General features: G+C 71.3%; 377 protein-coding genes, 7 pseudogenes and 2 riboswitches. Of the genes and pseudogenes, 162 read left to right on the top strand and 222 right to left on the bottom strand.

Annotated features, from left to right (window positions below):
- The 4 genes from ACGFZW_RS24160 to ACGFZW_RS24145 all read left to right on the top strand — a co-directional run.
- Positions 1-723, top strand: a 723-nt coding sequence (locus tag ACGFZW_RS24160; protein ID WP_393895269.1) for an NADP-dependent malic enzyme, incomplete at its 5' end; no start/stop codon positions are given.
- 311 nt (positions 724-1034) lie between these two features.
- Positions 1035-1637, top strand: a complete 603-nt coding sequence (locus ACGFZW_RS24155; RefSeq protein ID WP_393895268.1) for a GPP34 family phosphoprotein — start codon at positions 1035-1037, stop codon at positions 1635-1637.
- A 280-nt stretch (positions 1638-1917) separates the two neighbouring features.
- A complete protein-coding gene (locus tag ACGFZW_RS24150; RefSeq protein ID WP_393895267.1) occupies positions 1918-2367 on the top strand; it encodes a hypothetical protein in 450 nt (149 codons plus the stop codon).
- A gap of 94 nt (positions 2368-2461) precedes the next feature.
- Positions 2462-3160: a DUF305 domain-containing protein gene (locus ACGFZW_RS24145; protein WP_393895266.1), complete on the top strand. Its 699-nt coding sequence runs from the start codon at positions 2462-2464 to the stop codon at positions 3158-3160.
- Positions 3161-3331: 171 nt separating this feature from the next.
- Here the strand turns inward: ACGFZW_RS24145 and ACGFZW_RS24140 are convergent, their stop codons facing one another.
- A complete protein-coding gene (locus tag ACGFZW_RS24140; protein WP_393895265.1) occupies positions 3332-4189 on the bottom strand; it encodes a dienelactone hydrolase family protein in 858 nt (285 codons plus the stop codon).
- Positions 4190-4414: 225 nt separating this feature from the next.
- On the opposite strand from ACGFZW_RS24140, the gene ACGFZW_RS24135 reads away from it, so the two are divergent.
- The gene (locus tag ACGFZW_RS24135; RefSeq protein WP_393895264.1) at positions 4415-4933 is read left to right on the top strand and encodes a hypothetical protein; all 519 of its coding nucleotides are present in this window, start codon (positions 4415-4417) and stop codon (positions 4931-4933) included.
- A 148-nt stretch (positions 4934-5081) separates the two neighbouring features.
- Here the strand turns inward: ACGFZW_RS24135 and ACGFZW_RS24130 are convergent, their stop codons facing one another.
- A complete protein-coding gene (locus tag ACGFZW_RS24130) occupies positions 5082-5798 on the bottom strand; it encodes a TetR/AcrR family transcriptional regulator (RefSeq protein WP_393895263.1) in 717 nt (238 codons plus the stop codon).
- A 94-nt stretch (positions 5799-5892) separates the two neighbouring features.
- Between ACGFZW_RS24130 and ACGFZW_RS24125 the strand changes: the two genes are divergently transcribed.
- Together ACGFZW_RS24125 and ACGFZW_RS24120 are read left to right on the top strand one after the other, a co-directional pair.
- The gene (locus ACGFZW_RS24125) at positions 5893-7635 is read left to right on the top strand and encodes a CocE/NonD family hydrolase (RefSeq protein ID WP_393895262.1); all 1743 of its coding nucleotides are present in this window, start codon (positions 5893-5895) and stop codon (positions 7633-7635) included.
- Between the two features lie 172 nt (positions 7636-7807).
- Complete coding sequence (locus tag ACGFZW_RS24120) at positions 7808-8182, top strand: VOC family protein (RefSeq protein ID WP_393895261.1); 375 nt, start codon at positions 7808-7810, stop codon at positions 8180-8182.
- A gap of 72 nt (positions 8183-8254) precedes the next feature.
- On the opposite strand, the gene ACGFZW_RS24115 is transcribed toward ACGFZW_RS24120, so the two are convergent.
- Complete coding sequence (locus tag ACGFZW_RS24115) at positions 8255-8698, bottom strand: MarR family winged helix-turn-helix transcriptional regulator (protein WP_393895260.1); 444 nt, start codon at positions 8696-8698, stop codon at positions 8255-8257.
- Positions 8699-8882: 184 nt separating this feature from the next.
- Here ACGFZW_RS24115 and ACGFZW_RS24110 point away from each other — a divergent pair, with 184 nt between their 5' ends.
- From ACGFZW_RS24110 to ACGFZW_RS24100, 3 genes are all read left to right on the top strand, one after another.
- A complete protein-coding gene (locus tag ACGFZW_RS24110; protein WP_393895259.1) occupies positions 8883-9440 on the top strand; it encodes a quercetin 2,3-dioxygenase in 558 nt (185 codons plus the stop codon).
- Entirely contained in the window at positions 9437-10318 is an 882-nt protein-coding gene (locus ACGFZW_RS24105) for an alpha/beta hydrolase fold domain-containing protein (protein WP_393895258.1), read from the top strand. The genes ACGFZW_RS24110 and ACGFZW_RS24105 overlap by 4 nt, the downstream gene beginning before the upstream one ends.
- A gap of 108 nt (positions 10319-10426) precedes the next feature.
- Entirely contained in the window at positions 10427-10975 is a 549-nt protein-coding gene (locus tag ACGFZW_RS24100) for a CchlQ (RefSeq protein WP_393895257.1), read from the top strand.
- On the opposite strand, the gene ACGFZW_RS24095 is transcribed toward ACGFZW_RS24100, so the two are convergent.
- Both ACGFZW_RS24095 and ACGFZW_RS24090 read right to left on the bottom strand, forming a co-directional pair.
- The gene (locus ACGFZW_RS24095) at positions 10964-13078 is read right to left on the bottom strand and encodes a SpoIIE family protein phosphatase (RefSeq protein ID WP_393895256.1); all 2115 of its coding nucleotides are present in this window, start codon (positions 13076-13078) and stop codon (positions 10964-10966) included. The genes ACGFZW_RS24100 and ACGFZW_RS24095 overlap by 12 nt on opposite strands.
- Positions 13079-13296: 218 nt before the next feature.
- Positions 13297-14772, bottom strand: coding sequence for an MFS transporter (locus ACGFZW_RS24090; protein ID WP_393895255.1), 1476 nt, complete (start codon positions 14770-14772; stop codon positions 13297-13299).
- 324 nt (positions 14773-15096) lie between these two features.
- Between ACGFZW_RS24090 and ACGFZW_RS24085 the strand changes: the two genes are divergently transcribed.
- Entirely contained in the window at positions 15097-15390 is a 294-nt protein-coding gene (locus ACGFZW_RS24085; RefSeq protein ID WP_393895254.1) for a DUF6355 family natural product biosynthesis protein, read from the top strand.
- An 83-nt stretch (positions 15391-15473) separates the two neighbouring features.
- On the opposite strand, the gene ACGFZW_RS24080 is transcribed toward ACGFZW_RS24085, so the two are convergent.
- Together ACGFZW_RS24080 and ACGFZW_RS24075 are read right to left on the bottom strand one after the other, a co-directional pair.
- Positions 15474-15800 (bottom strand): STAS domain-containing protein, encoded by a 327-nt coding sequence (locus ACGFZW_RS24080; RefSeq protein ID WP_393895253.1) that lies wholly within the window; start codon positions 15798-15800, stop codon positions 15474-15476.
- Positions 15801-16228: 428 nt separating this feature from the next.
- Positions 16229-16831 (bottom strand): TetR/AcrR family transcriptional regulator, encoded by a 603-nt coding sequence (locus ACGFZW_RS24075; protein WP_393895252.1) that lies wholly within the window; start codon positions 16829-16831, stop codon positions 16229-16231.
- Between the two features lie 57 nt (positions 16832-16888).
- Here ACGFZW_RS24075 and ACGFZW_RS24070 point away from each other — a divergent pair, with 57 nt between their 5' ends.
- From ACGFZW_RS24070 to ACGFZW_RS24060, 3 genes are all read left to right on the top strand, one after another.
- Positions 16889-17935, top strand: a complete 1047-nt coding sequence (locus tag ACGFZW_RS24070; RefSeq protein WP_393895251.1) for a hypothetical protein — start codon at positions 16889-16891, stop codon at positions 17933-17935.
- 446 nt (positions 17936-18381) lie between these two features.
- Complete coding sequence (locus ACGFZW_RS24065) at positions 18382-19275, top strand: family 16 glycosylhydrolase (RefSeq protein WP_393895250.1); 894 nt, start codon at positions 18382-18384, stop codon at positions 19273-19275.
- Positions 19276-19433: 158 nt separating this feature from the next.
- Positions 19434-19985 (top strand): hypothetical protein, encoded by a 552-nt coding sequence (locus ACGFZW_RS24060; protein ID WP_393895249.1) that lies wholly within the window; start codon positions 19434-19436, stop codon positions 19983-19985.
- A 64-nt stretch (positions 19986-20049) separates the two neighbouring features.
- Here the strand turns inward: ACGFZW_RS24060 and ACGFZW_RS24055 are convergent, their stop codons facing one another.
- From ACGFZW_RS24055 to ACGFZW_RS24045, 3 genes are all read right to left on the bottom strand, one after another.
- A complete protein-coding gene (locus ACGFZW_RS24055) occupies positions 20050-22782 on the bottom strand; it encodes a hypothetical protein (RefSeq protein ID WP_393895248.1) in 2733 nt (910 codons plus the stop codon).
- A 166-nt stretch (positions 22783-22948) separates the two neighbouring features.
- Entirely contained in the window at positions 22949-23392 is a 444-nt protein-coding gene (locus ACGFZW_RS24050) for a LysR substrate-binding domain-containing protein (RefSeq protein ID WP_393895247.1), read from the bottom strand.
- A gap of 135 nt (positions 23393-23527) precedes the next feature.
- Positions 23528-24256, bottom strand: coding sequence for an HAD family hydrolase (locus tag ACGFZW_RS24045; protein ID WP_393895246.1), 729 nt, complete (start codon positions 24254-24256; stop codon positions 23528-23530).
- Between ACGFZW_RS24045 and ACGFZW_RS24040 the strand changes: the two genes are divergently transcribed.
- The gene (locus ACGFZW_RS24040) at positions 24255-24452 is read left to right on the top strand and encodes a hypothetical protein (RefSeq protein WP_393895245.1); all 198 of its coding nucleotides are present in this window, start codon (positions 24255-24257) and stop codon (positions 24450-24452) included. The two genes, ACGFZW_RS24045 and ACGFZW_RS24040, sit on opposite strands and share 2 nt — an antisense overlap.
- Here ACGFZW_RS24040 and putP read toward each other — a convergent pair whose 3' ends face one another.
- Complete coding sequence (gene putP, locus ACGFZW_RS24035; RefSeq protein WP_393895244.1) at positions 24453-25979, bottom strand: sodium/proline symporter PutP; 1527 nt, start codon at positions 25977-25979, stop codon at positions 24453-24455. It abuts the gene before it with no gap.
- A 569-nt stretch (positions 25980-26548) separates the two neighbouring features.
- On the opposite strand from putP, the gene ACGFZW_RS24030 reads away from it, so the two are divergent.
- Both ACGFZW_RS24030 and ACGFZW_RS24025 read left to right on the top strand, forming a co-directional pair.
- Entirely contained in the window at positions 26549-28105 is a 1557-nt protein-coding gene (locus ACGFZW_RS24030) for a GMC family oxidoreductase (RefSeq protein WP_393895243.1), read from the top strand.
- A 199-nt stretch (positions 28106-28304) separates the two neighbouring features.
- The gene (locus ACGFZW_RS24025; protein WP_393895242.1) at positions 28305-29426 is read left to right on the top strand and encodes an NADH:flavin oxidoreductase; all 1122 of its coding nucleotides are present in this window, start codon (positions 28305-28307) and stop codon (positions 29424-29426) included.
- Between the two features lie 78 nt (positions 29427-29504).
- Here the strand turns inward: ACGFZW_RS24025 and ACGFZW_RS24020 are convergent, their stop codons facing one another.
- Complete coding sequence (locus tag ACGFZW_RS24020) at positions 29505-30248, bottom strand: glycoside hydrolase family 43 protein (protein ID WP_393895292.1); 744 nt, start codon at positions 30246-30248, stop codon at positions 29505-29507.
- A gap of 63 nt (positions 30249-30311) precedes the next feature.
- A pseudogene (locus ACGFZW_RS24015) lies at positions 30312-31409 on the bottom strand (family 43 glycosylhydrolase); the annotation flags it as partial.
- 272 nt (positions 31410-31681) lie between these two features.
- On the opposite strand from ACGFZW_RS24015, the gene ACGFZW_RS24010 reads away from it, so the two are divergent.
- The 4 genes from ACGFZW_RS24010 to ACGFZW_RS23995 all read left to right on the top strand — a co-directional run bounded on the left by ACGFZW_RS24010 (position 31682) and on the right by ACGFZW_RS23995 (position 37817).
- Positions 31682-32956: a VWA domain-containing protein gene (locus ACGFZW_RS24010; RefSeq protein WP_393895241.1), complete on the top strand. Its 1275-nt coding sequence runs from the start codon at positions 31682-31684 to the stop codon at positions 32954-32956.
- Positions 32956-33792, top strand: a complete 837-nt coding sequence (locus tag ACGFZW_RS24005) for a hypothetical protein (RefSeq protein WP_393895240.1) — start codon at positions 32956-32958, stop codon at positions 33790-33792. The genes ACGFZW_RS24010 and ACGFZW_RS24005 overlap by 1 nt, the downstream gene beginning before the upstream one ends.
- Before the next feature lie 448 nt (positions 33793-34240).
- A complete protein-coding gene (locus tag ACGFZW_RS24000; RefSeq protein ID WP_393895239.1) occupies positions 34241-36424 on the top strand; it encodes a SpoIIE family protein phosphatase in 2184 nt (727 codons plus the stop codon).
- Positions 36425-36611: 187 nt separating this feature from the next.
- Complete coding sequence (locus ACGFZW_RS23995) at positions 36612-37817, top strand: 4-hydroxybenzoate 3-monooxygenase (RefSeq protein WP_393895238.1); 1206 nt, start codon at positions 36612-36614, stop codon at positions 37815-37817.
- 101 nt (positions 37818-37918) lie between these two features.
- Here ACGFZW_RS23995 and ACGFZW_RS23990 read toward each other — a convergent pair whose 3' ends face one another.
- Positions 37919-38422 (bottom strand): hypothetical protein, encoded by a 504-nt coding sequence (locus ACGFZW_RS23990; RefSeq protein WP_393895237.1) that lies wholly within the window; start codon positions 38420-38422, stop codon positions 37919-37921.
- A gap of 310 nt (positions 38423-38732) precedes the next feature.
- Here ACGFZW_RS23990 and ACGFZW_RS23985 point away from each other — a divergent pair, with 310 nt between their 5' ends.
- Both ACGFZW_RS23985 and ACGFZW_RS23980 read left to right on the top strand, forming a co-directional pair.
- Positions 38733-40097 (top strand): rhodanese-like domain-containing protein, encoded by a 1365-nt coding sequence (locus ACGFZW_RS23985; RefSeq protein WP_393895236.1) that lies wholly within the window; start codon positions 38733-38735, stop codon positions 40095-40097.
- A 184-nt stretch (positions 40098-40281) separates the two neighbouring features.
- Positions 40282-40848 (top strand): rhodanese-like domain-containing protein, encoded by a 567-nt coding sequence (locus ACGFZW_RS23980; RefSeq protein WP_393895235.1) that lies wholly within the window; start codon positions 40282-40284, stop codon positions 40846-40848.
- Positions 40849-40882: 34 nt separating this feature from the next.
- On the opposite strand, the gene ACGFZW_RS23975 is transcribed toward ACGFZW_RS23980, so the two are convergent.
- The 12 genes from ACGFZW_RS23975 to ACGFZW_RS23920 form a co-directional block, all read right to left on the bottom strand.
- Positions 40883-42451 (bottom strand): AMP-binding protein, encoded by a 1569-nt coding sequence (locus tag ACGFZW_RS23975; protein WP_393895234.1) that lies wholly within the window; start codon positions 42449-42451, stop codon positions 40883-40885.
- A 37-nt stretch (positions 42452-42488) separates the two neighbouring features.
- On the bottom strand, positions 42489-43094 hold the full coding sequence (locus tag ACGFZW_RS23970) for a 4'-phosphopantetheinyl transferase family protein (RefSeq protein WP_393895233.1): 606 nt from the start codon (positions 43092-43094) through the stop codon (positions 42489-42491).
- On the bottom strand, positions 43091-44272 hold the full coding sequence (locus ACGFZW_RS23965) for an acyl-CoA dehydrogenase family protein (RefSeq protein WP_393895232.1): 1182 nt from the start codon (positions 44270-44272) through the stop codon (positions 43091-43093). The genes ACGFZW_RS23970 and ACGFZW_RS23965 overlap by 4 nt, the downstream gene beginning before the upstream one ends.
- On the bottom strand, positions 44265-45452 hold the full coding sequence (locus ACGFZW_RS23960; protein WP_393895231.1) for an acyl-CoA dehydrogenase family protein: 1188 nt from the start codon (positions 45450-45452) through the stop codon (positions 44265-44267). Before ACGFZW_RS23960 ends, ACGFZW_RS23965 begins: the two co-directional genes overlap by 8 nt.
- The gene (locus tag ACGFZW_RS23955; RefSeq protein ID WP_393895230.1) at positions 45449-45715 is read right to left on the bottom strand and encodes an acyl carrier protein; all 267 of its coding nucleotides are present in this window, start codon (positions 45713-45715) and stop codon (positions 45449-45451) included. The genes ACGFZW_RS23960 and ACGFZW_RS23955 overlap by 4 nt, the downstream gene beginning before the upstream one ends.
- Positions 45716-45747: 32 nt before the next feature.
- Entirely contained in the window at positions 45748-46881 is a 1134-nt protein-coding gene (locus tag ACGFZW_RS23950) for a hypothetical protein (RefSeq protein ID WP_393895229.1), read from the bottom strand.
- A 76-nt stretch (positions 46882-46957) separates the two neighbouring features.
- Complete coding sequence (locus ACGFZW_RS23945) at positions 46958-47671, bottom strand: maleylpyruvate isomerase family mycothiol-dependent enzyme (protein WP_393895228.1); 714 nt, start codon at positions 47669-47671, stop codon at positions 46958-46960.
- Between the two features lie 46 nt (positions 47672-47717).
- Positions 47718-48989 (bottom strand): pyridoxal phosphate-dependent aminotransferase, encoded by a 1272-nt coding sequence (locus ACGFZW_RS23940; protein ID WP_393895227.1) that lies wholly within the window; start codon positions 48987-48989, stop codon positions 47718-47720.
- Positions 48986-50353, bottom strand: coding sequence for a KamA family radical SAM protein (locus ACGFZW_RS23935; protein ID WP_393895226.1), 1368 nt, complete (start codon positions 50351-50353; stop codon positions 48986-48988). Before ACGFZW_RS23935 ends, ACGFZW_RS23940 begins: the two co-directional genes overlap by 4 nt.
- Positions 50353-52032, bottom strand: a complete 1680-nt coding sequence (locus tag ACGFZW_RS23930) for a carbamoyltransferase C-terminal domain-containing protein (protein ID WP_393895225.1) — start codon at positions 52030-52032, stop codon at positions 50353-50355. The genes ACGFZW_RS23935 and ACGFZW_RS23930 overlap by 1 nt, the downstream gene beginning before the upstream one ends.
- Before the next feature lie 31 nt (positions 52033-52063).
- Positions 52064-54496 carry an ATP-grasp domain-containing protein gene (locus tag ACGFZW_RS23925; RefSeq protein WP_393895224.1) on the bottom strand — a complete coding sequence of 811 codons (2433 nt, stop codon included), beginning with the start codon at positions 54494-54496 and terminating at the stop codon, positions 52064-52066.
- Positions 54497-54743: 247 nt separating this feature from the next.
- Positions 54744-56009, bottom strand: a complete 1266-nt coding sequence (locus ACGFZW_RS23920) for a condensation domain-containing protein (protein ID WP_393895223.1) — start codon at positions 56007-56009, stop codon at positions 54744-54746.
- 442 nt (positions 56010-56451) lie between these two features.
- On the opposite strand from ACGFZW_RS23920, the gene ACGFZW_RS23915 reads away from it, so the two are divergent.
- From ACGFZW_RS23915 to ACGFZW_RS23905, 3 genes are all read left to right on the top strand, one after another.
- On the top strand, positions 56452-58161 hold the full coding sequence (locus ACGFZW_RS23915; protein WP_393895222.1) for an AMP-binding protein: 1710 nt from the start codon (positions 56452-56454) through the stop codon (positions 58159-58161).
- Positions 58162-58326: 165 nt separating this feature from the next.
- Positions 58327-59562, top strand: coding sequence for an MFS transporter (locus tag ACGFZW_RS23910; protein WP_393895221.1), 1236 nt, complete (start codon positions 58327-58329; stop codon positions 59560-59562).
- 43 nt (positions 59563-59605) lie between these two features.
- Positions 59606-60844: an ATP-grasp domain-containing protein gene (locus ACGFZW_RS23905; RefSeq protein ID WP_393895220.1), complete on the top strand. Its 1239-nt coding sequence runs from the start codon at positions 59606-59608 to the stop codon at positions 60842-60844.
- A 116-nt stretch (positions 60845-60960) separates the two neighbouring features.
- Here ACGFZW_RS23905 and ACGFZW_RS23900 read toward each other — a convergent pair whose 3' ends face one another.
- Positions 60961-62598, bottom strand: a complete 1638-nt coding sequence (locus ACGFZW_RS23900; RefSeq protein ID WP_393895219.1) for an FAD-dependent oxidoreductase — start codon at positions 62596-62598, stop codon at positions 60961-60963.
- A 258-nt stretch (positions 62599-62856) separates the two neighbouring features.
- On the opposite strand from ACGFZW_RS23900, the gene ACGFZW_RS23895 reads away from it, so the two are divergent.
- The 8 genes from ACGFZW_RS23895 (at position 62857) to ACGFZW_RS23860 (ending at position 68771) form a co-directional block, all read left to right on the top strand.
- Complete coding sequence (locus ACGFZW_RS23895; protein ID WP_393895291.1) at positions 62857-63975, top strand: SchA/CurD-like domain-containing protein; 1119 nt, start codon at positions 62857-62859, stop codon at positions 63973-63975.
- Positions 63976-64057: 82 nt separating this feature from the next.
- Positions 64058-64492, top strand: a complete 435-nt coding sequence (locus ACGFZW_RS23890; RefSeq protein WP_393895218.1) for a cupin domain-containing protein — start codon at positions 64058-64060, stop codon at positions 64490-64492.
- Positions 64489-65757 carry a beta-ketoacyl-[acyl-carrier-protein] synthase family protein gene (locus ACGFZW_RS23885; RefSeq protein WP_393895217.1) on the top strand — a complete coding sequence of 423 codons (1269 nt, stop codon included), beginning with the start codon at positions 64489-64491 and terminating at the stop codon, positions 65755-65757. The genes ACGFZW_RS23890 and ACGFZW_RS23885 overlap by 4 nt, the downstream gene beginning before the upstream one ends.
- Entirely contained in the window at positions 65754-67004 is a 1251-nt protein-coding gene (locus ACGFZW_RS23880; RefSeq protein ID WP_393895216.1) for a ketosynthase chain-length factor, read from the top strand. Before ACGFZW_RS23885 ends, ACGFZW_RS23880 begins: the two co-directional genes overlap by 4 nt.
- 40 nt (positions 67005-67044) lie before the next feature.
- Positions 67045-67302: an acyl carrier protein gene (locus tag ACGFZW_RS23875; RefSeq protein ID WP_393895215.1), complete on the top strand. Its 258-nt coding sequence runs from the start codon at positions 67045-67047 to the stop codon at positions 67300-67302.
- A gap of 1 nt (position 67303) precedes the next feature.
- A complete protein-coding gene (locus ACGFZW_RS23870) occupies positions 67304-67783 on the top strand; it encodes an SRPBCC family protein (protein WP_393895214.1) in 480 nt (159 codons plus the stop codon).
- Between the two features lie 68 nt (positions 67784-67851).
- A complete protein-coding gene (locus tag ACGFZW_RS23865; RefSeq protein WP_393895213.1) occupies positions 67852-68184 on the top strand; it encodes a TcmI family type II polyketide cyclase in 333 nt (110 codons plus the stop codon).
- A gap of 257 nt (positions 68185-68441) precedes the next feature.
- A complete protein-coding gene (locus tag ACGFZW_RS23860; protein ID WP_393895212.1) occupies positions 68442-68771 on the top strand; it encodes a putative quinol monooxygenase in 330 nt (109 codons plus the stop codon).
- Between the two features lie 27 nt (positions 68772-68798).
- Here the strand turns inward: ACGFZW_RS23860 and ACGFZW_RS23855 are convergent, their stop codons facing one another.
- From ACGFZW_RS23855 to ACGFZW_RS23845, 3 genes are all read right to left on the bottom strand, one after another.
- Positions 68799-69437, bottom strand: a complete 639-nt coding sequence (locus tag ACGFZW_RS23855) for a class I SAM-dependent DNA methyltransferase (RefSeq protein WP_393895211.1) — start codon at positions 69435-69437, stop codon at positions 68799-68801.
- A gap of 329 nt (positions 69438-69766) precedes the next feature.
- On the bottom strand, positions 69767-70111 hold the full coding sequence (locus ACGFZW_RS23850; protein ID WP_393895210.1) for a hypothetical protein: 345 nt from the start codon (positions 70109-70111) through the stop codon (positions 69767-69769).
- Between the two features lie 349 nt (positions 70112-70460).
- Positions 70461-70934, bottom strand: coding sequence for an NUDIX hydrolase (locus tag ACGFZW_RS23845; protein WP_393895209.1), 474 nt, complete (start codon positions 70932-70934; stop codon positions 70461-70463).
- A 247-nt stretch (positions 70935-71181) separates the two neighbouring features.
- On the opposite strand from ACGFZW_RS23845, the pseudogene ACGFZW_RS23840 reads away from it, so the two are divergent.
- From ACGFZW_RS23840 to ACGFZW_RS23830, 3 genes and pseudogenes are all read left to right on the top strand, one after another.
- A pseudogene (locus ACGFZW_RS23840) lies at positions 71182-71574 on the top strand (MarR family transcriptional regulator); the annotation flags it as partial.
- Between the two features lies 1 nt (position 71575).
- On the top strand, positions 71576-72061 hold the full coding sequence (locus ACGFZW_RS23835) for a peroxiredoxin (RefSeq protein WP_393895208.1): 486 nt from the start codon (positions 71576-71578) through the stop codon (positions 72059-72061).
- Positions 72062-72351: 290 nt separating this feature from the next.
- On the top strand, positions 72352-72861 hold the full coding sequence (locus ACGFZW_RS23830; protein ID WP_393895207.1) for a DinB family protein: 510 nt from the start codon (positions 72352-72354) through the stop codon (positions 72859-72861).
- Between the two features lie 52 nt (positions 72862-72913).
- On the opposite strand, the gene ACGFZW_RS23825 is transcribed toward ACGFZW_RS23830, so the two are convergent.
- On the bottom strand, positions 72914-73639 hold the full coding sequence (locus tag ACGFZW_RS23825; protein WP_393895206.1) for a class I SAM-dependent methyltransferase: 726 nt from the start codon (positions 73637-73639) through the stop codon (positions 72914-72916).
- A gap of 198 nt (positions 73640-73837) precedes the next feature.
- Between ACGFZW_RS23825 and ACGFZW_RS23820 the strand changes: the two genes are divergently transcribed.
- A complete protein-coding gene (locus ACGFZW_RS23820; protein WP_393895205.1) occupies positions 73838-75106 on the top strand; it encodes an ATP-binding protein in 1269 nt (422 codons plus the stop codon).
- A gap of 258 nt (positions 75107-75364) precedes the next feature.
- On the opposite strand, the gene ACGFZW_RS23815 is transcribed toward ACGFZW_RS23820, so the two are convergent.
- From ACGFZW_RS23815 to ACGFZW_RS23755, 13 genes are all read right to left on the bottom strand, one after another.
- Positions 75365-75544 (bottom strand): CsbD family protein, encoded by a 180-nt coding sequence (locus tag ACGFZW_RS23815; protein WP_393895204.1) that lies wholly within the window; start codon positions 75542-75544, stop codon positions 75365-75367.
- Between the two features lie 206 nt (positions 75545-75750).
- The gene (locus ACGFZW_RS23810) at positions 75751-76047 is read right to left on the bottom strand and encodes a gas vesicle protein K (protein WP_393895203.1); all 297 of its coding nucleotides are present in this window, start codon (positions 76045-76047) and stop codon (positions 75751-75753) included.
- Positions 76044-76274, bottom strand: coding sequence for a gas vesicle protein (locus ACGFZW_RS23805; protein WP_393895202.1), 231 nt, complete (start codon positions 76272-76274; stop codon positions 76044-76046). The genes ACGFZW_RS23810 and ACGFZW_RS23805 overlap by 4 nt, the downstream gene beginning before the upstream one ends.
- A gap of 4 nt (positions 76275-76278) precedes the next feature.
- Entirely contained in the window at positions 76279-77124 is an 846-nt protein-coding gene (locus ACGFZW_RS23800; RefSeq protein ID WP_393895201.1) for a GvpL/GvpF family gas vesicle protein, read from the bottom strand.
- Positions 77121-77483 (bottom strand): gas vesicle protein, encoded by a 363-nt coding sequence (locus tag ACGFZW_RS23795; RefSeq protein ID WP_393895290.1) that lies wholly within the window; start codon positions 77481-77483, stop codon positions 77121-77123. The genes ACGFZW_RS23800 and ACGFZW_RS23795 overlap by 4 nt, the downstream gene beginning before the upstream one ends.
- Positions 77484-77491: 8 nt before the next feature.
- A complete protein-coding gene (locus ACGFZW_RS23790) occupies positions 77492-78535 on the bottom strand; it encodes an SRPBCC family protein (RefSeq protein ID WP_393895200.1) in 1044 nt (347 codons plus the stop codon).
- 5 nt (positions 78536-78540) lie between these two features.
- The gene (locus ACGFZW_RS23785) at positions 78541-79350 is read right to left on the bottom strand and encodes a histone protein (RefSeq protein ID WP_393895199.1); all 810 of its coding nucleotides are present in this window, start codon (positions 79348-79350) and stop codon (positions 78541-78543) included.
- 15 nt (positions 79351-79365) lie between these two features.
- The gene (locus ACGFZW_RS23780; RefSeq protein ID WP_393895198.1) at positions 79366-79608 is read right to left on the bottom strand and encodes a gas vesicle protein GvpG; all 243 of its coding nucleotides are present in this window, start codon (positions 79606-79608) and stop codon (positions 79366-79368) included.
- A gap of 1 nt (position 79609) precedes the next feature.
- Positions 79610-80356, bottom strand: coding sequence for a GvpL/GvpF family gas vesicle protein (locus ACGFZW_RS23775; RefSeq protein WP_393895197.1), 747 nt, complete (start codon positions 80354-80356; stop codon positions 79610-79612).
- A gap of 3 nt (positions 80357-80359) precedes the next feature.
- Complete coding sequence (gene gvpJ / locus ACGFZW_RS23770; protein ID WP_393895196.1) at positions 80360-80830, bottom strand: gas vesicle protein GvpJ; 471 nt, start codon at positions 80828-80830, stop codon at positions 80360-80362.
- A 34-nt stretch (positions 80831-80864) separates the two neighbouring features.
- Positions 80865-81185 (bottom strand): gas vesicle protein, encoded by a 321-nt coding sequence (locus tag ACGFZW_RS23765; protein WP_393895195.1) that lies wholly within the window; start codon positions 81183-81185, stop codon positions 80865-80867.
- Positions 81186-81362: 177 nt separating this feature from the next.
- On the bottom strand, positions 81363-81554 hold the full coding sequence (locus ACGFZW_RS23760) for a DUF6381 family protein (protein WP_393895194.1): 192 nt from the start codon (positions 81552-81554) through the stop codon (positions 81363-81365).
- 202 nt (positions 81555-81756) lie between these two features.
- Positions 81757-81957: a hypothetical protein gene (locus ACGFZW_RS23755; RefSeq protein ID WP_393895193.1), complete on the bottom strand. Its 201-nt coding sequence runs from the start codon at positions 81955-81957 to the stop codon at positions 81757-81759.
- 293 nt (positions 81958-82250) lie between these two features.
- Between ACGFZW_RS23755 and ACGFZW_RS23750 the strand changes: the two genes are divergently transcribed.
- Positions 82251-83123, top strand: a complete 873-nt coding sequence (locus ACGFZW_RS23750) for a universal stress protein (protein WP_393895192.1) — start codon at positions 82251-82253, stop codon at positions 83121-83123.
- Positions 83124-83268: 145 nt separating this feature from the next.
- Positions 83269-85869 (top strand): ATP-dependent Clp protease ATP-binding subunit, encoded by a 2601-nt coding sequence (locus tag ACGFZW_RS23745; protein ID WP_393895191.1) that lies wholly within the window; start codon positions 83269-83271, stop codon positions 85867-85869.
- A 34-nt stretch (positions 85870-85903) separates the two neighbouring features.
- Here ACGFZW_RS23745 and ACGFZW_RS23740 read toward each other — a convergent pair whose 3' ends face one another.
- The 3 genes from ACGFZW_RS23740 to ACGFZW_RS23730 form a co-directional block, all read right to left on the bottom strand.
- Positions 85904-86407, bottom strand: a complete 504-nt coding sequence (locus ACGFZW_RS23740; RefSeq protein ID WP_393895190.1) for a metallophosphoesterase family protein — start codon at positions 86405-86407, stop codon at positions 85904-85906.
- A gap of 92 nt (positions 86408-86499) precedes the next feature.
- Positions 86500-86928 carry an ATP-binding protein gene (locus tag ACGFZW_RS23735; RefSeq protein ID WP_393895189.1) on the bottom strand — a complete coding sequence of 143 codons (429 nt, stop codon included), beginning with the start codon at positions 86926-86928 and terminating at the stop codon, positions 86500-86502.
- A 112-nt stretch (positions 86929-87040) separates the two neighbouring features.
- Entirely contained in the window at positions 87041-87439 is a 399-nt protein-coding gene (locus ACGFZW_RS23730; RefSeq protein WP_393895289.1) for a hypothetical protein, read from the bottom strand.
- Positions 87440-87519: 80 nt separating this feature from the next.
- On the opposite strand from ACGFZW_RS23730, the gene ACGFZW_RS23725 reads away from it, so the two are divergent.
- On the top strand, positions 87520-88308 hold the full coding sequence (locus tag ACGFZW_RS23725) for a uracil-DNA glycosylase (RefSeq protein ID WP_393895188.1): 789 nt from the start codon (positions 87520-87522) through the stop codon (positions 88306-88308).
- Positions 88309-88411: 103 nt separating this feature from the next.
- Here the strand turns inward: ACGFZW_RS23725 and ACGFZW_RS23720 are convergent, their stop codons facing one another.
- The 4 genes from ACGFZW_RS23720 to ACGFZW_RS23705 all read right to left on the bottom strand — a co-directional run bounded on the left by ACGFZW_RS23720 (position 88412) and on the right by ACGFZW_RS23705 (position 94093).
- Entirely contained in the window at positions 88412-90451 is a 2040-nt protein-coding gene (locus ACGFZW_RS23720) for a CocE/NonD family hydrolase (protein WP_393895187.1), read from the bottom strand.
- Positions 90452-90532: 81 nt separating this feature from the next.
- A complete protein-coding gene (locus ACGFZW_RS23715) occupies positions 90533-91840 on the bottom strand; it encodes an ATP-grasp domain-containing protein (RefSeq protein ID WP_393895186.1) in 1308 nt (435 codons plus the stop codon).
- Between the two features lie 103 nt (positions 91841-91943).
- Complete coding sequence (locus ACGFZW_RS23710; protein ID WP_393895185.1) at positions 91944-93575, bottom strand: phytoene desaturase family protein; 1632 nt, start codon at positions 93573-93575, stop codon at positions 91944-91946.
- Between the two features lie 62 nt (positions 93576-93637).
- Positions 93638-94093, bottom strand: a complete 456-nt coding sequence (locus ACGFZW_RS23705; protein WP_393895184.1) for an SRPBCC family protein — start codon at positions 94091-94093, stop codon at positions 93638-93640.
- A gap of 257 nt (positions 94094-94350) precedes the next feature.
- On the opposite strand from ACGFZW_RS23705, the gene ACGFZW_RS23700 reads away from it, so the two are divergent.
- Positions 94351-95253, top strand: coding sequence for an SDR family oxidoreductase (locus ACGFZW_RS23700; RefSeq protein WP_393895288.1), 903 nt, complete (start codon positions 94351-94353; stop codon positions 95251-95253).
- Positions 95254-95359: 106 nt separating this feature from the next.
- Here the strand turns inward: ACGFZW_RS23700 and ACGFZW_RS23695 are convergent, their stop codons facing one another.
- The 3 genes from ACGFZW_RS23695 to ACGFZW_RS23685 form a co-directional block, all read right to left on the bottom strand.
- Positions 95360-95590, bottom strand: coding sequence for a CDGSH iron-sulfur domain-containing protein (locus ACGFZW_RS23695; protein WP_393895287.1), 231 nt, complete (start codon positions 95588-95590; stop codon positions 95360-95362).
- Positions 95591-95654: 64 nt separating this feature from the next.
- Positions 95655-96317, bottom strand: coding sequence for a HemK2/MTQ2 family protein methyltransferase (locus ACGFZW_RS23690; protein ID WP_393895183.1), 663 nt, complete (start codon positions 96315-96317; stop codon positions 95655-95657).
- A 43-nt stretch (positions 96318-96360) separates the two neighbouring features.
- On the bottom strand, positions 96361-97893 hold the full coding sequence (locus tag ACGFZW_RS23685; protein WP_393895182.1) for an FAD-dependent oxidoreductase: 1533 nt from the start codon (positions 97891-97893) through the stop codon (positions 96361-96363).
- A 219-nt stretch (positions 97894-98112) separates the two neighbouring features.
- Here ACGFZW_RS23685 and ACGFZW_RS23680 point away from each other — a divergent pair.
- Positions 98113-98456, top strand: a pseudogene (locus ACGFZW_RS23680) (SDR family NAD(P)-dependent oxidoreductase); the annotation flags it as partial.
- 1046 nt (positions 98457-99502) lie between these two features.
- Positions 99503-100225, top strand: a complete 723-nt coding sequence (locus ACGFZW_RS23675; RefSeq protein ID WP_393895181.1) for a DUF6333 family protein — start codon at positions 99503-99505, stop codon at positions 100223-100225.
- Positions 100226-100346: 121 nt separating this feature from the next.
- Here ACGFZW_RS23675 and ACGFZW_RS23670 read toward each other — a convergent pair whose 3' ends face one another.
- Complete coding sequence (locus ACGFZW_RS23670; RefSeq protein WP_393895180.1) at positions 100347-100682, bottom strand: ArsR/SmtB family transcription factor; 336 nt, start codon at positions 100680-100682, stop codon at positions 100347-100349.
- 175 nt (positions 100683-100857) lie between these two features.
- On the opposite strand from ACGFZW_RS23670, the gene ACGFZW_RS23665 reads away from it, so the two are divergent.
- Entirely contained in the window at positions 100858-101919 is a 1062-nt protein-coding gene (locus ACGFZW_RS23665; protein ID WP_393895179.1) for a DMT family transporter, read from the top strand.
- Between the two features lie 96 nt (positions 101920-102015).
- Here ACGFZW_RS23665 and ACGFZW_RS23660 read toward each other — a convergent pair whose 3' ends face one another.
- Positions 102016-102240, bottom strand: coding sequence for a hypothetical protein (locus tag ACGFZW_RS23660; RefSeq protein ID WP_393895178.1), 225 nt, complete (start codon positions 102238-102240; stop codon positions 102016-102018).
- Positions 102241-102449: 209 nt separating this feature from the next.
- Between ACGFZW_RS23660 and ACGFZW_RS23655 the strand changes: the two genes are divergently transcribed.
- Together ACGFZW_RS23655 and ACGFZW_RS23650 are read left to right on the top strand one after the other, a co-directional pair.
- Positions 102450-102842, top strand: a complete 393-nt coding sequence (locus tag ACGFZW_RS23655) for a cupin domain-containing protein (RefSeq protein ID WP_393895177.1) — start codon at positions 102450-102452, stop codon at positions 102840-102842.
- Positions 102843-103285: 443 nt separating this feature from the next.
- A complete protein-coding gene (locus ACGFZW_RS23650) occupies positions 103286-103519 on the top strand; it encodes a hypothetical protein (protein WP_393895176.1) in 234 nt (77 codons plus the stop codon).
- Between the two features lie 159 nt (positions 103520-103678).
- On the opposite strand, the gene ACGFZW_RS23645 is transcribed toward ACGFZW_RS23650, so the two are convergent.
- Positions 103679-104383 carry a hypothetical protein gene (locus ACGFZW_RS23645; protein ID WP_393895175.1) on the bottom strand — a complete coding sequence of 235 codons (705 nt, stop codon included), beginning with the start codon at positions 104381-104383 and terminating at the stop codon, positions 103679-103681.
- A gap of 811 nt (positions 104384-105194) precedes the next feature.
- On the bottom strand, positions 105195-106133 hold the full coding sequence (locus ACGFZW_RS23640; RefSeq protein ID WP_393895174.1) for a phosphotransferase enzyme family protein: 939 nt from the start codon (positions 106131-106133) through the stop codon (positions 105195-105197).
- Between the two features lie 276 nt (positions 106134-106409).
- Here ACGFZW_RS23640 and ACGFZW_RS23635 point away from each other — a divergent pair, with 276 nt between their 5' ends.
- Positions 106410-106916 carry a DinB family protein gene (locus tag ACGFZW_RS23635; protein ID WP_393895173.1) on the top strand — a complete coding sequence of 169 codons (507 nt, stop codon included), beginning with the start codon at positions 106410-106412 and terminating at the stop codon, positions 106914-106916.
- Positions 106917-107019: 103 nt separating this feature from the next.
- Here the strand turns inward: ACGFZW_RS23635 and ACGFZW_RS23630 are convergent, their stop codons facing one another.
- From ACGFZW_RS23630 to ACGFZW_RS23615, 4 genes are all read right to left on the bottom strand, one after another.
- Positions 107020-107376, bottom strand: coding sequence for a LysR substrate-binding domain-containing protein (locus tag ACGFZW_RS23630; RefSeq protein ID WP_393895172.1), 357 nt, complete (start codon positions 107374-107376; stop codon positions 107020-107022).
- Between the two features lie 12 nt (positions 107377-107388).
- Positions 107389-107649 (bottom strand): LysR family transcriptional regulator, encoded by a 261-nt coding sequence (locus ACGFZW_RS23625; RefSeq protein WP_393895171.1) that lies wholly within the window; start codon positions 107647-107649, stop codon positions 107389-107391.
- 470 nt (positions 107650-108119) lie between these two features.
- The gene (locus ACGFZW_RS23620) at positions 108120-108365 is read right to left on the bottom strand and encodes a hypothetical protein (protein ID WP_393895170.1); all 246 of its coding nucleotides are present in this window, start codon (positions 108363-108365) and stop codon (positions 108120-108122) included.
- A 214-nt stretch (positions 108366-108579) separates the two neighbouring features.
- A complete protein-coding gene (locus ACGFZW_RS23615) occupies positions 108580-108948 on the bottom strand; it encodes a helix-turn-helix transcriptional regulator (RefSeq protein ID WP_393895169.1) in 369 nt (122 codons plus the stop codon).
- Positions 108949-109049: 101 nt separating this feature from the next.
- On the opposite strand from ACGFZW_RS23615, the gene ACGFZW_RS23610 reads away from it, so the two are divergent.
- The gene (locus ACGFZW_RS23610) at positions 109050-109460 is read left to right on the top strand and encodes an STAS domain-containing protein (protein WP_393895168.1); all 411 of its coding nucleotides are present in this window, start codon (positions 109050-109052) and stop codon (positions 109458-109460) included.
- 158 nt (positions 109461-109618) lie between these two features.
- On the opposite strand, the gene ACGFZW_RS23605 is transcribed toward ACGFZW_RS23610, so the two are convergent.
- A complete protein-coding gene (locus ACGFZW_RS23605) occupies positions 109619-109747 on the bottom strand; it encodes an LPFR motif small protein (RefSeq protein WP_326615786.1) in 129 nt (42 codons plus the stop codon).
- A gap of 868 nt (positions 109748-110615) precedes the next feature.
- On the bottom strand, positions 110616-111506 hold the full coding sequence (locus ACGFZW_RS23600; protein WP_393895167.1) for an RNA polymerase sigma factor SigF: 891 nt from the start codon (positions 111504-111506) through the stop codon (positions 110616-110618).
- 963 nt (positions 111507-112469) lie between these two features.
- On the opposite strand from ACGFZW_RS23600, the pseudogene ACGFZW_RS23595 reads away from it, so the two are divergent.
- Positions 112470-112840, top strand: a pseudogene (locus tag ACGFZW_RS23595) (zinc-binding dehydrogenase); the annotation flags it as partial.
- A 222-nt stretch (positions 112841-113062) separates the two neighbouring features.
- Here the strand turns inward: ACGFZW_RS23595 and ACGFZW_RS23590 are convergent.
- The 4 genes and pseudogenes from ACGFZW_RS23590 to ACGFZW_RS23575 form a co-directional block, all read right to left on the bottom strand.
- Positions 113063-113444 (bottom strand): annotated as a pseudogene (locus ACGFZW_RS23590) (VOC family protein).
- A 186-nt stretch (positions 113445-113630) separates the two neighbouring features.
- Positions 113631-114191 carry a GNAT family N-acetyltransferase gene (locus ACGFZW_RS23585; protein WP_393895166.1) on the bottom strand — a complete coding sequence of 187 codons (561 nt, stop codon included), beginning with the start codon at positions 114189-114191 and terminating at the stop codon, positions 113631-113633.
- A gap of 305 nt (positions 114192-114496) precedes the next feature.
- Positions 114497-115201 (bottom strand): UdgX family uracil-DNA binding protein, encoded by a 705-nt coding sequence (locus ACGFZW_RS23580; RefSeq protein ID WP_393895165.1) that lies wholly within the window; start codon positions 115199-115201, stop codon positions 114497-114499.
- 21 nt (positions 115202-115222) lie between these two features.
- Complete coding sequence (locus ACGFZW_RS23575) at positions 115223-115684, bottom strand: peptidase inhibitor family I36 protein (RefSeq protein WP_393895164.1); 462 nt, start codon at positions 115682-115684, stop codon at positions 115223-115225.
- Positions 115685-116017: 333 nt separating this feature from the next.
- On the opposite strand from ACGFZW_RS23575, the gene ACGFZW_RS23570 reads away from it, so the two are divergent.
- A complete protein-coding gene (locus ACGFZW_RS23570; RefSeq protein ID WP_393895163.1) occupies positions 116018-116578 on the top strand; it encodes a hemerythrin domain-containing protein in 561 nt (186 codons plus the stop codon).
- A 160-nt stretch (positions 116579-116738) separates the two neighbouring features.
- Here the strand turns inward: ACGFZW_RS23570 and ACGFZW_RS23565 are convergent, their stop codons facing one another.
- Both ACGFZW_RS23565 and ACGFZW_RS23560 read right to left on the bottom strand, forming a co-directional pair.
- Positions 116739-117086: an STAS domain-containing protein gene (locus tag ACGFZW_RS23565; RefSeq protein WP_393895162.1), complete on the bottom strand. Its 348-nt coding sequence runs from the start codon at positions 117084-117086 to the stop codon at positions 116739-116741.
- 220 nt (positions 117087-117306) lie between these two features.
- Positions 117307-117744 (bottom strand): DUF5709 domain-containing protein, encoded by a 438-nt coding sequence (locus ACGFZW_RS23560; RefSeq protein ID WP_393895161.1) that lies wholly within the window; start codon positions 117742-117744, stop codon positions 117307-117309.
- A gap of 713 nt (positions 117745-118457) precedes the next feature.
- Here ACGFZW_RS23560 and ACGFZW_RS23555 point away from each other — a divergent pair.
- The 4 genes from ACGFZW_RS23555 (at position 118458) to ACGFZW_RS23540 (ending at position 123030) form a co-directional block, all read left to right on the top strand.
- Positions 118458-119507, top strand: a complete 1050-nt coding sequence (locus tag ACGFZW_RS23555) for a glycosyltransferase family 9 protein (protein WP_393895160.1) — start codon at positions 118458-118460, stop codon at positions 119505-119507.
- A gap of 258 nt (positions 119508-119765) precedes the next feature.
- Complete coding sequence (locus ACGFZW_RS23550; protein ID WP_393895159.1) at positions 119766-120260, top strand: transglycosylase family protein; 495 nt, start codon at positions 119766-119768, stop codon at positions 120258-120260.
- Positions 120261-120719: 459 nt separating this feature from the next.
- Positions 120720-121958 (top strand): glycosyltransferase, encoded by a 1239-nt coding sequence (locus tag ACGFZW_RS23545; protein WP_393895158.1) that lies wholly within the window; start codon positions 120720-120722, stop codon positions 121956-121958.
- A gap of 91 nt (positions 121959-122049) precedes the next feature.
- On the top strand, positions 122050-123030 hold the full coding sequence (locus ACGFZW_RS23540) for an iron-containing redox enzyme family protein (RefSeq protein ID WP_393895157.1): 981 nt from the start codon (positions 122050-122052) through the stop codon (positions 123028-123030).
- 202 nt (positions 123031-123232) lie between these two features.
- Here the strand turns inward: ACGFZW_RS23540 and ACGFZW_RS23535 are convergent, their stop codons facing one another.
- From ACGFZW_RS23535 to ACGFZW_RS23525, 3 genes are all read right to left on the bottom strand, one after another.
- Complete coding sequence (locus ACGFZW_RS23535) at positions 123233-125047, bottom strand: thiamine pyrophosphate-requiring protein (protein ID WP_393895156.1); 1815 nt, start codon at positions 125045-125047, stop codon at positions 123233-123235.
- A gap of 301 nt (positions 125048-125348) precedes the next feature.
- Complete coding sequence (locus ACGFZW_RS23530; RefSeq protein WP_393895155.1) at positions 125349-125765, bottom strand: CBS domain-containing protein; 417 nt, start codon at positions 125763-125765, stop codon at positions 125349-125351.
- Between the two features lie 118 nt (positions 125766-125883).
- Positions 125884-126441 carry a hemerythrin domain-containing protein gene (locus ACGFZW_RS23525; RefSeq protein WP_393895154.1) on the bottom strand — a complete coding sequence of 186 codons (558 nt, stop codon included), beginning with the start codon at positions 126439-126441 and terminating at the stop codon, positions 125884-125886.
- 179 nt (positions 126442-126620) lie between these two features.
- Here ACGFZW_RS23525 and ACGFZW_RS23520 point away from each other — a divergent pair, with 179 nt between their 5' ends.
- A complete protein-coding gene (locus ACGFZW_RS23520; RefSeq protein WP_393895153.1) occupies positions 126621-126992 on the top strand; it encodes a hypothetical protein in 372 nt (123 codons plus the stop codon).
- A gap of 9 nt (positions 126993-127001) precedes the next feature.
- On the opposite strand, the gene ACGFZW_RS23515 is transcribed toward ACGFZW_RS23520, so the two are convergent.
- From ACGFZW_RS23515 to ACGFZW_RS23495, 5 genes are all read right to left on the bottom strand, one after another.
- Complete coding sequence (locus ACGFZW_RS23515; RefSeq protein ID WP_393895152.1) at positions 127002-128192, bottom strand: PP2C family protein-serine/threonine phosphatase; 1191 nt, start codon at positions 128190-128192, stop codon at positions 127002-127004.
- 189 nt (positions 128193-128381) lie between these two features.
- Positions 128382-128759: a fluoride efflux transporter CrcB gene (gene crcB / locus ACGFZW_RS23510; RefSeq protein ID WP_393895151.1), complete on the bottom strand. Its 378-nt coding sequence runs from the start codon at positions 128757-128759 to the stop codon at positions 128382-128384.
- On the bottom strand, positions 128756-128884 hold the full coding sequence (locus tag ACGFZW_RS23505) for a hypothetical protein (protein WP_393895150.1): 129 nt from the start codon (positions 128882-128884) through the stop codon (positions 128756-128758). The genes crcB (ACGFZW_RS23510) and ACGFZW_RS23505 overlap by 4 nt, the downstream gene beginning before the upstream one ends.
- A complete protein-coding gene (crcB, locus tag ACGFZW_RS23500) occupies positions 128881-129345 on the bottom strand; it encodes a fluoride efflux transporter CrcB (protein ID WP_393895149.1) in 465 nt (154 codons plus the stop codon). The genes ACGFZW_RS23505 and crcB (ACGFZW_RS23500) overlap by 4 nt, the downstream gene beginning before the upstream one ends.
- A 284-nt stretch (positions 129346-129629) precedes the next feature.
- Positions 129630-130226, bottom strand: coding sequence for a TetR family transcriptional regulator (locus tag ACGFZW_RS23495; RefSeq protein ID WP_393895148.1), 597 nt, complete (start codon positions 130224-130226; stop codon positions 129630-129632).
- A gap of 112 nt (positions 130227-130338) precedes the next feature.
- Between ACGFZW_RS23495 and ACGFZW_RS23490 the strand changes: the two genes are divergently transcribed.
- A complete protein-coding gene (locus ACGFZW_RS23490; RefSeq protein ID WP_393895147.1) occupies positions 130339-131529 on the top strand; it encodes a cytochrome P450 in 1191 nt (396 codons plus the stop codon).
- A 5-nt stretch (positions 131530-131534) separates the two neighbouring features.
- The gene (locus ACGFZW_RS23485) at positions 131535-131750 is read left to right on the top strand and encodes a ferredoxin (RefSeq protein ID WP_393895146.1); all 216 of its coding nucleotides are present in this window, start codon (positions 131535-131537) and stop codon (positions 131748-131750) included.
- Between the two features lie 252 nt (positions 131751-132002).
- Here ACGFZW_RS23485 and ACGFZW_RS23480 read toward each other — a convergent pair whose 3' ends face one another.
- Entirely contained in the window at positions 132003-132284 is a 282-nt protein-coding gene (locus ACGFZW_RS23480; protein WP_393895145.1) for a hypothetical protein, read from the bottom strand.
- A 226-nt stretch (positions 132285-132510) separates the two neighbouring features.
- Positions 132511-134511: a heavy metal translocating P-type ATPase gene (locus ACGFZW_RS23475; RefSeq protein ID WP_393895144.1), complete on the bottom strand. Its 2001-nt coding sequence runs from the start codon at positions 134509-134511 to the stop codon at positions 132511-132513.
- Between the two features lie 97 nt (positions 134512-134608).
- Between ACGFZW_RS23475 and ACGFZW_RS23470 the strand changes: the two genes are divergently transcribed.
- Complete coding sequence (locus ACGFZW_RS23470; RefSeq protein WP_393895143.1) at positions 134609-135013, top strand: ArsR/SmtB family transcription factor; 405 nt, start codon at positions 134609-134611, stop codon at positions 135011-135013.
- 39 nt (positions 135014-135052) lie between these two features.
- On the opposite strand, the gene ACGFZW_RS23465 is transcribed toward ACGFZW_RS23470, so the two are convergent.
- Complete coding sequence (locus tag ACGFZW_RS23465) at positions 135053-135895, bottom strand: DUF4389 domain-containing protein (RefSeq protein ID WP_393895142.1); 843 nt, start codon at positions 135893-135895, stop codon at positions 135053-135055.
- A gap of 268 nt (positions 135896-136163) precedes the next feature.
- Here ACGFZW_RS23465 and ACGFZW_RS23460 point away from each other — a divergent pair, with 268 nt between their 5' ends.
- Positions 136164-136739: a Dps family protein gene (locus ACGFZW_RS23460; protein ID WP_393895141.1), complete on the top strand. Its 576-nt coding sequence runs from the start codon at positions 136164-136166 to the stop codon at positions 136737-136739.
- A 74-nt stretch (positions 136740-136813) separates the two neighbouring features.
- Here ACGFZW_RS23460 and ACGFZW_RS23455 read toward each other — a convergent pair whose 3' ends face one another.
- Both ACGFZW_RS23455 and ACGFZW_RS23450 read right to left on the bottom strand, forming a co-directional pair.
- Positions 136814-137806, bottom strand: coding sequence for an SDR family NAD(P)-dependent oxidoreductase (locus ACGFZW_RS23455; RefSeq protein WP_393895140.1), 993 nt, complete (start codon positions 137804-137806; stop codon positions 136814-136816).
- Positions 137807-138282: 476 nt separating this feature from the next.
- Positions 138283-139419 (bottom strand): Vms1/Ankzf1 family peptidyl-tRNA hydrolase, encoded by a 1137-nt coding sequence (locus tag ACGFZW_RS23450; RefSeq protein WP_393895139.1) that lies wholly within the window; start codon positions 139417-139419, stop codon positions 138283-138285.
- A 277-nt stretch (positions 139420-139696) separates the two neighbouring features.
- Between ACGFZW_RS23450 and ACGFZW_RS23445 the strand changes: the two genes are divergently transcribed.
- The 3 genes from ACGFZW_RS23445 (at position 139697) to ACGFZW_RS23435 (ending at position 141404) form a co-directional block, all read left to right on the top strand.
- Positions 139697-140143: a DUF2795 domain-containing protein gene (locus ACGFZW_RS23445; RefSeq protein WP_393895138.1), complete on the top strand. Its 447-nt coding sequence runs from the start codon at positions 139697-139699 to the stop codon at positions 140141-140143.
- 74 nt (positions 140144-140217) lie between these two features.
- Positions 140218-140871, top strand: a complete 654-nt coding sequence (locus tag ACGFZW_RS23440) for a phosphoribosyltransferase (protein WP_393895137.1) — start codon at positions 140218-140220, stop codon at positions 140869-140871.
- A gap of 50 nt (positions 140872-140921) precedes the next feature.
- Positions 140922-141404, top strand: coding sequence for a DUF5709 domain-containing protein (locus ACGFZW_RS23435; RefSeq protein ID WP_393895136.1), 483 nt, complete (start codon positions 140922-140924; stop codon positions 141402-141404).
- Positions 141405-141639: 235 nt separating this feature from the next.
- Here ACGFZW_RS23435 and ACGFZW_RS23430 read toward each other — a convergent pair whose 3' ends face one another.
- Both ACGFZW_RS23430 and ACGFZW_RS23425 read right to left on the bottom strand, forming a co-directional pair.
- Positions 141640-142512, bottom strand: coding sequence for a SigB/SigF/SigG family RNA polymerase sigma factor (locus tag ACGFZW_RS23430; protein ID WP_393895135.1), 873 nt, complete (start codon positions 142510-142512; stop codon positions 141640-141642).
- 177 nt (positions 142513-142689) lie between these two features.
- On the bottom strand, positions 142690-143505 hold the full coding sequence (locus tag ACGFZW_RS23425; protein ID WP_393895134.1) for a VOC family protein: 816 nt from the start codon (positions 143503-143505) through the stop codon (positions 142690-142692).
- A gap of 508 nt (positions 143506-144013) precedes the next feature.
- On the opposite strand from ACGFZW_RS23425, the gene ACGFZW_RS23420 reads away from it, so the two are divergent.
- Positions 144014-144376 carry a DUF6479 family protein gene (locus ACGFZW_RS23420; RefSeq protein WP_393895133.1) on the top strand — a complete coding sequence of 121 codons (363 nt, stop codon included), beginning with the start codon at positions 144014-144016 and terminating at the stop codon, positions 144374-144376.
- A gap of 188 nt (positions 144377-144564) precedes the next feature.
- The gene (locus ACGFZW_RS23415) at positions 144565-144735 is read left to right on the top strand and encodes a hydrophobic protein (protein ID WP_393895132.1); all 171 of its coding nucleotides are present in this window, start codon (positions 144565-144567) and stop codon (positions 144733-144735) included.
- A gap of 93 nt (positions 144736-144828) precedes the next feature.
- Here the strand turns inward: ACGFZW_RS23415 and ACGFZW_RS23410 are convergent, their stop codons facing one another.
- Positions 144829-145365 carry an isochorismatase family cysteine hydrolase gene (locus ACGFZW_RS23410; RefSeq protein ID WP_393895131.1) on the bottom strand — a complete coding sequence of 179 codons (537 nt, stop codon included), beginning with the start codon at positions 145363-145365 and terminating at the stop codon, positions 144829-144831.
- Between the two features lie 101 nt (positions 145366-145466).
- Positions 145467-146939, bottom strand: a complete 1473-nt coding sequence (locus tag ACGFZW_RS23405) for an aminotransferase class I/II-fold pyridoxal phosphate-dependent enzyme (RefSeq protein WP_393895286.1) — start codon at positions 146937-146939, stop codon at positions 145467-145469.
- A 303-nt stretch (positions 146940-147242) separates the two neighbouring features.
- On the opposite strand from ACGFZW_RS23405, the gene ACGFZW_RS23400 reads away from it, so the two are divergent.
- Both ACGFZW_RS23400 and ACGFZW_RS23395 read left to right on the top strand, forming a co-directional pair.
- Complete coding sequence (locus tag ACGFZW_RS23400) at positions 147243-148427, top strand: zinc-dependent alcohol dehydrogenase (protein ID WP_393895130.1); 1185 nt, start codon at positions 147243-147245, stop codon at positions 148425-148427.
- Between the two features lie 13 nt (positions 148428-148440).
- The gene (locus tag ACGFZW_RS23395) at positions 148441-149142 is read left to right on the top strand and encodes an HAD family hydrolase (RefSeq protein WP_393895129.1); all 702 of its coding nucleotides are present in this window, start codon (positions 148441-148443) and stop codon (positions 149140-149142) included.
- A 32-nt stretch (positions 149143-149174) separates the two neighbouring features.
- Here ACGFZW_RS23395 and ligD read toward each other — a convergent pair whose 3' ends face one another.
- On the bottom strand, positions 149175-150182 hold the full coding sequence (ligD, locus tag ACGFZW_RS23390) for a non-homologous end-joining DNA ligase (protein WP_393895128.1): 1008 nt from the start codon (positions 150180-150182) through the stop codon (positions 149175-149177).
- Positions 150179-150817, bottom strand: a complete 639-nt coding sequence (locus tag ACGFZW_RS23385) for a DNA polymerase ligase N-terminal domain-containing protein (protein WP_393895127.1) — start codon at positions 150815-150817, stop codon at positions 150179-150181. Before ACGFZW_RS23385 ends, ligD begins: the two co-directional genes overlap by 4 nt.
- 229 nt (positions 150818-151046) lie before the next feature.
- On the opposite strand from ACGFZW_RS23385, the gene ACGFZW_RS23380 reads away from it, so the two are divergent.
- The 8 genes from ACGFZW_RS23380 to ppk2 all read left to right on the top strand — a co-directional run bounded on the left by ACGFZW_RS23380 (position 151047) and on the right by ppk2 (position 158705).
- Positions 151047-151280 carry a hypothetical protein gene (locus ACGFZW_RS23380; RefSeq protein ID WP_393895126.1) on the top strand — a complete coding sequence of 78 codons (234 nt, stop codon included), beginning with the start codon at positions 151047-151049 and terminating at the stop codon, positions 151278-151280.
- Positions 151281-151571: 291 nt separating this feature from the next.
- Positions 151572-152831: an NAD(P)/FAD-dependent oxidoreductase gene (locus ACGFZW_RS23375; RefSeq protein ID WP_393895285.1), complete on the top strand. Its 1260-nt coding sequence runs from the start codon at positions 151572-151574 to the stop codon at positions 152829-152831.
- 152 nt (positions 152832-152983) lie between these two features.
- On the top strand, positions 152984-154027 hold the full coding sequence (locus ACGFZW_RS23370) for a Ku protein (RefSeq protein WP_393895125.1): 1044 nt from the start codon (positions 152984-152986) through the stop codon (positions 154025-154027).
- Positions 154028-154204: 177 nt separating this feature from the next.
- Positions 154205-155092 carry a universal stress protein gene (locus tag ACGFZW_RS23365; RefSeq protein ID WP_393895124.1) on the top strand — a complete coding sequence of 296 codons (888 nt, stop codon included), beginning with the start codon at positions 154205-154207 and terminating at the stop codon, positions 155090-155092.
- Positions 155093-155221: 129 nt separating this feature from the next.
- Positions 155222-155959 (top strand): helix-turn-helix domain-containing protein, encoded by a 738-nt coding sequence (locus tag ACGFZW_RS23360; protein ID WP_393895123.1) that lies wholly within the window; start codon positions 155222-155224, stop codon positions 155957-155959.
- A gap of 191 nt (positions 155960-156150) precedes the next feature.
- The gene (locus tag ACGFZW_RS23355) at positions 156151-156447 is read left to right on the top strand and encodes a DUF1876 domain-containing protein (protein WP_393895122.1); all 297 of its coding nucleotides are present in this window, start codon (positions 156151-156153) and stop codon (positions 156445-156447) included.
- A 56-nt stretch (positions 156448-156503) separates the two neighbouring features.
- Positions 156504-157874 carry a nicotinate phosphoribosyltransferase gene (locus ACGFZW_RS23350; RefSeq protein ID WP_393895121.1) on the top strand — a complete coding sequence of 457 codons (1371 nt, stop codon included), beginning with the start codon at positions 156504-156506 and terminating at the stop codon, positions 157872-157874.
- Between the two features lie 9 nt (positions 157875-157883).
- Entirely contained in the window at positions 157884-158705 is an 822-nt protein-coding gene (gene ppk2, locus ACGFZW_RS23345; RefSeq protein ID WP_393895120.1) for a polyphosphate kinase 2, read from the top strand.
- Positions 158706-158717: 12 nt separating this feature from the next.
- Here ppk2 and ACGFZW_RS23340 read toward each other — a convergent pair whose 3' ends face one another.
- Positions 158718-159596: a universal stress protein gene (locus ACGFZW_RS23340; RefSeq protein WP_393895284.1), complete on the bottom strand. Its 879-nt coding sequence runs from the start codon at positions 159594-159596 to the stop codon at positions 158718-158720.
- Between the two features lie 201 nt (positions 159597-159797).
- Here ACGFZW_RS23340 and ACGFZW_RS23335 point away from each other — a divergent pair, with 201 nt between their 5' ends.
- On the top strand, positions 159798-161519 hold the full coding sequence (locus tag ACGFZW_RS23335; RefSeq protein WP_393895119.1) for a GAF domain-containing protein: 1722 nt from the start codon (positions 159798-159800) through the stop codon (positions 161517-161519).
- Between the two features lie 46 nt (positions 161520-161565).
- Here ACGFZW_RS23335 and ACGFZW_RS23330 read toward each other — a convergent pair whose 3' ends face one another.
- Positions 161566-162270 (bottom strand): response regulator, encoded by a 705-nt coding sequence (locus tag ACGFZW_RS23330; RefSeq protein ID WP_393895118.1) that lies wholly within the window; start codon positions 162268-162270, stop codon positions 161566-161568.
- A gap of 202 nt (positions 162271-162472) precedes the next feature.
- On the opposite strand from ACGFZW_RS23330, the gene ACGFZW_RS23325 reads away from it, so the two are divergent.
- Positions 162473-163048, top strand: a complete 576-nt coding sequence (locus tag ACGFZW_RS23325) for a hypothetical protein (RefSeq protein WP_393895117.1) — start codon at positions 162473-162475, stop codon at positions 163046-163048.
- 149 nt (positions 163049-163197) lie between these two features.
- Here the strand turns inward: ACGFZW_RS23325 and ACGFZW_RS23320 are convergent, their stop codons facing one another.
- From ACGFZW_RS23320 to ACGFZW_RS23310, 3 genes are all read right to left on the bottom strand, one after another.
- Positions 163198-163656, bottom strand: a complete 459-nt coding sequence (locus ACGFZW_RS23320) for a cyclic nucleotide-binding domain-containing protein (protein WP_393895116.1) — start codon at positions 163654-163656, stop codon at positions 163198-163200.
- 196 nt (positions 163657-163852) lie between these two features.
- On the bottom strand, positions 163853-164383 hold the full coding sequence (locus ACGFZW_RS23315) for a flavodoxin domain-containing protein (RefSeq protein WP_393895115.1): 531 nt from the start codon (positions 164381-164383) through the stop codon (positions 163853-163855).
- A 66-nt stretch (positions 164384-164449) separates the two neighbouring features.
- On the bottom strand, positions 164450-165097 hold the full coding sequence (locus tag ACGFZW_RS23310; RefSeq protein ID WP_393895283.1) for a CBS domain-containing protein: 648 nt from the start codon (positions 165095-165097) through the stop codon (positions 164450-164452).
- A 33-nt stretch (positions 165098-165130) separates the two neighbouring features.
- Here ACGFZW_RS23310 and ACGFZW_RS23305 point away from each other — a divergent pair, with 33 nt between their 5' ends.
- Positions 165131-165904: an STAS domain-containing protein gene (locus ACGFZW_RS23305; RefSeq protein WP_393895114.1), complete on the top strand. Its 774-nt coding sequence runs from the start codon at positions 165131-165133 to the stop codon at positions 165902-165904.
- 55 nt (positions 165905-165959) lie between these two features.
- Here ACGFZW_RS23305 and ACGFZW_RS23300 read toward each other — a convergent pair whose 3' ends face one another.
- Positions 165960-166646 (bottom strand): CBS domain-containing protein, encoded by a 687-nt coding sequence (locus tag ACGFZW_RS23300; protein ID WP_393895113.1) that lies wholly within the window; start codon positions 166644-166646, stop codon positions 165960-165962.
- A 256-nt stretch (positions 166647-166902) separates the two neighbouring features.
- On the opposite strand from ACGFZW_RS23300, the gene ACGFZW_RS23295 reads away from it, so the two are divergent.
- Together ACGFZW_RS23295 and ACGFZW_RS23290 are read left to right on the top strand one after the other, a co-directional pair.
- The gene (locus ACGFZW_RS23295) at positions 166903-167805 is read left to right on the top strand and encodes a universal stress protein (RefSeq protein ID WP_393895112.1); all 903 of its coding nucleotides are present in this window, start codon (positions 166903-166905) and stop codon (positions 167803-167805) included.
- A 170-nt stretch (positions 167806-167975) separates the two neighbouring features.
- Positions 167976-168317: a hypothetical protein gene (locus ACGFZW_RS23290; protein WP_393895111.1), complete on the top strand. Its 342-nt coding sequence runs from the start codon at positions 167976-167978 to the stop codon at positions 168315-168317.
- A gap of 588 nt (positions 168318-168905) precedes the next feature.
- Here ACGFZW_RS23290 and ACGFZW_RS23285 read toward each other — a convergent pair.
- The 4 genes from ACGFZW_RS23285 to ACGFZW_RS23270 all read right to left on the bottom strand — a co-directional run bounded on the left by ACGFZW_RS23285 (position 168906) and on the right by ACGFZW_RS23270 (position 175325).
- Positions 168906-171785, bottom strand: a complete 2880-nt coding sequence (locus tag ACGFZW_RS23285) for an NHLP bacteriocin export ABC transporter permease/ATPase subunit (protein WP_393895110.1) — start codon at positions 171783-171785, stop codon at positions 168906-168908.
- Position 171786: 1 nt separating this feature from the next.
- Complete coding sequence (locus tag ACGFZW_RS23280; RefSeq protein ID WP_393895109.1) at positions 171787-174081, bottom strand: NHLP family bacteriocin export ABC transporter peptidase/permease/ATPase subunit; 2295 nt, start codon at positions 174079-174081, stop codon at positions 171787-171789.
- Positions 174078-174884 (bottom strand): HlyD family efflux transporter periplasmic adaptor subunit, encoded by an 807-nt coding sequence (locus tag ACGFZW_RS23275; RefSeq protein WP_393895108.1) that lies wholly within the window; start codon positions 174882-174884, stop codon positions 174078-174080. Before ACGFZW_RS23275 ends, ACGFZW_RS23280 begins: the two co-directional genes overlap by 4 nt.
- A 234-nt stretch (positions 174885-175118) precedes the next feature.
- Entirely contained in the window at positions 175119-175325 is a 207-nt protein-coding gene (locus tag ACGFZW_RS23270) for a type A2 lantipeptide (RefSeq protein WP_393895107.1), read from the bottom strand.
- A 1055-nt stretch (positions 175326-176380) separates the two neighbouring features.
- Between ACGFZW_RS23270 and ACGFZW_RS23265 the strand changes: the two genes are divergently transcribed.
- Both ACGFZW_RS23265 and ACGFZW_RS23260 read left to right on the top strand, forming a co-directional pair.
- Positions 176381-177673 carry a YeeE/YedE family protein gene (locus ACGFZW_RS23265; protein WP_393895106.1) on the top strand — a complete coding sequence of 431 codons (1293 nt, stop codon included), beginning with the start codon at positions 176381-176383 and terminating at the stop codon, positions 177671-177673.
- Between the two features lie 71 nt (positions 177674-177744).
- A complete protein-coding gene (locus ACGFZW_RS23260; RefSeq protein ID WP_393895105.1) occupies positions 177745-178794 on the top strand; it encodes a PHP domain-containing protein in 1050 nt (349 codons plus the stop codon).
- Between the two features lie 90 nt (positions 178795-178884).
- Here the strand turns inward: ACGFZW_RS23260 and ACGFZW_RS23255 are convergent, their stop codons facing one another.
- From ACGFZW_RS23255 to tdh, 4 genes are all read right to left on the bottom strand, one after another.
- Positions 178885-180228 carry a chloride channel protein gene (locus ACGFZW_RS23255; RefSeq protein WP_393895104.1) on the bottom strand — a complete coding sequence of 448 codons (1344 nt, stop codon included), beginning with the start codon at positions 180226-180228 and terminating at the stop codon, positions 178885-178887.
- 256 nt (positions 180229-180484) lie between these two features.
- A complete protein-coding gene (locus tag ACGFZW_RS23250) occupies positions 180485-181393 on the bottom strand; it encodes a LysR family transcriptional regulator (protein WP_393895103.1) in 909 nt (302 codons plus the stop codon).
- A gap of 4 nt (positions 181394-181397) precedes the next feature.
- On the bottom strand, positions 181398-182591 hold the full coding sequence (locus ACGFZW_RS23245) for a glycine C-acetyltransferase (RefSeq protein ID WP_393895102.1): 1194 nt from the start codon (positions 182589-182591) through the stop codon (positions 181398-181400).
- A gap of 29 nt (positions 182592-182620) precedes the next feature.
- Entirely contained in the window at positions 182621-183649 is a 1029-nt protein-coding gene (gene tdh, locus ACGFZW_RS23240) for an L-threonine 3-dehydrogenase (protein ID WP_393895101.1), read from the bottom strand.
- A 552-nt stretch (positions 183650-184201) separates the two neighbouring features.
- Here tdh and ACGFZW_RS23235 point away from each other — a divergent pair.
- Positions 184202-185743 carry a S1 family peptidase gene (locus ACGFZW_RS23235; protein ID WP_393895100.1) on the top strand — a complete coding sequence of 514 codons (1542 nt, stop codon included), beginning with the start codon at positions 184202-184204 and terminating at the stop codon, positions 185741-185743.
- 192 nt (positions 185744-185935) lie between these two features.
- Here ACGFZW_RS23235 and hemC read toward each other — a convergent pair whose 3' ends face one another.
- A complete protein-coding gene (hemC, locus tag ACGFZW_RS23230) occupies positions 185936-186871 on the bottom strand; it encodes a hydroxymethylbilane synthase (protein ID WP_393895099.1) in 936 nt (311 codons plus the stop codon).
- Positions 186872-186996: 125 nt separating this feature from the next.
- Here hemC and ACGFZW_RS23225 point away from each other — a divergent pair, with 125 nt between their 5' ends.
- Positions 186997-189798, top strand: a complete 2802-nt coding sequence (locus tag ACGFZW_RS23225) for an ABC transporter substrate-binding protein (RefSeq protein ID WP_393895098.1) — start codon at positions 186997-186999, stop codon at positions 189796-189798.
- Between the two features lie 48 nt (positions 189799-189846).
- Here the strand turns inward: ACGFZW_RS23225 and ACGFZW_RS23220 are convergent, their stop codons facing one another.
- Positions 189847-190629 (bottom strand): VOC family protein, encoded by a 783-nt coding sequence (locus ACGFZW_RS23220; RefSeq protein ID WP_393895097.1) that lies wholly within the window; start codon positions 190627-190629, stop codon positions 189847-189849.
- A 132-nt stretch (positions 190630-190761) separates the two neighbouring features.
- Between ACGFZW_RS23220 and ACGFZW_RS23215 the strand changes: the two genes are divergently transcribed.
- The 4 genes from ACGFZW_RS23215 (at position 190762) to ACGFZW_RS23200 (ending at position 195327) form a co-directional block, all read left to right on the top strand.
- The gene (locus ACGFZW_RS23215) at positions 190762-193170 is read left to right on the top strand and encodes a SpoIIE family protein phosphatase (protein WP_393895096.1); all 2409 of its coding nucleotides are present in this window, start codon (positions 190762-190764) and stop codon (positions 193168-193170) included.
- 124 nt (positions 193171-193294) lie between these two features.
- The gene (locus tag ACGFZW_RS23210) at positions 193295-193486 is read left to right on the top strand and encodes a hypothetical protein (protein ID WP_393895095.1); all 192 of its coding nucleotides are present in this window, start codon (positions 193295-193297) and stop codon (positions 193484-193486) included.
- Positions 193487-193811: 325 nt separating this feature from the next.
- Entirely contained in the window at positions 193812-194639 is an 828-nt protein-coding gene (locus ACGFZW_RS23205) for a polysaccharide deacetylase family protein (RefSeq protein ID WP_393895094.1), read from the top strand.
- Between the two features lie 181 nt (positions 194640-194820).
- Positions 194821-195327, top strand: a complete 507-nt coding sequence (locus ACGFZW_RS23200) for a DinB family protein (protein ID WP_393895093.1) — start codon at positions 194821-194823, stop codon at positions 195325-195327.
- Between the two features lie 123 nt (positions 195328-195450).
- Here ACGFZW_RS23200 and ACGFZW_RS23195 read toward each other — a convergent pair whose 3' ends face one another.
- Both ACGFZW_RS23195 and ACGFZW_RS23190 read right to left on the bottom strand, forming a co-directional pair.
- Positions 195451-196902 carry an amino acid permease gene (locus tag ACGFZW_RS23195; protein ID WP_393895282.1) on the bottom strand — a complete coding sequence of 484 codons (1452 nt, stop codon included), beginning with the start codon at positions 196900-196902 and terminating at the stop codon, positions 195451-195453.
- 249 nt (positions 196903-197151) lie between these two features.
- Positions 197152-198108 (bottom strand): hypothetical protein, encoded by a 957-nt coding sequence (locus ACGFZW_RS23190; protein ID WP_393895092.1) that lies wholly within the window; start codon positions 198106-198108, stop codon positions 197152-197154.
- Between the two features lie 895 nt (positions 198109-199003).
- On the opposite strand from ACGFZW_RS23190, the gene ACGFZW_RS23185 reads away from it, so the two are divergent.
- On the top strand, positions 199004-199552 hold the full coding sequence (locus tag ACGFZW_RS23185; RefSeq protein ID WP_393895091.1) for a winged helix-turn-helix domain-containing protein: 549 nt from the start codon (positions 199004-199006) through the stop codon (positions 199550-199552).
- Positions 199553-199719: 167 nt separating this feature from the next.
- On the opposite strand, the gene ACGFZW_RS23180 is transcribed toward ACGFZW_RS23185, so the two are convergent.
- From ACGFZW_RS23180 to ACGFZW_RS23170, 3 genes are read right to left on the bottom strand one after another with little or no spacing between them, the layout of a single operon-like run.
- Positions 199720-200748: an NAD(P)/FAD-dependent oxidoreductase gene (locus ACGFZW_RS23180; RefSeq protein WP_393895090.1), complete on the bottom strand. Its 1029-nt coding sequence runs from the start codon at positions 200746-200748 to the stop codon at positions 199720-199722.
- The gene (locus tag ACGFZW_RS23175; RefSeq protein WP_393895089.1) at positions 200745-201308 is read right to left on the bottom strand and encodes an isoprenylcysteine carboxyl methyltransferase family protein; all 564 of its coding nucleotides are present in this window, start codon (positions 201306-201308) and stop codon (positions 200745-200747) included. The genes ACGFZW_RS23180 and ACGFZW_RS23175 overlap by 4 nt, the downstream gene beginning before the upstream one ends.
- Positions 201309-201317: 9 nt before the next feature.
- Positions 201318-202391: a type III polyketide synthase gene (locus ACGFZW_RS23170; RefSeq protein WP_393895088.1), complete on the bottom strand. Its 1074-nt coding sequence runs from the start codon at positions 202389-202391 to the stop codon at positions 201318-201320.
- 246 nt (positions 202392-202637) lie between these two features.
- On the opposite strand from ACGFZW_RS23170, the gene ACGFZW_RS23165 reads away from it, so the two are divergent.
- Positions 202638-203564, top strand: coding sequence for a UbiA family prenyltransferase (locus ACGFZW_RS23165; RefSeq protein ID WP_393895281.1), 927 nt, complete (start codon positions 202638-202640; stop codon positions 203562-203564).
- Between the two features lie 53 nt (positions 203565-203617).
- Here ACGFZW_RS23165 and ACGFZW_RS23160 read toward each other — a convergent pair whose 3' ends face one another.
- Entirely contained in the window at positions 203618-205342 is a 1725-nt protein-coding gene (locus tag ACGFZW_RS23160; protein WP_393895087.1) for a hydrogenase maturation protein, read from the bottom strand.
- Between the two features lie 334 nt (positions 205343-205676).
- Here ACGFZW_RS23160 and ACGFZW_RS23155 point away from each other — a divergent pair, with 334 nt between their 5' ends.
- From ACGFZW_RS23155 to ACGFZW_RS23115, 9 genes are all read left to right on the top strand, one after another.
- A complete protein-coding gene (locus tag ACGFZW_RS23155) occupies positions 205677-205829 on the top strand; it encodes a hypothetical protein (RefSeq protein WP_393895086.1) in 153 nt (50 codons plus the stop codon).
- Between the two features lie 116 nt (positions 205830-205945).
- Complete coding sequence (locus tag ACGFZW_RS23150; protein WP_393895085.1) at positions 205946-207193, top strand: hypothetical protein; 1248 nt, start codon at positions 205946-205948, stop codon at positions 207191-207193.
- A gap of 32 nt (positions 207194-207225) precedes the next feature.
- On the top strand, positions 207226-207741 hold the full coding sequence (locus tag ACGFZW_RS23145) for a hypothetical protein (RefSeq protein WP_393895084.1): 516 nt from the start codon (positions 207226-207228) through the stop codon (positions 207739-207741).
- Positions 207742-207880: 139 nt separating this feature from the next.
- A complete protein-coding gene (locus ACGFZW_RS23140) occupies positions 207881-209236 on the top strand; it encodes an MFS transporter (protein WP_393895280.1) in 1356 nt (451 codons plus the stop codon).
- A gap of 298 nt (positions 209237-209534) precedes the next feature.
- Positions 209535-209960, top strand: coding sequence for a hypothetical protein (locus ACGFZW_RS23135; RefSeq protein WP_393895083.1), 426 nt, complete (start codon positions 209535-209537; stop codon positions 209958-209960).
- Positions 209961-210051: 91 nt separating this feature from the next.
- The gene (locus ACGFZW_RS23130) at positions 210052-210654 is read left to right on the top strand and encodes a carbonic anhydrase (RefSeq protein WP_393895082.1); all 603 of its coding nucleotides are present in this window, start codon (positions 210052-210054) and stop codon (positions 210652-210654) included.
- Between the two features lie 8 nt (positions 210655-210662).
- Positions 210663-212123, top strand: a complete 1461-nt coding sequence (locus tag ACGFZW_RS23125) for a SulP family inorganic anion transporter (RefSeq protein WP_393895081.1) — start codon at positions 210663-210665, stop codon at positions 212121-212123.
- A gap of 313 nt (positions 212124-212436) precedes the next feature.
- Complete coding sequence (locus ACGFZW_RS23120) at positions 212437-212628, top strand: hypothetical protein (protein ID WP_393895080.1); 192 nt, start codon at positions 212437-212439, stop codon at positions 212626-212628.
- Between the two features lie 104 nt (positions 212629-212732).
- Positions 212733-213179, top strand: coding sequence for a nitroreductase family deazaflavin-dependent oxidoreductase (locus tag ACGFZW_RS23115; RefSeq protein ID WP_393895079.1), 447 nt, complete (start codon positions 212733-212735; stop codon positions 213177-213179).
- 75 nt (positions 213180-213254) lie between these two features.
- Here the strand turns inward: ACGFZW_RS23115 and ACGFZW_RS23110 are convergent, their stop codons facing one another.
- From ACGFZW_RS23110 to ACGFZW_RS23100, 3 genes are all read right to left on the bottom strand, one after another.
- Positions 213255-215234, bottom strand: coding sequence for an ABC transporter permease (locus tag ACGFZW_RS23110; RefSeq protein ID WP_393895078.1), 1980 nt, complete (start codon positions 215232-215234; stop codon positions 213255-213257).
- Positions 215235-215343: 109 nt separating this feature from the next.
- On the bottom strand, positions 215344-216135 hold the full coding sequence (gene modA, locus ACGFZW_RS23105; protein WP_393895077.1) for a molybdate ABC transporter substrate-binding protein: 792 nt from the start codon (positions 216133-216135) through the stop codon (positions 215344-215346).
- A gap of 104 nt (positions 216136-216239) precedes the next feature.
- Complete coding sequence (locus ACGFZW_RS23100) at positions 216240-216632, bottom strand: molybdopterin-binding protein (protein ID WP_393895076.1); 393 nt, start codon at positions 216630-216632, stop codon at positions 216240-216242.
- Between the two features lie 912 nt (positions 216633-217544).
- Here ACGFZW_RS23100 and ACGFZW_RS23095 point away from each other — a divergent pair.
- From ACGFZW_RS23095 to ACGFZW_RS23075, 5 genes are read left to right on the top strand one after another with little or no spacing between them, the layout of a single operon-like run.
- Positions 217545-217724 (top strand): hypothetical protein, encoded by a 180-nt coding sequence (locus ACGFZW_RS23095; RefSeq protein WP_393895075.1) that lies wholly within the window; start codon positions 217545-217547, stop codon positions 217722-217724.
- Positions 217725-217734: 10 nt separating this feature from the next.
- Entirely contained in the window at positions 217735-218436 is a 702-nt protein-coding gene (locus ACGFZW_RS23090) for a hypothetical protein (RefSeq protein WP_393895074.1), read from the top strand.
- Positions 218433-219389 (top strand): DUF6895 family protein, encoded by a 957-nt coding sequence (locus ACGFZW_RS23085; RefSeq protein WP_393895073.1) that lies wholly within the window; start codon positions 218433-218435, stop codon positions 219387-219389. Before ACGFZW_RS23090 ends, ACGFZW_RS23085 begins: the two co-directional genes overlap by 4 nt.
- Positions 219390-219408: 19 nt before the next feature.
- Positions 219409-220332 (top strand): DUF6895 family protein, encoded by a 924-nt coding sequence (locus ACGFZW_RS23080; protein ID WP_393895072.1) that lies wholly within the window; start codon positions 219409-219411, stop codon positions 220330-220332.
- Complete coding sequence (locus ACGFZW_RS23075) at positions 220329-221378, top strand: serine hydrolase domain-containing protein (RefSeq protein ID WP_393895071.1); 1050 nt, start codon at positions 220329-220331, stop codon at positions 221376-221378. The genes ACGFZW_RS23080 and ACGFZW_RS23075 overlap by 4 nt, the downstream gene beginning before the upstream one ends.
- Before the next feature lie 53 nt (positions 221379-221431).
- Here ACGFZW_RS23075 and ACGFZW_RS23070 read toward each other — a convergent pair whose 3' ends face one another.
- The 4 genes from ACGFZW_RS23070 to ACGFZW_RS23055 all read right to left on the bottom strand — a co-directional run bounded on the left by ACGFZW_RS23070 (position 221432) and on the right by ACGFZW_RS23055 (position 226824).
- On the bottom strand, positions 221432-222502 hold the full coding sequence (locus ACGFZW_RS23070; RefSeq protein ID WP_393895070.1) for an enoyl-CoA hydratase/isomerase family protein: 1071 nt from the start codon (positions 222500-222502) through the stop codon (positions 221432-221434).
- 103 nt (positions 222503-222605) lie between these two features.
- Positions 222606-224033 (bottom strand): condensation domain-containing protein, encoded by a 1428-nt coding sequence (locus tag ACGFZW_RS23065; RefSeq protein ID WP_393895069.1) that lies wholly within the window; start codon positions 224031-224033, stop codon positions 222606-222608.
- 115 nt (positions 224034-224148) lie between these two features.
- Positions 224149-224928: an SDR family NAD(P)-dependent oxidoreductase gene (locus ACGFZW_RS23060; protein WP_393895068.1), complete on the bottom strand. Its 780-nt coding sequence runs from the start codon at positions 224926-224928 to the stop codon at positions 224149-224151.
- 69 nt (positions 224929-224997) lie between these two features.
- On the bottom strand, positions 224998-226824 hold the full coding sequence (locus ACGFZW_RS23055; RefSeq protein ID WP_393895067.1) for an alkyl/aryl-sulfatase: 1827 nt from the start codon (positions 226822-226824) through the stop codon (positions 224998-225000).
- A gap of 466 nt (positions 226825-227290) precedes the next feature.
- Here ACGFZW_RS23055 and ACGFZW_RS23050 point away from each other — a divergent pair, with 466 nt between their 5' ends.
- Entirely contained in the window at positions 227291-227599 is a 309-nt protein-coding gene (locus ACGFZW_RS23050; protein WP_393895066.1) for a hypothetical protein, read from the top strand.
- Positions 227600-227699: 100 nt separating this feature from the next.
- On the opposite strand, the gene ACGFZW_RS23045 is transcribed toward ACGFZW_RS23050, so the two are convergent.
- Both ACGFZW_RS23045 and ACGFZW_RS23040 read right to left on the bottom strand, forming a co-directional pair.
- Positions 227700-228140 (bottom strand): SPW repeat protein, encoded by a 441-nt coding sequence (locus ACGFZW_RS23045; RefSeq protein WP_393895065.1) that lies wholly within the window; start codon positions 228138-228140, stop codon positions 227700-227702.
- A 144-nt stretch (positions 228141-228284) separates the two neighbouring features.
- The gene (locus tag ACGFZW_RS23040; protein ID WP_393895064.1) at positions 228285-228857 is read right to left on the bottom strand and encodes a histidine phosphatase family protein; all 573 of its coding nucleotides are present in this window, start codon (positions 228855-228857) and stop codon (positions 228285-228287) included.
- Positions 228858-228975: 118 nt separating this feature from the next.
- Positions 228976-229125: riboswitch (cobalamin riboswitch) on the top strand.
- Positions 229126-229164: 39 nt separating this feature from the next.
- Between ACGFZW_RS23040 and ACGFZW_RS23035 the strand changes: the two genes are divergently transcribed.
- Positions 229165-229383, top strand: a complete 219-nt coding sequence (locus tag ACGFZW_RS23035) for a CbtB-domain containing protein (RefSeq protein ID WP_393895063.1) — start codon at positions 229165-229167, stop codon at positions 229381-229383.
- A 14-nt stretch (positions 229384-229397) separates the two neighbouring features.
- Positions 229398-230162: a CbtA family protein gene (locus ACGFZW_RS23030; RefSeq protein ID WP_393895062.1), complete on the top strand. Its 765-nt coding sequence runs from the start codon at positions 229398-229400 to the stop codon at positions 230160-230162.
- Positions 230163-230257: 95 nt separating this feature from the next.
- On the opposite strand, the gene ribA is transcribed toward ACGFZW_RS23030, so the two are convergent.
- Positions 230258-230995, bottom strand: a complete 738-nt coding sequence (gene ribA / locus ACGFZW_RS23025) for a GTP cyclohydrolase II (protein WP_393895061.1) — start codon at positions 230993-230995, stop codon at positions 230258-230260.
- A 194-nt stretch (positions 230996-231189) separates the two neighbouring features.
- Between ribA and ACGFZW_RS23020 the strand changes: the two genes are divergently transcribed.
- Both ACGFZW_RS23020 and ACGFZW_RS23015 read left to right on the top strand, forming a co-directional pair.
- Positions 231190-231954 carry a creatininase family protein gene (locus ACGFZW_RS23020; protein ID WP_393895060.1) on the top strand — a complete coding sequence of 255 codons (765 nt, stop codon included), beginning with the start codon at positions 231190-231192 and terminating at the stop codon, positions 231952-231954.
- A gap of 167 nt (positions 231955-232121) precedes the next feature.
- Positions 232122-232703, top strand: a pseudogene (locus ACGFZW_RS23015) (RibD family protein); the annotation flags it as partial.
- A 102-nt stretch (positions 232704-232805) separates the two neighbouring features.
- Here ACGFZW_RS23015 and ACGFZW_RS23010 read toward each other — a convergent pair.
- From ACGFZW_RS23010 to ACGFZW_RS22990, 5 genes are all read right to left on the bottom strand, one after another.
- Positions 232806-233810 (bottom strand): lysylphosphatidylglycerol synthase transmembrane domain-containing protein, encoded by a 1005-nt coding sequence (locus ACGFZW_RS23010; protein WP_393895059.1) that lies wholly within the window; start codon positions 233808-233810, stop codon positions 232806-232808.
- Positions 233810-234727, bottom strand: coding sequence for an SAM-dependent methyltransferase (locus ACGFZW_RS23005; RefSeq protein WP_393895058.1), 918 nt, complete (start codon positions 234725-234727; stop codon positions 233810-233812). Before ACGFZW_RS23005 ends, ACGFZW_RS23010 begins: the two co-directional genes overlap by 1 nt.
- The gene (locus ACGFZW_RS23000) at positions 234724-235821 is read right to left on the bottom strand and encodes a glycosyltransferase family 4 protein (RefSeq protein WP_393895057.1); all 1098 of its coding nucleotides are present in this window, start codon (positions 235819-235821) and stop codon (positions 234724-234726) included. Before ACGFZW_RS23000 ends, ACGFZW_RS23005 begins: the two co-directional genes overlap by 4 nt.
- 20 nt (positions 235822-235841) lie before the next feature.
- Positions 235842-236240 (bottom strand): 6-pyruvoyl tetrahydropterin synthase family protein, encoded by a 399-nt coding sequence (locus ACGFZW_RS22995; RefSeq protein ID WP_393895056.1) that lies wholly within the window; start codon positions 236238-236240, stop codon positions 235842-235844.
- Positions 236241-236326: 86 nt separating this feature from the next.
- Positions 236327-237316, bottom strand: a complete 990-nt coding sequence (locus tag ACGFZW_RS22990) for a zinc-binding alcohol dehydrogenase (protein WP_393895055.1) — start codon at positions 237314-237316, stop codon at positions 236327-236329.
- A 112-nt stretch (positions 237317-237428) separates the two neighbouring features.
- Between ACGFZW_RS22990 and ACGFZW_RS22985 the strand changes: the two genes are divergently transcribed.
- Positions 237429-238193: a CDP-alcohol phosphatidyltransferase family protein gene (locus ACGFZW_RS22985; RefSeq protein WP_393895054.1), complete on the top strand. Its 765-nt coding sequence runs from the start codon at positions 237429-237431 to the stop codon at positions 238191-238193.
- Between the two features lie 15 nt (positions 238194-238208).
- On the opposite strand, the gene ACGFZW_RS22980 is transcribed toward ACGFZW_RS22985, so the two are convergent.
- The 3 genes from ACGFZW_RS22980 to ACGFZW_RS22970 form a co-directional block, all read right to left on the bottom strand.
- On the bottom strand, positions 238209-238340 hold the full coding sequence (locus ACGFZW_RS22980) for a DUF6126 family protein (protein WP_393895053.1): 132 nt from the start codon (positions 238338-238340) through the stop codon (positions 238209-238211).
- A 328-nt stretch (positions 238341-238668) separates the two neighbouring features.
- Positions 238669-239034 (bottom strand): ArsR/SmtB family transcription factor, encoded by a 366-nt coding sequence (locus ACGFZW_RS22975; protein WP_393895279.1) that lies wholly within the window; start codon positions 239032-239034, stop codon positions 238669-238671.
- Positions 239035-239081: 47 nt separating this feature from the next.
- Positions 239082-239339 (bottom strand): hypothetical protein, encoded by a 258-nt coding sequence (locus ACGFZW_RS22970; RefSeq protein WP_393895052.1) that lies wholly within the window; start codon positions 239337-239339, stop codon positions 239082-239084.
- A gap of 180 nt (positions 239340-239519) precedes the next feature.
- Here ACGFZW_RS22970 and ACGFZW_RS22965 point away from each other — a divergent pair, with 180 nt between their 5' ends.
- The 3 genes from ACGFZW_RS22965 (at position 239520) to ACGFZW_RS22955 (ending at position 240856) form a co-directional block, all read left to right on the top strand.
- Positions 239520-239894, top strand: coding sequence for a VOC family protein (locus ACGFZW_RS22965; RefSeq protein ID WP_393895051.1), 375 nt, complete (start codon positions 239520-239522; stop codon positions 239892-239894).
- 208 nt (positions 239895-240102) lie between these two features.
- Entirely contained in the window at positions 240103-240408 is a 306-nt protein-coding gene (locus ACGFZW_RS22960) for a hypothetical protein (protein ID WP_393895050.1), read from the top strand.
- Positions 240368-240856, top strand: a complete 489-nt coding sequence (locus ACGFZW_RS22955) for a glutathione peroxidase (protein ID WP_393895049.1) — start codon at positions 240368-240370, stop codon at positions 240854-240856. Before ACGFZW_RS22960 ends, ACGFZW_RS22955 begins: the two co-directional genes overlap by 41 nt.
- Before the next feature lie 75 nt (positions 240857-240931).
- Here the strand turns inward: ACGFZW_RS22955 and ACGFZW_RS22950 are convergent, their stop codons facing one another.
- From ACGFZW_RS22950 to ACGFZW_RS22940, 3 genes are all read right to left on the bottom strand, one after another.
- The gene (locus ACGFZW_RS22950) at positions 240932-241384 is read right to left on the bottom strand and encodes an STAS domain-containing protein (protein WP_393895048.1); all 453 of its coding nucleotides are present in this window, start codon (positions 241382-241384) and stop codon (positions 240932-240934) included.
- 292 nt (positions 241385-241676) lie between these two features.
- Positions 241677-242732, bottom strand: a complete 1056-nt coding sequence (locus tag ACGFZW_RS22945; RefSeq protein ID WP_393895047.1) for an aldo/keto reductase — start codon at positions 242730-242732, stop codon at positions 241677-241679.
- A gap of 158 nt (positions 242733-242890) precedes the next feature.
- On the bottom strand, positions 242891-244234 hold the full coding sequence (locus tag ACGFZW_RS22940) for an SLC13 family permease (protein ID WP_393895046.1): 1344 nt from the start codon (positions 244232-244234) through the stop codon (positions 242891-242893).
- 216 nt (positions 244235-244450) lie between these two features.
- Here ACGFZW_RS22940 and ACGFZW_RS22935 point away from each other — a divergent pair, with 216 nt between their 5' ends.
- The 3 genes from ACGFZW_RS22935 to lnt all read left to right on the top strand — a co-directional run bounded on the left by ACGFZW_RS22935 (position 244451) and on the right by lnt (position 248650).
- On the top strand, positions 244451-246424 hold the full coding sequence (locus tag ACGFZW_RS22935) for an ABC transporter ATP-binding protein (protein WP_393895045.1): 1974 nt from the start codon (positions 244451-244453) through the stop codon (positions 246422-246424).
- A 60-nt stretch (positions 246425-246484) separates the two neighbouring features.
- On the top strand, positions 246485-246964 hold the full coding sequence (locus ACGFZW_RS22930; protein WP_393895044.1) for a nuclear transport factor 2 family protein: 480 nt from the start codon (positions 246485-246487) through the stop codon (positions 246962-246964).
- Between the two features lie 156 nt (positions 246965-247120).
- The gene (lnt, locus tag ACGFZW_RS22925; protein WP_393895043.1) at positions 247121-248650 is read left to right on the top strand and encodes an apolipoprotein N-acyltransferase; all 1530 of its coding nucleotides are present in this window, start codon (positions 247121-247123) and stop codon (positions 248648-248650) included.
- Here the strand turns inward: lnt and ACGFZW_RS22920 are convergent.
- Positions 248622-249527: a Gfo/Idh/MocA family protein gene (locus ACGFZW_RS22920; RefSeq protein ID WP_393895042.1), complete on the bottom strand. Its 906-nt coding sequence runs from the start codon at positions 249525-249527 to the stop codon at positions 248622-248624. The genes lnt and ACGFZW_RS22920 overlap by 29 nt on opposite strands.
- Complete coding sequence (locus tag ACGFZW_RS22915; RefSeq protein WP_393895041.1) at positions 249524-250330, bottom strand: FAD-dependent monooxygenase; 807 nt, start codon at positions 250328-250330, stop codon at positions 249524-249526. The genes ACGFZW_RS22920 and ACGFZW_RS22915 overlap by 4 nt, the downstream gene beginning before the upstream one ends.
- Positions 250331-250354: 24 nt before the next feature.
- On the opposite strand from ACGFZW_RS22915, the gene ACGFZW_RS22910 reads away from it, so the two are divergent.
- Together ACGFZW_RS22910 and ACGFZW_RS22905 are read left to right on the top strand one after the other, a co-directional pair.
- Positions 250355-250537: a hypothetical protein gene (locus tag ACGFZW_RS22910; protein WP_393895040.1), complete on the top strand. Its 183-nt coding sequence runs from the start codon at positions 250355-250357 to the stop codon at positions 250535-250537.
- Between the two features lie 132 nt (positions 250538-250669).
- Positions 250670-251182, top strand: coding sequence for a hypothetical protein (locus ACGFZW_RS22905; protein WP_393895039.1), 513 nt, complete (start codon positions 250670-250672; stop codon positions 251180-251182).
- Here the strand turns inward: ACGFZW_RS22905 and ACGFZW_RS22900 are convergent.
- From ACGFZW_RS22900 to ACGFZW_RS22875, 6 genes are all read right to left on the bottom strand, one after another.
- Positions 251170-251742 (bottom strand): hypothetical protein, encoded by a 573-nt coding sequence (locus ACGFZW_RS22900; protein ID WP_393895038.1) that lies wholly within the window; start codon positions 251740-251742, stop codon positions 251170-251172. The two genes, ACGFZW_RS22905 and ACGFZW_RS22900, sit on opposite strands and share 13 nt — an antisense overlap.
- An 80-nt stretch (positions 251743-251822) precedes the next feature.
- Positions 251823-252491, bottom strand: a complete 669-nt coding sequence (locus ACGFZW_RS22895) for a uracil-DNA glycosylase (protein WP_393895278.1) — start codon at positions 252489-252491, stop codon at positions 251823-251825.
- A gap of 224 nt (positions 252492-252715) precedes the next feature.
- The gene (locus tag ACGFZW_RS22890) at positions 252716-253486 is read right to left on the bottom strand and encodes an SDR family oxidoreductase (protein ID WP_393895037.1); all 771 of its coding nucleotides are present in this window, start codon (positions 253484-253486) and stop codon (positions 252716-252718) included.
- A 31-nt stretch (positions 253487-253517) separates the two neighbouring features.
- Positions 253518-254279 (bottom strand): 3-oxoacyl-ACP reductase FabG, encoded by a 762-nt coding sequence (gene fabG / locus ACGFZW_RS22885; protein WP_393895036.1) that lies wholly within the window; start codon positions 254277-254279, stop codon positions 253518-253520.
- A gap of 253 nt (positions 254280-254532) precedes the next feature.
- The gene (locus tag ACGFZW_RS22880) at positions 254533-254928 is read right to left on the bottom strand and encodes a DUF3037 domain-containing protein (RefSeq protein WP_393895035.1); all 396 of its coding nucleotides are present in this window, start codon (positions 254926-254928) and stop codon (positions 254533-254535) included.
- Positions 254925-255749: a HipA family kinase gene (locus ACGFZW_RS22875; RefSeq protein WP_393895034.1), complete on the bottom strand. Its 825-nt coding sequence runs from the start codon at positions 255747-255749 to the stop codon at positions 254925-254927. Before ACGFZW_RS22875 ends, ACGFZW_RS22880 begins: the two co-directional genes overlap by 4 nt.
- A gap of 567 nt (positions 255750-256316) precedes the next feature.
- On the opposite strand from ACGFZW_RS22875, the gene sbnA (ACGFZW_RS22870) reads away from it, so the two are divergent.
- The 5 genes from sbnA (ACGFZW_RS22870) to ACGFZW_RS22850 are packed head-to-tail and all read left to right on the top strand — an operon-like array spanning position 256317 to position 264274.
- A complete protein-coding gene (gene sbnA, locus ACGFZW_RS22870) occupies positions 256317-257333 on the top strand; it encodes a 2,3-diaminopropionate biosynthesis protein SbnA (RefSeq protein ID WP_393895033.1) in 1017 nt (338 codons plus the stop codon).
- A 38-nt stretch (positions 257334-257371) separates the two neighbouring features.
- Entirely contained in the window at positions 257372-258367 is a 996-nt protein-coding gene (sbnB, locus tag ACGFZW_RS22865) for a 2,3-diaminopropionate biosynthesis protein SbnB (protein WP_393895277.1), read from the top strand.
- A 3-nt stretch (positions 258368-258370) separates the two neighbouring features.
- Complete coding sequence (locus tag ACGFZW_RS22860) at positions 258371-258580, top strand: MbtH family protein (protein ID WP_393895032.1); 210 nt, start codon at positions 258371-258373, stop codon at positions 258578-258580.
- Positions 258577-259314, top strand: coding sequence for a thioesterase II family protein (locus tag ACGFZW_RS22855; protein WP_393895031.1), 738 nt, complete (start codon positions 258577-258579; stop codon positions 259312-259314). The genes ACGFZW_RS22860 and ACGFZW_RS22855 overlap by 4 nt, the downstream gene beginning before the upstream one ends.
- A gap of 13 nt (positions 259315-259327) precedes the next feature.
- Entirely contained in the window at positions 259328-264274 is a 4947-nt protein-coding gene (locus ACGFZW_RS22850) for an amino acid adenylation domain-containing protein (protein ID WP_393895030.1), read from the top strand.
- Positions 264275-264617: 343 nt separating this feature from the next.
- On the opposite strand, the gene ACGFZW_RS22845 is transcribed toward ACGFZW_RS22850, so the two are convergent.
- Together ACGFZW_RS22845 and ACGFZW_RS22840 are read right to left on the bottom strand one after the other, a co-directional pair.
- Positions 264618-265976, bottom strand: a complete 1359-nt coding sequence (locus ACGFZW_RS22845) for an MFS transporter (RefSeq protein WP_393895029.1) — start codon at positions 265974-265976, stop codon at positions 264618-264620.
- A gap of 9 nt (positions 265977-265985) precedes the next feature.
- A complete protein-coding gene (locus tag ACGFZW_RS22840; protein WP_393895028.1) occupies positions 265986-267389 on the bottom strand; it encodes a hypothetical protein in 1404 nt (467 codons plus the stop codon).
- A gap of 388 nt (positions 267390-267777) precedes the next feature.
- On the opposite strand from ACGFZW_RS22840, the gene ACGFZW_RS22835 reads away from it, so the two are divergent.
- Positions 267778-268926 carry a GNAT family N-acetyltransferase gene (locus ACGFZW_RS22835; RefSeq protein ID WP_393895027.1) on the top strand — a complete coding sequence of 383 codons (1149 nt, stop codon included), beginning with the start codon at positions 267778-267780 and terminating at the stop codon, positions 268924-268926.
- A gap of 201 nt (positions 268927-269127) precedes the next feature.
- Here the strand turns inward: ACGFZW_RS22835 and ACGFZW_RS22830 are convergent, their stop codons facing one another.
- The 11 genes from ACGFZW_RS22830 to ACGFZW_RS22780 form a co-directional block, all read right to left on the bottom strand.
- Complete coding sequence (locus tag ACGFZW_RS22830) at positions 269128-269964, bottom strand: hypothetical protein (RefSeq protein WP_393895026.1); 837 nt, start codon at positions 269962-269964, stop codon at positions 269128-269130.
- A gap of 188 nt (positions 269965-270152) precedes the next feature.
- A complete protein-coding gene (locus tag ACGFZW_RS22825; RefSeq protein WP_393895025.1) occupies positions 270153-270293 on the bottom strand; it encodes a hypothetical protein in 141 nt (46 codons plus the stop codon).
- A gap of 220 nt (positions 270294-270513) precedes the next feature.
- Complete coding sequence (locus tag ACGFZW_RS22820) at positions 270514-271782, bottom strand: ATP-grasp domain-containing protein (protein WP_393895024.1); 1269 nt, start codon at positions 271780-271782, stop codon at positions 270514-270516.
- A 126-nt stretch (positions 271783-271908) separates the two neighbouring features.
- Entirely contained in the window at positions 271909-273741 is a 1833-nt protein-coding gene (locus tag ACGFZW_RS22815) for a BTAD domain-containing putative transcriptional regulator (protein WP_393895023.1), read from the bottom strand.
- A 111-nt stretch (positions 273742-273852) separates the two neighbouring features.
- Positions 273853-274878 carry an isopenicillin N synthase family dioxygenase gene (locus ACGFZW_RS22810; protein ID WP_393895022.1) on the bottom strand — a complete coding sequence of 342 codons (1026 nt, stop codon included), beginning with the start codon at positions 274876-274878 and terminating at the stop codon, positions 273853-273855.
- Positions 274875-275564 (bottom strand): 7-cyano-7-deazaguanine synthase, encoded by a 690-nt coding sequence (locus tag ACGFZW_RS22805; protein WP_393895021.1) that lies wholly within the window; start codon positions 275562-275564, stop codon positions 274875-274877. The genes ACGFZW_RS22810 and ACGFZW_RS22805 overlap by 4 nt, the downstream gene beginning before the upstream one ends.
- 102 nt (positions 275565-275666) lie before the next feature.
- Complete coding sequence (locus ACGFZW_RS22800; protein WP_393895020.1) at positions 275667-276647, bottom strand: aspartyl/asparaginyl beta-hydroxylase domain-containing protein; 981 nt, start codon at positions 276645-276647, stop codon at positions 275667-275669.
- A gap of 167 nt (positions 276648-276814) precedes the next feature.
- Complete coding sequence (folE, locus tag ACGFZW_RS22795; RefSeq protein ID WP_393895019.1) at positions 276815-277405, bottom strand: GTP cyclohydrolase I; 591 nt, start codon at positions 277403-277405, stop codon at positions 276815-276817.
- 28 nt (positions 277406-277433) lie between these two features.
- The gene (locus tag ACGFZW_RS22790) at positions 277434-277805 is read right to left on the bottom strand and encodes a 6-pyruvoyl tetrahydropterin synthase family protein (RefSeq protein WP_393895018.1); all 372 of its coding nucleotides are present in this window, start codon (positions 277803-277805) and stop codon (positions 277434-277436) included.
- A gap of 36 nt (positions 277806-277841) precedes the next feature.
- The gene (locus ACGFZW_RS22785) at positions 277842-278555 is read right to left on the bottom strand and encodes a 7-carboxy-7-deazaguanine synthase QueE (RefSeq protein WP_393895017.1); all 714 of its coding nucleotides are present in this window, start codon (positions 278553-278555) and stop codon (positions 277842-277844) included.
- Positions 278556-278568: 13 nt separating this feature from the next.
- Positions 278569-279345, bottom strand: coding sequence for a class I SAM-dependent methyltransferase (locus ACGFZW_RS22780; RefSeq protein ID WP_393895016.1), 777 nt, complete (start codon positions 279343-279345; stop codon positions 278569-278571).
- Positions 279346-279661: 316 nt separating this feature from the next.
- Between ACGFZW_RS22780 and ACGFZW_RS22775 the strand changes: the two genes are divergently transcribed.
- Entirely contained in the window at positions 279662-279805 is a 144-nt protein-coding gene (locus ACGFZW_RS22775) for a hypothetical protein (protein ID WP_393895015.1), read from the top strand.
- A 22-nt stretch (positions 279806-279827) separates the two neighbouring features.
- On the opposite strand, the gene ACGFZW_RS22770 is transcribed toward ACGFZW_RS22775, so the two are convergent.
- Positions 279828-282749 (bottom strand): BTAD domain-containing putative transcriptional regulator, encoded by a 2922-nt coding sequence (locus tag ACGFZW_RS22770; protein ID WP_393895014.1) that lies wholly within the window; start codon positions 282747-282749, stop codon positions 279828-279830.
- Positions 282750-283352: 603 nt separating this feature from the next.
- Positions 283353-284321: a GlxA family transcriptional regulator gene (locus tag ACGFZW_RS22765; protein ID WP_393895013.1), complete on the bottom strand. Its 969-nt coding sequence runs from the start codon at positions 284319-284321 to the stop codon at positions 283353-283355.
- Between the two features lie 270 nt (positions 284322-284591).
- On the opposite strand from ACGFZW_RS22765, the gene ACGFZW_RS22760 reads away from it, so the two are divergent.
- A complete protein-coding gene (locus ACGFZW_RS22760; RefSeq protein ID WP_393895012.1) occupies positions 284592-284882 on the top strand; it encodes a hypothetical protein in 291 nt (96 codons plus the stop codon).
- 450 nt (positions 284883-285332) lie between these two features.
- Positions 285333-288107: an AAA family ATPase gene (locus ACGFZW_RS22755; protein ID WP_393895011.1), complete on the top strand. Its 2775-nt coding sequence runs from the start codon at positions 285333-285335 to the stop codon at positions 288105-288107.
- A 91-nt stretch (positions 288108-288198) separates the two neighbouring features.
- Here ACGFZW_RS22755 and ACGFZW_RS22750 read toward each other — a convergent pair whose 3' ends face one another.
- On the bottom strand, positions 288199-288861 hold the full coding sequence (locus ACGFZW_RS22750) for an HAD-IA family hydrolase (RefSeq protein ID WP_393895276.1): 663 nt from the start codon (positions 288859-288861) through the stop codon (positions 288199-288201).
- Positions 288862-289037: 176 nt separating this feature from the next.
- Here ACGFZW_RS22750 and ACGFZW_RS22745 point away from each other — a divergent pair, with 176 nt between their 5' ends.
- The 4 genes from ACGFZW_RS22745 to ACGFZW_RS22730 all read left to right on the top strand — a co-directional run bounded on the left by ACGFZW_RS22745 (position 289038) and on the right by ACGFZW_RS22730 (position 294043).
- Positions 289038-289988 carry a phosphotransferase family protein gene (locus ACGFZW_RS22745; protein WP_393895010.1) on the top strand — a complete coding sequence of 317 codons (951 nt, stop codon included), beginning with the start codon at positions 289038-289040 and terminating at the stop codon, positions 289986-289988.
- Positions 289989-290131: 143 nt separating this feature from the next.
- Positions 290132-290992 (top strand): ABC transporter ATP-binding protein, encoded by an 861-nt coding sequence (locus ACGFZW_RS22740; RefSeq protein ID WP_393895009.1) that lies wholly within the window; start codon positions 290132-290134, stop codon positions 290990-290992.
- Complete coding sequence (locus ACGFZW_RS22735; RefSeq protein ID WP_393895008.1) at positions 290989-291972, top strand: iron-siderophore ABC transporter substrate-binding protein; 984 nt, start codon at positions 290989-290991, stop codon at positions 291970-291972. The genes ACGFZW_RS22740 and ACGFZW_RS22735 overlap by 4 nt, the downstream gene beginning before the upstream one ends.
- A 4-nt stretch (positions 291973-291976) precedes the next feature.
- Positions 291977-294043, top strand: a complete 2067-nt coding sequence (locus tag ACGFZW_RS22730) for an iron ABC transporter permease (RefSeq protein ID WP_393895007.1) — start codon at positions 291977-291979, stop codon at positions 294041-294043.
- On the opposite strand, the gene ACGFZW_RS22725 is transcribed toward ACGFZW_RS22730, so the two are convergent.
- Positions 294040-296232, bottom strand: coding sequence for a penicillin acylase family protein (locus ACGFZW_RS22725; RefSeq protein ID WP_393895006.1), 2193 nt, complete (start codon positions 296230-296232; stop codon positions 294040-294042). The genes ACGFZW_RS22730 and ACGFZW_RS22725 overlap by 4 nt on opposite strands.
- A gap of 88 nt (positions 296233-296320) precedes the next feature.
- On the opposite strand from ACGFZW_RS22725, the pseudogene ACGFZW_RS22720 reads away from it, so the two are divergent.
- Positions 296321-297037, top strand: a pseudogene (locus tag ACGFZW_RS22720) (siderophore-interacting protein).
- A 51-nt stretch (positions 297038-297088) separates the two neighbouring features.
- Here the strand turns inward: ACGFZW_RS22720 and ACGFZW_RS22715 are convergent.
- The 5 genes from ACGFZW_RS22715 to ACGFZW_RS22695 are packed head-to-tail and all read right to left on the bottom strand — an operon-like array spanning position 297089 to position 301961.
- Positions 297089-297316: a hypothetical protein gene (locus ACGFZW_RS22715; protein WP_393895005.1), complete on the bottom strand. Its 228-nt coding sequence runs from the start codon at positions 297314-297316 to the stop codon at positions 297089-297091.
- Complete coding sequence (locus ACGFZW_RS22710; protein WP_393895004.1) at positions 297313-298890, bottom strand: amidohydrolase; 1578 nt, start codon at positions 298888-298890, stop codon at positions 297313-297315. The genes ACGFZW_RS22715 and ACGFZW_RS22710 overlap by 4 nt, the downstream gene beginning before the upstream one ends.
- Before the next feature lie 22 nt (positions 298891-298912).
- Complete coding sequence (locus ACGFZW_RS22705; RefSeq protein ID WP_393895003.1) at positions 298913-299797, bottom strand: ABC transporter ATP-binding protein; 885 nt, start codon at positions 299795-299797, stop codon at positions 298913-298915.
- On the bottom strand, positions 299794-300897 hold the full coding sequence (locus ACGFZW_RS22700) for a FecCD family ABC transporter permease (protein WP_393895002.1): 1104 nt from the start codon (positions 300895-300897) through the stop codon (positions 299794-299796). Before ACGFZW_RS22700 ends, ACGFZW_RS22705 begins: the two co-directional genes overlap by 4 nt.
- A complete protein-coding gene (locus tag ACGFZW_RS22695; RefSeq protein WP_393895001.1) occupies positions 300894-301961 on the bottom strand; it encodes a FecCD family ABC transporter permease in 1068 nt (355 codons plus the stop codon). Before ACGFZW_RS22695 ends, ACGFZW_RS22700 begins: the two co-directional genes overlap by 4 nt.
- A gap of 241 nt (positions 301962-302202) precedes the next feature.
- Between ACGFZW_RS22695 and ACGFZW_RS22690 the strand changes: the two genes are divergently transcribed.
- Positions 302203-303900 (top strand): ABC transporter ATP-binding protein, encoded by a 1698-nt coding sequence (locus ACGFZW_RS22690; protein ID WP_393895000.1) that lies wholly within the window; start codon positions 302203-302205, stop codon positions 303898-303900.
- Positions 303901-303973: 73 nt separating this feature from the next.
- On the top strand, positions 303974-305782 hold the full coding sequence (locus ACGFZW_RS22685; protein ID WP_393894999.1) for an ABC transporter ATP-binding protein: 1809 nt from the start codon (positions 303974-303976) through the stop codon (positions 305780-305782).
- Positions 305783-305800: 18 nt separating this feature from the next.
- Here the strand turns inward: ACGFZW_RS22685 and ACGFZW_RS22680 are convergent, their stop codons facing one another.
- From ACGFZW_RS22680 to ACGFZW_RS22660, 5 genes are all read right to left on the bottom strand, one after another.
- Positions 305801-306496 carry a VOC family protein gene (locus ACGFZW_RS22680; RefSeq protein WP_393894998.1) on the bottom strand — a complete coding sequence of 232 codons (696 nt, stop codon included), beginning with the start codon at positions 306494-306496 and terminating at the stop codon, positions 305801-305803.
- Between the two features lie 104 nt (positions 306497-306600).
- Positions 306601-306810: an MbtH family protein gene (locus ACGFZW_RS22675; RefSeq protein ID WP_393894997.1), complete on the bottom strand. Its 210-nt coding sequence runs from the start codon at positions 306808-306810 to the stop codon at positions 306601-306603.
- Positions 306807-321155 (bottom strand): amino acid adenylation domain-containing protein, encoded by a 14349-nt coding sequence (locus tag ACGFZW_RS22670; protein ID WP_393895275.1) that lies wholly within the window; start codon positions 321153-321155, stop codon positions 306807-306809. Before ACGFZW_RS22670 ends, ACGFZW_RS22675 begins: the two co-directional genes overlap by 4 nt.
- A 250-nt stretch (positions 321156-321405) precedes the next feature.
- A complete protein-coding gene (locus ACGFZW_RS22665) occupies positions 321406-322395 on the bottom strand; it encodes an iron-siderophore ABC transporter substrate-binding protein (protein ID WP_393894996.1) in 990 nt (329 codons plus the stop codon).
- Between the two features lie 172 nt (positions 322396-322567).
- The gene (locus tag ACGFZW_RS22660) at positions 322568-323920 is read right to left on the bottom strand and encodes a lysine N(6)-hydroxylase/L-ornithine N(5)-oxygenase family protein (RefSeq protein ID WP_393894995.1); all 1353 of its coding nucleotides are present in this window, start codon (positions 323918-323920) and stop codon (positions 322568-322570) included.
- A 277-nt stretch (positions 323921-324197) separates the two neighbouring features.
- On the opposite strand from ACGFZW_RS22660, the gene ACGFZW_RS22655 reads away from it, so the two are divergent.
- Entirely contained in the window at positions 324198-325145 is a 948-nt protein-coding gene (locus tag ACGFZW_RS22655) for a methionyl-tRNA formyltransferase (RefSeq protein ID WP_393894994.1), read from the top strand.
- 26 nt (positions 325146-325171) lie between these two features.
- Entirely contained in the window at positions 325172-325996 is an 825-nt protein-coding gene (gene ddaH, locus ACGFZW_RS22650) for a dimethylargininase (RefSeq protein ID WP_393894993.1), read from the top strand.
- Positions 325997-326470: 474 nt separating this feature from the next.
- Here the strand turns inward: ddaH and ACGFZW_RS22645 are convergent, their stop codons facing one another.
- From ACGFZW_RS22645 to ACGFZW_RS22635, 3 genes are all read right to left on the bottom strand, one after another.
- Entirely contained in the window at positions 326471-327202 is a 732-nt protein-coding gene (locus tag ACGFZW_RS22645; RefSeq protein WP_393894992.1) for a DUF2470 domain-containing protein, read from the bottom strand.
- A gap of 253 nt (positions 327203-327455) precedes the next feature.
- A complete protein-coding gene (locus ACGFZW_RS22640) occupies positions 327456-328724 on the bottom strand; it encodes a MalY/PatB family protein (RefSeq protein ID WP_393894991.1) in 1269 nt (422 codons plus the stop codon).
- A 129-nt stretch (positions 328725-328853) separates the two neighbouring features.
- Positions 328854-329576: a MerR family transcriptional regulator gene (locus tag ACGFZW_RS22635; protein WP_393894990.1), complete on the bottom strand. Its 723-nt coding sequence runs from the start codon at positions 329574-329576 to the stop codon at positions 328854-328856.
- A gap of 63 nt (positions 329577-329639) precedes the next feature.
- Here ACGFZW_RS22635 and ACGFZW_RS22630 point away from each other — a divergent pair, with 63 nt between their 5' ends.
- Entirely contained in the window at positions 329640-330113 is a 474-nt protein-coding gene (locus ACGFZW_RS22630) for a DUF6194 family protein (protein ID WP_393894989.1), read from the top strand.
- A 207-nt stretch (positions 330114-330320) separates the two neighbouring features.
- Positions 330321-330578 (top strand): WhiB family transcriptional regulator, encoded by a 258-nt coding sequence (locus ACGFZW_RS22625; RefSeq protein WP_393894988.1) that lies wholly within the window; start codon positions 330321-330323, stop codon positions 330576-330578.
- Positions 330579-330753: 175 nt separating this feature from the next.
- On the opposite strand, the gene ACGFZW_RS22620 is transcribed toward ACGFZW_RS22625, so the two are convergent.
- From ACGFZW_RS22620 to ACGFZW_RS22610, 3 genes are all read right to left on the bottom strand, one after another.
- A complete protein-coding gene (locus tag ACGFZW_RS22620) occupies positions 330754-331020 on the bottom strand; it encodes a DUF4190 domain-containing protein (RefSeq protein WP_393894987.1) in 267 nt (88 codons plus the stop codon).
- Positions 331017-331190, bottom strand: coding sequence for a hypothetical protein (locus tag ACGFZW_RS22615; RefSeq protein ID WP_393894986.1), 174 nt, complete (start codon positions 331188-331190; stop codon positions 331017-331019). The genes ACGFZW_RS22620 and ACGFZW_RS22615 overlap by 4 nt, the downstream gene beginning before the upstream one ends.
- 131 nt (positions 331191-331321) lie before the next feature.
- Positions 331322-332527 (bottom strand): PP2C family protein-serine/threonine phosphatase, encoded by a 1206-nt coding sequence (locus ACGFZW_RS22610; protein ID WP_393894985.1) that lies wholly within the window; start codon positions 332525-332527, stop codon positions 331322-331324.
- 714 nt (positions 332528-333241) lie between these two features.
- On the opposite strand from ACGFZW_RS22610, the gene ACGFZW_RS22605 reads away from it, so the two are divergent.
- The gene (locus ACGFZW_RS22605; RefSeq protein WP_393895274.1) at positions 333242-333601 is read left to right on the top strand and encodes an STAS domain-containing protein; all 360 of its coding nucleotides are present in this window, start codon (positions 333242-333244) and stop codon (positions 333599-333601) included.
- Here the strand turns inward: ACGFZW_RS22605 and ACGFZW_RS22600 are convergent.
- The 8 genes from ACGFZW_RS22600 to ACGFZW_RS22565 all read right to left on the bottom strand — a co-directional run bounded on the left by ACGFZW_RS22600 (position 333560) and on the right by ACGFZW_RS22565 (position 340317).
- Entirely contained in the window at positions 333560-334033 is a 474-nt protein-coding gene (locus ACGFZW_RS22600) for a MarR family winged helix-turn-helix transcriptional regulator (RefSeq protein WP_393894984.1), read from the bottom strand. The genes ACGFZW_RS22605 and ACGFZW_RS22600 overlap by 42 nt on opposite strands.
- A gap of 73 nt (positions 334034-334106) precedes the next feature.
- Positions 334107-334517 (bottom strand): ATP-binding protein, encoded by a 411-nt coding sequence (locus ACGFZW_RS22595; protein WP_393894983.1) that lies wholly within the window; start codon positions 334515-334517, stop codon positions 334107-334109.
- A gap of 112 nt (positions 334518-334629) precedes the next feature.
- Entirely contained in the window at positions 334630-335940 is a 1311-nt protein-coding gene (locus tag ACGFZW_RS22590; RefSeq protein ID WP_393894982.1) for a PP2C family protein-serine/threonine phosphatase, read from the bottom strand.
- Positions 335937-336950, bottom strand: coding sequence for a SpoIIE family protein phosphatase (locus ACGFZW_RS22585; protein WP_393894981.1), 1014 nt, complete (start codon positions 336948-336950; stop codon positions 335937-335939). Before ACGFZW_RS22585 ends, ACGFZW_RS22590 begins: the two co-directional genes overlap by 4 nt.
- Complete coding sequence (locus ACGFZW_RS22580; RefSeq protein WP_393894980.1) at positions 336947-337426, bottom strand: anti-sigma regulatory factor; 480 nt, start codon at positions 337424-337426, stop codon at positions 336947-336949. Before ACGFZW_RS22580 ends, ACGFZW_RS22585 begins: the two co-directional genes overlap by 4 nt.
- Positions 337404-337820, bottom strand: a complete 417-nt coding sequence (locus tag ACGFZW_RS22575; RefSeq protein WP_393894979.1) for an STAS domain-containing protein — start codon at positions 337818-337820, stop codon at positions 337404-337406. Before ACGFZW_RS22575 ends, ACGFZW_RS22580 begins: the two co-directional genes overlap by 23 nt.
- The gene (locus tag ACGFZW_RS22570) at positions 337817-338695 is read right to left on the bottom strand and encodes an STAS domain-containing protein (protein ID WP_393894978.1); all 879 of its coding nucleotides are present in this window, start codon (positions 338693-338695) and stop codon (positions 337817-337819) included. Before ACGFZW_RS22570 ends, ACGFZW_RS22575 begins: the two co-directional genes overlap by 4 nt.
- A 452-nt stretch (positions 338696-339147) precedes the next feature.
- The gene (locus ACGFZW_RS22565) at positions 339148-340317 is read right to left on the bottom strand and encodes a PP2C family protein-serine/threonine phosphatase (RefSeq protein WP_393894977.1); all 1170 of its coding nucleotides are present in this window, start codon (positions 340315-340317) and stop codon (positions 339148-339150) included.
- Positions 340318-340397: 80 nt separating this feature from the next.
- Here ACGFZW_RS22565 and ACGFZW_RS22560 point away from each other — a divergent pair, with 80 nt between their 5' ends.
- Positions 340398-340907 (top strand): MarR family winged helix-turn-helix transcriptional regulator, encoded by a 510-nt coding sequence (locus ACGFZW_RS22560; RefSeq protein WP_393894976.1) that lies wholly within the window; start codon positions 340398-340400, stop codon positions 340905-340907.
- 325 nt (positions 340908-341232) lie between these two features.
- Here ACGFZW_RS22560 and ACGFZW_RS22555 read toward each other — a convergent pair whose 3' ends face one another.
- Positions 341233-341403: a hydrophobic protein gene (locus ACGFZW_RS22555; protein ID WP_393894975.1), complete on the bottom strand. Its 171-nt coding sequence runs from the start codon at positions 341401-341403 to the stop codon at positions 341233-341235.
- A gap of 420 nt (positions 341404-341823) precedes the next feature.
- Between ACGFZW_RS22555 and ACGFZW_RS22550 the strand changes: the two genes are divergently transcribed.
- The gene (locus tag ACGFZW_RS22550) at positions 341824-342555 is read left to right on the top strand and encodes a hypothetical protein (RefSeq protein WP_393894974.1); all 732 of its coding nucleotides are present in this window, start codon (positions 341824-341826) and stop codon (positions 342553-342555) included.
- Positions 342556-343064: 509 nt separating this feature from the next.
- On the opposite strand, the gene ACGFZW_RS22545 is transcribed toward ACGFZW_RS22550, so the two are convergent.
- The gene (locus ACGFZW_RS22545) at positions 343065-343250 is read right to left on the bottom strand and encodes a hypothetical protein (RefSeq protein WP_393894973.1); all 186 of its coding nucleotides are present in this window, start codon (positions 343248-343250) and stop codon (positions 343065-343067) included.
- A 1263-nt stretch (positions 343251-344513) separates the two neighbouring features.
- Between ACGFZW_RS22545 and ACGFZW_RS22540 the strand changes: the two genes are divergently transcribed.
- Both ACGFZW_RS22540 and ACGFZW_RS22535 read left to right on the top strand, forming a co-directional pair.
- A complete protein-coding gene (locus ACGFZW_RS22540; RefSeq protein WP_393895273.1) occupies positions 344514-346673 on the top strand; it encodes a prolyl oligopeptidase family serine peptidase in 2160 nt (719 codons plus the stop codon).
- Positions 346674-347229: 556 nt separating this feature from the next.
- Positions 347230-347769 carry a Rieske (2Fe-2S) protein gene (locus ACGFZW_RS22535; protein WP_393895272.1) on the top strand — a complete coding sequence of 180 codons (540 nt, stop codon included), beginning with the start codon at positions 347230-347232 and terminating at the stop codon, positions 347767-347769.
- 264 nt (positions 347770-348033) lie between these two features.
- On the opposite strand, the gene sbnA (ACGFZW_RS22530) is transcribed toward ACGFZW_RS22535, so the two are convergent.
- On the bottom strand, positions 348034-349014 hold the full coding sequence (sbnA, locus tag ACGFZW_RS22530) for a 2,3-diaminopropionate biosynthesis protein SbnA (protein WP_393894972.1): 981 nt from the start codon (positions 349012-349014) through the stop codon (positions 348034-348036).
- A gap of 998 nt (positions 349015-350012) precedes the next feature.
- On the opposite strand from sbnA (ACGFZW_RS22530), the gene ACGFZW_RS22525 reads away from it, so the two are divergent.
- Positions 350013-350912: a BTAD domain-containing putative transcriptional regulator gene (locus ACGFZW_RS22525; protein ID WP_393894971.1), complete on the top strand. Its 900-nt coding sequence runs from the start codon at positions 350013-350015 to the stop codon at positions 350910-350912.
- On the opposite strand, the gene sbnB (ACGFZW_RS22520) is transcribed toward ACGFZW_RS22525, so the two are convergent.
- The 3 genes from sbnB (ACGFZW_RS22520) to ACGFZW_RS22510 form a co-directional block, all read right to left on the bottom strand.
- Positions 350887-351924, bottom strand: a complete 1038-nt coding sequence (gene sbnB, locus ACGFZW_RS22520; protein ID WP_393894970.1) for a 2,3-diaminopropionate biosynthesis protein SbnB — start codon at positions 351922-351924, stop codon at positions 350887-350889. The two genes, ACGFZW_RS22525 and sbnB (ACGFZW_RS22520), sit on opposite strands and share 26 nt — an antisense overlap.
- Positions 351925-351979: 55 nt before the next feature.
- Positions 351980-353329 carry a cation:proton antiporter gene (locus ACGFZW_RS22515; RefSeq protein ID WP_393894969.1) on the bottom strand — a complete coding sequence of 450 codons (1350 nt, stop codon included), beginning with the start codon at positions 353327-353329 and terminating at the stop codon, positions 351980-351982.
- Positions 353330-353420: 91 nt separating this feature from the next.
- A complete protein-coding gene (locus tag ACGFZW_RS22510; RefSeq protein WP_393894968.1) occupies positions 353421-354407 on the bottom strand; it encodes a TauD/TfdA family dioxygenase in 987 nt (328 codons plus the stop codon).
- 234 nt (positions 354408-354641) lie between these two features.
- On the opposite strand from ACGFZW_RS22510, the gene ACGFZW_RS22505 reads away from it, so the two are divergent.
- The 3 genes from ACGFZW_RS22505 (at position 354642) to ACGFZW_RS22495 (ending at position 366916) form a co-directional block, all read left to right on the top strand.
- On the top strand, positions 354642-360521 hold the full coding sequence (locus ACGFZW_RS22505; RefSeq protein WP_393894967.1) for an amino acid adenylation domain-containing protein: 5880 nt from the start codon (positions 354642-354644) through the stop codon (positions 360519-360521).
- A gap of 63 nt (positions 360522-360584) precedes the next feature.
- Entirely contained in the window at positions 360585-361652 is a 1068-nt protein-coding gene (locus ACGFZW_RS22500) for a ketoacyl-ACP synthase III family protein (RefSeq protein WP_393894966.1), read from the top strand.
- Between the two features lie 20 nt (positions 361653-361672).
- Positions 361673-366916, top strand: coding sequence for a type I polyketide synthase (locus tag ACGFZW_RS22495; RefSeq protein WP_393894965.1), 5244 nt, complete (start codon positions 361673-361675; stop codon positions 366914-366916).
- Between the two features lie 86 nt (positions 366917-367002).
- Here ACGFZW_RS22495 and ACGFZW_RS22490 read toward each other — a convergent pair whose 3' ends face one another.
- Positions 367003-367398: a hypothetical protein gene (locus ACGFZW_RS22490; RefSeq protein WP_393894964.1), complete on the bottom strand. Its 396-nt coding sequence runs from the start codon at positions 367396-367398 to the stop codon at positions 367003-367005.
- A gap of 186 nt (positions 367399-367584) precedes the next feature.
- On the opposite strand from ACGFZW_RS22490, the gene ACGFZW_RS22485 reads away from it, so the two are divergent.
- Entirely contained in the window at positions 367585-369135 is a 1551-nt protein-coding gene (locus ACGFZW_RS22485) for a tryptophan halogenase family protein (RefSeq protein WP_393894963.1), read from the top strand.
- An 11-nt stretch (positions 369136-369146) separates the two neighbouring features.
- The gene (locus tag ACGFZW_RS22480; protein ID WP_393894962.1) at positions 369147-369677 is read left to right on the top strand and encodes a flavin reductase family protein; all 531 of its coding nucleotides are present in this window, start codon (positions 369147-369149) and stop codon (positions 369675-369677) included.
- Between the two features lie 10 nt (positions 369678-369687).
- On the opposite strand, the gene ACGFZW_RS22475 is transcribed toward ACGFZW_RS22480, so the two are convergent.
- From ACGFZW_RS22475 to ACGFZW_RS22400, 16 genes are all read right to left on the bottom strand, one after another.
- Positions 369688-370650 (bottom strand): ArsR/SmtB family transcription factor, encoded by a 963-nt coding sequence (locus ACGFZW_RS22475; protein ID WP_393894961.1) that lies wholly within the window; start codon positions 370648-370650, stop codon positions 369688-369690.
- Between the two features lie 29 nt (positions 370651-370679).
- Positions 370680-372023 (bottom strand): NAD(P)/FAD-dependent oxidoreductase, encoded by a 1344-nt coding sequence (locus ACGFZW_RS22470; protein WP_393894960.1) that lies wholly within the window; start codon positions 372021-372023, stop codon positions 370680-370682.
- Positions 372020-372301 (bottom strand): phosphopantetheine-binding protein, encoded by a 282-nt coding sequence (locus ACGFZW_RS22465; protein WP_393894959.1) that lies wholly within the window; start codon positions 372299-372301, stop codon positions 372020-372022. Before ACGFZW_RS22465 ends, ACGFZW_RS22470 begins: the two co-directional genes overlap by 4 nt.
- 38 nt (positions 372302-372339) lie before the next feature.
- The gene (locus ACGFZW_RS22460) at positions 372340-377436 is read right to left on the bottom strand and encodes an amino acid adenylation domain-containing protein (protein WP_393894958.1); all 5097 of its coding nucleotides are present in this window, start codon (positions 377434-377436) and stop codon (positions 372340-372342) included.
- A 114-nt stretch (positions 377437-377550) separates the two neighbouring features.
- Positions 377551-378819, bottom strand: coding sequence for an MFS transporter (locus tag ACGFZW_RS22455; protein ID WP_393894957.1), 1269 nt, complete (start codon positions 378817-378819; stop codon positions 377551-377553).
- Positions 378816-399128, bottom strand: coding sequence for an amino acid adenylation domain-containing protein (locus tag ACGFZW_RS22450; protein ID WP_393894956.1), 20313 nt, complete (start codon positions 399126-399128; stop codon positions 378816-378818). Before ACGFZW_RS22450 ends, ACGFZW_RS22455 begins: the two co-directional genes overlap by 4 nt.
- A 97-nt stretch (positions 399129-399225) precedes the next feature.
- Positions 399226-399444 (bottom strand): MbtH family protein, encoded by a 219-nt coding sequence (locus tag ACGFZW_RS22445; protein ID WP_393894955.1) that lies wholly within the window; start codon positions 399442-399444, stop codon positions 399226-399228.
- A 194-nt stretch (positions 399445-399638) separates the two neighbouring features.
- The gene (locus ACGFZW_RS22440) at positions 399639-402005 is read right to left on the bottom strand and encodes an MMPL family transporter (RefSeq protein ID WP_393894954.1); all 2367 of its coding nucleotides are present in this window, start codon (positions 402003-402005) and stop codon (positions 399639-399641) included.
- 112 nt (positions 402006-402117) lie between these two features.
- The gene (locus tag ACGFZW_RS22435; RefSeq protein ID WP_393894953.1) at positions 402118-402387 is read right to left on the bottom strand and encodes a hypothetical protein; all 270 of its coding nucleotides are present in this window, start codon (positions 402385-402387) and stop codon (positions 402118-402120) included.
- Positions 402384-402737, bottom strand: coding sequence for an ArsR/SmtB family transcription factor (locus ACGFZW_RS22430; protein ID WP_393894952.1), 354 nt, complete (start codon positions 402735-402737; stop codon positions 402384-402386). Before ACGFZW_RS22430 ends, ACGFZW_RS22435 begins: the two co-directional genes overlap by 4 nt.
- Before the next feature lie 89 nt (positions 402738-402826).
- The gene (locus ACGFZW_RS22425; protein WP_393894951.1) at positions 402827-403390 is read right to left on the bottom strand and encodes a DedA family protein; all 564 of its coding nucleotides are present in this window, start codon (positions 403388-403390) and stop codon (positions 402827-402829) included.
- Positions 403391-403588: 198 nt separating this feature from the next.
- Positions 403589-404350 (bottom strand): thioesterase II family protein, encoded by a 762-nt coding sequence (locus ACGFZW_RS22420; RefSeq protein ID WP_393894950.1) that lies wholly within the window; start codon positions 404348-404350, stop codon positions 403589-403591.
- Positions 404351-404492: 142 nt separating this feature from the next.
- Entirely contained in the window at positions 404493-405251 is a 759-nt protein-coding gene (locus ACGFZW_RS22415; RefSeq protein WP_393894949.1) for a 4'-phosphopantetheinyl transferase family protein, read from the bottom strand.
- Between the two features lie 76 nt (positions 405252-405327).
- Positions 405328-407091, bottom strand: coding sequence for an acyl-CoA dehydrogenase (locus tag ACGFZW_RS22410; RefSeq protein WP_393894948.1), 1764 nt, complete (start codon positions 407089-407091; stop codon positions 405328-405330).
- A complete protein-coding gene (locus ACGFZW_RS22405; protein WP_393894947.1) occupies positions 407088-408878 on the bottom strand; it encodes an acyl-CoA dehydrogenase family protein in 1791 nt (596 codons plus the stop codon). The genes ACGFZW_RS22410 and ACGFZW_RS22405 overlap by 4 nt, the downstream gene beginning before the upstream one ends.
- Before the next feature lie 1162 nt (positions 408879-410040).
- The gene (locus ACGFZW_RS22400; RefSeq protein ID WP_393894946.1) at positions 410041-410685 is read right to left on the bottom strand and encodes a cysteine hydrolase; all 645 of its coding nucleotides are present in this window, start codon (positions 410683-410685) and stop codon (positions 410041-410043) included.
- A 333-nt stretch (positions 410686-411018) separates the two neighbouring features.
- Between ACGFZW_RS22400 and ACGFZW_RS22395 the strand changes: the two genes are divergently transcribed.
- The 3 genes from ACGFZW_RS22395 to ACGFZW_RS22385 all read left to right on the top strand — a co-directional run bounded on the left by ACGFZW_RS22395 (position 411019) and on the right by ACGFZW_RS22385 (position 415161).
- Positions 411019-411483, top strand: coding sequence for a pyridoxamine 5'-phosphate oxidase family protein (locus ACGFZW_RS22395; protein WP_393894945.1), 465 nt, complete (start codon positions 411019-411021; stop codon positions 411481-411483).
- Positions 411484-412034: 551 nt separating this feature from the next.
- Entirely contained in the window at positions 412035-413492 is a 1458-nt protein-coding gene (locus tag ACGFZW_RS22390; RefSeq protein WP_393894944.1) for an acyl-CoA synthetase, read from the top strand.
- A 205-nt stretch (positions 413493-413697) separates the two neighbouring features.
- Entirely contained in the window at positions 413698-415161 is a 1464-nt protein-coding gene (locus tag ACGFZW_RS22385) for a carboxyl transferase domain-containing protein (RefSeq protein ID WP_393895271.1), read from the top strand.
- 197 nt (positions 415162-415358) lie between these two features.
- Here ACGFZW_RS22385 and ACGFZW_RS22380 read toward each other — a convergent pair whose 3' ends face one another.
- A complete protein-coding gene (locus tag ACGFZW_RS22380; protein ID WP_393894943.1) occupies positions 415359-416267 on the bottom strand; it encodes a LysR family transcriptional regulator in 909 nt (302 codons plus the stop codon).
- Positions 416268-416341: 74 nt separating this feature from the next.
- Here ACGFZW_RS22380 and ACGFZW_RS22375 point away from each other — a divergent pair, with 74 nt between their 5' ends.
- Entirely contained in the window at positions 416342-417367 is a 1026-nt protein-coding gene (locus ACGFZW_RS22375; protein WP_393894942.1) for a DMT family transporter, read from the top strand.
- Between the two features lie 284 nt (positions 417368-417651).
- Here the strand turns inward: ACGFZW_RS22375 and ACGFZW_RS22370 are convergent, their stop codons facing one another.
- On the bottom strand, positions 417652-418983 hold the full coding sequence (locus tag ACGFZW_RS22370; RefSeq protein WP_393894941.1) for an aminotransferase class I/II-fold pyridoxal phosphate-dependent enzyme: 1332 nt from the start codon (positions 418981-418983) through the stop codon (positions 417652-417654).
- 35 nt (positions 418984-419018) lie between these two features.
- Here ACGFZW_RS22370 and ACGFZW_RS22365 point away from each other — a divergent pair, with 35 nt between their 5' ends.
- Together ACGFZW_RS22365 and ACGFZW_RS22360 are read left to right on the top strand one after the other, a co-directional pair.
- Positions 419019-419684: a pyridoxamine 5'-phosphate oxidase family protein gene (locus ACGFZW_RS22365; RefSeq protein WP_393894940.1), complete on the top strand. Its 666-nt coding sequence runs from the start codon at positions 419019-419021 to the stop codon at positions 419682-419684.
- A gap of 8 nt (positions 419685-419692) precedes the next feature.
- Positions 419693-420370, top strand: coding sequence for an FMN-binding negative transcriptional regulator (locus ACGFZW_RS22360; RefSeq protein WP_393894939.1), 678 nt, complete (start codon positions 419693-419695; stop codon positions 420368-420370).
- A gap of 177 nt (positions 420371-420547) precedes the next feature.
- On the opposite strand, the gene ACGFZW_RS22355 is transcribed toward ACGFZW_RS22360, so the two are convergent.
- Both ACGFZW_RS22355 and ACGFZW_RS22350 read right to left on the bottom strand, forming a co-directional pair.
- Entirely contained in the window at positions 420548-421714 is a 1167-nt protein-coding gene (locus ACGFZW_RS22355) for a DMT family transporter (RefSeq protein ID WP_393894938.1), read from the bottom strand.
- Between the two features lie 263 nt (positions 421715-421977).
- The gene (locus ACGFZW_RS22350) at positions 421978-422508 is read right to left on the bottom strand and encodes a Clp protease N-terminal domain-containing protein (RefSeq protein WP_393894937.1); all 531 of its coding nucleotides are present in this window, start codon (positions 422506-422508) and stop codon (positions 421978-421980) included.
- 388 nt (positions 422509-422896) lie between these two features.
- Here ACGFZW_RS22350 and ACGFZW_RS22345 point away from each other — a divergent pair, with 388 nt between their 5' ends.
- Positions 422897-423421, top strand: coding sequence for an HAD domain-containing protein (locus ACGFZW_RS22345; RefSeq protein WP_393894936.1), 525 nt, complete (start codon positions 422897-422899; stop codon positions 423419-423421).
- 81 nt (positions 423422-423502) lie between these two features.
- Positions 423503-423931 carry an SRPBCC family protein gene (locus ACGFZW_RS22340; RefSeq protein ID WP_393894935.1) on the top strand — a complete coding sequence of 143 codons (429 nt, stop codon included), beginning with the start codon at positions 423503-423505 and terminating at the stop codon, positions 423929-423931.
- A gap of 236 nt (positions 423932-424167) precedes the next feature.
- Here ACGFZW_RS22340 and ACGFZW_RS22335 read toward each other — a convergent pair whose 3' ends face one another.
- A complete protein-coding gene (locus ACGFZW_RS22335; protein ID WP_393894934.1) occupies positions 424168-424794 on the bottom strand; it encodes a PadR family transcriptional regulator in 627 nt (208 codons plus the stop codon).
- Between the two features lie 162 nt (positions 424795-424956).
- Between ACGFZW_RS22335 and ACGFZW_RS22330 the strand changes: the two genes are divergently transcribed.
- The gene (locus ACGFZW_RS22330) at positions 424957-425778 is read left to right on the top strand and encodes a PhzF family phenazine biosynthesis protein (protein WP_393894933.1); all 822 of its coding nucleotides are present in this window, start codon (positions 424957-424959) and stop codon (positions 425776-425778) included.
- Between the two features lie 147 nt (positions 425779-425925).
- Here the strand turns inward: ACGFZW_RS22330 and ACGFZW_RS22325 are convergent, their stop codons facing one another.
- Positions 425926-426747: a CPBP family intramembrane glutamic endopeptidase gene (locus tag ACGFZW_RS22325; protein WP_393894932.1), complete on the bottom strand. Its 822-nt coding sequence runs from the start codon at positions 426745-426747 to the stop codon at positions 425926-425928.
- A 195-nt stretch (positions 426748-426942) separates the two neighbouring features.
- On the opposite strand from ACGFZW_RS22325, the gene ACGFZW_RS22320 reads away from it, so the two are divergent.
- Complete coding sequence (locus tag ACGFZW_RS22320) at positions 426943-428724, top strand: substrate-binding domain-containing protein (protein WP_393894931.1); 1782 nt, start codon at positions 426943-426945, stop codon at positions 428722-428724.
- Positions 428725-428794: 70 nt separating this feature from the next.
- Here the strand turns inward: ACGFZW_RS22320 and ACGFZW_RS22315 are convergent, their stop codons facing one another.
- Positions 428795-430372 (bottom strand): glutamate-cysteine ligase family protein, encoded by a 1578-nt coding sequence (locus tag ACGFZW_RS22315; protein ID WP_393894930.1) that lies wholly within the window; start codon positions 430370-430372, stop codon positions 428795-428797.
- A 567-nt stretch (positions 430373-430939) separates the two neighbouring features.
- Here ACGFZW_RS22315 and ACGFZW_RS22310 point away from each other — a divergent pair.
- Together ACGFZW_RS22310 and ACGFZW_RS22305 are read left to right on the top strand one after the other, a co-directional pair.
- On the top strand, positions 430940-431527 hold the full coding sequence (locus ACGFZW_RS22310; RefSeq protein ID WP_393894929.1) for a hypothetical protein: 588 nt from the start codon (positions 430940-430942) through the stop codon (positions 431525-431527).
- A gap of 343 nt (positions 431528-431870) precedes the next feature.
- Entirely contained in the window at positions 431871-432077 is a 207-nt protein-coding gene (locus ACGFZW_RS22305) for a DUF5999 family protein (protein WP_393895270.1), read from the top strand.
- 73 nt (positions 432078-432150) lie between these two features.
- On the opposite strand, the gene gcvP is transcribed toward ACGFZW_RS22305, so the two are convergent.
- Positions 432151-435036 (bottom strand): aminomethyl-transferring glycine dehydrogenase, encoded by a 2886-nt coding sequence (gcvP, locus tag ACGFZW_RS22300; RefSeq protein ID WP_393894928.1) that lies wholly within the window; start codon positions 435034-435036, stop codon positions 432151-432153.
- 188 nt (positions 435037-435224) lie between these two features.
- Positions 435225-435322, bottom strand: a riboswitch (glycine riboswitch).
- A 114-nt stretch (positions 435323-435436) separates the two neighbouring features.
- Between gcvP and ACGFZW_RS22295 the strand changes: the two genes are divergently transcribed.
- Entirely contained in the window at positions 435437-435820 is a 384-nt protein-coding gene (locus tag ACGFZW_RS22295) for a PRC-barrel domain-containing protein (RefSeq protein ID WP_393894927.1), read from the top strand.
- Here the strand turns inward: ACGFZW_RS22295 and ACGFZW_RS22290 are convergent.
- The 10 genes from ACGFZW_RS22290 to ACGFZW_RS22245 all read right to left on the bottom strand — a co-directional run bounded on the left by ACGFZW_RS22290 (position 435730) and on the right by ACGFZW_RS22245 (position 445898).
- Positions 435730-437178: a DNA polymerase IV gene (locus ACGFZW_RS22290; RefSeq protein WP_393894926.1), complete on the bottom strand. Its 1449-nt coding sequence runs from the start codon at positions 437176-437178 to the stop codon at positions 435730-435732. The genes ACGFZW_RS22295 and ACGFZW_RS22290 overlap by 91 nt on opposite strands.
- 67 nt (positions 437179-437245) lie before the next feature.
- Entirely contained in the window at positions 437246-437851 is a 606-nt protein-coding gene (locus tag ACGFZW_RS22285; RefSeq protein WP_393894925.1) for a MerR family transcriptional regulator, read from the bottom strand.
- A gap of 186 nt (positions 437852-438037) precedes the next feature.
- Complete coding sequence (locus ACGFZW_RS22280; protein ID WP_006606439.1) at positions 438038-438511, bottom strand: bifunctional nuclease family protein; 474 nt, start codon at positions 438509-438511, stop codon at positions 438038-438040.
- A 56-nt stretch (positions 438512-438567) separates the two neighbouring features.
- A complete protein-coding gene (locus tag ACGFZW_RS22275) occupies positions 438568-439314 on the bottom strand; it encodes a MerR family transcriptional regulator (RefSeq protein WP_393894924.1) in 747 nt (248 codons plus the stop codon).
- Between the two features lie 17 nt (positions 439315-439331).
- The gene (locus ACGFZW_RS22270) at positions 439332-440180 is read right to left on the bottom strand and encodes an FHA domain-containing protein (RefSeq protein ID WP_393894923.1); all 849 of its coding nucleotides are present in this window, start codon (positions 440178-440180) and stop codon (positions 439332-439334) included.
- Between the two features lie 117 nt (positions 440181-440297).
- Complete coding sequence (locus ACGFZW_RS22265; protein WP_393894922.1) at positions 440298-441332, bottom strand: DUF881 domain-containing protein; 1035 nt, start codon at positions 441330-441332, stop codon at positions 440298-440300.
- Positions 441333-441337: 5 nt separating this feature from the next.
- Positions 441338-441670, bottom strand: coding sequence for a small basic family protein (locus ACGFZW_RS22260; RefSeq protein WP_003984969.1), 333 nt, complete (start codon positions 441668-441670; stop codon positions 441338-441340).
- On the bottom strand, positions 441667-442599 hold the full coding sequence (locus ACGFZW_RS22255) for a DUF881 domain-containing protein (RefSeq protein WP_393894921.1): 933 nt from the start codon (positions 442597-442599) through the stop codon (positions 441667-441669). The genes ACGFZW_RS22260 and ACGFZW_RS22255 overlap by 4 nt, the downstream gene beginning before the upstream one ends.
- 77 nt (positions 442600-442676) lie before the next feature.
- Positions 442677-445172, bottom strand: a complete 2496-nt coding sequence (locus tag ACGFZW_RS22250) for a sugar phosphate nucleotidyltransferase (RefSeq protein ID WP_393894920.1) — start codon at positions 445170-445172, stop codon at positions 442677-442679.
- A gap of 87 nt (positions 445173-445259) precedes the next feature.
- A complete protein-coding gene (locus ACGFZW_RS22245) occupies positions 445260-445898 on the bottom strand; it encodes a CDP-alcohol phosphatidyltransferase family protein (protein WP_393894919.1) in 639 nt (212 codons plus the stop codon).
- Positions 445899-446076: the final 178 nt, after the last annotated feature.

The following is a 446076-nucleotide window of genomic DNA, read 5'->3' as shown; positions in this document are numbered from 1 at the left end:
CAGCACGGCACGGCCATCGTGGTGCTGGCGGCGTTGACCAATGCGTTGCGGGTGGTGGGCAAGAAGGTCGAGGACGTGCGGGTGGTGATGTCCGGTGCGGGTGCGGCGGGCACGGCCATCCTCAAGCTGCTGATCGCCGCGGGGGTCCGGCATGCCGTCGTGGCCGATATCCACGGTGTGGTGCACGCCGGGCGTCCGGATCTGGTCGATGCCGATCCGGACTCGCCGCTGCGGTGGATCGCGGACAACACCAATCCGGAGCGGGTGACGGGCACCTTGAAGGAGGCCGTGGTCGGCGCGGATGTCTTCATCGGTGTGTCGGCGCCCAATGTGCTGGACGGTGAGGATGTGGCGCGGATGGCGGAGGGTGCGATCGTGTTCGCACTCGCCAATCCCGACCCGGAGGTCGACCCGGCGATTGCCCGGCAGACCGCCGCGGTGGTGGCCACCGGCCGGTCGGATTTCCCCAACCAGATCAACAACGTCCTGGTGTTCCCCGGTGTCTTCCGGGGCCTGCTGGACGCGCAGTCCCGTACGGTGAACACCGAGATGATGCTGGCCGCGGCCGGCGCTCTCGCCGAGGTCGTCCTGGACGACGAGGTCAACCCGAACTACATCATCCCCAGCGTCTTCAACGACAAGGTCGCGGGCGCGGTGGCAGGTGCGGTCCGGGAGGCGGCCAAGGCGGCGGGCGAGGAAGGCACGGAACTCTCGGCTGTCTGATCCCGCGGCGGCAGGAGCCTGTGCCCGCACGCCCCGCAATCGGCGTGAGGCATCAAGCCCGGTCACGAAGGCGGGAATGGGGTGCCGCGGGACAACGCAGCACCCCATTCCCCATGGCCGTCCGCCGCATCATTGGGCCGTTCGAGTGAGCGGCGAGAAGATGGGACCGCGAACGGGTCGCGACCGTCGTCCCGCACTGCTCCATTCGGCGCGCGCGATCGGTCCGAAACTGGTCTGCTGGTTCCGAGGGCTGTCGTACTCCCTTCGCGGAGAAGCCCATCGCCGCTGACGCCCCCGAGGTGGAGGCATTCATGACCACACCGCGCGACCTGATGATCATCTCCATGGACGCGGCGCCCGATCACCCTGTGGAGCAGGGCAACCTGTCCCTCGCCCTCGCGGGAGCAGAGGTGATCGACCTGCTGACTGCCCAGGCCGTCGAGCTGGACGACGATCTCATCGTGCCGGGCTACCGCCCGACGCTGAGTGATCGCCTGCTGGACGAGGCCGCGTCGTCGCTCGTCCGGGAGACGCCTTACGAGTCGCTCGACGACTGGCTGTGGCGGAGGGGGCGCGGGCTGTCATCGGCCTATCTGGCCGCCCTTGAGGGGGAAGGCCGGCTCACTCGCCAACGCCACCGGTGGATGCCCTTCCGGGCAAGTCAGACGCTGGTCGATTCGCTTGAACACCGCCAGGCCGAGGACCGCTGGACATCGAACGAACCCGTCCTCGCCACCCTTGCCTCGGACCTCGGGATCCGCGGCAAACGACCGGAGGACGCTCCGAACGTGGACGACGAGGCGGTGGCGACGGTGCTTGACGCCGTCCATGACGCCTTGACGGAGCTGGAGGCCGAACGGCAACGACGCGCCATCGAGGAAGCGGCCTTCGACAACGTTTGGCGCGGCGAATAGGGACGGCGACCGCCGGCCTCAACAGGGGCGGGCAGACGAAGTGTCCGCCAGGCTTTGTTGAGGGCCCGGGCGCATTCGACCGGCCAGTCGAAGTGTGAGCCGCACGCGGTACCCACCAGCGCTCTCCGGCGCCGCGGCGCCCCTACACGCGAGGACCGGTCGAGGACCTTCGAGGACGCGAAGTGGCGTTGGGTAGAGTCGAGGCCGGGCAGCCCGTGGAGGGCCGAAGGGCGAGGAGCGAGCGGTGATCCGCGTGCGCAGGCGAGTGGGATCAGGTGGTGTGGCACACCTCCTGATCGTCGTCGCGCTCGCTCTCGGCGTGCTCGTCATGCATGGCCTCGGCCACCCGGCCGACCCGGAAGCGGCTGTCGGCGCCGGCGCCGCATCGCGGCACGACTCGATGACCGAGCGACAGGACGCGTCCTCGGGGCTGCATGAAGAGGCGGTTCCGCTCTCCGGCTCCCCGGGGCACGCGGCCACCACGGTCGTCTCCGGTGCGACGTCCGATGCGGGGCACCGCTCCGGTCACCCCGGCCCCTCCATGGACATGACTTCCCTGTGTCTGGCCGTGCTCGGCCTCTGGACGCTGGGAGTCCTCTTCGGCGGTCTGCTGAGCAGATTCCGTGACTGGTCCCTGCGTTCCCTCGCACGGTTCGTGGCCGGGCTACGTCCCAAACTGCCGCCTCCGCGCGCTCCCGACCTCCTACAGCTCGCAGTTCTGCGGATATAGGCCGCTGCTCGATCGACGGACGGATCGCCGTCCGTCGGCAACGCATGCCTTGGAACACGCGATTCCGCAGCACTGACACACGAGGTGTAGAGCCATGAATTCGATCAAGCGCGCCCTGAGCCGGCCCGGTCGTCACCGGGTGGCGATGGTCGGCGCGATTGCCGCCGGTGCCCTGACGCTTGCCGCCTGCGGCAACGACGGCGAGAGCGACAAGAACCACGGCACGCCGGGCGCGGATCACGGCAGCAGCAACTCCGCGACGGCCGCTCCGGGCTCATCGGGCTCGTCGGGCTCGTCGGCGAAGGGGGCGTTCAACGACGCGGACGTGACGTTCGCCCAGATGATGATCCCGCACCACCAGCAGGCCATCGAGATGGCCGAACTCTCGGACAGCCGGGCTTCCGACAAGGAGATCAAGGAGCTCTCGGCGGCCATCGAGCAGGCTCAGGGACCGGAGATCAAGACCCTCCGGGGGTGGCTGGAGGGCTGGGGCAAGCCGGCCTCGTCGTCCATGGAGCACAGCATGCCCGGCATGGACCACGGCGCCGACGGCTCGGGCATGTCCGGGATCATGTCCGACAAGGACATGGCCGAACTCAAGGCCGCCAAGGGCACGGACTACGACAAGAAGTTCGCCAGGCTGATGACCACGCACCACAACGGCGCGATCAGCATGGCCGAGAACGAGCAGAAGGACGGCCGCAACGCGTCGGCCAAGAAGCTCGCAGGCGACATCATCAAGGGGCAGACGGCCGAGGTCGACAGGTTCCGGAAGATCCTCGACCGGCTCTGACCGGGAGCGGGACTCCGCTTCTTCGTCAGTCCTTCGCCAGGGCGCCGGGCCTCTGCCAAGAGGCCCGGCACCCGCGGTCTCAGCCTTCCGCGCCGCGCTGCCGCTCAGCTTCACCGGCGGCATCTCCCGCGTCGTGCCCGGCGCCACCGGGTGGCACGCCAGGACCTTGACTCAGACCCCTCCCCCGGCGGCCGCAGCTGTTCCCCGGTCCTGTTCGAGCAAGCGCGTACGAAAGAGGTCGAGCACCTCGTCCAGCGCCGCGCGGGTCGGCTCGCCGGGCTCGTCGATGAGGTGCTCGGTCAGGACGGAGTGCGGCGGCAGCACGGCGGCGGGATTCGCGGAGGCATCGTCCAGTTCCACGGCGGTGAAGGCATCACCGAGTTCGCGGCGCAGATAGGCGAACCGGTCCCCCGGTACGAGCCGGTCCCCGCAGAATCGCAGCCCCATCACGCGGAGGTCGTCGCTCTCGCAGCGGCCACGGACGGCAGCGAGTTCTTCGGCGGAGATATCGATACGGCCCGCCCGGCTCCTGGTGACGGCCAGCGGCAGGGACGGCTGGGACAGGACGGGCGCGAGCAGACGCTCATCGGCGGCCATGGCCAGGGCGAATCCGCCGGTCAGGCACATGCCGACGGCCCCGACGCCGGGACCGCCGCAGCGCTCGTGCTCGTATGCGGCCAGGGCCCGCAGCCAGGTCACCACGCGCGAGGATTTCCCCCTGGCCAGCACGGTGAATTCCCGGCTCACGCATACCTTCCACATCGACGAGGCCGTGTAGAGCCCGGACTTCAGCCGCCCGGCTGTCGCGGGGTCGGCATCACGGCCGGGTTCGCCGAAGAGCACCGGCAGCACGGCGGTGCAGCCGATCGCGGCAACACGTTCCGCGAACCGCAACACCTTGGGCGTGATGCCCGGTATCTCGGCCATCACGATCACCGCGGGCCCGGTCCCACGCCGCAGGATCCGGCGACTGACGCCGTCGTGGGCAAAGGTGCCACGGTCGAAACCGGTCAGGTCATGATCTGCCATGCTTACCACCGTCTGGTCGGTCGCCGCTCGGGTCCGGTCGGGTAACGATCTCCGACCGAGGCAACTCGCTTACGCCCGGTCGGAGTTAGCGCGAGACTACCCAGCGGACGCCATTCCGCAGCGGCGGCCACCTCGGTGGCCTCAGTCGCTCGGCCCGTGAGAAGCGGCCAGGACCCGCTCGGAAAACGGCTCGACCGGGAAATTTCATGCCGAGACCATGAGCCGGTGACACCGGACGAAGTAGCAGCAAGTGAACTCCTGGATCGAGCAGCCCTCTGGAGTGCGGGCGACCTGCGTGCCACAGAGGTCGTCGGCGCGGCCTGCGATGCGCTCGTCGCCGGATGGGACGGTCCCGGGCTCCGGGCCCTGGCAGCTTGCACCCGAGGAGAGGCGGACTACGACGTTCCTGACCTGCTTCCCGAAGCGCTCAGCGATCTCGGGCTCAGCTTCTCTGCGGTCGTCGGCGCCAACGGCCAGGAAGCCGCTGCCCGAGCGCTTGCGCGGCGCACACTCGCGGGCGACCTGACACCTCGTGAATTCACCTTCTGGGTTCATCAGCGTTGCGGCCATGAACTGGCGCTGACGGAAAGGCTCGCGGAGCTGGACGACGAGTACGACCTTCTCGAGTTCGGCACGAGAAGCGACAGAGCCGCGGCGCGTCTCGATGCCGAGGTCGTGTCAGAAGCCCGGCGCCTCGTGGCCTGCCCCCATGTTCCCGCAGATGCCGGAGACAGTCTCAGCTGACGCACCATCAGCTGGCTTTGTCTCTGCGGCAAGGGGCGCGGGGCCGGAAGTGATGCTCGCCGCCGGTGACCTTGTGCGGCGCGGTCAGGAAGGGTGAGGCTCAGGGCGGGCCCCTGCGCCCGGCTTGCCCGGCGCCAGTACGGCGGGTTCAGTCGGTGTCCAGGCCGTCGATCAGGCGGTCGAGGAAGCGGGTGAAGGTGGCCTCGGGGTCCAGGGGGCGTCTCGGTGCCGCGAGGGCTTCGGCCAGCTCCGGGTGGTGGCCGTCGGCGGCGACGGCGGAGAGGTAGCGGCCTTCGGCGGCGGCGCGATCGGGGCGGTCCGCCACCGCGGCCTGGGCGATCTCGTGGGCGACGTGTCCGGCGACGAAGCCGGTGAGCTGGCTGAAGACCTCCAGCTTCGCGGCACCGTCCAGCCGGGTGGGCCGTAGCGCGGCAAGGGCGTGTTCAAGGAAGGCCAGTGTGTGCGGGCCCGGGGTCCTGCGGGTCGTCAGCGCGGCGGGGAGCCACGGGTGCCGGAGCATGAGGGCGCGCTGGAGGTGGCCTATGGCCTTCAGGTCCGTACGCCAGTCGCCGGTGAGGGGTCCGGCCGTCGGCAGTTCGCCGCTGACCTGGTCCACCATCAGTTCCAGCAGCGTCTCCTTGTCGGGGGCGTAGCTGTACAGGGACATCACACCGGCCCCGACCTCGGAGGCGACGCGCCGCATGGTGACGGCCTCCAGTCCCTCCGCGTCGGCCAGGGTGACCGCTGCGGACGTGATCGCCTGACGGCTGAAGGCGGGCTTGCGTCCTCTCGCCGGCCGGCCGGTGTGCAGCCAGAGCTGTTCGGGGTCGACGCCTGAGGTGCCTGCCCCGTCACGACGGCTCACGTTCTCTCTGTCCTCTCCTGAGCACCGGAAGTTGCGGTGTCCATCCAAGCATCCGCTATTCTCGTACGACGTACGAGAATAGCGAAGGGGAACCATGACAGCGCACCCGCGAGAGACCGCGCCGAGGCCCGACCGGATCGCAGCGACGAGGAAGCCGCCCCTGTCCTCACGGTTGCTGAGGGCGACGTGGCGCAACCTTCCGCCCAAGCGGCACGACGTGGGATGGGAACCCGGGCTCGCCGTACCTGCCGCGGACGGCAGCCCGCTGATGACGGACCACTATTTCCCCCGCGCCGAGGGCGACTTCCCCACTCTCCTGGTGCGCTCGCCCTACGGCCGGGGCGTGCCCTGGTCTCCCATGAACGGCATCCTCTTCGCCGAACAGGGCTTCCACGTGGTTCTGCAGAGCTGCCGAGGTACCGGCGGCTCAGGCGGTCGCTTCCACCTCTGGCGCAACGAGGCCGCCGACGGCCAGGCCACGGTGTCCTGGCTGCGCGAGCAGCCCTGGTTCAACGGAACGCTGGGCACCATCGGCCCCAGCTATCTCGGCTATGTGCAGTGGGCGCTCGCCCTGGACCCGCCACCCGAGCTGAAGGCGATGGTGATTCAGGTCGGCCTGCACGATCCTCATGCTCTCTTCCACACGGGCGGGGCACTCCGCCTGGAGAACGCCCTCGCGGTCGGCGTCGGCATGACGTACCAACACCAGGGAACGGCGGCCCTGCTGAAGGCGACACTGCGTCTTCGGCGCCGCCTGCGAAAGATCAGCACCGCGAAGCCCCTGCGTGGGGCATACGTCTCCGCCCTCGGCGAAGTGCCCTGGCTGGACGACGTGATGACCCACCCGGACGCCGACGATCCGTACTGGGACGGAGCGATCCTGGGGGAGCCGGCGGAGCGGCTGCGCGTGCCGACCGGGTTGATCACGGGGTGGCACGACGGGCTCGCCGATCAGACCTTCGAACAGTACGCCCGGCTGCGTCAGGCCGGATGCGAGACCTCCTTGCTCGTCGGCCCCTGGACGCACACCTCCGCCTTCCAGCAGGGCTGGCCCGAGGTGTTCGCCGAGAGCCTCGCCTGGCTGCGTGCGCATCTGTGCGCCGACCCGTCCGGTGTCCGGCCCACCACGGTGCGCGTGCATGTCGGCGGCGAAGAGGCATGGCGGGACCTCGACGACTGGCCGCAGGCGCCCGACACGGCAGCCTGGTTCCCCGGCGCGAACGGGACGCTCACCCGGCAGGCGCCCGCGGAGTCCACAGCGTTGGCGTCCTTCCGCTACGACCCGGACGACCCCACTCCTTCGGTGGGCGGGCCCCTGCTCTCCCGCGGCGCCGGCTCCCAGGACAACAGCGCACTGGAGGCACGGGAGGACGTCCTGACGTTCACCACCCCGCCGCTGGCCGAACCCGTCGAAGCCTTCGGCCCCGTCTCCGCGCGGCTGCGGATCTCCCCCGACACCGGCCACGCCGACGTCTTCGCCCGCCTCTGCGACGTCGATACGGACAATGGTTCCCGCAACGTCTGCGACGGGCTGGTCCGGCTGCGGACCGGTGGGCAGGACCCCGCGCAGGTCATCGTGCCCATGGGCGCCACCGCCCACCACTTCGCCGCGGGCCACCGCATTCGCCTCCAGATCAGCGGAGGCGCCCATCCGCGCTTCGCCCGGAGTTCCGGCACCGGGGAAGCGGCGGTCGACGCCACCGGTCACCGGCCGGCGCACATCACACTGCACACGGGATCAGCGTTGGCGCTGCCCCGTGGCGGCCGGATACGCGGCCACAACGCGTCGACGGGCGACAGCTCGGCGCCGGAGGAGGGGAGCGACTCCGAGGAGTGAGGCAGCGGCACCCGGGTGGCGCCCCTCCCCCGTGCCCCCCGGGCCCACCCTCCGGCTTTGCCCACCACGGTCGGCGAGCATGGCCGCCCGCCCGGCGACCTCGGGATACCTTCCGGTCAAGCACTTGGGATCAAGCGCTCCGGCCTCCGACGTGTCCGCCGAAGGGAATTCCATGGCCCGCCCGGTTCACTTCGAGATCTACGCCAACGACTTCGTGCGCATGCGCACCTTCTACGAGTCCGTATTCGGGTGGTCCTTCGTCCAGCAGGGCGAGCGCTGGGCGATCCGGACCGGCACCGCGGACCCCGGGATCGACGGCAGCATGCTGGAGCCGGTGGATTCCTCCACGCGCGGCGACTCCAGCGGCGGGCTCATGCTGCGCATGCGGGTGGACGACATCGACGAGGCGTCGCGGGCCGTCGAGAACCACGGGGGCCTGATCACCGTTCCCACGATCCCGGTCCCCGACATCGGCCTGTTCTCCATCGGGACGGACCCGGACGGCAACTACTTCCAGATGGTCCAGGAAGACCCGTATCCGGCGTGACCGCACGCGGCACCCGGGGTCTTCGATGCTCCGGAAGCCGGGCCGCGAGCTACCGGCGCGCCGGCGGGGCGCTCACGCCCGCCCCGGAGAGGGCGGCTCGCCCCACGGAGTTTCCAGAGCCGCGCGCAGGCCGTCGACCGCTTCCCGGCCGATGCGTTCGGCGAGCTGCATCTCCAGCCGTTCGAGGAGCAACTCGGCCTCATGGTGCGCACGGGCCCCCTTCGCAGTGCGCCGGATCAGTCGCTGCCGGGCGGAGGTGGGATGGGGCACCTGTTCCAGCAGCCCGGCGTCGATGAGGCCGTGCGCGGCCTGGTGGGCGGTCTGCCGGGTGACCTCCATCCGCCGGGCCAGCTCGGAGACCGTGGTTCCCTCCTCGTCCAGGACGGCGAAGAGCTGGAGCTGAGGCGGCGACACCGGTGTCGCGCCGGCCGCGTCCAGAGCTGCCAGCAACCCCTCGTCGAACCAGCGCCGGGCGTCGCCGAGCAGCTGCGGGAGAGGGCGGTCGGTGCCGGTCATCGCTTCCTAACTCCACGACCGCGGGCGGGGCGGTGTGGCGAGCCTCTTGCCTGCCGGTTGCTCCCGGCCGACATCTGTGTCAGCCTACCTGACATCCAATTTGTCAGCCTGCCTGACATTCTTGGTGGCGGCGCGGAAGGACCGCTGTCCGTCACCCGGCCTGTCGCCTGCCCAGGGAGAGACGATGACCCTCGAATACGCCACCCGCTACCGCCGCGCCTCGCGCATCCCCGACCAGCCGGGCAAGCCGTACTTCATCGAGAAGGGCGAGGGCGACCGCGCCCACCTCTTCGGTGATCTCGTCACCATTTACGCGGGCGGCGAGCAGACGGAGAACACCTTCAACTTCTTCACCTGTGAAGGCCCCAAGGGCGACATCATCCCGGCCCATCTCCACCGCGACACCTACGAGGTCTTCTACATCACCCACGGCGCGGTCCGGCTCTTCGTCGAGGACACCGAAGGCGTTCAGCAGGAGAAGGTGCTCACGCCCGGAGACTTCGGCTTCGTGCCGAAGAACTGCCCGCATGCCTACCGCATGGAGCGCCACCACAGCCAGGTCGTCGGCGTGGCCGCCGGTCCCGGAGGCACCTTCGAGCGGTTCTTCGAGAGCCTCGGGGCACCGGCCGAACAGCTCGGGCTCCCGCGAGAGCCCGTCATCCCCGCACCCGAGAAGTTCGGCACGGTGCCGCAGGAGTACGACGTGCGCTTCCTCCCGGACCACCAGTGGCGGACCCGATGACGCGGGCCCGGCCCGCCCTGCGCGAAGTGATGGCGGCGCCCCACCCGGACATCGCGCCCCTGCCGCCCGCTGCCCCGTGTGAATCCGGAGTCCGCCTGCTGCGCGGCGTGCCGTACCGGCACATCGAGGGCAGCCGCCCGGTCGAACTGGACCTGTGGCTCCCCCGGCCCGGCCTGGGCGGCCCCGTCCCGCTGCTGCTGTGCGTGCACGGCGGCGCCTGGCGCCGCGGGCGACGTGAGGACATGGGCCTGCGGATGCGCCACTGGTCCCCGGGACCCTTCGAACGCCTCGCGGCCGCAGGCTTCGCGGTGGCCGGCGTCGACTACCGGCTCAGCGGCGAAGCCGTCTTCCCCGCCCCGCTCGACGATCTCCGTGCAGCACTGCGGTGGCTCGCCCTGCGGTCCGCGGAACTCGGCATCGACACCGGCCGGACCGTGGTGTGGGGCGAGTCCGCCGGCGGACACCTCGCCTCGCTCCTCGCCCTCACCGACCCGGCGCCCGTCGGCGCCGTGGTCTGGTACGGGCCCAGCGACCTGTCGACGCCTCGCGAGGGCTTCGACCCGCACGATCCCCGAAGCCCCGAAGCGCTGCTGTTGGGCGCGGCACCGGCCACCTGCCCGGATCGCGCCGACGACGCCGGCCCGTTGGCGCATGCCCACTCCGGCGCCCCGCCGTTCCTTCTCGTCCACGGCGAAGCGGACACCATGGTGTCCCGGACCCACAGCGAAGCCCTTGCCGCCGCCCTGAACGATGTCGGTGCGCAGGCCGAACTCCGGCTGATCCCAGGGGCGGACCACGGTTGGTACGGACTGTCCGACGCCGAGGTGGAGGACATTTTCACCCGCTCCCTGCGCTTCGCCCGTCACCTCGTGACCTGAGCGCCCTCCGGACCGCTCCGAGCACCCGTCTTCCCCAAGTCACTCCCGTGGATCACATCGCACCCGTAGATTCTGACTCCGACGCCACGATCACTACGGGGGACAGACGTGGACTGGGGGACGCTCGTCGCGACGGTCAGCGGTGGCTCGATCGCCATCACCGGCACCGTGCTGGCCGACTATCTCCGCCATCGCCGCGAGGACGACCGCGGTGTCGGTGCGCGGCGACGCACCGTGTACATCGAGTTCATCTCGGCTGCCGGGGTCTGCCATGCGCGGCTGCGTCAGATCGCGCAAGGCCCTGACGGTGAAGTGGACTTGGACGCCGCCACCCGCGCGGCACTGAGCGATGCCGGGATATACGAAGCGCGCGAAAGGCTTTTCATCGACGCGACCACCGCCGTCGCCGGCGCCGGTCAGGCGATGTTCGAGCAGCTCCGCGCCCTGCAGCGGGCCATCGCCGCGGGGGCTGCGGCCTCGTCGGCGGCCTTCCATGACGCCTACCACCCCTACATCGCCGCGGTGTGGGAGTACCGGGTCGCCGTGCGCGAGGAACTGGAGGGACGGTCCCTGTCACCGGCCGCCTTCGGGTGGGACGGCTGGGACGGCACCGAGCGGTGCTCGCTGTGCGGCCCTGCGATCGCCTCAGGAGCCTGACGGGCCCGGCGCCGGCTCCTCGGTCAGGGAGGCGGCTCGGACGATGAGCATGGCCACGTCGTCGTGCTCGCCGGGGTGGCGCAGGGTGTACAACAGCACGTCGCAGGTCTCCTCCAGGGACCGCGGGGGTCCGGTGAGAAAGGCGAGGAGAGCGTTCAGGCGTTCGTCGATGGCCTGATTGCGGGTTTCGACCAGGCCATCGGTGTAGAGGAGCAGTTCGTCACCCGGGAGCAGGGGGAACGTGGTGGTGCAGAAGGGGACCTCGCCGACGCCGAGCGGGGCGCCGGTGGGCAGCTCCAGCAGCTCCGCGTCCTCACCGGGGCGGATCAGCGCCGGCGGCAGATGCCCGGCGTTGGACATCGAACAGCGGTTGTTGCGGGGGTCGTACACGGCGTAGATGCACGTCGTGATGGTCTGCCCCATGCGGTCGGCGATGTGGTCGAGATGGTGCAGCACCTGCGCGGGTTCGAGGTCGAGCTCGGCGAACGCGCGGGTCGCGGTACGCAGTTGACCCATCGTCGCGGCAGCGCTCAGACCGCTGCCCATGACGTCACCGACGACGAGGGCGGTCTTGTCGTCGGTGAGGGGAATGACGTCGAACCAGTCTCCCCCGATCTCGCTGGCGATCGAGGCGGGCTGGTAGCGGTAGGCCATCTGCAGCCCCGGCCGTGGCTCGGGGTGCTCGGGCAGGAGGCTGCGCTGCAGGGTCAGGGCGGCGTGGCGCTGGCTTTCGTACCAGCGGGCGTTGTCGATGCAGACGGCAGCCCGCGCGGCGAGCTCGCCCGCCAGGACTTCGTCGTCGTGGGTGAACGGTTCCGGGTTCTGGGTGCGCTTGAGGTCGAGAGCGCCGAGGACCTCGCCGCGCGCCATAAGCGGCACAGCCAGGTAGGAGTGCAGACCCGCGCGCCCCAGCAGCCCGGCGTCCTCCGGGCAGCGGGCGATGCTGAGCAGGTCGGCGCTCTCGACGCGGGGGATACGGACGGGGCGACGGCTGTTCACGCTGCGGGTGACGAGCCGGTCGGCGTCATACCGGGCCACCTGGCCCGGCGGGTCGGCGGCGCGTACCGCCTCGATGGGCGTATCGGCAGCCGATGCCACGGCCAGGGCGCGCACCAGGGCCGGCCCACCGGACGAGGCCAGCGCCGGGCGGCCGGTCAGGATCCCGTCGAGAATGTCCACGGCCGCGACGTCGGCAAGCTCCGGCACGCAGGTCTCGGCCAGCTCTCGCGCCGTCTGGCCGAGGTCCAGCGTCGTTCCGATGCGGATGGACGCCTCGGCGACGAGGGACAGGTTGCGCCGGGCCCTGGCGGCCTCGGCGGCGGCGCGGTGCCGCTCGGTGACGTCCACGACGGAGACGGCCACCCCCAGCACCTTCCCACTCGACGCCTCCAGCCGGTAGAAGGACACCGACCAGGCATGCTCACGGTCCGGGTCGGTCGGGATGCGCCCCACGGACTCCTGGTCGAGAATCGGGACGCCCGTCTCCAGGACCTCGCGCATCGCGGCCTCGATGCTGTCGACATCGAGGAACGGGAGGGCCTCGCGCACGTGCCGCCCCAGATGCTCCGAGGCGGGCAGGCCGTTGATCTCTTCCAGGGCCGGATTGACGGCGACGTACCGCAGCTCGGTATCCGTGACGGCCAGGCCGATCGGGGACTGCGAGATCAGCCTGGTGGACAGCGCCAGGTCCCGTTCCACCTTGCGGAGCGTCGAGTGCCCGGTGGCCAGGCCCAGGGCGTACAGATCCCCGTGCTCGTCCTCCAGCCGCATGTTGCGGAACTCCGCCAGTCGGGTGCTGCCGTCCTTGTGGCGCACGGGAAAGGCTCCCGACCAGCTGCCCTCGCCCTCCATGACCCGGGTGAACAGCTTCAGGACCAGTTCGAGGTGCTCGTCGTGCACCAGCAGCCGCCCGGCGAACTGGCCGAGCGCTTCCCTGGCCGTGTAGCCGAACAACTGTTCGGCAAAGGGGCTCCACAGGATGATTCGCCCCTCGCCGTCCAGCACGACGGCAGCCACACTCAGCACGTCCAGGAGCCCACCCGGCTCCGACGTCACCTTCCCCGGCGGTCCCGCATCGGCCGGGAAGGATTCAGCTGAGCACATCCCTCGGCTCCTCTCAGCCTCCCCGCCTGATGTGCTGATGCCCCTTCCGGCATGCCCGCCATAGCGCATCGCGCGGTGCTCTTCCATCATCCCGCTTCGCGATGTGCCCTTCCATCATTGCGCTGTCCCGGCCCACTCCGCACCCCGCGCGTCAGGGAAATTCACCGCGCCACGGCCGGGGAGTGCCGCCCGCGGTCCGGCGGGCGTCCGGTGCCGCCCTACGGCCGCGGTGCGACGGAGAGGGGCTCGGCGATCGACTCCAGGGAGCGGCGTTCGGCGTCGACGGCGAGGAAGACGGCCGTGAGGCCGGCGAGCGTCATCAGGGCCGCACCGATGCAGAAGGCCAGCGCGGTGTCGCCGAGCTCGCCGGTCGAGGTCAGTTCCGCGAAGACGAGCGGGCCGCTGATGCCTCCTGCCGCGGTACCCACGGAGTAGAAGAAGGCGATGGCCAGGGCGCGGGTCTCCATGGGGAAGATCTCGGAGACGGTGAGGTAGGCGCTGCTGGCGCCCGCGGAGGCGAAGAACAGGACGACGCACCAGCAGGCGGTCAGGGTCTGGGCGTTCAGATGTCCGGCGTCGAACAGCCAGGCGGTGACGAAGAGGAGGAGCCCCGACAGGATGTAGGTGCTGGAGATCATGATCCGGCGGCCGAGGGTGTCGAAGAGCTTGCCCAGGACCAGCGGTCCGACGAAGTTGCCCCCGGCGATGACGGCGAAGTAGTAGCCGGTGGATTCGTTGGACACGTCGTAGAACTCGTTCAGGATGGCGCCGAAGCCGAAGGTGATCGCGTTGTAGAGGAACGCCTGGCCGACGAAGAGGGCCAGGCCGAGGACGGCACGTTTGCGGTAGCGGGAGAAGACGGTGCGGCCGATCTCCAGGAAACCGATGGTCTTGCGTGGGTGGATGGTCAGGGTGCTCTCGGCGGGCGGCAGCTCGTAGCGGCGCTCGGGGGTGCTCTTCTCCCGGGTCACATCCGTCTCGATGTCCGTCACCAGCGTGTTGGCCTCGTCGCTGCGGCCGTGGATGAACAGCCAGCGGGGGCTCTCCGGAACGTTGCGGCGTACGAGGAGGATGACCAGGCCGAGGACGACGCCGAGGGCGAAGGTCAGGCGCCATCCGACGTTCACGGCGAAGATCGAGGTGTTCAGCATGACGATCGACAGCAGGGACCCGCCGATGGCTCCGAGCCAGAAACTGCCGTTGATGATGAGGTCGACCCGGCCCCGGTAGCGGGAGGGGATCAGTTCGTCGATGGCGGAGTTGATGGCCGCGTATTCACCACCGATGCCGAGGCCGGTGAGGAACCGGAAGAGGAAGAACCACCAGGAGGAGAAGGAGACTGCGGTGAGGGCCGTGGCGGTGAGGTAGACCGCGAGGGTCAGCATGAACAGTTTGCGGCGTCCGTAGCGGTCGGTAAGGTGCCCGAAGAAGAGGGCGCCGACGCAGGCTCCTGCGACGTAGAGGGCCGCCGCAAGGCCGGTGACCTGCGACGACGTGATGTCGAGACCGCTGCCCTCCTCGGAGAGGCGCCCGGCGATGTTGCCGACGACCGTGACCTCCAGGCCGTCGAGGATCCAGACGGTGCCGAGCCCGATGACCACCATCCAGTGCCATCGCGACCACGGCAACCGGTCCAGGCGTGCGGGCACATCGGTCTCGATGGGGGCGAGAGCCCCTCGATCGGCAGTCGCCATCACGGTCTCCTCGGTGATGAGCCGGAGGCCCTCGCCCCGGCATCGCTCACTGCGGATGCCCTCTGGCCCTGTTTTTCACACAGCGGTACGCCCAGCCGGTGGGGGTGTCGACGGGGCCCTCGGGTCGGGCAGTTCGTCCGCGTCGCGTCTGCGCCCGGCCGCCGGAACCGTCGGACATCGGCTGAACGGACGGCACTCGTTCCGGTGCACTCCGCCACTCGTACGAGCGAGATCGCATGACTCCCCTGAGGACCTGACGCACTGTTCTCCCGGCGCACGAGTGATCAGCACTCGGGTGCCGTGATCTCGAAAGGGAGATTTCCCATGTCCGTCCGCCGTTTCCTGCCCGCCGCCGTCGGCGCCGCCGCTCTGCTTCTCGGCCTGCCCGCCGCGGCTTCCGCCGCTCCCGGCCCCGTGGCGTCCGCGATGAACCCCTGCGGGTTCTACGAGACCGGAAGCGACGCGCGCTACAACCACTGCACGAGCGACGGTTCGAATGTCGTCATCGAGGTGGAGGTGTTCGGCCCCAACTACGAGCGCTGCGTGGGCCCGGGCAACACCTGGCTCGGATCGGCATCGAAAATCCAGGGCGCGCATTACGTCGGGCGCACCTGCTGACCGCGCCATGACGGCGGGCCCGGCGGTTGCGCCCCGGGCCCGGAGGCCGGGCGGGGCCACGGCATCGCGGGCGACTCAGCTCGTCAGGAGAGGCCCTGCGGCCGCTCCAGGGCAGCGCGCACGACGGTGTTCAGGTCCCGCCCCTGCATGTTCAGGTGCGCGACGGCATGCAGCAGGTAACGGGGCTGGGCCTGCCAGCCCCGGGTGTGCAGGCGCGTATGCCGACGGGCCGTGCGGTGGTGGAGTTCGCACAGGAAGTGCAGCCCCGTCACGTCCATGAACCGCACATCCTGCATATCGAGCACCAGGTCGGAGAGCGATATGGGCAGCGAGTCGAGAAGACGGTTCAAATCCGGCTCGCAGGCGCGGTCGATCTCTCCGCGCGCCGTGAGCAGGAGAGTGTCGTCCAAACGCTGCGTAGTGGCGGTGAAAAGAATAGGTTCCTCGATGAGTTGGGGTGGCAGCAGCCCGGAGCTCGATCTGCACCGGATGCGCGGCGGAACGCCGCGGTGGTCCGGCTCCGCGAGCCGCCGCCTGGGCGGACAACCGCCGGACCGGATCCGGTCACTCGGAGCGCTGTGCGAATGAGACGCACGAGCCGGACCGACTGTGGAATTACTTCACTGTCCCACAACCGGCTCCCGACCCGAAACCTCGCCGGGCCGCCGGCCACGGGGGTGCGCCCTTCAAGACCGGCACCCGGGCACGATTTCCTCATCCGGGCCGAGCAACCGCTGGAGCGGGAACCCGTCCATGGCTGCGACCTGACCCGCCATCACTCCACCGGCCGCCGGACGCGGTGAGGAACACCTTCTGCCCGGTGGGAAGCGGGGCCCGCTCAGGAACTCCCCGGCCGGTTTCCGACCAGCGGGAGGAACAGCTCGTCCACGATGTCCTCCAGGTCGGCGTCGGTCGGCGTACGCCGGGCCATGAAGAGGTCGTGCACGACCAGCACCACCGGCAAGGTCACGAGCCGGTCCGGGAGCGTGTCCACGGCGTCGATCTCGTCGCGCCGGGCCGCCCGTTCCAGCACCGTTCGCATCCAGTCGCGGCCCGGACCGTGGTTGCGCGACGCCATGTAGGCGGACAGCTCCGTCGCCTGCCCCTGTTCCGCGGCGAGTACCTCGCGAACGGGAGCGAGATCGCGCGTCCGCAGGACGACGAAGCGCAGCAGGGCCAGGACGTCGCCGCGCAGGTCGCCGGTGTCGGGCGGTTCGGCCGGCAGCGGCGGCGCCCGGTGGCCGAGCGCGGCCAGGACCAGCTCCCGCTTCGACGGCCAGCGGCGGTAGAGGACCGGGCGGCTGGTACCGGCGCGATCGGCCACCGCCTCATACGTGAGCCGCTCGTAGCCCACCGCGACCAGTTCGTCCCAGGCGGCCTCCAGGAGCGCCGCTTCCAGTTCGGCTCCACGGCGTCGCTTCCGCGTGACATCTTTAGACACGCCATGTATCTTAACCGAAAACATAAGATGCAAAGTGGCTCTTATTGGAGGTCGGTCATGCGCGGCAAGGGCATCCACTACGACACGGGCACGTTTCCCGACGGCGGCAACTCCCGCCCCTCGTTCGACCTCGGCGTTGTCGAGCGGGAGATACGGGTCATCGCCGAGGACCTGCACTGCACGGCGATCCGCATCACCGGCGGCGATCCCGACCGGATCGAGGCGGCCGCCGGGTACGCCGCCGCCGCCGGCCTGGAGGTCTGGTTCTCCCCGTTCCCCTGCGAGATGACGAACGCGCAGATGCTTCCGTTCCTCGTCGACTGCGCCGAACGGGCCGAACGGCTACGCCTGGGCGGCACGGACGTCGTCTTCGTCGCCGGGTGCGAACTGAGCCTGTTCGCCCGCGGATACCTGCCGGGCGACACCTTCGGCGCCCGCGTCCCGGTCCTGGCCGGCCCCGGTCGCGAAGCCGCTCTCGAAGGGGTCCCCGACCGCGTCAACGCGTTCCTCGGCGAGGTCGTCACCGCCGTACGGGCCGTCTTCGGCGGTCCGGTCAGTTACGCCTCCTGCCCGCTGGACGGCGTGGACTGGAGCCCGTTCGACATCGTCGGACTGGACGCCTTCCGGGGGCTGCGCAACGCCGCCGGCTACCGCGACGATCTGCGCAAGGAGTTCGCCCACGGCAAGCCCGTCGCGATCCTGGAGGTCGGCTGCTGCACCTTCCGGGGAGCGGGCGACCACGGAGGCGCCGGCTGGTACGTCGCCATGGGGCCGGACGGCGTGACCCCCAAGCCGGACCTGGTGCGCGACGAGGGCGAACAGGTCCGCTACCTCGACGACCTCATCACCGTGTTCGAGGAGGAGGGCGTCGACTCCCTCTTCTGGTTCAGCTTCGCCGGCTACAGCACGCCGCACCGCACATCAGGGCCGGATCCGGACCTCGCCTCCTACGGCATCGTCACGATCCTCGACGAGAACAGCGGCATTCCCGCCTCCGCACGCACCTATCCCGACATGCCCTGGGAACCGAAGAGGGCGTTCCACACGCTCGCGGACCACTACAAAGCGCTCGGACAGCAACGCACCATCGTCCGGGGGCAGTAGTAGACACAAGGGCGGGCCTCCGCCAGCCGCGTGGCCGATCGCCCGCCCCAGCGCGTCGCCGATCCCCCTCGCCACGAGACCGATGCAGAGCACGAGGGACGCCAGGCGCGCCCGGCTCGGCGAGCCGCCCCGGGTCACATAGCGTCAGCTCGCCTATCGTCGCGCGGGGTCCGGGAGTTGGGATCGGGCGTATGCGCCCCCCTGTTGCCGGTCGGTCGACAGCTCGCAGGTCGACCGTTGCGGCGTGCGCGCCACACCGCTGTGAACAGGGAGCACCGAGAGCGCTCTCACCAAGTCATTGACAGGGCCGCGCCAACGACGCTTCACTTCCCGAAGGCAGGTCCATACCAGGCCCGACCGCACCGATCGGCGTCCACCACGCCCCTCTGCACGGTGGGCCCTCGATCGGCCCGGCCGCCCCTCCCCCACAGACCGAGGCGAGTCATATGTCCCCATGGAAACGCCCCCGCTCCCTCCGCGGCATCGCCCTCGCCGCCGCGGCACTCACCGCCGCGCTCAGCTGGGCACCCGGCTCCGCCGCCGCAACACCGCCAACGTCCGCACCCGACAACCGCGTTCAGGCCGCGGCCTTCGAGGACAACTTCGACGGCCCCGCCGGATCAGCGGTCGACGGCGGGAAGTGGCAGATCGAGACCGGCGACAACGTCTCCAACCACGAGCGCCAGTACTACACCGCGGGGAATGCCAACGCCGCCCTGAACGGCCAGGGGCAACTGGTCATCACCGCACGCCGCGAGAATCCCAACAACTATCAATGCTGGTACGGACGGTGCGAGTACACCTCCGCCCGCCTGAACACCGCGGGCCGCTTCACCCAGACCTACGGCCACGTCGAGGCGCGGATGAAGGTGCCGCGCGGCCAGGGGATGTGGCCGGCGTTCTGGATGCTCGGCAATGACATCGGCCAGGTCGGCTGGCCGAACAGCGGCGAGATCGACGTCATGGAGAACGTCGGCTTCGAACCGAGCACGGTGCACGGCACCCTCCACGGCCCCGGCTACTCCGGCAGCGGCGGCATCGGGGCGGCGTACACCCTGCCCGGCGGGCAGGTCTTCGCGGACGACTTCCACACCTTCGCCGTCGACTGGGCACCCGACTCGATCACCTGGTCCGTGGACGGCAACGTCTACCAACGCAGGACTCCTGCCGACCTCGGCGGCAAGCAATGGGCGTTCAACAAGCCCTTCTTCCTCATCCTCAACCTCGCCGTCGGTGGCTACTGGCCCGGTGACCCCGACGGCTCGACCTCCTTCCCGCAGCAACTCGTCGTCGACCACGTCCGCGTCACCACCTCCAACACCAGCCGAACCACCAAGTGACCCTGTGGCCTTGAGCCGGCGTTGAGCTGAGTCGTCACAGCCGGGACTCGTCGCAGAGCACAGGCGCGCATCGTCGGACCGACGGACGACGATGCGCGCCTCCTCGGGTGGCCGCACGCTATGGCGCGAGTGTCCCGGAACCGGCAGGATCCGTGGTCATGGATCAGGGGGCTGCTGCGGTCTTGGCCGCGGGTGTTGCCGGTATCACCGGCGCCGTCGGCGCGGCCGTGGGAGCGGCGATCGCCGGCCGCGCGACACGAAACCAGGTGGTCAAGGAGTACGCAGTGCAGAGGGCCGCCCGGCTCGAAGAGCAGATACGGGTCGCCTGCGACACCTTCCACGAGCGTGGCATGGCCGCCTTGCAGGCCGCCAGGGCGCTGGAGGAAGCCATCTGCAGTGCGCACAATGACGTCACGCAAGAGCAATCCTTCGCCGAGGCCATCAGCGCGGCTCTCGCGGCGACCTCCGCCGTGCGGTGGTGCCGACCCGAACTGGAGCGCCCTGCCCGCGAGTGGTGTGTGGCCATCAAACTGGCAGCGGACGCTGCGCGAGCCCTCCGCGGGGCCCCTGAAGCAGCAAGGAATCCTCGCTCTGCGCTGAACTTGCAGCGGACGGCGGCATGGCAGCGGGAGGACCGCGCTCTGCAGACCTTTTGGCAGCAGGTGAACGACGCCAAGGCGAAGTGCCTGAGTGAGGCGACGGAGACATAGGCGTAGATGTAGGCGTGGGCGCCAAGGGTGGTGTGACAGCGGTTCCGAGGCTGCCTCGGCGGGTTCAGTCGTCGATCGGGCAGTGGTGTTCGCCGTTGGGCCCCCAGCGGGTGGCCCGGGGGTCGTTGAGGTTGAATGCGCCGCAGTACAGGGCCACCGACGGGCCCTTCGGCGTGGCGCGCAGGATGATCAGGGCCTTGTCGAGCGGCGGCTTGGAACCGTTGCGTTCCGGGAAGTCGATGACGCCGCTGGCTCCCTGAAAGCTGATCTCCTCGTCGAGTTTGGACTTGACCCCTTCGGTATCCGCGGTCTCGGTGCTGGCGTACGCCCGGTCCGTCGCGGTGGAGAGCACCTTCAGCGCGTCGTGGGCCAGTGCCACGTGGCCGTCGTTGAGCCAGGGGTCCTTTGCGGTGTACGCCTGGACATAGAGCCGGAAGAGCGCGTCGGCCTCACCGTTGCTGTCCGGGTGGTTCTCGGGGAGCACGTGCACACTGTGGTAGAGGCGCAGCCAGTCCTGCCCCCGATACTTTCCGCGCAGCGCGGTGCTGGTGAGCTCGTTGCTGCCCATCACCGTCAGCGGCAGTCCCGCGCAACCGGAGTCGGGGCCGTAGTGGTTCACGAAAGCGGAGAAGTTCCGGACCCGGGCGGCCCAGTGGACGACTGTACGGGGCTCCCGCTTGACCGTCGCGCACACGGTCCGCGCGACGTCGTAGGGGGTGACGCCGCCGCTGCTCGCGGAGAGCGTCAGGGTGTCCGTGCCGGCGCCGAACTCCCGGGCGAACATGCTGCCCATCTCGGTGCTGAACAGGTCACCAGGCTCCTTGATCACCAGCGCTCGGGTGGCGGGCTCACAGCGGCCGGGGCCGGTCGCGACGACGCGCTCGGAGCGGACGAATCGTGCCGCGATCCTCGACTCACGGCTGTTGCTCGGAGACATGGGCCGGTAGTAGGTCACGTCCCTGTGCATCGCGTCGGCTGTCGCGGTGGTGCCGATGACCGGCACCTTGCCCCGGTCGAGCACCTGCACGGCGTCCCGGGTCTGGTTCCGGCTCTCGGAGAAGCCGACCACGCCGACGATGGTGCGGTGGTCCTGGGTGTCCTTGAACTCCCGTGCCTCGTCGACCACTTGGCGCGCCTTGGCGACCGCATGCGTGAATTTGATCCCGGCGTCCCGGATGTCGATGTACAGCCGCACCCGGTTCGGATCGTCGACTGCGGCATCATTCAGCCGCTGCTGCGCCAGCCAGAGGCCGCGCAGCTCGGGGATGGCTCCGTTGTCGACCGCCTCCTCCAGGTCCGCCGGCACGGTGGCGCCGAGATAGACGACCTTGCGGACGGGCCGCCGGTGGTTTCGTTCGGCGTTCAGCGCACGGTCGTTGAGCTTCCTGATGGACTCCACGACCGCTTGGAACTGCTCCCGCGGTGTCTCCTGGCCGGAGCCCGCGGCCGGTAACGGCTGCGGTGCGTGCGGGCCCGGGAGGCGCTGCCCGTCGAAACACCCGTCGGAGGTCCCGCTACCGGGCACGGTGAGCAGCCCGAAGACCACGGCGGCGGCCACCGTCACGGCCGTCAGCTCGACGGCGCACTCGGTGGCGGGTTTGATGTGGGGCTTGGGCGTGCGCGGGCCGATCCGCGTGACATGAATGCCCTCTTCCTCGAACCGCTGCTCCGCCAGCGGGATCAGCAGCGGTGGCGCCGAGCCACCGTCCTGAACCGGCGCGAAGCGGCCGGCGCCGTCCTGCAGGCTCTGGCACCGGCGCCAGTCGGCCTGCTGGTATGCGGCCGTCGGACCGGCGGCGACCACCAGGAGGGTGGCGTTCCCCGGTGCTCGGGCAGCGTTCCGCAGGGCGCGGAGAAAGCGTGCGGTGGCCGCGGACGCGGGGGTGTTCTGCGCAGGCAGGTCGAGCAGCACCACGCTGCGCGTGCGCCTGCGTCGCGCCCACGGCCCGAACCGTCCGGGCCGGGCGTCGCGCAGATCCGCGAGCAGGGCGCGCAGCAGCAGCTCCTCCAGGTCCTGACGGGCCTCCTCGGCCGCGGCCGCGTCACCGCCCGTGAGCCGCTGACACTGGCGCGTCAGCAGCTCGGAGACCCAGTAGAAGACCGAGTGGTCGCTCTTGCCCATCCTTCGCCACTGCTCGTACCAGTTGTGCTTCTTCGCTGTGAGCAGCCTCCGCGTCCACCAGGCCGACCAGCACCATCGCGGGAACCGGTAGAGCACCGACTTCCCGAAGAGCGCGATCAGATCACCGAGCCAGGACAGCGCTCCGTTGAACGAGACCGCGGATGCTCCGGCAAGCCAGTGCAGCACTCCTCCGCCGGCCTCTTCTGCGCGCAGGCTGTAGGCGCGGTCGCGCAGAGTCCGTCCGCCGAGGTTGACCGTCTCCGGACGCTCGCGCAATTCCTGCGTGAGGTCGGTCATGAGCCGGAGGTTCCTGCCCGGGAGCCGTGCGCCCTTCAGCGGGGTGGCGGCGCACAGTTGCTCGCCCACTTTCAGGGTCAGGTACTCCGTACCCGGCGGGGGGAGGGCCGGCAGAGCGGGCCTGGCGTAGGGGGTGAGCTTCGCACCCTCTCCGGCGTTGTGGGACAGGACGTCCTCCAGCCCGTCCAACACGCGCTTCGCCCGTACGCCGGCGGCCTGGTCGGTGCCCGTGCCCGCGGTGTCCAGGGCCAGGACGGGCAGGACGTCCTCCCGCAACGACCGGCGCCATTTGCCGGGAACGACGGCTTCCCGGAACTTCAGGAGGAAGGGATCCGACCCCTCGCCGTCCGGAAACGACCTCTGCCACTCTCGGGCCACGCGTCCCCCAACTGTGCGCTCCAGTAGCCTGTTTGAAGACCTGACACGCTACTCCCGGGCCAGGGCGCGCCGCCATGCGACGGTCGTTGACGACCCTCCTGAGCCTCGTCCGCCGCCGATTCGTGACCTGCCGCAACTGAGCGAGTCCTGACTGCGGTTGCTGCGGCTACCTGACAGCTCCGTGACCACCGGACCCCGCGTCGCCCGATACGGCCTCGCCCGATACTGCGTGGAGTGCTGCCAATCCCGCGTCCAGGGCGGGCCGGCCGGTACTGCCGCGTCTCGTGCACACCATGAACTTCCGCGACGGCGTCGACTGCCCCTTCAGGGGGACGCGTACCACCCCGTGCTCGGCCGGCACCGGCACGGTCCGAGGCAGCAGGCAGACACCGAAGCCCGCTGCGACCAGCGCTGACACCGCGAACCACTCCTTGACCTGATGCCTGACGAGCGGGTGAACCTCGGCGGCGGCACAGGGGTGCCCTTCGGGAACGAGCAGGTCCTGCCCGTCGTCGAGCAGAGGGTGCTGCTCGCACCGCGCGTCGGTGATCGGCGGCGCCTCGGGGGTGGGCAGGACGAGGGCGAGGTCCGCCTCTTCGGCAGGGAGCAACCGCACAGCGGGGCCGCACTCTGCTCGCCCCAGCTGTGGGCAGTGGCGCTGGTGGTCGCGCTGTTTTCCGCCGTACCTAATTACATCGGCGTCCCGGGTGGCGCGGACTCGCACGCGGGGACGCGGGGCGAGCTCTCAGCAGCCGCTGAGTCCGGCCAGCCGCAGCACCGCGTCCAGCCCTCGGTGTGAGCCCGCCGCGGCTCCCGCGGGAAGGACGTAGGAGCGCAGACCGGAGCCTGCCGCGCCGCCGTCCTTCGCGGGGTGGTCGCCCACCATCAGCGTCGAGGCCGGTTCGACTCCCAGCTCTCGGCACGCGTGCTGGAAGAGCGCCGGGTCCGGCTTCTCGGTCTTGTGCTGGTAGGAGTGCACCCAAGAGGTGAAGTAGTGGTCCAGGCCGTGATGGGCGAAGGTGGGCCGCAGGTCCCACCCCACATCGCTCACCACCCCCAACACCGCTCCGCCCGCGGCAAGTTGATTCAGCGTGGACGCGGCGTCCGCATAGGGCACCCAGTGCTCGGGGGCCTGCAGCTGCGCATAGAGCTCATCGGCTACGGGGGCGAGCTCGGGGACCGAGGAATACCACGTGGTGAACGCATGCCGGTGGGCCCCCGACGACACGTCCCGGGCATGCTGCGCCGCCACCACCGCCGGATCGGACAGGCCGGCTTCGAGCCCGCCCAGGATGCGGTCCATCGCCACGTCGTCCACGGGCTGCGCCAGCGCCGCCCGGATCCTGTCCGCGTACGTTCCGATCTGGAACAGCGTGCCGGAGAAGTCGAACAGTACGGCCCGGACAGCGGACGGGCGTCCGGGCGTCGTGGCACGGATGGGCCCTTCCGGGCCGCAGACAGGGAGGCTGCTCATGAGTGTTTCCTATCGCAGCGCCTGCGGAGATGACCAGGCGCCCGCCCGCGACCTGGTCGCTGCGCCGCCCATGGTGGGCACCGCCCCTCTGCGGTGGAAGACGGCCCACCGAGCGACACGGCACCCGGTCCTCTCTGCACGGCGGGCGACCGTCGTGCAGAACGGAGCGGGTGCCGACGCGCCGTTCCCGCGGTGATCAGCCGACCGGCACCGTGGAGGCGTCCTTCCTCTCCATGGGGCCCACCCAGGTGCGCCGCGGAGGGAGGCCGACGAACTTTCCGAAGATCAGGGCCGCCGCCGTGGCCGCGATCACGCCGGGCACGATCTCGTAGATGCCCGACTGGAGCGGGCCGAGGAGCGGGTCGATGTGCTTCCACAGGACGACGGTGACCGCGCCCGTCACGATGCCGGCGATCGCGCCGGCGCGGGTCATGCGCGGCCAGTAGAGCGACAGGAGGATCACCGGGCCGAAGGCGGCGCCGAATCCCGCCCAGGCGTAGGCGACGATGTCCAGCACGGCACCGCCGCTGAGCGCGATGACGTAGGCCACCAACGCGACCACCACCACCGTCGCGCGGGCCGCCAGCACCATCGCCGCGTCGCCCGCCCGGCGCTTGACGAATGCGCGGTAGAAGTCCTCGGTGAGCGCCATGGCCGACACGAGCAGCTGACTGTCGACGGTGGACTTGATGGCCGCCAGCACCGCGACCAGCAGGATGCCCGCGATCCAGGGGTTGACCAGCTGAGCGCAGAGCTCGATGAAGACGGTCTCCGGGTTCTCCAGCGTGTGGTCGAGGGCGCCGATGCCGACCAACCCGACGAGGGAGGCGCCCGTCAGGCAGACGACCACCCAGCCCACGCCGATGCGGCGGGCCAGCGGGATCTCTCGTGTGCTGCGGATACTCATGAAGCGGACCAGGATGTGGGGCTGGCCGAAGTAGCCAAGGCCCCAGGCGAGGAGGGAGATGACCGCCACGGCGGTGAGCGGCTCGCCGGTCGTCCAGCGGCTCCCGTCGAACTCGGCCTGGCCCGCCATGTCCAGGAGGGATGCGCTCTTGTCGGTGATGGCGTCACCCAGGGCGCCGAAGCCGCCGAGCGCGCCGATGCCGATGGCGGGGAGGGCCAGGGCCACGCAGAACATCAGCGTGGCCTGCACCGAGTGCGTGATACTCACCGCGCGGAAGCCGCCCAGGACGGTGTAGAAGACGATGACCACGGCGAAGACGGTGAGGGCGAATTCGAAGCCGCCGCCGAAGATGCCCTCGAACAGGACGCCGCCGGCCAGGAGGCCGCTGGCGACGTAGACGGTGAAGAACACGACGATGACGGTGGCCGAGAGCAGGCGCAGGACCCTGCTGCCGTCCTCGAACCGCTCCTCCAGATACGCCGACAGCGTCTTGGCGTCGCCGGCCAGCTCGGTGTAGGTACGCAGACGCGGGGCGACCACGCGCCAGTTGAGGTAGGTGCCGGCGGCGAGGCCGACGGCGATCCACGTGGCACCTATACCGGCCGCGTACACGGCGCCGGGAAGTCCCAGGAACAGCCAGCCGGACATGTCACTGGCCCCCGCCGACAGGGCCGCCACCGGTGCGCTCAGACGTCGCCCGCCGAGGGCGAAGTCGGAGAACGTCACGGTCTCCTGATAGGCCCAGATACCTACGGTCACCATCGCGAGTAGGAATACCCCGAAGATGATCATGACGGGTACGATCAGGAGTGTCACCACTGCTCCCTTGATGCGGGTACTGCCAAGGATTGCGGGGCCCCGGAAAGGGGAGAGCCCACGAGGAGTCCCGGAGCGACAATGATCCGGCGCGTGCTGACAATACGGATCAGCCGTCGAAAGCGGCACCCCTTTGGCGGATCTCCTTGGCATTCCCAGGCCCTTTGACCTCGGACTTGCCCCGGCGCCCGTCCTGCGCCGCGCCCGCCCCCGGCAGCCGACAACGCCCTTCGGTCCGGGAATTTGCCGATTCGGACCGGAAAAGAGACGCAGCCGATCCCGCCCTTTGCCGGACTTGTCGTCGATGTCGACCCGCTATCCGCGCCGCACGGCATTTACTGAACGTGAGTTACTGTCCGGTCTGAGGAAGTCAATTTCCAAATCATAACGTTGAACACGCAATTGCTGTAGGGGCCCGTGAAATTCCGCGCGTACCACACGCCGGAAGTCCTCCCGCGCTCTCCCTTCCCCCGGTCCCCAACTCCTCGACTATGGCTGGTTTCCCGGTGTGAGCGGGCCCGCGCTGCCACTTGGGTGGAGGGGACGGCCGAGTGGAACGAGGGGGACGGATGTACGACTACATCGTCGTGGGCGCCGGTTCGGCGGGGTGTGTGCTCGCGGCCCGGCTCACCGAGGACGCCGACACCCGGGTGCTGCTCGTCGAGGCCGGCCCCCCGGACGACGCGCAGGAGATCCACGTTCCGGCCGCCTTCAGCAAGCTGTTCCAGACGAAGTACGACTGGAGCTACCTCAGCGACTGCGAACCGGGCCTGGACGGCCGCCGGCGGTTCCTGCCCCGCGGCCGGATGCTCGGCGGGTCGTCGTCGATGAACGCGATGATCTACATCCGCGGCAACCGGCAGGACTACGACGGCTGGGCCGCCGCCGGCGCCGAGCAGTGGGGCTGGAACGACGTCCTGCCCTACTTTCTGAGGGCCGAGGACTTCCAGGGGCCTTCGACGCCGTGGCACGCCACCGGCGGTCCCCTCACCGTCAGCGAGGGCCGCTCGCGGCATCCCCTGATGGCCGCCTACGTCACGGCCGCGCAAGAGGCCGGCCACCCCCTGACCACCGACTTCAACGGCCCGGAACAGGACGGCGTCGGCTACTACCACCTCACCCAACGGAACGGCATGCGATGCAGCACCGCCGTCGCCTACCTGCGGCCCGCGCTGGACCGGCCGAACCTCGACGTGCTCACCGGGGCGCAGTGCACACGCGTGCTGTTCGACGGCGACCGCGCGACCGGCGTCGAGGTGGACCGAGCCGGCGAACCGGTGGCCCTGCACGCCGAACGGGAGGTGCTGCTCTCCGCCGGGGCGTACAACTCCCCGCAACTGCTCATGCTTTCCGGCATCGGCGTGGCCGCTGACCTCGAAGCCCGTGGCATCACGCCCCTCGCGGACCTCCCGGTGGGCGAGAATCTCCAGGACCACCCGCACGTCGGGCTGAGCTACCTGACCGACAGCGAATCGCTGATGACCGCGGAGACCGCGGACAACGTCCGGCTGCTGGAAGCCGAGGGCCGCGGGCCGCTCACCTCCAACGTCGGCGAGGCGGGCGGCTTCCACCGCACCCATGAGGGGCTCACCGCCCCTGACATCCAGGTGCACGCGGCTCCGGTGATGTTCCACGAGGAGGGCATCAGCCCCGTCACCGACCACGCCTTCATGTTCGGCGCGGTGCTGCTCACCCCCACCAGCCGCGGCAAGGTCTCCCTGCGGTCGTCGATCCCCAGCGCCAAGCCGCGCATCCTGCACAACTACCTGACCACGGACGAGGACCGCGCCACCATGGTCCGCGCGCTGCGCCTGCTGCTCGATATCGCCGACCGGCCCAGCCTGCGCAAGCAGCACCGCGAGGACTTCCTGGTCCCCCGCTCCCTGGACGACGCCGGTCTGCTGGCCTTCGCCCGACGCGAGTTGCAGACCCTGTACCACCCGGCGGGCACCTGTTCCATCGGCCCCGTCGTCGACTCCCGCCTACGGGTGCACGGTGTGCGCGGCCTGCGGGTGGTGGACGCCTCCGTGATGCCGACCATCGTGCGCGGCAACACCAACGCTCCCACGATCATGATCGCGGAGAAGGCGGCGGACATGATCCGCGACCTCCCGGCGCCGGCCTGAGGGAGGCGCAGCCGCCCCTGATCCGCCGGCGGTGTCCGGCTCCTCTCGCGGCGCGCTTCCGGCAAGCCGTGAGCCGGCACATGTGGCGCAGGCAACACGCAAAAACGGATGATGCCTCCGATCCCGCGTTGTTGAGCAAGCGGAACGCTGCCTCCGGGCGGCGCTCTCCAACTGCGCTCTCGACCTAGGAGACCCACACGTGAATGCCAGCGACACCGCCGCCCGGGCGGCGCAGGTGCTCTCCCGCACCTTTTCCCTGGACGGCCTCACGGTGCCGAACCGGATAGCCATGGCGCCGATGACCCGTGAGTTCTCGCCGGGCGGCGTCCCGGGAGCGGATGTCGCGGACTACTACGCGCGCCGCGCCGCCGGCGGAGTCGGCCTGATCATCACCGAGGGCACCTACGTCGATCACGCGGCCGCCGGAACCAGCGGCGCCGTCCCCCGCTTCCACGGTGAGGACGCGCTCGCCGGCTGGCAGGGCATCGTGGAGGCGGTGCATGCCGCCGGCGGAACGATCATGCCTCAGCTGTGGCACGTCGGCATGGCCCGTAAGGCGGGCGCACCGCCGTTCCCCGACGCGCCGCCTTCCGGGCCGTCGGGTATCTCCCTCGACGGCGGACCGGCCGGGCACACCATGACGCAGCGGGACCTCGACGACGTCATCGCGGCGTTCGCCGACGCGGCCGCCACCGCCGAACGCCTCGGCTTCGACGGCGTCGAGCTGCACGGCGCGCACGGCTACCTGATCGACCAGTTCCTCTGGTCGGGCACCAACCGGCGAACCGACGCTTACGGCGGCGACCTCACCGCGCGTACCCGCTTCGCCGCCGAGATCGTGGCGGCCTGCCGTGCGGCGGTCTCGCCGGACTTCCCGGTGCTCTTCCGGATGTCCCAGTGGAAGATGGGCGATTACCAGGCCCGTCTCGCCGACACACCGGAGGAGCTGAACGCGCTTCTGACGCCGCTCACCGAGGCGGGCGTGAGTGCCTTCCACTGCTCCACCCGCCGCTACTGGCTGCCGGAGTACGAGGATTCGGACCTCAACCTCGCCGGCTGGGTCAAGAAGCTCTCCGGCAAGCCGACCGTCACCGTGGGCTCGGTGGGACTCGACAACGAGTTCATCGGTACGTTCAAGGGCGAGCGGGCCGGCGTCGCAGGCATCGACCGGCTGCTGGACCGTATGGAGCGCGACGAGTTCGACCTCGTCGCCATCGGCCGGGCCCTGCTCGGCGACCCGGAGTGGGCCGCGAAGATCTTCGAGGGGCGCACCGGCGAACTGGTGCCGTTCGACGCCACGATGCTGCGCTCGCTCAGCTGAGGCGGATACGGGGCACGGCGCCGCTCGGGTGCCGTGCCCCGCGCCGGATCACGACGGCCTACGCTCCGGCGGCACATCTCATATCTGCTCCCGCAGAACGGTGAAGTGGCGGACGAAGCCGGTGAGTCCGGGAAGTTGACGGGGCGGGGTCCAGGTCCGTAGCCCGTCGTAACTGTCGCTGTAGTAGTACGTCTTGTCCGTGTAGCCGTCGAAGTAGATGCGCCAGCCGCCGCCCTCCAACGGCGCCAGGGCGGGGCCCTCCCGCCAGCTTCCCCAACCGGCCCAGTCCCCCGTGCCGGCGAAGACGTAGGGGCCTTCGAGGTGATCGGCCACGGCGTGCTCCAGGTACTTCGTCGTCTCCTGCTTCGTCACGGCGTGGTACTTGCCGCCGTGACGGACGACGAAGGTGTCGATGTAGTTCGACCGGTCGAGGCCGGCCACCGGCTCGGGAATGGTCCAGCGCCGTAGCGTGCCGTCGGTTGCGCTGAGCAAATGCGGCCGGAAGGTGGAGGTGTTGGTGGTGTCCAGCGAGACGATGACATGGGTGCCGCCGTCCTCGTCGACGAACCACTCCGGGGCCCAGGTGCGGGCCAGGCCCGTGACGGGCAGCGTGTGGTCGGCGACGAACCGCCAGTTCTTCCGGTCCTTGCTGCGGGCGAACCCGATGGTGTTGCCGGTCCAGTTGGTGGTGTAGACGATCCAGTAGTGGCCGTCGGCGTGCCTGATGAGGCTCGGGTCGCGAATCAGGCCGGCGGGCGGGACGTAGGCGGGCCCCTTGAGCAGGGTGTACGCCGTCGCGTCCGTGGACTCGTAGACGTACATGTTGGACTCGCTGCTGTTGGTGAAGGCCGTCATGGTGTAGCGGTACGCCTTCGGCGCGCTGTGCGTGGGCCGGTCGGCGACCGGGATGCCGAAGTCCGGGGTACCGTCCGGCCGCCAGCCCAGCCGCTGGATGCGGGTATGACGGTTGGGGTCGTTCAGCGGGTCGCCGGTGATGTCCTTGTACGGGCGGGCGTGGTAGACGAGGACATCGGTGCGGCCGTCCTCGGCGACGGTGAAGGAGTTGTGGCCGGGGCCGTACTGCCGGGTGGTGTCGTTGCTGCTGAAGACCGGCCGGGGCGACTTGACCCAGGACTTCGGGTCCATCAGGTCGCTGCCCGCGTCGGCAGTGAGCAGCCCCAGGCAGTAGTTGCTGTCGGTGGCGCTCGCCGAATACGTCAGGAAGACGCGCCCGTGCCGCTGGAGGACCGAGGGACCCTCGTTTACCTTGAAGCCGACACCCTCCCAGTCGAACTCTGGTGTGGTGAGGCGGACTTGGGGGCCGGTGAGGGTCCACGGATTCGCCATTCCCGACAGAAACACCCCCGTGTTGCCGTCGGTACCGGGCTCGTGCTGCGCCCAGGCGAGATAGCGGACCTCCGACCGGGCCCCTCCCGCGCCGGCGGGTTCGGGCGGCCCGGCGTGGGTGAAGGTGGTGGCGTCGAGCGCGAAGGTGTCCCAGGCGGTGGTGATCTGCCCCCGCTCGGTCCAACTGCCCTGAAACGGATCGCGGTGGGTGTTCTCCAGCACCCACATGCGGATCTTCCAGACGTCGTCCGCGGGCGCCGCGGCGAAGTAGACGTACCACGCGCCGTCGATGTGATGGATCTCCGGCGCCCAGATGTGCGCGCCCATGTCCCCGTCGGTGTGCTTCTTCCAGATCACCGACTCCCCGGCCTCGGTGAGGCCGCTCAGCGTGCGGGAACGGCGCAGCACGATGCGGTCGTACTCGGGGGCGGTGGCCGTGAAGTAGTAATGGCCGTCGGTGTGCCGGTGGATGTGCGGGTCGGCGCGGTTGCGGACGAGCGGGGTGGCGGCGGGGAGCCGAGGACCGGGGCCGGGTTCCTGTTGGGCCCGCGCAATCGACGGCACCGCGGCGAGGGCGCCCGCGGCGAGGACGCCCTGCAACATCAGTCTGCGGCTGGGGATTTCACTGCTGCCCATGTGATGCCTATCCGGATCGAGGGAGGTTCGATATTTCGAACTGCATTTGTGATTCCGAACGTCGAAAAGGTAAGCGGGTGTCACCGGAAGGTCAACGGGGCGGACATCACCCGACGGAGGCCGCCCCTCGGGTCGGCCGCATCTTTCCGACGGTCCGCGACGCGGTGTGCACCGGCGGCGCGATGCCGTACGTCCGAGCCGGAACGGCCGCCGCACAACGGCGGATCGGGGCTCGTTTTGGACCGGAGCGGGATCCTCAATACGATCCGGCGATGATCATAAGAAAACGGTGGGCAGCCGGGGTGTGCGGGCTGCTTGCCGCACTGGCCGTCGCGCTGCTTCCCACACCTGCCACGGCGGATGAGCCGGATACCCACCCCTCCCCCAAGGTCGAGCTGACACTCGACGTCAGCGGCTCGATGCGCGCGCGGGACATCGACGGACAGAGCCGCATGGCCGCGGCCAAGCAGGCCTTCAACGAAGTGCTGGACGCGGTGCCTGACGAGGTCCAGCTCGGCATACGCACTCTCGGCGCCAACTACCCTGGCGAGGACCGGAAGGTCGGCTGCAAGGACACCCGGCAGCTCTACCCCGTGGGCCCGCTCGACCGGACCGAGGCGAAGACGGCGGTGGCGACCCTCCGGCCCACCGGCTGGACGCCCATCGGCCCGGCCCTGCTGGGTGCCGCCCACGACCTCAAGGGGGGCGACGGGACCCGCAGGATCGTGCTCATCACGGACGGCGAGGACACCTGCGCCCCGCTCGACCCGTGCCAGGTGGCACGCGACATCGCAGCCGAGGGCATCCACCTCGTCGTCGACACGCTCGGGCTGCTGCCCAACGCCAAGACCCGTAATCAGCTGAGCTGTATCGCCGAGGCGACCGGCGGCACCTACACCTCCGTGCAGCACACCGATCAACTACGCGATCGAGTACACCAGTTGGTGGAGCGCGCCGCCGATCCCGTCGTCACACCGGTGGCCACCAAGGGCACCGCGCAGTGCGCCGATGCCCCGAAGCTGACCGCCGGGCTCTACAGCGACCGGGAGAAGTTCGCCGAGCACCGCTGGTACCGGGTGGAGGTCCGGCCCGGCCAGGAGCTGCGGGCCTCGGTGAGCATCGCCGCGGACCGCGCGGTCAACAACGACTACGGGGTCATGCTGCGCGCCTCGACCGTGCACGGCCGGGAGATCGTCCGCGGCTCGGAGGCGGGTGACGGGCGCACCGATGTCATCTCGTCCGGACTGCGCTACCCGACCGCGCCGCGCGACGCGGCGGACGACGAGAGCGAGCCCGCGGCGGAGACCGTCTGCCTCCAGCTCAGCAACTCCTTCTCGGCGCCCGCATCGGTCAAGACGGAGCCCGGCCTTCCCGTCGAGCTGACCGTCGACCTGGTGGACGGGCCCGGCGACGCTGCCGACGTGGCGTCCTTCGGTCTCGGCCGCGGCTGGTGGCTGCTGGGCTTCCTGGCGCTCACCGGACTGCTGGCCGGGCTGCTGTGGGGCTGGATCTCCCGTTGGCGCGTCACCGTTTGGAGGACCAACTGATGCGCACCACACGCATAGTGATGACCGCGATGCTGGCGGGTGCCGGTCTGCTCGGGATGACGCGAGCCGCCGCGGCCGACAGCCCCGCACCGAGTCCGAGCGGCAGTGTGGACGCATCGGCCGCGGCTCCGACCGAGGCGGGCACCTCCTTCCGTACGGCGACCGCCGTACGGCCGGGGCAGCGCGCCACGGCCGATGCGTCCACCGGCGACTACCTGTACTGGGTGGTGCCCGTCGATGCGGGTCAGCGCGCCACCGTGACGGCGAAGGTGAAGCTGCCCGAGTCCGCCCGGCACGGCGCGGCCACCTGGCGGCTCGATGTGTTCGACGGGCTCCGCCGGCGTCAGGCGTGCAGGTACGGCGCCCAGACCGGGGTGGCGGCCGCGGACACCTCGTCCGTCGAGCTGTCCTGCACGCTGCGCACGGTCCGCGCGTGGGCGGAACCGTGGGCGAACGATCCCCTGCCGGGCAGCTACTACCTCCGTCTGACCGTCGTGGACCTGCCGCGGGATGACCTGGGCCTGCCCGTACACGCCGAGGTCCAGGCAAGGACGACCGACGAGGGCGGCGCACGGGCCGTGGACGGCTCGCTCGCCGCTCCCCTGGTCCCCGGCGCCGGCACCGCCTCGCCGGAGGCCGACCGGAGCACGGATTCCCGGGCGGCCGGAGCCACGGTCGAGCCGGAGGGAGGCTGGTCCTCCGGGCAGTGGTCGGACCGGTGGATCTGGACCGCGGTGGGGGGTCTCCTCGCCGCCCTCGCGGGCATCGGTGGATACCGCCTCACCCGGGGATCGGGGCGGCCTTCACGGGTGTCCCAGGTGCCACCGGGCGCCTGACGGACGGGCCCGGCAGGGCGGGCGGCGGCAGACGGGGCGGGGGGCTCCGGCGGACAGACGATCGGCCACGGAACCCGAGCCGCCCCGTCGGACACACCCCGGGGCCGCACGTGGGCCTCCGCCTCGTCGGGCACTACCTGGGCCCCCGTCGACCCCCGCCCCGTCCGCGGGCGCACGGCCGGACGGGGCGCCCTCCGCCGCTCCGCCCGGACGCCCGGCCCACCATGCCGTTCAGATCGCCGCGAGCCCGGTGGGACCTCGCCTCCTCTTCCTTTCCCCGCGGCGAAAGGAAGAGGAGGCGCCGCTGCGGAGATCAGCCCTGCCCGGTCAGCCCTCCGGGAACGGTTTCCGCGTGTGTCAAAGTGGAATAAGCACGAATAATGCGGTACAAGCCGGACAGCTCGGGGCAAAAGCCGGGTGGTGCCGGAGCGGGGCAGAGAGGGTGGTCATGTCCATACGGTCCGAGCGTGCCGCGGCGGTCGCGGAACCTCAGCAGTACGCGAACCCACGGGATGCCGAGTACGCCGACCTGTTCGGCCAGGCCCCGGTGATCTTCGCCGCGCTCAACGGACCGGACCTTGTGCTGGAGGCCGCGAACCCGGCCTTCTTCGAGGTCTTCGGCGGCGACGTGAGCAGTGTCGGCAAGCCGGTCCGTGAGGTGCTGCCGGAATTGGCACCACAGGGCGTCCTCGATCATCTGGAATCGGTGTACCGCACCGGTACCGCCTACCGGGCCCGGGACGGGCGGCTGGTCATCGGCCCGCCCGGTGACGAGCGCGAGGGATTCTTCGACGTCACCTACGAGCCCCGCCGCGACACGGCGGGCAGCATCGACGGCGTGATCGTGCTCGCCGTCGAGACCACCGCGTTCCACCACGCCCAGCTGCTGGCTTCCGAGCAGCGCATTCTGCTGGAGCAGATCGCTCGCGACGCGCCGCTCGAGGAGATCCTGCGCGGCATGGCGCGGACCATCGAGGAGCTCTCCCCGGAGACCATCGTCTCGGTGCTGCTCGCCGACGTCGACGGGCTGCACCTGCGGCACGGCACCGGCCCGAGCCTGCCACCGTTCTACAACCAGGCGATCGACGGCATAGCCATCGGCGAGGGCGTCGGCTCGTGCGGGACGGCCGCCCATACGCTCGGGACGGTCATTGTCACCGACATCTCCACGGACGCCCTGTGGGAGAACTACCGCGACCTGGCACGCCGGGCCGGACTCGCGGCGTGCTGGTCCACCCCGATCCAGGGCGCGGACGGGCGGCTGCTCGGAACCTTCGCCATGTACCACCGGGAGCCCAAGGCCCCCGAGCCCAATGACATCTCGCTGAGCACCGCCTTCGCGCGCATCGCCGCCCTCGCCATCGAACGGCACCAGACCATGGCGGCCCGGCGTGCCGCCCAGGAACGGGAACGGGCCGCACGTGAGGACCTGGCCTTCATATTGGAGGCCAGCACCGCCATCACCCGCGAGCCGCACTACGCCGAGTGCCTCCAGTGCCTGGCCCGGCTGACGGTGCCGGCCCTGGCGCCGCTGTGCGCCGTGCACGTTCTGGAGGAGGGCCGGATCCGGCAGATCGCGGTGGCCGCCACGGGCCCGGCCGAGAGGGATCTGCTCGCCTCCCCCGCCATCCGCGACGAGGTCGACGCGGCGGTCGCCCGGGTGCTGGCGTCCGGCGCCACCGAGACCGACCACCAGGGCCGCTCGCCGACCAGGCTCTCCGAGCAGGCGGGCATCCGCGGCTATGTGTGCGCCCCGCTGACCACCCGCGGCCGCACCTTCGGCGTCATGACGCTGCTGGCCACCGACCGCCCCCTGGACCGGCACCTCATCGCGCTCGCCGAGGAGCTCGCCCGCCGGGCCGCATCAAGCGCCGACAACGCCCACCAGTTCAGCGACCGCGTCCAGCTCGCCCGAGATCTGCAGGCCGGCCTGCTGCCGCCCGAGATCCCGACGATCCCCGGTGTCGACCTGGCGGTCTCCTACCACCCCGCCGGCGAGGGGCTCGACGTCGGCGGCGATTTCTACGATGTCTTCCCGCTCCCCGACGAGCGCTGGGCGATCATGATCGGCGATGTGTGCGGACGCGGCGCCCGGGCGGCCAACACCACCGGCCTGGTGCGTCACACCACGCGGGCCGCCGCCCGGCTGCTGAGCGACCCGTCGGCGGTGGTCGGCGCCGTCAATGACGCGCTCAACGCCGACACCACGGACGTCGACACCTTCGTCTCGCTGGTCTACGGCGAGCTGCGGCGCACCTCCTCCCACCTGTCGCTGAATCTGATCCGCGCCGGCCATGTGCCCCCGCTCGTACGCCGCGCCGACGGCACGGTGGAGGAACTCGTCCAGCCGGGCCTGCTGTTGGGCATCCACCCCGGTTTCGACGGGTCGCCCGGCGGCGTCGAGCTGTATCCGGGTGACAGCCTGGTCATGGTCACCGACGGCATCACCGAAGCCCGCTCCGCCGACGGCGAGTTCTTCGGGGAGGAGCGCCTGATGGACTCCCTCGCCGTGTTCCGGCCCACGCCGCCCACCTCCGCAGCCCTCCTGCATTTCCTCACCTCCGCGGTGACCGCCTTCGCCGGCAGCTCCACCGTCGACGACCAGGCCGCGCTGATCCTCACCGCCACCTGAGACGCCCGACGGGCGGCCGGTGCCGCCGCCGCGCCGCGGGCGGCGGAGCAGGGGAGCACTCGGTGGCGCGGCCGTTCACGTACCACTCCATGCGCAGGTCGGCGCCGGGGTGCCGGGGAGCGCGCCGCCGCCAACCGCCATACTGCGAGGACTCCTTCTTCCCCTGTCCCGAAGGGAACGTCACGACGTGTCCTCCTCCTCGCCCACCCTCACGCGTACCTCCGTCGCGATCGTCGGTGCCGGGCCCGCCGGGCTCACGGTGGCAAATCTGCTGCGCAACGCCGGAGTGGACTGCGTACTGCTGGAGGCCGAGAGCCGGGAGTTCATCGAACAGCGGCCGCGCGCGGGTTTCATGGAGGAGTGGGCCGTACACGCGCTGGCCCGGCACGGGCTTGCCGATCGCATCCTCGAACGTGCCGAGAGGCAGGAGCAGTTCGAGTTCCGGGTCGCCGGGGAGCGGCACACCGTACGGACCGCGAAGCTCTCGGGCCGGCGCCATTTCGTCTACCCGCAGCCGCTGCTCGTCACCGACCTCGCCGCGTCGTACGTGGACCGGGCGGGGGGCGATGTGCGGTTCGGCGTGCGGGACGTGCGGCTGAGCGGGCTGGAGGGCGACCGGCCGGCCGTGTCGTACACCGATCCGTCGAGCGGCGAGCGGCACCGCGTCGAGTGCGACTTCGTAGCGGGCTGCGACGGCGCGCGCGGGGTGTCACAGGCGGCGATACCCGACGACCGGGCGGTCATCACCCGCCATCACCACGGCGTCGCCTGGCTGGCGCTGCTGGCCCAGGCGCCGCCGTCCGCGGACGGCGTGGTCTTCGGCATCCACGAGCGGGGCTTCGGTGCCCACATGGCCCGCAGCCCCGAGGTCACCCGCTACTACCTGGAAGTGCCGCCCGGGGACGACCCCGGCAACTGGTCGCACGCGCGGGTGTGGGAGGAGCTGCGCATCCGGCTCGGCGCGGCCGGGGCCCCGCCGCTGTCCGAGGGGCCGCTGATCGAGCAGGTGGTCCTGGACATGCACGACTACGTCGTGGAGCCCATGGCGTACGGCCGCCTCTACCTGGCGGGCGACTCCGCCCACCTCGTCGCGCCCATCGCGGCGAAGGGCATGAACCTCGCGATCAACGACGCGCTGCTGCTCGCCGGTGCGCTGATCCGGCACCGCCAAGGCGACGACAGCGGCCTGGCGGGCTATTCCGAGGCGTGCCTGCGGCGTGTCTGGCAGTACCAGGAGTTCTCGCAGTGGCTGTCGGAGGTGATGCACGGCGCCTCGTCCGGTGATCGGTTCCGTGCGGGCACGGCCGCTGCCCGGCTCCGGCGACTGCTGGGGTCCGAGTCCGCGGCGCAGGCGTTCGCGGGGCTCTACCTCGGCGAGGAGGCCGACCTGTGACGGCCTGAACGGCGCACCGGAGCATGTTGCTCATGCGGAGCGGGTGTTGACGCTGCGGGTCCGGCAGGTGCACCGGGCCCGCAGTCGTACCCCGGCCGGGGTCAGCCGGCCAGCAGGCGGTGGAGCGCCAGTGGTGTCACATATCCCGACCAGCGGCCGTCGCCGAAGAGGTGAACGCCGGCGTCCTTGTAGCACTGGTCGACGAGCTGGGAGCAGATCATGTGCCCGGTGGCGGAGATGTAGCGGCGCAGCCCCGGGACGGGCAGATGGATCCGGTGGGCGGCGATCGCCACGTAGTCGAGGAAGCTGTACGGCACGCCCACGTACGCGCCGGACGCCGAGCAGATGTCCGCACGCTGCTGCTCCGAGAGGCCGGACGGGCAGACGTACAGCACGTCCGCTCCCTCGTAGGACGAGAGGGGCCGGATGCGGGCCCCGCCCGGTTCCGCTTCCAGCAGCTGGTTGTCGGGAAGCACGAGGAACGCGTGCTGGTAGTCGGCGAAGCCGTTGCCGTTCAGCCACTGGCCGATACGGATCAACCGGCCTACCCGGCCGGATATTTGGGTGAGCCCGATGTCGCCGGGCAGGGGATCGGAATGAATCATGTGCGGCTCCAGGAGACGCGAGAGGGGATTCGCAGAGGTGATACCCCTCTTCCGGGCTGATGGAGCCTCCGGGGGGCGGTGAGTACGGCGGCGATCACTGCTGGATTCCCGGGGCGTCCGTCGGGTACGCGACGGGTGGAAGGCTGTCCGACCGGGGCTGCTGTCCTGCACGCGCCCCCGCACGGGAGCTCTGAGGCGGCACGCCGTGTACGTACACCGCGCGTCGCGCACCACAGCGGCCACACCCCCTGGGTACGGCTGTGGCGCAGGAGGTCCCCGGAGTGCCGCCTTCCGGAAAGGAGAGTGGCCCGTGTTCTTCGTCGAGACCCTGGAGACAGAGGGGCTGGGAAACCGCAGTTACCTCGCCGGCGGGCGGCAGACCGCTGTAGTGGTGGATCCGCCGCGCGACATCGAACGCGTGGTGGTGGCCGCGGCACGGCGCGGGGTGCGCATCCGCCATGTGGTGGAGACCCACCTGCACAACGACTACCTCACCGGCGGCCTGGATCTGGCCCGGCTCACGGGCGCGCACTATCTGGTGCCGGCCGCGGCGCGGGTCGCGTTCGACCGGGTCCCGGTGGACGAGGGCGACATCTTCGACGTGGACGGCGACCTGGCACTGCGGGCCCTGGCCACCCCTGGACACACCCCGCACCACACCTCCTACGTCCTGGTGGAAGCGGGCCGGGAAGTGGCGGCCTTCACCGGCGGATCACTGCTGATCGGCAGTGTCGGCCGACCCGACCTGGTGGAACCGCGGCTCACCGAGGATCTCGCCCGCTCCCAGCACGCCTCCGCCCACCGTCTCGCCGCTGAGCTGGAGGACGAGGTGGAAGTGCTGCCGACCCACGGATTCGGCGGGTTCTGCTCCGCCTCGCAGCCCAAGGGCGACAGCACCACCATCGGGGCCGAGCGCAGGAGCAACGATGCGCTCACCCTGGACGTCGGCACCTTCGTCGAGCGGACACTGGCGGGGCTGGACGACGTGCCGGCGTACTACGCCCACATGGGCCCCCTCAACGCCGAGGGCCCCCCTCCGCTGGACCTGACCCCTCCCCCGGTCGCCGACGGCGAGGAGATCGCCGAGCGGCTGGCGGCCGGGGAGTGGGTGGTGGACCTGCGCAGCCGTGTCGCCTTCTCCGAGGGGCATGTGTCCGGGTCGTTCAACTTCGAGGCGGACGGCAAGCCGGCGATCTACCTGGCGTGGCTGATCCCGTGGGGTGAGCCGGTCACACTGCTCGCCGCCTCGGCCGAACAACTCGCTTTTGCGCAACGCGAGTTGGCGAGGGTCGGTATTGAGCGGCCCGCCTGCGCAGCCCTCGGTGATCCGACTTCCTGGGTGCGTGCCGGGGAGCGCCCACGCTCCTTTCCCCGGGCCGGCTTCGCCGATCTGAAGCGCGCGGCCGACCGGGACGGTGACGTCGTGGTGCTGGATGTGCGGCGGGACACGGAGCGGGCGGAGGGCTACCTTGCGGGATCCACCCATGTGCCCCTCCACCACCTGCACGACCGCGCCGGTGAGGTGCCCGCAGGGCAGGTGTGGGTGCACTGCGCGACCGGGATGCGCGCGGCGACCGCCGCGTCCATGCTGGACGCCGCCGGTCGTGAGGTGGTGACCGTCGACGACACCTTCGCGGACGCCGAAGCGGCCGGACTGAACGTCGTCACGCACTGAATGCCGCACGAGCGCGGAGGCAATGCCGCCCACCGGGCCAGGGAGAGGAGCCCGCCGCGGCCGGTTGCGCACCGACCCAGCTCACCGGCCGCCATGCCCGGCCCCACCCTGCCTCCCCGGTCATGGCCCACCGGGTAATTTGTTCAGTCCGGGTCACCCCGGCGAAGGAAAGGAACCACCACCCATGACGACGCCCACCGCCCTGCATCCCGACCAGGCTGCCACCCGCCTCGACGAGTACACCGTCATCGACGTGCGGACCCCGGGCGAGTACGCCGCCGGCCATCTCCCGGGCTCCCACAACATCCCCCTGGACCACTTCGGCACCGCACTACCCGCGCTCAAGGCCGCGGCGGCCCGCAGCGACCTGCTGCTGGTGTGCGCCTCGGGCAGCCGCTCCGTCGCGGCCTGCGAGAAGCTCGCCGCCGCCGATGTCCGGGCCGCAACCCTCACCGGCGGCACCAGCGCCTGGGCCGACCAGGGGCACGGGCTGGAGCGCGCCGTCGACGCCACCGCGGTGTGGCCCATGGAACGCCAGGTCCGACTCGCCGCCGGATCACTGGTCCTCCTGGGCCTCGCGGTCGGCACCCGCTACCGCGCCGCCCGCTGGCTGTCCGCCGCCATCGGCGGCGGCCTGGTCTTCTCCGCGGCCACCGACACCTGCGGCATGGCCGCCGCCCTCGCCAAACTGCCCCACAACCGCCCCCGCACCACCGACCTCGATGCCACCCTGTCGGCCCTCCAGCCGTAGGCGGGACGGCCGGCCGTCGCAGCGCTCGGGCGGGTCACGGAAGCCGGGCCGGGCTCCCCAGGGTCTCGCCGAGAGCCGCTCGGTCGATCTTGCCGTTGCGGTTGAGGGGCAAGGCGTCCAGTCCGGTGAGGGTGGCGGGCACCATATAGGCCGGGAGGCGGCGGCGCAGGGCCGTACGCAGAGCGTCCTCCTGGGGCGCGGCTCCGGTGTACGCGGCGGCGAGTTCGATGCCCGCGGGGGTGGTCAGCGGGACGACCGCCGCGTCGATGACACCGGGCACCGCCCGCATCGCCGCCTCGACCTCACCGAGTTCGACCCGGTAGCCGTGGACCTGCACCTGCTGGTCGCCCCGCCCCAGGTGTACCAGCGGACCACCGGCCGGGGCACCGTCATCGCCCGGGTCACCAGGAGCGTCGGGCAGGGCGCTGACGCGGTCGCCGGTGCGGTACCAGTGGTCGTCCGTCAACGCTGTGGCGGGATCGTAGGGGGACCCGTCGGGCGCGAGAAAGCGATCGGCGTCGTTCGCCGGGTCGAGATAGCCGGGGAAGCGCTGAGGGCCTCGTACGCACAACTCTCCCTCATGAACGCGTAGTTGGAGCCCGGTGTGGAGGGCGCCGATCGGCACGGTGCCGTTGGCGGGCTCCGGCCAGCTCGCACGGTCTCCGGGAAGCCGGTAGGTGCTGCAGGTGACGGTCAGTTCGGTCGGGCCGTAGGCGTTCTCCAACGAACTCTGCGGAGCGGCCTCGTGCCACGCCGCCGCCTGCTGGAGTGTCAGCGGCTCCCCGCAGAACATGCTGCTGCGCAGGGTCGGCATGCTGCCCGGGGCAAGGGCCCGCAGCCGCTGGGCGATCGAGATGACCGAAGGCACCGAGTTCCAGTGCGTCAGCGCGCGCCGGTTGACGAAACGGACCGGTGACAGCAGTTCGCCGCGGGTCGGTACGACCAGGGTGGCGCCACTCCCCCAGGCGGTGAACATGTCGTGGACCGAGGGGTCGAAGGTCAGATCGAAGGTCTGCGAGAAGCGGGCCCCGGGGCCTGCGCCGCACCGGGGGACGACATGGTCGAGGTAGGCGCAGACGTTGCGCTGCTGGATGGGTACGCCCTTGGGGACGCCCGTCGAGCCCGAGGTGAAAAGGATGTAGGCGAGGTCCTCCGGCTGTGCGGGAGGAGTCGGGAACCGGACCTGGGGCGAGGTCGGCAGTCGCAGGAACTCGAAATCGGTCAAGACCAGTGCGGGAGCGCCGAGTTGGCCTGGGCGGTCGGCGGTCGCGTCGGCGAGTACTGCGTCGAGCCGGGCGGCCCGTGCCACCACGGCGTTGCGCTCGGCCGGAAAGGCGGGGCCGAGGGGGACGACGGTGGCGCCCAGGCGCTGGATGGCGAGGTAGCCGGCGTAGGCCAGCGCACTGCGCCCGGCCAGCAGCCCCACCCGGCGGGGCGGGGCGTCGTGCAGGTGCCTCAGCAGCCGGGCCGCCAGCGCGTCCGCGAGAGCCGAGAGTTCGGCGTACGTCAGCGTGGTGTCGCCGACCTCCAGGGCCGCGCGGTCCTTGTGCAGGGTGGCCGACGTCGCGAACCAGTCGTAGAGGGTGTGCCGTTCGGCGGGCATGCTCACCGTTCGCCTTTCTCGTGTGCGGGTCTCTGGATTACGCGGAGAACGCGCAGCTCAGCGGAAGGGGCGAGTGATCTCGCAGGCTGAGCCAGCGGTAGTCGCCCCAGCGGCCGGCCCGCGCACCCGGTGGCACGTCGATGGTCCAGGGACGCCCGGAGAGGCCCGCCCCGCAGGCCTTGACGCACGCCTCCTGGGCGGTCCACACCCACGCCACCTCCTCGGCGGCCCGCGCCGGGGGAAGCGCGGTGATCCTTCGGGCGTGCCCGTGCAGCAGCCGACGGGCCAACGACGGAGTGACGGCGGATCCCGGCCGCTGCACATCCACACCGAGGTCGCGCCCGATCGCGACCCCGGCGGCGAGCGCGCCTCCGCTGTGCGAAACGCTGATACCGACCGTGCGGTGCCCGCGCAGCCGGGGCTTTCCCCCGGGGTCTGCGGTGATGTCGGCGGCGGCCGGTGCGGGGCACACCGCGGCGATCAACTCCCGCAGCAGCGCGCGACCGGCGAGGAATTCGCGGGCACGCCACTCGGGCAGGGCGCTCGCGCGGCGCAGGTCGTCGCGGTGGTCGCTGGGCGCCACCCGGCCGACGGACGAGGTGCTGACCCAGATGCGGTCCTCGACCATGAGCGGAGCCGTCATGTGTGCGCCGTCCGTGCCATGTCGGCGATGACGGCCTCTGCGGCGTCCGCCACCGCGCCGAGGACCACTTCGTTGGCTCCGCCGCCGATGGCGAACAGCGCGGCCTGCGCGCGGAGTTCCTGGATGCCGCCGGTGGCGAATCCAGCCGCTCCCCACAGTTGGCCGCACTCCGCGAGGACGTGGTTGACGGTGGCCCCCGCGGCTGCCTTGAGGGTGGCGGCGGCCGTCGTGTCGTGACGTACCGCGACCTGCTCGGCGTGGTACGCCACCAGTGCCTGGAGTTCGCGCACCCGCACCAGGCAGGCCGAGAAGGTCCGGCGCACGCCGTCCAGGTCCCACAGGGTTCCCTCGCCGTGGGGGCGGCCGGAGAGGTGGCGGAGGGTGTCGTCGAGCACCCGGCGGCACAGGGCCACGCCCCACTGCGCCCCGGCGAGCCGTTCGGTGGCGATGTGGCGGGCGAAGAGCGGCAGTCCGAATCCGACCCGGCCCAGGAGGTGGTCGCGGTCCAGCCGCACTCCGTCGAGGACGACATGCCCCACGCCCGAGTCGGCGAACAGGGCGGAGTCCGCGGGGCCCACGCTGACCCCCGGGGCGTCGGCGGGCACCAGGACCCAGGTGAAGTGGGTGAAGTGCCGGCCGGGGCGGTGCCGGGCCAGGACGAGGAAGAAGGCCGCCGTGGTGGTGTTGGCGATCCAGTTCTTCTCTCCGGTCACTTCCAGGGCGTCGTCATCGATCCGTACCCGGGTGCGCAGCGCGGTGAGGTCCGTGCCGGCGGTGACGTCGGTGGCCGCCAGGGCGATGGTGGCCCGGCCGGCGAGGGCGCTCGTGAGCGCCTGCTGCGCCACCTGCGAACGGCCCGTGGCGAGGATGGGCAGCGCGGTGGCCAATTGGACGCTCACCGACAGGGTGGCGGCGAGGGAGAAGCGGGTGTCGACGGCGGCGAGCAGGTTCGCGAGGCCGTCGGGGTCGGCTCCCGACCGGACGTCGCCGTCCCGGTAGGCCCGGGTGATCAGGCCGGCCCGGCCGAGCGCGGCCCAGACCTGGGCGCCGCTCGCGGTATGCGGCAGCGCGTCGAGTGCGGCGTGGCCGGCGGCGGCCGGGGCCGTTACGGCTGTCGGCGCGGTCGCTTCGTGCGCGGACGGCGCCTGCGCGGGCGGTTCCTGCTGCGTTTCAGGCAAAGCTGACTCCCTGGTCGCGCAGCGCCAGCCTGCCGTCGGCGAGGAGCAGCCGGTCGTTGCTGTAGTTCAGCGCCGCGGAACGCAGGTCCCGCAGTGCCCGTTCGAGCCGGGTCGGCGAGTCCTTGAGGTAGCCGTGCCGCAGGCCGACCGCGGCGATCAGGTCGTCCACCGCGGCGAAGCACTGCTCGGACGCGGTGATCTTGAGCGAGTTGAGCTGGAGTTGACGCGCCGCGGCGGAGAGGTCCTGGCCGGACTCCACCGTACGGAGGGTCTGTTGCAGCAGTGCGTGCACGGTGTCCAGGCGCTGGCGTGCGCGGGCCAGGCGGGTGAGCAGGAGCTCCGAGGTGAGATCGAATCGGGCGCGGCCGTCCGGGCTGCGCAGGAGCCGCAGCACGCGCGACAGGGCGCCCGCGGCCGTGCCGAGCCACGCCGCCGACCAGCCCAGATGGGCCAGCGGGCCGAAGATCTCCGCGGCGATCCGGTGGAACTCACCGTGTTCGCCCACCACGTGGTGCGCGGGGACGCCGCCGGTCAGCCGGAGCGCGACGCTGTGACTGGCGCGCATGCCCATCGGCTGCCAGTCCCCCGATCCGCTGATGTCGAGTGCGTCGCGGTGGGCGTAGACCAGCGACACCTCGTTCGTGGTCTCGGCGTGCGGACTGCGCATGGTGATGAGGAAGCCGTCGGCGTGCAGGCCGCCGGTGACGATGGGGGCGAAGCGGTCGATCGCCAAGTCGGCGCCTGCAGCGGCGAGTTGAGCCTCGGCACTGAGAAGGTGACCGCCCTTTCCTGCTTCCGTGGTGACGGAGGCGAGATAGATCTCCCCTGCCGCGATTCCCGGCAGGAGTTCCTTGCGCAGCCGCTCGCTCCCGTACCGGATGACCGCCTCGGTCTGCTGGCAGTGCATCGCGAAGATCATCCCGACGGACATATCGCTGCGCCCGAGGGTCTGTGCCGCCGCCACCAGGTCCCGGACGGTGCCGCCGAGCCCGCCGTGGGCGGTGGGGACGAGGAGGCCGAGCAGCCCGGTGCGGCGGAGAGCGGCCAGCGCCTCGACGGGAAACTGCGCGGACTCGTCGGCGCGCTCGGCATGCCGCTCGGTGACCTCGGCGACCTCGGCGAGAGCGGCCGACACATCGAGCTGACCGCCCTCCGGCCGGCCGGCGGAAGAGGTACTCATGCGGTCACCCGGCCCGTCGGCGCGTCGGGGAGCTGGGCGCGGATGACGCCCCAGAGGCTGCCGGCGGTGGCGAAGGTGGCGTCGTTCAGCTCCTCGTCCGGCAGGGATATCCCGAAGGTGTCCTCCACGGCGAACAGCAGCTCGATGGCCTGCATGGAGTCGACACCCAGCTTGCGCAGGTCGGTGTCGGGCGTGATGACGAGCTCGTCGGCGCCCGCGTGCTTGAGGAAGGGGCGCAGCAGCTCGGTGAAACGGGAATCCATGACGGGAGTCCTCTCGTGGGTGTCGGGGTGCTTCAACGGGCGAGACGGCACAGGTCGTCGACCCGGCGGAGGTTTTCCGGGATGAGGAGGTCGGCGTCGAACTCCCGCTCCAGCTCGCTCTCCAGCCGCTCGATGATCTCGATCAGCCGGAAGGAGCTGAAGGAGGCGAAGGAGTCGAGTGGTGCGCCGGTGAGCAGATCGTCGGCGGGCACGCCGAGCACCGCACCGGCGACTGCGGCCACGCGGTCGCGCAGCGCGTCCTCCGGTGCCGGGGACACGGCGGGCCCGGCGCGGAAGATGGTGCGGTCGGCGGCGAGAGCTTCCCGCAGCCGGTCCACCAGGCCCGGCGGCTCGGCGCGGCCCCGGGCCACCCGGCGGTGGGCGAGGTAGGTCTGCTCGACGACCTTGTCCCACGCGTGCAGGTGTGCGCGCTCGGCATCGGTTTCCTCGCTCCGGCCGGCGCACCGTGCACGGTACTTCGCATGAAGTTTGCGCGCGCGGGCCAACAGCCAGGTCTCGACAGTGAGTTGTTCGACGGCGCGAGGACGGTCGGGGCAGGCGTCGTACGCGTCGAGGTACTTCTGCACCGCGGCGTCGTCCACGGACAGCACTGGGGGCGCGGCGGGAAGCGGGTCTCCCGTCGTCTCCAGCGTGAGGACGTCGGCCGACTCGATATCCACCAGGTCCTTTGCCGACAGCAGCCAGTGGCCGGGCTCGGCCGGCCCCCACTGGGTCTCGCTACGGTAGGCGTCCGTGATGTGCCAGCCGCCGGCTCCGGCGGCGATCAGGAAGCTGTGCTCCATGTGCGCCTGCCGGTGATAGGGCAGCCAGGGCAGGTGGAAGGAGTCCGCGACGGCGTAGTGCGTTCCGCCCCGTTCGGTGAGCGCGGCCAGCATGGCGGCACGGGGCAGCCGTTCGCGGGCGGTCACCCGCAGCCCGAGGAGGCGGGGCGCCGCGTCCAGGTGCTCGGCCAGCGGCGGGTCCACGGTCGGCAGCCCGTTCGCCCCTTCCCAGGAGCGGAAGTGCAGGGCCGCGCCGAGACGCAGATGCGTTCCGGGACCGTAGTGGTGGTCGGCGAGCACCGCCAGGTTGACCTGGACGCAGTCCAGCAGGCCGGTGTGGACCGAGCCGAGCGCGAACTGTTCCCGTTCCGCTGTGTCTGCCATTTCCGTTCACGTTCCTTGGTCGTCAAAAGCCGAGAGGAGGGGGAGAAGGGTGGTGCGAGGCGCGCTGCCGGGACATTCAGAGCCACTTGGGCAGTACGGGCATCGCACCCGTCGAGGTGAGTCCCGACCCGCCGGTACGGCCGGAGAGCCAGCCGAGCGCGGCCGCGCGGCTGCCGGTGACGATGGGGCCCCCGGTGCCGAAGCGTGCGAGCACCGCCCCCTGACCGTCGCGCAGGGCGAAGTCCGGTACGCGCTCGGCCTCGGCGTAGTAGCCGAGCACATCGGCCAGAATGATCTCCAGGGCCGGTGCGGGGATGTCGTCGACGCCGTAACCGATGGCCAGGTCCACGTGGTGGAGTTCGAGCTCCCGCAGACGGATCACCAAGATCCGCCGGGGCGTGCACAGTTCACCGGTGAACGGCCGGATGGTCGCCTGCCAGGCCGGCGCGGGCAGCTCCGCGACGGTGCGCCGGAAGTGCGCGGCGGTCTCCCGGACGTCCGCCACCAACGCGGAGGCCGTCCGGTGGGCGCCCGCCTCGATCTCGGCGTCCCGGGCCTGGCGGGACGCGTACTGCGGGGTCTCCACTCCCGTACGGGCCCAATCCAGCAGCCGTTCCAGTGCCGGGGCCTGGCGTGCCAGGTGGCTGAGGACATGGCCGCGTGTCCAGCCGGGGAGTGCGGAGGGCTGTGCGATGCCGTCGTCGTCGAGGCTCGCCAGGCCGGCAAGCAGCCGCTCCGCCGCGGTGTCGAGTGCCGCGAACGATTCCGGGGTGGGAGGGATTTCCTTCAACGTGTCTCCTCTGGGGGGAGGTGGGACTGCCGCTCTCGTCGGTGGCTCATCCGCCGGCTCGGATCCGGTCGAAAGCCTCGGCGATCCTGGCCAGTTCGCCCGCGATGTGCGGCAGGCGCGTCGGGTCGTCCGCGTGCAGTGCCTCTTCCTGCTGTTGCGGGTCTCCGTACAGCAGGCTGGTCGCGGCCTTGAAGCGCAGTGCCCGCGGGTCGTCGCCCAGCAGGTGGCCGGCCAGCACGACGATCCCCGAGTCGTCGAGGAGGCGGCCCGCGAGGGACGCCGAGTCCGTGACGCCCCGAACGGCCAACCGCCCGCGCAGCGGCTCGAAGTCCGGGTAGACGTAGAACCCACCGGTGGGCGGACGGCACGTGGCGCCGGCGTCGACGGCGATACGGTGCACGGCCCGTGCCACCGCGCCGTGCAGCCGCGCGCTCGCCCGCATCCGCTCGACGATCTCCGGCGGCTCCTCGAAGGCGTACCGCGCGACCTGCTGCATCGGCCCGGCGAGCGTCGACCACAGCTCGCTGGCCGCCGATACCACCGCGTCCCGCAGCAGCGCCCCGGTGTCCCCCACCGGGAAGCGTGCCGCACCGATCCGCCAGCCGCCGACCCCGAGCGTCTTGGACAGCCCGGTGGTGACGACGGTGCGCTCCGGGGCCACTTCTGCCGGGCTGAGGAAGGGCGTGGAGGCCGGGTCGTGGACGATGTCGCGGTAGATCTCGTCCGAGACGATGAGCAGGTCCTCGGCCTCGGCGACCGCGCACAGCTCACGGATGACCGGGGGCGGGGCGAGGGTGCCGGTCGGGTTGTCGGGCAGGGTGAGCACCAGCAGCCGGGGGTCGCCGCCGGCGGCCCGCGCTCGGTGGATCGTCTCGCGCAGTACGCCCGGGTCGGGAACTCCGCCGCACTCCGACGGGATCGGCACGCCGAAGACCCGCTTGCCCGCGTACTCCGCCTGGGGCGCGTAGGTGTTCCAGGCGGGCCGCGGCAACAGCACATCGCCGGGGATGACGAGTTGCAGCGCCATCAGCAGGGGCTTGCTGCCCGGCGCCACGACGACCCGGTCGGCGTCGGTGGGCAGCCTGCGGCGGGTGAAGTAGCCGGCCACCGCGTCGCGTACGTCCTGCGCGCCCGCGACCGGCCCGTAGGCCGAGCGCGCCGCACCGGCGGCCAGCTGCGCGGTCAGCTGCGGCAGCACCGGCAGTCTTGCTTCACCGAACGCGAGGTGGACCAGCCGGTCCCCGGCGGCGCGGCGCCGGTCCACCAGCTGATTGAGCGCCAGGTTCGGGGAGGGCGGAGCCACCGTGACGGCGGTCATGTCGCGGTCCTTTCGGTTCGGGCCGCGGAGGGGGCGGTGCCCGTCGCGGGCGGCGCGACACCACGCACGGCTGCCGCGATGTCGGCGGGGGTTGCGGGATCCGGCTCCAGGTCGTCGAGCCAGGCGGCATCGGCCGTGTACCGGGCCCGGAACGGCCTGCCCACCAGGGAGGGGTCGCGCGCCTGGAGCATCCGCAGCTGGAAGTAGGCCCCCTCGGGCGTCTCCTCGATGCCGTCGACCACGACCTTGCCGGGCGTCGCCGACATGACCGGGCCGCGCACCGTACGGGCGAGCCCGGGCAGCGTGCGGTACGCCTCGGTGAAGATCTCCACCGCCCGGCCCAACGGCACCTTGAAGTAGTCGTACGGCCCGGTGTCGCGCTCGACGAACAGGTAGTACGGCACCGCGCCGGCAGCCAGCTCGGCCCGCCACAGCTCGCTCCAGACCCGGGCGTCGTCGTTGACGTGCGCGATCAGGGGCGCCTGGCAGTAGACCACGGCGCCGGTGGCGCGGATCCGGGCCACCGCCCGTCGCGCGAGGTCGGTCTCCAGCTCGCGCGGATGGCTGAAGTGGGCCATCACGGCGAGCTGCCGTCCCGAGGCCACGACCTGCTCGAACAGCCGCAGGACGTCGTCGGCGTCCGGGTCGGTGACGTACCGCTGGGGCCAGTAGGCGACCGACTTGGTGCCGATCCGGATCGTCCGCACCGAGTCGACGCCCAGCAGGGGTTCCAGATGGCTGCGCAGCCGCTCGGTGGACATCACCATCGGGTCGCCGCCGGTGACCAGGACGTCGTGTACCTCGGGGTGCCCGCCCAGGTAGTCGATGAGGCCACCCGGGTCGGGGGCGGCGAAGCGCAGATCCGCGTCACCGATGAACTGCGCCCAGCGGAAGCAGTAGGTGCAGTACGCGTGGCAGGTCTGTCCCTGGCCCGGGAAGTAGAGCACCGTCTCGCGGTATTTGTGCTGGAGGCCCGGCAGTTGCACCCCCTCATGGCTCGGCACGTTGAGCTGCTGCTGACCGGAGGGATGCGGATTGAGGCGGCCGCGAATCTCCTGGACCGCTTCCCGCAGCAGCAGTTTGTCAGCGGGGTCCGCGGACAGCTTCGCCAGCTGTTCCTCGTCCGACCCCGCCAGCATGCCGCGCTGGGGGAAGGTCAGTTGGAACATCGGGTCGTCGGGCACCCGGTCCCAGTCGATGAGGTGGGACAGCACATAGGAGTTGACGCGGAAGGGCAGCACCAGCGAGATCCTGCGCACCGTCTCCCGGATGTCGTCCGGCAGCCCGTGGCGAGCGGCGATCTCGTCGATATGGCGCGGGCCGAAGGCACGGAACCTGGCCGGGCCCGCCGGAGCGGCCGGCATCAGCGCACCCCTCCCGTCCGGTCGGTCTTGCGGTACAGCTCGTCGCCGAGCACCAGGAAGTCGAGGTCCATGGCCCGGAACGCGCTCAGTGCGTCGGCAGCGGTGTTGACGATCGGCTCGCCCTTGTCGTTGAAGGAGGTGTTGAGCAGGACCGGGGGCACGCCCTGCCGCTCCAGCGAGTCCAGGACGGCGCCCACCGCGGGCGCCTCGTCACCGTGCAGCACCTGCGGCCGGGTGGTGCCGTCGACGTGGACGACTCCAGGGGCGACGCTGCGGCCGAGTGCGGTGGCCCTGGCCGCGCCGAGCATGTAGCGGCTGAGGTGTTCCTGCTGCTCCCAGAGCCGTGCGCCGTATCCGGGCCGGGTGACGCCGGCGAAGGGACGCCACTGCTCGCGGTTCTTGATGACGTTCACGCGGGTGTTGACGTCCGCGGTGTTCGGCACGGCGATGATCGACCGGCGGCACAGGGCGCGCGGGCCGACCTCGGCGCGGCCCTGGGCGACCGCGCCGACCTTGCCGTCCAGCAACAACGAGGTCAGCCGGTCGATGTCCAGGTCGCTGCGGACGAGGTCCGAGGTGTCGAGCCCGGCCCTGACCGGAGTGCCACCGGGGCCGTCGATGGCCGTGCCCAAGTAAGGGCTCAGCGCTCCGGAGCGCCGCTTCGGCGGGCGGACGGTCCACGCTGCGCCCAGGGCGACCCCCGCGTCGTGGGGCACCGGCGGGACGTACAGCGGGCCGGGCAGGGTGCCGTTGGTGCTGCAGTTGAGCGCGACGCCGCCACTGAGGCACAGCTGCTCGACGCCGGACGCCTTGCGGGTCAGCGAGGCGAGATGGGTGACGGTCTCCTCGATGAGGCGCTGCGCGGTGTAGGCGACGAGGATGGCGTTCGGGTCCTCGGTGAGCCGCCCCTCGGGGGCGCTCGGGCCGTCCGCGCCGGCGATCTTCGTATAGCGCTCCCGCCACCGGCCGACGATGGTGTCGTAGTGCTCCCTGATCTCCTCGGCGGTGGCGCTCCCCCGGCTCTCGGTGAGCGGTTCGACGGCGAGGCGGAAGTCCTCGGCCTCGATGTCCACGAGGGATTCCACATCGAGTTGGCCCGCGCGGCCGTAGGCGGCCAGGCCCATCGTCTTCCCGGCGTTGAGGAAGGAGAAGCCGAGCCAGGTGGAGGCCGCGTCGTAGGCGTAGCCGAGCGAGGCGGTGCGCTGCCAGGTGCGCTCCAGGCGGGGTTCCGCGCCGTCCTCGTAAGTCCAGATGGTGGAGGACTCGTTCTCGCCGTGCCCGTCGATGACCAGCACGCCGGCCTTCGAGAACGGGGAGGCGTAGAAGGAGGAGGCGGCGTGCGCCTGGTGGTGGGGGACGCGTACCACCTCCGGAGTCCGGTCGGCGAAGTCCAGTCCGACGGCGTAGGCGAGGAAGGCGGCGTCGTCGGCGAAGCGGCGTGGGTAGAGCTGTTCGCTGTCCCAGCCCAGGGCGACGACGTCGATGTCGGCAGGCGAGATGCCGGCCTGCTCCAGGCAGAATCGGGCGGCGCTCAGCGGCTTGCGGTAGAGGGAGTGCCGGTGCCGGTTGCACCGTTCCTCCTCGGAGAAGGCGATGATCTCGCCGTCGCCGTCGAGGAGGCAGGCGGCGCTGTCGTGCCAGCCGGTGGGCGGCGCGTTGACTCCCAGAATCCAGGTCATGGGTTTCTCTCTTCGTTGGCCGGTGGTGGGGTCACGGAAGTGGGGTGAGGGAGTGCCGGACGCCGTGCCGGGCGCGGTCGAGGGCGGCCGCGCACTCCTCGGGGGTCTCTCCGACGGCGAGCAGGGCGGCGAGCCGCGGCACGATGCCGCGGGGCGGCAACAGCAGCCGGCTGCCGGGGACGGCGAGCCCGACGGCTTCGACGATGCCGGGCTCGGCCGCTGCGGCGGTCAGGTCGAGGGCCTGAACCACGCCGTCGCGCTCGGGGTAGACGAAGCGGACCTCGGCGCAGCGGTCACGCGTGGGCCGGAGTTCGGGGGTACGGCCGAGGGCGATGTCAGCGGCTGCCGCGACCAGGTCGACGCCGGTGGCGAGCGTGCCGAGCAGCGGGATGAAGTCGCCGCCGAGCCTGCCGTTGACCTCGACGACGCGTGGCCCGGTGGGGGTGAGACGCAGTTCGGTGTGGGTGAGGCCGGTGCGGATGCCGAGCGCGATGTGGGCGTCGGTGACGACGGCCTGCACCTCATCGGCCCAGGGCTCGGCGCGCCAGGGGGCGACGAGATGGCCGGTCTCCTCGAAGTACGGCGCGAAGCCGAGGCGCTTGTGCGCGACGTTCACGACCCGTACCGCGCCCTCGAACACCGCGCAGTCCACGCTGATTTCGGGCCCGGACAGGTATTCCTCCACGAGGGCGCCGTCCTGTGCGCCGATGCCCGGGAAGGTGGCGGTCAGCGCCTGCTCGACGGCGTGCGAGAGCTGGTCGGCGTCGGCCGCGAGGGTGACGCCGATGCTGCCCGCCAGGGCACGCGGCTTGACCACTACCGGCCAGCCGAGCGACTCCGCCGCCGCCAACGCCTCCTGTGCGGTGCGCACATGGCGGAATCCGGCGGAGGGGACACCGGCGGCACCGAGCAGCCTGCGGGTGGTGAGCTTGTCGCGGCAGCGCCGCACCGCCTCGGGGCTCATATGCGGAAGGCCCAGCCGGCGGGCTGCCTCGGCGGTGGTCTCCAGCAGCGTTTCGTCCCAGGTCAGGACGGCGCCGGGGCCGGCGTGGGCAGCCAGCAGGGCGGCGAAGGCCCCGGTGACGGCGGAGGGGTCGGAGGTGTCGGCGACACGGAACCGGTCCCCGACGTACGCGCGCTGCCAGTCGACGTCGGTGTGCTGAACGAGCGCGGTATCGACCCGCGAGGCGACGGCGTCCAGCGCGTACTTCCGGTACGGCGGGTTGCCGCAGCCCACGACGACGAGCTGTGCGGGGTCCCCGGGATCGACGGGCACGCACCGCAATGCGGTGTCCCGAGCGGTGCGCTGCACGGCGTCCGCCACCTCGGCGCTGCTGCCCCCGCGGAAGCGGAAGCGCGCCCCGGCGTGCTCGTATCCGCCGCCGGTCAGCAACGCGCCGACCTCCGGGAGGACTTCGGCGTACCGGCCCGGCTCGTGGCGGGTGGTGAGCGAACGGACCCGGCAGGGAAGGGGCGCGGAGGGCGGTACGAGCAGCCAGCCCGCCACCCGGGCCGGGCCCTCGACGCGGCGGGCGGAGGGGTCCTCGGCTCCGGTCTGGTGGGCGAAGGCCGCGGCCATCAGGTCGATACCGTGCACTTCGCGCCAGATGAAGGGGATCTCGGCGCCGCCGGGCCGGGCCCCGATCTCCAGGACCGTCAGTGTGCCGGTGTCGCTCGCGAAGAGCTCCAGGTGGAAGACGGAGGGGCCGGTGAACATCGCGCCGGCCGTCGCTGTGGTGATCTCCTCGACGCGGCGGAGGAGTTCGGGGTCGTCGATCTCGACGGAACCGAGGGCTGCCCCGGTGGTGAACTCCAGGCAGGTGCTCAGATAGCGCGAGGCCCGCCAGGCGCCGAGCCCCTCGCCGGTGAAGATGCCGTCGACGTGCAGGACCTGGTCCGGCAGCCACGACTGCACGAGCAGGTCGCCGTCCGCGGGGAAGTGGTGGTCCCGGAGCTCCTCCGGGGAGTTGAGCCGGGTGATGCCGGCGCTTGCGGTGCCCCGCCGGGGTTTGAGCAGCACCGGCCAGCCGTGCCGGTCGGCGAAGGCGGCCACCGCGTCGTGGTCCGGCGCACCGGTCGTCGCGGGCACCGCGATGCCCGCTTCGGCGAGACGCTGCGCCATCAGCAGTTTGTCGCGCAGCGGCGCCAGCTCCTCGCCGCGCGGGCCGGGCAGCGCGAACTCGCCCCGTAGCTCGGCCGCGAGGTCGAGGTCCGTCTCCTGGAGGGCGACGATCCGGGTGGGCGGGCCGATGCGTTCGACGAGGGAGGCGATCGCGTCGCGGACCGCCTTGGCGTTCTCCGTGCTGTCCACGAGCCGTACAGCGGAGGCCAGTTCGGTCGGCAGGTGGCGAGCGGCCCGCTCGGTGGTGAGGTAGCTGACGCGGTGAACGCCGTGGTCGATATAGGCGGCGTAGTCGGCGTAGTGGTCGGTCCAGCGATGGATGATCATCACGTGTTCGGACACGGAGAGGGCTCCTGGGGCAGTACGGGCAGGGGCGAGGCCAAGGGGCGGCGGGCTTCGGACCGCGTGGCGGTGTGCGCGGCACGGCTGCCGGGTGGTGATGCGGCGGCCCGGCCTTCGTCGGCACAAAGGCGCCGGGTGCGGCGGGTCCGCTCAGGGCGCGGGCGGGGAGGGCCGCTACGCGGGCCCCTCCGATCGGGCGTCGCAGTCGCCGTGTCCGGCCCGCGGTCCGGGTGCACCCTCCGTTCGGTCAGCGCCGTCCGGCAGCGGTCAGCAGGGCCTCGTGGATGTCCAGGAGTACGTCCGCACACTGCTGCCGGCCGACGTCCTTGGCCGTGAGGCGCACGGTGAGGCTCTCCGCGGTCTCCAGTGCGCGGGCGTAGCACCGTGGGCCGATCGTGGTGAAGGGCTCCTCCCACGTGATGACGGGTGTGTCGGCGCCCGCTTCCGGCAGCCCGTCCCGGGAAGCGTCGGGTGGGGTGCTTCCCGGTACGGCCACGTAGTTGAAGGCGCAGGTCGGCTCGGGGGCGTCGGGCAGACGCGCGCGCAGCGCCGCGACGGCGGTCACGTCGTACATCCCGTGCCGGACGGCGGTGAGGCCGCTCCAGTGGACGGCCGCGGCCAGCGCGTGCAGGTCGTCGTTGCGGGCCTCGTCGAGCAGGGCCGGCACCCACTGGTTCATCGAGGTGACCAGGCCCTTCCAGCGACCGGCGAACCGGTTGGCGCTCATCAACTGCACCAGCAGGGCGTCGGTGCCGCAGATCCGGGCCACACTGCGGGCATAGGCCGCCAGGACGACGCTGGAGACCGACACCTGCGCCTGCTCGGCGACGGTGTGCGCGGCCCGGCGGGCGGCGGCGGAGCGCAGGGTTCCCTGGAGGACGGTGCCCGGGGTGCCGGTGGTGCGGGGCAACGGGGCGGACGGGGCGTGGGCGAGGAGCCGCTTCCAGTGGTCGAGGGCGGCGGACTGCCGCCGGAGGCCGGCGGGAGTGTGCTGGTCCGCGGCGAGTTCGGCGGGGCCGGGCGGGAGCGGGCCAAGGCCGTCGGGCTCGGCGAGCGCGTGCAGGAACTCCTGCTGCAGCAGTTCCTGGGCCCAGGCGTCCGCGGCGATGTGGTGCTTGACGAACACCAGGTGCGACGCGGCACCCCGGCGGGTGAGCAGCCGTGCCCGCCAGCCATGTCGGCGCCCGAGGTGGAAGGGCTCGGCGGCCAGTTCGGCGGCGACGTCCTCGGGGTCGGCACCGCAGTCGTCCACGCTCCGGAGGTCCTCGTCCACCGGATCGTCGGGGGCCAACTGGCGTGGCGCGTCCGGGTCCTGGAGGTCGTAGCGCGTCCTCAGCGAAGGATGGCGGGCGACGACGGCCCGCAGCGCCGTACCCGCCCGCGCCCGGTCGACACCGGGCGGCAGTGGCCAGACTGCCGCGTTGTTCGGCTCGTGCCACCGCGCGGCCGGCAGACCGCGGATGTCGTGCCAAACCGAGAGCTGACCCAACGAAAGCGGTCTCGCCTCGGACATACACTCCCCCATATGAGCAATTCCAGCATACGAAAACTAAGTTCCATGCAAGCCCGACGCTGCCACAGTCTGTTGAAGCCTGTCCAGATCGAATTCCTCACGAAGGCACCCATCGAGGCCGCCGGAGCCCTCAACGGGTGCCAAATTTCTGCGACTTGGCGGGCCGGTCGAGCCCCCACCAGCCCCTCTCGCGGGGGCGGCGCCGCTTCAGCTCGACAGTGACCCACCTCACACGCCACACCCTCCGACGGCATGAGAGCCTGATCGCCAATCTCCGGAAGTCGGTTTCCGGACAACGGAACATTGGGGCGGTGGCGCTGCCACCCGTCGACCGGGCCGATGACCAGGGCCCGTTCCGACTGACGACGCCCCCACAAGCCGGTGGGCTCAGGTCCGCCCGGCCCGGTTCACCGTTCGCGCGAAAACGAGGGGTCGCATCAACGTGAGTCAGCAGCCGCACACCGGGCCCGATGCCGTCGGGGAATTCCTCCACGACTTCCTGCTCGACCCGGCCCGGCACACCCCCGGCGACCCCGCCGTCATCGAATCCGTACAGCCAGGCCAACCGCCGGCGGTGACGACCTACGCGGAACTCGGCGCTCTGGTGGACGGCTATGCGGCCGCGCTCGACGCCCTCGGCATCGGGGTCGGCGGCCGGGTCGTCCTGGAGGCGGACACCGGCGCCCAGTCCCTCGCCATGCTGCTCGCCTGCTCCCGAACGGGCCTCACCTTCATCCCGGTGAGCCCCGGAACGCCGCACCCGCGGCTGCTCTCGATCATCGAGGCCGTTCGCCCGGACCTCCATCTGCAGACCTCCGACGGTGCGCGCGCGGACCTCCCCGCGTCCGTCGGAACCGCCCGGTTCGGCCCGGACGGCCTGCTGCCCGAACGCTCCCCCGCGCCCCGCAGGGCCCGGCGCCGGGCGGCCTGCGTCACCGACCCCGCGTACATGATCTTCACGTCGGGGACCACCGGCCGGCCCAAGGGCGTGGTGATGAGTCACCGGGCGGTGGTCGCGTTCTACCGGGGCATGCTCGCGTACGGCTTCGCCGGCCCCGAGGACCGCATCGCCAGCACCTCACCACTGCAGTTCGACTTCTCGCTGCTCAACATCGGTCTGGCGCTGGGCAGCGGCGCCGCCCTGGTACCCGTCCCGCAGCATCTGGTGCGCTGGCCACGGCACTTGCTGCGGGTGCTGCGCGAGACCGGGGCCACCCAGGTCAACGGCGTACCGTCGATCTGGCGGCAGGCACTGCGCCACGAACCCGACCGGCTCGCCGGGCTCGACCGGTTGCGCGGGATCCTCTTCTGCGGCGAGGAGTTCCCGCTGCCGGAACTGCGCCTGCTCCAGCACCTGCTGCCGCACGCCCGCGTCATCAACTGCTACGGCGCCACCGAGTCGATGGCCTGCTCCTTCGAGGAGGTGCCGCGCCCCCTCCCCGAGACGTTGGAGAAGCTCTCCATCGGAATCGCCCACCCCGGCGCCGAGATGCTGCTCGTCGACGACAACGGCGAGGTGGTCGAGGAGCCCGGCGTGCCCGGCGAGATCCACCTGCGCAGCCCCGCCCTCTTCTCCGGGTACTGGGACGACCCCGAGGCCACCCGCTCGGCGCTCGTCCCCGATCCGCTGTCCCCGCAGTCAGGGCAGCACGTCCTGCGCACCGGGGACCTCGCGTTCCAGGGGCCGGACGGCCGGTTCTATTTCTGCGGCCGGACCGACGCGCAGGTGCAGATCAACGGCAACCGCGTCGAACTGGGCGAGGTGGAGCGGCGGTTGGCGGAATTCCCCGGGGCGGCCGCTGCGGCAGCGATGCCCCTGCCGCGGCCCGGCGGCGGGCTCCAGCTGGCCGCCTTCGTGGTCCTCGCCCGTCGTCACGACATGCGGGACGTGGGCGACCTCCGGGAGTTCTGCGCCGAGACCCTGCCCGCGTACATGGTTCCGCAGGAGATCCACCTGCTGGACAGCCTGCCCACGACCTCGAACGGAAAGGTCGACCGCGCGGCGCTCGCGCAACGGGCGACCGACGGTCACCTGACCCGAGCGGACCCACCGCCACGCACCGGCCGACCGGCCGCAGCGCCCGCACAAGGGCGGGACGCGCAGGAGTCGGCGACCTCGACATCGGCCACCGGGCACAGCCGTGCGCGCTGACCGGTCCGTACGACGGCACCGGCGCTGCCCGACACCACACACGAATCCGACGAAGACCAGGCGTCCACACGTTCCTCCGGGTAGCGGGACGACCTTCGGAGCCCCCGCGGTCGCCGCGCGACATGGCCGCCCCGCGTCCCGCCGCCCGACCCCCAGGAGTGAACCGTGAGCCGCACCGAAGTGCCCTTCGCCAAGACCGGCGAGAACGGCGGAGGGCGTCTGCGCGCATTCGTCCGGGTGCGGGTGGGCGGGCTGCCGGGCGCGTTCTGGGTGCTGTGGGGCGGGTCCCTGGTCAACCGTCTCGGCTCCATGGTCAACCCCTTCCTGAGCCTCTATCTGACCGGCGTGAGGGACGTCCCGATCGGCACCACCGGGATCATCCTCGCCGTGTCCGGCATCGGCTCGGTGATCTCCCAGCCGCTCGGCGGGTACATCGCGGACCGCTTCGGCCGCCGGGTGGCACTGACCGGCGGGATGCTGGCCAACGGCGCCACCCTGCTCGCGCTCGGACACGCCCAGAGCCTCACGGTGCTGGTGGCCGCCTGCTTCGTGCTCGGCGTCACCATCGACCTCTTCCGCCCCGCCGCCCAGGCCCTGGTCGCCGATGCGGTACCGGCCGCCGACCGGACCCGCGCCTACGGTCTGCTGCTCTGGGCCATCAACCTCGGCTTCTCCCTCGCCATGGTGCTCGGCGGCTACCTCGCGTCGCACGGCTACCAGTTGCTGTTCTGGCTGGACGCGGGGGCCTGCACGGTCTTCGGGGTGCTGGTGTGGTTCGCCATTCCCGAAACCCGGCCGGCCGGCCGGGAACGCGGTGCCGGCGGATTCCTCGCCGTCGGGCGCGACCGGGTGATGCTGGCCTTCGCCGGGATCATCGTCCTCTACGCGATCGTGTTCCAACAGGCCTTCGCCACCCTGCCGTTGGCGATGACGAGCACTGGCATGTCCAGCAGCGCCTACGGCATCGTCATGGGCATCAACGGCGTCGTCGTCATCGCGATGCAGCCGCTGATCGGCCATCGGCTGGCCGCCTTCGACAAGAGCCGGGTGCTCGCCACCGGATTCACCGTCGCCGCCTGCGGCAACGCCGTGGCGGCCGCCGCCTCGACAGCCGTCGGGTACGCCGTCGCGGTCGCGGTGTCGACGCTGGGCGAGATCCTGGTCTTCGCGATCACCGCGGCGGTCGTCGCCGACCTCGCACCCGCCCGGCTCCGCGGCCGCTACAACGGTCTGATCGGCATGGCCTGGGGAACGGGCTTCCTGATCGCGCCGATCGTCGGCACCCGCCTCCTGGTCGTCGGCTCCACCACGCTCTGGCTCAGCTGCACCGCCCTCGCCCTCCTGGCGGCGCTCTGCCAGCTGGGTCTCGCTCCGGCACTCCGCCGACGCGCCGCGGTGTGAAACCTCGCCGCCGCCCGTTCTCCCGCACCGGAAGGAACGCACCGTGCAGAAAGTCCTGCTGATCGAGGCCGACGTCGCCGCGGGCGAGGACATGCTGACCGCCGCCACCGGACTCGGCCTGGAGACCTATGTGGCCACCCACGAGGAGGTGTACGAGCGGTACCGTCCCGCATTGCGGAGCAAGGTCACCGGCACGGTCTTCACCGACTTCGCCGACCCGGAACGCGCTCTCGACGATCTGGCGGCCTTCTGCCGCGCGCGGGGCATCGACGGCATCGTCGCCGTCTGGGAGTTCCTCTCCCCCCTCGCCACCCGCCTCGCGGCGAAGCTCGGGCTCCCCGGCCATCTCCCCGAACGCGCGGAACACTGCCGCAACAAGCGGCTGATGGCCGAGGCGTTCGCCGCCCACGGCGTTCCCTCCCCGCGCACGGTCTCCGCGGCCGATCCGCAGGGCCTGGCGCAACGGATCGCCGAGAGCGGCTGGGGATACCCCTTCGTCGTCAAACCTGCCGAGAACGCGGCCTCGATCGGAGTCTCCGTCGTCCGGTCGGCCGAGGAACTGCCCGCCGCAGCCCGGCTCGCCCAGCACCAGACCCACAAGTACCCGCACGGCATCGCCCTGGACTCCACGCTGCTCGCCCAGGAGTACGTGGACGGCGACGAGTTCAGCGTCGAGACGGTCGTCTTCGAGGGCGCCCTGCACCACCTGGCGATCACCGAGAAGTTCACCACGGCGGGCACGAGCCGCGCCGAACTCGGGCACACCGTACCGGCCGAGCTGGCCCCCGATGTCCGCGCCTCCGTGTACGCGGCTGCCGGTCGGGCCCTCGCCGCACTGGGACTGCGCAACGGCATCGCCCACACCGAGGTGAAGGTCGACGGCCGGGGGCACCCGAAGGTCATCGAGGTGGGGGCCCGTCCGCCCGGTGACCACATCATGCGGCTGGTCCACGACGCGCTCGGCATCGACGTGGCACGCGCCTACCTTCAGACCACCCTCGGCCGACAGCCTGACGTGACACCGCGACGCGACGCGGCGGCCGCCATTCGCTTCGTCACCGCACCCCGGGCGGGCACTCTGCACCGGGTCGGTACGCTCCCGCGGGGGGAACACATCGCCGCGACCGCCATGACGAAGATGCCCGGCGACGAAGTCGGCGACCCGCACGACAACATGGCGCGCATCGGCTACCTCATACTGCGCGCCGGCACGGCCGCGGAGGTCAACAAGGCCGCCGCCGAGGCCATGAACTCCCTCACCGTGGAGTTGGCGACCGAGTGAGGCGCCCGGCAGCCGTGTCGCACTGACTCCGCCTGTCCTCACACCTGTCGGTGCGGGACGGTGACCTCCGCATACGTACACGGGCCCACCGGCACCGCGGATCCCCCGAGACCGCGTCAGCCGCGGTGCAGCAGCGCCCCGAACACCTCGCGGATCTCCGCCTCCGGGTCAGCTGCGGCCCCGGCCGCGCGCCAGGCCACGAAACCGTCCGGGCGGACCAGTACCGCGCCCTCGGACGTGATCCCGTGGACCTCGGCGAAGTCGGCGCCCTCCTCGGGAGCCAGATCGTCGTCGGAGCCGGGGCCGACGCCGTAGATGTCCAGCGGCACCGACCAACGCTCGGCCACGCCCGCCGCGCCCGCCCGCCATGCCGCGCCGTTCGGGCCCGTGAGCAGGACGATTGACCGCTCGTAGAGATCGAGGGTGGACAGCCGATCGCCCGCTCGGCGCACCCACATGTGCGGGGCCCGACTGCCCGGTTCGCCGGTCAGCTGCATCCGTTCCGGCACCACCGGCAGTTCGGGGTCGACGCCGATGACGGCGCCGCGCGGATAGCGGTAGGCCAGCGCGACGGTGAGCACGCCGCCAGGCTTGCCGCGACCCCCGGCCCCGGGTGCCGGGCTGTACCCGGGGTGGCTGTGCTCAGCGCTGCGGGCCGAGGCCCGCGCGCTCGTCGCCTTCGCCACCGGCTGCCGTTCCGATGCGTAGGTCTCCAGCAGCCCGGGCCCTGCCCAGCCCTGCAGTACGGCGGCGAGCTTCCAGGCCAGGTTGTGTGCGTCCTGGATGCCGGTGTTGGAGCCGAAGGCACCGGTCGGGGACATCTCGTGGGCGGAGTCGCCGGCGAGGAAGACCCGTCCGGAGGCGTACCGCTCGGCGACCCGCTCCGCGGCGTGCCACGGAGCCTTGCCGGTGATCTCGATGTCCAGGTCCGGGACCCCGACCGCCCTGCGGATGTGGTCCGTGCACCGCTCGTCGGTGAAGTCCTCCAGGGTCTCGCCACGGTCCGGGTGCCAGGGGGCGTGGAAGACCCACCGCTCGCGGTTGTCCACCGGCAGCAGCGTGCCGTCGGCCTCGGGGTTGGTCAGGTAGCAGGCCAGGAAGCGGCGGTCGCCCACCACATCGGCGAGCGCGGGCGCACGGAACGTGATGCTGACGTTGTGGAACAGGTCGCCGGGCCCGGTCATGCCGAAGCCGAGACGTTCCCGGGCCGGGCTGCGCGGGCCGTCGGCCGCGATGAGGTAGTCCGCGAGCACGGTGGTGTGCTCCCCGGTCTCCCGGTCCTTCACCACCGCCGTCACGCCCTCCGCGTCCTCGTCGAAGGTGAGCAGCTCGGTGGCGAAACGCAGGTCGCCGCCGAGTGCGCGGGCCCGGTCCACCAGCACGGGTTCGAGGTCGTTCTGGCTGCACAGGCACCACCCCGAGGGGCTGAAGCGGGCCAGCGCCCCGCCGCCGTCCATCTCCTTGAACAGCCATTCCTGGTCCTCACTCGTGAGTGAACCGGCCTGCAGGATCCCGTGGTTGTCCGCCAGGACGGAAGCGGCCTCGCGGATCTGCGCCTCCGCGCCGGCCACCCGGAACAGCTCCATCGTGCGGACGTTGTTGCCGCGGCCGCGCGGATGCCGGGAGGTGTCGGAGTGCTTCTCGACCAGCAGGTTGTCGATGCCCAGGCGCCCCAGGAACAGCGAGGCCGACAGACCCACCAGGGATCCGCCCACGATGAGTACCGGGACCCTGGCTTGCGCGTGGGGATTCATTGGGGCTCCTGCTCCAGAGGTGCGTACGGAGTTGGCGGTGTGGTGGTACCCGGCCCGGACCCGGTTCGCTCGCGTTTCACCCGACTGGCTCACAGATATCGCGCGGCACCGGGCCCCCGATCACCATCGATTCCGGGACGGCCACCCCCAGGGGCGGCCGTTCACACACGCCGGGTCCCTTGCTCGGCACCGCGGGAGGACCGACCACCTTCGGCAGGTGCCACCCGGCCCGAAGGAGAGGCGTAGACGATGACGACGATGACCAGGCTGTCGGACCGAATATCGCAGTCCGCCTTCGACGGCTCCCGGATTCGGGTCGTGCTGCTGCTGGACCTCTACGAAGGCGCTCAGCAGCGCTTTCTCGCGGCGTACGAGCATCTGCGCAACCAGGTGGCCTCCGTCCCCGGCCATCTGACCGACCAGCTGTGCCAGTCCATCGAGAACCCCTCGCAGTGGCTCATCACCAGCGAATGGGAGAGCGCCCCGCAGTTCCTGACGTGGGTGAACAGCGAGGAACACGTCGAGATGGTGCAGCCGTTGCACGGCTGCGTGCGCGAGACCCGGTCGCTGCGCTTCAGCGTGCTGCGGGAGACCTCGAACATCGCCACGGTCGCCGCGAAACTCCCCAAGGGCGGCCTCCAGGCCTCGCCCCGGGTCGGCGACGGTGTCGTCCGCCACGCCCTGACCTTCACCGTGAAGCCGGGCAGCGAAGCACAGGTCGCGGAGATCCTGGCCGGCTACAGCTCCCCCGAGGCACGCGTCGACGACGCCACCCGGCTGCGCCGTACGTCACTCTTCATGCACGGCAACCGCGTGGTGCGCGCAGTGGAGGTCCAGGGCGACCTCGTCGCGGCGCTGCGGCACGTCGCCCGGCAGCCCGAGGTCAGGGCCGTCGAGGAGGCCATCGACCCGTTCCTGGAGCAGGAGCGCGACCTCACCGACCCGGACTCCGCCCGGCGGTTCTTCACTCGGGCCGCGCTGCCCGCGGTGCACCATGTGACGGCCGACGAGCAGGGCCCCGGCGAGGTGCGCCGGCACGCGCTGTCCTACCCGGCCCGCGAGGGCTGCGGGATGACGCTGGCCCGCATGCTGGCCCGGCAGGACGAGCTGGCCGCGGAGGACCCCTCGAGCCCCGTCGTCGGGAGCACCATCTTCCAGCGGGACGACACCGTCGTCCGGCTCATCGACCTCCGCGTCCCCGTCGGGAGCGACCCCGTCCGGGCGCTCGGGGTGGCCGGTCCTCGCAAGCGCGCCGTGATGGCGCGGCTGGTCGACACCGACGTGGCCGGCGCCCTGTCGTCCGACCAGGACCTCGCGCGTTTCCTCACGCGCATCGACATGGACCTCATCACCGACCGCCGGGCTCCGGACGCCTGACCCCGCGTCCGGCCGCACGGGGCCCCTCGCCATCGCGACCAGGGCCTCTCACCACCGCCACCACACCACTGGAGGCACAGTCATGACCACGCACCGCCCACGCATCGTGGACCTCAGCCAGACCCAGCCCAACCGCCGGCGCGGAGGCGATCTGCGCGCCATGCTGACACCCGGCGCGGTGGGCGCCACGAGCGGCTTCATGGGCATGGCTCTCGTGCAGCCCGGCGAGCGCATCGGCGAGCACTACCACCCGTACTCCGAGGAGTTCGTTTACGTGGTGAACGGCATGCTCGAAGTGGACCTCGAAGGCGAGCCGCACCCGCTGCGGCCGGACCAGGGGCTGCTGATCCCCCCTTACATCCGGCACCGCTTCCGCAACGTCGGCGACGAGGAGGCCCGCATGGTCTTCCATCTCGGCCCGCTGGCCCCGCGGCCGGAACTTGGCCACGTGGACACCGAGGGCACCGACGCCGCCTCGCCCGCAGCGCCCCCCGAACGAATAGAGCCGGTGTCATGACGCGGCGCGTAGCGGTCACCGGCGTAGGCATCGTCGCCCCGGGCGGTGTGGGCGTGCCCGCCTTCTGGGACCTCCTCACCTCCGGTCGTACGGCGACCCGGGGCATCACCCTCTTCGACCCGGCGGGGTTCCGCTCCCGCATCGCAGCGGAGTGCGACTTCGACCCCGCGGCACACGGTCTGACCCCGGAGCAGGTGGACCGCTCGGACCGGTACATCCAGTTCGCGCGCGTCGCCGCCGACGAAGCCGTCCGCGACGCCGGCCTGGACACCGAGACGGAGAACCCGTGGCGGATCGGGGTGTCGCTGGGCACAGCGGTCGGCGGCACCACGCGCCTGGAGCACGACTACGTCGCCGTCAGCGGCTCCGGCGACCGGTGGGACGTCGACCCCCGGCCGGCGGGTCCCCACCTGCAACGCGCGTTCTCACCCAGTTCGCTCGCCGCCGAGGTCGCGGACCAGATCGGCGCGCGCGGCCCGGTGCAGACCGTCTCGACGGGGTGCACCTCCGGCCTCGACGCGATCGGCTACGCCTTCCACTCCATCGAGGAGGGCCGCGTCGACGTCTGTGTGGCGGGCGCCTCGGACTCACCGATCTCCCCGATCACCGTGGCCTGCTTCGACGCGATCAAGGCGACGTCCGCCAACAACGACGACCCCGAGCACGCCTCCCGCCCGTTCGACGCCCACCGCGACGGCTTCGTGATGGGCGAGGGCGGCGCCGTACTCGTCCTGGAGGAGCTGGAGCACGCCCGCGCCCGCGGGGCGACCGTGCACTGCGAGATCCGCGGCTACGCCACCTTCGGCAACGCCTACCACATGACCGGCCTCACCCAGGAGGGGCTGGAGATGGCCGAGGCCATCAACCGCGCGCTCGGCCACGCCCGGCTGGACGGCTCGCAGATCGACTACGTCAACGCGCACGGCTCCGGCACCCAGCAGAACGACCGGCACGAGACGGCCGCGGTCAAGAAGTCCTTGGGCGCGCGCGCCTACGACGTGCCCATGAGCTCCATCAAATCGATGGTCGGCCACTCGCTCGGCGCGATCGGGGCGATCGAGATCGTGGCGTGCGTCCTGGCGCTGACCCACCAGGTCGTTCCCCCGACGGCCAACTACACGACCCCGGACCCGGAATGCGACCTCGACTACGTGCCGCGCACCGCACGGGAGCTGCCCCTGCGGTCGGTGCTGTCCGTCGGCAGCGGGTTCGGCGGCTTCCAGTCAGCGGTCGCCCTGACCCGACCGGGTGGGAGGACACGATGAGTTCCTCACGTGAACGGCGTTGCGTGGTCACGGGCATCGGTGTGATCGCGCCCAACGGCGTGAGCACCGACGCCTTCTGGAAGGCGACCAAGGAGGGCATCAGCGTCCTCGACGTGGTCACCCGCGAGGGGTGCCAGAACCTGCCGCTGCACGTCGCGGGTGAGGTCCGCGACTTCGACCCGGGGGCGCTGATCGAGGAGCGCTACCTCGTCCAGACCGACCGCTTCACCCACTTCGCGATGGCGGCGGCCAACCTCGCCCTGGACGACGCCGGCCTCGGCCGTGCCGACTACCAGGGCTCGCCGTTCGCGGTGGGTGTGGTGACCGCCGCCGGATCCGGCGGCGGCGAGTTCGGCCAGCGGGAACTGCAGCGCCTCTGGGCGCAGGGCTCCCGCTACGTCGGCCCCTACCAGTCCATCGCCTGGTTCTACGCGGCCAGCACCGGGCAGATCTCGATCCGGGGCGGCTTCAAGGGGCCCTGCGGGGTGGTGGCAAGCGACGAGGCGGGCGGCCTCGACGCCCTTGCCCACGCCGCCGGTTCGATCCGCCGCGGCACCGACGCCGTCGTCGTGGGCGCGGCGGAGGCACCGCTGGCGCCGTACTCCGTCGTCTGCCAGCTCGGCTACGACGCGCTGAGCACGGTCGCAGAACCGACCCGCGCCTACCGCCCGTTCACCGCCGGCGCCTGCGGCTTCGTCCCCGCGGAGGGCGGCGCCATGCTGGTCGTCGAGGAGATGGAGGCGGCCCGCGCGCGGGGGGCGACGATCCGCGCGGTCGCGGCCGGGCACGCCGCGACCTTCACCGGGCCCTCGCGATGGGAGGAGTCCCGGGACGGGCTGGCGCACGCGATCCGCGGGGCCCTGGAGGAGGCCGAGTGCGCCCCGGAGGAGATCGACGTGGTCTTCGCCGACGCGCTCGGTGTGCCCGTGGCCGACCGCGCCGAGGCCCTCGCGCTGGAGGACGTCCTGGGCCGGCGTGCGTCGCGGGTCCCGGTGTCCGCGCCCAAGACCGGCACCGGACGGGCGTACTGCGGTGCCCCCGTCCTCGACACGGCGGCCGCGGTGCTCGCCCTGGAGCACGGTCTGGTGCCGCCCGCCCCCAACGTCGTCGACGTCTGCCACGACCTCGATCTCGTGACCGGCTGGGCACGCCCGGCCGAGTTGCGGACGGCCCTGGTGCTGAGCCGTGGACTGATGGGTTCGAACGCGGCCCTGGTGCTGCGCAAGAGCCCCGACGCCCTGCGCTGAGCCACGGCACCGAGCCCCCTGTGGAGAGGAGAACCCGCTCATGACCGCTCAACTGACCCTCGAAGAGCTGGCCTCGCTGATGAAATCGGCCGCCGGCGTCACCGTCGACCCGAAGGAGCTCTCGAACCGGGCGGACTCACCGTTCGCCGACTTCGGCCTGGACTCGCTCGGCCTCCTCGGCATCGTGGGCGAGCTGGAGAACCGGCTGGCGCTGAGCATGCCGACCGACGCCGAGCGCTGCAAGACACCGCGCGACTTCCTCGACCTCGTCAACACCGCCCCCACGACAGGAGCCTGACATGTCCGGTCACACCGAGAACGAGATCACCATCGCGGCACCTCTCGACCTGGTCTGGAACATGACCAACGACCTGGAGAACTGGCCGCGGCTGTTCAGCGAGTACGCCGCGATCGAGGTGCTCTCCCGCGAGGGCGACAAGACGACCTTCCGCCTGACGATGCACCCGGACGACAACGGCAAGGTCTGGAGCTGGGTCTCGGAGCGCGTGACCGACCGCAAGGGGCTCGCCGTCCAGGCCCGCCGCGTCGAGACCGGCCCCTTCCAGCACATGGACATCCGCTGGGAGTACGCCGAGGTCCCGGGCGGGACCCGGATGCACTGGACCCAGGACTTCGCGATGAAGCCCGAGGCCCCGGTCGACGACAAGGGCATGACGGTCCACATCAACAAGAACTCCCGGATCCAGATGGAACTCATCCGGGACAAGATCGAACAGCGCGACCGCGAGCTGCGGGCCGCTGCCGTCACGGCCACCTGACCCCCGCCCGACGCTCCGTCCGGCCACCGTGCCACCGGCCGACCGGTGGCGACGAAGGGATCTCCCTGATGCACCACGCTCTGATCGTCGCTCGAATGGCACCGGGATCGGCTCCGGAGATCGCCGAGCTCTTCTCGGCCTCCGACCGCACGGAACTGCCGCACCTCGTCGGCGTCACCCGGCGGACCCTCTTCCAGTTCGGTGATGTGTATCTGCACCTCATCGAATCGGAACGGCCCGCCGGCCCCGAGATCGCCAAGCTGACGGAGCACCCCGAGTTCCGCAGCATCAGTGAGCGGCTGTCCACGTTCATCAGCCCGTACGACCCGGATACCTGGCGCGGCCCCAAGGACGCCATGGCTCAGGAGTTCTACCGCTGGCAACGGGACGGCACCGGCTGACGCACCGGGGCCCGGCTGAACCGGCCCGCCACGTCGGCGGCCCGCTCGCTTCGGCAAGCGGCCACCGGTGACCGCCGCGAGGACACCACCGCCTCGCGGCGGCTGCCGTGTCCGCGGGCTCCGGAGGGTCTCATCTGCGTACCGGCGAATTCGGCCCGCCCCGGGGGCCGTGGATAGGGTTCTGGTCGTGTCCGAACGTACGTCGGCACGCGGCGCACAGCGCGCACCTGGGATGACCGCAAGAGGACAGGAAACCGATGATTTTCATCACCGCCAAATTCAGCGTCCGCCCCGAATCCGCCGACCGCTGGCCGGAGATCACCGCCGACTTCACCGCCGCCTCGCGCAACGAGCCGGGCTGCCTGTGGTTCGACTGGTCCCGCAGCGTCGAGGACCCCACGGAGTACGTCTTGGTGGAGGCGTTCCGGGACGACGAGGCCGGCGCCTCGCACGTGCAGTCCGAGCACTTCAAGGCCGCACAGCAGAACCTGCCGCCGCACCTGTCCCGCACGCCCCGCATCGTGAACATGAAGCTGCCGCAGGAGGACTGGTCGCTGCTCGGCGAGATGGCCGTGCCGGAGAGCTGAGGGCGTTGTGAGGGGCCGGGGGCGGCGTCACGTCGTCCGCAGGACCACGACGCGGCAGGTCACCGGCTCTTGCGTGTGGTACGTCTGATCGGCCCGGTCCTCGACGAGGCGGGCGGCCCCACGCCGCGCCAACTCCTCGATGTGCCGCTGGAACCCCATGCGCTCCCAGGCCAGGGTGAGCACGGTCATGACCAGATGACCCCCGGGCCGGGCGACCGCCAGCAGCGGATCGATGCCCTCGGGCCCGACGTGACCGGCGGTGAAGGTGCCCGCGCAGACGACCGCACCGTAACTCTGCGGGCCGAAGGGCAGGGGGCGGGTGATGTCGGCCTGTTCCAACCGCCGGTAGACACCCTTGCCGCGGGCGACGTCGAGCATTCCCTGTGACAGGTCGACACCGTCGACCGTCGAGTACCCGCGCCGCGCCAACTCCGCGCCGACCAGGCCCGTTCCGCACCCGGCGTCGAGAATCGGGGTCCCGGCAGGCACGATGTCCGCGACCCGCTCGGCGACCAGTGCCGGACCGAGGTAGCCCAGGCCCTCGACGGTGTCCTCGTCGTAGCTGACGGCCCAGTCGTCATAGATACCGGTGCGCTGCTCGACATCACCGTCGAGGGAGTACATCCGCTTCAGGATCGGGTGCTGCACGGAGAACTGCTCGCTCACGGCCTCTCGCCTTTCGTGGACCGGAGCCCCGGCCAGGGCCCTCGGACATGCAGCGATGACGGCTCGTCGGCGGGATGCCGGCGGGCCGTCGGCGCTGCAGGAAGGGGCGGCCGAACGCGTCTCACGCCGCTCGGAAGAGGGCGATCCGCCCTACGGACGGGCGCGTCGCACTCGGATTGCCGTGAGCTCCATGGGGACAGGGGCGAAGAAGGAGCCCGGGGCCGGTCACCCGGCCCGTGGCGCGGAGAGACCGGCCGACCGCGGATCCTGCACACAGTGCGGCGCGTGGGCTCGGGCGTCCCCGAACCCACGACGACGCTCGTCAGGACCTAGAGGAGCCCGAGCAGGCCGAGCCCCAGCAGACCACTGTTCTCGGCCGCGACCTCACGGCCCTCGCGGTCCGTGGCCTGCTTGCTGCTGGGCTTCTTGGCGTGCTTCTTGTGGTGGCACTCGCGCGGGTCGGCGTGACGGTGCATACGGTCGGCCTGGCGGTTCATACGGTCGCCCTGGCGGTACCGAGACTCCGCCTGGCTCTGCGCACAGCGGTCCTGGGTGCCGCAGGTGACGCTCTGCGTACCGCTGGGCGCGGCGGATGCGGCGCCCGCCATCGGCACCGCGACGGCGGCCACGGTCAGACCTGCCACGGCGAGCCCGCGAGGAATCGAACGGAACATGCTTCCACCTTCATCTCAGGGGACAGGAAAAGGATATTCCCTGCAAAGCAGACAATAGGATGAATCAGCCGTGACGACTCGCGACCCACCGGAGAGTCACTGGAACGCAGCAGACACCGCGTCACCCGCGGTGCCCTGAAAGGGGCGACACACCCGGCGAGTGCGGCCGTCGCCCCTCTCAGGACCGCAGCGCTCACCACGAGAGCTGTCGACGGTGCATGAGTCGGCGATCTGGTCGCACAGCCGGGCAGCCGACGGTCCGCTTCGACGAGTCGTCAACCAGAGCTTCTCCGCCCGGTCATGGGATGCGGATGACGGCCGATCAGGCAGGTGGAGGTGGGTGGTTGCCTCAGTGCTGGATCAGGCCACCGACCGGGACGGGCGCGACGTGCCCGGTCGCCGGCAGGTTCTGCGCCATAGCCAGGCCGATGTCGACGAGCGATGACCGGCGCAGACCTGCGACGGCGGGGACCGGGGTCCAGACCGACTCGGCGATTTCACCGTTCGGCTCGGGCCGGAGTCCGCCGCCGGTGATGCGGACCCGATAGAAGATGCCGACATTCTGATGTTCCGGTCCGCCGGGGACGGTGCGTTCGGCTGCGGGGACGATCCTTGAGTCCACGCCCAGCAGGCGTTCGACCACCGCGTCGCAGCCGGTCTCCTCGGCGACCTCCCGGGTCACCGCATCGAACGGATCCTCCGCGTGCTCGACCCTGCCGCCCGGAAGAGTCCAGGTGCTCTCGCCCTTCGACGGCAGGTGACGGGCGAGCAGCACCCGCCCGCCCTCGATGCACACGGCGTACGCCGCCAGCCGGAAACTCATCCCCGCCCCTCCCCACCGGATGCCGATCCCACGTCCGAAATCCTCGCATCGCCAGAGCCCCTTCGCGCCTGACGGGCCTGAGGCGGCGTCCTCCCGCCACAGGCTCTGATCGACCACGCGGTCCCGGGCAACGCTGATGATCAGAGCCGCAAGGGTCCTCGGCTTCCAGCGGGCCCGGTAGACATCGTCGAAGTGGGCGTCCGCCCGGGCCACCGCGTCCACGAGGGGCAGACGCAGGGCTCGATGGCAACTGCTCAGTGCCGTTTCCGAGAACGCTCCGACCGTGGCCCAGGCGGCCCGCCGCCTGGGCGTCGCCCGACAGGGGGTCCAACACATCGCCAACGACCTCGTCCGCGAGGACCTGGCCGTCTTCCGGCGCTGCACCGCCTCAACGGCCGGACGCCACGCGCCCGGCCGTTACGGGGACCGGTGGTCCGGAGTGGACACCGGGGCCGGAACCCGGCGTAAGGAGCGAGTGCCGCACCACTCCGTGCCGCGGCTTGAGGGGGCCGCTGTCGGGTGCCGCGGGGCGAAGAGGAGGATGAGGCGAGCCACAGAGGTGGCTGCCGCGCCTGGGCCCGGACGCGCGGGCCGGCGCGGTCCGATACGCCGCAGCCGTTCCCGAGTCATTGGACCTTGAGATGTCGCCAGCACTGCAGACCGGAATGCCCGTACCCGACTTCACCCTGCCCGGCGGCGTGCTGGCCGGCGACCGGTTCGAGCGGAACTCCTACACGCTGTCCGAACGGCGCGGCCGGCCGCTCGTCCTGGCCTTCTACCCCGGCGACGACACCAGCGTGTGCACCAAGCAGCTGTGCTCCTACTCGTCCGGCCTGGAACAGTTCCAGGACCAGGATGCGGAAGTGTGGGCCATCAGCCCCCAAGACGTCGACAGCCACGAGCAGTTCGCCCGCAAGCACGGCCTGCGCATGCCACTGCTCGCCGACACCGACCGGCAGGTCGCGCGCGCCCTGGGCATCGCCGCGCCCGGCATCGGTCTGCGGCGCTCGGTGTTCCTGATCGCCCCGGACGGCACCCTGCGCTGGAAGCACGTCGCCCTCTTCGGCGCCACCTACCAGTCCCTGGACACCCTCACAGGCCACCTCGCCGCCCTCGACGGGGCCTGAATCCGGATACAGCCACCGCGGGCCGATCGGCCCGCGGCAGCGCGTGTCAGCCTGACCACCACGACATCCTCTGCTTGCCTTACGACACGGGTGCAGGGTCGACGGGAGCCTGCTCGCCCCGGCGGACGGCCTCTGCCGGCGTTCCCCCGGACGGGTCCGCTCCGGCCACGCCCTCCGGGACCGCACGACCATCCGGAGGACGAGCCCGGCGCCCGGGGACGCGCGCTCGGGCGGCCGCGAAGCCCCGCGCCCGTGAGAGCCCCATCTCCGTCGCCCGTAGAGGAGCCGTTATGACCACCAGCTCGGACCTGCTCGTCGATGCCTTCGGACGGATCCGGGAGGTCGTGGAGGACGTGGTCAGGGGATTGAACACCGACGAGCTGAGCACCCGTCTCGACGAGGGCGCCAACTCGATCGGCTGGCTCGTCTGGCATCTCACCCGCATCCAGGACGACCACATCGCCGCGGCGGCGGGCATCGAGCAGGTCTGGGTGGCCGAGGGGTGGTCCGACCGCTTCGACCTGCCCTTCGCCACGGACTCCACCGGCTACGGCCATTCGCCCGAGGACGTGGAAGCGGTGCGGGTGAGCGCACAACTGCTGACCGACTACCACCAGGAAGTGCACGAAAACACGGTCGCGTATGTCGCCGCGCTCACCGACAAGGACCTGGAACAGATCATCGACCGGGGCTGGACGCCTCCGGTCACGCTCGGGGCCCGGCTCATCAGCGTCATCGGCGACGATCTGCAGCACGCCGGTCAGGCCGCCTTCATCCGGGGCGTCCTGCGGCGCCGGTAGGCCGGGCCGCACCTGCCGGCGAGGGAAACGGCCACCTCCGTCGTCCCTTACCTCATGCCTTCCTGGCCACGACCAGCCGGCATTTGGGGCTGCCGTCGCCGCGACGACCCAACTCCTCCAGCGGCAGCAACTCCACGCGGAAGCCGGCCCGGAGCAGGTCCTCGCGCACCGGTCCCAGCGGCCAAGTGCGGTAGTACATGACGAACGGCGGGCGCCACAGCGCGTTGCGTACGCGCATCGCCGTGTCGAAGCCCAGGAGCGTCCAGTAGAGGGGCGAGCGGGACGGGGGCGGCGCACCGACCGGGAAGGCGAAGACGCCGCCGGGGCGCAGGGACCGGTTGACCTCGGCGAACAGCCGGGGGCGTTCCGCCGGGAGGAAATGGCCGAACGCGCCGAAGCTCACGGCCAGATCGAAGGCCGACGTGAACGGCAGGGCGCGGGCGTCCGCCTGTACCCACTCGACCGCCGGTGACCCGGTCGAGGCGACGGCGTCCCGGGCCGAGGCCAGCATTCCGGCGCTGAAGTCGACGCCGGTGACCCGCTTGCGGCACAGCGGTTGCAGCGCCCGCAGGCCCGCGCCGGTGCCGCAGCAGAGGTCGAGTCCCGCCTCGAAGGGGCCCAGACGGCGCAGGGTTCCCGCCACCGCGTCCAGGATCCGGTCGGGGGTGCGGAAAGAGGTGTGGTTGAACTTGGGAGCCAGGAGGTCGTATCCGTGCTGGACGGAGGAGAGCGCCTGCACGGTCAGTTCGCGGATGGTGGGTCCCTCGGCGGTGAACACGGGTCAAGGGTAGTCAGGGGCGGCATGGTCTCGTCCACAGCACGCTCGCGTGGGCACCGCCGGCCCTACGGGCCCCTGCGGTGGTCCTTTGCGGGCCGGGCCACACGGCCGCCCGCGGGCCCTGCCGCCGCGGGTGCCGGGCTCGGGGGCCGGCCGCATCATGGAAGGGGTAAGGCAGCGCCGGACTGGAGGCTGCGCATGGGTGGCTGGCATCTACGTGACTTCACCCCGGACGATCTGGAGGCGATCGTCCGGCTCGACTCCGAGAGTGCTCACCGCGACCCGCGCGGCGTCTTCCGTCTGTCGGATGTCGTCGCGGCGCTCCAGGGCCTCCACCCCACCATCGTCGCCGTGGCCGACGGTCGCCTGGTGGGCGCCGCGGTGGGCCGCGTCGAGGGCGACCGGGCGTGGATCCTGCGGATCGGCATTCATCCGTCGTGGCGCAATCTGGGTATGGGCAGCGCCATGCTGTCGGCCCTGGAGCACCGTCTCCAGACAGCCGGCGCGAGCACGCTGGCCGCCGTCCTCCCCGAGGGCGAATGCGGCTCGACGGCGTTGCACCATTCCGGCTTCCGGCCCCTCGACGGCCTCACCTACTTCGAGAAGACCGAAGTGGTCACCGCGCAGGACTCCGCGCTCCTGGCCTCCTTGGGCGGGGTGGTACCACCCGCCGGTGGGTGGGGGCAGTTGGCGGGGATGGCGGCGGAGAAGCAGCTCATCGAACGCCGTCTGGTCCTTCCGCTCGCCCATCCGGAGCTGGCGGCGGAGCACGGTGTCGAACCGCCCCGGGCCGTGGTGCTCTTCGGGCCTCCGGGCACCGGGAAGAGCACCTTCGCCACGGCGGTCGCCAGCCGCCTCGGGTGGCCCTTCGTGGAACTCCTCCCGTCCCGGCTCGCGCTGGAGGACGGGCTGGCAACGGGGCTGAGCAGGCACTTCGACCAGATCGCACAGCTCGATCACGCGCTGGTCTTCATCGATGAGGTCGAGGAGGTCGCCGGTCTGCGCAGCGGCTCGGACCCGGCGTCCGTCGGGGTGGTCAACGAGCTCCTGAAGTCGATCGTGCGGTTCCGCGACCGCGACGGCCGGCTGCTGATCTGCGCCACCAACAACGTGTCCACGCTGGACCCGGCGTTTTTGCGCCACGGACGCTTCGACTACGTACTGCCCGTCGGCCCGCCCGACGCCGAAGCGCGCGGCGCGCTGTGGACAAGCTACCTGGCCAGGGCGGGTGCCGAGGCCGACACCGCGGTGCTCGCGGAGGCCAGCGAGGGGTTCACCCCGGCGGACATCGCGCAGGTGGCCCGGGCGGTGGCACAGACCGCCTTCGAGCGCACCCTGGACACGGGGAACCGCTGCCGCCCGGTCACGGACGACTACCTCCACACCATCCGCCGGACCCGCCCCACCGTCACGACGGAGATGGCGCTGGCCTTCGCCGACCAGACCAGCAGGTACGGGCGCACCTGAAGGAGCGGAGCGGACGCCCACGCCTGACACCGGGTGCTCGCCGAGGAGGTGCCGTATGCGCTCCGGATCCGGCATTCGAGCCCTCACCGCCCTGCGCGCGGCCTCCCGGTGGCGTCCGCGTTCGCCTCATCGTCCGGAACGGTCCGACGCGACGCCCCCGCCGGAGCGGTTCGCCCAGGGGGCGTGCCTGCGGAACGGACACTCCCCCACTGGCGGGAGGGAGAAGGAACCTCAATTCCCTCTCCCCTCAACCCTCGTTCAGCCCTTGTGCCTGAACATGTCCTTGACCTTCTCCTTGGCCTGGCGGGCGGCGCCCATGCTCCGCTCGGCCTGGCCTTCGGTGGCCATCCTTTCGTTCCCCACCGCACGCCCCGTATGCCTCTTGAGCGTGCCCTTCAGCTCCTCGGCCCGTGCCCGGGCCTTCTCGCTCCGACTCATGGCGTGGTCCTTCCTCATCGCCCGGCCCCCGGCCCGCTCCTCCGGTCGGCGCGGTGGTCCGGCCCACTCATAAGAATCGCACACTGAGCTCGAAAACAGGGCAAAAGGGTGATACGAGCGCGGGAAGCCACCGGCGGCCACGCTCCGCTGCCGAGAGCGCACGCCTCGGGCGAGGACAGCACCCCGGCGACGCGCGGGGACCGGCTTCAGTCCCGCGGCAGCAGCGAGCCCAGCGGCCCGAGGTCGAGATTGAGGTCTTCGAGGCGCAGGCCGTGCTGGTCGCAGAGTTCGTTCATCCGCTCGTCGAGAAGCATGAGCGTCTCGCCGATCCGGTCCACCTGCTCGTCGCTCAGATCGCCCTGCTCCACCCGGCGGATCGCCTGCCGCTCCATCAGCTGCCGCAGCAGTTCGACCACCGTCAGTACCAAGGCCACCAGGTCGCGGCCGACTTGATCGCGGTCGATGTCGAATCTGTTCTCCGCCGGCGTGGGCCGCCCGCTCACAGGGGCCCTCCGTCCGACCAGGGCGCGGGGACCCGCTCGCTGACCGACGAGAGGAGCGCGTGCAGCGACAGACGCACCAGAGGTACGTCCGCGATGGCGATGACCAGATCGCCGCTGATGACGACGCCGGTGGAGAGCACACGGTCCAGCAGGTCCACCAGCGGGACCCCGATCGGCCCGGACAGCGGCTCCGGTGTCTCCCATGGAACGGGCGTATGCGCGGACACCGCCTCACACCTCCCCGGCGAAGGAGTACGGCGCCCACGGCCCGGACATCTCGATCTGCGCGCCGGTCCGCTCGCGCAGGGCCGCCACCATGCCGGCAAGGGCCTGCTCCCGCTCCGCCGCCACCAGGTACGCGGCGTTGAGAACCTGCAGGCGGTGCTTCTCCCCCGTCACCTCGTGGCTGTGCGTGCGGAGCCGACGGGCCGCGGTCGCCAGCCGGGACAGCGCGGCGTCGACATCCTCAGCGGTCCGAAGTGCGCGGTCGTGGTGCTGCTCCCGAGTTCGTTGCAGCCCACGCTTGCGCTCCAGATAGGCGCGACCGGCATTGACGCTTCCGACGCCGTCACGGGCGCGCCGCGGGCCGGCGGTGCCGCCTCCGGACGGCTCGGGGGCGGCGGGGCCGGTGGTGGCAGGAGAAGCGGCTGGCAGGTAGACCTTGATGCCCCACTCGACATGGCCTTCGATGCGGTCCAACGATGCGGCGAATCGCTCCACGTCCTCGCCCAGAGCCTGCCGGGCCCGCTCGTCCCCCCGGTACAGGGTCGCCAGCGCCAGGGGCGCCGTCGGCCCGCAGGCCGCAGCCGCGGTCACCACCTCGTGATGGGCGCGGGCGCACCGCTCCAACTCCTGGCGGTCCGACAGACGCTGCTGCCAGGACTCCTCGGTGAACGCGTCGGCGGGGACGTGCTGGACGACCGCCGTGAGCGGTCCGAACGGCAGCGCACGTACGGGCTCGCCGGCGGCGAGGCCCGGCAGACCGGTGAAGACGGCGGGATCGACACCGCGGCACACGGCGAAGACGTAGGTGGCGGGGGCTTCCTCGCGGACGCCGGAGGAGGTCTGCGTCGTCATGCCCCGGCCTTGTCCTTGCGGCGAGCGGGAGCGGACGCGCCGTCCTCGTCGGCGGACTCCAGCGCCTCCACCCGTTCGCGCAGGCGCTCGTTCTCCTCCCGGAGTTCGTCGCGGGCCGCCTTGGAGCTGAGCGCCGGGTCGGTCTCCCACCAGTCGATGCCGGCCTTCCTGGCCGTCTCCACGGAGGAGACGAACAGACGCAGCCGAATGGTGAGGAGTTCGATGTCGAGGAGGTCGATCTTGATGTCCCCGGCGATGACGATGCCCTTGTCGAGGACGCGTTCGAGGATTTCGGCGAGGTTGGTGGTACTGGGACCGTTGGCGGGCGCGGCGGCCTGCCTGAAGTCGACATCGGTCACGTGGTCACTCATTCCTCTTCTTCGTCGTCACGCTCTTCGTCGGCCTCTTCCCCGTCGCCGTCCTCGTCCTCCTCGGGGTACTCGTCCTCGTCCTCCTCGCCGTCCTCTGCTTCCTCGTCCTCGTCGTACTCGTCCTCGGCTTCGCCGTCCTCCGCCTCGTCCTCGTCCTCGTACTCGCCGTCCTCGTCCTCCTCGGCGCCCTCTTCGCCCTCTTCCTCTTCCTTCTCAGCATCTTCTTCCTCGACAGCTTCTTCGTGCGTGCGCACGACCTCGCCGTCGCGGATTTCACCACGCCAGCCCTCCGGCTCCTCGTCGGTCAGGGTGACGTAGCGCTGGAAGTGTTTGAAGTCGAGCCGCAGCCGGCGGCCCTGGGCGCGCCAGATGTTTCCGGTCTTCTCGAAGAAGCCCGAGGCGTAGTACTCGACGACGAGGACGACGCGGGTCAGACCCGGCGTCAGTTCATGGAAACTGACCACTCCTCGGGTGGTGCCCTTCGCCCCCTCGGACGTCCAGATGATGCGCTCGTCGGGCACCTGCTCCTGGACGGTCGCCTTCCAGCCGCGGGTCGAGGGACCGACCTTGGCCTTCCAGTCGCTCGTCACCTCGTCGCTCTGCGACACATCGCGCACGCCCTTGGTGAAACCGCTGAACTTGTCGTAGCGGGTCCAGTGGTCGTAGACCGTGCGCAAGGGCAGGCCGATATCGAGGACCTCGATGATGTTGGTGACCTTCGTGTCCCCCGATTTGCGACCCTTTCCGCCGCCACCGCCGAGGGCTTCCTTCGCCTTCCCCACGACGTTGTCCTTGACGCCCTTCGCCTTCTCGGCGATGAACGCCTTGGCAGGATTCTCGCCTTTGAGGAGGCGGGATCCCATCTTCAGCATTCCGCCGCTCTCGCCGCCCTCGGCGAGCTGCTGGGTCACATCGGTCAGCTTGCCGCCGGCCTTCTCGGCCAGGTTCCCCACCTTCGCACTCAGATAGTTCCCGAGTTCCGAACGCACTCGGTCCATTCCCGAGTCTCCGGCGTCCTTGTCCCGTCCCGTCTTGGCCATGACGGCTACCTCCGGCGGTCCGCGCGCGATGATGTCTTCTTGGCTGTCGTCTTCGACGACGAGGCTGCCTTCTTCCCTGCGGTGGACTTCTTCGCCGCGGTCTTCTTCGCCGGTGCCTTCTTGGCGGCGGTCTTCTTGGCCGCAGTCTTCTTGGCCGGCGCGGACTTCTTGGCGGGCGCGGACTTCTTCGCCGCCGCCTTCTTCGCGGGTGCCGACTTCTTCTGGGCCGTCTTCTTGGCTGGAGTCGACTTCTTGTCCTCGCCGGAGTCGGCGGACTTCTTGGCCTCCGGCTTCCGGCCACCTCTCTTCTCTTCCTTCTTACCGGAGCCGCGCGGCTCCTCCTCTTCCTCCGGCTCCTCCTCTTCCTCCGGCTCCTCGCCCTCTTCCTCCTCCGGCGGCTCCTCGTCCTCCGGCTCCTCCTCGTCCTCCTCGTACTCCTCCTCCGGCTCCTCCTCGTCCTCGTAGTCGTCCTCGTACTCGTCTTCCGGTTCTTCCTCATCGGCCGCGCCGATGCGGAGTGTGCGGTCGTGGAGGGAATCGGCGAAGGAGGAGAGACGGCGGTTCGCGGCAGCGGAGACGGCATCCCGGCCGGCATCCAGCAGTTCCCCGCGCACCTGGTCGCTCAATTCGGCGACCTGTGGGATCTCACTGATCCTGCGGACTCCTTCCGCGACGAGCTGACGCGGTTCGAGCCCCATTTGACGCCCCGCGATATAGGTCGCCGCAGTGAGAGCGAGCCGGCCCTTCTTCGTACGGCCCAGTACGTAGCCACCCGCGACGGCGGCAGCGAGCAGGACCTTGGTCCGGTCATTCATGGGCAGGTCACCTCTTCATTGGCAGACAACCGATCGCCGCCCGTGCAAGAGATCGAGCAGCCGATCCTCTTCGCGTTCGAACGCCTCCGTGCTGAGGTGTCCTTCTTCGTATTCCTGGTTGAGCGCGGCGAGCCGGCTCCGGATGACGGCGGGGTCGTGCAGTTCGCGATCGGCCGCCAGCGCCATCTGGTCGGCGACCCAGACCACTCCCCGTACCGGAGCGAGCGGCAGAGTGAGAATCCCGCTGAGCAATCCCATGTCACGCTCCGATACTTCCGGCCGGTACCTCGGCCTCAAGGAAGCTGTAGCAAGGCAGCGGGCCCGCCACCCGCAGTTCGGCCCTGTTGCGGTGGTGCGCGGCGAGGCGCTCCACTTCCGCGCGGAAGCCGGCGCTGTCGCAGCGGTCCACCAGGAACGACGTGTTCACCACGCATCCGGCGACCTCCGGCCCGGCGGAGACCGCATGGGACGAGGCAGCCAGGTGGCTCACCACCTCGCGCCCGGCCTCGGTGGCCCGGCGGGTGAGCGCCCCCGCCACGGCCTCGCCCAGGCGCATATTGGCCTGGTAACTCGGCCGGCGGCGTACCGCGTCGCGCAGTGCGCGGACGGTGGCGTCCTCCCGGACGAGGGCCGCGAGCGCGTCGTTGGCGGGCATCACCTTGACGTTCATCTCCACACGACCGGCAAGCCGTTCCAGGACCGCGAGATGGCTGTCTTCCGCGTCCGCCAACTGTCGGCGTACCGCGGACTCGTCCGCCGCGACCATGCCGAACCGCATCGGGAGAACCGGCCCGTCCTCGGCCAGCCGTAGCAGCAGTTCCTGGTGCGCCAGCAGATCGCGGCGACGTGCCCGCAGGTCGAGCGGGGCGGCGCTGATGACGGCTGTCAGCCGCCCCACGGTGCAGGTCGTCACCGCACCCGGTGGGCTGCCCACTCCGCGCAGACCGGTGGGCACCGGGTGGTCGGCCCGGACCGTGCCGTAGACGTAAGCGCCGGCGTCCGTCACGGATCAGTCCTCCTCTGTCGTGCGCCGGCGGGAGGCCGCTCCGGACTTGGCGGGCGCACGCCTGCGCCGCTGGGGCTGCTCATCGCCCTCGTCGTCCTCGTCGGAGTCGTCGCCGCCTCCGACGGCGGTGCGGACGGTGTCCCCGACGGATTTGGCCGCCTTCTGTACCTTGCGTTTTCCGACGCTCTTCGCCGCCTGGCCGCTGAACAGTTCCGGAACGGTGACGCTGCCCGAGTCCCGCTCCAGATCCAGGCGGTTGCACGCCTCGGCGAACCGCAGATACGTATCGACGCTGGCGACCACGATGCGCGCGTCGATCTTGAGAATCTCGATGCCCACCAGGGACACCCGGATGAACACATCGATGACCATGCCCCGGTCCAGGATGAGTTCCAGCACGTCGTACAACGTGCCCGCCCTCGGCGGACAGGGGACTACCTCGCCCGCATAGCCGGAATAGGTGGTCGTGGTCATCTGGGTGTCCTCTCAGCCGGTCGGATCGGGGTGATCACTCGTCAGCCGCGCCTCGCCGATAACGGCGGGTCCGGTAGTACTCCAACAGCTGGCCCTCTTGGTCGAGCAGTACGTCGTAGCTCGCGAGCAGGCTCGTGGTATCCGGAATGCGTTCCAATTCGAGAACCTCCACCGCGACGCACCACCCGTCATCGGTGCGGCGGACAGCGGAAACACCCTCCACCCGGTGGTTGATCAGGCTCTGCAGCAGTTCTGTGGCATCGCGTGCCACACTTCCGGGGCCGTTCGCCGGCTTCTTGTGTTTCCGGGCGGCCGTCGACGTCGACCGAGTCCGCGTTCGGGTTTGCTCTGCCATATTTCCAAGTCTGATCGTCTTCTCGCACCGCGCATCCTGAGCGGGTCCGAATAGCCGGACCTCGGGCATACGGAGCCCGTGCGGCGTACCGAAGGCGCCGTCGCAGCCGCCGGTGGCCTCCCGCTCCGAGGGCGAAGGAGACCACCGGCGAATCCGGTGCTCTGCACGCGGCTGAACTCACAGCGAGGGGTAGATGTCCCCGCTGCCCATGCTGCTCTCCTGCTCGCTCTGTTGCTTCAGCCTGGCGGCCTTCTGCTGGAGCCGCTTCCGCTCCTGCGGGTCGCCGGCGCGCTCGGCGGCCTCGTTCAGCTCCTTGGCCTTGTCACGCATCTGCCGGGCGCGTTCCATGGCTTCGTCTGCGGGGCTCATGGTCACTCCTTGCTCGTTCGTCGAGAGGGGGAACTGCCACTCAGCGAATCAGCACCCGTCCGGCCCGGCACCTCGAGCGGTCACGCTCCGCGACCGCCGCCGGAGTACGCCGTCCCCGCCGCTCCGCCAGGGGCCTCCCCCGGGCCGTCGGGGCTCCCTACCGGCCATTCGCCTGCCGACGTGACGCCCCGGCGGCCACTTGCTACCGCGGCGGCGGATCCGGGCGGTGCATACGCTCGAATTCCTCCTTGAGCCGCCTCCTGCGCTCCCAGCCGGACGTGCCGGTGCGCTTGGGTGACGGCTCGGCGGCCGGTGACTCCTCACGAGCGGCGGGCTCGGCCGGGTGGGAGTCATGGCGGGCGTCCCCCGCCAGCATCTTCTTGAGCCTGTCCGCCATGCTCATGCGTGGCCTCCTCGACGCATCGGCGGCTCCCCCGTCCCTTTCAGGATCGGGGTCGGCGGGGCTCTTCGCACGCGGGCGGCGAAGTCGCAACCGCAGCCCGCTCACGTGCCGGCGGGACGTCGTCGCGGAACGGGCCCTGAGGCGCCCGGAGAGCCTCGACGACCGTTGGCCGAAAGTAGGCCGTTCGGTGGGCGGGACGGGCCCACACGGCGCGTGAGAGCGCGGGGCACGGGTAGTCGGGACGACCGGAGAACGGTTTGCCGGCGAAGTCGAAGAGCAGAGGAGCAGTCTCGATGTACGACGCCAACGCGACCGACCGCCCCGTGCTGGTGGGAGTCGAGGAAGGCGGCGACCAGCACACCATCGTGCGGCACGCGGCACGACAGGCCGCATTGCACAACAGGCCGCTGCGCCTCCTGCACGTGGTCGAGGCGGGGGACACCCAGGAGCGCCGGACCGCCGCGACGGCGCTCGGCGCCGGGGTCGTCGAACCCCTCACCGCCATGGTGCGGCTCGACTTTCCCCAGGTGCCGGTGACGGCGGAGGTGGTACCCGGCCGGCCCGCCGCGGTACTGGTGGAACGCTCCTCAAAGGCGGCGCTGCTGGTGCTCGGCCATCGCGGCAGCGGCGGGTTCGCGCGGCTGCCGCTCGGTTCGGTGAGCTGGCAGGTGGCCACCCATGCCGCCTGCCCGGTCATCGTCGTCCGCCCCGGCGAGACCTCGACCGCACCGGAGAACCGGGTCGTGGTCGGCGTGGACATCTCCGAGGTGTCGGAGGAAGCGCTGGACCTGGCGTTCGCCGAGGCCGATCTGCGAGGTGCGCGCCTTGAGCTGCTGCACGCCAACTTCCACCTCGGCGAGATGCCCACCGGCCCCGGCATGGTGGCGCCGGACTTCAAGGCCCTCGACGACGCTGCGCGGCGTCAGCTGGAAGCGGTGGCGGCCGAGCGAGGGGCGCGCTACCCCCGGGTCGCGGTGGAGGTGCGCGTCGAGCGGGTCCGCCCCGCGACGATCCTGGCGGAGGCCTCGCGCCGGGCCGCTCTGCTGGTCGTCGGCTCGCACGGGCGCACCGGCCTGCGCAGGCTCATGCTGGGGTCGGTGAGTGCGGCGGCGCTGCACACCGCCGCTTCGCCCGTCGCGGTGGTGCCCACCGGGGACAGCGACTGACGGACAACCCTGGCCCCGCTACCCGTGCCGGCCGTGTGTGACGTCGCCCGTCCTGGGCACCCGCGAGGGCAGCGGCACAAGGACCCGACAGCAACCCGACAGAGCAGCATGTCGCGGCGCCGTCGTGACAGCGGAACGGACACACATGAGCAACGGTTTCATGGGTCCGGAGGGCTTCGGCCAGGACCCGTTCGACGACTTCCTCGCGCGCGTCTTCGGCCGTGCCGCGAACTCCTCCAAGGACGCACGGCGCCCCATGCCGCGGCAGGCGGACATCGCCCGGCTGATGAGCGGACCGGCCCGGCAACTGGTCACGGCGGCGGCCGCCTACGCAGCGGAACACGGCAGCTCCGAACTCGGCACCGAGCACCTTTTGCGGGTGGCGCTCTCCACGGAGCCGACCCGCAGCCTGGTGCAGCAGTCGGGAGTCGACCCGGACGCGCTGGCCGCCGACATCGACCGCAAGGTCGGGACCGGCCCGCATCAGACGAGTGTCGCCGTCACCCCGGCCGTCAAGCGCGCCCTGCTGGGCGCCCATGACCTGGCACTGGGCACCGGGGCCTCGTACATCGGTCCGGAGCACGTGCTCGGGGCGCTCGCGTCCAACCCGGACTCGGCGGCGGGCCGCATCCTCAACATCGTCCACTTCGACCCGCAGTCCGGCCCCCCGGCCGCATTCGGGTCTCCGCCGGCCGGTGCGGAGCACCCGCCGGCGCCGAGCCACGACACCCCCACCCTCGACAAGTACAGCCGCGACCTGACGGACATGGCGCGGGCGGGCCGGATCGACCCGGTCATCGGCCGCGACGAGCAGATCGAGCAGACGATCGAGGTGCTCTCCCGCCGCGGGAAGAACAACCCGGTGCTGGTCGGCGACGCCGGCGTCGGCAAGACGGCGATCGTCGAGGGCCTGGCGCAGCGTCTGGCCGACGGGGACGTACCCGACCAGCTGGCCGGACGCCGGGTCGTCGCGCTGGATCTGACCGGCGTCGTCGCGGGCACCCGCTACCGGGGTGACTTCGAGGAGCGGATGAACAACATCATCGAGGAGGTACGGGCGCACTCCGACTCGCTGATCGTCTTCATCGACGAGCTGCACACCGTCGTCGGGGCCGGCGGTGGCGGCTCGGAGGGCGGTTCCCTGGAGGCGAGCAACATGCTCAAGCCCGCGCTCGCCCGCGGGGAGCTGCACATCATCGGAGCCACGACGCTGGAGGAGTTCCGGCGCCACATCGAGAAGGACGCGGCGCTCGCCCGCCGCTTCCAGCCCATCCTGGTGCCGGAGCCCACGGTCGCCGACACGGTCGAGATCCTGCGCGGGCTGCAGGACCGCTACGAGGCGCATCACCAGGTGCGCTATACCGACGAGGCGCTGCTTGCCGCCGTCGAACTCTCCGACCGCTACATCACGCACCGCTTCCTCCCCGACAAGGCCATCGACCTGATCGACCAGGCGGGCGCCCGGGTGCGGCTGCGGTCGGGGACGAAGACCAGCGACACACGCAACCTCGAACGCGAGGCCGAGCAACTGGTCAGGGACAAGGACCAGGCGGTCGCCTCCGAGCAGTACGAGCGGGCCACCGAGCTACGTGACCGCATCGCCGAGATCACCGCACGGATCGAGGCGGGTGCGAGCGAGAGCTCGGCCCAGACCTCGGGCGACGGCCGGATCGTCGAGGTCACAGCGGAGAATGTCGCCGAGATCGTGTCACGGCAGACCGGTGTCCCCGTCAGCAGCCTGACCGAGGAGGAGAAGAGCCGGCTGCTCGGCCTGGAGGAGCGACTCCGCACCCGGGTGATCGGCCAGGAGGACGCCGTCACTGCCGTCTCCGAGGCCGTGTTGCGCTCGCGGGCGGGCCTCGCCGACCCCAGCCGCCCGATCGGCAGCTTCCTCTTCCTCGGGCCGACCGGTGTGGGCAAGACCGAACTGGCCCGCGCCCTCGCCGAGGCGCTGTTCGGCAGCGAGGACCGGATGGTGCGGCTGGACATGAGCGAGTATCAGGAGCGGCACACCGTCAGCAGGCTGGTCGGTGCGCCGCCCGGATACGTCGGCCATGAGGACGCCGGTCAGCTGACCGAGGCCGTGCGCCACCACCCGTATTCGCTGCTGCTGCTCGACGAGGTGGAAAAGGCCCACCCGGATGTCTTCAACATGCTTCTGCAGGTGCTCGACGACGGGCATCTGAGCGACGCGCAGGGCCGGACGATCGACTTCAAGAACACGGTCATCGTGATGACGAGCAACCTCGGCTCCGACGCCCTCAGCGGCGGCCGCGGCATGCTGGGCTTCGGAACGGCCGGCTCCGGGGCGGACGCCGACGACGGTGCCCGGGAGCGGGCGCTGGGGACGCTGCGCGAACACTTCCGCCCGGAGTTCCTCAACCGGCTCGACGAGATCATCGTCTTCCGGCGGCTCGACGACGACCAGCTGCGCCGGATCACCGACCTCCTGCTGGAGGGCAACCGCCGCAGGCTGCACGCGCAGGACATCACCATCGAGTTCACGCCGGAGGCCGTGGACTGGCTCACCAAGCACGGCTATCAGCCGGAGTACGGCGCCCGTCCGCTGCGGCGCACCATCCAGCGTGAGATCGACAATCCGCTGTCCCGGCTGCTGCTCGACGGCGCGCTGTCGGCGGGCGACCGGGTGCGCGTGGAGACGAAGGACGATCAGCTGACGTTCCACACCGGCAGGGAAGAGGACGGAAGCGGCGCCGGGAGCACCGCGCCCACCGCGACCACGTGACGGGAGCGGTGTCCGGGCCCGCCGTGCGCCTCGGTCACCGCCGGTGGGGCAACCGGTGCAGCTCCACCTCGGTGAGCCGGCCCTTCGCCACGCGCGCCGTCATATAGGTGCAGTACGGCTGTCGTCTGCGGTCCGTCGGTGACCCGGGGTTCAGCAGGCGCAGCCGCTCGTCGGCGGTGGAGTCCCACGGGATGTGGCTGTGCCCGAACACCAGCACGTCCAGGTCGGGGTACCGGTCCGCGCACCTTCGTTCGCGCCCCTGGGCCGGGCCGGTCTCATGCACCACGCCGAGCCGTACGCCGTCCAGTTCCGCGTACGCCACCTCGGGCAGCCGCGCCCGGAGCTCGGGCCCGTCGTTGTTGCCGTACACCCCGATCAGCCGCCGGGCGCGGTCCTCCAGCAGGTCCAGGGTGGCGGTGTCCACCCAGTCCCCCGCGTGCACGACGACGTCGGCGCGCGGCACCTCGTCGAGAAGTGGCGACGGCAGCGCTTTGGCGCGCTTGGGCAGATGAGTGTCGGAGATGAGGAGCAATCGCACCAGGCGACAGTACGTGGCACGGGCGGGCGCAGGGGTAGCGGATCAAGGTCACCGAACGGCGATGACGCGAATGGGCCTCAGCGTCGAGACGATCACGATTCCTGGTCGGTGGAGCGGCCGTGCAGCCGGAACCACACCCACTTTCCCGAGCGCGTGCGGTCGTAGCCCCAGGAGTCCGCGAGGGCGCCCAGGACCTCGGTTCCCCGACCTTCGTCCGGCAGCGGGTCGCCCCCGGTGTCCCTGCTCATGGGCAGGGCGGCTGAGGTATCACCCACAGCGGCGAAGAGGTGGCCGGAGTCGTCGGCGATGAGCATCAGCCTGAGCCCCGTGGTGTCGGTGTGCCGGAGAGCATTGGTGACGACCTCGGTGAGGCACAGGCGTCCCGGGTCGAACAGGAGCGACCGGGGATCAACAACCTCCACAAGCGCCTCCCTGGCCAGCGCCGGAGCGCTCTCGTCCTGGGGGAGCCGCATGGCCAAGGGGCGTACCGTCGCGTCGGAGACTGTCGTGGGCGTGGGCATCAGAGCGGAGACCTTTCCTGGCGTCACCCTCGATGTGCCCGCGGGGCGACGCTCCACCCGGGACTTCGGTCCCGAACCAGGGGGGCCATGCGGCCCTGCCGCGCACTACGCCTCAAGGGCGCGGGTTCGTCCGCGTCCAGCCGGGGCGGGCGTCGCCTCCCCTGCGCCCGGCGACCGACGCGCAGCGCGGGCACACACGCTGGACCCGGTCCGCCGCCCCGCCCGACTCCGGGAAGGTCTCGGGCCAGGCGATGTGCGGGAAGCGGAGCAGCTGCGAACGGCTGAGGGCCAGGCCGCACACGGTCTGGTTCCTGCCCTGTTCCCAGGCGTGGACCTCGCCCGCCGGCGTCGGCGGTCTCGGGAGACGTGCGCGGTGCGACGGCCGTCCACCGTCGTCCCTGAGCCGCCGACCATCTCGTCCATCCGCCGCCCACCTGCCTTTCCTCACCCTGCGGTGCCGCCTCCCGCGGCCTTTCCCCGCCCACGGGCCCGGCCCCGGTACGCCTCCCATGGTCAAGGGGCCACACCGGCACCGCATCCCGTGCCCGCACCGGGACGCTCGGTGACCCGGACACCGCCTAGCGTGGAGGAATGGACGAGACCGCAGCGGCAGGTCCACCGCCGCCCAGCAGCGATGCCGGCTTTCCGGCCTACCACGCGGCGCGCTGCGGTGGGCTGGCCGAGCTCGACGCGCAGGTTGCCCGTTGCCGGGCCTGCCCACGGCTGGTGGACTGGCGGGAGGAGGTCGCCGCGAACCGGCGCGCGGCGTTCCGCGACTGGGACTACTGGGCGAAGCCGGTGCCCGGCTTCGGACCGCCGGACGCGTCACTGGCCGTTGTCGGCCTTGCGCCCGCCGCGCACGGCGGCAACCGCACCGGGCGCATGTTCACCGGGGACGCCTCCGGCGACTTCCTGTTCGCTGCGCTGCACGAGGTCGGTTTGGCTTCCCAGCCCACCGCCACACACCGGGGCGACGGCCTGGAGCTGTACGGCGTACGGGTCACCGCCCCGGTGCACTGCGCGCCGCCGGAGAACAAGCCGACCCCTTCGGAGCGGAACACCTGCCGCCCCTGGCTGGCGGCTGAACTCGCGCTGCTGCGGCCGCATCTGCGCGTGATCGTCGCCCTGGGTGCCTTCGGCTGGCAGGCACTGCTGCCCGTCCTCGCGGAGGCGGGCCTGACGATCCCCCGGCCCCGGCCGGCGTTCGGCCACGGCGCGGAGCTGGTGCTGCCCGCCGCCGATGGACACGAGGAACTGCGGGTCCTGGGGAGCTACCACCCCAGCCAACGCAACACCTTCACCGGGCGGCTCACCTCCGCCATGCTCGTCGAGCTGCTCACGCACGCCGCCGAACTGGCGGGCCTGACGCCGGGCAAGTGAAGGGGAGCACGGCGGAGCCGGGGCCGGACGGCGGCTGTACCGCGCCCGGCCCCGGCTCCGCGCGATGGCGCTCCCGCGCCGGTGAGGGCGGCCCGAAGACTGCCTACAGGGAGTCCCGCGGCACCTTCTCGTTCCAGTCCCTGGAGAACACCCGCCGGTCGTTCTCGTAGCCGTCCAGCGTGGCGTGCACGAGGAATTCGGTCTCGCTGCAGCGCAACTCGGTGTGGGTCACCACCTTCACGTCCCAGTCGTCGCGCGTGAACCGCATGGTCCAGGTGGACTCGCCTGCGACGGAGGTGAAGTCGTCCGCGACGGAGGTGTACCTCTCGTAGGCACGCCGTCCGACATCGAGTCCGATGTCCTCGAAGCGGGCCGTCCCTCGGTCCTTGACGATCTCCAACTCGGCGTTGTAGCCGATCAGGTCACGCTTGACGTCCCAGCGTTCCTCGACCGGCGTCAACTGGGAGGTCTCGATGGCCGGGGCGCCCTCGGGCTCGTCGAACGGGCGCGGCGGCAGGTTGTCGGGCGCATCCGCCGGGCGCACCGGCAGGGAGAGACTGCTGGAGCCCTCGTACACGCTCAGCCGGACCGGCTTCGGCGGCGGCCAGGCCAGCGGCCAGTACGACGTGGACAGGGAGAGACGGATGCGGTGGCCGGGCGGGAAGGACTGCGCCAGGCCGTTGAGCTGGACGGTGGCCCGGTAGCGCCGTCCGGGCTCCAGTGGGTCGGGATCGTCCGCGCCCTCGCGCCGGGTGAGGTTCAGCAGTCCGTAGCTGATGCGGGTGGCGCTGCCGTCCGGGGCCACGTCGGAGAGCCGGGCGGCCACCATGGCGACCGGTTCGTCGGCCGACAGCTCCAGTTCGACGGTCGGGGTGCCAAGCACCTCCAGCCGTTCGGTGAGCGGCTCGGTGTCGAACACGAGCGACCCGCCGTCCTCCTCCCGCTGGTCGTACGGCAGGTCGGGCGGCGCGTTGTACGACGCCCACTTGCCGGCGAACTGGCCGACGGACAGCGGAGATTGAACCGTCATCGGGTTGTCGTCCCCGGCCGGGTCCGGCGCCTTCTCACCAGGGCCGACGATGCGGTGCCGCATGAGCGGATAGGAGACCGGCCTGATCTGCGGCGAAGGCCATTCCATCTCGCCGACCCAGCGGCCGGGCCGCTCCTCGTAGGCGGTGGAGGGCGGCACGCTGTCCTGCATCCAGGTCCGGAGCATCGGCCCGTCCATGGCGTCGTTGTCGACGCCCTTGAGCCAGTGGTCCCACCAGCGCACGACCTCCTGCAGGTAGCCGATGGCGGGGCCCGGCTCCCCGAGGTGCGGGAACTTGTGCGACCAGGGGCCGATCAGACCCTTGCGTGGTACATCCAGGTGAGCCAGCAGTCGCGTCACGGCGTTGGAGTAGCCGTCCGCCCAGCCGCTGGAGGCCAGAACGGGACAGGCCACGTCCTGGTAGTTCTCGCAGACCGAGGCGTGCCGCCAGTAATCGTCACGGCGCTGGTGGCGCAGCCACTCCAGGACCCAGGGAGCGGTGTTCTCCAGCCGCTCGTGCCACATGTCGCGCCACCTGTCGCCGACCACGGCGGGGTCCGGCGGCAGCGTGGAGTAGGCGAACATGGTGCCCGCCTCGGCCAGGTTGTCGGTGAGCAGCGTGCCGCCCATGTAGTGCATGTCGTCGGCGTACCGGTCATCGGTGAAGGAGGCGATGACGATCGCGCGCAGGCTCTGCGGTCGGCGGGCGGCGACCTGAAGGGCCGAGAAGGCTCCCCAGGAAATGCCCATCATTCCGGTGTTGCCGTCGCACCACGGCTGCTCGGCGAGCCAGGCGAGGACTTCCTCCGCGTCGCTCTGTTCCTGCTCCAGGTACTCGTCGCGCAGCACGCCTTCCGACTCGCCGGTGCCGCGGACGTCGACGCGTACGCAGGCGTAACCGTGTCCGGCGATGTAGGGGTGGTGGATCGAGTCACGGACGGAGGTCAGGTCCCGCTTGCGGTAGGGGATGTACTCCAGGACCGCAGGCACGGGCTCTCCGTCCGAGGCTGTCGGACGCCAGATGCGCGCCGACAGCAGGGTGCCGTCGGACATGGGGATTGCGACGTGGTCCTCTTCCTTCGTCGCGTAGGGCAAGTTGCTCACGCAGCGCATGCGGGCGGTGTGCTCCTTTCGTGTGCCGCGGCTCGGCGGGTACCCGGGGCCGCGGCGCGCCGCGGCCCCGGGGGGGCTGGGTCAGGAATTCTTCTCGTCCCGTCCGCCGGGCGAGGTCTGGTCGAAGCTGAGGTTCAGGGCGGCCACGCAACGGTCGAACTTCGCCCGCAGGTCCTCCTCACTGTCCCCGCCGGTGAAGATGTGGGCCAGCTCGTAGCTGTAGCTGTCCTGCCCGGACAGCTCCGACAGCCGCTGCCCCTCCTGCGGCACCACCTCGACGCGCACGCCGGGTATCTCGCGTTCGATCCGCTCGATCTCCAGGGCGTCGGGCACACCGTGCACCACGCCGTCGGCGAACCACCGGTGGTACCACTTCGCGGCCGCCCGGTAGGGGCCCGCACGGTCCGGCAGGCTGGGGTCGTCGCCGAGGGCGAGACTCACCATGCAGTGGTGGTTCGGTACGCCGTCGACGTACTCGAACAGTTCGGCGTGCGACTGCGAGTGCCGGGGGTTGATCTCCAGCAGATTGATCTCGTCGGTCCGCGGGTCGTAGAAGTACTCGATGCTGAACGTCGCCGAGTCCATGCCGATCTGCCGCATCACACGCTTCGAGACGTCCTTCAGCCGCCGCACCACGGGCTCGGGCAGGGAGGACGGGTACTGGTGGCGCATGAAGGAAGAGCTGTCGGGATAGTTGATGGAGTCCAGGGCGCCGTAGACGGTGACCTCGCCGTTGTGGACGTAACCCTCCACCGCGACCTGGATGCCGGACAGCGCCTCCTCCGCGAGGCACACCTCACCGCCGATGCCCGCCATTTCCTCCGGCAGCTTCAGCTGCTCGAGGATGTAATCGAAGGGTCGGCCGACACGGCTGATACCGGCACGGATCTCGGCCACCGCCTCGCGGAACTCCTCCTCGTTCTTCACGCCGAAGGCGAGCTCCGAGGAGTACGACAGGGCCGGCTTGAGCCACATCGGGAAGCGCACCCCTTCGGGCGGCTCGGGTTCCTCGGCATGCAGGTCGACCCGTCCGAAGCGCGGATGCTCGTCGATGACCTTCTGCTGCTCCAGCCGGCTCCAGTACTTGTGCTCGCACTTGACGACCGATTCCAGGCTGGTGCTGGTGGTGCCGTAGCGCTCGCTCAGCATCGGAATGAGGGTACTCACCGGGAAGTCCCAGTAGCCCACGATCGCGTCGATGGACCCGTCGAACGCATCCAGCTGGGACTGTGCCTTCTTCAGGAGATCCGCTACGGACACCTCGCCGACCTGAAGCTCCTCGATCGTCAGAAGACGATGAAAGCGGTAGTCCTGCGCGCCGGGCACATCGTTCAGGGTGGGCAGGTTCGACTCGTCCAGGCCGATCACAAAGATGTTCTTCTTACTCACCAAATCTCCTTCGTCCCGTCCGGGCTGCTCAAGTACCCGACGGTCCGCCGCTCAATCTCGATGAGTTATTCCGAGGCGCCCCACGGACGTGCACCGCGAAGTATCATGACCCGTCCGTTCGGAACCCCCGGCGGTCACGGCGGGCGAGTACGCGCTGGGTACGGCTGAGCACTCCGCTCGCCGACCAGGTGCGCAGGGCCGCGTGGGCGGCGTTCGCGCCGGGCGCGCCGTGCACCCCGCCGCCCGGGTGGGCCCCCGCCGAGGCCAGGTACAACCCTTTGACGGGGGTCTCCGGGCGCCCGGTCCCGGGGGTCGGGCGGAAGACGAGTTGCTGGTGGATCGCGGTGGTGCCGCCGTTGATCGCCCCGCCGTGCAGGTTGGCGTTCATGGCTTCCAGGGTGGGTGGCGCGAGGATCCGGCGGGCACGGATCCGGGAGCGGAATCCGGGGGCATAGCGCTCGACCTGATTCTCCATGCGGTCGGCCATGGCCTCCTGCTCACCGTCGTGCCACTCCCCCGTCAGGCCGTCGGCGCCCGCGTCGCCGCGGACCCGGTGCGGAACGTGGGTGTAGGCCCAGGCGGATTCCGTGCCGGCCGGCGAGCGCGTGGGGTCGGCGGTGGTCATCTGCCCGAACAGCGCGAAGGGCCGGTCCGGCACCTGTCCCGTGTAGAGCTGGGCGGCGAACCGGGTCAGGCCGTCGACCCCGTCGGCCAGGTGCACAGTGCCGGCGGTGGCCGCCTCCCCGGCTGTCCAGGGCACCTTGCCGTCCAGGGCCCAGTCGACCTTGAAGGTGGCGAAGTCCCACTGGAAGCGACGCAGATCGGCGAGAGCCCGGCCGGGAACGTACCGCGCGTCGACCAGTTCGCCGTACAGCGCCGGTACAGAGACGTCCGCCAGGACGGCCCGGCCCGCCGGGACCGTCTCGCCGCCGGCCGTGCGCACCGCCACCGCACGGCCGCCACGCACCACGACCTCGACGACTCGTTCGTTGCACCGCACCGCGCCGCCGCGCCGCTCCAGCCGGCGTACCAAGGCGTCGGTGAGGGCTCGGGCGCCCCCGGCCGGGACGGGAAAGCCGACGGACTGGCCGAGCATGGACATCAGCCAGCCGAACCCGCCGCTGCCCGCGGCCTCCGGGGCGAGGTCGGCGTGCAGGGCGTTGCCGGCGAGCAGCAGCCGGCCCGCCTCGCCGCGGAATTCTTCCTCGCCCAGGCGCCGTACCGGCAGCAACATCGTCCGCGCCAGGCGGAGCCCTCCCGCCCCGCGCAGCCGGGCCAGGAGCCGCGCACCGGCGCGCACCGGAGGAAAAGGCGTGAACAGGGCGCTGATGAGGTCGTGTCCGACGCGGTCCCAGACGTCGCACAAATCGCGCCATGCCGCGCCGTCACCGGCGGCGAAGCCGTCCAGGGCCCGCGCGGTGTCCTCCACGCGCCGCTCCAGCAGCGCACACCGGCCGTCCCGCAAGGGGTGGGCGAGGACCCGGGGAGCGTGGCTCCAGCGGAGCCCTTCCTCTTCGAGGCGGAGCGCGCTCAGCACCGGTGAGGCGGCGGCCAGCGGATAGAACGAGCTGCACAGGTCGTTGACGTAGTCGGGGTGGACCCCGCGGTCGCTGCGGACCGCGCCGCCCGGCTCCGGCTGGGCCTCCAGAACTTCGACCGTCCACCCGTCGTCCGCCAGCAGGTTCGCGGCGACCAAGCCGTTGGGGCCGGCGCCGATGACCACCGCGTCGGGCATCGCTGTCTCCTGTTCACCGTGGCTACGGCGGTCCGTGGCGTCGCGAGGCCGGCCCCGCCCGCTCAGTGCATGTCGCTGAGGTCCCGCGGATAGTTCTCGACCACCGTGGCGAGCCGGCTCAGCATGCTGCGGTGGCGGAGCTGAAGGAAGGCGTCCAGAACCGCGTTGTGCAGCACCCCGCCGGGCCCGGTCAGGGGATGCTCGTCGACGATGACGAGGCTGTGCTCGCCCCATGGACGGACGTCGATGGCGATCCGGGCGGTGCCCAGCGGGCCGCTGTCGACCTCCAGCTCCAGCTCCCGGGGCGGGTCGCAGCGACGGACGATGGTGTGGCCGGTCAGCGGCCACGGCCCGATGCGGACGGTGTATCCGATGGTGGAGCCGACCGCGGGCCAGAGGCCCTCGTCGGGCCACGAGTCGTCCGTCCCGACGACCCAGTCCGCGTAGCGGGAGCCGTCAGCGAGGATCGCCCAAACCGCGTCCGGAGCCCTCTTGATCAGCTGGTGCCTCACAGCCATGTGCTTCGCCCTCCGACATCTCGATGGAGCTGGTCGTCAGCGGTCGAATGTCAGCCTAGAGCGGCTCGTCGCACTCGGCCGTGCGAGGGCGGCCGGAGGTGTACCCGCCTGCTGCGGGCGCGGGCTTGGTGTCCCCGTCGTGCACAGGAACTCCTGACGGTTCGCCCTTACGTTGGAAATCTCCCCTTCGCTCCCGCCGTCCGCTCACTTCCTCCACGCGGAAGGAGAGCGGCAGGCAGAAACACGGAGACGTGACCATGGTCGAAGAGCTGCCCCTGCTGGGGCGCACCGCGGTGGTCACCGGCGCCGCACGCGGGCTGGGTGAGGCCATTTCGCGAGCCCTCGTACGACGGGGCGCCACGGTGGCCCTCCTCGGACTGGAGGAGCGCGAACTCGCCCGAGTGGCGGCCTCGCTGCCCGGCGGAAGCACGTATTGGCCGGTCGACGTCACCGATGAGTCCGCGATGGCCCGGACCGCCGCCGAGGTGACCGAACGCCTCGGGCCGCCGTCCGTGGTGGTTGCCAACGCGGGGGTGGCGGCGGGCGGGCCGTTCCTGGACACCGACCCCGCGACGTGGCGCCGGATCGTGGAGGTCAACCTTGTCGGCAGCGCGGTCACCGCTCGTGCCTTCCTCCCCGGCCTGTTGCGTACGCGCGGCTACTACCTGCAGGTCTCCTCCCTCGCGGGCATCGCCGCCGCACCGATGATGTCGGCGTACTGCGCCTCCAAGTCGGGGGCCGAGGCGTTCGCGCACTCCTTGCGCGCGGAGTTGGCACATCGCGGTGTGGGGGTGGGCGTCGCCTATCTGAGCTGGGCCGACACAGAGATGATCAGAGCCGCCGAGGGTCACGCGGCCATGCGGGTGCTGCGCGCCGGGCTGCCATGGCCCGCCTCGAAGACGTATCGCGTGGACCCTGTGGCCGCCCGCCTGGTCCACGGCATCGAGCGACGCGCGCCCGCCGTCTACGCCCAGCCCTGGCTGCGGGGCGCGCAGGCGCTGCGGGCCGGCCTGCCGGGGATCGTCACGCGCCGTTCCCGGCACGTGTTCGCACGTCTCACCGGGCGCTCCGACGTCACGGCCACCGGGCTGCTCGGGGCGGGCGGCAGGGCGGCGCTACGTCCGCCGGGGCAGGAGGCACCCGGCGGCCCTGCCGCGTGAGCGGTTCCCGGACGCCGGCGAACACTCGGAGGCTTACGCCGAACGGGTGACGCGAGGGGAAGGTCCCGAAGGTCTCCGCAAGCGCAACGATCCCCCGGTCAGCTCCTCACCCGCCACTCCCCGCGGCCTCGTCGCCCCGCCCCGCCTCCTCGTCCATGGCCTCGCCGGTGGCCTTCGTCCGGCGGCGGTGGCTGGTGTCGCACCAGGGATAGATCCTGCTGCGGCGGCATACGCACAGGGCCACGGTCGGGCGGTCGGAACGCACCACGGTCCCGTCCGCCAGCTTCACCTCGACGGGCCCCTCGATCAGCATCGGCCCGTCCGGCTCCTGCGTGATGCGCCGGACGTCCCGGCCCGACGACCGGCTCGGGACCTGCCCGCCGGCCTCCGGGCCGTGGGAGTCACTCCGGTCGCCGCGCACGGATGACCACCAGCTCTTCCTTGTCCTGACCCGGCGATATCAGCCCATGAGCCGCCAACCAGGCGGCTCGGCTGCGCAGCACCGGCCCGAAGGGGACCATGCGCCGGTCGGTGACGGTCACGTCGAGCCCCGCGTGCTCCAGCCGCTCCACCGTCGGCCCGGTGCCGCAGAGGGTGGACTGGACCAGCAGCAGCACACCGCCGGGCCGCAGCATCGAAGGCGCCTGTGCGCACAGCTGGTCCAGCACTGCCCTGCCGTCCGGCCCGGCCTCCCAGGCACGCGCCCGGCCGCCCCTCGGTGGCTCGGGAGCGGGCGAGGGGACATAGGGCGGGTTCGCCATGATCAGGTCGAATCGCCGCCCGGCCACGGGCCGCAGCAGTTCGCCCCGGTGGACGCGGATCCGGCGGCCGTACCCCGCGAACCAGGCGTTCAGCCTGGTGGTGAGCACCGCCACCGCCGATACGTCCACGGCCGCGATCCGGGCTGCCCCGGCCCGCGCGGCAGCCACGGCCAGCGCGCCGCTCCCGGTGCCCACGTCGAGCACCGCGGCATCCGCCGGCAGCGCTTCCCGCGCCAGTGCCGCCACCAGCGCGTCGGTGTCCCACTGGGGTGCGTAGACGCCGGGGGGACGTATGAAGAACACAGACCCTGGATAGCTTCTTCGCGCGCGCTCCGCACTTTCGATGTCAGATGTCCCTTGCTTCCAGAGGAGTGTTGGCCGGACCTTGGAGCACCGAGCCGTCGGGCGCGAAGCGGGAGCCGTGACAGGGGCACTCCCAGGCCCGCTCCGCGGAATTGAAGGCGACCAGGCACCCGAGGTGCGTGCAGCGTGCCGACACGGCGTGTGTCGTGCCCGCCTCATCGCGGTAGACGGCGCACCGGCGGCCACGCACCCGTACCACCGCACCGCTTCCCGGCGCGATCTCCGCGACCGAGTCGGCGTACGAGGAACGCATCCGGTCACCGACGAAGTGCTGGGCGACGTCGGCCTGGTGCTTGAGGAACGCGGGTGCCTCGCGGACGGCGCTCCACAGCCTGCGGGGGTCGTACAGCCCCGCCCATGGCGGTTCGTTCCCGGTGATCAGTCCGGTCAGCAACTGCCCGGCCAGGACTCCCCCGCTCATGCCCCAGCCGCCGAATCCGGTGGCGACGTAGGTGTGCCGGGCACCGGGGTGGAAGTGACCGATCAACGGGACCGTGTCGGTGGCATCGTTGTCCTGCGCCGCCCAGCGATAGGCCACTTCGGTGCCGGGGAAGTGCCGCCGCGTCCAGGAGGTCAGACGGGCGTAACCCTCGCGTGCGTCGCCCGTCCCCGGCTTGAAGGTCTCCCCCGTGACGATCAGCAGCCGCTGCCCGTCGCCGTACGGGGCGGTGCGCACCGACCGCTTGCCCTCCTCCTCGGTGATGTACATGCCGCCCGGGTCGCGGTCGGCCGCGATCGGCGCGGCCACGACGAGTTCGCGGCGTGGCGAGAGCCGGGTGAAGAGCAGGGCGCGGTCGAAGACCGGATAGTGCGTGGCCACGATGACATCCTGCGAGGTGACGACCGCTCCCGACTCGGTCTCGACCCGGCAAGGGGTGCCCTCGCTCAGTCCGGTGGCGCGGGTGCGCTCATGGATGGCGCCGCCGCGCGCCCGGATGTCCTCCGCCAGCGCGAGCAGATACTTCCGCGGGTGGAACTGCGCCTGGTCCTCGACCCGCACGGCACCGGCCACCGGAAAGGGCAGCCCGGTCTCGGTGACGAACGAGGCGGTCAGGCCCGCTTCCCCGGCGGCTGCGGCCTCCGCCCGCAGCGCGTCCGTCCCTGAAGGGTCGCGGGCGAAGGTGTACGCGGGGAAGCGTTCCAGCTCGCACTCGATGCCCAGCAGTTCCGCGATCTCGGCGACCCGTTCGACGGCGCCCTGCTGGGACCGGGCATAGGCACGGGCTCCGTCGGCTCCCCGGGTCCGGCGCAGCTGCTCGTAGACGAGGGTGTGCAGCGAGGAGAGCTTGGCGGTGGTGTATCCGGTGACGCCGGCGGCGATCCGGTCCGCTTCCAGGAGCGCGACGCGGCGGCCCGCCCGGGTCAGCTCCCACGCGCAGCTCAGCCCCGCCACCCCGCCGCCGATGACCGTCACGTCGACTTCGGTGTCCTCGGTGAGCGGGGCGTAGGACGTGCTGTTTGTCGTCGCCATCCAGTACGACTCGTCTCGGCCGGTGGCCGCGGAAGATTGGGACATGGTGTGACGGGTGCCCGCATGATCCCCGGCGAAGCGCGAAAGCCCCGTGACTCCCCCGGTAGGGCGTAGCCCTCCTGGCCGCCGTGTGCTCTGTCCGGAGTGGCTTCGGGGCTCTCCTCGCGTCGACCGCGGAGGGCCCGCACGCCGGTGATTCATTTGGCGGCCTCAGGGCACCGGGCACCAGATGCCCCTGCGAGCCGACGCGAACAGGAGGTTCCCGTGGCAGCGAACCACGGTCCGCAGGACCCCGCCACCAAGCACCCGCAGCCGGAATTCCCGCAGCAGGACCAGCCGCCCCCGGGGTGGACCGGGCCGATGGATCCGCCGCCCGATCACTGCGAGGAGAGCTACCGCGGCCCCGGGCTGCTGACCGGCCGCAAGGCGCTGCTGACCGGCGGTGATTCCGGTATCGGACGGGCGGTTGCGCCGGCGTACGCGCGCGAGGGCGCCGATGTGGTCTTCACCCACCTGGCGGAGGAGGAGGACGAGGCACGGGAACTTTCCTGCTGGTCGAGGAGGCCGGGCGCAAGGCCGTCGCGGTTGCCTGCGACATCCGTGCGGAGGCCCATATCTCCGGCGAAAGCCTCATCCGGCAGCTCCGGCCCCGCGCCTCGGAAAGCCGAGAGCTCTTCCCGGTACGCACCTTCGTGGTGCAGACTCCCCGGTGACACCACAAAGGAGGTGACCGCGGCATGATCATTCGAGCTCTGGGCCGTCGGCTGCACACCTGGTTCATCCGCACCTCTACCGCGCTCCCGGCCGGGCGCAGGTCGCACCACATCAGTTAACCCAGCACTCCCCCACGGCCATGCGAGCCGGTGCGTAGCGCGCCGCCGCGAGAGGCGCGAACATCGCTCTCCAGGCAGGCAGTCGCCCACCAACCGGTCGAGGGGTCCAGGCTTTTCCACCCGACCGGCAGCCGCGGGCAGCAGAGGGTTCGGGCCAGCAACCGTTGGCCCTCCCACCTGCACGGTCTCCGATGAGCACGATGGATCCGTCGGCTTCCGGGACGTACGCGGCCCCCGTCCTGTCGTTGGGCTCTCCCTCCAGACGTCTACGGATTCCGACGTGCTCCAAGCGGTCCCCTGCGGCCGAGTCCGACCGACAGGGATGGCAACGCAGCGATCGATGGGAGTGGCCGCATCGATGGCAAACCGCCCCTCCGGCACCAGCACCGGCGGCGACCGGCGTGGCATCGACTGGCGGCCTGGCAGCTCCAGCGCTCCCTAACGGCGGTTTGAGTTCGGTCAGGCTCTGCGGGCTGCGGGTGGCGAGCGACTGCACGAGGTGGTCGAAGCCGTACGCCTGCACGAGGTGTCGAAGCCGTACGCCGCGAGGTCTCGCACCGACTCATCGGCGGCCAGGACCCGGACCCGACGGTTGGCGCAGCTGGCCTCGCCAGGAGGGGGCGCATCGTGATGGGCTACCGCGCACCCCGTCCTGGTCGGTGCGCCGCCGCCCTGCGCTCCCATGACCGGGCAGCACTGCGACCGTAGCGGCGCCACAGCCGTCGAACGCGGTCGCTGGGCAGATTCGTATGGACCTTGGTTCTCGCCCGTCAGCACGCCGTCAGCTCGGGCTGTCAGTGCCCGTCGCTACGGTGCCCCTCATGACCGAAGCCAACTTCTGGACCTGCCCACCCGACCGAGAAGTTGGGGGATACGGCGATGACTACACCCTCGCCCTCGTCCTTCCCCCCTTCCCCGCGGGCACCGTGAACTTCTCTCCCCACGACCCGGAAGAGGCCCGCCAGTTCGCCGAAAACTTCGACACCGTCGACGAGATCCTCGAAGAGCTGCCCCCCGTCTCCGCGGCCGACCATCAGGCTCCGGAGACACGGGCGGACCTGGACATCATCAAGGTCGGATGCTGGGGCAACGTCATCTCCATAACCGACCCGGCCCTTGCCGACAACATCGGCGACCTGCCGCTGCTCGGGGCATCCACCACGCTCCGCAAGCGCTACCCCGATGCCAGGATCGTCGGATCGGCCAACGTCGACCTCGGAGAAGACCACACCGAAGACATCGTCCAGCTTCCCGGCGACTTAATGCTGCACACCGAAGGTTGGCCCGGCGTGGATCCGTTGGAAGTCACCGGCGACCCTCATGCCGTGATGCGCGCCCTCGGCATCAGCCTTGAGACCCTCGCCGAGGAAGAGATCGACCTCGACGAGGAGTCCGACGAGATCGACTGGCGGGCCCTGGGTCGGCTGGCACTCGGACCGAGCGACCCATGGGGCCGTTCGGACCTCCGGATGTCCGTCTTCCGCGTCCGCCACACCAGCGGCTCCACCTTCCGGATGGAGGAAAGCTGGTTCTGGAACCGTTAGCAACCCAGAAACCGGCTCCAGCACGGGCCTTGGTCAAAATTCCCCCGAACGGTCCGCATCGCCGGCGAGGCGATTTCCGCGGCTTGGCGGCCGACGACGCTCGCGATTCGAACGAACCTGCCTATTCGGCACGGAGGGCCAGTTCGAGGAGGCCGGGAAAGCGGGCGTCGAACTCTTCGCGGCGCAGCCGGTTGAGCCGTTTGGTGCCCTGGTCGCGCTGTTCGACGAGGCCGGCGTCGCGCAGCACGGAGAAGTGGTGGCTCTTGGCCGCTCTGCCGACGGATACGTCGAAGTTGCTGCAGCTGAGCGTCCAGTCGGGGTGGCCCGCCAAGGTGCGGACCAGCTGGATGCGCACAGGGTCCGCGAGGGCGGACAGAGCGGTGAGCACGGGCACGTCGTCGGGGTGGGTGTGCACGGGAGCCGGTCTGTGCCCTGCGACTTCAGCCTGTTTCGACATGTCTCCGACTCCTCCGCAGCCCTCGCGCTCTTGCTGAATGTTCGATCCCTACCTTACATTGCTAATGTTCGCTTCCGGTTGAACATTCCCGTGCAGGCAGTCGACGTCGTCGGCCGCCTGCAAGAACCCCGGCCCGGGCACTCCCATGCACAGGCCCAGAACCGCGGACGGAGAAATGCAGCAAAACAGCGCGGCCCAAGGATTCTCCGCCGTCGTGGGCAAGGTGCCCGCGCCCTGCCTCGTACTGGCCGGAGTGAGCGGGATCCAGTTCGGCGCAGCCCTCGCCCCGAGCGCCTATCCCCAGGCAGGAGCCGCGGGCGTGGTGTTCCTGCGGCTCCTGATAGCCGGCGTGATCCTCTGCGTGCTGTGGCGCCCCCGGCGCCGAGCACTGAAGTCGGCCAAGGGAGCCTGGAAGACGGTGCTCGCCGCCGGGGCCCTGCTCGCCGGACACCACATCGCCTTCTTCGAAGCCGTCAACCACATCCCGCTCGGGATCGTCGCCACGATCGAATTCCTCGGCCCCTTCGCCATCGCCATGGCCGGCTCCCGCCGTGCGCTCGACCTGCTCCCCGCGTGCCTGGCAGCAGGAGGGGTGCTCCTGCTCAGCGGCGGAGGCAGTACCTCCCTGCCCGCGGTCGGCCTTGCCCTGGCCGCAACGGCCGCTTGCTGCTGGGCCGGATACATCCTGGTCTCCGCCCGCATGGCCACCCGCCTCAGCGGCGGCCAGGGCCTGGCCGTGGCCATCACCTGGGCGGCGCTGCTCAGTGCCCCCTACGGCATCGCACACGCCGGCACCGGCCTGCTCGACCCGCACGTCCTATGGGTCGCGGCCGTCGTGGCAGTGGTGTCCAGCGTGCTCCCGTACTCGCTCAACCTGGAAGCCTTGCGCCGGATTCCGCCACGCGTCTTCGGCGTACTGACGAGCCTGGAGCCGGCCGCGGGCGCCCTCTTCGGCCTGCTCGTCCTCGGCCAGCACCTCCAGCGGTCCCAGTGGCTCGGCATCTCCGCAGTCGCCTGCGCCTCCATCGCCGCCACCTACCTGGGGCCCGGAAAGCGCAGGGCCTCACGCGTCCGGGCGACGAGCGGCTCCCTCCCCGAGGCGGAATCCGCGCGGGCAGGGCCTGCATCCCGAGAACACCCCGGGCCGCGAACCATTCATTCGTCCGGCCGGCCATCCGGGAACCTCACAGATGTTCAAGCCCCGCCTCCGCGGCTCGACCCGAACGACAGCCTCTAGCTGCCGAAGTCCCTGTTGAATGCGGGCGACGGCCGACCCGAGAGGGGGAAGGTACACACCCGGGTTCGTAGGGGCAGTTGAATCTGCGGTACCCGATCAGGCGCTGCTGAGGCTGGGCCCGCCGTACTCGTGTGGCTGTCCGCTGCGCCATTCCACCCACTCGGGGTCGTCGAGGAGCGGCTCGGCATCGGGAAGGCCGGCGCGGCGCAGGAACTCCACCACGTCCATGTCGCTACGGGCGACGCCAAGGACGGTGCCATCAAGGTCGACGCGCCGGCCACCGCCGCCTGCGGGCGGGTGAAGGACGATACGAGCGGTCATGTACCCAGGCTCCCTGCGCCGGGGAGATGGCGCATCTGGCCGGCGCGCCCGGAGGAGGCAAGCAACGCGCACCCACACCCCGTCTCCGTCGCCCCCACCCGGATACGGGGCTTTCCGGGTAACCCGCATCGAAGCGTTAGGTTCTGTTTCGAGGAGCTCGTGGACCACTGGCTCCTGCACGGCGGCTACCTATCGGACGGTGACACCTCATGGCGAACGCAGACACGGGCTCCCCCAGCCCCACGGTTCCGAAGCTGCTCTGCGACGTCGATGCGCTCGCCGCCGAGGAGAACGCGCCGGCCGGCGCCATGTGGCGGCTCACGGAGTCGGGGCGCCAGCTCGACGCCAATCTCGTACACGTACCACCGGACAGGCACATCGACACCCACGTCGAACCGAACCTGGACGTACTCCTCCTCGTCGTCAACGGATCCGGCACCCTGGGCACCGCACAGGACCCCCAACCGCTCTCCGAAGGCAGCCTGATCTGGCTCCCCCGCGGCTCCAGCCGAAGCATCACCGCCGGAAAGGACGGCCTGTCCTACCTGACAGTCCACCGCCGCCGCCCTGGCATGCAGATCCACAGCCCCGGCGGCACCTGAGCCCAAGGCTCCCCTCGGCCCCAATCGCGCGGACCCCCGGCGATAAGGGGACACCGCCGTACGTCCACGGGCCTTTGGCGTCGAAGCTCCCGGGTACCCCAGGGCCGTGTGCTGCCGTTGCCTCACGACATCGGCCGGTCCGCTGCCCGGTCTGCGGCGCGGGTGGCTGCCCAGCCGCGCTCAGTCAGTCCCAGGAGCTTGGCGCGTGCGTCGGTCCAGGTTTGCAGTCGTCGGCCCGTCAGGACAGCTCCTGGTCACCCAGATCCTCGGCGTCCTGCCCATCGTCCTGCTCCTGCACGGCATCGACCGGGGCGACACCATCACCCTGCGCCTTCGCCCTGCTCACTCTCCTCCTGGCGACCGGCATCCAACTCCTGTGGGACCGCCCCGAAGCACTGTCCCTCGCCCGCAACTGCATCGGCTTCCTCGGGACCGCCCTCATCGTGCGGACCATCCTGGGCCCCGGCATCGCCGCCATCTGCATCGCAGCGCTCCCCCTCGCCTGCGCAGCAGCCGGCCGCAGACCAGGAGGCTCAGCCCAGCCCTGGGCATGGCCCATCCACGAACCCACCTCCTACCTCGGCGCAGGCGAGGCCACCTTCCTCTTCGCAATCGGCTGCGGACTCGCCCTGTTGAGGAAAAACCCTCTCCTCAACCCCCTCGCCCGCATGAACTGACCACGAAAAAACCGCGCCTCGCTTCACTACGAGCAAGGCGCGGTTGTGTCAGGCAGCGACCGGCGCTGAGAAGCTCCTCACTCCGGTACCAGGCCGACTCTCTTCGGTCAGCACACGGGCCGTCGGCCATCACGCCGGGCGATCGATACCGCGCACAGGTCAGGCGGGGTGCGGTTGCCGTACCTCGTTACGAATGATGAGCGTGCCGTCGGTCAGCTCGTTCTTGTCCATCACGTCGGACTTGATGCCCATTCCTTGCTGCTGCACGATCCCCACCGCGCTGGTGTCGCCCCACACGCAGCGGGTCACCGTCACGTTGTTGTCGAGGCCGCGCTTGGGCACCATCATGATGGATTCGCACATCATGGTGGTTCCGTCGAACGTGTCGCCGTTCCAAGCGGTTTGCTTGGTCCCTTCGATGACCTCGATCTTGGCCCCGATGGCCTTCGCCTGCTTTTGGTCGTCCTCGTGCATGCGCGTCAGGACCGCGTCGACCGAGTCGGCGGGCTTGGCGATCTTCCCCTGGATGCCGATGACGGTGATCGCCGGTCGCTCACCCGGGTCGCCAACTGGGGGCGCGTAGGAGGCCGCCCAAGGGAACCCCTTCTGGATGCCCAACTTCTTGATCTGGTCCACCGACGTCAGACAGTCAGAGTGGGGGCAGACGTTGCTGATGTCCTTCTTCTTGTAGTAGTCACCGGCGAGGATCTTGTTCGGAAGGCTGATGGTGTACGGCACCATCCCCTCGTCCTGGTTCTGAAACCACAACACGCCCCCGGCCACGAGCGCCAGCGCGAGCACCGTAACCGCGGAGATGACGGCGATCAGCGCTCCCTTGCCCTTCCGCTGTGCGGGCGGGGCCACCGGTGGGCCGCCCCAGCCGCTGGGTCCGCCCGGCCCGCTCCCCGGCGGCGATGGCGGCGCAGCGCCCCACGCGGGCTGCGGCCCGGATTGCGGACCGGGCTGCTGCGGGCCGCCAGAGGCGGGGTGTCCGGACGGCGGCGGTGGCTGGTGGTAGCTCACTCTCATGTCTCCTTGCAAGGGGTCAAAAGTCTGATCTTCCCATGCCAAATGCATCCCGAGGAGGCGAGGCGAGTGTGTCCTGCAACTGCAGCCCCCTGGAAGACTGCTGAAGCGACAGCGCGCACTTCCCGATCATGCAACTCCTGTGCTGCAGAAGCCCTCTGAGTGAATCGGGCACCCCTACTCCGCACGGAGGCGCGAGCCTCGACTCCCCCGTATCGCGCCCTGACCGGGCGTGCGGCCGACTACATCTCATACAAGCGCTGCGTCGGAAGCGCAGCTATGGGGCGTTGCGGCGGACCGCCAGGTGTGCGACGACACGCGCGTGCCTGTCGTGGCAGCTGTAGGAGCCTGCCTACGCCCGACAGTTGTAAAGGCGAAACGGCTTGTGTGGCTCGGTCTCCCAGACCGGAGTCGACGTAGGTCTCGCAGCTGGAGGGGCCCAGCTCTCCGCAGTCGGGCTGCGCTAGGTCAGCTGGGCGATGCGAGCGAGAACCCGGAGCGAGCAAGCTACAGCCTGCGACCGCCCCGCCCCCACTGCCCGCGAGCTGACAAGGCACGAGCTACGAGAGCAACAACACCACTGCTGCCGCGCACAAGGCCCTGCTCACGCAGACCGCAGGATCGCAGTCCACCACCCCGAACGCCGAGATCAGTAGCTGTCGTCCCGGTCGGCAAACCACCGGCGTGCGGCTTCCAGTCCTGCCTCATTCACGCCAGGACCATCGATGCCCGTAAGGTCCTCGCGGGCGATCCTGCTGGCGAAGTAGGCGGCTTGGCCGGCCCAGCGGTAATCCAGCATGGGGCGCAGTGCTCGCTCGACCTCGTCTCGGGTCAGCGCGCCTCCCGCCACATAGGCATCGATCAGCGGTCGCATGGAGTCCGCTCCTCGATACATCACCAGCGCCGCCAGATCGTACGCCCGCGGCCACACACCGGCCCCGCTCCAGTCGATCATCCCGCAGACACCATTGACCGGATCGAGGCGGAAGACATCTGGGGCCGGGTCCCCGTGCACCGGCCCCCAGGTCAGCTTCCGCAGGTCGAGTTCCTCCAGTCGGGCCATGACCTTGGTGATTACCGGACTGAGCCAGGGGCGTACATCCAGGTGCTCCGACGGGAGATACAAACCGGCGGGTGTGCCCTTGCCGTTCTGCATGCCGAGCGCGCGATGGGCGCGAGCCAAAGTGGCGCCCATCACGCCCAACTCGGTGTGCGACTCGCCGGTCAGCCCGCGGCCTTCCACCCAGCGCAGCAGAGCCATCACGTGGCCGCCGAAGGGCACGACCGACAACCCGCTCTCCGTCGCCACGGGCGCTCCGGCCGGTATCCCCGCCCGCTCCAGTCGATGCGCCAGGTCGAGGCCGAAGACAAACCCGTCCTTGGCCTCCGGCGGCACCGACTTCACCACCCAACGAGCGCTCCCCGAACGGACGCCCCACGTCAAGGAGTTCATCCCGCCTTCGAGCGGTGTGACTTCAACTGCATGAAGCGCCCAGTGTTCTGCAAGTAACCGGGCAACGGGCGGAAGATCGTGGGGGCTCGGATCGGCGTCGGTGGCGCGGTCGGGCGAGGCATAGCGGTCGGCCATGGCGGCAATCCTCCACATAGGGCTCGGGCTGTCCCAGAGTAAGGCCCAAGAAATGCCAACTCATGTGGCTACACAAGCCGTTGCGCTTCCGTGCCGGTCCAGAACACTTCGACGACTCGCGCCTGCCCGGCGGATCATGCCGGGCGGCTGGCGGGCCACGGGCGCTGTATCGCTGTCCGCGACCCGCCGGACAAGGAGCTGGGTGGAGCAGGTTCGGCCCGTCGCCGTCGATAAATGCCTCGACATCGGTAGCGGTGATCGGGGACGCTTCGCGCGATGACCAGAATCGACGACACGCCGCCCGCGTGGGACGAGCGCACCCAGCTCACCACGTTTCTCGACTACACACGTGACACCGCCCGCGCCAAGTGCGATGGCGTCTCTGCGGAGAATGCTCACAAGGCGCTCCTGCCGGGCTCACCCCTGATGACCATGAGCGGAGTGATCAACCACCTGCGCTGGGTCGAGTACTACTGGTTCCAGGTGGTGTTCCTCGGCGAGGAGGACCGGGGACCCTGGACCGAGGAGGACCCCGACCGCGAGATGCGTATCGCCGTCGACTTCCCGCTCACGCAGTTGCTCGACGAATACGCCGAGCAGAGCGCCCGCTACCGCGAACTGGTCGCCGGGAAGGGCCTGGACGACCAGGCCGAGCGAGCCGTCCGCAACGGCCTCCACGTCGACCTCCGCTGGATTCTCCTTCACCTCACCGAGGAGACGGCCCGCCACAACGGCCACCTGGACATCCTGCGCGAGATGCTCGACGGCACGACCGGCGATTAGGGCCTGCCCGACGAAGCTTGTGACCGCTCCGCCTTGGAGTGGTTGGCATGTCCATGAGGCGGGGATTCCTGCGAACGATGTCTGGGTGCGACTGCGTCCGCATCTACCGAAGTTCGTTTAGCAGGGCAGGTGTTGGGCGAGCCATCGCAGAGCGCTCAAGGGGAGCTTCCCTTCCGGCAGCATTGCGTGAAGTTGCGCCGATTAGCCGGAGGGGTTCGATCACGGCAAGGTCCACGCGGCGTTCGGAGAAAAGTAAGGGCCCCACAGCGACGTCGGACCCGTCAACGGGAAGTTCGATGACCAGCAGGTCGAGGTCGTCGCCCCGCAACGCCGTGAAGGCGGCAGTGAACGTCACCTCCTGGATCTCGACGGTGCCTCGGGGATGGCGGGCGTGGAACCCCTCAGCCACCCGCACGATGAGGTCTCCGCACCATGGTGCGGAGAATCCGACCCGCAGCACACCGCTGAGGCCTCAACAGGCTGCTGACGCGTTGGCCACGGCCTGCTGGACCTGCTGATATGCGGGGAGCAGCTCGGCGTAAAGCTGCCGACCGACCGGGGTGAGGGTCACGTGGCGGCTGTTGCGCTCGAACAACGCGCCGCCGATGCGACGTTCCAGCTTCTTGATCGTTTGACTGACCCGCCCCGGCGAGACGAGCAGACGTTCTGCGGTGCGCGTGAAGTGGAGCTCTTCGGCCAGGGTCAGGAACGTCTCGATCTCATACCGCTCCACCGGGCCCCCCAGACCGTGGTTTCGGCTCGCATTCAGCACTCGCCGTTATGGCTCCAGGACCGCAGCCCTGCCGCCGATAGTAGAGGGCGCTTGGAGATACCGGGCAGAGTGGTGCTGAGCACCTGCCTCCAGCCGGCCCCCAACCGCGTCGGCGACGCGAGGCCCGTTCGCCGGTCGGGTCGTCGGCAACCAACGCGGCATCAGGGACCCTGCATGCCAGCGTCATTCCGGGCTAATACCGCCGGACACCCGCTACCGCGCCACCTGCTGACGCCGACGCCGGAGGGCGCTGGTGTGCGTGGGCGCCTTCTGGCCCGGCCTGCGGCGATCACCACAGCTGCAGCAATCGCCCGGCCGGCGCCTGTACCACGACGGTTGCGGCGTCGTCTTCCGCCAGGCGAAGCCCGATGTCCATCGGGTCGGGCTCCTCCTCGCGTGTACCTTCCCGGAGCTGCCGGGCGATCAACTTGTCAGGACATCTCGATGAAGCGGACAGACCAGGCGTAGCCGCTCGAGCCGTCGTGCGGGACCCGCCGGACTTCTCTGACCTCGCATCCGTCGTGGGCGTACTTGCGGGCGAACCGGTCGAGGCGCTGCGCGTCGGTGAGATCCTCCATGGACAACGGTGCCCCGACGACGAGGTCTTCGTGAACGGCTGTGTCCGGCGCGGAACTGTCCGAGCAGGCCGAGCAATGGTGCATTTTGGGTAGGGCCATACGGTCAGTGTCCTCCTAACCCGGCTGCCCGGGCGTTCACAGCGCAAATGGCCGCGCTACAGAGTCCCCGGAGGGCGTCATCGATCACGTGGCGGTGTCGCCAACCGCGTTGGCAGAGACATTGACCACGGATCGAACGGCACCGCCGTAGCCCACGCCGCCAGCAGGGCGGGTCAGAGGCGGGGTGCAGGGGACGCGATGATCGGCGTCCCGGTCACCTCTGCCTCGTGCCGTTGGTATCCACCAAGCGGGACGGCTGAGCTTCCGGCTTCGTGTTGCGGTCTGTCTCATCCTGCACGAGCAGGGACAGCAGGGCGGCCACGGAGAGGCCGGCCTCCGCCGGGTGACGCAGCACCTTGTCCGGCTCGACGCGGTAGGTGTTCGCGCGCCCATCGCGGGTGTGGGAGAGGTAGCCGTCCTGCTCAAGATCGGAAATGATCCGCTGGACGGCACGCTCCGTCAACCGGCAGTGCGCAGCGATGTCGCGGACCCGCACGTTCGGGTTATCGGCAATGACCGCCAGTACGCGCGCGTGGTTGGTGATGAACGTCCATCCGGTGTGAGACCCAGGCACTCCTACCATGCGCACATTTTATACGGCGCCCTTGTTCGTCACGAAACACATGACATACTTTTCGCGTAATCGCTGACGTGCTTCCGCGCGAAGAGTCACAGGAGGGGCCCATGTCCTCGGACGAGATCGTCACGCCAAGCCGCGTGGGTGGCGCCGGCGAGAGCAACGCACAGGCAGCTGAGCAGGTCGTTGCATCAGCCCTGGAACCGCCTACGGTGATGCAGTACGAATGGCATGGCGCAGGGGTGGTCGTCGCACGCGGCTCCTACGACATGGAGTCGATCACGCCCCTGGCAGATGCCCTGGACACCGCGGCCAGCAAGCACCCCAAAGTCGTCCTGGATGCCTCGAACATCACCTTTGCCGATTCAACACTTCTGAACCTGCTGCTCCTCACCCACCAAGCGACCGCCCTACGCGTGGTCGCACCGCAGCAACAGCTTCAGCGACTCCTGAAGCTCACAGGAGTCGACACCATCCTGCAGATCCGAGCGACGGTAGAAGACGCCGCTGCCTGCTAGGCCATACAGCGCCGAGTGCGGCGGCGTAGGAGCCCAGGCGGCACCGGCCCGCTCCGGGTGCGCCGCGGCCCTCCTGAGGCCGAACAAGCGCAAGCCCGGCTGGTCGGGGGTCCAGCCGGGCGGTTTGGTGGCGTCTGCGCGTGACGCGCGACGGTCTGTCAGTGGTGTCCGTGAGCCGAGCTCGAGGCGCCGCCGAACAGCCGGGCCACGGCCCGGAACGGCAGCGTGACGACGGTGGCGATGGCCCCGCCGATGGACCGAAGAACATCTGCGATTGCCCTCAACATGTGGCTCTCCGTTCTACTCCCAGCGCCTGCGCCGGGTCTGGCTTGCCGCTGCACGGCCGATCACTGGGCAGGTGCCCGGTGATTCCTCGAGGAAACAGCCTCGGTGAGGGTGAACTGAGCACCGTCCTCCGGGTCGCGGATGATGCACACGCCTCCGGGGCGGCCTCATCAGCTCCGCCCCGCAAGGTGGCTACCATGCGCGGTCCGTCGCGGACGACGACTCGGTCGTCTTCGTAGGTGACGTCGCGGCCCCGGCTCCTGGCGGCCCAGCCCAGGATCTCGCCGGAGAAGACGGCTGCGTCGAACGCGTCACGGGTGAGCAGCTCAGGGAAGGCCGAGGCGCTGTCCTTCCCGAACTTCAACGGCCCAACGGCCAGGGTGGCGCCGCACTGACGTGCCTTGGAGGCGGTCTCGTCAGCGTCGTCGACGGCCCAGCACGGCGTCCTTGCAACTGCGGCCCGCAGACTTCGTGCCAACGCGCTGATCCCGGCAAGCAACTGGATGCCCGCCTGACAGGGCCACGGAGAACTCTTCACCCGGGCTGCCGGGACCAACTCCAGCCCAGACCACAGCGCAGAAGTCCTGTGTTGCCGTCAGACCGTGATCAGTCGCGCCATCAGGTTCACCCAGCATGGAGCTCCGTGGGCGGGAACTGACGGGCGGCGTCAGCGGCGGGCATGGCTCTCCTCACGGCGCTCTCAGCACATGCCGCAGCTCTAGGGGATGCCCAGGCTGTGGCGCACCACCCGCTCCACGCCGGCATGTGTCGAACCGCGACGCGGCGAGTCGGTTTCGGGCGCCGGTGCTGCGGCCCGCCCGAGGCCATGTGGTTCCGCCTTCCCCAGTGAGTGCAGTCCGCTTGTGCTGCTCATGCTTCGGTGAGGAGTCCTTCGCGCAGGGTGGCCAGAGCGCGGGCGAGAAGGCGGGAGACGTGCATCTGGGAGATGCCCATCTCCTTGCCGATCTCGGTCTGTGTCATCTCCGCGCCGAAGCGGAGTTGGATAAGGGTGCGCTGCCGCTCATCGAGCTGGGCCAGGAGCGGCTTGAGGGCGTGAAGGTCTTCGGCGAGGGCGAAGGCCGGGTCCTCGTTGCCGATCAGGTCGGCGACGAGCCCGCTCTGCTGCTTGCCCCCGCCGCCTGCTTCGATCGGCCGGTCGATGGAGTCGGCGTCATAGCCGTTGCAGGCCACCAGCCCCTGGATGACCTCCTCCTCCCCCAGCCCCAGGTGGGTCGCGAAGTCGGCGACCGACGGCTCGGGAATCCCCCGCCCCTCCAGCTCCTCGCGGGCGCGGGCAAGATCCACGCGCAGCTCCTGGAGCCGGCGCGGGACGTGTACCGACCAGGTCGTGTCCCGGAAGAACCGCTTGATCTCCCCGGTGATGTAAGGGACCGCAAAGGTGGTGAACTCGTTCTCCAGCGATACGTCGAAGCGGTCGATGGCCTTGATCAGACCGATCGTGCCGACCTGCACGATGTCTTCCATGTCCTGCCCGCGGCTGCGGAAGCGGCGCGCAACGTAGCGCACCAGCGACAGGTTCATCTCGATGAGCGTGTTGCGCGCGTACTGGTACTCCGCCGTGCCTTCTTCCAGGACCGACAGCCGCTCGAAGAACAGCTTCGACAGGCGGCGCGCGTCCAGGGGGGCCACGCGTTGCGCATCCTCCACCAGGGGAACAGGAGGCTGCGCAGCCTCAGAGGGGGCGTCCACCTCCGAGTGGCTTACCGAGATGTTGTCCTGCACTGCTGCCGAGGTCGGCATGGCTGCTCCTCTCCCAGGATGTTCATGGCGCCGCATGCTCCATAGCAATGGGCAATACCTCAAGCCAGGGGCGACAGCTGACGCGGGAACTGAGTTCGCAGGTTTCCGCGATGGCGCCCCCGGGGCCTCTCTGACTACGTGTCACCTCCCGGTCGTACCGGGGGCCCTGGTGCCGTATGGCACCAGGGCCCGAAGGAACTGCTACACCATCTGCCGGCTCTGGTGCTCTACCGGCCTTCTGTGACCGCACGCCCACCCGGGAGAGGGCGGGCAATGCGGGGATCGCGGTTGCCTGACCGGAGACCACCTCACTATCGATGTCCTGCGGTACCCGGACTCAACGAAACCGTCCGGGCGATCCTGATGGCGCGACGCTCCTCCGTTCTTCCCTCGGCGATCAACTGCGTACTGCTGGTACTGCTGGTACTGCTCCACTGCGTACTGCTGGTGATGCGAACTGCTCAGTGGCCTGCGACAGCGCCACTCTTCGACAGCCGGCCCCGTCGCCCGTCCTGCGCGTGCTCTGGCTTGGAACCCCACTGCCGAACTTCCCGGCACGCGCGCCCGCAGCCGACGCCTTTACCGAGGAACCGCTGAAACTGCACTGCTGGTACTGCGCACTGCACCTACGGGTACTGCACCTGCGTTAAGTGCCGTCCCGCTCACGGCGGCCCCTGATCCTGCGGCCGCCCGGTCCGGTCGTCAGTCCCGTCGCCGTCCTGCAACAACCCTGGCTTCGAAACTCCACCACCGCACCGTCCTGCGAACTGCAACTGCGTGTACTGCTGCCCGGCAGTTCGTGTCTGCCGGGCCCTGCTGTCTCTCTGGGCTACGAGAGAAACCATAACCACGCCACCACTCAATGTCTACTCCCGCCAACATAGATTTCCTCGTGTTGGACGGCGAGGTAATCGACCCTCGAACAGCAGGGAGGCAGGTCGGGGCCTCTCAGCAAGATCGACCGGCGACGACGGCGTGGCCAAGATCAACGAACTGATCGGCGGCCTGGGCGCCCACTCCGTCGTGGAGGCTGTCGGCACCCAGGAATCGATGCAGCAGGCCCTTCGCTCCACGCGGCCGGGCGGGCACATGGGCTTCGACGGTGTCAACCACGACGTCGCCCTCAGCGGCGAGGAGCTCTTCTTCTCCCAGGTCCACGTGGTCGGTGGCCCGGCTCCGGTACGCAACTACCTGCCGGACCTGATCGACCTGATCTGCCAGCGGAAGATCAGCCCCGGCAAGGTCTTCGACCACACCCTCCCCCCGATCAGGCCGCCGAGGCATACAGGGCCATGGACGAACGCCGCGCCGTCAAGGCCCTGCTCACCTTCTGACCATCTCGGCGCCCGGGGCCGTACTCGGGGCTCCGGCAAGGGGCTGCGTCGTCGGGCTGGAGACGAGCGGGCCGGTCATCCGAACGGTGCCGGAGACCCTGGCGGCGTGACCATCGTTCGCCTCCCGAGTGCACGGCCACTTCACTCAGGCCGGAGGGGCGATGGCTCGGTCCAGCCTTCGGCGTGCTCCTGCCCCGGCCCGGTCGGGCGACCTCGTCCCCGTCAACTACTCGGCGCGTGGCTCAGATCGACGATGCAGAAGATGCTGTCGTCAGGATCCGCCAGGACAACGAAGTCCGGATCCTCCGGGTAGAGGCTCCTGTCCGGCCGCGTCGCACCGAGCCCGAGGAGTCGTCCGCCCTCCGCTTTCTGTTCGGCAGCCGTGTCCACGAACAGGTCGAGGTGAATACGCGGGCGGGGCTCGGCCGGGGAACCGACTGCGCATGAGGCCGAGGGCAGGGCCCGAACCGTCACTTCGGGAAAACGTCTGCCAGTTCTCGCTCTTCCACTCGTCAGAGAGAGTCAGGGCCGGCGCTGCCGGCCAGAATTCGGCAGCGCGGGCCACGTCGGGAACACCGATCACCGGGATTCCGAGTGTGAGCATGTTCCGAAGAGGGATGCCGCAGTCCTCCGTGGCGACGCCAGCCGCCCGGCAAGGACCTCCTCGTCGTAAGAGGCGGCCTCGGCCGTGGCGTATCGCTTCGTCGTTGCACGAACAGGGCCCACGGCGCACGCGGGAAACGTCGCCGTCCTGGCCGTCGGCCGTCCATGTCTGCTCCCCGGCCCGCCCTTAACGGCCGGGGGCGGCGTAGCTCTTCGAGTCCGGCTTCCAGTCCTGGACGAGGAGCCCGAGCAGAACGTCGTCCAGGAATTCGCCCATCACCCAGGCCGAGGAGCGCAGCACGCCCTCGCGGACAAAGCCGTTGCGCTCGGCGGAGCGCAGCATCGCGGCGTTGTCCGACAGGGTCTCGATCTGCAGCCGGTGCAGGCCGCGCACGACGAAACCGTAGTGGCACAGCGCCGCGACCACGTCGGTGCCGTAGCCCTTGCCGCGCGAGGCCGGCAGCAGCCCCAACCCGATGTGCGCGGACCGGTTGTGATGGTCGATGCCCCACAGCGTGGCGGTGCCGACCAGCGTGCCGCCGTCCAACTCCACCACGGAGAAAGGGACATGCCGTTGCTCCGTGTCGTCCACCACGAGCTGCGATTCCTTCGAGCCGGGCGTGATCGGCCGCCACGGCCGGACTTCGGTCCGAGAGTAATTGACCACATCGTCGTAGAGCTCGGCCTGAAGGATCGGGATGTCGTCCTCGTGCCGGGCCCTGAGCCCGACCTTGCTGCCCCTTAGCATGCAAGCTTTCCTACCCGGCCGGGCCGGCCGGCGGCAAACCAATATGCGGCTGTCGCAGTTGGGGTAGCGGCGGTAGCGGAGGAGGGCGCCGGCGATGCCGACCAGCGCCGCCGCCTGGACAGGCGCTACGAGTGCCTGCGCCGCCGCCAGTTGAACGCGCAGGGGCGGGCCTTGGGGTACGGACCTCTTGCTTGCCTGCTTCGCCTCGCCCGAGCGGGCGCTCCCCGGTAGATCTGGTGCAGCGGCGATCTCCTTGGTGCGCCGCCGGGACCACCAGCTACACCAGCGCACGACCGGCTCACACATCAGACCAACGTGCCTGCGGCGACGCGGAGGTCGGAGACCAGCCCGGCGTAGGCCGCCTCGCGTTCTTTGGAACGTAGGACAGCCGACGGATGGAGTGTGGCCACGACGAGGCCGGTCGCTGCCTCGTTCGTCTCCTGTCCGCCCTTCGTCCCTCGTGAGCCGTCCGCGAGTCCCTCCGGCAGCGGGATCGGCGTGCCCCGGTCCTTCGACACTCGGAACGACGGCCCGAGCAGGGCCTTTGCCGCGGTCGCACCGAGCGCCACGACGACGTCCGGCGCCACCAGATGCAGCTCGGCGGTCAGCCAGGGACGGCAGGCGGTCATCTCCCGCAGGCTCGGCGGTTTGTGGATCCGGCGTTTGCCGCGCTCCGCCGTGGTGAACTTGAAGTGCTTGACCGCGTTGGTGAAATACGCCTGTTCCTCGTCCAGTCCGGCCTCCCCCAGTGCCTTTCGCAGTAGGCGTCCTGCCGGTCCGACGAATGGCTCCCCCTGACGGTCTTCCTGGTCACCCGGCTGTTCCCCGACGAGCGCGATGCGCGCGGAGGCACTGCCCGCGCCGAAGACCGTCTGGGTGGCCTCCGCGAACAGCGGGCACCCCCGGCAGTCCGCGGCAGCCCGCCGGTGAGCGGGGAGACGGCCGCGCTTGGGCAGGAAGGGGGTGGCGTCATAGTGCTGCCCGTCGGCCTCCGTACCGCTTGCGGCCATCGATGCCTCCTCGTGAACGGTTCAGGCAGAGCCGCTCTCCGTCTCGTTCCCGTCTTTCGCGGGTGCCTCGCCGTTGCGCTCCGCTGCCTGCTTGCTCCCCTGCTCCTGATGGTGCGCGCCCGGCTGCCGGCGAGTGAGTTCCGCCTTGAACGCATCCGTGGAAGAAGCGCGGTGGCTCCAGCTCCGGCCCGCTTCGGCGCCGAAGCCACCGAGGTCCCTCGGGGAGATGGTGGGCCCGAAGGTCAGGTGTTCCCCGGCACGGCCGGCTCCCTCGTACAGCTCAACCGTGTAGGGGCTCAGATTCACCAGGGAGTCGGCCGTGGCGTCGAAGTCGTATGTCCTGAGGTCCGGCACCGGCTCGTCGGCGATCAGCACGCGCCGGCATTCGGGATCGGCCTCGTTGTAACCGGCCCCTTCGTACAGCGCGTAGAAGCCGGCGGGGCATGCGGTGATGCCCGTCCCTTCGATGACCTTTACCGTCATGGTGCCTCTCCTGGCCCGCGACCGGTTCCCGCGAGGTGCGTACGCGGCCCCCGGCGTCCCCTCAGCGAGCCTCCCTACACCAGCCCGCCTACGCACAAGCATGCTCGAAATGTCCGATTAGAGAAAATTGGGCCGGGTACCGGTGCAGTGACGGCGGAGCCGGCGCGCGGTGGCATCCGTCCCTCGCAGGCATGGCCGTGCGCTCTTCACGCGGCAGGTGCCCGGGGCCGGGTTCGGCGCCCCTCCCCGGGGCCCCGGGCAGCCTCCGGGAGGCGCAAAGCTCCGGTGCGCGAAACCGTGAGGCGGGGGCACGCTCAAGCAAAGGGAAGGTCCATGGAATACAGCCGTGACGTCATCGCCGAGCTCGCCGGTGACCACCGCGAGGCGCTGGCACTGCTGGAACGCATCCAGGCGCTGCCGCCCGGCGACAAGGCGCGCAAGCATCTGCTCGACGAGGTGACCATCGACCTGGTGCGCCACGCGGTCGCCGAGGAGGAGTACCTCTACCCCGCCGTGCGCGAGGGAATCGCGCACGGTGACGTCCTCGCCGACAAGGAACTCGCCGACCACATCCGCATGGAGAGCCTGCTGAAGGACCTCGCAGGGCGGACCGTGGAGGATGCCGCCTTCGACCTGCTCGTGGACGATCTCATCGACGAGGTACGCGCGCACATCCGGGACGAGGAACAGCGCGTATTCGTCCTCCTGCGCCAGGCCTACTCACCGGAGGCGCTCAGGGAGCTGGGCGAGAAGGTCCGCAAGGCGAAGAAGACGGCGCCCACCCGGCCGCATCCCGGTGCGCCGGTCATGCCACCGGCCAACAAGCTGCTGGCCGCGGGGCTGGGCCTGGTCGACCGTGCACGCGACGCGTTGACCGGACGAGGACGGTCCTGACCGCGACCGACCACCGCGTGGGGCCCAGCCGCCGAACCGGTGCCCCGCGGCCCGGATCGGCCGGCTGCCGGCTAACCGTGCAGACGGCGGGCGCTTGCCGGGAGGGCGTGGCCTGCGTGGATGAGCCAGGCGTGCAGGCGCCGGTAGAGCGCGCGGAAGATCATGCCGCCTCCGGCTCGGAGACTGCGGGGAAGGGCTCTTCGCTGGTCCTGCGGGCGAGGTCCAGCGGGAGGCGGGCCACGGCGCTGCTGGGTGCGATGACTTCGAAGCCCGATCCCAGGGCTCGCGCACGCCGGTAGGCGCGCACCAGCGCGGGGGCCCCACAGCAGGGGCACAGCGCGGCGCAGGCGCTCAGGTCGACCAGCAGCCCGGGGGCGCCCCGGTTCAGCAGGATCAGCAATTGTTCCCGCACCTGGGCCGCCTCACCGCAGTCCAGGACGAGAGGGCGCACAACGACCGTGCCCGTAGGTGTGAGCGTGTGGGGCACGTTCCGTCGGCTTCTGTGCATATCGCTCTCCTCCCGGCCCGCTGACCGCGGACCGCCCCCTGGATTGCCAAGCTGTGCGAGCCGCCTCCCTCGCGCGAGCCACTCGGCCGAACCTCACGCCATCCGGGCGGGTGAAACTTCCGCTTCGCGGAGGCCGCCTTCGACTATTTTCCCTTTCCTTTGCCCGGCAAAACGACCGGTTTCGCCCACCTCCGTCGGCCCGCCGTCCCCGGTGCGACGCTCACTCTCCGTGGCGTTCCTCGTCCTCGACCACATGCACGGCCGCTTCCTCCGCCGAGGCAGCGCCGCCGTCGATGCCGACGTCCCGTGCGACCACGTCATCGTTGCGGCGGGGGAAGCCCTCGTCCGCGCCGACCATCCGGCCGGCCCGCTCTTCGCCGACCTCACCGCCCACCGACTCCTCGGCCGGGTCCCCCGGCCCGACGTCGGGCTGTTCCTCCGCCAGGCGCTCGTCCAGGCTCTGGCCCGCACGCTGCTCCCCGGCAGTGACGCCCTCGTTCACGCCGTAGGGCTTCTCCGGTGGGGAGTAGCCCTCGTCGAGGGTCTCGTCCAGATCCCGCTCGTCGAGGGCGTTCTCCAGGTCGGGTCCCTGGGACGCGTCCTGCTCGTCCTGTGCGTCCGGCTGGTAGACCTCATCGCCCATGGCTTCGTCGGACATGGTTCGCCTCTTCCCTTGGCTCGGTCGGATCGGTGCGGGACTGCGCCGCGTCCGTCTACGCCTGGCGCGGCGCACGCTCCCTCCGCGAGCAGCTGCTCGTGCCGTCCCGGCCTGGCGATCACCGCCGGGTTTCCTTCCCCGGCTTCCCGGCGGGAGGAGCGAGAAACAGCGGAGAATCCCACCGTGGGTGCCCGGGCTGCCGACCGCCTCCCGGGCCGTAGCGGCCTTGCTCCAGGCGAGTTGCTGCCGCAGGACCTGCGGCGCTGGGGGACGGCGGGCCGGTCTCGGACCGTGGCGTGGCGTGGCGACCGACAGGTCCGACGGAGTCCCGGACGAGGAATTCGTCCGCGCCTTCGCGCGGGTCGCCTTGCGCGCTTGCCGCGGGAGAACCGCCGGGTCCTGGCCTCAGCGGCCGCCCCGTGACAGGGGCCGGACCTCGGGGCGGTCGGCCGCAGAGCCCGCCGTACCTGGAACCGGCCCCCTCCGGCCGTTCGACGGGCAGGCAGAACGACGATCGCGCACCGAACTTGGCGGGTCAGAAGTCGCGGGAGACCGTCACCGCGCTCACATTGGAGGAGGCCGCTCACGGCGAATACGTGGCCGGCGGACCGTACCGGCAGCGGCCGGGCGCGGTGGCGGCCACAGGTCGCCGGCGCGGCGTCGGACCGTGGTGGTCGGCGCGCGGTAGAGAGTCACCCTGAGGAGGCACCCGCATGACCTCGGCCCGATCCCACTCGCCCACCTCGCCCGGTGACACCCGTCCGCAGATCCTGGTGCTCCGCGCGCTCGGTCTGGGGGATCTGCTGACGGCGGTCCCGGCGCTGCGGGCCCTGCGCGCGGCCCACCCGGACCATGAACTCGTATTGGCGGCACCCGAACGGCTCACCGACGCCGCGGCGGCCACCGGAGCCGTCGACCGGCTGCTGCCGACGTCCGCGCCCGGTCGGGAAATGCCCCGGGTCCTGGGCCGGCTCGGCCCCCCTCCGGACATCGCGGTGAATCTGCACGGCAACGGCCCGGCGAGCCACAGCCTTCTGCAGGCGCTGCGACCCGGCCGTCTCCTCGGCTACGCCCACCCCGCGATGCCGGCTCTCTCCGGCCCCGTCTGGCGCGAGGACGAGCACGAGCGCGACCGCTGGTGCCGTCTCGTCGCCTGGTACGGCGTGCCAGCCGACCCGGCCGATCTGCGCATCGCCGCACCCGCATTTCCCTCGCCCGCCCCCGGGGCGGTCGTCATCCACCCCGGCGCCGACGCGGCGGCGCGGCGGTGGCCGCCGGAGCGGTTCGCGGCGGTGGCCCGCGCCCTGCACTGCGCGGGCAGGCACGTCGTCATCACGGCCGGTTCGGACGAGGGGGCGCTCGCCCACCGGGTGGCCCGGCAGGCGGACCTGCCTCCGTCGGTCGTGGTCGGCGGCGGTGCCGAGGTGCCGTTCGGGGAACTGGCGGCGCTGGTCGCGGGCGCCCGCGCGATGATCGTCGGTGACACCGGGCTCGCGCACCTCGCCAGCGCCTTGGGCACCCCCTCCGTGGTGCTCTTCGGCCCGGTCGCCCCCCGGATCTGGGGCCCGCCAGACCTGCCCCGGCATCGCGTCCTGTGGCACCCGGACCACATCGACCGCCCGCGCCCCGGGGACGCCCACGGCGACCGCCCGGACGACCGCTTGCTGCGCATCACCGCGGCCGAGGTGCTCACCGCGGTGGCCGGGCTGCCCGAGCCCGACCCCACGTCCGCCGGGGAAGCAGCGGTCGTGCGAGTGGGGTGAATGCCGTGCTCCCGTGACCGCGACCGTTCGGGTGGAGTGCCGCCCGGCCACGCGCGCGGCTACGGCGCCGCGCCGGGAGCGGATGCCTAGCGTGCAGCGATGACAACTCATCAGGTAATCCGACACTCCCTGCTCGCCCTCGTCGCTCTCGCCGCCGCCTCGCCGGTGACGGCACAGGCCGCGACACCCGGCGACGCACGGAACGCCGCGTCCGGAAGCGCCTCTGGAGGCGTCACGGCACGTGGAGCCCAGGCGTCCGTGCGGTACGAGCCGTACGGGTGCGCGGAGGGACGGAGCCGCTGGGCTTGCATCGCCGAATGCGAGAGCAGCGGCAGGTGGGACGCCAACACTTCCAACGGGTTCTACGGCGGGCTGCAGTTCCAGCAATCGACCTGGAGGGCGTTCGGCGGGCTCGCCTTCGCGCCGCGCGCCGACCTCGCCACCCGCAAGGAACAGATCAAGGTCGCCGAGGCCGTGCGCGCGAAACAGGGCTGGAATGCCTGGCCGAACTGCGCGAAGAGTACGAGGACCGCGACCTCGGATACGCAGGGGGCCCAGCGAGAATCCGGCCCCCCGATGCGAACGCACAAGATCAAGCAGACGCACACCGTGCAGGCCGGGGAATCGCTGTCGGCCATCGCGCTGCACTACGGGGTGCGGGGTGGCTGGCCCGAGCTGCACAAGGCCAATGAAGGCGTGATCGGCTCCGACCCGGACGTGCTCACGGTCGGGGCCGAACTGCGCATTCCCTGAAACCTCTGCACGGCGCGTGTCCGCCGATCTCCGGGGACGGACACGCGCCGTGGAGAGCAAACTGCCACCGCACTCCTGGCGATCGGCGCAACAACGCGCCCACGGCCCTCCCCCGGCCTTTCCCGCCCTCGCTTTCCGCCGTCGACGGCCAGTCGGTCCGCCGGCGGCATCGCCGTGCGCGCTCACCCGACCGGCCGACGCCGTCTCGCCGACGGTGACGTTCCGTAGGAATCTGACCAAGGGGGCGGAGCACGGAACGAAGGCTGGGGAATCCATGGACAGCGCTCGGGCGCGAATTCGGCAGCACACCGTGCTGCCGAACGGCGCCGGCCTCTCCGGACACCGCCTGCCGGCTGCGGGAAACCCGCCGCAAAGGTTCCTCTCACACGACGGTGCTCTGCGGCCCGTCGGGCGACGCCTTCTCCACGGCTGGGAACGCCTGACGACGGAGGTATCCACATGACCGCCCTTGACGCGGTTCCGCGCTTGTCCGTCGCGCTCGTCTCCGAACACGCCAGCCCCCTCGCGGTGTTGGGCGGAGTCGACGCCGGAGGCCAGAACGTCCATGTCACGCGGCTGGCCGGCGCGTTGGCCGACCGCGGGCACCGGGTGACCGTCTACACGCGACGGGACTCGCCCGAGGCGCCGGACCAGGTGACGCTGCGCGCGGGAGTCACCGTCCGGCACGTCCCGGTCGGGCCGCCCTGCCACGTGCCCAAGGACGCCCTCCCGCCCTACATGCCGGCGTTCGGCGCCTTCCTGACCGAGGAGTGGCGCACCCGGCCACCTGACATCGTGCACTCGCACTACTGGATGTCCGGTCTCGCCGCGCTTCAGGCGACGCGCGAGCTGGGCCTGCCGCTGGCACACACGTACCACGCGCTGGGGACGGTCAAGCGCCGCTACCGGCAGGACGTCGACACCAGCCCGCGCACCCGCATCATCTGCGAGGTCGAGGTCGGTGAGGGATGCGACCAGGTGATCGCCACGTGCCGGGACGAGGTCACCGAACTGGAGCGGATGGGCCTGCCACCGAGGAAGATCAGTGTGGTGCCCTGCGGCGTGGACACCGACGTCTTCACGCCCGAAGGCCCGGTCGCGGACCGCAGTTCCTACCGTCCGCTGCTGCTCCAGCTGGGCCGGCTCGTGCCCCGCAAGGGCGCCGCCGTCGCGGTCGCCGCACTCGCCCGGCTGCCCGAGGCCGAACTCGTCATCGCCGGCGGGCCGCCCGTCGAGGAGATCGACAAGGACCCCGAGGTCCAGCGGCTGCGCATCCTGAGCCGGGCGGCCGGGGTCACCGAACGGGTCCACTTCACGGGCGGCGTGCCGTACGAGGACGTGCCGGCGCTGCTCCGCGCGGCCGATGTGGTGCTGTGCCCGGCGGACTACGAGCCGTTCGGGATGGTGCCGTTGGAGGCCATGGCGTGCGGTACTCCGGTGGTGGCCACCGCGGTCGGCGGTCAGTTGGACACGGTCGTCGACACCGTCTCGGGGCTGCTGGTGCCGCCCGGCGACCCGAGCGCGCTGGCGCACGCGGTCGGCGAACTGCTCGCCGACCCGGAGCATCGTGCCGCCTGTGGCGTCGCGGGGCGACGGCGCGTCCTCGCGCGCTACGGCTGGGACACCGTCGCGGCGGCGACCGAAACGGTCTATCGCGGTCTGCTCTCTCCCCTGCCCGAAGTCACGGAAGTCGCCTGACACACGCACCGACGACGGAGCGGCGCGGCGTTTTCACACTTCGGCCCGGGGTACTCGCCGCAGGCTGTACATCCGTCTCACTCCAGGAGGCATGGTGGATCTTCCGTCGGCACGTGGAGATCTGTCAGCGGCAGTGACCTCGGCCCTGCGCACACCTCCCGGCGACGCCGAACTGCCCGACGACGGCGCCCTGCGCGGCCGTGACCCCTACGGCGACGACCTGCAGCTCGCGCTGACCCTCTGCTACGAACTCCACTACCGGGGTTTCGACGATGTGGACGACGGCTGGGAGTGGGACCCCGGGCTGCTGCGTTTCCGGGCCGCGATGGAAGGAGCCTTCCTCGGCGCCCTGCGCGAGGACGTGACCGAGCTCGGCGGCGTCGACGACCTCCTGACACAGCTCCAGCTCGAACCCGTCGACGGAACGGGCGTGTCCCACTTCCTGAAGGACGAGGGGAAACTCTGGCATCTGCGGGAGTACGCCGCACAGCGTTCCCTCTACCACCTCAAGGAGGCCGACCCGCAGCTGTGGGTGATCCCGCGGCTGACCGGCGCGGCCAAGGCGGGGATGGCTGCGGTGGAGTACGACGAGTTCGGGGCGGGGCGCGCCGACAGGGTGCACGCCCGGCTCTTCGCGGATCTGATGGAAGACCTCGAACTGGACAGTTCCTACGGTCGCTATCTCGACGCGGGAGCGCCGCAGATGCTCGCCGTCATCAATCTCATGTCGCTGTTCGGCCTGCACCGCGCCCACCGCGGGGCGCTTGTCGGCCACTTCGCCTGGGTGGAGATCACCTCCTCGCCCGGCTCACGCAGGCTCGCGCAGGCGATGGAGCGGCTGAGGGCAGGCCCGGCGGCCGTGCACTTCTACGCCGAGCACGTGGAGGCGGACGCCGTCCACGAGCAACTGGTGCGGCGGGAGGTCGTCGCGGGACTGCTGCGCGACGAACCGGCGCTCGCCGCCGATGTGGCCTTCGGGATCGCGGCCACCGGCTGGGTTGAGGACCGCATGGAGGAGCACCTCGTCAACTCCTGGCGAGCGGGCAGGTCTTCGCTGCGTACACCCTTGTAGCCGGCGTCGCTCCGACGAGGACCCCGCCCTCAGCCCGGTACCACCGTGACCCCACCACCCACACCGGCGCCGACAGCTGACGGAAGGCAACCTCACGGTGCGTGCCCACCAGTTTCGTCGTGGACGGTGCCCCCTGCGCGGCGCCGCTCCGCCCGGTCGCCGTGGAGCGCCCGGCCGGGTCGGCCGGGCGCTCCACCGGGCCTCAGTCCTTGCCCGGCCCCGCGCCCTTGTGGCGGTGTCCGGGAAGGAACTCCTGGACCTTCGCCTTGAACCCTTGCCGGATCACGGCGGCCCGGTCGCTGTCGCCCTTGAGGATGGATGCGGCGGCGGCCTCGATCTGGTCGAAGTCGGCGTGCGGCGGGATGGGCGGTACGGCCGGGTCGGTACGGAAGTCGATGACGAACGGCCGGTCCGCAGTCAGGGCCTGCCGCCATGCCGCCTCCACCTCGCCGGGCTTCTCCACACGGATGCCGTCGAGGCCGATGGAGCGGGCGAAGTCGGCGTACGGCACGTCCGGGAGCGCCTGCGACGGCAGGAACTGCGGGGCGCCTGACATCGCCCGCATCTCCCATGTGACCTGATTGAGGTCCTGGTTGTTGAGTACCGCGACGATCAGCCGCGGGTCCTGCCACTCGCGCCAGTACTTGGCGGCGGTGATGAGCTCGGCCAGACCGTTCATCTGCATCGCGCCGTCACCGACGATCGCCAGGCCGGGCCGGTCGGGGTGCGCGAACTTCGCACCGATGACGTACGGCACGCCCGGCCCCATGGTGGCGAGCGTCCCGGAAAGCGAGCCGCGCATCGAGCCGCGCAGGCGAAGGTGGCGCGCGTACCAGTTGGCCGCGGACCCGGAGTCGGCGGCGAGGATCACGTCGTCCGGCAGGAGAGCGTCGAGGGCGTGCACGACGTACTCCGGGTTGATGGGCTCGGCCTCCACGGCGGCACGCCGTTCCATGACCTCCCACCAACGGGCGGTGTCCTTCTCGATCTTCTTGCGCCACGCGCCGTGCTTCTTGCGCTCGAGCTGCGGCAGCAGCCGGCTGAGCGTCTCACGCGCATCGCCCACGAGGTTGACCTCGAAGGGATAGCGCAGGCCCACCATGAACGGGTCGATATCGATCTGCACGGCGCGGGCCTGATCCAGTTCCGGCATGAACTGCGTGTACGGGAAGCTGGATCCCACCACGAGCAGGGTGTCGCAGTCCTGCATCAGCTCGTAGGACGGCCGGGTGCCGAGCAGGCCGATCGCCCCGGTCACATAGGGCAGGTCGTCGGGGAGCGCGTCCTTGCCCAGCAGGGCCTTGGCCACCCCGGCGCCGAGCACGTCCGCGAGCTGCTCGACCTCCGCGCGGGCCCCGCGGGCGCCCTGCCCGATCAGGACGGCGACCTTCTCGCCCGCGTTGAGCACCTCTGCGGCGCGCGCGATCTCGGCGTCGGCCGGGACCGGCGCGTAGGAGCCGACCCCGAGGCTGGAGGGCACCATCTTGAACGCGTGGGTGGGCGGCGAGTAGTCGAGTTCCTGCACATCGGCGGGGATGATGACGGCGGTCACGGTCCGCTTGGCGTAGGCCGTGCGGATGGCCCGGTCCAGGACGTTCGGGAACTGCTCCGGCACCGTCGCCATCTCGCAGAAGTCGGAGGCGACGTCCTTGTAGAGGCTGAGCAGGTCTACCTCCTGCTGGTACGAGCCGCCCATCGCACTGCGGTTGGTCTGGCCGACGATCGCCACCACCGGCACATGGTCGAGCTTGGCGTCGTAGAGACCGTTGAGCAGATGGATCGCGCCGGGCCCCGAAGTCGCCGCGCACACACCGACCTTGCCGGAGAACTTGGCATAGCCCACGGCCTCGAAAGCGGCCATCTCCTCGTGCCGGGCCTGGACGAACACCGGCTTGTTGTCGGCGCGTTCCCACGCGGCGAGCAGGCCGTTGATGCCGTCACCCGCATAGCCGAAGACATGCTCCACCTCCCATTCACGCAGTCGCTGGAGAAGGTGGTCGGAAACCTTGGTCGACACGGTATGTCCTCTCGTTTCACCGGCTGCGGGCGATGAACCCACCAGCCGGGGCGGCTCTCTGGGCCACTTGGCACGGCGGACGGCCCGGCCCCCGGCAGGCGGCGGTGCGCCGCCGGGCGGCCGGACCGGTCCGGTCCGGTCCGGTCCGGTCCGAACGATGTGGTGTGGCAAGCGAGTTGGCGGTGCGCGGATCGGGTACGTCGCGGCCGTCGGACCGCACCAGCGCCCACCGCTCACGGGTGGGGCGCGGATGAACCCGACACCGGCGTCTCGGCCCGTCGGCCGGCACCGTCCTGCGCCGTCAGTTCGTCGACAGGGCTTCGAGCAGGTCGCCGGTCTGCGGATCGGGCAGCGCGCGGGCGACATCGGCCAGCGTGATCATGCCGACCAGCCGGTGTCCGTCGATCACCGGCAGACGGCGCACCCGGTGGCGGGCCATGGTCGCGAAGACCTCGTCGGCGTCGTCGTCGGCACCGATCGTCACCGCCCTGCCCTGTGCGAGGTCACCGGCCTTGGTCGTGCCGGGATCCTTCCCCTCGCCCAGCACCTTGGTGACGATGTCCCGGTCCGTCAGCACTCCGGTGAGCTTGTCGTCCGATCCGCAGATCGGCAGTGCGCCCACGCCCAGCGACGTCAGCTTGCGTGCCGCTTCCAGCACGCTGTCCTCCGCCCCGACACACTCCGTGCCGGGCGTCATGATTCCGCGAGCAGTAGGCATACGTCTTCCACCTTCCTCGTCCCGGGAAGCTTGTGGCCGCCTCCCGGGCCTCTCCACTGGGTTCTGCCTGAGCCCCGGCGGTGCCTGCCAGGGCCTGTTGATGTCCTGCCGCCCGCCCCTACTTCCCCCGGCCGGTGACGAAGTCCCGCGCCCGGTCGACCAACCCGGCGCCGGGCGCCAGCAGTTTGTTGCCGGGCGGGGTCAGGGGGGCACCGGGATGCGGCCGGGTAGGAGCGATCTTCTTCGCCGTACGGACCTTCTCCCCCAGGTCCTCCAGGTCCGCCTGGGGACAAGCGGCCCGCAACTCGGTGAACACACAGCCCTCTTCGTCCTTGACGTGTGCGTAGACCTCGGTGCGCAGCTTGACGATCAGGTGGTTGAAGTCGGGGTTGCCCGCGTCGACCCCCTCCAGAGCCTTGAGCAGTTCCTCCACCCGCAGATGGTCGGCGATCTCCTTGTCGGCGAGGGCGTCCCCGTCCGCCAGGTGCCTGCGCACGGCCGGGTACAGATACTGCTCCTCGGCCACCGAGTGCCGGACCAGTTCGATCGTGAGCCGGTCCGCCAGTCGCTTGCGCTCGGCGTCCTCGGGGACGGACTGCTCGATCCGTGCGAAGAGTGCGTCCACCTCGCGGTGGTCGCTGGTCAGCTCGGCGATGACATCTCCGCCGTGACCCATGAATGGTTCCGCCTTCCGGTGATGTCGCGCGACCGGACCGTCCGGGGCGCCACGTCACGGGTGCCCTCTCCCTCCGGGCCTTTAACGCCTCATCCACGGGGATTACGCCGGATGCTCCGGCGTGCGCCTCCCGCCCCGGCTGCACGGCAGCCAGAGCCGGTCGAGGGACCCCCCGGTGCGTGTCCGCAACAACCCCAAGTCCTGACATCGAACACGGGTTCCATTGGGAGCGTCCGCAGCACCGCCCTGCCGCCGAGCCCGTCGAGGTGACGGCCCGCGCCCCGCACAACCCGGCCGGCGTCCGCACCGATGTGTACGCGGCGGGGCACGAGCCGGCCGCGTGGATCTGGGTCGACGATGCCTGGCACCGGGCGTGCGTCCGGGCGCGCCACCGGTACCCGGACGGGGCGGTGGATCTCCAGGTGCTGCTGACCGGTGACGCGCCCGGGCGCGAGCGGACCTTCCGATGGGAGCCCGGGGTGCTGCTCGCTCATCCCGGGCGCCGGATGACGGGGGCAGCCGGCGTCACCGGGCCCCGGTCGCGCCGGTGACCGGCTCCATCAGGTCGGCGGGCACCACTCGATCAACAGGATCGTGGCGTCGTCCCTGAGGGTGTCGTCCTGGTGCTCCAGAATCGAGTGCATCAGTTGTCGCAGCGCCTCGGCGGCGAGTTCACCGGCAGCGGTGGCGCGGATGATGGAATCGGTGAAGCCCTCCAGCCCGAACTGCGCCCCACCCGCCGTGCGCGCCTCGGTCACACCATCGGTGTAGAGCAGGACCCGGTCCCCCGGCTCCAGCGCCAACCGGTGCACCTCGCGGTCGGTACCGGCGAACTTCGCCGGCGTGCCCATCGGCGGCTCACCGGGCCGGTCCAGGGCGTTCTCCAGGACCTTGTGATCGCGGATGAGCAGCGGCGGCGGGTGACCGCAATTGCACCAGCTCAGCACGCCGCCGGCAAGATCCAGCTGGGTGGCGATGCCGGTGCAGAACTGGTCGGGGAGCCATTCGGCGAGGACGTCGTCCACGGTCTTGACGAGTTCGGGCAGTCCTGCGCCCATGCGACGGGCGCTTCGGCAGCCCGCCATGGCGATGGCCGTGGTCATGCCCGACGCGAGGTTGTGCCCCATCGCGTCGAGGATCACGGCGTGCAGGGTGGACTCCGTCAGCGAGTGGTCGAACGCGTCGCCCCCCAGCCGGTAGGCCGGTTCCAGTACGGCGGTGGAGACGACCCGGTCGCTGCCGATGGTGCGTGGCGGCAGGAGCGCGCGCACCATCTCGGCGGGGAGCGTCATCGTCTCGGTGCGGGCCTGCTGGACGAAGCGGTCACTGAAGGCCCGTTTGGACGTGATCGCCATCGCGAGGACCGAGGCGAGTGTCCTGCAGCGGCGAAGCTGCGCGCTGTCCAGGGACTCCATGTGCATCCCCACGACGCCCAGTCGCTCCACGCCGTCGACCAGCGGCAGCCAGACGATCAACGCCCCGGAGCGGGTCTCCTCCACGCGCAGCGAGAGGGTGCGATACGCCCAGCCGGCCAGCGAGGAGTCCACCGCGAGCCGGTCCCCGCCCAGGAGGGGCGTCAGCCGTCGCTGCTGGAGGTCGACCAGGTAGATCACCACCCGCCGCAGGCCGAGCTTCGCGGCGTACCGGTCGACGAGGGCGGGCAGGTTCATCGGCGCGGTGGTGTGCACGTCCGTCAGGAATTCCTGGAGCAGACTCTCGCCGCTGTCCACCGCGGGCCTCCCGTCCGTCACGCGCACTCACCTCCTGCTGCGTCGAATCGGGCTCCGGCCGGCCACATGCTGGCTAAATCCAAGTCCCGGTTCGCCGGGGAGCGCCATTCGGAACGACCATCCGGCGGAAGCGCGCACCCCGTCGCTGTGGGGCGGCGCGGGGGCACGGGCCGACGTCTCGCGGCAACCGTTCGGCGGAGGGGCCGGTCCCTACCCGCCCCACACCGCCTCCGCGAGCGCCACGCCCGCGAAGACCGCGCCGAGACCGGCCACCACACTGATCACCACATTCGCCACGGCGAAGAAGCGCGCGCCGTCCTCGGCCAGGCGGAGCGTCTCGTACGAGAAGGTCGAATAGGTCGTCAGGGCACCGCACAGGCCGGTGCCCAGCAGCAGTTGCAGTGAGGAGGAGGCGGCGCCGCCGGCCACCGCGCCGGTCAGCAGGCCGAGCAGGAGACTGCCGGCGACGTTGACCGCGCAGGTGCCCCACGGGAAGACGGTGTCGTGCCGGGACTGCACGAACCGGTCGGTGAGATAGCGCAACGGGGCGCCGACCGCGGCCCCGACGATGACCAGCAGCCAGTTCACCGCTCCTCCTCCCCGCGCCCGCAGCGAATGGCCTCGCCGGCGTCGGGGAACAGGGGTTTGTGCTGCCAGGTGTCGTTCTCGCCGACGAGGATCGTCGCGCGCAGGGCAGGCCCGGTCGTCTTCACTGCTGCCTCCACTTCACCGCGCGACGGGTCAGCGTCGCGGCGATCCACACCGAGAGCAGGGCCGCGGTCAGGGTGAGGGCCAGGTAGCCCAGACCGGTACCGGGCCGCCCCGCCGCCACCAGATGCCGGATGTCCGCCGCGTAGGTGGAGAAGGTGGTGAAACCACCGAGGACTCCGGTGCCGAAGAAGGGGCGGACGAGGCGGTGTGCCGCCCACACGTCGCTGATCAGGACCATGAACACACCGATCACCGCGCAGCCGACGACGTTGACGCCCAGGGTGGTCCAGGGAAAGGCGTCGCGTGCCGTGGGCCAGCAGAGCGAGGCGCCGTAGCGGGCGGAAGCCCCTGCCGCGCCGCCCACCGCGATGACGGCCGGCACCGACCACCGGCCCCGCAGCAGCTCCCGGCGCTGAGCGGGAACGTGCAGGTCGACATCGGGATCGACGGGTTCGTTCGTCATGTGCTGCGGGCCTTCACCGTGCGTCTCCTACTCGCCGTGCGCCGCATGCGGGCGCGTTCAACTTGCAAGTAGGGACCGTTGGCAGCTGCTCCGCTGCGGTTCGTCAACGGCGGGCCCCACCGCCGCGCGGCGGCCGAAGGGCCCCGCAGAGATCCAGATTACCCGGTCGTCTCCCCCGGCCGCGTGCGACCTCCCGCCTGCATCGCGCTCCGGGAGGGCCGGGGCACAGGGGCGGGAACCGGCCACCCGGCCACCCGGCCACGTGCGCGTCGAGGACGGGGGCGCTACGCCTTCTCCTCCGGCAGCCCCTCGAGCAGCCGTCCGAGCGCGCCCTCGACCAGCCTGCACACGGTGTCGGGATCCGCGCTCGCCAGCGGCTCCTTCCCCACCACCACCCGCATCAGGCCGATGCCCAGCAGCCAGGAAAGCGCCAGGTCTCCGCGCAGACCGCGGTGATCGGCCTCAGCCAGCGTCGACAGGGCCTCGGCGTACTCCTCTCCCAGCCCTCGCAGCGCCTCCGCGATCTCGTCGCTGCCGCCGATGGACCGGAGGCAGACCTCCAAGGCGCGGTCCGCCGATCCCCCGGCGCCGTCCAGCATGCCGCGCAGCGCGACCTCGAACAGCCGCTCCGCGGGCGTGGTGCGCAGCTGCTCGTGGCCGCCGCGTGCCATCACCTCACCGAAGAGGGCTTTCTTCGAGCCGAAGTAACGGAACAGCAGGGCCTGGTTGACGCCGGCCCGCGCCGCGATGTCGCGGACCGTTGCCCGTTCGTAGCCGCGTTCGGCGAACAGCGCCGAGGCGGCATCGAGCAACAGCAGGCGGGTGCCTTGGGCGTCCCGGCGGGGTGCGTCCGCCGAGCCGTGGTGCGGGGACTGCCCCATCGCCGAGCTCCTCTCCGACGGGCCGTCACACAGACGGCCACTATGCGCCGTTGACCGCTCCGGGGGAGCGTCCTACCTTGGGTAAGCAGGTGCTTACACAAGGGAGGTCGCCATGACCACAGCCGACGCAGCACCCGTCTCCTACCCGTTCAACGTCGCCGAGAGCCTTGAGCTGTCCGAGGAGTACGAGCAGGCCCGCAATCGCCCCGGCCTGCTGAAGGTGCGGATGGCCTACGGCGAGCCCGCCTGGCTCGTCACCCGCTACGACGAGGCGCGGCTCGTCCTGGGCGACCAGCGCTTCAGCCGGGCCGACAGCGCCCTGCACGACGAGCCACGGCAGTCCGAAGGCCGCCGCACCAGCGGCATCCTGGGCATGGACCCGCCGGACCACACCCGCCTGCGCTCCCTGGTGGCCAAGGCGTTCACCGTCCGTCAGGTCGAGCGGCTCAGGCCGCAGGTCAGGGAGCTGACCCACGAACTCCTCGATGAACTGGCGGCCGCCGGCCCGCCGGCCGACCTGGTGGACCGCTACGCCCTGCCCATCCCGGTCGCCGTGATCTGCCGGCTGCTCGGCGTGCCGACCGAGGACCGGCCGCGGTTTCGGGTGTGGAGCGACGCGGCGCTGTCGACCAGTTCGCTGACCGCCGAGGAGTTCGACGCCAACCTCGAAGAACTCCGTTCGTACATGGGCCAGTTGATCACCGAGCACCGCCGTCACCCGCAGGACGATCTGATGACGGCGCTCATCGACGCCCGGGACGTCGGCGACCGGCTCTCGGAACTCGAACTCGTCGATCTGTGCGTCGGGATCCTGGTCGCGGGCCATGAGACCACCGCCACCCAGATCCCCAACTTCGTGCTGGCCCTTCTGGACCACCCCGACGAACTCGCCCTGCTGCGTGCCGAACCGGAGCTGATCGGCAGCGCCGTGGAGGAGTTACTGCGGTTCGTCCCCCTGGGCAGCGGGGCGAGCCAGCCGCGCTACGCCAAGGAGGACATCGATGTCGGCGGCACACTCGTCCGCGCCGGCACACCCGTCCTCGTCGCGGTGGGAGCGGCCAACCGCGACGCCCTGCGCTTCGGTGCCCCAGGGAAGCTGGACATCTCCCGCACCCAGAACCAGCACCTCGGTTTCGGCCACGGAGTGCACCACTGCCTGGGGGCGCCGCTGGCGCGCCTGGAACTCCAGGAGGCGCTCGGGGCGCTGCTCACCCGCTTCCCCGGCCTGCATCTCGCCGGGGACGTGGCGTGGAAGAGCCAGATGCTGGTGCGCGGGCCGCGCGTCATGCCGGTGGGGTGGTGAAGCACATGACGTGGAAGGTGGAGGTGGACGCGCACCAGTGCATGGCGTCCGGGGCGTGCGCGGGGATCGCGCCCGACCTGTTCACGCTGGACGGTCCGCACTCCCGTCCGCTGCATCCCGAGATCGCGGAGGACGACCGGGCGCTGGACGCCGCCGACGTCTGCCCTGCCATGGCCATCACCGTCCGGGAGGGGGACGCGATCATCGGGCCCCGCCCATAGAACGCCTGCGGCGATATATCCCGTCCCAGAGCTGTGCCTTACAGGCCCGAACGGTCTCGGGCCCGAAAGGTCTCGGGCCCGAACCGTCTCGGGCCCGAACCGTCTCGGCCTCCGGGGTCAGCTCCGGCCCACGGCGGCCGACCCGTGCTACCGGATGCGGAAGGACCAGGGCGCACGGAGCCCGGCCCGCGGCTCCGCATGTCGGCGAGCCGCTTGGCCTGCGTACCCGGAAAGGGGCCCGGGCCTGCGGTGCTACCGGCTCCGCTCCGCGCTGGTCAGCTCGGCGATGCGGGCGCGGTAGGCGGCGATCTCCCGGTCGGTGAGCGCCAGGCGGCCGGGGCCGGGCTCGTCGGCGGGGAGCTCGGTCGCCTGGCGCATGGCGCGGTAGAGGGGGCCGGGAAGGTTCAGCAGCAGCTGGCCCTCCTCAGCCGTCTCGATCACCATCCACGAGTCCGAGGCGTCGTCGTCCTGGAGGTCGGTGGCCCCGATGGTGCTGACAGCGGTCACGGTCAAAACCGGAGGTATTTCGCTCATACCCCCTCCCTATCAACCAGAGGCCCCACATGCCCACCCGAACGCCGGCGCGCGACGGGCGAGAGCCGCCGATCCGCACGTGAACGGGCAGCTCCCGGCGTCACTCCGATGGCGGTCGCGGGGGCCCGATAGCGGCCTGTGCCCCCTCTGGGAGCGCACAGGAAGGCACAGGGTCCTGCCCCGGCCCGCGGCAGCGATGCGCGGTGCGACGTGGCACCGTGCCGCGTCAGGGCGTGCCGGGCGGTGACGGTGCGGCGGCGGCCCGGCGCCAGGCAGCGTCTCTCAGCAGGCGCAACCCGTTGAGCCCGACGATGACGGTGGAGCCCTCGTGACCGAGGACGCCCAGCGGCAGGGGCAGCGTGCCGGCCAGATCCCAGACGACCAGGCCGGAGATGAACACCCCGGCGATGATCAGGTTCTGCACCACCAGGCGGCGGGCCGCGCGGGAGAGAGCCACCACCGCGGGGACGGTGGCCAATTCGTCGCGGACGATGACGGCGTCGGCGGTTTCCAGGGCCAGATCCGAGCCGGCCTGCCCCATGGCGATGCCGGTGTGCGCGGCGGCCAGCGCCGGGGCGTCGTTGACGCCGTCGCCGACGACCAGCACCTTGTGCCCGGTGGCCGACATTTCCCGGACGGCCGCCACCTTGTCCTGGGGCAGCAGCCCGGCCCGTACGTCGGCGATGCCGACCTCGGCCGCCAGGCGTACTGCGGCGCGCGGGTTGTCCCCGGTCAGGAGGGCGGGGGCGGCGCCGGTCAGCGTTCGCAGCGCGGTGACGGTGGCAGCCGCGTCCGGGCGCAGCCGGTCGGCGATCCCCAGGACCCCGGCCGGGACAGCGTCGCGCAGGACGAGGACGGCGGTGCGGCCGCCCTCCTCCAAGTCACGGACGAGGTCGTCGACTTGGTCGGGCTGGGGACCGTCGGCCGCGTGCAGCAGCCGGGCCGGCGCGCCGACGGCGACCGCACGGCCCCGGACAGTGGCGGTCACTCCGGTCCCGGGTGCGGAGCGGAAGTCCTCCGCGACGGGTAGCTCGAGACCGCGCTCGCGGGCCGCCCGCACCATGGCGCGCGCCAGGGGGTGTTCGCTGGGATGCTCCGCCGCGGCCGCCGTCGCCAGCAGGGCGTCCTCGCTCAGAGCGCCGCCCTCCAGAGGGTGGACGGCGGTGACCCGCGGAGTCCCTTCGGTGAGCGTGCCGGTCTTGTCGAGCGCGACGGCGTCGATCTGGCCGAGGCGCTCCATGACGACGGCTGACTTGACCAGGACGCCGTGGCGTCCGGCGTTGGCGATGGCGGACAGCAGCGGTGGCATGGTGGCCAGCACCACCGCGCACGGCGAGGCGACGATCATGAAGGTCATGGCCCGCAGCAGGCTCCCCGTCAGATCGGCGCCGAAGCCGAGCGGGACGGCGAAGACGGCCAGGGTCGCCAGCACGATGCCGACGGAGTAGCGCTGTTCGACCTTCTCGATGAAGAGCTGGGTCGGGGCCTTGGTCTCGGACGCCTCCTCGACCATCGCCACGATCCGGGCGATCACCGAATCGGCGGCGTCCCGTTCGACCTTCACACGCAGCGCGCCGGTGCCGTTCAGGGTGCCGGCGAACACCTCGTCGCCCGCCTCCTTCGCCACCGGCAGGGGTTCACCGGTGATGGTGGCCTGGTCGACCTCCCCGGCACCGTCCAGCACCCGGCCGTCGGCGCCGACGCGTTCGCCGGGGCGCACGAGGATGACATCGCCGACCGCGAGGGCGTCGGTCGGCACGGTCTCCTCGCCACCGTCGTCCAGGAGGCGGGTGGCGGTTTCGGGGGCGAGGTCGAGGAGGCCGCGTACCGAGTCCGCGGTCCGCGCCGTGGCCAGTGCCTCAAGGGCACCGGAGGTGGCGAAGATGACGATGAGCAGCGCACCGTCCATCACCTGCCCGATCGCGGCGGCGCCGACGGCCGCGACGATCATCAGCAGGTCCACGTCGAGCGTCCTGTCGCGCAGCGCCCGGAGCCCGGCCAGGGCCGGCTCCCAGCCTCCCGTGACGTAGGCGGCCGCATAGAGCGGCCCGGACAGCCAGGCGGGCGCCCCGGTCAGTTGCAGGGGCAGGGCGACCAGGAACAGCGCCAACGACGCGGCGGCCCAGCGCACTTCGGGCAGGGCGAGGACGCGCGTACGCCGCCGTGGGGCTACGGGCCCGCGGCCGCCAGACGCCGGTGCGGGGCGCTCGGTGACGGTGAAAGACATGACGAGAGAGCCCCTCTTCGCAGACGGCGGGCACAACCCCTTCACCATACAGGAATGAATGAACAGCTCTTCATGTGTCTCTTGTAGGATGGCGCCCATGGGTCATGGAGTCGACGACAAGAGCACTGTTGCCACGACGCGCGAACGTCTCGACGCCGTGGGCACCGCGGATGTCGCCGCGACCCTCCAGGCGCTGGCCACCCCGTCCCGCCTGCGGATCCTCGCTCGCCTCCAGGAGGGCCCGTGCGCGGCCGGCGACCTCGCCGAGGCCGTGGACATGGAGCAGTCCGCCTGCTCCCATCAGCTCCGGCTGCTGCGCAATCTCGGTCTCGTGACCGGCGAGCGCCGGGGCCGCTCGATCATCTACGCCCTGTACGACAACCACGTCGCCGAACTCCTCGACCAGGCGCTGTTCCACGTCGAGCATCTGCGGCTCGGCATGCGCGACCATCCCGTCGAAGCGGCGGAGGCGGCCCGGCAGCCCGGGCCCGTCGAGCCGTAACGGCCCTGCACGCGAGAGCAGTTCACCGGTCGCGTCGTATCACCTGCGGGCACACCATGTGCCGGACGGGCAGCCGGAGTCCGGCAGCGACTGCCGCTGGGCTCGCTGATCGGTGTACCTGAACTCGTCGTCCTCGGTGCGGGACGCGAAGGAGGACGTCGAGCCACAGGCAACGCCCGCCACCAGGAAGAGCACCAGCAGCGCCTTGCCGGGGTCGCTGACGAGCAGGGGCCTCGTGGCGGACCTGGCCGGTTCCCCGGTGACGGTGGCCTGGTCACCGAAGAGCCTCTTGGGATAGGCCGGGGTCAGCATCATCCCGTAGGCGTAGTAGCGCATTTGGTAGCGCAGGGTGGCTGCCGATGCCTCGAACAGCGGGCGCGGCATGCGCCCGAGGATCAGCGTGATCAGCCACCAGATCAGGCACAGGGCCCACCAACCCCATGTGACCAGGCTCTCCACGATGGCGGCCGGGATCAGCAGGATGATGCGGAAGAACACGGCGAGGCGGTTGAGGGGCTCGGGGCGCAACGCGATCTGGACCGGGTAGTTCGGCGGCGGCGTCAGCGCGAAGGGCGGGTAGCTGTCCACCAGCATCATCGCGCTCGCACCGACCCGGGTGTGATAGCCGAGATACCCGCCCAGGAACCGGAAGATCGGCTCCGGCAGACGTCCCAGCACCAGGGCGGCGAACCACCCGGCGATCACCGTGAAGAAGGCCGCGATGTAGAGGAAGAACAGCACGACGAAGTGCGGGATCAGCAGGAGCAGCCGCAGCAGGACGGTCAGCCTGCGCTGCCGCCCCGGCTCGGGGATGTCCAGGACGGGCAGCCATTCGGGGCTGCCCTTGGCCGCGCGATCCGGGCCCCACGGGCGATCTGTCATCGCACGCTTCCTTCCGGTCGGATTGCTGCGATGCTGCGCCATCACGGTCGGGCCCGCATGCCGCCGGGGCCAATGGGGTGGCGGGGCCGTCGAGATGGCGCGGCCAGGGGCGGGGCGCGCGACGGTGCCGCTCGGAATGAACCTCCCCGGCAGTCGGCCTAGTGGCGATGGCGCGGCTCCGCCGCCGGTGCTGGTCTGGGTGGCGGGCGGGCCACCCCGGTGGTGGCACGTGTCCGCATTCGGATGCCTGCGAAGAGGAGAGGTCACGATGGCCGCGAGCAAGACCCCTGCTTACACGGTCCCCGGTATGACGGAGTCGGAGGGCGGCCAGGTCATCGAGCGGCTGCGGTTGCGACTGCACGCGCTCAACGACTTGGCGCTCACGCTCAAGCACGTCCACTGGAACGTGGTGGGACCGCATTTCATCGCGGTTCACGAAATGCTCGACCCGCAGGTCGAAGCGGTGCGCGGCATGATCGACGACACCGCGGAACGGATCTCGACGCTGGGCGGCTCACCGGCCGGCACCCCCGGCGCGCTGGTCGCGGAGCGCACCTGGGAGGACTACGCCATCGGGCGGGCCCAGGCCATCGAGCACCTCGGCGCACTGGACGTCGTCTACACCGGCGTCATCCGGGACCACCGTGAGGCGGTGGCCGCGACCGACGAGACCGATCCCGTCACACAGGACCTGCTGATCGAGCACCTGAGGTCGCTGGAGCTGTTCCAGTGGTTCGTACGGGCCCACTTGGAGAGTGCCGGCGGAAAGCTCAGCACGGCGGACGCCACCGGAGAGGTCAGCGCGGCCCGCGCGGCTGCCGCGAAGGCACGCAAGGAGCCCTGAGCCCGCGGCGCGGGCCCAGGTTGCCGGGCCGGTGGGCATGGTGCCGCGTCACCTCGTGCGCTCGTGCGGGCCGCTCACCTGCTGCCGGTGGCCGGGCCGCCCCGCTGGTTGAAGCGGTCGGCAGCCCGCTCGTTCAGGGCGCTCACCAGCGCACGGAGCCGTGGAGCCGGGGGCCGGTCGAAGGCTTCCACCGTGGCGCCCTCGTCCGTTCCCCGGCCGCCACCGCTCGGCAGCGCGCGAACCACCACCGACATCAGGCGCGTCGTCGCCACGGGCGCCACCCCGTGCATCGCCGCGCCGAGGCGCGCGGCCGGTGTCAGAACGATGCGGGTGCGCCGCCGCTGGAGTCCTGAGACGATGCGCTCCGCCGCGCGCTCGGCGTCCATGGACAGCACGGGAGCGCCGGCGAGCGCCGAGAACCAGGCGTACTCGCGGCGCTTGTCGCCCCCGAAGTGCGCGTGCAGATGGGAACCCGTGCGCATCAGGCCCGGGTGCACGCCGGTCACGGACACACCGTGCGGGGACTCCTCGGCATGCAGCCCTTCGGCCAGCGCGGCGACCGCCGCCTTCGCGCAGGAGTACGGCAGAAGATGGGGCACCGCGATCAGGCCGCCTATGGAGCCGATCAGCCCCAGCCTGCCGCCGGCCTCACTGCGACGGAGGTAGGGCAGGGCTTCGAGCGCGGTATTGAGGGCCCCGCGGAAGATGGAGTCGACGGCGTCCTCGAATCCTTCGCGCCCCAACGCGTCGGCGGGCCCGACCTGGATGATGCCGGCGTTGGCGATGACGATGTCGATCCCGCCATGGCGACCGGCGATCCTCTCGAACTCCTCCTGCACCGCTGCCCTGTCCCGTACGTCGCAGACCGCGCCGCGCACCGACCCGCCGACGGTGTTCCCCAACTGGCCGACGGCCCTGGCAAGCTCCGGCTCGTCCCGGGCGAGGAGCACCACATCGCAGCCCCGGCGGGCCAGTTGGCGGCCCATGAGCAGCCCGAGCCCCCGGGAGCCTCCGGTGACGACGGCGGTGAGCCCTTCGATACTCGGAGCGCTGGAAAACATGCGCATGGCGAACCCTTCTCTGTGCCGGCGTGGGCGGTCAGGCCGGGGCCGGGCCGTGGCGGCTCTCCCCCACGGCCCGGAGTGTGCGCGGAGGTTGAGGATCGGGTGGTGGTCCCGGGACCGGCCCTGGGGTCGGCGGGGCCGGGTTCGGCGGAATCGGATCGGGCTCGGGAGGCGGCCGCGGTGTGGGCGGCGGCACCGGGTCGGGCTCCGGTGAGGGAACCGGCCCCGGGCCCGGAGTGGGGGCAGGCGGCCCCGGGGGCTGCGGCACGGTCATGACGTGCTCCCCTCCTCCTTCGGAATAGCCACGACGCAGGCTTCGACCCTGGGCGCCCACCGGGCGGACACGTTCCTCCGCCCGGCGGGCCGTGGCCCCGCAACGGCCTTCCGGGTGCCCGTCGCGCGCCGAAACTAACCTCGCCGCCGGCGCCTTCCGGGCCGCCCGGGCCCGGGCGGCCCGGTACGAACGGCCGGTTGCGTGCTCAGGCGTTCCGGGGCTCCGACCACCGCAGGATGGCCCCGAGACCGCCGGCCGGCACCTCCTCGGGGTCGCGCACCACGACGGCCTCCGCGCCGTTCGCCACGGCCGAGCGCACCAGGGCGTCGTCCGCGCGGGCAGCGGCCGGGTGCACCTCACCCAGGTACTGCAATTCCGAGCCGCGTACGGCGATCTGGTCGGCGCCCGGCCCGACCCAGATCTCCTGGCCGGCATCCGCGCTCTCCGGACTGACCAGCAGGGTGTCGATGCGGTGTTCGCGCGCCGCCTCGACCAGGGCGGGCACTCCGGCCGCGGCGTAGGGCGCGCCGCTGCCGCCGGGCCCGGAGCCGGTACGGAAGCGATCCGCCACCTCATGGACGTGTTCCCGTTCGTGCATCGCGCGGACGTGGGCGATGTCCCTCTCCAGACGCTCGCTCTCCGAGCCGGGGGCTCGCCCGCCGTGGACGCTCTCGTACGTCACGGCGCGCACCGGTTCGGGCAGCTTGTCGTGCACGGCCCGGCGTTCGCGCGGATCGCCCGCCAGCAGCATGACCTCTGCCCCACAGCTCTCGAACGCCTCCTTCGCCGCATCCGCGATCTCCCCCGCGTTGCGCTCCCAGGTGTTCTCCACCTTGGTCTGGAAGTGGCGTTCGGACCAGTCCGACGACGCGGTGCGGTGGATGGGCCAGTCGGCGCCCTCGACATGTCCCGCGTCATCGCTGCCCCGGTCACTGCGCACCATGAAGTCGGCTCCGGTGCGGTCGACGTAGGCGACCAGGCAGACCGGGTCGTCGCCGAACGCCTCCAGCAGCGGAGTGATCCGGGGCAGCGGGCCCCAGGTCGCGAACGGCGCGGAAGGCCGCCCGGGCAGCGCGGTGTCCAGGACGACCTCGCCATGGGTGGCGAACAGCGCACGTCCGACCTCCGCCCCCGGCTCTCCGGTGCGCAGCGTGGCCAGCGTCTCGTGGACGGCTCCGACCGTGGCCTCGTCCGCGCCGAGCCCGAACAGCTTGTCGGCGATCGCGGTCGCCGTCAGCTCCTGCTGTTTCGCCGCGTCCGCGGTGCTGTGGGACATGTCGGCGTAGACGGACGCCCAGGGGCCCGGCCGATCGATGACCGGTTGAAGGAGCGAGAGTCGCATGGCGCTGCCTCCTCGGTTTCGGGGGATTCGGATTTCGAGGGTTCTCGGAGTGGTTCGGGATTGTTCGGGTCTCTCGGATTCGTCGGACAGCCCCCAGGTGCCCGTTATCGAAACCCATATGCGCCCCCGTGGAAGCCGATGTCCGCTCACCCACGGTGTACGCCCGTACGGCCTCCGTGTCCGGCGTTGAATCTGCTCCGTACGGCTGTTATTGCGGGGGGATAGGGGGAACTCGGTACGCAGACACCGGCCTGCACGGCGGGAGGCGTGCCGGGTGATGTCAGCACGAACCCTGGAGGGCAGAAATTTGGCCATGGAACACGGCGCGGACAAGGTCGGCCCCGCCCGGGACGAAATGATGAAGAAGCAACTGCGGGGGGAACTGACCGCGGACCGGTCGCTGCGAGCCGAGGAACAGCAGGAGCTGCAGCCGGCGGGTGAGGACCAGCCGCAGGCGACGCGGGCCCCCGACACCGTCCTCACCGGCGGCACCCCGCACGGCATGACCGCCGCGGACGTGGGCGTGCGCTCCGAGCTCGCCCAGTATCTCGGCCGGAGCGTGTACCCGGCCGAACGCAGTGCCCTCCTCCGGACGCTGCGGACCAACCACGCGCCGGACCGGCTGGTCGAACTGGCCGAGGGCCTTCCGGCACACGAACGCTTCGGCAACGTCCAGAACATCGTCGAGTCCCTCGGGCTCGGCACCGAGGACCGCCGCAACTGACGCGTCCGTTCCGGCGGCGTCGCCCCCGTCTTCGCCGCGCGGCCGGAGCGGATCGACGGCGAAGGGAGCGAGCGATGAGATTCGCCGACCGGTGGGAGGCCGGGAGAGCGCTGGCCGACCGGCTGCGCGCGTGGCCGGTCGACGGGGGACTCGTCGATCCCCTCGTCCTGGCGCTGCCGCGCGGCGGTGTCCCGGTGGCGGCGGAGGTGGCACGAGCTCTGCGCGCTCCGCTGGATGTGCTCGTCGCGCGCAAGATCGGCATGCCGGGTCGCCCGGAGGTCGGCATCGGCGCGGTCGTCGGCACGGACCCGCCGCTCTTCGCCCCACGTGCTTTGGAGGCGATCGGCCTCACCGAGGCACAGCTGGCGCCTGACGTGGCCCGCGAACGGGCCGAACTGCGACGGCGCGAGGACCTCTATCGCCCGGGCATGCCCCCGATCGCCGTGCGTGGCAGAACCGTCCTTCTCATCGACGACGGGCTCGCCACCGGGGTGACGGCGCGCGCCGCCCTGCGGCACCTGCGGGGCCGGCAGCCCGCCCGGCTGATCCTGGCGGTGCCCGTGTGCGGTACCGCGTCCGCCGCCGATCCGCGTCAGGAGGCCGACGATTTCCTCGCCGTGCTCCAGCCGTCGAATTTTCGCGGGGTGGGCGAGTGGTACGAGAATTTCGATCAGGTGCAGGACAGTGAAGTCATCGACATCCTGCACAGACTCGGCAGCGCGGTCTGAGCCTGTTATGGCCTACGGGAATCACCGCCTACGGGAGAAGGAGGGCAGCCATGCCAGACGCAGCGATGGGCGACGAGGTCTATCAACCGTCCGCGTCCGATCCACAGGACAACCCCGACGACCTCGATATGGAAGACGCCCTCGACGAGCCGGGGCTCGACGAAATTCTGGACGAGGGTTATTCGCCGCCCGAACGCCCCTACGCGGTGAACGGCGTGGGAACCACGGCCCGGGAACAGCACGACCGTGAATCCCTCGACCAGCGGCTGAGCGAGGAGGTGCCGGACATCACGGCACCGGACGGGGACGGGATCGGCGATCAGCCGGGCGGCGACGGGGAGCCGATCGACGGTGACGCCGCCTCCGAGCGCGCCGGGCGGATCGTCGGCGCGGACGAAGGGGTCCCGCGCCTGTCGAGCAACGACATCGTCGCGCGCGACGTGGGCATCGACGGCGGGGCCGCCTCGGCGGAGGAAGCCGCCGTCCACCTCACGCCGTTCAGTGGCGACGAGACGACGGTCGAGGAAGCCTGAACGCGGTGCGCGGGACGTCCCGGCGGATCGTCCCTGTGGGCGGCGCGCGAAAACTTGAGTGCGGTGCGCGGATCCCGGCCGCCTGGCGCGGCATCGCCGGTGTGCCCGGGGTTGGGGGCCGGTGCCGCGCCGGGCCGGCCGGGAGCCCGGACGCACCGGCGATTGCCGCCCCACGAGTCCACCCCATGACGGCCGGGATGCCAAGCTTCGCGACGGCGTCGGCGCGGCGTACGGGTTACGCGCGGGCGCCCCGGGGTCGCACGGATACCGCTCGCCGCCCGGCCCACCTGCCGCCGCGATCTGCGGGCCCGCAGCCATCGACGAGCACCCGGGCCCGGACCCTGGCGCAGGAGCGCTCCAGCAGCCGCGAGACGTGCATTTGCGAGATTCCCAGTTCGGACGCGATCTCGCGTTGGGACAGGTCCCGGAAGTAGCGCAGGTACAGGATCGTCCGCTCGCGGCGCGGCAGGCGGTGCAGGGCGGGCGTCGCGGTGATCCGTTCCTCGATGAGCCCGAACGCCGGGTCGTCGGCGCCGAGGGTGTCGGCGAGCGTGCGGGGACGGCCCGCCTCGGTGGACAGCGGCCGCTCCAGCGACAGCGTGGTGAGGGACTCCTGCGCTTGCATTCCCTGCAGGACTTCGTTCTCGGTGAGTCCGGTGTGCTCGGCCAGCTCGCGCACGGTCGGTGCCGCGGCCCCCGGTCGGATCTCCAAATCCTTGCGGGCCCGGTGCACCTGCGTGCGCAACTCGTGGGTGCGCCGGGGGACGTGCAGGGCCCACAGGTCGTTGCGGAAATAGCGCTTGATCTCCCCGCGGATGGTGGGGATCGCGTAGCCGGGAAAGGGGCAGCCGGTGCGGGGGTCGTAGCGGTCGACGGCCTTCAGGAGACCGAGAGCGGCGACCTGCCGCAGGTCGTCGTCCCCCTCGCCCCGGCCGCCGTAGCGCCCGGCCAGCCGGTGGGCCAGAGGAAGCCACGCGCACACGATGTCCTCACGGACCTCTCGCCGCCGTGGCGCTTCCTGCGACAGGTCGGCGAGTTCCGCGAACGCGGCCGCGGTGTCGGGGATGTTCTCTCGTCCCGTGCCGCGGGCCGTGGACGACGAGGACATGTGCCATCACTCCTTGCGGTCGGTGCGTGCGGTCAGTCGCGCTGCGACAGTGTCGACTGTCTGGCGCCTTCCCTCCCCCGGCCGCCCAAACTCCTTGCGCACAAGGCCAGTTGCGATCCCCGGCACCAACGATGACTTCTCGGCCCCGCCGGGCCGTGGCGCCGGCGGGCCTGGCGCTCAGTGACCGTGCGGCGGCTGCGGAGTCGAGACGGTGAAGAGTCCGCCGTCGGGGTCGCGGATCACGGCCTGGCAGCCGCGGCTGTCCGGGGTGGGGGTCACGGGCGTGACGACGCCGCCCGCCGCCACCGCGGACGCGGTGACCTTCTCGATGTCGTCGACCGGGAAGTGGACGTGCCAGCGCGGCCGGACGCGCGGGTCGGGCGCCGCTTCGACTCCCCCGCCGCGCAGCGCAGCCAGGACCTGGGTGCCGTCGCGCACGATCACTTCGTCGTGCTCATAGGTGACGTCGCAGCTGCCGGGCTCCCCCGACGCCCAGCCGAGGACCTCGGCGTAGAAGATGGCCGCGTCGAAGGCGTCCCGGGTGCGCAACTCCAGGAAGGCGGGCGCGCCTCCGTGGCCGATGGTCCATGCCAGAACCTGTCCCGCCCACAGGCCGAAGACCGCGCCGTCGCGGTCTGCGGCGAGGGCCATACGGCCCTCGCCCAGTTCCATGGGGCCCACGGCGACGGTGGCGCCGCGCTCGCGGACCCGCGCCGCGGTCTCGTCCGCGCTCTCGACGGCGAAGTACGGCATCCAGGCGACGGCGACCTGCCAGCGCGGCGCCAGTGCTCCGATACCGGCGACCGGCTGTCCGTCGGCCAGCGCGACCGAGAAGTCCTCGCCCATGCTGCCCGGCCGGAAGCTCCAGCCCAGGACGTCCCCGTAGAAGGTCTGGGCGCCTTCGAGATCGTGCGTCATCAAGCTCACCCAGCACGGCGCGCCCGGGACGGCACCGGCGGCGGCGGGACCTGCGACGGGGACCGTGGCCGACATGGAGATCCGCCTCCTGGTTCGAGTTCCCCTCTTCACTCTGCCAGCCACGCCCGGCCCGCGCATGAGCCGGACGCCGGACGGGTCGCCCGGCGGGCCGGGAGCCCCGGCTCCGCCACGCCGAGACCCGTCGAAGCTTGGCATCGGTGGTGGCCATGGGGTGGACTCGCGGAGCAACCATCACCGGTGCGTCTGAGTTCCCGGGCTGCCCCCGGCGCAGCACCGGATCCCCTCCCCAGGCGCACCGGTGATGTTGCTCCGACAAGGGCCGCCAGGAACCCCTGGGCCTGTGCCGACGATTTCGGCGACGAGACGTCCTCCCGAATTCCCCGCCGCTTTCCGGTCCGCCTTTTCCGCTCCGTTCGGCGACACCCGAAAGTGCGGGCGCGGACTTACACGCGCACCGAATCAGCAGGCAATCTCCGCGTCCGGCCCGCCCGCCACGGTTTCCTCCCGGTCCTTTTGATCTCCGCCGAGGGATGACCACCACTTCTCCGGGTACCCCCGTTCCATGGACACATCGAAATGGGAGCTGGCAGAGACCCAGAACATGACGGCCATGAGCTTCGCCGTCGTCGGCCTGGTCATTGTGGGTGTGCTCATCGCGGCCTTCGTCTGGGGGCGCCGCAAGAAGGCGCGCGAACCCGGTCCGCCGCTGCCGCAGGAGCAGCCGAGGCTGCCCGCGGACGGCCCGGTCCGCCAGGTGACCGAGGAGCGCGAGCCGGACCCCGTGCCCCAGCGGGAGGGCCGGCTCACCCCGCATGAGCTCAAGGGCAGCGGAACGGTCGGGTCCCGGCCGAGCCCGTCGCAGGAGCGGCAGCAGCGGAACGAGGACTCGGGCGGTTCGTTCGGCAGCGGAGGGGCCGGTAACTGACGCGGCGAATCGATCGGCAGGGCGGGCCGGTGTGTGGTGTGGGGGTGTGCGACCCCCACACCACACACCGGCCTTGCGTCTGCCCCGCCGCGGGCTGTGGCGGTCGGCCGGGGGCGGTTGGCTCGGGGCACCGGCCGGGCGCATGATGGTGACACGAAGGGCTGCGGCCCGTTCGGAGGTAGATCCCGATGGTCCCTCTGCTTCTTGTTCTGCTTCTCGTGTTGATCCTCTTCGGCGTGGGTTTCGTGGTGAAGGCGCTGTGGATCGTGGCAATGGTCCTGCTGGCGGTCTGGCTGATCGGCTTTGTCGCGAGGTCGTCAGGCAGCGGTAGCAGGGGTGGACGGTGGTATCGCTGGTAGCCGGAGTTCTCCGCGTCGCCGACCGGCCCCCGCGGAACGGTCACGGGCCCTCGCGCCGGGCCGGGTGGGCGCCGGCCGCCGCGTGCGTGACCGTCAGAAGATTTTCTCGGCGCTGTCCGCGAGGCGCGCCTGCATATTGCGCTCCATCATCTGCAGCGCCGCCGTGGCGAGATCGCCGTGGATATGCGCGCAGGCGTCCTCGGCGACGACGACGTTCAGATGCCTGATGTGGGCGTCGAGCGCCGAATAGAGAACGCATTGTTCGGTGACCTGACCGCACAGGACGATCGTGTCGATGCCGTGCTGACGCAGCAGGTATTCCAGCGGCGTCTCGAAAAAGATCGAATGGCGGGCTTTCACGACGAACAGTGATTCGTCGTCCGGGCGGATCGGCTCCACCAGATCCGCGTGCGGCCCGCGCAGGACGACGTCCAGGAGTTCGTCGTGGTGCGAGCGCCACAGGCCGAAGTTGTCATTGACGTAAATGACCTCGGCGTCGTGTTCCCTCGCCTGCTCGATCAACCGGGTGATGTTCGGCAGCGCCTTTCGCACCGAGGGCAGCAGCGCTTCGGCGTCCTGATGATCGTACGAGTTGAGCATGTCGATCACGATGAGGGCTTTAGCGGACATGCTGTGAGTTCACCACACGGGGTGCCCGACGGCGCGGGCGTAGGGGGAGGCCCTGGTCCGACCGGGGCGAGCAGTCGGCACGGACGCCCGGCCCTTTCGGCCTATTTCTCGATGTGGACGCGGACGGTGCGCAATGCGGGGTCCGCCGCATCGGGGAGGTTCATTCCACCCTCGATGCCGGTGGTCAGGTAACGCAGCACCGCGGAGGTGAGGCGTTCGCCCGGCACCACGGCCGGGATCCCGGGCGGATACGGGGTGAGCATCTCCGCGGCCACCCGCCCGGCGGCCTCGTCGACGGGGACGTCCTCCACCGCGTCGAAGTAGGCGTCACGCGGCAGACAGGTCTGTTCGAGCCGCATCTCGTCCGGGGTGGGTACGGCGATGTGCGGAGCCGGACGCAGGTTCGCCGCCTTGCGCGAGAGCTCACGCAGCGCTTCGGTCAGCGATCGCGTGGTGTCGGTGTCGTCCGCATGGGTGATCTGGGTGCTGATCCTGCGGTGGTCTGCCAGATGGGCGTCGATGCTGTGGTGTTCGCGCAGCCGGTCCGCGGCGCGGTAGCCGGTGGTCCGCAGGCCGCTGACGTCGATGACCACCGGAAGCGGGTCGAAGTCGGCCGCACGCCCGGGGCCGCAGTAGTCGCCGCGGTCGTCGACATGCAGCCCGTCGATCTCCTCGATGTCGGCACGCACCCGCGCGGCGAGATCCAGAGCTCGGGTCATCAGACGGTGGCCGTGCAGCACCATCTGGCGCCGCCACCCGTCGATCCCGGCGTAGAGGAGCACCGAGGGGCTCGTGGTGCCCAGCAGGTCGGCGCGCGACTTCAGCAGGGCCGGGTCGATGAGGTCGCCCTGGAGGTGGAAGACGGAACCCTGCTCCAACCCGCTGCCCATCTTGTGGATGCTGGTGACGCAGACGTCGGCGCCGGCGTCCATCGCCCAGGTCGGCAGGTCCGGGTGGAACGGCAGGTGGGCGCCCCACGCCTCGTCGACGATGAGCGGTCGCGAGCGCCGGTGGCAGACATCGGCGATGGCGCTCAGATCGGCGCAGGCGCCGTAGGGGGTCGGGCTGGTGACCAGAGCGCCCCTCGCGTCGGGGTGCTCGGCGAAGGCCCGCTCGAACTGCTCGGGGGACGGCGGGTGGGCCAGTCGTCGCTCGGCGTCCCACTGCGGATCGACCCACACCGGCCGCACCCCGGACAGGATCAGGCCGGAGACCACGGACTTGTGGGCGTCGCGGCCCACCAGCAGCTTCTCGTGGGGTCCCGCCACCGCGAGCATGGCGGCCTTCACCGACAGCGAGCTGCCGCAGGTGGAGAAGAAGGTGTGCTCGGCGTGTACCGCGTCGGCCATCAGGTCCTCGGCGCGTTCGAGCACGCGGCCGGTCGTCCTCCGGTCGTCCAGCCCGCCGGACGCCAGGAGGTCCCCGTGGAAGACTGCGTCGCCGAGAACCTCGCGGACCTGCGGATCGGCCCCGCGGGCCTGTTTGTGGCCGGGCGGGGTGAAGGCCAGTTCGCCGGACTTGCGGTAGCGGACCAGCGCATCGAGCACCGGTGCCTCAGTGTGATCGATGACCATGAAGGACGAGTGCCCGAGGGGCGCGGTGGTCAATCACAGCGCCCGCGCCGGCGCTCCCCACCGCGGCTCGGGCAGGTGGACAAGGCGGTATGCCGGATCGTCGCCGCACCCCTGCGTCGTCCGGATGCGTTCGGGTGACCGGGCGTGGACGAGCGGGACGGGGCAGGGGGTCGCGTCGGCTTCCCGCGCCGCGTTTGACCGGCACCGCCACGGGAACCCGGGGGGTTCGCAGGAGCTGCCGGTCACCGAGCACCGGCGGCTGACTCCGACTGCCGGACGCCGACCGGCGCGAAGGAGGGCGTGATGCGCGCACTGACCTGGCACGGGAAGCGGGACGTGCAGGTGGACACCGTCCCCGATCCGCAGATCCAGGAGCCGACCGACATCCTGGTCAAGATCACGTCCACCGGGATCTGCGGTTCCGATCTGCACCTCTACGAAGTTCTGGGGCCCTTCCTCGACGTGGGCGACATCCTCGGCCATGAACCGATGGGCGTCGTCGAGGAGGTGGGCTCCGCGGTCACCGCGCTGAGCGCCGGGGACCGTGTGGTGGTGCCGTTCAACGTCTCCTGCGGGGAGTGCTGGATGTGCTCGCGCGGACTGCACTCCCAGTGCGAGACGACGCAGGTACGCGACCGCGGGAAGGGCGCGTCCCTCTTCGGCTACACCAAGCTCTACGGCCAGGTGCCGGGCGGACAGGCGGAATACCTGCGCGTGCCCTTCGGCAACACCCTGCCGGTGAAGGTGCCCCACGGTCCACCGGACGAGCGGTACGTCTACCTCTCGGACGTGCTGCCCACCGCCTGGCAGGCCGTCGCCTACGCGGACATCCCGCCGGGCGGCAGCGTCACGGTCCTCGGCCTCGGCCCGATCGGTGACATGGCCGCCAGGATCGCGCTGCACCAGGGCGCGAGCCAGGTGATCGGCGTGGACCTGGTGCCCGAGCGGCTGGCCAGGGCCAGGGCCCGGGGCGTGCACACACTGGACGTCGACGAACTCGGATCGGATGTCGGTGACGAGGTCCGCCGGCTGACCGGAGGGCGGGGCACCGATGCCGTGATCGAGGCCGTCGGCATGGAGGCGCACGGCGCGCCCGGCGTGAAGGCCGCCCAGCAGCTCGTCGGGCTGCTTCCGGACGCGCTGGCCGAGAAGCTCATGGAGCGGGTCGGCGTGGACCGCATGGCGGCGTTCCACACGGCCATCGACGCCGTCCGCCGGGGCGGCACGATCTCCGTCGTCGGCGTCTACGGCGGTGCGATGGACCCACTGCCGCTGCTGACGATGTTCGACAAGCAGATCCAGCTGCGAATGGGCCAGGCCAACGTCCGGCACTGGGTCGACGACATCCTGCCGCTGCTGAACGACGCCGACCCGCTCGGGGTGCAGGGCTTCGCCACGCACACACTGCCGCTGGAGGACGGCCCGCAGGCGTACAAGACCTTCCAGGCCAAGGAGGACGGCATGATCAAGACGTTGCTGGTCCCGTGAGGAGCGCGAATCGATGAACGGCTACACAGAGCCCGGCCCCGGTCCCTCACCGGACCAGCCGCGGGCGGCGGTCTTCGACGTCGACGGCACCCTCACCGACACCAACTACCTCCACACCGTGGCCTGGTGGGAGGCGTTGCACCAGGCCGGACACCAGGTGCCGATGTGGCAGATCCACCGCTCCATCGGGATGGACTCCACCCACCTTCTGGAGCGGCTGCTCGGCCGCGACCGGCGGACCGAGCAGGACGCGGCGATCTCCGACGCCCATGCGACGCTCTACGGCACCTGGCGCGAACGCCTGCCCGCTCTCGACGGGGCCGGCGAGCTGCTGCGCAAGGTCGCCGGGCGCGGCTGGCGCGTCGTCCTGGCCACGTCCGCGCGGGGATCGGAGCTCACCGCGCTGCGCGAGGCCATCGACGCCGACGACGCCATCCTCGGCGCGACCCACTCCGACGACGTCGACAAGGGCAAGCCCGCGCCCGATCTGGTGGAGGCCGCCCTTCGGCAGGCCGAGGTGCCGCCCGAGCGCGCGGTGTTCATCGGGGACACGGTGTGGGACATCCAGGCCGCGTCCCGTGTGGGCGTCCCGTGCGTCGCCCTGCTGTCCGGCGGGATCGGCCACGGCGAGCTGATCGAGGCAGGCGCCGTCGCGGTCTACGAGAACGCCGCCGCACTGTGTGCCGCACTGGACAGCAGCCCCTTGGGGGACTGACCCCGACCCGGTGACAGCCCTTGGAGGGGCGGTCAGCCCGGGACCGGTTTCTCCCTGACGACGTCCCGCGGACGCTTGTCCTCGCGCAAACCGAGGTAGCGGGGGTGGCGCAGCATGCCGTCCCGGGTCCACTCGGCGAAGCCGATCTCGGCGACGAGTTCGGGACGGGCCCAGTGGACGCCGCGTTCGCGGACCGGGTCGACGAAGGGGGAACGCGGGGCGGACAACTCGTCGAGGAGGCCGCGTACGCGGCGGAGGGTGGCCTGGTCGTAGCCGGTGCCGACCTTGCCCGCGTAGCGCAGTCCGCGGCTGTCGTAGTAGCCGATCAGCAGGGCCCCGAAACCGATCCGGGAGCCCGCGGGTTCGGTGCAGCCGCCGACGACGAACTCCTGGCCCCGGGCGCATTTGAGCTTCAGCCAATCGGAGGAACGGCGCGGCCGGTACCTGCCGTCCGCCCGTTTGGCGATCAGTCCTTCCCAGCCGTGGGCGCACGCCTCGTCCAGCTCCCGCTGCCCGCCGTGATTGCGGTGCGGGGTGAAGCGGAGCGGGCCGTCGAAGTCCAGGGCGCGGCGGAGCAGTGACTTGCGGGTGCGCAGCGGCAGTCGGGTCAGGTCCTTGCCGTCCAGGCGCAGCAGGTCGAACAGGTAGTACGTCACCGCGACCCCGGTGGCCCGCGCCCGGGCGGGGTCGGTGAGCTGCATGCGCTGCTGGAGGCGGGAGAAGTCGGTACGCCCGTGGGAGAAGGCGACGATCTCGCCGTCCACGGCGAAGTCACGGCACCGCAGGCCGGCGAGCGCTTCGACCACCTCGGGGAAGGTGCCGTCCATCGGACGTCCGCTGCGCGACATCAGCCGGGTGCGGTCGTCCTCGCGGGCCGCCAGTGCCCGGATCCCGTCGAGTTTGCGCTCGAACACCCAGGCGTCGCCGAACTCCCGGCGGTCGCTGAGCACGGCGAGCATCGGCCGTTCCGTGAGATGGCTGTCCGCGTCGGTCAGCAGCTGCTGCTGTTCCGGGGGCAGTGCGTCAAGGAGCCCAGTCATCCGTCCTCCCCCTGCGCTTCTTCCTCCTCTTCCTCCTCGGCGGCCACCTGCTTCAGGGTCCGGCCGCTGAGCGCGGAGCGGGCGCGCCGGGGGTCGGGGGCGGCGTGCCGCCCCGCCTGGTCGTCCGTCTCCTTCACCAGCAGCCAGTACTCGCGTCCTCCGCCGTCGCCCCCGCCGCGGAAACGAGTGAGCGCATAGCCGCCGCGGAGCTTTTGCCCGTCGAGCCGGAAGGAGACGTGCCCGTCCGTCAGCGACTGACCGAAGGAGACGGCCCTGCCCTTCTTCTTCCGGGTGTGCGGGCGATAGGTGCCCCGATCCCAGACGATGACGGTGCCGCCTCCGTATTCCCCCGCCGGGATCACTCCCTCGAACTCCCGGTACTCCAGCGGGTGGTCCTCGGTGGGCACGGCGAGCCGCTTGTCGTGCGGGTCGGCGGGCGGCCCCTTCGGTACCGACCACGACTTCAGTACGCCGTCCACCTCCAGGCGGAAGTCGAAGTGCATGGTGCTCGCGTCGTGGATCTGCACGACGAAGCTCGGGGCGTCGCCCGGCTGCGCGGGGCTGCCCTGCGGCTCCTTGGTCCGGTCGAAGTGCCGTTTGCCGCGGTACGTCGTCAGCTCGTCCTTGCCCTGCACGAGACCTTTCCCTTCCGCCGGGGCGTTCCTGCTGTGAAGGGCGCCTGCCCGTCCCGCCGTCGGCCGCACCTTTCACTGTGGCGTGCGTGCGGGGGCGGCGCACGCCCATTGCATTCGTTGCGCTTTCGACGAACCGCTCGGCGAAAAATCACCCGGAAATTTATGTGTACGCGGTTGCCGCACCGGTAACCCGCACCGGACACAGGTTCTGTGTGGAGGAGGGATCACCGTGGCCGTGTGCGAAGTCTGCGGAAACGACTATGAGCTGGCCTTCGAAGTGAAGGCAGCCGGTGAGGTTCACATCTTCGACAGCTTCGAATGTGCCGCACAAAAGATGGCGCCGGTGTGCGACAACTGCGAGTGCCGCATTCTGGGGCACGGTCTTCAGGCAGAGGGCCAGTTCTTCTGCTGCGCGCACTGCGCACGCATGCGAGGTGTCAGAGAACTGGCCGACAGTTCCTGAGTTCGCCGTCGCGGCCGCGTACGCCCCCGGGGCCGAAGCCCCGAGGGTGCCGTGCCGCGCGCCTCGGCCACCTCGGCCGGAGCCTGCACCACGCCGCCCAGGGAGACCGGACGATCGGCCCCGGTGCGGTACCGGAGATCACTGCCCTTTCCGTATGGCGATGCAGTTCGGGCGGCCATTCCGCTCCGACGGAGCATCGCCTCGACCGCAGGAGACCCCGTGACCCGACGTCGCCCCCGCATCGTCATCGTCGGAGCCGGATTCGCCGGTTACGAATGCGCGCGCACCCTGATGAAGCAGGCCAAGGGCGCGGCCGAGATCGTCCTCGTCAATCCGCACGACTATTTTCTGTATGTGCCGCTGCTGCCGGAGGTGGCGGCCGGAATTCTGGAGCCCCGCCGCATCTCGGTATCGATCACCGGGACGATCCCGGGCGTCCGTCTGGTCCTGGGACAGGCCGACGAGGTGGATTTCGACGCCCGCCGACTCCTTTTCACCGACCCCGAGGGCCGGGAGAGCTCGCTGGACTACGACCGGCTCGTCCTGACCGTCGGGAGCGTCAACAAACTGCTGCCCATCCCCGGCGTGTCCGAACACGCCCACGGCTTCCGTGGCATGCCCGAGGCGCTCTACCTCCGGGACCACATCACCCGCCAGATCGAGCTGGCCGGCGCGGCGGACGACCCGGTCGAGCGGGCCGCCCGGACCACGTTCGTGGTCGTCGGCGCGGGATACACCGGCACCGAAGTCACGGCGCACGGTGCGCTGTTCACCGATGACCTGGCCCGGCAGAACACCGGGCTGAGCGACGGCCCCCGGCCCCGCTGGCTGCTGCTGGACATCGCCGACCGGATCCTGCCCGAGCTCGACGAGCGGCTCTCGCGCACCGCCGACAAGGTCCTGCGCGGCCGGGGCGTGGAGGTGCGGACCGGCACCTCGGTCAAGGAGGCCACGTCGAAGGGCGTGCTTCTCGACGACGGGGAGTTCGTGGACAGCCGGTCGCTGATCTGGTGCGTGGGGGTGCGCCCCGACCCGCTCGTCGAATCGATGGGACTGCCCACGGACAAGGGGCGCCTGTGCGTCGACGCGTATCTGCAGGTGCCCGGCAAGCCCGGTGTCTTCGCCTGCGGGGACGCCGCCGCGGTACCGGACCTGACCCGGCCGGGCCAGATGACGCCGATGACGGCGCAGCACGCCCAGCGGCAGGGCAAGGTCGCGGCCCGCAACGTCGCGGCGTCCTGCGGGCAGGGCGAGTTGCGCCGGTACGCGCACCACGACCTGGGGTTCATGGTCGACCTAGGGGGTGTCCAGGCCGCGGCGAACCCGCTGCACGTACCGCTTTCCGGCCCGGTGGCCAATGCCGTCACCCGCGCCTACCACCTGATGGCGATGCCCGGGAACCGCGTGCGGGTCGCCGCGGACTGGCTGCTGGACGCCGCGCTGCCCCGTCAGGGCGTGCAGCTGGGACTGGTCCGTTCCGGGTCGGTGCCGATCGATACCGCCACACCGGAACTGGCCCAGGTACCCAAGGGGCGGAAGAAGACCTCGTGAAGGACGCTGCGTCGGACGGCCCGGTGAGGCCCGCCCTCCGCCGGGCGGCCCGCTTCGTCACCTGACCGGCCCCGCGACACCGGCCGGCCGCGCGGGAGCGGATGCGATCTCGGCAAGCCGGGCGTGCCATGGTGGTGGAGGTGGTGCAGACCATGGCACGTCCGGTGTGGAGCGGCTCCCTGTCCTTCGGACTGGTGAGCCTTCCGGTGCAGATGTACTCGGCGACGGAGAGCCACACCGTCCACTTCCACCAGATCGAGCGGGGCACGTCCGACCGGATCCGCAACAAGCGGGTCAACGAGCGCACGGGCGATGAGGTGGCCGCCGAGGACATCGTCAAGGGGCTCGACGCGGGTGACGCGTATGTGGTGGTCGAGCCCGAGGAGTTGGACGACATCGCTCCGGGGCGGTCCAAGGCACTGGAGATCAGCGGGTTCGTGGACCTCGACGAGGTGACGCCGATCTTCTTCGACAAGACCTACTACCTGGGCCCACGCGGCAAGGAGTACGCCAAGGTCTACGGGCTGCTCCACCGGGCCCTCGGCAGGTCCCGCAAGGCCGGCATCGCCACGCTCGTCCTGCGCAACCGCGAATACCTGGTCGCGGTGAAGGCCGAGGCAGACCTCTTGGTGCTGCACACCTTGCACTGGGCGGACGAGATCCGCGACCCGTACGACGAGGTGGCGAACCTCCCGGAGAAGTCCGAGGTCACCGACCGCGAGCTGAAGACCGCCGTGGAGCTCATCGAGGCGCTCAGCACGGACTGGGAACCGGAGGACTACCACGACACCTACCAGGAGCACGTCCGGCGGCTCATCGAGGCGAAGCAGAAAGGCGAGACGGTCGAGAAGGCCGGGGAACCGCCGGAGTCCACCAACGTGGTGGATCTGATGGACGTGCTGCGCTCCAGCGTGCAGACGGCGCGGGGGAAGAGGAGCGCCGGCACCCGGGCCAAGAAGGCGTCCGGCACCCGGAAATCCCGCGACACGAAGAAGTCCGAAGCGCCGAGGAAGTCCCGGGGCCGAGGGAAGGCCGCCGGGGGAAAGCAGTCCGCCCGGCTGGACGGGCTGACGAAGGCCGAACTCTACGAGCGCGCCACCGAAGCCGGTGTCCGCGGCCGCTCCTCGATGAGCCGCGACGAGCTGATCAGCGCGCTGTCGCCGAGCGGCGGACGAAGCCGCGCGAAGGCGTCCTGACGGCCCCGCTCGGGCCCCATGCCGAACCACCGCCTTTGTGACCCCGCCGTCCCGGTAGGGGCCGAGTGGCTCATGCCAAGGACCCTGCGTACTCCGCCACCCTTGAGACAGCGGCGATGCGCCGCCCGGTGGTGGAGGGAACCCGTGCACGGCCGGTCGGCAGAAACGGAGCGAGCCATGAAGGACGTCATCACCGTCGGTCTGGACGGTACGCCCGAGTCTCTGGCCGCCGCGCTGTGGGCGGCGCAGGAGGCCGCGCTGCGGAAGGTGAGGCTGCGCCTGCTGCACGCGTGGGTCATGCTCGCGGCGGAACCGGCACCGCACGCCGCCGACGAGCCGCCGCCCGCCGATGTGGAGGACCGCAACTACTGGCCGCACCGGATCGTCGACGACGCCCGTGCGGCCGTGCTGGAGCGCCACCCCGGCCTGCCGGTGGACCACGAACTGGTCGCCGAGGACGCGTTCAAGGCGCTTCAGGACGCCGCCGCACAGTCGGATCTGCTGGTGCTCGGCTCACGCGACCTCGGGCCGGTGTCGCGCTACACCCTCGGCGAGATCGGCCTGAAGGTGGTCGCGCATGTCGTCACCCCCACGGTGCTGGTGCGGGCCCGCCAGAACGTCGCGGCGACCGCCCCTGAGGGCGATGTGGTGGTCGGGGTGAGCCTGCACGAACCGTGCGAGGCGATGCTCGACTTCGCTTTCGCCGGTGCCGAGCGGCGCGGCTCGGTCCTGCGTGCGGTCCACGGCAGGCACCTCCCGGCGCACGCGTACAACCGCGGTGGCGGCGTGGAGCCGTACGTGGTGGAGGAAATGACGAAGGACGCGCAGCGGGAGCTGGGCGAGGCGCTGGCCCTGTGGCGGGAGAAGTACCCCGATGTCCGGGTGGACGAGCGGGTGGAGCTGGTGAGCCCCGCGCAGGCGCTCCTGCGGGACGCCGAGGGCGCCGGCCTGCTCGTGGTCGGCCGTCGGCACAAGCGGCATCTGCTGGCTCCCCGCATCGGCCACATGGTGCAGGCGGCCGTGCACCACGCCCCGTGCCCGGTCGCGGTGATCCCCCACGAGTGAGCGGAGCCATGGGTGGGGCCGACGGCCACCCCCAGGTGTGGGCCGACCGGCCCTGTGCCGGGCTCCTCGCCCGCCACAGTCTGGTGCAAAGGCCGCTGTCCCCCGCACTCATGAAGGGATGTGCCCACGATGATCAACCACGAGACCGGCTCCGCTGCCGGCCCGGCTCCCGCAGGCCAGGCCGACCTGGGCCGCCGGGCGGCCTTCCGCCGTGAGCAGCTGGGGCTGACCCGCGAGGAGGTGGCGGCCCGGGCCGCGGCGGCGCCCGGCTATGTCCAGTACGTGGAGGAGCGCGCGGCGACGCCCGGCATCGGCTTCATGCTGCGCCTCGCGCATGCGCTGCAGACCACCGTCGAGGAGCTGACCGGCGGTACGGCGGACCTGCCCGAGGGTTTCGGCCGGGCCGGCAACCGCCCCCAGCTGCTGGAACTGAGCATCGACGAGTGCCGGGAGCGGCTGTCCACCCATGGTGTGGGCAGAGTGGCGCTGACCGTCGACGGCGAACCCGCTGTGTTCCCGGTCAACTACACGGTCGCCGGTGAGCGGATCGCCTACCGCACGGCGCCGGGGAGCGGCCCCGCCGAGGCGGCGGGCAAGGAGGTCGCTCTGGAAGCCGATCACATCGACGACGCCTTCAGTCAGGGCTGGAGCGTGCTGGCCGTGGGCCCCGCCCATGTGGTCACCGATCTCGACGACGTCCTCGCGCTGGAGGAGTACGCCTTCACGGCGCCCTGGGTGGGTGGCGGGCGCCAGCAGTGGATCGTCATGCGCCCCACCCGGATCACCGGGCGCCGGATCCGCGTCCAGGGCCTCGCCACCCCGTCGGGCGGCCCCACGGCGGCAGGCCACCACGTATCGGCGGTATGAGAGGTGCGGGCGTTGCGCCGACCGCTTCGGGGACCTTTGGCCCCTGCCCGCCGCTGCCTGGGAGCGCACACAGTGGAAGGGGCGACAGGAGCAGCGGGGGTGTGCCCCGGCGTCCGACCGCGGACGGGAGGGGCCTGACCGGAAGGACCGACCGGGAGGACCGACCGGGGGGGAAGGAGCGGAGACCGATCATGAGAAGGACAGTGGAGTGGAGCATCCACCTGCACCTCTACGAAGAGGACGGGACGACGCGGGCGCGGGCCGTGCTGGACACCGGAACCCGCACCCTCACCGGACAGGGCACCGCACGCTGCAACCCCGAGGATGTCGATGTACCCGAGATAGGCGACGAGTTGGCGGCAGGCCGGGCCATGGACCATCTGGCCGGGCAGCTGATGCGGGTGGCCGACCGCGATCTGGAGAGCGTCGGGGCCGGAGCGCCCGCCGACCGGCGGACGGCCTACGGCTGGAGCGACGCGATGTCCTGAGCGGCCGGCGAACCGGTCGAGGGCCCGCACCGGACGGGTCCGGGAAGGAGCCGTCGATGTCGGAGGCGACCACCACCGACCTGTACGAAGTGACCATGGCCCTGTCCTACCTCCGTGAGGGCATGACCCGGCCCGCCACCTTCAGTTGCTTCGTCCGCGAACTGCCGCGGGAGCGGGGCTTCCTGGTTGCCGGCGGCATCGAGTCTGCACTGAACTACCTCGCCGCATTCCACATCGGGAACGAGGACGTCGAAGCCTTCGCCGAGACGTTGCGGCGGCCGGTCGAGGACCTGGCGCCACTGCTGGACATGCGGTTCACCGGCGAAGTGCGGGCCGTTCCCGAGGGCCGGGTGGTGCTGGCCGGGGAACCCCTCCTGGAGGTCACAGCTCCGCTCCCCCAGGCGCAGCTCGTGGAGACCTATCTGCTCAACCAGCTCAGCCACCAGACGGCCGTCGCCTCCAAGTGCGTCCGGTGTGTCATCGCCGCGGAGGGGCATCCCGTGGTGGATTTCTCGCTCCGGCGCACTCATGGGACCGAGGCGGGCTACCAGGCGGCGCGGCTGAGCTCCATGGCCGGTTTCGCGGGCACCAGCAATGTCGCTGCGGCCTACGCCGAGCATCTCCCGGCCGTCGGCACCATGGCCCACTCGTACATCGAGGCGTTCGAGAACGAGGAGCAGGCGTTCGCCGCCTTCGCCCGCGCCCACCCCGGGCCCCTGACCCTGCTGGTCGACACCTACGACACCGAGTCCGGGATCGCGGCGGCGGCCCGCGTACTGCGGGAGCTGGACCGTGCGGAGGGTTCCGCGATCCGGCTGGACAGTGGTGACCTCGGCGCGCTCGCGGCGCATGCGCGCGGCATGCTGGACAGCGCGAACCTCCCCCAGGTGCGCATCATCGCCAGCGGTGGGCTGGACGAGTACGCGGTCCACGATCTCGTGCGGGCCGGCGCCCCGATCGACGACTACGCCGTCGGCACGCGGGTCGGTGTCAGCGCCGACGCGCCGTACCTGGACTCGGCCTACAAGCTCGTCGCGTACGACGGCCGGCCGGTGATGAAGCTGTCCTCGGCGAAGGTGACGGCGCCCGGGCGAAAGCAGGTCCACCGCGCTGCGGGGTGCGCCGATGTCATCGCGCTGGCCGAGGAACCGCCCCTCCCGGGCAGCGTGCCGCTGCTGGTGACGCTGATGCGGGAGGGTGAGCGCAGCACGCCCCCGGACCGGCTGGAGGACGCCAGGCGGCGCCTCGCGGCGGACGTCGCGGACCTGCCGGACGGCGCCAGGGCGGTCCGTTCGCCGTCGCCGGTGCGAGCCGGCGTCTCGGAGCCGCTGACGTCGCTGACCGTGGACGTACGGCGCCGGATCGAACGCGCCGTCCTCGCCCCGTTCGGCCCAGGCCCCCCGCCTCCTCCGACGATTTCTCCGTAGTCTCGTCGCATGGCGGAAGAGCGGGGCACCAGCGGGCCGGCGAAGCTGCCGCGGGCGCTGTACGAGCGGGAGCTGCTCCGGCTGCAGACGGAGCTGGTGAAGGTCCAGGAGTGGATCCGCGCCGAGGGAGCACGGCTGGTGGTCGTCTTCGAGGGCCGCGACGCGGCGGGCAAGGGCGGCACGATCAAACGCGTCGCCGAGCATCTCAACCCCCGGATCGCACGGATCGCGGCCCTGCCGCGCCCCACCGAACGGGAGCGTACGCAGTGGTACTTCCAGCGCTACGCCGCGCATCTGCCGGCGGCCGGTGAGATCGTGCTGTTCGACCGGAGCTGGTACAACCGGGCCGGCGTGGAGCGGGTCATGGGCTTTTGCACACGGGAGGAGCACCAGCGGTTCCTGCGCCAGTGCCCGGCCTTCGAACGCATGCTGGTCGAGGACGGGATCCTGTTGCGCAAGTACTGGTTCTCGGTGAGCGACGCGGTGCAGGAGAAGCGGTTCCGGCGCCGCCTGGAGGACCCCACCCGACGGTGGAAGCTCTCCGCCATGGACCTCGAATCGATCACCCGCTGGGAGGAGTACTCCCGGGCGAAGGACGAGATGTTCGTGCACACCGACATCGCCGAGGCACCGTGGCACGTCGTCGAGAGCGACGACAAACGACGGGCCAGGATCAACATGATCGCCCATCTGCTGTCGACCGTCCCCTACCGTGAGGTGCCCGTGCCCCCGCTGGAACTGCCCGAGCGGCCCCCGTCCACCGGCTACGAACGGCCGCCGAGGGACCTGCAGTCCTACGTTCCCGATCACGCGGCGGGGCTCGCGCGGTGAGCAGCCCTCCGGTCAGTCCTGCGCCTGCGGGACGACCGCGACGGGGCATTCCGCATGGTGCAGGACGGCGTGTCCGACCCGGCCGAGCTGGAGACCGTGATGGCCGTGGCGGCGCCGCGCCCCGACGATCAGCAGGTCCGCCGCGGCGGAGCGCCGCACCAGCAGTTTGTGGGCCGCTCCCTCGGCGGTGACCCGCCGCAGATGCACCGTCGGGTGCATCTCGACGAGCTCGTCCAGGGCCTGGTCGAGCAGGAGCGACGCCTGCTCCTCGTGGTAGCGCTCGGGGAGGTCGGCGAGCAGCGGATGGTCGGTGGTCTCGTGGGCGGGGCAGCGCCAGAACCGTACGGCATCCAGGGCGCAGCCGCGGGCCTCGGCCTCACGGAAGGCGTAGCGGACCGCGTCCGCCGCCTTGGCCGGGTCCCCGACCCCGAGGAGGATCCGCCCGTGCGAACGTGCCATCGCGGCCTTGTCACCCCTCACGACGACAACCGGGCAGCGGGCGCGGGCCGACACCGCCAGACTGACCGATCCGAGCAGGAGGTCGGCGAACTCGCCACGACCCTTGGAGCCCAGGATCAGGGCCGAAGCGTAGCGGCCCTCCTGCAGCAGCGTCGTCACCGTGTCCTCGGCCAGGACCTGCACCGATACCGGCACGTCGGCGTTCCGCAGGTGCGCGTGCTCGGCGGCGGCCCCGACGACGTTGTCGGCGAAGATCTCCTCTGCGGGCCGCTCCGGGCTGCCCGCGGGGGTCACCCCTTCGTAGCGTTCCCACTTGGACGCGAAGACCAGGCGCAGGGGCACCCCGTGGAGCGCTGCCTCGTCGACCGCCCAGTCGAGGGCACGCAGCGCCGGGGCCGATCCGTCCACTCCCACGACCAGGGGCAGTTGCATCGCGCTCACCGCCTTCCGTCCACCAGGGTGCGCGCCCGTGGCCACGGCGGGCAGGGGCCGGCCGGCTCGGCCACGGGCCCGAGAGGCCCAAGAGCCCGAAGAGCGCGCGCGGAGGCTGCCCGAGGTGCCGGATCAGCCGTGACGTCTACCGTGGGAAATGTGGCCCGTGACCTGCTCCCCGCGGACCACGGTGGAGGCAGCGTGACCGACGACCGCGGCACCGACCGGGACGGCGTGGGACGGCGGCGGCTGGACGCCTTGCCGGCAGACCTGCAAGAACGCCTCGACGCCGTGCAGCAGGGCTCCGGCACGCCTTCCCATCTGCTCCTCGAAGCCGTGCTGTCGGTCGGCAAGGGGCTGGAGCTGCCGCAGGTACTGCGACGCATCGTCGAGGCGGCGGTGGTCGTCGTGGACGCGGAGTACGGCGCGCTGGGCGTGGTCGGTGACGGCACCCGGCTCTCGGAGTTCCTGACCGTCGGTATCGGCCCCGAGCAGCACGCGGCGATCGGCCGGCTGCCGGCCGGGCACGGGATCCTGGGCGAACTGATCCGCCATCCCGAGCCGCTGCGGCTCGCGGAGCTGTCCGATCACCCGTCGTCGTACGGTTTCCCGCCGAACCATCCGCCGATGCACTCGTTCCTGGGGGTGCCGATCCGGGTGCGGGACAAGGTCTTCGGGAACCTGTACCTCACCGAGAAGCGGGGCGGCGGTGCCTTCGACGCCGGGGACGAGACGGTGCTGTCGACGCTCGCCGTGGCGGCGGGCGTCGCCATCGAGAACGCCCGGCTGTACGAGGAGGCCCGCTACCGCCAGCGGTGGCTGGTGGCCAACGGCGAGATCATCGCGAGTCTGCTGCCCGGGGCGGACGAGGTGCAGGTGCTGCGGATGATCGTGGACCATGCGCTGCGCATTCTCGCTGCGGACATGGGCGTCATCGCGGTCCCCTCGGACGACGGCGGATCGCTGCGGGTGGTGCTGGCGTCCGGTGTCGACGCCGAGGCGCACCGCGATCTGGTGCTGCCCCGGGAGGGATCGTTCGTCGGGGCCGCGCTGGACGCCGGGAAGCCGGTGATCACCCTCGATGCCGAGCACGACCCCCGTATCACCGCGGGCCCGCCGCGCTGGATGGGCCTGGGGCCCGCCGTGGCGGTTCCGATGATCACCGGCGAGCGGGTGCGCGGTGTGCTGCTGCTGGCGCGCCTCCACCGGGGCGAGCCGTTCACCGAGGCCGAGACCTCGCCGATGCTGACGTTCGCCGGGCAGGCCGCCCTGGCGATGGAGCTGGCCGAACAGCGGCAGGCCGCCGAGCAGTTCGCGTTGCTCGAGGAGCGCGACCGGATCGCCCGCGACCTGCACGACCTGGCCATTCAGCGGCTCTTCGCGACCGGCATGACGCTGCAGAGCGCGGTGCGTTTCGTGGACCACCCCGAGGCGAGCGAGCGTCTGCTGCGCGCGGTGGACGATCTCGACGAGACGATCAAAATCATCCGGTCGACGATCTTCGGGCTGCGCGCGCACGACACCCGGCGGACCGGCCGCGGACTGCGGGTGCGGACCGTCAACGCGGTGGAACAGGCGGCCCGCGTCCTGGGGTTCACCCCCTCCTTGCACATGGAGGGGCTGATCGACACCGACGTACCGGCGGAGATCGCCGAGCATGTGGTGGCGGTGCTCGTGGAGGCGCTGAGCAACACCGCGCGGCACGCCCATGCCGACGCGGCGGCCGTCTCGCTGATCGTGCGCGGCGGGAGGCTGGCCCTGACCGTCACCGACAACGGCGTGGGCATGGCACCGGACAGCCGTCGCAGTGGCCTGAGCAACCTCGCCAAACGAGCCATGAGCGTCGGCGGCGGCCTGACCGTCGACGTGCCGGAGCAGGGGGGCACCTGCCTGGTCTGGAGCGCGCCACTCCCCACGGACTGAGGATCGCTCCTCGGCCGGGCGAGGGTCCGCGGGGCGCACGGTGCCGTCAGACGTGGTGCGGTCCCGAGCCCGCGGCGGGCGGGGCGGCCTGGGTCGCGAGGACCGCCGCCTGGATGCGCCGCTCGACGCCGAGTTTGGCGAGCAGGCGGGAGATGTGGTTCTTGACCGTCTTCTCGGACAGGTAGAGCCGTTTACCGATCTGACGATTCGTCAGGCCCTCGCCGATCAGCCCGAGGATCTCCCTCTCCCGCGGCGACAGGCCCGCCAGCGCGTCCGCCTCGGGCTGCCCCCCGGCCTCCTCGCCCCGCAGGCTGTGCATCAGCCGGGCCGTCGTCGCCGGATCGAGCATCGAGCGGCCGGAGGCGATGGTGCGCACCGCGGCGACCAGATCCGCCCCCTTGATCTCCTTCAGCACATAGCCGGCGGCCCCCGCCATGATCGCGTCGAGCAGCGCGTCGTCGTCGTCGAACGAGGTCAGCATCAGGCACGCGAGGTCCGGCATCCGCGAGCGCAGCTCCCGGCAGACGGTGATGCCGTCGCCGTCCGGCAACCGCACGTCGAGCACCGCGACATCCGGCCGCAGCGCGGGGCCCCGGGCCAGCGCGTGATCGGCCGTGCCCGCGTCCCCGACCACCTCGATGTCGGGTTCCGCGTCCAGCAGGTCCTGCACACCACGGCGTACCACTTCGTGGTCGTCCAGCAGGAAGACCCGGATCGGCCGTTGCGGTGAGAATGCGCCTGCCTCGCTCATGGTGCCCTCCACCCTGTCGTACGCCTCTTCCCGCCCACCCATCGTGGCCTTCGCCGCAGGGCCGTACCAGGGCCGAACGGGTCCGTGCCCGCCCCCGGCGCACGCCCACCGGGCCACCGGGCCACCGGCAGGGCCGTTCGGCCCCTCTTCCGCGGCCCCGTGTCGTGCGACGGTCGGGGACACGAGCGAAAGGGGGTGTGCGATGCCCCTCAGGAACTTCCTCTGGCACTGGCGGCACAGCCCGCTCCGGCGCCGGTCCGACGCGGCGGAGTCGTGGCTGCTGCTTGCCACCGGGGTGCTTATCGCCGTGACAGCCCCGATCGCCGGCTTGACCACCGCCGACGCGGTGGCCGACGCGACCGCAGGGCAGAGTCGCGACCGGCACAGCGTGTCGGCGGTCCTGGCCGAGAATCCGCCGGCCCGGATCGGCGTGGACACCACCGGCGGCGTGGGAGGACGGGTCCATGCGACGGTGCGGTGGACCGAGCCCGACGGTACGCGGCGGACCGGTGAGACCGCCGTGGCGCCGGGACTCGGCGCCGGCGACCGGACCACCGCCTGGGTCGACGGAAAGGGCACGCTGCTGCGTGATCCGCTCACCCCCACGGAGGCGAAGTTCGAGAGCATCGCGCTGGGCACGGTCGCCGGGGGCGGCACCGTCCTGCTGCTCGTCGGCGCGGAGCGAGGCGGCGCGTACCTGCTCAACCGCAGGCGTTACGCGCAGTGGGAGCGGGAGTGGGCGGAAGCGGGGACGCAGTGGGGCCACCGGCAGCCGTGAGCCACCGGGCGCGGCACGGCAGGTGGCGGGCCGCGAGCGCCGTCGCGACGCGACGGCCGGTGGGATGCCCTTCGGACCGATGACATCCGGTCCGGACACATCCGGTCCGATGAAGGACGCCGCGGTGGCGGCCCGCGCGGCCCGACGGCTCATCGCGCGTCCACGCCGCCCGGGGGCCCGTAGAGCTCCATCAGGCGCACGCGGGTGCTGTGCAGGCGGTCCGCGACGGTTTCCGCGACGTACAGGTAGACCGCACGCCCCAGCTCGGGGTCCGTCTCGCACAGCGAGCGGACCGCCGCGGCGTCGAACTCCACGGCGTCCACCGGCCCGACGGTTTCCGCTCCCAGGTGCCACAGATACGGCGGGAACAGCCACGACCAGCCCAGCAGGTCGCCACGGCCGAGCGTTTCGACGATCTCGGCACGGCGCCCGGGGACGTGCTGGTCGAGCGCGACCTGGCCGTTGCGGACGACCCAGAACCGGTCCGCACGGCGCCCCTCCTCGAAGAGGCGGGTGCCCCTCGGCAGCGAGACCTCGCGAGTGATCGCGGCCAGCCGCTCGCCACCCTCGGCGGGCAACGCGTCGAGCAGACTCCTGGTCCTTGGCATACGGTCCTCCGTCCACCGGCGCCCGCGGCCCGGGAGACCGGGCCGTCGGACCGTCGTCACGGCACCTGCGGTGAACGATAAGCAGAGTTCCGCCCCTCCGCACGGCCCGATCCTCCACCGGGGTAACCGCGGCAGGCCCACCCCGAGCTCCGCCATGGCCGCCCGCGACCTGCGGTACTGCCCGCCGGCCCCGGTGTCAGAGCGTCAGCGGCTCCCAGGTGAGCTCCCACGTCAGCTCGGCGGCGACGCCCTGGGCCCAGTTGCGGATGGCGTCCTGGTTGCGGAAGTCGCCGCCCTTGCCGGCGCGGAGGATCTGGCGTGCGACATAGCCCTGCGCCCCGTGGGCGAGCCTGCCGCCGAACGTGGCGTGGCCGCGGACGCCCAGCCGGTGGGCGAGCCGGGCCACACCAGGCACGGCCGGCACCTCCCGCTCGTCGCACGAGGTGTCCAGCGGCCCGCTGCTGAACAGCCAGACCGGCATGCTGCCCAGCGCCCGGCGGTGCCGGCGGGCGAAGCGCCTGGCGTCACGGTGCCAGCCGGTCATGTAGACGCCGGCGCCGAGCACCACCGCGTCGTAAGCGGAGATGTCGGCCGGTGCGTCGGCCACGTCCCGCACCTCCACGGCGAGGCCCCGCTCCCGCAGCGTCCGGCCGACCCACCGGCCGATCTCGGCGGTCGAACCGTTCCTGCTGCCGTAGACGATCAGCACGTGTCGGTCGGGGGTCATCGCGGTGCACCTCTTTCTCGTCGTGCTCGTCGTGCTCGTCGTTCTCGTCTGTCGCGACCGGGTCGGTCATACGTGGTGGGACGCACGGTCAGGGGCACGGTCGGCCGGCCGGTGCGTTACTCGCCGGCGGTGTGTGAGCCGGTTAACGACCCCGAGCACGCCGTCGATCTGGCGTGTCATCTGCACTGCGACGGCCACGTCCCCGCTGTGCTCCAAGGTCCCGCTGAGCGTCACCACACCGCCGCGGACCACGACGTCGACGCTCTGCGGGCTGAGCCACAGGGCTCGGACCATCACTTCGTCCAGCACTTCGTCGCGGAGTTCGGCGTCCGGCCGAAGGAAGATCCGCAGCAGGTCGCGACGGGTGACGATGCCGACCAGCCGGGCCTCCTCGTCGACGACCGGCAAGCGCTCGATACCCCGCTCGGTCAGCACGCGGGCGGCCCGGACGACCGAATCGTCGGCGCGAATGGTGATGGCAGGTGCGGACATCAGCTCGCCGGTGGTCAGCGGCCCCGTGCGACCCGTACGCTCCCCGGCGCGCCGCAGGTCCGTCGCGGAGACGACGCCGATCACCTTGTCGTCGGCGTCCACCACCGGAAGGCCGCTGATGTCGTACTCGGCCAGCCAGCGTTCGAGGTCCGCCCGCGGGGTCGAATCACGCGCCGGCACGACGTCGCCGGTCATCACGCTGCCCACCACCCGCCGTTTCATCACGCGCCTTCTCCCTGCCCACGCCCGACGGGGATGCCCCACACACCGTCAGCTGACCGTGCCGGCCGCACGCGAGGCACGCGGTCACGGGCCGTCCGGGCGGTGGCCGCACGGGAGCCGAAGGCGATAGGCGTCATCACGGCCCCTCCTTCACGGGATCGTGCTCCCACCGTCGGGCACGGGGCGGCCGGCTCACAGGGCCGTCCGGGGCCCGTCCCGGGACCGACCGGCCCCGAGACCGCGGAGCTCCACCCGAGTCGTCGCGTGCGAGGAGAACTCCCGGAAAGGGCCGAAGGTCCCAATCAACAGGACCCGTCCGGCACTCGTGACAACACGGTCCACAGCCTTCGATGTAGCCAGCGGCTTGAAGGCAGGACGAGACGAACGGGTGAGGACATGCTGAGGGAGCCGACGAGGGGCGCGCGAGAGAGCCGCCCGCCGACGCCCATGGTCGTGCGACTCCAGGGGGAGCTGGACATTCTCAGTGCCGCTTCCACCGCCGAGCACCTCGACGCCCTGACGTCCGGCCCCTCCCCCGACCTGGTGGTCGATCTGGCGCGGCTGACGTTCCTGGACTGCAGCGGCATCGGGGTGCTGTGCCGCGCCCGGCGCCGGGCGCGGGAACGTGGCGGCCGGGTGACCCTGGTCATCACCGACCCGCACTATGTCCGGATCCTGCGTGCCGTCGGCCTTGGCGACAGTTTCGAGGTACTCGACTCGGTCCCGTCCGAACCGGGCCGCGCCGGCTACAGCGTCCGGCACCGGCGGTCACAGGCGGCTTCCGCGCCGGCGCCCCGGCACGGCTGAGCCCTCCCGACCGTCAGGCGCGCAGTTCTCGCACCACCCCGCAACGCCCCGGAGGTCAGACCTGCGGTCCGGTGGCCGGTGGCTCCATCCGCGCCGCCGTCGGTCCCGTCACGTCGAACTCGACGTCCACGACCCCTTCCACCGCCCGGATGAGGCGGGCCGCAACCGGTATCAGCGAGGTGTCCCGGACCTGTCCGCTGAGGGCGACCACGCCGTCGGCGACGGCGACCCGCAGCTGCCCGCGGGATACCGCGAACAGGTGGCCGACCACGTCCCTGCGGATCTCCTCCGCGAGGTCCTCGTCGGAGCGCAGGTAGACCTTCAGCAGATCGGTGCGGCTGACGATGCCCTGCAGCATCCCCTCGCCGTCCACCACCGGCAGCCGCTTGACGGCCCGGCGCGCCATCGTCCGCGCCGCCTGGGCAAGGGTGGCGTCGGCATGCACGGCGAGGGCGGGCGCGCTCATCAGCTCACCGGCCGTCAACGCTCCGGCCTGGCGCATGTCCTCCAGCCGCCGCAACCGCTCCAGGCGTTTCGGGCCCGACCCGCGGAACTCCTCCTCGGGCAACAGGTCGGTCTCGGAGACGACACCCACGACCCGGCTCTCACCGGCCAGGACGGGCAGCGCACTCACCTTCCACTGCTCCATGGTCTCGACGATCTCCTTGAACCGAGTGCCCTGTCCGATCGCGACCACGGTCTGCGTCATCACGTCGCCGACGATGTGCGGGGTGTGCCGCATGATGCCTCCTCGATACGGACCACCGTCCCCCGGCAGGCTGTCCCACACCCCAGCGTGGTTTCGGGGGACAGCACCTGACAGGGGCCGTCCGGCCCCCTCCCCCCGGCCGGTCGGGGGAGGGGGCGCCAGACGCACTGCCCGGCTTCCGTCCCGCGGGGCCGGTCGGACCGCGAAAAGGCCCTGCGGCCCCTGACCGTCCGGACCGCAACGGACGACCGTGAAGAGTGCACCATCCCCCTCGCCACGGAGGTGCGCCATGACCCGCCCTGTGACCGTCGGACTCGACGGCTCGGCTGCCGGCTTCGCCGCCGCGGAGTGGGGCGCCCGGGAGGCACGGCGCAGGGAACTGCCGTTGCGCGTCGTCCACGCGTGGGAGTGGCAGCCCTACGCGCATGCCCCGCCGGTGGGGGCGGACGGCCCCCGACTGTGGTCCGAGCGCGTGGTGCGCGAAGCCGCGGCCGAACTGCGCGTACGCCACCCGGAGTTGACGATCACCGGGGACCACCTCACCGGCGCGCCGTCGGAGGTCCTGTGCGATGTCGCACGGGATGCCGAGCTGCTGGCCGTCGGCACCGCCGGCATCGGTGGCCTTGCCGGGTTCTTCGTCGGTACCGTCGCGATGAGCGTCGTCGCGCACACCGAGCGAGCGGTGGTCCTCGTACGCGCCGGAACCACTGCCGAGGACGAGCACCGCCCCGCTCCCGACGACCGGCCTGCGTCGACCATGCCCTGCCGCCCGGTGGCGCTCGGCCTCGACCTCAGCCGGCCCTGTGACGAGGTGATCCGGTTCGCCTTCGATGCGGCGGCGGTGCGCGCCGCTCCGCTCCAGGTGATCCACGGCTGGAGCCCGCCGGCCTTCTTCGCCCACGGCGTCGGCGCGGAGCAGAACCGGCAGGGGGAGATGGCGGCGCAGGAGGCGGAGGGGATGCGGACCGCGCTGCGGCCGTGGCGCGAGCGATACCCCGGTGTCGAGATGCTCGAGCAGTCGTTGATCGGCAACTCCGCGCAGCATCTGGTGGAGGCGGGAGCCACGGCCGGGCTGGTGGTCATCGGCCGGCACAGCGCGCGCTCGTGGGCCGGGGCGCCACACATCGGCCACACCGCCCACGGCGTGCTGCACCACTGCCCCGCGCCGGTCGCTGTCGTCCCGCACGCCTGAAGCCGCCGGTCCGAAGCGACCGAGCCCGCCCACGTCCACCACGGCCGTCCACCACGGCCGCACATCCCATTGGACTGGCAGTTCACGCCCACTTGGCACAACGTGCCATCCGGCGCGTACCGTTGGCCCCTCATCCCCCATGGGCAGCTCAGGCAAAGGTGGCAACTGCGGTGCGTCGACGGCACTTTCTCTCCCGCACGGCCGGTATGGCGGGCGCTGCGGCGCTCGGACTCACAGGCTGCGGCTCCGGGGACGCGGCCGACCGGAACGTCACCCTCAAGGTGATTGCGGCGAGCTACGGCAGGAGCGTGGGCTCCTCGATCGTCGACCAGTGGCACACCGGCATCCGCGCCTTCGAGAAGAAGCACCCGACCATCACGATCGACCTCGAACTCGTCCCCATCGGGGAGATCGACAAGACACTGGCCGAGCGGGTCAGGGGCGGGCAGCCCCCCGACATCGCCCAGTCGTACGTTACGACTTCGCACGGCAGGAGAACGTCGAGGCGCTGAGCTGGGTGCGGAGCCGGCTCGTGGAGCCAGGGCCGGCGGGCGCCGACCCCGCACGGTTCAGCCGTACCCCTGCCTACGCGGCCTTCCTCAAGGGGCAGGTCGGGATGCTGACCGCACATCCCGTCCTGATCAAGGCCGCCGATCGCGCCGAGCTCCCCTACGGGCACGCCGCCTTCCCCCGGCGCAGCGGCGGAGCCGCGCCGCCGCTCGGACTCAGCGACTGGCTGATGGCCTTCCGGCACAACGGGCACCGCGCGGAGTGCGGCGCGTTCCTGAACTTCCTCTACAGCGAGCAGGTGGCCACGCGGTTCGCCGCGGGTCAGGGAACGCTGCCGGTGACGGTCTCCGGGGCCGAGTCCCTGCGGGCGCGGTCATCGCAGCGTCCGCTGTGGGCGTTCCTCGTCCAGATGCCGAACGCCGAGTTCCCGCCGGTGGGCAGGAGCTCGTGGCCGACGGTCCGGGACGCGGTCCGTAAGCGGATCGGGCAGGCGGTCACGCCGGACGGCAACCCCCGGCATGTGCTCGACACCCTTGGACACGGCAGACGGCACGGCCTGACGCGGCACCGGGCGCATACCTGCCCGTGGCTCAGGTCATCTGCCGGCGGACGAGTTCGTGGAGGTGTCCGGTGGTGTCCGCGAGCAGCGCCGCCGGCGGGCCCTGCTCGACGACCCGGCCGTCCGACATCACGATCACCCGGTCGGCGTCCATGACCGTGGAGAGCCGGTGGGCGATGACCAACCGGCTGGCGCTCAGCTTGCGGGTGCTCTCGATGACGATGCGCTGTGTCTCGTTGTCGAGGGCGCTGGTGGCCTCGTCGAAGAAGAGGATGCGCGGGCGGCGGACCAGCGCCTGGGCGATCATCAGGCGCTGGCGCTGCCCGCCGGAGATCTGACCGCCGCCGGAGATCATGGTGTGCATCCCCATCGGCATCCGCTTGATGTCCTCCGCAAGACCGGCCATCTCGGCGGCCTCCCACGCCTCTTCCTGGGAGAAGGCCTCGGCACCGCAGATGCAGTCGAGGATCGATCCGGTCAGCGGCTGGCTGTTCTGCAGGACCACGCCGCACTGCCGCCGTACGGCAGCCTGGTCGAGGGCGGAGAGGTCCTGGCCGTCGTACAGCACACTGCCGGAGGCGGGCTTGTCGAAGCCGATGAGGAGCCGCAGGAGCGTCGACTTGCCGCAGCCGCTGGGGCCGACGACGGCCACGAACTCGCCGGGCCTGACCTCCAGCGAGACGTCGTCCAGAACCAGGGGACCGTCGTCGCTGTAGCGGAAGGAGAGTTTCCGCGCCTCGATGCCGCCGGAGAGCAGACCGGGCTGCGCGCTGGCCCCGCGGACTTCGGGCGTCTCGTTGAGCACCGGCTTGACCTGCTCGAACATGGGCAGCGCCGCGGCTGCCGAGACGAGCGCCCCGGAGATCTGGGTAACCGAGGTGAGCAGCATGGTCACGGAGGTGTTGAAGGTCAGGAACGACCCGGCCGACATGCTGCCGCGGGCGGGGCCGGCCAGCAGCATGAACATGGTGAGCGAGCAGAGCGGCAGATACACCGCGTCGAGGACGGTGGTCAGGTTCTTGATCCGGCCGGCTCGCTGCTGGAGTTCGCGGGAGCGGGCGAACTCCCGGGCCCAGGCCGCGTAGGCGAAGCTCTCGGCGGCGGCGACGCGCAGTTTGGGCAGCCCGCGCAGGGTCTGGAACGCCTGGTTGTTGAGCTTGTTGCCGAGTTCGATCAGCTGCCGCTGCCACTTCAGTTGCCACAGCCCCATGCCGAGGAACACCGCGCCGATGACGATCAGCATGCCGATCGCCGCCATCGCCAGGGGCACGCTGTAGACGAAGAGCAGTACGAGGTTCATGAGGCCGACCGTGACCGACTGCACGGCCACGGGGCCCACGCCGGACAGCACCCGCCGGATACTGCTGATGCCCATCGCCGCGCTGGCCAGCTCACCGGTGGAGCGTTCGGTGAAGAACTTCGTCGGCAGCCGCAGCAACCGGTCCCACACGGCGGGTTGCAGGGCGCTCTCGATACGGCCCTCCATCCGCAGGACCGTGAGGTTCTGCAGCAGCATGAAGGCGGCCGTCACGATGCTGGTGATCATGACTGCCAGAGAGACCTGGACGATCAGGCTCCGCTCCGCGGTCGGCACCAGGACACCGAGGACCTGACCCGTCGCGATCGGCACCAGAGCACCGAGCCCGACCGTCACCAGTCCGCTGAGGGCGAGGTTGCGCAGGTCCAGGCGGGCGTCGCGCATGCTGAAGCGCAGCAGCCGCCACAGGGTCATGGGCCGTTCGGGCAGCGGGCGGTAGAACATGACGGCGCGCGGCTCGAATTCATCGGCGTTGTCCTTGCCGATGCGCATCCGCAGCCCGGAGGCGGGGTTGACCGCTTCGTAGCGGCCGCGGTGCCACAGCAGGGCGACCGGGGCGCCGGACTTGGAGCGGTGGCCCACCAGCGGGCCGGTGTTGACCCGCCACCACCGGCCGATGAGCCGGACCGCGCGGGTGCGGATGCGCGAGCTGACCGCGATCCGTTCGACGGGGCTGATGCGGTCGTTGACCGCGCCGCTCTTCGAGGGCTCGGTGAGGGTGATCCCGGCCGCCTCGGCGACCCGGCGGCAGACGGCGAAGGTGGTGTCGTCGCCGGAGTTCGCCGCGGCGCCCCGGCCGGTGCCGCCCTGCCGGCCGATGGAGGCGAGCAGCGCCTGGTCGGCCTTCGCCCGGACGGTCTCGCCCGCCTTGATGCCGGCCGCCGTGCGGTCCTCGTGCGCCCGCTCCAGCTGTTCGATCCAGCGGTCGACGGCGGACAGCAGCCGGTACTGCTGGTTGACCATCCGCTGCCACAGCGTGCCGTCGACCAGAAGGTCGTGGGCGGCCTCCGCACTGTAGGTGGCGCCGTACTGCACGCTGCCGGGCGGTACGGGCATCCACAGGATGTCGTCGTCTGCCACGGCCTCGTCACCGGGCCGGCCGTCCAGCGGGGCCTCGAAGAGCACACCCAGGCCGCGCGCGGTGCCGAGCGCGAAGGCGTGCTCCAGGGGGGTGTGAACCTCGCCCTGACCCCCGTACGGGTCGGCGTAGCCGCCCTGGGAGCCGTTCTGGTAGCCGCCGTACCCGCCGTATTCGTCGTACGCGGGGACCTGGAGCTCCCGCAGAGCTATTCGGCGCAGTTGGCAGTCCTGCGTGGGCCTGCCGAGCAGGGTGTGCTGCGGGCCCTCGACCGGGCCGAGCAGCAGGGTGCCCACTTCGAGGCGGCCGAGGAAGTGCCAGTGTCCCTCTTGCGCCGCGTCGACGGCGAACAGGTCGAGGGCTCCGCCGGTGACGAGCCACAGCACGTGCGGGCCCTCCAGGGGCACGCTGCGCAGACCGGTGCAGTCGACGGGTGTGCCGAGGCCGCCCAGCGCGTGGGTCACCGCGTCGAGCTCGCCCGGTCCCACGGCCGGGGACGGGTGTACGGATGACACGTCAGTGCTCCTTGACCAGCTCGGCGTACGGTCCCCCGGCGGCGACGAGGTGCTCGTGCCGCCCCCGTTCGACGACCACGCCGTGGTCGAGGACCACGATCTCGTCGCTGTCGCGCACCGTGCTCAGACGGTGCGCGATCACGACGCATGCGCAGCCGCGCCGCCGCAGGTTGTCGATGATGGTCTGTTCGGTCTGTGCGTCCAGGGCACTGGTCACCTCGTCGAGGACCAGGATGCTGGGCCGTCGCACCAGCGCGCGGGCGATCTCCAGCCGCTGCCGCTGACCGCCGGAGAAGTTGCGGCCGTCCTGCTCGACGCGACTGTGGATGCCGTCGGGGCGCCGGGCGATGACGTCGTCGTAGAGTGCGGCGTCCTGGAGGGCGGTGACGACGGCGTCGTCGGGAATCGAGGGGTCCCACAGCGCCACGTTGTCCCTGACGGTGCCCTCGAAGAGGAAGATGTCCTGGTCGACGAAGGAGACCGAGGCGGCAAGCGCGCTGCGGGAGATGTCCTCCAGGCGCTGCCCGTCGATGCGGATGGTCCCTTCCCAGGGGCTGTAGAGGCCGGAGATCAGCCGCGAGACGGTTGACTTCCCGCTGCCCGATCCGCCGACAAGGGCGACCTGCTGGCCGGGGCCCACCGACAGCGAGAAGCCGGTGAGCAGGGGTTTGTCCAGCGGGCTGTAGCCGAAGGTGATCTCCTCCAGCGTCACATGGCCCTTGAGCCTGCGGGTGCTCGCGTCCGGCTCGCGGCGGGAGTACAGGGTGTCGACAGGGAAGTTCTCGACGTCCTTCAGCCGGGCCACGTCCGCCGCGAAGTCCTGGATGCGGCCCGCGACACCGTTCAGCCGGGTGATCGGCGCGGTGAAGCGCGTGACCAGGGCCTGGAAGGCGACCAGCAGACCGATCGAGATGTGGCCCTCGACCGCCCGCAGACCGCCGATCCAGAGGATCATCGCGCTGTTGAGGGTGGCCAGGGTGGGCGCGACGACGGCCAGCGCGGCGCTGGGCACACCGAGCCGCTGCTGCACCTCGAGCGTGGTGGCGTGCTGCCCGGCCCACCGGCGGAAGTAGCCGCTCTCGCCGCCGGTGGCCTTCATGGTCTCGATGAGCTGGAGGCCGGTGTACGAGGTGTTGGTCAGCCGGGCGCTGTCCGCGCGCAGCTTCTGTGTGTGGGTTGCCCGCAGCCGGATCACGATGCGCATCGCGACGACGTTGAGCAGCGCGATCAGCACGCCGATGACCGTCAGTTGCGGATCGTAGGTCCACAGCAGGACGGCGTAGAGGATGACGACGATGCCGTCCACGCCGGCGGCCGCGAGGTCGCGGGCCAGCGTCTCGGCGACCGCGTCGTTGGACTGGAGCCGTTGGACGAGGTCGGCGGGACTTCGCTGGGCGAAGAAGGTGACCGGGAGTCTGAGCAGATGGCGCAGGAACCGGGCGCTGCTGAGGGTGGAGGAGATGATGCGTCCACGCAGCAGGTTCGCCTGTTGCAGACCTGTCAGTACGGCGGTGAGCGCGACCATGGTGGCCATGGCCGCGAACAGCGGACCCAGCAGCGACGTCTGGTGTCCGATCAGGAACATGTCGATGTAGGTGCGGCTCAGCGCGGGCACCGCGGCACCGACCGCGACGAGCAGGAGGCTGGCGAGCAGCGCCGCCAGCAGGGTGGCCTTGGTGCCGCGCATCCGCGCGGGTACCGCGCCCATGACGCCCGGTTTGCGGCCACCGCGGCGGAAGTTGTCGGACGGTTCGAAGACCAGCGCCACACCGGTGAAGCTGGTGTCGAAGTCCTCCATCGCCACGAAACGGCGGCCCTTGTCGGGGTCGTTGATGTGGACGCCCCGGCGGCCGAGGCGCCGGCCCATGCCGTCGTAGACGACGTAGTGGTTGAACTCCCAGAACAAGATGGCCGGCGCCTGCACCTCGGCGAGAGCGGCGGGTTCCATCTGCATGCCCTTGGCCTGCAGTCCGTAGCTGCGGGCGGCCTTGAGCAGGTTGCTCGCGCGCGAGCCGTCACGGGAGACGCCGCAGGCGATGCGCAGCTCCTCCAGAGGCACGTGCTTGCCGTAGTGGGCGAGCACCATGGCGAGCGACGCGGCGCCGCACTCCAGGGCTTCCATCTGCAGGACCGTGGGAGTGCGCACCGTCTTGCGCTTGGGGGTCTTGGTGGGCGGCGGTACGTCCCGGCGCGCGCGGCGGCGTCCGCCGGACGCGGGCTCGGGGCGGTGCCGCCGGCGCCCGGACGGCGGCAGTTGCTGCTGCGGCGGGGCCGCGGAGTCGTGTGGTGCGGTCACGGGAGCAGCCAATCGATCGGATGCTGCGCGGCCAGGTGCACGGAGCCGCCGGCCAGGGTCATGGAGTCGACGGCGTACGGCGGGCCGTCCGAGTTCGACCAGGCGTAGCCGGACTTGTTGCCCGGCGCCCGCTCCAGCTCCACGAGGACGGCGACGGGCTGGCCCTGCCGCGAGAACTGCTCACCGAGCTGGCTGCTGCCCAGGAATCCGGTGATCTGCTGGCGCGTCTGGGCCGTCCTGCCGACGGCCTTCACCTTGCCGCGCAGTACGCCGTACTGCTGGGTCGGCACGGACTGGACGGTGAGGTCCACCGACGCGCCCACCGGGACCGTCGCACCGCTGTCGGCGGGTACGTAGAGCGTCGCGGTCAGCGGGTCGTCGGAGCCCCGGACCCGCTCCACGGCGGCGACGTCCGCTCCGGTGGTGACGACGGAGCCGATGGTGGCCACCATGGTCGTCAGCCGGCCCGCGGCGATGGTGCGAACAACCGTGGTGCCCTGCGCGGTACGCACCTTCAGTACGGGCGTGTTGGCGGGGACCCGCTTGCCCTCCTGGGCGAGTACGGCGGTCACCTGTCCCGCGACCGGGCTCTGCAGGACGTAGCTGCCCTGGCCGTGGGTGAGGATGCCGGGGGCCTTGAGTGTGGAGGACACGGTGCCGGTCACCGCCCAGACGGCTGCGGCGATCATGACGGCGACCGTGACGATCAGGACGAGCAGGCCCTGGGGCCGGGCGAAGCGCACCGGCAGGTCGATCTCTTCGGGCGACTGCAGCTTGGAAAGGGCCTGTTGGCGGAACTGCACGACACTCTTCCCTCAACTGCAAGAAGTTCTCTGTCTGGACAACGCGGCAGGGCCCGGCCGGTACCCCGGGCCGATCGGCCGGTGGTACCTCCGGGCCGCGGCGGCCGAGTGCCCCGGAGACCCGGCCGAAGCCGGGCGGGTCCGGGGCACAGGGCCCGGTTCATCGGCGGGAGAACCCGCCGGCGAACCGTCATCACCGCTCAAGCCTGTGCCGCGTGGCGGCACATGAGGGTCTCAGAGACCGGAGACCAGGCCCGTGACGCCGGAGGTGCTGACACCGGTGGTCTGCTCGACCAGGCCGGTGGCGGTGTCCACGACGCCGGAGACCGGGGCGATGGAGTCAACGGTGGAGGTGGCGGTGCCCAGCGCCTCACCGACGAGGCCACCGGCCACGGCGTCGAGCTCGGCGTCGGCGATTACCTGGGTCTGAACCTCGTTCATGATGTTTCCCTTCGGAATGAATAACTCGAAATGCCCCAACTGGGCCGCCTGATAGGGCGATCCTGCCACGGCTGCGGCAGCCGGGGGTACCCGTAAGCGAGAACCCTCGAAACTTCCGCGGTGCGAAGGATCAAAGCATGCAGGCGCGTTGTGCAGCTAATCCGTGAAGCGCGGATCCGGACGCCACCCCTCCGGCGAATTACCTGACGTGGACACATGTCCATGGATTGGTGGCAGGTTCTTCACACGATCTACGGTTTCAAGTCGGCGGGCGGCCGCCGCCCGCCACTTGTGAACTGGACATTCCCGCACCAACTCGCTGATGCGCTGGTCAGAGCCCGGAGGCAGTCGCGAAGACGTGGCGCCGCCTGCGCATTCGGTGTGTAGATTCGTTGAAGGCCGTCATTTTTCACCGCACCTGAGCGCAGCGCGTCCACAGAACTGCGGTGAGTGTTTCCGTCGAACCCCGCCGAACGTTGCTCCCGCATTACCGGAACATCAACCGGCCGGTAGCCGTGGGCGATATTGGAGGTAATGCACTGCAGAATCGGTCCGTCATTCCGGCGGAATCGGATTGCGTGCGCGGAGAACGGACATAACTGCATAACACCGCGAGGCCGGACGCAGGGTAAATGGGCGATTTCTCGCTGAAGGGCCGGTACCTGCCGCGGTGGGCCTGCCGTACCGACTGGGGCGGTTTCCGCGGCGTCGGCAGGGCGGCTCGAACGACCGGCCGTCCGCACCCGAGGCCGACGCACCGCGGAGCCCACCCCGCGCACAAGCCGCCCACGTCCACATTTCGGACCACCAAAACCCGGTGCATACCGCACGCATTACGCTCGGATGCATGTCCGCACCCGCACGGTTCCTCGGTCTCGCGCTCTTCGCGACCTCGGCCTGGTGCGTCGACGACGGGCTCTGTCGCCGCTGAATGCTGCCTGCACCCTCGTCTGACGCGGCGTGAGCGCAGGTCCCCCTTCCCCCGTGGACGGTTCCGTTCCGGCCTGCCGGAAAGACGTAGCCCTCCTCCCTCACCACCCCTGCACGGAGCCGCTGTGACCACCGCACCACCCGATCCGACGGCCGCGACGCCCCGGACGTCCGCCACCCTGCTCGCCCCCTCCCCCACCTCCGTCCCCCGGCCGGACTCCCCCGCCGCGCCGCCCGTGCGCCGGCTGCCCCTCGCCGTCGGCACCGGCCTCGCGGTGGCCATGACCGCCTTCGTCTGGTCCGTCTACGGCACCCGGCCGGGCGTGCTCCTGCTGCTGGGACTCGGTCTTGGCGTCGCCCTGTTCCACTCGCGCTTCGGCTTCACCTCCGCCTGGCGGCAGCTCGTCGCCGTGGGCAACGGCGCCGGCCTGCGTGCCCACGCCCTGCTGCTCGGCACCACCGCCACGCTGTTCGCCCTCGTCATCGGCAGCGGCACCGGTCTCTTCGGCGCGGTGCCCGCGCCCTCGGGCGGACCGCTGGGGATCGGACTCCTCCTCGGCTCGTTCCTCTTCGCCATCGGCATGCAACTCGGTGGTGCGTGCGCCTCGGGCACCCTCTTCGCCGTGGGAGCGGGGCAGACCTCCATCGCGCTCACCCTCGGCGGTTTCGTGGCCGGCGCCACGCTGGCGGCCTGGCAGTTCGACCTGTGGAAGGACCTCCCGGCGCTCGACCCGGTGCTCCTCTCGGACCACCTGGGTTGGTTCGGGTCCTGGGCCGTGACGGTTCTCGCGCTCGCGGTCGTCGTGGTCGTCAGCCGGGCCGTCCAGGCCCGCCGCAATCCCCCGCCGATGGGCCCGGTCCCCTCGGCGAAGGGCGCGGCGGCACGCGTCCTGCGCGGCTCCTGGCCCTTGGCGGTCGGCGCGCTGACCCTGGCGCTGCTCGGCGGCGGGGTGCTGCTCGTCTCGGGTGGCGCCTGGGGCGTCACCAGCGCCTTCAGTCTGTGGGGATCGGAGCTGGTCCGACTGCTCGGCGGGGACCCCGAGAGCTGGGCATTCTGGCAACAGCCGGACAATGCCCGGATGCTCGCCGGGCCGGTCCTCGCCGACAGGACGAGCCTCACCGACATCGGCATCATGATCGGCGCGGCGGTCGCCTCTGCCCTCGGCGGCACCTGGGCGCTGCACCGGGGCACGCCCTGGCGTACCGCTGTGGCCGCCGTCGCGGGCGGCGTCCTGATGGGCATCGGCGCCCGTCTCGCCGGCGGCTGCAACATCGGCGCGTACCTCGCCGGTATCGCCTCGGGCAGCCTGCACGGCTGGATCTGGGGCGCGACCGCCCTGCTCGGCACCTGGGCGGGCCTGAAGCTGCGTCCACTGTTCGGCCTGGCCAACCCCAAGGCGGGCGACGGCATCTGCTGACGCCGGTGGCAGCCTGCCTCGGACCGGTGCACGGTGGGAGGGGACTGCCCGACGCCCGGAAGGAGCGGCAGGTGGAGCCGGTCGAGGCGCTGGAGCGGATCGCCTTCCTGCTGGAGCGGCAGGGGGCGGTGACCTACCGCGTGCAGGCGTTCCGCAATGCCGCGGCGGCGGTCGGCTCGCTGGACGGCGAGGAGCTGGGGCAGCGCGCGCGGAACGGCTCGCTCAGCCGCGTCAAAGGGCTGGGACCCAAGACCGTCCGGGTGATCGAAGAAGCGCTGTCGGGGACGGTGCCCGCCTACCTGGCCCGGCTGGAGGAGGAGGCGGGCGGGCCACTGGTCGAAGGCGAGCTGGGACAGCGACTGCGAAGCGCGCTGCGCGGCGACTGCCACCTGCACTCGGACTGGTCGGACGGGGGCAGCCCCGTGGCGGCGATGGCCCAAGCCGCCCGCGACATCGGACACGAGTGGTGTGTACTGACCGACCACTCCCCCCGTCTCACCATCGCCCGCGGTCTGAGCCCCGAGCGACTGCGCGAGCAGCTTGCGCTGGTGGCGGAGGTGAACCAGCAGCTGGCACCCTTCCGGCTGCTGACGGGTATCGAGTGCGACATCCTCACCGACGGCGAACTCGACCAGGAACCGGAACTGCTCGAAGAGCTGGACGTGGTGGTGGCCTCGGTGCACTCCAAGCTCCGGATGGACGCCGAGCCGATGACGCGGCGGATGCTCGCTGCGGTCCGCAATCCGCTCGTCGACGTACTCGGCCACTGCACCGGCCGGCAGATCACCGGCAGGCGGCGGCCGGAGTCGCAGTTCGACGCGGGTGCGGTCTTCGCGGCATGCGCGGAGCACCACACCGCGGTGGAGATCAACTGTCGTCCCGACCGGTTCGACCCGCCGCGCAGGCTGCTGCGGCAGGCGCTGGACGCGGGGACGCTGTTCTCGATCGACACCGACGCGCACGCCCCGGGCCAACTGGACTGGCAGATCTACGGATGCGCCCGGGCCGAGGAGTGCGGGGTCCCGGCGGAGCGGATCATCAACACCTGGACGGCCCCGCAACTCGCCACCTGGACCCGCACCGGCAAGACACCGCGGGCGTCGACGCGGAGCGCGGGCTGAGCCCCAGGGCCCCGGTGAGCACATTTTTCCGGCAGCGGGCCGCTTCCACGGAGCGGCGGCAGACCGCCGCCGCGTCCCCCTCGGCTCCCCTCACCCGGTGGGCTGCGGAGCGGGCTGCGGAGCCGGGCCCGGGGTGAGCCGCAGGATGGCGACGTAGGCGACCACCACCGCGACGATCACCAGGGGCATGACGGTCAGCCCCGACCGGCCGAGCAGCAGCGTGGCCAACAGCACCGACGTCATCGGCAGTTTGAGCATGGCGACGCACATCGCCCCGACGCCCATGGCGAAGGCCGAGGTGAGCGGCAGCCCGGGGAGGTGGGAGAGGGCCGTGCCGCCGGCCGCGCCGAGGAACAGGGCCGGGAAGATGGGTCCGCCCCGGAAGGCGCTCAGCGACACGGAGTACGCCAGGCCCTTGCAGGCCACCAGCAGCACCAACACGCCTGCCGAGTAGTCGTCGCTCTTGCCGAAGAGGGCGCCCATCGCGGTCTGCCCCGAATACAGCACCTCGGACGACGGCTTGTCGGTCACCGCGGCGAAGACCACCGCGAGCGCACCCACCACCAGTCCCGCCGCCACACTGGCCGGCACCCGGTGGCGCGCGACCCGTCCCTTGAGCAGCAGAGCGAGCCGCCGGACACCCCACGCGGCGACGGCGGCGAGCAGCCCGATGACGAGCGCCCAGCCGAATTCCGGCACCGTCGGCTGGGCCGCCTTCGGAACATGATGGAGCTCCAGCGAAAAGGTGCCGAGGCCCGTCCAGTCGCCCAGCCCGACGAAAATGAGGGCACCGATGCCCGCCGCGAGCAGGCCGGGCACCAGGACCGCCCCGAGCATCGCTCCTCCCAGGCCCGACGCCTCCATGAGGAGGAAGGCGCCCAGCAGCGGCGAGCCGAGCAGCGCGCTGACCGCCGCGAAGCTGCCCGCCGCGCCCACCACCGCGACGGCCTGCGCCGGTAGGTCCCGCTGCACGAGCCGCACCGCGCCCACCGCCAGGCCACCGCCGAGTGCGATCAGTGGCGCCTCCGGGCCGAGGACCACGCCGAAGCTGAGGGTCGCCAGGGCCGCGAAGGCGATGCCAGGGAGCGCGGCGACCGTCGGCGCGCCGCCGACCGACAGACCGTCGGCGGGCTCGTGGCCGCAGCCGCCCGGGAGGTGACGGATGGCAAGCCCCACCAGCACACCGGCCACCGCGAGCATCGGCAACGGCCACCACAGCGGCGTCCCCGAGAAACCCAGCGACCTGGGCAGGTCCGTGTAGATCAGGGGTTCCAGCTCGCCGACCAGCGCGAGAAAACCGAACGCCGCGGCGCAGACCGGGACGCCGATCAGCGCGGCCATCAGCAGGAGCTTCGCGTAAGCGCGGGTCCGCACCATCGCGTACGGGTCCTGCGGCGAGGCCGCCGGTGGTCCGTCGTGCGGGCCGACGGCCATGCGCATCGCCTCCTCGGGACCGGACGCGCCCCGGCGCCACCCGGCCACCGGCGTGCCGAGCCTGCCACGCGGGCCACGTGCCCGCGGCGGGGACTCGCCGGGAGGAGGCCCGCCCTCGCCTGTCAGGCGGCAGGCCGTGAAGACTCTTCCGGCCGGCCCTCGTCCGCTCCACCGGCTTGCGTCTTCAACGGGTCTTCAGCGGGAAATCCCGTGCCGGGCGACCTGCCACGGCGCGCAGCTCTGCGCGCCAGGAGGCTCAGCCGCGCACCACCGCCGCCGCCTCCAGGGCAGCCAGCACCGGGCGGAGCAACGGATGTGCTTCGGCGCCGCGACGTACCGCGGCGAAGACGCGGCGGGTGGGGGCGACCCCGTCGACCGGGCGCACCACCACTCCCGTGAGGTCCATCCCGGTCAGCGCCGAACGCGGCACGAGTGCGACACCGGCCGCGGCCGAGGCGAGGGAGACAACGGCGCGGAAGTCGTCGGAGGAGTGCTCCAGGCGGGGCTGGAAGCCGGCGTACTCGCAGGCGAGGACGACCACGTCGTGACAGGGGTTGCCGGAGTACGGTCCGATCCACGGGTCCTTGGCGAGGTCGGCCAGCGCCACCCGGTCACCGTCCGCGAGGCGGTGGCCGACCGGCAGTACCGCGTCGAACGGCTCGGCGTACAAGGGGACGCGGGTCAGCCGCGGATCGTCCTCCCCCGGCGCGCCGCGGTACTCCACCGCGACCGCCACCTCCACCTGCCGGTCGAGGACCATGCGCAGGCTGGCGTCGCCCTCGGCGTCCTGGACGCGGACCCGGATGCCGGGCGAGGAAGCCGCCAGCTCGGTGATGGCGGGCGCGACGACCAGCCCGATGCCGGTCGCGAACGCCGCGACGGTGACCGTGCCGGCCTCCCCCGAGCCGTAGGCGGCCAGCTCCGACTCGGCGCGCTCCAGCTGGGCCAGGACGGCATTGGCGTGGGTGAGCAGGATCTCGCCCGCGCTCGTCAGCCGTACGCCGCGGGCACTGCGCTCCACCACGCGGTGGCCGGTCTCCTGCTCCAGGGCGGCCAGCTGCTGCGAGACCGCGGAGGGGGTGAGATACAGCGCGGCGGCTGCGGCGGTGACCGTTCCGTGGTCGGCCACCGCGCGGAGGATGTGCAGCCGCCGTGCTTCGATCATGCCTCTAGTCTCCCAGGGCGGAGCGCGCGCCGACGAACGCGTCCACCGCGCGGTGCACGTCCGCGGTGGAATGCGCAGCCGACAGCTGCACACGGATCCGTGCCTGGCCCTGCGGGACCACCGGGTAGGAGAAGCCGATGACGTAGACGCCGCGCTCCAGCAGCAGCTCGGCCATGCGGGCCGCGCGGGCCGCGTCGCCGATCATGACGGGGGCGATGGCGTGCTCGCCCGGCAGTACGTCGAAGCCCTCCTCGTTCATCCGGGCGCGGAACAGGGCGGTGTTGGCGTGCAGCCGTTCGCGCAGGTCACCGGCGGACTCCAGCAGGTCGAGCACCTTGAGTGAGGCGGCCGCGATCACCGGGGCGAGCGAGTTGGAGAAGAGGTACGGGCGCGAGCGCTGGCGCAGCAGGGCGACGATCTCCGCGCGGGCCGCGACATAGCCGCCGGAGGCACCGCCCAGGGCCTTGCCGAGGGTGCCGGTGATGATGTCGACGCGGTCCATCACGCCGTGCAGTTCCGGGGTACCGCGCCCGCCGGGGCCGACGAAGCCGACGGCGTGCGAGTCGTCGACCATCACCATGGCGCCGTAGCGGTCGGCCAGGTCGCAGATCTCGCGCAGCGGCGCCAGGTAGCCGTCCATGGAGAAGACGCCGTCGGTGACGATCAGCGTGCGTCCGGCGCCGGACGCCTCCTTCAACTGCCGTTCCAGGTCCGCCATGTCGCGGTTGGCGTAGCGGTAGCGGCGGGCCTTGGAGAGTCGGATGCCGTCGATGATGGAGGCGTGGTTGAGGGCGTCGGAGATGACCGCGTCGTCCGGGCCGAGCAGCGTCTCGAAGACGCCGCCGTTGGCGTCGAAGCAGGAGGAGTACAAGATCGTGTCCTCCTGGCCGAGGAAGCCGGAGATCCGCCGCTCCAACTCCTTGTGGACCTCCTGCGTGCCGCAGATGAAGCGGACCGATGCCAGGCCGTAGCCCCAGCGGTCGAGGGCCTCGTGGGCGGCCGCGACCACCTCGGGGTGGTCGGCGAGGCCGAGGTAGTTGTTGGCGCAGAAGTTGAGCACCTCGCCGGGCGCGCCACCGGCGGTGACGGCGACCGTGGCGGACTGCGGCGTGCCGATGACACGCTCGGGCTTGTGCAGTCCCGCGGCGCGGATCTCATCGAGGGCGGTGCGCAGTTCGTCGCGTACGGAGTCGAACATCAGACATCAATCTCCAGGAAAAGGGCTGGTCAGACGGTCCAGTCGAGGATGACCTTGCCGCCGCGGCCGGCGGCGGCGTCCTCGAAGGCGGCTTCGAAGTCGCGGTGGCCGTAGCGACCGGTGATCACGGGGGCGAGGTCGAGGCCGCCTTCGAGGAGCACCGACATGGCGTACCAGGTCTCGAACATCTCGCGGCCGTAGATGCCCTTGATCGTGATCATGGAGGTGACGATCCGCGACCAGTCGACGGAGAACTCCTCGGCCGGCAGGCCGAGCATGGCGATCCTGCCGCCGTGGGTCATGTTGGCGAGCATGTCCCGCATCGCCTCGGGCCGCCCGGACATCTCCAGTCCGACGTCGAAGCCCTCACGCAGGCCGAGTGCGCGCTGGCCGTCGGCGATGGAGTGCTGTGCGACGTCGAGGGCGAGGGTGGCGCCGATCTTGCGGGCCAGCTCCAGACGCTCCTCGCTGACGTCGGTGATGACGACGTTGCGGGCGCCCGCGTGGCGGGCCACCGCCGCGGCCATCAGCCCGATCGGTCCTGCGCCGGTGATCAGCACGTCCTCGCCGACCAGCGGGAAGGACAGCGCGGTGTGCACGGCGTTGCCGAACGGATCGAAGATCGCCGCAACGTCGAGGTCAACGGGTACGCGGTGCACCCACACATTGGCCGCGGGCAGCGCGACATACTCCGCGAACGCCCCGTCGCGGCCGACGCCGAGGCCGACGGTGGCCCGGCACAGGTGCCGCCGGCCGGCCAGGCAGTTGCGGCACTTGCCGCAGACCAGGTGGCCCTCGCCGCTGACCCGGTCGCCGACCGCGATCTCGGCGACGTCACGCCCGGTCTCGACGACCTCACCGACGAACTCGTGGCCGAGGATCAGCGGCGTACGGATCGTCTGCTGTGCCCAGCCGTCCCACGCCCGGATGTGCAGGTCGGTGCCGCAGATGCCGGTGCGCAGCACCTTGATCAGGACGTCGCCCGGGCCGATGACCGGCTCCGGCACGTCCATGAGCCGGAGGCCCGGCTCCGCCTTCTGTTTGACCAGTGCCTTCACCGCGACGGCTCCCGTACGTAAGAGTGCTGTGACGTGCCGGACGAGTCCCGGCCGCCCGATCACCGACAGCGAATCTTCCCTACGCGAGTCGTCCGGTCCATCGAGGTTTTCTTAAGCGCGGCCACAGCTGCCCTTTACGCCTCCTCCGCACCACTGACGACGCGACGGCCCGGCGGACCAGCCATGAAGCGGGACTGCCGGGCCGGCCGGACCGATCGGGCGATCGGGGCCGGACCCTCAAGCGCACGCCGTGGGAGCCCAACAAGACTCCCATAAAGGGGAGTTCACGGCTATATGTCTCCACGGGTGCGACTCCGGCGAGCTGCCACCACCTCACCGACCGTGTACACAGGGCGAGTTGGGTCGCGGAGTGTAGAGGGCCCGCGAAGCCGGCGACGGAATTCATCACACCTTGAGTGGCCGTGAGCGGGGGTCACGTCCGGCTACGTAGGACTGGGTGGCAACGGTGCACGGGTGCCGGGCGACGCAGTGCGCCTCTCGTGTGCTTCCTTGTGGTCCCAGCTGGAGGTCAGTGAATTGAGCCACCGACATGTGAACAAGCGGACGGGTGCGATGGTGGGCGCCGCGGCGGCCGCCATCGCGGCAGCGGCGGTCATCCTGCCCAATGCCAACGCGAGCCAGGACAAGCCACTGACCCCGCGGACCTTCACCGCGGCGTCCGCCCCGTCCGCGGCACGGCTCGCGCAGACGCTGAAGGCGGACCTCCCGGACCGGACGGCCGGCTGGTATCTGGACGGCGCGACCGGCCATCTGGTGATGAACGTCCTGACGGCGGACGACGTCGGGAGCGTCACGTCCAAGGGTGCGGTCGCCAAGGTCGTCCGCAACAGCATGACCGCCCTGAAGGCCGGGACGCGGACGCTGAGCGACACCGCGTCGGTGCCGGGCACCGCCTGGTCGATCGACCCGAGGACCAACAAGATCGTGGTGCTCGCCGACCGGACGGTCACCGGCCGGAAGATGGCCGCCCTCTCCAAGGCCACCGACGGGATGGACGGTCTGGTGAGCGTCAAGCGCTCCCAGGGGGAGTTCCGTCGCTACGACGGCGAGAACGCCGGGCAGGGCGCGGCCGGGAGCGCCGGGCAGGGCACGGGCGGTGCCGAAGGGTCGCAAGGGGCCGGCGGAGCAGGTGCCGCGGACGGCGGGGCGGCGGGAGACGGCGGACAGGGGGCCGGTGGCGCGGCCGGCGGGTCCGCGGGAGACGGCGGGCAAGGGGGCGGCGCGGCCGCGGGTCCCGTGGGCGGCACCGCCATCTTCGGCGGCGGCTCCCGCTGCTCGCTGGGGTTCAATGTCACGGTGCAGGGCGCTCCGGCCTTCCTGACCGCGGGCCATTGCGGCAACGAGTCGGAGTCGTGGACCGCCGATCAGGCGGGCAGCCAACCGCTGGGCACCGTCCAGGACTCGAAGTTCCCCGAAACCGACTTCGCCCTGGTCGCCTACGACGACCCGGCAGCTCAGCCGGAGAGCGCGGTCGACCTGCAGGACGGCACCACCCAGGAGATCACCAAGGCCGCGGAGGCGGCCGTGGGCATGAAGGTGCAGCGCTCCGGCAGCACCACCGGGCTCTCCGACGGCACCGTCACCGGCCTGGACGCCACGGTCAACTACGGCAACGGCGACATCGTCAACGGCCTGATACAGACGGACGTGTGCGCGGAGCCCGGCGACAGCGGGGGCGCGATGTTCTCCGGCGACTCGGCCGTGGGGCTGACCTCCGGCGGCAGTGGTGACTGCACGCAGGGCGGCGAGACCTTCTTCCAGCCGGTCACCGACGCTCTCGCAGCCACGGGGGCCGAGATCGGCGCCGGCGGAGGCGGTGGCGCCGCCGCGGGCGGCGGTGACGCGGGTGCCGAGGACCCGGGAGCGGGCGGCGACGCAGGGGCAGAGGACCCGGGTGCCGGCGGTGACGCGGGTGCCGAGGACCCGGGGGCGGGCGCGGAGGACCCCGGTGCGGGTGTCGAGGACCCGGGTACGGGCGTCGAGGACCCGGGCGCCGGGGCGGAGGATCCCGGCGCGATCGGCAGCGGCAGTGACAGCGGTGCCGGCACCGAGAGCGGCGAGGCCATGAACTGACCCCGGTCCTGCGCGCGGAGGACCCGGACCGCCCGATCGTCCCCGCCATCGGCCATGTTCCGCCGGCCCCGCCCGCCGGCCACCGTCCGAGGAACGGACGGGGTCCGGGGGCGGGGCCGGCGGTCGGCCCGGCAGAAGCCGGCACGAGCGACTACGGGCAGACACGGCACCCGGCCGCGCCCCCGCACCGTGTCAGTGCGCGATGCTGTCGATCAGCTCGCGCGCACCCTGCCGCAGCAGCGCGACCGCGACGGACGTGCCGAGCGTCTCGGGAGTGAGCGGGCCGGCCCATTCGTGCGCGTTGAGGACCGTCTTGCCGTCCGGGGTGAAGACACAGGCGCGCAGCGACAGTTCACCGTTCCGGTCGGTCCTGGCGTAGCCGGCGATCGGACTGTTGCAGTGGCCCTGCAGGACGTGCAGCAGCATGCGCTCGGCGGTCGTCTCGCGGAACGTCCCCGGATCGCCGAGACCGCTCACGGCGTCGATGGTGGCCGTGTCGTCCTCGCGGCACTGCAGTGCCAGGACTCCGGCACCGATGGGCGGGCACATCAGGTCCACCGACAGGGTCTCGCTGATCACGTCGGTCCGGCCGATGCGCTCCAGCCCCGACACCGCGAGCAGCAGCGCGTCCGCCTCACCCGCCGCCAGCTTCTCCATGCGACGGTTGGCGTTGCCGCGCATCGGTACACACCGCAGATGCGGATGGGAGCCGGCGAGCTGCGCAATCCTGCGGACCGAGGACGTCCCGATGCGGGTCCCCTCGGGCAGCTCGTCGAGCGTGAGACCACCCGGATGGATCAGCGCGTCCCGGACGTCGTCGCGCTTGAGGAACGCCGCGAAGGTCGTACCGACGGGCAGCGGGCGATCACCCGGGATGTCCTTGACGCAGTGCACCGCGAGATCCGCCTCGCCCGCGAGGAGCGCGGCGTCCACCTCCTTGGTGAACGCGCCCTTCCCGTCGACCTGGGAAAGGGCCCCCATCCACCGGTCGCCGGTCGTCTTGACCGGGACGACTTCGGTGGTGGTCCCGGGGTGCAGCGCGCCCAGTTCGGCGCGGACGCGCTCGACCTGGGCCAGCGCCATGGGCGAGTCACGGGAGACGATGCGGATCAGCTCAGGGGCGGACATGTCGCACACGATAGACCGTCAGATCCGGTGGTCGGCACGCGACCCGTAGGGCGCAAAGGACTTCCGGCGGGGCGTGCAGCGGTGGCACAATACGCGCCCCGCTCCGACCCGTCCTCAGGGATCCCATGGCGTCGAACGAACCTGATTCGCAGATACCCGTGTTCCGTGGAGCAGGACATCTGCTCCGTCTGATAGCCGACCTGGTGCGCAGGCCACGGCGCCGGGAGTGTCCCGAGCCGGTGCGGCACCGCGGGGTGGCGCAGGGGCGCGAGGGCCTGCCCGTGGTGTGCCTGGTGGGCGGCACCGATCACACCCAACTCGCCAAAGGCATCAGCTACTTCCTCAGCCACGCCGACCCCCGGCGGGTGCCGCACTGCCTGTACGACCTTCGCGAGGGCGCGGCCGGGGCGGACCCGGAATCCGTCGAGGCGGTCCGCCGGACGCTGGAGCGGCTGGCGCAGGGGCTCGCACTCAGCGTCAACGGCAGCGACGGGCGGGTGCGCTTCCGCCGGTTCGGGCTCGTCAACTGGCTGATTCAGTCGAGTGCCGGCGGGCCGGGCCACGCGGGGGGCTTGGAGGGGAACGACCACACCCTCCTGCAGGGGCTGCGCGAGCGGGAGTTCCGGCGCAGGCGGCTGTTCGGGCTGCTGCGCTCGCCGGAGACCGAACTGGCGGTCGACGGGAAGGTGCCGTGGTGGGTCTGGCTGTTCGCCGTGCATGTCTTTCCGCTGGCCTGGTTCCAGGTCCGGCGGGGGCTCGGCCGGGAGTACCGGTGGCTGCTGAACCAGCCCTACCTCGCACCGCGCGACCCGGGCACCTTCATCGGCTTCGCCGAGCGGCTGACCGCACCGCACAACCAGGTCGAGGACCCCGAACAGTTACGCAAGTTGATGGTCAACGCGTTTCTGGAGGATCTGCGCGTGGCGTTCCGCCGCCGCATCTGGCGTCCGGGGACCGCCCGGCGCACCGCGTACTGCGTGGCGCTGCTCGACGGAACGGGTACCGGGAACTGCGGCTACCCGCTGCTGCGGACCGTCATCGACGTACGCAACGAGACGGGTGCCTTCGACCCCCTGCTGATCATCAGTTGCGGTGCCGAGGCGCCCGCTTCGGGTACGCAGGCCCGTGCCGACTGGGGCCACAGCTCGCTGTGGGAACTCACCGACCGGCTCTACGGTGGCTGGCGGGACGCCTTTCTGCACACCGGCAGGGCGCGCAACCGGGCGCCCTGGTACCTGCCGGTCTCCGTCCCGCCCCTGATGCCGCCGTCCGACGACCCGGCCGTCAAGGAGCAGTACGAGCTGACGCGGCGGCTGGAGGTCGGCCAGGACGCCCGGCTGAGGATTCCCGAACCGCCCCTGTGGGCCCGCCGCGTGGTGTCGCTCGTGGTGGCCTGTGCGGCTGCCGTGGCACTGCTCGGGACGGGCTGGGTGTTCCTTGAGGGCGAGCGCGGCTACGAGCGAGCCCACTGCGGCCTGAACCGCTTCGAGGACGACGCCGCCACCCTGCGCACCGCGTCGACGGGCGAGTGCATCGGTGTGTCGCGGCACGGCTTCACCTTCCACTCCCCCGACTCCGCGCTCAACGACACCCTGGAGAAGATCTCCGCGCAGAACACCACTGCCGACAAGGCGCACAAGGCGGCCCCGGAGCGACCGCTGGTGACCCTCGTCCATCTGTCCGCGCTCCTCAGCAGCACGGGCCGCTCGACCGGACAACTCGCTTACGTACGCGAGGCGTTGCAGGGAGTGGCCGCTGCACAGTCGCGACAGCTGCGGAGTACGGGCAGCGCGGAGCCGATCGTGCGGATCTTCCCCGCCAACGCCGGGTCGGGTATGCGCTTCGGTCCGGAGACGGTGGAGATACTGGCCGGTCTGAGGCGGCAGGACCCTTCCATCGTCGGGGTCACCGGGCTCGATCAGAGCCGCGAGGCCACCAACCTGACCATCCGCAAACTGACCGCGGTGGGACTGCCGATGGTCGCCACCACACCGTCGGCGGACTCGCTGGTGCGCCAGTCCCCCATGTACTTCCAGGTCTCGCCCCAGAACAAGCGGGAGGCGCAGATCGCCGCCGCGTACGCCGACCACCTCGTCGGCAAGGGAGGGCGGAAGACGGCGCGGCAGGTCCGGGTCGTCAGCTCCGCGGACCCCACGGACATCTACAGCAAGAATCTCAGGGACGACGTCGCGGCGAGCTTCCGGGCGCGCGGATTCGAGGTGGAGAAGACCGCCTTCGCCCCGCCGCCGGCCGCCGGCGGGGCGCCCGTCTCGGACGCTCCTGGCCCCGGCACCGTCGGCCAGCGGAGCTGCTCCTACCCCGGTGTCGTCTTCTTCGCGGGCCGCGCCGAGGACTTCGAGTCGATGCTGGGCGGGATCAACGAGTCCTGCAATTCGGACCCGCCCGCCCTCATCGGTGGTGACGACGTGGCGCGGCTGGCCGCAGACGCGGACCGCAGGACGCACTACCCCGGAATCCCTTACGACTTCCTGGACTTCACTCTCGGCTCGGCGAGCTGCGACGGCACCAGCGAGCTGTACTCGGAGATGAACAAGCTCTTCCCCGACGAATGCGCCAAAGTCGCGAACACCTCGCTGGACGGCCACGCCGCGCTCGCGTTCGACGCCGTCAAGCTGTTCATCAACGCCGTCAAGCAGCTGCGGGAGGACGCCTCGGACATGCCGCTGACGCCGCCGGCGGTATGGCACGCGATCAGCGGGGTGCACGGGGAGGGGGCGCTCGACGGGGAGAGCGGCATCATCGGTTTCGGAGGGGACGTGGACCGTCAGGTGCCGCTGGACAAACTGCTGTCCGTCCAGCACATCGACGGTGTGGGCAGGCCGTCGCAGGCGGGATTCTGCGGCCGGGTCGGCGGCCAGCGGCAGACGTCGTGGTGTCCCCCGCTGGAGCCGGAGAAGGGACGATGAGCACAAGCACCCGCCAACTCCATTGCCGACGGGATGAGTTGGCCGAGGTCAGGGTCCCGAAACGGTGAAGAGGCCGCCGTCGGGGTCGCAGATGACGGCCTGGCGTCCGCCGGCCCCCGTGGGCGGGTCCTCCGGCGTCACGGTGCCGCCGGCCGCCTCGGCGGCCGCGGTCACCGCGTCCACATCGCCGACCGGGAAGTGCACATGCCACCGGGGACGGACCCGCGGGTCCGGAGCGGCTTCGACACCGCCGCCGCGCAGCGCGGCGACCGGACGGGAGCCGTCCCGCACGATCACCTGGTCGTGTTCGTACGTCACATCGCAGGCACCCGGCTCCTCGGAGGCCCAGCCGAAGACCTCCGCGTAGAAGATGGCGGCGGCGAAGGCGTCCCGCGTACGCAGCTCCAGGCAGACCGGCGCCCTGCCGTGCCCGACGGACCAGGCCAGTGTCTGGCCTTCCCAGAAGCCGAAGGTCGCGCCGTCGCGGTCGGCCGCCAGGGCGGCCCGGCCGGTACCGATCTTGATCGGGCCGACCGCGACGGTCGCGCCCCGCTCCCGGATCCTGGCGGCCGTGTCGTCGGCGTCGTCCACACGGAAATAGGACGTCCACGCCACGGCGACCTGGAAACTCGGTGCGAGCGCGCCGATGCCGGCGACCGGCTCGCCGTCGGCCAGCGCGACGACGAATTCCTCGCCAAGGCCGGCCGGCCGGAAGGTCCAGCCGAGCACCGCGGCGTAGAACTCCTGCGCGGCCTCCAGATCGCGGGCCAGCAGGCTCACCCAGCACGGCGCACCGCGTACGGGAGCCGTGCGGCGTTCGGCCGACTTCACATCTGCCTCCTGTACTGGGTGCTTCTCCCACTCTGCCAGCGGGGCCGGGGAGCCGCACGGAGGGCGGACGCAGGTTGTGCCGGTGGTGATCCGGCTCGATGCTGTAGTTACGAACCGGGCTGGGTTGATGCCATGAACGCATGGAACACGGCGCAGAGCGCCGACTTCCGTGGTCCCCTCGACGTCACCAGGGCGGCCACCGCGGTCCTGGACGCCCAGAACCTGGTCATCGGCTGGAGCGCCGCGGCGGAGGAACTCCTCGGATACACCCCGGACGACATCATCGGGCTGCCCCTGGAGACGTTCCTGCCGCCCGCCGCCGACCCCGGGGCCGGCGTCGGCCGGCCGGTGACCCCGCTGAGCGGCAGCGAGGCCCGTACGGCGCGCCACCGGGACGGCCGGCTGCTGCACGTCGCCATGACGACCTGCCCGGTCGCCGGCAAGGGGACGGAGTCGGCGCAGGTTCTGGTGGTGGCGGAGCTGGACGGCGTACGCAGCTGGCAGTCCCGGCAGGCCATGCTGCACGGCCTGGCGACCCAGTCCCCCGTCGGCCTGGCCACCTATGACGCCGATCTGCGGCTGACCTGGTTCAACACCGCGTACGGCCTGGAGATCGGGGTTCCCCTGCAGGAGCTGCTCGGCAGTCGTGCCGACGATCTGTATCCCAAGGGCATGTTCGTGACCGAGGGCTATCCGCGCAGCCTCGAAGAGGTCATGGGCCATGTGCTGGAAAGCGGCGAATCGATCCTCGACCTGCACTTCGTGGGCCAGCCGCCCACCGACCCCGACACCGAGCACGTGTGGTCGTGCTCCTACTACCGGCTGCAGGACGCACAGGGCAAGGTCCTCGGGGTCTGTGAGGACGCCTTCGACATCACCGACCGCTACCAGGCCCAGCGCCGGCTGAATCTTCTGGTGGAGGCGGGCGGCCGGATCGGCACCACACTCGATGTGACGGTCACCGCGCGGGAGATCACCGAGGTGGCCGTCCCCGCTTTCGCCACCGCGGTCACCGTCGACCTGTCGCGGGCGGTCCTGGACGGCGCGGAGCCGGACCACGCGAGCGGCACCGTGCCGCCGTTGCTGCGCGTCGCCTCCCGCTCCGCCTCGCACCCCGGCCTCGGCGAGCCGGAGACTCCCTACCGTCTCGACTATCCGCCCGGCTCGGCCCAGTACCGCAGCCTGTCCTCGGGCGGCATGGTGCACGACGAGAACACCATGGTGGTGCCGTTGCGGGTCGGTGGCAGCCCGTTGGGCCTGGTCACCTTCGTCCGGAGCCGGCATTCCGCCGTCTTCGACAGCGGCGAGATCGACCTCGCCGACGAGCTGGTCACCCGAACGGCCGTCTGCATCGACAACGCCCGGCGCTTCGCGCGCGAGCGCACCGCCTCCCTGACCCTCCAACGCGACCTGCTGCCGCAGCATCTGCCCACCCAGTCCGCGGTCGACCTGGCCTACCGCTATATGCCCAGCGACGACCGGTCCGGCGTCGGCGGCGACTGGTTCGACGTCATCGGGCTGTCCGGCGCCCGGGTCGGTCTGGTCGTCGGGGACGTGGTCGGACACGGCCTGCAGGCGGCCGCGACCATGGGACGGCTGCGCACGACCGTGCGCGCCCTCGCCCAGCTGGATCTGCCCCCGGACGAACTGCTGAGCCGGCTGGACGACCTGGTGGGGCAGACGGCGGAGGACCAGGCGACGGCCTTGGGCCCGGACCGCGCACTGTCCGACGACATGGCCATCGGGGTCACCTGTCTCTACGCCATCTACGACCCCGTCTCCCGGCTCTGCACCATGGCCCGCGCCGGACACCTGCCTCCGGCGGTCGTCGACACCGAGGGCGCTCTGGCCTTTCCCGACCTGCCGGCCGGACCGCCGCTGGGGCTCGGCGGCCTGCCGTTCGAGTCCCTGGAACTCGAACTTCCGGCGGGCAGCCTCCTGGCGCTGTTCACCGACGGCCTGGTCGAGGCCCGGGACCGCGACATCGATGTGGGACTGGGCGCATTGGGCCGGGTCCTCAGCGACAACCGGCGGCCCTTGGAGGAGCTGTGCGACCGGGTACTGACCGAGCTGCTGCCGGGCGCCACCGCCCCCGACGACACGGCGCTGCTCTTGGTGCGGACCCGCGAGCTGGGCACCGAGCAGGTCGCGGAATGGGAACTGCCCGCCGAGCCGGCCGCGGTGGGCCGGGCCCGGGAGCTGGCCACGGGGCAACTGCGGGACTGGAACCTGGAGGAGCTGTCGTACACGACCGAACTGGTGGTCAGCGAGCTCGTCACCAATGCCGTACGGCACGCGTCCGGGCCGCTGCACCTGCGCCTGCTGCGCGATCTGACCCTGCTGACGGAGGTCTCCGACACCGGCCACACCTCGCCGCACCTGCGCCACAGCGCGAGCGACGACGAGGGCGGGCGCGGTCTGTTCATCGTCGCGCAGCTGGTGCAGCGCTGGGGGACGCGCTACACGCCGTTCGGCAAGACCATCTGGACCGAGCAGGCGTTTCCGCCGGACTATCCCGGGACCCCGCGGCCGGCGGGCTGATCGGCCCCCGCGCGGCCCCGACCAGGTTCGCCACGCGGCACGTCGTGCGGGCGTTCGGGGCCGGTCGCATGATGGAACCAAGCACCCCGCCCAGTGGTCCGGGGGCGCGGACAGAGGAGGACCTGTGACGACCAATGGCAGGGAAAGCTCGGCCGAACGAAGGCCGACAGAGCTGTACACCGGCGGCGAGCGGCCCTTCGACCCGGAGGACCTGGTGAAGGCGTCCGGCCGCGAGCCCACCCCCGCGAGCCTCGCCTGGGCAAAGCGACTCATCGACGAAGAAGGACCAGCCGCCATCGAGCGGTATCTGCCATGACGTGCTGAGGGCGCGGCCCGCGGGAGGGGAGGCACACCCCGTTTCCGATCTGCGCGGCCCGCGGGCATACGTCTCCCGGCACCCTTGGGCATGCAGGCGAGACCGACACCGGCCGGGCCCCGCAGGGGTGCCCCGGCCGTGCAGCTCTCCGCCACTGCCCGTCTCCACACCCGTCCCCCTCTTACTCGACCTGGAGGGCGCCCCCCGTGAGTGGCATTCCTGGCGGTGGCAGGGCCGTGGCACCGGACCTGGGCGCCCCGGCGCTTCGGCGCGGCTCCCTCGGGCCACCCCGCGGGAGCCGGTGCCAACCCGGGAGGGACCGGCCATGAGCGCCGTACCCGTCTTCCTCTATCACTCGGTGAGCGACGACCCGCCCGCGTGGATCGCCCCGTACACCGTCACACCGCGAGTCTTCGCCGAACACCTCGACCGGATCGCCGACGGCGGACTCACCGTGGTGCCGCTGCGCCTGCTGCTCGCGGCGATGGGGGGCGGCCCACCGCTGCCGGCCGGCAGCGCCGTGCTGACCTTCGACGACGGATTCGCCGACTTCCACGAGGCGGTCGCCCCGCTCCTGACCGAGCGCGCACTGCCCGCGACGCTCTACGTGACCACCGGCGCCGTCCATGCACCGGGCGACGGGCCGGAAGGCAGTCTGCTGCCTCCCGCCCCTATGCTGACGTGGCGTCAGATAACCGCGCTGGACGCGGTCGGCTTCGAGATCGGCGGGCACTCCGTCACGCACCCGCAGCTGGACACGCTGCCCGCCCAGCGGGCCTGGCACGAGATCGTCGACAGCAAACGGCGCCTGGAGGACGCGCTCGGCCACCCCGTCCACGCCTTCGCCTATCCGCACGGCTACTCCAGCGGCGCGGTACGCCGCACCACCCGGGAAGCCGGCTGGACGTCCGCATGCGCCATCCGCAACGCGTTCAGCTCGGCCACGGACGATCCGCTGCGCATCGCCCGCCTGACGGTCCGCGCCGACACTCCGCCGGAGCAGTTCTCACGGTGGACCCATCTCACCGGCGCACCGGCCGCGCCCCTGCCGGAATCCCTGCAGACCAAGGGCTGGCGGCTGTACCGCCGGGGCAGCGCCCTGCTCGGCCATCCGGCCGGCGGCGGCCCTCCCGGCCCCGGGGCGATGCCGTGAGCCACGGCCGCGAGGACGGCGACGGCGACCGCGCACGAGCACCGGATCGGCAGTCACGAAAACCTCCTGCCCGGCGGGCCGCCACCGCCTAATCTGGCCCTCCACCACCCCTGTTCGGCCGCATCCCGGAAGCCACGCTGCGGGAGTGACGGGGCACCCAACGCCGAGGAGAACAACAGCTGTGACCACGGAACGCATCGACCCGCCCCTTCGCGCGGGAGAGCGGGAAACCCTGCGCGCCTACCTCGACTACCACCGGGCGACCCTCGCCATGAAGGCCGAGGGGCTCGGCGACGAGGAGCTGCGCCGTCAGTCGATGCCGCCGTCCACGCTGTCCTTGCTCGGCCTGGTACGGCACATGGCGGAGGTCGAACGCACCTGGTTCCGCCGGGTGATCAACGGCGAGGACATCCCGTTGGTCTGGTCGGCGAAGGGCGATTTCCAGGAGGCGTACGACGCGACCGGCGCGACGCGGGCAGAGGCGTTCAACGCCTGGCAGGAGGAGGTCGCGCACGCGCGCCGGATCGAGCAGGCGGCGCAGTCGCTCGACGTGACCGGCTACATGCCGAAGTGGGAGGCGGACGTATCGCTCCGGGTGGTGATGCTGCACCTGATCCACGAGTACGCCCGGCACAACGGTCATGCGGACTTTCTGCGCGAGGGCGTCGACGGCACCGTCGGAGCCTGAAGCCCGCTGCTTCGCAGGGGTGTTGACGTCATCGCACACCGGACTCGGCAACAGCCGGGCCACCGATCGGCGGGCCCGCCGGTGGCAACGCACCGGCGGCCCCGCCGTCGTCCGGGCTCGGGGTCAGATCAGGTCCATCGCGGCCACCTCGTCGGGCCGCCCGTAGCTGACCGGCCCCTGGAAGCGATGGCGAGCGGTGGCGAACCACCAGACCGTGGCGATCAACAGCACCACCGCAAGGGCGATCGGGGCGTAGTTGAACGTGGTGGGGGTGATCGGCGAGGCCTGCGGGAGCATGAAGAGCACATTGCTGAGCACGATCCACGCCACCGCGACCGCCGCCACGGGCCGGCCGTATCGCCCCAGGTTCCACGGCCCGGCCTGGAAGTCGTCCAGCCGGAGCCGGAGAAAGATCGGCACTCCGTAGGCGAGAAACAGTCCGACGACATTCACGCTCACCACGGCCGTGAATGCGGTGTGGGACCACCAGCCCGGCAGAACGAGTACCAACGGGCAGGCCGCGGCCAGCCATACGGCCTTGACGGGGGTACGGGTACGCGGCGAAACCGAATGCCACCAACGCGATCCGGGCATCGCACCGTCGCGGGAGAAGGCGAAGATCTGACGGGTATTGCTGGTCATGTTGGCGAGGCCGCAGAACAGCATGGCGCCGATCACGATCAACAACAGCAGCTTGGCGGTTCCTGCGCCGAGAGCGTCGATGAGAATCTGCACCGGCGGGGCCGAAGCGCTCGCGGCATGATCGTAGTCACGGATCGCATAGACCAGCGCGAGCATGAGGATCAGTCCGGCGACCGCGGAGTATCCGATCGCCCGCATGATGCCCTTCGGGGCGTTGACGGTGGCCTTCACGGTTTCTTCGGACATGTGGAAGCTGCCGTCGAAGCCGGTGAACGTCCAACTCGTGACGAGCAGGCCCAGCATTCCGCCGTAAACGGCGTAGGTGAAGCCGGTGTTGTTGGCGAAGTGCGTGACGAACGAGGGGTCCTGATGGTGTGTCGGTATCAGGGTCAGCGCGGCGACGATCACCACCATGCCGATCAGCAGCCACCACACGGATATTCGGTTCACCACCGCAACCAACCGCACCGTGTAGGTATTCGCCAGCGCCTGGAACAGCAGAATGGCCGCGGTGATCCCGACGGTCTGCTGCGGTGTCGCCTCGTAGGAGGGCCACTGCATGGTGAGGAACGCCTGGATGAACATGGCGGCGGCGAAGTTGGTGGCGGCCGTGCCGCCCACCTGGCCGACGAAGTTGAGCCACCCCGTGTACCAGGACCAGGCGCCACGGTGGCGCTTGGCGAGCTTGCCCGCGGAGAAGTAGAGCGCGCCGCTGGTCGGATAGGCGGAGGCGATCTCGCCCATCGCGGCGCCGACGAACAGCACCATGATCGATACGCCGATCCAGCCGAAGACCAGGATGCGCGGGCCACCCGCGCCCATCCCGAAACCGAAGGAGGAGAAGATCCCGGAGATGATGTTGATGATGGTGAAGGAAATCGCGAAATTGTCGAACGCGCGGAACCGGCGGGTGAGTTTGCGCGGATAGCCCATGGCATGGAGCGTCGCGTCATCGTCGAGGGTGACGGGGTCTGCGTCATGGGGGGTTTTCGAGCGTGTGACAGACATGCGCTCGGACACAACCGCTACCTTTCTGACAGAGCCGAGAATCAAAGGTCCCGACTCATCGGGCTGGTGAAGCGAGCCGGGCTGGTCGGGCATTGCAGGATTTCGGTCAGGAATCCTGCGATACCGCTACCCGGAAACGCCGCGCGCCGGCCTCTTTGACGGCGCGGGCGCGGATCAGGTGGCGCCGGGTACGGGAAGTCCGCACGAGCGCCGGGCTCGGGTTAATTGCTCCTCGGGATCACCAAAGGCGCTCCAGGGCATACGCGAGGCATAGGGCCCCATCGCGGTGAAGACTTCCCGCGCCTCGAATTCGCGTTTCGCCATGAACAGCGCATGCGCCAGATACGCGAGATCCAGCACCGGCGTGAAACGGTATTCGGCAACCCGCGGAAACCAGTTGCGGTGGATGCTCGTCGCCGTGGAGACCCACTGCGGCTGCTCCCAGGTGTGGTCCGCGAGCAGGGCGGACGGGTCGTAGTCCTCGACCAGCGCCACCAGCGGCAGCAGCCGGAGCGGTGAGCCGGCCGGCGCCCGCTGACTCAGGAACGCGGCGACGTCCCAGCTCTCGCTGGAGGAACCCCCGTAGCGGGTGAAGAAGAACGACAGGAACCGGTGGTGCGCCTCGCGGTGCCAGGGGTCGAGCCGGAGGATGTGGGCGAAGAGGTACCACGGTCCGCTCGGCGCCGTCAGCAGCCCCCGCGGAGCGGGATCCTGCGGCCGGTCCAGACGCGCCAAGGACAGCTGGGCGACCCACGGCGTGGGGTCTCCGGGAAGCAGGTGTGCGGCCCGCTCGCCGGCCGTCCGCGCTATTCGCGCCAGGGCCACTTGGCGCGGGTCGCCGGCGTCGGCCGCGCGCAGCGCCCGGAGCATCGCCACCCGCGCCCACAGCAAGGCCGCTTCCGGGCCCGGCTCTTCCGCCCACCAGCGTTCGGCGAGATCGGAGTCCGCGGCCTCGGACGCCAGCACGAGCGAGCGGTGCGCCCGCACCTCGAAATCCCCGCGCGTGTCCTTCAGAACCTCATGCGCGCGAAAGTACCGACCGGTTCTGACATCCATACAGGCGCGGGCGAGCTGTCGGTCATCGGCCGCCGGGCTCCACACGTACTGCCCCTCGAAAGAGCCGGCCGTCACGATCCCCTCCTGGTCCTGAAGGTGTCATCCCCGCGCGTGCATGCATTCTGTTGGTGCCGAATTCAACTGGACCCTTCCCCGGATCCGCACGGCAGCGGGCCACACCCTACTCATCATCAACACAATGCGAAAACAGTCGTCGGGATCATCTGGTTCCGCACGATTCGGACCCACGGGGATTGATGCGGAATCAGCCCCCCGCTGATCCCTCCGGGCGAGCGACTTTGCCATTTCTTAACGCCCCGGGTGTTCGCTTGGCATATTCACCCCTTCACATTCCCTCCATACTCGGGCACAACGTCGTTTCGACGTCGAGTTGTTGAACGCTCTCCAAGTTCGGCGCCGGGGAGTAACGAGTGGGCATCCGCCGCCATGTACCGCTGCATACCGGCCAGTTCGTCGGCGTTTTCCCGCCACACCGGTCCCGCCTGCTGGACGCCGGTCGGGGCCGGCGCGGGCGCCGGAACCACTCGGCCGACCCCTTCACCTCCGGGCTCCTCATGCGCTTGCCCTACAACGCCGCGGCGCTTGCCGCGATTGCGGCCCACCGCCTTCCGGTGCGCCGGAAGTCGGATCGTCAAACGACCGAAGAGCACGTGTGATTAGCAGTAGCTACTTTCCGGAACCGCGTGATCACATGTAGCGTTCGTTCGGACCGGAGCCGTGGCTTCAGACCCCGTCATGGCTGAGCACGGGCATGCAAGCGAGCGTTCTCCGGCACTGACGGAGCGAGTTGGCCCCCGGGCACACCCGTATCCCCCGTGCCGGCTCGCCGACCCCGCCCCAGCACCGGACCCGCGTCGCGAACGCCCCGCACGACATCCGCACATCGAACGTCGAGCACCGCCATGTCTGTCCGTACACGCCTGCTTTGCAAGAGGAATGGGCCCAGATCATGTTCATGAATCCCTCGACGACCCTCGCCCTGCGTCCGGAGGCCGACTTCCGCCGGCCGGCGGACGCCGGGTCCGACGAAGGGCCACCCGTGGCGGTCGACCGGCTCCCCGACGGCAAGTGGCAACTCACCCTGCACGACCTCGAACCCGTATCGGTCCACCGGCTGCCGTCGGACGAGGTCCACATCATCCTGGCGCCGGCACGTGACGATCTCGCGCGCCCGTCGAACGCCCGCATCGCCGCCAGGACCGCCGCCGCTGCCGACCCGATCCGCCTCGACACCGCCGCCAGGACCGTATCCGTCGGAGGGCGCCAGCTCTCCCTGCCCCGGCTGGAGTTCGACCTGCTCGCGCATCTCGTCCTGCACCCCCAGCGCGCCTTCACCCGGCAGCAACTCATGGCCGCCGTGTGGCCCTCCTGCGAGTCCAGCGACCGCACCGTGGATGTGCACATCGCCCGGTTGCGCCGTCGCTTGGGGCCCGGCCTGCGCTCCTCGATCCGCACCGTCTTCGGAATCGGCTACAAGTACCTGCCGCCCTCGCCATGAACCCCGCGTACAGGGGTGTGTGAAGAGCACGGCACCTCCGCCCGCGACCCGGGCGACCATGCCTTTGCTCCGGTGCCCCGCGACCGCTGACCGGCAACCGTCGACCGACTGCGGGGCACCACTTCATCAACTCCCGCTGTGAGCAGACCCGTTACCTGCCCGTCACCTCATTGCAGCGCATGAACCGCCGCGCCGAAGAGGGACGGCACCCTCGCCGCCGCCGGCACGAGCAGCCGGGCCGCGCTCGGACGACCGCCCCACCGCACCAGCCCCTCCGTCAGCAGCCGGTGCCGCCTGGAGAGTCGTCGCCACTCCCCCTCGTACGCCCGCGGCCGGCCGGCGCGCAGAGAGCGGACCGCGGCCCCGGCCGAGGCCACGGCGAGCGCGATGCCTTCGCCGGTGAGCGCGTCGACGTAGCCGGCCGCATCGCCGACGAGCAGCACCCTGCCCGCGCTGCGGCGACGGGAGCGCTGCTGGAGGGGGCCGGCCCCGCGTACCGCGCCCGCCGCGGGTCCGGCGAGCAGCGGGGCGAGCCGGGGGAATCCGGCCAGATGGGCGTCGAAACCGCGCCGCGCCGTGCTGAGCACCGCCACACCCACCAACTCCGGCCCCACCGGCGTCACATAGACCTCCCCTGGCCCCGCGCCCGCCTCGGGCCAGTGCACCTCGACGAAGTCCGTCCACGGCGGCACGCGGTAGTGCCTGCGCAGGCCGTAGCGCCGGGGACGGGAGCCGGGCCTGTCCAGGCCGAGGGCGTGCCGGAGCGGCGAGTGCAGGCCGTCGGCCGCGATCAGCCAGCGCGCCCGCAGCCCGGCCGCCGTCACCGAGTCCGCGCTCTGCCGCACGTCACCGACCCGACCGGTCAGCACCTTGACTCCGAGTGCGGCGGCCCGCCAGGAGAGTGCGGTGTGCAGAGCGGTGCGGCGCATTCCCAGGCCGGTACCGTCGCGGAAGGCGGCCTCCACACGGTGGCGGCCGTCGGCGTAGCTGATGCCGCGCAGTGGGTGCCCGCCGCCGAGGTCCACCCCGATGGCACGCAGCGCACGCACTCCGCTGGGCATGATGCCCTCGCCGCACGCCTTGTCCACGGGCGTGCCACGCGGCTCGATCACGACCGCTTCCATCCCGGCGAGCGCTCCGTGGATGGCGGCGGCCAGCCCCGCGGGCCCGCCGCCCACCACGAGCAGGTCGATCATCGGCCCGCCCCCGCGGGCCGGGCCGACGGGCCGGACCCGCCACCGGCGTCGGCGCCCGCGCGGAGCAGAGCCCGGTCCTCGCAGCGGATCCGGACGGTGAGCAGCACCGCGTTGAGCACGCCGAAGAGCAGCGCCGTCACCCACGCACCGCGGACGAGCGGCAGCGCGAGCCCTTCCGCGACCACGGCCACGTAGTTGGGGTGTCTCAGCAGGCGGTACGGCCCCGCGCTCACCGGAGGCATCCCGGGAACGACGAGCACGCGGGTGTTCCAGCGCGGCCCCAGGGTGCGGATGCACCACCAGCGCAGTGCTTGGGAAGCCGCCACGACCGCCGTCATCGTCCAGCCGATCCCGGAGTGGAAAGGCCGCCCGGCCAGCGAGGATTCCGCGAGGCAGCCGGCGAGCAGCCCGATGTGCAGGACGACCATCGCCGGGTAGTGGCGGCGTCCCGATTCAACGGCGCCGCGGGCGGCGCTCCAGCGGGCGTTGCGGCGGGCGACGCGGAGTTCGACGAGCCGCTCCGCGCCGACGGCAAGCACCAACAGGACGTACCAGAGCATGAGTTGTCCCTACCAGCGCAGCAGAACCAGTTCGGAGCAGAACCCGGGTCCCATCGCGAGCAGCAGGCCGGGAGTGCCGGGCGGTGGCCTGCGCTCGGCGAGGGTGTCGCGCAGGACGTGCAGGACCGACGCCGAGGAGAGGTTGCCCACCTCTGCCAGCGAGCGCCACGTCAGGTCGAGGGCGCCGTCGGGCAGGTCGAGGGACTCCGCCACCGCTTCCAGCACCTTCGGCCCTCCCGGGTGGGAGACCCAGGCGGTGATGTCGGCGCGCCGCAGTCCGTGGTCGGCGAGGAAGGCGTCGACGTCGCCCGCGAGGTTCTTGCGTACGACGTCGGGGACACCGGCGTCGAGCACCACACGGAAGCCGGAGGAGGTGATGTCCCACCCCATCACCTGCTCGGTGTCCGGGTAGAGATGGCTTCGGGTGGCCACCACCGTCGGGCCGGCGTTCGCCGTCGCGTCATGGGGAGCACTCCGGCGGGCGCCGCAGGCGACGACCGCGGCGGCGCCGTCCCCGAACAGGGCGCCGGCGATGAGGTTGGCCATGGAGGCGTCGTCGCGCTGGAAGGTGAGCGTGCACAGCTCCACCGCGAGCAGGACCGCCACGTCGTCCGGCCGGCCCAGCAGGTAGTCGTGCAGGCGGGCGATGCCTGCCGCCCCCGCGACGCAGCCCAGCCCGAAGACGGGCAGTCGTTTGACGTCCGGTCGCAGACCGAGCCGGCCGACCAGCCGGGCGTCGACGGAGGGCGCGGCGATGCCCGTCACCGAGGTGAACATCAGCAGGTCGACGTCGCGCGGGGACAGCCCCGCAGAGTCCAGCGCCCCGCTGACGGCCTCCGCTCCCAGGCTCACCGCGCCGGCGATGAACGCGTCGTTGACCGCGCCGAAGCCGTCCAGTGCGGCATAGCGTTCGAGGGGCAGGCTCATGTGCCGGGTGTTCACCCGCGCGCTGCGGTGCAGTCGGTCGAGGACCCGGCGGTCGGTGCCGTCGGGCAGGCAGATCCTGGCGACCAGGTCCGTGATCTCGCGCTGGGCGTACCGGTGAGGAGGGAGGGCTCCATGGACAGCTGCGATGCGGGTCATCTGCGGTCCGAGGTCGGAAACGGGTGAAGGGGCAGGGTTGACGGCGGCCGAGTGGGGGGGCGGGTGCCGGGTGACGCGTGACCTCACAAGGGATGCCCCTGGGTGCCACGGCACGACACCGCGACACCGCCCAAGTCGCCCGTCCGGCCGTAGTGCCCGCGTGCGTCGGAGGAGGAGCCGGAACCCTGCGGCATGGCGCAGCCCGGGGCCGGCGCGGGACCGCTCTAACATCAGCGGGTGGACGCCATGGACCGCCCGGACGCGACCGCCGGGGCACCGGCCGCGACCGCGGGCCGACCGCCCACAGCGTGCGGCTCTCCTCCGCGGCCCGCGCGACGCTTCCTTCGGACGCTGCGTACGACGGGCGCCTTGCTGCGGGCATGCCACCCCGGGCCGACCGTCGTGGTCACCCTCCTGGCCGGCGGGCTGACGGCGGCCACCGGGCAGGAGCTCGTCCGCGTGCTGTCGGCCACCGCCGCCGTGCTGACCGGGCAGTTGTCCATCGGCTGGAGCAACGACGCCCTCGACGCGGTGCGCGACGGCGCCGTGGGGCGACGGTCCAAGGCGGTTGTCGCCGGCGCGGTGACTGCCCGGGCGGTACGCGCCGCGGCCGTGGCCGCCCTGGCGCTCTGTCTGCCGCTCTCCCTCGCCTACGGCCCGCTCGCCGGCGCCGTCCATCTCGTCGGGGTCGCCGCCGGCTGGGCCTACAACCTGGGGCTGAAGGCCACACCGCTGTCCTGGCTGCCGTACGCCGTGGGATTCGCCTCGCTGCCCGCCTTCGTGACCTTGGGGCTTCCCGGTAGCCCGTGGCCTGCGTGGTGGGTGGTGACGGCGGCGGCGCTGCTCGGCATCGGGGCGCATCTGGCCAATGTGCTTCCGGACATCACCGCCGACCTGGCCACGGGCGTGCGCGGCTGGCCGCAGCGGCTGGGCCCGCGCCGGTCAGCGGTGCTGCTGCCGCTGCCGCTGGTGGTGGCCACCGTGGTGCTCGCCCTCGGCGGACCGGGGCCGGCCGGTGTCGCCGGGCCCGTCGCCGTCGCGGCGTCCCTGGCCGTGGCGGTCGGCGGGGCGCTGACGGCCCGCAAGCTGCCGAAGGTGCCGTTCGTCGGTGCTGTCGTCGTCGCGGCCCTCGACGTCGCGCTGCTGCTGGGGCGTGGCACGGTCATCGGCTGAACCGCGGCCTGGCGACGGGCCGGTGTGCAGGGCCCCGGGGCTGCCCGGTCGCGTTACGGCAGCCGGCTCTTCGTGGCGCCAGGGGCGTGGGCGTTGAGGTGGGGCGGCGTACCGGCCGGAGCTTCCTTGCGGACGAAGCCTCGGCGCAGGGCGTGGTAGGGCTGGGCCGGGTCGAAGAAGATGGCGTGCATCCGGGCGAGCTCGTGGTCGCGGTAGGCGGCGAGCGGCCGGTCCGCCTCGTCGCGTTCCCGCCGTGCCTTCTTGGCCGCGATGCGAGACTGGAGAGCGGGTGCCGACGCCAGGCGGGCGGCGAGTGCGGCGGTCCGGGCGGTGAAGTCCTGTGGGGCGCAGTCGACGGTCCGGTCCACCAGACCGATCCGCTGCCCGGCCGCCGCGGTGACCGGCAGGGCCCGCTCGGTGAGCCGCGTGGCGGCTTCGGGGCCGACCCGCGCCGGCAGGGAGTAGGTCCAGTACTCCGAGCCGTACAACCCCATCAGCCGGTAGTGGGGATTGAGCACCACGGCCGAGCGGCACCAGATCTCATCGGCGGCGAGGGCCAGCATGACCCCGCCCGCCGCGGCGTTGCCGCCGAGCGCCGAGACCACCCACCGGTCCGTCGTGGTCAGGACGGCCTGCACGAGGTCGTCCATCGCGTGGATGTTGGCCCAGGACTCCTCGGCGGGGTCGGCCGCGGCCTCGATGACGTTCAGGTGGATGCCGTTGGAGAAGAAGTCGCGGCCGCCGCCGAGGACCAGCACGGAGGTCGGCCGTGAGCAGGCGTGGCGATAGGCGTCGAGCAGGCGCCGGCAGTGGTCGGTGCTCATCGCGCCGCCGGGGAAGGAGAAGCCGAGGAATCCGACCGGGCCGTCCTCCCGGTAGCTGATGTCGCTCCAGGTGCGGGGGCCCTGGCCTGGGTCCAGGGGGGCCGGGAGTTCGGGCAGCGGTGGCAGCCGGTCGCCGAGCGCGAGTGTCGCGGGCAGTTTGAACGTGCCGGGCTTCCCCGGGCTGCGGGGCGGCCGCAGTTCGGGGATCCAGACCGCGCCGTCGCCGGTCGCGCGGCAGATGGCGCCGCACCGGGTGGCGAGCAGCGTGCCCGGCGCGCCCGTCAGGGTGTCCTCGGGGTGGCCGCCGTGCAGGAACCACGGGGCTCCGAGCAGTTCGTCGCGCACCCCGGGCTGCGAGTCGGCGGCGCGCAGCCTGCGGACGACGGTCTCCGTCGGGTCGCTCCAGTCGATGCGGCGTACGTCCTGGCGCATCGGCGGCCGGGTACGCCCGGCCTTCCGCGCGGCCGGAAGTGTGTCCTGCGGCTGCGGCCGGTGGGTGCCGGACGCGAAGCGTGCGACGGCCGACAGGACCGCCTCGATCGCCGCGTCCGCGATCTCGTTGCGGTAGAGGTCGCTCTTGCCCACCTCGGGAACGGGGCACTCGGCCGAGGCCCAGATGTCTCCGGCATCCATCTCGTCGTTGGCCTGCAGCACCGTCACACCCCAACGGCTCTCCCCCAGGTGGACCGCCCAGTCCACCGAGGAGGGGCCGCGGTCGCCGACCGGGCCCGGGTGCACGATCAGACAGGTGTAGGCGCTCCAGACCTCGCGCGGAACGGCGGTCTTGAGCATCGGCGCCACGATCAGGTCCGGGTCGTGGCGGCGCACGACGGCCGCGAGGGGCGTGTCCCGGCCGGCCAGCTCCACGCTCATGTGGTGCCCGCGGTCGGCGAGTTCGGCGTGGACGCGTTGGGTCAGGCTGTTGAACGCGCCGGCGATGAGCAGAATGCGCACGGCAGACCCCCGTGGAGCTGGTACCGGTGAACCGGCCCCGATCGTTTCCCACAGGGAGCCGGGGCCGTTGGACCGGCGCGGCGGGTCACCCGATCGATGGCCGCCGTGCGGCGCAACGCCGCTCCCCTTCGACCTCGCATTCTGATGGGGCGTCAGCTGGTTCCCCGCAGTGATCGTCTTGGTCGGAATCCGCCAAAGTTGGCGCACGGGACCCGGTTCACGCGGGACCGACATTGCCTTTTGTTGACATTCGATTGGCGATCCTTTTACGTTCGGTGCTGCGGCATCAGTGCAGGTCAGCGCCGCATGTCCCGACTCTTCTCGGAGGTACCGCATGGAGCAGCTCATCAAGAAGATGGCCCAGGACGACGTCTGGCGGGGCTGGGTCGCCGCCAACTCGGCGCAGGCGGCGAAGGACGGCTGCATCAGCGCCGCGCCGAAGAGCGGCTGCATCAGCGCCACGCCCAAGACCGGCTGTATCTCCTGACCGGCCGTTGACGGGCCCGGGGCGGGCCGGACGGTTCACCGACCGCCGGCCCGCCCCGGGTGCGACGCTCCGATCGCCCCGCGAAGCACCGACTTCCCGAGCTCCAGAGGAATCCCATGGACGGTCAGCCGACTGCCGAGATCATCGAGCAGATCCGCGACATTCCGATCTACCGCAGGTCGCTGGAGCAGGGACACTTCCCCCTGCTCGACAAGCCGGAGATCGCGCGCGGCTTTCCCGACAACTGGATGACGCCCCGGCTGGCGGCGGCGCTGGAGGCCGGCGAGGCGGAATTCGTGCTCTCCACGGGCACCAATCACGCCCGTATGCAGATCATCCGGCCCCCGTATTTCCTGCTGCGCTCCTACTACCAGCTGTGGAGCGAGCACCCCGACATCGCCGAGACGTGGGAGACGGGCTGCCGACGGGTCTCGCTGACCACCGTGCTCGCGACGGAACACGTGGCCCGGGTGAACGCCAGGAAACGCGGCGTGGACCCGCAGCCCGTACCCGTCCTCGACGACCGGTGGCTGGACGAGCGCACCTGCTATCTCAATCTGCGGCTCGACCCGGCGTTGTGGGAGCGCGCGGAGGTGGAGCGGATGCTGCAGGAGATACGCACCGCCGCGGCAGCGCACCCCCGCGGCTGGTACCACCTCGACTGCTCCGGCTACCACCTCGCGCATCTCGTGCGGAAAGTCGGCGAATGGAGCCTGTGGGACGCCTTTCCGCCGCCCGCCAGCATCGTCCACGCCTACGAGTACACCCCGGTGAACGTCCGGCGCTTCCTGCAGCAGCACTTCGCGTGCCCGATCATCGACCTGTTCGGCAGCACCGAACTCGGCTACCTCTTCTTCAGCGACCGGCGGGGCCGCTACCGGCCGCATCTGGACAAGATGAGCGTCGAACTCCTGCCGGTCGCCCCGGAAAGCACCATTTACCAGCTCATCGTCACCAGCGTGCGCAATCCCCATATGCCGCTGATCCGATACCGCTCCGGAGACTGCGTACGCACCTCGGACGGCACGCCCGATCCCGGCAGGATCTCCCAATTCTGCGGCCGGGAAAAGGAATTGCTGGCCTCACCGCACGGCCCGGTGGCACAAGGGGACCTCGACCGGTGCATCGGCGCCGCGTCCCCGCACGTCTTCCTCCACCAGCTGCAGGTCACCGGCGAGCGCGAAGCCCGGCTCGCGTACACGACCTTCACCGGAGCGCCCGTCCCACCGGCCGAGGCCGAATCGCTGGTGAACGGCATCGGGGAGCTGACCGGCCGCCGCTGCCGGCTCGATCACCGGGCGCATCTCCCCATCGGCCCCTCGGGGAAGTACGCCTGGCTCGCGCACGACCGTCCCGACGCCTGACCCGACGACCGATCCGCCCGGACAGGAGCACCATGACCAGCCAGCCGCAGATATCCGCCGACGACCTCACGGCGCTGCTCGGTGACGCGCTGCACGCCGAGGTGGTGGCGCACTTCGCCGCCACGAGCGAGCAGCCACGGGAGTTCGTGCAGCGCCAGGTCACCGAATGCCTGCGCTATCTGTATCTCGTCTCGCGCCACCACGAGCAGCTCGGCGGCCTGTTCCTTCCGGTCGAGCAGGACATCGACGAGATCTGGCACTACCTCATCCTGCAGACCCGCGAATACCGGCAGTTGTGCGAGGAGCGGCTGCCGGGGCGCTTCTTCATCGAACACCGCAGCATCGCCTACGAGGACTACCAGCAGGAGCCGGGCCGGGAGCAGGCCATCGAAGAGGCACTGCGCTGGATCCCGTTGTACTGCCGGGAGTTCGGTCCGTTCGACGAAGGCGCACTGCCGCACTGGACGATCGTCCGCTTCCTGCACCGGCAGATGGACCTGTCGCTCGCGCAGATCGCGGCGCTGGAACCCATGGCGGAGGCACGGTGACGCCGCCGGCAGCCGCCCCGGCGTTGTCGCCCGCGACCTGCTGCCGTCACACCCGCCGCACCACCACATCAGTCACCGCCGGGAAGGGACCATGAGGGCTCGGAACGGCGCCCCGTCACCGCACGCCGCGTCCGCAGCCATGTCCGCGGATGCGGAGGGCCTGCCGGACCTGAAGCCGCCCGGGGCCGGAGAGGCTCCGGAACAACGCCGCATCCTGACGGTCCTGGTGCTGTCCCAGATCCTCAGCGGCGCGGGACTCGCGGCCGGGATCACCGTCGGCGCACTGCTCGCCGAGGAGATGCTCGGTTCGACGGGTATGGCCGGTGTGCCCAGCGCCTTGTTCACCGCCGGCGCGGCCCTCGGCGCGGTCGGCATCGGCCAGGTCTGCCGGCGCCACGGCCGGCGGCCCGGGCTCGCCCTCGGCTACGCCGTCGGCTCCCTCGGCAGCCTCGGCGTCGTGGTGGCCGCGGCGGTCGGCAGCGTGCCCCTGCTGTTCCTGACGCTGCTCGTCTACGGAGCCGGAACCGCCACGAACCTGATGGCGCGATACGCCGGAGCGGACCGGGCCTCGCCCGAGCGCCGTGGCCGCGCGGTCAGCACGGTACTTTTCGCCACCACGCTCGGCGCGGTCGTCGGCCCCAACCTGGTGACGGCGACGGGCGAGTTCGCGCACGTCTGGGGCATCCCCCGGCTCGCCGGACCGTTTTTGCTCGCCACCGTCGCGTTCGGTGCGGCCGCTGTCGTCCTGGCCTGTTTCCTGCGCCCCGATCCGCTGCCGCCGGTACGCCCGTCATCCGATGCGGCGTCGTCGCCCACCGCCACCGTGCCGGGCACGGACCCTGACGGAGGCACCGCCGCCACCGGTGCCCCGAAGGTCTCACCGGACCTCCCCGCGACCCGTGCACAGCGCCGCGGGGTGGCCACCGGCACCACCGTCATGGTGATCGGTCAGCTGGTGATGATCGCGGTCATGACGATGACGCCCGTGCACATGCGCGCGCACGGCCACGACACCCAGGCGGCCGGCCTCGTCATCGCCCTGCACGTGGGGGCGATGTTCCTGCCCTCCCCGCTCACCGGTTTGCTGGTGGACCGGATCGGCCGGCTGTGGATGGCCGCCGCCTCCGGTCTGACGCTGCTCGTCGCCGGAGTGCTCGCGGCCCTGGCACCGGCGCACTCCCTCCCCGCGCTGGCAACCGCGCTCATGCTGCTGGGCCTCGGCTGGAACTTCGGCCTGATCAGCGGTACCGCCATCGTCACCGACGCGCTGCCGCCCGCTCGCCGTGCCTCGGCGCAGGGGCTGGTGGACGTGGGCCTCGCGATCGCCGGCGCCGCCGCGGGCCTGTCCTCCGGGGCGGCCGTCGCCCTGGGCGGCTATCCGACCCTCGCCTGGACCGGCGGGATCCTCGCACTGGCGACGGTGCCGGTGCTCGCCCTCGCGGCCCGTACGGCGGACCCCGGCGGCCGTACGCCCGAGCCCGCGGGGCAGCCGTGAACGCCCCGACAGGCGTCCGCGAGAGGCGCCGCCCGCGCATGGAACACCCGACCGCCGCGGTCTCGTGCCCGGCGGTTCACGCCCCCGCGCCGAGTGGACGTCCGGTGCCCGGCAGTCGGACACATTCTTGCCAGATGCCCCAAGAACCTGAAGATGGCTTCATTTCTCGTTATCACGCCGGAAACCTGGATGCTGCACTATTGGGGCAGCTTTAACCATGTGGACGATCCCCCATCACGGGCCGGATCCCAATGATCATTCAGCCTGCCACCCCCTCGGCAGGCCTACGCGGAGGGCGATGATGCGGAAGGACAACGGCGCACCGGGCATACCGGTCATCCGCCTGTGCCGCATTCCGCTGACCGCACTCCTGGTCATCATTGCGTTTCTCCTGGGCAGCGCGACAACCGCCCCCGCCGCTGCGACGCCCGCGGTCCCGGCGGGCGCGGCGCTCAAGCCGTCGGGGGCCGCGCCGGCCGCCGACGAGTCGTCCGACAGCAGCGAGGACAGCGTCGACCGCGAGGCGGAGCGTGGACAGCCCCGCCGCGTCGCGCGGAACTTTGTCGGGATACCCCAGCACACCGGCCGGCTGCTGCCGCCCTGCCGTACGGACCCGACGTCCGTCCCCGCACCGGCAGTGGGACGTCCACCGGTCGACGGATGGGACACCAGCGGCCTCAGACCACTCGAACTCCCGGTCCTGCACTGCGTCTTCCGCTGCTGAGGAGGGCCCCGGTGGCCACGCCACCGGCCCGCACCACAGCACGTTCCAGCCACCCTCCCAGTGGCATTACTCATCAGCAGGAGACCTCCTCATGGAGACCTTCATCACGCATGCCCGGGGCCTGACGGCCCGTATCGCCGACCGGCGCGAGGACCGAGAGCGCTTCGGCCGGCTCGCCGAGGGCCAGTCACCCCTCGCCCTGTTCATCACCTGCTCCGACTCACGAGTCGTGCCGTCCCTGATCACCGGGGCGCGGCCCGGCGAACTCTTCGAGCTGCGGACCGCAGGCAACGCCGTGCCCACCTACCACGAGGGCATGCCCGCCAGCGGCGAGACCGCCACCATCGAGTACGCGATGCGGGTACTCGAAGTCGCCGACATCGTGGTGTGCGGCCACTCGCATTGCGGCGCCGTCGCCGCGAAGACCCGCGGCGACGACCTGGACGGTGTGCCCGCGGTCCGCGAATGGCTCGCGCAACAACTCTCCGACGGACTGCCCAAGGACGAGGGACCGACGGTCGAGGCCGCGGTCCAGCAGCACGTGTGCGAACAGCTGGAGCGGCTGCGCGGATACCCCTGCGTGCGCGAACGCCTGGACTCCGGCGAGGTGAAGCTGCACGGCTGGTTCTACGAGGTGCACACCGGCATGGTGTCGGCTCATTCGCCGACCACCGACTCCTTCCTCCCCCTGTGAGGGCCGGCATGCAGCTCACCAAGCGTCTCGCCCCCTTCCGGGCGGACTTCACCGCGTCCCTCGTCGTCTTCCTGGTCGCCGTCCCGCTGTGCGTCGGCGTGGCGGTCGCCTCCGGCGTCCCCGCCGAACTGGGGCTCGTCACCGGCATCGTCGGCGGCCTGCTCACCGGCCTGCTGCCCGGCAGCAGCCTTCAGGTCAGCGGTCCCGCCGCAGGCCTGACCGTGCTCGTCTTCGAGGCGGTCAAGGAGTACGGGATCGGCGCGCTCGGCGCGCTGGTGCTTGCGGCCGGCGCGCTGCAACTGGCCATGGGCGCCCTCAAGCTCGGGCGCTGGTTCCGGGCCATCTCGGTCGCCGTCGTCCAGGGCATGCTCGCCGGCATCGGTCTGGTGCTGATCGCCGGTCAGCTCTACGCCCTCGCGGACGCCAAGGCCCCCGGCAGCGGACTGGCCAACATAGGCGCCCTCCCGCAGCTGGTCACCGCCACCGTCCGGTCCGGCCCCGCGCTGGCCGCGCTCGCCATCGGAGTCAGCACCATCGCCGTCCTGGTGCTGTGGCCCCGTTGGCGGCGTGCCGCTCGGGTCCTGCCCGCTCCGCTGGCCGCCGTCGCCCTCGCGACCGTCGCCGTGTGGGCGCTGGATCTGCCCGTTCGTCGCGTGCAGGTCAGTGGCCTGCTGGACGCGATCCAGCCGCCCGGCCTGTCCGACATCGGCCGGCTGACCGAGATCGGTGTGATCGGCACGGTCCTCGCCTTCGCGCTCATCGCCTCCGCCGAGTCCCTCTTCAGCGCCGCCGCGGTCGACCGGCTGCACGACGGGCCGCGCACGAACTACGACAAGGAGTTGATGGCTCAGGGCGCCGGTAACGCCGTCTGCGGCATCCTCGGCGCGCTGCCGATGACCGCCGTCATCGTGCGCAGTGCCGCCAACGTGCAGGCGGGGGCCAGGACCAAGGCATCGCGTGTGCTGCACGGCGTCTGGCTGCTGGTGTTCGCCGCGGCGTTCCCGGCAGCGCTCGGCGTGGTGCCGATCGCGGCACTGGCCGGCGTTCTGGTGCACGCGGGCTGCAAGCTCATACCGGTGCGCGAACTCCGTCCGCTGTGGCGCGAACACCCCGGCGAGGCCGTCGTGCTGTTCGTCACCGCGCTCTCCATCGTGTTGATCAACATGTTCGAAGGCGTCCTCATCGGACTGCTGCTGGCCGTCGCCAAGACGGCGTGGGAGACCTCCCACGTCCACCTGGAGATCGACCACCCGAAGGACGGCGGACCGGTGCGCGTACGGGCGATCGGCAATGCCACGTTCCTACGGCTGCCCAAGCTCCTCGACCAGCTCGAATCGCTGCCCGCCGACCGGGAGGTGGATCTCGACCTCAGCGGTCTGCGCCACCTCGACCACGCGTGCGGAGCGGCCCTGACCAACTGGGCCGAACAGCACAAGCGCAACCTGCAGAGCCAGGAGCTCGTCGCGTGACGGAGCGGGGCGCGGGGGCCTGCCCCTTCCCCCCTCGGTGACGAGTGCACCGACCTGACAACCTGCCCGCCCGCCGGCTCACCCGGCAGGCGGGCAGGTGCCGTTCGGCCGCCTGTTGACCTCTACTTCGGTCGAGGTTCCGAGGGGTGTCCGCAAAGAGTGATCGAGCAGCTCGCGCACGTCGAGGGGCGCGCAGGAGATCTCCCGCGCCGTCGACCAACTGCTGCACCGCGGCTGGCTCACCGTCGGCACCGGTCACCGCTAGGTCCTCACGGAGTCGGGGCGCACCACCAAGGCCCGTATCAAGCGGCTCGTGATCGGTCTGCGGACGGAGATCCACGAAGGCATACCCGACGAGGACCACGTCACCGCGCTCAAGGTCCTGCGCAGGATGACCGACAACATCGCCAGGCCGAACCCCGCGACCTCGAACGGTGACTGTCGGCCCGCCCCGCCACCCGGGACGGGGCGGGCCGAGGCCGACACGACGGCGGAGGCGGAATGATTGCGACGCCCCCGGTCGTTGAGCGAAGGTCGTGGCGGCCGGGACGGCGGATCGGCCGTGGCCGCGAGGGACCGACGCAAGACTTCGCAGATGGGACGCGCAGCATGCCTCTTCAGGGTGAGTACGAGCCGAGCCCGACCCAGTGGGTACGTGACCAGGTCACGGCGTACGAGAGCTCCGGCGGCACCGAAGGGACGACGATGCGGGGACTGCCCGTCGTCATCCTGACGACCCGGGGAGCCAAGAGCGGCAAGATCCGAAAGAGTCCGCTGATGCGGGTGGAGCACGACGGCACCTACGCCGTCGTCGCTTCCCTCGGCGGCGCCCCTCAGCACCCGGTCTGGTACCACAATGTGGTCGCCGACCCCCGGGTGGAGCTCCAGGACGGGCCGAAGCGGCAGGACATGACGGCCCGTGAGGTCACCGGGGAGGAGAAGGCCCTGTGGTGGGGCCGAGCCGTCGAGGCATACCCCGACTACGACGACTACCAGAAGAAGACGGACCGCGAGATTCCCGTCTTCGTCCTGGATCCGGCGCCCACCCCGCACTGATCGGGGGCGCGCCCGCACGCCGGGGGCGGTGCGCGGGTCGGACGCCGGCCGGAGGCCCGTCCGCCTGCCGCTCCCTCACAGCGTGACCAGCGAGACCTCCGTGGCCTTGACGCTGGTCCATACGGAAACCCCGTCGGCGAGGCCCAGTTCGAGCGCGGCCTGCGGGGTGATCTCGGCGACGAGGTCGGGAGCCTCGGGCGAGGTCACCAGAACGCGCAGCCGGCTGCCGGCGGAGGTGATCTCGCGGACGGTGCCCGGCCAGACGTTGCGGGGGCTGCCCGCGGGCCGGGTGACGTGGACGGAGACCGCCTCGGGCGCGATGATCGCCAGGGCCGGGGTCCCCTCGGGCAGCCGGTCGGCGACAACGAGATGGCCGCCACCGGCCAGGCCGAGGCCGTCGCCTTCGGCTGCTCCCGCCCAGGCGTTGCGGCCGAGCATCCGGGCGACCCAGGGTGAGCGGGGGTGCCGGGTGACCTCGGCCGGCGTGGCGTCCTGGAGGGCGCGGCCGTCGTCGAGCACCAGCACACGGTCCGCCAGCGAGACCGCTTCGACCGGGTCGTGGGTGACCAGCAGGCAGACGCCGCCGAACTCCGCGAGGTGGCCACGCAAGGTGTGGCGGACGTGGGCGCGGGTCGTCTGGTCGAGGGCGGCGAGCGGCTCGTCGAGGAGCAGCAGACGCGGCCGGGCGGCCAGCGCCCTTGCCAGGGCGACGCGTTGGGCCTGTCCTCCGGAGAGCTGGGCGGGCCTGCGGTGGGCGAGGGAGCCGACGCCGAGGCGGTCGAGCCACCGCTGGGCCTGCCGGCGGGCCTCGGCACGCGGGACGCCGTGCGCACGCAGCCCGTACGCCGTGTTGCTCAGCGCGGACAGGTGCGGGAAGAGCGCGCCGTCCTGCGGTACCCAGGCGACGCCACGGCGGTGCGGAGCCGCCGCGGAGACGTCGCTCTCGCCGAGGCGGAGGGTGGCACGGGCTCGCTGGGTCAGGCCGAGAAGGGCCCGCAACAGGGTGGTCTTGCCCGCGCCGTTGGGGCCGACCACGGCGATGGTGGTGCCCGGTTCGGCGTCGAGGGTGAGCTGGGTGAAGCCGGTGACGTCGGCGTGCAGGGGCCAACGCTCTTGTGGCCCCTGGGGGTCGTCTGCGGGAAGCGGGAGGCCCCCGGCGTGCGGCGTCGAGAGGTCGGCGTCCTCGGAAGGGGGCGTCGCGGGCCGCCGGCTCCCCCGGTCGGCGGTGCCCGCGGTCCATCGGCCGCGCAACGCCACCAGCACGCCCATCGCGATGGCGAGCAGCAGCAGGGAGACCGAGGTGGCGGCTTCCGGGGAGTCCTGGAGCAGCAGATAGACCTGAAGCGGCAGGGTCTGGGTGGTGCCAGGAAGATTGCCGGCGAAGGTGATGGTGGCGCCGAATTCACCGAGCGCCCGTGCCCAGGTCAGCGCGGCGCCTGCGGCCAGGCCCGGGGCGACCATGGGCAGCGTGACGGTGCAGAAGACGCGCACCGGTGAGGCACCGAGGGAGGCCGCGGTCTCCTCATAGCTCGGCCGCAGTCCGGCGAGCGCGCCCTCCAGGCTGATGACGAGGAACGGCATCGCGACGAAGGTGGCCGCGACCACCGCGCCGGAACTGTGGAACGGCAGGGTGAGGCCGAACGTGTCCTCCAGCCACGGCCCGAGGAGCCCTCGACGGCCGAAGCCGAGGAGCAGGGCCACGCCGCCGACGGTCGGCGGCAGCACCATCGGCAGCAGGACGAGGGAGCGCACCAGCGCCTTGCCGGGGAAGCTGACGCGGGCCAGCAGCCAGGCAAGCGGCACGCCGAGCACCAAGGAGAGCCCCAGCGCCCAGAAGGAGACCAGCAGCGACAGCTGGACCGCCTCGACGACCCCGGGAGCGCTCAGATGGCTGCCGAGGTCGCTCCAGGTGGTGCGGGCGAGAATGCCGACCAGCGGCAGCAGCAGGAAGGCGATCGCCAGGAGCGCGGGCAGGGCGAGGGCGACCGGCGTGCCGGCGCCGGGGGCACGAAAGCGGCCCGCCGATGGCCGGGAGGGAGTGCGGGGGCGTCTCATCGGGGTTCCTGGGTTCGGGACCGGTGTACGGTGCGGCCTCATGGTTGCGCGCCGCCGCACGGCGCTGTCCGCTCCCCCGAGCCGGACAGCGCCTGCGCGCGAGCTGCGGTTACGGCTTCTGGAAGCCCGCCTGACGGAGGATCTTCTGCGCCTCCGGCGTGCTGAGCCACTTCACGAACGCGGCCGCCGCGGCCGCGTGCTCGGACGTCTTCAACGTCGCGGCCGGGTAGGAGGCGACGGCGTTCTGCGCGTCGGGGATGTCGACGGCGTCGACCTTGTCGGTGGCGGTGGCGGCGTCCGTCCTGTAGACGATGCCGGCGTCCGCCTCGCCGAGTTCCACCTTGCTGAGGACCGCGCGGACGTTGGGCTCCTGGGAGACCGGGCGGACGCTGAGCTTCTGGGCGTCCAGTACCTGCTTGCTGTAGCGGCCGACCGGGACCTCCGGCGCGGCGAGGACGACCTTCAGCTTGCTGCCGGTGAGGTCCTCCAGCCGGTCGATCTTCTTGGGGTTGCCCTCACCGGTCGCGATGACCAGTCGGTTCTTGGCGATGACGGTGGGCCGGCCGGCGTCGGCCTTCAGTCCGTCCATGGTCTTGGTGTCGGCCGTGACCAGGGCGTCGGCAGGGGCGCCCTGCTTGACCTGGGCGGCGATTTCCTGCGACCCGGCGAAGGAGAACGTCACCTTCGTGCCCGGGTGCTCCTTCTCGTAGGCGGCGCCGGCGGTCTTGAACACATCGGTCAGCGAGGAGGCGGCGAGCACGGTGAGCTCGGTCCTGGGGGTGTCGGACTTCCCCTCGCCGCTGTCCTTCTTGCTGTCGTTGCCGCAGGCGGCGAGCGGGACGAGCAGGGCGGCGGTCACCATCGCGGCGACGGCGCGGGGGCGCGGAACTACGGGGGACATGGCGTGACTCCTTGGTACGCGGGCGTGCGATCTCGCCCGAGCGGAGGGAAAGCCGCGCCGGGGACGGCGACGCCGCTGCGGAGGGATGGTGGTGCGGTGGGGGGTCAGGTGCGGTCGATGTGCACGCTGGTGGACTTCACGCGGGCGGTGGCCTGCACGCCCACTTCCAGCCCCAGCTCCTCGACCGCTTCCCGGGTCAGCAGGGAGACGAGCCGGTGCGGACCGGCCTGGATCTCGACCTGCGCGGCCACGTCGCCGAGTGTGACGGCGGTGACGATCCCGGGGAAGGCGTTGCGCGCGGAGGTATAGGAGGCGTCTTCCTCGCCGCCGTCCTGGGCGATCTCGGTGGAGAAGGCGGCCAGGTCGCGGCCGTCGATCAGTCGGCGACCGCCCTCGTCGCGGTGGGTCGCGACCTTGCCGGCGTCCGCCCAGCGGCGGGCCGTGTCGGGGCTGACGCCCAGCAGACGCGCCGCCTGACCAATCGTGTATGACTGCATGTGCGACAAGATATGCGTGGTCGGCTGGCATGTGCAATGTATAAGGCGAGTCTCCATAGCATGCGCCAGCCCGGTTGGAGGAACGTCCGAAGCGGAGTGGAGGCGCTCGCCGGAGCGGCGCGGTGACCTCGCGCCCGGTTGCGGTAGCCCTGGCCCGGTCCGGCGATCCGTGGCTCGGGCGCGCTCCGGCCCAGCCGGGCGACCTCTGCCCCGGCACGGGCGCGCGGGCGATCGGAGTGGACCGTCACCGACTCACCGGCGCCAGGCGCGCCGGCCGATGTCGAGGTCCGGCGGCGAACCGACCACCGCGACCACCACGAGTGCGGTCATCGGCCTGTGGCTCGGCCCGGCCCTCCGCCTCCGCGCCCCTCAAGTCGACCGGGGTCCGCCCCGCCGCCCCCTGCCGCCACGCTGCGTGCGGCCTCCCTCGGCCCTTCACCCACCCCCCGGCGGCTCTCATCGCGCGCCACAGCTGGGCAAGTCATCCCTCGTGCGGTCGAGTTCGCGGCAGGCGGTGTCGCGCATGCCGCGACGGATCGCCTGGACACCGCCAGGGCCCGGCTGTTCGGGGGAAGGAGGGGTCGACAGCGACCTCGCCCACCCGAACGGGCGACTCGGGTGACACTCGCCCGCACAGGAGTACGGGGCCATCCGGGGGACTTTTCCAGGTGTCCGTCCGCGGCGGGGGCCGGTCCCGAGAGCAGTTCGATGTGCGTCTCGGACGCCCTCAACACCCGCACTTCAGGTGGAAGTTGAGGAGATAACACCTGGCCGTCACGAGCGGTTCCGGGAGGAGAGGATCCCTCGCCCAGCCCCGATGACGCGAACAAGACCGCTGAGACGGTTTCTTCCGTTTGCGCCCGATTTGGGCTGATGTAACGCTGGAACTCCGCAACAGAAGGAGATGATCGTATGGTGACGGACCGCACGGTGGAGACGACCGCTCTCGCCGCAGAGGTCGAAGGCATGCTGGACTCCGCCGAACCCCACGGTGTCTTCCGCGACACGCGGGAGTGCGGCGGCGGGCTGCTCCTCGCGGCCCTGCTCCTGATCTCACCCCCCACCCCCCGCCCCAAGACCGACGCCCGCTAAGGGGCAGGCGTTGGCTGAACAGACGCAGGGAGCAGTCCCGCTGAGCGCTGTGATCGCTGATGCCGCACATGGAGTCGCCCTCGCCCTCCGAGGTGAGGGCGACCCCTATGCGCTGTCCCGAGTTCTGCGCCAGGGCGATGCCTTGGCGCTGGCCGCGATCCGGGTGCTCGGCGCCGACGCGCTCGCCCCGTACGCGCTGGACCACCGGGCGGTACGCGGCGGCGAGGACGACACCACGGTGGTGCGGGAGGCGCTGGCGGCCTACCCGCCGGGAACCGATGCCTCCGAGGTGTCGGTGTGGAGTTACCGGGGCCTGATCGAGGCCTCGCACGCCTTTTTGCCCAGCGGCGCGGACCACTGGCCACAGGCACCACAAGCCGGTGCGGCATGGGTGACCAACGATCCCTGGCCAAAGCTTTCTCACCGAGTGTCACAACTGGCCGCGCTGGCGCTCCCCGGACTCGCGCCCACGCTCGCCGACGGCCTGGCGGCGCGCTCCGACGACCTGGCCCGCGGCTTCGTCCGGGCGGTGCGCCGCAGGGACTGGCTGCAAGCGGCCGGACTGGGACGCTGGCTGGCCCGGCTGCCCGAGTCACCACCGTCGCTGGGGCTCGACGCCGGGCTGGCGTTCATCCGTCAGATGAGCGGTGGCGACGCCCGCGTGACGCTGCATGTCGCGGCCGCCCAGCGCTTCTACGGACGGGGCTGGTGACCGGGGGCCGGGGTGCCCCGGCACTGCTCGACCGCATGGTCGGTGACAGTCTGGGGTGGCTGGAGCGGGCACACGCCCACTTCCGCCTGCCCCCGAACGTCACGACGGACGCCGATCCCAACCTGACCCTGAAGCCCCTGGGCGAACTGGCGGAGCTGACCCAGCTGATCCGGACGTCGCACCCCCGCTCCGCCGTCCGGAAGCAGGCGGACGGGCTGTTCGCCTTCGCCTGGGAGGAGACGCGCGAGGGCGAGCTGTTCGCCGAGCTGATCCGCGGTGAGCCACGGGCGACCTATCCGGTGGAGCTGTACGGGGTCTTCGCGCAGGCCGGGCTGCGCAGCGCCGCCGTGGAGGAGCTGCTGCCGGCGACGACCCGGCTGCGCAGCTGGCGGGTCGCGCGCGAGGACCACACCCGTACGCTCGGCGTGCTCAACGCGGAGCGCCGGATCGGCCTGTGTCCGCACGCCGCGTTCGACGCCGTGCTGGAGCTGACCGGGCTCGGCTCGATGCCCGAGCCGTGGACGCTGGATCGCAAGGCGGCGTACGGCGTGACGCACGACGTCTTCCATCTCACCGACTGGGGGCGCGCCCGGGGCCGGCTCTCCGAAGAGCTCGCGGAGTATCTGCGGCTGTGGTTGCCCGCCTGGCTGGACACCTGGCTGGAAGAGCAACTGTGGGATTTGGTAGGCGAGTTGCTGGCCGTGACGGCTTGTCTGCCCTCGGCTCCGTACGACCCGGTGGCCTGGCGGCGACTCGCCGACGCCCAGGCGGCCGACGGCAGCGTGCCCGAGATGGGGGACCCGCCTCCCGACGCGAGTGACAGCGCCGAGGCGTTCACGGCCTGCTACCACTCGACCTTGGTGACCGCCTTCGCCGGCACCCTCGCCCGCATCGCCTCGGACGAGGCAACGGCGGACGGCGGTGCCGTTGCGGCGGTGGCCGCGACCCCTTGAGAAAGCGAAGGCAGCCCCCGTGACCGTGACCGCCGCTCCCCCCGCGTTGCTGCACGCCGTCGGCGACCGGGCTCTGGCCTGGCTGGACGACCACCGCGACCACTTCCGGCTGACCCCCGAGGACCGCGCCACCGGGAGCGCGGTGATCGAACGGCTCAAGCCGATCGGGGAGTTGGCGCTCAACATGCATGTGCTCTTCCGGGAGGGCGTGGCCGGCTCCCGGCAGCACGCCCGCGCCGGAGCGCTGCTGGACTTCACCTGGCGGGAGCTGCTGGACGGCGGCAACGTGCTGGCGGCCCTCCAGTACGAAGAGCCCCTCTCGCCGGTGCCGTTGGAGGTCTATGCGACCTTTCACGAGCTGGGCCGCCGCCACCCCGGCCTGGAGGAGGCGCTGGAGGTCGCGCGGCGGACCACCACCTGGTCGGCGCTGGAGATGGCGCCCAACCGCAGGCTCGGTGTGCTCAACGCCGAACGCAAGCTCGGCCTGACGCCGAGCAGCGACTTCGGCGAGGGCGTGGCACGCACCTGGCTCGGCCGGATGCCCGAGCCCTGGACGGTCCAGCTGCACATCGCCTACGACGTGACGCACACCGTCTTCCACCTCACCAACTGGGGCGAGGCGCCGGACCGCATCCCGCCGGACATCGCCTCCTATCTCGCGCTGTACCTGCCCGCCTGGATGGAGGACTGGGCCGACCTCGAACACTGGGACCTGCTGGGCGAACTCCTCGTCGTCGACGCCTGCCTGCCCCGGCCCACGCTCGACGCGGACCTGTGGGAGCGGTACGCGGCCGCGCAGTCCGGGTCCGGGGCGATGCCCATTCACCGGGTGATGCCGGAGGGCGACGCGGCGGAGGTCTTCGACCTCGTGCACCACCCCACCCTGGTGGCCGCGTTCGCCTCCGCCATGGCCACCTCCCGGGCGCTGTCCGCCGTCCGATGAGCGCACCGCGACCCGCCGCCCTCGCGGACCGCCTCACCGACCGCCTCACGGACGCGCTGGCACAGATCGACGCCCCGGACGTCGTACTGGCCGTCACCCGGCACGGCCGGCGGACGGTCGTCAGCGGAGGCACCGCCCTCGCGCCGCCGATGCCGCGCGAGGCGCTGCGCTACGAACTCGGCTCGCTCTCCAAGACGTACACGGTCCTGCTGCTCGCCTCGCTCGCCCGGTCCGGTGTCCTGTCCCTCGACGACGCGGTCACCGACCACCTGCCGGACCTGCCGCCGGTCTCCGCCGACCTGCGCCGGATCACCCTGCGGCAGCTGGCGACGCACACCTCGGGGCTGCCGCGCATCCCCCGGGATCTGGTGTCCGGTGCCCTGCTGCACCCCTACCGCAACGGCTACGCAGGCTACGACACCGAGCGCCTGGTCCGGACGTTCGCCCGTACCACGCTCACCCACCGTCCCGGCACCCGCTGGCACTACTCCAACTTCGGGCTGGCGCTGCTCGGTCCGGCGATGAGCGCGGCCGCGGGCGCCGACTACCCGACGCTGCTCGGCGACCGGGTGCTGCGCCCGCTCGGGCTGAGCGGTACCACGCTGGGACCCGGCACCACCGGGACCGACGCCATCGGCCACCGGACGAACGGCCGGACGCCCGTCGCGGGCGCCGACATGGCCGGCTTCGTCGCGGCCGGCGCCGTCCGCGCCGTCCCGGGCGATCTGCTCACCTACCTCGAAGCGCATCTCTTCGCCGAGGACACGCCGCTGCGTCAGCCGCTGCGCGATGTGCAGGTGCCGGTGCTGCGGCGCGGCTGGCGGCATCGGCACACCCACACCCTGGCCTGGTATCAGCACCCGGCCGCCGGCGGGCCGATGCTCTTCCACGTCGGGGCGACCTTCGGCCAGCAGGCGTTCCTCGGCTTCCACCCCGCCTCCGGCACCGGCCTCGCCGCCACCGCCACCCGCCGCGGACGCACCTGCCACATGGTGCACACGGCCTACGAGTTGCTGTACGCGCTCGCCGGCGACTCCACGGTCTGAGGCCGGGCCCGGCAGGCCGGAGCGTCCTTGCCGGGCCGCGGCAGCGGGCGGTGTCAGGCCGGCTGCGTCCGGGTGTCCGAGCCGCCGGCCAGGCCGAGTTCCCCGTCCCCCAGCGACCGGAAGTGGCGCTCCACCTCCGCAGTCGCCACCTCGCTCAGCCGGGACGGCGACCAGCGCGGATCGCGGTCCTTGTCGACGATCTGCGCACGGACGCCCTCGACCAGGTCGGGTCCGGTCAGCGCGGTGCACGAGACGCGGAACTCCTGATCGAGCACCTGCTCCAGGGAGTCGAGCGCACGAGCCCTGCGCAGCGCAGCGAGGGTGATCTTCAACGCCGTGGGCGACCTGCTCAGGAGGGTCTGCGCGGCCTGCTTGGCGGCCTGGTCGCCGCTGCGCTCCAACCGGTCGACGATCTCCTCGGCCGAATCGGCCGCGTAGCAGGCGTCGACCCACGTACGGTGCCCGGCCAGTTCGCCGCCGGGCGCCACGCCGGTGTGCAGTCGCAGCGCTTCCGTCACGTCCATACGGGCCAGCGCGGCGGTGAACTCCGGCAGCCGCTCGGCGGGCAGGAAGTGGTCGGCGAGCCCGCACAGCAAGGCGTCGCCCGCGCCCATCTCGCCGCCGGTGAGCGCGAGGTGGGTGCCCAGTTCACCGGGGGCGCGGGCCAGCAGATAGGTCCCGCCGACGTCGGGCACGAATCCGATGCCGGTCTCCGGCATGGCGACGCGGGAGCGCTCGGTGACGACCCGTACGGAACCGTGGGCCGAGACGCCGACCCCGCCGCCCATGACGATGCCGTCCATCAGGGCGACGTACGGTTTGGGGTAGCGGGCGATCCGGGCGTTGAGGTGGTACTCGTCGCGCCAGAAGGCCTTCGAGGCGGCCCCGCCGCCGGAGCGGACGTCATCGTGGACGCTGCGGATGTCGCCGCCGGCGCAGAGGCCCCGCTCACCTGCCCCGCGGATCACCACGGTCGCCACGGCTGGGTCCCGCTCCCATGCGGTCAGGGCCTCGTCGATCCGGCGCACCATGGCGTGATTGAGGGCGTTGAGGGCGCGCGGCCGGTTGAGGGTGAGATATCCGGCCCGGCCTTCGGTGTGCAGGAGTACGGAGTCGTCGCTCATCGGCCCGCTCCGGGCGACGCGGGTGCGGCAGTGGCACACATGGTTCGTCGGTTCCTTCCCGATCTGACGCGCCCGCGGCGGACGCGGGCGATCTTCTCACCCTCTACTCCACCAGACGCCCGGCGTGACCTTCGCGCCGCGGTGCCCGTGCGAGAAGCGCGTCCCCGGTGGGGAGCGGTGCGTGCGGGTCGGTGTCCGCGATCCGGCCGAGGAGGTCGAGGAACCGGTCCTGGTGGGCGGCGAGCTCGCGCTCGCCGTAGAGGGCGGGGTTTGCGTCGTGGTCGATGCGCAGGCCGGCGCCGTCGCCCCGGTCGTGGACGCGGACGGTGAGGTCGTCGACCGGACCCGCGGCGAGATTGTGCGCATCGGAGTGGGCTCCGGCGAAGTCCGGTCCGTTGACGAAGGGCAGGACATTGACCAGCGGGCCGGCCGGCGCCCCGGCCGTGCCGGGCATGCCGAGGTCGCGGCGGAGGTCCTCGTAGGGGTAGCGCTGATGGCGGCGGGCGGCGCGGACGCCGAGGACGACCTGCCGGGTGAGATCGGCGAAGGTCGCCCGCGGTCCCAGGGTGAGGCGCAGCGGCAGCACGTGGGAGACGGTGCCGGGGACCCTTAGCGCCGCGGGGCTCATCCGGCCGCGCATCGGTAGGCCGAGCACGACGTCGGTGGTGCGGGTGGCACGGGCGTGGTAGCACGCCTGGGCGGCGATGAGGACCTCGGGCCAGGTGGCGCGGACTGCGCCGGCGAGTGCCTCGATCCGGCCGGTGACATCGGTGCCGATCCATACGGTGCGGCGCAGGAAGGTCCGCGTGGGCAGAGCGCGGCGCCCGGCGAGGGTGGGGGTTTCGGGGCAGCCGGCCAGGACGCGGTTCCAGTGGGCGCGGTCCGCGGCGTACGCCTCGGAGGTGCGGTAGGCGGCGTCCTCTGCGACCAGACCGGCCAGCCTGCCGAAGGGACTGGCCCCGGCCTCCTTCCCCGCCGCGAGAGCGCTGTAGATCTCGGCCGCCCGGCGGGTGACCAGCGCGTGGCCGAAGGTGTCCAAGGCGAGGCCGTGCACCCGCTGGTACCAGAGCCAGCGGCGCTCACCGACCTGGAAGAGGGCATGCCGGAAGAGGGGCCCGGTGCCGAGGTCGAAGGCGTCGCGGAGGTCGTCGCGCATCCAGGTGCCGGCGACCGCGTCGGGGTCGCCCTGGTCGAGGAGGGACGCGATCTGGAGCGGGAAGCCGTGTCCGGGCGCTTCGATCGCCAGCGCCAACTGTCGTGGCCCGTACGGGGTTTCCTCGACTCGTACGCGCAGGGCGTCGGTTTCACCGACGGTTCGGTGGAGGGCTTCGGCGAAGACCACCGGGTCCAGCGGGCCGTGGATCTCGATGCATTCGGCGCTGTTCAGCGCGGGGCTGCCGGGGTCGAGGGCCGCTCTGCGCCACAGCCCGGCCTGGGCGGTGGTGAGCGGCAGTCCGGCTGCGGCGGCGCGGTGCCCGCGCACCGCGTCCGGCGGGTGCGTCGGGGAGGGGGCGGTGACGGGCAGCGCCATGACAGGGCCTTTCGCTGATGCGGGGCGGGTGTCGGGACGGAAGGGTGCGGCGCGTGCGGTGGGCCCGGCCGACGCGGCGGAGGTGCCGGGCGAGGATGCGGGCACGCGGCGGTGTTCAGACGCGCAGGGCCAGGGCTCCGTCGGCGTGCAGATCGTGCATGGTGATGTGGCGGGCGCGGTCGGAGACGAGGAAGGCGACGGCCTCGGCGAGGTCGTGGGGGTCGGCGGAAGGTCGGGGCGGCGCGGCCGGCCCCTGAGTGGTCCAGGCCGCGCCGCGGGCCCGGCCACGTTTGCCCGCCGATCCCGGGCGGTGCCGGGTTCCGGTGGCCCGAGGAGCGCCGGGCGAGACGACGTTGCAGCGCACGCCACTGGACGTCAGCTCGCTGCCGAGGCACTTGGTGAAGAGTGCGGCCGCGGCTTTGGAGGCGGCGTACTCGGCCAGACCGGCCCGGGGCACGCCGACGGGGTGGGCGCCCACCGTGATGATGCTGCCGGCCCGACGGGCGGTCATCCGGCGAGCCACCGCCCTGGAGAGGTGGAAGACACCGGTGGTGTTGACCGCGTAGAGGGCGTCCCAGTCCTGGTCGGTGAGTTCGGCGACGTCCGCTGCGCGCAGTACGCCGGCGGCGTTGACGAGGATGTCCAAGGGCCCGACAGTGCGCTCGGCCTCGTCCACCAGGCTTTCCACTGCGGCGCGGTCGGTGATGTCCACGGCGCGGGCGATCACGCGCGCGGCGCCGTACGCGGATTGCAGAGCGGCGATGCCATCCGCCTCGCGGTCGACGGCGATCACCCGCGCGCCGCGATCGGCCAGCAGTCTCGCCACGGCCTCCCCCGCAGTGCCGCCGGCCCCCGTGACCAGCGCCGTCCGCCCGGAGAGTTCCCCTTCCCGCATGACTCACCCCTCGACTCAATAGTTAGGTAAGCCTAACCTAACAGCTAGCAGCGGCCCGCGGGAGCCCGTTCAGGGGGTGACGATGGAGAAATTGGGGTCCGGGTCCACGAGCAGACCCATGAGCCGCTGCAGCGCTCCCGCATCCCCCTCCTGCTCCACCCCGCCCGCCTCCCGGCCGGCGAGCAGACCGAGCAGTTGGACCTTGGTGAGCCGCAGCGTCAGATCCGGCCGCCGCTCCGGGGACGGACTCGGCGGTCCCGGCGAACCGAGGTGCGTCAGCGCGCCGTTGGACAACGTCAGACGCCAGGTGCGGTCCTGGTCGGTTACGTACAGGTCGAAGGAGAGGGTGAACTCCGCGGCCGCGGGGCCGTCGATCCGAATGGCGAGGGAATCCAGCAGCCGGTCGACACTCAGCGCCACGGCAACCTCAGGACCGGTGGCGTCCGGGGGCACCTCGGCGAGAGTGCCCCGCAGTTCCATCGCTCCGGTGAGATAGAAGTTGCGCCAGGTGCCGTTCTCACAGCCATGGCCCAGTCGCTCGTAGACGGCCGCCAGCTCCAGGCAGGCCCGTGTATGGCCGGGGTCGGCGAAGACCACGTGGTTGAGGAGGGTCGCCGCGAACCGCAGATCGCCCTCGGCGGCGTACCGCTTGCCCGCCTCGTAGGCGGCCTCGACACCGCCCAGGACCTGCACGTAGCGCCTGGCCTGCTCGACCGGCGGATGCTCCCAGAGATGGGCGGGGTTTCCGTCGAACCAGCCCAGGTATCGCTGGTAGATCGCCTTGACGTTGTGACTCACCGAGCCGTAGTAGCCGCGGTTGGCCCACACCCTCTCCAGCGCCGGCGGCAGCCGCAGCTCCTCCGCGATCTCCGCTCCGGTCAGCCCCTGGTTGAGCAGCCGCAGCGTCTGGTCGTGCAGATACGCGTAGAGGTCACGCTGGTGCGTCAGCAGACTGCCGATCCGCTCCTTGCCCCAGGTCGGCCAGTGGTGGGACGCGAAGGCGATCTCCGCGTCGTCGCCGAACAGCGCGAGGGCCTCGTTGAGATGGTGTGCCCAGTTCCGGCAGTCACGGACGGCCCCACCGTGCAGCGGGAGAATGTTGTGCAGAGTGTGGGTGACGTTCTCCGCCAGGCACAACGCCTGGTGGGCCGGGAGGTAGAAGTTCATCTCCGCGGGTGCTTCTGTGTCCGCGGTCAGCTGGAAGACGATGTGCACCCCGTCGACGATCTCCTCCTGTCCGGTGCTGGTGATGTCCACGGTCGGCGGGATGAGGGTGCGGGTGCCGGTGGAGGCCGCGGTGCCGAGACCGCAGCCGATCTGGCCGGCCGGCCCCTTGGGCAGCTCCGCGCCGTACATGTAGACGGCACGCCTGGTCATGGCCGTCCCCGCGTAGACCTTCTCGCTGACCGCGTGCTCCAGGAAGCCGGCGGGAGCCAGGACCGGAACCCGGTCCTGGCCGTGCGGCAGCACCCCTCGCCCGCCGCCGAAGTGGTCCTCGTGGGAGTGCGAGTAGATCAGCGCGGTGACCGGCCGGTCACCTCGGTGCTTGCGGTAGAGCTCAAGACCCGCGGCCGCGGTCTCGGCCGAGCGCAGCGGGTCGATGACGATGACACCGTGCTCGCCCTCGACCAGCGTCATGTTGGACAGGTCCAGCCCCCGGAGCTGGTAGATGCCCTCCGTCACCTCGTAAAGGCCCTGCCGACCGACCAGCCGGCCCTGGCGCCACAGACTCGCGTCCGCCGTATCAGGGCAGTTGCCCCCCAGGAACCCGTACGCCCCGGCGTCCCAGACCACCCGCCCGTCCGCCGCGAGGACATGGGGCGGGTCGAGCGGGGCGATGAATCCGCGGTCGGCATCGGCGAAGTCCGCGTGGTCATCGACGGGCACAGCACTCACGTGGCACTACCTCTCCGGGTGGCAGGGCGGTGGTCCGGCGGGTCGCCGGCGCCTCCGCCACGGGGATCAGCCATCGCCACCCAGGAGGGCGTCGCCGGATGACCCTTGAACATGATTTAACCCACTGTGCCCGGTTCGCGCACACGCGTGCGCACGCACGCCGACGCCCCACCCGCCCCATCCCTGACATGGACCACAGAGCCGACCCGCGCAGCGCCCTACCGCGTCGCCCCGAGGGACCCCGGCTCGGTCCACGTGGCGTCACCGGTCGGGTCAACAGAGTTACGGGCAGGGCTCCACAGGGCACAACAACGCCTGTGACGTGGTGGACCCACGCACGCCACGGCCGCGTTGGCTCGGGGCACACTCCCCCATCCCCGCTCACTGCCCCCGTCCGCCCGCAGCGGCGCTCCTTCTTCACGCCGTGACCGCGCACCGACCGCACCCGCAACAGGAGGGACGCCGCGTGCCCCCCGAGCAGGAACGCCAACTCGCCGACGCCGCCGAGCGGTTCCGGCACGCCCGCACCCCGCACCCGGGCACCGCCCCGGTCGCCGGCCGACGACCCGTGTACCGGCGCGACGCATACCGGCGTGGAGCCGCCCGGCCGGCACTGCTCGCCGCGGCCGGTCTTCTCGCCCTCGGCGTCGCCTTCGGTGACGGCCTGCTCATCGCGGGCGGGCTGATGCTGGCCGGTTTCTTCGGCCGCCCCTTCGCGCCGTACCCCGACTGCGCGGGCGAAGGGCCCGGCAGGGACGCACCGCCGGCGGGTTGACCGCCTTCCGGCGGCGGACGGATACACACCGGCCCGCCGGCCGTCCGTTGGGCGGCAGGCGGGCCGACGGGTTGTCACCGGCCCCTCACGGGAGCGGGCTTCAGGTCACGCGGCGGCTTCTCGACGCCACGGCGACGCACATCGCCCCCAGCAGGAACGTGAGGCCACCGATGACGACGTTGTTCCAGATGACGCCGGCATCCGGGTCGGTGCCGACGATCCACGGCGCCACGATCATCCATGCGCCGATCGCGCACATCGCACCGCTCAGGCCGTACATACGGTCCGGCGTCACGGTGAACCCGAGCGCCAGCAGGGCGATCGCGATGCCGACGATGAGGTTGTGCGTCACGAGCGCGGACTGCGAGGCCGTGTAGTGGACGATCCATGGCGAAGCCGCGCAGTACAGGCCGACGAGGAACACCGGTCCGTCCACGAGTACCACGTCACGCCCGCCGAGAACCCGGTCGTATCGGGCTTGCATCTCAGTAGCGTCGGGGTGACCCGCGAGGTCGCCCCTGGTGTGTGAGACGTCGGCCATGCGACTCGCCTCCTTGGTTCACAAGCCTTGGCCGTACCGCGAGGCATCTGCCACGCACTCTTTATTCTGCACTTATGTCCCCTTTATGGGTAGATGTTCAGCCATTCAATTTTCTCGCGACGGCCCGGCGCACCGAGAGTCGCCCTACGGGCGCCCCGGCGTCCACCCCAGCGCCAGATTCCAGCGTCCATCCCGACCGCTCAACTCCGTCGCGGTCAGCGGCGGCACATCCATCCGCCAGAAGGCGTCCGGCGGCACCCGTAGGGCACACACCGCCGCAGCTCGCACCACGTCCGGCTCCACCACCGCCAGTACGCGCCCGGAGACGCCGGCCACGCCGTCCAGCCACCTCCCGACCCGGTCGCACAGCTCCCGCAGGGACTCGCCACCGTGCCCCGCGAAGCCGGGGTCGGACAGCCAGTCGGACACGGCCGTGGGATCCGCCTCGGCCACCTCCGCCAACGTCCGGCCGCGCCAGTCACCCATCCCACAGCCGGCCAGCTCCGTCACGGTCTCGGCGGAGATCCCCAGCTCACCGGCCGTCCGGCGGCAGCGTACGGACGGGGACACCAGGGTCCGGTCGGCAGCCGGGAGGTCACCCGCGACCGCACGGACCCGGCGCAGCCCGGCGTCGCTCAGCGGCGCGTCGTCGTCGAACCGCACCTCGCGCTGCGCATCCCCGGCGGCCGGTGAGATCAAGGTCACCCGAGTTGTCATGAACTCCTCTTTCGCTGTACCCCGGCGACAACAGAGCGCCCGGTACCGCGAGTTGCCCGTCCCGCGCGCCCCGCACTGCCCCACTCCGCCCCCCGCTCGGCCTTGGCCCGCCCGTGGGTTCGCGGTACCTTCCCGAGGATGTTGACGATGACATGACGGAAGCCGGTGGGATCCCGGCGCGGTCGCGCCACTGTATGTCCGGTTTCGACTCGGCCCCCGCGGGGCCGGGACCGGGCGAGCCAGACCCGCCATGTCGTTACGCACTCCACCACACGGGACGCGAGTTCCCCTACCAGGAGGTTCCGCCATGGCTCAGACCATCGCACCGCCGACGTCCGGCGCCGTCACCCCGGCCACGCTCCCCCTCAAGGCGATCGCCCCGTGGGCGCTGTTCTTCGGCGTCCTGATGCTCGTCCTGCTCTACTTCATCGGCGCGGAGCAGGGCGCCACCTCACTGCTGTCCGGTACGGATGTCCACGAGTGGGTCCACGACGGTCGCCACCTGCTCGGCTTCCCCTGCCACTGATCGGACCCGAGGAAATGAACTCCGTCACCATCAGAAATCTCCTGGTGCGCGGCATGCTCGCGGGTCTGGCAGCCGGTGTCCTCGCCCTCGTCGTCGCCTACTTCCTGGGCGAACCGCGGGTGGACGCCGCCATCGCTTTCGAGGAAGCGCAGGCGCACAGCCACGGCCACGGCCACGAGGCCGAGGTGGAGGTCGTCAGCCGCGGTGTGCAGTCCACGGCGGGGCTGGCGACCGGCGTACTGGTCTACGGCGTGGCCCTGGGCGGGATCGCCGCGCTGGCGTTCTGCTTCGCGCTGGGCCGGATCGGCCGCTTCGGTGCCCGGGCCACCGCAGTCCTGCTGTCCGGCGCCGCCTTGCTGGCCGTCCACCTCGTACCGTTCCTGAAGTACCCGGCCAATCCGCCGGCGGTCGGCGACCCCGACACCATCGGCAAGCGCACGGCCCTGTACTTCCTGATGATGCTGCTGGGCATCCTGCTCGCCGTCGCCGCGACGATCCTCGGGCGGCGGCTCGCCCCGAAACTGGGCAACTGGTACGCCACGGTGGCAGGCGGCGCGGCCTTCGTCGTGGCCGTCGGCATCGCGTATGCCTTCCTGCCGTCCATGAACGAGGTGCCGCACGGTTTCTCGGGCACGCTGCTCTGGCAGTTCCGGCTGTCGGCGATCGCCATCCAACTGGTGCTGTGGACCGCCTTCGGGCTGATCTTCGGCCACCTCGCGGAGCGCGTCGTCCCGACGAAGGAGTCGGCTGCCGCGCGGAGTGTGCCGGTCACACCCTGACGCCGGCACCGCACTACAGGGAAGGGGCCCGCGAACGCCGTCGCGGGCCCCTTCCCTGTGCTCGGCGGACAACCTCCCGGCAGATCACCGGAGTCTCAGGACGGGCCGGGAAGGTGGTCGAGATGCGGCAGGTCGTGGTCGAGCCGCTCGCGTTTGGTCCGCAGATAGCGGAGGTTCTCGGCGCCGGGCGGCGTCAGCAGCGGGACCTGCGCCTCGACCGTGACACCGTGCCGCACCAACGCCTCGCGCTTGCGCGGATTGTTCGACAGCAGGCGCACGGACCGGACGCCGAGATCGTGCAGCATGGCGGCGCCTGATCCGTAGTCGCGGGCATCGACGGGCAGGCCCAGGGCGATATTCGCCTCGACGGTGTCGAGACCGTCCTCCTGCAGCCCCATCGCCCGCAGTTTGGCGACCAGCCCGATTCCGCGCCCCTCATGGCCGCGCAGATAGACCAGAACGCCCCGCCCTTCGGCCACGATCGCCCGGAGGGCCGCGGACAGCTGTTCGCCGCATTCGCAGTGCGTGGACGCGAAGGCGTCGCCCGTCAGGCATTCCGAGTGCAGTCGGGCGAGCACCGTCCTGCCGGCCACGTCGCCGTGCACCAGCGCCACGTGCTCCACGCCGCCCCGGCGGTCCAGATAGCCGACGGCCAGGAACTCGCCGTACGCCGTCGGCATGCGCACCTCGGCGACCCGCTGCACGGCCGTGGGGCGCACGGCATCCGAGAGGCGGTTGACCGCTGCTCTTCGTTCGTCTTCCGAGAATTGCCGTACGACACCGTACTGGCGAGCGGCATCGTCGAACGCGACATCGGCACCGGGCTCCGTCATCCCGCGATCGTAGGTGCGCGGGAGAACGGGTGGCGGCAATCACTCACAAGATGACAAGGCCCGCCAACTGCTCGTCGATGAGGCGCGTTGCACAAGAGCGGTGCGCGCCCGCCCCCGCCCGGCGCGCCGCTCGCGGCCTATGCTGCGACTGCTGCGCCGACACGAGGACCGAGCGACGAAAGGCCCGCCCCACCATGACCGCTTCGGGACAACGGACTTCGCCCCCCGGCCTCCTGCCGACGGACACCGCGGAGGAGGTACGGCAGCGGCAGCCGAAGATGGCGGTGCTCCCCATCGGAAGCTTCGAACAGCACGGCGCGCACCTGCCGTTGACGACGGACACCGTCATCGCCTGCACCATCGCCGCGGAGGTCGCCGCCACCCATCCGGTCCTCCTGCTGCCACCGCTGACGATCTCCTGTTCCCAGGAACACGCCGCGTGGCCCGGCACGGTCAGCATCTCAGCGGCCACCCTGCACACCGTCGTGACGGACATCGCCGCCTCGCTTCGCCGTTCCGGGATCGGAGCCCTCGTTCTCGTCAACGGCCACGGCGGGAACTACGTGTTGCGCAATGTGGTGCAGGAGTCCGCGGGCACCGGCACCCGCATGGCGCTCTTCCCGGGGCCGGCCGACTGGGACGCGGCGCGCCGCCGGGCCGGAGTGGTGACCACCTCGCACAGCGATATGCACGCGGGAGAGGCGGAGACCTCCCTCCTGCTGCACGCCCGTCCCGAGCTGGTCGGGCCCGGATACGCCGCTGCCGATCACGTCGCCGACGACCGGAAGCATCTGCTCACCCTCGGCCTGACGCCGTACACCGCATCCGGGGTGATCGGCCGGCCGTCGCTGGCCTCGGCCGCGAAGGGGCAGGAACTGCTGGCCGGTCTGGTCGACGCGTTCGGCGAGTACGCCGCGCTGCTGGCCCCGGCAGAGGTCCCCCGAGGGGCGAAACGGTGACGGCTGCGCACGATGCGGATCCTGACCACCGGCGGCACTTCGCCGACCGACATCCCGAGAGCGAGAAGGGGCGCGCCGTGACCGACTCGGCGACGGAACTCGACGCGGTGGAGGCGTGGGACCGGCTTCGCCGCGTCCGGTCCCGGCGGGAGGCCGAGGCCGCCGGCATGGTCGCGGACGGGGAGGGCGGATGGCGGTGGGCGGCGCCCACCACCGCCGGGGCGGTGGAGCTGGCCGAGCGTTATCTGCCACTGTGCCTGGCGGGCCCCCGGCTGTCCTTCGCGCAGCTCGGGCAGAGCCTGGACGGCTTCATCGCGACACGCACCGGCGACGCGGACTACGTCACCGGCGCGGAGGACCGCACCCATCTGCACCGGCTGCGTGCGCTGGCGGACGCAGTGATCGTCGGGGCCGGTACGGCGGTCGCGGACGACCCGCGGCTGACGGTGCGGGCCTGCGCCGGGGACAACCCGGTGCGCGTGATACTCGATCCGCGCGGGCGGGTGCCGCGCGGGCACCAGGTGTTCACCGATGGTGCGGCGCCGACCCTGTGGCTGGTGGGGCAGCACGCGAACGGCGGGGACGCCGTGCACACCGGCCGGGAAGCCGACGCGTGCGGTGTGGAGACCATGGTCCTGCCCGACCCGGACGGGTTCGCCCCCGAGCGCCTGCTGGGGACACTCGCCCGGCGGGGCCTGGGGCGGGTGCTGGTCGAGGGCGGCGGCGTGACCGTGTCCCGCTTCCTGCGGGAGCGCTCGCTGCACCGGCTGTATCTCACCGTCGCCCCGGTCCTGCTCGGCGACGGCGTACCCGGCCTGCGGTTTCCCGGCACCCCCGTGATGCGGGACGCGCTACGACCGCCGCTGCGGCGCGCCGCACTCGGCGCGGACACCCTCTTCGAGCTCGACCTGCGGGACGGCGGAGCGCAGCCCGGCCACGCCTCGGACGATCAGTACGGCGGCGCCCGGCAGGCTCGCGGCGAAGGCGAGCACCCCGTAGATCACAGCGGCGGTGAGCCCCTGCGCCGCGCCTAACCCGGCCGCGCCGAAGGACCAGGCTGCGACGCCCTCCCGCGGGCCCCAGCCGCCGACGTTGAGCGGCACGGCCATGGCGAGCAGGGAGAGCACCACCAGCGGGAGCAGTACGGCCGGGGGCGCGGTCGCTCCTGCGACTCGGGCGGCGAGCAGGAACATCGCGAGGTAGCCGGCGAGGACCACCAGGGACGAGAGCACGACGCCGGGCCACACGCCGGGTGCGAGCAGCCCCCGGCGCGCCTCGGACAGCGCGGCGGCCGGCCCGCGGCGTCCGCGCGGGACGCCGCGCCGCCGGTGCAGCAGAACGGCCGTCACTCCCACCGCAGCGCACACCATCGCCGCCACCGGCGCGGCGCCGGGCGCCGAGAGGAGCTCGCGGATCCGTGCCCCGGCCGGGGACGGAGGGACGAGCAGCACCGCGCCTCCGACGGCGAGCAGGGCGACCTGGCCCGCGACCCGCTCCAGGAAGACCGCGCGGACACCTCGGCCGATGTCGCCTTCCGTACGGCCGTGTCGTACCGCGCGGTGGACGTCGCCCAGCACACCACCGGGCAGCGCCGCGTTCAGGAACAGGGCGCGGTAGTAGTCGGCGACGGCCCGGCCGAGCGGCAGCCGCAGGCCGAGTCCGCGGGCCACCAGGCACCAGCGCCAGGCGCTGCCCACCGTCGTCAGCAGGCCGAGGGCGAGGGCGGCCGACAGGGTGGCCGCGTCGACCCTGCGTACGCCGGCCAGGAAGGCGCCGGATCCCAGGTGCCACAGCAGCACTCCGAGGATCGCCATGCCTCCGAAGACCCTGAGCCACGCCCAGCGGGACCGGCTCATCAGCCGGTCCCGGTGACCGGCAGCGGTAGCGGTAGCGGTAGCGCCAGCAGATCGGTGTGGTGCACCGTGACACTCAACTCGCCCGCCGCGCAGGCCGCCAGGCGCCGCCGGAGGTAGGCGATCCCGCGCAGCGCGAGATCCGGCCGCTGCGCGACGGCCGCGCCGACCCAGCCGCGCAGCCAACTGGCCGTCAGCGCCGCTTCCGGGCCGCCGAGCCGCCACGGGCTCGACTGCGTCAGCACCGTGGCCCCGCGTCGCTCGAACGCCTCGGTGGCGGCGGCGATCGCGTCCGGACCGAGCAGCCGGCGCCCGCGGTCCGTACGGCGCTGGTGGTCGTTGAACGCCGCGGCGATCGCGGCGTCGAGCGGCTCCGACGGGGTGAGTTCGACCCGGCCGGTGACGGACAGCGTCAGCAGGGCCGGACACCCGGCCGCGACGCAGGTCGCGGCGAGGGCGTCCATCTCGTCGTGGGTCAGCAGGTCCAGCAGCGCGGAGGCGGTGAGCAGGGACGTGCCGGCGAGGGTGCCTGCGGTGAGGCCGGTGAGGTCGCCGCACTCGGTGGTGACCGTGACGGGCCTGCCGTTGGCGGCCGTTGAAGGCAACCGGTCACCGGCGCAGGCGAGCAGCGCGGGATCGTGGTCGTGCAGGATCCAGCGCTGCGGTCCTGGCAGTCGGACGGCGAGCCAGCGCCCCATGGAGCCGGTGCCGCAGCCGAGGTCACGGATCACCAGCTCGTGAGGGGCCGGCGCGGCTTCCGACGCGGGCCGCCCGGCCGGGGCCGGTGAGCTGCGCGGCAGCTGCGCGTTCAGCCGGGAGCGCAGCGGATGCAGCAGTTCCGGCGCGCGTGCGGCGGCGTCGGCGCGCTCCCGTAGGGCGAGCCACTCCGCGGCGAATCGAGGTGCGCCGACCGCGTTCATCCGGCGCTCCGGTGTGCGAGCCGAAGACCTTCCAGCACTTCGGCCAGATCGTGCGACGTCATCTCCCACCCCTCCAGCATGGCACGCCGCTGCTGGGCCGATTCCTTCAGCCTGCCGCGGAGTTCGCGATCGCCGAGCCAGGAGCGCAGCGCCGAGGCGAGGTCCTCGGGTGTGTCCGGCGCGACGAGGAGACCCGGCAGGCTGCCGTCGGGGGCCCGACCCATGGCTTCCGGGATGCCGCCGACCGCGGTCGCCAGCACCGGGGTCGCGCGGGCGAGCGCCTCGGTGACGACCATGCCGTAGGTCTCGGCGGACGACGTGAGCACCTCGAGGTCGGCGGTGGCGCGGCTCGCCTCCAACTCCGCGCCCGCCTGCGGGCCCGCGAGATGGACTCGGCCGCCGAGACCGAAGTCCACGATGTCCCGTCTCAGTTGGTCGACATACTCCTTCTCGCGCCGCAGCCCTCCGACGCAGACGCAGCTCCAGGGCAGGTCGGCGACGGCAGCGAGGGCCCGCACCAGGTTGTGCTGACCCTTGCGCGGGGTGACCGCGGCGACGCACAGCAGCCGGCCCGCACCGTCGGTTCCGGAAGCGCGCGGGGCCGGGTCCACGCCGGGGCGGGCGACACGGACGCGGGCGGCGGGGAGCCCGTGGTGGCCGATGATGCGACGTGCGGCCCACTCGCTGGTGGCCACGACGGCTTTCGCGGACCGCAGCGTTCGCCGCTCCTTGGCGTCCAGCTCGGCGGCCCGGTCCGCGGCGAGACCGGTCTCGTCGCCCAGGGGCAGATGCAGCAGGACGGCCGTCCGCAGCCGTGCGGCGGCCGGGACGACGACTTCGGGGACGCCACAGGCCACCAGCCCGTCGAGCAGGACCACGGCACCCTCCGGCAACGCGGCCAGGCGCCGGGCCAGTTCCTCACGGTCCGTCGCGTCCGGCAGCGGCCAGCTGCCGGATACGGCGTGGCGGTGCACCCGCCAACCGGCCGCCGGCAGACCGCGGCAGACCCGGCGGTCGTAGACGTTTCCGCCGCTGGGCGCCGCCGGGTCGTCGACGTCGCCGGGCAGGAAGAAGTGCACCACGCGCTCCGCCACCGCGGGGGCACCCCACCGGCTCACAGCGTCCGCTCGTAGCTCGCCCAGGCGATGTGTGACTCGTGCAGACTGACCGATATCCCGGCCAGCTCGCGGGCGCCCTCGCCGAGGTTGCCTGCGTGGACGCGGTCGGCCAGCCGGTCGGCGATAACCTTGGCCAGCGCCTCCGTCGAGGTGTTGATGCCGGCGAAGGCCGGTTCGTCGTCGAGGTTGCGGTAGTTGAGTTCGCCGATCACACCGCCGAGTTCCTGAGTGGCGAGGCCGATGTCGACGACGATGTTGTCCGCGTCGAGTTCGGCCCTGCGGAAGGTGGCGTCCACGACGTAGGTCGCGCCGTGGAGTCGCTGGGCGGGACCGAAGACGGCGCCACGGAAGCTGTGCGCGACCATCAGGTGATCGCGGACGGTGATGCTGAACACGGTGTTCCTCCAAGGGGAGTCGAGTGTGCCGGCCGGATCGGTTCCGGACCGGCGGACGTCCGTGGCAAGGGAGTTGGCCCGGCTTCCTACGCACCGCCGTCCGCGCTGTACCGGATGCGGTGGCACAGCGCGGGCAGGTCGCCGCCGGCGAGCCGGGGCAGCACCAGCGGCAGGTCCTCGAAGGCCGATTCGCCGGTGACCAGCGCGTCGAAGACGGGGTCGGCGAGCAGGTCGAGGGCGACCGCGAGCCGGTCGGCGAAGGTCCGGCGCGCCCCGCGGGCCGGGGAGACGGTGCCCACCTGACTGCTGCGCACCACCAGCCGGCGGGAGTGGAAGGACTCCCCCAGCGGCAGGCTCACCCGCCGGTCGCCGTACCAGCTCAGTTCGATGACCGTGCCCTCCGGGGCGAGCAGCTCCAGCGCCCGCGCCAGCCCCTCCTCGGTGGCGCTGGCGTGCACGACGAGGTCGCACTCGCCGAGGGCGTCCTCGGGCAGCGCGAAGCCGACGCCCAGCGCCTGTGCGATCCCGGCCCGCGCCGGGTCCGCGTCGACCAACTGCACCCGGACCGCCGGGAAACGGGCCAGCAGGGCCGCGACACTGCACCCGACCATCCCGGCGCCCACCACCGCGATCCGGTCGCCGAGCAGCGGTGCGGCGTCCCAGACGGCGTTCACCGCGGTCTCGACCGTGCCGGCCAGCACCGCCCTGGGCGCGGGCACGGAGTCCGGCACGGGGGTGACGGCGTCCGCCGGGACGACGTAGTGCGTCTGGTGCGGATAGAGACAGAAGACCGTACGGCCCAGCAACCGGCGCGGCCCTTCCTCGACCACGCCGACGTTGAGGTAGCCGTATTTGACGGGCCCGGGGAAGTCACCGTCCTGGAACGGCGCCCGCATCGTGCCGTACTGGCTGCGCGGCACGCCGCCCCGGAAGACCAGGGTCTCCGTCCCGCGGCTCACGCCGGAGCAGAGCGTGCGCACGAGCACCTCGTCGGGTCCGGGCCGCGGCAGTTCGACCGTCCGGATCTCGCCCTCCCCCGGGGCATTGAGCCAGAACGCGCGGGCGACTCGCGGCATCGGGACCCTCCTGGACGCAGCGACGCGCCCGTTCCGGAGAGCGGGCGATCTTGAAGGACGCCGTTACGATACGCGGCACTCATCGGCTCCGCCACAAGTCAGAGGAGGCACGGTGACCACGCAAATCCGCTACGGCACCCGGCCGTTCGCGCCCGACCTCGCACTCGGCGCCTGCGGGCAGCTGCTGTTGCTCGCCCTGCTGGGATGGACGGCCGGGTTGGGGCCCCTGGGGTGGGTGGCCGGCGGGGTGTACGCGGCGGCGACCTCGGCGCTGCTCACGCTCGCGCTGCGCCGCTCCTGGACGGGGCCCTTCGGCCCGGCCAACCGTGTCACCCTCACCCGTGCCGTGCTCGTGGGCGGGGTGACCGCGCTGGTCGCCGACTCCTTCGGCGGGCGGCCGCCTCTCGCGATACTGACCGGTCTGGCCACCGTCGCACTGCTCCTGGACGCGGCCGACGGCCAGGTCGCCCGCAGGACCGGGACGGCCAGCGCGCTGGGCGCACGCTTCGACATGGAGGTCGACGCCGTCCTCCTCCTGGTGCTCAGCGCGCACGTCGCGGGATCGGTCGGCGGGTGGGCCCTGAGCATCGGCGTCATGCGCTACGCGTTCGTCGCGGCCTCCTGGGTCCTGCCCTGGCTCCGCGGCGCCCTGCCGCCCCGGTTCGCCCGCAAGACGGTGGCGGCGCTGCAGGGCATCGTGCTGGTCGTCGCGGGTGCCGGGGTGCTGCCACGGCCGGCGGCGGGCACCGCGGTGGCTGTGGCGCTGGGGCTCCTCGTGTGGTCGTTCGGCCGCGATGTGGCCTGGCTGTGGCGGGCCGGGGCGAGCGGGCGGAGCCCTTCGGAGGTCGACCGGGGATACGGGACGCCGTCGTCGTGACGTCCGGTGCGACCGCTATGTGCCGGCGTGCCGACCCAGGTAGACGACCAGCGCCAGAAAGACGAGCACGAGGTGGGTGACGACGATGGTGAGCAGGATCCGGCGCCACCTGCTGCGCCGCACCGCCTGCCGGGACGGCAGAGTCACGCCGGACAGCCTCGCCAACTGCGCCCCGGGACGAACCGCCGTCCAGCGGCCCCTCGGCCCGAAGCACCGTGGCGCCGTGCGGTGGCGAAGGGCGAGGTCCGGGCAGGTGCGCCCCGTGGAGCGGCGCGGGCCACGGCCGTGCGGGCGACCTCGGCAGGGCCGTGCGCCGGGCCCGGTCGCCGGGGGTATGCAGGTGCGGGAGCGGACCGCCCGCCAGGGCGGGGGCCCCTTACGCCTCGATGGGCCGGCCATACGCGTCACCCGGCTCCGTCATCGGACGGCAGGGAGGCGCCCCGCCGGACCAGGGCTGTCGTGCGGACAGCGTGCGTCATGACACCACCCCCACGCCGGGCGCCGTCGTCACCGTGTCGGCCGGCGCCACCTCGCGCGGCGCCGGGACGCCACCGGCCTCGGCCTCCCGCAGCTCGGCCAGCAGGGCGTGCTGCCCGGTGAGGACGTCGCTGAGGATCCGCCGCGCGGCGCGCATCAGCTCCGCGACGTCACCGCCGGCGAGTTCGTAGACCACGGTGGGGCCGGTGCGGGTGGCCGTCACGATGCCCGAGCGGCGCAGCACCGCCAGTTGCTGGGACAGCGCGGAGGGCTCCACCTCGATCGCGGCGAGCAGGCTGCGCACCGGCAGCGGCCCGTCCTGCAGCAGCTCCAGCACCCGGATCCGGACGGGGTGCCCCAGCATCCGGAAGAATTCGGCTTTCGCCTGGTAGAGGGGGATCTGTGCGCCGTTCACGCCCCTGCCCCGTCTCCCGGATCGCCCTCGTCCCCCGGTTCGTCTCCGGGCGCCGGGCCCGGGTCGACGTCGACACTGCGAGCCACCCGCACCGCGTCGTCCAGCTCGTCCTCGGCCACGGCCAGCGCGTATGCGTCACCCGAGGCCCGCGCCTCCTCGACCGCGGCTCGCGCTGCTCGCACCCGTTCCCGTACCGACTCGGCGAAACCGCCCACGCATGCCTCCGCATTCAGGCCGACCGGCCGTCGCGTCACCTGTTGAATTGCAGAATTCTGCAACTGTAAACGACGGCGGTCCACGATTTCGTGCGGGAGCGGCGGAACGGATGCCTGCGGGGCGACGCCTCGCCGCCGGGAAGGTCGCCGGCGGCCGTCCCGTCGTCCGACGGCACAATGGATTGGACACCCCGGCCCGCCAACTACAAAGTGACGCGCATGACTTCACTCGTACGCCACATCACCATCGACTGCACCGACGCCTACCGCCTCGGATCGTTCTGGGCCTCCGTTCTGGACGGCTCGCTGGCCTCGGACGATCTGCCGGGCGATCCGGAGGCGACGGTCACGGCCGCGGGCAGCGCTCTGCTGTTCGTGACAGTGCCCGAAGGGAAGACCGTGAAGAACCGCGTCCACGTCGACCTCCAGCCGCAGGACCGCAGCCGGGACGCGGAGGTCGAACGGCTGCTGGCACTGGGGGCGTCCCTGGTTGCCGACCACCGCAGGGGCGACGGCACCGGCTGGGTCACGCTGGCCGACATCGAGGGCAATGAGTTCTGCGTGGAACGCAGCGCGAGCGAGCGGAGCGGCTGACCGGCCGACGCCGGACGGCCGGCGTTCGAGGAGGCCGAGCGGGCCTGTGTGTCGGGGAGCGCACGGGGTTGCCCAGGCAGGCGGAACGGCCGGCGGTCGCCGGCTTCGCTGGAACGTATCTTCTGACCTTCACCGCCGCAGGGGCATCTGAGGCCCGTCCAGGCCGCGTCCCGCAACCAGCGAGCCCGTCCTCGGGTTGAGTCCGGGCATGGACGCCAAGCAGCCCGCGGGTCACCCCTTCCAGCGCCTCACGCTTCCGCACCAGTCTCCGCCGCCCCCGCCTCCGCAGGCCCGGCGGCCCCCTGAGGAGGCGACCCCGATCTTCGATCAGCTGCTCAAGGAGTGGCGCGCCGGGGCGCTGCGCCCGGTGGTTTCCTGGCCGGTGGACGAACCGGGGAAGATCAAGCCCGGTGCCGCTGTTGGCACCGATGACGGACGTCCCTATCCGCGCAACCGCATTGAGGAGCATGACCGTGAGCCTGTACGACATCCCGCTGCGCACCCTGACCGGTGAGCCCGCCTCGCTCGCCGACTACCGCGGCAAGGCGCTGCTGGTGGTCAACGTGGCGTCCAAGTGCGGGCTGACCCCGCAGTACTCCGGGCTGGAGCGCCTCCAGGAGCGCTACGCGGACCGGGGCTTCAGCGTGCTCGGCTTCCCCAGCAACCAGTTCGCCGGCCAGGAGCCGGGCACGGCCGAGGAGATCGCGACGTTCTGCTCGGCGACGTACGGCGTCAGCTTCCCGCTGTTCGAGAAGACCGACGTCAACGGCGCGGACCGGCACCCGCTCTACGAGCGGCTCACCACCCACGAGGACGCCGAGGGGGCGGCCGGTGAGGTGCAGTGGAACTTCGAGAAGTTCCTCGTCGACCACCAGGGAGAGGTCGTGGGCCGTTTCCGGCCACGCACCGAGCCGGAGGCCGATGAGGTCGTCACCGCCATCGAGGCCGCCCTGCCCGCCTGATCCGCGGCTGGCCACCGGGCCGGCCCGTGTCCCGGACCGGCCCGGCGCCGGCACGGCCCGCCGAAGGGCCGGGCGTCACCCGACCGCGGTCCCGGCGATGTCCGTGACGCCGACGATCACACCGGCGCGGCCGGGGGCGAGGTCGGGCACCGCGCGTCGCGCCGCGCGAAGGGCGTCGGCCACGACGTGATCCGGCACGATCACGAAGTCCTCGCCGACTCCCGTCAGACGCAGCAGCCGCATGACGCTGTCGCTCTCGGCGACGCCGGCCAGGCGCAGCAGGCCACCGCGCTCGCGCGCCCGGTGGCGGGCGCGGCACAGCAGGGACAGGCCGGCGCAGTCGATGAAGGTCACCGCGCGCAGATCGAGCACCAGGTCGGGGCGGCGGTGGCCGGTCAGGTCGTCCAGCCGCTCGGACAGCTTGCCCGCGGCGAAGATGTCCAGCTCACCACAGAGTTCCAGTACGGTGACCGCGCCGGTTTCGTGGATCCGCCCGGCGAAACCTCGGCAGTCCTGACCTTCGTCCATCGGCCCGACCCACTTTCGTGCCTGGCGCGCGGGTATGGCCACGCGCGGTGCGGCGGAGGCATACGGAAGGTGAGGGGAGCGCCCGGCGCGATCCGGTCCGGTGAGGTGCGGACGTACCCGGGTCGTCGACTGTGCCCTTACGTGTCTACGGCTTACCCCTCGGCCGCGCGATCGAGACCCGGCCGGGAGCCTGTAAAGAAGTTGTCTCAAAATCGCCCTCGCCTGCGGAGTGCTTCGCGGCCGGCCGCCCCGGTGCCGGGTCCGCGGCGACCGGGCTGCGTGCGCTCGTGCGTCAGCGGATCTCGCTGGTCGTCCGGCGGTAGGTGGAACGCCGGTCCTCGATGTCGGCCCAGCGGTCGCCGTAGACGTTCCGCGTGATGCCGGGCTCCCGCAGGAAGTCGTGCGGGAAGCCGAGCGGCACCGCGCTCGCCGCGTCCAGCCGCTTGACGGCATCGTCGTCGAGCGTGACATCGACGGCGGCGAGGTTGTCGGTCAGCTGGCTCTCCTTGGTCGCGGCGATGATCGGGATGATGTTGCCCGGGCGGCTCCGCAGCCAGGCGAGCGCCACCTGCGCCGGGCTCCAGCCGCCCTGCTCTGCGACCTCCAGCACGGCGGTGATGATCTCGTCCTCGTTGCCGGCCGCCGCACCCGCTCCCACGGTGTCGAGGCGGCCCGTCCCGCCGCGGCGGTACTTGCCGGTGAGCTTGCCTCCCGCCAGCGGACTCCACGCCAGGACGGCCAGGTCGAAGGCCCTGGCCTGCGGCAGCAGTTCGCTCTCCGGGGTCCGCTCCAGCAGGTTGTAGAGCAGCTGCGAGCCCGCGAAGGCGGTCCAGCCGCGCAGCTCGGCGAGGGTGTTGGCCTGCGCGATCTCCCAGGCGGGCCAGTCGGAGACACCGATGTAGTGGGTCTTGCCCGCCCGTACCAGGTCATCGAGCGCCCGCATGACCTCCTCGACGGGGGTGAAGTTGTCGCGGGCGTGCACCCAAAGGATGTCGAGGTGATCGGTGCGCAGCCGGTCGAGGCTCTCCTCAACCGAGCGCACCAGGTTCTTGCGGTGGTTGCCTGCGGCGTTCACATCACCCTCACGGGTCGCGCAGGTGTACTTGGAGGCCAGCACGAAACGGTCCCGGCGGCCGTCGAGCAGTTCCCCGAGGATCTTCTCCGAGCTGCCGTCGGTGTAGTTGTTGGCGGTGTCGATGAAGTTGCCGCCGGCCTCCGCGTAGGCGTCGAGGATCCGTCCGCTGGTCTCCTTGGCTGCGCCCCAGCCCCAGTCGTCGCCGACGGTCATGGCACCAAGGCTCAACTCGCTGACCCGCAGGCCGGTCTTGCCGAACAGTGTGTACCGCACGATGTTCCCCTTCGGTCAGGTCGTGCCCCGGACGCTACGAGTTGGAGCGCTCTTCAAGGCAAACCGGCGGGCGCGCGGACGCTTCGGCCCCCTGCCCTGCCGTCACGGTCTCAGCGGGTAGGTGGTGATCGGCCGTCAGCAGGGCCGGGCGACGGACCTCAGGTGCCGATGACGCGCAGGCCGGCCCAGAGCGCCACCGTGGACGCGGCCAGCGTCACCGGGACGGTCAGCAGCCCGAGGCGGGTGAAGGACTTGAGGTCCGGGGCCGCGCCGTGACCGTGCAGGATGCGCCGCCACAGGAGGGTGGCGAGAGAGCCGACATAGGTCAGGTTCGGGCCGATGTTCACGCCGATGAGCACCGCCAGCACCGGTCCCGCACCTGACTGTGCCGCGAAGGGCAGCAGCGCGAGGACCGCGGGGAGGTTGTTGATCAGGTTCGCCAGCAGGGCCGCGAACGCGGCGAGTCCGAGCAGCGCGGGCAGCGAAGCGCCGTCCGGCAGCAGCCGGTCCACGGCCTCTCCCAGCCCGTTGTCGACGACGGCCTGGACCACGACGCCCAGAGCAAGGACGAACACGCAGAACAACGGGTTGGCGGCCTCGACCAAGTCCCTCGGGGTGGTCTCCTTGCGGCGCAGCGCGCGGGCCGCGAGAACGAGCGCGCCGGCCAGCGCCGCCCAGGCGGGGTTCAGTCCGGCGAAGGAGCTGACCACGAAGCCGCCGAGGGTGAGGGAGAGGACCACCAGGGCGAAGACCGGCAGGGGCGGCGGCGCCGGCAGGGCCGCCGAGGGCGGCAGATGGGCCGGGGCGGTGAGCAGGTCGGGGGCCGGGGCGGCCACAGGGGTTTCCGGAAGGCCGCCCGTCCGGCCCGAGGTCCCGTCGTCCGCCGCGAGTTCCCTGGCGAAGTAGCCGCGGAAGACGACGTACTCGACGGCGACGGCCACCAGCCACGGCAGCGCCATCAGGGCCGCGAAGCGTGTGAAGGACAGCCCGGCGGCCCCCAGCGCCAGCAGGTTGGTGAGGTTGGAGACCGGGAGCAGCAGCGACGCGGAGTTCGCCAGGTGGGCACAGGCGTAGAGGTGGGGTCGCGGGCGCGCGCCTGCGCGGTTGGCGGTGGCCAGCACCACCGGCGTCAGCAGCACCACCGTCGCGTCGAGGCTGAGCACCGCCGTCACCACCGCGGCCAGGACGAACACCCCGGCGAGCAGACGGCGCGGCCGGCCCGTGCACAGCCGTGCCAGCGCCGCACCGGCCGCTTCGAAGAGGCCCTCGCGCGCGCAGAGATACGCAAGGGCCAGCACCGCGGCGAGAAAGCCCACCACCGGAAGCAGGCTGTGCACCTGGGACCAGGCGTCGGACAGCGGGACCGCGCCGAGCAGCACGACGATCACCGCGGCGGGCACCGCGGCGACCGCCTCGGAGGCGCCGCGCGGCCGCTGCACGGCGAATACCAGCACCCCCAGCAGCAGAAGGACGGACAGGGTCTCGGCGATGGCGGTGCTCACCACCGCACGCTATCGGCCGCGGGGCCGCCGGCCGACGTTGCCCCTGGCGACATCGGACGACCGTGGCCGGGGGGGGGCTGCTGGTCCGTGCGGGTGCGCGGGAGGGTGACCGATCGGGAATCCCTTGACCTCAACATTGGTTTAGGTCCTAGTTTCCTTTCATGTCGCCGGTCAGTCACGGCGATGCCGTGACACCACGACACACAGGAGGCCGCGATGGACATGGAAGTCACCGCCTGGCATTCGCTGCACAGCACGATGACCGCGCAGCAGGACAGGCGCCCCTTCTCCCGGGGGACGCTGCGCCGCATCCTGAAGTTCGCCCGCCCGCACCGGCGTCAGCTGGTGTGGTTCCTGATCCTCAGCACCCTCACCGCGATGCTCGCGGTGGCCACCCCGCTCCTGGCGGGACACGTGGTCGACACCATCGTCAACGGCGACTCCTCCTCCGTCGTCCTCGGCCTCTCCGGCCTGATCGCCGCCATCGCGGTCGCCGAGGCCGGCCTCGGCCTGCTGACCCGTTGGCTGTCCGCGACCATCGGTGAGGGGCTGATCCTCGATCTGCGCACCACCGTGTACGACCACGTGCAGCGGATGCCGGTGGCGTTCTTCACCCGCACACGCACCGGAGCCCTGGTCAGCCGCCTCAACAACGATGTGATCGGCGCCCAGCGGGCGTTCAGCGACACCCTGTCCGGGGTCGTGAGCAACATCGTGACGCTGCTGCTCACCCTGGTGGTGATGCTCAGCCTGTCGTGGCAGATCACCCTGATCGCGCTCGTCCTGCTGCCGGTGTTCGTGCTGCCCGCACGCCGGGTGGGCCGCAGGCTCGCGGGCCTGCGGCGCGAGGGCGCCGACCACAACGCCGCCATGGGCACCCAGATGACCGAACGCTTCTCCGCGCCGGGCGCCACCCTCGTCAAGCTGATGGGCCGTCCGTCCCGCGAGTCCGCGGAATTCGCCTCGCGGGCCCGGCGGGTGCGGGACATCGGCGTCCGCTCCGCGATGGTGCAGACGTACTTCGTCACCGCCCTGACCCTGGTCTCCGCCCTTGCGCTGGCAGTCGTCTACGGGCTGGGCGGGTTCTTCGCCCTGCGCGGGCAGCTGGAAGCCGGCGCGATCGTCTCGCTCGCCCTGCTGCTGACCCGGCTCTACGCCCCGCTGACCGCACTGTCCGGAGCGCACATCGAGGTGATGAGCGCCCTGGTGAGCTTCGAGCGGGTCTTCGAGGTACTCGACCTCGAACCGCTGATCACCGAAAAGCCGGACGCCCGCCCGGTGCCCGACGGGCCGGTTTCGGTGGAATTCGACTCCGTACGCTTCGCCTACCCCTCCGCCGACAAGGTCTCGCTGGCCTCACTGGAGGAGGTCGCCACCCTCGACACGCGCGGCGGCGAGGAAGTGCTGCACGACATCTCCTTCCGCGCCGAAGCGGGCCAAATGGTGGCACTTGTCGGCTCCTCAGGCGCCGGCAAGTCGACCATCGCCCAACTCCTGCCTCGCCTGTACGACACCGACTCCGGCACGATCCGGCTGGCCGGGGAGGACGTCCGCGACCTGACCGCCGCCTCGCTGCGCGACACCCTGGGCATGGTCACCCAGGACGGGCACCTCTTCCACGACTCCCTCCGCGAGAACCTGCTGCTGGCCAAGCCGGAGGCGGCCGAGGAGGAGCTGTGGGACGCCCTGCGCCGCGCCCGGCTAGAGGAGCTGATCCGTTCGCTCCCCGACGGCCTGGACACCGTCGTCGGCGAACGCGGCTACCGCCTCTCCGGCGGTGAGCGCCAGCGGCTGACGATCGCCCGGCTGCTGCTCGCACACCCCCGGGTCGTCATCCTGGACGAGGCCACCGCCCACCTGGACAGCACCTCGGAGGCGGCGGTGCAGGAAGCCCTGACCGAGGCGCTGGCCGGCCGGACGGCGGTGGTGATCGCCCACCGGCTGTCGACCGTGCGGGCCGCCGACCTGATCCTGGTCGTCGAGGGCGGGCGGATCGTCGAGCGCGGGACGCACCGGACGCTGCTCGCCGCCGACGGGCGCTACGCGCAGCTCCACCGGACCCAGTTCTCGGCCACCGACTTTGATGCCGGGCCCGGCCAGGAGTCCGCAGCGAGCACCGCACCGACCGCCCACGGCTCCGATCGTGACTCCGGCCCGGAACAGGTCAAGGAGACCGCGCTGGTGCCGTGACGCCGCGCCGGTCGGCCCCCGCCTCTTGGCGGGGGCCTCGCCATGCCGAAAACTGAGGCGATGACGCAGCGCGCGGAACACTCGACTGTCATGGACCGCCTCGCGATCGACGATCTGATCACCGGCTACGCCATCGCCGTGGACGACGGCGACTGGCCCGCCTACCTGGCCCTGTTCACCCCGGACGGCCGGGCCGACTACCGGTCCGCCGGCGGGATCGAGGGCACCGTCGAGGAGATCGCGACCTGGCTCGCCGACACCCTGCGCCTCTTCTCCGTACGCCAGCACCTCATCGTCAACCGCCGGATCCGTGTGGGGTCGCTCGACGGCGCGAGCGGCGACACCGCCACGGTCCAGACCGACTATCTCAATCCGATGCGCCTGACCGGCACCGCGGCGGACGGCGACGGCGGTCCCACCGCCCCCAACTTCACCTGCGCGGGCCGCTACGCGTTCACCGCCCGCCGCACCCCGGACGGCTGGCGGCTGAGCGGCGTCGTCGTCCACGAGAAGTGGCGGCAGGTGCCTCCCGCCGCCTGATCGGCCCACCGCAGTGCCCGCACCACGCACCGCTCGGGGCGCGGATCACCGTGGTGGCTGCGCGAATCAGCCATCTCCGCCGGGGCACCCTGTTCATGATCGGCCCGTCCGCGCACACTGACCGTCCGGCTCACGGCCCCGCCAACAGGGAGACGCATGCACAGACCGCTCGGCCATCCGGCGCGGTGGCTCGGCTCCCCCTGGTCGCGCGGCGCCGCCGCGACGCTCGCCGGGGCGCTGCCCGCGCTCACCTTCCCCGCGCCGTCGTGGTGGTGGCTGGCGTATGTGGCGCTCGTTCCCTGGCTGCTGCTGGTGCGCAGCGCCCCGACGCGCGGCCGGGCGGCACTGGAGGGCTGGCTGGGCGGCGCCGGGTTCATGCTCTCCGTCCATCATTGGCTGCTGCCGAGCCTGCACGTCTTCATCCTCGTGCTGGCCCTGTTCCTCGGCGCTCTGTGGGCACCGTGGGGGCTGCTGGTCCGTCAGCTGCTGTCGGGCGCGCCCGGCGCGAGGCGCCGCGCCGCGGCCCTGGTGCTGGTGCCTTCGGGCTGGCTGATGGTCGAACTGGTCAGGTCCTGGGAAGGATTGGGCGGTCCGTGGGGGCTGCTGGGCGCGAGCCAGTGGCAGCTGCCACCCGCTTTGCGGCTCGCGTCGATCGGCGGCGTATGGCTGCTGAGCCTGCTGATCGTCGCGGTGAACACCGCTGTCGCCGAGCTGATCGCCCGGCCGGCGGCCTGGCGGCCTGCCGTCGCCGGCCTCTTGGTCTGCGCCCTCGCCACCACCGCGGCCTGGTACGAAGCCCCCGTCCCCCGGACCGCCGGTACGGTGCGCGTCGCGGTGGTCCAGCCGGGTGTCGCCGGCGGCCCCCGAGGCCGGCTGGAGCGGAGTGAAGAGCTCACCCGCGCGCTGGCGGGCCGCGGAGTACGCCTCGTCGTCTGGGGCGAGAGCAGCCTCAACAGGGATCCGGCGGACCATCCAGCACTCGCCGCCCGGCTCGCCGCCCTGTCCCGGCGCACCGGCGCCGAGCTGCTCGTCAACGCCGACGCACCGCACGCCGGTGGGCCGGGCATCTACAAGAGCGCGGTGCTGATCGGACCTGACGGCCCGACCGGTGACCGGTACGCCAAGATGCGGCTGGTGCCCTTCGGTGAGTACATCCCGGCCAGATCCCTCCTGGGCTGGGCGACACAGGTCGGCAAGGCCGCCGCGACCGACCGGCTGCGGGGCGCACGCCCGGAGCTGATCCCCGTCGCCACGGCGGGCGGTCTGCGCATCGGCCCGCTGGTGTGCTTCGAGACGGCCTTTCCCGACATGAGCCGCCGGCTCGCGCAGAACGGTGCGCGCGTGCTGGTCGCCCAGTCCTCGACCTCGACGTTCCAGAACAGCTGGGCGCCCGACCAGCACGCCTCGCTCGCCGCGCTGCGGGCGGCGGAGAGCTGGCGGCCGATGGTGCACGCCACGCTCACCGGTGTCAGTGCGGTGTACGGCCCGCGCGGTGAGCCCGTCGGTGGACGGCTGGGCACCGACCGGGCCGCGGCCGCCGTGTACGACCTGCCGCTGGCGGAAGGCACCAGCCCGTACACCCGGTTCGGCGACTGGGCGGTGTACGGCGCGGTGGCCGCGCTGCTGGTTGCCGCCGGGATCGGGGGACTTCGGGCGCTCAGACGGCCTGCGCGAGCGCCTCGGTGATGACGCGTTCGCACAGTTCGTGGGTGCGCAGCGCGTCCTGGGCGGACGGTCGGCGACCGGCCCGGATGTCGTCCAGGAAGGCGAGGACGATCTGCTCGATGCCGCGCTGACGGGCGACCGGCACCCAGTCCCCGCGCCGGCGCACGCTCGGCTGCCCCTTGTGGTCGATGACCTCGGCGAGGTTCACGACCTGGCGCTTGGTGTCCTGGCCGGAGACGTCGAGGAGCTCCTCCGCTGAGCCGCTCAGGCGGTTCATGGTGCCGATGGCGGTGAATCCGTCGCCGGAGAGCTGCAGCACGACATGCTGCATCAGCCCGTCGCGGATCCTGGCGCGCACGTCGACGTGCTCGATCTCGCCGGGGAGCAGGAAGCGCAGCGTGTCGACGACATGGATGAAGTCGTCAAGCACCAGCGTGCGCGGGTCCTCGGGCAGGCCGATGCGGTTCTTCTGCATCAGGATCAGATCGCGGGCGTGCTCCAGGCACTGGGCGTAGCCGGGTGCGAAGCGCCGGTTGAAGCCGACGGCCAGCCCGACGCCCCGGTCCTCCGCCAGCTGCACGATCCGCTGCGACTCGGCGAGTTCGTAGGCGATCGGCTTGTCGACATAGGTCGGCACACCGGCGTCGATCAGCCGGGTCACGATCTCGGGGTGCACGGCGGTCGGCGCGTGCACGAACGCGGCGTCGAGGCCCGCGGAGAGGAGCGAGTCCAGGTCGGTGTGGAGCTGGTCCGCCGCCAGCCGGTGTGTGCCGCCGACCCGTTCGAGGGTGGCGGGGGTGCGGGTCTGCAGGTGCAGTTCCACACCGGGCTGCGCGCCCAGTACGGGGAGATACGCCTTCTGGGCGATGTCTCCGAGTCCGATGCAGCCGACCTTCACTCGTGCTCCTTGGGTAGTACCGCGGTCCGGGTGCCCCGCGTGCCGGAAGCATACGTGCCCTCCGGCGGCCGCCAGTCGGCGATGCCGTCGAAGCTGCGCAGCGCCGGATCCGGTGCGAGACGGCCCGCGGCGGCCAGCAGCGCGGCGCGCAGCGCGCAGGCCGGCCGGGAACGCCAGGTGGTCAGCCGGCCGAGTCGCTCCGAGCGGCGCACCACGTCCATGGTGCGCGGCAGCCGCGCTCTCGTGTAGGCGGCGAGGGCGACGCCGAGACCGTCCTGCGAGGCGACCTCGTGGGCCGGCACGACGGCGTCCTCGATCGCCTGGCAGCCGCCCTGCCCGAGGTTCGGGGTCATGGGGTGCACGGCGTCGCCGAGGAGCGCGAGCCGCCCGCGGTGGAAGGCGGGCGGCGCAGCGGCAGCGGTGTACACGTCGTTGCGGAGCACCGCGGCCGGGTCGACGGTGCCCAGGAGCGCGGGGATGGGGTCGTGCCAGTCGCCGAAGCGGCGCAACAGCTCGGCCCGTTCGCCGTCGGCTGCCCGCCCTCCGGGAGGCACGGCCGCGGTCGCATAGGCGTAGACGCGCCCGTCGTACAGCGGGACGGTGCCCCAGACGCCGCCCGGTCCCCAGGTCTCACCGGCCGGAAACGGGCGGTCGGGGGCGGGGACCACGAAGCGCCAGGCGGTGTAGCCGGCGTAGCGGGGTTCGGGGAGGCCGGGAAAGAGCTCGCGACGGGCGGCGGAGCGGATGCCGTCGGCGGCCACGACGAGATCGGCGGTCAGTTCCTCGTCGCCCTGCACGCGCACGCGGGCCGGGCCTTCCGGGAGCCGATGATCGCCCTCCTGACGGCGGCCGGCTCCACCGATCCCGAACGGCACGCGCAGAACGTGATCGCCTGGTGCGACGGCGCGATGTTCTCCTGCACCGCGGGGCAGTACCAGGCGTCCGTCCCCACGCGCGACGCGCTGCGCACGTCCTGCACGGAGCTCCTGGTCGGCATGCTGAACCGCTAGGCCACGGCGGCGGCGCAGCCGCCGCCCCCGCTCCTCCGTTCCGTTAATCCGGTCGGCGCGTCCCCTCCGCGGCGCGCCGATCACTCCTGTGGGGCCTTCCCAAGGATTCGACAGACGTGGAGAGTTGTCGGCGTGTACCAATTGCCCGCAGCGGCGGTCCTGGTGACGGTGGTCGCGGCGACCACCACCGGATGTATGACCGTCATCTCTCCCCCGGCATCCGAGGCGCCCCCTCGCCCCGCGCTGCCCGCGCCGTCAGTGGAACCACTCGGCCCGGGCATTTCCGCGCCCTCGAAGAACAAGGTGACGACGGCGGTACCGTCGCCGCGTCACGACCGCAGGGGCCCGCGGCCCTCATCGGCACCCGGCGACGGGCGGAAGGCCGCGGACGGTGCGGCGGCACCGTCCGCGGGCGGGCGGAAGCACAGCGGGAGCCGGGCGGCGTCCGCTCCTGACGCGGGCGGACGAAAGGGCACCGGCATCGGCGGAGCGCCCGCGGGCGGGGCCGCGACACCCCGACCCCCGCGCCCGGGCGTGCCCGCCGCGCCGTCCGGGACGGACGTCTGCGCGCTGGGCCGGGCCTACGGACAGTGGGAGCAAGGCAGCGCCGTGCAGCGGATCTGCCGTGGCGCCTACGCCGAATAGCCCGCCGCGCCGTCGATCCGCGACTCCAGTCGGTCGATCGCCTCTCTGAGCCCCTGGCGGTAGTCGCCGTCGGCCAGGGCGTTCGCGGACGCCTTCGCCCGCCGCAGCTGCGCTCGCGCATCGGCCGGCCGGTCGAGCCCTGCGTAGTCGGCCGCGAGATTGAGATGCAGGGAGGGGAAGAACGCCCGCAGGGCGACGAGCGGGTGCCGGGGCCCGGGACCGTCGGCCACCGCTGCGCGCGGGATGCCGCCGGCCTCCGGGAAACGCTCGGTGACGAAGCCCTCGGCCGCCGCCAGAGCCCTTAGATCCCAGGCGAGCTCGTCCCTGGGATCGTCCTGGGTATCCGCCATGTAATGGGCGAGGGTGCAGCGGTGGAAGGCGTTTCCCTGTGGTCCGATCTCCCGCCAGAGCTCCGCCAGACGATTGCGTGCCTCCTCCCGGTCCCCGGCGCGATGCAACATGATCGCCTGGCCGATCCGGGTCGGCACGCTGTCCTCGGGCGCCTCCTGCCGCTGCTTCTCCGCCACCGCACACTCCCCGCGTTCACTCGCCGTCGCCATTGCCGTCTCCACGACGCTAACCGCCGGCGGAAGCTCCCGCGCGGTGTGCGGGAGCTGCCCGGGCGTACCGGGCGGCCGGCTCAGCCCAGGTCGGGGATCCGCCAGTCGATAGGGGTGTGGCCCTGGGCGGCGATCGCCGCGTTGATCTGGGTGAAGGGGCGGGAGCCGAAGAACTTCTTCGCGGACAGCGGGGAGGGGTGCGCGCCCTGCACGACGACATGCCGCTCCTCGTCGATCAGCGGCAGCTTCTTCTTGGCGTAGTTCCCCCACAGCACGAAGACGGCCGGGTCGGGCCGGGCGGCCACCGCGCGGATCACCGCGTCGGTCACCTTCTCCCACCCCTTGCCCTTGTGGGAATTGGCCTCGCCCTCGCGGACCGTGAGCACGGCGTTCAGCAACAGGACGCCCTGCTCGGCCCAGGGCATGAGATAACCGTTGTCGGGGACCGGGTGCCCCAGCTCGTCCTTCATCTCCTTGTAGATGTTCCGCAGCGACGGCGGCGTCTTGACACCGGGTCGCACGGAGAAGCACAGGCCGTGGCCCTGGCCGGCGCCGTGATACGGGTCCTGGCCGAGGATGAGCACCTTCACCTGGTCGTAGGGCGTCGCCGCCAGCGCCGCGAAGACCTCCTCGCGGGGCGGATAGACCGGGCCCAGAGCCCGCTCCTGCTCGACGAAGTCGGTCAGCTCCTTGAAATAGGGCTTCTCCAACTCCTCGCCGAGGACGCCGCGCCAGGACTCGGGCAGCATGTCGGTCAGCACGTCAACAACCTCCGGTGTATGTTCCGTTCTCCCACCCAGAACCTACCGGCGACCACTGACAACGCCGCCCGCGGGCCGCCCCCGGGACCACGGTCTCACGCCTCGTGCCACGCACAGGAGGCGCAAGACCCCGTGGGCCTTGCGCCTCGTGTGCACGGCCCGCGGCCCGGCCGGCCGTGCGGCAGGCAGGCTTCCGGGCCGGGCGCTCGCTGTCAGACCCCGGCGTTGAGGAACAGGCCGCCGTCGACGACCAGCGTCTGGCCGGTGATCCAGCCGGAGGCCTCGGACAGCAGGAAGGCCGCGGCCCCGCCGATGTCCTCCGGGACGCCGAGCCGTGCCATCGGGTAGCCGGCCGCCGCCTCCTCCTCACGGTTCTCGTACAGCGCCGCCGCGAACTTCGTCTTCACCACGGCGGGAGCGATGGAGTTGACCCGCACGGTCGGCGCGAACTCGTGGGCGAGCTGGAGCGACAGATTCACCATCGCGGCCTTGCTCATGCCGTACGCGCCGATGAAGGGCGAGGCGTTGATGCCCGCGATGGAGGCGATGTTGACGATCGCGCCGCCGTTGTCCTTCTGCCACGCGTGCCAGGTGCGCTGCGCGAAGCCGAGCGCCGAGACGACGTTGGTCTCGAACACCTTGCGTGCGACGCCCAGATCGAGGTCAGCGATGGGGCCGAACACCGGGTTCGTACCGGCGTTGTTGACGAGGTAGTCGACGCGGCCGAAAGCCTCCATCGCCCGCTCGACGGCGACGCCCTGGTGGTCCTCGTCGTGCGCCTTTCCGGCCACGCCGATCGCCCGGTCGGCGCCGAGCTTCTCGACGGCCTCCTTGAGGGCGTCCTCGTTGCGGCCCGTGATGCAGACCCGGTCGCCGCGGGCGACCAGCGCCTGCGCGATGCCGTAGCCGATTCCGCGGCTGCCGCCCGTGACGAGTGCCGCCTTGCCCGAGAGCTCGGGGAGCCCGCTGTCCTGCTCGGTCATGTTCTTGTACTCCTGAAGTCGGTGGGGGCGGTCAGTTGAGCGGGCCGCCGGCGACGTACATGACCTGGCCGGACACGAAACCGGCCGCCTCGCCGGTGAAGAAGGCGATGGCGTTGGCGATGTCCTCGGGGCGGCCGACGCGCTGCACCGGGATCTGGGTGGCGGCCGCCGCCTGGAACTCCTCGAAGCCCATACCGACGCGCTCGGCGGTGGAGGCCGTCATGTCGGTGACGATGAAGCCAGGGGCGACGGCGTTGGCGGTGACGCCGAACTTGCCGAGCTCGATGGCGAGGGTCTTGGTGAAGCCCTGCAGACCGGCCTTCGCCGCGGAGTAGTTGACCTGGCCGCGGTTGCCGAGCGCCGAGCTGGAGGAGAGATTGACGATCCGCCCGAACTTGGCGTCCACCATGTGCTTCTGACATGCCCGGGACATCAGGAACGCACCGCGCAGGTGGACGTTCATGACCATGTCCCAGTCGCTGTCGCTCATCTTGAACAGCAGGTTGTCGCGGAGCACGCCGGCGTTGTTGACCAGCACGGTCGGTGCGCCCAGCTCGGCCGCGACGCGTGCGACCGCCGCCTCCACCTGCGCCGAGTCCGATACGTCGCAGCCGACGGCGATGGCCTTGCCACCGGCCGAGCTGATCTTCTCGACGGTGTCCTTGCACGCCGCCTCGTCGAGGTCGAGTACGGCTACGGCGCGGCCCTCGGCGGCCAGGCGTACGGCGGTGGCCGCGCCGATACCGCGGGCCGCGCCCGTCACGATGGCGACGCGCTGCTCGGTGGTGGACATGCGGGTTCTCCTCACCCTCGAAACCTCGACAAGCGGTCCGCCGCACCGATCCCGAAGGTGAGCAACCGCTTAGTAGCTTCAGCAGGGCTGACGCTAGAAGCCCGGCCACCCGCTGTCAACGCCCCACTGCCGCGCCGTTACCCACCTCACCTGCGACAGGAACCTCCAGGGGGCGTGATCGCGTCACCCGACCGAGCGGACGGCCGGGCGCGGGCCCCACTACAGGGGCCGAACCCGGCCGCCCGCCTGCCGCTCAGCGCACCAGCAGTTCCAGCAGCCGCTCCGCCTCCACGGTGGGATCGGCGGTGAGGCCGGTGTGCACCGGGCCCGGTTGCACGATGGTGCTGCGCGGTGCGATCAGCCAGCGGAAGCGGCGCCCGGGGTCGTCGCCCGCCGCCTGGCCGGCCTGTTCACCGCCGTGGCAGATGCCCTCGACGGCGCCCAGCGCGGCCCGGACCCCGGCCACGTCCACGGCGGGGTCGAGGGCGAGCAGCCGAGCCTCGTCTAGATGTGTCCGGGCCTCGACGAAGCGCCGGGCGTGGCAGTACACGACCACGCCGGCATTGATCATCTCGCCGCGCTCCACGCGCGGCACCACCTTCACCAGCGCGTATTCGAAGACGTCGCGCCCGTTGTGCAGTCCGCTCACTTCACTGCCCTCCGCGGGAGCTTTCCCGCCAGCCACTCCGGTGCCCGGGAGGCCGCGTCCTTGGTGCGTTCGCCGATGGTGATGTGGTCGCTGATCGTCCGCGCACGGGCCAGCAGGGTCTTCACATACGCCTGGCGCAGCTCGTCCGGCGAGTCGAAGCCGGGCTCGTCGACGAGCCATTCCGCCGGGACCTCGGCGGCGATCTCGGTCAGCAGTTCCTCGGTGATCTGCGGGCCGAATTCGGCCGCGGCGGAGGGGATGTCGGGACCGAAGGTGGCGAGCACATGATCGGCGGCGTCGTAGGGCTTGGCCGCGGCCTTCTCGGCGCTCGGCCAGTTGTGGTGCCAGATCATCGTGGCGCCGTGGTCGATCAGCCACAGCTGACCGTGCCACACCAGCAGATTGGGATTGCGCCAGGACCGGTCCACATTGTTGAGGAGCGCGTCGAACCACACCACACGCCCCGCCTCACGGGCGCTCACCTCGAAGGCGAGCGGATCGAATCCGAGCGACCCGGGGAGGTAGTCCATCCCCAGATTGAGTCCCCCACTGGCCTTGAGCAGCTCCTGGACCTCCTGATCGGGCTCGCTCAGGCCGATCACGGGGTCGAGCTGCATCCGGACCAGCTCCGGCACCCGCAACCCGAGCCGACGGCCCAACTGCCCGCAGATCACCTCGGCAACGAGGGTCTTGCGCCCTTGGCCGGCGCCGGTGAACTTCATGACGTACGTACCGAGGTCGTCTGCCTCGACGATCCCCGGGAGCGATCCACCCTCACGCAAGGGCGTGACATAGCGGGTCGCTGTGACTTCGGTCAACATTTTCCCAGGCTATAGGAATGCCCGACCTTACAATCCACACCTCCGCCGCAACATCCAAACGCACAGAGTCGGCCACACTCAGGACTGGAGAGAATCTGGAGAGTTCCGACCGGCACGCAGATCGCCCTGCCTCCCGAGCATTCCGTCCAAGACGGCGCGGCTCTTGCTCCCGGCCCCCGGGCCCCTGGCCCTCGGCCCCGGCCCCCGGCATGAAGTGAGCGTAGTAACCGAGCGTGACCGACGGCGAGGAGTGCCCGAGCCACTCCGTCGTGGAGGCCGCACTTCGGCGCCGCCTCCCACTGCCCCTGCTTCACCCCCCTGGACGCGGAGGGATGATGCCGGCCTTGGCCGACGCCGGTTTTCCGGTGAAGGTGTTCCATGTATTCGCGACCACGGCATTGCCGAATCGCGTGGTGAGCAGAAGAGAGAACTCGCCTCCGCACCCCTGCATGTCACCGACGCCGGACTCGCGCCCTTGTCGTACTCGCCCCCGCGTTCCGGCTTTTGTCGCACCGCACTTGAGTCGCATTTGAGCCGCCTCGACCGACCCCGTGCCACACTCGGCCCATGCTCCACAGGCGTGCTGATCAATTTCTGATCGAACGGACAAAGCAGATTCGCAGGGGCCTCACGGGAACCCCGCTGGTTCCCCTGGCGGACGAGCAGTGCGACATCGTCGCCAAGCTGGAATTCTGCAATCCCGCCGGAAGTACCAAGGACCGTTCGGCATTGTGGATTCTGGAACAGGCCATCGGTCGCGGGGAGATAGCGCACGACACCACGGTGGTCGAGTCGTCGTCCGGCAATTTCGCGCTGGCCCTGGCCTTCTACTGCCGAATGCTCGGCATCTCGTTCGTCCCGGTCATCGATCCGAACTGCAACGAGGCCACCGAGGCCCAGCTCCGGCTGCTGTGCGGGCGGGTGGAGAAGGTATCCATCCGTGATGCGGCGGGCAGCTACCTGAAGACACGGCTGTCCCGGGTGCAGGAACTGCTGGTCGAACTCGACTCGGCCTATTGGCCCAACCAGTATGCCAATCCGGATGCCCGCGACGCGCATTACCGCTTCACCGCGGGCGAGTTGATCGAGCAGGCCGGCCCGCTCGACTACCTCTTCGTCGGCGTGGGCACGGGCGGCACGATCGCCGGACTCTCCCACCGGATCAAGGAGACGTACCCGGGCTGCGTGGTCGTCGCTGTCGACACCGAAGGTTCGGTGATCTTCGGAGGCCCGCCGAAGAAGCGGCGGATACCCGGCATCGGATCCAGCATCGTGCCGCCGCTGTGCGATCAGGCGCTGATCGACCAGGTCGAGATCGTCTCAGAAGTGCGCGCCGTCGAGGCCTGCGACGCCCTGGTCGCCAAGTACGGCTTGTACGCGGGAGGTTCGACCGGCAGCACCTACGCCGCCGTCCAGGACTACTTCGCCCGTCACCGTCCCGGCGCACACCGTCCCCGGGTCGCCTTCATCGCCGCCGACCGCGGCCATGCCTACGCCCGGACCGTCTACGACCCCACGTGGGTCCAGCAGCTGCGCGCGGAAGCGGTCCAGCCCGCCGGCGTCGAAGCCCTGGCCGTCAACTGAAGGAGAACCACCCCGTGTCCACCCTGGCCCCACCGCCCATGACCGTGATCGGCGCGGGCGACGTCGCCGCCGAGACGGACCGTCACCGTCCGGAGCTCATGGAGGTCGTCCGCGCCGCCTACCTCGCGCACGACGCCGGACAGAGCTCGAATCCGCACAGCTCGTTCCTGCGCTTCCCGCACCAGGACCGGTCGCGCATCATCTCCCTGCCCGCCTATCTGGGTGGCGAGTTCGAGGTCGCCGGCAACAAGTGGATCGCCAGCTTTCCGGACAACACGCAGCACGGAATCCCCCGCGCCTCGGCCACGCTGATCCTCAACGACTGCGTCAGCGGCTACCCGTTCGCCTGCATGGAGTCCTCGATCGTCTCGGCGACGCGGACCGCGGCCTCCGCGGTGCTCGGCGCGCAGACGCTGCTCGGCGCGCGACGTGCCCGCCGAGTCGGCATCGTGGGCACGGGTCTGATCGCCCAGCACGTATGGCGGTTCCTGCGTGATCTCGACTGGGAGATCGACGGCTTCCGGCTCTTCGACCTCGACCCGGCGACGGCGGGCCGCTTCGGCGTCGTCATGGCCGAGCACACCGAGGCCGAGATCGTCGTTGCCGACAGGGTGGAGGACGCCTTCACCGACTGCGACCTGGTGGTGCTGACCACCGTGGCCGGCGAACCGCACCTGCACGACCCCCGCCTGCTGGCCCACAACCCGGTGGTCCTGCACCTGTCCCTGCGCGACCTCGCCCCCGAGTTGATCCTCGCCGCCCAGAACGTCACCGACGACGTCGACCACGCCGTACGCGAGCGCACCTCGCTGCACCTGACCGAACAGCGCACCGGAAACCGGGACTTCGTCGACGGCACCCTCGGCGACCTGCTGCGCGGGCGGCTGCGCCGGGACCACGGACGTCCGGCGATCTTCTCGCCTTTCGGACTCGGCGTACTCGACCTCGCCGTCGGCAAGTGGGTGCACGACCGGGTCGTCGCGGCGGGCCGGGGCCGCCGCGAGAGCGACTTCTTCACCGGGGTGGAGGTCTGACGCATGAGCGCCTCACCCGCCCCGCGCCCCGCCGGGGACCGGTACGTCGTCGTGGTGAACCACGAGGAGCAGTACTCGGTCTGGTTCGCCGACCGTGCCCTGCCCGCCGGCTGGACCGCCACCGGCGCGCAGGGCACCCGCCAGGAGTGCCTGGACCACATCGAGCAGGTGTGGACCGACCTGACCCCGCGCTCCGTGCGAGCGGCATCATGACGGCCGCTGACCTCGCAGCGGCCTGGCTTCGCGGGCTCGGCGGCCGTGAACTCAGCGCGCAGCGGCGCCTGTTCGTCTTCCCGCACGCCGGAGCCGGCGCCTCGGCCTACCGGCTGGCCGCGTACCTGCCGGCAACCGTCGAAGTCTGTACGGTCCAGTTGCCCGGCCGGGAGAACCGGTTCGCCGAACCGGCCCTGACGTCCCTGGATGAGGCCGTTGCCGCGCTCGCGCCGCTCATCGCGGACCACACGGACCTGCCGTACGCCTTCTTCGGGCACAGCATGGGCTCCCTGATCGCCTTCGAGACGGCCCGGCGGCTCCGTGCACTCGGCACGCGCCTCCCCGACCGCCTGTACCTGTCGGGGATGCGCGCGCCCGGCCTGCCGGACCGCGACCCGCGGCACACGCTGCCGGACGACAAGCTGCTCGCCACAGCCGAATTCGACGGGGTGGATGCCGAGTTGCAGGAGCTGCTGCTGCCGCTGCTGCGCGCGGACCTGACGCTGTGCGAGACGTACACGCACCGGGCCGAGACACCCCTGCCCTGTCCCCTGACCGTGCTGGCCGGCTCGGACGACGACAGCGTCGGCGGGACGGAGCTCGCCGCCTGGCGCAAGCACACCTCGGCCGACTTCGAACTGCGCCTCTTCCCGGGTGCCCCCCACCTGTATGTGCGCGGCGCGGAACGACAGCTGGCAGAGACGATCACGCGCACCTTCCCCGCACGGGGCTGAGAAAGGATCGTTCATGGCGCCGACCACCCTCGTCGCACTGTGGGAGCGGCAGGCAGCCGCGACACCCGACGCGATCGCCGTCGTGGCGGGAGCACACCGCGCCACCTACGCCGGCGTGGACCGCCGGGCCACGGCACTCGCCGCCGAGCTGCAGGCACGCGGCATCGGGCCGGAGGACCTGGTCGGCGTCTGTCTCGGCCGTTCGGTCGAGATGGTCGTGGCCCTGCTCGGCATCCTGAAGTCGGGCGCCGCGTACCTGCCCCTCGACCCGAGCTACCCGGCCGACCGACTGCGGCACATGACCACCGACTCGGGGGCCGGGCTGTGGCTGTGCGACACGGAACACCGCGCGCAGGCCCTGGCGTCCGGCGTGGCCGACGTCCTGCTGGTCGAGGACATTCCCGCGGAGCCTGCCGCACCCGTGACCCCGGTGGCACACCCCCACCACCTGGCTTACGTCCTCTACACCTCCGGCTCGACCGGCCTGCCCAAGGGCGTGGCCGTCGACCACGCGGCGATCGCCTCGTTCCTGCGGAGTGTGGCCGAACGCCCCGGCATCGGGGCGGACGACCGGGTCCTCGCGCTGACCCCGCTGTCGTTCGACATCTCGATACTGGAGCTGTTCCTGCCGCTGACCCGGGGAGCGACGGTGGTGATGGCCCCGCGCGCCGCCAACACCGACCCCGAGCTGCTGGCCGCCACCATCGCCGAGGCGGATGTGAGCGTCGTCCAGGCGACCCCCACCACCTGGCGGATGCTGCTGGCGTCCGGCTGGACGGACGGGCACGGCCGGGTGCTGCTGTCGGGCGGTGAGCCGCTCGATCCGCAGCTGGCCCGCGACCTGCTCGCCACCGGCGGCACCCTGTGGAACCTGTACGGGCCGACCGAGGCGACGGTGTGGGCCACCGCGGCCCGCATCAACGCCGTGGCCGACCGGGTCACGGTCGGCACCGCCCTGTCCAACACCCGGCTGCACGTCGTCGACGAGGGCGGGCGGGAGGTCGGCCCGGGAGTCACCGGCGAGCTGTGGATCGGCGGCGCGGGCGTGGCGCGCGGCTACCTCAACCGGCCCGCGCTGACCGCCGACCGGTTCGTGCCCGACCCGTTCGGGGACGCCACCGGGCGCCTGTACCGGACCGGCGACCTCGCCCGGTGGTCCGCCGACGGCATGCTGGAGGTGCTGGGGCGCGACGACCACCAGGTCAAGGTCCGCGGCTTCCGCATCGAGCTCGGCGAGATCGAGACCTGTGTGCGCAGCCACCCCCTCGTCACGGACGCGGTGGTCGTCGTCGACCGCGAGGCAGCCGGCGGCGACCGGTTGGTGGCGTACCTCGTGCCCGCGCACGACGCGCGGACCGTATCCGAGGACCTGCCCCGCCAGGTGCGTGACCACCTCGCGCAGCGGCTGCCCGCCCACATGGTGGCCCAGGGCTACGCAGTGCTCGACGCCCTGCCTCGCACCCCTGCGGGCAAGGCCGACCGCGGCGCCGTGCGGCGGATCCCGCACAGCCTGGTCCGGGCGAGCGGGCCGACGACCGACGACGTGCCGCTGCCGCCGCACACCGCGGCGGTGCGCCGCGTGTGGGCCGAGGTTCTCGGGCTCGACGACGTGTCCCCGTACGACGACTTCTTCGGCCTGGGCGGCCAGTCGCTCACGGCGGTACGGGCCGTGGCCCGGTTGCGTGCGGAGCTCGGCGTACCGGTCGACGCACAGTCGGTCTTCGCGCATCCGACGCCTGCCACGCTCGCCGCCGCCTTGGACGGCGTGGCGCTCTCGGACGACGTGCCGATCCCCTCGGCCGCGACCGCCGAACTCTCCTTCGGCCAGGAGCGGATCTGGATCTTCGAGCAGCTGAACGACTCAGTGCCCGCCTACCACCTGCCGGTCGCCCTCGGCATGCCCGGCGGGCGCGTCGACCTGACGCTGCTGCAGGACTGCCTGTCCGCGCTGGTGCAACGGCACCCGGCGCTGCGCACGGCCCTCGTCGCCGTCGCCGGCCGGAGCCGCCCCGAACTGCGCGAGCCGGGACCGGTGCCGCTGCGCCGCACCGAGGTCGCCGAGGCGGACCTGGACGCGCTGGTGACCGAGCGGATCCGCGCACCTTTCGCCCTCGACCGCCCACCGCTGCTGCGCGCGGACGTGCTGCGCACCCCGAGCCGTGACGTCACGCTCCTGACGTTCCATCACATCGCGTGCGACGGTGCATCCGTGGACTTGATGGTGCGGGAACTGGGCGAGCTCTACACAGCGTTCGGCGCCGGCCGCCCTCCCGCCCCGGCACCGCTGCCCGTGACGTACGCCGACTACGCGGCCTGGCAGCGCGAGCGACTCACCGGCGCCGAGCTGGAGCGGCTGCTCGCCCACTGGCGCACCCGACTGTCCGGCGTGCCCGTCCTGGAGCTGCCGACCAGCCGACCCCGACCGGCCGTCGCGAGCCACCGCGGTCGTCGTGAACTGCTGCGCGTACCAGCCGACTTGGCGCACCGGTTGCGCACGCTGTGCCGATCCGAGGGCATCACCCTGTTCATGGGCCTGCTGGCCCCGTTGCAGGTGCTGCTCGGCCGGTACGCCGAGGAGAGCGATGTGGCCGTCGGCACCCTGGCAGGCGGTCGACCGCGCCCCGAACTGGACGACGTGGTCGGCTACTTCGTGAACACCGTCGTCCTGCGCACCGATCTGCACGGCGACCCGACCTGGCGCGAGCTGCTGGGCCGGGTCCGCGAGGTCGCGCGGGAGGCGTACGCGCACCAGGAGCTGCCCTTCGAGAAGCTGGTGGCGGAGCTGAGCCCGGAGCGCGACCTGAGCCGCAACCCGCTCTTCCAGGTGCTGTTGGCCCTGCACGAGGAGCCGAGGGCCGGGCACCTCACCGAGCTGTACGACCGCAAGGAGCTGGAGGGACTGCTCGGCACCGCCCGCTTCGACCTCGCCCTCGACGTGACGGACCACGCCGCCGGAGCCGGTGACCTCAGCGTCTCCTTCGAGTACGCCACCGACCTGTTCGACGCGGACTTCGTCCGGGGCCTCGGCCGGCACTACCTGCGGGTGATCGATCAGATGGTGTCCGACGCCACGGCCCGACTGTCCGAGCTGGAGCTCGTCTCGGCCGATGAGCTGCGCACCCTCTCCCTCGGCAACCGGGCCGAGCCGCTGCCGGAGCCGACCACCCTGGTCCGTCTGTGGGACCGCCAGGTGCGGACCGCCCCGGACGCGATCTGTGTCGTGGGCGACGGCCGGTCGCTGACGTTCGCCGAGACCGACGCGCGGGCCTCGGCCCTGGCCCGGGAGCTGCGGGCCGGGGGCGTGCGCCCCGAAAGCCTGGTCGGCGTCTGCCTGGAACGCTCGGTGGAGCTGGTGGTCGCCCTGCTCGGCGTGCTGAAGGCGGGCGGCGCCTACGTCCCGCTCGACCCCGGCTACCCGACGGACCGGCTGCAGTACCTGCTGGCCGACTCGGGCGTACGCCTGGTCGTCGCGGACCCGGGGCGCCCCACCTCGGCCCTGTTCGGCGACGGCGTGCGGCTCGTGGCGGTGAACCAGGAACCGGGGGCGGACCCGGGGGCGGATCCCGGGCCGGCCGAGGAGGCACAACCGCACCACCTCGCCTACGTGATCTACACGTCGGGTTCGACGGGCAACCCCAAGGGCGTCGCGATCACCCACGCCAACATCACCGGATTCCTGGAGTGGAACCAGCGGCTGTGCCGGCTCACCGGGCGGGACCGGGCCCTGCTCAACCACTCGGTGGCGTTCGACAACTCGGTCTGGGAGATCTTCCAATGCCTGGTGTCCGGCGCCGAACTGCACCTGGCGAGCCCCACCGCCGCCTACGACCCTGAGGAGTTCCTGCGAGAGGTCGCCGAGCGCGGCATCACCACGCTCAACGCGACGCCCTCGCAGATGCGGATCCTGCTGGAGTCCGGTACGGGCCCCGCTGCGCGACTCGCCTCCGTACGCCTGGTGTTCACCGGCGCCGAGGCCGTACCGCACGATGTGGCCCGCCGTGTCCTGGCCTCCACCCCGCCGGGATGCCAGGTCTTCAACGAGTACGGGCCCACCGAAGCGACCGTCACCTCGGCGTTCTGCCCGATCACCGAGGAGTTGCTCGACCGGCACAGCCATCTCCCGAGCGTCCCGTTCGGCCGGGCGACCGCCAACGCGCACCTCTATGTGCTGGACCCGCAGCTGCGCCCGGTCGCCCCGGGCTGTCGCGGCGAGCTGTACGTCGGCGGCAGCGCGGTCGGCCGCGGCTATCTCGGCAGGCCGGCCCGCACGGCCTCGGCGTACCTGCCCGACCCGTACGCAGCGCAGCCCGGCTCCCGAATGTACGCCACGGGCGACGTGGTCCGGCTGCTGTCCGACGGAAATCTGGTCTTCCTCGGCCGCAACGACCACCAGGTCAAGGTGCGCGGCTTCCGCATCGAGCTCGGCGAGATCGAGTCCGCGCTCCAGAGCCACCCCACCGTGGCCGAATGCGTGGTGGCTGTGCGTCGCACCCGCGCCGGTGTGGACCAGCTTGCGGCCCACCTGATCCCCGAGCACCCCGACCGACCCGCCCCGGACCCGGCGGACCTGCGCGCCCACCTGGCGGAGCGACTGCCCCCGTACATGCTGCCGCAGAGTTACACCGTGATCGGCGAGATCCCCCTCACCCCGAACGGCAAGGTCGACCGGGACGCACTGCCCGACCCCCGCCCGGTGTCCGCCCCAGCCCCCGCCACCCGCCGGGCCGTCACCAAGCAGCAGCTCCTCGTCGCCGAAGTATGGCGGGAGTGCCTGGGCGTCGAGGAGGACTTCGGACCACAGGACGACTTCTTCGACGTCGGCGGGACCTCGTTGACCATCACCACGGTCGCGGGACGGCTCGGCGAGCGACTCGGGCGCCGGGTCCCGCCGGTCCTGGTCTTCAAAAACCCCACGGTCGCGGGCCTCGCCGAGGCCCTGGAGACGGACACACAGCGATGAGCAGCACCAACGGCATCAACAGCAGCAGTGCCGTCTCCTGATCGACGCGGGTCTGTCCGTCGAGTCACGCACCGACGTAGGTCTTCATGAACCGCGGCTGCGCCGTCGTCCGCGTACAGAGCACGCCGGAGGCAAGGCTGCCGGACTGCGCGGCGCACGACAACTGCTCGTCGGGTACGCCGGATTCCCTCACGAGGCCGGCGGCGGGATCGTGGTCGAGCCGCTGCGCGGCGCGGCGAAAGGGCAAATACGGGAAACGCCGACCGCCGCCGGGTGTGCTGCCGGGCGGCGGTCGGCGGTGCGCGCGGTGCGTGCGGTGCGCGCTCAACAGGCGCGGGCAGGCTCAGCCGACGGAGTCGCCGTGCTCCACCGGGGCGACCTCCTCGGCCGGTACGGCCCAGCTCGTCGCCGCGGGCCGCCGGTCGAGCCCGATCACGAGCGGTACGGCCAGCACGCTGATCGCCGTGAGAAACACCCAGGGCAGCGCGGCGCCGCCCGCCAACAGCGCGGTGAGCAGCGCCGGGGCGACGGCACCGCCGACCGACCAGGACAGCTGGTAGACGCCCAGATAGCGGCCCCGCAGATGCTCGGGCGCCATCACCACGCTCAGTTCGCTGGTCGGCGGCGAACTGAGGATCTCGGCCACGGTGTAGAGCACCATGGCGATCAGCAGCCCGGCGATCACCGCCCAGCCGGGCAGCACGAGCAGCGTGCCGAAGACGACGAACGCCGCCGCGTTGAACAGCAGGGCCGGCACCAGCACCGTCACCGGCCTGCGGGCCTCGATCCACCGGCTGGCGAGCGTCTGGAGCAGGGCGACCATGGCCGCGTTCAGCACGACGACCGCGCCGACGATCCAGGCGCCGACATCGAGGTTGTCCACGGCGTAGACGGCGAGCAGCACCGAGATCACCGTGGAGGCGAAGACGAAGGAGATGTTCGTCGCGACCAGCCGCAGATACCGAGTGTCCTTCAGTACGGTGCGATAGCCGCCCGAGGGTGGTCCGTTGGCTTCGCCCGCCGCCTGCTCCGGCTCTGCGGGCTTCGGCTCCGCGGGCCCGGCGTCGGCCGCCTCGGTCGTGTCCGCGCCCCGCAAGGTGATCACGAGCCAGCCTGCGACGGCGAAGGTGGCCACGTTGAGCACCATGACCGCCCGCAGCCCGGCGACGGTTCCGATGCTCAGGGCCACCGCGGACGCGGCGCCGCCGATACCGACGCCGACATTGCGCAGGGCACGGACGAAGCCGAACCAGCGGGCCCGCTCGACGCCCCGGGCGACCATCACGGTGAGCGGACTGTTGCCCATCCAGAAGGCGGTGGAGCCCAGTTGCACCACAAACTGCCACAGCACGATCTGCCAGGCCGCGTGCGAGAACAGGAAGCCGATGAATCCGGCCACCGAAATCCAGTTACCCGCAGCGACCACGATGCGCGGACCGCATTTGTCCAACAGGCGCCCGATGAAGAGCGGAAAGGGCAGGACGAGCAGCTGGCCGACGGTCAGCGCGGCGCCGACAGCGGCCAGTGACAGCGACGTCGTCTTCACGAAGAAGACGACGGTGAACGCCATCACCAACCCGTTTCCCAGGCTGTCGATCAGATTGGCCGTGACGAATCGGCCTTTTCCCGCGAGGTCCGGCAGACCCCAGGCCGTCTGAACCCGCCGCCACGCCGAAGGCGCGGGGGAATGCTGCGGCATCATGACTTCTCTTTACTTCGCCGCATTGGCGGGCGATACGCCCACGGCAGCCACTTCGCCCCAGATGGGTAGCTCGCTCTGATGGAAGACGGCTGCGCTGCGCGCCTCGGCATGCGCCATGAGGGAGATGACGCTGCCCGAACCGGCCGGCACCATCCTGGCAAATGCGCCCGCACAGCCCTTCGGGGTGTAGAACATTCCATAGGCCGCATGCCATTCCTCGGTTTCTCCTGATATCGGGTCCACCACAAGCTCCGACCGTGGCCTCACTCTCTGCTGTACGACACATCCTTCGACGGCGGAGTTCTCCAGAGCCCGCCGCCACGTGGCAGCGTCCGATTCCCAGCCCACCACGACGCCGGCTCCGCCGCCGCGCGCATTGGCCTTCAGGATCAGCTCCTCGCGCCGCTCCAGGCACTCGTCGACGAGGTCGGTGTCAGACGTGAGCACGTCAGCGTTCACCAGTCGGGTCCAGGGCAGCACCCGGTCGATGAGCCGGCACTCGTCCGCGCTGAAGTAGCGCCGCCGCGCCGGGTCCGAAAGCAGCGCCATACAGGCCTTGTTGGCGAATACGTTGCTGGAGAAGGGGGTCCACAGCAGCGTCCCACCCGCCCGGTGCGCACGCAGCAGGGGTGCCACCAGGTCCCAGCCGCCGGCCTCCTCGGCGATCTGGTCCGGGACGAAAGCGCGGTTGACCACGTCGATCTTTGTGTCCCCGAGGTAGAGCGCCCCGCCGCGTTCGTGCACGTCGGAGACCTCGGCCAGCAGGGTGTCCAGGCCCGCCGAGCGCAGAGCGGACTGGAAGTTGCGCCAGAGGTCGCCGTAGTCCTTCAGACCACCACGCCATTCCAGTATGGCCACCACCGGCTCGCGGCCGCGTGCCACCGGGGCGCCGAAGCGGCGCAGCGCCTCCACCACGGCGCGAATGGGATGCACGTAACCGAGCCGGTTCCGGCGCGCGAAGTCGGCGAAGGCATCAACCTCCATCATCGCCCGGGATATTTCACTCACCAGGCCCCAGCCGCCGGACTCGCTCCCCAGATTCGTCTCCAGGAGCTTGAACGAAGTGCCGTCGTGGTACATGTCGGCCCGGCCGAAGTGGGGTGGAGTCAGGTCACCGAACTGCCGTATTACTTCCCACTGGCCGTCGTCGATACCGAGCACCGACCGGAATGCCTCCAGATCGCCGCCGAACATCCGCTCCGGCAGGGAAATCAGCATTCCGACGAGCTGGTGCAGGTCATCGGCGAACTCGCGAATCTCCCGCTCGGCGAAGAAGATGGGCCTGGCCAGATACTCGCCACGCCACGGTGCGAGCGTCGGGTAGTCCTTGACGTGCTGGGCGACCGCGGGCAAGCCGCTGCCCGGCGTGCGGAACTCCTCGTTGTACTGGGCCGTTACCCGCTCCGCCGACATGCGGCCTCCGCTCCTGCTCGGTGCTGACCGGGGCCCCTCGGCCCGCAGGTTTCACTTTTTCACCCCGATCTACGGCGCGACTCAATTGCGGCTCAATTCTGCTCCTCAATCCTCGGCCAACGTCCCTTGTGGACACGGCACATTGCGCGTGGAGACTAGAGTGTTTGCACATCCGAGAAAGAATTACTCGGCAGCCATGCGGGGAACGTCCATTTTTTCGGCCGACGCCGGCCTGCGGTCCCGGGAAAACCGACCGGAGGACCGCCACGCCTGTCAACCACGGGCCGCACACGGTCAGTTATCACGCACGCAAGATGTTCGGCACATTCAGCGTCCGATCGCGCAGCGCACTCGCGGGCGCGGTCGGGCAGAGACCAGGGGAGGCGCCATGACCGCCACGACGGATACTTTCGCCGATGCCATCGGCGGGCTCGGGGACGCCGAGTGGGACCGGCTCGCCGACGGCAGGTTCTACTCGTCGGCGCTGTGGCTGCGGGTGTGCGCCCTCGATCCCGGGGCGGTCTCCGGCGGACTGCACGTGGAGACCCCGGGCGGCGGCCGGGCCGCGATCCCCGTGGCGGCGGTGACCGACGAGCCGACCCCGGGCCTGCGGTGGCACGACCTGCTGGCTGCGCGCGGCCTGCCGGCACCCGAGCCGGACGGCCTGCTCATCGGCCAGCGCCGCGGCTACCTGGCGCACCTGCTGACCGGCGAGGGAACCGATCGGACCGAGGCCGCCGCCGAGGTGCTCGACGCGGTCCGCGCGCTGCGCTCACCCCTGCACGAGGAGTCGAAGATCGCCCGTGTGGCGATGTACCTGACCACCGAGGACGTGGGGGCGCTGCGTGCGGCGGGGGTGCGGACCGCGCCGGTCGCGCTGACGACCGACGCCTGGATCGAGATCCCGCCCGGCGGCTACGACGCCTGGCTGGCATCGCTGTCGGGGCGCCGGGCCCGCAGTATCCGCAGCGAAGTGCGGAAGTTCGAGAGGGCCGGATACGAACTGGAGCACCGGACACTCTCCGAGTCCTGGCAGGACGTCGCCCGACTGCTGGCCCGTTCGCTCCTGCGCTACGGCAGAACTGTCGAGGTGGCCCCGATGGCCGAGTCCTTCCGCCGGCAGGGTGAACTCGGCGGTTCGCGAGCCGAAGTGGTGCTGTGCTCGCGCCCTGGCGAACCGCCCGTCGGCTTCTGCCTGTACTACCGCTGTGGTGACACCGTGTATTTGCGGGCGCACGGCCTCGACCACGACCAACTCCGCTCGGCCGCCGAGTACTTCAACCTCACCTACTACATGGCGGCGCGGCTCCCGGGAGTGCGCCGGCTGCACGCGGGTGCCGGGACCGCGGAAGGAAAGGCACTGCGCGGCGCGACGCTCCGGCCGCTGTGGCTGCTGGACCTGTCCGAGGACAGCCCGCTGGCCGGGTACGACGAGGACATCCGCGAGCACAACCGCACCCTGCTCGCCCGCCTGCGCGACTCCTCGCCCGCGGTTTCCGCCGCCGTGGACGGCGAGCGCTGGGGACCGTACTGCTGAGGCCCGCCACCGGGTGACCTCGACCGCGGCGTGACCGTCGGCGGCGGACACCGCGCCGCCCCGGGCCCACCGCACCGTGGACGTCGCCAGGGCCCGCCTCTCCCCGGGCGTCAACGGCTTCGCACGCAGCCGGCGAACGCTCTGGGAGAGGCGGGCCCTGGACGTCTGCGGCGGTCGGTCCCGCCACCGGCCCGGTCGGCCTCAGGTCCAGCTCACGACCGTCCGGGGATCGGCGAACCCCATGATGAAGGACACCGTCGTGCGGTTGCCTGCGCTGGCGTCCACCGCATGCACAAAGGCACCGTTGAAGGCGTAGACGTCACCCTCCCGGATGTCCAGGCGCAGTTCCTCGAAGTCCGCCAGGGCCTCGGCCTGGTAGGGCAGTCCCGTCTGCTCGATGCCGAGCGAGCGCCGGGTCGCGTCGTCGGGGCGGATGTTCCAGATCACCAGCCGTCCTCCGGCGGTGTGTTCGGTGCACATGTTGACCGCGCAGATCTGGTGGTCCAGGACCCGCTGGACCTCGAAGCCGTGTTGACGCGGGTCCTTGCACTGCGCTTCGTCCTCGTGCGGGTCGAGGGAGAAGTCGCCCTCCTTGTCCCACGCGCGGATCAGCGCGGCGCACGCCGAGCGGCCGTTCATCTGCGCCACCCGCAAGGTCGCCCCCTCCTGCCGCAGGGCCTCGTCCACGCCCTGGCGGAACACGTGCCAGGGCGAGTCGGGGGCGTCGATGACCCGCTGGACATGCTCGGCGACCACGGCGGACTCGTCGAGATAGGTGTCCACGTCCTTGTTCCAGTGGTAGGCGCCGACGTAGTGCGAGGGCTCGCCCTCGCGATGCTGCCGGGCGGGGCTGGCCCAGAACCGTTCGGTCAGGTCCTTGCGTGCAGCCGGCGGTATGACGTCCCGGAAGATCACTCCCAGCCTGCGGCCGTGAAGGACGTCCAGAACGAGCTGGTAGTCCAGTTCGCCGCGCTCCTCGAAGCGGAAGAACTCCGGATCGGCCTGCTGTCCGTTCAGCCGCATCGTGCTCTGCTGCATTTGTTCTCTCTCTTTCACTTGTACACCACTGCTTTCGCGGAGCCGGGGCCGGCAAAGGGTCGGCGGCTCAATACCCCGGACCCGCCGGGTCACGAAGGCCGCCCCCACCACGTAACCGTTTCGGTCATGCTGCTCGCCGTAGCGGATGAGGCGGCTGGTGCGGTACATGAAGCCGCGGCCCGAGTAGTTCAGATGAGTGCGGAACAGCGGGCCGGCCAGCGCGCCCAACTCGCCCGCGCGCTGAAGCGGCAATGCTCGTCGCGGCCATCCGGATTGGCGTAATGGTCGGGCTGATAGACCGAGTCGAGTTCGACCAGCAGTTCCTGCATTCGGGACAGCCGGTTCAGAATTCCCGCTTGGCGACGAAGTCGCACTGCTCCTCCGCCTGGGGAATCAGTGGGGTTCCCGTGCGGCCCTTGCAGATTTGCTTTGCCCGTTCGAACAGGGACTTATCAGCATGCCTGTGAAGCATGCGCCGAGTGTGGCACGGGATCGGTCGAGGCGGGTCAACCGCGACTCAAGTGCGAGGCAAGAAGGCCTCGCGCGTGCTCAGCCCTGCTCCTCGTACTCGACGTACAGCGTCCGGGCGAGGTGCTCGCGGTACGCCTCGGCCTCGGCGTCCGACCCGTGGCGGGAGAGCACGATCACCGGGTATCCGGAGAAGTCCGGGTAGGGGCGCATCAGTGCGCCGGGTCCCATGGTCTGCACCAGGTAATCCACCCGCGGGTCGGTACGCACCGCGTCCAGGCCGTGGATCTGCTTGATCCGTCCGCCGCTTCCGACCGGCACCTGATAGGCCGCCGCGTGACCGGCCGGCACCGGCTCCTCACGCCAGCACAGCGGTTCCTGGCCGAGGTGGATGCGCAGCGCCTCGACGGCCATGTCGATCCCGCTGCTGACGTGGGCGAGGTGGGCCATGTAGCCCCCGCCGCCGATGCGCGCGCCCATCTCCAGCAGCACCGGGCGCACCCCGCCGACCAGCCGCAGTTCGGTGTGCGTGGTGCCTTCCGTGACACCGAAGGCGTGGTGGGCGCCGATCACCTCCGCCTCGACCGCGGCGATGATCTCGGCGGGCAGTTGGGCGGGGGCCCGCAACGTGGTCTCCTGGAAGTAGGGCCCCGTCAGCTCTCCCTTCCAGCTGATGGCACAGACCCGCACCTTCCCCTGGTGGACGAGGGATTCGGCGCTGATCTCCGGACCGTCGAGGTACTCCTCGACCAACACGCCGGCTTCCGGAGCCAGTCCGTCGTCGGCGCCGACGTGGGCCTCGACGAGCTCGCAGGTGCGGGCCACGGCCTGCTCCAGGCCGTCCTTGTCATCCACACGGATCACACCGAAGCTGGAGTGGCCGTTCGCCGGCTTGACCACGACGGGGAACCGCAAGGTCAGCGCGTCGGTCCAGTCGTCCGGATCGTCGATGAGCACGAAGCCGGGCACTCCCAGCCCCGCGTCCCGCAGGTGTTGGCGCATGCTGCGCTTGTCGCGCACCACGGTCGCCGCCTCCTCGGTCAGGCCGATGAGGCCCAGCTTCCCGGCGGCGCGCGCCACGAACGGCACGGCCTGCTCGTTGCCCGCCATGATCCCGTCGAAGGGCTCGCGCCGGTAACGGTCGGCGAGCGCGGACAGCGCGGCTTCCGGGTTTCCTTCGATGTCCAGCGGCAGCAGTTCGACCACCCCGGCGGCCCGCCCGGCGGACTCCTCCGTATCGTCCCCCCTGGGGACGAGGATGACGTCGATGCCGGCACGCTCGGCAGCATCGAACACCCAGGGGAACGTGGAAAGCTGACCGACGAGGACGAGCTTCGGACGTTGTGACATGTGCGGTTCTCCAAGGTTCGGCTGCGTGGGCGGGTCCGGGCAACGGAGTCGTGGAACGCACCGGTGCATACGTCTCCACGTCGCGTGTGCATTCTCGAACTGGCAGTGGTACTGGAGCCGTGACCGTCAAGCGGAGCACATGGCCGGCGCGCTGCTCGGCCGCGCCGCGAACGGGCGTATCCCGGGCTCCCATTCGTAGGAGAACCGGCCGTTCACGCACGGGTGCTGCGCGCGCAGCAGGTAGCTCTCCGCGAGCTCCTCCAGCAGGTCCTCCGCCTGCTGGTCGCCGATCCCCAGGGACGCTGCAACGAGCGCCGGCGTGAGCCGATCGGGGACGCCGGGAGACAACAGCGCGTACGCCAGGGGCCGTAAGCCGGCGGGCAGCGTCGCGAGCGTCCGGTCGAAGCCGGCCCGCACGCCCAGCGGATCGCTGTCGACGCCCCCGGACGCGAGGACCCAGGCAGTGGCCTGCCGGGCCGTCCAGTGCGGGCGGCGACGCAACTGCGAAGCGACCGCGAAAAGCACGCCCGGCAGTCCCCGGCACAACCGGGCCAGCCGTCGCAGCGCCTCCGGGTCCATGGTGATCCGGTGTCTCGGAACGGAGGATTCCAGCAGGTGCAGACAGTCGGCGAAGGGCAGTCCGGTCAGTTCGACGTGAACCGCCGACGAGGACACGAACAGTCGCCGACGGCTGCCGATCACCACGCCGCAGCCGGCGCCCGATGGCAGCAACGGCGTCAAGTCCCGTACGTCGCAGACGTCGTCGAGCACCACCAGGACGCGGAGGTCGGCGGTCCAGGTACGGAACAGCAGGCTCAGGTCGGTCGTGCCCAGTCGCAACTGCTCCTCCGTCGCGCCGAGTCCACGCAGGAAGGAGCGAAGGATCTCGGCGGGCCGCGCCCGCCGGCCGGCACCGTCACGGAGACGCGCGTACAGCCGTCCGTCCGGGTAGTGACCGCTCACCTGATGCGCGGCGTGCAGGCACAGCTCGCTCTTCCCCGTGCCGGGGGCACCCCCCACGATCACCAGCGGCCGGTCCTCCCGGGCCCGGCCGGCCAGCACCCCGGTGAGGCGCGCCAGCTGGTCGGCGCGTCCGGTCAGACGCTCGCGCGGGGCGGGCAGATGGCAGGGCGCCCGGGTGGCGGCAGTCACGGCTGTCAGTCGCCCGGCGGGACGCAGCAGCGCCTCGTCCGACGTGAGCACGGCCGTGTGCAGGGCCTGGAGTTGGGGCGAGGGGTCGAGACCCAGCTCGCCGGCGATCCGCCCGCGTGCCCGCTGGTAGACCTGGAGCGCCTCCGCCCGCCGGTCCATGCGGTAGAGCGCCGTCATCAGATTGCGCTGGGCCCGCTCGTTCGTGGGTTCCCGCCCGGCCATCGCGGTGAGTTCGTCGAGCACCTCGTGGTGCCGGCCGAGGTGCAGGTCGGATTCGATCCGCAGGTGGTGTGCGCCGGTACGCAACTCCTTCAGGCGGACCGCCTCGGCCCGCAGAGTGGGGCCCTTGCGTACGTCCACCAGGGCATCGTCCCGCCACAGCTGCAGCGCCGCGGCGGCCGTGTCACGGGCCCGGGCGAAGTCCTCGTCACGGAACTCCGCACGGGCACGGGCGAGCAGCGGCTCGCACCGGAAGACGTCCACGTCTTCGGCGGGCAACGACAGCTGGTAGCCGCCGTCGACCGTTCCCAGCAGCGGCCCGGCCGCCCGTACCGCGCCGCCGCTCCTCGGGTTGCCTAGGGAGAACCGCTTCCTGAGCTGGTACACATACGTCTGCAGCGCGGTGTGCGCGCTGGCCGGCGGGTCGTCGTTCCACAGCTCGTCCATGAGTTGCTCGAAGGGCACCACCCGGCCCGCGTTCAGCACGAGCATTGCCAGTGTCTGACGTACTTTCTGGGCGGCCGGCGCCATGTCGACGCGGTGATCGTCCCCGTAGGCCTGGAGCGGCCCGAGAAGGTTGATTCTCATGAAATTCGCCCTGTCTCATGTTCGTTCGGTCCCCGTCGGACCGGCCGGCGACGCCACCGCCCGGCCCGACCACTCGGGCCGGGCGGTGAGGATGTGCACGGCCGCTCGGTGTCAGGAACTCCTGGATCCGGCTCCCGCGGCCAGGGTCGGGTGGTGCCGGGCAACGATGTCGGGGAAGGAGCGGATCAGCCCCTTCATGACGTTGTCGCCGTAGAGGGCGAACAACGGGTTGCCGACGACGTCGATGACTCCGTCGGCGCCCTCCACGTACGGGCTGGGCAGTGGCTGCATCGTGGCGTCCAGCCGAGGGTTGTAGAAGAAGGGGATGGAGTAGCGGTTGACGCCCGGGGCGGGCCGGACCACCCGGTGGAGGGTGGCACGCACGTAGCCCCTCGTCGCCACCTCCAGCAGCTCTCCCAGGTTGACCACGAACGCCCCCGGGATCACCGGCACATCGACGAACCGGTCGTCCTCGACGGCGACCTGGAGGCCGCCGTTGTCGTCCTGGACGAGCAGGGTGAGCAGCCCGAGGTCGTTGTGGAGGCCGGTGCCCTGGTCGGAGCCGGCGTTCTCGTCCGCCTGCGCGGGGCCGGGGTAGTGCAGGAGCTTGAGGTGGATCTGCGGATCCGGATCGACCACATCGTCCAGGAACCCGGCGGGGGCGTCGAGCGACTCGAGCATCAGCCGCAGCAGTCGATGTGACAGATCGGTCAGCCGGGTGATCCAGGACTCGATGGCCTGGCGCAGTTCGGGCATCGCCTCGGGCCACTCGTTCGGGCCGATCAGGCACCGGTAGGCGGGATCGCCGGGCGCGGGCGGCGTCGCGGGCTGCTCCGGCCCGATGTCCAGCTGCCGGCGCTGGTCGGGCACGCCCCGGGTGTGTTCGCGGCCGAGTTCGGAGTAGCCGCGGAACAGCGGCGAGTCGAGGATGTTCAGCGCGAGCCGATCGGCCTCGGGCAGGGCGAAGAACCGGCGGGTGAGCTCCAGCATGTCGTCGGCGTCCTCGATGCCGTGCCCGACGAGCTGGAAGAAGCCGATCTCGTGCACGGCCTTGCGCAACCGGGACAGGAACGCTGCCCTGGCTTCCTTTGAACCGGCGGCGTCACGGAGGTCGAGCACGGGAAAGGTGTCGGTCATGGCAGCTCCTTCGCATCGCTGGTCTGGTAGGTCGTCGGGTCGCTCACGCCGGCGTCCCGGAAGGCTTCCTGCCGCTCCCTGCAGGCGGCGCACCGTCCGCACTGCAGCGCGTCGCCACGAAAGCAGCTCCAGGTCTCGGTCCAGGGAACGCCGAGTTCCTCACCGAGCGAGACCACGTCGCTCTTGCGCAGCCTGACCAGCGGCGCCGTCAGGGTCAGGTCGGGGTGGGCGTATCCGCGGGTCGCGATCCGCTCCATGGCGAGGAAGGAGTCGATGAACGCGGCATTGCTGTCGGGCGCGGCCTGCAGGTCGTCGACCACCCCGACGGCCACCGCTTCCGCTTTCTCCGCGACGGCGACCGCGAAGGCGACGGACAGCAGAAGGGCATTGCGGTTGGGTACGACGTTCGGGCTCCCGCCGGACGACCCACTCCGGTGATCCGGCACGTCGACGGTCGGGTCGGTGAGCGAGGAGCCGCTCAGGAGCTTGCCGACGGGGCTGAGATCGACGACGTCGTGCGGCACCCCGAGTGATCGAGCCGCCTTCGCGGCGAATTCGTGCTCGACGAGATGACGCTGGCCGTAGTTCACGGACAGCAGGTGGAGTGTGTGTCCTTGCGCCTGGAGGTGGTAGGCCATGGTGACCGAGTCCAGGCCGCCGGACACGATTGCGACAGTTTTCGGCATGCGTCGCCTTCCGGAAGGCGGAAATGGAGGGAGGATCCGTATTCAGGGATCAGGGCAGCGGTGTGCTGTGCACCGAAACAGCGGCGAAGGTGCGGGCGTTCGTCACGGCGCCGGCGTGGCCGGGACGAGCAGCCGGGTCGATCGGTGGCCCTTGCGGTAGGTCAGTTCGACTTGGGGCCGCGGACCGTCCAGCCTCGTGGTGACGGTTCGCTCCTCGCTCCACCCGACCAGGCGGTACTCGTGTCCGCCGAGCGCCACCAGCGGGAAGAGGTGGTCCTGGGGAGATCGAATGGCGAGGCCCGTGCCGGTGTCGACGATGCTGAAGGCGGCCTGCGGCTGCGGGCCAGTGAGCGACCCGAACACTTCCACCTCCAGCAGGTGCGCCGGCGCGTCGAACGAACACCGCGCGGCTTGCCGCTCTCGATCGGTCGTGGCCACTGCCGGACGGTTGTAGAGCACTTCCGAGCCGTTGAAGTAGTCGGCCCAGTCCGCCGGAAACAGCTTCGCGAGTTCCGGTGTGACGAGTACGTCCACGACGAGATGCACCCGATGCTCGGGACCGAGGTTCTGGATCTGGTGCTTGCGGCTGAAGTCGCCGAACCAGAACTCTCCGGGCTGCCAGCGATGGATTTCCCCGTCGAGGTCCAGCGAGGCTTCCTCGTGGGTGGTGACCGGGATGTGCAGCCGGGCCATGCCCCAGTCCGGAGCGAACTTGGCATCGGAATGCCGGTATCCGACGACGCCGGGTCCAAGATCCATGAATCGGGCTGCGTAGAGAGGTCCGGGAATCGAGCGCAGGACCTCCCGCACGTACGGCATGTGGTCCAGCCACTCGGTGTCGGCGAACGCCGTACTGCCGGGGCCCCCTGCGTCGGTACGTGTCTTGTCACCACCCGGGCTGCGCACCGCGAGGCAGCGCCAGTCCTGTTCCGCCCACCTGGACACCCGCCCGTTCGAGTACGAGCTCTGCTCATCCCACAGGTGGTCGCGGGCTGTCATGAGGTCGGCCACCAGCCGGTCGGCGTCCATCACGGGGAGCAGCCGAACCGCTTCCGCAGGCGTCGAGGAATCATTCTCGTTCATCGTTGTCCTTTCATGTCGACCGGACCGGAATTGCACGGGTGTCGAAGAGAACGGCTTCCGTTCGCCGCTCTGCGACCCGGATCCGGCCGACGGCTGTCACGATCGCCGGCGCGGCGAGCAGGACGAATACGGCCCCGCAGCGGTGCGGATCGGAGCCGGATGGCTCGTCACGCCCGGAGCAGGTCGAACAGCTCGCGCCGGAGCTCGGGGTCCGTGCTGAACTCCCCGCGATATGCGGTCGATGTCATCTGCGCGGCAGCCTTGATGCCGCGCATCGACATGCAAAGGTGCTCGCCCTTCGCTATGACCGCGACGTCCGGGGTGCCGCTCAGGGTGCTGATCTCCAGCGCGATCTGGTCCACGAGACGCTCCTGGACCTGCAGCTTGTGCGCGTACTGATGGGCGACCCTGGCGAACTTCGACAGGCCGAGCAGTTGCCCCGTCGGGCGGTAGGCGATCGTCACGGAGCAGTTGAACGGCAGGAGGTGGTGCTCGCACAGCGACCAGAGCGCAATGTCCGAGACCACCACGAGCTGGCTCGTGCCGATGGACTCGAAGAGAGTGCCCAGCGAACCCGGGTCGTAGTTGATGAACTCTCGCCACCAGCGGGCGAACCGCGCAGGTGTGTCGCGCAGCCCGTCGCGATTGGGGTCCTCGCCGATCTCCACCAGCAGTTGGCGGGCGAGATCGACCAGTGGGTCCTCGGTCGTCCTCGAAGCCGACGCGTCACCATCGAGGTCCAATTTTGTCACCGACATGCGGTCACCTTTCGTCCGGGCTTCGGAGTTACTGACCTGACGGCCGGTACTCGGCCCAGGTCTTGGGAGTTTCCGATATGCGTACGCAGGTCAACTCGGGAAACTCCATCGACCATGTCTTGTAGACCCAAGCTGCCATGTTCTCAGCAGTCGGATTCCCGTCCATCACATCGTTCAGATGCCGATGATCAAGGTTTTCGTCGAGCCAGACCTTGAATGCGGACAACTCTCCGTAGTCTCGAACGAAGCCCACGGGCAATAGATCCGCATCATCGGCTCCGAGCTCCAGCTCGATCACATAGTTGTGCCCGTGCATTCGGGCACACTGGTGCTCAGGAGCAAGGCCGGCAAGCCGATGGCTGGCCGAGAATTCAAATTTCTTCGTGATTCGAAATGCCATCGATCCGAGTTCCCTCTCCTTTGCGTGTGCCGTTGCTCACACGCCGCGTTTTTCGTCCCACAACAAGGTGTGCAGTCTGGTCGTCAGGTTCCAGCCGCGCTTCACCACCGCGTCGGCCAACTCGCCCATGTGTTTTGTGACATCGTCGGCAGTACGCCCGATCGGCATGATCCATACCGAGGGCAGATCGAAGGTGGCAACCAGCTGGGCCACTTCGTCGAGATCGCGGGTGTTGCGGCAGACGAACTTGAACGTGCTTTCCGGCAGTGCCGCAAGGCTGGTGAGTGCGGCAGGGACGATCCTGCGCTGCAGGGTGTCGCCCGAGTGCGACAGCTTCGGCGAGACGTTGAACCTGACGCCGGCGGCGATGAGTTCGGGGTGGGCGGCGTGCGTGCCGTTGGTCTCGATCTCGATCTCTTTACCGCGTCCGGTCAGTGCTGCCACCAGAGGAATCAGTCGCACTTGCTGACCCAGGGGCTCACCGCCGGAGATCACGATCAGCTCGGTGTCGAATTCGAGCAATACCGCGACGACATCTTCGACCGGGCGGCGGTGCAGCTCCTTACGCGGGTCGTGGGCGACCCCGCTCTCACCTGCTCCGGTCCAGTCCCAGGTATATGGCGTATCGCACCACGAGCACGACAGGTTGCACCCACCGAGTCGCAGGAACGCGCATCTGCGTCCCAGGGACCGACCCTCGCCCTGGACGGTCGGACCGAAGATTTCGTTGACTACGAGATCCTGCTCCATGGCGCACCGTTTCCTATGAGTGGGACGGCTCGAGGGCCGCCGGCTTCTGCGCCTGCACGATGAACCAATGCCGACTCAGCCGGACGCCCTGATCGACGGTCACCGCGTCGACATATCGATCGAATGCCTCCTTGTCGGCCGCGGAATCGTAGTTCTCGACGATCGGCACTTGGTGCAGAAAAGTGTCCAGATCGCCCGCCGAGTGGTAGAACTCCTCGAAGCGGAACGCCTGGTTTCGTGTCACAACGAAGCCTGCTTCGGACAGTTCTTCAGCGATCCCCTCCGACAAGGGCCTGCCGTTCCAGCTGTCGAAGTCCTGGCCGCGACCGAACGTTTCCTTCAGTTCGCGCGCGTCCTGCTCCCCGATCCCCATGTACATCACGACCCCACCGGGGCGCAGAACCCGTTCGAATTCACGGGCGATCAGCGGGCCGCGGCGGGAGGTGACCACATCGGCGTACCCATCGGGCAGCCCCGTGTGGGCGGCATCGCACAGCTCGAACGTGACGTGCGACAGACCCGCCTCCGCTCGGTACCGCGCGGCGCATTCCAGCATCGACGGCGACAGATCCATCCCGGTCACGGCGCCGTACGCAGGAGAGATGCGCAGCAAACTACGGCCGTCGGCGCAGCCGACATCCAGCAGTCGGGCCTGCGGCGCTCCGAGTGCGGTCGCCAGTTCATCGAAGACGGTGTCCGGGCGGCCGTCGGCGAATACGTCGGTGCTCCGCGCACCGCTGAAGTAGCCGCCGAACCGCTCGGCCACCCGGGAGTAGAACTCCGCGTCCATGGTCATCGGCCGTGCACCTTCCCCTGCTGCGATTCCGTTTCCGGGACGCCGAACGCGGCGGGCGTCACCGCGTCCTGGGTCACTACGGTCATTCGGACCACTCCTTGAGGCCGTCCCCTGAAAGGGCTCCGAGGTCGGCAGGGCCCAATCTCCGGTGTCGCTCTATCGGCCCGGCATCACGGCGCATCCACGACGGGACGGGCCGGGATAAGGCGGTGATAGCGCGAGCATGCGGCCGCGATGGGCGCCTGGTTCACGCTTGGTTTCAGCAACGCCCGGACGGATTGCGAAACGGGTGCGTAGGGAGAGGAACTGAATGGCCATCAAGAAGTCGTCGGCTGTCGCTCGGGCCACCGTGCTGGTCCTGGGCGCCGCAGGAAATCAGCACGGCGTGGAGCAGGGACCGGTCGCCGTGTTGCCTGCCGGCGGAACACCCACCGACAACACGCCCTGGACGTGACGGCCCATCACGCCTCTTGGTGTCAGCCGACCGGGGTCATGGCCCTGCCCAGGATGGCAACGATGTCAGCCCGTACGGCAGCCGCCCCGCTGTGATCCAGGATGCGCTCCCGGATCCTGGCCGATCGCGAGTAGTACCGGACGGCCTGTTCCACGCGCCGCAGGTGGGCATTGACCCGGCCGAGGTCGTGCAGCACATACCCCTCCCCGACCAGGTCGCCGCTCGCCCCGACCATGGCGAGGACCTCGAGCAGGGTCCGTTCCGCCGACTCGTACCGCTGCTGGTACATCAGCATGTGGCCCAGCCGCCGCAGTGCGAGGGCTTGGCCCCGGTCGAAGCCGGCTGACCGGCAGATCCCGAGGGCCTCGTCGAGATACGAACGGGTTCGCACGAAGTCCGCTCGCCGCATCGTGATGTGTGCCATCTCGCCGAGCACATATGCCCGGCCGATGACGTCCTGCGCCCGCACGAAGTTGCGTTCGGCGCTCTCGTAGAGGGCGAGCGCCCGATCGTCTTCACCATGGTGCCGCTCGATACGCGCCAGGTCACGCAGACACAGTGCTTGGCCGCTCAGCTCCCCGAGCCGCTCGAAGATCTCCAAAGCGGTGCTGAGGTAGGGACGTGCTGCCTCATGCTCGCCCCGGAACAGGTGCAGGGTCCCCAACGAGCCGAGTACCGCCGCCCGGCCCCTTTCGTTGCCGGCCTCCTGCACCGCGGTCAGCGCTATCTGATGGGTGCGCTCCCAGAGCTCGGGATGGCCACGGGCCTCGAAGAGCGTCACCAGGGTCGTCGCCAGCTCCCAGCACAACTCGTCCAGCCCGGACCGTGCCGCCAACTCGACCGCGTTCAACAGGTTGGTCTGCTCGCTCTCCAGCCACCCGAGCGGGTCGCGGAGGCACCGCTGGACATGGTCCTCCGGCGGATGCCACCGTCCGCCCCGGCCCGCCACGAGGGTGTACGCACCGCCGTGGAGCTCTTTGTGTGCAGCCTCGGCGAGCGCCATCCAGCCACCGACCATACGCCGCACCGCTCCGGCGCGTTCGGCCTCGGGTATCTCCGCGGGCAGCCGTTCGTGCACGAACATCCGTACGATCTGGGAAAGGCCGCATCGGAACCCACCGCCCTGGTCCATGGCGGTGATGTCGAGGAGCCGCCTGTCGATGAGCGGTTCCAGAAGGTCAGCGGGGTGCGGCGTCCGGTCGCCGGTGAGGGCGGCTCCCAGCCAGCTCGGAATCTCCGTCCCCTCGGCCAGGCTGAGCAGGCACAACAGGCGACGGTCGGCAGCCGTCAGGCCGTCGTAGCTGAGCGAAAGACTTGCCCGGATCGACAGCTCGCCGTGTGCCAGCTCGTCCAACCGGCGGTGCTCGTTCTCAAGCCGGTGCCGCATGGAGGTCAGTGACCAGTGCGGGCGCGCGGCCAGGCGCGCGCCGATGATACGCAGCGCGAGGGGCAGCCCGCCCACCAAGCGTATGACGACCCGCGCCGCCTCCCGCTCGCTCTCCACGCGGTGCTCTCCGATGATCCGCCCCAGGAGCTGCATGGCCTGTTCCGGCCTCAGCGGCTCCAGATCGAACCGGCGTGTGCCCGGCAACGCCGTGAGCCGGCAGCGGCTGGTGACCAGCACACCGCTGCTGCCGGTTCCGGGCAGCAGCGGCATCACCTGCGACTCGCTCACCGCGTCGTCCAGCAACACCAGGATCCGGCGACCGGCCAGCAGACTGCGGTACATCTCCGCGCGCTCATCAAGCGCATCGGGTATGGCCTGGCCCGGTACGCCCAGCGCTCGGAGGAACCGCCCCAACGCCTGGGCGGGGGCGACCGGTTGCCCTCCCGGCCCCCGGAGGTCGCAGTAGAGCTGTCCGTCGGGGTACTCGGTGGTGAGTCGGTGCGCCACGTGCCTGGCCAGCGTGCTTTTGCCGACACCAGGCCTGCCGAGCACCAGGACCACGTTCAGTTGCCCCTTTTCCTGTCCCTCGGTGACGGCGTCGCAGACCGCTGAAACGATCGTGTCGTCGGCCACGAGGTCCCCGATGTCGGCGGGAAGTTGCCGTGGGGTCACAGCTGGATCGGGATCGGCACCACTCTCCTGCACGGCCTCGGAGAGCGGCGTCGCCACGGGAGAACGTTGTCCGGCCGGCTCGGCCGGTTCGACCGGTGCCAGGTCGGCGTCGTCGGTCAGGATTGCTTGCGCCAGGTCGCGTAGTTCCCTTCCTGGATCCAGGCCCAGTTCCTCGGTGAGCATCGCGCGGCCCTGGTGGTAGGCGTCCAACGCCTCCGCCTGCCGCCCCGAGCGGTACAACGCCACCATGAGGTGCCCGCGCAGCCGCTCACGCAGCGGATGGTCGGCGACAAGCTGCATCAGCTCGCCGATCAGGTGCTCGTGACGGCCCAGCTCCAGCAGCAGGCGCATGCAGGTCTCCACCGCTTCCAGGCGGCTCTCGTCCCACTGCGCCGCCGTACCGGCCAGGACCTCGCTGGGTACACCGGCCAGGCACCGCCCCCGCCACAGGCTCAGCGCCGAGCGGAGCGCGTCCACCGCAGGCATCTTCATACCGTCACGGGCCAGCGCATGCGCCTCCGTTACCAGTCGACGGAAGGTGCCCACGTCGGTCGCATCCGCCGGCGCCCTCAGGATGTAGCCACCCGCACGGGTCTCGATGGTGGCATCGATTCCCCCGTTCGAAAGTGCCTTGCGGAGCCGGGAGATGCAGATCTGCACCTGGGCGCGTGCGGTCTTCGGCGGATCGTGCGCCCAGATGACATCCACCAGACGGGTCGTCTCCACCACCCGGTTCAGTTCGAGCACCAACGCCCCGAGGACGATCTCTTGACGCCCCGGTGCCACGGAGACGGCACCCAGCTCGCCGCTCACCTCAAGCGGCCCGAGCACCCGGAAGGGAGCTGCCGCTACGCCGCTGCCGTCGTTACCTGACGAGACTGCCATTGCATGACCTGCTTCTGTGGGGGATCAGCCAGGCGATGTGGTCCGGCTTGCAAAGTTGGACGGAACGCATACCGACCTGGCTACTGAGCTGTAACCGTTGACTGCGTGGGCAAGCACCTCCGGAGGCTCAGCTGTCGCCGAGCGCCCCCCGGAGAGTCCATGAGTGCGCCCTGCGGCTGGAGTCGTGCCGGCTCGGCCGGAGCCGGGCCCGGCGCGTGTTCAGCCGCATACGACTTGCATTCCACGGACACCCACCCGCCGTTGCGCTGCGGGGCGGGGAGAACTCCGCCGGCGTGGTGTCGTTCATCGAGACTGCTCCGATCAGGGGGTGTACCGGGACGGGAGATGACGGGAGGAAAGGTGCGGTCTGCGCGACTGGATGAGACCGGGGACGTGATGGACCGCGTTCGCTGACCCGGAAGGTGCGCTCCATGTGCTGTTCGTGCCGGGCCCGGCAGTTGACGTGCGGTCCCACGGCCAGGTCGGCGTCCGGGTCGGAGGAGCACTGACCGTGCTCCACAACCCGCGACGCCCGAAGACGTCCAAGGAGACATGCCGGTGGCGCTCGGACTTCTCAAGCGACGGACAGGCCCAGGCGCTCCTTTACCCTGACCTGGAAAAGTGGTGGCGATATTGGCCCGGTGTGACGCCCAGGGTGCGTTTGAAACGGCGGTGCAGGGTCTCGGCGAAGCCGAAGCCGCAAGCTCGGGCGATCGAGTCGATGGTGGTATCCGTCGTCTCCAGCAGAGTCCGGGCAGCCTCGACGCGGACGGTCTCCACGTAAGCGGCCGGGGTGAGTCCGGTCTCGGTGCGGAAGACCCGGGTGAAGTTGCGCTCGCTCATACCGGCCCGTTCGGCGAGCACTCGGACGGTCAGGTCGTCAGCGAGGTGGTCGGCAACCCATGCCTGAACGTCCTGCAACGGCTTCCGCGTGGGCCGCTGCGCGGCGAGCTGAGTACTGAACTGAGCTTGACCGCCCGCGCGTTGGACGAACATCACCAGCATCCGCGCGACGGCACGGGATACCTCGGGCCCGTGGTCCTCCTCGACCATGGCGAGCGCCAGGTCCATCCCCGCCGTGATTCCGGCGGAGCTCCACACCGCCCCGTCGTGTACGAAGATCTGGTCCGGGGTGACCGTGACAGCCGGGTACTCGTGGGCCAGCCGCTCGCAGGCCGCCCAGTGCGTCACCACGCGCCGTCCGTCGAGCAGCCCGGCCCGCGCGAGCAGGAACGCGCCCGTACACACGGAAGCTACCCGCCGGGCCCGGCCGGCCGCCGCCCTGAGCCAGCCGACAAGCTCTTCATCGTCCACCGCCTCCCGTTCGCCCGGTCCACCGACAACCACCAGCGTGTCCAGCGGTCCCTGACACTGCTGGACGCCGCTGCCCGCCTCAACGTCTATGCCGTGACAGGACCGGACCGCTCCGGCCCGGGCCGCGACGATCTCCACGGCATAGCCCTCAACCTCGGGCACCCACCGCTCCGTCTGCGCGAACACCTCATGCGGTCCCGCCAGGTCCAGCACCTGAAACTGCGGAAAGACGAGGAAGACGACGCGCCGTTGTGTCACCCGTGCATCTTGGCCCGCCGTTTCATTTGGCAGCAAGGACACAAACATGACGATCTCCGCCATAAATTTGGTACGAGGTTTAACTTTCGGTGGGTCCAGTCGCAGGCGGCAGGGCGGGTGCGGCACTTGGGGGCAGGCGCTGGGGCGTGACGAGAGCGGGCGGGCGGTGGTCCGCCGTCCGGCGTCGGCCAGGAAGGCGCCGGAGGGTGCTGTCACGTTGACCGGCGAGCGAGATGATCTTCGGGTTGGTCCTGGCGGGAGGGGCTTGTCGTGGAGAGCGCCCCGCCGTCGTACACGAACCACCGCCGTCCGGTGCAGGTCATCGCCCACTGCGTGTGGCTGTACTTCCGGTTCCCGCCCGCTTTCCGTCAGGTCGAGGAGCTGATGCTCCAGCGCGGCGTGACCGTCTCCTACGGGGCCGTGCGCCGCTGGTGCTTGGGACTCGGCCTGGGACGAGAGGCTCAGTGCGCCCAGAGGGCCGCGCCGTTCGATGACGGGAAGCACCTCTCCGGAAACTGGTCTCGCCAACACGGCGGAGCTGTATCGGTGTTCGCCCTCTGAGGGCGCCGCCCGCGCCATCACGAGGCACGACAGACGTAACCAGCACGGCGGCTGACGCCACTTCACCAGACGGGCGTGCGCCGCCACGGGGACCCGAGCCTGCGGCACGCCCGTGCCGTCTGCCGTACCGGCGTGTGTCATCCGGATTGAGTTGAGCACCCTGCCTCCTGTCCGCGACCCGCCACTTCTGTGGGGTCAGAGGCGTGCGGAGGCTATTCACCCTCATGTGACCCCGTGAACAGCGCAATCGTGGAGCACCACGACACGGACCACGAGATCGACCGGCCGGAACCACGACAGCGGGAACGTGATGGCGGAAGCGACATCCCGGTTCCCTCGCACAGGCGCGCGACCACGGTGGTTCTTCTCACGGTGCAGGTCACGCCACCGAAATCCGGCGCACTCCGTCCTCGTGACTGAGGACGCTCACGTCCACACGAGGAGGCAGGGATGTCCCGACCGGCATGTGCAGTACGGAATGCGGCACGGCTGCTGGCCACCGCGACCGAGCGCGCTCATGCGGGCACCGGTCGTCTGGTCCTGCTGCGCGGCGCCACCGGCACGGGCCGCACCACGGTCCTGGAGGCCGCCGCCGAGGACGCAGGCGCCCACGGCATGCAGGTGCTGCGCGCTCGCTGCTCCGCCGGCGACTCCGCGATCCCCTTCGCCGCGATCCTTCAACTCTTCGGCCTCATACCCGAGTTCGCCGACCCGGCATGGGACGGAGATGAACGGGCGACCGGCGCCGGGCTGCGACGGGTGCTGCGGTCGTGGGCCGAGCGGTCGCCGCTGCTGATCGCCGTGGACGACGTGCACCTGGCCGACCCGGCGTCCCGCCGCTGGCTGGTGGAATCCGCCCGGCTCATGGACAGGCTGCCGATCGTCCTGCTGGTCACCGAGCGCAGCCAGTACGACATCGACCCGCCCGCACAGGGCCTCGCCCACAGCCTCTCCCCCGCCCTGGTCACCACCCACACCCTGACACCGCTGTCCGACAACTCAGCCACCGCAGCCGCCCGTTCGGCCTTCCCGGACGCCGACGACTCCTGGATCGAGGACTGCGTACGGGCCGGCGCGGGCACCCCCCTGCTGCTGCGCGCCCTGCTGGACGACCTCTCCGACGGCAGTCACCCGGTCGTGCCGGACACCTCGGCCGCGCTGTACCGGGGAGCGTTTCCGGCGGCCGTGCAGTGGTGGCTGGACTGCGCCGGGCCGGGTACCGCGGAGGTGGCGCGCACGCTGGCGATCCTGGACGAGGGCTGGGACCACGGACCCAGCGCGGCGTTCCCCGTCCTCCACATCCCCTCACTCCTCGCCGAACTCTCCGGCGCCGACCCAGCCCGGGTCGCGGGCTGGATCACCGCGATGACCGGCCTCGGACTGCTGCGCCCCGACGGCATGGGCCGCGCCCGCTACGCCCATCCGCTGCTGCGGGACGAGATGCTCACCGGCGTGTCCGCGGCCCGGCGGCGCGCCGCGCACCGGACGACCGCCGAGGCGATGCTGCACCGCGGTGTCTCCAGCGAGCTTGTCGCCCGGCAACTGCTGCTCACCGACGTGGTGGACGCGCCATGGGCGCTGTCGGTGCTGCAGGACGCCGCTGCACTTGCGTTACGTGCGGGGCACATCGAGGACGCGGTGGCGTTCCTGCGCCGCGCTCTGGACGAGCCCCTCGCCGATGAGGGCAGACAACGTCTGCTGACCGAACTGGGCTCGCTGGAGTACGCGGTGCCCGGCTCCTCGACCGCGATCCTGCGGCTCACCGAGGCGCTGCGGCTGCCGGGGCCGCCGCAGGAACGGGTGCGCGCCGCGGTCGCCCTGGGGACGGCGCTGACCGGCCGTGGCAGGACCCGCGCCGGGGTCGAGGTGCTGCGCTCGCTGTACGACGCACTCGCCGACCGACCCGACCTGGTGCGCATCCTGCGGCAGGCGTTCTTGCAACTGTCGGACAGGGACCAGCTGGTGCGGCAGGAGGCGTACAAGCGGCTGGCCGAGGTGGCCGAGCGTTCGCCGGAGTCGATCAGCACGGCCGGTCACGCGTTCCTGGTGAAATACGCGGTCACGGCAGGTATGACCTCGGCGAGGGAGGCGATGCTGCGCCTGCGCGGTCTGCTGGCGGAACCGGCCGACCCGCTGTCCGAGCCGTACCTGCTGGGGACGGCCGCCGTGGTCGCTCAGTGGGCCGACGAACTCGACGAGGCCGAAAGGCTGGTGGAGCGCGGTCTGACCGGGCAGCGCCCCGACGTCCTGCACCCCATGCACGAGGCGCTGCTCAACACCCGTGTGGACATCGTGGCGGCACGGGCCGACTACACGCGCCTCCTGGCCGGCCCGCCGCCCGCCGCCACGACCCCGACCAACGCCCATGCCCACGCGCTGACGGCACTCGTGGAGGCGGGCCGCACCGCCGAGGCCGAACGCCTGGCCGAGTCCTTCGACTTACGGACGGCGCCGGAGTCCTGGGAGCTGAACCGGTTCCTGTACGCGCGCGGGCAGCTGCGCGCCGCGAACGGTGACCTGGCGGGAGCCCTGCACGACTTCCTGGAGTGCGGGCGCCGCCAGTCGGCCCGGGAGGTTTTCAGCCCGGTCGTCACCCCGTGGCGCACGGCCGCCGCCGAGTGCCATCTGGCTCTGGGCGTCCCACGGGAGGCGCTGGCCCTTGCCGAGGAGGAGCTGCGCCTGGCCCGGGTGTGGAACACGCCCCGCACGGTGGGCCGGGCACTGCGTGTCCTCGGCACCGCGACCGGCGGGCGCCGGGGTCTGGACCTGACTCAGGAGGCGGTACGGCTGCTGCGTGGCGGCCCGGCAGGACCGGAGATCGTGGCGGCGCTGCTGGCTCTGGGCCGTCAGTTGACCGCGTCGGGCGAGTCGTCCCGCGCCCGCGACACCCTGCGGGAGGCGGCCGGGCTCGCCGAACGCCTGGGCGCGATACGGCTGCGGGACCTGGCGGAGGAGGCACTGCGGGCGGGCGGCGCGCGCCGTCCGGCGACGCGGACCGGTGCCGCCTCGCTCACCGACAGCGAGCGGCGTATCGCCGAACTGGCCGCGGGGGGACGCACCAATGCGGAGATCGCGGCCCTGCTGCATCTGGCCCGCCGTACCGTGGAGACCCATCTGACGCACAGCTACCGCAAGTTGGGCATCCAACGGCGCAGCGCCCTGAGCACGGCCCTGACCGGGGGCGACGTGCCGCGCGGATCTCTGGTCAGCGGTCGGGACGCGTAGGGCGAGTGCGGCACCAGCAGACGAAGAGCATTCCCACCCTCCTGACCGACCGCTCGACGGCGCCGGCCCACCGTCGGACGCCGATGGCGCATCAGCCCGCGATCGTCAGCTCCACGCCCGCGTGCGTGGCCCGGGCCGTGACAGCGGAGAGGTCGGGTATCACCATGTCGGCCTCGAGGTCATCGGCCTTGTGTGTCGTGGTCACGGCCACGGTGGTCATGCCTGCCGCTCGGGCCGCGCTGAGCCCGGCCGGCGCGTCCTCGAAGGCGATACAGCGGGACGGGGCGGCGCCCAGCCGGCCGGCAGCGACGAGGAACGGCTCCGGGTCGGGTTTGTGGCGCGTGATGTCGTCCACGGTGATGACGTGGGCGGCGCGCACACCCGCGGCGGCCAGCCGCGCGTCGGCGACCCTGCGCGTGCCGGAGGTGACGACGGCCCAGCGGTCCGGAGGCAACGACGCCAACAGCTCCAGGGCACCGGGGACGGGGAGAACACCCCCGGCAGCGGCATCGTCGACCTCGGCCTGTTCGAGGAGGGCCAGGGCCATGGCGACTTCCTCGGCAGGCAGGAGATCGGCCACGATGGCGGCGGCGGGCCGGCCGTGCGGTTGCACCGACATGATCTCGGCGACTGTGAGGCCGTGCGCGTCCGCCCATCGCGACCAGCACCGCAGAACAGACTTGATGGACGAAACGAGCGTCTCGTCGCTGTCGAACAGGATCGCGTCGGCGGAGAGTTTCCTTCTCTCCGAGATTACGGGGCGACGCTGCCGCGGATGGAGGGGCCTCCCCCGCCTTCCCTCTCGGCCGAAGCTACGCCGTTACGACCGGACATCGAGAGCAACCGACCTGCGGGGCGCGGCGCCTTGGTGGAGACGACCGGTCGAATACACCGTCGCGCCGCTCGGCCCGGTGTGGCACCGTCGGTGGCATGCTGGCATTCTTGACGTCCGATCAGCTCGCCGCCCGCACGTCACGCGCTCTCGACGCGGCCGTCGTCGCGGGTCGACAGCTCGGGCTGACGGTGACCGACGCGACGGTGCTCCATGACGTGTTCTCCGTTGTCGTGCACCTCGCTCCGTCGCCCGTGGTGGTCCGGGTCCCCGTCGTCCTGCCGTCGTACGCCGACCTCGACACCCAGGCGGCGCGACAGCGGGTGGAGCTCGATGTGGTGCGGTGGCTCGCCGAACAGGGCGTCCCGGTGATCCCGCCGAGTCCGCTCGTGCCGCGGGAGCCCGTACGACGCGACGGATTCTCGATGAGGTTCTGGCAGTTCGTCGAGCAGGACAAGAGCGTCGAGCCCGATTTCGTGCACAACTCCGGCCTGGTCGTCGGCCTGCACGCCGCGTTGCGCGATTACCCGGGCGATCTGCCGTTCCTGTCGGCGGCCGAACCGAGGTTCGTCACGGAGGCGCTCGCGGCCCTCGAAGCGCGTCCGGATCTCCTCACGCCGGCGGATCTCGACCGTGCGCGGCGGGAGTGGGAGGTCCTGGAACCCGTCGTCGGCTCGCGGGACGGCTTTGCGGCGGCGTTCCCGGGAGTCGACTTGCAGCCGATCCACGGGGATGCCCCGGCGGTCAACATCGTCGCTTCATCGGAGGGCCCGCTGTACGCCGACTTCGAGCTGGCCACGCTCGGACCGGTCGAATGGGACATGGCCGCCCTCGGCCCCGATTGCGAGGCCGCGTACCGGTCCGCGGCGCAGCGCCGAGGCGTGCGGCAGCTGGACGAGCGGGTGCTGCGCTTCGTCAACGCCGTGGGCATGGTCCGGATGGTGGCGTGCCTCGCGCTCGCGCCGCAGTTGCCCATGCTCGTGGAGGCGGTGAAGCCGGCCGTCGAGCAATGGCGGACGATGCCGTTCGATTGTGGCCTGACCGGCTGAGCGCTCCGCCAGGAGGAGGAGGGCGGGCGCGGCACCGGTCCCCGGGTGCGGGCCCGGAAGCGGATCTTAGGCCGAATTTGGCGCTTGTGGGCGATTATTCCGGCCCTCTTCACGACTTTCTAAGGTTAGGCTAACCTCTGGGCGTGCATGTAGGTGAAGAGACCTCCGCGGCCGTGCGCCCCCGTGGTCATGAATTGTCGGCCATGGGTGTCACCGTGGCGTACGAAGGCGTCGATGTCGTCCACGACGCCTCGATGACGCTGCGGCCCGGCGAAGTGACGGTCCTGGTGGGCCCGAACGGCAGCGGGAAGTCGACACTCCTGCGCACGATCGCCCGGTTGCAGCGGCCCAGGACGGCCAGGCTCGTCATCGACGCCGACACCGACGGCCTCGCTCTGGGCCCCCGTGAGTTCTCGCGCCATGTCGCTCTGCTGACCCAGGGGCGCCCCACCCCCAGTGGACTGACCGTACGGGACGTCGTCGAGTTCGGCCGCTACCCGTACCGGGGCCGCTGGGGCAAGGCCGACCCGGACGGGCGGGCCGCGGTGGATCGCGCGCTGGCCATGACGGGCGTCGAGGAGCTCGCCGAGCGGGGCGTCGAGCACCTCTCCGGCGGGCAGCTCCAGCGTGTGTGGCTGGCCGGCTGCCTCGCCCAGGAGACCGGCGTGCTGCTCCTCGACGAGCCGACGACCTACCTCGACCTGCGGTACCAGGTCGAACTCCTCGACCTCATACGTGACCTGGCGGACGACCACGGCATCGCCGTCGGCGCCGTCCTGCACGACCTCGACCAGGCCGCGACCGTCGCCGACCGGATCGTGCTGCTCCACGAGGGGCGGATCCTCGCCGCCGGCCTCCCCGAAGACGTCTTCACGGCCCAGCGGCTGACCGACACGTACGGCATCCGCATCGAAGTCGACACCGACCCCCTTACCGGACGGCTGCGCACCCGTGCGATCGGCCGCCACCACACGCGAACCGAAAGGCTCAGCGCCGCCTCATGAGACGCCTCCTCCTCACCGCCGCGGCCGCCGCCGTGGCGGCCCTCACCCTGACCGCCTGCGGGACGACCGAGCCCGCCGCCGACGACGCAAAGCGGACCACCGGCGAGCGCATCACCCTCACCGACGCCTCCGGCAAGAAGGTCCAACTCGACGGGCCCGCCAAGAAGGTCGTCGGGACCGAGTGGAACGTCGTCGAGAGCCTGGTGTCGCTGGGCGTCGACCCGGTCGGCGTCGCCGACGTCAAGGGGTACAAGGCCTGGGACACCGCGGCCCCGCTCAAGAACACCCCCAAGGACATCGGCACGCGGGGCGAGCCGAGCATGGACGCCATCGCCGGGCTGTCCCCGGACCTCATCGTCGCCACCACCGACCTCCCGCAGGCCGCCGTGAAGCAGTTGCGCAGGGTCGCCCCGGTCCTGTCGCTCCGCCCCGCCGATGCCGCCGACCCGATCGGGCGGATGACCGGGAACCTCGACCTCATAGCCAAGGCCACCGGCACCACGCAGCGGTCCGCGAAGCTCAAGAAGGGCTTCGAGGCGAAGCTGGCCGAGGGGAGGAAGGAGCTCGCCGACGCGGGGCTCGACGGCGCGCAGTACGCCTTCGCCGACGGCTACGTCACCTCCAACCAGGTCTCGATCAGGCCCTTCACCAGCGGCTCGCTCATCGGGGCGGTCAGCGAGAAGCTCGGCCTGAAGAACGCCTGGAAGGTCAAGGGCGACAAGAGCTACGGCCTCGGCGCCACCGATGTCGAGGGGCTGACGAAGCTGGGCGACGACGTGCGGTTCGCCTACATCAGCAATGACGGCGACAAGAGCAGCGCGCCGTTCACCGGCACCCTGGCCAAGGACAAGGTCTGGACGTCTCTGCCGTTCGTGAAGAACGACCACGTGCACCGGCTGCCCGATGGTGTCTGGATGTTCGGCGGCCCCGCGTCGATGAACGAGTACATCGACTCCGTCGTCGAAGCGCTGACGAAGTAACACCATGGCCGTCACCGCAACAACCCCCGCCACCCGTCCGTCGGCGGTCACGTCCCGGACGGGCGCGGCCGTGGTGACGGTCGCACTGGTCCTCCTCGTCGCCGCACTGGCGATCGTGGACATCGCACAGGGCACGGCCGCGGTCGGCCCCGCGCAGGTCTGGAAGGCGCTCACCGGCCGGGCCGACCCGGCCGACGCGTCCGTCGTCATCGCCTCCCGGCTCCCGAGGATGACCGCGGGGCTGCTCGTCGGCGCCGTGCTCGGCATGGCGGGAGCCGCCCTGCAGACCGTCAGCCGCAACGTGCTCGCCTCACCCGACACCCTCGCGGTGAACGCCGGCTCCTACCTGGCGCTCGGGCTGGCCACCGTCACCGGTGTGTCCCTGCCGCTGTTCGCCTCCTCCGGCGTCGCGTTCGCCGGTGGCCTCGCTGCGGCCGCCGTCGTGCTGGGGCTGTCCGGTCTCGGCGCCGGCACGGTGCGCCTCGTACTCGCCGGCAGCGCCCTCACCTTCGGCCTCACCGCCGTCACCGAGGGTCTGCTCCTGTTGTTCCCCCGGCAGACCGAGGGCCTCTACCAGTGGAACCAGGGCAGCATCGCCCAGAACGGGTTCGACGGCGTGCTCCAGATGGCGCCGATCTGCCTGGCCGGTCTCGTCGGGCTGCTGCTGGTCGCCCGCCGGATGGACGCGCTGGCGCTCGGCGACGACGCCGCGCGCGGCCTCGGCGTGAAGGTCCGGGCCACCCGGGTGACGGCGGTCGTGCTCTCGGCCCTGCTGTCCGCGGCGGCCGTCACCCTGGCCGGTCCGATCGGCTTCGTCGGCCTGTGCGCCCCCGCCCTCGTACGCCCCCTCGCCCGCAGGGTCCGCGCGTTCGCACGGACGCGGGCCGGCCTTCCGGTCACCGGCCTCACCGGGGCGGCACTGGTGCTCGGCTCGGACGTGCTGCTGCGCGCCGTCGTGCCCACGGACATCTCGGTCGCCGTGCCGACCGGTGTCGTCACCAGCCTCGTCGGCGCCGTGTTCCTGATCATGATGGCCACACGGGTCCGGGACACCGCCGGAGCGGCCGCGGAGGACCGGCTGCGGGTCAGGAGCCGGAAGACCTTCCTCACCTTCACGGCCGTCCTGGTGGCCGCACTCGTCGGTGTGGCGATCGCCGCCGTCCTGCTGGGTGACAACAAGCTGCTGCTGGGTGACGTGGCGAACTGGGCCCAGGGCCGGGCCGGCCGGGCCGTCACGTTCGTCCTCGACACCCGCGTGCCGCGCGTCCTCGCCGCGCTGCTCGCCGGCGGTGCCCTCGCCCTGGCGGGGACACTGATCCAGTCGGTGACGCGCAACCCCCTCGCGGATCCCGGTGTCCTGGGCGTCTCCGGCGGGGCCGCGCTCGGCGCCGTGCTCCTGGTGACCACGGTGGCGGAGGCCGGTTCGTGGAGCATGGCGGGCGCCGCGTTCGTCGGCGCCGCGTTCAGCGCCGTGCTCGTCTTCGGGCTCGCCGCGCGGGGCGGGTTCCGGCAAAACCGGCTGGTCCTCGTCGGGTTCGGCTTCGCCACCGGGGCAACTGCGCTGATCAGCCTGCTGATCGTGCTCACCGATCCGTTCAACGCGACGAAGGCCCTCACCTGGCTTTCGGGCTCCACGTACGGCCGGACGCTGCCCGACGTGGCGCCCCTCGCGGCCGTGCTCACGGTGGGCGTGCTCGTCGCGTTCGTACGGCGCACCGAGCTCGATCTGGTGTCGCTCGACGAGGACACCCCAAGGCTCCTCGGGCTCGATCTGTCGCGCGGACGCCTGGGATTCCTGGTGTTGAGTGTCCTGCTCAGCGCCACCGCCGTGGCCGCGGCGGGCACCATCGGATTCGTCGGGCTGGTGGCGCCGCACGCGGCCCGTGGCCTGGTGGGCCGGCAGCACGCGCGGGTCGTTCCGGTCGCGGTACTGTTCGGCGCTGTGCTCGTCTGCGCCGCCGATCTGGTGGGCCGCACGGTGATCGCGCCGGCTCAGCTCGGCGCCGGCCTCATGACCGCGGTGATCGGCACGCCGTACTTCCTCCATCTGCTCGTACGCAGCCGCCGCTAGACGTCACCCGACCGGTCTCCCCCGTCGGCCCCCTCGCCACGACTCGCGTCCGCGGTCGGTTCGGTCTCTTCGGTCGGTTCGGCCTCCTCCGCCAGGAGGGCGAAATCAGTGATGACGGGGGCCAGTTCGCCGCGGACCCACAGGGGGAGCTGGTCGCGGTGATGGCTGCCCCCGGGGACTCCGTGGGCACCCAGGGGAACCACCCACAGGCTGTTCTCCCGGCGGGAGAGATCCCAGACGTAGCGGGCGGAGGGGCCACGTGCGCTGAGGTCGGTGACGCCGGGCGTGCTGGACGTGGCCAGTACGCAATCGTGATCGCCGCCCAGTCCGGGCCACCGCTCGCCCTCGACGGAGGGCAGGGCCCGGCCGGGAGCGAGACGGTGGAGTTCGCCCCATGCCACGGGCTCGGCGCCGGCGACCTCGTCCAAGGCGGCACCGACGATTCCCGGCACGTCGAGGCCGGCGAGCCGGTCGGTGGTCAGCAGGGTCTCCAGCGCGAAGGCGACCTTCGAGGTGAGATTCAGCCAGCTCTCGAACACCGCGGGATACCTCAGGGGCTCGGCGAGGCATTCCAGCTGTGGAGCTGCCGCGATCCGGCGCGAGACGGCCGAGCGCAGGCGGGCGTAATCCGCCGCGGCGATGCTGTCGGCGTCCATATAACGGTTCCAGGACAGCAGGCGCTCCCTCAACCGCTCGGCCGCGGGGCCGAGTTCGTCGAGGCGGGCCACCTGCTCCAGCAGTGGCCCGGCGGCGGTGAGAAGGGTGTCCATGTGGATTGCCGCCATGTCGGGGGCCGTCCAGTCCCGTGACTCCCGCAGCAGAGCTTCGATGCGGTCGGCGCGGTGCGGCGGTGCGAACTCCACCCCGAGGAGACCGGCGAGACCCCGGGCGTTCGCCATCACGGCGATGCCGTCCACCTCGGCGCGAGGTGTGCCGTGACGTCCCTGCCAGCCGTGCCCCCGCTCCCAGGCAGGCACGATCCGCAGCCAGTTGTCCCGATGGCGGACGGGTACGTATCCGGCCACGCGGTGCAGCAGCTCTCCGGTGGCGTCGGCGGCGTGCACCACGTTGACGGGCTCGATCCAGCGGTCCAGCGCCCGGTCCACGTCCGCGACCGTGCGGGCACGCAGCAGGGCGGGAAGCACGTCGAATCCGAGATCACCCGTGACACGCGGCGGGTAGCGAAGGCTGATCCCCCCGGGCATGCCGGCCGGTTCCGCCTCCGGACCGGCGCCCTCCGCACCGGCGGCGTCCGCGGGGGCTGCGAGATCTCCGAGGTCTCCGAGGCCTTCGATGACGACCGGCCCGCGCTCCGTCTCGATCACCTCGACCTCGACCGGTTCGCCTCCGGCGACCTCGATGGTCTCCCGGTGATGGGCGGCCGGCGACCATCCCTCCGGCCCCAGCGCCTCGATGCCGCCGCCCGCGCGGCGCAGCCGTTCCCGGTACAGGTCGTGGTAGTCGGACATGGCGTTGGTGATGGCCCAGGCCACCGTTCCGGTGTGGCCGAAATGGGCGATACCGGGGACACCGGGTACGGCGAAGCCGACGACGTCGTACTCCGGGCAGGACAGGTGCAACTGCTGGTAGACCCCGGGGTCCTGGATGAAGCGGTGCGGGTCGCCCGCGATGAGCGGTGCGCCGGCGGCAGTGCGCTCTCCCGAGACCATCCAGCCGTTCGACCCTGCCGTACCGGGGTCATCCGTGGCGAAAAGCTCGATGGCGTCCGCACCGAGGCGACGGGCGACCTGCTCGCGCCACAGCTTCGTCGGGAAACCCGCGAAGAGGATGTGGTGGGCGAGCCAGATGCCGAGGGGCGCCCACGGCTGCCACGGCTCCGGCGCGAGTCCGGTGGTGGCGAACTCGGGCGCGGCTGCCGCGCCCCGTTCCAGAGCGGAGTTGACCCCGTCGACGTACGCCGTCACCCAGGCCGCTGTCTCGTCGTCGAGGTTCGCGAAGCAGCGCCGTGCGGTGTCGTCGAGCCTGGCCTGGCGGGCGAACCGGTCCCAGACGACGGTGGCGGGACCGAGGAACGAGGCGGTGGTGCCCTGGGAGCGGTGCCGCTCCACCTCGATCTGCCAGGCCCGGTCCAGTGCGGCGTTCTCGCCCTGGCCGAAGGCCAGTTGCAGCGGGTCGGACGCCCGGAGGTGCGGAATGCCCCAGGCATCCCGGTAAGTCTTGACCGCCACTGCTCTCTCCGCCTCTTCCCGCAGGGATTCAACCCTACTTAGGTTAGCCTGACCTAAGCAGGGGGAGCGATAGGAGAGGTGGGCGGGCATGAAGCATGGCTGGGAGGGCGTCGTCCTCAAGCTGATGCGGGGGAGGAACTTCACCCTCACCGTCCAGACCGCGAAGGACATTGCCGACCGCTACCGCAGGCTGCGTTTCGACGACGGTGGCTCGGCCCGACCGGGACGCACCCCACCATGTGGGTGCGCCTGTGGTTCGACAGCGCGGGCGCACCACACCAACGCGCCTACACGCTCCTGGACCCGAATCCCTCAACCGGCACCTTCAGTATGGAGTTCGCACTGCACGAGGGCCGCGCAAGCGAGTGGGCACGCGCCGCGCGTCCCGGCGACACGATCGAGGCGACCGTCCAGGGCACGGGCTTCACCGTGCCCCACTCCCTGCCGTCACGACTTCTCGTGATCGGGGACCCGGCGTCCCTGCCCGCCATCAACTCGCTCCTGGACTCGATGCCGCTGACACCGGCCACCATCTGGTTCGAGACTCCGCACCCCGCCGACGAGCAACTGCCGCTGCGCTCCGGCACCGCGCGCCACGAGGTGCGCCATGTGCCCCGGCGCGACAACGGAGCGCTGCTGATCGAAACGGTGCGATCCGCCCTGCTCGCCCACCTGGACGACCGGCTCCTACGTTTGGATCGCGTGCGACACATCGACGACCCGGGCCCTCGCCTCGTTCGTGCGCAGGCAACTCGGCGTACCCAAAGCGCGGTTGCACTCCATGGGCTACTGGCGCGCCACCTGACTCCGTCGCACTTGCCGGTTGCGCCGTCACCGACGTAGCACCGGGGAGCGGTCAACCGCAGGGGTTGCCCGGATACTCGTCGCTCTCCGCCGCGCCCACCTCACGCATTCTGCGCAGGATCTCGTGCAGGGTCGCCTCGTCATCGATGAACTCGGGGCAGTTGGTCTGCCGGTCGAAGACCATGGACTCTGCCGGGGTGGTCCAGATGACCCACCGGTGGGGGTACGGCGGCGCCTCCCACAGGTGTGCGTAGCGCTCGATGGTGTCCCGTGTGCTCACTGCGCCACCTCCTTGGACTCGCGGCCGTCGACGAACGTCGCGACCACCTCGATGTCTCCGATGCGCGAGGTGTCGACACTCCGCGGGTCGTCTCCCAGGACGACCAGGTCGGCGCGCTTGCCGGGGGTGAGGCTGCCCGCGCTGTCGTCCCAGCGGCAGGCGTAGGCACCGGCGACGGTGTAGGCGCGCAGGGCCTCGTCGACGGTGAGGGCTTCGTCCGGGCCGATCAACTGCCCTGATGTGGAGGCGCGTTCGACCATGAACTGAATGGCCCGCAGCGGCTGGCCGTGGGTGACGGGCCGGTCGGAGCTGCCGACGACCGTGACGCCGTGGTCGAGGAATCCGCGGCCGCGGTACATCCACGGCGCGCGCTCCTTCCCCATGACGGCCGCGTAGTCGTCGCCGAAGTAGCGCAGGAAGTTCGGCTGGATCACGGCGCTGACGCCGAGCCGTGCGAAGCGCGGGAGTTGGTCGGGGCGGATCAGCCCGGCATGCTCGATGCGGTGCCGCGCGTCCGGACGGGGCCGCAGGACCTGTGCCCGCTCCAAGGCGTCCAGCGCGAGGTCGGCGGCGCGGTCGCCGATGGCGTGGACGGCGAGCTGCCACCCGGCGAGGTGTCCGTCCACGATGAGGTCGGCGAGACGGTCGGGGTCGTCCTGGAGCTGTCCGGAGTGCTCCATGCCTTCGTACGGGGCGGTGAGCGCGGCAGTGCGGGCCATCATGCCGCCGTCGGTGAAGATCTTCAGCGCGCCCAGGGACAGCCAGTCGTCACCGAACCCGGTGCGCAGGCCGAGGTCGAGAGCCCGCGGTATGCCGTCGCTGCGGTGCGCGGCGACGGGCCGCAGGGTGTCGCCGCCCGCCATGAGCTGGATCCGCAGAGGCAACCGGCCCTGGTCGCGCAGCAGTTGATAGGCACCCGCCTCGACGGGGCTGTAGCCCAGCAGGCCGCCTCCGACGCCGGCCTCGGCGCAGGCCGTCACTCCTTCGGCCAGGCAGGCGCGGGCGGCGTGCTCGATCGCGTCGGCGAGTTCTTCCTGGGAACACGGCAGGCGCAGCCGGCGTGCGGCGCCCATGGCGCCCTCCACCAAGTAGCCGTCCTGGTGCGGGATGTCGGCCGGAAGCAGGTCGAGGACGGCGCTGTTGACGACGCAGGCGTGTCCGGAGTCGTGCATCATGAGCACCTTGCGGCCGTGGCTGACGCGGTCCAGCTCGGCGGCGGTCAGATGGCGCCCCAGCGCCCGCTGGTCGTACCCGGCGATGTCCACCCAGGCGCCGGGCGCACTCGGCCGGGAGGCGGCCTCCGCCACGACCGCGAGGATGTCCTCGACCCGCTCGCACGGCGCCACGCTCGGGGTGCTCGCCTTGAAGCCGGCCCACGACAGGTGCGCATGGCTGTCGATGAAACCGGGCAGCACGGTGGCGCCCTGCAGGTCGATGACCTCGCGTGCGGGCAGTGAGGTCACCGCGGTGTCCAGGCCCACGATCCGGCCCCGCCAGATGCCCAGGTCATGGGCGACGGGGTGGTCCGGGTCCATGGTGAGAATGTGCGCGTTCGTCAGCCTCGTACAGAGCATGGGCAGTCCGTCCTGGGCGGTGTCAGCTGGTTTCGGCCATCGATGCGGCCCGCACGGTGCCGGCGGCGGGCGTGCCTGCCGGGCGCTCCTCGGGCGCGTGGACCCTGGGGGCCGCCGGGACCATCAGCGGTGTACCGGTCTCCGGGTCGTCGATGATGCGGCAGGACAGCCCGAACACGTCCTCGACCAGCTCGGCGGTCATGACGGTCGCCGGGTCACCTTCGGCCGCGACCGTGCCGCCCGCCCGCATCACGATGAGGTGGGTGGCGTAGCGGCACGCCTGGTTGAGGTCGTGCAGGACCGCGACGACCGTGTGCCCCTTGCGCGCGTGCAGGCAGGCGCACAGGTCGAGCACCTCGACCTGGTGGGCGATGTCGAGGTACGTGGTCGGCTCGTCCAGCAGCAGGATGGAGGTCTGCTGTGCCAGCACCATGGAGAGCCAGACACGCTGGCGCTGGCCGCCGGAGAGGTCGTCGACGGGCCGGTCGGCGAGATCGAGTACGCCGGTCTGCCGCATCGCCTCGGCCACGGCCGTCTCGTCCTCCGCGGACCACTGCTTCAGCAGTCGCTGGTGCGGATAGCGGCCACGGGCGACGAGGTCCCCCACGGTGATGCCGCCGGGCGCGGTCGACGACTGCGGGAGCAGCCCCAGCCGGCGGGCGACCTCGCGGGAGCGGTACGACGCGATCGCGGCACCGTCGAGGTAGACCTGGCCCGCCCGGGGTTTGAGCATCCGGGCGAGGGCCTTGAGCAGAGTGGACTTACCGCAGGCGTTCGGTCCGATGATCACGGTGAAGGAGTGGTCGGGGATGTCGACGCCGAGGGAGGTGGCCACCGTCCGCTGGTCGTAGGACAGCGTCAGGTCCTCGGCTCGCAGCCGGGGTGTCAGGGGGTGCGTTCCAGTCATGCGCGGCTCTTTCGCGACTCGGTGATCAGCAGCCAGATGAGGTACAGCCCGCCGATGGTGCCGGTCGCCGTGCCCACCGGGAGGAGGGTGGGGGCGAAGACCCGCTGCACGACGAGGTCGCTCAGGGCGAGCAGCAGCGCACCCATGAGGGCGGACGGCAGCAGTGCGGGACCGGATGAGCGGCCCAGCCTGCGGGCCAGTTGGGGCGCGGCCAGTGCGATGAACCAGATGGGACCGGTGACCGCGGTGGCGAACGCGGCCAGGGCGACACTGATGACGAGCATGGCCGTGCGGGTGCGGGCCACGTTGACGCCCAGGGCCATGGCGGTGGTGTCGCCCATCTCCACCAAGGAGAGCCGGCGGGCGAGGACGACGGCGAGCGGAAGCAGCACGGCCACGGCGAGGCCGATGGCGCTCGCGTGCTGCCATCCCCGGTTGCTCAGGCTGCCGATGAGCCACGCCTGGGCCTCCAGCGCCTCCTGCCAGGTCGCCCGGGTGATGAGGTAGGAGTTGACGGCGAGAAGCAGGGCACTGACGCCGATGCCGACGACGACGAGCCGGAAGCCCTGCAACCCCCGTCCCAGCATGAGGAGGTAGACCGCGCCTGCGGTGGCGAGGCCGCCGAGCAGTGCGCCGATCGCGATCTGCGTCATGCTGCCATGCAGCACGATGATGACGCCGAGCGCACCCACCGCGGATCCGTTGGTGAAGCCGATGATGTCGGGGCTGCCGAGGGAGTTGCCGGTCAGGCTCTGCAGGATGGCGCCGCTCACCGCCAGGGCCGCGCCGACGCCCAGGGCGGTCAGCAGGCGCGGCATGCGCAGTGTGTTGACGATGAAGTCCGCGGCGCCCGATCCTGTGCCCGTCACCGCCCGGAGGACCTCGCCGATGGACAGCTGGTAGTCCCCGGTGGTCAAGGTGATGCCCATGACCACCGTGAGAACGGCGAGCAGCACGGCTGTCAGTGCGAGAGCCCGGCCCTGCACCCGCAGGGACACGCCGCCCCTTCCGGTGCGGATGACCAGCCCGCTGACGACGCGGAGCTTCGGGGCATCGACGGATCTGGGCACTCGGGCGTTCGCCTCCCGTACGGAACTCACAGCATGACCAGCTTCCGGCGGCGGCACAGCGCGATGAACAGCGGCGCGCCGATGAACGCGGTGACGATGCCGACCTGGATCTCGCCGGGGGCGCCGAGGACCCGGCCCAGGACGTCCGCCCCGACCAGCAGGATGGGCGCGAGCAGCATGGAATAGGCGAGCACCCACCGCTGGTCGGGGCCGACGATGAAGCGGGCCACGTGCGGCACGGCGAGGCCCACGAAGGCGATCGGGCCCGCCGCGGCCGTGGCGGTGCCGCACAGCAGCATCACCGCGATCGCACCCAGCACCCGGGTGCGGCCGACGTTCACCCCCAGGGCACGGCCCACCTGGTCGCCCAGGGCCAGGGCGTTGAGCGAGGGGGCGAGCCCGAGTGCCATGAGGAGGCCCACCACGACGAACGGCAGGGTGAGGTGGACGATGTCGAAGTACCGGCCGGCGAGGGCGCCCACCGTCCAGAAGCGGAACTGGTCGAACGCCTTCGGATTGAGCAGCAGCACCGCCGAGTTGAAGGCATACAGCACCGCGGTCACCGCGGCTCCCGCGACGACCAGCCGCTCGGGGGTGGCCAGCTTCCGTCCTGAGGAGCCCAGCAGGTAGACCACCACCGACGTGACGGCCGCGCCGAGGAGGGCGAACCACACATAGCCGAGGGGCGCGGCCACCCCGAGGAAGGCGATGGCCACGACCACACCCGTCGAGGCTCCCAGGCTCACCCCGAGCAGTCCGGGGTCGGCGAGCGGATTGCGGGTCAGGGCCTGCATCAGTGCGCCGGAAAGCCCCAGTGCCGTGCCGACGAGGAGTCCGAGCAGGGTACGGGGGATGCGGTAGTCGTGGATGATGACCGAGGCTTCCGAACCGTCCGGCTGCCACAGAAGGCCCCATGTCGAGGTGAACGGGATTCCCCTCGTGCCCACCCACACACTGACCAGCGAGACCAGGACCAGCGCGCCGAGCGCCAGGAAGAGGCCCGTGCCGCGCAGGGTGCCCACGCCCCTGCGCGCCTCGGGCGCGGCGAGCCCGCCGGCCTTGCTTGCGGATGCCGCCTGGACTTCGACCGACAACGACAACTCCCCCTGGCGGTGGGTACGCGAGCGACACAGGACGCGTCGCGGACGGCGATGGAGCATCAACGCAGTGCGCCACAGTGCGACTTAGGTGAGGCTAACCGAACGCCCAAGACCGGTCAACGCAGCCGGAGTTCGGACGTATGCGGGGGTACGACCTGCCCTCGGGGGCCTTGGCAGGGAAGTCAATCAAGGTAGGCTTACCTAACCATCCAGTCCTGTTCTGTGGAGGACCCGCATGCCCGCTGGAGGACCAACGGGGGGACACGTCCTCCGCAGAGCGCTCGGCGACCAACGACGCCGTATCGCCGTCGCCTCGATCCTCGGCATGGCGCACCAGGTGTGCGAGGCCATGGTCCCGGTGGTCATCGGCCTGGTCATCGACGAGGCCGTGGCGACCGGCTCCTCCGGCGCCCTCCTGCGGTGGCTGCTCGTCCTCGCCGCGCTCTTCTTCATTCTCTCCACGTGCTACCGCAATTCCGCGAGGCTGACCGAGTCGGCGGCGGAACGCGCAGCGCACCGGATCCGGCTCGACCTCGGTGACCGGGTGCTCGACCCGCGGGGCGGCGCCGACGCCGGCCGCCTGCCCGGCGCGCTGACCGCCGTCGCCACCGGTGACGCCCGAAGGGTGGGCTCGGTCGCCTCCGCAATGCCGTACGCGATCTCGGCGCTCGCGGGACTGGCCGTCAGCGCGGTGGCGCTGCTGCGCGTCTCGGTACCGCTCGGTCTGCTCGTCCTCCTCGGAGTGCCGCCCCTGCTGTGGCTCGGCCACCGGATCAGCCGCCCGCTGGAACGGCGCAGCGAGACCGAGCAGGAGCGCGCCGCCCATGCCTCCGGTGTCGCCGCCGACCTCGTCGCCGGCCTGCGCGTCCTCAAGGGGATCGGCGCCGAACCGGCCGCGGTGTCCCGGTACCGCGTGACGAGCCGGGACTCGCTGGCCGCCGCCCTGCGCGCCGCCCGCAGCCGGGCCTGGCACGACGGCGCGATCCTCGCCCTGACCGGAGTCTTCATCGCGGTCATCGGGCTGGTCGGCGCCCATCTGGCGATGCGCGGCACGATCAGCGTGGGCGATCTGGTGGCGGCCGTCGGTCTGGCCCAGTATCTGCTCGGGCCGTTCCAGCTCCTCACCTACGTCAACGGCGAGTTCGCCCAGGGCCGCGCCTCGGCCGACCGGATCGCCGAGGTACTCGCCTCGCCGCCGTCCGTCACGGCGGGCACGGCCGCGCTCCCCGACCCCGTCGCCGGGCGGCTCCGGCTGCGCGGTGTCACACACGGCGCGCTGCGCGGGGTGGACCTCGACATCGCCCCCGGAAGCCTGGTCGGCGTGGTCGCCAAGGACCCGGCCGTGGCGAACGACCTGCTGCTCTGCCTGGGCCGCGAACGCGACCCCGATGAAGGGGGCATCGAGCTCGACGGCGTACCGCTGACCGAGCTGGCCCCCGAGGACGCCCGCCGCGCGATCCTCGTCGCCCACCACGACGCGGACCTGTTCGAGCACAGCCTGCTGGACAACGTACGGGCCGCGACGGACGACGACACCACGGACGTCGAACCCGCGCTGGCCGCCGCGACCGCGGACGAGGTCGCCGAGGCCCTGCCCCAGGGCGTGGACACCGTGCTCGGCGAACGCGGGCGGTCGCTCTCCGGCGGGCAGCGCCAACGGGTGGCACTCGCCCGCGCCCTGGCCGCGGATCCGCCGGTGCTGGTCGTCCACGACCCGACGACCGCCGTCGACACCGTCACCGAGTCGCGCATCGCCGACCGTCTGCGGCACCTCCGCCGCGACCGCACGACGATCCTGGTCACCACCAGCCCCGCGCTGCTCGCCGGGACCGACCGTGTGGTGATGCTCGACGGCGGCGCCGTGGCCGCGGAAGGCCCCCACCCCGAGCTGGTCGCCGCCCACGAGGCGTACCGCACCGCGGTGTTGGCATGACGCCGGTGCACGCCCTCTCCGTGAGCGAGAGGGACCCGAAGCCAGTGCGTACGCGACGGACGAAGGACGGACGATGAGCGGACCCAGCACGTCTGAACGCGAGCTCCTGCCCACGGCCACCGGTGCCCGGACCCTCTCCGTCGTCGGCGGGCTGCTGCGCCGCCACCGGCCGCTGGCCTTCGCCGCGGTGACCGTCCTGGTCGTCGGAACGGGCGTCGGGATGCTGACCGCCCCGCTGCTCGGCCGCATCGTCGACCTGGTCGTCGACAAGCGCGGTCCCGACTCGCTGACCGTGCCGATGCTGCTCCTGCTGGCGGTGGCCGTGGTCAGGGGGATCGCGACCGCGATCGGCAAGTCCCTCGTCGCCCGGCTCGGCGAGACCGTCCTGGCGAGGCTGCGCGAACGCTTCATCGCGCGGGCACTGCGCCTGCCGCTCGAACGCGTCGAGCAGGCCGGCTCCGGCGATCTCACCTCGCGGGTGACCGGTGATGTGACCCTGATCGCGAAGGCCGTGCGCCAGGCCCTTCCGGAGTTCGCCGGAGCCTTCCTCACCATCGTGCTGACGCTGGTCGGACTCGCCGTACTGGACTGGCGCTTCCTGCTCGCCGTGCTGCTGGCCGTGCCGGTCCACATCCTCACGGTGCGCTGGTACATCCCCCGCGCCGCGACGGTCTACGCCGCACACCGCGTGGCGACGGGTGCCCTCCAGCACCAGCTTCTCGACAGCATCGGCGGCGTCCGCACCGTGCGCGCGTTCCGGATGAACGGCCGGCACGCGGACCTGCTGGAGCGGCGGTCCCAGGACGCCGTCAACCTCGCCGCGCGCGGCATGCGCCTGGTCTCCGGGTTCTTCTCCCGGCTGAACATCGCGGAGTTCATCGGCCTGACCTCCATTCTCCTGACAGGGTTCCTCCTGGTCGACGCCAAGTCCGTGAGCATCGGCACGGCGACCGCCGCGGCGCTCTACTTCCACGGCCTGTTCAACCCGATCAACGCCGCGCTCTTCCTCATCGACGACGCGCAGTCCGCCGGCGCGAGCCTGGCCCGTCTGGTCGGCGTATCGAACCTGCCGGCCGAGCGGGACACCGACGGCCGGGCCGTACCCGCGGACGGCTCCATCAAGGTCTCCACGCTCAGCCACGCGTACCTCTCCGGACACCCGGTGCTGCGCGATGTGGGCCTTGAGGTACGGGACGGGGAGCGGGTGGCCCTGGTGGGCGCGAGCGGAGCCGGCAAGACCACCCTGGCGAAGCTGATCGCCGGTGTGCACGAGCCGTCCGAGGGGTCGGTCGTCCTCGGCGGTGTCGACGTCGGGGAGCTGGGCCTGACCGGTGTCCGGCAGGCGGTGACGCTGGTCAGTCAGGAGGTCCATGTCTTCGCCGGTCCGCTGGCCGAGGACCTGCGACTGGCCCGCCCCGAGGCCACCGAGGAGGAGCTGCGCGCGGCACTGACCCGGGTCGGCGCTCTGGAATGGGTTCAGGCCCTGCCCGACGGTCTCGCCACGGTGGTCGGCGAGGGCGGCCACCGGCTCACCGTGGCCCAGGCCCAGCACCTGGCCCTGGCCCGTCTCGTCCTGACGGACCCGCTGATCGCGATCCTGGACGAGGCCACCGCCGACGCCGGAAGCGCGGGCGCCCGCGTCCTGGAGACGGCAGCCCTGCGGGCGCTGGAAGGCCGCACGGGACTCGTGGTGGCTCACCGGCTCCCGCAGGCCGCCGCCGCGGACCGCGTCGTCGTCCTCGACCAGGGCCGGGTCGTCGAGACCGGTACGCACGAGGAGCTGATCGCGGTCGGCGGCCGCTACGCGGAACTCTGGGCGGCGTGGTCCGACAGCCGCCGGCAGCCGGAAGTCCCGGTGCCACGCGTGCCCGTGGAGAGCTGAGAGGCCCACCTCCCCGCTTCACCTGCTGGAGTCCGGGCCCGTCCATCCGGCCACACCGACGCACGCCTCGTTCCCCTCGGGGTCGGCCAGCACCCGGTTCGACGGCGCATCGGCGTCGTTGACCAGGCGTCCGCCGGCCGCGAGGGCCGCGGCTATCCGCGCCTCGGCCTGGTCGTACGGCACCCAGACGTCGACATGGAGCCGGTTGCGCTGCGGGCGCGGTGCGTCCATCTGCTGGAAGTAGAACGGTGCCCCGCGGCGCCGCGGGTCGATCAGGTCCTCGCCGCTGTTCGCGCGGTCCTGGTATCCGAGCAGGGCGCGCCAGAACGCCACCACGTCGGCACGGGCGAGCGCGTCGACGGTGACCTGGACGGTCTGCACCATGGAAGGGTCGGCCGGCAGGTCCAGGGCGCGTGCCACTGCCGAGATCTGCCGGGCCAGTTCGATGTGCCGCCCGGTCAGCCCGTAGTAGTCGTCCGAGACCGTGATCAGCCGTACGGTCACACCCTCGTGCCGCAGGTCGATGTCCGGTTGGCCGTCCCCCACGCCAGGCAACTCGCTGATGGCCTGCACGAGGCGCGCGCCGGACGTCAACGCCCCGGTGCGGAAGTACGCGCACGCCCCCTCGCCGACCACACGCCAGTCCTCCAGGCCGGAGGTCTCGTGGAACTGCTGCGGCCTGATGCGCTCGACCTTGCCCTCTCCATCGGTCATGCGCCGAACGTAGCGTGCCGGTCTGACAATCCGCCACCGGCATCCCCTCGCCTCGTGCGGGAGCCGCCCGGCGCACCGCCGGGCGGCGACACCGCGTCGGAGGGTCAGCTCTGCCGGTCGATCAGACTCGTGGGGCGCAGGTCGGTCCAGTGGATCTCCACGTAGGCGAGGCACGCCTCGCGGGTGTCCTCGCCGAAGGCGGTCCGCCACCCGGCCGGTATCTCGGCGAAGGAAGGCCACAGCGAGTGCTGGTTCTCGTCGTTGACCAGGACCTTGAAGCGGCCCTGGGGGTCCTCGAACGGGTTGGTCGTCATGCCTGGTCACTCCTCATGGACGGTACGGTGAACAGCTCCGAGAGCGGCTGTTGCGGATCGGCTGCCACGGTGCGCAGCAGCGCCTGAAGTTCGTGGGCCAGCTTCCGCGCCTTGGCGGTGCCGAGCAGTTCGGTCGAGTGGATCAGCCCGCAGTGCACCGGCCCTGCGCCGCGCGGCTCGTGGAAGCTGAGTGTCAGGTCCGCGCGCGCCGAGCCGGTCGGCAGCGCGTCGAGCGAGCCCATGCCGCCCTCCAGCTGCTCCAGCTCAGCCTGCTCGTGGTGGATGACCATGACCTGCGGGCCTTCCGTGGGAAGACCGGCCGCACGGGCCACCTCGTCGAACGGAACCTCCTGACGATCCAGGGCGCCCAGGGTGGTCTCCCGTACGCGGGCCAGCAGCTCGGCGAAGGTCGGGTCCTCCGCCGTGTCGGTGCGCAGTACGACCGTGTTGACGAAGCAGCCGACCAGATCGGCCAGTTGATCGTCGGTGCGTCCTGCGACCATGGTCCCGATGGGCAGGTCGGTGCCCGCGCCATGGGCGGTGAGCAGCGCCGCGAGTGCCGAGTGCAGCACCATGAACATGCTGGTGCCGGTCGCGCGGGCGAGCCGGTCCACGTCCTCGTGCAGCCGCTCGTCGAGGACGAACCCGACGTGATCGGCGGCCCGGCCCCGCCGGGCGGGTGCGGTGGAGCGCGGCCGGTCCGCCGGCAGCGCCAGCTCCGTTGGCACGTCGGCGAGCGTCCGCCGCCAGTAGGCGAGTTGACTGCCGCCTCGGCTGTCCGGATCGGTGAGGTCGCCGAGCACCTCGCGAGCCCAGTGGGTGTAGTCGCGGTATGTCACCGGCAGCGGTTCCCAATCGGGCGCGCGGCCGTCCCTGCGCGCGGTGTAGGCCGTGGTGAGGTCGCGGAACAGGGGCACCACCGACCATTCGTCGACCGCGAGGTAGTGCATGGTCAACAGGACCGCCTGGCCGCCGTCAGGGCCGGTGAGCAGCCGGGCCCGCAAGGGCGCCTCCCGCTCCAGGTCCGGTGCCTGACCGGCGAGCTCGGCCAACCGCGCGTCCAGGTCGGCGCACCGTTCGACGGCCAGGGCCGGTGACTTGGCGGCCCGCTGGAGAACGGCGCCCTGGCGTTGCGCGAATGCCGTACGCAGCGGCTCGTGCCGGGCCACCACGTCGGCCAGCGCGGCCGCCAGCGCCTCGGCGTCCAGGCCACCGCCTGCGGCCCGCAACGCGAGTGCGTGATCGAAGCCCGGGTTGCGGCGGTAGGCGTCCCACTGCGGGCGCTGGACGGGCGCGACCGGAAGCGGATGGACGTCCACGCCCGCCGCGGTGCGCAGGGCCGGCCGGGCGACCGTCGCCCCCTCCAGCTTGCCCGCGATACCGGCGACGGTCAGCGCGTCGAAGACGTCCCGGATGCTCAGCTCGGCCCCGAACTCGGAGCGGATGCGGCCCAGGAGCCGCATCGAAGCCATGGAGTGGCCGCCGAGCGCGAAGAAGTTGTCGTGCACGCCGACGCTGTCCAGCTTGAGGATCTCGCAGAACAGCGCAGCGAGTCGGGCCTGTGTCGCGTTGGCCGGGCGGGCGTCGCCGGTCATCGCGGACCAGTCCGGCGCGGGCAGCGCCTTCTTGTCCAGCTTGCCGTTGGGGGTCAGCGGCAGCGGACCGGCCAGCGGTACGACGAGGGCGGGCACCATGTACTCGGGCACCAGCCCCGCGACATGGGCGCGCAGCGCCTGCGGATCGAGGTCCGGGGGCGCGGACTCACCGGCCTCCGGGACGGCGTAACCGATCAGGCGCACGATGTCGCCGTCGCGGTCGTGCACCACGGCGGCCTGGCCGACCGACGGGTGCCCGGCGAGTGCCGCCTCGATCTCGCCGAGCTCGATGCGAAAGCCTCGCACCTTCACCTGTGTGTCGACCCGGCCGAGGAAGTCGAGGTTGCCGCCCGCGCGCCAGCGGACGCGGTCACCGGTGCGGTACATCCGGCTGCCGGGCGGGCCGAACGGGTCGGCGACGAACCGCTCCGACGTCAGCCCGGCCTTGCCGAGGTAGCCACGGGCGAGGCCGCGGCCGGAGACGTACAGCTCGCCCACCACTCCCGGCGGGACGGGCCGCAGGCGCTCGTCCAGGACATAGGTGCGGGTGTTGGGGTCGGGCCGGCCGATGGGCACCCGCCCGGCGGGCCGGCCGCCGTGCTCGCGTGCGGGCCACAGGGTGGAGTTGACCGTCGCCTCGGTGAGCCCGTAGGCGCAGATCAGGTGAGCCGTGGCGCCGAAGCGTGCGAACAGGTCCGGCGGCACCGTCTCGGTGCCGACCAGGACGGTCGACCCCTCGGGCAGTTCACAGCCGGGCGGCAGCGCCGAGACGAGGGACGGCGGCAGGATCATGTGGGTGATTCCCTGGTCCGCGAGGAAGTCGGTGAGCGCCGGTCCTGCGACCCGCGCCTCGTCGGAGATGAGGACGAGCCGTCCGCCGTGGCACAGCGCCATCGACAGTTCGAAGACGAAGACGTCGAAGCCGATCGAGGCGAACTGCAGCACGCTGCTGTCGTGTTCCAGACCCATCCGGTCGACGGCGGTGGCCACCAGGCTGGAGATGCCCTCGTGCGGTACGACCACGCCCTTGGGGCGGCCGGTCGAGCCGGACGTGTAGATCACGTAGGCGGCTTGGTCCAGGGCGACAGGTGAGCCGTCCACGGACGACTCCGGCAGCTTCGCGAGCGCGGCGGCGGTGACCGGCTCGTCGAGCAGCACCACGGGCACGTCCCGCACTTCGGGGATCTTCCCGGCCACCGTCTCGGTGCCGACGACGAGCGCGGCTCCCGAGTCCTCGGTCATGTAGGCCAGGCGGTCGGCGGGATGGACCAGGTCGAGCGGCAGGAACGCGGCACCCAGCTTGAGTGCGGCGAGGACCGTGGCGATCATATCCACCGAGCGGGGCACGGCGACGCCGACCACGCTCTCGGCGTCCACGCCGTGGGAGACGAGAAGGCGTGCGATCCGGTTGGACCGGGCGTCCAGTTGCGCGTACGTCACCGAGCGCGTGCGCTCCACGACGGCGACCGCTTCGGGCCGTTCGGCCAGCCGCCGGGCGAAGAGGGCCGGCAGCGTCGCCTCGTCGACCTCACGGGCGGTGGCGTTGAAGCCTTCCACGACCAGCTGCCGCTCCTGTGTGGTGAGGATCTCCGCCTGGGAGACGGGCCGCTCGGGCGCGGCGACCAGCGCGGCGACGAGTCCGCGCAGGCGTGCGCCCAGACGCTCGGCGGTCTCCGGGTCGAACAGCTCGGTCGCGAACTCCAGGCGGCAGTTCAGGGAGCCGGTGTCGTCGCTGTCTGCGGGCGTGTGCTCGGTGAAGCTGAACACGAGGTCGAACTTGGCCGAGCCGGTTCGGAACGGCACGTACTCCGCACGCAGGCCCGGCAGTTCGAGTCCTTCGCCGGTGCGGGCGTGGTAGCCGACCATCACCTGGAAGAGCGGGTTGCGGGACAGCGAACGCGTGGGATTGAGCTTCTCCACGACCGCCTCGAACGGCACGTCCGCCTGGGAGAAGGCCGCGAGATCGGACTCCCGTACCCGCGTCAGCAGCTCGGTGAAGGTCGGGTCCCCACTCAGATCCGTCCGCAGGACGAGTGTGTTGACGAAGAAGCCGACCAGGTCGTCCAGCGCCTCGTCGCTCCGTCCCGCGATGGGCGAGCCCAGGGGGATGTCCGTCCCGGCACCCACGCGGTGGAGCAGCGTGGCGACGGCCGCGTGCACCACCATGAACATGCTGGCGCCGGCCTCCCTGGCGAGACGCCTCAGGCCCTCGTGGACCCGGGAGTCGAAGGCGATGTCGAGTTCGGCGCCGGTGAACGCCGGACGGGCGGGCCTGGGCCGGTCGGTGGGGAGTTCGAGCTCCTCGGGGGCACCGTCGAGCGCCGTACGCCAGTACTCCAGCTGGCGAGCGGCCAGGCTGCCCGGGTCGGCCGGGTCGCCGAGCAGGCGCTGCTGCCAGAGCGCGTAGTCGGCGTACTGGACGGGGAGCGGCTCCCATTCGGGGCCGTTGCCGGTGTCGAGGCGCGCGGCGTAGGCGGCGGCCAGGTCGCGCAGGAACGGCCGGTCCGACCACTCGTCGGTGGTGATGTGGTGCAGCAGCAGGATGACGACGTGGTCCTGGGGCGCCGCTTCCACGATCGTGGCCCGTATCGGCAGTTCGGTGGCGAGGTCGAACGGCCGGTTCACGGCGGCGTCGACGATGCCCGGCACCTCGTCCTCGGTGGCACGGACGCGAACCACAACAGGCCGCGCCCGCTCGGCGGGCAGGACGTGCTGGAACACCTGGCCGTCCCGGTCGGTGAAGACCGTACGGAGTGCCTCATGGCGGGCCGTCACATCGGCGAGCGCGGCACACCACGCGTCCACGTCGAAGGCCCCGCGCAGCCGCATCACCAGTGGGAAGTTGTACGCGGCCGAGGTGCACTCGATCTGCTGGATGACCCACAGCCGCTGCTGGGCGTGGGAGAGCGGCAGTTCGGCCGGCCGCTCTCCGGCCGTGAGCACCGGTCTGGCGGCGGCGCCGGAGCGCAGGGCGCGCTCCACCAGTTCCGCGACGGTGGGTGCCTCGAACAGGTCCCGGATCGCCAGCTCGGTGTCGAGCGCGGTACGGGCCCTGCTGACCAGCCGGGTGGCCAGCAGCGAGTGGCCGCCGAGCTCGAAGAAGTCACTGTCGATGCCGACGCCGCCCTCGGGTATGCCGAGCACCTCGGCGAAGAGCCGGCACAGGGTCTCCTCCTGCGGTGTACGGGGCGCGCGTCCGGCACCCGTACCTCCCCCCGAGTCGGTGAAGAGGGCCGGTGCGGGCAGGGCCTTGACGTCCAGCTTGCCGTTGACGGTCAGCGGCAGCGTGTCCACGGGCACCAGCGCCGCTGGGACCATGTAGTCGGGCAGCGCGGTCTTCAGGTGGTCGCGCAGCCTCTTGAGCAGCGCCTCGCCCCCGTCGGCGGCGCCGTCCTCGGGTGCGAAGTAGCCGATCAGCCGCTTGGTCCCGGCGGCTTCGGCCACGACGACCGCCGCGTGCGCGACCTCGGGGTGGCCGGACAACGCCGTGGAGATCTCGCCCAGTTCGACGCGGTAGCCGCGGATCTTGACCTGGTCGTCGGTGCGGCCGAGGAAGTCCAGCAGCCCGTCGGGCCGCTGCCGTACGAGGTCGCCCGTGCGGTACATCCGCTCACCGGGCTCGCCGAAGGGGTCGGCGACGAACCGCTCGGCTGTCAGGCCCGGCCGGTCGTGGTAGCCGCGGGCCAGGCCGGTGCCGGCGATGTACAGCTCACCGGGGCAGCCAGGCGGGACGGGCCGCAGCATCGCGTCCAGCACATGCGCGCGGGTGTTGCGGATGGGCCTGCCGACCGTGGAGGTCTCGCTGTCGGTGGTGGAGCCGCCGAGGGTGTTGATGGTGTACTCGGTCGGCCCGTAGAGGTTGTAGCCGTAGGTGCCCTCGGTGCGGCGCAGTGTCGTCCACACCGTGTCGGACACGGCTTCGCCGCCGAGCAGGACCAGTGCGGGCCGGTGCCGTCCGGCGTCCTCGTCCTGGTCGAGCAGCCCCTCCTCGATCAGCAGCTGGGCGTAGGTGGGCGTCACGTTCACCACGTCGACGCGGTGCCGGTCGCAGTAGGCCACCAGGGCCTCGGCGTCGCGGCGCAGCTCCTCGTCGCAGACGTGCACCTCGTGCCCCTCGACGAGCCAGAGCAGCTCCTCCCAGGACATGTCGAAGGCGAAGGACACGGTGTGCGCGATGCGCAGCCGCCGTCCGCCGGCCGAGGCGATCGCCGGGTCGAAGATCTCCTTCTGGTGGTTGAGCTGCATGTTCGTCAGGCCCCGGTAGGGGGTGACGACGCCCTTGGGCCTGCCGGTGGAGCCGGAGGTGTAGATGACGTACGCCGGGTGCTCCAGGCGGCCCGGCACGTCGTGGGCGAACGCGGGCCGCTCGGTGTCGGTGATCTCGCCGCCCGGGAGGCCGGTCAGCTCGGCGGTCACCGCCTCGTCGTCCAGGAGGAGTTCGGGGGCGAGGGCGCCGGTATCGCCGCGCAGGTTGGGGGCGACGGCGGTCGTGGACACCAGGCAACGGGGCCCGGTGTCCTCGATCATCAGCCGCAGCCGGTCCGCGGGGTGGTCGAGGTCCAGCGGCAGGTACGCGGCGCCCGTCCGCAGCACCGCGAACAGCGCGACGACCATCTCGATGGAGCGTGGCAGCGCCAGCGCGACGGCCTGCTCCGGCCCGGCGCCGCGGGCGAGCAGCAGTCGCGCCAACCGGTTGATGTGGGCGTCCAGTTCGGCGTACGTCAGGGAGTGCTCACCGAAGACCAGGGCCACCGCGTCCGGGGTGCGGGCGACCTGGGCGGTGAGCATGTCGGCGATGGTCTCGTTCGGCACCGGGGCGCGGGTGGTCTCCCGGTCGGCGACCAGGGCGGTGCGCTCGTACGGCAGGAGCAGGTCGACGCCGACGGTGCGGGCGGAGGCCGCCGCCGGGTCGGCCAGGGCATCGGCGAGCCGCTCCAGCACGGTGGTGAACCGGGCGAGGACGGAGGTGGCGGCCTCCGTGTCGAACAGGTCGGGCCGGGCCGCCAGGGTCACCCTCAGCCGGGTCTCGGGCGTGACGATCAGGGTGAGCGGGAAGTGGGTCCCGTCCACGTTCGATACGTCGGTGATGCCGTGCCGCTGCCGCAGCGCGTCGGCCCGGCCCTCACCGTCGGCCGAGCGGAGCACGAACAGCGTGTCGAACAGGCGCCGGTGCCCGGTCTCCTGCTGGAGCGTCCCCAGTCCCACGTACTCGTACGGCATGACCGCGGCCCGCTCGGACTGCATCCGCCGCAGCAGGTCGAGCAGGGGCTCGTCGGGGCTGAGGGCGACGCGGGCGGGGATCGTGTTGAGGAACATGCCGATGATGCCGGCGACGTTCGCCACCTCCGCGGGGCGTCCGGCGACGGCCGTTCCGAAGGCGACGTCACCGCGCCCCGTCATCGCCGAGAGCACCAGTCCCCAGGCCGCGTTCAGTACCGTGTTCAAGGTGAGCCCGTGCCGCCGGGCGAGGGAGCGCAGCCGGTCACTGCTCTCCTTCGTCAGCACCGCGTCGAAGTCCACCGGGATCACCGGGCCCGTGTCGCGGCCCGTCGGCGCGAGCAGGGTCGGCTCGTCGAACCCGGCGAGCGCGCCGCGCCACGCCTCGACGGCCCGGGTCGTGTCCTGCTCGTCCAGCCAGGCCAGGTAGTCGCGGTACGAACCGGGGGCCGGGAGGCCGGTGGCGTCACCGGCCCGCTCGTAGAGCGTGAACAGCTCCTCCAGGAACAGCCAGGCGGACCATCCGTCCCAGAGGATGAGGTGGTGGGTGAGGACGAGCCGGTCCCGGCCGTCGGCGAGCCGGATCAGCAGCATCCGGCACAGCGGCGGCGCGGACAGATCGAAGCGCTTCCGGCGGTCCTCCGCCAGCAACTCGTCCACCCTGGACCGCTGTTCCTCCGAGGGCAGTCCGGACAGGTCGGCCTCCACCACCGGGATGTGCGCACCGTCCGCGATGAACTGGACCGGGCGGGGCAGGCCGTCGCTGGTGAATCCGGCGCGCAGGCCGGCGTTGCGCTCCAGGAGGGACCGGCAGGCTGCCCGCAGCCGGTCCGCGTCGACCCGGTGGTCGAAGTGCAGGGTCTCTTGGGACTGGTAGACGTCGAGTGTCTCCCCCGCGTCGTACGTGGCGTGGAAGTACATACCTTCCTGGAGGGGGGAGAGCGGCCAGATGTCCGCGACCGGCAGCCCCGCGGCGGCCTCGACGCGGGCGGTCTCCTCCTCGGACAGCTCCAGTCCGCCCAACGGAGCGGGTGGGGTCGGGGGATCCTGCGGCGCGCCGACGGCGGTCAGCTGGTCCAGCAGCGCCCGCAGAGCGGGGTCGACCGCCGTACCGGACTGCTCCTGCTGCGCCAGCATCGCCTGTAGAGCGGCCGCGGCCTGCCCGGCGTCGGCGGCCGAGACGGTCACGGCAGGGTTGTCGGGGGTCCCGGCGCCGTCCGGTGCGATCTGCGCCGGGGCCGTGTCGGCGGCGGTGGCGGCGAGCGCGGCGGGCGTACGGAGCTCGAAGACGTCGCGCGGGCTGATGACCCACCCCCTTTCCCGGGCCCGGGTGGCGACGGCGATCGAGGTGAGGCTGTCACCGCCGAGAACGAAGAAGTCGTCGTCGGCGCCGATTCCCGGCATGCCGAGGACGGCGGTGAAGATCTCGCACAGGGCGCGTTCGCGCTCGTCGCGGGGCTCTCGACCGCCGCCCTCGGGGGCGACGGAGGGCGAGGGCAGCGCGTTCTGGTCGAGTTTGCCGCTGGGGGTCAGCGGCAGCCCGTCGAGGACCACCACGGCGCCAGGCACCATGGTCGCGGGCAGCGCGGCGGCGAGCCCCGCGTGCAGGGCCTCGGAGTCCGGAGCGTCGGCGCCGGGGACGGCATAGCCGACGAGCGCGCCGTCGCGAACGACCACGGCCGCGCGGGCGACACCGGTCAGTCCCGCGAGGGCGGTCTCGATCTCGCCCAGCTCGATACGGTTGCCTCGGATCTTGACCTGTCGGTCGGTGCGGCCGAGGTACTCGACCGCACCGTCGGCACGGCGCCGGACCAGATCCCCGGTGCGGTACATGCGCCCGCCCGGCGCGGCGAACGGGTCCGCGACGAACCGCTCGGCGGTCAGGCCGGCCCGGTCGTGGTACCCCCGCGCCAGCTGGACCCCGGCGAGGTAGAGCTCTCCCGGCACCCCGTCGGGGACCGGCCGCAGGAAGGCGTCGAGCACATACAGCCGGGTGTTCCACACGGGCCGGCCGATCGGAACGGCGACCTCGGTGCCGCCCCCGTAGGGGAAGAAGGTCACGTCCACGGCCGCCTCGGTGGGCCCGTAGAGGTTGTGCAGGGGCACGGGGCCGTGCTGCCCGGACCGGGAGGTCAGCTCCCACCAGCGGCGGGCGTCCGCGCCGGTGAGTGCCTCGCCGCTGCAGAACACCCGGCGCAGGCTGTCCGCCCAGCCCGGCGTGGCCGTGTCCGTACCGGCCTCCATGACCTGCACGAACGCGGCCAGCATCGACGGCACGAAGTGCATCGTCGTGATCCGCTCGGCGCGGACCAGCTCCGCCAGGTAGGCCGGGTCGCGGTGGCCGTCGGGGCGGGCGAGGACGACGGTCGCGCCCTCGACGAGGGCCCAGAAGAACTCCCACACCGACACGTCGAAGCTGGACGGCGTCTTCTGGAGCACCCGGTCGTCCGCGCTCAGCCCGTACTCCCCCTGCATCCACGCCAGTCGGTTGACGATCGCCCGGTGGGTGACGGCAACGCCCTTGGGGCGCCCGGTGGAACCGGAGGTGTAGATCAGGTAGGCGGGATGGTCGGGCCCTGCCTGCTCGTCCGCGACGCCGGAAGCGGCGCCGTCGGGTCCTTCCGCATCGTGGTCGATGACGAGTCGGCCGAGACCCGGCAGGTCGGGCAGCCGCCCGGCCGCGTCTCCGGTGGTCACCACCGTTCGCGCGCCCGAGTCGCCGAGCATGAACGCCACCCGGTCCGCGGGATAGCCGAGGTCGACGGGCAGGTAGGCGGCGCCCGCCTTGAGGACGCCCAGCAGCGCGACCATCAGCTCTGCCGAGCGCGGCACCGCGACCGCGACGAACTGTTCCGGTCCCGCGCCCCGGGCCCGCAGCCGCCGTGCCAGTGCCTCGGCGCGCGCGTCGAGTTCGGCGTAGGTCAGCGTGGTGTCCTCGAAGCGGACCGCCGGGGCGTGGGGCGTCCGTGCCGCCCGGGCGGCGAACAGCGAGGCGAGGGTGGCGTCGGGGTCGGGCAGTGGATGTGCGGTGGCGTTCAGTTCGGTGAGGCGCTCGTGCTCCCGGTCCGACAGCATGCCGGTCCGGGCGACCGGACGCTCCGGGTCGCCGACCAGGGTCTGCAGCAGCGCCACGAACCGGTTGGCGAGCACCGCCACGCGCAACTGGTCCAGCCGCGCCGCGTCATGCTTGAAGCGCAGCAGCAGGTGGCCGTCGCCCGGCTCGACGATCAGCGCGAGGGGGTAGTGCACGGCGTCGAACACCTCGGCGCCGGTGATACGCAGTCCGTCCGACTCCTTGGGCGCGGACTCCCCCGAGCTCTTGATGAGCGGGGAGGGACCCCCACCGCCGCTCGGGTAGTTCTCGAACACCACCAGGGTGTCGAAGAGTTCGCCACCATCCGCGATCCGCTGGACCTCGGCGAGACCGAGGTGCTGGTGATCCAGCAGCGCGGTGTGCTCGTCCTGTACGCGGCGCAGCAGCTCGGTGAGCGACTCGTCGGCGCGCAGGCTCACCCGTGCCGGGACGGTGTTGATGAAGAGCCCGACGGCGGAGTCCAGGCCCTCGACCTCGGTCGTCCGCCCGGACACGGTGGTGCCGAAGACGACGTCCCGACTGCCGGTGAGCCCGCCCAGCAGGAGAGCCCAGGCGCCGTGCAGGACGGTGCTCAGGGTCAGGCCGTGGGCCCGAACGTACGCGGTCAATTCGGTGAAGAGCTGTTCGGGCAGCCGGGTGTCCACGTGCTCGGACCTGGCCGGCGTCACCGCGTCTTCGCCCGTGACGGCGGCGAGGGCGGGCAGCCGGGTCGGGCCTTCCAGACCGGACAGGGCCCGGGACCAGGCGGCACGCGCGGCATCGCGGTCGCGGCCGGCGAGCCAGGACAGGTACGGCAGCGGGCCGACCGCCTCCGGAAGCGCCTCGCCCCGGTAGGCGGCGATCAGTTCGCGCAGCAGGACGGAGACCGACCAGCCGTCGGCGATGAGGTGGTGCAGGGTGAGGAGCAGCCTGTGACGCTGCCCGTCCCGGATCAAAGTGGCGCGCAGCAGTGGCGGCCGGGTGAGATCGAACCGCTCGTCCCTGTCCCGGCGCAGCAGGTCATCCAGTCCGGTCGCGTCGGTGTCGGCCTCCCGCCACGGGAGGGTCGCCCGCTCCGCGAGGCGCTGGACGACCTCGCCGCCGGGCAGCTGGCGGAACGCCGCACGCAGCAGCGGATGCCGGTCGAGGAGCAGCTGCAGCGCCCCCCGCAGCCGCTCCGGGTCGACCGGGCCGGCGAGGTCGAGGAGCTCCTGAACGACGTACAGGTCGGCGCTGCGCCGGTCGAACTCCGCGTGGAAGAAGAAGCCTTCCTGGAGCGGGGAGACGGGCAGGGCGTCCTCGTCGAGGTCCGCACCGGCCGCGACCGGACTCCCGCCGGCCGTCACCTGGCCCGCTGTCCTGGCGAGCGCCGCCACGGTCCGCTGCCGGAACACCTCGCGCGGGGTGAGGGCGAGCCCGGCCTCACGGGCGCGGTTGACCAGCTGGATGGCGACGATGCTGTCCCCGCCCAGTTCGAAGAAGCTGTCGTGGACGCCCACCGAGGGCAGGCCGAGGACCTCGGCGAAGAGCGCGGAGAGCGCCTTCTCGGCCGGGGTGGTGGCCGCGTCCGCGCCGATCACGGCCGTCCACCGGGGCGCGGGCAGGGCCCGGCTGTCGAGTTTTCCGTTGGGCGTCATCGGGAGGGGGCCGTCCAGGACGACCACGGCGGACGGCACCATGTGATCCGGCAGCGTCTCCGCGATCCGGGTACGCGCCGCGGCGACGGAGGAATCGGCGTCCGAGCCGGGCTCCGTGACGAGGTAGGCGACCACCCGCTTCGCGCTCCGGTGGTCCTCGCGTACGAGGACGGCCGCCTGCGCGATGCCGGGGCAGGCCATGAACGCGCTCTCGATCTCGCCCGGTTCGATCCGGTGGCCGCGGATCTTGAGCTGACCGTCCGCGCGGCCGAGGAAGTCCAGGTTGCCGTCCGCACTCCAGCGGACCCGGTCGCCGGTGCGGTACATCCGGCTGCCGGGCGCGCCGAACGGGTCGGCGACGAACCGCTCCGACGTCAGCCCCGAGCGGCCCAGGTAGCCGCGGGCCAGGCCGCGCCCGGCGATGTACAGCTCACCCTCGGCGCCCACGGGGACCGGACGAAGGGCCGCGTCGAGCACGTAGGCGCGGGTGTTGGGGTCCGGTCGGCCGATCGGTGCGGGACCGGGCCGGTCGGGCTCGGCGCGCCACAGCGTGGAGTTGACGCTCGCCTCGGTGAGGCCGTAGGCGACGACGACCTGGACACGCCCGGACCAGCGGGCGATCAGCTCGCCGGGCACCGCCTCGGTTCCGACGACGAGCACCGCTCCGTCCGGCAGTTCGCACTCCTGCGGAAGCGCCGAGACCAGTGCCGGCGGGAGGATCATGTGGGTCGCGCGGTGGTGTGCGATGTAGTCCGTCAGGGCCAGTCCCGCGACCCGGCGTTCGGCGGGGACGACGATGATCCGTCCGCCGACGCACAGGGACATGATCAGGTCCCAGACCGTGACGTCGAAGCCGGCGGAGGCGAACTGGACCACGCGGCTGTCGGCGGTGATGCCGATGCGGTCGGTGGCGGTGGCGATGAGACTCCCGACACCGTCGTGCGGTACGACGACGCCCTTGGGGCGGCCGGTGGAGCCGGAGGTGTAGATGACGTACGCCGCCTGGTCCAGGGCGATGGGCAGACCGGGGTCCGACGCGTCGAGCGCGGCGCACTCGGCGGTTACCGACGGCTCGTCGAGCAGCAGACGGCCGACGCCGGGCGCTTCGGGCAGTTCGTCGGAGAGTTCGCGCGTGGTGAGGACGGTGCGTGCGCCGGCGTCGGACAGCATGTAGGCGATCCGTTCCTGCGGATGGTCGGCGTCCAGCGGCAGATACGCCGCGCCGGCCTTCATCACCGCCAGCAGGGAGACGACGAGTTCGGGCGAGCGCGGCACGGCCACACCGACCACGTCCTCGGCACGCACGCCACGGGCGAGGAGAAGCCGGGCGAGCCGGTTGGCGGCGGCGTTGAGCTCGGCATACGTCAGCTGCCGCTCCTCGCACACGAGGGCGACGGCTTCGGGGGAACGGCGTACCTGCCGCTCGAAAGCGGCGGGCCAGGACAACTCGGCCGTCTCGCGTGGAGACACACCGAACTCGTCGAGCAGGTACGCCCGTTCAGCCCCCTCGGTCAGCTCGATGCGGCCGACCGGTCGGTCCAGGTCCTCGGCGAAGGCCCGAAGCAGCCCTAGGAACCGGCTCTCGTGGTCGCGCAGGCTCTGTTCGTCGCAGGCGCCCGCGTCGGCGTCGAGGTGGACACGGATGGCGCGGCCCCCCTCGCACTCGGCGAAGTTGACGGCCAGGTCGCTGACCGGGCCGAGCCACTCCGGGCGGATCTCGGTCTCGTGGTCGGAGAAGCCCAGGTCCCCGCCCCGGGGGAGGACGTTGACCGTCGGGCCGACGAGTTCCGCTGTGCCATCGGCCAGCCCGAGGTCCTTGGCCAGGTCCTCCCCGCGGTAGCGTCCGTGCGCGACGGCGTCGGCGACGCGATGCCGTACCTCCGTGACGAGGTCGCCACCGGTGGTGCCGGGGCGGACGGACACCCGCAGCGGGAGGATGTTGGACACCATGCCGGGGACGACCGCCGACACCTCGTCCTGGCGGGCGGCGATCGCCAGGCCGAGGACGAGGTCCTGCTCGCCGCTGACCCGGTGCAGGTAGGCGGCGACGGCCGCGAGCAGGAGTCGGGACGTCCGGACGCCCGCGTTCGACGCGGCGGTGTGCAGTCGCGCGGTGGCCTGCGCGGACAGCGTCGTGGTGCGCCGGAGGCGTTGCGTCATGAGTGACGGCGCACGCTCGACGAGGCGCACCGGCTCGGGCCGGTCGGCCATCCGGTCCAGCCAGTGGTCGCGGTCCGCCTGGTACTGATCGGACCCTCGGTAGGACAGCTCGGCGGCCACCAACGGGGACAGCGCCCAGCCGTGGGACGGCGCCTGCTCCCCGGCCCGCCCGGTGTAGAGCTCGCCGGCCCGGCGGGTGAGGAGCGCGACGCCCATACCGTCGAGGACGATGTGGTGGTAGCGCTGGTGCCACAGCACACGGTCGTCGGCGAGCCGGAGCACCGCCTGGCCGAAGAGCGGTCCGTGGGTGAGATCGGCGGGCCGGTCGCGGTCGGCGGCCATCCGGTCGACGGCCGCCTCCTCGGGGTCCTGGGCATCGCGCAGATCGATGACGGGGACGTCGACGGCGAACCGCGCGGGCACCTGACGGGGCCGGCCGTTCTCGGCGCGGATGCACACGTGAAGGCACTCGGCCTCCTCGACGGCCTCCCGGACGGCGCCGGTGAGGCGGTCGACGTCTATGTCGCCACGCAGGTCCAGGGCGAACACGATGTTGTAGGCAGAGCTGTCCGGTTCGATCTGCTGGGCAAGCCAGATGCCGGACTGCCCGCCCGTGAGGGGCATCCCGGAAGCGGACGTCCGGTCCGACTCGACGTCAAACATCGTTCGCAAGGGCCTTTCCCTGGTGGGCGTCATGGAGGGGTGGTCCGTACGGCGTGTCGCACCCACGGGCTCGGCCCCGGGCGCCGGCACCGCGTCCCGGTCCGGCAGGCCGAGCGGGAAGGTCCCGGCTCCGCCTCGGACTTCGGATGGCGCCGTGCGCCGGAAGGAGACCGGCCGTTCGACGGCGTGCCGGTTGCCCGCCACGCCGTCGAACGGTCACTCTTCCCCGTGGTGCGACAGGTGTGAGCTGTCAGTCCTCGGCCGTCAGCAGCGGCTCGATCTCATCGAGGGCGTACGGGATCGAAAGGACGGTGTTGAAGGAGAAGGCCGCACCGATGTCCGGGTCCTGGTAGGGGACGAACAGGTCGCGCTTCTCCTTGTGGACCTTCAGCTTCTTGTAGAGCGCCTCGGCCTTGATCCGGTCGTTGGCCTCGGTACTGGAGGTGACCCAGACGAGACGGTCGACGTCCAGCACGTTCAGCTTCTCGGCGCTGAGCTCGGCGACGTTCGCGCCCGGCTTGGCCATCTTGTCGATCCCGGGCTTCAGTGCGAAGCCGAGTTCGGAGAAGAAGATCGCCTTGGGGTCGGTCTTCGTGAACGCCGAGTACTTGCCCGCCTCGAAGCTGTCGGCGACGGCCAGGGTCTTGCCGGCGAACTCCGGGTGCTTGTCACGAACGGCCGCGAAGCGCGCGTCGATCCCGGCGATCAGCTTCTTGGCCTGGCCCTCCTTGCCCAGCGCCTTGCCGATCTGCTTGGTCATGACCTGCCACGGGGCGGCGTAGTCGGGGTGGCCCTTGGGCTGGGCCACGACCTTCGCGATCTGGGAGAGCGTGTCGTACTGCTCCTTCTTCATGCCCGAGTACTGAGCGATGATCAGATCCGGCTGGAGAGCCGCGATCTTCTCCATGTTGTACTCGTCGCGCTCACCGACGATCTGCGGCGGCTGGGAGCCCCACTTCTCCTTGGCCCAGGGCCACTTGCCGTACGGCTTCTCCTTGAACCAGTCCACCGCACCCACGGGCTTGACACCGAGCGCCAGCACCGCGTCCTGATCCGAAAGCCCGAGGGTGACGACCTTCCTCGGCTCCGCCTCGATCTTCGTGCTGCCGTACTTGTGCTGCACCGCCACCGGGAAGGCGGCGTTCTTCGCGCCCCCCTCGGCAGCGGGCGTGGACTCGGAATTCTCGGCGCCGCCCCCACAGGCGGACAGGGCGAACGCGGCGACGACGGCGACGGCCACACGGGGAACATGTCTCGCGAACCGCGTCAGCGCGGGGCGTGTACCAGTACCAACGGACACGGATCTTCCTTTTCTTTCAGGGGGCTGCACTGTGATGGCCACGCCTGCCTGGTCAGCACGGTGACGCCAGGCGAACACGGCAGTGTGGGGGGGGGAAAAGCGGACCGGAGCCTCAGCCGGCCGTACGGATCCCTTCGACCACGGGACGTGACGCGTCGGCGACGCCCTTGCGGCCCCTGTCGAGGATCGAGTCCAGGATCTCGCCGACCCTGATCGAGGTGTTGGACAGCAGGGACGACGTGATGCCGTGGGTGTGCTCGGTGCCGCCCTGCAGGTAGATGCCGCAGCTCAGTGCGGGGTCGGTCGCCACCCGGTAGTCGCGCTCGACGCGGACGCGGCCCTCGTCGTCGCGGTGGCAGTGGTCCGCGACCTCACCGAGCAGGCGGATCGGCTCGGCGGGGCTGTAGCCGGTGGCGAAGACCACGACATCGGCGTCGAGCGCGGACTCCTCGCCCGTGACGAGCGACGTGACAAAGGCCCGTACCTTGCCGGGCAGCTCTTCCACGCCGGTCAGCCGGGACACGTTCACGAAGCGCAGACGCTCGGTGCCCAGGACCTTCTCCTGGTACGCCTGGCGGTACAGGTCGTCGATCAGATCGATGTCCACCACGGAGTAGTTGGTGTTGCCGTGGTAGTCCATCAGCTTGCGTTTGACGTTGTCGGGGGCCACGAAGTACTCGTCGACCGCGGTGGGGTCGAAGATGCGGTTGGCGAAGCTGCTGTCGTCGGCGGGGCTGTAGCCGTAGCGGGAGAAGACGGCGCAGACCTCGGCCTCGGGGAAACGGCGGTGCAGGTATGCCACGTTCTCCGCGGCGCTCTGGCCCGCGCCCACGACGACGAAACGGGAGGGGTCGGTGCCCTCCAGTGCATCGACCTTCGCCAGCAGGTCGGAGTTGTGCCAGACGCGGTCGGTCCGCTCGATCCCCTCCGGCATCAGCGGCCGCAGTCCCGTACCGATGACGAGGTTGCGCGCCCGGTGGACCACGGTCTCCGCCCCGGAGCGGGCCGTGACGTCCAGGTATTCGACCACTCCGTCGCGCACGACGGGCTCCACGGCGATGACCTTGTGGCCGTAGGAGACCATGTCGTCGACCTTCGCCGCCGCCCACTCGAAGTAGTCGTGGAATTCCACCCGCAGCGGGAAGAGGTTCTTGTGGTTGACGAAGTCGATCAGCCGGCCCTTGCTCTGCAGATAGCAGAGGAAGCTGTACTCACTGGACGGGTTGCGGAGTGTCACCAGGTCCTTGAGGAAGGACACCTGCATGGTCGCGTCGTCGATGAGCATGCCGCGGTGCCAGCCGAAGTGCGGCTGCTTCTCGAAGAAGTGAGCGGTGACCGCCTCCTGCCTGTCGACGCGTGCATTGTGCTCGGTGAGCGCTATGGCCATGGCCACATTGGACGGCCCGAAGCCGATGCCTATGAGGTCGTGGATCAGAGGTGCGTCGCCAGGAAGAACCTGAGACATGTCACTCCCATCGTGCTGGACAGCCGCCTGCCAGGCGGAGGAAACAGGGAGGCCAGGGCACGCCGATGACAGTGGTCAACAACCGGCGGCCGAGCGGAACTTAGGTAAAGCTAACCTGATCCAGCCAACCTGTCGACAGGATAAATCGGGCACGCACGGGAGCGCGCCCGGAGAAGCCGAGGTCCGAACAGCCTTGAGATCAGAGGGCGTTGCACGCTTAGGTAAGCCTTGCTTTACTGGCGACAGTCAACCTCAGCCTTCCCGAGGAGGAACCCCTATGCGGGTCGTCATGTTCGGTTATCAGACCTGGGGCCATCGCACCCTGCAAGCGCTCCTGGACTCCGAGCACGACGTGGTGACGGTCGTGACCCACCCCAAGAGCGAGCACGCCTACGAGAAGATCTGGAGCGATTCCGTAGCCGACCTGGCGGAGAAGCACGGGGTCCCCGTCATCATCCGCAACCGGCCCGACGACGAGGAGCTGTTCGAGCGGCTGAAGGAAGCCGACCCGGACATCATCGTGGCCAACAACTGGCGTACATGGATCCCCCCGCGCATCTACGGCCTCCCCCGCCACGGCACGCTGAACGTCCACGACTCCTTGCTGCCCAAGTACGCCGGCTTCTCCCCCATCATCTGGGCCGTGATCAACGGCGAGCCCGAGGTGGGTGTCACCGCCCACCTGATGGACGAGGAGCTCGACGCCGGCGACATCGTTCTCCAGCGTGCGGTCACCGTCGGACCGACGGACACGGCGACCGACCTGTTCCACAGGACGGTCGACCTCATCGCCCCGGTCACCACCGGTGCCCTCGAACTCATCGCCTCCGGGCGGACGGAGTTCACCAAGCAGGACCGCTCCCAGGCCACCTTCTTCCACAAGCGGGCCGAGGAGGACATCCGGATCAACTGGGACTGGCCCGCCGAGGTCCTGGAGCGTCTGGTGCGCGCGCAGTCCGCCCCGTACCCGGCCGCATTCACCTACCACAAGGGCAAGCGCATCGAGGTCGTGTCCGCCGTGGTCTCCCAGGGCCGCTACGGCGGTACGCCCGGCCGCATCTTCTACCGCGAGGGCGACGGCGTGGTGATCGTCGCCGGAGCCGACGCCCGCACAGGCCGCGACCCGGGCCTCGCCATCACCCGCGTACGGACCGAGGACGGCCGCGAACTGCCCGCGGCCGAATACTTCACCTCGATGGGCGGCTACCTCACCGGCCGTCCCTGACCCTGTCGACCAAGGGACCCACACCCATGCGGCGTACAGCACGGCCGCGGCACTACCTCATGTGCCGCCCCGCCCACTTCGACGTGGCCTACTCCATCAACCCGTGGATGGACCCGACGAAACCCGTCGACACCCAACTGGCCATCGCCCAGTGGGAACAGCTCCGCAAGGTCTACGAGAGCCTGGGGCACACCGTCGACACGATCGACCCGCTGCCAGGTCTGCCCGACATGGTCTTCGCCGCCAACGGTGCCACGGTCATCGGCGACCGCGCACTCGTGGCCCGGTTCCGCAACGCGGAGCGGGCGGAAGAAGCGGTGGCCCACCACAACTGGCTGCGCGACCGCGGTTTCCGCCGCCTGCGCACCGCCGGGTTCGTCAACGAGGGCGAGGGTGACTACCTCGTCACCGACGACTGGATACTGGCAGGCACCGGCTTCCGCAGCGACCCTCGCTCACACACCGAGGCCCAGGAGTTCTTCGAACGTCCGGTCATCAGCCTGCGCCTCGTCGATCCGAACTACTACCACCTCGACACCGCGCTGGCAGTCCTCGACAGGAAGACCATCGCCTATTACCCGGAGGCGTTCTCCCCGGGCAGCCGCGCCGTCCTGCGGCGGCTCTTCACGGACGCCATCGTCGCGGACGACGCCACGGCCGCGGTCTTCGGCCTCAACGCGGTCTCCGATGGCCACAACGTGGTGCTGCCGCACAACGCGACGGACCTTGCCGGGGTCCTGGAACGCCGGGGCTTCAACCCGATCGGCGTCGATCTGTCGGAGCTGCTCAAGGCCGGCGGAAGTGTGAAGTGCTGCACGATGGAACTGCATTCCACGTCCTCGGCCGACTGATCCGCCGGCGCGCTCCGCCATGCCCCGGGGCCGACCGGTTCCTGCCGCCGCGCGGATCACCCGATCCGCGCGGCGGCAGGGTTTCGACGGCACGTCACGAGTCGTCCGATTCCCTTTGAACCAGCCGGTATTGCATCGCTCTGTAGGGCGCTCGCCTGCGCTCCCGTTGGCGAGAGCGGGCCTGCCTTCCCGTGCTCTGCGCTTCCTCCATGAGCTCGGCGAATGCCTGGTCCGCTCCTCTGCGCTTGTACACCGTGTCGTTGGATACACCGGCTCGCGCCGCCGAACGCCGGACCGTGTCCCCCTCCCGGAGAGCCTCCAGGAACATGCGCGCACGCGCCGGGGTCAGCCCCGGACCCCCCGCTGTCCACGGAGGGGGTGCATGTGCGCCGGGGAGAGGTGACCGTGGGCTCTCGGCACCGGAGAGGTCCGCGTCCGTACCGCCTTCCCCGGCGGGCTGTGGAGCGGGCGCCGTCATGAACGTGAGGAGATGCGGCGACGCGGACAGCGGCGCGCCGTCGCGAGCAGCAGCCGGATCTGTTCACCGGCCTCTGCCGCCGCCCGCACAGGTGTCGGGAACACGAAGCGGAAGTCGCAGTGGCTCCGGGCGTACTCGCAGCGCAGCGTGATGCCGTACCGGTCCAGAGCAAGGGGCTGAACGCGGACTGCGCCGAGGAGCAGACGGGAGTCGGCCAGCCGGGTCAGCCGCGCCACCACGTCCGGGTGTCCGTCGGCCAGGTGCGCCAGCATGGCCGCCTCCGCCATGGCCAGTGGATCCGCGGTGGCGAGGGCGAGTTCATCGGGACGGACAGCCACGATGTCCGAGGCCGTTTCGAGGGTGGCGCGCGCGAGGTCGAGGCGGTGGTCCGCACCCGCGTCCGTGGCCCCTTCCGGGCCGGTCGGGGTGAGCCATCCCGAGAGGGACACCCTGGCCCGCACGCGTTCACGCACGGCGGTGGGGGCGATGTCGGTGAACTCCACAAGAGCGGCCTGGGTGGCGCCGGGCGCACACGCGGCGGGCGGCCGCAGCGGGCTGTCGGCCGGCAGTCGCAGCCTCAACCGGCCTTTGCTGTCGACCGTGTGGAGGCCGACGAGATCGAGACGATGACCGTTCGTCGTGACGGAAAGCGACCCCGCGCGGGCGAGCACGGAACGGATCCGCTCCGCAGCGGTCGGCGCGTCCGCGCAGGCAGGGGTAGGACTCATCACGACCTCCATTAGGTAAGCCTTACCTAAATTAAAGGATGTGATGGATGGTTGACCAGCCCGGGTTCGGCCACATCTCGCGCTCCCTTGCGGCGGCCCTCGGGCGGGCGCCGCACTCCGGCCGCAGATCTCCATGTCCACTGCGTCCGGGAGAAGTTGAGGCTCTGACCGCCCCGACACGGACCGCCGCGGCACTCACGACGGAGTGGGGATTCGGCTTCCGGCTGCGTATCGGCAGCAGTTGGCCGTGCGGCTACGGGGCGCCGCTCAGTTGGCGTAGGGCGGTTCCCATTTGGGTGAGGGCCCGCCGCAGGATGTCCGGGGAGGTGGCGAAGTTCAGCCGTACGCATCCGGCGCCGCCCGTGCCGAAGACATGTCCTGAGCTGAGGGCGACTCCCGCATGGTCGAGGAACATCTGGGCCGGCCCGGCCAGGTCGCTGACGATGCCGGGCCCGTCGGTGTGGTCGTCGTGGAGCGCGAGGTGGGTGCAGTCGAGCCAGGCGAGGTAGGTGCCCTCGGGCGGGCTGTAGCGCACACCGGGGAGGTGCTCGTCGATCAGGCTACCGAGGAGCTGCCGGTTGGCGTCGAGTCCTCGCAGCAGGTCCTCGAGCCACTCGCCTCCGTCGCGCAACGCCGCGGTGTGGGCCAAGATGCCGAAGTGACTGGGTCCGTGGCCGACCTCTTCGGGCATCCGGCGCAGGTCGGCGGCGGATTCGGTGCCCGCTATGGCCAGGGCGGCCTTGAGGCCGGCGAGGTTGAATGCCTTGGAAGCGGAGATCAGCGCGAATCCGTCCTCCGAGCCCGCGACGCTGAGGAAGGGTACGAAGGTGGCCCCGGGCAGGGCCAGGGGGCCGTGGATCTCGTCGGAGACCACGCGCACGCCGTGCCGTCGGGCGAGGCCGGCGACGGCTTCGAGTTCGGTGCGGGTGTGGACCACACCAGTGGGGTTGTGCGGGTTGCTGAGGAGGAACGCCGCGCGGCGCCCGTGGCGGCGGGCCCGGGTGAAGGCGTCGTCCAGAGCGTCGAGGTCCATCCGCAGGTCGGGGCCGAGAGGAGCCTCGACGACGGCACGGGCGTCGTGCGCGACGAAGGCGTAGAAGGGCGGGTAGACCGGTGAGCACACCACGACCGCGTCGCCGGGGTCGGTTATCAGCCGGAGCACTTCGACGATGCCCAGCATGACGTCGGGCACGATGGCCGTGTTCTGCACGCGCAGGTCGTTCCACTGCCAGCGTGCGCCGGCGAATGCGGCCAACGCCTCCGCATAGGCCGTTCCGCAGGGGTAGCCGGTGTCGCCGACAGCGATCGCGGCCCGCAGCGCCTCGGCGACGGCCGGGGCCAGCGGCACGTCCATTTCGGCCACCCACAGCGGGAGGACGTCCTCGGGGTACGCGCGCCACTTCATGCTGGTGCGCTGTCGCAACTGCTCGAGCGACAGCTGGACGAGCGGGTCGGTCCGCGTGCCGGAGACGTCCGTGGGCGAGGCATCGGTCATGGTGTGCTCCAGAGTCCAGGAGAACATCGTGGGCGGAATTGAGCATATGCACGATGTGGTGCCGAGCCGCCCGGAAGTCGACGATTGCGGGATCGTCGCTGGTGAGGGCATCCGCCAGGCCGCTCGGCGAGGCTCGTCCCGACGCCGGACCCGGCGTCAGTCGCGCCCCCGTGCGGCGAGGACCGCGCTGAGTGCGGCAGCGGCGTCCAGCAGGGCACGGGAGCGCGCCGCGATACTCGCATCCCGCTCCGCCAGCGCGGCTCCGAGATCATCCGACCGGTGCCCTCGCCGCAGGCCCGGCATCAAGGCCCGGAGGGCGTCGATACGGTACCCGGCGCTGCGCAGCTGGTGCACGATACGGGCGTCCCGGGTGTGCGCCGGTGCGTACCGTCGCGTGCCCCGCGGGGAAATCCGGTCGGGAACAACGAGCCCTTCGACGTCCCAGTGCCGAAGCGTCGACGGGCGCACTCCGAGTGCGGCGGCAAGTTCGGAGACGCTCATCGCGTCCGAGGGGCGGATGTCCTCGATCGGTTCGGCACGGATCGCCGCTGCCGCCTCCTTGGCGAGTGCGAGGTCCGTACGCTCCCGGTCGAGCCGGGCGTGGACCGCGTCGAGGAGTGCGAGGGCCTCCGAGGCGGGGCGCTCGTGCACGGCACGGACGATCCGCTTGGCCTCCACCGGCCCCGTGCCTGCCGCGAGGGCCCGGTAGGCCAGTGCGGAATGCAGATGCACCTCTTCGTAGGTGCGGTAGCCGGCGGCCGTGCGCTTCGCCGGCGGCAGCACTCCGGCGCCTTCGAGATTGCGGACCTGTTGAACGGAGTACCCGGCGCGGCGCGCGACATCGACCGTCCGCATGACCGACGACTTGCGAGTTGGCACCCGTCGCTCCTCCGTCTTGCGGCTCGAAGTCTCCACAAGCACCTTAATGAAACGCTTGAGCACATGACCATCGACGAGATCATCGACTTCGTGACGGAGCCGGCGGACGTCCTGGCCGTCACGCCGGGCCCGGGCGACGGCTCACCGGAGATCAGCTGGGGGGACACCTACTTCTTCCACTCTCCCGACGGCGTCACCACGACCGCGGCGCAACCCTTCGCGACGATCGTGACGAAGAACTACCCCGGGGACGAGCGATCCCGCCTGGATCGCCCGGACACGTTCCGCCTCAACATCGCCGCCGGCAGGGAAGCCTTCATCCGGTGGACCGGTCACGCGCCGCGCGATCCGGCCTCCGACGACGACCCCGGCGTCACCGATGCCTTGATGGCACATCCCGTCTACGGCTCCGTCGGCTGGCTGGCAGTGGTGAATCCGGGCCCGCGGACCGATGCGGCGGTCCGCGACCTGCTCCGTGCCGCCCATCTCCTCGCGCGTTCACGTCACGAGCGACGAAAGGGACCGACGACGAACTGAGCGGCGCGCCGCGAGTCACTCCCCGCACCGAGGCCCCCCCGGAGATGCGATCGCCACACAGAAAACTGCCGCCGATCCGCATCCCAACGGGCTTGTCGGGCACGCGAGTACGGCAGGTCCGATGAAGCGACAGCCGACGAACGTCGTCGCCGCGCTCCCGGCAACCCCTATGTGACCGCGCGTATTCGCGGAGAACGGAGGCCCCTCATGGACTGGCGTCACCACGCCGCCTGCCGTGACGAAGATCCCGAGCTGTTCTTCCCCATCGGAAACACCGGCCCGGCCCTGCTCCAGGCCGAGGAGGCCAAGACGGTGTGCCACCGGTGTCCGGTCATGCAGGAGTGCCTGGAGTGGGCTCTCGAATCCCGTCAGGCGTACGGGGTCTGTGGTGGCATGACCGAGGACGAGCGCCATGCGATGCGGCGCCGCGCCGCCCGTCACCGGGCGCGCCAGGCCGCTGCCTAGTCAGGTCGCCCCCAGGGAAGGCCGTTCCCCCTGGGGGCGACAGCGGGCGGTCCGTGTGGACGACTACGGCGGCCCTGGCATGGCGCCAGGGCCGCCGCGCTGTGTCACCGTCCGCGGACCGGGGCTACGGGCGTTGGGGCGCCGGCGTCGGCTCCCGACCCGTCCCGCCCGGCCTTCACAGATGCCAGCTGAGGGTCCCGTTGTGCGCGGACAGCACCACGAGCAGCACGATGTCGACGGTGCCGAACAGCAGGCCCAAGTAGGCGCGCAGGCGTCGGATGGTCCCGCGGTAAAGAGCGGCGGCGCCGAAGAAAAGGGCGCACGGGCCGAAGACGATGTTGAACACCAGGGCGCCCAGCAGGCCGCAGACGAATGCGGCGACCGCCATACGGTCGGCCTGGGGGTGCGGTCCGGTCTTCAGGGGGATCCGGGCGGAGGTCATCGGCCGGCTCCCTTCGTCGTACTGCCGGCCTTTCGGCGCTCCCTCGTGAAGAAGATCACCAGCCAGGCCGCGATGGCGATTCCGGCGACGACCGTGACGGGCACGGGGACATGCCCGGCGGTCCCTATCAGTGCGCCGAAGAGGAACAGGGCTACGACCAAGAAAAGCATGCTCCGCCTTTCCGTATCGGGGACGGCAGGGAGCCGGCGCGTGGCGTTGCCGACGCGTTCGAGGCTCCTGTGGAGGCACCAACTGCGCCCTCGGAGCGGTGCCTTGGCCCTCGTACCCGAATCCTCGGCTTCTAACGGGCGCCGCCCTCCGCGTTCGTCGGCCGGCGCGACCGCTCGCCGGGCTCTGCGAACCAGTCGACGCAGAGCACCAGCGAGTCGTCCGCAGCTTCCGCACCACGGAAGTCGGCCAGGTCGCGAAGTACCGCGCGGGGCACGGCGGCGGCCGGGAGCAGCCTGCCGGCGTGGACGGCCCGGGCCAGGGCACGCTCCGCGTACGTCTCTCCCTGCGGCGACTGCGCCGCATGGACGCCGTCGCTGACGACCAGCAGCCGGTCCCCGGGCAGCACCTCGAATTCCTGCGCCTTGTAATGCGTCTCCTCGAACATGCCGAGCGGCATCTGGGGATCGAGTTCCATGCGCTCGATCGCTCTGCCCCGCATCCGCCACAGCTGGGGCGATCCGGCGTCCACGGCCTGGACCAGGCCCGTCGCGATGTCGAAGCGCAGCAGCAGGGTGGATACGTGGGCGGCTCCCCGGTATTGGGCGTAGAGGGCCTGGTCGGCCAGTGCCGCCTGGTCCTCGATGCTGATTCCGGCCCGGCGAGCGTTGCGCAGCGCGCTGACGGCGAGGTGGGTGAGCATCGAGGCGTTGACGCCGGTGCCCATGCCGTCGGTGACGGCGAGGGTCAGCTGGTCGGCATCCGAGGCCCAGTCGTAGTTGTCGCCGTGGGTGTCATGGCTGGGTTCGAGCTGGGCGCCGATGGCGTACTCGTCGGCCGAACAGGCCCTGGCCGGGAGGAGTTGCCACTGCATCTCGGCGGCCAGGGTGAGCCGGCTGAGGCGTCGCGCCCGCTGGTAGACATCGGTGTCCCGCTCGGCGACCAGGAGTTCGTGGCCGAGCAGGCCGGCCGCGTGGACGAGGTCGTCGACGGCGTCCGGAGCGGACCGTTCGGCGGGCAGCAGCACGGTGAGAAGGCCGGTGCGCTCCCCTCGTACGGTCACCGGGAGGTGGTGCTCGACGATGTCTCCGTGCCGGGTCTGCAGGTGGGGCTGCCGGCCGCCGAAGGCCCTGCCCTCGGCGCTGTTGGCGACCGGGACGGGCTCGGTGGCCGCCCCCACCGAGCCGAAGGGAGCGAGCGCCGTCGCCCCGTGGTCCGCGAGCAGCAACTCCACCGAGAGTGCTCCGTAGCGTTCGGCGAGCACGGCACGCAGCGTGTCCACCAGAGCGTGCGGGGCCGACGCCCGCACGGCTCGTTCTACCTCACGACGTTGAGTCACGGTCTCTCAGGCATTCTTCGTCCGGTGGACGAGGGCAGAGGCGGGAACTGACGGACCGCGCCGCACGACGGAACAGAGCGGGCCCGGCGCCTCGTCACGGTGGCCGCGACCCGCCGCGAGCGCGGAAGAGCGGGCACCCCTGGCGCCGTTGAACCGCTGGAGGCGCGTAGGGGTGGGTAAGGAGTCCTCCCGTCAGGAGGGGGCCTTTCAGTCACAGCCGCGTGCCCTTCCGACGCACGACGGGCTCGGCGGCGGACGAATTCGCGGCGTGGCGGGCACGGGCTGCCGAAGGCATTCGGTGGCGCGTACGCGGGAGTTCGCGGCTCTCGCCGGGCGCAGGGGGACGTCCGCCGTCAACAGCGCGGTGGCGGGGCTCGATGCGTTCCACGCGGCGGCCTCCTCCCCACTCGCATTGAGGCTGACAGCCCACGCATGGTTGGCGGCCGCTCCCGTGTTCTGACAGCGTGCAGCGGAACTCGGGCCGCTGTTTCGTCCCAAGCCACGCCAGGCGCAGCCGCCTTGTGATGTGACGAGAACAGATTGTTGCCTTATGGCGAATGTTGTCAAACGGCAACTATCGCTTCTATCCTGGTCCGAGCTGGTCACGTGGCCGCGAGGAACGCCCGGACCGCCGCATTGCTCAAACCGTCAGCCCGTACAGCGAGGTTCACCGTGCCGCCCCAGCCCAGTGGAGGCCGACCGATCGTGAGCGAGATGGCCGTGTGGCAGGAGCGCGGCGCTCGCGTCGTCGCCGTCACAGGACACCTCGACATCGACAACATCGCGCCACTGGACGAGACCCTCCGGAAGGCGGCCGAGGACGGCGCCGCCCCGGTCGTCGTCGATCTGTCGGCCGTGACGTTCGCCGACTCGACCACGGTCAACGTCCTGCTCCGTGCGCACACCGCGCTGGGCCCCGCCCTGCGCCTCGCCGCCCCCTCGGTCTTCCTGGAACGGCTCTTCACCCTCACCGGGCTCGATACCGTCCTGCCGCTCCACGGTTGCGTGGACGAAGCCATCGACGCCGAGCCGTCAGCCCCCTTCGGAGCCGACGGCGGCGACCGCGAAGGCTAGCTCGTCCAGCGCTGCGACCAGCGCACACCGTTCGTCCGCCGGCATCCGACGCAGCACCGCCGCCATCCGCTCCCGCCGCACCGCCCGGAACCGTTCCAGCAGCGCACGGCCCCCGGGGCTCACCTCAAGCCCGATCTCACGCCGATCGGTGGACGCCGGCCGGCGCAGAAGCAGGCCCGCGGACTCCAAGGCGGCACAGACGCGGCTGGCGCGCGGCAGGCTGAGTCCCACGGCAGCCGCCACCGCGGTCAGATTTCGTCCGGGAGAGTCCGACACGGCGGTCATCACCCTCAGACCCGGAGGGGTCAGGCGCGGCTCCACCGAGGCCGCCACTTCCCTCATCAGGCCGGCGATCGCCTCGCCTGCGTCAGCCAGCCGTTCCGCAGCCTCGCGCTGCGCCTCCCTCGGCGGTTCGGCGCCGTGGCCTTGCATGAGCGCATCCCGTCCTCGCTGTCCTGATCACACGGCTCGGCCGTCCGGGGCACGACGGCAGGCGGACAGGGCCTCAGCGTGGCAGGGCCGCCTGTACCGTCTTGCCACCGCTGGGGCCCGGCAGGATCGCGACGTCGAGGGCCAGCGTGTGCACCATGGGCCATCCGAAGCCTCCGTTGCTGCCTGACAGGTCGGGGCTGCGCTCCTGCGGATGTGTGGGGCTGGGGTCCTCGACGAACACCTCGATCCGCTCCAGGTCCGCGCGGAGGTGCAGGGCCGTGACCGCGCCGGCGTGCCGTAGCGCGTTGGCGACCAGCTCGGACACCAGGAGCAGGAGGTTCTGGGTGGTCAGAGCGGGCGGCTCGGGGCAGAGCAGGGCGGCGAAGCTCCGGACGAAATCGCGGGCGTCCGCCGCGGAGCCGGGATGGCAGACACGCTGCACAGGCTGTGACGGCTGGTCGTCGATCGCTAGCTGGCGTTGCATGGCCTTCTTCCCCCCGCTCGCTGGGTCCCGTTCTCGGCGGCTGTCCGAGACGCGCCTACCCAGAGAATCGATCGGGAAAAGAGTGTGTTGGGTCCGCTGTGGTGCGCGCTGCTCACGGCTGCCGCGCCAGGGGGTGCCCGCCCTGCGGATTCTCCGCCCGGCGAACGGCCAGGGCGAGCGTGTCGTCCGGGTGCAGGATGACGGTGTGCATGTCCTCCGCCACGGCGCCAGGGATCTCCCGCACCGGGCGCCGGGCGTGGGCCTGGGCGCTCTTGACGAGCCGCGCCTCGCCTTCGATGGGGTCCCGTCGGCTCTCGGTGAGGCCGTCGGTGTAGAGCATGAGGAGGTCGCCCTGGTGCAGGGTGTCCTCCAGCACGGACTCGCTGCCGGGCAGCGGAAAGCCGATGCCCCGGCCGCGGACCTCCAGGTAGTCGGACGTCCCGTCGGCGCGGACGACCAGGGCCGGCGGGTGGCTGCCGTTGGCCAGACGCAGTGCGCCGGTTTCCGGGTGGATCCGGGCGAGCAGGACGGTGGCCATCAGCTCGGGGTCGAACGGCGCGAGGATGTCGTGGGTACGGGCCACGATGGATTCCAGCGGATGGCCTTCGAGGGCCAGGGTGCGCACGGCGTGCGTGACATTGAGCGCACTGCGGGTACTGCGCACGCCATGGCCCAGCGCGTCCACGACCGTGATGTGCACCGTGCCGTCGGGCAGCAGGAGCCAGTCGTAGAAGTCGCCTCCCGTGGGGGCGTCCGGATCGGCCGGTGCGTAGTGGACGGCGAGATCCACGCCGCCGACGGTGATCGGCGGGGGCCGCAGCGCGTCCTCCAGCTCGCGCAGGATCTGACCGTGCGCCCGGCGCAGTTGCTCGTCCCTCTCCTCCAGTTGGACGTACAGCGCGAGCACACCGCTGTTGGTCTCGGCGAGTTCGTCCTTGAGCCGGTGCAGTTCGGTGCTGAGGGTGTCGACCCGGGAGAGCGCGACGCCGAGATCGCCTTCGAGTGCCGCGATCTCCGCCTCGTACGCCTCGGCGCCCGCCATCTCACGGACGCGGGCGGGCGCGGCTCCGCGGGGCGCGGGCAACGGGGCGGGAGGCGGATCCTCCCCTTCACCGAGCGGGAGATGCCAGGCGACGGCGCCTTCGGTGGTGGCCTGCCCGGGCAGCGGCAGGTCGGCCGTGCTCGGCGACGCCGGTGTCCGTCCGGCGTGCAGCGTGACGGCCAGCAGCGTCTTTCCACCGGGCGCGGTTTGCTCGACGGCCTCCAGACGGACGGGGGCGCCGGAGTCGAAGGCGGCCGCGGCCATCCGGGACACCGAGAGCAGCAGACGCGCTCCGTTGTGGGACGGAAGCAGGTGCGCTTCGCAGATTCCCCGGACGGCGCGGCGCAGGCCCGCCAGGGTGTCGAAGGTGTGGGGGCTCACGGCAGTCTCTGGCTCGGTCGGGCGGCGATCACGGTCGCATCGTCGCGGATGAGGCGGTGGCTGTGGGCGATGGAGGCGGCGAGCAGGAGCGGCGGCAGCCGGTGCACGAATGCCGAGGGCGATCGGGCCCATCGCTGGTCGATGCCGTCGGAGTGGAGCACCGCCGTGGCGCCGGGCGGCACCGGAAAGGCGCGCACTCGCGGAGTTGTCATGGTCAGGCCGGCTATACCGGGCTGGCCGGTCAGGCGGTGGCCCACGTCGAGCGGGGTCAGCGTCAGGACCCGGACGTTGCCGATACCGCTGTACTCCGCGCGGCCGGGATGCAGGCGCAGCAGGCCCACCGCCGCGCCCCGGGTGCGGCGCAGCGCTCGATGCATGGCGGCGAGCAGGTCGGGCAGCGGGAGGCCCGGAGCCCGGTGAAAGGACCGCATTGCCGTCTGCGCGGCCTCGGCCGCTTGGGGGCCGTGCCCGAGGCCGTCGACGACGACCGCGGTGCGGACGGTGCCCTCATCGACGACGGCGCAGGCGTCGCCGCTGAGCTGCTCGCGTTCCGCCGGCAGGCAGATGGCTCCCACCTCCTGGGCGGCCGGGGGTGCGGCGTCGGGCTCGGTGAGGCGTGCGCAGACGAGGGTGCCGACCCCGGGCTGCGTACGGATGGTGAGGGCGGTGGCTATCCGCTTCACGGCACCCAGCCCGGCACCGAGCGTGTTGCTGGTGGTGTAGCCGTCGGCGAGACACCGCTGCAGTTCCCCGATGCCGGGGCCGTGGTCCGCGGCGACGATCTCCATCCCGCCGCCCAGGGGCAGCGGCTGGATGAACAGCGCCCCGCTACTCGCGTGTTTGGCCAGGTTGCTGGCCAGTTCCGAAGCGATGACCGCGGCCTGGTCGGGCAGCGCGCCCGACAGGCGGCAACGCGCGGCGACCGTACGGGCGGTCTCGGCGGCAAGGTGAACGGCGCTGTAGTGGTCCACAGCGATGTGTGCCGTCGGCAAGGCCTCGGGAGAAGTCACCGCCCCGCCCATCGCGTGGCGATCACGGTCGTGCCCTGCCCGGGGGTGGTGTGCAGTTCGAAGTCGTTCATCAGACGCCGGGCACCCCCCAGGCCGTGCCCGAGTCCGGCGCCGGTGGTGAAGCCGTCGGCAAGCGCCGCGTCCACGTCCAGGATGCCGGGGCCTTCGTCCTTGACCGTCAGACGCAGCCCGGCGTTCCCGCCAAGCGTCAGCTGGTCGATGGTCACGGTGCCCCCTCCCCCGTGGATGTAGGCGTTGCGTGCCAGCTCGCTGGCGGCGGTGACCACCCGTGTCTGGTCGACGATGCTGAAGCCGGCGCGCAGGGTGGCCGCCCGCACCGCGTGGCGGACGGTCAGCAGGTCTTCTTCGGTGCGCACGCGCTGGACGGTCCGGTCCGGGTTCGCGTCACGATCGGCGGCGTCGGGCGGCGTGGTGGCGAGAGCCACCGCGGCGTCAATGTTCCGCGCGGAACTCACCCCGGCCCCCTCCGGAAGACTGCGGGCTCTGGCGCCAGCCCATCGCAGCCATTCCTTGCTCGGCGTTGAGTGCAGTCTCCACTCCGGTGAGCTGGATCCCCAGCTCGACCAAGGTGATGGCCACCGGCGGCCGCATCCCCGCAACGATCACCCGGGCGCCCAGCAGCCGGGCCATGGTGGTCAGCTCCATCAACGTACGCGCCACGAAGGAGTCGACGATCTCCAGCCGGGAGATGTCGATGAGGACCCCGCGCGCTCGGTCGCTGCTGATCCGGGTCGTGAGCTCCTCGGTGAAGGCCACCGCGGTCTTGTCGTCGAGTTCGTTGAGCAGGCCCGTGACCAGCACGTCCCCCAGACGCAGGATCGGAACGCCGCCCGGGGCGGGCGCGCTCATCGCTTGTCCAATTGCTCGTGGTCGGACGCTGCGGCCTCGGTGAGCTTCACGGCCTCTCCGAGGGCGTCGGCGAGGGTGGCGCGGGTCAGGATCGTCGACAAGTCGATCCCGAGCTGCGCGATGGTCTGGGCGATGGGCGGTCGGATACCGCTGATGACGCAGTCCGCGCCCATCAGACGCACCGCGTTCACGGTGTGCATCAGGTGCTGGGCGACAGCGGTGTCGACGGTGGGCACACCGGTGATGTCGATGATGGCGACCAGCGCCTCGTGCTCCTGGATGGCCTGGAGGAGGTTCTCCATCACCACCTGGGTGCGTGCGGTGTCGAGCGTGCCGATGAGCGGTACGGCCAGCACCTGGCGCCACAGCCTGACGACCGGCGTGGACACCTCGAGCAGCTGCTGGCTCTGCCGGCGGATGATCTCCTCGCGACCCTCGACAAAGGTCTCGAAGGAGAGCGCGCCCGCGCTGTCCAGCAGGCGGTTGATCAGCACCGCGCTGCGGAAGAGGTCGTCCCCTTCGCGGGTCCGCCGCTGGACGGCCTCCAGCAGGGCCTCCTTGAGCGACAGCACCGCCAGGGAGGTCGCGGTGGGGGATACACCTCTGCGGGCACGGCGCATGGAGATCTCGGACACCGTCCGGTGCATCTCCTCGTGCGAGGTGACCACGCGCTCCACCGGGAGCCCGAGGTCGAGACCGGAGAGCAGGGCGCCGACCAGGGCGTCGGCCTCCTCGCCGAGCTCGGCCTCGCTCACTTCCCCGTCCAGTGACGGCTGCGCCAGCTGCAACTGCACCCAGCGGTCCGAGATCTCATCGGCCTCTTCGCGCAGCACGCTCGTGACACGCTCGCGTGCGGCAGCCTCAGCGGAACCCAACTTTTCGTCCTTTCGGTCCGGTCGACCCGTGGTGACCGTCGGACCGTTCGCCCGGCGGTGGGGCCGGGCCGGCCCGCGCTCGTCGATAGTTGCCTAGCGGCAAATGTTATCCAGCGCGATCAAGCCCGGTAACCCGCGGGCCCCTCCTTCACCCGCCGAGGCCGAGAATGGCCGGACCGGCCGGATCGATGCGGTGATCTTGCGGCCGGAGAGCGGATATGAGAATCCTGCCTTCCGGGGATCCGGGCGTACGGCGGCTCTGTGGCCGGGCGGGCGGGCCGCACATCGTGGGTGATCGCACGGCGGCGACCGGCGACGAGGGCCGTAGCAGGTCGGCGGCCACGGGCCCGGGCCACGGCCGGAAGGGACGCTCCCGGAGAGCGTCCCGGTGACGGACCTCACGAAGGCGGCGAACTCAAGGGCGCCGGCAGTGGACCCGCTACGAACCGCACTCAGTCGACATGGTCGCCGAACCAGTCGAAACACAGCACCAAAGCGTCATCCAGTGTCTCCGCGGCACGGTATTCGGCCACATCACGCAGAAGCGCCCCCGGCACCAGGGCGGCAGGCAGCAGACGCGTGGCATGCAGTGCTCGCGCGAGCGCCGCTTCGACATACTGACCGCCCCGCGGCGCGGGCGCCTCGTACACGCCGTCGCTCACGAAGATCAGCCGGTCCCCCGGCAGGACCGTGAAGCTCTCCGCCGCGTAGTGGGACTCCTCGAACATGCCCAGAGGCAGCTGCCTGTCCAGTTCGATACGTTCGACGGTCTTGCCCCGCAGCCGCCACATCTGCGGCGACCCCGCGTCGATGATCTCCATCCGGCCGGTCCCGAGCTCGACGCGCACGAGCAGCGTCGATACGTGGGACGCGCCCCGGTGATGGGCGTAGACCGCCTGGTCGGCCAGTGCGGCCTGGTCGGCGAGGTCGATGCCCGCCCGCCGGGCGTTGCGCAGCGCGCTGACGGCGAGGTGGGTGAGGAGCGAGGCGTCGACGCCCTGCCCCATGCCGTTGGTGACAGCGAGGGTCAGCTCCTCACCGTCCGAGGCCCAGTCGAAATTGTCACCGTGCACGGCGTAGGCGGGCTCCAGCTGGGCGCCGAGGGCGTAGCGCTCGGCGGTGCACGCCCTGGCAGGCAGCAGCTGCCACTGCATCTCCGCCGCCAGGGTGAGGCGGCTGACGCGGCGTACCCGCTGATAGATGTCGGTGTCCCGTTCGGCGACAAGGATCTCGTGCCCGAGCTGGTCGGTCACCTGTCTGAGCTCGTCGAGGACCGCGGGCGTGGAGCGGTCACCGGACAGCCGGACCGTCAGAATGCCGATCCGGTCGCCACGCACCGTTACGGGGAGATGGTGGTCGACGAAGTCACCGTGCGGCACCTGCTGCTCGCGCCGCTCCTGGCTCCCCAGCGCGCGCCCTTCCGGACTATTGGGGATGGAGAGCAGGCGTCGCTCGTCCCCCGAGGAGTCGCACGGGCTCAGGACCGTGCCGCCGTAGTCCGTCAGATACAGGCGGACGCAGGTGGCGCCGTAGACGGTGGCGATGTGGTCACGCACGGTGTCGAGCAGGGCGTGGGGCGCCGACGCGCGCAGCGCCCTCCCCGCGTCGCGGCTTTCGGTCATGGTTTCGCGGGCCCCCTTCGTAGCGCGCCAAGGGCAGGGTCGGTCTGACAACGGGACGCACAGGGTGACAGAGTGTTGGTGTGTCCCGTTTCACCAGTCGGCCCTCTTCCCGCGAGCAAGCGAGCGCGGCGGCCCTTGCCGCCTCCGAGCTGCTCGAGGTTCTGTGGGGGCGCGGACAGGAGGCGGCGCGCTCGGCGGAGGTGTCCCCTTCCCAGCTCCGCGCCCTGCTGGTGATCGAGAAACGGGAAGGTACGAATCTGCGCACGCTGGCCGAAGCGCTCGCCTCGCGTCCACCTGCGGTCAGCAGACTCTGCGACCGTCTGGAAGCGATGGGTCTCGCCGAACGGGGCCCCAGCGCGACGAGCCGACGCGAGGTCGAGCTGAGGCTGAGCCTGCGCGGCAGGGTGCTGCTCGAGGAGTACCGCGCCGCACGGAGCCGGGAGGTCACGGCCACCCTGGAGCGGATGGAACCCGCCGACGTCGCCAAGCTCGCGGCCGGCCTGGAGGCCTTCCACACGGCGTTCGCCCGGCTCGCAGCCGACGAGGGCGACCCTTCCGTCCGGGACGACAGCGTCGCGGACAGTGCCTAGCCTCACCTGAATTCCGCCTCTCGACCCGAGATTCCTCACCGGAAAAACGCTCTGCGCGGACGGGGCAAATCGGATCTTCGCCGCTCGGGCGACGTTATCAAATCGCCATTTCGCCACCCACCGTTCGGACGAACCAGGCTCGGCATGATGGACCTCCGAGGAGCGAACGGGACGACGAAACCGGTAATACCGGCAGCACCCGCCCATCCGGCGTGGACCCGGTGGCGTCGGCAATCCGGGGCCGGAACGGGAAACGGGGTGCGGCAGCAATTTCTGCTGCCGCACCCCTTGATTCCTGTATTGCCCGGAGCCGTTCGGCCCGTGGCTACCAGCGATACCACCGGCCGCGCTTGCCGCCGGCACCGGCGGAGCGCATCACGAAGCCCAGCAGCCAGATGGCCAGGACCACCACCGCGACGATCCACAGTGCCTTCAGCGCGAAGCCGGCACCGAAGAGCAGCAGTGCAAGGAGTAGGACGAGTAGCAGGGGAACCATAGTTATCAACCTCCGAGCAGCCTTGTGCCCCCACCCACTTCGCCTACTCCGGAAAACCTGCTTGTTTCCTCCGGGGGAATGCGGGCATCCGTGAATGCTCCCCGTGCCGGGCCGGCTGGGGTTTCTCCTGAGTGACCTTTGTCGGCACAGATTCCGGCCGTAACCGACCCGTACCGTTTATCGGCTGCGGCGACCGCATTTCGCCGGCCACCGCGTACGCATTTCGTGGCATCGACGGCCACCTCGACGCCGCCCCCTCTCCCGCCACTCCCCCACATGCCGTCGCGCACGGCGTGTGCGGGACTCCCGATCGCTCCCACACACCCCACCGCCCGGCCCCGGGACGGGAGGCGAACGGGACCGTGGATGAACTCGAAAAAGCATTCGGCTCGCGGTGATCAGCGCTGCTACGTTGCCGGAGTGGCGAAACTCAACCAGATCATTGCCGTGGAGAAGGGCGTCAAGTCCAAGACCCACCAGGACCTGACGTCCGCTCAACACGGCCTGCAGAAGCCGGCGTTGCTGGCCGGGATCTCCCGTGCGTACCAGCCCAAGGACGAGGAGGGTGAGCAACTGCCGCCCGAGTCCACCCGGGTGCAGGTGCAGGCGGAGGACGTGCTCCGCGAGACGGCCGCGACCTTGACGCGGCTGTTCGACGTGACCGCCACCAAGGACTGGGCCAACTGCACGGCGCGCGCCGATGTGAAGGTGGACGGCCGGACGCTGCTCAGCCAGGTGCCCGTGTCGTATCTGCTGTTCCTGGAGAAGCAGCTCACCGACGTCAACACCTTCCTACGCAAACTGCCGGTGCTGGACGCGTCCGAGTCGTGGGTGCAGGACCCCTCGACGGATGCCTGGAAGACCGAGCCGGTCCGGACGGTGCGGACGAAGAAGGTGCCTCGCAACCACGTGAAGGCGGAGGCCACCGACAAGCACCCGGCGCAGGTCGATGTGTACTACGAGGACGTTCCGGTCGGCTACTGGACGACCGTGAAGTTCTCCGGCGCGCTGCCCGCTCGACGGGTGAACGAACTGCTGGACCGGGTGGAGAAGTTGCAGCAGGCGGTGAAGTTCGCCCGCGAGGAGGCGAACTCCATCGAGATCAGCGACGAGCGGGTGGGTGAGCTCGTCTTCGGCTACCTGTTCGGGTAGCGTCCATAACTCCCCGGGCGCCTTTGTGCGGCCGGGGTGCGCGAGGAGCGCAAGCTGAAACTGAAGCTTGTCGTGACGAACGCGGTTTTCAGTGGGGGTTCAAATCCTCCCCGCGGCATTCACGGGCCGCGGTAGCCCAACTCGGCAGAGGCAGACCGCGATCAAACTCAGACTCTTGCTCCAGTCTCAGTATTCGCCACCGATCGCCGGATCGACCGGGCCGGGCCCACGTCGTCGGATGCCGGTTCAAGTCCGGCCCGTGCAGCTCTTTTTCGATGCGCGGTAGTTCAAAGGCAGAACACGACGACATGATGACTGACCCGCGCTCTTCACCGAGCCGGCGTGCGCAGTCGGGTGGCATTCGAGGGCTCGGGGGCAGGCTACGCCCCCGGGCCCGCTCCTCGCTCGCCTGGTTTTCTCCTCCAACCGCCCCTTCCAATCCGCATGTTGAGCCGAAGGACACTCCACTCCTTCTGCTTCGTGCCGTCCGGACGTCTCTTCGTCAGGTGTCAGTGCCAGGTCTGGATCCAGGCCGTGAGCAGGGTGACCAGGGTGCCGCCCGCCGTGTACGCGGCACCGCGCACCAGGTCGTGCCACAGCGGGCTCGTACGCCGGTCAGCCGTTCGGCGGCGAGGACACCGGCGGCGGGCGATTGCCTTCGACAGCCTGTCCGGGCGCCGGTTGGTGTCGTTCATGAGTGTCTCCTCCTCAATGCTGGTCCTCGCGGCCCTTCTTGCGGCCCGCTCGTGGGTGCACCGCGCAGGAGCCCTCCCGACCGTCCCTGAGGCCGGAGCGGGCACGGCTCCTTCTGTGCGACATGCTGTGTTGAGGTGGAAGGTCATCGGGTGGCGATGGCCTGTGCGGGAGTACGGCAGCGCCCCCGCACCGGAGTTCTGGTGCGGGGGCGCTCTGCGCGTCATCTCCGGCGTGCGGAGGGCTTCACCTTCACCAGAGAATTGGATTCGGCTCCCCTGAACACATGGGGGTGATTAGAACGTTAGGTCGTTCTGCGGATCCTGCCCGGCGACACGCGGTCGTGCACTGACCGGTTCACCCTTCAGGGCGCGCGGGCCAGGAGGGGAACCGCGCCGTGGCGCCCTGCGCTCGCGCGACGACGGCACGGTACGGGGAACCGCGGTCGACCGGCCCACGGGCAAATCGGTGGGGCCGGGCCCACCCGGCGACGAGTGGCGCAGGAGGCGAGCGGGAGGGCTGCGAGGGCCGCCCTCGGGTGCGGTCCCGGGCCGCCCCCATAGGCGGCGCACTGGAACGCATGGCGCGAGGGCCCCGGCCCCGGTCCGGTCACGCTCAGGCGACAGCAGGTGCGGCTCCGTGGACGCAGTCGGCGTACCGGGGAGGCAAGCACCGCGCCCTGCCCGCCGAGGAACGCGAAATCGCTGCCGGTGGCGGCCTGGGTGGTCTGGTCGCTGCAGAGTGCGCCACACCCATCGCGTGACGCACACACGACTGCTTCCCCCCCGGTCCAGCGCTCGCCGCAATGCACCTTCCGACACCTGTAGTTGGGGCGAGGCCCTGCCGGAGTCCAGTAGTCACCGAGGACGACGACGGGGCCTCGTGCGCTGAGCAGGAGCACGGGTACGACTCCGAATCCCGTGATATAAGTACCGCGGATCAAGATCTCCGCTTCGGCGGTGCCAGGAGCGATCCGCCCGAACCCACATGGGCGTGACACCGCTCGTCACGGCGACTCTCCTCACAGCGACTTCCGTCCGCGTCCCAAGCTGCGGCGGCACCACTCGCATCTTTGCCGCTTCACCCGGTCCAGGCACCGGCGCCCGGCGCCGCACAAAGAAGTCTTTGCAGCACCTTCTTTTTCGCGTAGGCATTACCCGATGCCTCTGCTCATTGCCTGATACACGCCTGATCCCTGATCCGTGCCCGACTCATTCCTGACGCAGTACAGATCTCTGGAAGACACCACCTCGGAGGACCGCACCTTGGAAAACCCCATCCCGAACGCCGCCGCATTTCCTCGTCAGTTCGCGCGCAGCCGCCGCTTCTCCCTCGGAGTGCCACGGCATCTCACCCTCTCCCCCGACGGTCGCCGTGTCCTCTTCGTCCGTACGGGATCCGGCGCGGATCCGGTGGGCAGGCTGTGGCAGTACGAAGACGGTGCCGAGCGCCTGTTGGCCGATCCGACGCTCCTGGTGGGAGCCCGTCCGGGGGCGGTACCCGAGGAGGAGCGGCTGCGGCGGGAGCGAGCCCGCGAGCGGTCCGTGGGTGTGGTGACGTACGCGACCGACGACGCGGCCCGACTCGTCGCCTTCGCGCTGTCCGGGGCGCTGTGGGCGGTGCGTACGGACGGCGGTGCGCCGTTCTCCGTGCCGGCGGCCGGCCCGGTCGTCGACCCCCGGCCCTCCCCCGACGGCCGGCACATCGCCTACGTGAGCCGTAGGTCCTTCCATCTCGTCGGTCCGGACGGCAACGACCGGCAGGTGGCCCGTGCCGAAGGCCCGGAGATCACCTACGGGCTCGCCGAATACACGGCGGCCGAGTCGATGAACCGGTCGCGTGGCTACTGGTGGGCGCCGGACAGCAGCCAAGTCCTGGTCGCCAGGGTCGACACCGGCCCGGTGGAACGGCGGTTCATCAGCGACCCCTCCGATCCGACGAAACCGCCGCAGGCGATCCGCTATCCGGCCGCGGGCACGGCCAACGCTGAGGTCACGCTCCAGCTGCTGTCCCTCGACGGCGACCGGGTCGACGTGGAATGGGACCGCAAGGCGTACGAATACCTCGTCGACGCGGGCTGGGACGCGCTCGGCCCCTACCTCGCGGTCCAGAGCCGCGACCAGCGCACGCTGCGTACGCTCGCGGTCGACCCCGCGACCGGCGCCACCGAGGTGCTGCACGAACGCACCGACCCGGCCTGGGTGGAGATCGTCCCCGGCACTCCTGCCCGTACCGCGTCCGGAGCCCTCGTCCTGCCCGAGGACACGGACGACACCCGGCATCTGACCGTCGGCGGCCGACGGGTCACTCCGGACGGGCTGCAGCTGCGCGAGGTGCTCGGCGTCGACGGCGAGCAGGTGCTGTTCGTGGCGAGCGAGGACCCCACGGAGAGCCATGTCTGGCGCCATGACCCCGTGCGCGGCCTCCACCGGCTGAGCCGGGACCCGGGTACGTACCGGGGCGTGGGGCGCGGCGGCACGGTCGTCCTGGAGGGCAGGACACCGCGCGGCAGCGAGGTGCAATTGGTCAGGGACGCGGACGCCGACGGCGTCCCCCACGGAGTCATCGCCTCGCTCGCCGAGGAACCCGTCGTCACCCCTCGGCGCCTCCATCTGACGCTCGGCGAGCGCGAGTTGCGCGGCGTTCTCCACCTCCCGTCCTGGCACAAGGAGGGCTCCGGGAAGCTGCCGGTGCTGCTGGACCCCTACGGGGGCCCCGCGATGCAGCTCGCGGTACGGGCCCGTGAGTGGTTCTCGTGCGTGTCCCAGTGGTTCGCCGAGCAGGGATTCGCGGTTCTCGTGGTCGACGGACGCGGAACTCCCGGGCGCGGCCCCGCCTGGGAAAAGGCCATCCACGGCGACCAGCTCACGCCCGCCCTGGAAGATCAGGTGGACGCCCTGCGGGCAGCAGGCGACCGGTTCGACGACCTCGACCTGGAGCGCGTGGCGATCCGCGGCTGGTCGTTCGGCGGTTTCCTGGCGGCAGCCGCCGTACTGCACCGTCCCGATGTCTTCCACGCGGCGGTCGCCGGCGCGCCGCCCACCGATCAGCGGCTCTACGACACCCATTGGAAGGAGCGGTACCTGGGCCACCCGGACGAGCAGCCGGGGAACTACGCACGCTCATCGCTGGTGGGACAGGGGCACCTGCTGCGCCGCCCGCTGCTGCTCGTCCACGGCCTCTCGGACGACAATGTGGCGGCAGCGCACACCCTGCGCTTCTCGGCGGAACTGCTCGCTGCGGGCAAGCCGCACAGTGTGCTGCCGCTGCCCGGGGCGACCCATTCGCCCTCCGATGACGCCGTCAACGAGAACCTGCTGCGCCACCAGCTGACGTTCCTGCGTGAGGCGCTGGGCGGCCTGATCGGCCCGGAGGGTCGATCAGATCCTGAGGGGAAGTGCGAGGAGACCGCCGCCGAGGGGTGAGACGCGGTTCCGCCGGACGCACCACCCGCCGCGCGTCAGGACGGCGCGCGGCGGCCACCGGGTCGATTCGAGCACGATTCTGCCGCTTCTCCTTCCGCCCCGTCGCCCCACCCCCGACGCTCCCGTCACCGTCCCGTTCGCCGGCCGTTCCGGTTTTCCTCAACCCGGATTGAACACGGGCGACGAGCCGTCCGTATTCCTCTGCGCAGCGTCCATGGCGCCCACCGGCTGAGGCCGGCCCCGTACAGCACCCCGGGGAGCGCACACCCTCATGGGCGCTGGGTGGCGGGTGCGCGGCACGTCGTCAAGCGCCAGGCGACCCGCCGGCCGCGCACCCGCACACCGCCGACAGCGACAGGCAACAGGCAACAGGCACAACGCACAAGGCAGCAGAAGCGGACGAGAACCGAACCGGAGGCACACCATGGCTCGACACGCAGCATCGGTGCGGACGGATATGACGGCTGAGACTGCCGTGACAGCGGAGACAGAGCCAGAGCGGGATCCGGCCCAGGAATCCGCTGCCGCGGCGGACGCCCCGAGCGCAACGTCTCCGGTGACCCCGGGCGGGGCGGGGCAGGGTGCAAGGCGTGGCACGGCACGGCGCGCGGTCGTCGCGGCGGTCGGCGCGGCCGGACTGACCGCCGCCCTCGCTGCCTGCGGCGGCGGTACGAAGGAGGCCGGGGCTCAGCCGGAGGTTCCGGCGGCCGGCGGATCGGAAGACTCCGGCCAGGACACGCCCCCGGACAACGGGGGCGCGGACGACGGGGCCGCGGGTGGAAGTGATGGCGGCACCACCGGGGGCGGCGGCAGCGCACTCGCGAAGACCGCGGACATCCCCAAGGGCGGCGGCAAGATCTTCAAGGCCGAGAAGGTCGTGGTGACCCAGCCGCAGGACGGGGAGTTCAAGGCGTTCTCCGCGGTCTGCCCCCATTCGGGCTGCCTGGTCGGCGAGATCTCGGGTGGCACCATCAACTGCATGTGCCACGGCAGCAAGTTCGACATCACCGACGGCAGCGTCAAGGGCGGGCCTTCGCCCCGGGGCCTGCCCGCGGCGAAGGTCAACGTCAACGGCGGCTCGGTCACCCTGAGCTGACGGCGCGGCGCCCCAGCGGAGCTGTCCGGGCACCGCTCAGGTCGCCGGGGAGGATCCGGGCCGTCGTGGGCCCACGGATCCTCCCCTCGGCCGCCCGTGCGCCGCGGGCCGTGCAGACAGCACGGATGCTCCTGGTCCCCCAAGGCTCCGCGCGCTTCCCGCGCCTGCGATTCGGTCCGAGCTGCTCGCCGCACCGCACCATCCCTCACCCCGGTGCCCTCGCGTGAGCGGCCGACGCCGCTGCCACCGCCGGCCGCACCGCCGTCAGCGGATCGCGTCGAGTTCCCCGGGCAGCAGCTCGGAGCCGTAGGAGCGGGCCAGCCACTCGTCGTCGTAGAGCGTCTCCAGGTAGTTGCCGCCGAGGTCCGGCGAGATGGCGACGGAGGTGACGTCGTCCCCGGCGCCGTTGGCCGTCAGCCATTCCAGTGCGCCGCTGACGACCGTGCCGGTCGAGCCGCCGAAGAGGAAGCCGCTGCGGACCAGTTCGTGGCACATCCGGACGGTGTCGGGCTCGCGGACGTACACGACGTCGTCCACGAGGGAGGTATCGAGGATGCCGGGGCGCACGCTGGTGCCGAGGCCGGGGATCATCCGGCGGCCGGAGGGACGGCCGAAGGTCACCGAGCCAACGGTGTCGATGGCCACGACCCTGACCGACGGCAGATTCTCGCGGAAGTAGTGCGCGCAGCCCATGAGGGTGCCTGTGGTGCCCGCGCCGATGAACAGGACGTCGAGCTCGGGGAACGCCTTGGCGATCTCCGGCGCGGTGGTGCGGTAGTGACCGGTCCAATTGCCTTCGCTGGCATATTGGTTGAGCCACACATAGCCGGCGTGCGCGGCCACCAGCCGTCGGACGTGTGCCAGCCGGGCCCCGAGGAATCCGCCGTCGGGATCCGGCTCGGTGATGACATGGACCTCGCTGCCGAGGGTTTCCATCAGGCGCCGCGCCGCGCGGTTGCAGCGCGCGTCGGTGACACAGATGAAGCGGTAGCCGCGGGTCGCGGCCACGATGCTCAGGGCGACACCCATGTTCCCCGACGATGATTCGATCAAGGTCACACCGGGGAAGAGTTCGCCCGCGCGTTCCTTCGTCGCCACCATCTCGGTGGCCGCCTTGAGCTTGATCGATCCGGCGAAGTTGAAGCCCTCGCACTTCAGGAAGAGCCGGCGTCCGAGGCTCGGCCGGAGATCGACGTAGAGGTCTTCCACGTTGAAGTCCAGTGGATTCGAGATGATAGTCGTCACCTGTTGCAACCCAATCTCGTCCGGGAAGGGCCGAGCGACGGAGGTCCGGAAGCAGGGTGTCCACCACCACTGTGGAGAGATGCGGAGTCCCGCAGCGCGTGCAGATTCAAGGCCCCGTTTCGAAACTCTCCCCGACCGCGCACCGATGCTTGCGATCTCCCCGATATTTGATCTATACCGCAGCTATTGACCGTTACCGACTCGCGGGAATGTGGAGCCAACAGTTCCGCCTGTTCGTAATTCGCGGGGCGCGGAATGCCGTCGAGCGCGGGCGGCGACACATGACATAAACAGGGCAGGACCCGACATTTCACCCGTCAATGATACCTTTCAATACCATTTCGGCCACCCGCCAAAGTTTTGTTGCATATCCTTGACCGGCGAAAGTTACGCCATGTAGCGGCGGCGGCGCATTCAAACATTCGGCCTCTCGCTTTGAATCAGGATTTGGCCGGTCCAACCCATCCGGTGGCTTCCCGTTGCACTGCTCCCATCCTTGACTCCCGTTCCAGGAGGTGACTACAGTCACTGCCGCGGCGATGATTCGAGCCGCCCGGCAGTGGTGGTTAACGGGGGAGTATCGGGGGATCGACGATGCATTGCCTGCACACGCGAAAAGCTGCTCCGTCAGCCTGGGGAATTCCGTTGTCCCCTTGACCCGCTCGCCATTCGGCGGCATCGGGGACCATCTTCGCTTTCACTTGGCAAGCGCCCCGTCACGCCTGATTTCTCTGCCCTGCCCGGCAGACCATGGGGCGCCGCCCGACCGATGCCATTCGCCATTTCCCGACGACTGGCGCAACCCGGGCAAAGTCATTCACCGGTCGTTGCGGTCTTTTTGCCATCTCCCTCTGTGACCCCGCCTGAGCTTCAGGTATGCGGCGCACTTCGCCGCCTTGGGAACGGCTCCCGCGCTGACTCGCTAGGAAGGGATTTTCCCAGTGATGGAGTTTCGCATTCTCGGCCCGGTCGGATTATGGTCCGAAGACTTAGAGATTATGCTCAACGGCACCAAACAGCGCACCATGCTCGCAGCGCTGCTGCTGGCCGGCGAACGCGTGCTCCCCGACCACCAACTGGGTGAAGCGCTCTGGGGCAGGAACCCGCCGGGAACGTACCAGGCGCAGATATACACCTATGCCTCGCGGCTGCGACAGCATGTCGAGGGCAACGCGGAGATCGTCCGCAAGGGCTCCGGCTACCTGATGAGCATCACCTCGGGCCGCTTCGACTACCGGGAATTCGACGCCCTGTCACAGGCCGGGTACAGGGCACTGCGAGCCCGGCAGTACCTCCAGGCCGCGAACTCCCTGCGCGCCGCCCTCGATCTGTGGCGCGGCCCCACGCTGACCGATGTGACCGAACACCTCGGGGAGAGCGAACGGCCCGGCATCGAGGAGGCCTACATGGAGACGATGGAGAGCCGCATCTCCGCCGATCTCGCACTCGGCCGGCACGACCAGCTCACTTCCGAACTCGTCAGCCTGGTGCGGATGCACCCGCTGCGCGAGCGGCTGCGCGCACAGCTCATGGTGACCCTGTACGCCTGCGACCGGCAGGCGGAGGCCTTCGCGGTGTTCCACGAGGGGCGACAGCAGCTGGAGGAGGAGCTCGGCGTCGATCCCGGTGCCGCCCTTCGCCACACCTATCAGGCGATTCTGACCGGCGGCATCGACGAAACCTGGCACGAGACCTTCGTCAATCCGCCGGGCCACTCCCCTCTCGGGACATTGGGCGACATCCGCCCGCCGAGGACGAGCATGCCCCTCGCGGGTCCGGGGGACGAACGAAGACGCGGCCTGTTCGAGCCGGCCGGGGCACCGCACGAGTTCGTCGGCCACCCCGGCAGCTCCGCCCGGCCGGCGGGCCGGGTCAGCCGTAGCGCTTCAGCTCGATGAAGAAGTCGGGGACGGTGTGCAGCGCTCCGTCCCCGGCCAGCTGGTCGTGCACGTACTTCGCGAGGGTCAGATCGAGGACGCCCAGGCCGAACGGGGAGAAGACGGCCGGCCGGTCGGGCGGTGTGGCGGCCCTGCCCTCCAGCACGTCGACGAGTGTGCCGGTCACGAAGTCGCGGTTGCCCACCCGCTGTTCGGTGAGGTGCAGCGAGGTATCGGCCTTCATGCAGTGCTCGATGTCGTCGGTGACATTGTGGGACGCCAGCACGATCTCCGGCGACAGGTCCCGCAGCGAGATGTGCAGCACGATCGGGTTGTGACGGAACCAGCTCGGGTCGGTGACATGCGGCTGCCCTGCGACGGTCGCGAAGACGACGAGGTCCGAGGAGCGGATCAGCTCCTCGGCCGTCTCATGGATGGTGATCGTGCCGTTCTCGGTGCGTCCCAGGTAGTTCCCGAACTCCTCGGCGTGCTCGGCGGAGAGGTCGTGGACACCCAGCGCGTCGAAGGCCCAGCCGGTTCCGGCGAGGTAGGTGTGGATGAAGCGGGCGATGAGTCCGGTGCCGATGAAGCCGACCCTCGCCGGGCGGCCGCCCCGCTGCGCGCTCAGTGCCGAAGCCGCCAGCGCCGCGGAGGCAGCCGTGCGGGCCGCGCTGAGGAGGGAACTCTCGATGCAGGCGAACGGATAGCCGGTCCGTGCGTCGTTCAGGATCAGCACCGCTGAGGCACGCGGGAGGCCGCCGGCCACGTTCTCCGGGAAGCTGGAGATCCACTTGATGCCGTGCACATCGACCGTGCCCTGTACCGAGGCGGGCAGCGCGATGATCCGCGAGGACGGGCGCTCGGGGAACGTCAGGAAGTACGAGTCGGGGTTCACCGTCCGCCCCGCGTCGTGCAGGCGGTAGGCGTCCTCGATGATCCGGGTGACCTCCCCCTCGTGCCCGCTGATCACCCGGTGCACCTGAGCGCCCGTGATCACACTGAAGGACGGGGCGGGGAGCGGGGGCTGATTCACGTGGTGCCTCTCTGTTCGTTCGGATGAGGGAAGCGGGCGGCGGCGTCCGGCCCGGTCACGCCGGGGCCTGCTCCACGGGCTCCCTGCCGTCCCCGCCCAAGGTGCTGTCGAGTTCGGCCCGGCGCAGTTGCTCGTCCGCGGTGACTTCGAGGCGCCCCATGGCCCCGCGCAGGATCGGCGGGCCCATCAGGGAGGTGACCACCGCGATCAGCACCACGACGGTGTACATCGCCGTGCTCAGCACGCCCAGCCGCAGGCCGACCATCGCCACGACCACCTCGACGACGCCCCGCGCGTTCATTCCGGCGCCGAGTGCGACCGCCTCCCAGCGGCTGAGGCCGCTGGACCAGGCGCCGATGAAGGCGCCCGCGAACTTCCCGGCGATGGCGATCAGCAGCAGCACCACCGCGGTCCCGAGCACGGTCGGATCGCTCAGTGCCGTCAGGTCCATCCGCAGGCCGGCGGTGGCGAAGAAGACCGGAGCCAGCACCGCCATCACAAAGGTGCGCAGCGGTGCCAGCCGGGTCAGTACGTCCTTGCCGCCGCCGCGGATCAGGATGCCGGCGACCAGTGCGCCGAAGACCGCCTCGAAACCGAGCGCGTGCGTGGTCGCGCTGAACAGCACGACGACCACGACCGACGCGCTCAGGGTGAGGCCGGGCTCGCCCGACTTGACCGTGCTCCGCATGACCCTGCGCACCAGGGGGCGGCCGATCAGCAGCGCGGCCGCGACGAAGAGCAGCAGGCATCCGACCGTCAGGGCCAGCCCGGCGGCGTGCAGGCCGGTGGTGGCCATGGCGGTGACGACGGAGAGGCCGACCCAGCCGAGGACATCGTCCACCGTGCCGGAAATCAGGATGAGCTGGCCCACGTTGCGGTGCAGCAGGCCGAGGTCCATCAGGGTCTTCGCGATGACCGGAATGGCGCTGACGCACATCGTGATGCCGAGGAAGGCCGCAAAGACCGTACGGTCGGACCCCTTCATGAGCAGCGTGGCGGGCAGCAGACAGCCGGCGCCGATGCCGAGTGCGAGCGGGATGAGGAAGCCGGGCAGGCTGACTCGGGCAGCCGTCGCGGCCCTTCTGCGGACCAGCCGGGTGTCCAGTTGGAGGCCGGTGACGGCGACCAGCAGCACGACCCCGATCTGCCCGAAGGCGTCCAGCAGATGGGCCTGTTCGGCGGCCTTGGGGAAGAGCCACCCGGACAGCTGCGGCAGTGTGGGGCCCAGCAGCGAGGGGCCGAGGACGATGCCGGTCAGCAGCTCCCCGACGATCGCCGGCAGCTTCAGCCGCACCGCCAGCCGTCCCAGCAGCGTGGCGAGAAGGAGCAGCACGCCTATCTGCACGAAGAAGGTGGCGAGGGGATGCCCTCCGATGGGCGGCACGGGATCGAGCGCCAGAACCACAGATCCTCCCCGGATCGGCTGTGAAGCGAAGGCCAGGACATGTCCGACCGGGCCCGCGGCGTCGGCGGGAGCCCGGGGCCTTCGGTCCGGATCAGGCCGGGTTCGTGGAGCCTGACCCTGATCCGGATCCGGACGGAACGCCCTGACCGGACATCGCGACCAGGACGCGACGCCGACCGGTGAACGGGCGACGGCCGTGGCCGACCAGCATGTTGTCGATGAGCAGCAGATCGCCGCCGCGCCAGTCGACGTCGACGGCGGCCTCCAGACCGCGGTCGCGGATCTGGGTGATGTACTCCGCCGGGATCGGCGAACCGTCGGCGAATCCGACCGACTGGGGCAGGTCACGCTCCGGCATGATCCGGTGGAGGGCGGCGGCCGTCTCGTCCCCGAGACCGGCGGCATGCCACTGATCGGCCTGGTTGAACCAGACCTCGGCGCCGGTCACCGGATGCCTGGCCGTCGACGGCCGCACCTGGCTGATCCGGAGGCCGCCGTCCTTCCGCCACTCGTAGGTGGCACCGGATCCGTCGAGGAACGCCTCGACGTCGGGACGGGAGTCGGTCTCGAAGGTGTCCTGCCAGCTCTTGCCGAAGCCCGCGCCGCCGTGCAGGTTCTGCGTGTAGCGCACCCCGCCGGCGAACCTCTCGCGGACCTCGGGGTCCAGGGCCCGCAGCCAGCGAACGCCGTCCACCACGGGGGTCGCCCCGCCGGTCTCGGCGGCCTGGTCGCAGTAGAACAGCAGCCGGGTCGGCCACTGGTGGGCATAGCTCATCTCGTTGTGCATCGAGATGGTCTGCTCCGGCGGGTACTCGGTCGAGGTGTAGACCTGTCGCCCGACCTTGGTGCGGGGCGAGTTGCCGTGGACGTAGGCCAGCCGGTTGGGCAGCAGCAGGTCCATCACCTCGTCGAGTTCCGCCGGGGTGACCCCGAAGCCACGGAAGACCAGGGCCTTCGAGCGGGTCAGCAGACCCGTCAGATCGTCGAGGCCGCGGAGATGGGCGATCAGACCGGCCGGACCGGCATCGGCCTCGGCCGGAGTGATGACGAGCGGGGTCCAGGCGCGGGGTTCGTCCATCGGGCTCTCCTTGTCTTCGGACCGGGGTCCGGTCCGACCCTGGAGGCCGGTTCTATATTTCTTCGCTATCCGGCCGATAACGGCACGGCCCGAAGGTGGTATAGGCGGTCTATAGCCGCGCTCCGCATGGTGGTCATTACCGTTCACCACTGTGCGGGAGCCAGTGCGCAAGGGGTTATTCCAACGGCCGGCTGGCGCCAATTTCTCGAAGATGGGCGAGCGATGGAGCCGAGAATGGTCGAGAGGGACGCGGTGCGGCTGCCTTTGTCCGCCGGTCAGCAGGGGGTGTGGTTCGCCCATCAACTGGATGCGTCCGGGCAGAAGTACAACTGCGCGGAGTACATCCGGATCGAGGGCCGGGTCGATGTCGCGCTGCTGCGTGCCGCCTGGCGGGCTCTGCGTGCCGAGGCCGAGATCGTCCGCATCAAGTCCGTGGTCCAGGACGACGGTTTGTGGCAGGTCCTCGATCCCGACCACGCGGTTGACCTGCCGTTGGTCGACTTCACCACCGCGGCCGACCCCGAGGGCGACGCGGGCCGCTGGATGCGGGCGGACGTCCGCCGTCCGCTCGACCTCGCCCGCGGCCCGGTGTCCGCCTACGCCCTGCTGAAGGTGAACGCCACCTGTTTCCTGTTCTACTACCGAATACATCATGTGGTGGTGGACGGTTACGGAGTTCATCTGCTGGGCCGGCGTCTCGCGGAAATCTATTCGGCACTGGCACGTGGGGAGCGCGAAGTCGAGCCGGCCTTCGGCCCATTGACGACACTGCTCGACGAGGAAACCGCCTATCGCTCCTCTCCGGATTACGCCAGGGACCGCGCGTACTGGCTGGAGCGTTTCCGGGACCTGCCGGAAGCTCTTCGCGTGCCCGGCAGGACCGGTGCGGCACAGGCCCTGCCCGAGGAGGAGCTGCGGCTGCGCCGGAGCGGTCCGCTGCCCGCGCAGGACATCGAGCTGCTGCGCAAGGCCGCAGCTTCGACCGGCACCACCTGGCAGATCCTCCTCATGACCGCGGTCGCGGCCTACATCCACCGGGTGACCGGCCAACGGGACGTGATCGTCGGGTTGCCGGTGACGGGACGCCGCAGCGTCAAGGCGCGGGCCGTACCCGGCATGGTGACCAACAGCGTGCCGGTCCGGGTGGACGTCGCCCCCGGAGCCACGCTCGCCCGGCTGGTGCCTCTGGTGACCGAGGAGGTCCACCGGGCACTCAGGCACGAGCGGTTCCGGCTGGAGGACCTGCAGCGCGAGCTCGGGCTGGACGGCGGTGCGGGGGCGCTCCTGGGGCCCATCGTCAACTTCATGCCGTACGGCGGGCCGCTGCGCTTCGGTGAACTGAGCGCAACCAGCCACAACTTGGCCTCGGGCCCGACACTCGACCTGTTCGTCACGCTCCGCCCGGACGCCGAGGGCGCCGCGATGTCGCTGGTGATGGACGGCAACCCCGAGCTGCACGACGCGGTCAGTCTCGAAGGCCACCGGGAGCGGCTGACCGCGTTCCTCCGCGCCGTCGCCGAGGCCCCGGAGCTCCCCTTCACCGGCGTCGAGGTGCTCGGCCCGGCCGAGCGGCAGGAGCTCCTGGTGACGCGCAACGCCACGGCGCTGCCGCGGCCGGGCGGAACCGTTCCCGAGCTGTTCCGCACGACCGCCGCCCGGATGCCGGAGCGCATCGCGCTCGTGCACGAAGGCAGCACGCTCACTTACGGCGAACTGGACGCGCAGTCGGACGCGCTCGCCCGGGACCTGGCCGGCAGGGGGGTGGGGCCCGAGGACTTCGTGGCGCTCGCTCTCCCCCGCTCGCCCGCCCTCGTCGTCGCGATGCTCGCGACCCTCAAGGCGGGCGCCGCCTTCGTCCCCGTGGACGCGTCCTATCCGGCCGAACGCATCACGTACACCTTGCGGGACGCGGCCCCCCGGTGCGTGCTCACCACCGCGGCCGTGGAGCCACGGCTGCCCGCCGGGATCCCCCGGATCCTCCTCGACGGGGATCCGGGTCCCGGCGTCCTTCCCGGCGCTCCCCGGCCCGCCGCCCCCGACCCCGGGCACCCTGCCTACGTCATCTACACCTCCGGCTCCACCGGATCCCCGAAGGGTGTGGTGGTACCGCACCGTGGCCTGCGGAACTTCGTCGACGACCGCATCGCCCGCTACGGGCTCGACGCCGGGAGCCGGGTGCTGCAGCTCGTCTCGCCCAGCTTCGACGTGGCGATGGGCGACATCTGGCCGACGCTGCTGGCCGGGGCACGTCTGGTGCTCGCCCCCGCGGGACAGACCGCGACCGGCGACACGCTGGCCGGGCTGCTGCGGGCGGAGCGCGTCACCCATGCGGCGATCCCCCCGGTGTTCCTCACCCGGCTGCCGTCGGAGGAACTGCCCGACCTGCGGGTGCTGATCACCGGTGGCGAGCCCATGGCGCCGGAGACACTGCGGCGCTGGTCCCGCGGCCGCACGATGTACAACGAGTACGGAGTCACCGAGGCGACCGTCACCAGCACCGTGAGCGCACCGCTCACCCCCGACGGGGCGCCGGCGATCGGCCGCCCCGTCGCCAACTCCCGGGTGTACGTGCTGGACGAGGCGATGACACCGGTGCTGCCCGGCGCGGTGGGCGAGCTGTACCTCGCGGGTGACGGGCTCGCGCGCGGCTATCTGCGCCGTGCGCCGCTCACGGCCGAGCGGTTCGTGCCGTGCCCGTTCGGCGGGTCCGGCTCGCGGATGTACCGCACCGGCGACCTCGTACGGTGGCGGGGCGACGGTCAGCTGGAGTACGTCGAGCGCGCCGACAACCAGGTCAAGGTCCGCGGCTTCCGGATCGAACCGGGCGAGATCGAGGCGGCGTTGGCGCGGCACGACTCCGTCAAGGGGGCGATCGCCGTGGTGCGGGAGGACCGGCCGGGCCGCAAACAGCTGGTCGCCTATGTGCTGCCCGCGCCCGGCACGCTGCCGGACCCGGACGAGCTGCGGCGGTTCGCGGCCCGTTCGCTGCCGGACCACATGGTTCCGGCGGCGGTGGTGCTGCTGGACTCCCTGCCCGTCACCCCGAACGGCAAGGTGGACCGACGGGCACTGCCCGCACCGGACTTCTCCGCCGCCGCCGAGCGGCCGGCGCGCGATGTCCTGGAGGAGACGCTGTGCGGCCTGTTCGCCGAAGTGCTGGGCGTGGACCGGATCGGCGTGGCGGACTCGTTCTTCGACCGGGGCGGGGACAGCGTCTCCGTGCTGCAGCTGGTCACCCGGGCCCACGAGGCGGGGCTCGGCATCGAGCTCGGCGAGGTGTTCCGGCATCCGACCGTCGCCCAACTGGCGCCCCTCGCACGGCAGTCGGACAGCATCTGCACGTCGGCCGAGGACGCGGGCGCGGGCGTCGGGCCGGTAGCGGTGACCCCGGCCTTCGCCCGGCTGACCGAACACGCCCCGCCCGGCGCCGCAGGACACGAGTCGGTGCTGCTCCGGCTCCCGGCCGGGGCGGTCTTCGCGGACGTCCGCGAAGCCGTCCGGGCCGTGGTGGACCACCACGACGCACTGCGGCTGCGGGTGTCCGCGTCCACCACGGAGGGGTGGCAGGCCCGGACGCTGCCCCCGGCCACCTTCGCCGCGCAGGACCTGGTCACCCGGGTCGCCGACATCGAGGACGCGGTCGAGGCCGGGATGGCCGTCGCGGTGCGCCGGCTCTCGCCGGGCGACGGGCGGATGGTGCATGCGGTGTACCTGGACGCGGGTCCAGGCCGCGTGGCCCGGCTGCTCGTCGTGGTGCACCGGCTCGCCGTGGACGCCGCCTCATGGCGGATTCTGCTGGCGGATCTCGCCACGGCCTGGGCGGACGTGGCGGCCGGCCGGCCGGTGGCGCTCGCCCCGGCCGGCACCTCACTGCGGACCTGGGCCGGGAGGCTGGCCACCGCGGCATCCGCACGCACCGACGAGACGGCCGCCTGGGCCGGGATCCTGGGCGCCCCCGCCGCCGACGGCCCGGCCCCCGGCCGCGCCCGGGGCCTTCGGCTGACCCTGCCCGCCGAGGAGTTCGCGCCCGTGCTGACGACGCTCCCGCAGCTGTACCGTGCCGACGCGGGCGACGTCCTGGTCACCGCCCTGGCGCTGGCGTACGCGCGCTGGACGGACCGTCCGGACCGGGGGGCCGGTCCGGACGTCCTGCTGGAGGTGGAGCGCGCGGGCCGCACCGGGGCCGCACCGCACACCGGAGTGCTGCGCACCGTAGGGCACTTCGCCGACACCGCCCCGGTACGGCTCGATCCGGGCCCGGTCTCCTGGGAGGAGGTGTGCGCGGGAGCTGCCCCGCTCGGCCGGGCGCTCCAGCGGGTCAAGGAACAGCTGCGGGCACTGCCCGGCGACGGCACGGGATTCGGTCTGCTGCGCCGACTGCATCCGGAGGCGGCCGCCGAGCTGGCGCACCGGCGTGCACCGGCGCTCGCGTTCCGCGACCGTGGTCTGCTGCCGGTGGCCGGCGCGGACGGCACCGGGGACTGGCTGCCCAGCGGCGAAGCGGAGAGCTTCCACTTCGCCGGGCCCCGCACCGGCGGCCCGCACGACCTGGACGGCGAGGCCGAGTACGGCGTCGAGTTCACCGTGGTCGGGTGCGCCGGGGTGGCCGGGCCCGCGCTGAACGTGGCCGTCGTCTGGGACGGCGAGCGGCACTCGGACGCCGCGGTGAAGGAACTGACCGAGCTGTGGCGGGCCGCGCTGAGCGGCCTCGTGGCCCACAGCCGCACGGCCGGCGCCGGCGGACTGACTCCCAGCGACCTTCCGCTGGTCGCACTGGGTCAGGAGGAGATCGACACGCTGGCCGCCGCGTTCCCCGGCATGTCCGACGTACTGCCGCTGGCACCCCTGCAGGAGGGCCTGCTCTTCCACAGCATCCTGGCCCGCGACGGGGTCGACGCCTATGCGGCGCAGCTGCGCTTCGACCTGGCCGGACCCTTGGACCCGTCGGCGTTGCGTGCGGCGGCCACCACGCTGCTCGCCCGGCACAGCGGGCTGCGGGCCGCCTTCCGGCACGAGGGGACGGCGGAGCCCGTGCAGATCATCTGCGACGCGGTCGCCCTCCCCTGGACCCAGCTCGACGTGTCCGGTCTGCCGGAGGCGGAGCGGGAGGCCGAGGCGCTGCGGCTGGCTGCCGCGGAGCGCGGGCGCCGCTTCGACATGGCGGCCCCGCCGCTGCTCAGGTTCCTGGTGCTGAAGCTGGCCGAGGGCCGTCACCAGGTACTGCTGACGGCGCATCACATTCTTTGGGACGGCTGGTCGACGGCGATTTTGATCCGTGAGCTGTTCGCGCTCTACGCACGCGGTGGCGACGGCACGGGGCTGCCGCCCGTCACCTCGCACCGCGCCTACCCGGCCTGGCTGGCCGCCCGGGAACGCACGCCCGCCCGGCTCGCCTGGAGCGAGGCGCTCAAGGGGCTGGCCGGGCCCACCTACGTCGCCCCGGACGCGTCGGGACCGGCCAAGGAGCAGCAGGCCCGACTGGAACACGAGCTGGACGAGGAGCTGACCGACGCGCTCGGCGCGCGTGTCCGCGCCCACGGCCTCACCCTGAACACCGCGGTGCAGGGCGCCTGGGGCCTGATGCTGGCTCAGGTGACGGGCAGCGACGACGTCCTGTTCGGAGTCTCGGTCGCCGGGCGCCCGCCGGAACTGCCGGGCGTGGAGGCGATCGTCGGCCTGCTGACCAACACGATCCCGGTCAGGCTGCGGCTACGGGCGGGAGAACCGCTGATGGCGACGCTGGCGCGGCTCCAGGAGGAGCAGACCGCCCTGCTGCCCCACCACCATCTGGCGCTGGGCGACATCCAGCGCCAGGCGTCGGGCGCGGCGGGCGGGTCCGACCTCGGTTACCGTGGCGGCGCGCTCTTCGACACCGCCCTGACCTTCGTGAACTACTCCTTCGACATCGCCGACGTGGCGGCGGCGGGCGGGCTGCGGGTGGCGGACTTCGACGTCGTGGACGGTACCCACTACCCGCTGCGGCTGGCCGCCGTGCCCGGCCGCACCCTCACCCTGCGGATCGGCTACCGGACCGATGCCTTCTCCCGGGCGGAGGCCGGACGCCTGCTCAAGCGGCTGGTACGGACGCTCGAAGCGGTGGCCGGCCGCACCTGACCAGCGGGCCCGCTCTTCCGGTCGCGGCACGACCCACACAACAACCAAGGAGGCGAGGCGGCCTTGCGCACGCCCGAGGTATTCATCAAGGGGCTCGGAGTCTTCCTGCCCGGCACAGTCACCGTCGAGGACGCCGTCGCGCAGGGTCGCTACCCCGAGTTCGAGGCCGAGCTGCACGAGCTGGCGGGGGCCGCCGTGGCCGGTGAGGTCCCGGCACCCGAGATGGCGCTGCGCGCGGCGCAGGAGGCGTACAAGCGGGCCGGGCACCGCCCCGAGGACACCGATCTGCTGCTGTACGCCGACTCCTGGCACCAGGGCCCCGACGGGTGGCAGCCGCAGTACTACCTGCAACGGCAGCTCGTCGGCAACGACGTGCTCGCCGTCGAGGTCCGGCAGGGCTGCAACGGCATGTTCGCCGCGCTCCAACTGGGGGCCGGGTATCTGCGTGGCCGCCCGGACGGCGCGGACGCCTCGGGTGCGCGGCCGTCCACCGCGCTGCTGGTCGCGGCGGACAACTTCGGGACGCCGATGATGGACCGCTGGCGGATGGGCCCGGGCTATGTGGCCGGGGACGCCGCCGGCGCGGTCGTGCTCACCACCGAGCCGTCCTTCGCCCAGCTCCTTTCGGTGGGGTCGGCCGCCGTCTCGGAGGCCGAGCAGATGCACCGGGGCACCGAGCCGCTGTTCCCACCCGGCCCCACCGTCGGGCGACCCCTGGACTTCCGGGCCCGCAACGCCGAGTACAAGCAGGCGGCGCTCGCCGACGGCACCGGTACCGGAGCCCTGGTCAGGGTCCACGGCATGACCCTGGAACTGGTGCAGCGGACCTTGGACGAGGCCGGCCTCACGCTGGACGACGTCACCCGCGTCGCGTACATGAACTACTCCCGGGAGATCGTCGAGCAGCGCTGCATGGCCGCGCTCGGCCTGCCGATGGAGAAGTCGACCTGGGACTTCGGCCGGACCGTGGGCCACCTCGGCGCCAGCGACCAGATCATCTCCCTCGATCACCTCCTGACGGCCGGCGAACTCCGCCCCGGTGATCACCTGTTGATGCTCGGCGTCGGCCCGGGCGTCACCCTCTCCAGCGCGGTCGTGCGGATCCTGCACCCCGCTCCGTGGTGCAGTTGACAAGGCAAGGAGACCAAGTCGTGCCTACTGTTGAACCCATCGCCGTGATCGGAGCCGGTTGCCGGCTGGCCGGCGACGCGGACTCCCCGGCCGCCTTCTGGGACCTGCTGCTCTCCGGCCGCGACGGCATCGGCGAGATGCCGCAGGACCGGTGGGAGAGCTACCGGGACCTCGGGCCCGAGCACGGCGCCGCGGTGCGCCGCGCCGACATACCCGGCGGCTTCCTCAAGGACATCGAGGGATTCGACTCCGCGTTCTTCGGACTCACGCCTCGCGAGGCCGAGTTGATGGACCCGCAGCAGCGGCTGCTGCTCGAAGTGGTCTGGGAGGCGCTGGAGCACGCGGGCATTCCCCCGCAGAGCCTGGCGGGCGGTGACACCGGCGTCTTCGTCGGTGTCGGGTCGGACGACTACGGCCGCCGGCTGCTCGAGGACCTGCCCGGCATCGAGGCATGGACGGGAATCGGCAGCGCCCTGTGCGCGGCCGCCAACCGCATCTCGTATGCCCTCGACCTGCACGGCCCGAGCATGGCGGTCGACACCGCCTGCTCCGCCTCGCTGGTCGCAACCCATCTGGCCTGCCAGTCCCTGCGTGCCGGGGAGAGCGAGGTCGCGCTGGTCGGCGGAGTCAACCTCATCATCTCCCCCGGGCTCTCGCTGACCCTGGAGTCCGCCGGCGCCACCGCACCCGACGGCCGCTGCAAACCGTTCGACGCCTCCGCCAACGGCTACGGCCGCGGGGAGGGCGGCGCGGTCCTCGTCCTCAAGCGGCTGTCCGATGCCGTGCGGGACGGGGACCGGGTGCTGGCCGTCGTCCGTGGCAGCCACGTCAGCCAGGACGGCCGTACCAACGGCATCATGGCGCCCAGCGGTGCGGCGCAGCAGCAGCTGCTGGAGGAGACCCTGCGCCGCTCCGGCATCCCGGCACGATCCGTCGACTATGTCGAGGCGCACGGAACCGGCACCCGGCTCGGCGACCCGCTCGAAGCGGGGGCGCTCGGTGCCGTGTACGGCACGGGCCGGCCCGCGGACGAGCCGGTCCTGGTCGGCTCGGTGAAGCCCAACATCGGTCACCTGGAGGCCGGTGCGGGTGTCGCCAGCCTGCTCAAGGCCGTACTGGCCCTGTCCCACGGTGAGATCCCGCCGAGCCTGAACTACACCGAGGGCAACCCGGCGATCGACTGGGGCGGCAACGGACTGCGGGTCGTCACCGAGCGCACTCCCTGGCCCGAGCGCGGCCGTCCGCGCCGCGCCGGTGTATCCGGCTTCGGCTACGGCGGCACCATCGCGCACGTCCTGCTGGAACAGGCACCCGAACCCGCCGCACCGGCCGCCGCTGCCGCCGGTGCCCGCGAGGACAGCGCCCTGCTCTTCCCGCACTCCGCCCGGTCCCGGGACGCCCTGCGGCAGTCCGCTGGCGAGCTCGCCGAGTGGCTGACGGGCTCGGGGAAGGACGTCCCGCTGGCCTCGGTGGGCCACACCCTCGCGCTGCGCCGCTCGCATCTGGAACACCGGGCCGCGATCGTGGCGAGCGGCCGGGAGGACCTCGCGGCCAAGCTGCGGATCATCGCCGACGGCGAGCAGTCCAGGGAGGCGGTCAGCGGATCGGCACCGGCCGCCGGCGGCAAGGGGCTGGTGTGGGTGTTCTCCGGGCACGGCTCCCAGTGGTCCGGCATGGGCCGTGAACTGCTGGCGAGCGAGCCCGCGTTCGCCGAGGCCCTTGACGCGCTCGAACCCGTCTTCCTGGAGGAGATCGGGTTCTCGCCCCGCCAGGTCCTGACCGACGGCGACTTCGAGACCGTCGACCGCATCCAGACCATGATCTTCGCGGTGCAGATCGGGCTGGCCGCCGTCTGGCGCTCCTACGGTCTCACCCCGGATGCCGTGATCGGCCACTCCGTCGGCGAGATCGCCGCAGCCGTGACCGCCGGCGCGCTGTCGCACTCGGACGGTGCCCGGCTGATCTGCCGCCGTTCGAAGCTGCTGCGCCGGGTTGCCGGGCAGGGCGCGATGGCCATGGCGAGCCTGTCCCTGGAGGAGACCACCGAGCGGCTCGCCGGCCGCACCGGCGTGGTGGCGGCCATCTCGGCCTCCCCCGGCTCCACCGTGGTCTCCGGCGACATTCCGGCGATCGACGCGCTCGTCGAGGAGTGGCAGGCCGAGGGCGTGCAGCTGCGACGGGTGGCGTCCGATGTCGCCTTCCACAGTCCGCAAATGGACCCGCTGCTCCGCGAACTCGCCGCCGCCGCGGCGGATCTGAGCCCGGGCGAGCAACTGATCCCGATGTACTCGACCGCTCTGGAGGACCCGCGCGGCACCCCGTGCGCCGACGGCGCCTACTGGGCGGCCAACCTCCGCAACACCGTACGGCTGGCGGCGGCGACCCGGGCCGCGGGCGAGGACGGCTACCGCGCGTTCCTGGAGGTCTCCGCGCACCCGGTGGTGGCCCACTCGCTCGGGGAGACGCTGGCGGAGGAGGGCATCGAGGACGCGTTCGTCGGCTCCACCCTGCGCCGCAACCAGTCCGAGCGCATCTCCCTGCTGACGGCGGTCGCCGCCGCGCACACCAGTGGCATCGGCTTCGACTGGGCCCGCCTCCAGCCGGCCGGCGAGCTGGTCACCCTGCCCCAGGTCGCCTGGCAGCGACAGCCGCACTGGCGGGAGACGTCCTTCCCCGGTGCCGGCCAGGGGCTCTCGCACGACGTGGACTCCCATGCCCTGCTCGGGGCACCGGTGTCGGTCTCCGGCCGGGGGATCACGCTGTGGCGCACGCTGTTGGAGGACGCGAACCGCCCCTACCCCGGCAGCCACACCATCAACGGCACCGAGATCGTCCCGGCCGCCGTCCTCATCAACACCTTCCTGTCCGCGACCGGCGAAGCCGAGGCCTCGCGGACCCTGCGCGAAGTCGCGCTGCGGCTGCCCCTGACGGTCTCCGAACGGCGCGAGCTCCAGGTCGTGCACGACGACAACGGGCTGCACCTCTCCTCGCGGCCCGCCGAGGGCGACGGCGCATGGCTCACCCACACCACGGCCACGGCCGGGGCGGGGCGGGAGACCGCGACGCCGCTGGGCGTACTGCCCGCCCTGCCGGGCGGGACGGCCGGGGCCGATCCCGGCGAAGTCCAGCGGCACCTGGCCTCCGTCGGCGTGCCCACCATGGGCTTCTCCTGGACGATCGACGAACTGCTGCGCGCCGAGGGCGCTCTGCACGCGCGGGTCCGGGCCGAGCAGCCCGCACACTCCCCGGCGACCTGGGCGCCGATCCTCGACGCCGCACTGTCCATCGCCCCTTCCGCCTTTCCCGGGCCGGCGGCGCTGCGCATGGTGGCGGGGCTCGCCGAGGTGCGCGTCGAGGGCGAACCGCCGGCCGAAGCCGGCATCCGGGTCAGCCATGACCCGGGGACCGACACGGTGGAGGTCCTCGTCGCCGCGGCGGACGGCACGGTGCTGGCCGCGCTGCGGGGCGTGCGCTACGCGTCGATCGGCAAGGACACCCTGGCCGCCGCCCGTCCCGAGGATCTGGTGCACGAGCTGGTGTGGCGGCCGCTGGAGGCGGTGCCGTCGGCCACGGCCGAACGTCCGGTCAGGGACGTCGTGCTGATCGGCGCCACCGACAGCCCGGTGGCCGACGCCCTGCGCGAGCGGCTCACCGCGGCGGGCGCGGAGTTCCGGGTCTGCAAGGCCCCCGCTGAGCTGGACGGGCTGCCCGGGCTGGACGGGTCCACGGATGTGCTGGTGCTGCCGCCGCTGCCCGTGGGCGGCGACGGCGTGCCGGACGCGGCGGCCCGCCACGCCTGGCTGCTGCTCGAGACGGCGCAGCGGCTGGCCGCGGTGGACACCGTACGGTTCCCCCGGCTGTGGTGCCTCACCACCGGCGTGCGGGAGAGCCGGGACGCCCCGCAGCTCACGCACGCCGCCTTGTGGGGCCTGGGCCGGGTCGTCGCGGGCGAACACGGCGAGCTGTGGGGCGGCATCGTCGATCTGCCGGCCGGTGCGCCCGCGGCGGCGGCCGGACCGCTGCTGGAGGTGCTGGGGGCGGCTCCGCAGGAGGACGTGGTCTCGATCCGGGACGGTGTCGCCACCGCAGCGCGGCTGGTCCGCACCGAGCGGGAGGCGGTCCGGGAGCCGGTGGCCTGCCGGGCCGACGGCACCTATCTGATCACCGGCGGCCTGGGTGTCCTGGGGCTGGAGGTCGCCCACTGGCTGGCCGAACGGGGCGCCCGTCGCCTGGTCCTGGTCGGGCGGCGGGCCCTGCCGCCGCGCGCCGCATGGGACACCGTCACGGATCCTTCGGTGCGCGGGCACATCGCCGGTGTCCGGGCGCTTGAGGCGCTCGGGGTGACCGTCCGGACGGTGGCACTGGACATCGCCGACGCGGCGGGGGCCGCCCGGCTGCTGACGGCCGACGCGCTCGGGCTGCCGCCGATCCGGGGCATCGTGCACGCCGCCGGTGTGCTGGACAACCGGATGGTCCCGGACGTCGACGAGGCGTCGCTGCGCGAGGTGATGCGGCCCAAGGCGGAGGGCGCCTGGGTGCTGCACGAGCTGTTCCCCGTCGGCAGCCTCGACTTCTTCGTGCTGTTCTCCTCCTGCGGCCAGTTGCTCGGGCTGTCGGGCCAGGCGACGTACGGATCGGCCAACGCCTTCCTGGACGCTCTGGCGCTGCACCGCAACGCGGCGGCCACGGCGGCAGGTTCGGCGGGCGACACCACGAGCCTCGCCTGGACCTCGTGGCGCGGACAGGGCATGGCGGTCAACGAGGTCGTCGACCTGGAGCTGCGGGAGCGGGGGGTCGGCGACATCTCCGTCCCGGAGGCCTTCGGCGCCTGGGACCATGCGGCGCGGCGCGGCGCCGGGTACTTCCCGGTGCTGCGGACCCTCGCGCCGGAGGCGGGCACCGAACGACTGCCGCTGCTGCGCGAACTCGGCACCGCCGCGACCGCCGCGGCCGGGGACGTGCGGCCGGACGGCGAATCCTTCGCCGGGCTGCCCCCCGAGGAGCTGCGGGAGCGCCTGCTGACGGAGGTCGCCACGCAGATCGCCGGCGAGATGCGGTTGCCCATCGCCTCCCTGGACACCCGCCGTTCGCTGGTGGAGCAGGGTCTCGACTCGGTGATGACGATCGTCATCCGCAAGCGGCTGGAGAAGCGCTTCGGGCACAAGCTGCCCGCCACGCTGCTGTGGCACCAGCCGACGGTGGCCGCGATCGGCGAGCACCTCGCAGGACTGCTGTCCGCCGCTGAACCGGCGCCCGCCGGGTAACTCCGCTCCCCCGCAACACAAAAAGCCGCCCCTCTCTCCGGCCGGAGAGAGGGGCGGCTTTCCGTCTGCCCGGGCGCGGGCCGGCCTCAGCTCCAGATGCCGCACTCGTGGATGAACTGGTCGGCCAGCAGGGTGCCCTGGGTGTCGCGCACCTCGACGCGGTAGGTCCAGCCCGACCACTTGATCTTGGGCGTGCTCCAGCGGCCGTCGGCCTTCACGACCAGTGTGTGGGTCGGAGGGGTGCCGAAGTCTCCGTAATGGGTGACGACTATCGTCCTGCCGGGCTCGAAGCCACTGCCCGACGCCTGCGCGGTGTACAGGTCGCAGTCGAGGTAACCGCCGACCTCCATTGCCGCGGGGGCGGTCACCGAGGCGGCCGCGGTCACCGGGGCGGCGGACGCCGGGGCGGCGAGCAGGCCGGAGAATGCGAGGGTGGCGGTGGCCGCGGCGACCAGCGACGCCGTCCTCTTGGATCCACGCATGGAACAACTCCTCCAGTGAAGGTGCGCGATGAACGGGAACGGCCCCGAGCCTAGTAATCCGTAAGGGAGTTACGAAGCCTCGCCTGCCCATTTCACTGGACACTTAATGAGGTATCCACCTTCCCTCTCCGCGCTTAGTCTCCAGTCCGTTCGTACTACGCGGAGTCAATGATCAGGGGGGTTCGCATGGTGAAGCGAATTGTCATCGTCGGGGGCGGCACGGCGGGGTGGATGACCGCGTCGTACATGAAAGCCGCATTCGGCGACCGCGTCGACATCACGCTGGTCGAATCTGGTCAGGTCGGCACGGTCGGAGTGGGCGAGGCGACCTTCAGCGACATCCGGCACTTCTTCGAGTTCCTGGGACTCAAGGAGAAGGACTGGATGCCGGCCTGCAACGCCACCTACAAGCTTGCCGTGCGATTCGAGAATTGGCGGGAGAAGGGCCACTACTTCTACCACCCGTTCGAGCAGCTGCGGTCGGTCAACGGCTTCCCGCTCACCGACTGGTGGCTGCAGGAGAAGCCGACCGACCGTTTCGACAAGGACTGTTTCGTGATGGCCTCGGTCATCGACGCCGGACTCAGCCCGCGGCAGCTCGACGGCACGCTGATCGACCAGCCCTTCGACGAGGGCGCGGACGAGATGCAGGGCCTGACGATGTCCGAGCACCAGGGCAAGACCCAGTTCCCTTACGCCTATCACTTCGAGGCCGCCCTGCTGGCGAAGTACCTCACCACGTATGCCGTGGACCGCGGCGTGCGGCACATCGTGGACGACGTGAACAAGGTCGACCTCGACGACCGCGGCTGGATCACCACGGTGCGGACCGCCGAGCACGGCGACCTCACCGGTGACCTCTTCATCGACTGCACGGGCTTTCGGGGAGTCCTGCTCAACCAGGCCCTGGAGGAGCCGTTCCTCTCGTACCAGGACACCCTGCCCAACGACAGCGCGGTCGCCCTCCAGGTCCCGATGGACATGGAGAAGCGCGGCATCCGCCCCTGCACCACCGCCACCGCCCAGGACGCCGGGTGGATCTGGACGATCCCGCTGATGGGCCGGGTCGGCACCGGCTACGTCTACGCCAAGGACTACCTGTCGCCGGAGGAGGCGGAGCGTACGCTGCGTGCGTTCGTCGGGCCGGCCGCGGCGGACGCCGAGGCCAACCACATCAGGATGCGCATCGGCCGCAGCCGTAACTCATGGGTCAAGAACTGCGTGGCCATCGGCCTGGCCAGCGGCTTCGTGGAGCCGCTGGAGTCGACCGGCATCTTCTTCATCCACCACGCCATCGAGCAGCTGGTGAAGAACTTCCCCGGCAGCGACTGGGACCCCACCCACCGCGACCGCTACAACGACGGCGTCGCCCACGTCATGGACGGGGTCCGGGAGTTCCTCGTGCTGCACTACGCGGGCGCCAAGCGGGCCGACACCCGGTACTGGCGGGACACCAAGACCCGTCCGCTGCCCGAAGGACTCGCCGAGCGTCTGGAGAAGTGGAAGACCCAACTGCCCGACAGCGAGACGGTCTACCCCTACTACCACGGGCTGCCGGCCTACTCGTACATGTGCGTCCTGCTCGGCACCGGCGGTATCGAGCTCAAGCCGTCGCCCGCGCTGCGGCTCTCCGACGCGAGCGCCGCGCACCGCGAGTTCGCGGCCATCCGTGAGAAGACCCAGGCGCTCATCAAGACCCTCCCCAAGGCGTACGAGTACTTCAACTCGATGCGCTGAGGCTGCGGACGATGACCGAACCGGCCATCCGGACGCAGCCATCGGCTCCGCACGCCACGGCGAGCGCCGAGGAGTTCCGGGCGATGATGAGCGGGTTCCCTTCGGGGGTCACCGTCGTCACCGCCCACGACGGCGACGCCGCGCCCCGGGGCATGACCTGCTCCTCGGTGTGCAGCGTCTCGCTGGAGCCGCCCGTGCTGCTGGTCTGTCTGCGGTACGGCAGCCCGACCCTGGACGCGGTCCTGACCTCCGGGGCGTTCGCGGTGAACCTGCTGCACGCGGGGGCCCGCCGGACCGCGGAGCTGTTCGCATCCGGCCATCAGCGGCGCTTCGACCTGGTGCCCTGGGAGTCGGGTACTCCGGCGGCGGGACCGCACCTGGTGGCGGACGCGCACACCGCCGCCGACTGCGCTGTGCTCCTGACCCAGCGGGTCGGCGACCACATGACGGTCTACGGGCGGGCCCGGCGGGTGACCGGGCTCGCGGACCGGCTCCCCCTCCTTTACGGGCTGCGGCAGTTCCGCGGCTGGCCGGAGGCCTGAGGGGCGCCCTTCACAGCGCGGCGTGCGCGGCGGAGCTCCCGGCGGGGTCCGCCGCGTGCGGCACGTCGCGGAGCCGGCCGCCGAGCAGTGCCATGCCCAGCGGCGTGACCGTGTGCAGCACGTGGTTGCGGACCCGCCGCGACGTGATCAGGCCGGACTTCCGCAGGATGGTGGTGTGCTGACTGGCACCGGCCGACGAGATCCCCAGCCGGGCGGCGAGCTGTCCGGTGGTGCAGGAGGCCGTCAGGGCGCGCAGTGCCGCCGCCCGGGTCTGCCCGACGAGCGCGCTGAGCGCCTGGGAGCTGCCGGGGGAGCCGTCCCACAGGTCGGCGGCCAGGGCGGCGACCGGCAGGGCGAAGACGAGCGCGGCCATGCCGGTCGCCCGCTCGCAGGCGACGACGCGGACGGCCCGCACGGGCAGGAACACCGAGGGGCAGAGCAGCAGACCCCGTCCGTCGAGCCGGATGTCGCGGTCGGGGCCGTCCTGGATCTCCAGGACCGGCCCACGCCACACGACCTTGGGGTGCAGCGTGAGCAGCAGCTGCTCCACTCCCCCGGCCACGACGATCCGGCCACGCGCCTCGCACTCGGCGTCCAGCCGGTCCTGGATGCGCTCCCAGTACGGGGCGACGCCGGCCCGCCAGATGTCCAGGGCCAGCCGCGAGGCGTCCGCACGGGGGCGCCCGGAGGCCGCGCCGCCGCCCGGCGGGGCCGCTCGCTCCAGCAGGAACAGCAGGTCGTAGGGGGTGGCGACGGTGTGCCGCGACCGGTCCTGCGGTTGCCGGAAAGGTGGCTGCCGGGAACCGGTCCGCTGCGCCAGCCGGCCCTGGACCTCAAGTCGCCAGCGCGCGTGGTCCGCCCGCCCGGCTCCGGCCAGTGCACCGAGCGCGAGAGCACCCTCGGCCAGGGGGCCGAGAGTGCTCTGCAACCGGGTGCGGGCCAGGTCGGAGGCGGTGAAGTGGATTCGCTGCATGTGCCTGCCCGCTCCCGCGGCCGGACGAATCAGAAACTCGGCGCCGAGGCCGGTGCCTTGAGGGTCCCCAGGTACGGGTGCCACAGGTGGTCCGGGTTGTTCTCCACCTCGGCCACCACCTCGCGCATGGCCTTGAGGGCCTTGGGCTCCTCGCCGTCGTACACATCGCCCTGAAGCATCTTCAGCACGTCGATGCGGTACCGCGGGTCCTGGACGAAGGCGGTGAACAACACGTTGAGGCGGTAGTAGATCGAGATGAACTCGTACCAGTACTTCACCGCGTTGCGCAGCTTGGTCTCGTACGTCTCGAAACGCTTCTTGTCGTAGTCGCCGGCCCCGTGCGCGGCGATGATGTCCTGCGCGGCGATGCGGGCGCTGTTGAGCGCGACGCTCACCCCGCTGGAGAAGATCGGGTCGACGAACCTGGCCGCGTCGCCGATCAGGACGAACCGGTCGCCGCAGATCTGCTGCATGGCGTAGCTGTAGTCGCCCTCGGCCTTGAACTCCCGTACCCGCTCGGCCTTCTTCAGGGCGGCGTGCAGTTCGGGCCGGCTGGAGACGAAGTCCCAGAAGAACTCCTCCCGGTCGCCGGCCGACGCGGCGAAGCGCTTCTTCTGCGTCACCACCCCGATGCTGGTGATCTTGTCGGTGATCGGGATCTGCCACACCCAGGTGTCCTTGATGGGCAGGAAGTGCACGAAGATGTGGTCGATCTGGTCGGCGTGACGGGCGATCTCCGCACGGTCCAGGCCCTCGAACCAGGTGTGGACGGCGTACTGGTCGAACACCGGGTCGGCGACCTTCACCTTGAACTGGCGGCCGAGCAGCGTCTGTCGGCCGGAGGCGTCGACCACCATGCCCGCGGTGAAGTCGATCTCCTGAGAGGCGAGCCGGACGGTGAGCCGGACCAGATCGGGGTCGGTGAAGTCGGTCCGCAGGACCCGGACACCGTTGAAGACCGTGGCGCCCTGCTCGTCGGCGTGCCGCAGCAGGATCGAGTCGAACCGGCCGCGGTCCACGTGGAAGGTGTAGTCGCGGTCGACACCGGGCTGGTTGCGCTCCGTGAACGCGACCTCGGCCGTCCAGCCGTGGCTGAGGCCGCTGTAGCCCAGCGTCGGGATGTCGCGGGACTCCGCGGACGTCCACGAGGCGCCGTACTTCCTGGGGAAGTCCGCCTCGTCGATCTTGTCCAGGACGCCTATCTCGTGCAGTACCGGGGTGGTTGCCGGGACCAGGGACTCGCCGACGTGGGGGCGGGGGAAGATCTCGCTCTCGAAGACGGCGACGGAGAGCCCGGCCCGCGCCAGATAGGAGGCCGTGGCGGAACCCGCGGGACCGCCGCCGATGACCGCGACATCGAAATCAGGCTTCATGCGCTCTTCTCCTCCAGCTCGGATTCCGTCGAAAGCTCGTGCAGCATGCCCGCGATGGTCCTGACGTCCTTGAAATGGTGGGCGTCGATCTTCGCCGGCGAGACGTACAGATGCAGTTCGTCGCGAATGTGCCCCAGCAGGAGCGCGACCCGCAGCGAGTCCAGGATTCCCGACTCCATGAGCGGAGTGGTGTCGGTGAGTTCCTCCTGCTGTTCGCTCGGGAGAAATTCTTCCCCGATGAACGTGACGAGTGCGGCGGCGTATTCCTCTTCGGTCATCGTGTGCGCTCTCCAGGTATGGAAGGGGTTATGCGGAATTACCGTTCGGACGGGCGCTGTTCGTCCAGCTCCAGCGCCCGCGACAGCAGTTCGGTCTCCGACATCAGACCGATCTCGGCTCGTACCGCCGCCTCCACCACCTCGGCGAGTTCGGCTACGGTGCCGCCCTCGAACACGGCCCGGGTGGGGAATTCGATTTCGAATGCGTCCTGTATCTGCGCGATCAGCCGGATCGCGAGGATCGAATTGCCGCCGCTGCGGAAGAAGTGGCTGTGCGCACCGGCCGGGACGCCGAGGAGCTCCTCGAAGATCTCCGCGATCCGCTCCTCGACGACACCGCGTGGGCCGACCGTCTCGTCCGCGCCCCGCTCGGCGGGCCGGGGCAACGCGGCCCGGTCGACCTTGCCGTTCGCGTTCAGCGGGATGGCCTCGACCGGGGTGAAGGTGGCCGGGACCATGTAGGCGGGCAACCGCTCGGCGCAGTGCGCCGTCAGGGCATCATGGACCGCAGGCGTCGCCGGCGTCCCGGGCGCCGGCACCCAGTAGGCGGCCGGGCTCGCGGTGCCGTTGGCGTCCTGCACGGTGACGACCACCGCGTCGTGCACGGCGGGGTGGTCGTCGAGCACCGCCTTGATCTCACCGGTCTCCACCCGGTAGCCGCGGATCTTCACCTGGCCGTCGCGCCTGCCGAGGAAGTCGACGCTGCCGTCGGGCAGCAGCCGCACCTGGTCGCCGGTCCGGTAGAGCCGCGCGCCGGCCGCGCCGTAGGGGTCCGGGAGGAAGCACTCGGCGGTCAGGCCGGGACGGCTGCCGTAGCCGCGGGCGACGCCGGGCCCACCGACGTACAGCTCACCGGCCACGCCGACGGGTACCGGGCGCATCAGGTCGTCCAGCACCCGCATCGTCACGCCGGGCAACGGCCGTCCGATGGGCACCGATTCGCCGTGCACCGGGGCGCTCACCGGGAAGGTGCAGGTGCCGACGGACGCCTCGGTGGGCCCGTACTCGTTGATCAGCCGGCCGGGCCCCAGTGCGCGGGCCCACCGGTCGGCCTGACGGACCGGCAGCGCCTCACCGGCGACCACGATCACCTGGGCCAGCTCCGCCCGCTCCGCCGCGTCGACCTGCTGGGCCAGGATCTCCAGATGCCCGGGCGTCAGCTTGAGGAAGGACAACGGCGCGGCGGACCTGAGCCGTTCGCCCAGCTCCGTGAGGTCCAGGTCCTGCGGCAGCAGATGTACGGGCTGCCCGGCGAGCAGCGGTGCCCAGACATTGGGCACGACCAGGTCGAAGGCGACGGACGAGAAGACCGCGCCGCCCGCGCCGCCCCTGCCGTGCGACGCCAGTTCCTCGACCGCCCAGCGGACATGGTGGGCCAGCCCGCGGTGGGTGATCTGCACACCCTTGGGGCGTCCGGTGGAGCCCGAGGTGTAGATGATGTACGCCAGCAGGTCCAGGTCACGGCCGTGGCGCGGGTCCAGGTGTGCCGGGTGGTCCAGGGGTGTGCCGGGCCGGGCCGCGATCGCCGCCGCCTGGTCCGCGTCGTCGAGGGCCAGCAGCGGCCCGTCGAAGACCTCGGCCAGCCGCGCGCCGTACGCGGTGGTGGTGACCAGCGCGCGGGCACCTGCGTCGGCCAGGACCGCGCCGACGCGGTCGGCGGGGAAGGCAGGGTCGAGCGGCACGAAGGCGGCGCCGGCCCGCCACACCGCGAGGAGCGCGGCCGGCAGGTCAACCGAGCGGTCGAGCAGCACGCCGACCACCGACTCCGGGCCCACTCCGAGCGCACGCAGATGGCGGGCCAGGCGGTTCGACCGCTGGTCCAGCTCCGCGAAGGTCGCCGTCGCCGGGCCGGTGACCAGGGCGGTCGCCCCGGGGACGGCCGCGGCCCGCCGCGCTAACAGCGCCGGCACGGAGGACGTCACCTCGGGGGCGGGCCGGTGGCTCCACCGCTCCAGGTCACTCCGTTCACTCCCGGAGAGCAAGTCCAGTGCGTCCAGGCGCCGTTGCGGGTCGGTGGCGGCCGCGGCCAGCAGGTGCTGGAAGTGGCCGGCCATCCTCTCGACCGTGGCGTGGTCGAAGAGCGCGGTGGCGTATTCCAGCGCGCCGATCACGCTGCCGTCGGGCTGCTTGCGCATGTACAGGGTGAGGTCGGTCTTCGCGATCGTCGACACGTCCGCCACGGCATCCAGGTCGGCGGCGTCGGCCGCCGAGCCGGTGAGTTCGACGTCGTGGTAGTCGAACGCCACCTGGTAGAGGGGGGTGCGCGACAGGTCGCGCTCGGGGGCAAGCTCGGCCACCAACTCCTCGAAGGGCAGCTCCTGGTGCCCGAACGCCTCCTTGCACACGTCCCGTACCCGCGCCAGGGCCTCGGTGAAGGCGAGCGACCCGCCCAGCCGGCAGCGCAGGACCAGGTTGTTGAGGAAGAAGCCGACGATGCCCTCGATCTCGGGGCGCTCCCGCCCCGCCACCGGGGTGCCGATCACCACGTCCCACTGGGCGGTGTACCGGGCGAGCAGGGTGGTGAACGCGGTGAGCAGCGCCATGAACGGGGTCGCGTCGGCACGTCGTCCGAGTGCGGTGACCGCGTCGGCGATCGGAGCGGGCACGGTGAAGGTGACGATCGCCCCCTGCGCGTCCCGGGCGGGCGGCCTGGGCCGGTCCCCGCGCAGGGCCAGCGGCGCGGCCCCGTCGAGCACCGTCTTCCAGTGGGCGAGTTCCCGTGCGACGACCTGGTCGGTGAGGCGTTCTCGCTGCCACACCGCGTAGTCGGCGTACTGCACGGGCAGGCGGGGCAGTTCGGGGGCGCGGCCCTCGCGCAGCGCGTCGAGGAGGGCGTGGAATTCGTTGCGCAGGACGGTCGCCGACCAGCCGTCGCCCACGATGTGGTGCATCAGCAGCACCAGGGTGTGGTCGCGGTCCGGTTCGCTGTCGGGGTCGCTGATGAGCAGGGCGCGGGCCACCGGACCGTGGGCGAGATCGAAGCCGAGCCCTGCGTCCTGTTCGACGACGGCCCCGATCCGCTCACGCGGGGCGGTCACCGTCCGCAGTTCCATCGGGCCCGGCGGGTCGATGAGCTGAACCGGCTCGCCCGAATCGCCTTCCTCGGCCACGAAGCGGGTACGCAGCCCCTCGTGCCGGGCCTTGAGCGCGTCCAGGGCTGCCTGGACCAGGCCGGTGTCGTCCTTGGCGGGGACCCGGAGGAACAGCCCGGTCACCCATTCGCGGCTGCCCGGGTCGATGCGTTCCAGCAGCCACAGCCGGCGCTGGCCGAAGGAGAGCGGCAGCGGGCCGGTGCGCGGCACCGGGCGGACGGCGGGCACCGGGTCGCTCCCGGGCGCGGCGTCGGCCGTGAGGAGCCGGGCCTGGGCTGCGGGGGTGGTCGCGAGCAGCAGCCGGGGCAGTTCGATGTCCTGGCCGGTGGCGGCGCGCAACCGGTTGGCGAGGCGCGTCAGTTGGAGCGAGGTGCCGCCGAGCCGGAAGAAGTCGTCGTGCACGCCGATGGCGTCGGTCCCGAACAGTTCGCGCCACAGCCCGGTGATCACCTGCTCGGCGTCCGTGCCGGGGGCGGCGTCCGGGGTGCCGCCCTGCTCGGGGGTGGGCAGGGCCGCCCGGTCCAGCTTGCCGCTCGGTGTCTTCGGGAAGGTCTTCGTCGCCACGTACACGGAGGGCAGATGGCTCTCCGGCAGCCGCCCGGCGAGGAACTGCCGCAGCTCCGCGGCATCCGGGGCGTGGGCGGGGTCGCGGTGGCGTACGTGGGCCGCCAGCCGGGTGGAGCCGTCGGCGGTCGAGAAGGAGGTGACGGCGCACTCGGCGACGCGGGGGTGGGCGGCGAGGGCGGCCTCGACCTCGCCGGGCTCGATCCGCACCCCGTTGATCTTCACCTGGTGGTCGGTGCGCCCGAGGTACTCCAGACTGCCGTCGGCGCGCTGCCGTACGAGGTCGCCGGTCCGGTACAGCCGGGCGCCGGCCGGCCCGTGCGGGTCGGGGAGGAACCGCTCGGCCGTGAGGTCCGGGCGGCCAAGGTAGCCCTGCGCCAGGCCGATGCCGCCGATGTACAACTCGCCCGTGGCGCCCGCCTCCACGGCCCGGCCGGCGGCGTCGGCGACGACCAGGCGCATCCCGTCGACGGGCATGCCCACCGCCACCGGCCCGGAGCGCTGCACGGGGTCGAAGAGGTGACCGGCGACCTCGTTGGAGCACTCGGTGGGGCCGTAGGTGTTCCACACCTCGACCTCGTCCTCGATGTCGCGGTTGTCCTCCACCCGCTTCAGGAAGCGCTGGACCAGTTCGGCGTGCAGTTGCTCGCCGCCCGACGACAGGATCCGCAGCGTGCGGCAGTCCTCCCACCCCGGCTCGTCGACCAGCATCCGCAGCACGGAGGGGACAACCTGCAGCACCGTGACGCGGTGGCGGCCGACCGACGTCACCAGCAGGGCGGGGTCGCGCTCCGCGCCGGCCGGGGCCATCACCACGGTGCCGCCGCTGACCAGCGGCGCGTAGATCTCCCAGCCGGCCGCGTCGAAGGTGAGCGGCGTCTTGTGCAGGACCCGGTCGGCGGGGCCCAGTTCGTGGGTACGTGCACGCCAGCCCACCTGGTTGGCGAGGCCCGCATGGGTGACCACCACGCCCTTGGGGCGGCCGGTCGAGCCGGAGGTGTACAGCACGTAGGCGGGGTGCAGACCGGTCACCGGGACGGCCGGGCGGGTGTCGGGCAGGCCGTCGAGGACGGTCAGCGCGGGGTCCAGGGTGACGGTGCGCGGCCCGGTCGCGCCGGTCCGCTCCGCGAGCTCCGCCTCGGTCACCACCACGGTGGCTCCGGTGTCCGCCAGCACGGCGGCGGTGCGGGCCCGCGGGTGGCCGGGGTCGAGCGGCACGTACGGCGCGCCGGTCTTCCACACCGCGAGCAGCGCGACGGCGAGGTGCACCCCCCGGTGCAGACGGACGCCGACCGGTGCGTGCGGGCCGGCACCGACCCGGAGCAGCAGGTGCGCCAGCCGGTTGGCGCCGCGGTCCAGTTCGCCGTAGGTCAGTTCACGCTCGCCGTCGACGACGGCGAGGGCATCGGCGCAGGACCCGGCGCGGCGGGCGATGAGTTCGTGGAGCGGCGCTGCCGCCGACGGATCTGACGCTGTCATCGATTCTCCCCAATGGGTCGGCAGTTACCGGTTCCGGCCCGCTGCGGGCCCGGCCGCGGCGGCATCCCCACGGCCTGCCATGCGCAGATGGTGTCCAACCGGCCGATACTGCGGCTATATCCCGGTGACGCCCGGGTCCTTCGGGCGGCGCGCGCCGCGCACGGCCGGGATCAGCGCCGCGACGACCAGGGTCGCCACCATCACCGCGCCGACCCCCAGCACCGTCGCGGTCGTCCCGTACGCGCCGAGTGCGTAGCCGCCGGCCAGTGCACCCAGCGAGCTCGCGCCGGAGCTCAGAAGGCCGGAGACGGCACCCACCCGGCCCTGCATGCCGTCCGGGGTGACCTGCACCTGGTAGACGCCGGCCAGTACGTTGAGGACGGCGCCGGCGAAGGAGCTGCCGACGAACAGCGCGGCCAGTACCCACACACTGGACGTCAACGTGATCATCGGCATCAGCACGGCCCAGATCGCAAAGATCGAGAGCATCACGGATCCCGGGTGCATGCGCCGGACGAAGTAGGAGCCGGACAGCGCGCCGACGATGCCGCCGGTGCCCGAGAACAGCCCGATCAGCCCGACCGACGCCGGCGAGCCGCCGCCCTCCTTGATGATCAGCACCACGGCCAGGGAGAGCGCGGTGAACAGGATGTTGGTGACCGCGACCAGGCAGATCGCGGCCCGCAGGAAGCGCTGACGCAACAACCAGCCGAACCCTTCGGCCAGTTCCGCCCCGATCCGCCAGGGAGTGTCACGGCGCTCGGCCTGGAACTTGCGGCGGATGAACAACAGGCCGACCAGGGCGACGAGATGGCCGGCAGCCGCGAGGACGAACGGTGCCCAGCGCGCCAGCCCGTAGATCCCGGTGCCCAGCGGTTGACCCAGCAGGCCCGCCGCACGGGCCCTGGCCTCGTTCTGCGACAGGGCGGACGACACCTGGCCGGGGGCGACGACATTGGCGACCGCCGCCCGCTCGGAGAGCCGGTAGAAGATCGCCGCGGCGCCCTCGACGAAGGCCACGGCCAGCATGTGGGGCAGCCACAACGTGCCGTGGAACAGCGCAACGGCAACGCTGGCCATGGCCAGCAGACCCGCCACGTCGCAGGCGATCATCGTCTTGCGGCGGTCCAGCCGGTCCACCACGACCCCGGCGGGCAACTGGACCAGCAGCATGGGCAGCAGCCCGGCGAAACTGACCAGCCCCGCCTGGGCCGGCGATCCGTACCAGAGCATCAGCAGGGGGAAGGAGACGGTGGCCGCCCGGTCGCCCAGGACGGAGATTCCGGCCCCCAACCACAGGAGAAGGAAGTCGCGGTTCTTGCGCAGCGGCCCGGCGGGCGGCTGCGGCCCTGTCTCCAGGACCGGGTCGCCGACGGCGCTCACAGGGACCGGCCCGCGGTCTTCGCCGTCCCGGGCTCCAGGAGCGACACCAGGCGCCTGGCCACCGCGTCCCCCGCATCGCTGTTGGTGAGGACCACGAATCCGGTGCCCGTACCGATCCGGCACATGGCCAGGGCGTGGTAGCCGCCTCCCGCGCCGCCGTGCCCGAACTGGACGTCGCCGCCCAGGTCGTCGACCACCGCACCCAGTCCGTACGCGCTGTGCGGGTGCTGCGGGGTGAGCAACTGCCGTGCGCTGTCGGCGGTCAGCAGCGCCAGCGGCCGGCCCAGGTGTGCCCGTCGGATCTCCAGCAGCAGCTTGGCCACGTCGGCCGCCGTGGTCCACAGCCCGGCCGCCGCGGTGTCGGGCCACAGGCGCCAGCCGCCTTCCAGCGGAGCGCCCGTCGCGTCGTGGCCCGCCGCCACCGGCAGTCCCGAGGTTTCGGGGAACCTCTGGTCGAAGCTGCTGGACGTCATGGCCAGCGGGGCCAGGACCAGGCGGTGCAGCAGCGCGTCGAAGTCTTCGCCCGTGACGTCCGTCAGCACCTGCTGGACCACCGAGAAGTGCACATTGGCCTTGCGGAAGACCCGGCCGGGCGCCAGCTCCGCGCGGACCGGCGGGCCGGCCTGCGGGTGCTTGCCGTGCAGCAGCTCCGGCAGCGCGATGAGTTCCTCCGTACGGGCCTGGCCCTCGCTCGGGGTCGGTGCGAGACCGGCCAGATGACCGAGCAACTGACGCAGGGTGATGCGGACGCCGTCCGGCACCTGCCAGCCGACGAGGTAGTGGTTCACGTCCTCGTCCAGGTCCAGGAGGCCCTCTTCGGCCAGGCGCAGGGTGCCGATTCCGGTGACCAGTTTGCTCATCGAGCCGACCTGGAACAGTGTGTCGGCGGTGACGGGCCCGGTGCCGGAGGCGTCCCGCAGGCCGTGGGTCCTGGCGGCCACCAGCTCGCCGTCCGCGAGCACCGCGACGCTCACGCCGGGCACCCCGGCCGCTGCCAGGTCGAGTCCCGCGTGGGCGCCGGTCTCCTCGCCGGCCCGCACCGACGGTGCGGGCCCGGCCGGCGCCACGGACTCGGCGGCGGACGCTTCATCGATGGCCCCGGCCACCGCCGACAGCCGGTCGTCCCGGTAGAGCATCAGCAGCGACAACGGCAGCCCGGCCTGCCGGGCCGCCCCGATGACCTGGAAGGCCAGGATCGAATGGCCGCCGAGCGGGAAGAACCGGTCCTCGCGGCCGACCCGGCCGGCATCCAGCAGCTCCGCCCACACCCCGGCCAGCCACTGCTCGGTGGCGGTCCGGGGGGCGTCGTAGGTACCCCGGGCGAAAGCGTCCTCGGCCACGGCGGGCAGCCGGCGCCGGTCCAGCTTTCCGTTGGCGTCGAGCGGGACGGCCGCCAGGGCCGTGAAGGCCGCCGGGATCATGTGGTCCGGCAGGATCCGGCCCAGCTCGGCGCGGAGCGCGCCCGGTTCGGGCAGCTCGGCACCACCTTCGGCGACCAGGTAGGCGAGGAGCCGGGGGCCTGCGGCGGTGCCGTCCTGCAGCACCACCCGGGCGTCCGCCACGAGCGGGTGCGCGGTCAGCGCGGCCTCGATCTCGCCCAGCTCCACGCGGTGACCGCGGATCTTGACCTGGCCGTCGCCGCGGCCGAGGAAGTCCACCTCACCGCCGGGCAGCACCCGGGCCAGGTCGCCGGTGCGGTACAGCCGGGCGCCCGCCGGCCCGTGCGGGTCGGGCAGGAACGTCTCGGCCGTCCGCCCGGGCCGGCCGAGGTAGCCGCGGGCCACACCGGCACCGCCGATGTACAACTCCCCGGTCACCCCCTGCGGCACCGGCCGGAGCCAGGCGTCCAGGACGTACGTGGTCAGGTTCGGCAGCGGCCGGCCGATCGGCACCGAATCGCCCGCCGGCTCTCCGACGACGGCGAACTCGTTGCTGGTGACGGTGATCTCGGTCGGGCCGTAGGAGTTCAGCATCCGGCCGTCGCCCAGCAGCGGCCGGGCCTGTGCCACGTTGCGCCCGGTCACCGTCTCACCGCCGACCACCAGGACCCCGGCCAGCGGCGTTGCGAGCGCATCCGACAGCTGACCCGATATCAGATCAAGGTGACCCGGGGTGAGTTCGATGAAGTCGAAGGGTCCGCTCGCGGCCAGCCAGGGGCCCAGTTCGTCCAGGTCCCGACCCTGCGGGAAGACATGCACCGGCAGTCCGGCCATCAGAGGTGCCAGCATGCCGGAGACCGCCATGTCGAAGGCGACGGAGGAGAACAGCGGGGCGCCGTGCCGGCCGTCGGCGAGGTAGCAGTCCACGGCGTGGCCGAGGAAGTTCGCCAGGCCGCGCTGGGTGATCTGGACGCCCTTGGGCCGGCCGGTGGAGCCGGAGGTGTAGATCACGTAGGCGAGTTGGTCCGGGTCGCCGCTCCCCGCGGGCGGGGTGTCCGGCAGTGCCGCGAGCGCCGCCGCGTCGCGGTCGAGCAGGATCCGTACGCCGTCGAACGCCACGTCGGCGCGGTCGTGTACGGACACCGTGACCAGGACACCCGCGCCGGAGTCGGCGAGCATGTGGCCGAGCCGTTCGGCCGGGAACGCCGGGTCGAGCGGCACATACGCCGCGCCCGCCTTCCACACGCCGAGCAGCGCGGCATGCATCTCGGCACCGCGGCCGAGCAGCAGCCCCACCGTCGATTCGGCGTCCACCCCGGCCGCCCGCAGCCGGTGCGCGATCCGGTTGGCGCGCCGCTCCAGTTCCCCGTACGACACCGGGACGCCGTCCACGACGACCGCGGGAGCCTCGGGCGTCCTGGCGGCCCAGTACGCGAACCGATCCGGCGCCGACCAGGCCGGCGTGCGATGCGGGCCGGTCGCCCATTCCCCCGTCAACGGCCGCTGCTCGGCCTCGGGCAGTGCGGTGGCGCGCGGGTCGCCGTCCGGGCCGGCCGCCATCTGCTCCAGCACCGCCAGGTACAGGGCGGCCAGCCGTTCCCCGGCCGCGCGGCTCACCGCATGCGAGTCGAGGTCCAGTATCAGGCCGGAATCGTTGGCGGTGACGGTGAACGGGAACTCGTCGTGGCTGAAGCCCATGGTCTGCCCACCGTCGGCAGCGGTCCGGGTGGAGTCCGGTGTGTCGAAGTCCTCGTAGCTGAAGTAGACCTCGATCAGCCGGGCGCCGTCGGCGAGTTCGTGCTGGATCGCCGGCATCGGGAAGTACCGGTGCGGCCAGAGATCCAGCTCCTGGGTGAAGACCCGACGCACCTGCTCGTGCCAGGTGGCCGCGGGGGGCCCGGCCGGGAACGGCAGGGTGTTCAGGTGGGTGCCGTAGACGCGGTCGGCGCCCGGCGCCTCCGGGCGGCAGTGCGTGACGAGCCCGGAGAAGAAGCGCTGCTCCGGGGTGAGCCGGCTCAGCACGTGCAGGTGCGCGGCGAGCAGGACACTCTTGACGGGTACGCCGGCCGCTGCGGCCAGGGCGCGCAGCCGCTCGGTGAGTGCGTGCAGCGGGATCCGGATCTGGTAGCCCTCGCGCGGTGCGGACGGGTCGGCACCCCAGCTCTCCGGCAGGGTGAACCGGTCGTGACCCTCGACGATCGTGCGCCAGTACGCCCGGTCCTCGGGCGAGGCCAGCGCGCGCAGTTCACCGGCGATCGTGTCGGCGAACCGGACGGCCGGCGGCTCGTACGGAGGGGTCTCGGTCCCGTCGCGGAACGCCCGGTAGGTCGCCAGGAGTTCGGCGCGCAAGGTGTTGAAGGTCCAGCCGTCCACGATCAGGTGCGACTGGGTGAGGGTGAGCTGCCAGCTGCCGTCGGCGAAGCGGTGCACCACCAGGCGCAGCAGCGGGGCCCGGTCGTGCGGGAGCAGCGTCCGGCTCTCCTGGTCGAGCAGGTCGGCGAGCGCCCGTTGCTGCTCCTGTGGGCTCGCGCCTGTGAGGTCGACGACCCGCAGCGGTACCTCCGCCGTGGCATGCACCAACTGGACGGGCACCGAGTACGACTCGGCGTCGACGGTGGTGCGCAGCGCCTCGTGCCGGGCGATCAGTTCCTGGAGCGTGCGCTGCAGCGGTTCGCGGGAGAAGGGCTCCTCGGCGCCGATCCGGGTCGAGGAGACCCGGTGGTAGCTGCGCGGCCCGTCGCCGCCGGACAGCATCTCGACGAGCATGCCGGTCTGGGTCTGCGACAGCGGGTAGGCGTCAACGATCCCGGCCGGCACCCGGGCGCGGTCCGCCTCGGACAGCAGCGCGAACGGTGCGACGGCGGTGAGCAGTTCACCGGTTCCGGAGCGGTCGGCCAGCCTGGCGCGCAGCGCCTCGACGGTCCGGTGTTCCAGGACCTCGCGCGCCGTCACGTCCAGCCCGGCGGCGCGCAGCTCGCCGACGACCATCACGGCCTTGATGGAGTCGCCGCCCAGGTCGAAGAAGCCGTCGTGGACGCCGACGCGGTCCACGCCGAGAGTGTCCCGCCAGACGGCGGCGATCCGTTCCTCGACGGGGTTGCGGGGAGCGACGTACGGGGCCCGGGCGAAGGAGGCCCGGTCGGGCGCGGGCAGTGCTCGCCTGTCGAGTTTGCCGTTCGCGGTGAGCGGGATCTTCCCGAGGGTCCGGTACGCCGCCGGGACCATGTGGTCGGGCAGCGTCCGGCCGAGCCAGGCGCGCAGCTCGCCGGGGTCGGGCCGGGTCTCGCCGTGCGGCACCAGGTAGCCGACGAGCTGCTTGTCGCCCGGGGTGTCCTCGCGGGCCACCACGACGGCTTCCCGGATGTCCGGGTGGCTGCCGAGCGCGCTCTCGATCTCGCCGAGTTCGATGCGGTAGCCGCGGATCTTGACCTGGTCGTCGGCCCGGCCGAGGAACTCCAGGCTGCCGTCGGGGCGGCGGCGGGCCAGGTCACCGGATTTGTACAGGCGCGCGCCGGGCGGACCGAACGGGTCCGGCACGAACCGCTCGGCGGTCAGCTCCGGCCGGTTGAGGTAGCCGCGGGCCACCCCGGGGCCGCCGACATGGATCTCGCCGCGGGAGCCGACGGGCACCAGCTCGCCGCGCGGGTCGAGCAGGTGGACCGTCAGGTCGGACAGCGGCCGCCCGATCGGGTTGCCGGCACCCGGCTCCAGGTCGCGGGTGGTGAGCCGGTGGTAGGTGGTGTGGACGGTCGTCTCGGTGATCCCGTACATGTTGACCAGGGCGACCCGGCCCAGCCCCAGCTTCGCGGTCCAGGGCTTCAGTTCGGGGATCTCCAGCTTCTCCCCGGCGAAGATCACCGCGCGCAGCGACAGCTGCTTCACGCGTCGGTCGGCGTCTGCGGCCGCGGCCACCAGCGAGCGGAAGGCGGACGGCGTCTGGCTCAGCACCGTCACCTCGTGCTCGACGAGCAGGTCGAGGAATTCCTCGGGCGAGCTGGTCACTTCGCGCGGGACGACGACGAGGGTGCCGCCGTGCAGCAGCGCGCCCCACATCTCGAAGACGGAGACGTCGAAGGCGTAGGAGTGGGCCATCGACCAGACGTCCACCTCGTCGAAGGCGTAGTGCTCCTGGGCGGTCGCCATCAGCCGGGCCACGTTGGTGTGGGTGAGGGTGACGCCCTTGGGCCTGCCGGTGGAGCCGGATGTGTAGATGACGTAGATCGCGTTGTCCGGGGCGGACAGGGCCGCGGGGGCGGTGGCCGGCGCGGCCGCCAGAAGCTCCCGGTCCCGGTCCAGCACGACGCAGGCGCCGTCGTGGGCCGGCTCGATCAGCGGCAGGGAGGCCGAGTCGGTCACCACCACCGCCGCGCCCGCGTCGGCCAGGATGTACGCCAGCCGGTCGGCCGGGTTGGCCGGGTCCAGGGGCAGGTACGCCGCCCCCGACTTGAGGACGCCGAGCAGTGCCGGGATCAGGTCCGCCCCGCGGGGCAGGCACACGCCGACCAGCTTCTCCGGTCCGGCGCCGAGTGTGCGCAGGTGGTGTGCCAGCCGGTTGGCGCGGGCGTCGACCTCCGCGTAGGAGAGCCGGACCCCGTCGGCCACGACCGCGACCGCGTCCGGGGTACGGGCCGCCTGACGTGCGAACACCTCGTGCACACAGTCCTGGACGCGCGCCGGGGTGCCTGCGCCGCCCCGGGTGGCGAGCTCCAGCAGCTGCTCCCGCTCACCTGCGGGCAGGCAGGTGGCGCGGGCGTCGCCCTCGCCGTCGGCGGCCATCGCCTCCAGCACCGCGCGGTACATGCCGGCCAGGCGGTCGGCCCGTTCGCGGGTCATGACGGTGTCGCCGGTGTTGACGTAGAGGCGGTTGCCGCGGTTGAAGACGGTCAGGTCGAACTCGTTCGTCGCACTGGTCATACGCGTCTCGTTGGCGACCCGGTCGGTGTCGACCTGGTGGAAGTCGATGTAGTTGAAGTAGACGTTGATCAGCCGTCCGCCGCCCCATGCGTGCTGCACGGCGGGCATCGGGTGGCGCCGGTGGGTCCACAGTTCGACCTCGCGGGCGTAGACCTGGCCCACCAGATCCCGCCAGGTGCGGGCCGAGCGGTCCACGGCCAGCGGCAGGGTGTTGAGGTACATGCCCAGCACCCGGTCGGCGCCCAGCACCTCGGGGCGGGTGTCCACGACGAGTCCCGCGTGGTAAGCGGGTTCGTCCGTGAGCTGCCCCATCACCTTCATGTGGGCGGCGAGCAGGACGCTCTTCAGCGACACGCCGGCCGATCCGGCCAGCGCCCGCAGTTCGTCCGCGAGGTCCTCGAACGGCACCTCGGCGTAGTGGAGTGCGTCGCCTTCGCCGGCCCAGTCGGCGGGCACGGTCACCGGGGTGTGCTCGTCGGTGATCCGGCGCCAGTACGCCTGGTCGGCCTCCGACCGCAGCGACGCCAGCTCGGCGGCGACCGAGTCGGCGAAGCGCACCCGCGGGATGTCGTACGGGTCCGGCTCCCGGCCGTCGCGGATCGCCCGGTAGCAGTCGAGCAGCTCCACCAGGAGCTGGTGATAGCTCCAGCCCTCGGTGATCGCGTGCGACTGGGTGAAGGTCACCCACCACGCCTCGTCGCTCTCGTCGTGGGCGAGGATCCGGAACAGCGGTGCCCGGTCGGCCTCGAAGGTCTCGGCGCGCTGCTGAGCCAGCAACGCGAAGCGGGCTGCGGTGAGTTCGTCCTCGGACAGCCCTCGCACGTCGTGGATCCGGACCGGGATCTCGGCCTCGGTGTGCACCAGTTGCATCGGAACGGAGAAGCCGGTGAGCCGGAAGGAGGTGCGCAGCACCTCGTGCCGGGCCGCCAGGACGGCGGCCGCCCGCGTGAGGGCGGCAGGGTCCAGCGGCTTGTCGTCGGCCACCCGGAAGGTGTTGATGATGTGGTACGGATTCCGGTCGCTGTCGATCATCTCGATGAGCATGCCGAGCTGGGTCCGCCCCAGCGGATAGGCGTCCACGACACCCGCGGGCAGCTTCGCGCGGTCCTCCGCGGAGATCAGCGCGAAGGGCTCGACGAAGGCCAGGTCGGCCTGGGTGAGGCCGTCGCGGCCGTCGATCAGCTCGACGAGCCGCTCGACCGTGCGGGCCTCGAAGACGTCCCGTACCGCGATGTCGATGCCTTCGGCACGCAGCGCACCGACCAGCGCCACGGCCCGGATGGAGTCGCCGCCCAGGTCGAAGAAGCCGTCGCGGACGCCGACCCGCTCCACGCCGAGGGCCTGCTGCCAGACCTCGGCGACCCGCCGCTCGGCCGCGGTGCGCGGCGCCAGATACGCGCCGCGGACGAAGGCGTCGTCGCCCGGCGCGGGCAGCGCGCGCTTGTCGACCTTGCCGTTGGGCGTCAGCGGGATCTCGTCCAGCCGGACGAACGCCGACGGCACCATGTACTCGGGCAGGGTCCGCGCGAGCCGGTCACGCAGCGCCTCCGGGGTGGCCGGCCGGCCGTCCTGCGGAGTGAAGTAGCCGATGAGCCGCTCCTCGCGGACCACCACGACGGCCTGCCGCACCCCGGGGTGCGCCCCGAACGCCGCCTCGATCTCGCCGAGTTCGATGCGATGACCGCGGACCTTGACCTGATCGTCGATCCGGCCGAGGAAGTCCAGACTGCCGTCGGGGCGCCAGGCTGCCAGGTCGCCGGTGCGGTAGAGCCGGGCGCCGGCCGGACCGTAGGGGTCGGGGACGAAGCGCTCGGCGGTGAGCCCGGCCCGGCCCAGATAGCCTCGGCCGACACCGGCCCCGCCGACGTACAGTTCACCGGCCACGCCGACGGGCACCGGCTGGAGCCAGACGTCCAGGACGTGGAGCCGGGTGTTGCGGACCGGTTCACCGATCGGGACCCGGCCGGCGCCGGGCTCTTCGCGGAGCACAGCGTGTGTGACGTCGTCCGAGCACTCGGTGGGCCCATAGGCGTTCACCAGCGGGATGTCCGGGTAGCGGGCCAGCCAGCGGGTGCACAGCCCGGCCGGCAGGGCCTCACCGGTCACCACGAGCCGGCGCAGCCGCGGCAGCGCGGGCGCCCCGGCTCCGGCGTCCCAGAAGTCCAGGGCGGTGCGCAGCAGCGACGGGACGACCTCCAGGATCGAGATCTCCTCTTCGGCGACGCGGCCGAACAGGGCCTTCGGGTCGAGCGCGGTCTGCGTGTCCACGACCCGGACGCGGCCGCCGGTGACCAGCGGCGCGAGCATCTGCCACACCGAGATGTCGAACGCCGGGGGCGCGTTCTGCACGACGCTGTCACCGGCGCCGAGACCGAGGTCCTCGATCTTGGCCAGCAGGTGATTGCCCATGCCGTCGCGGCGGACCATGGCCCCCTTGGGCTTCCCGGTCGAGCCGGAGGTGTAGATCACGTAGGCGAGGTTGTCCTGCGTGGTCAGCGGCTCCGGCTCGGTCGCGGGCCCGGCGCTTTGGCGTACGGGCTCGTCCACCAGCACGGTGGTGACGTGCTTGCCGGTGTGCACCGCGCCGAGCATGCTCCTGCGGGTGAGCAGGAAGCGGGATCCGGCGTCCTCCAGCATGAAGCCGAGCCGTTCGGCGGGTGCTTCCGGGTCGAGCGGCAGGTAGGCGCCGCCCGCCTTGAGGACCGCCAGCACGGCGAGGACCAGCTCGGGCGAGCGCTCCAGGCAGATGCCGACGACGGTCTCCGGGCCGATGCCCTGGCCCCGCAGGTGGTGCGCGAGCCGGTTGGCGCGGGCGTTGGCCTCCTCGTACGACAGGGACACGACGTCGTCGACGATCGCCGGGGCGTGCGGCGTGGCCGCGGCCCGGCGTGCGAACTCCTCCGGCACGCGCAGGTCGGCCGGTTCCCGGCCGGTGGCGGTCAGTTCGTCGAGGAGCCGTTCGCGTTCCCCGGCCGGCAGGTACGTGGCTCGGGCGTCGCCGTCGGCGTCGGCGGCCATCGCTTCGAGGACCGCGCGGTACATGCCGCGCAGCCGCTCGCCGTCGGCCCGGCTGAGAACGGCCGTGCTGGTCGTCAGGTTCATCCGGTCGCCGCGGCAGTGCAAGGTGATGTCGAACTCGGTCTGGGAGATACCGAACCGGGCGTCGGCCCGGGTCCCGTCCGCGCCGCCGGGGGTCTCCAGCTGCGGCAGGTCGACGTAGTTGAAGGCGACGCCGACCAGCCGGCCGCCACGCCATTCCCGCTGCATGGCGGGGAAGGGGTAGCGGCGGTGCGGCCACAGGTCGACCTCCCGGTCGAAGACCTGGAGCACCAGGTCCCGCCAGGTGGCGGCGGAGCGGTCGACGGCGAACGGCACGGTGTTGAGGTGCATGCCGTAGACCCGGTCCGCACCGAGCAGCTCGGGCCGGGCGTCGACCACCAGGCCGATCTGGAAGGCGGGCGCCTCGGTGAGCTGGCTCATCACCTTGGCGTGGGCGGCGAGCAGCACGCTCTTGACCGAGACCCGCAGCCCGGTGGCCAGGGCGCGCAGCGAGTCCTCCAGGTCGTCGAGCGGTACCCGCAGGTCGTAGCTCTCCCCGTGCTCCTCGGCCGGGGCCCAGGCGTCGGGGAGGGTGAAGGGGGTGTGGGTGTCGAGGACGTCCTGCCAGTAGGCGGCGTCCTCCGCCGAGTCCAGGGCGGCCAGTTCGGCGGCGATGTAGTCGGCGTAGCGGACGGCCGGGGCGTCGTACGGCTCCGGGGCGAGTGCGTCGCGCAGCCTGCGGTAGGTGTCGATCAGCTCGGTCAGCAGCCAGTTGTGGCTCCAGCCCTCGGTGATGGCATGCGGGCGGGCGAGGGACAGCCACCAGCCGTCGGCGCCGTCCGCGACATAGGCGGCGATCCGCAGCAGCGGGGCCGCCCCCAGGTCGAACTCGGCGTCCCGCTCGGCCAGCAGCAGCTGCATCAGCTCCTCGCCGGGCGTGCCGCCGGCCCCGTCGCCGACGGCCCCGGCGGGCACCTGGTGGACGGTGACGGGCACGTCCACGCCGGTGTGCACCACCTGCATCGGCACCGCGTAGGTGTGCAGGTCGAAGGAGGTCCGCAGCAGCTCGTGCCGGTCGACGACCAGGCGGGCCGCGCGGCACATGGTGTCCGCGTCGAACGCGTACCGGTCGGAGACCCGGTACGAGACGAAGCTGCGGTAGGCGTCGCCACCGCCCAGCATCTCCACCACCATGCCGGTCTGTACCTGGGACATCGGGTAGGCGTCCGCGACACCCTCGGGCAGCCGCGCCCGGTCCTCGGCGGAGATCAGCGCGAAGGGCTCGACCAGCCGGTCGTGCTGCGCCAGATTGCCGCGCGCGGCGAGGAGTTCGCCCAGTGCGCCGACCGTCCGGTGCCGGAAGACGTCGCCGACCGCGACGTCCAGGCTCGCGGCGCGCAGCGCGCCGACGAGGGCCACTGCCCGGATGGAGTCGCCGCCCAGGTCGAAGAAGCTGTCGTGGACGCCGACCGGGTCGACGCCCAGGACGTCACGCCATACGGCGGCGATGCGCTCCTCGGCCGGGGTGCGCGGAGCCACATAGGCGGACCGGGCGAAGGAGTCCTGGTCCGGGGCGGGCAGGGCGCGCTCGTCGAGTTTGCCGTTCGCGGTCAGCGGGACGGCGTCCAGGGCGACGAAGGCCGCGGGCACCATGTAGGACGGCAGGCTCTCGCCGCAGTGCGCGGCCAGTTCGGCACCGGTGGGCAGTTCGCCGTCCCGGGCGGGGACGCAGTACGCGACGAGTTGCCGGTCGCCGGAGCCGGTCGCGCGGGCGATGACGACCGTGTCGCGCACGCCGGGGTGGCCGCTGAGGACCGCTTCGATCTCGCCGGGTTCGATGCGGTAGCCGCGGATCTTGACCTGGTGGTCGATCCGGCCCACGAACTCCAGGCTGCCGTCGGGGCGGCGCCGCGCCAGGTCACCGGACCGGTACAGCCGCGCGCCGGGCGGCCCGAACGGATCCGGCACGAACCGCTCGGCCGTCAGTCCCGGCCGGTTCAGATAGCCGCGCGCCACACCGGGCCCACCGACATGGATCTCACCCGGCACCCCGATCGGCACCAATTCGCCCCGGCCGTCGAGCAGATGCACCCGCAGATCACTGAGCGGACGCCCGATCGGATTGCCAGCGGACCGCTCCAGATCGCCGGCGGCCACCTCGTGGAACGTGGTGTGCACCGTCGTCTCGGTGATGCCGTACATGTTGACAAGCACCGGCGCCCGCAGCCCCAGCCGCTCCACCCACGGCACCAGCTCCGGGAACTCCAGCCTCTCCCCCGCGAACACCACATGCCGCAATGCCAGCCGTCCGATACGGGGATCGCCCTCGGCGGCCGCCGACACCAGCGCACGGAACGCGGTGGGCGTCTGGCTCAGGACCGTGACACCCTGCTCGGCCAGCACGTCCAGGAACTCCTCGGGCGAACGCGTCACCTCACCGGGGACGACCACGAGCCTGCCACCGTGCAGCAACGCGCCCCACATCTCGAACACCGAGACGTCGAAGGCGTACGAATGGAACATCGACCAGACGTCGGTGGCGTCGAACGCATAGTGCTCCTGCGCCGTCGACAGCAGCCGCACCACGTTCGCATGCGTCAGCGTCACGCCCTTGGGACGGCCCGTCGAACCCGAGGTGTAGATCACGTAGATGGTGTTGTCAGGACCGGCCGAAGAGGCGGGCGGCTCGGCCGGGTAGCCGTGCAGGGCGGCCGTCTCCCGGTCCAGAACGACCGTCTCGCCGTCGTGCACGGCGTCGACCAGCGGCTCCAGCGACGACTGGGTGACAACGACGCAGGCGCCGGCGTCGGCCACGACATAGCCGAGGCGTTCGACGGGGTTGGCGGGGTCCAACGGCAGGTAACCCGCACCGGACTTGAGCACCCCGAGAAGGGCCGGGATCAGCTCGGCGCCACGCTCCAGGCAGACGCCGACCAGCGTCTCGGGTCCCGCGCCCAGCGTGCGCAGGTGCCGCGCCAGCCGATTGGCGCGGGCGTCGACCTCCGCGTACGTGAGGGAGATTCCCTCGGCGACGACCGCGACCGCGTCGGGCGTGCGGGCCGCCTGCGCCTCGAAGACCTCGTGGACGGTCCGGGTCACCGGTGCGGCGGGCGCCGCGGCCCGGCCGGCGGCGAGTATCCGCTCCCTTTCGCCCTGGGGCAGATGGACCAACCGTGCGTCCCCGTCGGGGTCGGCGGCCATCGCCTCAAGCACCGCGCGGAACATCCCGGCGATCCGGTCGGCGTGCTCCTGACTCAGCGCGTGCGTGGTGGAGCGCAGGCTGAGGACACCGGCCAGCGCGGTGACGGTGAGGGCGAACTCGTTCGGGGCGTCGTTGAAGCCCCAGCCGTCCTCGGTCTCCTCGGAGTCCATCCGGTGGAAGTCGAGGTAGCTGAAGAAGATGTCGACCAGCCGGCCCTCGCCCGGCTGCTGGATCGCCGGCATCGGGAAGTGCCGGTGCGGCCACGCCTCGATCTCGCGGTCGGAGACCTGCCGGACGAGTTCCCGCCAGGTGCGGGCGGTCCGGTCGGCCGGGAACGGCAGGGTGTTGAGGTAGGTGCCGTACAGCCGGTCGGCGCCGGCGGCCTCCGGGCGGGAGTGGGTGACCAGGCCCGCGTGGTAGGCGGGCTCGTCGGTGAGCTGGCCGGCGACCTTGACGAACGCGGCCGTCAGAACGCTCTTGACGGACACCTTCGCGGCCCGGGCCAGCGCCCGCAGCGGCTCGTCGAGATCGGCGAAGCGGACACCGGCGCGGACCACCTCCGCGGGCGCGGAGCGGTCACCGTGCCAGCCTGCCGGTAGCGCGGCCTTGGTGTGGCGGGTGACGACGCCCTGCCAGTAGACCCGGTCCTCCGCCGAGTCCAGGGCGGTCAGTTCGGCGGCGATGGAGTCGGCGAACCGCACGGCGGGACGGTCGAACGGCTCCGGTTGCAGGCCGTCGCGCAACCGCTGGTAGACGCGGACCAGCTCGACCAGGAACAGCTGGTTGCTCCAGCCGTCCATGACGGCGTGGCTCTGGGTGAACGTGCACAGCCAGCCCTCGTCGCCCAGGACGTGCGCGGCGACCCGCAGCAGCGGCGCGTGGGCGGACAGGTCGAAGGGTTGCGCCCGCTCGGCGGCGACGTACGCCAGCATGTCCGCGCGCTGCCGCTCCTCGGGGCGACCGCTCAGGTCGCGCAGGGCGGTGGGCACCTCGGCCTCGGTGTGCACCAGTTGGAGCGGGACGGAGTAGCCGGTGAGGGCGACGGAGGTGCGCAGCGCCTCGTGGCGGGAGACGACGGTCCGTACGGCTTCCTCGAAGGCGGGGAAGTCGAACGGGACGGCGTCGTGGACCCGGTAGACGTTGACGTTGTGGTAGTTGTGCGTCGCGTCGTCGGCCAGCGTCTCGACGAGCATGCCGGTCTGCACCAGGGACAGCGGGTAGGCGTCAGCGACGCCCTCGGGCAGCCGTTCCCGGTCCGCGTCGGGGAGCAGCGCGAACGGGGCGGTGACGGCGAGGTCCTCGGCCGAGAGCGCGGAGCGGCCGGAGAGCAGCTCGCACAGTCCGGCGACGGTGCGGTGCTCGAAGACGTCCTTGACCGACACGTCGAGGCCCTCGCCGCGCAGCGCGCCGACGAGCGCAACCGCCCGGATGGAGTCGCCGCCCCGCTCGAAGAAGCTGTCGTGGACGCCGACCCGCTCGGCGTCCAGCACCTCTCCCCACACGGCGCCGACCCGCTCCTCCAGCGGGGTGCGCGGCGCGACGAACCGGGCACTGGCGAGCGAGTCCGCCCCGGGAGCGGGCAGTGCACGGGAGTCCAGCTTGCCGTTGGCGTTGAGCGGGAGGGCGGCCAGCTCGACGAATGCGGACGGCACCATGTACTCCGGCAGGGTGCGTCCGAGCAGGGTGTACAGGCCGGCCGGGTCGATCGTGGTGTCCTTGGCCGGGACCAGGTAGCCGACCAGGCGCCGGTCGCCTGGGGTGTCCTCGCGGAGCACGACGCGGGCGTCCACCACCTCGGGGTGGCCGCCGAGGGCCGCCTCGATCTCGCCGAGCTCGACGCGGTAGCCGCGGATCTTGATCTGGCCGTCGCCGCGCCCGAGGAAGTCGACGGTGCCGTCGGGCCGCACCCGGGCGCGGTCTCCGGAGCGGTAGAGCCTGGCGCCCTCGGGACCGTAGGGGTCGGGGACGAACTTCTCGGCGGTCAGCCCGGGGTGGGCGAGGTAGCCGCGGGCGACACCGGCCCCGCCGACGTACAGCTCGCCCGGCACTCCGATCGGTACCGGCCGCAGGCGGTCGTCCAGGACGTACATCGTCACGCCTGGCAGCGGCGTGCCGATGGGCATGACGTCGGGCAGTGTGCCGGACCCGGCCGTGGGCAGCGGCCAGGTGCAGGTGCCGACGGAGGCTTCGGTGGGCCCGTACTCGTTGACCAGGACGGCGTCGGGCGCGAGCTCCTGCCAGGTCCGTGCCACCGCGCGGCGGAACGCCTCACCGGCCACGACCAGCAGCGGGGTCAGGTCCTGCGCCTGCGCGGGAGTGACCTGGTGGGTGAGCACTTCGAGGTGGGCGGGGGTCAGCTTCACGAAGGCGTACGGGGCGTGCTCGGACAGCGCCACGCCCAGCTGCCCCAGGTCCAGGTCCTGCGGCAGGGTGTGCACGGCCTGTCCGGCCACCAGTGGTGCCCACAGGTTGGGCACGACGAGGTCGAAGGCGATCGAGGAGAACAGCGGGGCGCCGCCGCCCGCGCCGGTCAGTTCGTCCCGGGCCCAGCGGACGTGGTTGGCCAGGCCGCCGTGCGGGACGAGGACGCCCTTGGGCATTCCGGTGGAGCCGGAGGTGTAGATGACGTAGGCCAGGCGGTCCGGTCCTGCGTCCCGTCCGGGTGCCCCGGCGGGCCGCGCGGCGACGGCGGCGCGCTCCCGGTCCATCCGCAGGGTCCGGCCGGCGAACTCCTCCCCTGCCCGGTCCTGGTACGCCTCCTGGGTCAAGAACACCGCGGCGCCGGCGTCGGCGAGGATGTGCGCGACCCGGTCGGAGGGGAACACCGGATCCATCGGCACATAGGCGCCGCCCGCCTTCCAGACCGCGAGCAGTCCGGTGACCAGGTCGGCGCCCCGGTCGAGCAGCACACCGACCACGGACTCCGGCACCACGCCCAGCGCGCGCAGGTGGTGGGCCAGCTTGTTGGCGCGGGCGTCGAGCTCGGCGTAGCTGACCCGGGTGTCCCCGTCGACGACCGCGACGGCGTCGGGGGTGCGGGCGGCCTGCTCCTCGAACAGCTCGTACACGGTCCTGGTGACCGGCTCGGTGGGGTGGGCCGCCCAGGCCCCGGTCAGCAGGGCCCGCTCCTCGGCGGGGAGCAGCGGGGTCCTGGCGTCGCCGTCGGCGTCGGCGGCCATCGCCTCCAGCACGGCGCGGAACATCGCGCCGATCCGCTCGGTGTGCTCGCGGGTCAGCGACCAGGAGTCGGCGGTCAGGAAGATGCTCTTGACGCGCGAGGAGATGGTCAGCGGGAACTCGGTGGGGCTGTCGTCGATGCCCACCCCGTCGTCCACCAGACTCGCGTCGACCTGCCGGAAGTCCTGGTAGTTGAAGAACACGTCGATCAGGCGCTCGGTACCGGTCTCGCGCTGCACTGCGGGTAGCGGGTAGCGCCGGTGCTCCCAGGTCTCGACCTCGCGGTCGAAGGTGTGCTGCACCAGCTCCAGCCAGGTGGCCGGCATCCGGTCGAAGGCCAGCGGCAGGGTGTTGAGGTACATGCCGAAGACGCGGTCGGCGCCGGTGATCTCGGGCCGTACGTCGAAGACCAGACCGGCGTGGAAGTCCTTGGCGTCGGTGAGCTGACTCATCACCTTGCCGAACGCGGACAGCATGACGCTCTTGAGCGAGGCCCGCGCCCGGGTGGCCAGGGCGCGCAGGGCCGGCTCCAGGTCGTCCCACATGACGCGGACGTGGTGCTTTTCGCGTGGTGCGTCGGTGTCGCCGGTCCAGCCGGTGGGGAGGGTGAACTTCTCGTACCCGTCGACGATGCCGCGCCAGTGGTCGCGGTCCGTGCCCGAGGCGAGCGAGGCGAGCTCGCCCGCGACGGAGTCGGCGAAGCGGACCGCGGGCCGCTCGTACGGCTCGGTCTCCAGGCCGTCCCGGATCCGGTGATAGGTGGTGAGGAGCTCCATCAGGAGCGAGTGGTAGCTCCAGCCTTCCATGATCGGGTGGCATTCGGTGACCGAGATCCACCAGTGCTCGGCGGTCACGTGCGCGTGGAAGCGCATCAGGGTGGGGGTGGTCAGGTCGAAGGCGTGGGCACGCTCCTGGCGGACGAACTCCTCCAGGGAAGCCTGGAGTTCATCGCCCTCCAGGTGTCGCAGGTCGCGCATGCCGAGCGGCACCTCGGCCGTTTCGTGGACCAGCTGCATCGGCACGGAGAACTCCGTGAGGTGCACGGAGGTGCGCAGCATGTCGTGCCGACTCACCAGCTCCGCCGCGGCCAGCTCGAAGGCCGCGAGGTCGAAGGGCCGGTCGTCGAGGATCCGGAAGCAACTGCAGTTGTGGTAGTGGTTCTTCTCCTCGTCCGCCAGCATCTCGATGACCATGCCGGTCTGGATCTGCGACAGCGGGTAGGCATCGAGCACGCCCTCGGGCAGCCTGTCGCGGTCCTCGGCGCAGATCAGCTCGAACGGTGCGACGAGGCAGACCTCTCCGTCCGGGAGCGCGGTGCGGCCGGTGAGCAGCTCGCACAGGTCGGCGACGGTACGCCGGTCGAAGACATCGCGCACCGACAGGTCGAAGCCCCCGGCGCGCAGCGCGCCGACGAGCGCGACGGCCCGGATGGAGTCGCCGCCCAGGTCGAAGAAGCCGTCGTGGACGCCGACCCGTTCGAGTTCCAGGGCGGTGGCCCAGATGCGGGCGACCTGCTCCTCGACGGGGGTGCGCGGGGCGAGGTACGCGCCGTGCGTGAAGGCGTCGTCGCCGGGGGCGGGCAGGGCGCGCTGGTCGAGCTTGCCGTTCGCGGTGAGCGGCAGCAGCTCCAGTGGGACGAAGGCCGCGGGCACCATGTAGTCGGGCAGGTCGCGGCTGAGGAAGCCGCGCAGCTCGGCGGTGTCGGGTGGGGTGTCGCCCCGCGGTACGAGGTAGCCGGTGAGGCGCTTGTCGCCGGGAGTGTCCTCGCGGGCGATGACGACCGCCTCGCGGACGCCGGGGTGTGCGGCGAGCGCGGCCTCGATCTCGCCGAGTTCGATGCGGTAGCCGCGGATCTTGACCTGGTGGTCGATCCGGCCGAGGAAGTCCAGGCTGCCGCCGGGGCGGCGCCGGGCCAGGTCACCGGACCTGTAGGCCCGCGCACCCGGCGGCCCGAACGGATCCGGCACGAACCGCTCCGCTGTCAGCTCGGGCCGGTGGAGGTAGCCACGGGCCACTCCCGGGCCGCCGACGTGGATTTCTCCCGGCACCCCGACCGGCACGAGGTTGCCGTGGCGGTCGTGCAAGGAGACCCGCAGGTCGCTGAGAGGGTGTCCGATCGGGTTGCCGGCGGAGCGCTCCAGGTCGTCGGCGGCCACCTCGTAGAACGTCGTGTGCACGGTCGTCTCGGTGATTCCGTACATGTTCACCAGCACGGGCGCCCGCAGGCCCAGTCGCTCCACCCACGGCAGGAGCTCCGGAAATTCCAGCTTCTCGCCCGCGAACACCACGTGGCGCAGCGCCAGTTGGTCGATGCGGGGATCGCCATCGGCGGCGGCGGACACCAGCGCACGGAACGCGGTGGGCGTCTGGCTCAGTACCGTGACCCCCTGCTCGACCAGCAGGTCCAGGAAGTCCTCGGGGGAACGCGTCACCTCACGCGGCACCACCACAAGCCGGCCGCCGTGCAGCAACGCCCCCCACATCTCGAACACCGAGACGTCGAAGGCGTACGAATGGAACATCGACCAGACGTCGGTGGCGTCGAACGCGTAATGCTCCTGCGCGGTGGACAGCAGCCGCACCACATTCGCATGCGTCAGCGTCACGCCCTTGGGCTTACCGGTGGAACCCGACGTATAGATCACATAGATCGCGTTGTCCGGACCGGTGACGGGCTCAAGGTCTTCCGCCGGGTACGCGTCGAGCGTCTCGCGGTCCCTGTCCAGAACCACCGGCTCCCCGCTGAACACCCCCTTGAGCGACTCCACTTGACCGCTGCTGGTGACCAGGGTCCGTACCCCCGCGTCGGCCAGGACGTAGCCGAGGCGCTCGACGGGGTGTGCGGTGTCCAGCGGCACGTATCCGGCACCGGCCTTGAGCACACCCAGGAGGGTCGGTATCAGGTCGACGCCACGCTCCAGGCACACGCCGACCAGCGACTCCGGCCCCACGCCCAGCGACCGCAGGTGCCGCGCAAGCCGGTTGGCCCGTGCGTTGACCTGCGCGTAACTGAGCGAGACGGCGTCCGCGACCACTGCGACCGCATCCGGCGTCCTGGCCACGCGCGCCTCGAACACCTCGTGGACGGTCCGCGAGACGGGGTGCGTGGGCCTCGCTGCCCGCGGCGCGCCGAGGGCCAGGGCGCGCTCGGCGTCGTCGAGGAGGTCGAGCCGGGAGAGCGGCAGGGTCTCGTCCTCGACGGCCTGCTGGAGCAGCCGGACGAAGTGCCCGGTCATCCGCCGGACGGTGTCCGGCTCGAAGAGCGCCGTCGCGTAGACGAGCTGGCCGTGGAAGGTGCCGTCGGGGGCGGCGTTGATCTGGAGTTCCAGATCGCACTTGGCGACCGCGCCGGTCACCGCGTGGGGCTCCATGGTCAGTCCCGGCAGCTGCACACGCTCGTCACCGCGCTCGTGGAGGGTGAACGCCACCTGGTAGAGCGGGGTGCGGGACATGTCGCGCTCGGGCTGGAGCGCGTCGACGAGCCGGGCGAAGGGCACCGCCTGATGGTCGTACGCCTCCAGCAGGTTGGCGCGGGCCTGGTCGACGAGGTCGGCGAAGCGGGGGTCGCCGTGCAGGTTGCCGCGCATCACCAGATTGTTGATCCCGTAGCCGATGAGCCCCTGGAGTTCGGGACGGGTGCGGCCGGAGGCGACGGTGCCGACGGGTATGTCGCCCTGGCCGGTGTAGCGGGCGACCAGCGCCTGGAAGGCGGGCAGCAGCACGGCGAACGGCGTCGCCCGGTGGCGCTGCGCCAGCGCGTGGACCTTGGCGGAGAGGCCGTCGGGCAGCACGAACGAGACGTCGGCGCCCAGGTGGCTGCGGTAGGCGGTGCGGGGGTGGTCGGTGGGCAGGTCGACCGGGGTGAGGCCGGCGAGTTTCTCGCGCCAGTGGTCCAGGTGCGGGGTGAGGGCGCCGCGCGCCTCTTCCGCTCGCTGCCAGGCCGCGTAATCCGCGTACTGGAGGGGCAGTGCGGGCCGGTCGTCGGCCCGACCCTCCGCGAACGCCCGGTAGAGCGCGCTGAGTTCGGTGACCAGGAGCCGGGTGGACCAGGCGTCGAAGGCGATGTGGTGGAGGACGATGCTCAGGATGTGGTCGTCGTCGGCGACCTGGAAAAGACCGGCCCGCACAGGCCAGTCCTTCTCCAGGTCGAACGGGGTGCGGGCGGCGCGCGCGAGGAGCTCGGCGGCCTGCTGCTCGCGGGCGGCCGCTGCCACCCCGGCCGCCCGGTCCACGGGCAGCTCGACGGGCGTCGCCGGGTCGATGACCTGGGCCGGTTCACCTTCGGCCAGGGCGTACCGGGTGCGCAGGATGTCATGGCGGGCCAGCAGCGCGTTCCAGGCCCGACCCAGCGCCGCCTCGTCGAGCGTGCCGCGCAAGCGGAACGCCAACGGCACCAGATACTCGGCGCTGTCGGGGTCCAGCCGGTTGAGGAACCACATCTGCTGCTGCCCGAACGACAGCCGCAGCGGTCGGGACCGGTCGGCCGGGGCGATGCCCGAGCGGCGGCCGCGGGAGCCCGAGCCGTCCAGCCGGGAGCGGAGGAGTTTCTCCTGAAGGGCGTCGACGTCAGAGTTCTGCTGTTTCTTTCCGACGCTCATTTTTTCCATTCCTCCTGCTGCCGCCGATGAATGGTGGCCACCTTGGTTTCCGACAATCCGTCGGTTTTGCTGCCGATATGCCCGGGACGGCGAACGGTCAGTTCTGCGCTGCCTGCTCCATACGAAGACGCAGACTCAGCGGCCGCATGTCGGTCCACACCTCACCGATGTGCGCGAGGCAATCGGCCCGTTTTCCCTCGGTACCCTCCGCCCGCCAGCCGGCGGGCAGTTCGCGGTCCGCCCACCAAATGGAATACTGCTCCTCGTCGTTGACCACGACGCGGTAGGTCTGTTCGTCGTCCCGCTCATCGGCCATGAGAAATCCTCACGTGAGAAACGTAGGTCCAGGTATTACCCAATCTGCTGGAGCAGTTTTCTCGGAGCCCCGATACTCCGTCTATACCGGAGCTATCCACGAAGAGGCCCCCCGTCCGGGACCCGACCGAAGTCGGGTCCCGGGCCGGGGGGCCTCGGGGAGCGGTGCGCCAGGTGGGCGGTCGGGGGGTCGCCCTACCTCCGGCGCGCTCCCTCGAAGGGGCGCGCGACGTGCTCGGCGCCCGCTTGGTCGGTGTCGGCCGCCGGCACTCGGCGCTGCCCGGCCTTGCCGGGCAGCCGGCTCAGCAGGCCCGGCAGTTCCCAGGCCCGCTCGCCGAGCAGGGCCAGGGCGGCCGGCAGCAGCAGCCCACGGACGACGGTGGCGTCGATGAGGATGGCGACGGCCATGCCCACACCCATCATCTTGTTCTCGATGGCGGACAGGGTGATGAAGACGGTGAAGACCGCGGTCATGATGACGGCCGCGCTGGTGACGACACCGGCACTGGCCGCGATACCTCCGACGATCGCCTCCTTGGCATCGGCGCCCGCGAGCCATCGTTCCCTGATCCGGCTGAGGATGAAGATGTGGTAGTCCATGCTGAGGCCGAACAGCACCACGAACATGAACAGCGGCAGCCAGCCCGCCACTCCGCCGTAGGACGTGAAGCCGAGCAGGGAGCTCAGGTTCCCGTCCTGGAAGACCCAGGTGAGGACGCCGTAGGACGCCCCCATCGAGAGCAGGTTGAGGGCGATCGAGACCAGCGGGATGGCCAGCGAGCGGAAGACCACGAGCAGCAGGGCGAAGGCCAGGACCAGGACGAAGCCGATGACGAGGAACGTCCGGCCGCTGAGCTGCTCGGCGAAGTCCTGGGCGAAGGCGGTGCGGCCGCCGGTGGCGTACTCGATCCCCTCGACCGTGCCGAGGGTGTCCGGCAGCGCGCGGTCGCGCAGCATCTGCAGCGCGTCGTTGGAGACCGGGTCGGTGCCGGTGCCCGCCAGCGGGATGCGCACCACCAGGACGTCATCGACCCGCACCGTCGAGAGCGGTCCGGCGAGTCGGCCGCCGCTCCGGGCGATCTCGCCGTGCAGCTTGTCGACCGCCGCGCGTACCTCGGGAGTGTCCGAGGACTTGCCGTCGACGCCCCAGACCGCCACCCGGGCAGGGGTCGGCGCGCCGGGGAACGCCTCCTGCATACGGATCGCGGCGTCCACCGTCGGGGCGCTGCGCGGCAGGCTGTTGACCACCGCGGCGTCCTGCAGGTGCATGCCGAACATCGGCAGCGCCATCGCGACGAGCGCCACCACGGCGGCCCCGCCCCACAGCAGCGGCCGCCTGACCACACCGCGCGCCGCCTTCCGCCAGGCGCTGGACTCCAACGCGGTGGTGCGGCGCTTGCCGAGCCACGGGATGCGCCCCTTGTCGACCCGGTGCCCCAGGGCGGCGAGCAGGGCCGGCAGTACCGTGACGGAGCCGGTCATCGCCAGTCCGACGACCAGGACCGTGCCGAGTGCAAGACCGCGGAAGACGTCGAGTCCGCTGAGGAGGAGCCCGCTGACGCAGAGCATCACGGTCACGCCGGAGACCGCGACCACATGGCCCGAGGTCTTGGCGGTGGTCCGCAGGGAGTCCGCCACGCTTTGCCCTGCCGCCCGCTCCTCGCGCTCCCGTCGCAGGTAGAAGAGCGAGTAGTCGACGCTGACCGCCACACCGATCAGCAGGATCATCGAGGACACCGCGCTGTTGACCGCGACCCACTGCCCCAGCACGCCGATGAACCCGAAGGTGGCCGCGACGGTGGTGGCCGCGAGCAGCAGCGGAATGGAGGCCGCGACCAGGGCGCCGAAGACCACGAGCAGGATCAGCAGCGTGATCGGGAGCGAGGTGGTCTCGGCGCTGCCGAAGTCCTCCTTGATCGCCTCGTCCACGGCGGTGGACAGGCTCTGGTCACCGGCCTGGACGACGCGCACCTGCGGATGTCTGGCCGCGGTCGCCTTCACCGCCTCGGTCGCCGCCTCGAAATGCGCATCCATCTTGTCGTTGGGACCGGCCACGAAGAAGGTGACCAGTCCCGAGCGGCCGTCCGCGGAGAGCTGCTTCTCCTCGCCCGGGGACAGCGGGGTGCGCAGACCGGTCACCGCGCCCGGGGTCTTCTTGAATTCGGCAACCAAATCCTGGGTCGCCCGGCGGAGTTCGGGATCGTCGGTGAACTTTCCGCCGTCCGCTCCCTTCGGCTGGATCAGTACGTTCTCCAGCACCGGCTCATAGTTCTTCTGGCTGTTCAGGATCCTCTTCACCGCGCCCGATTCCCCGGGGTCGTCGGTGTCCGCACTGGGGCCTGACACCAACGAGGTGGAGAGGACGGCCACCACCACGAGGGCGAGCCAGCCGCCGATCGCCAGGGCGCGGTGCCGGATCGACCAGCCCGCGATCCGCTCGATCAGCGTGCCCCGCGCTCGGGGCGTCGTTAAGACACGGGAGGCTTCCCCGTCATTCCGTGTCGTGTCATCCCGTTGCCCCTGACGCTTCTTTCCGCGCGAGAGCTTGCCTCTGGACAGCATGAACTACAGTTCCTTCCTTGAGGGAGCAATCCTGTGAGACTCGCCCTGCGGCGAGGTGGGCTTCTTCACCGGGTCGTCGAGTTGCAGCTCGACGACCCGGGCCCGGGTTCCCCTACTCGATCTCTTTGAGAACCCGTTCGACCGACTCCATACGGCTGTCCAGGTCGGCGAGGCGGCTGCCGATGTCGTCGAGCTGCCGCTGGGTGGACTCCTGCAACCGCACGGACTTCTCCGCAAGCGTCCGGTATTCGTAATCACGCGCAAGAACCGCTCTGGCGCGCCACGTGGCGGCGAGGTGCCAGATCACGATTGTTACCACCACAACCATCATGCCGAATATGCCTACGGCCCCGATGACTTCCTGCCAGCCGTGGTAGCTCATTGCAGAGATCCCTTCTGACCGTCCTGCTGGACGGCGTCGTCGGAGCCAGGATTCGGCACCGCTTGCGTAATGCTCTCCGGCGTCAGATGAAGCACGAAGGGCATCACCTCGTAAAACTTCATCGCCTTTCCGTCACTTGAGAACTCCAGCTGGGCCTCGACGAGGCCGACCGCTTCGAGCTTTCTCAGGTGCGCCTGCAGCAGGGCACGGCTGATGCCCAGTTCCCGGGCCAGTTGGCTCACGTAGTTCCGCTGCCGGGACAGCGCGGCAACGACCCGCAACCGGTGCGGGTTGGCCAATGTCGCCAGCACCTGCACCAGTTCGTCCCCGGTGAACGAACGCTCCCTCATGGCCACACACCGCACATGCAAGGAAACGTTAGCAGGTGCCCATGTCCTTCCACAGGCTTCACCATCGAGAAGATCCCCCATCAACTCCCTCACGAGGCACCGTCGTTGACGCGGCACGAGATCCACCGCAGGGTCAGCGCGACCCCCGCGACGAGCAATGACACCGCCGGACCGATGAAGAGCAGGCCCGGACCGTCCGACACGAACTGCCCGCCCAGATAGCCGAGTCCGATGGTGTACGAGACAAAGATGGTCTCGGCGATCGCGGCGCCGAGCAGGTAGCTCCGCACCGGATAGCCGACGATGCCGGCGGTCAGCCCGCCCATGCCGCGCCCGCTGGGCACGAATCGCACAGCGATCACCGACGGCACCCCGTACCGCTGTAATCGGCCGGCCGTCCACTCCAGCATCGAGCGGCGCCGCGCACTGCGTTCCAGCCAGGCGAGAGCTCGCCCGCCCGCCCGGCGGCCGACCCAGAACATCCCCAGATCGCCCGCGACCGTACTGATCAGCAGGGTGAGCACCAGGAGCGGAAGGCTGAGGCTCCCCGCCGCCGCGAGCGCGCCGGCGCCGGCCAGCAGCGCGGAGTTCGGAACCATCGGGGGCGCCGTGACAAGCACCAGCAGCGCATACATCCAGTGGACACTCTCCACGCCGGCCCCCCTGCCTTCCGATTCGCCGTGTCAGCACCTGCTCATGCAGGCTGGCAGGTGCAAAGGCGAGGTTCAACGGCTGGGAGGCAAGCCCAGGGGTTTCTACGAGCTATCCCCTAGGGGATGGAGGGACAACCCCGAGAACACCTCCGGGGCATCCCGCCGCGAGGCCAGGAACGGGACCCGGCCGACCGTCAACTAACCCTGATGACTTGGAAGTTGCCCAACCCTGTCGGCGAGCAGTGCGGCGAGGTCCGGGAGCGACTCCTCGAAGTAGAAGTGACCGCCGGACAGGACGTGCCTCTCGACGCCCCCGAGAGCGTGGTCCCCCCACCGATCCATGGCCTCCGGAGTGACCGCGGGATCCTCCGCGCCCGCCACGGCAACGACCGGACAGGCCAGCGGAGCCCCTGCCGCATGGCGGTACTGCTCGGTGAGCCGCAGATCGCCGCAGAGCACCGGGTAGGCGATCCGCCAGAGTTCCTCGTCCTCCATGGCCCGCGCACCCGCCCCACCGAGGCCCCCCAGGTACTCCCTCATCTCGTCCGGCTCGAACGACAGCCCCCTGGGTTCACGCTCGGCGGGCGCCTTGCAGGCCGAGACGAACAGGGCCGTCAGCGGGGACGGGTAGCGCGGCCGGAGCCGACGGGCCACCTCGTAGGCCACCAGGGCACCCATGCTGTGCCCGAAGAACGCGGTGGGCCGGCCGAAGGGCGTCCGAAGGGCTCGCAAGATCTCCTCGGCGAGCTCGGGGATGCCCGGGGGCATCGGTTCGCCGTAGCGGTCCTGCCGCCCCGGGTACTGGACGGCGGTCAACTCGATCTCCTCCGGCAGCGCCCGTGCCAGCCCGTGGAATGCGCTGGCCGCTCCCCCCGCATGGGGAAAGCACAGCAGCCGCAGCTGCGCCCCGGGCCGCGGCAGGTGGCACCGCAGCCACCGGTGACCTGAGATGGCGCTCACTGCACACCCCCGCATCGCTCACGTCCGGCGCGCGAGCCGCGCACCCCGTGCTCCGGGAGCACGGTGCGCAGCGCGGTGCGGGACGCGGTCGGACCGGCGGCCCGACCACCTCGGTCGCTTGTCCGGACGCGAACGCTGAGGTTCATACCGTGACTTCCTTCGGTTCGGAGACGTCGGAGCGGCGCAGCACCACGGGGCCCGGGCGGTCCGCCTCGCGGGCCAGCGCCGCGAACAGCCCCGGTCCCAGGGGGATTTCCTCGGTCCACCAGCTGCCGCGATGGCCGGGCTCGGCGTGCTCGACGAGCACCGGACCGTGCTGTGCGGGCCGGACGTCCAGTCGTCGCAGATCGGCGACGATGCCGACCCCGACCGCCTTCAGCACGGCTTCCTTCCGCGTCCAGGCCCGGAAGAAGATGTCCTGCCGGTCCCGCTCGTCCCCCGCGGTCCGCAGGGCGGCCCGTTCGTCGTCCGACAGCGCGACCTCGGCGGCACTGCCGATGTCGCACTCGCCGCGCTGCTCGATGTCGACGCCCACCTGGCCGCCGGCGGTGACGGCGAGCAGCCAGTAGGGCCCCGAGCGGGACAGACTGAACTCCAGCCGGGTGGCGGGCACCACGACCCGTGGCCTTCCGTGGGTGCGGTCGCCGCAGCGCAGGCACCGGTGCCGCCCGAACCGAATGGCGGCGGGCGAGCCGCCGAGGTAGTGGTCGGCGAGGATCCGGCGTACGGCGGCGTGCGCTCCCGCGTACCGTGCGTCGAGCGGGGCGCGTCTGGCCCCGGCGGCACGGAGTTCGACGTCGTCGAGCAGTGCGGTGTCGGCGGGGTCGGGAGTGTCCCGCGCCCTGCCGTGCCAGACGTGGACCGCGGCGCTTTCACCGAGGCGGCCGATGGGTTCACTCATGGACGGGTCAGCTCCAGACTGTGGGGCGTTCTGGTGGCGCGGGGTGGGCCGGGTGGGGCGGTGCGTGCATCGGATCTCAGGCCAGGGGTCCGGCCGTCAGGTCGAGCGTGCGGCGCCGGTCGTACCGTTCCGCCAGCTCGGCGTGGAGCCGGGCCAGGACGGGTGGAGGCAGCGGGCCGGGCCGTAGCCCCAGACCCTTCGCCAACCGGTGCAGGGCCGCGGTGACCCACGCCGGATCGCTCACGAAGCCCGGCTCCGGCGCCTCCTGCGCGGCGCGCCACACCCCCAGACATGCGGCCCCCGCCAGCACTTGTGCATACCGGTCCGCGAGCGCGAACCCGCGGGGTCCTGCGAGTACGGTCCGATCGGGTATCGACAACCTTGCGACGGACGCGGCGAGTTCGCGCAGTTCCTGGACGAAGAGCCCGGTGAGAGCGGCCAGTTCGCCGGTGTCCCGCCCCCCGACCCGTGCCAGTTCGTGGTGCACGGCGGGGAGTACGTCGGTCGGACTGTCCTGGCCACTGGCGTGGAGGCTGAGCCGGGCGAAGTCCAGCCGGGGCAGCGGCAGGTGCAGGCTCAGGGCCGTGCCGAGCGGGTCGTCGGGGCCGACACGGCCCGAGCGCTGCGCCCGCTCCAGGGCGGGCAGCCAGGAGCGCTGCGCCAATCGCGGCAGCTGGGTGACGATCGACGCCTGGCAGACCGCAGCACCCACCTGGCCGGCGACCACGGCCGGGAGGTCGCGTGCCGCTTTCTGGAAGATGGCATAGGGACCGTCCCGCAGCAGGCCCTGCGCACCCAACAGCACCGACAGCCGGTACGAGACGTCCTGAAGGATCTTCGGCACCAGATACATCACCGCGGACGACAGGACCCCGGTCTCCCCGGGCAGCGCGTGCAGCGCGCGGGCCCCGACCGTCGCCAGCGCGTCGCAGGCCAGCAGGTCGGTGAACGCCCCGACGAGGGTGGCACTCGCGAGCGGCGGCACCCCACCAGGCCCCGCGTGGAGCTGCCGCTCCCGCACGAAGCCGGTCACGGTGCGCAGCTGGGTGTCCGCGATGCCGAGGGCCATGCCCGGCAGTACGGTGTGGCTGATCTGCAAGGCCCGCAGAACGGTGTCCATCGCCTCGCCCGGCTCGCCCAGCACGCTGTCGGCGGGCACCGGGCAGTCCCGTAACTCGATGCCGCCGAGCAGCAGTCCACGCAGCCCCGAGGTGCGGAACCTGCGGTCGCGCGCGGCCCGGCCCCGGGGCAGCTTCTCCAGGTCGACCAGCAGATGCGTGTGGCCTCGGCCACCGGGCCGGTCGTCGGCGCGGGTGAAGAGCACGGCGGCCTCGGCCCGCACCATGTTGTCGATCAGCTGCTTGCCGCCGTCGAGGACCAGCCCGCCGTCGCCCGGGAGCGCCCGCAGGCTGGTCCCGGCCAGGTCGTTGCCGTGCGCCAGTTCCGTGAACCCGCCCGCGAGCCGCCCTTCGGCGAGCAGGATGCGGGCCGCTCTGCGCTGCTGGCCCGGTGTCCCGGACGCCCATACGGGCAGGCCCGCGACGAAACTGGACACGCCGTATCCGACGCCGAGCGTTCCGTCTCGCCGGAAGACGCTGCGCATCAGCCCGGCGAGGTCGTCCGCGCGGTCGAAGCGGCCACCGAGCGCGCGGGGCACGAACTCGGCGTTCAGCCCGAAGCAGCACAGCGTGTGCTCGCCCGCGGCGAACGGCACCCCGCCCTCGTCCGCTTCGAGCACCGCGGTGTAGCCGAGCGGGTTGTGCGGGTCGTGGGGGTCACCCAGGAACCGCTCGAGCTCGGCGATTCGCTGCGTGACGGGCGTGTTGCGGGGCCCGGTCATCCGGGTGGCTCCCCGTACGAGCGCGCCCCGCCGCTCGGTGGGCGGGACTCTGCGAGCACACACGGGAACAGGGAGAACAGCCGACAGGTGACCCGCTGCTCCTCCAGTGCGGGCAGCAGCCGGTCGAGGGCGGGGCCGTCCAGGTCATCCGGGTCCGGCTGTCCGCTCAGCTCCCTTTCCAATCGGGCCAGTGCGGCCTCCAGCCAGCCGTCGTCCGCCCAGGGCGGGGCCGCCGCCGGGGCGTCGCCGCCCGGCCGGTTGTGCAGCCACAGCTGGAGACTCGCGGCCGCCGCGTACAGCAGGCTGTACCGTCGGGCCAGACCGAAGGCGTCGTCGGGGATGCCGCGCGGAGCGGGCCGGTGGGCGGCGAGCTCGTCGTGCAGGCCGTCACAGAGCCGCACGAGGCTGTCCGCCCGGTCAGCTATCTCGCCGCGCACCTCTCCCGCTCCGGCGAGCGCCCGGATCCGTTCGGCGGCGCCCGGGAGTGACTGCACGATGCTGCTGCCGGTCCGCGATTGCAGGCTGAGCGGCACGGCGCCGAGCGGCGGCAGCGGCGCATCGAGCCGGGCGGCGGCCGCGACGCCCGCCGGGTCGTGGTGCCCTTCCCGGTAACGCCGGGCGAGCACCGGAAACTGGCGGATCAGCGCCACCAGACCGACGACCGGGCTTCCGCCGAAGAGCCCGACGGCGCGATGGTCCCGCTCGATCTTCTGGAACTGCCCGTCCGCATGGTCACGCGTCAGCAGCGCCCGGCCCCCGAGCAGCTGCCGCAACGCGCCCAGCGACCGGTCGGCCATGGTCGGCACCAGAAACTTCACAGCGGCCGACGCGACGCTCTGTTCCTGCGGAAGGGTGTGCGCGCTGCGGGTGGCGACGAGCCCGACCGTTTCCGCAAGCAGTAGTTCCGCGTACACCTCGGCCAATGCGCGGGCCGCCTGCGGGAGTTCGATGAGTCGGCGCCCGTGGAGCCGATGGCGGTGCGCGAACTCGAGGACGAGCCGCAGCGCCTGGTCAAGAGCCCCGAGCGACATGCCCGCACACAGGGTCCGGGCCAGTTGCCGGCCCTTGAGGACGCACTCCAGCCCTTCCCCCCACGCGCCGATGCGGGCCTCGTCTGGCAGTTCGGCACCGTCGAAGACGATGCCGCTGAGGTCGGCGCCGCGCACACCAACGGTCCGCTGGGCCGGCAGCGTCCGCCAACTCCCCGGTACCAAACGTTCCTTGTCGACACAGAGCAGCGTGAAGGCGCCGGGACCGCCGACGGGTACGGTGCGGGCGAGGACGCACAGGAACGCCGACCTATCGGCGTTGTTGACAAGCCGCATCTCCCCGTCGAGGCGATACCCTCCGCCGGGCAGTTGCCGCACCGTCAGCTCCCCGATGGGCAGATCGCTGCCGGGCTCACCTTCGGTGACCGCCAGCCCCACCACGGCGCCGGCGCGGACCCGTCCGGAGAGCCGCGCGACCTGCTCCGGACGACCCGCCAGCCAGACACCGGCCGCTGCCGGGTAGGTCGTGGCGCAGCCCACGACGACGGTGAGGTCGCGGCGGGCGAGGGCACGGACGATGCCCAACAGCTCGTCCATGCCACGCAGCGCACCCCCGGAGCCGGCCGGTGCGAACCACCGGGACAGCCCCAGGCCGTCCAGCTCGCGGGCCGCCTCGTCAGGGAACTCCTCCGCCCGGTCGCACGCCGCGGAGCGGGCGACGGACAGGGCACGCCGGTGGTCCCGCGGATCTCCAAGACACTGCTCCAGCCATGCGGTCAGGCGATGAACACCGCTCATAACCGGGCGGCCTCCTGCCGCGGAGCAGCTGCCCGGCGAGGCCCCGAAGCCGCCGCGGCGTGGCGGACCACCGGATCGCCCGCACTCGCCTGCCGCGCACGGCAGTGTCCGTCGCGGATTTCCTGCACCGTGCACACGATCTGGATCCCCTTCGCCACGGGTCGTCCGCCCCGGCCCCCTCACGAGCGGGCCTCCTGGCGGCGGACGACCGGCACCCTGCGAACCACCGGAACCCGGCCAGGACCGGCACGCCCCAGCCTGATTCGCCCGGCTATACGAGGGCTATAAACACCCGTCGCCCATGCGCTGACCACCGGCCCCCACGACCCGCGGCGGCGCCTGCCGCCCGAACACGTCCCCGTGCCCCTGTCACCAGGGCGCGGAACGCGGCCCGGCCCCTTCGCCGCGCGCTGCTTCTACCTCTTCAGCCTCGGCGGGTCACTTCCCCAGGAAGACCCCGCAGGCCAACCCTCTACGACAGCCGTGACAGCACCATGGAGGGCAGCACGCTGGACACCACGTCGGACTCCGGCACCCCGGGACGGCCTGCCCCGGCAGTTCGGTCGCACCCGCCGCTTCTCACCCGGTGCCCTGCGAACAGTTCACCGCCTCCCCCCGACGGCCCGGCGGGTGCTCATCGGTCGCACGGGACCGGACATCGATCCGGTGGGTCGGCTGTGGCAGTACGAAGGCGGCGCGGGCCGGCTGCCGGCGGCCCCCGGCGCTCCTGGTGGACACCGGCGCCGAGGGGGTGCCCGCGGCGGAGCGGTTGCGACGGGAGCACCCGCAACGCTCGGTGGGTGTGGTGGCGTACACCGCGGACGCCCCGCCTACGGACAGCGCCGCGCCGTTCTGCCCGTCGGGCGAGAGCCAGGGGTCGACCACCGGGCGGCCGCCGGTACCAGGATCACCGACGGCAGCGCCAAGGGCGGGCCCGCTCCCCGGGCCTGCCTGCGACGAAGGTGTACGTCGACGGCGGCTCGGTCACCCTCGGCTGACCGCCTGGCGATCCGACCGCCTCACCACCTACACCTCACACCTGACCAGCTCACCGCCTTACGGGCGAGCGGCAGCGTCGAGACTTCCCCGGCTGCTCCTCCCCGACGCGGCCGCCCCTACAGCGCCGTCGCCGCCTCCATCCCACAGGCCCACCCTCGCCGGGTCAGGGAGCGCGGCGCGGTCGCTTCCAGCAGGTCAGAACCTCGTTCGTCGTGGTGACGGTCGCGACCAGGGCGAGGGTGTTGCGGATCATCGCGGGTGTGTAGTCGGCAGGCACTCCCGCGATGGCGTCCGAGGGCACGACGGCCGTATAGCCGAGGTTGACCGCGTCGAACACGGCGTTCGGGATCGCGACGTTCGCCGACACCCCGGTGACGACGAGTGTGCGACAGCCGAAGTTCCGCAGCAGGGCGTCCACATCGGTGCCCGCCAGGGGCGAGAGCCCGTGCAGCCTGCGCACCACCAGGTCGTCCTCCGAGACCGGTATCGGATCGGCGATCCGTACGGCGCTGGAGCCGACGATCTGCTGAACGGACAGCCGCTCGGCCGCTTTGAACAGGCGGGCGTTGCGGTTGGCCCCCCGACCGTCGGGACGGCGTTCGGCGACCGCGTGCAACACCTGGACGCCGGCTTCGTGGGCGGCCGCGACCAGCCGGGCGATGTGCGCCAGGGCTCCCGACTTCCGCGCCGCGTCGGCGAGTTCCGGCAGCGCACTGTCCACGCCGACCACGCCGCGCTGGCACTCGACGGTGAGCAGTACCGTCGAGGCCGGATCCAATTGCTCGATGAGCCGTGCGTCCGATGCCATCGCCACCCCTCCTGCGACCTGCCTGGGTCTGCCTACGTCTGCATCTGCCTGCCCGGGCCCGCCCATGCTGCGGGAGTCGGCCCGTCCTGCGGGGTCCGCCCCCTACATGCCCGAATGCCCTGGCCCGCGCGTCGGTGTCCTGGTTGCTTCTCGACGCGCCGCGCCCATCCCCTCCGCTGACCTGGTCGAGGTGCGCGAGGCTATCCGCCATTGCGCCTGTCAGGAAGAGCCCTCATGCTTTCTGACAGGTAGTCAGATCACAGTTCGGAGGACGGCGTCGTCGCGGGCCGCGTGCTGCCCGCCCACGGCCCGCACAGCGGAGGGCGAGGACGGATGACCGATACACAGCGTCGGGGGCGACGGATCATGATGACGCGGAGCGAGCGCGACGCGTTCCTCGCCGGCGAGCGGACCTGTCGGGTCGCGACGGTGAGCGGGGACGGCGCGCCACACGTCGGGGCCCTGTGGTTCGTCTGGGACGGCGACGCGCTGTGGCTGTACTCGATCACCCGAAGCAAGCGGTGGGCGCAGTTGCGCAAGGACGCACGGCTCGCGGTGGTCGTCGACGACGGGCACGAGTACGGGGAATTGCGGGGAGTCGAACTCGCCGGCCGCGCGGTGTTCGTCGGCGAGGCACCGCGTACGGGCGAGTCATGCCCCGAACTGGACGCGCCGGAGCGGCTGTTCGCGGCGAAGTACTTCGCAATGGACGAGATGCCGCACGACGGCCGGCACGCGTGGGTGCGCCTGACGCCGGAGACCGTCACTTCCTGGGACTTCCGCAAGATACCGGGGTGAGCGCGGAGGACGTCCGAAGGCGGCGGGGCGCGGAGCTGGTCCGGGGACTGCGCGGCGGCAGGGCGGGACGACGGGCCCTGAGGAGATCGGTATGGGCTACGCGGTGTCGGTGCGGTCGTCGATACCTCACCGAGGGGGACTGGGCAGGGCCGGACTGCGCCGTGCGAAGCCCGGCGGCGACCGGGAGCTGGGCGGGGCTGGGCAGGTGGGAGCGGCAGTGGTCTGAGGCGCTGCCCTCGCCCGCACTCCACCCGCGCGTAACAGGAATCTTGGTCGGCGGGGAGGCCCGTTCAGGGCGGAGCGCACCACTGATGAGAGGCACTCGGGACCGGCCGGGACCTGCCCGGCACCCGGGCGGGCACCTGGGCGAGTCGCCTTCCGCGACACCCGGCCGACGCGTCCCGCACCCCGCCCGACGCCTGGAAGTGATCGCGATGTCAGTGGTCTCTGCGAGAGTGGTGGGGTCAGCCCGTTCTCGGCCGCCACGGGTGCGGGAGCGGGGCAGCTCCGGCCTCGACGGGCCGGGTGCCGACGAGAACGAAGGAGATCCGGTGAACGTGCTCTTCCCCGCGCTGCGCGACGCTTCGACCGCGCCCGCGCTGCGCTTCGGCGACCGCGCGCTCAGCTACCGCCAGCTCGCCGCGGTGGCCGGCCCGCTCGCCGAGCGGATCGGCGCAGAGACACGCGTGGCGATCTGGGCGACGGCCACGCTGGAGACCTCGGTGGGCGTGATCTCCGCGCTGCTCGCCGGAGTGCCCGCGGTGCCGGTGAACCCGAAGATCGGGGAGAGCGAGCTCGCCCACATCGTGGCGGACAGCGCGCCCTCACTCGTTCTGGCCCAGTCCGGCGTCGACCTGCCGGACGCGCTCGCCGCCCTCCCGCGCCTCGACGTCGAGGTCATCGCACCTCCCGAGGACGCCGTTCCGGCACCTTTCCCGTACGAACCGGGTGACGAGTCCCCGGCCCTGATCGTCTACACCTCCGGCACGACCGGACCGCCCAAGGGCGTGGTGCTCCCACGCCGCGCCATCGCCCACACGCTGGACGCGCTGGAGGACGCCTGGCAGTGGACCGCCGACGACGTCCTCGTGCACGCCCTGCCGCTCTTCCACGTCCACGGCCTGATTCTCGGCATCCTCGGCCCGCTGCGCCGCGGCGGCAGCGTCCACCACCTGGGACGCTTCAGCACCGAAGCCGTCGCGCGGGGACTCTCCGCGGACGGCACCATGCTGTTCGGCGTACCGACGATGTACCACCGGCTGGCCGTCGAGGCGGGAGAGGACCCGGTGCTCGCCAAGGCGCTCACCCGCGCCCGGCTGCTGGTCTCCGGTTCCGCCGCACTGCCGCTGACCGACCACGAACGGATCGCCGCCGCGTCCGGCCGCAGAGTCATCGAGCGGTACGGCATGACGGAGACGCTGATGAACACCAGCGTCCGGGCGGACAGCCCTGATGCCGCGGGGACGGTCGGCGTGCCCCTGCCGGGCGTGTACGTACGCCTCGTCGACGATGCCGGTAAGGCGATCGCGGACAGCGACGGCGAGACGGTCGGTGAGATCCAGGTCCGCGGCCCCAACCTCTTCGTCGAATACCTCAACCGGCCCGACGCCACCGCCGCCGCCTTCGACGGTGGCTGGTTCCGCACCGGCGACATGGCGATCCGCGACGCCACGGGCAATTACCGCATCGTCGGCCGCAAGGCCACCGACCTGATCAAGAGCGGCGGCTACAAGATCGGCGCGGGTGAGATCGAGAACGCCCTGCTCGCGCATCCTGGAGTCGCCGAGGCCGCCGTCACCGCCGAGCCGGACGAGGACCTCGGCGAGCGGATCGTCGCCTGGATCGTGGCCGAGAGCCGCACGGACGCCGAGCCGCCGTCCGCTCAGGAACTCTCCGACCATGTGGCCCGCCAACTCGCCCCGCACAAGCGGCCCCGAACCGTCCACTTCCTGGAATCCCTGCCACGCAACGACATGGGCAAGATCCTGAAGCGGGAACTCCATGCCTAGCGGCGGGCTCCTCGGGGGCGGGAGCGACAGCGAGCCCACCGACGACGCCCCGGAAAAAAACCGGGAACCGGGGCCCGGGGACCTGCCGGCCGACGGCCCGACCGGGGGCGTGGGAGCAGAGCCCGAGCGCGACACCCTCGCCACTCCCCCGCCCGTGGTCCCCCCCGCTGCCCGGCCCGCCGCCCGGCTCACGGCCCGTCAGGCCATGGAGCTGGTCGCCGACTCCTACGTCGAGCCTGCCTCACCCGACGACACCGGAACGCCCGGCCCAGCGGCGACAGATCAATGGGCCGATGCAGAGGCGGAGTTGGCGGGTGAGCCGGACGGAGAACGATCCGAGCGCCCGGACGGAGCGGGTGCGCCGGTCAGCAGCCCCTCGGGCCGTCCGGACGGCCCGCTCGGCTGGCACGGCTACGACGCCGCCCGGGAACGCGCCCGCGCCCGAACCGGTGAGGACGAGTCGGTGGTGACCGCCCTCGCCACGATAGGCGGCAGGCAAGCAGTCCTCATCTCCTTCGAGTTCGGATTCCTGGGCGGCTCCCTCGGCGAACGCACCGGCGACCGCCTGGTGGCCGCCTACACCCAGGCCCGCGAACGCCGCCTGCCGGTCGTGTCGTTGGTCGCCACGGGCGGCAGCCGGATGCAGGAAGGCATGCGCGCCCTGGCGCAACTTCAGCGCGTGGCCGGCCAGTCGGCACTCAACCGCGCGGCGGGACTGCCGCAGATCGCCGTGCTGCGGGACCCGACCACCGGCGGCGGATGGGCCACGCTCGGCGCTGGAGCCGACGTGACCCTCGCCCTGCCGGGAGCGCAGATCGGCTTCGCGGGCTCCCGGGTCCGTCCCAAGGGCGCCGACCCGCACGCCTACTCCGCCGAAGGGCAGCTGGCGGCAGGCCACATCGACGCCGTCGTCCCGCCGGACCGCCTCCGCGAGACCCTGGCGCACTGGCTCCAACTCCTGGGCGGTGCAGGGAGGTCGGACTCCGCGGTGGAGCCCGACGCCGAAGCGGAGCCGGAAGCGGCGCCACCCCCGCACCCCCTCGGCGCGGCCACTCTCCCGGAGACCGGCTGGGATGCGGTGGTCCGCTCCCGCGACGCGCAACGGCCGCACGCCGAGGCATATCTACGGTCCTACTTCGACGACTGGGAAGAGATCAGCGGTGACCGCTGCGGTGGCGTCGACACGGGCATGCGCTGCGGGTTCGGCCGGCGCGACGGCCGCACGATCGCCTTCGCGGCCCAGTGCGGCACGGCCACCCGCCCCGCCGGATTCCGCACCGCAGCGCGCTTGATCCGTCTCGCGGACCGGCTCGGCATCCCCGTCCTCACCCTCGTGGACACTCCCGGGGCGGCCAACGACCCGGAAGCCGAACGCGCCGGCGCCGGCGCGGCCATCGCGGACACCTTCGCCGCACTCGCCTCGGTCCGTGTCCCCGTCACCTCCCTGCTGATCGGTGAGGGTGGTTCGGGCGGCGCTCTCGCCCTCGCCGCTCCTGACCGGCTCTGGGCGACACCCGACAGCTACTTCTCGGTGATCGCCCCGGAACTGGCCGCAGCCATCCTCAAGCGCGACACACAGCAGGTGCACGACACCGCCGACCAACTCCGCATCCGTCCGCAGGACTTGCTGGAGCTGGGTGTCATCCGCGGCATCGTCACACCGCCTTGACCAGCTCGGGGCATAAGTCCCTACGGGGTGCCGCGCACCCGGAGCAGTGGGGCGGGGCACCAGGCCCGGGCCGTCCGCCCATCAGGCCGCGACGCCCCAGACCGCGAGCTCCGGGCCGGTCCGGGCCGGGCCGCCTGGTCCGGGTCGGCTCGGGTCACCGGCCCGAGCCCATGCAAAAGTGCCGGCACACCGGGACCTCAGCAGCCCGGAACCTGCTTGCCCGCCGCCCGGAGCGCTCCCACGGCCGCACGGATCGACGGCCTGCGATCGGCGTCCGCACGCCAGATCGCGTAGACGTGGCGCCGCATGGTGTGACGTACCGGAACCACACTCACCCCCTCGGGCACCGGGCCGCGGCCGAGGCGCGGCGCCACCGCCACCCCCAGGCCGGCAGCGATCAGGGCGAGTTGAGTGTGATGCTCCTCGGCCATATGCGCGATACGCGGCTCGATGCCCTTGCCGCGCAAGGTGAACATCAACCACTCATGGCAGAACTCCCCCTGCGGCCAGGAGATCCACTCGTCGTCCGCGAACTCCTCCAGCTCCACGGACCGGCGCTCGGCCAGCCGGTGATCCGACGGCATCGCCACATCGGCCGGATCATCGAGGAGCGGAGCCTTCGCCAGCCCCTCGGGCAGCGACAACGGCCGGTTGTACCAGTCCAGGACGACGCCGAGGTCGAAGTCGCCCCGCACCACGCCGCGTACGGAATCGTCCGGCTCCATCTCCGTCAGCCGTGCGCGCAGTTGCGGATGGGCGGCGCGCAGCTCGGCGAGCGCCGCGGGGAAGAGTCCGCGGGCCGCGGTGGGAAACGCGCCGATACGCAGTTCGCCCACGGCCTGACCACGGTGCGCCTCCAGCTCGGCCTGGGCCAGCTCGACCTGGGAGAGGATGCGTGCGGCGTGTTCGGCGAGCAATCGTCCCGCATCGGTGAGCCGCACTCCTCGCCCGTTCTTCGCCAGCAGCGGCTGCCCGGTCTCCCGCTCCAGCTTGGCGATCTGCTGCGAGACCGCGGATGTCGTGACATGCAGCCCGTCGGCCGCCGCGCTCACCGAACCATGGCGGGCCACCGCGCTCAGCGTCCGTAGGCGATCAAGGTTCAACATATAAGCAATGCTAAGCGATACCGGCCACAAATACTCGCTTGTGCTACGCAGTGGTGCGCAGCATCGTAGAGGCCATGAGCATCGCCACCCGCGCAGCCGCCGACTCCGGCAACGCAGAGCCTCCGGCCGCACCCGCCGCCCCTCACCCCTCCTCTGCCTCGTCGATCGCAGCCACAACGACCTCCGGCGACGCCGGCGACGGCTCCGCCCGCCGTCGCGCGTACGGCTGGCCGCTCCGCTTCGCCGTTCTCAGCCTGATCTGGGGCTTCAGCTTCCTCTTCATCAAGGTCGGCACCAACGGCTTCGCCCCGCTGCAGGTCACCCTGGGCCGCGTCGGATTCGGCGCGGCCGTGCTGCTGGCGATGCTCGCACTCAAGCGTCAGCGGCTACCGCGCTCCGCACGGACCTGGGGCCATCTGACGGTCGCCGCGTTCTTCCTCAACGCCCTCCCGTTCTCGCTCTTCGCGTATGCGGAGCTGACGATCCCCTCCACCCTCGCCGGCATCTGCAACGCCGCCTCTCCCCTGTGGGGCATGCTGCTCTCGGTCGTCGCGCTTTCCGAGGACCGCCCCACCAGGCGCCGGGTCGCCGGACTGGGCATCGGCTTCCTGGGTGTTCTCACCGTCCTGGGAGCCTGGCAGGGCTTCGCGGGCACGGACCTGGCGGGCACCGCGATGGCTCTGGGCGCATCGCTCAGCTACGCCGTCGGCTGGATCTACGTCCGCCGCACCCTGGCGGGTGTGCAGGACTCCCACCTGTCGATGTCGAGTGCGCAACTGCTGCTGGCGACCCTCCAACTGGCAGTGGTGACGCCGCTGTTCACCTCCCTTCCGGTCTCCTACCCGGTCATCCCCCTCCTCGCCGTCGTCGCCCTCGGCACGCTGGGTACCGGCTTCGCATTCCTCCTGCAATACGGCCTGGTCGCGGAAATCGGTCCGACCACGGCCCAGATGGTGACCTACTTCGTCCCTGTCATCGCCACCACCGCCGGTGTGGCACTCCTGGACGAACAGCTGAGCTGGAACACACCCGTCGGTGCCGTCATCGTCCTCGCCGGCGCCGCTCTCACCCAGAGCAAGCCCCGCCGCACCAACTCTTGAGCGCAGCGTCCCCGGCCCCGGGCGACCCGGAGCCGGCGGACCACGTGGGCCGACCGGGCAGCTCCGGACCTCCGTCCGGCCGGCTCAGGGGGACATCGCGGCGCATGCCGAGGGTGGCAGGTCTCCCTCTGCCGCCTGTGTCTGCAAACAGGGCCCGCGGCCTTGGTGACTGCCGCGCCTTCCGGCCGCGGCCGACGAACCGGCGCGGCCGAAGCGAACCGAGCCGTCGCGGCCGGCACCCGGCCCGCCCGGGCAAACGCCCGGCGAGCGACCGCCTCGACCACTCACTCATACCGTCGCGCCTCCCCCCTCCCCGTCGCCGCGGCGACGGCCTCCGCCACCGGTGCGATGTCGTCGTCCGCCAGGCCGGAAACGGTGATCCGGACACCCGGCGGTGACTGCATGCGGAAGCGGGCGCCGGGAGCCACGGCCCAGCCGGAGTGGAGGAGCCGGGCCACGGCACCGGTTTCGTCCGGGACCGGCACCCAGACGTTCATACCGCTGCGCCCCCGGGCCGACACCCCTCGCTCCGCCAACTCCCGTATCAGGGCTTCCCGGCGCCGGCCGTACGCCCGCGACACCGCCTTCGGGTCGACCGCCGACGTCCGCCACAGGTGGGCCACGGTGTCCTGGAGGAGGTGGCTGACCCAGCCAGGACCCAGGCGCTGCCTTCCGCGCACCCGGTCGACGGTGACCGCGTCGCCGGTCAGGACCGCCAGCCGTAGGTCCGGGCCGTACGCCTTGGCCGTTGAGCGCACCAGCACCCAATGAGTCGTGACACCGGAGAGCGGATGCAGGGGAAGGTCGACGATGCCGTGGCCGTGGTCGTCCTCGATGAGCAGGACGTCCGGCCGCTCGGCGAGGAGCGCGCGGAGCGCGGTGGCACGCTCGCCGCTGATGGCCGCGCCCGTGGGGTTCTGCGCCCGGTCGGTGATGACGACCGCCCTCGCGCCCTCCTGGATGACGCGTGCCAACTGCTCGGTCAGCGGCCCCTCGTCGTCGACACCGACCGGTGCGGGGCGCAGTCCGAGGGCCGGAATGAGGTCCAGCAGGCTGCCCCACCCGGGATCCTCCACGGCCACGACATCGCCGGGCCGTAGATGGGCGGACAGCACCCTCTCCATGGCGTCGAGCGAGCCGCTCGTGACGGCGACCGGGCCTCCTGCCACGCCGTCGGCGTCGAACGCCGAGCGGGCCAGCGCGGCGAGGTCGTCGTCGACGGCAGGGGTGCCGTACAGCACGGGTTGTCTCGCGCTGCGCGCCGCCGCCTCGGCGAGCGCCCGCTCCAGGGGAGGCAGCAGGGCCCGGTCGGGATTGCCGTCCGAGGCATCGCGCACCCCGGGCGGGACCTCCACCCGCAGCGCCTCGCGCGGCGTGCTGGCCGGCCGGGATCGCACCCGGCTGCCACGCCGGCCCGAGGTCTCGATCACACCCCGGTCACGCAGCGTGCGGTACGCGGCCGCGACCGTATTCGGATTGACCTCCAGAAAGACGGCCAACTCCCTGAGCGGGGGCAGGACTTCGCCCGGTTGGAGCTCGCCCGCACCGACGGCTCGCTCGACACTGGCGGCAATCTCCGATGCGCGCCGCCCTTCGATCCGATACTCTCCTAGCACAAACAACATTATGCACTAGTGCAATGGAGATCGCAATGTCATCCGCCGCGTCGTACGCCCGAACCGAGCGCACGATCCCCACCCGCGCCCGCGAGCGCGCCTCCTACGACCATGAGACGGTGCACGCGATCCTCGACGAGGGATACGTCTGCCACCTCGGCTTCGTGCGCGACGGCGTACCGGTCGTCCTGCCCACCCTCTACGGCCGTATCGGCGACCGTCTCTACCTCCACGGCTCGACGGGTTCGCGTCCCCTGCGTATGGCGGGTGGACAGACGGACCCCGGCCTGGACGTCTGCGTCACCGTCACCCACGTGGACGGCCTGGTCCTGGCCAAGTCGGCCTTCCACCACTCCATCAACTACCGCTCCGTCGTAGTCCACGGCACCGCACACCAGGTGACGGACGCGGAAGAGAAGACGGCCGCGCTGGACGCACTGGTCGACCAGGTCCTGCTGGGGCGCGCCGCTGACTCCCGCCCGGCCAACGCCAAGGAGCTGGCCGCCACCGCCGTGATCAGCCTCGACCTGCAGGAGGTCTCCGCCAAGATCCGCAGCGGCGGCCCCAACGACGAGCCGGAGGACCTCGCACTGCCGTACTGGAGCGGCGTCCTCCCGGTGGCCCCGGCCTACGGCGCCCCGATACCGGCCGACGACCTGGCGCCCGGCACCGCCCAGCCGGCATACCTCTCCGCCCGCTGAGGACCGCGATGCTGATCCACCCCTGGGACGCGCCCACCGACGACACCGAGTGGCAGCGCTTCCTCGCCACGCACGACTTCGGGCAGCTGGCCGCCAACGGGCTGCCGGGTGAGCCGCCGATGCTCCAGCCGCTGCACTTCGCCTACGACCGGGAGCACCGCGAGGCCGTGACGCACCTGGCGCGCCCCCACCCCATCTGGGGCGCGTTGGAGGACCGGCCGACCGTCCTGCTGAGTGTCGTGGACGACTACGCGTTCATCCCAGGCCCCTGGCAGACGGCCGAGGATCAACCTCCCGAGCACGGCGTCCCCACCAGCTTCTACGCCGCGGTCCAGCTCACCTGCACCGCCCATGTCGTGGACGACCCGGAGGCCAAGGCCGCGCTGCTGCAACGGCAGGTGGGGCACTTCCAGCCGGCCGGCGGCTCCGCCCCGGTCGTCGCGGGAGAGGCACCCTACGGACGGCTGCTGTCCGGGATCCGCGGACTGCGTCTGGAAGTGCGGGAGGTCCGCGCCAAGTTCAAGTACGGAGGAAAGCGCAGCGAGGAGATCCAGCAACGCATCTCGGCACGCCTCTCCGAACGCAACGGACCCGGCGACGCGGCGGCCCGCGTTCACCAGCAACGCCGTCTGAACGCCCGGGCCACCCCGGCGCCCGGCCGTGAGAGGCCGAGCGATGGGCGGTGAGCAGCCGAGAAATGAAGAGTGAGCGGTGGGTCTGCCTCGTACGGTCATCCCCGGGGCGAGGCAGTCATCCCCAGGCGTAGCAGGCGCCTCCGGGCCCCGTCCGGACTACGCGACGCCCGAAGGCCGTACGGTCAGCAGGGGCAGCGGAGGCAGCCCGGTCATCCACGCACTCGCTCCCTACGAAGCGGGCGTTTCGGCCGACACATCGTCCCGGGGGCGTGCCGGGGGCGCGGCCTCTCCGACGGCAGCGGGGTGCGGCGTGGCCTCCGGCGCGGCCTCGTCCGTGGGGCGCGGCCCGCCGCGCTCCACGATGTGCGGCTCGACGGGGGCCTTGGGGGTGGCCGATTGCGCGATGAAAGCGCCGACCAGCACCACCACGCCGCCCAGGACCTGCGGGGCGGAGAGATGCTCGCCGAGCAGCACCCACGCCAGGATCGTCGCGATCACCGCCTCCAGGCATGCCACCACCCCGGCCACCTGCGGTGAGAGTCGACGAATCGACACCACGCCGGTGAGATAGGCGGCCACCGTCGCGATCAGGACGATCCAGGCGAGCAGCAGAGCCGCCGGCACCTGGGTACCGTCCATGCCCGCGCTGCCGCCGAGCACCGTCCACCGCATCCCCCAGGGCCGGGCGATCACGGTGAGCACGGCGGCACCGATGAGCAGTCCGTAGGCGATCACGCCGAGCGGATCCACCGCGTCCTCGCCGTCGCCCCCGTGGTCGGACAGCACGAAGTAGCCGACCTGGCAGCAGGCCGCTCCCAGCGCGAGGGCGAGCCCGAGGAGATCGAAGCTCAGCCCCGACCACACCTCGACGACACAGGCCAGTCCGCCGACGGCCAGGACGACGCCGACAGCAGCGGCGCGGGTCACCGGCCGTTTCTGGACGAAGCGCACCCACCCCAGGACAAGGGCGGGGGCGAGATATTCGATGAGCAGCGCGACCCCGACAGGGATGCGGGAGAGCGAGGCGAAGTAGCAGGCCTGGACACCGGCGACGGCGAGCAACCCGTAACCGGCGAGCAGGGCGGGCCGGCGCCGCGGCAGGTCGCGGTGGCGCCAGGCGACGGGGAGCATCACCAGCGCGGCACCGACGACGCGCAGCCAGGTGACGTGCAGCGGTTCGAGTCCGGCTTCGATCAGCGGTTTGGCGGCGACGCCGGAACCGCCGAAGGCGACCGCGGAGAGCAGTGCGATGCCCAGTCCCGCGCGGCGGCCCCCAGGGGCACCGGTGCCCCGCGGCCCGGAGGCGGTGTGTGGCTGCTGGGCCCCCCGGGGCCCTGTGGTTCCCTGGCCCGGGGCGGTCGAATGACCTTGCGGGCTCGCCGATGACGCGTGCATCGGGTCATCATGACAGCCGCCGTCAGCAGCGTCATCCCCGATACCCCTGTCGGTTGCCGGGCTCGACCGGGCCTGCCACGGCATAGCGTCGCAGGCCAGGGCCCGCAGGCTTCAAAGCCGTCACCGCTGGACAGCGACAACCGTCGGTTCCATGGAACCGACGGTCAGGCGGCCCCAAGGACCTATCGGACCGGCGGACCGGCGGCGGATCGCTCATGACCGGCCAGGCCGGCGGGCTAGCGGGCCGGTCGAACCGGAGCACGTCAGTCCAGACGGGCGCGCTCGCCGTCCAGGCGGGCGGCGAGCATGGCGGTGTCGACGGAAGCCCGGCGCAGGACTTCGACGGCCCGGGACTCGGGATCGTCCACCAGGGCGGCGAGCAGGTCGAGGCAGTCGGCACCGGAGGCGTACCGGGCACGGGCGCGATCGAGCGCGCCGTCCATGGCGGCTGCCGCGGCCGGTGACCACCCGGGGACGACTCCCTCGGCGACCAAGGGGACCGCGCCGGAGTCCTCGACGGTGCCGTGCCACTGGAGTCCGTAGCCGATGCTGCGTTGGACCAGGTAGCCGAGCAGCCGGGCGACCTGCGGTCCGCTGCCGAAAGAGGCACGTACCGCGGGGTCCGACTCCAGCAGGCCGTGGAGCAGGTGCGCGGTGTCGACCTGGCGGTCGCCGTCGCGGGTGGCTCGCCTGCGAGCAGCGGAGACCACCGACGCCAGCTCGACTGTGAGCTGAGCTTCGAGCTCCCCGTGGGCGGGGCCGTCGCCGCCGCTGTACGCAGTACCGTTTTGCACGGTTCCACCCCACCAGGCGCCCGGGTCCCACAGCATCCCCGGCGGGAATCATTTGCGCGTCCCACGCTGGTTGGGCACGGCCGCGCCCGCCTCATCCTTACGGAGGAGACACGGCGAAGGTGTGGGGGCGGGACAAAGAGGTGCGGGACGAAGCGCGCATCGGTTCCGGAGTCGCCACCGTGGTGCTCAGAGGATCCGGAGCAGTGGCGTAGGCGCGCGCACGTCCGCGTCGCGCGCCCGCGCGGGCAACCGGCCGCCTCTCGCGGTACGTCCTTCCCTAAGGGACGCCTGTGGAACCACTCACAGGAACCACCCTCGCACCACCCCACCCACCCAGCCCGTCACATCCGCCCCGTCCGTCCCGGCACCGCCTCGGCGAAGGATTTCGATGGCCACCCGACCACTGCTGTTCCTCGACATCGACGGCGTGCTCAACCCGGTCCTGCCGACCCCCGGTTACACCGCGCACGACCTGCTCGACCACACCGTGCTGCTCTCCGTCCACCACGCCGACTGGCTGCGCGAGCTCTCCGAGACGTATGAACTCGTGTGGGCCACGACCTGGGAGCAGCACGCCAACACCCATATCGCGCCGCTGCTGGAGCTGCCTGAACTGCCGGTCGTCGCGTTCACCGACTACCGCAACAGGCCCGACGACCCACAATTCGAGGGGGTGGAGAGCCTGCTGGGACGCAAGTGGGCGCCGTTGCTGCGGTATGCGGACGGTCGGCCGTTCGCCTGGGTGGACGACGTGATGCCCGACAGCTTGGTGCGGAGCAGCCGCCGGCGGCCGGACCGGCTGCTGTTGCCCGTCGATCCGGCGCGGGGCCTGCGCCGTCACCATGTGGACCGATTGCTCTCCGATCCGCCGCGGCCGCCCCGACGCTTCAAACTGACGCTACGTCAGAATTGACGCTCGTCGGTATTGAACCTTCGCCCCCGCGCGGATACGTTCCCCCGCACAGCCGGGGACAGTCACCGAAGGGGTGGTCGCATGGCCGAAGTCACCGCTCAGGCCCGCATCGAGGCACCGGCCGAGCAGGTCTGGGACCGGCTCACCGACTTCGACGCGTACGGACAGTGGAACGCCACCCACACCGGCTTCCCCAAAGGCGGCCCGGAAACGCTGGCGGTGGGCGCCGGGTACGAGGAGAACATGAAGCTCATGGGCTTCCCGGCCGAGGTGAACTGGACCGTGCGGGAAGTGGAACCGGGTCGGCTGCTTGCCCTCCAGGGCAAGGGGCCCATGGGCGTCACCCTGGGGATGCGCTACTCGCTCACCCCCGAGGCAGGGGCGACGACAGTCACGATCGACGGATCCTTCACCGGGGCCGCCGTGTCTTTGATGGGCGGCAAACTGAAGGACTCGGCCGGCGCCGCACTGAACGAGTCACTGCGCAACCTCGCCGGCCTGGTCACCTGAGCCGCCGTTCGCGTACGGCGCGGGTGGAGGCGATTCACGCCAGGACGAGCGCCGACCCAGGGACAGCACCCTGCCAGGACAAGGCGCAGCACCCCCTGATAGCGCAGGGCCGCACCAGGCCAACGGCGCCTCGCAGACACGAATGGGGCCACGACCGGTGATTCCGGCCGTGGCCCCATTCGCAGGCAACCCTCCCCAGAGCCGCCCCGCCTCGGATCTCCGCCCGAGCCGATCGGTCAGTCCTCTTCGGCGAGGATCAGATACAGCTCCTTGCGTGCCTTGTTGACCACCGCCATGGCCTTCTCCCGCTGCTCCGGGCTGCCGGTGGCCCAGACCTGGCGGAACGCCTCGACCAGGCCGCCGCCCGCCTTGCGGATCTCGTTCATGGCCTCCCAGTCGACGCCGCGCCCGGCGTCCTCCCAGGGCGCGTCCGAGCCGTTGTCGGCCTCGGTGCGTCCGGCTTCGGTCAGCGAGAAGAGCTTCTTGCCGCCGTCGCTGGCGTTGGTGATCAGCCCCTCGTCCTCCAGCAGCTGCAAGGTCGGATAGACCGAGCCCGGGCTCGGCTTCCACGCCCCGCCGCTGCGCTCGGCGATCTCCTGAATCATTTCGTAGCCGTGCATCGGACGGTCCTTGAGCAGCGCCAGGATCGAGGCGCGTACATCGCCGCGCCGTGCCCGGCCCCGAGGGCCGCCGCGCCCCCGGCCGCCGCCGAACGGAGGCCCGCCGAAGGGCGGTCCGAACCCGCCGAAGGCCGCGCGCCGCCGCTCGAAGCCGCCCGGGAAGTCACCTCGGCCGCCGTGACGTCCGGGGCCGCAGTGCTCGTGCCGGTGCTCGTGTCCGTGGTCGTTTCCTTGTGAACGCATGATGTCGTTCCTTCTTTCATTGATCGGTCGCGATGCTTCAACGATATATCGGAACTGTTCGTCGAGCAATCCCTATCGCGTGACCGACCACGCCCACTTCGGGTCCAATCACCGGAGATTGGCCTTGGCCTGCGGCTTTGTGGCCCCTCTACGCTCGCGGCCATGAGGATTCGCATCGTTGACGCCTTCAGTGAGCGTCCGTTCGCCGGCAACCCCGCGGGGGTCGTGCTTCTCGACTCCGGCACCTTCCCCGATGACGCCTGGCTCCAGCAGGTCGCCGCCGAGGTCAACCTCGCAGAAACCGCCTTCGCGCACCCGCTGCCCGAAGGCGGCGACGCCGACTGGGCGCTGCGCTGGCTCACCCCGGCCACGGAGGTCGACATGTGCGGGCACGCGACCCTGGCCACCGCACACGTCCTGCACTCCACCGGCACGGCAACCGGCACGGTCCGCTTCCGCACCCGCTCCGGCGTGCTGACCACGACGGTCGGCGACGGCGGAGCGATCACGATGGACTTCCCCACCGCGCCCCTGACGCCGGTCGAGGTCCCGGCCGTCGTCAAGGACGCCCTGGGTGCGGAGATCCGCTCCGCACACGACACCGGCCCCCAGGTCGGCGATCTGCTGGTCGAACTGGCCGACGAGAAGTCCGTACGGGCCCTCTCACCGGACCTCAGGGCACTGGCCGGACACGGCGGCCGAGGCGTCATCGCCACCGCGCCTGCCGAGGACCCCGACGCCGGCTACGACTTCGTCTCGCGCTGCTTCTTCCCCGCCGTGGGCATCGACGAGGACCCCGTGACGGGCAGCGCGCACACCGCGCTCGCCCCCTTCTGGTCCGCGCGACTCGGGCGTGACAGCCTGGTCGGCCTCCAGGGAGCGGCCCGCACCGGCTTCGTACGCACCACGCTCCGCGGCGAGCGCACCGAGCTGACCGGCACGGCCGTCACCGTCATCGACGGCGAATTGCTTGCTGCCCCCTGAATCCGGGCGGTTCACGCTGCTCATGGATCCGGCCACCGGCCGACGGGCGGTCCACGCTTCGTCGGCCGGGCAAGACCAGGAGCCGTCCGGACGCTCCACCCTCCGGACGTCAGGGGCGGGGCGCACGAGCGCGCCGCCCCCTTCCGCTCACGGGGTCGGCAGCCACCCCACCTTGCCGGCGAGCAGCGCGTACCCGACGAACGCGACGATGTCGATCAGGGCATGTGCGGCGACCAGCGGGCCCACCCGCCCCCACCGCCGGTAGAGCAGGACGAAGAGGACGCCCATCACCAGGTTGCCGAAGAATCCGCCGATGCCCTGGTAGAGGTGGTACGAGCCGCGCAGCACCGAGCTGGCCGCCAGCGCAGCCATCGGTCCCCAGCCCAACTGCCCCAGCCTGCGCAGCAGATACCCGACGACGATGACCTCCTCCACGACGGCGTTCTGCACCGCGGACGCGATCAGCACCGGGACCTTCCACCACACGTCGGGCAGCGCCTCCGGGACCACCGTCAGATTGAATCCGGCCGCCCGCGCACCCAGGTAGAGCAGCAGGCCGCTGCCCCCGATGACGGCCGCCACCCCGGTGCCGCGGCTCAGGTCGAAGCCGGGCCGGCTCCGGTCGAAGCCGATCGCGCGCAGCCCGCCGGCGCGTTCGCGCAGCAGCAGATGCGCGACCAGCGCCACGGGCACGAGCGCCGTCGCGATACCGAACAGCTGCCAGGCGAGATCCAGCCAGGGCCGGCCCGGCGCATGCGACCCGTTGAGCGTGGCCGCCTGGTCCTTGAGCCCGCCCGGCTTGGTCACCGAGCCGAGGAAACTGATGAGCGCCGACGCCGCGCTCGCGCCGAGCGAGAGCGCCAGGACGAGCAGCGTCTCGCTGCGCAGAACGCGCCGGGCGGGCCCCTCGGCCGTCCCCGTGCCAACGCTCGTACCGGGTCCCTGACCTGGCACGTCCGCATCGGCCACGGGACTTGTATCCGACTGCACGGCTTCCTCCACTTCCGCAATTCCGCCTCTTCGCCACCACCGCCCCGCTAGGGTCTCGAAAGCAGGTACGAAGATCGCGCGCGACAGGCCGGGGACGGGCGCCATCCACGTGGCGCATTCCCTCTCACCATCGAATCCGCTCGAGCTCCGAGAGTCAGGAGAGGCGCTACCGCAATGGGACGTCACAGCTTGCCCGACGGCTTGGAACCCGAGACCACGGGGGCCCGTACGAATTCCCGCCGTCGCACCGTCGTCATATCCACCGCACTGGTCCTCGCCGTTGCCGCCGGCTCCGTCGTGGCACTGCGCAGCGGTCTGCTGCCCATAGGCGGGCCGTGCGGCGGCGACTCGGTGCCGTTGAACGTGGTCGCATCTCCCGATATCGCGCCGGCCGTCGAGGCCATGGCCGGCAAGGCCCGCAAGGATGCCATCCGCACCGACGGCCAATGCCTTGACGTCAAGGTCACCGCGCGAGTCGCCCATGAGGTCGCCGACTCACTCGGGCAGCGGCCGGCCAGGTCGGAATTCCAGGTGTGGATCCCTGATTCGAGCCTGTGGGTGGACCAGGTCGGCGCGGAGCGGGGCACGCCGCTGACCGCCGCGGGCACGATCGCCTCGTCGCCGATCGGCCTGGGCGCCGTCCCCGAAGCGGCCAAGGAGCTGGGCCTTTCGGAGCGGGACTTCTCCTGGTCCGAGCTGAGCCGCGCCGCCACCTCCGGCGACGAGCTGCGGCTGGGCATGGCCGACCCCGCCCACAGCGCCACCGGGCTGCTCGCTCTGGCCCGCATCAACGCATCCAACGCCAAGAAGGCCAAGGACGACGACGAGGCCGACATCCGCACCGCCTCAGCGGCGAAGCTGCTCTACCAGCGGGCGGCGGACAGCGACAGACAGGCGCTGGCCACGCTGCCGCACGACAGCTCCGGAGCGACGGGCAATTCCCGCCGCAACGAAGCGCTACTGCTGTCCGAGCAGGCCGCGCACGCCCACAACACGGGCAAGGACAACGGCCCCGACCTGGAACTCTTCTCTCCCCGGGACGGCGGCGCGCAACTCGACTACCCCTACACCCTGGTCGACGACGACCAGCTGACCGCCGCGCAGACACGCGCCGCCAACCGCTTCATGACCCTGCTGGGCGGTGTCGACGGGCAACGAGCGCTGCGCGAGCGGGGGTTCAGAGCCGGCAACGGCGAGCCGAACGACAAGATCACGCGCGCGGCCGGCGGACGCGTCCCCCAGCCGTACGCCGCCGGCCTCGACGCCCCGCCCGCGCCCAAGGAACTCCAGGCGCTGCTGGGCAAGTGGACGAGCACGGTCCAGAGCGCGCGGATCGCCACGGTCGTGGACGCCTCGCCATCGATGGCCGGCCAGGTCCCCGGCCTGGGCCGGTCACGGATGGAGCTCGCCAAGGGTTCCCTGCTCAAGGCGGTGGAATCGTTCACGCCCGACGACGAGGTCGGACTGTGGAAATTCTCCACCCTCCTCGACGGCACCAAGGACTACGTCGAGCTGTCCCCCACGACCCGGCTCGGCGAGCGCGGTGAGGGTGGCGAAACCCACCGGGACGAGCTGACGGCCGCGTTGAATTCGCTTGCGCCGGTGCCTGCGGGCGCCAACGGGCTGTACGACACCACCCTCGCCGCCTACGAACAGGCCACCAAACGCTATGTGAACGGCAAGCTCAACACCGTGGTCATCATCACCGACGGCACCGACGACGACCTCGGCAGCATCGGACTCGACCAGCTCGTCGACAAGCTGAAGAAAGCCGCCGATCCGGCGCGGCCGGTACCGCTGATCGCCCTCGCGATCGGCCCGGAGACCGATCAGGCCGCCCTGGACCGCATGGTGGCCCCGACCGGCGGCTCCGCGCACCGCGTCAGCGACCCCTCACAGATCCACGAAGTGATGCTCAAGGCCATCACGAAGGCAGGCAGCGCCGGGCTGCGTTAGCCACCGACCGGTGGGCCCGTCCGCGATGGCGCCGCCGCCCCGGACGGCCCACCGGCCGGGGCGGCCCCGGTTACCGACCGCCTCGCCGGGACCCGCCGGCCGACCCGGGCTCATCCGACGCGGACTCCTCCGGTGCGGCGGACTTCCCGATGTCCCAGGCGACCGGCCACGTGTGGACCGGATCCCCGGCCTCCATCAACTCCCGGTAGCGACGGGTCATCGCGGCGAGGGCTGCGTGCCGCTCCAGGCCCTGGTGAGACGCGTGGTGGTAGGCCGCGGCCTGCCAGGACGCCCCGTTGACACGGCGTGCGCAGCGCTCCTCGATGATGCCCAGGTAGAGATCACGGTCGGCCGGCTCCACGCCCCAGGCGTCCAGCCCGGCTGCGGCCAGCGGCAGCAGTTCCTCGCGTACGAGGCGTACCGCCGGGATCTCGGTGACGCCCCCCGCGCGCCCGGACCTGGGCCAGCTGAGCGTGGCGTCGATGCCATAGCGGCAGGCGGTGTCGAAGTTGTCGGCCGCGTCGGCGAAGGGCAGTCGTGACCACACCGGGCGTGGCTGCTCGGCCAGCGCCCTGACCAGGCCGTAGTAGAAGGCCGCGTTGGCGATGACATCGGCGACCGTCGGACCGGCCGGCAGCACCCGGTTCTCCACCCGCAGATGCGCGACACCGTCGGCGACATCGTAGACAGGCCGGTTCCAGCGGTAGATCGTGCCGTTGTGCAGCACCAGCTCCGCGAGTTCGGGGACACCGCCCTTGTCGAGGACCCGCAGCGGCTCTTCCTCCTCACAGATCGGCAGCAGCGGCGGAAAGTACCGCACGTTCTCCTCGAAGAGGTCGTACGCGGAGGTGACCCAGCGCTCGCCGAACCACGTGCGCGGGCGCACGCCCTGTGCCTGGAGTTCCGGTGCCCGGGTGTCGGTCGACTGCTGGAAGACCGGCGGACGGGACTCCCGCCACAGCTCCCGCCCGAAGAGGAACGGCGAGTTGGCGCCCACCGCGATCTGCACGGCCGCGATGGCCTGCGCCGCGTTCCACACCGCGGCGAAGCGGTTCGGGGTCACCTGGAGGTGCAGCTGCACGGAGGTGCAGGCGGCCTCCGGCGCGATCGAGGGCGATCGGGAGAGCAGGTGCTCGACGCCCTGGATGTCGATCGTGAAGTCCTCGCCTCGGGCCGCCCGCATCTCGTCGTTGAGCAGCACGTAGCGATCGCTCTCGGAGATGCTCGCAGCCGTGAGGTCATCGGAACTCAGCGTCGGCAGTATCCCGATCATCACAATCCTGGCGGCCACCTCACGGGCTTTTCTGTCCGCGTAGGACAGGCCCGTACGGAGTTCCTCGGCGAGCTGGTCAAGGACCCTGCCGTGCAACCGGTGCGGTGTGATGTTGACTTCGAGATTGCACTGCGCGAGTTCGGTCTGGAAATCGTGACTGGCGATGCGTTCCAGAACTTGGGAGTTCAGCATGCGCGGCAGACCGTCGGCACCGGCGAGACTGAGTTCGATCTCCAGCCCCATGAGATTCTTGGGCCGGTCGAACCTCTTCTCCGCCAGGAGTCTCTCCAATCCCTCCAGACACTCGTGAAGCTTTCTTCGATAACGCTCCCGGTCCGCCAGGTCGATCCCGTCCGCGGCGACCTTCTCGCCCATCGAAGGGTCCCTCCTCGAGTGAGCGGCCCGCGGACACGGGCCGCGTGGAGCCGTCCCCGGCACCACCGGGGTACACGCTACGGTCGATGATGCCCCAGCGATCTGATCGATAACGCGTACGGGGCGTGCCGGTAACGATAGGCTCGTAGGGACGGCATGGCTGGCACATTCCGTAGGCATATCTCGGTGGCGATCGCCGTCCGCATTTCTCTCGTGAGAAACACCGACGAGTTCTCGCCTACCGCGCCGGCGAGGTAATACGAGGTGGCGCCCCAAAGCCCCGCGCAAAGCGGCGGATACCACCCGGGACAGGAGTCCGGATTCCGCCTTGCCGGAAATCAACGGAGCGACTAGCGGAAACACTGACAGAACATGTGTCGTATAAACTCCGCTGACGAGGCAGAGAGTTGGCACCCAGTGTTTCGGTGTTCTCACCGGTTCTGGGGCACAGCGGCTGACCCCGCCGGGCCGCAGCCCCGGTCGGCCATGCTCTGACCCCGCCACGCTGACAGCGCCGTCCGCACTTGCCCAGCTCCACCGTGTCTCCGAAGTGAGAGGCGACCCACCATGCCGCTGCACGTTCCCGCCGCACCCGCGCCCGCCCTGCGCAGCGTTCTCGCCGCCCTCGGCTCACCCACCGCCGTCCGCGAGGCTCCCACCTCCGCCCTCCGTTCCCATCAGGGCCCGCTGAGCCCCGACCACCCGCTGCCCGTGCACGTCTGGGACCACATCAGCCGTGCCGGAGGTTCCTCGCGTACCCGCCTGGCCGGCTGGCGATACCTCGTCCGGGGCGGCGAGCGTGCCGTGGCGACCGCGGACGCGATGCTCACGGCGGACGGCTGGACGTTCTCCCACTTCGCCGGTGGCCCTTACGTCACCGCTACCGAGCAGGCCCTGCAGCACGCCGACGCGCTGTCCACGCCGTATCAGCCGCGACTGCTGTCCGTCCCCGAGCTGTACATGCTCACGCTGTGGCTGCACCACGACATCACCTCGGACGGCTCCGACGGCATCCCCGCCCCCGGTGACCTGCTGGTACCGCTGGCACCCGCACCGCCGGGTATCACTGCCCACCACCCGCAGCGAGTCGCCGACCTGCTGCCGCGACTCACCCTGCGGGTGACTCCGGGACCGCTGCTCGGCTCGCCCGCCTGACCCCGGGGCGCCGGCTCCGTCCGCGGACCGGCGCACCGGCGCACGCCGTCCCTCAAGAGCGCGCCCCGCGGCCCCGTCCGGCCGCGGGGCGCTTCGCTGTCTCACCCGCGCGGCCTAGCCCACCCCTACCACTGCCAACCCGCCTGAGTAACTGCGTAATTGGGAGCAACCGCCCGCACGGGTGACACGTCAGTATCGAGTGAGTACCGCTGCTGCGAAATCCCTGCGGAAACGCCTCCGGAGGGCAACACTGGGACCGACCGAGGAAACGGGGGGAGCGGCCATGAACACCTCATCGAGCCGCACGACGACGTTCACCACACCGCAGCGAAAGACGACTTCCATGTGTCAGCACCAACCACCCTGCCCGTCAGCAGACTCCACCGACCGGGAAGCCGCGCATCCTGTGGCACACCACCCGGAGCAGGGTTGGAGCCTGCTGTGCAACGGCGTCCTCCTCTTCGAGGACACCGGTGAGCTTCTTCCGGACGGGCAGGTCATCGCCCCGAACCGGCCGCTCGGTGGCACCCGGGTCGTCTCCGCCGCCTGACCCGGGCGCACCGGCAGAACAACAGGGCCCCCGGCAGGATCTGCCGAGGGCCCTTGATGTGCGGTGACGGACGTCAGCCGTCGTAGTCCTCCAGCGGAGGGCAGGAGCAGACGAGGTTACGGTCGCCGAAGGCGCCGTCGATCCGCCGCACCGGCGGCCAGTACTTCTCCGCGGCGACGACGCCTGCCGGGAAGACGGCCTCCTCGCGGGAGTAGGAGTGCTCCCAGTCGCCGGTCAGCGCGCTCGCGGTGTGCGGGGCGTTGCGCAGCGGGTTGTCGTCCTTGTCCCACTCCCCCGAGCCGACCTTCTCGATCTCCGCGCGGATGGCGATCATCGCGTCGCAGAACCGGTCCAGCTCATTGAGGTCCTCACTCTCGGTCGGCTCGATCATGAGCGTGCCGGCCACCGGGAAGGACATCGTCGGCGCGTGGAAGCCGTAGTCGATGAGCCGCTTGGCCACGTCGTCGATGCTCACCCCGGTCTCCTTGGTCAGCGGCCGGACGTCGATGATGCACTCGTGTGCGACCAGCCCGCCCGGGCCGGTGTAGAGCACCGGGTAGTGCGGCTCCAAGCGCTTGGCGATGTAGTTGGCACCGAGCACCGCGACCTGCGTGGCGCGCTTGAGCCCCTCGCCGCCCATCAGCCGGACGTACGCCCAGGAGATCGGCAGGATGCCCGCCGAGCCCCACGGCGCCGCGGAGATCGGGCCGACGCCCGTCTCCGGGCCCGCGGTGGGCTGCAGCGGGTGGTTGGGCAGGTACGGCGCCAGGTGGGCCCGGACACCGACAGGACCGACACCGGGACCGCCGCCGCCGTGCGGGATGCAGAAGGTCTTGTGCAGGTTGAGGTGCGAGACATCGCCGCCGAACTTGCCGGGCTCGGCGAGGCCGACCAGCGCGTTGAGGTTGGCGCCGTCGACGTAGACCTGGCCGCCCGCGTCGTGCACCGCGGCGCAGATCTGCGTGATGTGCTCCTCGAACACGCCGTGGGTGGAGGGGTAGGTGACCATCAGGACCGCGAGTTCGTCGCGGTGCTTGTCGATCTTGGCGTGCAGATCGTCGGTGTCGACCTCACCGTCCTCGCCGGTCTTGACGACGACGACCTTCATCCCCGCCATCACGGCGCTGGCGGCGTTGGTGCCGTGCGCGGAGGAGGGGATCAGGCAGATGGTGCGCTGCTCGTCGCCGTTGGCGCGGTGGTAGGCACGCACGGCCAGCAGGCCCGCCAGTTCGCCCTGGGAGCCGGCATTCGGCTGGATGGAGACCTTGTCGTAGCCGGTGACCGTGGCCAGCTGCTCCTCGAGCTCCTGGATCAGGGTGAGGTAGCCCTGCGCCTGACCGGCCGGCGCGAAGGGGTGCAGCTGCCCGAACGCCGGCCATGTGACCGGCTCCATCTCGGTGGTGGCGTTCAGCTTCATCGTGCAGGAGCCGAGCGGGATCATGCCGCGGTCCAGCGCGTAGTCCTTGTCGGCGAGGGTGCGCAGGTAGCGCAGCATCGCGGTCTCGGAACGGTGCTGGTGGAAGACCGGGTGGCCGAGGTAGTCGTCGGTGCGCAGCAGCTCCTGCGGCAGTCCCTCGCCCGCGGCGGCGTCCAGCTGCTCGATGTCGGCCTGGACGCCGAAGGCGCCGAAAACGCCGGCCAGCTGCCCGCGGCCGGTGGTCTCGTCGCAGGCGATGCCGACGAGGTCGGCGTCGACCTGGCGGAGGTTGATGCCGGCCTCGCGGGCGGCGGCCACGACCTCGGCGGCGCGGCCGGGCACCCGCGCGGTCAGCGTGTCGAAGTAGGCGCCGTGCACGATCTCCACACCGCCCGCCCGCAGGCCCTCGGCGAGGAGGGTGGCATAGCGATGGGTGCGCCGCGCGATGGCGGCCAGGCCGTCCGGGCCATGGTAGACCGCGTACATGCCGGCCATGACGGCGAGCAGCACCTGCGCGGTGCAGATGTTGCTGGTGGCCTTCTCCCGGCGGATGTGCTGCTCACGGGTCTGCAGGGCCAGGCGGTACGCCTTGTTGCCGTCGGCGTCGACCGAGACGCCCACCAGGCGGCCGGGGAGGCTGCGGGCGAACTTCTCGCGTACGGCCATGAAGCCGGCGTGCGGCCCGCCGAAGCCCATCGGGACGCCGAAGCGCTGCGTCGTGCCGACGGCGATGTCCGCGCCGAGCTCGCCGGGCGAGGTCAGCAGCGTCAGGGCGAGGAGGTCGGCGGCGACGGTGACGACGGCGCCCAGCTCCTGCGCCTGCGCGATGACCGCGCGCGGGTCGCGCACCGCACCGGAGGCACCCGGGTACTGCAGGAGCACGCCGAAGACACCACGCTCGGCGATCTCGGCCGGAATGCCGTCGCCGAGGTCCGCGACCACGACCTCGACGCCGGTCGGCTCGGCACGGGTCTGGAGCACGGCGATGGTCTGCGGCAGACAGTCGGCGTCGACCAGGAAGACGCCCTTCTTGACCTTGCCGACCCGCCGGGCGAGCGACATGGCCTCGGCTGCGGCGGTGCCCTCGTCCAGGAGCGAAGCGCCGGAGGTGGGCAGACCCGTCAGGTCGGCGACCATGGTCTGGAAGTTCAGCAGCGCCTCCAGCCGACCCTGCGAGATCTCCGGCTGGTACGGCGTGTAGGCCGTGTACCAGGACGGGTTCTCCATGACGTTGCGCAGGATCACCGGCGGTGTGAACGTGCCGTAGTAGCCCAGGCCGATCATGGAGGACAGGACCTGGTTGCGGTCCGCGAGACTGCGCAGCTCCTCCAGGACCTCGGCCTCGGAGCGGCCCTGGGGCAGCCCCAGGGCCTCGGCGCTCTTGATCACATCGGGGACTGCGGTGGCGGTGAGCTCGTCCAGCGATCCGAATCCGACGTGCGCGAGCATCTTCGCCTGCGCCTCGTGGTCAGGCCCGATGTGCCGGTGCTCGAAGGGGGTACCGCGCTCCAGCTCGGTCAAGGAGATGCGATTGGTGGTCATCTGCGGGGGCCTCCTGGTCATACGACCTACGAGGGGCACCACGGCACTGGTGCCCGGACGGCCTCCCCCTCTGTCATCTCAACCTGAGAGCTTCGCCGGCCCGCGCGCTGCGGTCCGACTTTCACCGTCGGTGAGGATGGGTTCCGGCGTTGTGCCTGTCCGTGGCCCGCCCTGCTTTCCAGAGTGACCTCGTCCATGCGGTACGTGTGCCTGAGAGATTCCGGGGAGGATTTGCTCCTTCGGCGCCCCCGTCGCGAACGACAAAGGACTCTCCCGCATGGGGTCTGCAGCCATTCGCCAGCCTACCAGCGCACCTCCCGGAGGAACTTTCGAGTGGCCGGGGCATGAAATGTGCCGTTTGGTAGTGGTGACAGGGCAGCTGCGACCATATGGAGGGGCCGTGCAAACCGACATCGATCCCCGGAGCCTGATCGGCCGCAAGGCGTTCGACCGGCACGGCACGAAAATCGGCACCGTCGACGAGGTCTATCTCGACGACGCGACCGGGGAACCGGAGTGGGCGGCCGTGCGCACCGGCCTGTTCAGCAGGGACGCCTTCGTCCCGCTCGAGCCGAGCGAGCTGGCCGACGAGGGCCTGCGCATCCCCTTCGACCGCAAGCTGATCAAGGACGCCCCCGACTTCGGTGTCGGCCGGCACCTCTCTCCCGAGCAGGAGCTTCAGCTCTACCACCACTACCGGCTGGATATCTCCTCCCCCGCCTCCGACGCGGTCTCCTCGGCGGGCGACAAGGACTTCGGCAGGATCGCCGGTTCGGAGGACTGAGCCCCGCTCGGCTTCTCCCGCACCAGCGGCAGTGGCTCCCCGGGCCGCAACGCAGGGTCCTCGACGGCAAAGGTCCGCACCCTTCCCGGTGCGGACCACGGCGTCTCGAAGCGGACGGTCACTCTCCCGACCCCGCTCCCCTGCACCCAACCGGCGCCGTACTCGTCGTGCACGATGTCGAGCCCCGGCAGCCAGCGACGCGGCAGCTCTCGCGGCTCCTGCTCGCCTGCCTCGTCCGCCGTGTGCTCCTGAGTCGCCTTCGCGGTCTCCGCGGCCTCCCGCTCGGTCGCGACCTGGGCGAAGAGGTCCTCCTGCGTGAAGTCGGCCAGCCCGCTCACCCCGACCCCCAGCAGCCGCACGCCGCCCGTGGTGTCCACGGTCTCCAGCAGCCGTGCGGCGGCCTCCCGCACGACCGAGGGGTCGTCGGTGGGGCCGCGGAGCGTCTCGGAGCGGGTCAGCGTCGAGAAGTCGTAGCTCCGGACCTTGATCACGACCGTACGTCCGGAGCGCCCGGCGGCCCGCAGCCGCTGCACACAGCGGTCCGCGAGGCGCACCACCTCCGACCGCACCCGGGTACGGTCGGTCAGGTCCACCTCGAAGGTGTCCTCGACCGAGATCGACTTCGCGTCCCGCTCCGCCACCACCGGCCGGTCATCCCGGCCCAGTGCCATCGCGTACAGCCCGGCGCCGTGGGACTTCCCCAACAGGCGCACCAGCTCCGCCTCACCGGCCTCCGCGGTCTCCGCGACCGTCGTGATCCCGGCCCGGCGCAGCGCCTCGGCAGTGGCGGGCCCGACCCCGGGCAGGGTGCGCACCGTCATCGGTCCCAGCAGCTCCCGCTCGGTGCCCGGCTCGATCACCACGAGCCCGTCCGGTTTCGCCGCCTCGGACGCGATCTTCGCCAGCATCTTGGCCCCCGCGAGCCCCACCGAACCCGTCAGTCCGGTGGCCTCCCGGATTTCGCGCCGCAGCCGCTCCCCCACCGCGCGGACGGCGGACGTCTCCGCCGCGACACCGCCGGCCTCCAGGTCGACGAACGCCTCGTCCAGGCTCAGCGGCTCCACCAGGGGCGACAGGGCGTGCAACAGCTGCATCACCGTCTCACTCACCTGGCGGTAGAGGGTGAAGCGGGGATTGAGATACGCGGCGTTGGGGCACAGGCGACGCGCCTGAGCTGTGGGCATCGCCGAACGGATGCCGAAGACCCGGGCTTCGTACGACGCCGTGGAGACCACCCCGCGCGGCCCGATCCCGCCGACCACCACGGGCTTCCCGCGCAGACTCGGCTTGGCCGCCTGTTCGGCGGCCGCGAAGAAGGCATCCATGTCCAGGTGCAGGATCGTCGGCGCAGGTCTCACACCATCGATGCTCCCGCACACCACTGACAATCGCCCCGCGCGCAGGGCCGGAAAGCGCGTCGGGCGCTCAGCCCGCCCGGTTGCGGCGCCGCGCCAGCTCGTCGTGCGGATTCTTCCCGACGAGCGTCTCGCCGGTGTCCACACGCTCACCGTGCAGCTGGGAGAGCGCGCCCTCCACGTCCCGCCAGACCACGCCGACCGCGATACCGAACACGCCCTGGCCGCCCTGGAGGAGATCCACGACCTGATCGGGCGAGGTGCACTCGTAGACCGTCGCGCCATCGCTCATGAGCGTCATCCGCGTCAGGTCCGCAAGCCCGCGCGAGCGCAGGTGCTGAACGGCGGTACGGATGTTCTGCAGCGAGACCCCGGTGTCGAGCAGCCGTTTGACGATTTTGAGAACGACGACGTCCCGGAAGCTGTAGAGCCGCTGGGTCCCGGATCCGTACGCGGGCCGCACGCTCGGCTCCACCAGGCCCGTACGGGCCCAGTAGTCCAGCTGCCGGTAGGTGATCCCCGCCGCCGCACACGCGGTCGGTCCGCGGTAGCCGATGGTCTGCGTCTCGCCGTCCGCCGACACTGCGGCCACCTGCGCGGGTGCACGATTCGCTGCTGCACCCGAGTGGAGCGGCAACGCCCCTTCCGCCGCCATACCGTCGCCGGTGATTGCCACGCCGCCCTCCGTCCTCCACGTCCCGGACGGGACCTGCCATATCGACGGTATGCAGTCACCCCGGGTGCGTCAACGATCGCCGCGCTCGCCACGCCGAGTGATAATCACCCTACGAGTGGTTTCTCGTGACCTGAGACGGGGAAGGGCTAACAGTTTGGCCGGAATTAGGCCTCCGACCCGTCGGCATCACTGGCTGTTGGTACCGAAGTCCTCGGGCGAGATCTGGTCGAGGAACTCACGGAACTTCTCCACCTCGTCCTCCTGCTCGTCCGGGATCGCGATCCCCGCGTCGTCCAGCACACCGTCGGTACCGAAGATCGGCGTTCCGGTGCGCAGGGCGAGCGCTATCGCGTCGGACGGACGCGCGCTCACTTCCACGCCGCTGGCGAAGACCAGTTCGGCGTAGAACACCCCTTCGCGCAGGTCCGTGATGCGGACCTGCGTCAGCTCCTGGCCCACCGCTTCGAGCACGTCCTTGAAAAGGTCATGCGTCAGCGGCCTGGCAGGGACCATGCCCTGCTGGGCGAAAGCGATGGCGGTGGCCTCCCCTGGCCCGATCCAAATGGGCAAGTATCGGTCGCCTCCCACCTCCCGCAGGAGCACGATCGGTTGGCTGGAAGGCATTTCCACCCGGACACCCACGACGTCGAGCTCGTTCACACAGCAACCCTAGGACGTGCCCGGCCGGTTTGGGTAGTCGGGCACTCGTTTGCCGACTACAGGCGCACCCGCAGAGCGGTCTGGACCAATGCCGCGTGCAGCCGCACCGACAGCGTCGCCAGCTCTCTGGCGGTGGCCTCGGCATGGGCTCTGGTCTGCGGGTTGCGATGCCGCCGAAGGGGTGCAACCACCTGTTCGACCAGGCCGGCCTCGCGCTCGGCGGCGGCTTTCACGGCACGCAGATGACGCGGCTCCAGACCGAAGCGTCCGAGATCCGCGACAAGTTTGGCGACGGTGACGGCCTCGATGTCGTAGCTGCCGTCGTCATTGGCCGTGATGAGGCCGTACGACTCCCAGTCGGCGAGAGCCGCCTCCTCCACCTCGGCGGCGGCAAGCAGCTCCTCCCGGCCGATCCGGGCAGCGGTGGGCCGCTCCTCGTCCGGGTCATGCACGCCGTCCACCAGATCCCGGGAGGGTGCCGCCTGGGCGGGCAGCTGCACCCGCTCACCGCGCTCCAAGGCGTCCAGATACTCCCGGATGACCTTCAGCGGCAGATAGTGGTCCCGCTGCATCCGCAGGACGCCTGCCAGGCGCTGGACGTCCTCCGGGGTGAATTTGCGGTACCCGGAAGGGGTGCGCTTCGGCTCGACCAGCCCCTCGGCCTCCAGAAACCGGATCTTGGAGATGGTGACCTCGGGGAATTCCTCGCGCAGCAGAGTGAGCACCGTGCCGATGCTCACCGGCTTGCCGGCCGAGGAGGCGGTGCCGGCAGAACCGGCACCGCCTGTCGGTGTATGGCGCATATGCCTTCCCTGGTCGGTCAGATACCGACGCCTCGCTGGCTCGCGTAGAAGACCAGGCGGTACTTGCCGATCTGGACCTCGTCGCCGTTGGCGAGCGCGACGGAGTCGATCCGCTCACGGTTGACGTAGGTGCCGTTCAGGCTGCCGACGTCGGCGACCGTGAAACCACCGTCCTGGCCACGACGGAACTCCACGTGGCGGCGCGAGACCGTCACATCGTCGAGGAAGATGTCGCTCTGCGGGTGACGACCCGCCGTCGTCAGGTCGCTGTCCAGCAGGAAGCGACTGCCGGAGTTCGGACCCCGGCGGACCACCAGCAGCGCGGAGCCCAGCGGAAGAGCGTCGACCGCCGCCTGGGCCTCCGGGGAGAGCGACGGCGTCGGGGTCTGCCCGGTCGCCTCCGCGTCGTAGGCCTCAAGTCCCGAGATGGAGATGGTCGAGGTCGTCTCCGACGGGCGCTCGGCCTGAGCCCCCGCGCGCAGCGGCGCACCGCAGTTGGAGCAGAACCGGCTCGCCTCGGCGTTCCGGTGCCCACACCTCGTACATACCGGCAAGGCCAACCCTCCACCCGTGCTTGAGGCTGATGGTTCCTGGGAACCTATGCGGCCGGCACCGGAGGGGTCAACAGAACCCGCCCCGTACCCCCCGGACGGACCGCCGACCTCGTCACGGAAGAGCGGACGGTCCTCGCCCACAGCACTCTCGTCGGGCTGGCGCGGAGCGCGGTGCCGCGCCGAGCCGCTGCCGCCCTCCTGTCGTGCGCTCTTGCCGAACAGCTTTCCAAACAACTTCACGGGCGATTCCCCTTGTACGAAACAGACCCGCCCGTGGGGCAGGACGAACCCTCGATGCACACTCCGGCCCATCCGGACATCCTGTGAACGTCCGTGGCCTTCAGACAGTTTCCACCACACACCACGCGCACGGTGCGTCGACCCCCCGCTACGTCATGCCCTCCCGGGCCATCGACATACGTCTACACCTCACTGCGATGACGACCGAGCGTAGTCAGGCCGCTTCGCCTCTCGCAAGGCGTTCACAATGATCTTCCCCTGACGGGTCACAGCCACCGTGGCCTGCTCTTTTTCCAGCGTCTGGACCACCCCACCAGGGATGTTCAGCGCAGGCTCCAGGTCCTCGGGCTTGCCGATGACCTTGAAGCGATACGGCTGGGTGACCCGCTTGCCGTCGATCTCCACCCCGCCCCGGACATCCGAGAGGTAGGTGTCCGCGACGACGCGCACATCATTGACCTGAATGGCCTCGGCTCCGGCCGCCCGCAGCTCCTGGATGGTGTCCAGCAGCTTGTCCGCCTCGACGGAGCGCGTCGGGTCGTTGATGGTCAGGGTGATGCCGGGCCCCTGAGCCGCGACGGTCCCGGCCAGCACGCCCAGCTGCTGTTCCTTCTCCACGGTCTGCTTACGGGCCTCCTCGGCCTGGTCCGAGCTGTTCTCCAGCTCGGTCTTCTGCCCTTCCAGACGCCGCTGTTCGTCCGTCAACCGCTGGGAGCGGTTGTCCAGCTCGTCCAGGATCCGCACCAGGTCCTCCTGGCGCGCTCCTCGCAGCGCACTGCTGTCACTTGTGGAACGTACCTGAATCGCCAGGCCGAGACCGAGAATGAACAGCAGCAGGGCGACGATCAGTTGAGCCCGCGTCAGACGCGGTGGCCACAGACTCGCGAACAGCCGCTGCCGGCCGGTCTCCGAGCGGCCCTCCGGCCCGTCCGCCGCCGGCGCTTCGGCCGGGGCGGCCGGCTCTTCGGCAGTGCCCTCCCCCGGCTCGGGGCCGGCGTCCGCCGGTTTGCCTTCGTCGCGCGCCTCGCCGTCCGGTTCCGGCGCCTTCGGCTCGTTCTCCACCGAAGCCCGCTCGGCGGCGTCCCGGCTCTCCGGCGGCAGCGGCCGACGGTCGGCCGGGCCGCGGTCCTTCGGCGGCTCCGGCTTGTTCGTCGCCGACTCCGGCTCGTTCTTCTCCGGGCGCGGCCCGTTGTTCTCCGGCTCCGGTGTCTCGTCGGTTGCCATCCGCCTCACGCCCTGAAGACGTGCCGGCGGATCGCGGCAGCGTTGGAGAAGATCCGGATGCCCAGCACGACGACAACACCGGTGGAGAGCTGCGCGCCGACGCCCAACTTGTCACCGAGGAAGACGATCAGAGCGGCTACGACCACATTCGAGAGGAAGGAGACGACGAAGACCTTGTCGTCGAAGATGCCGTCCAGCATCGCGCGCAGTCCGCCGAACACGGCGTCGAGCGCCGCCACGACAGCGATCGGCAAGTAGGGCTCGACCACCGTCGGCACCACGGGTCGGACCACAAGTCCGACCACGACTCCCACGATGAGGCCCAGTACGGCGATCACGATGTGCCCTTCCCTGTGTCGGTGCCGTCCGCTTTCGCGGCACCGGCCTGTGGCTTTGCGGTTCGTACGGTCAAACTCGGGGCGGGCGGCAGCGTGACCTCGGTCTCGGCGGAAATCCTGGTCCGCACGCCGTAGTTCTCCTGGAGCACGTGCAGGTACTGACCGTCCGCACTGTCCTGGAACGCGGTGCTGAGCCGCTGCCCGTCCCCCACCGCCAGCACCGTATAGGGCGGCACCAGTGGCTTGTTGTCGACCAGTATGGCGTCTCCGGCGGCTCTGATCGCCGAGAGTGACGTAAGCCGCTGCCCATTGACAGAGATGGCCTCCGCCCCTGACTCCCAGAGGCCGTTGACGACACGCTGCATGTCCCGGTCGCGTACCCGGCCGGTGTCCGAGAAACCACTGCTCTCGCGCGGCCCGCCGCCGCTGGACTCCGCCTGCTTGGCGTCGTCCACGACCAGCTTCACGCCGGGCCCGGTGACCTGGGTCGAACCGGCCAGCAGCGCCAGCAGTTCGGCCCTGCCGCCGCCGTGCGCCTTGAGCGCCTCGGCCTGCATCTTGCTGACGGCGTCCCGCGTCGCGTCGACCCGCTTCTGCTGTTTGTCCGCCTCGGCGGTGCCCCGCTGGATGCGGTTGATCAGCTCTTCGTGTTCCTTGGCCAGCGTCGGCGCAGCTATCCGTGCCTGCGCCGCACCCACGGTCACCACGACCGCCGCAAGCACCAGGCCGGCCGCGAGGCCCAATTTCGCGCGCAGGGTGCGCGGCAGTCCGCTCACGCCCGCTGCGGACTTCCGCTCGGCGGCCTCCGCGTATCCGTCGTCCAGGCTGTGGTCCATCACGTTGGTCAGCAGCGACATGGACGCATCGGGGCGCGCGGCGGGCTTCTTGGTGGTGCTCCGATCGGGGCGCTCCTGCGACATGCCGCACATCGTCGCACGTCGGCGACGCGCGCTCCCAATGGCCCCACCGACGTACCGGATCGCGGCACGCCGGTGGGGCCCTGGGGTCAGCGTCCGGCGCTGTCCACCACTGCGGACCACTCGTCCAGGAGCTGCTGGGCGGAGGCGTCATCCGGCCCCTCCGCCCACAGATGCGTCACGGCCTCGGCGGGGTCGGGCAGCACCAGCACCCAACGTCCGTCGGACTCCACCACGCGCACACCGTCGGTGGTGTCCACGTCCCGGTCACCGGCCGCCTCGACCACATGCCGCATGACCAGACCCTTGACCGCCCACGGCGTCGCCAGGTCACGTCGCTGCACATGCGCCCTCGGGATCCGCGCGTCGATCTGGCTCAGCGTGAGCTGCGTACGCGCCACCAGACCGATCAGCCGGACGAACGCCGCGGCGCCGTCGAAGACGCTGCTGAACTCCGGGATGATGAATCCGCCCATGCCGTTACCGCCGAAGACGGTGCCGTCCGCCCGCCCCACCCGGGTCAGATCGTCCGGCGACGTGGTCGTCCACTCCACCTGGGTGCCGTGATATGCCGCCACCTGCTCAGCGATCCGGGTCGTGGTCACCGGCAGCGCCACCCGCCCACTGCGCCGTTCCGCGGCGACGAGATCCAGCATGACCAGCAGTGCCCGGTCGTCCTCGATGATCCGGCCGCGCTCGTCCACCAGCGACAGCCGCTCGCCGACGGGGTCGAACCGCACACCGAAGGCCGCCCGGGCCGAGGCCACGATCTCGCCGAGCCGGACGAGTCCGGAGCGCCGGGCATCCGCCGTCTCGGTCGGCCGGGACTCGTCGAGACCGGGGTTGATCGTCAGGGAGTCCACGCCGAGCCGGCCCAGCAAGCTGGGCAGCACCAAGCCGGCGCTGCCGTTCGAGGCGTCCACGACGACCTTCAGCCCGGCTTCACTGATGCCCGTGGTGTCCACCGCGCGCAACAGGGACCCCGTGTAGGAGTCGAACACGCTGGACGGGAACCGTAGGTCACCGATCTCACCAGGGAACGCGCGGCGATACTCCTGGCGCGCGTAGACCCGGTCGAGCTTTCGCTGGCCGGCCTGCGAGAGATCCGCGCCCCGCTCGTCGAAGAACATGATGTCGACGGAGTCCGGGACGCCGGGCGTCGTCCGCACCATGATGCCGCCCGCGCTGCCCCGGGCGGTCTGCTGCCTCGCCACCGGCAGCGGCACGTTCTCCAGGTCGCGCACATCGATGGCGCTGGCCTGGAGCGCGGAGATCACCGCGCGCTTGAGCGCCCGCGCGCCACGGGAGTGGTCACGCGCCGTGGTGACCGTGGAGCCCTTCTTGAGCGTCGTCGCGTAAGCGCCTGCAAGACGCACGGCGAGTTCCGGCGTGATCTCCACGTTGAGGATGCCGGACACGCCGCGCGCGCCGAACAGATGCGCCTGGCCTCTGGACTCCCAGATCACCGAGGTGTTGACGAACGCACCGGCCTCGATGGTCTTGAAGGGATAGACCCGCACATTGCCCTGGACAATCGATTCCTCACCGATGAGGCATTCGTCGCCGATGACGGCGCCGTCCTCGATCCTGGCGGCCCGCATGATGTCGGTGTTCTTGCCGATCACGCAGCCGCGCAGATTGCTGTGCTGACCGATATAGACGTTGTCGTGCACGACAGCCCGGTGCAGGAACGCACCGCCCTTCACCACGACGTTGGAGCCGACGACCGTGTGCTCGCGGATCTCCGCGTCCGCTTCGACCTTGGCGTAGTCACCGATGTACAGCGGCCCGCGCAACACCGCGTCCGGGTGGACTTCGGCGCCCTCGGCGACCCATACGCCCGGTGAGATCTCGAAGCCGTCGATATCGACGTCGACCTTGCCCTCGAGCACATCGGCCTGGGCCTTCACGTAACTCTCGTGGGTGCCGACGTCCTCCCAATAGCCCTCGGCGACATAGCCGTAGATCGGCTTGCCTTCCTTCATGAGCTGCGGGAAGACATCACCGGACCAGTCAACCGGAACGTCGGGCTCGAAATAGTCGAACACCTCCGGCTCCATGACGTAGATGCCGGTATTGACGGTGTCCGAGAAGACCTGCCCCCAGGTGGGCTTCTCCAGGAAGCGCTCCACCTTGCCCTCTTCGTCGACAATGGTGATGCCGAACTCCAGCGGATTGGGAACCCTCGTCAGACAGACGGTGACAAGCGCTCCCTTTTCCTTGTGGAAGCGAATCAGATCACTGAGATCGAAGTCGGTGAGGGCGTCACCGGAGATCACCAGGAAGGCATCGTCCTTCAGTGCCTCCTCCGCGTTCTTCACGCTGCCTGCGGTGCCCAGTGGCTTTTCCTCATTGGCATACGTGAGCTCCATGCCGAGCTCTTCCCCGTCACCGAAGTAGTTACGGACGAGGGAAGCAAGGAATTGCACGGTCACGACGGTCTCATTGAGACCATGCCGTTTCAGCAGCCTCAGCACATGCTCCATGATCGGCCTATTGGCCACAGGCAGCAGCGGCTTGGGCATGCTGGACGTCATGGGGCGAAGTCGCGTGCCTTCGCCGCCGGCCATCACAACGGCCTTCATGTCGGAAGCGTCCTCCTCTAAGAGACGACGGTCTTGCCGACCTCACCCGTCCAGATCGCCCACTCAACGTTCCTACGGGCACTGGGCCTATGCACTACGGCCTTTCGGCGAGCTCAGTCGGCCGTGGATGTCCGCCCTGATGATGCGGCGGACCTGGACCACGTAGAGGATCCCTGCCCACCAATAGAGCGCCGTACCCCAACCTGCGAACGCCCATCCGAAAATGGCAGCGAGTGTGTGAAGCCAGCCGCTTCCGTCGCTCAGCAGGAGCAACGGGAAGGCATACATCAAGTTGAAGGTAGCTGCTTTGCCCAGGAAGTTCACCTGGGGAGGGCCATAGCCGTGCCGTGCCATGAATCCGACCGCGATGAGCAGCATCAGTTCGCGGGCCAGCAGGGCCGCGGTGAGCCAGAGCGGGAGGATCTCCCGCCAGGTCAGGCCGACGAGGGTGGAGAGGATGTAGAGGCGGTCGGCTGCAGGGTCGAGGATCCGGCCCAGGCTGCTGATCTGGTTCCAGCGTCGGGCGAGCTTGCCGTCCAGGTAGTCGCTGACTCCGCTCAGGGCGAGGACCAGCAGGGCCCACCCGTCGGCGGCCTTGGGGCCACCGAATTCCGGCCACAGGATCAACCACAGGAACACCGGCACGCCGACGAGGCGAGCCATGCTCAGGATATTGGGGATGGTGAGGACGCGATCCGTCTGGACCCGCGTCTCCTGGACCTCCACGCGGGGGCCTCCTGTGGGAAATGTGCCGATGATGCTCACTGACCTTACCTGGCCCGCCGGCACCGTCAGTGCCGGGGGTCCACAAACGCGTGTAAGCCCCGCAGGAACCGAAGTTCCCACGGGGCTTACACACAAAGATTGTTCGGCGGCGTCCTACTCTCCCACAGGGTCCCCCCTG

The sequence above is a fragment of the Streptomyces sp. NPDC048248 genome (assembly GCF_043201875.1).
Classification (GTDB): domain Bacteria; phylum Actinomycetota; class Actinomycetes; order Streptomycetales; family Streptomycetaceae; genus Streptomyces.
Note: the sequence above shows the minus strand (reverse complement) of the source record. Positions and strands in the feature narration are given on the sequence as shown.

Coding starts and splice junctions, on each gene's coding strand:
- ACGFZW_RS24155 (WP_393895268.1), top strand. CDS start 1,035: ATGACCACACCGCGCGACCTGATGATCATCTCCATGGACGCGGCGCCC.
- ACGFZW_RS24145 (WP_393895266.1), top strand. CDS start 2,462: ATGAATTCGATCAAGCGCGCCCTGAGCCGGCCCGGTCGTCACCGGGTG.
- ACGFZW_RS24140 (WP_393895265.1), bottom strand. CDS start 4,189: ATGGCAGATCATGACCTGACCGGTTTCGACCGTGGCACCTTTGCCCAC.
- ACGFZW_RS24125 (WP_393895262.1), top strand. CDS start 5,893: ATGACAGCGCACCCGCGAGAGACCGCGCCGAGGCCCGACCGGATCGCA.
- ACGFZW_RS24120 (WP_393895261.1), top strand. CDS start 7,808: ATGGCCCGCCCGGTTCACTTCGAGATCTACGCCAACGACTTCGTGCGC.
- ACGFZW_RS24115 (WP_393895260.1), bottom strand. CDS start 8,698: ATGACCGGCACCGACCGCCCTCTCCCGCAGCTGCTCGGCGACGCCCGG.
- ACGFZW_RS24110 (WP_393895259.1), top strand. CDS start 8,883: ATGACCCTCGAATACGCCACCCGCTACCGCCGCGCCTCGCGCATCCCC.
- ACGFZW_RS24105 (WP_393895258.1), top strand. CDS start 9,437: ATGACGCGGGCCCGGCCCGCCCTGCGCGAAGTGATGGCGGCGCCCCAC.
- ACGFZW_RS24095 (WP_393895256.1), bottom strand. CDS start 13,078: ATGTGCTCAGCTGAATCCTTCCCGGCCGATGCGGGACCGCCGGGGAAG.
- ACGFZW_RS24090 (WP_393895255.1), bottom strand. CDS start 14,772: ATGGCGACTGCCGATCGAGGGGCTCTCGCCCCCATCGAGACCGATGTG.
- ACGFZW_RS24085 (WP_393895254.1), top strand. CDS start 15,097: ATGTCCGTCCGCCGTTTCCTGCCCGCCGCCGTCGGCGCCGCCGCTCTG.
- ACGFZW_RS24070 (WP_393895251.1), top strand. CDS start 16,889: ATGCGCGGCAAGGGCATCCACTACGACACGGGCACGTTTCCCGACGGC.
- ACGFZW_RS24065 (WP_393895250.1), top strand. CDS start 18,382: ATGTCCCCATGGAAACGCCCCCGCTCCCTCCGCGGCATCGCCCTCGCC.
- ACGFZW_RS24060 (WP_393895249.1), top strand. CDS start 19,434: ATGGATCAGGGGGCTGCTGCGGTCTTGGCCGCGGGTGTTGCCGGTATC.
- ACGFZW_RS24040 (WP_393895245.1), top strand. CDS start 24,255: ATGAGTGTTTCCTATCGCAGCGCCTGCGGAGATGACCAGGCGCCCGCC.
- ACGFZW_RS24045 (WP_393895246.1), bottom strand. CDS start 24,256: ATGAGCAGCCTCCCTGTCTGCGGCCCGGAAGGGCCCATCCGTGCCACG.
- ACGFZW_RS24030 (WP_393895243.1), top strand. CDS start 26,549: ATGTACGACTACATCGTCGTGGGCGCCGGTTCGGCGGGGTGTGTGCTC.
- ACGFZW_RS24020 (WP_393895292.1), bottom strand. CDS start 30,248: ATGTACGTCTACGAGTCCACGGACGCGACGGCGTACACCCTGCTCAAG.
- ACGFZW_RS24010 (WP_393895241.1), top strand. CDS start 31,682: ATGATCATAAGAAAACGGTGGGCAGCCGGGGTGTGCGGGCTGCTTGCC.
- ACGFZW_RS24005 (WP_393895240.1), top strand. CDS start 32,956: ATGCGCACCACACGCATAGTGATGACCGCGATGCTGGCGGGTGCCGGT.
- ACGFZW_RS24000 (WP_393895239.1), top strand. CDS start 34,241: ATGTCCATACGGTCCGAGCGTGCCGCGGCGGTCGCGGAACCTCAGCAG.
- ACGFZW_RS23990 (WP_393895237.1), bottom strand. CDS start 38,422: ATGATTCATTCCGATCCCCTGCCCGGCGACATCGGGCTCACCCAAATA.
- ACGFZW_RS23980 (WP_393895235.1), top strand. CDS start 40,282: ATGACGACGCCCACCGCCCTGCATCCCGACCAGGCTGCCACCCGCCTC.
- ACGFZW_RS23975 (WP_393895234.1), bottom strand. CDS start 42,451: ATGCCCGCCGAACGGCACACCCTCTACGACTGGTTCGCGACGTCGGCC.
- ACGFZW_RS23970 (WP_393895233.1), bottom strand. CDS start 43,094: ATGACGGCTCCGCTCATGGTCGAGGACCGCATCTGGGTCAGCACCTCG.
- ACGFZW_RS23960 (WP_393895231.1), bottom strand. CDS start 45,452: ATGAGTACCTCTTCCGCCGGCCGGCCGGAGGGCGGTCAGCTCGATGTG.
- ACGFZW_RS23955 (WP_393895230.1), bottom strand. CDS start 45,715: ATGGATTCCCGTTTCACCGAGCTGCTGCGCCCCTTCCTCAAGCACGCG.
- ACGFZW_RS23950 (WP_393895229.1), bottom strand. CDS start 46,881: ATGGCAGACACAGCGGAACGGGAACAGTTCGCGCTCGGCTCGGTCCAC.
- ACGFZW_RS23940 (WP_393895227.1), bottom strand. CDS start 48,989: ATGACCGCCGTCACGGTGGCTCCGCCCTCCCCGAACCTGGCGCTCAAT.
- ACGFZW_RS23935 (WP_393895226.1), bottom strand. CDS start 50,353: ATGCCGGCCGCTCCGGCGGGCCCGGCCAGGTTCCGTGCCTTCGGCCCG.
- ACGFZW_RS23930 (WP_393895225.1), bottom strand. CDS start 52,032: ATGACCTGGATTCTGGGAGTCAACGCGCCGCCCACCGGCTGGCACGAC.
- ACGFZW_RS23920 (WP_393895223.1), bottom strand. CDS start 56,009: ATGTCCGAGGCGAGACCGCTTTCGTTGGGTCAGCTCTCGGTTTGGCAC.
- ACGFZW_RS23900 (WP_393895219.1), bottom strand. CDS start 62,598: ATGAATCCCCACGCGCAAGCCAGGGTCCCGGTACTCATCGTGGGCGGA.
- ACGFZW_RS23895 (WP_393895291.1), top strand. CDS start 62,857: ATGACCAGGCTGTCGGACCGAATATCGCAGTCCGCCTTCGACGGCTCC.
- ACGFZW_RS23890 (WP_393895218.1), top strand. CDS start 64,058: ATGACCACGCACCGCCCACGCATCGTGGACCTCAGCCAGACCCAGCCC.
- ACGFZW_RS23885 (WP_393895217.1), top strand. CDS start 64,489: ATGACGCGGCGCGTAGCGGTCACCGGCGTAGGCATCGTCGCCCCGGGC.
- ACGFZW_RS23880 (WP_393895216.1), top strand. CDS start 65,754: ATGAGTTCCTCACGTGAACGGCGTTGCGTGGTCACGGGCATCGGTGTG.
- ACGFZW_RS23875 (WP_393895215.1), top strand. CDS start 67,045: ATGACCGCTCAACTGACCCTCGAAGAGCTGGCCTCGCTGATGAAATCG.
- ACGFZW_RS23870 (WP_393895214.1), top strand. CDS start 67,304: ATGTCCGGTCACACCGAGAACGAGATCACCATCGCGGCACCTCTCGAC.
- ACGFZW_RS23865 (WP_393895213.1), top strand. CDS start 67,852: ATGCACCACGCTCTGATCGTCGCTCGAATGGCACCGGGATCGGCTCCG.
- ACGFZW_RS23860 (WP_393895212.1), top strand. CDS start 68,442: ATGATTTTCATCACCGCCAAATTCAGCGTCCGCCCCGAATCCGCCGAC.
- ACGFZW_RS23850 (WP_393895210.1), bottom strand. CDS start 70,111: ATGTTCCGTTCGATTCCTCGCGGGCTCGCCGTGGCAGGTCTGACCGTG.
- ACGFZW_RS23845 (WP_393895209.1), bottom strand. CDS start 70,934: ATGAGTTTCCGGCTGGCGGCGTACGCCGTGTGCATCGAGGGCGGGCGG.
- ACGFZW_RS23835 (WP_393895208.1), top strand. CDS start 71,576: ATGTCGCCAGCACTGCAGACCGGAATGCCCGTACCCGACTTCACCCTG.
- ACGFZW_RS23830 (WP_393895207.1), top strand. CDS start 72,352: ATGACCACCAGCTCGGACCTGCTCGTCGATGCCTTCGGACGGATCCGG.
- ACGFZW_RS23820 (WP_393895205.1), top strand. CDS start 73,838: ATGGGTGGCTGGCATCTACGTGACTTCACCCCGGACGATCTGGAGGCG.
- ACGFZW_RS23815 (WP_393895204.1), bottom strand. CDS start 75,544: ATGAGTCGGAGCGAGAAGGCCCGGGCACGGGCCGAGGAGCTGAAGGGC.
- ACGFZW_RS23800 (WP_393895201.1), bottom strand. CDS start 77,124: ATGACGACGCAGACCTCCTCCGGCGTCCGCGAGGAAGCCCCCGCCACC.
- ACGFZW_RS23790 (WP_393895200.1), bottom strand. CDS start 78,535: ATGGCCAAGACGGGACGGGACAAGGACGCCGGAGACTCGGGAATGGAC.
- ACGFZW_RS23785 (WP_393895199.1), bottom strand. CDS start 79,350: ATGAATGACCGGACCAAGGTCCTGCTCGCTGCCGCCGTCGCGGGTGGC.
- ACGFZW_RS23780 (WP_393895198.1), bottom strand. CDS start 79,608: ATGGGATTGCTCAGCGGGATTCTCACTCTGCCGCTCGCTCCGGTACGG.
- gvpJ (WP_393895196.1), bottom strand. CDS start 80,830: ATGACCACGACCACCTATTCCGGCTATGCGGGCGAGGTAGTCCCCTGT.
- ACGFZW_RS23765 (WP_393895195.1), bottom strand. CDS start 81,185: ATGGCAGAGCAAACCCGAACGCGGACTCGGTCGACGTCGACGGCCGCC.
- ACGFZW_RS23760 (WP_393895194.1), bottom strand. CDS start 81,554: ATGAGCCCCGCAGACGAAGCCATGGAACGCGCCCGGCAGATGCGTGAC.
- ACGFZW_RS23755 (WP_393895193.1), bottom strand. CDS start 81,957: ATGAGCATGGCGGACAGGCTCAAGAAGATGCTGGCGGGGGACGCCCGC.
- ACGFZW_RS23750 (WP_393895192.1), top strand. CDS start 82,251: ATGTACGACGCCAACGCGACCGACCGCCCCGTGCTGGTGGGAGTCGAG.
- ACGFZW_RS23745 (WP_393895191.1), top strand. CDS start 83,269: ATGAGCAACGGTTTCATGGGTCCGGAGGGCTTCGGCCAGGACCCGTTC.
- ACGFZW_RS23735 (WP_393895189.1), bottom strand. CDS start 86,928: ATGCCCACGCCCACGACAGTCTCCGACGCGACGGTACGCCCCTTGGCC.
- ACGFZW_RS23730 (WP_393895289.1), bottom strand. CDS start 87,439: ATGGGAGGCGTACCGGGGCCGGGCCCGTGGGCGGGGAAAGGCCGCGGG.
- ACGFZW_RS23725 (WP_393895188.1), top strand. CDS start 87,520: ATGGACGAGACCGCAGCGGCAGGTCCACCGCCGCCCAGCAGCGATGCC.
- ACGFZW_RS23720 (WP_393895187.1), bottom strand. CDS start 90,451: ATGCGCTGCGTGAGCAACTTGCCCTACGCGACGAAGGAAGAGGACCAC.
- ACGFZW_RS23710 (WP_393895185.1), bottom strand. CDS start 93,575: ATGCCCGACGCGGTGGTCATCGGCGCCGGCCCCAACGGCTTGGTCGCC.
- ACGFZW_RS23705 (WP_393895184.1), bottom strand. CDS start 94,093: ATGGCTGTGAGGCACCAGCTGATCAAGAGGGCTCCGGACGCGGTTTGG.
- ACGFZW_RS23700 (WP_393895288.1), top strand. CDS start 94,351: ATGGTCGAAGAGCTGCCCCTGCTGGGGCGCACCGCGGTGGTCACCGGC.
- ACGFZW_RS23685 (WP_393895182.1), bottom strand. CDS start 97,893: ATGTCCCAATCTTCCGCGGCCACCGGCCGAGACGAGTCGTACTGGATG.
- ACGFZW_RS23675 (WP_393895181.1), top strand. CDS start 99,503: ATGACCGAAGCCAACTTCTGGACCTGCCCACCCGACCGAGAAGTTGGG.
- ACGFZW_RS23670 (WP_393895180.1), bottom strand. CDS start 100,682: ATGTCGAAACAGGCTGAAGTCGCAGGGCACAGACCGGCTCCCGTGCAC.
- ACGFZW_RS23665 (WP_393895179.1), top strand. CDS start 100,858: ATGCAGCAAAACAGCGCGGCCCAAGGATTCTCCGCCGTCGTGGGCAAG.
- ACGFZW_RS23660 (WP_393895178.1), bottom strand. CDS start 102,240: ATGACCGCTCGTATCGTCCTTCACCCGCCCGCAGGCGGCGGTGGCCGG.
- ACGFZW_RS23655 (WP_393895177.1), top strand. CDS start 102,450: ATGGCGAACGCAGACACGGGCTCCCCCAGCCCCACGGTTCCGAAGCTG.
- ACGFZW_RS23640 (WP_393895174.1), bottom strand. CDS start 106,133: ATGGCCGACCGCTATGCCTCGCCCGACCGCGCCACCGACGCCGATCCG.
- ACGFZW_RS23635 (WP_393895173.1), top strand. CDS start 106,410: ATGACCAGAATCGACGACACGCCGCCCGCGTGGGACGAGCGCACCCAG.
- ACGFZW_RS23620 (WP_393895170.1), bottom strand. CDS start 108,365: ATGGCCCTACCCAAAATGCACCATTGCTCGGCCTGCTCGGACAGTTCC.
- ACGFZW_RS23615 (WP_393895169.1), bottom strand. CDS start 108,948: ATGGTAGGAGTGCCTGGGTCTCACACCGGATGGACGTTCATCACCAAC.
- ACGFZW_RS23610 (WP_393895168.1), top strand. CDS start 109,050: ATGTCCTCGGACGAGATCGTCACGCCAAGCCGCGTGGGTGGCGCCGGC.
- ACGFZW_RS23605 (WP_326615786.1), bottom strand. CDS start 109,747: ATGTTGAGGGCAATCGCAGATGTTCTTCGGTCCATCGGCGGGGCCATC.
- ACGFZW_RS23600 (WP_393895167.1), bottom strand. CDS start 111,506: ATGCCGACCTCGGCAGCAGTGCAGGACAACATCTCGGTAAGCCACTCG.
- ACGFZW_RS23585 (WP_393895166.1), bottom strand. CDS start 114,191: ATGCTAAGGGGCAGCAAGGTCGGGCTCAGGGCCCGGCACGAGGACGAC.
- ACGFZW_RS23580 (WP_393895165.1), bottom strand. CDS start 115,201: ATGGCCGCAAGCGGTACGGAGGCCGACGGGCAGCACTATGACGCCACC.
- ACGFZW_RS23575 (WP_393895164.1), bottom strand. CDS start 115,684: ATGACGGTAAAGGTCATCGAAGGGACGGGCATCACCGCATGCCCCGCC.
- ACGFZW_RS23570 (WP_393895163.1), top strand. CDS start 116,018: ATGGAATACAGCCGTGACGTCATCGCCGAGCTCGCCGGTGACCACCGC.
- ACGFZW_RS23565 (WP_393895162.1), bottom strand. CDS start 117,086: ATGCACAGAAGCCGACGGAACGTGCCCCACACGCTCACACCTACGGGC.
- ACGFZW_RS23560 (WP_393895161.1), bottom strand. CDS start 117,744: ATGTCCGACGAAGCCATGGGCGATGAGGTCTACCAGCCGGACGCACAG.
- ACGFZW_RS23555 (WP_393895160.1), top strand. CDS start 118,458: ATGACCTCGGCCCGATCCCACTCGCCCACCTCGCCCGGTGACACCCGT.
- ACGFZW_RS23545 (WP_393895158.1), top strand. CDS start 120,720: ATGACCGCCCTTGACGCGGTTCCGCGCTTGTCCGTCGCGCTCGTCTCC.
- ACGFZW_RS23540 (WP_393895157.1), top strand. CDS start 122,050: ATGGTGGATCTTCCGTCGGCACGTGGAGATCTGTCAGCGGCAGTGACC.
- ACGFZW_RS23530 (WP_393895155.1), bottom strand. CDS start 125,765: ATGCCTACTGCTCGCGGAATCATGACGCCCGGCACGGAGTGTGTCGGG.
- ACGFZW_RS23525 (WP_393895154.1), bottom strand. CDS start 126,441: ATGGGTCACGGCGGAGATGTCATCGCCGAGCTGACCAGCGACCACCGC.
- crcB (WP_393895149.1), bottom strand. CDS start 129,345: ATGACGAACGAACCCGTCGATCCCGATGTCGACCTGCACGTTCCCGCT.
- ACGFZW_RS23495 (WP_393895148.1), bottom strand. CDS start 130,226: ATGGGGCAGTCCCCGCACCACGGCTCGGCGGACGCACCCCGCCGGGAC.
- ACGFZW_RS23490 (WP_393895147.1), top strand. CDS start 130,339: ATGACCACAGCCGACGCAGCACCCGTCTCCTACCCGTTCAACGTCGCC.
- ACGFZW_RS23485 (WP_393895146.1), top strand. CDS start 131,535: ATGACGTGGAAGGTGGAGGTGGACGCGCACCAGTGCATGGCGTCCGGG.
- ACGFZW_RS23480 (WP_393895145.1), bottom strand. CDS start 132,284: ATGAGCGAAATACCTCCGGTTTTGACCGTGACCGCTGTCAGCACCATC.
- ACGFZW_RS23475 (WP_393895144.1), bottom strand. CDS start 134,511: ATGTCTTTCACCGTCACCGAGCGCCCCGCACCGGCGTCTGGCGGCCGC.
- ACGFZW_RS23470 (WP_393895143.1), top strand. CDS start 134,609: ATGGGTCATGGAGTCGACGACAAGAGCACTGTTGCCACGACGCGCGAA.
- ACGFZW_RS23465 (WP_393895142.1), bottom strand. CDS start 135,895: ATGACAGATCGCCCGTGGGGCCCGGATCGCGCGGCCAAGGGCAGCCCC.
- ACGFZW_RS23460 (WP_393895141.1), top strand. CDS start 136,164: ATGGCCGCGAGCAAGACCCCTGCTTACACGGTCCCCGGTATGACGGAG.
- ACGFZW_RS23455 (WP_393895140.1), bottom strand. CDS start 137,806: ATGCGCATGTTTTCCAGCGCTCCGAGTATCGAAGGGCTCACCGCCGTC.
- ACGFZW_RS23450 (WP_393895139.1), bottom strand. CDS start 139,419: ATGCGACTCTCGCTCCTTCAACCGGTCATCGATCGGCCGGGCCCCTGG.
- ACGFZW_RS23445 (WP_393895138.1), top strand. CDS start 139,697: ATGTCAGCACGAACCCTGGAGGGCAGAAATTTGGCCATGGAACACGGC.
- ACGFZW_RS23440 (WP_393895137.1), top strand. CDS start 140,218: ATGAGATTCGCCGACCGGTGGGAGGCCGGGAGAGCGCTGGCCGACCGG.
- ACGFZW_RS23435 (WP_393895136.1), top strand. CDS start 140,922: ATGCCAGACGCAGCGATGGGCGACGAGGTCTATCAACCGTCCGCGTCC.
- ACGFZW_RS23430 (WP_393895135.1), bottom strand. CDS start 142,512: ATGTCCTCGTCGTCCACGGCCCGCGGCACGGGACGAGAGAACATCCCC.
- ACGFZW_RS23425 (WP_393895134.1), bottom strand. CDS start 143,505: ATGTCGGCCACGGTCCCCGTCGCAGGTCCCGCCGCCGCCGGTGCCGTC.
- ACGFZW_RS23420 (WP_393895133.1), top strand. CDS start 144,014: ATGGACACATCGAAATGGGAGCTGGCAGAGACCCAGAACATGACGGCC.
- ACGFZW_RS23415 (WP_393895132.1), top strand. CDS start 144,565: ATGGTCCCTCTGCTTCTTGTTCTGCTTCTCGTGTTGATCCTCTTCGGC.
- ACGFZW_RS23410 (WP_393895131.1), bottom strand. CDS start 145,365: ATGTCCGCTAAAGCCCTCATCGTGATCGACATGCTCAACTCGTACGAT.
- ACGFZW_RS23405 (WP_393895286.1), bottom strand. CDS start 146,939: ATGGTCATCGATCACACTGAGGCACCGGTGCTCGATGCGCTGGTCCGC.
- ACGFZW_RS23400 (WP_393895130.1), top strand. CDS start 147,243: ATGCGCGCACTGACCTGGCACGGGAAGCGGGACGTGCAGGTGGACACC.
- ACGFZW_RS23395 (WP_393895129.1), top strand. CDS start 148,441: ATGAACGGCTACACAGAGCCCGGCCCCGGTCCCTCACCGGACCAGCCG.
- ligD (WP_393895128.1), bottom strand. CDS start 150,182: ATGACTGGGCTCCTTGACGCACTGCCCCCGGAACAGCAGCAGCTGCTG.
- ACGFZW_RS23375 (WP_393895285.1), top strand. CDS start 151,572: ATGAAGCAGGCCAAGGGCGCGGCCGAGATCGTCCTCGTCAATCCGCAC.
- ACGFZW_RS23370 (WP_393895125.1), top strand. CDS start 152,984: ATGGCACGTCCGGTGTGGAGCGGCTCCCTGTCCTTCGGACTGGTGAGC.
- ACGFZW_RS23365 (WP_393895124.1), top strand. CDS start 154,205: ATGAAGGACGTCATCACCGTCGGTCTGGACGGTACGCCCGAGTCTCTG.
- ACGFZW_RS23360 (WP_393895123.1), top strand. CDS start 155,222: ATGATCAACCACGAGACCGGCTCCGCTGCCGGCCCGGCTCCCGCAGGC.
- ACGFZW_RS23355 (WP_393895122.1), top strand. CDS start 156,151: ATGAGAAGGACAGTGGAGTGGAGCATCCACCTGCACCTCTACGAAGAG.
- ACGFZW_RS23350 (WP_393895121.1), top strand. CDS start 156,504: ATGTCGGAGGCGACCACCACCGACCTGTACGAAGTGACCATGGCCCTG.
- ppk2 (WP_393895120.1), top strand. CDS start 157,884: ATGGCGGAAGAGCGGGGCACCAGCGGGCCGGCGAAGCTGCCGCGGGCG.
- ACGFZW_RS23340 (WP_393895284.1), bottom strand. CDS start 159,596: ATGCAACTGCCCCTGGTCGTGGGAGTGGACGGATCGGCCCCGGCGCTG.
- ACGFZW_RS23330 (WP_393895118.1), bottom strand. CDS start 162,270: ATGAGCGAGGCAGGCGCATTCTCACCGCAACGGCCGATCCGGGTCTTC.
- ACGFZW_RS23325 (WP_393895117.1), top strand. CDS start 162,473: ATGCCCCTCAGGAACTTCCTCTGGCACTGGCGGCACAGCCCGCTCCGG.
- ACGFZW_RS23320 (WP_393895116.1), bottom strand. CDS start 163,656: ATGCCAAGGACCAGGAGTCTGCTCGACGCGTTGCCCGCCGAGGGTGGC.
- ACGFZW_RS23315 (WP_393895115.1), bottom strand. CDS start 164,383: ATGACCCCCGACCGACACGTGCTGATCGTCTACGGCAGCAGGAACGGT.
- ACGFZW_RS23310 (WP_393895283.1), bottom strand. CDS start 165,097: ATGAAACGGCGGGTGGTGGGCAGCGTGATGACCGGCGACGTCGTGCCG.
- ACGFZW_RS23305 (WP_393895114.1), top strand. CDS start 165,131: ATGCCCCACACACCGTCAGCTGACCGTGCCGGCCGCACGCGAGGCACG.
- ACGFZW_RS23300 (WP_393895113.1), bottom strand. CDS start 166,646: ATGCGGCACACCCCGCACATCGTCGGCGACGTGATGACGCAGACCGTG.
- ACGFZW_RS23295 (WP_393895112.1), top strand. CDS start 166,903: ATGACCCGCCCTGTGACCGTCGGACTCGACGGCTCGGCTGCCGGCTTC.
- ACGFZW_RS23270 (WP_393895107.1), bottom strand. CDS start 175,325: ATGAACGAGGTTCAGACCCAGGTAATCGCCGACGCCGAGCTCGACGCC.
- ACGFZW_RS23255 (WP_393895104.1), bottom strand. CDS start 180,228: ATGGCCGTCGGCCCGCACGACGGACCACCGGCGGCCTCGCCGCAGGAC.
- ACGFZW_RS23250 (WP_393895103.1), bottom strand. CDS start 181,393: ATGATCGAAGCACGGCGGCTGCACATCCTCCGCGCGGTGGCCGACCAC.
- ACGFZW_RS23245 (WP_393895102.1), bottom strand. CDS start 182,591: ATGTTCGACTCCGTACGCGACGAACTGCGCACCGCCCTCGATGAGATC.
- hemC (WP_393895099.1), bottom strand. CDS start 186,871: ATGTCCGCCCCTGAGCTGATCCGCATCGTCTCCCGTGACTCGCCCATG.
- ACGFZW_RS23225 (WP_393895098.1), top strand. CDS start 186,997: ATGGCGTCGAACGAACCTGATTCGCAGATACCCGTGTTCCGTGGAGCA.
- ACGFZW_RS23215 (WP_393895096.1), top strand. CDS start 190,762: ATGAACGCATGGAACACGGCGCAGAGCGCCGACTTCCGTGGTCCCCTC.
- ACGFZW_RS23205 (WP_393895094.1), top strand. CDS start 193,812: ATGAGCGCCGTACCCGTCTTCCTCTATCACTCGGTGAGCGACGACCCG.
- ACGFZW_RS23195 (WP_393895282.1), bottom strand. CDS start 196,902: ATGGGCTATCCGCGCAAACTCACCCGCCGGTTCCGCGCGTTCGACAAT.
- ACGFZW_RS23185 (WP_393895091.1), top strand. CDS start 199,004: ATGTTCATGAATCCCTCGACGACCCTCGCCCTGCGTCCGGAGGCCGAC.
- ACGFZW_RS23180 (WP_393895090.1), bottom strand. CDS start 200,748: ATGATCGACCTGCTCGTGGTGGGCGGCGGGCCCGCGGGGCTGGCCGCC.
- ACGFZW_RS23175 (WP_393895089.1), bottom strand. CDS start 201,308: ATGCTCTGGTACGTCCTGTTGGTGCTTGCCGTCGGCGCGGAGCGGCTC.
- ACGFZW_RS23170 (WP_393895088.1), bottom strand. CDS start 202,391: ATGACCCGCATCGCAGCTGTCCATGGAGCCCTCCCTCCTCACCGGTAC.
- ACGFZW_RS23165 (WP_393895281.1), top strand. CDS start 202,638: ATGGACCGCCCGGACGCGACCGCCGGGGCACCGGCCGCGACCGCGGGC.
- ACGFZW_RS23155 (WP_393895086.1), top strand. CDS start 205,677: ATGGAGCAGCTCATCAAGAAGATGGCCCAGGACGACGTCTGGCGGGGC.
- ACGFZW_RS23150 (WP_393895085.1), top strand. CDS start 205,946: ATGGACGGTCAGCCGACTGCCGAGATCATCGAGCAGATCCGCGACATT.
- ACGFZW_RS23145 (WP_393895084.1), top strand. CDS start 207,226: ATGACCAGCCAGCCGCAGATATCCGCCGACGACCTCACGGCGCTGCTC.
- ACGFZW_RS23140 (WP_393895280.1), top strand. CDS start 207,881: ATGTCCGCGGATGCGGAGGGCCTGCCGGACCTGAAGCCGCCCGGGGCC.
- ACGFZW_RS23135 (WP_393895083.1), top strand. CDS start 209,535: ATGATGCGGAAGGACAACGGCGCACCGGGCATACCGGTCATCCGCCTG.
- ACGFZW_RS23130 (WP_393895082.1), top strand. CDS start 210,052: ATGGAGACCTTCATCACGCATGCCCGGGGCCTGACGGCCCGTATCGCC.
- ACGFZW_RS23125 (WP_393895081.1), top strand. CDS start 210,663: ATGCAGCTCACCAAGCGTCTCGCCCCCTTCCGGGCGGACTTCACCGCG.
- ACGFZW_RS23115 (WP_393895079.1), top strand. CDS start 212,733: ATGCCTCTTCAGGGTGAGTACGAGCCGAGCCCGACCCAGTGGGTACGT.
- ACGFZW_RS23110 (WP_393895078.1), bottom strand. CDS start 215,234: ATGAGACGCCCCCGCACTCCCTCCCGGCCATCGGCGGGCCGCTTTCGT.
- modA (WP_393895077.1), bottom strand. CDS start 216,135: ATGTCCCCCGTAGTTCCGCGCCCCCGCGCCGTCGCCGCGATGGTGACC.
- ACGFZW_RS23100 (WP_393895076.1), bottom strand. CDS start 216,632: ATGCAGTCATACACGATTGGTCAGGCGGCGCGTCTGCTGGGCGTCAGC.
- ACGFZW_RS23095 (WP_393895075.1), top strand. CDS start 217,545: ATGGTGACGGACCGCACGGTGGAGACGACCGCTCTCGCCGCAGAGGTC.
- ACGFZW_RS23075 (WP_393895071.1), top strand. CDS start 220,329: ATGAGCGCACCGCGACCCGCCGCCCTCGCGGACCGCCTCACCGACCGC.
- ACGFZW_RS23070 (WP_393895070.1), bottom strand. CDS start 222,502: ATGAGCGACGACTCCGTACTCCTGCACACCGAAGGCCGGGCCGGATAT.
- ACGFZW_RS23065 (WP_393895069.1), bottom strand. CDS start 224,033: ATGGCGCTGCCCGTCACCGCCCCCTCCCCGACGCACCCGCCGGACGCG.
- ACGFZW_RS23060 (WP_393895068.1), bottom strand. CDS start 224,928: ATGCGGGAAGGGGAACTCTCCGGGCGGACGGCGCTGGTCACGGGGGCC.
- ACGFZW_RS23045 (WP_393895065.1), bottom strand. CDS start 228,140: ATGGCCGACGTCTCACACACCAGGGGCGACCTCGCGGGTCACCCCGAC.
- ACGFZW_RS23040 (WP_393895064.1), bottom strand. CDS start 228,857: ATGACAACTCGGGTGACCTTGATCTCACCGGCCGCCGGGGATGCGCAG.
- ACGFZW_RS23035 (WP_393895063.1), top strand. CDS start 229,165: ATGGCTCAGACCATCGCACCGCCGACGTCCGGCGCCGTCACCCCGGCC.
- ACGFZW_RS23030 (WP_393895062.1), top strand. CDS start 229,398: ATGAACTCCGTCACCATCAGAAATCTCCTGGTGCGCGGCATGCTCGCG.
- ribA (WP_393895061.1), bottom strand. CDS start 230,995: ATGACGGAGCCCGGTGCCGATGTCGCGTTCGACGATGCCGCTCGCCAG.
- ACGFZW_RS23020 (WP_393895060.1), top strand. CDS start 231,190: ATGACCGCTTCGGGACAACGGACTTCGCCCCCCGGCCTCCTGCCGACG.
- ACGFZW_RS23010 (WP_393895059.1), bottom strand. CDS start 233,810: ATGAGCCGGTCCCGCTGGGCGTGGCTCAGGGTCTTCGGAGGCATGGCG.
- ACGFZW_RS23005 (WP_393895058.1), bottom strand. CDS start 234,727: ATGAACGCGGTCGGCGCACCTCGATTCGCCGCGGAGTGGCTCGCCCTA.
- ACGFZW_RS22990 (WP_393895055.1), bottom strand. CDS start 237,316: ATGCCGCGAGTCGCCCGCGCGTTCTGGCTCAATGCCCCGGGGGAGGGC.
- ACGFZW_RS22975 (WP_393895279.1), bottom strand. CDS start 239,034: ATGCTGGGGCACCCCGTCCGGATCCGGGTGCTGGAGCTGCTGCAGGAC.
- ACGFZW_RS22965 (WP_393895051.1), top strand. CDS start 239,520: ATGACTTCACTCGTACGCCACATCACCATCGACTGCACCGACGCCTAC.
- ACGFZW_RS22960 (WP_393895050.1), top strand. CDS start 240,103: ATGGACGCCAAGCAGCCCGCGGGTCACCCCTTCCAGCGCCTCACGCTT.
- ACGFZW_RS22950 (WP_393895048.1), bottom strand. CDS start 241,384: ATGGACGAAGGTCAGGACTGCCGAGGTTTCGCCGGGCGGATCCACGAA.
- ACGFZW_RS22935 (WP_393895045.1), top strand. CDS start 244,451: ATGGACATGGAAGTCACCGCCTGGCATTCGCTGCACAGCACGATGACC.
- ACGFZW_RS22930 (WP_393895044.1), top strand. CDS start 246,485: ATGACGCAGCGCGCGGAACACTCGACTGTCATGGACCGCCTCGCGATC.
- lnt (WP_393895043.1), top strand. CDS start 247,121: ATGCACAGACCGCTCGGCCATCCGGCGCGGTGGCTCGGCTCCCCCTGG.
- ACGFZW_RS22910 (WP_393895040.1), top strand. CDS start 250,355: ATGATCGCCCTCCTGACGGCGGCCGGCTCCACCGATCCCGAACGGCAC.
- ACGFZW_RS22900 (WP_393895038.1), bottom strand. CDS start 251,742: ATGGCGACGGCGAGTGAACGCGGGGAGTGTGCGGTGGCGGAGAAGCAG.
- ACGFZW_RS22895 (WP_393895278.1), bottom strand. CDS start 252,491: ATGCTGCCCGAGTCCTGGCGCGGCGTCCTCGGCGAGGAGTTGGAGAAG.
- ACGFZW_RS22890 (WP_393895037.1), bottom strand. CDS start 253,486: ATGACCGAGCAGGACAGCGGGCTCCCCGAGCTCTCGGGCAAGGCGGCA.
- fabG (WP_393895036.1), bottom strand. CDS start 254,279: ATGTCCACCACCGAGCAGCGCGTCGCCATCGTGACGGGCGCGGCCCGC.
- ACGFZW_RS22875 (WP_393895034.1), bottom strand. CDS start 255,749: ATGTTGACCGAAGTCACAGCGACCCGCTATGTCACGCCCTTGCGTGAG.
- sbnA (WP_393895033.1), top strand. CDS start 256,317: ATGCTCCACAGGCGTGCTGATCAATTTCTGATCGAACGGACAAAGCAG.
- sbnB (WP_393895277.1), top strand. CDS start 257,372: ATGACCGTGATCGGCGCGGGCGACGTCGCCGCCGAGACGGACCGTCAC.
- ACGFZW_RS22860 (WP_393895032.1), top strand. CDS start 258,371: ATGAGCGCCTCACCCGCCCCGCGCCCCGCCGGGGACCGGTACGTCGTC.
- ACGFZW_RS22855 (WP_393895031.1), top strand. CDS start 258,577: ATGACGGCCGCTGACCTCGCAGCGGCCTGGCTTCGCGGGCTCGGCGGC.
- ACGFZW_RS22850 (WP_393895030.1), top strand. CDS start 259,328: ATGGCGCCGACCACCCTCGTCGCACTGTGGGAGCGGCAGGCAGCCGCG.
- ACGFZW_RS22845 (WP_393895029.1), bottom strand. CDS start 265,976: ATGATGCCGCAGCATTCCCCCGCGCCTTCGGCGTGGCGGCGGGTTCAG.
- ACGFZW_RS22840 (WP_393895028.1), bottom strand. CDS start 267,389: ATGTCGGCGGAGCGGGTAACGGCCCAGTACAACGAGGAGTTCCGCACG.
- ACGFZW_RS22835 (WP_393895027.1), top strand. CDS start 267,778: ATGACCGCCACGACGGATACTTTCGCCGATGCCATCGGCGGGCTCGGG.
- ACGFZW_RS22830 (WP_393895026.1), bottom strand. CDS start 269,964: ATGCAGCAGAGCACGATGCGGCTGAACGGACAGCAGGCCGATCCGGAG.
- ACGFZW_RS22825 (WP_393895025.1), bottom strand. CDS start 270,293: ATGCAGGAACTGCTGGTCGAACTCGACTCGGTCTATCAGCCCGACCAT.
- ACGFZW_RS22820 (WP_393895024.1), bottom strand. CDS start 271,782: ATGTCACAACGTCCGAAGCTCGTCCTCGTCGGTCAGCTTTCCACGTTC.
- ACGFZW_RS22815 (WP_393895023.1), bottom strand. CDS start 273,741: ATGAGAATCAACCTTCTCGGGCCGCTCCAGGCCTACGGGGACGATCAC.
- ACGFZW_RS22810 (WP_393895022.1), bottom strand. CDS start 274,878: ATGACCGACACCTTTCCCGTGCTCGACCTCCGTGACGCCGCCGGTTCA.
- ACGFZW_RS22805 (WP_393895021.1), bottom strand. CDS start 275,564: ATGCCGAAAACTGTCGCAATCGTGTCCGGCGGCCTGGACTCGGTCACC.
- ACGFZW_RS22800 (WP_393895020.1), bottom strand. CDS start 276,647: ATGAACGAGAATGATTCCTCGACGCCTGCGGAAGCGGTTCGGCTGCTC.
- folE (WP_393895019.1), bottom strand. CDS start 277,405: ATGTCGGTGACAAAATTGGACCTCGATGGTGACGCGTCGGCTTCGAGG.
- ACGFZW_RS22790 (WP_393895018.1), bottom strand. CDS start 277,805: ATGGCATTTCGAATCACGAAGAAATTTGAATTCTCGGCCAGCCATCGG.
- ACGFZW_RS22785 (WP_393895017.1), bottom strand. CDS start 278,555: ATGGAGCAGGATCTCGTAGTCAACGAAATCTTCGGTCCGACCGTCCAG.
- ACGFZW_RS22780 (WP_393895016.1), bottom strand. CDS start 279,345: ATGGACGCGGAGTTCTACTCCCGGGTGGCCGAGCGGTTCGGCGGCTAC.
- ACGFZW_RS22775 (WP_393895015.1), top strand. CDS start 279,662: ATGGCCATCAAGAAGTCGTCGGCTGTCGCTCGGGCCACCGTGCTGGTC.
- ACGFZW_RS22770 (WP_393895014.1), bottom strand. CDS start 282,749: ATGGCAGTCTCGTCAGGTAACGACGGCAGCGGCGTAGCGGCAGCTCCC.
- ACGFZW_RS22755 (WP_393895011.1), top strand. CDS start 285,333: ATGTCCCGACCGGCATGTGCAGTACGGAATGCGGCACGGCTGCTGGCC.
- ACGFZW_RS22745 (WP_393895010.1), top strand. CDS start 289,038: ATGCTGGCATTCTTGACGTCCGATCAGCTCGCCGCCCGCACGTCACGC.
- ACGFZW_RS22735 (WP_393895008.1), top strand. CDS start 290,989: ATGAGACGCCTCCTCCTCACCGCCGCGGCCGCCGCCGTGGCGGCCCTC.
- ACGFZW_RS22730 (WP_393895007.1), top strand. CDS start 291,977: ATGGCCGTCACCGCAACAACCCCCGCCACCCGTCCGTCGGCGGTCACG.
- ACGFZW_RS22710 (WP_393895004.1), bottom strand. CDS start 298,890: ATGCTCTGTACGAGGCTGACGAACGCGCACATTCTCACCATGGACCCG.
- ACGFZW_RS22705 (WP_393895003.1), bottom strand. CDS start 299,797: ATGACTGGAACGCACCCCCTGACACCCCGGCTGCGAGCCGAGGACCTG.
- ACGFZW_RS22690 (WP_393895000.1), top strand. CDS start 302,203: ATGCCCGCTGGAGGACCAACGGGGGGACACGTCCTCCGCAGAGCGCTC.
- ACGFZW_RS22685 (WP_393894999.1), top strand. CDS start 303,974: ATGAGCGGACCCAGCACGTCTGAACGCGAGCTCCTGCCCACGGCCACC.
- ACGFZW_RS22680 (WP_393894998.1), bottom strand. CDS start 306,496: ATGACCGATGGAGAGGGCAAGGTCGAGCGCATCAGGCCGCAGCAGTTC.
- ACGFZW_RS22675 (WP_393894997.1), bottom strand. CDS start 306,810: ATGACGACCAACCCGTTCGAGGACCCCCAGGGCCGCTTCAAGGTCCTG.
- ACGFZW_RS22670 (WP_393895275.1), bottom strand. CDS start 321,155: ATGTTTGACGTCGAGTCGGACCGGACGTCCGCTTCCGGGATGCCCCTC.
- ACGFZW_RS22660 (WP_393894995.1), bottom strand. CDS start 323,920: ATGTCTCAGGTTCTTCCTGGCGACGCACCTCTGATCCACGACCTCATA.
- ACGFZW_RS22655 (WP_393894994.1), top strand. CDS start 324,198: ATGCGGGTCGTCATGTTCGGTTATCAGACCTGGGGCCATCGCACCCTG.
- ddaH (WP_393894993.1), top strand. CDS start 325,172: ATGCGGCGTACAGCACGGCCGCGGCACTACCTCATGTGCCGCCCCGCC.
- ACGFZW_RS22645 (WP_393894992.1), bottom strand. CDS start 327,202: ATGAGTCCTACCCCTGCCTGCGCGGACGCGCCGACCGCTGCGGAGCGG.
- ACGFZW_RS22640 (WP_393894991.1), bottom strand. CDS start 328,724: ATGTTCTCCTGGACTCTGGAGCACACCATGACCGATGCCTCGCCCACG.
- ACGFZW_RS22630 (WP_393894989.1), top strand. CDS start 329,640: ATGACCATCGACGAGATCATCGACTTCGTGACGGAGCCGGCGGACGTC.
- ACGFZW_RS22625 (WP_393894988.1), top strand. CDS start 330,321: ATGGACTGGCGTCACCACGCCGCCTGCCGTGACGAAGATCCCGAGCTG.
- ACGFZW_RS22620 (WP_393894987.1), bottom strand. CDS start 331,020: ATGACCTCCGCCCGGATCCCCCTGAAGACCGGACCGCACCCCCAGGCC.
- ACGFZW_RS22615 (WP_393894986.1), bottom strand. CDS start 331,190: ATGCTTTTCTTGGTCGTAGCCCTGTTCCTCTTCGGCGCACTGATAGGG.
- ACGFZW_RS22605 (WP_393895274.1), top strand. CDS start 333,242: ATGGCCGTGTGGCAGGAGCGCGGCGCTCGCGTCGTCGCCGTCACAGGA.
- ACGFZW_RS22600 (WP_393894984.1), bottom strand. CDS start 334,033: ATGCAAGGCCACGGCGCCGAACCGCCGAGGGAGGCGCAGCGCGAGGCT.
- ACGFZW_RS22595 (WP_393894983.1), bottom strand. CDS start 334,517: ATGCAACGCCAGCTAGCGATCGACGACCAGCCGTCACAGCCTGTGCAG.
- ACGFZW_RS22575 (WP_393894979.1), bottom strand. CDS start 337,820: ATGAGCGCGCCCGCCCCGGGCGGCGTTCCGATCCTGCGTCTGGGGGAC.
- ACGFZW_RS22565 (WP_393894977.1), bottom strand. CDS start 340,317: ATGACCGAAAGCCGCGACGCGGGGAGGGCGCTGCGCGCGTCGGCGCCC.
- ACGFZW_RS22555 (WP_393894975.1), bottom strand. CDS start 341,403: ATGGTTCCCCTGCTACTCGTCCTACTCCTTGCACTGCTGCTCTTCGGT.
- ACGFZW_RS22545 (WP_393894973.1), bottom strand. CDS start 343,250: ATGAACGACACCAACCGGCGCCCGGACAGGCTGTCGAAGGCAATCGCC.
- ACGFZW_RS22525 (WP_393894971.1), top strand. CDS start 350,013: ATGCTCAACGGCACCAAACAGCGCACCATGCTCGCAGCGCTGCTGCTG.
- ACGFZW_RS22510 (WP_393894968.1), bottom strand. CDS start 354,407: ATGGACGAACCCCGCGCCTGGACCCCGCTCGTCATCACTCCGGCCGAG.
- ACGFZW_RS22505 (WP_393894967.1), top strand. CDS start 354,642: ATGGTCGAGAGGGACGCGGTGCGGCTGCCTTTGTCCGCCGGTCAGCAG.
- ACGFZW_RS22490 (WP_393894964.1), bottom strand. CDS start 367,398: ATGCGTGGATCCAAGAGGACGGCGTCGCTGGTCGCCGCGGCCACCGCC.
- ACGFZW_RS22485 (WP_393894963.1), top strand. CDS start 367,585: ATGGTGAAGCGAATTGTCATCGTCGGGGGCGGCACGGCGGGGTGGATG.
- ACGFZW_RS22480 (WP_393894962.1), top strand. CDS start 369,147: ATGACCGAACCGGCCATCCGGACGCAGCCATCGGCTCCGCACGCCACG.
- ACGFZW_RS22475 (WP_393894961.1), bottom strand. CDS start 370,650: ATGCAGCGAATCCACTTCACCGCCTCCGACCTGGCCCGCACCCGGTTG.
- ACGFZW_RS22470 (WP_393894960.1), bottom strand. CDS start 372,023: ATGAAGCCTGATTTCGATGTCGCGGTCATCGGCGGCGGTCCCGCGGGT.
- ACGFZW_RS22465 (WP_393894959.1), bottom strand. CDS start 372,301: ATGACCGAAGAGGAATACGCCGCCGCACTCGTCACGTTCATCGGGGAA.
- ACGFZW_RS22460 (WP_393894958.1), bottom strand. CDS start 377,436: ATGACAGCGTCAGATCCGTCGGCGGCAGCGCCGCTCCACGAACTCATC.
- ACGFZW_RS22450 (WP_393894956.1), bottom strand. CDS start 399,128: ATGAGCGTCGGAAAGAAACAGCAGAACTCTGACGTCGACGCCCTTCAG.
- ACGFZW_RS22445 (WP_393894955.1), bottom strand. CDS start 399,444: ATGGCCGATGAGCGGGACGACGAACAGACCTACCGCGTCGTGGTCAAC.
- ACGFZW_RS22440 (WP_393894954.1), bottom strand. CDS start 402,005: ATGCTGTCCAGAGGCAAGCTCTCGCGCGGAAAGAAGCGTCAGGGGCAA.
- ACGFZW_RS22435 (WP_393894953.1), bottom strand. CDS start 402,387: ATGAGCTACCACGGCTGGCAGGAAGTCATCGGGGCCGTAGGCATATTC.
- ACGFZW_RS22430 (WP_393894952.1), bottom strand. CDS start 402,737: ATGAGGGAGCGTTCGTTCACCGGGGACGAACTGGTGCAGGTGCTGGCG.
- ACGFZW_RS22415 (WP_393894949.1), bottom strand. CDS start 405,251: ATGAGTGAACCCATCGGCCGCCTCGGTGAAAGCGCCGCGGTCCACGTC.
- ACGFZW_RS22410 (WP_393894948.1), bottom strand. CDS start 407,091: ATGACCGGGCCCCGCAACACGCCCGTCACGCAGCGAATCGCCGAGCTC.
- ACGFZW_RS22405 (WP_393894947.1), bottom strand. CDS start 408,878: ATGAGCGGTGTTCATCGCCTGACCGCATGGCTGGAGCAGTGTCTTGGA.
- ACGFZW_RS22400 (WP_393894946.1), bottom strand. CDS start 410,685: ATGGCATCGGACGCACGGCTCATCGAGCAATTGGATCCGGCCTCGACG.
- ACGFZW_RS22395 (WP_393894945.1), top strand. CDS start 411,019: ATGACCGATACACAGCGTCGGGGGCGACGGATCATGATGACGCGGAGC.
- ACGFZW_RS22385 (WP_393895271.1), top strand. CDS start 413,698: ATGGAGCTGGTCGCCGACTCCTACGTCGAGCCTGCCTCACCCGACGAC.
- ACGFZW_RS22380 (WP_393894943.1), bottom strand. CDS start 416,267: ATGTTGAACCTTGATCGCCTACGGACGCTGAGCGCGGTGGCCCGCCAT.
- ACGFZW_RS22375 (WP_393894942.1), top strand. CDS start 416,342: ATGAGCATCGCCACCCGCGCAGCCGCCGACTCCGGCAACGCAGAGCCT.
- ACGFZW_RS22365 (WP_393894940.1), top strand. CDS start 419,019: ATGTCATCCGCCGCGTCGTACGCCCGAACCGAGCGCACGATCCCCACC.
- ACGFZW_RS22360 (WP_393894939.1), top strand. CDS start 419,693: ATGCTGATCCACCCCTGGGACGCGCCCACCGACGACACCGAGTGGCAG.
- ACGFZW_RS22355 (WP_393894938.1), bottom strand. CDS start 421,714: ATGCACGCGTCATCGGCGAGCCCGCAAGGTCATTCGACCGCCCCGGGC.
- ACGFZW_RS22345 (WP_393894936.1), top strand. CDS start 422,897: ATGGCCACCCGACCACTGCTGTTCCTCGACATCGACGGCGTGCTCAAC.
- ACGFZW_RS22340 (WP_393894935.1), top strand. CDS start 423,503: ATGGCCGAAGTCACCGCTCAGGCCCGCATCGAGGCACCGGCCGAGCAG.
- ACGFZW_RS22335 (WP_393894934.1), bottom strand. CDS start 424,794: ATGCGTTCACAAGGAAACGACCACGGACACGAGCACCGGCACGAGCAC.
- ACGFZW_RS22330 (WP_393894933.1), top strand. CDS start 424,957: ATGAGGATTCGCATCGTTGACGCCTTCAGTGAGCGTCCGTTCGCCGGC.
- ACGFZW_RS22320 (WP_393894931.1), top strand. CDS start 426,943: ATGGGACGTCACAGCTTGCCCGACGGCTTGGAACCCGAGACCACGGGG.
- ACGFZW_RS22315 (WP_393894930.1), bottom strand. CDS start 430,372: ATGGGCGAGAAGGTCGCCGCGGACGGGATCGACCTGGCGGACCGGGAG.
- ACGFZW_RS22310 (WP_393894929.1), top strand. CDS start 430,940: ATGCCGCTGCACGTTCCCGCCGCACCCGCGCCCGCCCTGCGCAGCGTT.
- ACGFZW_RS22305 (WP_393895270.1), top strand. CDS start 431,871: ATGTGTCAGCACCAACCACCCTGCCCGTCAGCAGACTCCACCGACCGG.
- gcvP (WP_393894928.1), bottom strand. CDS start 435,036: ATGACCACCAATCGCATCTCCTTGACCGAGCTGGAGCGCGGTACCCCC.
- ACGFZW_RS22275 (WP_393894924.1), bottom strand. CDS start 439,314: ATGCGCCATACACCGACAGGCGGTGCCGGTTCTGCCGGCACCGCCTCC.
- ACGFZW_RS22270 (WP_393894923.1), bottom strand. CDS start 440,180: ATGGGCCGGAGTGTGCATCGAGGGTTCGTCCTGCCCCACGGGCGGGTC.
- ACGFZW_RS22265 (WP_393894922.1), bottom strand. CDS start 441,332: ATGGCAACCGACGAGACACCGGAGCCGGAGAACAACGGGCCGCGCCCG.
- ACGFZW_RS22255 (WP_393894921.1), bottom strand. CDS start 442,599: ATGTGCGGCATGTCGCAGGAGCGCCCCGATCGGAGCACCACCAAGAAG.
- ACGFZW_RS22250 (WP_393894920.1), bottom strand. CDS start 445,172: ATGAAGGCCGTTGTGATGGCCGGCGGCGAAGGCACGCGACTTCGCCCC.